Here is a 384,353-nt window from a genome sequence, read left to right on the forward strand (position 1 = left end):
GCGCAGTTGGTGGTGATCAGCGGCAGATAGATGCCCAGTGTCTGCTGCAGCGTCGGCGAGGTCTTGGCAATGACCATTTCGGTCAATTGCACGACGGCGGCGATGGTGACGATGAAGGACAGGGTGCGCAGGTATTCCAGCCCGAACGGCATGAGCAGGAAATGGTCGATGATGTAGCTGGCGCCGGTGGCCGTGGTCAGCACGAAAGTCGTGGCCGCACCCATGCCGTAGGCGGTTTCCAGCTTCTTGGAAACGCCCATGAAGGGGCACAGGCCAAGCATCTTGACCAGCACGATGTTGTTGACCAGCACCGCGCCGACGAGAATGAAAATATAGTTGCTCATGATCAGGGGGAGCGAAGACCCGCATTATCCGGCCTGGCGCAGGGACAAACAACTGCGCGCCGTTTATGGGCTTATCGGTTTTTTTCTCCGAGTGCGCGGGCGAGTGCCTGGCCGACCTCGGCGACCAGTTCCGGCCCGCGATAGATGAAGCCGCTATACACCTGGACCAGACTGGCCCCGGCACGAATCTTGGCGACTGCATCCTCCCCCTTGAGAATGCCGCCCACGCCGATGATCGGAACTTCGCCGGCCAGCGCCGCCGACAGTTTTTCCTGCACCGCCGTCGACCGCTGGAACACCGGCGCACCCGACAGGCCACCGGTTTCGTTGCCGTTCGGCAGGTTTTCCACGCCCTCGCGCGACAGCGTCGTATTGGTCGCGATCACGCCGTCGAAACGATGCCGGCGCAAGGCATCGGCAATTGCGGTGATCTGCAGGTCGTCGAGGTCCGGCGCAATCTTCAGCGCCAGCGGCACGTACTTGCCATGCTGCTGCGCCAGCGCCTGCTGGCGTGCCTTGAGTTGCGCGAGCAGGTCGTCGAGCGCCTCGTCCTTCTGCAGTTCGCGCAGGTTCTTGGTGTTCGGCGACGAAATATTGACGGTGACGTAGCTGGCGTCGTTGTACACCTTGTCGAGGCAGATCAGGTAATCGTCGGCAGCCTTCTCGATCGGCGTCGTCGCGTTCTTGCCGATGTTGATGCCGAGGATGCCGCCGCGCTTGGGGAAATTCGCCGCACGCACGTTGAACAGCAGTTCATCGACGCCGGCGTTGTTGAAGCCCATGCGGTTGACGATGCCCTGCGCCTCCGGAATGCGGAACAGCCGCGGCTTCGGATTGCCTTCCTGGGGGCGAGGCGTGATCGTGCCGATTTCGATGAAGCCGAAACCCAGCCGCGCCAGCGCATCGATATGCGCCCCATTCTTGTCCAGCCCGGCGGCCAGGCCGACCGGATTGGGGAAGCGCAACCCCATGACCTCAACCGGACAATCCGGCGCCGGCTTGGCCAGCAAGCCGAGCAGGCCGGCCGATTCGAGGAAGGACATCCCGGTCAGGCCAATGCCGTGCGCCTTTTCGGCGTCCAGGGAGAAAAAGAACTTGCGAATGAGCGGATAGAGCATGGTGGCCGGCATTTTACCGCATTTGAGTGCCGGCCAAAGCCTGAAATGGCGCCTGATGAGGCTTGTTTTTGGCGAAGTGGCGACAATGGCACACGCTGCGTCAGCGTGTCTGTCGATGGGCTTTGCCGGATTGATCCAGCGTCTCCATTTCCTGCAGGGGATAGGCATCGGCGACATAAGCCGGACCTTTCATCACCATGACGATGAAGGCGGCAATGCCGACCGTGAGCACGACCGTCCAGTGCAGGATGATCAGGCTGGCGACGTAGATGTCGGTGGTGGTCACGGCCATGGCGTCGGCGGTGTCGGCAAACACCCTGACCAGTAGCGAAGGGGCAGCGAGCAGCAGGGTGCCGAAAAGGAAGGTCGCCGGCAGCCGGCGCAGTACCTGACGTTCCTTGCCGGCCGGCGTGCGCGGAAACCCGGGCAAGCGATTGAACAGTTTCATGGTGCGACCTCCGATGGCTTGTTGCGCGACGGTTTCAAGCGGCGAGCATTCCCGCTAGCAGGCAAATGATGGCGATCCCGCTCAAGCGCTGGCGAAGCGGCAGGTACCAGCTTGGCAGGGCCGTCCGGCGCGCCAGGCGGCTGTCCTGCAGATAATGGGCGATGAAACCCGCAACCAGCAGGGAGGCGGCGAGCGGTGCGGGGAGCATCAGCGCCGGCCAGGCCAGCAGGGCGGGGACGACGCTCCAGGCAAAGCAGGCCGAGCGCTGGCGCTCGGTCAGCCCGGGCAGACTCATCGCCAGCCCCCAGTGCAGCGCGCCAACGAAGCTGAGAATGATCGCCCCGTAAGCGAACAGCGCATCGCTCCACAGCAGGCCATGATGCTGGTCGAGCCAGCTGCCCGAGGCCAGTGCGAGAAACGGCAGCAAGCCGCCGTAGCCTAGCCAGGCAACGACGGGTGGCAGTGTCGGGGATTGGCTTTGGGTCATGTTGAACCTCGCACGGTTATCAATTGCGTCATGAACAAAACTGATGATTTGGCGTTTGTTTGGCGTAATATTGCGATTGTTTTCTTTGTTTGTCCAGGACAAAATTGGTTTCGGTCTCCGGAAAGGTTTTCATGCTTCCCTTACGTTCCGCCTGCCTTACGCTGTTGCTTTCGCTGACGCTCGTTGCCTGCTCGACCGCGCCGCCCGACGGGGTGCGTCCGGTGAGCTCGTTCGAGATCGACCGTTATCTGGGGAAATGGTACGAAATTGCCCGCCTCGATCATTCGTTCGAGCGTGGCATGAGCGATGTCAATGCGACCTATTCGCTGCAGGACGATGGCAGCGTCAAGGTGATAAACCGCGGCTACGACACCCGGCGCCAGATGTGGAAGGAAGCCGTCGGACGCGCGGTGTTCATCGGCGATCCTGACACTGCATCGCTCAAGGTTTCGTTCTTCGGCCCGTTCTACGGCGGCTATCACGTGATCGCCCTCGATCAGGAGCACTACCGCTGGTCGCTGGTCGCCGGCCCGAGCCGGGACTACCTGTGGATACTCGCCCGCGAGTGGACTCTGCCGACCGACGTGCGTGATGCCCTGGTGAGCAAGGCCCAGTCCCTGGGCTTTGCCACCGAGCAGCTGATCTGGGTGGAACAGACGCGGTGAGCACCCTGCGGCTGATCCTGGGCGATCAACTCAATCCGCAGCACAGCTGGTTCGCGCAAGCCGACGCTGCCGTCATCTACGTGATGATGGAGGTCCGCCAGGAAACCGATTACGTCCGCCACCATGCCCAGAAAATCATCGCCATCTTCGCCGCCATGCGCGACTTTGCCCGGCACTTGCGGGAGGCGGGACATCGCGTGGAGTATCTTGCTATCGACGATCCGGCCAACCGCCAGTCGCTGCTGGCCAACCTCGATGCGCTGATCGCGCGCCACGCGGTCACCGCCTTCGAATACCAGGCACCCGACGAATGGCGGCTCGACCGGCAACTGGCGGACTACGCCGCGAAACTTGTCATCCCCGCGCGGATGGTCGACAGCGAGCACTTTTTCAGCCAGCGCGACGAAGCTGCCAGACTTTTCGCCGGGCGCCGGCAATGGTTGATGGAACACTTCTACCGCCAGATGCGGATGCGTCACGACGTGCTGATGGCCGGCCCGGGCAAGCCGCTCGGCGGTCGCTGGAACTTCGACCACGACAACCGCAAGTCCTGGTCGGGCGTGCCGTGCGCACCGGCCGACTGGCGCGGTCAGCACGATCACTCGGTACTCTGGCAAAGCATCCGTCAGGCCGGCGTGGACAGCTTCGGCGAGCCGGCGGCTGGGCATTTCCGCTGGCCGCTGAACCGACAGGAGGCTTTGGAGCAGCTGGCCGACTTCATTGACGAGGCACTGCCCCATTTCGGCGATTTCCAGGACGCGATGGCAGCCGGCAACGGGCGGCTTTTCCATTCCCTGATCTCGTTCGCGCTCAACACCAAGATGCTCAACCCGCGCGAGGTCATCGCCGCCGTCGTCAGCGCGCAGCAGGCCGGCCATGTTCCGCTGGCAGCGGCCGAAGGCTACATCCGGCAGATTCTCGGCTGGCGCGAATACGTGCGCGGCGTGTATTGGGCCAGCATGCCGGGTTACGACGCACACAACCATTTCGCCCATCGCCTGCCGCTTCCCGCCTGGTTCTGGAACGGACAAACCCGCATGCGCTGCCTGGCGCATGCCATCGGTCAGTCGCTGGAACACGCCTACGCCCACCACATCCAGCGCCTGATGGTGATCGGCAACTTCGCGCTACTCGCCGGACTCGATCCGGCGGCCGTCCACCGCTGGTATCTCGGGGTGTACATCGACGCCTTCGAATGGGTCGAACTGCCCAACACCCTCGGCATGAGCCAGTTTGCCGACGGCGGCCGGCTGGCGACCAAACCCTACGTATCGACCGCCGCCTACATCGACCGCATGAGCGATTACTGCCGGGGCTGCCATTACGATAGGAAAGCCCGTGTCGGCGAGCGGGCCTGCCCGTTCAACGCCCTGTACTGGGATTTCTTCGCGCGCAACGGCGAGCGGCTGGCCACCAACCCCAGGCTGGGAATGGTCTATCGCCAGCTGGCCGGCGTGGACCCGGCAACGCTCGATGCCTTGCAGCATCGAGCGGAGGAAGTCCGGGCGGGAATCGAGACGCTGTGAAGGCCCGGTGTTCCGACATGGCCCGGCGCGATGGTGTGTGTTGCCCCTCGTGCCGAAAGCGATGGGCTCTTTTCGGCCGTCTCGGTCTTTGGTTGTGCTGCTACTGACCGGCAGCTGCCGGCCACCGAATGTCCTGAAACTGATAGGATAGGCTTACTACTACTAAGGTAATAAGTGATGAAAAAGAAGCCTATCCGCCTCGGCCTGATGCCGCCGCTCACCGGCCTGGTCGGGCTTTATGGCCAGGAAATCGTCACTGCAGCCCGCATTGCCTGCGCGGAGGTGAATCGGCACGGCGGCGTCCTCGGTCGCCCGCTCGAATTGATCGTGGAAGACGATGGCAGTTTGCCCGACAGTGCGTTGCGTGCGGCCGGCAAGTTGGTGGATGAACATGCCTGCGTCGCACTGATTGGCAACCTCCTGTCGAACTCGCGTATTGCCGTTGCCAACCAGATTGCCGAACCCAGGCAGGTGCCGCTACTCAATTTTTCGTTCTACGAAGGCAGCATCCGCAGCCGCTATTTCTTTCACTTCGCCGCCCTGCCGAATCAGCAGATCGACAAGATGATCCCCTTTATGGCCCGTCGTTATGGCCAGAAGATGTTTTTCGCTGGCAGTAATTATGAATGGCCGCGGGGATCGATTGACGCGGCTAAACGCAGCCTGCTCGGTATCGGCGGTGACATTGTCGGTGAGGTCTATCTCCCCATTGCCGCCAGTGAGGAGGAAATCGGGGGATTGCTTGATCAAGTCGCGCGTTCCGGCGCCGATGTCTTTGTTCCATACTTCGCTGGTGCCGACCAACTGACGCTGCTCAAACGTTTTGCTGAGCGAGGATTGAAACATCGGATGGCCGTGGTCATGGGGCATTTTGATGAAATGCTTGCCAGTCAGCTAGCGCCCGATGTTCGCGAGGGGCTGTATTCCAGCAACACCTATTTCATGTCGCTGGAAACGGTGGAAAACCGCCATTACCTGCAGCAGTTGGCTCGCCAGCCTGGTGTTACCGGCATCTGGCCAGATGGTAACGGCGTACTGACCAATTTTGGTGAAGGCTGCTATCTCTGCGTCCACGCCTTTGCCCGGGCTGCCGAGATGGCTGGCAGCATCGCCACCGAGTCATTGATTGACGCGTTGGAGCGTGTCCAGGTCATCGGACCACAAGGGATCGTCGAAATGGACCGGGCAACGCATCACGCTACGGTCAATAGTGTCCTTGCGCGCTCCAACGCGGATGGCAGCTTCAGTATCGTTGATAACTTCGGTCGCATACCCCCCGAAATTCCCGAACGTTACCGGATGCCGGGAAACAAGGTGGATATTCATGAATCCCCCATGTCTCCAACGACTACGGCACGCCTGGCGGCGGAAATGGGGGCGGCCAAGGTACGGCTGAGTAGCGCCCAGCACATCCTCTCCATTGCCGACATGGCGATCATCGCCACCAACGGTGAGGGCATCATCAACGAAACCAATCGCAGTGCCCAGTCGCTGTTCGGCTACCAGGAGCAGGAATTCCAGGGCATGTCCATCCACCTGCTCCTGCCACCGCATTTCCGCGAAAGGCATGCACAACTGCTGAAAGCTTTCGTTGATGGTGCAGAGACCGAGCGCCGCATGACCGGCCGGAATGAGGTCACAGGCTATCGCAAGGATGGCAGCTTTTTTCCGCTGGAAGTCTCGATTGCCAAATTTCGGAATGGCGAGGATTGGCTACTCGTCGCCACCATGCGCGATGTCACTGAGCGCAAGCGCGCGGAAGAGGAACTGACCCATCGCGCTACCCACGATATCCTTACCGGGCTTCCGAATCGTGCTTTGATCCGTGAACGACTCAACAGCGCATTGCAACGCTCGAAACGGAGCGGCCTTAGCGTGGCCTTGTTGTTTGTTGACCTGGACGGCTTCAAGCTCGTCAACGACACACATGGTCATGAGGCTGGCGATGAATTGCTGAAGCGTATTTCCAGCCAACTGCTGGATCAGGTTCGCCCTGGCGATACGGTGGCCCGTCTAGCCGGTGACGAGTTCGTGATCCTGTGCGAGCAGGTCGAGCAACCGATCAGCATGTCAATGCTGGCAACTCGAATCAACGATACGCTGCGCCAACCTGTCGAGTTCAAAGGCGAAAATCTCTTTGTGACGGCGAGCATCGGGGTCGCGATCGGCAATGGCAGCACGCATTCGGCCGACGACCTGCTGCGCTACGCCGATACCGCCATGTATGCGGTCAAGGAGCGCGGCCGGGACGGTTGGCAGTTTTTCAGCGAGACGCTCCAGGAGCAGGCCAAACAGCGTCTGACCATCACCAATGGTTTGCGCCTGGCGATCGAGAATCATGAACTTTCGGCGCGTTTCCAACCGATTGTCGCTGCAGAAACCGGAAGGATCGTCGGTGCGGAACTCCTTTTGCGCTGGCACCCGGCCGGCGGCGAAATTTCTCCGGCGATCTTCATACCGATTGCCGAACAAACGGGCAGCATCGTCCAAATTGGACTATGGGTGTTTCGCGAAGCTTGCCGGGCTGAAGCAGAATGGCGTCATCGCTGGGGCAACGAAGCCCCCTATGTTTCCCTCAACGTGTCCGCTCGACAACTCAACGAATCCTCGCTGCTCGAGGACTTTGCTGCAATCCTCGCGGAAACTGACGCGGATCCGACACGCCTGCTGCTTGAAATCACCGAGACCTCACTGATGGCGGATGTCGAGAGCAATCTGCGCATTCTGCGCCGTCTGGCCGACCTTGGCCTGCGGGTCGCGGTCGACGATTTCGGAACTGGCTACTCTTCGCTGGCTCAACTGACCAGGCTGCCGGTCAACGTCCTCAAGATTGATCGTGCCTTTGTCGACGGGCTCGAAAAAAGCGAGGAAAGTCGCACGATCATCCGCGCAGTGATCGGCATCGGTCGCTCACTGGGGCTCAAGCTTGTTGCCGAAGGCGTCGAAACCGGCACTCAGCAGCGGGAGCTTTGTACCTATGGCTGCGACATGATCCAGGGCTATTATTTCCACCGACCGCTGGAAGAAAAGGTCTTTGCCGAGACTTTCGAGCGTGAGAATGGTCGGCTTGGTGTGGATGTCAGCGCGCCACTCTATTTCTTGCTGTATGTCAGTCGCAGTCTGGAAAAGCTTGACCAAGCCGCGCAGCAGAAAATACAGCACAACAACCGGCGTAACGGGATTTCCGGTTGCCTGATCGAGCAGGATGGCGAATTCATGCAGGTGATCGAGGGCAAAAAGGAAGTCATTCTGGCCCTCAGAGACAGGATTCGGGCAGACGTCCGCCATACCGATTTCCGCATCGTGGCAGAGGGGCCGCTACATCAACGTATCTTCAGTGACTGGGGGATGGCCGTGTGGACCCTGGACAGGGTGGATAATCCACTCGATTTCTCTGCTTGGGAAAAACGCAGGATACGGTTTGCCGACATGGCCGATGACCCGCAACTTTGTTACGCCTACATCACCGCGCACGCTGGCAAGAGCCACTAGCCTGTTTCATCCCATTCATCTTTATTTATTTCGAAATATGTCAGCTTGCTGTGATTGGCCGTTCATGAAGGTTTGCTTCTCCAAGCAGACAACTTTTGCTTGTGGGGTCGATAGCCGTTATCCAACGCAGCGCTGTGACGTCGGTGTTGAACGACAGCAATAACCCAACTTCCGACCATCCCGCGTTCGAGAAATCACATTCCCAGGCTCACCCCCGCCGCCTTCGCCCTGGCCGCGTGCGCCTTGCGGTAGCTGTCGAGCAGCCGCTGGTGGCGGTCCAGCCCTTCCAGTTTCATGCTGGTCGGCGTCAGACCGTGGAAGCGGATGCTGCCATCCACTGAGCCGATGACCGCGTCCATGCGCTCGTTGCCGAACATGCGGCGGAAGTTGGGCTCGTAGTCGTCCAGCTCCAGTTCGTCGTCGAGCAGCACTTCCAGCACCACATTGACCGCCTGGTAGAACAGGCCGCGCTCGGCGGTGTTTTCGTTGTACTGCAGGTAGGCTTCGACCTGTTCCTTGGCCGCTTCGAAATCCTGCAGCGCCAGGTTGATCAGGAGCTTGAGTTCGAGGATGGTCAGCTGGCCCCAGTCGGTGTTCTCGTCGAATTCGACGCCGATCAGCGTGATGATGTCGGTGTAGTCGTCGAGTTCGCTTTCTTCCAGGCGCTCCAGCAAGGCTTCGAGGCCGGTGTTGTCGAGGCGGTGCAGATTGAGGATGTCTTCGCGGAAGGCCAGCGCCTTGTTGGTGTTGTCCCAGATCAGGTCGTCGACCGGGTAGATTTCCGAGTAGCCGGGCACCAGGATGCGGCAGGCGTTGGCGCCAAGCTGGTCGTAGACGGCGACGTAAACCTCCTTGCCCATCTCGGCGAGGATGCCGAACAGCGTGGCGGCTTCATCGGCGTTGGAGTTCTCGCCGTGACCGGAGAAATCCCATTCGACGAAGTCGTAATCGGCTTTGGCGCTGAAAAAGCGCCACGACACGACGCCGCTGGAATCGATGAAGTGTTCGACGAAGTTGTTCGGCTCGGTGACGGCATTGCTCTCGAAGGTCGGCCGCGGCAGGTCGTTGAGACCTTCAAAGCTGCGCCCCTGCAGCAGTTCGGTGAGGCTGCGTTCGAGCGCGACTTCCAGGCTCGGGTGCGCGCCGAAGGAGGCGAAGACGCCGCCGGTGCGCGGGTTCATCAGGGTCACGCACATCACCGGGAACTGGCCGCCGAGCGAGGCATCCTTGACCAGCACCGGGAAGCCCTGTTTTTCCAGTTCCTCGATGCCGGCGACGATGCCCGGGTATTTGGCCAGTACCTCGGCCGGCATGTCGGGCAGCGCGATTTCGCCTTCGAGGATTTCACGTTTGACGGCGCGCTCGAAGATTTCCGACAGGCACTGCACCTGCGCTTCCGCCAGCGTGTTGCCGGCGCTCATGCCGTTGCTGAGAAACAGGTTGTCGATCAGGTTGGTCGGGAAATACACCGTCTCGCCGTCCGACTGGCGCACGTAGGGCAGCGCGCAGACGCCGCGCTCGGTGTTGCCGGAGTTGGTGTCGAAGAGGTGCGAGGCGCGCAGCTCGCCGTCCGGGTTGTAGATGGCCAGCGTGTAGTCGTCGAGCAGGTCCTTGGGCAGCGCGTCTTTCTTGCCGGGCTTGAACCAGCGCTCGTTCGGGTAATGGACGAAGGGCGCGTTGGCGAATTCCTCGCCCCAGAACTGGTCGTTGTAGAAGTGGTTGCAGCTCAGGCGCTCGATGTATTCGCCCAGGGCGGAGGCCAGCGCGCTTTCTTTGGTCGCGCCCTTGCCGTTGGTGAAGCACATCGGCGAATGCGCGTCGCGGATGTGCAGCGACCAGACGTTGGGTACCAGATTGCGCCAGGAAGCGATCTCGATCTTGATGCCCAGCCCGGCGAGCAGGGCCGACATGTTGGCGATGGTCTGCTCCAGCGGCAGGTCCTTGCCGGCGATGAAGGTCTGCGTGCCGGCGTCCGGGTTGATGGTCAGCAACGCCTGGGCGTCGGCGTCGAGATTCTCGACTTCCTCGATGATGAACTCGGGGCCGGTCTGCACCACCTTTTTTACGGTACACCGGTCTATCGAACGCAAAATGCCCAGCCGGTCCTTGGCCGAAATGTCCGGCGGCAGCTCGACCTGGATCTTGAAAGTCTGCTTGTAGCGGTTTTCCGGATCGACGATGTTGTTCTGCGACAGGCGGATGTGCTCGGTCGGGATGTTGCGCGTGTCGCAGTAGAGCTTGACGAAGTAGGCCGCGCACAAGGCCGACGAGGCCAGGAAGTAATCGAACGGCCCCGGCGCCGAGCCGTCGCCCTTGTAGCGGATCGACTGATCGGCGATGACCGTGAAGTCGTCGAATTTGGCTTCCTGACGAAGCTTGTCGAGAAAATTGACCTTGATTTCCATGCGGCTGTCCCAGCGTTCTAAACGAATCGGTCGCCATTATCCGGGTTTCCCGGCGACCGGGACGCGATTCTCAGCCGCCGAGCTGGCGCAGGCCGAGCAGCACCGCCATGCCGACGATGAACGGCAGCCAGGGATTGCGCGAGAGCAGGGCAGCGACCACGGCGGCGATGCCGCCGCCGAGCTTGGCGTTGATGACATCGACGCTGCCATCGACCACCAGCAGGTCGGGGGCGACGATGGCGGCAAGGGCGGCGGCGGGCGCGTAACGCAGCGCGCGCTGGAGCACCGGCGGCAATTGCACGCGGTTGCCGAGAACGATGAAACTGGCGCGCGGCAAGGTCGTGGCCAGGCCGATCAACACGAAAATCAACCACAGGCTGGTGTCGTTCATGGCTGGCGTCGCTTGTGTTCGAGATGTTCGGCGAGGAAACCGGCGGCAATGCCGATGACGATGGCGGCGACTGTGCCCAGGCGCAGCGGCATGCCGCGCAGCAGCGTCGCGGCCGCGCCGCCGGCTAGTGCGGCGACCAGCATCGGGGGGATGCGTGCCATCGGCACCAGCAGCACGATCAGCGCGATGGTCGCCATGAATTCCAGCGACCAGCTAGCCGGCACGACCCCGGCGGCGAAGATGCCGATCAGCGTGAAGCTCTGCCACAGCAGCCACGACCACAGCGAGGGCGCGAGGTAGAAACCGAGGCGCCAGCGTGGGTCGTCGACCTGCAGCATGCGCTCGGCGCAGGTGGCGAAGACGCCGTCGGTCAGCAGGTGGCCCGACAGCCAGCGCTGGGGGGCGCCAACCCCGTGAAAGCCAGGGGCGATGGCGGCGCTGAAGATGACGAAGCGCAGGTTGAGCGCCAGCGCGGTGACGACGATCAGCCATAGCGGCGCATCGGAACTGATCAGCGGCAGCGTGCCGAGCTGGGCGGTACCGGCGAAGACGATCAGGTTCATGCCCATCGCTTCGACCGGGCTGAAACCGTGGCTGCTCATTGCCATGCCCATGACCAGCGCCCACGGCACGAGACCGACCGAAACCGGCAGGAAAGCGGCGAAACCCTCGCGGGCGCCGAGCATGAAGGAAGAGGTGGCGGGCACTGACATGCCCGGCAGGATAGCGAGAGCGCGCCCGGAAAACAATTTGTAACAGCTAGATTGGCCCGGAGCCGGCTAAACTGCTGGGCATGCGAATCCTTCTCAGAAACCTCGGCGTGCTCCTGGTCGGTCTCGCGGGCAGTGCCGGGCAAGCTCAGACCCTGACCGACCCGCTACAGACCGAAGCCATGTTGCCGTTGCGCAGCTCGCATGCGCTGGCCGCGCGCGTTGGCGAGCTACCGTGTGCCGACCAACTGCCGGCCGCGCCGCTGAGTGCACTCGACGCGGTCGACCTGGCGCTGTGCAATCACCCGCAGACGCGCGAGCAGTGGGCGAGCGCGCGGGCCCAGGCGGCGCAGGTCGGCGTTGCGCGGGCTGGCTGGTTGCCGTCGGTGGACGGTCGGGCCGGCATCACCCGCAACTTCACCGAAATACAGAACGAAATGCAGGGCGTCACCCAGCGCAACGCTTCGCTGAGCCTGTCGTGGCTGTTGCTCGACGGCGGCCAGCGCGCGGCCGGCATCGACAACGCGACGCGGCTGCTCGACGCCGCGCTGGCGACCCGCGATGCGACGGTGCAAACGCTGTTCCTGTCGGCCTTGCAGACCTATCACGGTGCCCAGGCCGCGCGGGCGGCGGTGCAGGCGGCGGTTGAGGCCGAACGCTCGGCGCAGGAAAGCCTGGCTGCCGCCGAATTGCGTTACCGGGTCGGCGCCGGCACGCCGGCCGAGCGTCTGCAGGCGCAGACGGCGGCTTCGCAGGCGCGGCTCAACCGGCAGCGGGCCGAGGGCGAGGCGCGCAGCGCTTTGGGCAGCCTGGCCAATGCGCTGGGTCTGCCGGCACAGACGCCGCTGCAGCTGGCGGAAATGTCTCCGGTCAGCGGCGACGCCAGCTTCCGTAACGATCTCGATACCTTGATCGCCGCTGCCATCGAACGTCGCCCGGACCTGAAGGCCGCCGAAGCCCAGGTGCTGGCCGCCGAGGCGTCGGTGACGGTGGCCCGGGCGCAGGGGCGGCCGACGCTGTCGCTGGCGGCCGGGCCGAACTGGCAGCGTGTCGATGGCGTGACCAACCGCAGCGGTGCGATCGGGCTGACCCTGAACGTGCCCTTGTTTTCCGGCTTCGACACCACCTATCGCGTACGTGCCGCCGAGGCCCAGCAGGAAGCTCGCGCCGCCCAGCGCGACCGTATCCGCAACCAGGTCGCGCTCGATGTGTGGAAGGCGTATCACAGCCTGAACACGGCCACCGAGGCGCTGCAGACGACGCGCGATCTGGTCGCCAGCGCCGAACAGTCCGAGCGCGTGGCGCTTGGCCGCTACAAGGCCGGCGTCGGTTCCGTGCTCGACCTGCTGAGTGCCCAGACGGCGCTGGCCCAGGCGCGCGTCCAGCGCATCCAGGCCGAACTCGACTGGAATATCTATCGTGCCGCCCTGGCCCAGAGCATGGGCGCGCTCGACTACACGCTGCTGCAGGCAGCCGGGGAATGAAGATGAAGAAGACCGGAAAAATTTTGATCCTGACCGTTCTCGCTGCCAGTCTGGCCGGCGGCGGCTACTGGTTCGTCAAGCAGCGCGCCGCGCAGGACCCGGAGAAGCGCTACCGCACCGCCGAACTGGCGCGCGGCAACGTGACCCAGGCGGTGTCGGCCAACGGCACGCTCAATCCGGTGGTGCTGGTCAGCGTCGGTACCCAGGTCTCGGGCACGGTGCGCAAGCTGCACGTCGATTTCAACGACAAGGTGAAGGCCGGCCAGCCCCTGCTCGAACTCGACGATTCGCTGGTTTCGGCCAGCGCCCGCCAGAGCGCCGCCAGCATCACCTCGGCGCAGGCCAGCCTTGATCTGGCGGTGGCCAACGAAGCGCGGATGAAAGCCCTGCTCGCCGAGGAGTTCGTCTCCAAACAGGAATACGACCAGGCGGCGCAGGTGCTGCGCTCGGCGCGCGCGCAACTGGCGCAGGCGCAGGCGCAGCATGCGCGTGACCAGGCCAATCTCGGCTACACGGTGATCCGCTCGCCGGTCGATGGCGTGGTCATCGACCGCGTCGTCGATCTCGGCCAGACCGTGGCCGCCAGCTTCCAGACGCCGACCTTGATCAAGATCGCCCAGGATCTGTCGGAGATGCGCATCGATACGAGCTTTGCCGAAGCCGACATCGGCGCCATCCGCGAGGGCCAGAAGGCGAAATTCACGGTCGATGCCTTCCCGGACCGTCAGTTCGAGGGCGTGGTCCAGCAAATCCGCCTCAATCCGGTGACGCAGCAGAACGTGGTGACCTACAACGTGCGCATTTCGGTGGCCAACCCGGACCACATCCTGTTGCCGGGAATGACCGCCTACGTGACCATTGGCGTGCGTCAGCGCGAGAATGTGCTGCTGGTGCCGAACGCGGCGCTGCGCTTCAAGCCGGCCGAAAGTGCCCCGGCGGCGCCGGCCGGACCGGGCGCCGGCGGGCCGCCGTCAGCCGGCGCCGGTGGCGGCAAGGGCCGGGCGCGCGGTGGCCAGGGGGCGACCGTGCATGTGCTGGAAAGCGGCCAGTTAAAGGCCGTGCCGGTTCAGTTGGGCATTACCGACAGTCGCAATACCGAGCTGGTGTCCGGCGAACTGGCCGAGGGGGCGCGCATCGTCGTCGGTGAAAACGGCGGGCCGGCCAAGGCGCCGTCGTCGGTCGGCATGCGGATGTTCTGATGGCTGCTTCCGTCATCCGGGTTGCCGGTCTGGGCAAGTCCTACCAGACGGCGGCCGGCGAGTTTCCCGCGCTACGCGGCGTCGATCTCGACATCGCTGCCGGCGAGTACGTGGCGATCATGGGGCCGTCCGGCTCCGGCAAATCGACCTTCATGAACCTGCTCGGCTGTCTCGACACGCCCAGTGCCGGCGACTATTTCCTGGCCGGCGAGAACGTCGCGCACCTGAGCAAGGACGATCTGGCCCGCTTGCGCAACCGGACCATCGGTTTCGTTTTCCAGGGCTTCAACCTGCTGCCGCGCATGAGCCTGCAGGACAACGTCGCGCTGCCGCTGGTCTACGCTGGTGCCGACAAGGAAACGCGACGGGCGCGGGCGCGCGTGCTGCTTGAGCGTGTCGGTCTGGGTAAATACGCCGAATCGTTGCCCAATCGCATTTCCGGCGGTCAGCAACAGCGCGTGGCGATTGCCCGGGCGCTGGTCAACGAACCGCGCCTGATCCTCGCCGACGAGCCGACCGGCAATCTCGACAGCCATACCAGCGAGGAAATCATGCGCCTGTTCGGCGAATTGAACGCGGACGGCATCACCATCGTGCTGGTCACCCACGAGCCCGACATTGCCGCCCACGCCAGCCGCCAGGTGCGCTTCCTCGACGGCTGCATCGTCAGCGATCACCTTACCGGAGAACAGCCATGATCCGCCCGATGCTCGGCGAAGCCTGGCTGGCGATGGGCGCCAACCGTCTGCGCACGGCGCTGACCATGCTCGGCATGGTGATCGGCGTCGGCGCCGTGGTCATCATGCTGGCCATCGGTCAGGGGGCGCAGTACGCGGTGCAGCAGACGATCAGCACCATGGGGTCGAACCTGTTCATTGTCCTTTCCGGATCATTCACCGCGTCCGGCGTGCGCAGTGGCAGCGGCGGTGGGCCGACGCTGACCGTCGGCGATGCCGAGGCGATTGCCGAACTCGACGGCGTGGCCAACGTCGCGCCGACCCATCAGGGGGCGCGGCAACTGGTCTATGGCGCGCAGAACTGGAGTACGCAGGTGATCGGCACGACGCCGGCCTACCTCGATGCTCGCGCCTGGAATCTGGTCAGCGGCGGCAGCTTCGGCGATTCCGACGTGCGTTCGGCAACACGGGTGGCGGTGATCGGCAAGACCGTCGCCGAAAACCTGTTCGGCGACGAAGACCCGGTCGGCAAGACGCTGCGCATCCAGCAGAGCCCGTTTGTCGTCACCGGCGTGCTCGCGCCCAAGGGACAGAACCTCGACGGCCGCGATCAGGACGACACCGTGATCATTCCGCTGTCCACCGCACAGCGCAAGGTGTTCGGCACCCCCTTTGTCGGTTCGGTGCGGATGATCATGGTCCAGGCCGATTCGGCCGAAGGCATGGAGCGGACGATGAACAGTGTCGAGTCCTTGCTGCGTCAGCGGCACCGCCTGCGCGACGACATGCCCAACGACTTCTTCATGCGCAACCTGTCGGCCGCCGCCGAGTCGGAAGCCGAAACGACGCGGACCATGTCCATCCTGCTCGGCGCCATCGCCTCGATTTCGCTGATCGTCGGCGGCATCGGCATCATGAACATCATGCTGGTGTCGGTCACCGAGCGTACCCGGGAAATCGGCATCCGCATGGCCATCGGCGCGCGGCAGAAGGACATCCTGCTGCAGTTCCTGCTCGAAGCGGTGATGATTTCCTTCGCCGGCTGCCTGCTCGGCCTGACGCTGGGCATCGCCATCGCGCTCGGCATCAACGCGATCACCGGCATGGTCGTGGTCATTTCCGGGACGGCGGCGCTGCTGGCCTTTGCCGTCGCTGCCGGAGTCGGCATCTTCTTCGGTTGGTACCCGGCGCAGAAGGCGTCGCGGCTCGATCCGATCGAGGCGCTGCGCTACCAGTGATCAGCGCAGCCGCGGGCGGTTGCCGAGTTCGTTCGGGTTGTCGTCGGCTGCTGCCGGGAAATGTTCGGCGAGCAGGGCGCCGATGCGGCCGACGGCGCTGACCAGTCCGTCGCGGTAGCGGCCGGCGGCGAAATCGGCTTCGGTGGCGTGACAGATGTCGTCCCACACGGCTTGCGGCACGCGCCCGGCGATGCCGTGGTCGGCGAGGATTTCCAGCTGGTGGTCGAGCAACTGGATGTAGAGCAGGATGCCGGTCGCCTCGCGCGTCTGGTCGACGCCGTATTCCAGGAATAGGCGAGCGGCCCGCCGGCGGCTGTCTTCTTCGTGCCAGAGCGCGGCAAAAGGTAAGGCGCCTTCGATGACCACGCAGATTTCGCCGCGATGGGTCTTTTCGGAAGCATCGATGGCGGCTTCGACGGCGTCGAGATCATCCTTGGCGAAATGGCGGCGGACCAGCCAGCCCGGCGCGGTCAGGTGCCTGAGTTTGCGTAACAGTCCCATCTCACCATCTCCCCGAGGCGCCGCCGCCACCAAAACCGCCACCGCCGCCGGAAAAACCGCCGCCACCGCCACGACTGCCTCCGCCGCCACCGCTATGCCAGCCGCCCTTGCCGGCGCGCATGAAGGAGGCAAAGAAGGTGATCAGCGCGGCGATCACGGCGGCGCCGAGCGAACCGAAACTGAACCAGGCCAGCGCACCGGCCAGCAGTGAAATGCCGAGCGCGCCGACCAGGCCGAACAGGGCGCGGGCCACACTGGCGACGAAGATGGCGATGAACAGCAGGCTGTCGGTGTCGAAGCCGGCGCCGTCCGGTTTTTTCTCTTCCGGCGGCGGCAGGCTCTCGCCGTCGATGACGCGGACCAGCGTGTCGACGGCCGCGCTGAGGCCGCCGGCAAAGTCGCCGTCACGGAAACGCGGCGCCATCTGCTCGTCGACGATGCGCTTGGCAATGGCGTCGGGAATCGCGCCTTCCAGCCCGTAGCCGACTTCGATACGCATGCGTCGGTCGTCCTTGGCGACGATGACGATGACGCCGTCGTCCACGCCTTGACGCCCGATTTTCCAGCTTTCCGCCAGGCGGATGCCGAACTGCTCGATGCTTTCCGGCTCGGTGGTCGGCAGCAGCAGGACGGCGATCTGCGCGCCTTTTTCCTGTTCCAGCCGGCTCAGCCGTTCGATCAGGCCGGCCCGGTCGCCGGCCGACAGCGTGCCGGTCAGGTCGACGACGCGGTCGCTCAGCGCCGGTAGGGCCAGCGGGCCGCTGCTCCAGCCGGTGACCGGCAGGAGCGTGAACAGGCAGAGCAGCAGCCAGCGCAACATCGCTTACTTGCTGTCGAACTTGACGGCGGGGGCGTCTGCAATGGCCTTTTCGTTGTCGACGCTGAAGTTGGCCTTGGGTTTCCAGCCCATGACCATCGCCGTCAGGTTGTTCGGGAAGGTGCGCACCGAGACGTTGTAGACGCGCACCGTCTCGATGTAGCGGTTGCGGGCGACGGTGACGCGGTTCTCGGTGCCTTCGAGCTGGGCCTGGAGGTCGCGGAAATTGGCGTCGGCCTTGAGTTGCGGATAGTTTTCGGCGACCACCAGCAGGCGGGCCAGGGCGCTGCTCATTTCCGATTGCGCGGCCTGGAACCTGGCGAAGGCGGCTTCGTCGTTGACCAGCTCGGGCGTGGCGTTGATGCCGCCAACCTTGGCGCGGGCCTCGGTGACCCGGGTCAGCACTTCCTTTTCGTGGGCGGCGTAGCCCTGGACCGTGGCTACCAGATTGGGCACCAGGTCGGCGCGTCGCTTGTACTGGTTGAGCACTTCCGACCAGGCGGCGTTGACGCCTTCGTCGTTGATCTGGATCTGGTTGTAGCCGCAGCCCGAGAGCAGGGTGACGAGCAGGGCGATCAGGGTAAGGAGGCGCAGGCGCATGGAGAACTCCGGAGTGGGATATTAGGAGGAGCTTAACAGCTTCCAGTGACCGTCGACACGTCCCTCGATCGGCCGGAAAGTGGTCTTGTAGGCCATTTTCCGGCTGTTGGCGATCCAGTAGCCGAGGTACAGATAGGGCAGGCCGAGTCCGCGGCATTGCTGAATCTGCCAGAGGATGTTGAAAACGCCGTAACTGGCGCCCGGGACGTCCGGGTCGAAGAAGGTATAGACCGACGACAGGCCGTCGTCGAGGACGTCGATGAGGCTGACCATGCGTACCTGATCGTTCTCGGAGAATTCGATCAGTCGGGTGTCGACACTGCTTTGCAGCAGGAACTGTGCGTACTGGTCGTGGTTGTCCTCGTCCATGCCGCCGCCGGGATGGCGGCTGGCCTGGTAGCGGACGTAGAGGTCGAAATGCTCGGCCACCGAGATCAGCGGCAGCTCGCGGATCTGCAGATCCGCGTGGCGTTTCCAGGCACGGCGCTGGCTGCGCGAGGGCGCGAAGTCGGCGACCGGCAGCCGGACCGGGACGCAGGCCTGGCACTGGTCGCAGTGCGGGCGGTAGGTGAAGATGCCGCTGCGCCGGAAACCGGCCCGGACCAGCGTGCTGTAGATGCCGCTGTCGATCAGGTGGGCGGGCGTGGCAACCTGCGAGCGGGCCTCGCGGTCGGGCAGGTAGCTGCACGGGTAGGGCGAGGTCGCGTAGAACTGCAGCAGCGAGAAGGGCAGGTCGGCGTCGTTGGCTTGGGACATGGGGGGTTACCAGTCGGTGCTCACGGCAAGCTGCCAGACGCTGCGTTCGCCCTGGCCGATCAGCGTTTGCATGCGCTGCAGGAATTCGCTGCGGGGAATTTCCGCCGCCCCGAGCGAAGCCAGGTGGTCGGTGTGCATCTGGCAGTCGATCATGCCGAAACCCCGCTCGCGCAACAGTCGGATCAGATAGGCGAAGGCGAACTTCGAGGCATTGTCGCGCCGGGAGAACATCGACTCGCCGTAGAACATCCGGCCGATGGCCAGGCCGTACAAGCCACCGACGAGTTCGCCTTCTTCCCAGACTTCGACCGAATGCGCCCAGCCGAGTTCATGCAGCCGGGTGTAGGCTTCCATCATCTCGTCGCTGATCCAGGTGCCATCCTGCCCGCGTCGCCGGGTTGCCGCGCAGGCCGCGATGACTGCGGGGAAATCCCGGTCGGCGCTGATCGTCAGCGTATCGCTGCGCAACAGGCGGCGCAGGCTGCGCGACAGGCGGAAGTTTTCGGGGAACATGACCATGCGCGGGTCCGGGCTGTACCACAGGGCCTGCCCCTCGATCGTGCCCCAGGGAAAGATGCCGCGCCGGTAGGCGTCGAGCAGGCGATCCGGCAGCAACAGCCCGCCGACGGCGAGCAAGCCGTTCATGTCCTGGCGCGCCTCGGTGACCGGCGGAAACGGGTCGAGCGGGCCGAGAAAGGGAATCATGCGCCGGCGGTCAGCGGTGCCAGGTCACCGGCTGCTCGGCAAGCGCCTGTTGTTCGACGCGGATTTCGCATGCCGGATCGTCGTCGCAGGCATCGTGTTTCTTGAAGGCGATCACATGGTCGGCGTCGAGGCGGATGCCGATCTTCTCGCCCAGCGCGTGGTTGTGGTGCGACGGAACCAGCGACAACACCTCGCTACCGCTGCTCAGACGCAGGGTGTACAGGATGTCGGCGCCGCGGAAGGCCTTGTGCAGGACTTCGGCCTGCACCGGGCTGGCGTCGTCGTGCACGATGTCGTCCGGCCGCAGCAGGATGTCCACGCGGCAGCCGTCTTCGCAATGCGAGCAGCTTTCGTTGCACTCCACCGGCGTGTCGGAAATCAGCGTGCCCAGTTCCATGCACACCGAATTGCCTTCGCCGACCGTGCCGGTGAGCAGCACGCCCTGGCCGACGAAGTCGGCGACGAAGCGGTTGGCCGGTCGGTGGTAGAGGTTGTACGGCGTATCCCATTGCTGGATGCGGCCGTTGTGCATGATGCCGATCTCGTCGGCCATGGCGAAGGCTTCGTGCTGGTCGTGGGTGACCATGATCGCGGTCGAGCCCTCGCGCTTGAGGATTTCTCGCACTTCGACCGAAAGCCGCTCGCGCAGGCCGACGTCGAGGTTGGAGAAGGGTTCGTCGAGCAGGATCAGTTCGGGGCGCGGTGCCAGCGCCCGGGCCAGGGCCACCCGCTGCTGCTGGCCGCCGGAAAGTTCGTGCGGATACTTGTTGCCCTGGCCGCCGAGGCCGACCGTGGCGAGCAACTGACGCACGCGCAGCGAGGCGGCTTCGCTCTGCCGGTCGGCCAGGCCGAAAGCGACGTTTTCATCGACGGTGAGATGCGGGAACAGCGCGTAATCCTGGAAGACCATGCCGATCCGGCGCTTCTCGGGAGCGACCCGGGCATCCGGTCGGCTGACCGTCTGGCCGTGCAGCCGGATTTCGCCGCCGGCAATGTCCTCGAAGCCGGCAATGCAGCGCAGCAGGGTTGTCTTGCCGCAGCCGGACGGGCCAAGCAGGCAGGCAATCTGTCCGGGCGCCAGGCGAAAATCGACCCCGTCGACGACGGTATGCTTGCCGTAGCGTTGAATTACGCCAATCAATTCGAGCTGTGTCATGGTGCTCGATTATAATTCGCATTCATGCACCTGCACACGCGCTCATTTCCCTTCCTGCTGATCGTCGGTATCGCGGTGGCCGTGCTGGCCGCCCTGCCGGTCGCCAGCGTCGGCCTGAACCTGTTCGTCGGCGGTACCAGCGACACCTGGGCCCACCTGTCGCAGACCGTATTGCCCGAGTACATCGCCAATTCGCTGCTGCTGTGCCTGGGCGTCGGCCTGGGCGTCGGCCTCATCGGCGTGTCGACGGCCTGGCTGACGGCGATGCACGAGTTTCCCGGCCGCCGTTTCTTCGAATGGGCGCTGGTCCTGCCGCTGGCCGTGCCGGCCTACGTGATGGCCTACGTGTATACCGATTTCCTGCAGTTCGTCGGGCCGGTGCAGAGCACGCTGCGCGAGCTGTTCGGCTGGCAATACGGCGATTACTGGTTCCCGGACATCCGCACCTTGCCCGGTGCCATGCTGATGTTCGTTTTTGTGCTCTATCCCTACGTCTATCTGCTGGCCCGCACGGCTTTCCTCGAACGCGCCAGCGGCATGCTGGAAGCGGCACGGACGTTGGGCATGGGTTCGCGCCGCGCCTTCTTCAAGGTGTCGCTGCCGTTGGCGCGACCGGCCATCGTCGCCGGCATCGCGCTGGCGCTGATGGAAACCCTCGCCGATTACGGCACCGTTGCCTATTTTGCGGTCAATACCTTCACCACCGGCATCTACCGCGCCTGGTTCTCGCTCGGCGACCGGGTCGCCGCTGCCCAGCTGGCGGCCATGCTGCTCGGTTTCGTGCTCTTTCTGCTGATGGCCGAGCGGATTTCCCGGGGGCGGGCGCGTTACCACAACACTACCGGGCGCAACCGGCCAATGGCTGGCGCGACATTGCGCGGCCTGCCGGCGCTGGCGGCGGTGCTGGCCTGCGCTTTACCCCTGTTGATCGGTTTCGTCCTGCCGGCGCTGCTGTTGCTGAAAATGGCCTTGACCGAAGGTGATGCGCAGTTCGGCGAGCGCTTCCTCTTCCTGTCGCGCAACAGCTTCCTGCTGGCCGGCACGACGGCGTTGATCGCCGTGCTGATCGCCCTGTTGCTTGCCTACGGCGCACGGCTGTCGAAGTCGAGCGTGGCGGCGGGCCTGAACCGTCTCGTTGGCCTCGGCTACGCGGTGCCGGGTGCGGTCATTGCCGTCGGCGTGCTGATCCCCGTGACCCGCCTCGACCACTGGCTGGCCGGGCAGTGGGAACTGTGGTTCGGCAACAACCCCGGTCTGCTGCTGACCGGCGGCATCGCCGCGCTGATCTACGCTTATCTGGTGCGTTTCCTGGCGGTGGCCTTGCACTCCGTCGAGTCCAGCCTGGCCAAGATCACGCCGAGCATGGACGATGCCGCGCGCAGTCTGGGCCTGGGCCAGGCCGCCACGCTTCGGCGCGTGCATGCGCCGCTGCTGCGCGGCAGCCTGCTGACCGCCGGCCTGCTGGTATTCGTCGATGTGATGAAGGAATTGCCGGCGACGCTGGTCATGCGTCCCTTCAATTTCGATACCCTGGCCACGCAGGCTTATACGCTGGCGTCCGACGAGCGGCTGGCCGAAGCATCGACCGCTTCGCTGGCCATCGTGGTCGTCGGCTTGCTGCCGCTGATCCTGCTCTCGCGCCAGATTACGGCGTCGCGCCGGGCCTAGCCGCCGCTCTCCGTCGCCGGCGCGAAGTCCATCGCGCGCAAAGCGTGGCGGATTTCCTCGGGATTGCCGGCCTGGGCAAATGGCCGGCGCTGCCGCAGGCCGGCGTGTTCGATGTCGACGCCGAAGGCATCGATGCCGAGCAGGCGGTCTGGCGGCGCCAGTTGTGGCGTGAATTCGTCGAGCAGGGATTTTTCCTCTTCCAGCGTGATAGCCGGCAGGGCTTGCCAGTCCGCGCCGTCGATCCAGCCCATGCGGCCGATGCCGCCGATGAAGCGGGCGCGTTCCGGCACCAGCCGGAAGAACATGAAATCAAGCTGGAGATACTGCGCCGCCTCGGGCAGGTAGCGGAAGTAGCGCTCGACCAGGGCCGGTGAAGCTTCGCAAGGCTCGCAGCGACCGACCAGCGTGATGCGCGCGGCGTCCTGCACGTTGTCCTTGCCGCCCTCGACGACGGCCAGGCTGGCCCGGCTGTCGGCGAGCAGGTTCTTGGTGTGCTCGGCCAGCGCGCTGATCAGCAGCAGCGGTTGTTGCCGCTCGTCGAGCACCAGCGGTACGGCTGTGCCAAAGGGAAAACCGGGCAACTGGGTCGAATGCGTGCTGAGGACGGCGTGGCGCGTTGCGTGGAGCAGTTGAACGGCCGGGGAAAGCTGAATCTGCATGGCGAGGTTCCGGGCGAGTTGGCGTTTTTGCTGGGGCGACAGTTGCTTGACCCGGTATTCGGCGCGGGCCGCGGCGGCACGATCGGGCTGCATCTGCCAGGCCAGCAATTCTACCGGCGGCCGGGCACGCGTGTAACGCGCGCCTTTGCCGGCGCAGTGCGCGGCATAACGCGCCTTCACGTCGGTCGTGATGCCGGTGTAGATGCTGCCGTCGATGCATTCGATGAGGTAGAGGAACCAGGGCTTGGCGATTTTTTCCGGCATTGGGGGAGCGCAGGGGGCTGATCCCCGAATTGTCACGATATTGCCGCCATTTTGAAATGCCGATTTGTTAGCCTGTGTCGCTGTCGGGATCGCTGCATCGTCGTTAAAAAGCGAAAATGGTGCGATGCACAAAATTGTCTTGACATGGTTTAGTAAGCAGATAGAATACGTCCATGCTGCATTGCAACATATGCAGATCAGGAATCACCCAACCCTCACGGAGAAACAAAATGACCATCAAACCTGAAGAGTTCGCCAAGTCCGGCTTCAACTTTGCCCTGTTCTTTGCCAACACCGCTTTCGATGGCATCGAGCGTCTGGCTGTCCTGAACCTGTCCGCTTCGCGTTCGGTTTTCGAAGCCTATGTCTCCAACCTGAACGCCCTGCTCGGCGTCAAGGACATCCAGTCCCTGGTTGAACTGCAGAAGGGCATCGCTGCCCCGTCGATCGAAAAGGGTGTCGAGTACTCGCGCAACGTGATCGCCATCGCGACCGATGCCAAGGAAAAGATCGCCAAGGAAGTTGAATCGCACGTCGCCGACACCAACGCCAAGGTCACCAACCTGGTTGAAAAGGCTCTGGCTTCCGCTCCGGCTGGTTCCGAAGTTGCCGTTGCCGCTGTCAAGACCGCGATCAAGTCCGCCAACGAAGCCATGGACGGCCTGAACAAGGTTGCCAAGCAGGCTGCCGAAGTTGCCGAAGCCAGCGTTTCCGCTGCGACCGAAGCCTCGATCAAGGCCACCACCGCTGCCGCCCCGAAGGCTGCTGCCAAGAAGGCTGCCTGATCTGATCTGATCGTCGCCTGACGATGCACGACAAACCGGGGCTGCGGCCCCGGTTTTCTTTTGTGCGCCCGTAGCTGCGCTAGAATGCCGCAGGAATGAACGGGGGGCGTCATGAAGTGGCATTGGCTTGAACGGGGAAAAGGCCGGGCCGGGCACCGGCTCAGCGGTACGGCATTGTTCAGCGATCTCGGCGAACGCGAATTGCGCGTGGTCGAGGCATTTGCCCATGAGCGCCAGTTTCTGCCCGACGAAGTCGTTTTCGATGCCGGGGAAGACGGCCAGGCGCTGTATGTCGTCGTCAGCGGCCGCGTTGCCGTGATTGCCGAGGGCGCGGGTGACAGACCGCTGGCCGAACTCGTCGCCGGTGAGTTCTTTGGCGAGATGGGCCTGCTCGACGGTGCGCCGCGTTCGGCGCAGATCCGGGCGCTGGAGCCGACGACGCTGGTCGTCCTGCCGCGTACCGAATTCGACCGCCTGATGGTCTCGCACGCCCGCATCGCTTCCTGCATTTCGCTGCAACTGGCGCGCCATCTCGGTCGCCGCCTGCGTGCCATGCTCGAAATTGCGCCAGCCAGGGAAGCGTCGTGAGCCTGCTGCGTTACCGGGCCGGGCCGCTGGTATGGTCGGGAAACATCCTGGCCACCTGCCTGCTGCTGTTCTTCTTCCAGAAAATCCTGTGGCTGGTCGTGCCCTTCATCCTGGCGCTGGTTCTGCATTACCTGCTGGCGCCGCTGAAACTGCGCCTGCTGCTGCGCGGCGTGTCGCACGACGCCGCCGCGGCCATGGTCAGTGTGGCGGCGTTTCTCGTGTGCGCGCTCCCGGTCGTCTATGGTTTCCCCCGCTTGCTCGGCGACGTGGCCGGCCTGCACGAAACCCTGTTGCGCTACATCGGTGGCGGCATCCGCCTGCTGACCGACGTCCTCAGCGATCTTGAAGCGCGTTCCGCCTTCCTCGCCGAAAGCGGTGCGCGGGCCATGCTGGAAACCCAGCTGGGCGGTTTCTTCGAACATTTCACCGAAAAATACCTGCCGGGCATCGTCATGGGCCTGATGGTCTGGTCGCCTTCGCTGCTGCTGGTCCCATTCATCGCCTTTTTCATGCTGCGCGACGGCTGGCGTTTTCGTCGCCTGCTGCTGCGCGCCGTGCCCAATGCCTATTTCGAGCGCAGCCTGGCACTGATCGACGCGGTGGATCGCACGGCGCGGCAGTATTTCGTCGGCCTGCTGCAACTGACCCTGCTCGATACCCTGTGTCTGGCCGCCGGCTTGTGGGTGATCGGCATCGACGGTGCGCTGATGCTCGGTCTGCTGGCCGCCGTGCTGGCCTGGATTCCCTTTGTCGGCTCGGTCATCGGCTGCCTGCTGGTGGTGCTGGTCGTCGCCACCGATTTCCCCGGCCAGCCGGGCGTCGCCTACGCCGCCATCGGCCTGTTCGTCGCCGTGCGCCTGCTCGACGACTTCGTCTTCATGCCGGTGACGGTGGGCAAAAGCCTGAACATGCACCCGCTGGTCACCGTGCTGATGATCTTCATCGGCGGCGCCGTCGCCGGCGTCCCCGGCCTGATGCTGGTGCTGCCGGTCCTTGGCGTGGTCATGGTGCTCGGCGAATCCGCCGGCCAACTACTCACCGACCCGCGCTTGCGCGCTCGTCACGCCCATGCCAAGGCGCTTGAGCTGCGGCGGGTGACGCGCGATCTGCGGATCAATTGAGCGAACCCGCCGCGCCTTACTTGCGCGGCGCCTTCACCGGCTTGCCTTTGCCGCCGCGGTTGCCGCGGCAGGTTTCCAGGCGTTCGCCTTTGAGTTTGCCGGCGACGCCGTCGATGACGGGTTCGATGGCTTCCAGTGCGTTCTTGCCGGGGGCGGCGTCGATCAGTTTGAGGCCGCGGCCCTTGCCGAGCAGGCGGATTTCCTCGAGCGGGAAGACCAGGGCGCGACCGTCCTTGGTGAATACCGCAATGTCGCCGTCGGCCGGCGCCGGCTGGAAGATGGCCGGGGCTTCGCCGTCGTCGAGGTTGAGGAAGGCCTTGCCGGCCTTGCCGCGTGAGAGCAGGTCCTCGCCCTTGACGCGGAAGCCGTAGCCGCTTTCACCGGCGACCAGATACAGCTTGTCGGCGGCGACGGCCTGGGCGAGCAGCAGCTTGCCGCCGTCCTGGAAATCGACCAGCGAGGTGGCGGGAACGCCGTCGCCCTTGCCGCCGGGCAGGTCGGCGGCGGGGATGGAGTAGGCGCGGCCCTTGGTGTCGAGCAGGATCAGGTGGTTGACCGTGCGGCAGGGAATGCAGGCGAGCAGGCTGTCGCCGGAGCGGAAAGTCAGTTGCGCCGGATCGACGTTGTGGCCGGTACGCGAGCGTAGCCAGCCGTGCCTGGAGACGATCAGCGTGGTCGGCTCGTCGGGGATCGAGACGTTCTTGGCGTCCGACAGGGTGACGCGTTCGGCGGTTTCGATCAGGGTGCGGCGGTCGTCGCCGTATTTCCTGGCGTCGGCTTCGATTTCGGCGGCGACGCAGGCGCGCAACTCGGTTTCGGAATCGAGCAGCTTGTTGAGGCCGGCGGCTTCTTCGCGCAGCTTGGCCAGTTCCTCGCCGATCTTGATGCCTTCAAGGCGGGCCAACTGGCGCAGGCGGATTTCCAGGATGTCTTCGGCCTGGATTTCCGAGAGCTTGAAATGGGCGATCAGGTCGGCCTTGGGGTCGTCCGATTCGCGGATGACCTTGATCACGCGGTCGATGTCGAGCAGGATCGCCTGCCGGCCTTCGAGGATGTGGATGCGCCGTTCGGCGGCAGACAGGCGGTGACGGGTGCGCCGTTCGACGGTCGCCAGGCGGAAGCGGCACCATTCGGCGATCATGTCGTGGAGCGTGCCCTGGCGCGGCGAGCCGGTCAGGCCGAGCAGCGTCAGGTTGATCGAGGCGTTGGTTTCCAGGCTGGTGTGGGCGAGCAGCAGGCGGACCAGGTCGTCCTGGCCCTGGCGCGAGCTGGCCGGTTCGATGACCAGGCGAACGTCGTGTTCCTTGCCCGATTCGTCGCGCACGCCGCTTTCGCCGATGGCCGAGAGGAAAGCCGCCTTGAGGTTGAGCTGTTCCGGCGTGAACACCTTTTTGCCGGCCTTTTCCTTGGCCACCGGGTTGGAGCAGGCTTCGATTTCGGACATCACGGTGGCGGTGGATACGCCCGGCGGCAGTTCGGTGACGACCAGGCGCCACTGGCCGCGCGCCAGCGGCTCGATCTTCCATTTGGCGCGCACGCGCAGGCTGCCGCGACCGCTCTTGTAGGTGGCGGCGATTTCCTCGGGCGTCGAGATGATCTGGGCGCCGCCCGGGTAATCCGGGCCGGGCACCAGGCGCAGCACGTCGTCCTCGCTGGTGGCCGGATCGCGGATCAGCGCGACGGCGGCGCTGGCGATCTCGCGCAGGTTGTGCGAGGGGATTTCGGTGGCCATGCCGACGGCGATGCCGGAGGCGCCGTTCAGCAGGCAGAAGGGCAGGCGGGCGGGGAGCAGGCAGGGTTCGTCATTGACCCCGTCGTAGTTCGGCTTCCAGTCCACCGTGCCTTCGTCGAGTTCGGCGAGCAGCAGTTCGGCGATCGGCGTCAGCCGGGTTTCGGTATAGCGCATGGCGGCGGCGTTGTCGCCGTCGCGCGAGCCGAAGTTGCCCTGGCCGTCGACCACCGGGTAGCGCAGGCTCCAGTCCTGGGCCATGCGCACCATCGCGTCGTAGACCGAGGAGTCGCCGTGCGGGTGATATTTACCGATGACGTCGCCGACCACGCGCGCCGATTTGACGTGCTTCGGGCTCTTGTACAGGCCCATTCGGTGCATCGCGTAGAGGATGCGCCGCTGCACCGGCTTCTGGCCGTCGGCGTTGGCCGGCAGGGCGCGGCCGGTGACCACGCTCATCGCGTATTCGAGATAGCGCCGGGCGGCGTAGTCGGCCGGCGTCGGGATGTCTTCGGCCGGGCCTTGCGCGGCGGGCGGCAGCGGCGGCTCGCCGGGCGGCAGCGCAGGTTCGGGGTCGGCAGGCGGGGCGGAGAAGAGATCGAATTGGTCGTTCATGGTGTTCTTTGCATGCAGCGGGCGAGCGCGATGGTAACCGATTTGCCCCGGCGGCGAGTTCTACCCTAGGTGAAATCCCTAGCTACGGTGCCGCCGGCGGCGGCGTAGAATCGCGACCTTTTCCGAAAGACCGGGGCGATCCGGCCAACAAATTCTGGGAGAGCAGGATGTCTGAACAAGCGCAAACGGCGCGTGCCCACTGGTCCAGCCGCTGGGCTTTCATTCTGGTCACCGTCGGCTCGGCGGTCGGCCTCGGCAATATCTGGAAATTCCCCTACATGACCGGCAGCAACGGCGGCAGCGCCTTCGTGCTGGTTTACCTGTGCTGCATCCTCGGTATCGGCGTGCCGCTGCTGATGGCCGAAAGCATGCTCGGCCGGCGCGGCCAGGGCAGCCCGGTCGGCAGCATGCGCGTGCTCGCCGACGAAGCCGGTGCCACCCGGCTGTGGCAGGTAATCGGCTACATCGGCATCGTCGGCGCCTTCCTCATCCTCTCGTTCTACAGCGTCGTCGCCGGTTGGGTTCTTGACTACACCTGGCAGGCCGCCGAAGGCTTCAAGGCGCTGCCCAAGGAAGCCTTCGCCGAGGCTTTCGGTGCGCTGCTCGCCAGCCCGGGCCGGCTGATCTTCTGGCACACCGTGTTCATGGCGATGTCGGCACTGGTCGTGCTCGGCGGCGTTACCGGCGGTATCGAGCGCGCCAACAAGATCATGATGCCGGCGTTGTTCGGCATCCTCGTCTTCCTCGTCGGCTACGGCGCGGTCGCCGCCGACCTGCCGGCCGCCTGGCGCTTCCTGTTCCATTTCGAACCGTCGGCGATCAACCGCGGCGTCCTCTTCGCCGCCATGGGCCATGCCTTCTTCACGCTCAGCCTGGGCATGGGCGCGATCATCACCTACGGCTCCTACCTCGAGCGCGATGTCTCGATCCCGCGTACCGGCCTCGCTATCGCCGGCGCCGACACGCTGGTCGCGCTGCTCGCCGGCCTCGCCATCTTCTCCATCGTCTTCGCCCAGGGACTCGAGCCCGCGGCCGGTCCCGGCCTGATCCTGCAGACGTTGCCGCTGGCCTTCTCGCAGATGCCGGGCGGCCACGCCGTCGGCCTGCTGTTCTTCGTGCTGGTCGTTTTTGCCGCCTGGACCTCGGCGATCTCGCTGCTCGAACCGGGCGTGTCGCTGCTCAACGAGCGTTTCGGCATGGGCCGCAAGCAGGCCGTCGTCGTGCTGTGCAGCGGCGTCTGGCTGCTCGGCATCGCGGTCGCCTTGTCGTTCAACGACTGGAGCGGCTTCACCGTGTTCGGCCTGGGCCTGTTCGACCTGCTCGACACGCTGACGACCAAGATCATGATGCCGCTGGCCGGCCTGCTGATCGCGCTGTTCGTTGGCTGGACGATGAAGCGCGCCCACGTGTTCGACGAAATCCGCATGGGCAGCCGGGTTTTCGTGCTGTGGTTCAACGTCGTCCGCTACGTCTCGCCGGTGGCGATCGTGATCATCTTCCTCAACATCATCGGGGTGCTCGGCTAAGCCCGGCAATAGCGACCGCGCCCGGCTTCCTTGGCGCGGTACATGGCCTGGTCGGCGGCAATCAGCAGGCGGTCCTGATCGCTGTCGCCGTCGCCGATGGCGATGCCGATCGAGGTGCCGAGCACGCATGGGCCGGCCGGGAGAGCGAACGGTTTGGCGAAGACGGCCAGGCATTTGTCGGCAACCCGTTCGGCGGTTTCGCCCGCCGATGCGTCAAGGTCGGAGAGCAGGACGACGAATTCATCACCGCCGACGCGAGCCAGCGTGTCTTCGCGGCGGATCACTGCCGACAGCCGGTCGCCAACTTGGCGCAGGGCCAGGTCGCCGGCCTCGTGACCGTAGCGGTCATTGATCGGCTTGAAGCCGTCGAGATCGAGAAAAAGCACGGCGAGCCGGCCGTCGTTGCGGTGCGCGCGGGCCAGCGCCAGTTTCATCCGGTCGGCCAGTAGCTTGCGGTTGGGCAGGCCGGTCAACTGGTCGTGATGGGCCATGTGACTGAGTTCGGCCCGGCTTTCCAGGAGTTTCGACAGTACCCGGTTGAAGGCAGCCGTCAGGTGGCCCACCTCGTCGTTATGGACAACCGGCAGCGGTTCCAGCGGGAGTTCGCCCTGGGTCATGCGGTCGGCCCGGTTGGCCGTTTCCATCAGCGGACGCATCATGCGGCGCATGATCAGGATCATCACCAGGATGAAGATCGGCAGGATGATCACCGTATTGCGCATGATGAACTGGACCAGACGGCTGACCGGGCTGTGCGCTTCGCTGGTCGGCAGGCGAGCGACGACGATCCAGTCGGCACTCGGCACCGAGGCGGTCGCGGCGATTTCCTCGACGCCCTTGGCGTTGATGGTGATGCCGTGTCCCCGGAAACCGGCCATGGTCAGGTCGTGCAGTTTGTTGACGCCGGGCGGCGGTGTCGGGGTAAGGATCATCCGCGGGTCGGTCGAGCCGACGAACAGCTTGTGCTGGGGGGCGATCAGCAGCAGGCCACCGGTCTGTCCGATCCGGGTGGTGTACAGCGCGGACAGGAAATTGTCCGACTGGAGCGCCGAGATACCGAGCAACACGCCGAGCAGCTTGCCCCGGGCGTCGTGCAGCGGCGCCGACATCGGCAGGATCGGCAGGTTTGCCACGCGACTGATGATGGGGCGACCAATCGTGGCTTTTCCTGCCAGCGCCTGCTGGAAATAATCGCGGTCGTCGGTGGGACTGCCCGCGCGGCCGGGGACTTTGGGGTAGTCGGCAATCACCTTGCCCGTGGTGTCGATGACCACCAGTCCGCGCGAGAACAGCGGATTGATTTCATGCTGCTCGCCCAGCCATTCCCTGAGACGCTCGGGGCGGTCGAGCAGGGCAGGCGGGAATTTGTCGGCAACGTGCGCCAGCAGTGTCTGGCGGGCGACGATGTCGCGATTGACGTCCCGGGCGACGTAATTGGCGATGGTCGTCAACTGCTTGGCCGTCAGTTCGGTGATGTCGTCGCGCAGGTAATCGCTCAGGAAGACGATCCGGCTCAGGGCGCCGATGAGCAATATGACCGACCCCAGCAGGATGATGCGGGAAGTCAGGCTGTCGAGTCGGAAGCGAAAACGCATCGGGTGAGATTACGCGAAATTGGCGTTGAGTGCCTGGGAAATGAAATTCCGTCGGACGCGCGGCTTGGGCATGCGCTCGTCGAACCAGCGGCGGACGTCGTCGTCGAGGCAGATGCCGTGCATGTAGTTGTACAGCGCCTTGTTCAAGCCCCTTCCGAGGCTGGCGTGGTCGACGCCGGTCGGATCGACGAAGGCGACGTCGTTCCTGGCGAAGCCCTTGAACGGTTCCGGCTTGAGCGTGATGCCGTATGCCGCCGGATCGCGCCCGACCGGCGAGTGCACGGTGCACGCGAAGCGGTGAAAGAAGCCGGACTGGATGCAGCCTTCGGCGAACAGTTGGCGCACGTACTCCAGGGCATCGACCGTGTCCTGCACGGTCTGCGTCGGAAAGCCGTACATCAGATAGGCGTGCACCAGGATGCCGGCGTCCGTGAAGGCGCGGGTGACGCGCGCCACCTGGTCGACCGAGACGCCTTTTTTCATCAGCGCCAGCAGCCGGTCGGAGGCGACTTCCAGGCCGCCGGAAATGGCTATGCAGCCGCTGTCGGCGAGCTGCAGGCAGAGTTCGGGCGTGAACGACTTCTCGAAGCGCACGTTGCCCCACCAGGAAATCGCCAGCTTGCGCCGCTGCAGTTCCTCGGCCAGCGCGCGCAGCGCCTTCGGCGGTGCCGCCTCGTCGACGAAGTGGAAACCGCTGTGGCCGGTCTCGTCGATGATGCGCTCGATGCGGTCGACCAGCGTGCTGGCGTTGGCGGCCTCGAAGCGCGAGATGTAGTCGAGGCTGACGTCGCAGAAGCTGCACTTCTTCCAGTAGCAGCCGTGGGCGACGGTCAGCTTGTTCCAGTGCCCGTCCGACCACAGGCGGTGCATCGGATTGAGCATGTCGAGCAGCGACAGGTAACGATCCAGCGGCAGGCCGTCCCAGGTCGGCGTGCCGACGTCCTCGAAGGGCACGTCCGGCTCGCCGCTGGTGAACCAGCGCACGGTGCCGTCGACGCGGGTGAAGGTGCGCAGCAGGTTGAGCCGCGGCCGTTGCCCGGCGAGGTGCTCGATCAGCGCCAGCAGCGGCGCCTCGCCGTCGTCGAGGGTGACGTAGTCGAAAAAGTCGAAGACGCGCGGCTCGGCCAGTTCGCGCAACTCGGTATTGACCCAGCCGCCGCCGAGGACGATGACGATCTGCGGGTGCTTCGCCTTGACCGCCTGGGCGATGCGGAAGGCCGCATAGACCGAGCCGGGGAAGGGCACCGAGATCAGCAGCATGTCCGGTTGTTCCCGGTCGACGGTGGCCAGCGTCAGTTTTTCCAGCGTCGCATCGACCAGTGTCGGCGGCGCTGCCAGCGCCTGCGCCAGCGGTTCGAAGCTGGGCTGGCTCTGGGCCAGCGATTCGCCGTAGCGGACGAACTCGAAGCGCGGGTCGGCGGCCTCGCGGATGACGTCGGCGAGGTCGTTGAGGAAGAGTGTCGCCAGGTGGCGGGCGCGGTCCTGGATGCCGAGGGCGCCGAAGGCCCAGCCGAGCGGGTCGCCGCTGCCGTCGTCGACATAGTGGTCGAGCGCCGAGAAGCGCGGTCCCTCGGGCAGGAAGGCGCGGGTGCAGATGCGGTGCGCCAGCGAGCTGTCTCGCCCCTGCAGCAGCGCCAGCGCCGGTCCGGTGGCGACGCGGTAGCGTTCGAACTGGTTGAGGAAGGTCTTGATCGTCGGCGAGCGCTGCTTGCGCGGCAGCGCTTCCGCCGCCGCCCGCAGCTGCTCGAGGCCGGCCGGCGACAGCAGTTCGAGGACGGTGCCCAGCGCCAGGTCGGCCTGCGTGGCGTGGAAGCCGCGCGAACGCAGGAAGCCCGTCAGGTAGGCTGTCGCCGGGTAGGGCGTGTTCAGCTGCGTCATCGGCGGAATCACCGACAGGAGGCGGGGGCGGGCGGGCAGGGCGGTCATCGCCGGCAGTTTACCCGCTGCCGTCGGTAAACGACATGGGGCGGCCCGCAGGCCGCCCCGGATCGATGTGTTTCTGGTTCGCTGCCGACTCAGCCGAGCACGGTTCTCTGCTTGTTGTACTGCTCCAGTGCCCGCTGCGTGCCGTAGGAAATGGCGTCTTCAACGGAAGCGAACTGACGGCGCGACGAACTGTTGTTGCTGGTTTGCGTCTTGCTGCTTTCCTCGTTGGTGGCGCTGGTCTGGCGGGCGGCGGTCTGCTCGGCAGCACGGGCCGTGCCGTAGGCAATGGCTTCGTCGACCGAGGCGAATTGACGGCGGGAGGTGCCGTTGCTGGCCTGGGTCCGGGTGTTTTCTTCGTTGTTGGCGCTGTTCTGCTGAACACCGCGCTGCTCGGCCGCACGAGCGGTGCCGTAGGCGATGGCTTCGTCGACCGAAGCAAACTGGCGGCGTTCCGGCCGTGCCGTGGCCGATGCGCTGCGCGTGCTTTCCGCCTGCTGCCGGGCGACACCGTCGGCGCTCAGCGTGACCTTCGTCGAAGCGCTGTCGCCTGTGGTCGAGGTGGCACGCGAGACCTGCTGCAGGGCGTTCTTCAGGCCGGCGGTATCGGCGCCGATGGCGGTCGCCATCTTCTCGGCAGCCTTCAGGCTGTTGCTCAGGGAATTCATCGACCGCTCGCTACGGTTGTTGACCGACTGGCTGCGATAGGCGTCTTGCGCGGCGGTGCTTGAGCTGATGGGGCTGGGCATGATGGCCTCCTGGGTCAGGATGCGGTGTTGCGGGTCATTGAGACGGCTAGGAGAGTACTGTACGCCAAGCGAGGGAGGCTTGTGCAAAGAAAATGAGCAATGCAACAAAAGTGCTTATCCGTCAGTTGGCTAGAAGCAACACCCAGTGCGCTTCCACAGACTTATCCACAGATTTCGTGGATAACCCGGAGGCTGGCGCAAGCGGCGTTCCGGGCTTTATACTGTGCATATAAACAGTAATCGCCGCATCGCCCACCTCGACATGGACGCCTTCTTCGCCTCGGTCGAGCTGCGGCATTACCCGATGCTGCGCGGCCAGCCGGTGGTTGTCGGCGGTCGCCGCGTCGACCGGCCGGTCGAGCAGGCCGACGGCAGCCTGCGCTTCGCCCGGCTGCGCGATTACGTCGGGCGCGGCGTGATCACCACCTCGACCTACGAGGCGCGGGCGCTCGGCGTGTTTTCCGGGATGGGGCTGATGAAGGCGGCGCAACTGGCGCCCGATGCCATCCTGCTGCCGGCCAACTTCGACGCCTACCGCGACTATTCGCGGCGTTTCAAGGCGGCGGTGGCGAGCGTCGCGCCGGTGATCGAGGACCGGGGCATCGATGAAATCTACATCGACCTGACCGGCATCGCCGAGGACAGTCTGCCGCTGGCCCGGCGGATCAAGCAGGCGGTGCTGGCGGCCACCGGGCTGACCTGCTCGATCGGCATCACCCCGAACAAGCTGCTGGCCAAGATCGCTTCCGACCTCGACAAGCCCGACGGCATCACCATCCTCGGCCACGACGACGTGCCGACGCGAATCTGGCCGCTGGCGGCGCGCAAGATCAACGGCATCGGCCCGAAAGCGGCCGAGCGGCTGCGCGCCATGGGCGTCGACACGGTCGGCCAGCTGGCGGCGGTGGCTGAGAGCGAACTGGTCCGCCGCTTCGGCGCCAGCACCGGCAGCTGGCTGTGGCGCGCCGCCCGCGGCATCGACGAGCGGCCGCTGGTGACCGAGCGCGATCCCAAGTCGGTCAGCCGCGAGAGCACCTTCGAGCGCGACCTCGACGTCGGCCTCGACCGCGCGGCGCTGTCCGAGGCCTTCACCGGGCTGTGCGCCCGGGTTGCCGACGACCTTGCGCGCAAGGGCCTGGTGGCGCGGACGATCGGCATCAAGCTGCGCTTCGCCGATTTCAGCACGGTCACCCGCGACCTGACGCTGGCCGAACCGCTGGCCGACGCCCAGGCGATCCGCCAGGCGGCCGGGCAGTGCCTGAAGCGCATCGCGCTCGGCAAGCGCATCCGCCTGCTCGGCGTGCGCGCCGCCGGGCTGCAGCCGCCGCCTGCAACGCCGCAGCCGCTGGCGGTGCAGGCCGAGCTGCAACTCTTTTAGCGGCCGGCGCCGCCTGCCATTATCATTCGCGCTTTTGCCGCCGGCCGTTCTCATGTCCTACCTGCTCATCGTCAACCTGATCTGGTCGTTTTCCTTCAGCCTGATCGGCCAGTATCTCGCCGGCCAGGTCGATAGCGACTTCGCGGTGCTTGCCCGGGTTGCCGTCGCCGCCTTGATCTTTTTGCCGTTCACCCTCTGGCGCGGCCTGCCGGCGCGGCTGGCGGCCGGTTTCTGGCTGGCCGGGGCACTGCAGTTCGGCATCACCTACCTCTGCCTGTACCGCAGCTTCAGCGTGCTGACGGTGCCGGAAGTGCTGCTGTTCACGGTGCTGACACCGATCTACGTGACCCTGATCGAGGACGCGCTCGAACGCCGCTTCAACCGTTGGGCGCTGTTCGCCGCCGCGGTCGCCGTCGGCGGCGGCATCATGATCCGCTGGCAGCCGCTGGCCGGCGATTTCCTGTGGGGTTTCGTGCTGCTGCAGATCGCCAACGCGACCTTCGCCGCCGGCCAGGTACTGTGCCGCCACCTGCTGCTGCGCCACCCGGTCGAGCTGCCGCTGTACCGCTTTTTCGGCCATTTCTTCCTCGGCGCGCTGGTCCTCGTGCTGCCGTCCTTCCTGATCTTCGGCAACCCGGACAAGCTGCCGGTCACGGCGATCCAGTGGGGCGTGCTGCTGTGGATGGGCCTGTTCGCCACGGCACTCGGCTTGTTCTGGTGGGTCAAGGGCAGTGTCCGCGTCGATGCCGGCACGCTGGCGGTGATGAACGAACTGCACGTGCCGCTCGGCCTGCTGGTCAACCTGCTGATCTGGAACCGCGACGCCGACCTCGCCAAGATCGCGCTGGGCGGCAGCGTCATCCTGCTGTCGTTGTGGATCAGCCGGCTTGGCCGGCGACCGGTGCCGGCTGCCGCCTGACCCGGTTCAGTAGAACAGCGCGCCGAGATCGAGCGTCGGTCGCCGGCCGAGCGCCTCGCGCTGGTCGGCCAGCCAGCGGCCGGCGTGGGCGCGGCCCTGGTCGCGCAATTTTTCGAAGAAAACCCGGTTGACCGCCAGCTTGCTGTCGGCCGGCAATTCGCCGAGCACGCTGTCGGCGCTGATCGCGTGGAAGCGCAGGCGGGCGAAGCGGCGTTCCAGGCGGGCCACCGGCAGGCGGTCGAGCAGCCAGTCGGGGAGCGGCTGCTGGCTGGCGATCTGCTCGCGCAGGTGGGCGAACATCCGCATCTCGCGCAGGAAGGTGGCGTTGAACGCCAGTTCGCGCAGGCGCTCGCGGATTTCCTTGGCGCTGGCCGGGGTTTCGTTGAAACGCAGCGGCGACAGCAGGACCAGCAGGATGTCGGCCGACTGGCAGTGATAGACCAGCGGGAAAACCGCCGGGTTGGCGCTGTAGCCGCCATCCCAGTAGGGTTCGCCGTCGATCTCGATGGTCCGGTGGATGGTCGGCAGGCAGGCCGAAGCGAGCAGCGTGTCGGCCGACAGTTCGTGGTTCTGGAACAGCCGCAGCTTGCCGGAATTGGCGTGGGTCGCGGCGATGAACAGCTTGACCGGGCTGGCGGCGCGCAGGCCGGCGAAGTCGATCTGGCGCTCGATGACGTCGCGCAGCGGGTTGAGGTCGAAGGGATTCAACTGCTCCGGGCTGAGATGGTCGGTCCATTGCAGCATCATCTTCAGCGCCGGCGCCATGCTGCTGGCCGCCTGTGCGTTGCCGAACTGCGCCGGCATGGTCTCGGCCATCGCCAGCCAGAAATCGGCCAGCGCCCGGCGCGCGCCCTCGCGGCCGCCATGCAGCAGGCCGTGGGCCAGGCAGGCGGCGTTCATGGCGCCGGCGCTGGTGCCGCTGACGCCTTCGAAGTCGATCGATTTGTCCTCGAGCAGCGCGTCGAGCACGCCCCAGGTGAAGGCGCCGTGGGCGCCGCCGCCCTGCAGGGCGAGGTTGATCCGGGAGGGCAGGGGACTGCTGGTCATCGGGGCGGACTCCGCTGGGGCGACGCCCCGATGATAGCCGCGCCCGGCGTTCACCGCAGCAGTTTGCTGCGGATCGCCGGCAGCGCCGCTTGCGCGGCCCGTTCGCCCTCGATCATCGCCTCGTGGCGGGCGGCGAAATTCCAGGATTTGACGTAGGGCAGGCGCGGGCGGATGACGATGTCGGCTTCGGCCAGTTCGGTCTTGCCGATGACGTTGCCCATGATCGTCGTCGTCTGCCAGAGAATCGCGCTCATGCTGTCGACCGGCTGGCCTTCGGCGGTCGCGGAAATGTCGACGGCAATGACGAAATCGGCACCCATCTCGCGCACCGCGCGCACCGGCACCGGGCTGGTCAGGCCGCCGTCGACGTATTGCCGGCCGTTGATCGCCACCGGCTGGAAAACGCCGGGGACGGCCGCCGACGCGCGCACCGCCATGCCGCTGTCGCCGCTGCGGAAAACGACGCGTTCGCCGCTGTTGAGATCGGTGACGACGGTCCCGAAAGGAATGTTCAGTTTTTCCAGCGGCCGGCGTTTGAGGTGCTGGTTGACGAAGGACTGCAGCGCCTCGCCCTTGAGCAGGCCGGGACCGCGCAGCGTCCAGTCGGCGAACAGCGTTTCGTCGAGCTGGATCGCCAGCTTCTGCATGGCGAAGGCGTCGAAGCCGCCCGCGTAGAGCGAACCGACGACAGCACCGGCGCTGGTGCCGACGACGTAATCGGGCACGATGCCATGCGATTCGAGCATCTTGATCACGCCGATATGGGCGAAGCCGCGCGCGGCGCCACCGCCCAGCACCAGGCCGATCTTCGGCTTGGCTGGTACCGGCGGCGGGGTGACGACGACGGGGGCCGGTGCCGGTTCGGGCTTGCTGCCGGGCAGGGTCATGCAACCGGAGAGCAGCAGGGCACCCGCAAGGAGCAAGGCACGGCGGCTGGTGGACGAGGCGGAAAAACGCGCGGAAATCATGGTGCCGAGATCATAGCCGTCCGGCGCCCGGCGGCTGTTGACGGCACACCGGCTTTTTAGGGGATTTTTGTAACGGTGCGCTCTCAGACATCCGTCTCGACCAGCCCGCCGTCCTTCTCCATCCAGGCCCGGCGGCCGGCGGCCTCGCCTTTGCCCATCAGCAGCGTGAAGGTCCGGGCCATTTCGACCAGGGTCTCGCGCGGTGCCTGGAACGGCACCAGCCGGCGGGTGTCCGGGCAGAGCGTGGTTTCCCAGAGCTGGTCCGGGTTCATTTCACCGAGGCCCTTGAAGCGCGAGACGGTGATCTTGTTCTCGTTGATGCCTTCCTCGCGCAGCTTGTGCAGGGTCTGCTCCTTCTCGGCTTCGTCGAGACAGTAGATCTTGCGCGTGTGGCCGCGGGCTTCGACGTCGACGCGGAACAGCGGCGGCTGGGCGACGTGGATGTGGCCCTTCTCGACCAGTGCCGGGAAGTGCTTGAGGAAGAGCGTGAACAGCAGGACCTGGATGTGCGAGCCGTCGACGTCGGCGTCGGACATGACGATGATGCGGCCGTAGCGCAGGCCGGAGAGGTCAATGCTGTCGAGCTGGTCGATGCCGTGCGGGTCGACGCCGACCGCCACCGAGATGTCGTGCACTTCGTTGTTCTTGAACAGCTGGTCGCGTTCGACTTCCCAGGTGTTGAGAACCTTGCCGCGCAGCGGCAGCACGGCTTGCGTTTCCTTGTCGCGGCCCTGCTTGGCCGAGCCGCCGGCCGAGTCGCCCTCGACCAGGAAGAGTTCGTTGCGGCTGATGTCGTCGGATTCGCAGTCGGTCAGCTTGCCGGGCAGGGTGGCGATGCCGGAGGATTTCTTCTTTTCGACCTTCTGCGTCGATTTCAGCCGGTTCTGTGCGGCCTTGACCGCCAGTTCGGCGATCTTCTTGCCGAAGTCGGCGTGGTTGTTCAACCACAGTTCGAACGGGTCGCGCACCATCTGGGCGACCAGCTTGTAGGCGTCGCGGCTGGTCAGCTTTTCCTTGGTCTGGCCCTGGAATTGTGGGTCGAGCACCTTGGCCGAGAGCAGGTAGGTCATCTTGCCGCAGACGTCTTCCTGCGCCAGCTTCACTTTTGCCGGCAGGATCGCGTGGTGTTCGGCGAAGGCCTTGACCGCCTCGAACACGCCGGATTTCAGGCCGGCCTCGTGGGTGCCGCCGTCGAGCGTCGGGATCAGGTTGACGTAACTTTCCGGCTTGCCGCCGCCTTCCTCGAACCAGGCCAGCGCCCAGGTTGCGCCTTCGCCGACGGCGAAACCATTTTCCACGGCAACATATTTCTCGCCGACGAAAATCGGCGCCACCGGCGTGCCGGCCATCATTTCGGCCAGGTAGTCGGCCATGCCGTTCTGGTAGCACCAGACCTTCTTGTCCTGACCGTCGATTTCCAGCTCGACGGTGACGTTGGGCATCAGCACGGCCTTCGAGCGCAGCAGGTGTTCGAGCTGGCCGAGGTTGACCTTCGGTGAATCGAAATACTTGGGGTCGGGCGAGATGCGTACCGTGGTGCCGGTGGTGCGCGGGCCGACCTCGCCGATTTTCGCCAGCGGCTCGACGACGAAACCGTCGGCGAAGACGATCTTGTGCACGCCGCCAGCGCGCTTGATCTCGACTTCCAGGCGGGTGGACAGCGCGTTGGTCACCGACACGCCGACGCCGTGCAGACCGCCGGAGAAACGGTAGGCGTTGCCCGATTCCTTCTTGTTGAACTTGCCGCCGGCATGCAGCTTGCAGAACACCAGCTCGACCGCCGGCTTGCCTTCTTCCGGATGGATTTCGACCGGGATGCCGCGGCCGTTGTCGGACACCTCGATGACGCCGTCGGCGCCGATGCGCACTGCAATCTTTTTGGCGAAGCCGGCCAGCGCCTCGTCGGCGGCGTTGTCGATGACTTCCTGGACGATGTGCGTCGGGCAGGTCGTCCTGGTATACATCCCCGGGCGTTCCTTGACGGGTTCAAGGTCCTTGAGGACGCGGATCGAAGCAGCGGAATAGTCGGTCATCGGGCGCGGAAGGGTTGTGTAAACGGAAGCCGGCGGTGCCGGCCGGAAAGGCTGCAGGATTTTAGCCGCTGCGTCGGCTTGTGCGCGGTTTTTTGCACATTCCCACATTTCGCAAAATTGGCGTATGGTAGCTAAAAATAACAATTCGCCGATAACCCTGGGAGTGAGGGAGACAAGCCGTGGACCAAGAAAACACTGGGCCGGCGCTGCAACTGCACTTCGACGAGGCGTCGAAGAAGCTGCTGGCGACCGTGATCACCGACCGCGAGGCGCCGCCGCTGGACGAGCCCGGCCTGCGCGAATTCCTGGCTGCGCAGGGTTGGGCTACGCTGCGTTACCTGCCGAACATGGCCATCGGCCTGCTGGCCAGTCTCAATGCCGGTGTTGCCAGCACGCTGCCGATTGCCGAAGCCATCGATGCTGCAGTCAGTATCGAGATATCCCCGGATGCCGTCGAAGCCTGGCTGAACATTGCGCCGTCCGAGGGCGGGGCAGCAGCCACGGTTGACGCCGTGCTCGCGCTGCTGGCCGACAACGGGATCGGCGAAGGCATCGACATGGCGGCGATCGAAACCGCCGTTGCCGGTGGCAGCGCCAGCCATGTCGTCATTGCCCGCGGCGTGCCGCCGGTGAATGGCGCCGACGGGCGGCTCGAGTCGCTGCTGCCGGAAGTCCGCGATCGTCGTCCCCAGGTCGATGCCAGCGGCCATACCGATTACCGCGATCTCGGCGACATCTTCGTCGTGCACAGCGGCGACTGGCTGATGCTGCGTCATCCGCCGACCGAAGGCACGCCCGGGCGCAGTCTGCTTGGTGAGACGATCCCGGCGACACCGGGCAAGGCGGTGATGTACGCCGCTTCGCTGCCCGGCACCGCCTTCGATCCGGCCAATCCCGACCTGCTGGTGGCGGCAATCAACGGCCAGCCGGTGGTCGTGGCCGGCGGCATGATGGTCGAGCCGGTCTATCGCGTGGCGACGGTATCAACCGCCACCGGCAACGTCGAATTCGACGGCAGCGTCGTGGTCGCCGGCGATGTGTGCACCGGCATGACGGTGCGCGCTTCCGGCGACATCGAAGTCGGCGGCGTGGTCGACATGGGCACGCTGGAAGCGGGTGGCAGCATCGTCGTCAAGGGCGGCGCCATGGGCTCGCTCGGGCGCAAGACCAGCGAGGAATGCCATATCCGCTGCGGCGGCAGCTTTCACTCGGCCTATGCCCAGCAGGCCAGGATCGAGGCGGGCGACAGCATCTTCATCGACGATACGGCGATGCAGTGCGAACTGACCGCGATCAACCACATCAATGTCGGCGGCAAGCGGCGCGGCCACATCATCGGCGGTCATCTGCAGGCGACGCTGTCGATCACCGGCAAGGTCGTCGGTTCGCCCAACCGCGTGCTGACGCATTGCGCCATCGGCGTCAATCCGTTGATGCACAAGCAACTGCTGCAGATGAGCAAGGTCCGCGACGAGCATGAAACGCAACTGCTCGAGGTCGCCAAGCTGCTCGACTTCGCCGGCAAGAATCCCGGCCGCCTGCGCCCCGAGATGATCGCCAAGGCGCGTGCCACCGCCGCCCAGTTGTCGGCGCAGATCGCCGAAATGCGCGAGGAACAGGATGCGCTGACCCACAAGATCGAGCTGTCGCAGCAATCCCGTGTGGTGGCCAAAGAGCTGCTGTGCGAAGGGGTCGAGGTGCATCTCGGCAACCAGTGCTACAAGGTGGTCGGCGAGCACGGCGCCTGCGCGGTTGGAATGGGTAGCCACGGCCTCGAATTGATGGCGATTGACGACAAGGAAGGCTGATCGGTCACGCTGCGGGAACTTCCTGCTAATCTCGCACACCTAGCTGTCGATCATTTACCAGGAGCACCCATGAACATCGCCGAAATCGCCACCACCCGCCGTACCTGCAAGGCCTTCGATCCGACCCGCAAGATCGATCCCACGGCCATCGAACAGTTGAAGACGCTGCTGCGCTTTGCGCCGTCGTCGGTCAATTCGCAGCCCTGGCACTACATCATTGCCAGCACCGAGGAAGGCAAGGAAAAGATTGCGGCAACGCTGGCCGGTCGTTTCGAATACAACGCGCCCAAGGTGCGCAATGCCTCGCACGTGGTTGTCCTCTGTGTCCGTCGCGACCTCGACGATGCCCACCTGCAGGCCCTGATCGAGCAGGAAACGCGCGATGGCCGCTTCGCCACGCCGGAAGCGAAGGAAATGCAGCACAACGCCCGCGTCTTCTACACCACGCTGCATCGTGACCAGTTGAACGACCTGCCGCGGTGGACCGAGAAGCAGATCTACATCGCCCTCGGCTCGCTGCTCTTTGGCGCCGCCGCGCTCGGCATCGACGCCTGCCCGATGGAAGGGATCGATGCCGCCGCCGTCGATGCGGCCCTCGGTCTCGAAGCCCAGGGGCTGCGCTGCGTGCTGCTGACTGCGCTCGGCTATGGCAGCGCGCAGGATTTCAACGCCACGCTGCCGAAGTCGCGTCTGCCGGTCGCTTCGGTGATCAGCGAAATCTGAGTCGTCAGCCGGCCGGCCGCGACATGTAGCGTGCCGGCCCGGGGTAGGTCGCCAGGGCCGTTGCGCCTGCCGGCGACAGCGCCTCGTGGTCGACGAAGCCCTGGCGCTGCCAGAAGCTGAATGCCGCCTGCACGCAAACCAGGGCCGCATGCGCCAGCCCGCGTTGGCGGGCGGCTTGCAGGGCGTGGCCGACCAGCGCCGCGCCCAGGCCGCAGCCGGCAGCCGAGGGCGATACCGCCAGATCGTGAAAATAGAGGCAGTCGGCCGATCCGGCCAGCTCGAAAGCGCCGCCCAGCGGCGTCACCTTGCCCAGTCGCGACGGGTAGGTCGCCAGATAGGCGCAGATTTCACCGTTTCTTTCCGCCACCCAGGCAAATTCCGCTGCCGTGTCCAGGCGCTGCTGCCAGGTTGCGGCATCCTCGTTCATCGCCGGCGGGTAGCACAGGCGCTGCACGGCCAGTATCGACGGCAGGTCGGTGGCTTGGCTGGGGCGAAGGCGGATTGGGTCGGGCAGCATGGGGATGCGATTCTAGGCCGGCAATCGGCGAAGTCAATTTGCCCGCCGACAGGTAACATGCGCTTTTCATCACAGTGAGGCGCCGTCGATGAGCAAGGCACTGCGTTGGTCGGAACGCTGGTTCCGCTTCGGATTGTGGATCGTTGCCGTGGTCTTCGCCAGTTTCCTGATCGGGCTGGGCGGCAATATCGTTGAAAACCTGCCGCGCGTCGAGCAGCGGCTGAGCTTGGACAGCTTCCTCGACCAGGCGGCCGCCGAGCGCCTGCGCGCCGAGATCGAAGCCGCGCAGCAGGCCCGCCAGACGGCGCAGGATGCGCATGACCAGGCGCAACTGAAACTGAACATCGCCCGTTCGGACGCGAGCACTGCCCGCGACACCTTCAACAACTGGCTGGCGACCCGACGGGCGACGCAACGCGCCGAGCAGGATCAGGAGCTGATCGCCCGTACCAGCGAGCTCGATGCCCTGAAAGCCGCCGAGCGTCAGGCGCTGGCGGCGGTGCAGACCCAGCAGCAGGCCCTGCTCGACCAGCAACAGGCGGAAAGCCGCGCCCGGCAAGCGCTGAGCGACATGCGCGAGGCGGCCGGCGAGCGCTATCACGACGAATTGCGCGGCCAGGAATTGCGCGTCTTCGGCTACCGCCTGGCGCTGACCCTGCCGCTACTGGCGGTCGCCGGCTGGCTGTTCGCCAGGCAGCGCAAGAGCACCTGGTGGCCGTTCGTCTGGGGTTTCATCTACTTCGCCCTGTTTGCCTTCTTCGTCGAACTGGTGCCCTACATCCCGAGTTACGGCGGCTGGGTGCGCTACGTGGTCGGCATCGTGCTCACCGTCCTGGTCGGGCGTTACGCCATCATTGCCCTGAATCGTTACCTGGAGCGCCAGAAACAGGCCGAGGCCCTGCCCGACGTCGAGCGGCGCAAGGAGCTGTCCTACGACGTGGCGCTGGCGCGGCTGGGCAAGAAGGTCTGCCCCGGTTGCGAGCGCGCCGTCGATCTGACCAATAACGCCATCGATTACTGCCCACACTGTGGCATCTGTCTGTTCGACCACTGTAGCGCCTGCAACGAGCGCAAGAGTGCCTTCGCCCGTTTCTGCCACGCCTGCGGCGCGGCAGCGCGCAGCTAGAGGAGGAGGGCGCCGGCCAGCGCGCAGCCGGCGACGACGCGCCACGGTGCCTGCTTGCCGAACATCAGCGCGGTGAAGGCGAGGGCGGCGAGCAGCAGTTCCAGCGGCCCGTGGATGGCGCTGGTCCATACCGGGTCGTAGAGCGCCGCCAGCAGGATGCCGACGACCACGGCATTGACGCCGGCCAGGGCGGCACGGGCGCGGTTGTTGGTGCGCAGCGCGTCCCAGAAGGGCAGCGCGCCGGCCAGCAGCAGAAAGGCCGGCAGGAAGATGGCCGCCAGCGCCAGCAGACCGCCGCCCCAGCCGTTGGGTGCGAGGTTACCGGCGGCGCCGAGGAAGGCGGCGAAGGTGAACAGCGGGCCAGGCACCGCCTGCGCCGCACCGTAACCGGCCAGGAAAGTCTCGCTGCCGATCCAGCCCGGAGCGACAGTTTCAGCCTGCAGCAGCGGCAGCACCACATGCCCGCCGCCGAAGACCAGGGCGCCGGCCCGGTAAAACGCATCGACCATGGCCAGCGCCTGTCCGGGGAAGGCCTGTGCCAGCAGCGGCAGTCCGGCCAGCCCCAGGAAGAAGAGCAGCAGCCAGACGCCGGCGGCGAGCGCTTCGCCGGGGGCGGTGACGCCTGACTGCTTGAGACTCAGGCCGATCAGTCCGCCGACGATAATCACGCCGATCTGGCTCCAGGCCGACGGCAGGGCGAGCAGAAATGCGGCGGCTGCCAGCGCCAGTACGCGCCGGGGCCAGTCCGGGCAGAGGCTTTTGGCCATGCCCCAGACCGCCTGCGCGACGACGGTGACGGCGACGATCTTGAGGCCGGCGATCAGGCCGCCGGGCAGGCGGTCGCCGAATTCGACCAGACCAATGGCAAACAGGATGAGCAGGATCGCCGACGGCAGCGTGAAGCCGCACCAGGCGGCCAGCGCGCCGCGATAACCGGCGCGTTGCAGACCGAGCGCCAGACCGACCTGGCTGCTCGCCGGGCCGGGCAGGAACTGGCAGAGCGCGACCAGATCGGCGTAGGCCGCGTCGCTCAGCCAGCGGCGACGATGAACAAATTCCTCGCGGAAATAGCCAAGGTGGGCGACCGGGCCGCCGAAGGCGGTCAGGCCGAGGCGGAGGAAGATCAGGAAGGTGTCGCGGACGGGGGAAGATTGCTTCATGTGCGCAGTTTAGCGGCGTAATGTTGCAGACAACAGGAAGGCTTACATTTTTGAACACTTGCCGGCGCCGGATTTGTTAGGCTCGTTCCTGCTTGTTCATCTGGGGTTCGAATCGATGTCCGTCATGCGCAAGATCGCTGTGGTTTTCGCCGTATTGTTCGCCCTGCTGGCCGTCGCGGCCGGTATCGTTTATGCCCTGTTCGACGCCGAGGCGATCAAACGCCAGATTACCGAACAGGTGGCCGCCAAGACCGGTCGGGTACTGACCATCGATGGCGAGGTCGGCCTGTCGATCTGGCCGGAACTGGCGGTGCGCGCCGGTCGCGTCAGCCTGTCGGAAGCCGACGGCAAGACGGATTTTGCCGCCATCGATTCGCTGCGCGTCGCCGTGGCGGTGATGCCGCTGTTGTCCGGGCGGCTGGAAGCGCGGGAAATCGAGATCGACGGTCTGGCGCTGACGCTGATCAAGCGGCGCGACGGGGCGCTCAATATCGAGGATCTGCTGGCCGGGCAGAACGAAAAACCGGCGATCGAGGCCAAGCCCGCCGCCGCAACCGCAGAGGACAGCCAGCCGCTGCAGGTGGACATCGCCGGTCTGGCTTTGCGCAACGCCCGCTTCACCTGGCGTGATGAGGCGGCAGGCAAAACGACCCAGCTTTCCTCGATTGATTTTTCGACCGGTCGCCTGCAGGCCGACAGCGCTGCCGCCACCCTGGCGATTGACGCGCTCAAGCTGGCAACGCGCGGCAGCAGCGGCGACGACAGTTTCGATTTTGCCATCGACATGCCGGCCATCCGCCTGGCCGGACAGCGTCTGGAAACACCGTTTTCCGGCAACCTGGGCCTGGTCAGCAGCAAGCTGCCAATGCGCAGCCTGAAACTGCCTTTGTCCGGCAAGCTGGCCGTCGATCTGGCCAAGGCGAGCGCCCGCCTGGGGCTCGATACCCGGCTCGACGAATCGAAAATCGGGCTGCAACTGGCGGTCGAGCGCTTCTCGCCGTTGCTTTTCGATTTCGACCTGAAGATCGATCAGTTGAATGTCGACCGCTACCTGCCCCCGAAACCGCGTGCCGATGCCGGTACAGCCAGGGCGCAGCCGTCCGGCGGCGCGCCTGCGCCCAAGGGCAAGGCCGACGACGCCATCGACCTGTCGGCGATCAACGATCTGAATTTCCGTGGCCGGGTGACGATCGGACAACTGCAGGCACAGGGCCTGAAAGTGTCGACGCTCGATGCCCGGATCGCGGCAGCCAACGGCCGATTGGATATCTCGCCGATGACGGCCAGGCTCTATGGTGGCAGCCTCGATGGTGCGCTGGGCGTCAATGCCCGCGGCAATGTGTTTACGGTGCGCCAGAAACTGGCCGGGGTCGATATCCGGGCGCTGATGAAGGACGCCATCGACAAGGAGCCGCTGGAAGGTCGGGGCAGCTTGTCGCTCGATGTGAATACGCGTGGGGCCAACGCCGATGCCCTGAAACGGGCGCTGGCCGGTCAGGCGGTACTCGAACTGCGCGACGGCGCGGTACGCGGGGTCAATGTCGGCAAAATGCTGCGCGATGCCAAGGCCGTGCTCAAATCCGGTCAGGCCGCCAGCAGCACGGCCAGCGCGACGGAAAAGACCGACTTCTCGGAACTGACCGCTTCCTTCCGGATTGCCGGCGGGGTGGCGCGCAACGACGATCTGGCCATGAAGTCGCCGCTGCTGCGCCTGGGCGGTGCCGGCGACATCGACATCGGCAACAGTCGTATCGACTATCTGGCCAGGGTCAGCATCGTCGAGACCTCGAAGGGGCAGGAAGGCAAGGATATCGCCGAATTGCGCGGCATCACCGTGCCGATCCGCCTGCGCGGTCCGTTCGATAAGCTGTCGTACTCGCTCGAAGTCAATGATCTGCTCAAGGATGCAGCCAAGGCCAAGGTCGAGGAAAAGAAGCAGGAACTCAAGCAAAAGGCCAACGAAAAACTCCAGGAAAAGCTGGGTGACAAATTCAAGGGACTGTTCGGGAAATGAGTCTTCCGACCTAGAATGCGGGCTTTCCCGGAAACTCTTTTGCCATGGCCCGCATCCGCATCGAACTGCCTGAAACCTTTGTCTTTGCGACCGAGGTTCCCATCTATATCCAGCACATCAATTACGGTCACCACCTCGACAATGCCGCGCTGCTGATGCTGGTCGCCGAGGCGCGGGTACGTTTCTTCAAACATTTTGGCTGGAGCGAAATGGATGTGGACGGACCGGGCATCATCGTCGCCGATGTCGCCGCCCAGTACCGTTCAGAAGCCTTCCACGGCGAGACGCTGGTGATCGGCTTCGCTACCGCCGACTTCCACGAACACGGTTGCGACCTGCTCTGGCAACTGAATGACCAGGCCAGTGGCCGCGAAGTTGCCCGTGGCAAGCACGGCATCGTCTTCTTCGATTACGCAACGCGCAGCAAGGCCAGGGTGCCGGCCAGCTTCATCGCCAAGGTCGGCGCATGATTCCGATCCGCTACGTCGAGCCGGTGTTCCGGCCGCCGTCGGAAGCCGAGTCGCTGATCCTGCCGGTGACCGACGGCTGTTCGTGGAACCAGTGCACCTTCTGCGAGATGTACACCGCGCCGCAGAAGAAATTCCGCGCCCGCGATGAGTCCGAAGTGCTGGACAGCATCCGTGCCACCGGTGAGCGCTACGGCAGCGACATCCGCCGCGTCTTCCTGGCCGACGGCGACGCGCTGGTTTTGCCGACGCGCCGGCTGCTGACCGTGCTCGAAGCGATCCGCACCCACCTGCCGGCGGTGCGCCGCATTTCCAGCTACTGCCTGCCGCGCAACCTGAAGAAGAAAAGCCAGCAGGAAATCGACGAACTGGCCGCTGCCGGCCTCTCGATGGTCTATGTCGGCGCCGAATCGGGCGACGATGCGGTGCTGGCAGCCGTCAGCAAGGGTGAGACCTTCGATTCCACGGTCGACGCGCTGAACAAGCTCGGCGCTGCCGGCATCAGCCGTTCGGTGATGATCCTCAACGGCCTCGGCGGGCGCGAACTGTGGCGTCAGCACGCGGAAAATTCGGCGCGCCTGGCCAACGCCACCCAGCCGGAATATCTGGCAACGCTGGTGGTCAGCTTTCCCAAGGGCGAACAGCGCCTTCGCGCCGGTTTCCCCGGCTGGGAACCGCTGGCTCAGTCCGAACTTTTCGCCGAGATGGAGACTTTCCTGAGCGGCCTGGAACTCAAGCGTACGGTGTTTCGTTCCGACCACGCATCGAACTGGTTGATCCTCAAGGGCACGCTCGGTGCCGACAAGGAACGCCTGCTCGCCCAGGTGCGCCAGGCCATCGCCGGCGAGGCAAGGCTGCGTCCGGTCTGGGCGCGGGGACTCTGAAACTGGGCTATCATTCGCCCATTGCCAAGGAACAGCCCATGAATCCCAATCCCCTGACCGAGGCCGATTTCGACCGGCTTGAAGAATTGCTTGAAGCCGAGGTGTTCGGCGAGGACGCGATGCGTCTCGACGAGGCACAGGCGCTGATCTGTGCCGTGGTCAGCAGCCCGGAACCGGTTCAGCCGTCGGTCTGGTTGCCGGAAGTGCTCGGCCCCGGTGCCGACAAAAGCGACGATCCGGTGGTGGCCGAGACGGTCGAACTGCTGATGCGCCTGAACAACGATATCGCCAAGTCGCTGTTCGACGACGAGACGATGTCGCCGATGCTTTACCCGGTCGACGAGAATTCCGAGGAATACGATTTCGCTGCCTGGGCCGATGCCTATGTCTACGGCGCCGGTCTTGGCGGTGACTGGTACGAGCTGGCCGGCAAGCATGCCGACGATCTGTCCGAGTTGCTCGAGCCGATGTTCATGCTCAACGGCATGCTCAAGGAAGATGCCGAGAAGAACGGTGAGCGCTGGTTCAATCCGGCCGAGGAAGCGCGTCTGCTGGCCGACCTCCAGGACAACCTGCCGGTGATCGTGCAGACGCTGTACAACTTCTGGCGCGCCAAGCGCGGCGGGGCGACGGTGCAGCGCGACGAGCCCAAGACCGGACGCAACGATCCCTGTCCCTGCGGCAGCGGCAAGAAGTTCAAGCAGTGCTGCGGTAGTCCGGAAAAACTGAACTGAAAACAAAAATGGCCGGGAAATCCCGGCCATTTTCTTGAGTGCTGTGGCGATCAGCCCAACTCGACCGGCACGAAGAGGCGGGTGTTGCCGCGCTCGATCAGGATGGCCGCACGCTTGCCGGACTGGGCCAGGGCAGCCTTCAGCTTGTCGGCATCGCCGACTGCCTGACCATTGACCGAGACGATGATGTCGCCGGCGCGGATGCCCGCCCGTGCGGCGGGTCCGCCGCTCCGTTCGACGAGCAGGTTGCCGCTGCTGCCGGTCCGGCGTTTTTCTTCGGCCGTCAGCGGGCGGACGGCGACGCCAAGGCGGTTCTGGCCGCCGGTGGGGGCCTCGGCGCTGGCGCTGCGTTCTTCCTCGAAAGCACCGACCTGGACGACGATGTCGCGGGCGGCACGGTTGCGCCAGACCTGCAGGCGGACGTTCTCGCCGGGGCGCTTGGCGGCGACGATGGCGGGCAGTTCGCCCGACAGTTCTACCCTTTCGCCATCGATGCCGAGGATCACATCGCCCGCTTCTAGTCCGGCCTTGCCCGCGGGGCCGTCCTTGTCCACCGAGGTCACCAGGGCGCCGGCCGGCCGGCTGAGGCCGAAGCTGTCGGCCAGCGACTGGTCGATCTCCTGGATGCTGATGCCAATGCGACCGCGCTCGACCTTGCCGTGCTTGACGATCTGCTGCTGCACGTTGATCGCCAGTTCGATCGGGATGGCGAAGGACAGGCCCTGGAAGCCGCCGCTGCGTGAGTAGATCTGTGAATTGATGCCGATCACCTCGCCCTGCATGTTGAACAGCGGGCCACCGGAGTTGCCCGGGTTGACCGCCACGTCGGTCTGCAGGAAGGGTACGTAGCTGCCGTCGGGCAGGCTGCGCGACTTGGCTGAAATGATGCCGGCGCTGGCGCTGGATTCGAAACCGAAGGGCGAGCCGATGGCCAGCACCCAGTCGCCGACCTGGGCCTGGCGACTGTTGCCGATGCGTACGGTCGGCAGGTTGCGACCTTCGATGCGCAGCACGGCGACATCGCTGGCCTTGTCCTGGCCGAGGATTCTGGCCTTGAACTCGCGCTTGTCGTTGAGCTTGACGACGACTTCGTCGGCATCGGCGACAACGTGGGCGTTGGTCATGACCAGGCCGTCCGCCGAGATGATGAAGCCGGAGCCGAGACCGCGGGTCGGCGTGCTCTCGCGCGGCACCATGCCGCGGAACTGGCGGAAGAAATGGTAGAAGGGGTCGTTCGGGTCGAGTTGCGGGAAGCCGGCCGCGCCTTCGCTGCGTTTGCCGGTGACGCTGATGTTGACCACGGCCGGGCCGTTGGCGGCGACGATGCTGCGCATGTCGGGATAGCCGATCGGCGCCGGCAAGGCGACCGGGGTAGTCACGGCAGCCGGCGGTATCTGGGCGACCGGCGCCTGTCCCGGGCCGAGTGCCCAGGCACCGCCGATGGCGGCGGAAACGGCGAGGGCGGCAAGGCTGAGTTTCAATCGGGTGCGGGGCATGGGGATCTCCTCCTTCGTATTCGACACCGGCAGTATCTGGGGGCTGCCGCGCAATTTCAAACCGCCTTTTTGCGACGATTTGTGACAAAATTTTTCTGCCGCCGGTCAACGAAAAAGCCGCCCGGGTGGGCGGCTTGGCGGAAAGGGCGTGGAATCAGGCCTTGACCGGGATCTTGCCGATCTTGATCTGCCATTCCTTCGGGCCGGTTTCGTGCACGCTGATGCCGGACGAATCGACGGCGACGGTCACCGGCATGTCCTGGACGTCGAACTCGTAGATGGCTTCCATGCCGAGGTCGGCGAAACCGACGACCTTGGCCGTCTTGATCGCCTTGGCGACCAGGTAGGCAGCGCCGCCGACAGCCATCAGGTAGGCCGACTTGTTGTCCTTGATCGCCTCGATGGCGACCGGGCCGCGCTCGGATTTGCCGATCATCGAGATCAGGCCGGTCTGCTCCAGCATCATCCGGGTGAACTTGTCCATGCGGGTGGCGGTGGTCGGGCCGGCCGGGCCGACGACCTCATCGCGCACCGGATCGACCGGGCCGACGTAGTAGATGACGCGGTTGGTGAAATCGACCGGCAGCTTCTCGCCCTTGGCCAGCATGTCGGCGATGCGCTTGTGGGCGGCGTCGCGGCCGGTCAGCATCTTGCCGTTGAGCAGCAGCTTCTGGCCCGGCTTCCAGGAAGCGACTTCTTCCTTGGTCAGGGTGTCGAGGTTGACGCGGGTGGCGGACTTGAGGTCCGGCGTCCAGGTCACGGCCGGCCAGTCTTCCAGCTTCGGCGGTTCGAGCTTGGCCGGGCCGGAGCCGTCGAGGTGGAAATGGCAGTGACGGGTCGCGGCGCAGTTCGGCACCAGCGCCACCGGCAGGTTGGCGGCGTGACAGGGGTAATCGAGCACCTTGACGTCGAGCACCGTGGTCAGGCCGCCCAGGCCCTGTGCGCCGACGCCGAGCGCGTTGATCTTTTCCATCAGTTCGAGGCGCAGTTCTTCCGGACGGCTCAGCTTGGCGCCGCTGGCGGCCTTGGCCTTCAGTTCGTGGATGTCGACCGGTGCCATGATCGACTCTTTGGCCAGCAGCATGGCCTTTTCCGGCGTGCCGCCGATGCCGATGCCGATGATACCCGGCGGACACCAGCCGGCGCCCATTTCCGGGATCTTCTTGAGCACCCAGTCGACCAGGTCGTCGGACGGGTTGAGCATGGCGAACTTGGACTTGGCTTCCGAGCCGCCGCCCTTGGCCGCGCAGATGACCTCGACGTGATGGCCGGGGACAATTTCAAAATGGACAACGGCCGGGGTGTTGTCCTTGGTGTTCTTGCGCGTGCCGGCCGGGTCGGCCAGCACCGAGGCGCGCAGCGGATTGTCCGGATTGGCGTAGGCGCGGCGGACGCCTTCGTTGATCATTTCCTGGATGCTCATCGTCGCATCCGGCCAGGTGACCTGCATGCCGACCTTGATGAAGACCATGCCGATGCCGGTGTCCTGGCAGATCGGGCGGTGGCCTTCGGCGGCCATCCGCGAATTGGTCAGGATCTGCGCGATGGCGTCCTTGGCGGCGGGGCTTTCCTCGCGCTCGTAGGCTTCACCCAGTGCCTTGATGTAATCGAGCGGGTGGTAGTAGCTGATGTACTGGAAGGCATCGGCGATCGACTGGATCAGGTCTTCCTGCTTGATGGCGGTCATGCGCAACTCCGGATCAATGGTTTGTTATCGGTGGGTCGGGGGTCCGGGCAGCCGATCGAGTGGATGCGTCCGGAGCGACGGGGCAAAAGTTTAACACGCTGGCAATCGGCTTTCCCTGATTGCCGGAATGCTGCGCCGCAGCGTGATTTCGTAAGGCCTTTGTAAGATTATCGTCGTGTAATGTGGGCTTGACGCTTGAACGGGTGGCAGCTTTGCCCAGGCGCGTACGGCTTTGTTACATCGTGGGTGTTTGCCCGCGATCCGATCGGTTGTTTCAACATAATCGCGAAGTACCGCAGAGGAGAATAAATATGTCGAATGAGTCCGTGCAGTTTTACTATCCGTCCGAAGAGACCGTTAAGAACGCAGCGGTTTCCGGGATGGACGCCTACAAGGCGCTGTGCGCGGAAGCTGAAGCCGACTACGAAGGTTTCTGGGCCAAGCGCGCCCGTGACCTGATCACCTGGAAGGAACCCTTCACCCAGGTGCTGGATGAGTCCAATGCTCCGTTTTACAAGTGGTTTGCCGACGGCAAGCTGAACGTCTCCTACAACTGTCTGGATCGCCAGGTCGAAGCCGGCAAGGGCGACAAGGTCGCGCTGATCTTCGAAGCCGACAATGGCGACGTGACCAAGGTCACCTACAAGGAACTGCTGGTCAAGGTCTGCAAGATGGCCAACCTGCTCAAGGCCAAGGGCGTGCAGAAGGGCGACCGCGTCGTCATCTACATGCCGATGACCGTTGAAGGCGTCGTCGCCATGCAGGCCTGTGCCCGTATCGGCGCCACCCACTCCATCGTTTTCGGCGGCTTCTCCGCCCAGGCCCTGCGCGATCGCATCATCGATGCCGGCGCCACCATGCTGATCACCTCCGACGGCCAGTTCCGCGGCGGCAAGGCGCTGCCGCTCAAGGCCATCGCCGACGAAGCCCTGGCCATGGGCGGTTGCGATACCCTCAAGGGCGTCATCGTCTTCAAGCGTACCGGCATGGATGTGACCATGGTTGCCGGCCGCGACGAGTGGCTGCACGAAGGTCTGGCCAGCCAGCCGGAAACCTGCGAGCCGGAATGGGTCGGTGCAGAGCACCCGCTGTTCATCCTCTACACCTCCGGTTCGACCGGCAAGCCGAAGGGCGTCCAGCACTCCACCGGCGGCTACCTGCTGCATGCCATCCTGACCATGAAGTACACCTTCGACATCAAGGATAGCGATGTCTTCTGGTGTACCGCCGACATCGGCTGGGTCACCGGCCACACCTACATCGCTTACGGCCCGCTGGCCTGCGGCGCCACCGAAATCGTCTTCGAAGGCGTGCCGACCTATCCGGATGCCGGCCGTTTCTGGAAGATGATTCAGGATCACAAGGCCACCGTCTTCTACACCGCCCCGACCGCGATCCGTTCGCTGATCAAGGCCTCCGACACCAATGCGGCTGTCCATCCGAAGAGCTACAACCTGTCTTCGCTGCGCATCCTCGGTTCGGTCGGCGAGCCGATCAACCCGGCTGCCTGGACGTGGTACCACGAGAACGTCGGCGGCGGTCGTTGCCCGATCGTCGATACCTTCTGGCAGACCGAAACCGGTGGTCACATGATCACCCCGATGCCGGGCGCGACGCCGCTGGTGCCGGGTTCCTGCACGCTGCCTTTCCCGGGCATCCAGTTTGCCGTGGTCGACGAGACCGGTGCCGAACTGCCGTGGGGCCAGGGTGGCATCCTCGTCTGCAAGAAGCCGTGGCCGTCGATGATCCGTACCATCTGGGGCGACGACGAACGCTTCGTCAAGTCCTACTTCCCGGCCGACTTCCAGGGCAAGCTGTACCTGGCGGGTGACGGCGCGATCCGCGATGCCGAAACCGGCTACTTCACCATCACCGGTCGTATCGACGATGTGCTGAACGTTTCCGGTCACCGCATGGGCACCATGGAAATCGAGTCGGCGCTGGTTGCCAACCCGCTGGTTGCCGAAGCTGCCGTGGTCGGCCGTCCGGACGACCTGACCGGTGAAGCCATCGTTGCCTTCGTCGTGCTCAAGGGCCAGCGTCCGAGCGATCCGGAAGCCACCAAGAAGATGGTCAAGGAGCTGCAGGACTGGGTGGGCAAGGAGATCGGTCCGATCGCCAAGCCGAAGGACATCCGTTTCGGCGACAACCTGCCCAAGACCCGTTCCGGCAAGATCATGCGTCGTCTGCTGCGTGGCCTGGCCAAGGGCGAAGAACTGACGCAGGACACCTCGACGCTCGAGAATCCGGCCATTCTGGAGCAGCTCAAGGGTTAAGGCAGCACCCGCGATCGGCCTTTAAGCCGGTCGCTGCATTACAGACGGTCCGGCGCGCTTGCCACGCCGGACCCATAGACAAAAAGGGCAAGGAGGAGACAATGGTCGCCCATAAGGTGGCCTCCCGTGTGGTCGCATCAGACTGCATGCCAACGACGGCTGGCACGCTTGGCGTGCCGGCCGTTTTCATTTTCCGGAGGGGGGATCGGTGAAGAGAGGCAGTCCAACCCGGCAACGTCTGGCCGCGCTGGCCCTGCTCGGCATTCCCTTGCTGACTTTTCCCGTGCTCGGTTTGCCGCAGGGTGAGCTGGCCGGCATGCCGGCCACCGTCCTCTATCTGTTCGGCGTCTGGGGCGGATTGATCGTGCTCGCCGCGAGCATTGCCGAGCGGCGGAAGAAATGATGCTCTCAGGCTGGTTCATTGCGCTCCTGTCGGCCGCCTATGTCGGCCTGCTGTTCGCCGTCGCCCGCTTCGGCGACGCCCGCGCCGATGCCGGCCGCTCGATCATCACGGCCAACGTCTATGCGCTGTCGCTGGCGGTGTATTGCACTTCCTGGACCTTTTTCGGCAGCGTCGGCCGGGCGACCTCGGGGGGCTTGTCCTTCCTGACCATCTACCTCGGGCCGACGTTGATGCTGCTCTGCGTCGGCGTCATCATCAAGATGATCCGCATCGCCAAGGCTCAGCGCATCACCTCGATTGCCGACTTCATCGCCTCGCGTTACGGCAAGAGCCAGTTGCTGGCCGGATTGGTGACCATCATCGCGGTGATCGGCATCGTTCCCTACATCGCCCTGCAACTGAAGGCCGTGGCCGCCAGCCTCGATGTGCTGTTCGATCAGCCGGGGCACACGATCCGCTTGTGGGGAATCGACTCAACCCTGCTGGTGGCCGGTGTGCTGGCCCTGTTCACCATCCTCTTCGGCACCCGTCATCTCGATGCGACCGAGCGCCACGAAGGCATGGTCGCCGCAGTTGCCCTCGAATCGGTGGTCAAGCTGGTGGCTTTCATCGCGGTCGGTGTTTTCGTGACCTATGGGATGTATGGCGGCTTTGCCGATCTTTTCCAGCGGGCGTCGGTCCATCCGGAACTGGCCGGCTTGTTGAAACTGGATGGCGCGCGTGCCGGTACCTGGGCGGCGATGATCCTGCTGTCGGCGCTGGCCATCGTTTTCCTGCCCCGGCAGTTCCAGGTGATGGTGGTCGAGAATGTGGACGAATCGCATCTCAAGCGCGCGGTCTGGCTGTTTCCGCTGTACCTGCTGCTGATCAACATCTTCGTGCTGCCGGTGGCGCTGGGCGGTCTGCTGCACTTCGGCGGCCAGGGCGTCAATCCCGACACCTTCGTGCTGACGCTGCCCTTGTCGCAAGGGGCTGAGTCGCTGGCACTGCTGGTCTTCATCGGCGGTCTGTCGGCGGCAACCGGCATGGTTATCGTCGAGACCATCGCGCTGTCCACGATGATCTGCAACGACCTGGCGATGCCGGCGCTGCTGCGTTCGACATGGCTGCAGCGGCAGAAGCAGGGCGACCTGTCGGGGCTGCTGATCGGCATCCGCCGGGTGGCCATCGTGCTCATCCTGCTGCTTGGTTACATCTACTTCAAGGCGGCCGGCGAAGCCTACGCGCTGGTCGGCATCGGCCTGATTTCCTTCGCCGCCGTCGCCCAGTTCGCGCCGGCGCTGTTCGGCGGCATGTACTGGAAGCAGGGCACGCGCGCCGGGGCACTGGCCGGATTGCTGGCCGGCTTTGGTGTGTGGTTGTATACCTTGCTGCTGCCGTCCTTCGCCAAGTCGGGGTGGATCGGCAACGGTTTCGTCGAGCACGGGCTGTTCGGTGTCGAATGGCTGCGTGCCCAGGCGCTGTTCGGCCTGAGCGGTCTTGACGAAATTTCGCACTGCCTGTGGTGGAGCATGCTGGCCAACATCGGCGCCTACATCGCGGTGTCGCTGCTCACCGAGCCGGACGCGCTGGAAGCCGGTCAGGCCGAGCGTTTCGTCGATGTCTTCCGGCATGCCCAGCAGGCGCCGGATACCCGGCTGTGGCGCGGCAATGCCTCGCAGACCGAACTGGCCACCCTGCTTGAGCGCTTCCTCGGACCCGTGCGCGCCCGGCAACAACTCGGCAGCTATGCCCGCAGCCGTCGCGTCAGCGACTGGCGCAGTCTGCCGGCCGACGCCGAATTCGTGCACTTTGCCGAAACCGAACTGGCCGGCGCCATCGGTTCGGCCAGTGCGCGGGCGATGGTGTCGAGCGTGACGCGTGAAGAAGATCTCGGCCTTGAGGAAGTGCTCGACATCCTCGACGAGGCGACCCAGGTCCGGGCCCATAGCCGGGAACTTGAAGCCAAACAGCAGGCGCTCGAAGCGGCTACTGCCGAATTGCGCGAAGCCAACGAACGTCTGCGCGAACTGGACCGGATGAAGGACGACTTCATTTCGACGGTGACGCACGAACTGCGTACCCCGCTGACCTCGATCCGGGCGCTGTCGGAGATGCTGTATGACGATCCCAAGGTCGAACTGGACCAGCGGCGCCGCTTCCTCGGCATCATCGTCAGCGAGACCGAGCGCCTGACGCGCCTGATCAACCAGATACTGGACATGGCCAAGCTCGAGTCCGGTCGCGCCGAGTGGACCACCGGCGAAGTCCGCGTCGGGGAGGTGGTCCGCGAGGCCAGCGAAGCGCTGGGTGCGCTTTACCGGGAAAAGGGCGTACGTCTGAACCTCGATATCGCCGAGGGGCTGCCGGCAGTGCTGGCCGACCGCGACCGCCTGATGCAGGTGGTGGTCAATCTGTTGTCGAACGCCGTCAAGTTCGTCGCGCCGCTTACCGGCACCGTCGCGGTGGTGGTTGCCCGGGCAGAAAACATGCTGCGCGTCTCGGTCGCCGACAACGGTCCTGGCCTGACCGCCGAGGAGTGTGGCGTGATCTTCGAGAAATTCCGCCAGGGGGGTAACACGATGACCGACAAGCCCCAGGGAACCGGTCTGGGACTGCCGATCAGCCGGCAAATCGTCGAGTATTTTGGTGGTAAGCTTTGGGTAGAAAGTACGCCGGGTAACGGTGCTACCTTCATTTTCACGGTGCCGTTAACGCAGGCGGCGCCGGACGCATAAAGATGGGAGACTAAAACGGATGTCGAAAAGAATATTGATTGTCGATGACGAACCCAACATCGTCATTTCACTCGAATTCCTGATGAAGAAAGAAGGATTCGAAGTCGCCGTCGCCGGCGACGGCGAGGAAGCGCTGGCCCAGGTTGCCGGTTTCAATCCCGATCTGGTCCTGCTCGACGTGATGATGCCGAAGAAATCCGGTTTCGAAGTCTGCGAGGCCTTGCGTGCCGACCCGTCGAGGGCCGGCCTGCAGATCGTCATGCTGACCGCCAAGGGACGCGATACCGAAGTGGCCAAGGGTTTGGCAATCGGTGCCGATGCCTACGTGACCAAGCCGTTCTCGACCAAGGAACTGCTCGCCCGGGTCAAGGAGTTGCTCGGCATCGCCTGAGTCTCCGGCTTGGGAAAGACACCCTCGGCGCCATTCCGGCGTCAACACAAACTGCCATGGGGTAGCTGCCATGAAGGCCAAAGTCCGCTTTCTGCTTGCCATCGTCGTGCTCGGTCTGCTGATGACCGGGCCTTTCGTCGTGACTTCCATCCTGGTCTGGGCCGGCATGGAGGAGAGCGAGCGCAACATGCTGCTCGAACTGCTGATGTCGCGTCTGCCGATCGGCACGATGATGACCATCTTCGGTTTCGGCATCGGCGTCGCCGTGCTGCACAAACTGTTCAAGCAATACGTCGAAGGCCTGCTCGGCATGGCCGAACAGTTGCGGCTGATGCTCGGCGCCAACCGCAATTTCCGGGTCAAGCTCAACGGGCCGCCGGAAGTCCAGCAACTGGCCCAGGCCGCCAACGACCTGGCGGCGCAGCGCGACATGCTGATGGACGATGTCGATGCCCGCATCGCCCAGGCCAATGCCTCGGTCGAGGAAGAGAAGAACCGGCTGGCCGCCCTCATGTCGGAACTGGCCCAGGCCGTGGTCGTGTGTAATCTCGACGGCCGCATCCTGCTCTACAACAACCGCGCCCGCCTGCAGTTCAAGGCCCTGTCGCAAGGGCCGACGACGGTGGCCGGCGGGGCCCTGATCGGTCTCGGCCGGTCGATTTTCTCCATCCTGGAAAAGAACCAGGTCGAGCATTCGCAGGAAATCATCCGCCAGCGACTGGCCAACGGCAAATCGGCGATGGCCAATTTCGTCACCACCACGCGCGGCGGCCAGTTGCTGCGCGTACAGATGGTTCCCGTCCTCTCCGGTACGCCGGGCGAGGGCGAGCCGCAGATGACCGGCTACGTGCTGACCGTGGACAACATCACCCGGACGCTGGAGGAAGAGGCGCGCCGCGACCATGCGCTGCATGCGCTGACCGAGGGTAGCCGGGCGGCACTGGGCAGCATCCGGGCGGCGGTGGCCAACCTGATCGACTACCCGGAAATGGACCCCGAGTTGCGCGAGCGCTTCGTCAAGGTGGTCGACGACGAGGCGTCGCGCATGAGCCAGCGTCTCGACGAAACCATGCACGAATTCTCCGATTCGATGAAGACGCGCTGGCCGCTGGAAGATGTGCTGGCGATGGACGTGATCAGCGCCGCCCAGCGCCGCATCGAGGACAAGCTCAAGCTGCCGACCAAGGTCGAGGATGTCGACGGGACGCTGTGGATCAAGGCCGACAGCTTCTCGCTGGTTTTCGCCCTAGTCTTCGTCGCCGAGCGCTTGCTCGATCACTACCAGATCCGCGACCTGCGCTTCCGCACCTCGAGCGAAGGCAAGCTGGCCTACCTCGACATCATCTGGGTCGGCCAGGCGATTTCCTCCGAGACTTTCTACACCTGGGAAATGGAAACCATGCACGCGCTCGGCGAAACCTCGTCGCTGTCGTTGCGCGACGTGGTCGACCGGCACGGCGGCGAAATCTGGTACCAGCGGGAAAAGGCCGCGCACCGCGCGTTCTTCCGTTTCGTCCTGCCGCTGGCCACGCCCGAGGCCGAAGTGGCCGACGAGCGGCGCAGCACCGGTCGCCCGGAGTATTACGACTTCGATCTGTTCAAGTTCGAGGACAAGTCGATCGACCTCGATCGCAAGCTGTCGGAACTGACCTATACCGTGTTCGACACCGAGACCACCGGCCTGGAACCGTCCAAGGGCGACGAAATCATCCAGATCGGGGCCGCGCGCATCGTCAACAACCGCCTGCTCAAGCAGGAAATCTTCAACCAGATTGTCGATCCCGAGCGCCCGCTGAAGCCCGAGTCGATCCCGATTCACGGCATCACCGAGGACATGGTGCGTGGCCAGCCGAACATCGACATCGTCCTGCCCGGTTTCCATGCCTTCTGCGAGGAAACCGTGCTGATCGCGCACAACGCAGCCTTCGACATGCGTTTCCTGCAACTCAAGGAAGAGCGCACCGGCCTGCGCTTCACCCAGCCGGTGCTCGACACGTTGCTGCTGTCGGCGGTCGTCCATCCCAACCAGGAGTCGCACCGGCTGGATGCCGTGCTCGAGCGTCTCGGCATCGACATCGACACCCGGCACAATGCGCTCGACGATGCGGTGGCGACCGGCGAGGTCTTCCTGAAACTCCTGCCGCTGCTCGAGGAGAAGGGCATCGTCACCGTCAGGCAGGCGCTGGAAGCGTCCGAGAAAACCTATTTCTCACGCATCAAGTATTGACATGGAAGAACTCCTGCCGGGCTTGCCGACCGCCGAACTCGCCGATCTCAGCGGCGAACTGGCGACGGTCGACGATCTCGACCGCCTGGCCGGACTGGCGGCCCGGCAGCACGCCTTGCTGGCACGGACGGTGGCCCTTGGTTGGTCGGGCGAGACGGCCTGCGCGCTGATTTCCGGCCTCAACGACCGCCTGACCCGGCGCGTGCTGACGCTCGTCGCCCGCCGCCACCGGCTGCCGCCGGTAGACTGGTGCTGGCTGGCGATGGGTTCCGAGGGCCGTGACGAACAGACGCTGGTCAGCGATCAGGACAACGGCCTGGTCTTTTCCGCCTGCGACGCCGGCGAGGCGCAGGCCTTGCGCGAACTGTTCCTGCCTTTTGCCCGCGATGCCAACGAACAACTGGCGGCCTGCGGTTTCAGCCTGTGCCCCGGCAACATCATGGCCGGCAATCCGCAGTGGTGCCTGTCGGTCGATGAGTGGCGCGAACGCTTCATCGAGTGGGTGCGTTGCCCCGATCCGGTGGCGCTGCTCAATGCGACGATCTTTTTCGACCTGCGCCCGCTCCACGGCAAGCTCGAACTGGGGCAAGGGCTGCGTACCCTGATCGGTAACCTGACCAGCGACACACCGGCCTTTCTTCACCTGATGTCGATCAATGCGCTGCAGGTGCATCCGCCGCTGGGGTTCCTCGGCGATGTGGCCGTCGACGATGCGGAGGCCGTCGATCTGAAGAAGTTCGGCAGCCGGATTTTTGTCGACGTCGCCCGCATTCTGGCGCTGGCCACGGCCACGCCGTCGGTCAACAGCTTTGCCCGCCTGCGCGAGGCGGGGGCGGCTGCCGGCATGCAGTCGCGTGAAGTCGCTGCCGCCCAGGCGGGGCTGTCGCATCTGTTGCGTTTGCGTCTCGAGTTGCAGGCGGCGACCGGAGACGGTATCGAACCGGTGGCTTTTCGCCCGGCCGAGCTGCACGAGGTCGATCGCGTGATCCTCAAGGAATCCCTGCGCCAGGCGCGACGCCTGCAGCAGCGACTCAAGCTAAACTATTCACTCTAAACGTCAATCAGGAAAGGTTTGTCGTGAGCACAGAACAAGAAAATACCGGGAGCAGCGCTGTGGATGTCGGCCAGGTGGAGGCGATGTTGCGGCAGGAGGGGCAACGGCGGGCGGCCGGCAACACGCAGGCTTTCCTCGCTCGGCACGCGCCGTTCAACAAGATGGCGCCGGCGGCGCTGCAGTTGTTCGCGGAAAAGGCGCACATCGCCTTCTATCCGGCCGGCAGCCTGATCGTCGGTCCGGATTCGGGCAATGTCCGTTTCTTCTACCTGATCGAGTCGGGCAAGGTGCAGGCGCGCCAGGCCGGCGAAGTCACCGTGACCGAGTACTCCATCCTCAGTCTCGGGGCCGGTGAATCCTTTCCGATCGGTGCGGTCACTGCCGGCCGGCCGTCGACCAACATCTACACGGCGGTCGAGGACACCTTCTGCTATCACCTGCCGGCGGAAGACTATCTGACGCTGATGTCGACCAGCCCGGAATTCAACCTGTTCTGCACGCAGTACATTGCCAGCCTGCTCGACCAGTCGCGCCGGCAGTTGCAGGCGCAGTTCGCCCAGAAGGCCAGCGAGCAGCAGACGCTGAATTCGCCGCTGTCCGGCATCGGCGCCCGCAATCCGACCTCGGTGCTGCCGGAAACGCCGCTGCGCGCGGCGCTGGAGTCGATGTCGCAACTGGGCATTGGCTCGATGGTGGTGGCCGATGCGGAGAAGAAACCGGTCGGCATCTTCACCCGCAGCGACCTGCTCGACCGGGTCGTGCTCGCCGATCTGCCGCTGAGCGCGCCGATCAGCCAGGCGATGTCGGCGTCGCCCTTCACCCTGAACGAACACGCGACCGCCTACGATGCGATGCTGGCGATGGCCACGCACGGCATCCGCCATGTGCTGGTGACCGACCATGCCGGTTGCCTGAGCGGCGTCGTTTCCGAGCGCGACCTGTTCGCGCTGCAACGCGTCGGCCTGCGCCAGATCCGTCAAGCCATCGAATCGGCGCCCGATGTCGAGGCGCTCAAGGCATCGGCCGCCGATGTGCGCCAGTTGTCGTTCAACATGCTGGCCCAGGGCATTGGCGCCGAGCAATTGACGCAGTTCATCTCGGCGCTCAACGATGCGCTGACCCGGCGCGTGATCCAACTCAACCTGGAAAACCACGATTTCTCCGGCATCGACTGGTGCTGGCTGGCCTTCGGTTCGGAAGGCCGCGACGAGCAGACCTTCAGCACCGACCAGGATAACGGCATCGTCTACACCGTGCCCGAGGGCGAGGACAAGGAGACGCTCAAACAGCGTTTCCTGGCCTTTGCGCTGGACACCAACAAGGACCTGGACAAGGTCGGTTTCCCGTTGTGCAAGGGCAACATCATGGCCAGCAACCCGCAGTGGTGTCTGACGCTGGACGAATGGCGCGCCCAGTTCAGCAAGTGGATCCGCACGCCGGAACCGGTGGCCCTGCTCAATGCGACCATCTTCTTCGATTTCCGGCCGCTGTACGGCAAGAGCGAGTTGTCCGACAGCATGCGCCGCCACCTGCTGGCCCAGGCGTCGGCAACGCCGATCTTCCTGCAGGCGATGGCGCGCAACGCGCTCGAAGTCGGTCCGCCGCTGGGCAAGATCCGCGATTTCGTCACCGATCTCGAACCCGACTACCCGGGCAAGATCGACCTCAAGAAATACGGTTCGCGCATTTTCGTCGACGTTGCCCGGATCTATGCCCTGGCGGCCGGCGTGCATGGCACCAACACCATCCAGCGACTCAAGCTGTCGGCGCAGAAGATGAACATCAAGGGCGAGGAAATCAACGCCGTGCTCGACGGCCTCAATTTCATCCAGTTGCTGCGCCTGCAGCATCAATATCTCGAGGGCGAGCCGGGCCGTCAGGGCGACAATCTGATCGATCCGGAAAAGCTCAATGAACTGGACCGCCGCATCCTCAAGGAATCCTTCCGCCAGGCGCGCAAGATCCAGTCCCGTCTGAAGCTCGACTACCAAGTGAATCACTGATCATGTTCGGCATCAAGAAATTCCTGTTCGGCGACGGGCTGAACGAAAACCTCCCGCCCGATGTGAAGTCCGCCGTTTCGGCCTGGCTGGCGCAGGAGGCGGCCGGGCTGGAATCGTCGCATTTCCTGACCCGCTATGTCGTCATCGACATTGCCAGCGACGGCATGAATCCGGATAGCGACCGACTGACCGGCATCGCGGCAACCGTCGTGCACCAGGGCATCGTTTCGCCCGAGCAGAGTATCTACGTGGACCTGACGACGGCCGACGAAGCGGGGCAGGCCCGGCAACTGGCGGCCTTCCTGAATTTCATCGGAAAGTCACCGCTGGTTTCCTACCACGTTGCGTTTGTCAGCGCCTTTCTCGAAAACCTGCTCAAGAAGCGCCTGGGCATTGCCTTTGCTGCCCGCTGGGTGGACCTGGCCTGGTTGCTGCCGGCGATGTTCGGCGAGAAAAGCCACAAGCCGATGCCGCTCGATGACTGGTTGGTCGCCTTCGGTCTCGATGTCGGCGAGGGGCGACGCAGTCCGAGCGAGAACAACATGATACTGGCCCGCCTGCTGCAGATGCTGGTGGTCCGGGCGCATGCCAAGGGTGTCGACAGCGTCGAAGCCCTGATCGAGGAATCGAAGGCCAGCAGCCATTTGCGGCGTACCCGCTGACCGGCATGCTCTCTTCCCTGACCCGCCTGCAGCGCTACTACCTGTACTACACGGGTATCTTCCTGCTGTTCGTGGTCGTACTGGCGGCGCTCGAGCGTGCCGGCATGCCGGCACGCTGGGTCGGTTATGCCTTCCTGGTGTTCACCGTGTCGATGTACGCGACCATCGGTGTCTTCAGCCGGACCACCGACGTTTCCGAATACTACGTCGCCGGCCGGCGGGTGCCGGCATTCTTCAACGGCATGGCGACCGGCGCCGACTGGATGAGTGCGGCTTCCTTCATGGGGCTGGCCGGTACGCTCTACCTGCAGGGCTTCCAGGGCCTGGCCTACGTCATCGGCTGGACCGGCGGTTTCGTGCTGGTGGCCCTGCTGCTGGCACCTTACCTGCGCCGTTTCGGGCAATACACCATTCCCGATTTCCTCAGTGCCCGCTACGGTGGTAACACCATCCGCCTGATCGCCGTGTTCGCGGCGATCCTCGCTTCCTTCGTCTATGTCGTCGCGCAGATCTACGGGGTCGGCGTCATCACCAGTCGTTTCGTCAGCCTGCAGTTCGAGGTCGGGGTATTTGTCGGCCTCGCCGGCATTCTGGTCTGTTCCTTTCTCGGCGGCATGCGGGCGGTCACCTGGACGCAGGTGGCCCAATACCTGATCCTGATCGTCGCCTACATCACGCCAGTCGCCATCCTGTCCTACAACGTGACCGGTGTTCCCGTGCCACAGATGGTCTATGGCCAGGTGCTGTCGGAGGTGAGCAAACTCGAGGAAGGGCTGTTCGATTCGCCGACCGAGCTGGAAGTCCGCGAACGTTATCGCGAGCGTGCCGACCAGTACGCCCAGAAGATCATGCAGTTGCCGCATTCGCTGACCCAGGAGCGGGAGCGCCTGTCGATCCAGATCAACGAGCTCAAGTCGTCGGATGTACAGATGCGCGAGATCGTCCTGCTCGAGCGTCAGCGGCGTGAATTGCCGCAGGACCCCGCACAGGCCCGCGAACGTTGGGAAAAGGAAATGTACGAGGCGCTGGAGCGAAGCAAGCCGCCCCTGCGCCATGCCGAGGCTTTCCCCGGGGATTCCGAGGCGGAACGCAATGCCCAGCGGATCAATTTCCTGGCACTCATTTTCTGCCTGACCATCGGTACGGCGGCCTTGCCGCACGTCCTGATGCGCTACTACACGACACCGACCGTGGCGCAGGCGCGCCAGTCGGTATTCTGGTCGTTGTTGTTCATCATCATTCTGTACGTCACCGCGCCGGCCTACGCGGTGTTTGCCAAATTCGAGGTGTTGTCCAACCTGGCCGGTATCCCGATTGCCAAACTGCCCGGGTGGGTGGCGGCCTGGGCCAAGGTCGGGCTGGTGTCGATCGAGGATATCAACGGCGACGGCATCATGCAGTTTGCCGAGTTGTCGCTGAACCCGGACGTGATCGTGCTGGCGACACCGGAAATCGCCGGCATGCCCTATGTCGTTTCCGGTCTGGTGGCGGCGGGCGCGTTGGCCGCTGCGCTGTCGACCGCCGACGGCCTGCTGCTGACGATCACCAGCGCGCTGTCGCACGATGTCTATTACCGGATCTTTCGCCCGCAATCGTCGACCCAGTTCCGCTTGGTCATCGCCAAGTCGCTGCTGCTGGTCGTTGCCGTCCTGGCGGCCACGGTGGCGGCGCAAAAACCGGGGACCATCCTGTCGATGGTGGCCTGGGCCTTCTCGATTGCCGGTTCCGCCTTCTTCCCGGCGCTGGTGCTCGGTATCTTCTGGGCTCGGGCAACGCGTGCCGGGGCCATTGCCGGCATGCTGGTCGGCCTGTCGCTGACCGTTTATTACATCCTGCGCCTGGAATTTGGTGGTTATTCCTGGCTGGGTTTTGCCGATGGCCCGCTCAATCCCTGGTTCCATCTACAATCGACCTCGGCGGGCGTGTTTGGCATCCTGGCCGGATTCGTGACCAACATCGCGGTCAGCCTGATGACCCGGCCATCGCCGCAGGCCGCGGAGTTCCTTGAGCGCATCCGGCGTCCCGGCGGTCGCGAGGAGGGGGCATGAGCGCGCCTTCTTCCTACTGGCGCAAGACCAGTCGGTTGACGGCATGGTTGCTCCTGCTCTGGGTCGTGCTGACTTTCGGCGTCACCTGGTTCGCCCGGGAACTGAACGAGTATTCGTTTTTCGGTTTTCCCTTCGGCTTCTATTTCGCCGCCCAGGGCATCCTGCTTTGCTATCTCGGGATCATCGTCCATTACAGCCGCCGCATGCGCGATCTCGATGCCGAGCACGAATCTGAAATCGACCCGGAATAGGGCATGCTGCTGTTTCTGATCGGTGCCCTGCGGGCCATCGTCGAAATGCTCGGTCTGGCCTTGCTCGGCCTGGCGGCCATGAGCGTGCTGGCCGGTAGTCGACGCCACGACAATGCGATCTACCGCCTGTTTGAACTGCTGACCCGCGCGCCGCGCCGACTGGTCGCCGCGCTTCTGCCCGCATCGACCCCCGCCGTTGTCAGCGGTGTGTTGTGTTTCGTCCTGTTGTTCGTGATCTGGATAGGCTTGGCCTTGTGGCGCCTGACCCTGGTCTGACGATCAGGCCGGCAGTTGCTGGCGCAATTGGTCCAGTGCGGCGACCAGTTGGTGGGCAGTTTCGTTGAGTTCGGGCAACAGCAGGTCGGCCGAGTCACCGAGTCCGTTCTGGCTCAATTCGACAATTTCGTTGGCCAGATCGTGGAAACGCTGGTGGGTCTCGGTCAATGCCGCCGAAACGCCGGCCTGGTTGGCGAGCAGCCTGTCCAGCATGCAGCCGCGATGTTCCGATAGCGGCATGTCGGCATAGTTGCCGCCGGCAAAGGCATTGAGAAACTGGCGACGCCACGTGTTGTGCAGGCGAATGGCTTCATCGATGTCGATGCGCTTCATGAGTGCTTATCCCCGGTGTGAAATGGCCGCTGTCGGCGGTTCTGTTCTCTCAAGCCGCCATTATGCCGCAGGCGCCGCCCGACGCCACGACTCCGGGGAAAAAGCCTTTAGCGGCGATTCAGCCGGACATGGCTGCTGCGCCGCCAGCACGCCGGCCGGTTCAGTCCTGAGAGATCAGGGCCGCGCTGGCCGAAGATGGCGTGGGCAATCGCCAGTTTTCTCTGTTCTTCTTCGGAAATGCCGGCGATCAGGTCGAACCATTTCTGCAGTTGTTTCATGATTTAGCCCCTTTTGATGTACTGTATAGAAAATCAGTGTTCGTAGGTTACCGAACTACTGTTTTCTTGTACAGTATTTTTTTTGGGGGCTGCGCTCAGGTCGACCGCTTTGCCTTCTTCAACGATATCGTGATCAGGAAAGGAAATTCCGGGTCGGCAGACCAGGCTACACGGAAACCCTCGCCAAGCGCTTGTGCGATCCAGGCGGTCAATGCTTTGCGGTCGACGGCTTCGCAGCGCAGATCGGCGACGATCACGCCGCCGTCTTCGTATACGGGGAAGTCCGAACAGCCCGCCGGCTTGATTGGCTGCCCATAGACGCTGCACGATGCGGTCGCCTCGTTGAAAGCAGGGCAGGGCTTGCCGTGTGCGTAGTACAAGCCGTTGGCGGCACGGATTTCCTGGGGGCCTTGGCCGGTTGCCAGCCGTCGATCGAAGGTCGCGCGCGGCTCCTCGATCCGCCAGAAGGTGCGGACCTGCTTCCACTCGAGTTCGAGCACCAGCGGATCGAGACGGCAGCATGAGTTCGAGCATTGCGGGCAATGCGGGATCACAACACTGGCCTGGTAGGCGGCAGCTGCGTCGGCGAGTTTGTCGGCCAGACGACGGGGCGTGGTGCGTGGGGGCATTGGCGAGGAGCGGTTGCTGTTTGGGATCGGACGCACAGTGTACATGGCCGGGGCGTGTCTGTTGTCTTGTAAAGATGCCTGCGTCGGCTGTCCGGGCTGGAAGATTTCCGGAAATGGTGTAAAGTAAGGGTGCAATCCTCTATCAGGAGAAGATCATGGAAGTCGCATCTGTAGGCGCATCCGGTGCGTATGCCAACAACAGCATTCAGTCCGCACGTCCCCAGCCTGCTCAGGAGCAGCAACAGGTCGAGCGGCGCGAGCAGCAGGCACGTCCGGACCAGCAGGTTCAGCAAACTGAAGAAACGGCACGCCCGGTAATCAATGCCCAAGGGCAGGAGACGGGGCGTCTGGTCAATACGACCGCCTGACCATTTCCCGCCTGGCGCGGGTGATTTGTAAGTGAGGTAATTGCGATGATTCCGGGTGCGCAAGGCGCAAGTTCGGCGGCGTGGGGGCAGCTGCAGATGCAGCAGGCCCAGCGCAATGCCGAGCAGGCCGAACAGCGTGCGCGGGCCTTGCAGTCACAGGCCAGAAGTGCTCAGCAGGACGCGGAGCGCGCTCAGGAAAATGCGCGGCAACTGCAGACCAGTTCGGTGCAGGCGCGCAGCGATGCGGATAGCGCGCGACGCAATGTTTCCTCGCTGGAATCGCTGGGACAGGTGAATAACCAGCTCGGCGAGTTGCGCAACCAGATTTCGGCGGTGCTTGAACCGAGAGAACCGGTTGTGGCTGCGCCCGCCTATACCAATGCCGAAGGCCAGGCGACCGGTACCTTGATCAATACGGTGGCCTGAGTTCATCTGCTCAGGGTCTGTCAGGGCGCTTCGGCGCTTTTTTTTCGGGTTTTTTTCAGGAGTCTCTGGTGCTGGAAAATCATTGGTGTGCCTCGGTCGATGCGACGATACAGTTGCGTACCGGCTGCAATCCGCTTGAGAAGCATGGTCCGCAGGCCGTTGTGGTTCATGCCGACGCCTGGGCGCCGATGGATGCTATCGCGGATCCGCATGACATCGGCCAGGTGGTCGATTACGAGGTGATCTTCCTGGCGATCCGCCGCCTTGAGCAGAATGCGCATTGCGAATGCCTGGAGTCGAGCATCCTCGAAGTGATGGACGCCATATTCTCCATTTCGCCGGTCAGTTCGGCCTTCGTTTCGATGCACAAGCCTCACGTCTACAACGGGCAGGCGACGCCGGCCATTTCCCTGTCGATGACCCGGATGCAATGGCAGAAGATGCGCAAGTGATCGCCGCCATCGGTGCGGTGGCAGCCAACGGCGTGCTTGGCCTGGATAACTGGTTGCCCTGGGATATTCCCGAGGAACTGGCCTGGTTCGAGAAGCAGGTTGCCGGGGCGGCCCTGGTCATCGGCCGTCTGACTTACGAGTCGATGGATGTGGTGCCGCCGGATTCCTTTATCGTTTCGCGCAATGCCGATCTTGTCCTGCGTCCGGGCTGTCATCGGGTGGCTTCGGTGGAGGAGGGCTTGTGCCGGGCGCTGGCCACCGGCAAACCGGTCTTCGTGATCGGCGGCGCATCGGTCTATGCAGCAGCCTGGCCCTATTGCCGCTATTTTTACCTGACCCGCATCGAACGCGATTTCGCCGGCGATACGCGCTTTCCCGAGGAAATTCCCCTGGCCAGCTGGCAGTTGCGCAGCGAGCGTGTCGAGCATTACCGGGAACGGAAGAGCGGCACCGTCGTGGCTTGCCGTTTTCTTCAGTACGAGCAGGCCAGTCCGCGCGTACCGGATGCAGGCTGATTGATGTTTGCGCATTGTCTGAGCACAATGGCGGCAAATACAAGAAAAGGATGATGCATTGATGATCTGGCGCTGGCTTGTCGATCGCCTCACGCTCCCGGCAAAGCTGGCGGGCGAGTTGCAGCGCAGTCGTCAACAACTGCAGGAAATCCAGCGCCTGGCCGGAATCGGCAGTTGGGAACTCGATCTGGAGAAGAACGAATTATCCTGGTCGGACGAGCTTTACCGGATTTTCGAGATCGATCCGGCGCAGGGGCCGGCACATTACGAACATTTCCTGCAACTGGTCCACGAAGAAGACCGGGAACGTGTCGATCAAGCCTATCAGGCTGCGCTGGCCGCCCGACAGCCTTACGAGGTCGAGCACCGGATGGTGATGCCCGATGGCCGGGTCAAGCAGATCAGGGAGCGCGGCGAAACCTTCTACGACGAGGCGGGCAAGCCGTTGCGGTCCATCGGTACGGCGCAGGACATCACCGACATCCGCCTCCTGGAATCCCAGATGCAATTGCTGGGCAGCGCTTTTCACCACAGCGGTGAAGCAATCATGATCACCGATCACAATAACCGGATCCTGACGGTGAATGCGGCGTTCACCATGCTTACCGGTTACTCCCAGGAGGAGGTTGCCGGGCAGGACCCACGTATGCTGTCTGCCGGTCGTACCAGCCGGGAGGATTACAAGCGGATGTGGGCCGCGATCAAGGAAAAGAGCTTCTGGCAGGGCGAAATCTGGGATCGCCGCAAGGATGGCGGGGTGTATCCGAAATGGCTGTCGGTCTCGGTGATACGCGACGAGCAGGGCGACATCCGCTACCACATCGCGCATTTCACCGATGTGTCGACCGAGCGGGCGACCGAAGCCAAGATCCACTACATGGCGCATCACGACATGCTGACCGGGCTGAACAACCGTTTCAGCCTCAAGGACCGGCTGGAGCATGCGCTGGCCGTGGCGCGCCGCGAATCGGCGCGGGTGGCGCTGCTGTTCATCGATCTCGACCGCTTCAAGGTCATCAACGATACCCTTGGCCATCACGTCGGCGACGAGTTGCTCATCCATGTCAGCCGGCGCTTGCGTCAGTGCGTGCGCGAAAGCGATCTGGTCGCGCGCCTGGGGGGCGACGAGTTCGTCGTGATGCTGAGCGGCATCGAACATTCCTCATCGGTGGCGATGGTTGCCGAGAAGCTGGTGATGCGGGTCGGCGAGCCTTATCCGGTCGGGGCCCACACCTTGTACACCACGCCCAGTATCGGCATCGCCATCTACCCGATGGACGGCGAGGACGGCGAGACGCTGATGCGCAATGCCGACGCGGCGATGTATCACGCCAAATCGGCCGGGCGGAACAACTTCCAGTTCTTCGATGCCAAGATGAACGAGGCGGCAGTCGAGCGTCTGGGCATCGAGCATGCGCTGCGTCTGGCGCTGGGCCGGGATGAGTTCCGGCTGCACTTCCAGCCGATCATCGACCTGCGTACCGGCAAGGTTTCATGCGTCGAGGCGTTGATCCGCTGGCAGCACCCCGAGCGTGGTCTGCTGGCGCCGGGCATGTTCATCGGGGTTGCCGAGGAAACCGGCTTGATCCAGCCGATCGGCGACTGGGTCATCTGGGCGGCATGTCGCCAGTTGGCTGCCTTCCGCGAAGCCGGGCTGAGCGGAATCAAGATGGCGATCAACATCTCGGCGATCCAGATGCGCAACAGCGACCTGTCGGTGCTGGCGCGCGGGGTGATCGAGGCCTATTCGCTGCCGCCGGGCGATCTGGTTTTCGAGATCACCGAGTCGGTGGCGATGGAACACCCCGATGAAACGGTGCGCGTACTCGACCTGCTGCGCGACATGGGCGTCAGCCTGGCGCTGGACGATTTCGGTACGGGCTATTCGTCATTGAGTTACCTGCGCATGTTTGCCCTCGACAAGCTCAAACTGGACCGCTCCTTCGTCGAGGAAATCGGTCAGGATGTCGATGGCCAGGTGATTTGCGATGCCACCATCGGCCTCGCGCACAATCTCGGTCTGACGCTGGTCGCCGAAGGCGTTGAGACCGAGGCGCAACTCGACTACCTGCGCGCCCGCGGTTGCGATCTGGTGCAGGGCTACCTGTTCAGCAAGCCTTTGCCGGCGGAGCAGGTCATGGAATTCATCCGCCAGCGCAACGCCTGATTTCTTACCCGAGTTTTTCAGTCAACAAAGTGCTTGCCAATTGCCGCCGCTTTTTCTATGATTCAAACGAACGTATGAATTGTGGAGTCGTAGATGGCAGAAGCGCGCAACACCGATACCCGCGAACGCATCCTTGATGTCGCCGAGCGCCTGTTCATGGCGCATGGCTATGACGGTACCTCGATGCGCCAGATTACCGGCGAGGCCGGCGTCAATCTGGCCGCGGTCAATTACCACTTCGGTTCCAAGGAATCGCTGATCCAGGAAGTCTTCCGTCGTCGTCTCGACTGGTTGAACGAGGAGCGCATGCGCGTCCTCGATCGCCTGGAAGCCGAAGCGGGCGGTCAGCCGGTCAAGCCGTCGCTGATCGTCGATGCCTTTTTTGGCACGCTGCTGCGCATGGCCGAGGACGATGCGCGCGGCGGCATGACTTTCCTGCGTCTGCTCGGGCGGACGCTGACCGAGCCGTCGGAATTCATCCGTGCCTTCCTCGCCCACGAGTACAAGGAGGTCATGGACCGCTTCAAGGAAGCGCTGTTCCGGGCGCTGCCCGATGTGCCCAAGGCCGAGATCGTCTGGCGCTTCCATTTCATGCTCGGCGCCACCTCGTACGCCATCGCCGGGACCGACGCGCTGCGCCTGGTCACCGACTGGCAGATCGAGGAGGAAGACTCGGTAGACCGTCTCGACCGCCTGGTGCCGCGCCTGATGTCCTTCCTCATCGGCGGCCTGCGCGCGCCTCTGCCGCAATTCGATCAGTCCGGCCGCTAAGCCCGGATCCAAATAAGAAAATACCAAGGAGACATGCATGTTCGATAACACCATCCCTCTGCTCGGGGTACTTGCCCTGGTGGTTTTGGCCGGGCTGATCACGGTGCGGCCCCTACGCCGCGCCGTGATCACCCGGTCCATTTTTTCCGCCTACCGCAAGGTCCTCCCGCAGATGTCCGACACCGAGCGCGACGCGCTCGAAGCCGGCACCGTCTGGTGGGAGGGCGAGCTTTTCCAGGGCAAGCCCGACTGGCGGAAACTGCACGCCTACCCGGTGCCGAAACTGACCGCCGAGGAGCAATCCTTCCTCGACAAGGAATGCGAGGAAGCCTGCCGCCTGGTCGACGACTGGAAAGTCACCCACGAACTCTATGACCTGCCGAACGAAGCCTGGCGCTACATCAAGGATAAAGGCTTCCTCGGCATGATCATCCCGAAGAAGTACGGCGGCCTGGAGTTTTCCGCCTACGCCCATTCGCAGGTGGTGACCAAGCTGTCGACGCGCTCCTCCGCGCTGTCGGTGTCGGTGATGGTGCCGAACTCGCTCGGCCCGGCCGAATTGCTGCTGCATTACGGCACCGAGGAACAGAAGAACCACTATCTGCCGCGCCTGGCCAAGGGCATCGAAGTGCCGGCTTTCGCGCTGACCAGCCCGTGGGCCGGTTCCGATGCGGCATCGATCCCGGACTCCGGTGTCGTCTGCAAGGGCATCTATCAGGGCAAGGAAGTGCTCGGCATGCGCGTCTCCTGGGACAAGCGCTACATCACGCTGGCGCCGGTGTGCACGGTGTTCGGCCTGGCCTTCCACCTCTACGACCCGGACGGCCTGCTCGGCGACAAGAAGCATGTCGGCATCACCTGCGCACTGGTGCCCTACGATCATCCGGGGGTCGATACCGGTCGCCGCCACTTCCCGCTCAACGCCATGTTCATGAACGGGCCGACGCGCGGCAAGGAAGTCTTCATGCCGCTCGACTTCATCATCGGCGGCCCAAAGATGGCCGGGCAGGGCTGGCGCATGCTGATGGAGTGCCTGGCGGCCGGGCGTTCGATCTCGCTGCCGTCGTCGAACACCGGCATGGCGCAGATGACGGCGCGTGCCGTCGGCGGTTACGCCCGTGTCCGCTCGCAGTTCAAGATGGCGGTCGGCAAGTTCGAAGGTGTCGAGGAAGCGCTGACCCGCATCGGTGCCTACACCTACATGATGGACGCGGTGCGCAAGATGACGGCCGGCGCCGTCGATCTCGGCGAGAAGCCATCGGTGGTTTCGGCCATCGCCAAGTACCACGTCACCGAGCGCGCCCGCGTCGTCGTCAACGACGGCATGGACGTCATCGGCGGCAAGGGCATCTGCCTCGGCCCGTCGAATTTCCTCGGTCGCGCCTACCAGCAGATTCCGGTGGCGATCACCGTCGAAGGCGCCAACATCCTGACCCGTTCGCTGATCATCTTCGGTCAGGGCGCGATCCGCTGCCATCCTTACCTGCTGCCGGAAATGCGCGCCGCGCAGAACCCGGACGTCCGCCAGGGGCTGGTCGATTTCGACCGGGCGTTGTTCGGCCACATCGGCTTCACCGTGAAGAACGGCTGGCGCGCTTTCCGCCAGGGCCTGACCGGTTCGCACTTCGTCACGGTCAACACCGACGTGGCGCCGGAAATGAAGCGTTACTACCAGCAACTGACGCGCTTCTCGGCGGCTTTTGCCTTCCTCTCCGACGTCTCGCTGCTGGTCCTCGGCGGCAGCGTCAAGCGCCGCGAAAAGCTGTCGGCGCGCCTCGGTGACATCCTGGCGCAGATGTATCTGATTTCCTGCACGCTGAAGCGTTACGAGGCCGAAGGCCGCAAGAAGGAAGACGCGCCGCTCGCCCACTGGGCGATCTGGGACGCGATGTACAAGGCGCAGCAAGCCTTCGACGGCGTCATCGCCAACTTCCCGGTGCGCTTCATCGCCGCCGCCGTCAATCGCATCGTCTTCCCCTGGGGCCATCCCTATGTCGTGCCCTCCGACGAGGTCGGCCACCAGGTGGCGAAGGCGCTGATCGCGCCGTCGGCCACGCGTGACCGGCTGACCGCCGAGTGCTACCTGCCGTTGCAGGAAAACGAACCGGTTGGCGCCATCGAACTGGCCCTCAAGGCAACGCTGGAAGCCGAGCAGATCGAGGCCAAGATCCGCGCCGCCGAGAAGGATGGGCGCTTCGAGGGCAATCCGCAGGCCAACGTCCGCGACATCGCCATCGTCGCCTTCGAGGCCGGGGTCATCAACGCCGCCGAATACGAGGTGATGAAGCGGCGCAACCACCTGCGCGACATCGTCGTCCGTGTCGATGACTTCCCGTTCGACTACGGCGTGGCCACGGCCAACAAGCCGGCTGACGACCGGATGGCTGCCTGATGAAAACGATCTACGTGGTCGACGGCGCCCGCACGCCGTTCCTGAAAGCGCAGAAAGGGCCGGGGCCATTCGCCGCCTCCGACCTGGCGACGCAGGCCGGTCGTGCGCTGCTGCTGCGCCAGCCTTTCCTGCCATCCGATCTCGACGAGGTCATCCTCGGCTGCGCCGCACCGTCGCCGGACGAGACCAACATCGGCCGCATGGTCGCGCTGCGTCTCGGTTGCGGCAAGAAGGTGCCGGGCTGGACGGTGATGCGCAATTGCGCCTCCGGCATGCAGGCCATCGATTCGGCCATTGCCAACATCCAGTGCGGCCGTTCGCAACTGGTGCTGGCCGGTGGTGTCGATGCCCTGTCGCGGGCGCCGCTGCTCTATTCCGACACGATGGTGCGCTGGTTTGCCGGCATGATGGGCATGCGCACGATGGGCCAGAAACTGGGCCATTTCCTCAAGCTGCGGCCGGCCGCGCTGCTGACGCCGGTGATCGGCCTGATGAAGGGCCTGACCGACCCGGTGGTCGGCCTGCTGATGGGGCAGACCGCAGAAAACCTGGCCTGGAAGTTCGGCATCAGCCGCCAGCAGATGGACGAATTCGCCGTACGCAGCCACCAGCGCGCCATTGCCGCCCGTGCGGCCGGCCACCTCGGCGAGATCGTGCCGCTGGTCGATGGTAACGGCAAGGTCTATGCGGAGGACGATGGCGTGCGCGCCGATGCCACGCTGGCCGGGATGGCCAAGCCGAGCCCGTTCTTCGACAAGAAATACGGCAACATCACCGCCGCCAACAGCTCGCAGATCACCGACGGCGCTGCCTGGGTGCTGCTGGCGTCGGCAGAAGCGGTGGAAAAATGGGGGCTGCAGCCCATCGGCAAGCTCGTGGACAGCCAGTGGTCCGGGCTGGAACCGGAGCAGATGGGCCTCGGCCCGGTGCATGCCTCGACGCCGATCCTGCAGCGCCACGGCCTTCAGCTTTCCGACATCGATTACTGGGAACTCAACGAAGCCTTCGCCGCGCAGGTGCTCGGCTGCCAGGCGGCGTGGAAGGACGAGGCCTACTGCCGCGAGCAGCTCGGTCTCGACGGCGCCCTGGGCAGCATTCCCGAGGATCGGCTCAACGTTGATGGCGGCGCGGTTTCGATCGGCCATCCGGTCGGCGCTTCGGGTGCGCGCATCGTCCTGCACCTGCTGCATGTGCTGCGGCGTAACCAGGCAAAACGCGGTGTCGCGACCATCTGCATCGGCGGCGGTCTCGGCGGTGCCATGCTGGTGGAGGCCTGCTGATCATGAAACACTGGCAACTCAACAAGGAAGAATCCGGCATCGCCGTCGCCGTGCTCGATCGCGCCGGAGAAAGCACCAACGCGCTGTCGGCCGAAGTGATGGCCGAATTCGCGCAGATTCTCGACCAGCTCGACCTCTATCCGCCCAAGGGGCTGATCGTCCGGTCAGGCAAGGCGGCCGGTTTCATCGCCGGCGCCGACATCGGCGAATTCTCGCAACTTGATACGCCGGAAAAGGGCAGGGCGCTGGTCGCGCGCGGCTGGGAGCTGTTCAACCGGCTGGCGGCGGTCAAATATCCGACGCTGGCGCTGGTCCGCGGTCACTGCTTGGGCGGCGGCCTCGAACTGGCGCTGGCCTGCCGCTACATCCTGACCGTCGACGAACCGGGCACCAAGCTGGCGCTGCCGGAAGTCATGCTCGGCATCTTCCCCGGCTGGGGCGGCATGCTGCGTCTGCCGCAGCGGGTCGGTCCGGCGGCGGCGCTCGATCTGATGCTCACCGGCAAGTCGCTGGACGCCAAACGGGCGCGCAACCTGGGGCTGGCCGACGAATGCGTGCCGCCGCGCGTCATGGAAATGGCCGCGCACAAGCTGCTGCTGTCGAACCGTCCGCGCCGCCCGCTGCCTTTCGTGCAGAAGCTGCTGGCCGGCCCGCTGAAAGCGGTCGTCGCCAACGGCGCGCGCAAGCAGGTGGCGAAGAAGGCGCGTCCGGAGCACTATCCGGCGCCCTACGCGATCATCGACCTGTGGCAGAAGCACGACGGCAACGCGCTGGCGGCGCCGGCCGTCGTCGACCGCATCATCCAGTCACCGACGGCGAAGAACCTGCTGCGCGTCTTCCATCTGCAGGAACGCCTCAAGGGCTTCGGCAAGGACGGCGATTTCGTCGCGCAACACGTGCATGTCGTCGGTGCCGGTGTCATGGGCGGCGACATCGCCGCCTGGTGTGCCCTGCGCGGCCTGACGGTGACGCTCCAGGACCAGTCGGTCGAGCGCATCGCCCCGGCGATCAAGCGGGCGCATGCGCTGTTCAAGAAGAAGCTGCGCGATCCGCTGCGCGCCCGTGCCGCCTTCGACCGCCTGATTCCCGATCCGGCCGGCGCCGGTGCAGTCCGCGCCGACGTGGTCATCGAGGCGATTTTCGAGAACGTCGAGGCCAAGCACGCGCTGTTCCGCAGCCTCGAGCCGCGGATGAAGCCGGGCGCGGTGCTTGCCACCAACACCTCCAGCCTGCGCCTGGAAGACCTGCGCACGGCGCTGGTCCGGCCGGAGCGCCTGGTCGGCATCCACTTCTTCAATCCGGTGGCGATGATGCCGCTGGTCGAGGTGGTCGAGGCCGCTGGTGCCGATCCGGCGATGGTTCGTGCCGCCTGCGCCTTCGTCAAGCAGATCGACAAGCTGCCGCTGCCCGTGAAGAGCGCGCCCGGCTTCCTGGTCAATGCGGTGCTCGCGCCCTACATGCTGGCGGCGATGCGTGCGGTCGACGACGGCGTTTCCCCGGAAACGGTGGACGCAGCCATGCTCGCTTTCGGCATGCCGATGGGACCGATCGAACTGATCGATACGGTCGGCCTCGACATCGCCATGGCGGCCGGTCAGCAGCTGGCCGGCGGCGCCGAAACGCCCCGTTGCCTGCTGACCCGGGTCGAGCGCCAGCAACTGGGCAAGAAGTCCGGTCAGGGTTTCTACGCATGGAAGGATGGCAAACCGGTCAAGGCCGTTGCCGCCGCTGTGCCGCCGGGGTTGGCCGAAAAACTGGTCAAGCCACTGGTCGACCGTACGCAGGCGTTGGTTCGCGACGGCGTCATTGTCGATGCCGATCTGGCCGATGCGGGCGTAATATTCGGTACCGGGTTTGCACCTTTTACCGGTGGGCCAATCAAATTTTCGCTGGATTCGGGGACGTCATCCCGAAAGGAGTCCATGTAGTCAGCAGTGGGTAGCAAGCAGGGTGGTTTTAGCAGTGCGATGCCGGCAGAAGATCGGCACGTACGTTTCCGGAAGTCTGGAAATTGGTAGTCAAAACTCGTAGTGGACGTGATCGGTATCCCCGATCTGATAAACAGGAGGAGATTAGGATGAGACAAAAAACAGGAAGTTCGTGCTATCCGCGGTTCCGGCGTACCACGCTCGGCACCGCGGTGGCGATTGCCTTGGCGGCTGGTTCGACGTCGGTCATGGCTTTCGAGTTCCAGCATGGCGAACTGAGCGGCAGCTTCGATACCACGGTTTCGCTGGGCGCCTTGTGGCGCATGGAAAAGCCGGAAAGTTCGCTGATCAGCATCGCTAACGGTGGAACATCACGCGATCCCAATTCCGACGACGGCAACCTGCGCTACAAGCGGGGCGAGCTGGTGTCGACTGTGCTCAAGGCGACGCACGATCTTGAACTGAAATACCATAACTTCGGCGCCTTCGTCCGTGGTTCGTATTTCTACGACCCGACGATCCGCGGCAAGGATAGCCTGACGCGCGATGCGCGGGATATTCTTGGCTCCGATGCAGAGATTCTTGATGCCTATGTGCGCGGCAATTTCAAGGTTGGTGATCGCAACCTCAATCTGCGCCTGGGCAAGCAGGTGGTCAGCTGGGGTGAAAGCACCTTCATCCAGAACGGTATCAATGTCCTCAACCCGATCAACGTTAGCCGCCTGCGGGCACCCGGTTCGGAACTGAAGGAAGGCTTCATCCCCACGACGATGGCCTACGCCTCGCAGGAATTGACCGACAATCTTTCGGTCGAGGTGGCGCTACTGACCGAGTGGAAGAAGACCAAGATCGATCCAGCCGGCTCCTTCTTCAGTACCAATGATTTCGTCTCGGAGGGCGGCAATATTGCCTATACCGGTTTCGGTCGCCGCAATGACGGAAATCAGGCAGCAGGTGTTTTCCCGGTCAATGGCAATGCACGCCTCTGGGCTCCTCGTTCGAAGGATAGGGATGCGAGCGACGATGGTCAGTACGGGATTGCTTTCCGTTACTTTGTGCCAGAATTAAACAACACGGAATTTGGTTTTTTTCATGCCAACTATCATAGTCGGACCCCGTTTGTGTCTGGATATCGGGGAGGCATAAGCGCAGCAGGAACTATTTCCAATAATATCGGGGCTTTTGAACAAGGGGTCCTTACGGCTGCGGGTGTTCCGCTAGTTGCTGCCGGTAATCCAGCTTGTACAGCGTTGAATATTCCGACGTTCGGAGGATTGCATACGGCGGGCAATATTGGCGCGTTGATGGGGCAAGGACTAACCCTTGAACAAGCCACCAACCTGTCGGCTCTGAATGCAACCAATGCTGCTTGTGCAGCCGCAGCTGGTCGGGCAGGAACCTATTTTGTTGAATACCCGGAAGATATCAAGCTGTTTGGCTTGAGTTTCAATACCGCTCTGCCAAACGGTATCGCCCTCCAGGGAGAGTATTCCTACCGCCCCAACCAGCCATTGCAACTTCCGTCGGCTGAGTTGCTGGGAGCGGCGCTGGGTATCGGCAATCAGCTAACCAGTACTGATCCGGTGCAAGCTGCAAGTGTTGCATTTGGTACGGAGATCAAGGGTTATCGTCGCGTCAAGATGCATCAGGTTCAAGTGACCGGTACCAAGGCCTTTGGTCCGACATTTGGTGCTGAGCAACTGGTTGTAGTCGGTGAAGTTGGCTACACCCGCTTGGAATTGCCCTCCAACATCAAATTTGCTGCATCTGGATGTCATCTTCCGCAGGTGGGCTCGTCGGCGAGCAGCGCTTTCAATTCTAACTCAAGCGGTTGTTTTGCCACGGAAAACTCCTGGGGTTATCGTCTGGTTGGTCGTCTTGACTATCCGAATGCCATCGGCGCAGTCACGGTTTCCCCGCGACTGGCTTTCTCGCATGACGTAGATGGTCGCAGCCCAACTTTCAATGAAGGTGCCAAGGCGCTGACGCTAGGTTTCGGCTTCAATTATCGCCAGAACTGGCAAGCGGATATTGCATATACCGCGTTCTTTGGCGGCAAGAAAATCTCCGGGACCGATACACCAAATGCAGCATCCGGAGCCTTGCCGGCTGGACAGGCAGCGACCTATTCCAGCCACACCAACCCCATGGTTGACCGCGATTTCCTGTCGATCAGCCTGAGCTACTCGTTCTGATCTGCACCAACGACAAGACACCAGGAGACATAGAACATGAAAAGAACCCTATCCATGCTGAGCACCGCGCTCGTTCTGGCTTTTGCCGGGACGGCCGTGCACGCCCAGGTATCGGCAGCCGATGCCGCCAAGCTGGGCAAGAGCCTGACGCCGATGGGCGCCGAGGCAGCGGCTAATGCGGCGGGCACGATCCCGGCCTGGACCGGCGGCCTGACCAAGCCGGTCGCCGGTCATGTGCCGGGCGGCCACTATCCCGATCCGTTCGCAGCGGACAAGCCCTTGTTCACCATCGATGCCAGCAACGCCGACAAGTACAAGGCACAGCTGACGCCGGGCCAGATCGCGATGCTCAAGAAGTATCCGACCTGGAAGATGAACGTCTACCCGACGCAGCGCAGCGCGACCTTCCCGAAGGCCAATCTGGACGACACGATGGCCAACGCCACCCGCGCCAAACTGGTCAGCGGCGGTGCCGGCGTGACCGGGACCACCGGCGGTGTTCCCTTCCCGATTCCCAAGGATGGCCTGGAAGCGATCTGGAACACGGTCATGCGCTACAAGGGCGATACCTATGCGATGAACTGGAGCCAGGCGGCGGTGACGCGCGATGGCGCCTATACGCCGGTGCGCTTCGAGTACGAGTATGACTTTTCCTACGGCAACCTGACCAAGCCGGAAAAGGATCGCGAGCCGAACAAGCTGGTGAACTTCCTGCAGACGGTGACGGCACCGGCCCGCCTGGCCGGCCAGATCCTGCTGGTGCACGAAACGGTGGACCAGTTGAAGGAGCCGCGTACCGCGTGGACCTACAATCCGGGCCAGCGTCGTGTCCGTCTGGCGCCGAACGTCGCCTACGACAATCCGGGCACGGCCGCCGACGGTCTGCGCACCAACGACGATTTCGGCATGTTCAACGGCGCCACCGACCGCTACAACTGGAAGCTGGTCGGCAAGCAGGAGCTGTTCGTTCCGTACAACTCCTACAAGCTGTCCGGCAACCAGGTGAAGATGGCCGACGTCCTGCGTCCGGGCCACATCAACCCGGATCATGCACGTTATGAGCTGCACCGCGTCTGGGTGGTCGAGGCGACCTTGAAGGAAGGCACCAGCCACATCTACAAGAAGCGCACCTTCTATATCGATGAAGACAGCTGGATGATCATGGTCTCCGACAAGTACGACGCACGCGGCGAGTTGTGGCGTGTTTCGGAACAGCATGCGATCAACTTCTACGACGTGCCGATGTTCTACGGCACCATCGAAGTGCACCATGACCTGCAGTCCGGTCGTTACCTGGCGATGGGCTTGCGCAACGACGAACCCAAGGTCTGGGAAAAGACCAAGCGCAGCGCGGCGGACTTCACGCCGGCCGGCCTGCGTGGCATCGGAACGCGCTAAGCGCTGACCGGCCTGGGCTTCCTGCGGGGCGAAATCGGCCCCGCAGGACAGCCTGCATGCCAACTTCCGGGAATCTTCATGAACAAAAGCATAGGTTTGATCTTTGCCGTTTTCGTTGCGTTGTCCGTCAGCTATGCCTTCTCGGCACGCAAGGGGCCGCCGATGCCGGCCACCGAAATCACCCTGAACAACGCCTTGCTGCTTGATACGCAGCGCGCCGGCCAGCGCCTGGTTGCGGTCGGCGAGCGCGGTTACATCTTCATTTCCGACGACGAGGGCGGCGCCTGGCGCCGGGTGCCCAGCGGCGTCGAAACGACCCTGAATGCCGTCGCCTTTGCCGACCTGCTCGGCATTGCCGTCGGTCACGATGCCGCGATCGTGCGCAGCGACGATGGCGGCCAGACCTGGAAAGCGGTTTTCAGTGCGCCGGAACAGCTGCGTCCCTTGCTCGACGTCGCTTTCGTCAGTCCGCAGCACGTGCTGGCCATCGGCGCCTACGGTGCCGTCTTCGAAAGCACCGACGGCGGTTTGAACTGGAACGAACGCCAGATCGTCGACGGCGACCGTCACTTCAACGCCCTGGCCCGTCTGGCCGACGGCACCCTGATGATCGCCGGCGAGGCCGGCACCTTGCTGCGCTCGAACGATGGCGGTGCCAACTGGGAAATTCTGCCGCCGGCCTACGCCGGCTCGTATTTCGGCATCCAGCCGCTGGCCCAGGGTGGCGTGCTGGTCTATGGCATGCGCGGCACGGTGCTGCGCAGCGACGACCGTGGCGACAGCTGGCAAACGCTGACCAGCGAGGGCGCCGGTTCGCTGTTCGGCAGCACCATGACGACCGACGGCAGCATCGTGCTGGTCGGCCAGAACGGCACCGTACTCGGCAGCCGTGACGGCGGTACGTCGTTCAAGCGGTTGCCGGTGCAGGGCAGCCGCCTGTGGACGGCGGCGGTACCGGCGCCGGTCGCCGGCGAGGCAATGATTTTCGGCGAAGGCGCTGTTGCCCGTGTCGATGCGGCAAGCGGAGAAAAACAATGAAAACGAATTCCGTCGTAACCGCCATCGGCCAGGTCCTGTTCGGCTGGCGACGCAGCTTCCTGGCGCTGTTCGTGCTGATCACCCTGGCGCTCAGCTGGTCGGCGACCCAGTTGCGGGTCGATGCGGGTTTCCAGAAGATGATCCCGCTCAAGCATGAATACATGCAGACCTTCACCGAGTACCAGAAGACCTTCGGCGGCGCCAACCGCGTGCTGCTGGCGCTGCGTATCGACGAAGGCGACATCTACACGCCCGAGTTCTTCGCCACGCTCAAGGCAGTCACCGACGAGGTCTTCTTCCTGCCCGGTGTCGAACGCGCTTCGGTGACGTCGCTGTTCACCCCCAACGTCCGCTTCATCGAAGTCGTCGAGGATGGCTTTGCCGGCGGCAACGTGATTCCCGCCGATTTCGCCGGCACCCCGGAAGACCTTGAAGAGGTTCGCGCCAACGTGCTCAAGTCGGGACGCGTCGGTCGCCTGGTGTCGAACGATTTCAAGGGCGCGCTGGTCAGCGCCGAACTGCTCGAAGTCGATCCGTCGACCGGTGCCCGCCTCGATTACGCGGCGGTCGCCGGCAAGCTCGAGGAAATCCGCAGCCGCCATCAGAAGGACGGCGTCACCGTGCACATCATCGGGTTCGCCAAGGCGGTCGGCGACATCACCGAGGGCGCGCGTGCGGTCCTGCTTTTCTTCCTGGTCGCCTTCGTGATCACGGCGGTGCTGCTCTATCTGTATTCCGGTTCGGCGAAGCTGACGGCGGTCGCGCTGATCTGCGCGATGATCCCGGTGATCTGGCTGCTCGGCCTGCTGCCGCTGCTCGGCTACGGCATCGACCCGATGTCGATCCTGGTGCCTTTCCTGATCTTCTCGATCGGCGTCAGCCACGCGGTGCAGATGACCAACGCCTGGCAGCTCGAAGTGATCGGCGGCGCCGACGGCCTGACCGCCGCGCACAAGTCCTTCCTCAAGCTGTTCATGCCCGGGGCGATGGCCCTGCTGGCCAATGCGCTCGGTTTCATGGTCATCCTCTACATCGAGATCGACATGGTCCGCGAACTGGCGATCACCGCCAGTCTGGGCGTCGCGCTGATGATCGTGACCAACAAGATGCTGCTGACCATCCTGCTGTCGTGGATGGACCTGTCGCCCGGCGAGCGGCAACGCTCGGCCGGCCGCAAGAACAGCGGTGACTGGTTGTGGGTGTGGTTGAAGCGTGCCGCCGCGCCGCGGCCGGCGCTGCTCATCCTGGTCGCCGCCGCCGTGCTGCTGGCCGTCGGCACCTGGCAATCGCGCGACCTGCGCACCGGCGACCTCGGCAAGGGCATCCCCGAGTTGCACGACGACTCGCGCTACAACCGCGATACGGCGGCCATCGTCGACAGCTTCTCGATTGGCGTCGATGTGCTGTCGGTGATCGCCCAGTCGCGCAATGTCGACGGCGCCTGCACCGATTTCACGATCATGGACACGCTCGACCGCTTCGAGTCGACGATGCGCAACGTTCATGGCGTGCAGGGCGTGCTCTCGCTGCCGGGCATGGCCAAGACCGTCAACGCCGGTTGGAACGAAGGCAATCCGCGCTGGCGCGTGCTGTCGCGCGATCCGAGCATCCTTGCCCAGTCGGTGACGCCGATCGACACCAGCACCGGTCTGCTCGATACCGACTGCAACGCCATGCAGATCATGATCTTCACCCGCGACCATGAAGGCAGCACGATTGCCCATGTGGTGAACGAAGTGAAGAAGTTCATCGCCGCCAATCCGTCCGAGAACCTCGAACTGAAGCTGGCTTCGGGCAATGTCGGCGTGATGGTGGCGACCAACGAAGCCGTCGATGCTGCCGAAGTGACCATGCTGCTGCTGCTGTTCGGGTCGATCAGCCTGCTGTGCCTGATCGAGTTCCGCTCGTGGCGGGCGACGCTGTGCATCATCCTGCCGCTGGCCATCGTTGCCGTGCTGTGCAACGCCTTGATGGCGCTGCTCGGCATCGGCCTCAAGGTGTCCACGCTGCCGGTGATCGCGCTTGGCGTCGGCGTCGGCGTCGATTACGGCATCTACCTCTACGAGCGCATGGAGCACGAGCTGCACAAGGGCGTCAGCCTGCCTGCCGCCTTCCTCGAGGCGCTGCGCCAGCGCGGCACGGCAATCGGCTTCACGGCCGCGACGATGTCCATCGGTGTCGGTACCTGGGCCTTCTCGGCGCTCAAGTTCCAGGCCGACATGGGCATCCTGCTGGCCTTCATGTTCATCGTGAACATGGCCGGTGCCATCTTGCTCCTGCCGGCATTGGCCGCCTTCCTGGTGAAACTTCCCGGCCAGGCGGGAGCAAAAACCGCCAGTCACTGAACGGGCAAGGAAAAATGCCTTGACCGGAAGTGCGCACTGTCTATAATTCAAACGTTCGTTTTATTTTTGACGAAACCAGACCAGACCAACAAAAGGAGACAAGCTTGAACAAGCTGATCGTTAAGAAAGCCGCGGTACTCGGTGCCGGCGTGATGGGCGCGCAGATTGCCGCCCACCTCGCCAATGCCAATGTGCCGGTGCTGCTGTTCGACCTGCCGGCCAAGGAAGGCGACAAGAACGGCATCGTCAACAAGGCCCTCGACGGCCTCAAGAAGCTCGACCCGGCACCGCTCGCCAGCAAGGGCAAGCTCAAGTTCATCGACGCCGCCAATTACGACGAGCACCTGCCGCTGCTCGCCGACTGCGACCTGATCATCGAGGCCATCGCCGAGCGCATGGACTGGAAGAACGACCTCTACGCCAAGATCGCGCCGCACATCGGCGCCAAGGCGATTGTCGCTTCCAATACTTCCGGCCTGTCGATGAACGCGCTGGCCCAGGGCCTGCCGGAAGCCATCCGGCCGCGCTTCTGCGGCATCCATTTCTTCAACCCGCCGCGCTACATGCACCTGGTTGAAATCATCGCCACGCAGAGCACCGATGCCGGCACGCTCGATGCGCTGGAAACCTGGCTGACCTCGCGCCTCGGCAAAGGCGTCATCCGTGCGCTCGATACCCCGAATTTCGTCGCCAACCGTATCGGTGTCTTCTCCATCCTCGCCGTCATGCACCACACCCAGGCCTTTGGCCTCGGTTTCGACGAAGTCGATGCGCTGACCGGCCCGAAGATCGGCCGTCCGAAGAGCGCCACCTATCGCACCGCCGACGTCGTTGGCCTCGACACCCTGGCGCACGTCGTCAAGACCATGCAGGACACCTTGCCGAATGACCCGTGGCACCGCTACTTCACGACCCCGGCGTGGCTGCAGGCGTTGATCGGGCAGGGCGCGCTGGGCCAGAAAACCCGTTGCGGCATCTTCAGGAAGCAGGGCAGGGAAATCCAGGTGCTCGACCTGGCCGCGCAGGATTACCGCAAGTCGGCCGGCGAAATCGCCGCCGAAGTCGATGCCATCCTCAAGATGCGCAATCCGGCCGAGAAGTTTGCTGCACTCCGTGCCGCGACGCATCCGCAGGCGCAGTTCCTGTGGGCCATCTTCCGCGACATCTTCCACTACGCGGCGGTGCAGCTCGAACACGTCGCCGACAATGCCCGCGATCTCGATCTGGCGATGCGTTGGGGCTTCGGCTGGGCGCAGGGGCCGTTCGAAACCTGGCAGGCCGCCGGCTGGCGCGACATCGTCCAGGCGGTCGCTGCCGACATCGGCGCCGGCAAGAGCATGAGCAATGTGCCGCTGCCGGCGTGGGCGCTGGAAGCGGGGCGTACCGGCGTGCATACCGCCGAAGGTTCGTATTCCGCCAGCAAGAATGCTTACGTGCCGCGCTCGACGCTGCCGGTTTACCAGCGCCAGCTCTTCCCCGAGCGTGTGCTCGGTGAAGCCGGTGCTGTGCCGGAAAAGTCGGGCGAAACGCTCTACGAAAACGACGGCGTTCGCCTGTGGCGTCTGCCGGCGATCGATGGCGGGATCGGCATCATTTCCTTCAAGTCCAAGATGCACACCATCGGCGACGAAGTGCTCGACGGCCTGATCGCCGCTGTCCGCCAGGCGGAAACGACGCTCGACGGCGTCGTCGTCTGGCACGAAGCGCCGTTCGCTGTCGGCGCCAACCTGCAGCAGGTCGGCGAAGCCTGTGCCGCCGGCCAGTTCGACATGCTGGAAAAGACTGTAGAGAAGTTCCAGCGCGCTTCGCAGACGCTGAAATACGCGCAGGTTCCAACCGTTGCCGCCGTGCAGGGCATGGCGCTGGGCGGTGGCTGCGAATTCGTCATGCACGCCGGCAAGCGCGTCATGGCGCTGGAAAGCTATGTCGGCCTGGTCGAAGCCGGGGTCGGCCTGATTCCGGCCGGCGGCGGCTGCAAGGAGTTTGCCGTACGCGCTGCCGACTGGGCCGCGCAATCGGCAACGCCGGGGGAAGTGTTCAACTTCCTGCAGCCGGTGTTCCAGACCATCGCCATGGCCAAGGTTGCCAAGAGCGCGGTCGAAGTCATCGACATGGGCTTTGCCAAGCCTTCCGACACCATCCTGTTCAACGCCCACGAACTGCTCTTCGTCGCCATCAAGGAAGCGCGTGCCATGGCCGATGCCGGTTACGCACCGCCGCCGATGGCCCGCGCCATCCCGGTCGCCGGCAAGAACGGCATCGCGACGCTGGAAATGATGCTGGTGAACATGAAGGAGGGCGGCATGATTTCCGCGCACGACTACAAGGTCGCCAAGTCGGCCGCCATCGCGCTGTGCGGCGGCGAAGTCGAAACCGGCAGCCTGGTCGACGAGGAATGGCTGATCACCGTCGAGCGCCGCCTCTTCGTCGAATTGCTGAAAACCCCCGAAACCCAGGCCCGGATCAAGCACATGCTCGAAACCGGCAAGCCGCTTCGCAACTAATCGGGTCAGGAGACAGAGAAAAATGAGCAAACAGATTCAAGACGCCTACATCGTCGCCGCCACCCGACTGCCGGTCGCCAAGCGCAACGGCATGTTCAGGAATGTGCGCCCGGACGACATGCTGGCCGCAGTCATCAAGGCCGTGGTCGCCCAGGTGCCGGGCATCGATCCGGCGCGCATCGGCGACGTCATCGTCGGCTGCGCCATGCCGGAAGCCGAACAGGGCATGAACGTCGCCCGCATCGGCGCGCTGCTGGCCGGTCTGCCGATCACCGTGCCGGGCATCACCATCAACCGCTTCTGCTCGTCCGGCGTGCAGGCGGTGGCTGATGCCGCCAACCAGATCCGCCTCGGCCTGGCCGATGTGATGATCGCCGCCGGTACCGAGTCGATGTCGGTGATGCCGCAGATCATGGGCAACAAGATGTCGATGAACCCGGCGATCTTCGCCAAGGAGGAAAATCTGGGCATCGCCTTCGGCATGGGCCTGACCGCAGAAAAGGTCGCGAACCAGTGGAAGATTTCCCGCGACGCCCAGGACGCCTTCGCGCTCGCCTCCAACCAGAAGGCCTGTGCGGCAATTGCCGCCGGTCACTTCAAGGCCGAGACGACGCCGTACGCGATCAGCGAAAGCCTGCCTGACCTGGCGTCTGGCAACATCAAGTTGCGCCAGCGTGTCGTCGATACCGACGAAGGCCCGCGTGCCGATGCCTCGCTGGAACGTCTCGGCAAGCTGAAGCCGGTTTTCCATGCGCGCGGTTCGGTCACGGCCGGCAACTCCTCGCAGATGTCGGACGGTGCCGGTGCGGTCATGCTGGTGTCGGAGAAGGTGCTCAAGGAACACAACCTGACGCCGCTCGCCCGTTTCGCCGGCTATGCCGTCGGCGGCGTGGCGCCGGAAATCATGGGCATCGGACCGATTGCCGCCATTCCGAAAGTGCTGGCTCAGGTCGGTATCCGCCAGGACGACCTCGACTGGATCGAACTCAACGAAGCCTTCGCCGCGCAGTCGCTGGCGGTGATGCAGGAACTGGGGATCAATCCGGACAAGGTCAATCCGCTCGGCGGCGCCATTGCCCTCGGCCATCCGCTCGGCGCCACCGGCGCCATCCGCATCGCCACGCTGACGCACGGCCTGCAACGCACCGGCGGTCGTTACGGCATGGTCACCATGTGCATCGGTACCGGCATGGGTGCGGCCGGCATCATCGAACGGGTCTGATGAAACCCGCCTGGCTCGCCAAACTCTCGCCGGCCTGGCGCGCCCGCATGGTGCGCCTGGGCTTCAACCTGCATCCGGCGTTTCGCGGGACAGGCGGGCGGGTCGTGCATGTGGCGCGCGATCTGCGCCACATCCGCATCTGCCTGCCGCTGAACTGGAGGACCAAGAACATCGTCGGCTCGATCTACGGCGGCTCGCTGTTCGCGATCACCGATGGCGCGCATCCGATGATGTTGATGGCGGCGCTGGGCGATGCCTACATCGTCTGGGACAAGGCGGCCAGCATCCGTTACCGCAAGCCGGGTTACACCACGCTGTACGCCGATTTCCTGTTGCCGGAGGAAGAAATTTCAGCAATTCGCGGCGCCCTGGTGGAATATCCGGAGCTTGAGCGGACTTATACGGTCGAATTGAAGGACAGGCACGGCACGGTACATACCGTGGTCGAACGCACGGTCTACATTGCCGAGAAAAATCACTACCGGCGCAAAGGCGGAGGAGACAAAAATGGAAAAAATCTGGCGCAATAGTTACCCCGCAGGGGTACCGCACGAAATCGACATCGACCACATTCCGTCACTGGTGGTCCTGTTCGAGGATGCCTGTGCGAAGTTCGGCGATCAGGTCGCCTACATCAGCATGGGCAAGGAAATGACCTACCGGCAGCTCGATGAGGAATCGAAGCACTTCGCCGGCTGGCTGCAATCGCTGGGCCTTAAAAAGGGCGAGCGGGTGGCGTTGATGATGCCCAACCTGCTGCAGTACCCGGTGGCCTTGTTCGGCACGCTGCGCGCCGGTTGCGTGGTGGTCAATTGCAATCCCCTGTACACCCCGCGCGAACTCGAACACCAGTTGAAGGATTCCGGGGCGACGGCCATCGTCATCGTCGAGAATTTCGCCCATACCCTGGAGCAGGTGATCGCCCGCACGCCGATCCGTCATGTCGTGGTCACGCCGATGGGCGAATTGCTCGGACTCAAGGGCCACCTCGTCAATTTCGTCGTGCGTCGCGTGAAGAAGCTGGTGCCGGCCTGGAAACTGCCCGGGGCGATCAGCTTCAACAGCGCGCTGGCAAGCGGTCGCCGGCACGGCTGGCAGCTGGTGGCGCTGGATCACGACGACATCGCCTTCCTGCAATACACCGGCGGCACCACCGGGGTTTCCAAGGGGGCGATGCTGACCCACGCGAACATCGCATCCAACGTCACCCAGGCCTACAACTGGATCAAGCCAGCGGTGCGCGAGGGGCAGGAACTGATCATCACCGCCTTGCCGCTGTATCACATCTTCGCGCTGACGGCGAACTGCCTGACCTTCCTGATGATCGGCGCGAGGAACCTGCTGATCGCCAATCCGCGCGACATTCCGGGCTTCGTCAAGGAATGGTCGAAGTATCCGGTGAGCGTGGTGACCGGCGTGAATACCTTGTTCAATGCCCTGCTCAACAATCCGGAGTTCGCCAAGCTCGACTTCTCGACCATGAACGTCACGCTGGGTGGCGGCATGGCGGTGCAGGCGCCAGTGGCCGAGCGCTGGCTGAAGACGGTCGGGGTGCCGCTGATGCAGGCCTACGGCCTGACCGAAACCAGCCCGGCGGCGACGATCAATCCGCTCGACCTGCACGATTTCAACGGTTCCATCGGCCTGCCGATTTCGTCGACGGAAATTTCGATCCGCGACGACAGCGGCACCGAAGTGCCGGTCAGCCAGGTCGGCGAAATCTGCATCCGCGGCCCGCAGGTGATGAAGGGCTACTGGAACCGCCCGGACGAGACCGCCAACGTCTTCTACCCGGACGGCTACCTGCGCACCGGTGACGTCGGTTACGTCGATCAGAAAGGCTTCGTCTATCTGGTCGACCGCAAGAAGGACATGATCCTGGTGTCCGGCTTCAACGTCTATCCGAACGAAGTCGAGGAAGCCGTCGCCATGCTGCCGGGGATCATCGACGTCGCTGCCATCGGCGTGCCCGACGAGCATTCCGGCGAAGCGGTGAAGATTTTCGTGGTGCGCAAGGATCCGCGCATCACCGAAAAGGACGTGATCGAGCACTGCCGCACCGTGCTCACCGGTTACAAGATTCCCAAACACATCGAATTCCGCGACGACCTGCCGCGGACCAACGTCGGCAAGATCCTGCGCCGCGCCCTCAAGGAAGGAGCCTGAGTTGTCCATTCCCGCTTCACTCAACCGTAACCTGACGCTGCCGGTCATCTGCGCGCCGATGTTCATCGTCTCCAACCCGGACCTGGTCATCGCCCAGTGCAAGAGCGGCGTCATCGGCTCGTTCCCGGCGCTCAATGCCCGCCCCAAGGAAATGCTCGACGACTGGCTGCTGCGCATCAAGCGTGAGCTGGCCGCCGATCCGCAGGCGGCGCCGTTCGCGGTCAACCAGATCATCCATCCGTCGAACGAGCGCCTGGAGCACGACATGGCGCTGTGCGTGAAGCACGAGGTGCCGCTGATCATCACCAGCCTGTCGGCGCCGACGCAGATCGTGCCGCACGTGCATGCCTATGGCGGCCAGGTCTTCCACGACGTGATCAGCGTGCGCCACGCCGAGAAGGCCCTGGAGGCCGGTGTCGACGGCCTGATCCTGGTCTGCGCCGGCGCCGGCGGCCATGCCGGCACGCTCAGCCCGTTCGCGCTGGTCGGCGAAATCCGCAAGTTCTACGACGGCCCGATTGCCTTGTCGGGAGCGATCACCAACGGCAGCGCCATCCTCTCCGCGCAGGCCATGGGCGCTGATTTCGCCTACATCGGCACGCGCTTCATCGCCACGCCGGAAGCAAATGCGGTCGAGGGCTACAAGCAGGCGATCCTCGATTCCGCCGCCAAGGATGTCGTCTATACGCCGTATTTCACCGGCGTCCATGGCAACTACCTGAAGAAGAGCATCGTCGCCGCCGGTCTCGACCCGGACGACCTGCCGGTCAAGGACAAAAGCGCGATGAGCTTCGGTGGCGCCCGCGACGCCAAAGCCTGGAAGGACATTTGGGGGGCCGGGCAGGGTGTCGGCACCATCGACGAGGTCATGCCGACGGCCGATCTGGTCGCCCGCCTGCGTCAGGAATACCGCAGCGCCAAAGCGGCGCTGTGCAGCAATCCGTTCTGAAAACAACAATCTGGAGACAAGCAATGAGTGAATATCGCGCCCCCGTGAAGGACATGCGCTTCGTCATGGACGAACTGGCCGGCTTCAAGGAGCTGAGCAGCCTGCCGGGCTTCGAGGAAGCCACGGCCGACATGGCCGACGCCATCCTGGAAGAATCCGCCCGTTTTGCCGGCGAAGTCCTGGCCCCGCTCAACCGTACCGGCGACAAGGAAGGCTGCAAGCTGACCGCCAGCGGCGTGACCACGCCGACCGGCTGGAAGGAAGCCTACGCCCAGTACCGCGACGCCGGCTGGAACGGCATGACCTCGCCCGCCGAATTCGGCGGCCAGGGGTTGCCCGACACGCTCGGCATCGCCGTCAAGGAAATGCTCTGCTCGGCCAACATGGCTTTCAGCCTCGGCCCCTTGCTCACCACCGGCGCCGTCGAAGCGCTGCTGACCTGCGCCAGCGACGAACTCAAGGCCATCTACCTGGAGAAGATGATTTCCGGCGAATGGACCGGCACCATGAACCTGACCGAGCCGCAGGCAGGTTCCGACCTGGCGCTGATCCGCTCGCGCGCCGAGCCGCAGGCCGACGGCAGCTACAAGGTGTTCGGCCAGAAGATCTTCATCACCTACGGCGACCACGACATGACCGAGAACATCGTCCATCTCGTGCTCGCCCGCCTGCCGGACGCACCGGCCGGCGTCAAGGGCATCTCGATGTTCCTGGTGCCCAAGTTCATGGTCAATGGCGATGGTTCGCTCGGGGCGCGTAACGATGCCTACTGCGTTTCTATCGAGCACAAGCTCGGCATTCACGCCAGCCCGACCTGCGTCATGGCCTACGGCGACAACGGCGGCGCCATCGGCTACCTGCTCGGCGAGCCGAACCGCGGCCTCGAATACATGTTCATCATGATGAACGAAGCCCGCCTCGGCGTCGGCCTGCAGGGTATCGCGCTCGGCGAGCGTGCCTACCAGCAGGCGCTCGGCTACGCCCGCGAACGCAAGCAGGGCCGCGATGCCGTCACCGGCGAAGCGCTGGTCACCATCGACAGGCACCCGGACATCCGGCGCATGCTGATGCTGATGAAGTCGCGCGTCGAAGCCTGCCGCGCGCTGGCTTATTACACCTCCGGTCTGCTCGACCGCGCGCATGCGTTGAGCGATGCCGAGGAACGCAAGAAGGCGCTCTACCTGGCCGAATTCATGATCCCCATCGTCAAGGGCGGCGGCACGGAAATGGGCATCGAAGTGACCTCGCTCGGCGTCCAGATCTACGGCGGCATGGGCTTCATCGAGGAAACCGGCGCCGCGCAGCACTGGCGCGATTCGCGCATCACCACCATCTACGAAGGCACCACCGGCATCCAGGCCAACGATCTGCTGTTTCGCAAGCTGATGCGCGATCAGGGCGCCACCGCCAAGATCGTCTTCGGCGAGGTTTACGCCACTGCCAAGGCGCTCGGTGCCTCCGGCAAGCCCGAGCTGCAGGCCATCGGCCAGCGCCTGGGTGTTGCCCTGAAGGCCTGGACCGAAGCCACCGAGTGGCTGGCGGCCAACGCCAAAACCGGCCTCGGCGGCGTGCTGACCGCTGCCGTACCGTATCTGCACCTGGCCGTCACCGTTTGCGGTGGCTGGTTCATGGGCAAGGCCGCGCTGGCTGCGGCCGGCTACCTCGAGCGGGGCGAGGGCGACCAGGTCTTCTATCGCAACAAGCTCGCCAGCGCGCGTTTCTACGCCGACCAGATGCTGCCCCAGGCCAACGCCTACGCCGCCACCGTGATGGCCGGCGACGCGGCGATTGCCGGTCTCGGCAGCGAACTGTTCGACGCCTGATTTTTCGGCTGTACTTTCTCCATCCCTGCGTTTCACCCCCGCCCGTCGGGGGTGTTTTTTTGGAGTCCGCCATGCAATTTCCCGAACTGACGGTCATCGAGCCGACGCTGGCCGACGGCGTCCTTGAACTGCGCCTGAACCGCCCCGACAAATCCAACGCCCTCGACGACGCGCTGTGGCAGGAACTGCGCACCGCCTTCTACTGGGCCGACGCCACGCCGGCCGTGCGCGTCGTCGTGCTGTCCGGTGCCGGCCGGCATTTCTGCGCCGGCATCGACCTCGCCATGCTCGGCGGCATCATGGCGCGCATCGCCAATCCGGACCAGGCGCGCAGCCGCGAAGCTTTACGCCGGCTGATCCTCGACCTGCAGGACTGCCTCGGCGCCGTCGAGCGCTGCCGCAAGCCGGTGCTCGCCGCCATCCAGGGCGCCTGCCTGGGTGGCGGGCTCGATCTCGCCTGCTGCTGCGACATGCGTTATGCCAGCAGCGACGCGCAGTTTTCGGTGCGTGAAATCGATATCGGCATGGTCGCCGACGTCGGCTCGTTGCAACGTCTGCCCGGCCTGATCGCGCCGGGGCTGGCGCGCGAACTGGCCTACACCGGCCGCGACCTCGGCGCCGACGAAGCCTTGCGCAGCGGCCTGGTCAATCAGGTCTGGGTCGATGCCGAAGCGCTGCACGCCGGCGTACTCGCCATCGCCCGCCGCATCGCCGGCAAGTCGCCGCTGGCCGTGCGCGGCAGCAAGGAAATCCTCAACTACAGCCGCGACCACAGCGTTGCGGACGGTCTTTCCTACGTTGCCACCTGGAATGCCGCCATGCTGCTGTCGTCCGACCTGAACGAAGCAATGCAGGCCGCCCGCGAGCGCCGTCCGCCGCAGTTTGCCGACTGAACCGGGGTTCGTTCAGGAAAATCCGGGCCCGGGCTTCCGGAAAATGGCATTCAAATCCGGACCGGGCTTGCTATGCTTGGTCCGGACGAAACACGCAAAGGAGTTGCCCGATGGCCATCGGATGGATGACGATACTCTCCAACGTTCCCTGGAGCGAAGTGATCAAGAATGCGCCGGTGGTCGCTGACGGCGCCCGCAAATTGTGGAACAAGGTCGGCGGCAAGGGCGCGGCCAGCGAGCCCGCGGCCCCGATGCCGGCGGCTTCGCCGGAGGACCGGGTGGCCGAGCTGCAGGCTCGCGTCGACGCCCTGCACGCGCAGATGCTGACGGCCAGCGAAGTGATCGCCTCGCTGGCCGAACAGAATGCCCAGCTGGTGGCGCGCATCGAAAGCAATCGCCGGCGTACGCTGGCCTTGCTGATCATCAATATCGGCGTCGCCGGGCTGGCGCTGACCGCCTGGCTGAACTGAGCGGCCGACCGCTCAGCCGCCGAGCAGCGTCATCAGTTCGCCCTGGGCGTTGTGCGGTTTGCTGCGGCTGGAGCGGCGACGGTGGTAAATCCCTTGGCTGTTCATGTCCCAGCCCTGCTGATTGTCTGCCAGATAGAACTTCAGGCCTTCGGTGATGACGCGGCGTTTCAGTTTCGGGTCGAGGATGGGGAAACCCAGTTCGATGCGCTTGAAGAAGTTGCGATCCATCCAGTCGGCTGACGAGAGATAGACGCTTTCCTTGCCGCCGGCGTGGAAATACATGATCCGGTGGTGTTCGAGGAAGCGGCCGATGATCGAGCGCACGCGGATGTTCTCCGACAGGCCGGGAACGCCGGGGCGCAGCATACAGATGCCGCGTACGATCAGGTTGATCTCGACGCCGGCTTTCGATGCTTCATAGAGCGCATTGATGACTTCCGGCTCGACCAGCGAGTTCATCTTGGCGACGATGCGCGCCTTCTGGCCGGCACGGGCGGCTTCGGCCTCGGCCTCGATGGCGGCGACGACGTTCTGCTGCAGCGTGAACGGTGCCTGCCACAGATGCTTCAGCGTCCGTGCCTTGCCCAGGCCGGTCAGTTGCTTGAATACCTCGGAAACGTCGTGGGTGACTTCCTCGTTGGCCGTGAGCAGGCCGAAGTCGGAATAGAGACGGGCGGTCCGCGGGTGATAGTTGCCGGTGCCGAGATGAGCGTAGCGCTTGAGGCCGCCTTCCTCGCGGCGGACGATGAGCAGCGCCTTGGCATGGACCTTGTAGCCGACCACGCCATAGACCACGTGGGCGCCGACTTCCTCGAGCTTGGTCGCCCAGCCGATGTTCGCTTCCTCGTCGAAACGGGCCATCAGCTCGACGACCACGGTGACTTCCTTGCCACTCTGCGCGGCGCGCAGCAGCGACTGCATCAGCACCGAATCGGTGCCGGTGCGATAGACCGTCATCTTGATCGCGACCACGCTCGGATCGCTGGCTGCCTGGTTGAGCAGTTCGATGACCGGGGCGAAGGACTGGTAGGGGTGGTGCAGCAGGATGTCGTTGCGGCGGATGGCGTCGAAGATGCTGCCGCCCTTGGGCAGGCCCTTGGGGGTGCCGGGAACGAAGGGGCGGAATTTCATGTCCGGGCGGTCGACCCAGTCGGGCACCTGCATCAGCCGCACCAGGTTGACCGGGCCATGCACGCGGTAGAGGTCGACCTGCTGCAGGCCGAACTGCGAGAGCAGGAATTCGGTGATTGCCGGCGAGCAGTTGTCTGCCACTTCCAGGCGCACCGCGTTGCCGAAATGGCGTTGCGGCAATTCACCCTGCAACTTGGTGCGCAGGTTGGTGACTTCTTCCTCGTCGACGAACAGGTCGGAATTGCGCGTGGCGCGGAACTGGTAGCAGCCGAGCACGGTCATGCCGGTGAACAGCTCACTGACGAACTCGTGCAGGATCGACGACAGGAAGACGAAGCCGTAGGCGCAGCCGGCCAGTTCCTCGGGAACCTGGATGACGCGGGGGAGGACGCGCGGTGCCTGGACGATGGCGATGTTCGAGCTGCGGCCGAAGGCGTCCTTGCCTTCGAGTTCGACGGCGAAATTGAGGCTCTTGTTGAGGACGCGCGGGAAGGGGTGCGACGGGTCGAGTCCGATCGGCGTCAGCACCGGCACCATTTCGCGCAGGAAGTAATCGCGAATCCATTCGCGCTGCGCTTCGTTCCATGTCGACCGGCGCAGGAAGCGGATGCCTTCGGCGGCCAGCGCCGGCAGGATGACGTCGTTCAGGTGCTGGTACTGCTCGGTGACGATGGCGTGTGCTTCGGCCGACACCAGGCGGAAGGTTTCCTGCGCCGTCTTGCCGTCGATGGTGACCACCGGCGTATGCGCCCGGATCTGTTCCTTGAGGCCGGAGACGCGGATTTCGAAGAATTCGTCCATGTTGCTCGAGACGATGCACAGGAAGCGCAGGCGCTCGAGCAGCGGCATCCGTTCATCCTGCGCCTGGGCCAGTACCCGGCGGTTGAAGGCGAGCAGGCCGAGTTCGCGGTTCAGGTAGTTTTCTGCCGGAAATCTGGGGGTAAGCGGAGTATTGATCATGGCGAGCAATCCAAAAGCATTTTCTCAAGTATAGGCCTCAAGCTGCTCATTTTGTTGCGTTTGTGTTACGGCAATATGACGCGCCCGGAGATTGTTCGATTCAGCGCATGTCCTTGGCCATGCGCAAGGCGTCGGCTTCCAGCACCAGGGTGTCGGTGCCGGCACAACCGGTCATGTCGATTTCCTCGATATCGGGCAGGGCCACCGGTTCCAGTTCCTCGCGTCCGCTCAGGCCAGCACGCTGGGCTTTCCAGCAGGCGATCATGACTTCGTTTTCGGTCAGGCCGCATTCCATGCCCTCGGGCAGGGTGGCGCCAAGTTCGAGCAGGGTGCGCACGACTTCGGTTCGTTTGCCGCGGATGGCCATGCTCAGCGGCGAGGTCGGCAGGCGGTTGTCCGCCAGATTCACCTGGGCGCCGCGGTGCACCAGTTCGCGGACGATGTCGGCGTGACCCATGAAGCAGGCAATGCCCATGACCAGGCCCGGTTCGCCGTTGCCGTCGTCGAGTTCGACGGGTTCGCCGGCATCCAGCGCCGCCTTGACGTCGGCCAGCTTGCCGCTGCGGATGGCTTTGATCAGCATGATTTGTGAGGACATGAACGTTCTTCCGTAAGTCTTGGTGGAATCTTACTGTCGCCGACGTTTGCTGTCTGTCAAGCTGTGTAATGCATTGTAGATCGCCTGGCTGTATCGGGGGGGGGATTATGACTTTTGTGCTACCCGTATCGGGCTCGAACAGGTATCCTGTCATCTGAATGTCGCAACGGGTTTCCACGTAATGAAAATACTTCTGGTCGACGATTCGCGCGCCATTGCGATGGTCACGACCGCTCGCCTCGAATCCTTCGGGCACGAGGTCAAGCATGCCATCAATGGTCAAACGGCCATTGACCTGTTCCAGGCCGAGCGTTTCGATCTGATCCTGATGGATATCGAGATGCCGGGCATGAACGGTTTCGAGACCACCACCCGCATCCGCTCGCTGGAAGGGCATGAGCCCTGGGCCTGGACGCCGATCATCTTCGTTACCGCCACCGACAGCGACACCAATCTGGTGACCGCCATCGAGGCGGGTGGCGATGACTTCATTTCCAAGAGTTCGCCGGAAAGCGTGCTCCAGGCCAAGATGAAGGCGATGTCCCGGATTGCCGCGCTGCGCTCGCGTCTGGCGCTGGCCAACGGGAAATTGCAGGATCAGGCCAATCGCGACGGTCTGACCGGCCTGCTCAACCGACGGGCGATGGACATGCGCGTCGATCACCTGTGGGAAATGGCCGTTCAGCAGGGCAAGCCGTTCAGCCTGCTGATGGTCGATGTCGACAATTTCAAGAGTTTCAACGATCACTACGGCCATCAGGCCGGCGACGAGTGTCTGTGTGCGGTTGCCGCCTGCCTCGAAAAGGTTGCCGAGCAGGCCAACCAGGACCAGATGGCCCCCGGATTGTTTGCCGCGCGCTACGGTGGCGAAGAATTTTCGCTGATCATTCCCGATGCGGCACCCGGGGTGCATGTGGGCATCGCGCTTGCCGTCGTCGAGGCGATTGCCGCATTGAACATCCGCCACGAGTGGAATGCCGAATGGGGCAAGGTGACGGTATCGGTCGGTGCCACCTGCATGGCGCCCGCCAGCGGCCCCGTGCATCAGGTGTTCCGCATGGCCGACGACCTGCTCTACAAGGCCAAGGAATCCGGTCGCAACCGGCACGAGGCCAACTGAGGCGGGATTTCAGTCCTGGCGGAAGAAGGCCAGGGGGGCATGGCCGGTCGCCCGGTAGGCCTCGCAACGCGAGATGAATTCGCGGGTGCTCTTGGGCATCGGCGTGCGCGCGCGGGTGATGTAGAAAATCAGGTCGCGCCCCTGGCGGAACAGTTGCAGGCCTTCCGCCGTATCGTGGTGGACGGTTTCGCTGCCGGTGGCTACCGGTAGCGGCGTCAGGTTGTCCAGGCGCTCGCCGGCGGTGACCATGATGGCCCAGACGTCGAAAATGTCCGGATCGGTACGCAGCGTTTCGGTCTTGATCTTGGCGGCATTGGCCAGATCGACGATGGCCGACTCGGCGCCGGCGAACGCCGGCAACTGAGCCAGGTTGGTGATCATGCAGCGGGCAATCAGGTCGATGTCGCGCATCGTCTGACCGATCTTGATGTAGCGGCTCTCGTAGAAATCTTCCAGCGGAATCGAGAAGGCGCGGAACGGCTCGCCCCACAGTTCGTCGATGCCTTCCTCGCCGCTGCGGTGCAGCACGTTGCGACCGAGTTCCATGGCTTCGAGCAGGCACCGGCCGCATTCGCGCATCAGCGGGTTGTCGCTGAGGATCTCGATGCCGCAGGCCTGGAGTTCGACCAGCTTGCGGAAGATGTCGGCGGCGCGGTTGAACAGTGCGCCGGCCAGCATGGCGCCCTTGACGCGCCGGCGCGCCGGGTCGGTTTCCGCTTCAAACGCGCTTCTTGCCTCGGCCAGTCGGGTGCCGGGAATGTTCAGGCCGTGTTCGGTATGGTTGAACAGGCGGCGGGTCAGCGCGTCGATCAGGCGCTTCTTGGCTTCCAGCGTATCCGCCGGCACCTTGTACGCCTTGATCCAGTAACCGTCGTAATAGACACGCTCTTCGCCGTTGATGACGCGGCGAGCTCCTTCCACCGGAGTATCTTCCTGGTTTGGCACGCGGTTGAGTTGAAGCACGTTGATCATGGGAGGCAAAGTATTACAAAAGGCGGAGTCCGATACAAGCAAAAATCAGCTATCCAGTTTCTCCCGGGGAAACATATTTTTACTGATTTCCCGTGGCGACGCCCTCCGGCGGCAGATAAGATTCCCCTGTCAATAATTGGAGCAACGACTCATGAAGGCAATCAAGGCAGTGGTTTTCCTCGGCGGGCTGCTGGCGCTCGGTGTCCAGGCGGCTACGACGGTCGATCTGGCCGCCGAAGCGGCGCGGCCGACCGTCAACGACCAGGTCCGCGCGGTCGTCTATAGCGAGGTTCAGGGCAGCAATCCGGCCGATCTGGCGCGTCGCGTCAATCAGGAGATCGCCGGCGGGCTGCAACTGATTCGCGGCAAGGCCGGGGTGACGGTCAAATCCGGCAACCAGTCGACCTACCCGGTCTATGGTCGCGATCAGAAAATCGAAAGCTGGCGCATGCGCAGCGAATTGGTCATCGAATCGCGCGACCTGGGTGCCGTCTCCGAACTGCTCGGCGAACTGCAGCAACGCCGGCTGGCGGTGGCTCAGGTCAGCCAGATGCCGTCGCCGGAAACCCGTCGTCAGGTCGAGGACGAAGCGACGCGCGATGCGATCAAGGCCTTCCAGAGTCGTGCCGAGGTGGTTGCCGGTGCATTGGGCAAAAAGTGGAAGATCAAGCAGTTGTCGGTTTCGCAACAGGGCGGCGCCATGCCCATGCCGGTGTTCCGCGCCGCCAAGGCGATGATGGCCGAAGCCATGCCGGCGCCGCTGGAAGCCGGTGAGAGCCTGCTGACGACGACGGTCAGCGGCCAGATCGAATTGCTCGACTGAGTTTCAGAAGCGCGAGAACAGGTCGCGCAACTTGCACAGCGAGGTGCTGATGTCGAAGCGCGGGTCGGACAGCGCTTCGCCCGCCAGGATGCGGGTGATGGCCACTGCCGGGTCGGTTTCGCCGGTGACCAGTACCTCGCAGCCGCGCAGCCTCATGTGACGGATGAAACCGTCACCGGCGCTGGCAACCACGGCGATGTCGATGCCGTCCAGCGGGTGCGGCCGGTCGTCGGTGAAGACATGCAGCACTTCGTCCTTGGCCAGATCGACCAGGCGCGGGGCCGGCAGTAACTGGCTGGAGCGGTGCTGCGACAGGTCGTAGAGCAGCCACTGCCGGCACTGGCCGGCGTGGCCGCTGACTTCATTGAAATTCCGGGTGGCGATGGCGATTTTCATGAGTGTCGTGAACCAGACAGGAAATCACATGCGCATGCAAGTTTCGCACCCGGAGTCGCCGCTCAGCCCTTGCCCAAGGCGCTGCGCACCGAATCGGCCAGCGGGGTGGTCGGCCGGCCGATCAGCGCGCCCAGTTGCCGGCTGTCGTCGTACAGGCCGCCCTGGGCGGCGCCGGTGTCCGATTCGGCGAGCAGGTCGGCCAGGCCTTCGGGCAGGCCGGCGTTGACCAGTACGCCCCGGTATTCGGCTTGCGGCAGGTTGTGGAAGGCAATCGGCCGGCCCGCCTGGGCGGCGATTTCGGCGGCCAGTCCGGCGAGCGTGTAAGCCCGGTCGCCGGCCAGTTCGTAGGTCTTGCCGGCGTGACCGCCGCCGCTCATCACCACGGCCGCGGCTTCGGCGTAATCGTTGCGCGCGGCCGAGGCAATGCGGCCGTCGCCGGCGCAACCGAGCACGGCGCCGTGGGCGAGGATGGCGTCGATGCCGGCCAGGTAGTTTTCGGTATACCAGCCGTTGCGCAGGATCGTGACCGGCAGGCCGGACGCCCTCAGCGCAGCTTCGGTCGCCTTGTGCTCGGCGGCAATCGGTAGCGGTGAGGTGTCGGCGTGGAGCAGGCTGGTGTAGGCGAGCAGGCCGACATCGGCGCGGCGGGCGGCGTCGATGACCGCCTGGTGCTGGGGCAGGCGACGGCCGATTTCGCTGGACGAAATCAGCAACACCTTGTCGCCGGCGGCAAAGCACCGGGCCAGCGTTTCCGGTCGGTCGTAATCGGCCTCACGCACGGCTATGCCCCGCGCCGCCAGGGCGCCGGCCTTGTCCGGATTGCGCACCGCAGCGGCGATTTCGCTGGCGGGAACGCGCTTGAGCAGCTGCTCGATGACGAGTTGGCCGAGTTGGCCGGTAGCGCCGGTGACGACGATCATGGGACTTCCTTTCTTGATTTCGTGATGGGGAAGCGCAGGATAATGTTTATACTTACGAATAGTAAGTACGCACAAAAAGGTAAGTGTTCAATGAACGACCGGATTTCCCCCGAGCCGCCCGCCACGCTGGCCGAACTGATGCGGCGCGGCAACGTTTTCGCCGAACAATGCCCGTCGCGCGAAGTGCTCAAGCACGTCACCAGCCGTTGGGGTGTCCTGCTGCTGGTGGCCTTGCGCGACGGCACGCAGCGTTTCAGCGATCTGCGCCGCAAGGTCGGCGGCATCAGCGAGAAGATGCTGGCGCAAACCCTGCAATGGCTGGAAGCCGACGGCTTCGTCGACCGCATCGCGCATCCGGTGGTGCCGCCGCACGTCGAGTACAGCCTGACGCCGCTGGGCGAGGAACTGGCGCAGAAGGTCGAGGCGCTGGCCGACTGGATCGAATTCAAGCTGCCGGAAATCATGGCGGCGCGCGCCAGCCGGGAAAACCCGGCGGACTAGCGCCGCCTCATTCCATCAGGGCGACGGATTTGACCTGGACGCGCACCGGCAGGCCGGGAACGATGCCGAGTTGATCGGCTGAACGCCGGGTCAGTCGGGCGACCAGCAGGCTGTCGCCAACGGCAACCCGGACCAGCAGCAGGCCGGGGTGGTCGTCGGCGGCCAGGCTTTCGACCCGGCCGTCGAGGCAGTTCTGGATGCTGCTCGGGCCGGTATCGCCAATCGCCAGACTGACGTCGCGGGCGAGCACGCGCACGCGCACGCGGCGGCCGGCCGGCAGGCCGTTGTCGCGGGTCCACAGGCTGCCGCCGGGGAAATCGACGCGGGCCAGGTGCCATGTCTCATCGATGGCGCCAACGCAGGCCTCAAGCACGACGCCGGCGTCCTCGCCAAGGCGGATGGGGAGGTCGATGCGCGCCAGCGTTTCGGCCAGCGGGCCATGGGCGATCACCCGGCCGCCGTCGAGGGCGACGATGTGGTCGGCCAGGCGGGCGACTTCCTCGGGCGCGTGACTGACGTAGATGACCGGAATGTCGAGTTCGTCGTGCAAGCGTTCGAGGTAGGGCAGGATTTCCTGCTTGCGCTTGAGGTCGAGCGCCGCCAATGGTTCGTCCATCAGCAGGAGCTCCGGGCCGACGGCCAGTGCCCGGGCGATGCCGACGCGCTGGCGCTCGCCACCGGACAGGGCGTCGGGCTTGCGCTCAAGGAGGTGGCCGATGCCGAGCAGTTCGATGGCCGCATCCAGGCTGACCCGGCCCGAACTGCCGCTGCGTTTCTGGCCGAAGCGCAGGTTGTCGAGCACATTCAGGTGGGCGAACAGGCTGGCTTCCTGGAAGACGTAGCCGATGGGCCGCTGGTGGGTCGGTCGCCAGGTCTTTTCGTCCTGCCAGGTCTGGCCCTTGAATACCAGTCGCCCCGGTTGCGCCCGCTCCAGCCCGGCCAGACAGCGCAGCAAGGTCGTCTTGCCCGAGCCGGAATGGCCGAACAGCGCGGTGACGCCGCTGCCCGGCAGCGTCAGGTCGACATCCAGGGTGAATCCCGGCCAGGCCAGCTTGCAGCGAACTTCGATGCCGTCCATCTCAGGCCTCCCGCCGTGGCTTGTCGCGGCGCAGGTACATGGCCAGCAGCACGGCAAACGAGAAGGCCAGCATCACCGCCGACAAGCGGTGGGCGTCGGCATACTCCATGGCCTCGACGTGATCGTAGATCTGTACCGAAGCGACGCGGGTGACGCCGGGGATGTTGCCGCCGATCATCAGAACGACGCCGAATTCACCGACGGTATGCGCAAAACTCAGGATGCCGGCAGTGACGAAGCCCGGCCGGGCCAGCGGCAGCACGACCGAGAAGAAAGTGTCGAGCGGCGAGGCGCCCAGCGTTGCGGCAACCTCCAGCGGTCGTTCGCCAATCGCTTCGAAGGCGTTTTGCAAGGGCTGCACCATGAACGGCAGGGAGTAGAAGACCGACGCAACGACCAGGCCCCAGAAGGTGAATGGTAGTGTTCCCAGGCCGAGCGACTGGGTCAGCTGGCCGACCGGCCCGTTCGGTCCCATGGCCAGCAGCAGGTAGAAACCGAGCACCGACGGCGGTAATACCAGCGGCAGGGCGACGACGGCGCCGCACGGTCCTTTCCACCACGAACGGGTGCGCGCCAGCCACCAGGCGACCGGCGTGCCGATGATGAAGAGGATCAGGGTGGTGATCCCGGCGAGGCGGACGGTCAGCCAGATGGCCTGGAGGTCGGTATCGGTGAGCATGGCGGGAAGAAGTCTAGCGGATTGCGTAGCCGAAGCGCCGGATGATGGCGCGTGCCTTGTCGCCCTTGAGATAGGCCTGTAGCGCGCTGGCGGCAGGGTTGTTCTCGCCGCGCTTGAGGATCACGGCATCCTGGAGGATGGGGTCATGCATTTCGGCCGGTACGATCCAGGCGGAGCCGCCGGTGATCCTGCCATCCTGGAAGACCTGTGACAGGGCGACAAAGCCCAGGTCGGCATTGCCGGTGGAGACGAATTGCAGTGTCTGGGAGATGTTCTCGCCCTGGACGAATTTTGCCTGTACCGCTTCGAGCAGGTTCAGCTTCTTCAGCGTTTCGACCGCGGCGGCCCCGTAGGGCGCGGTTTTGGGGTTGGCAATCGACAGCTTGTTGAATCGGCCGGATTTCAGGACTTCGCCTCCGGCATCGACGAAATTGGCTTTCGATGACCACAGGACCAGCGTCCCGACGGCGTAGGTGAAGCGGCTGCCGGCGACGGCATGGCCTTCCCGCTCAAGCCTGGCGGGCGTCGAGTCGTCGGCGGCGAGCAGCATCTCGAACGGTGCGCCGTTGGTGATCTGGGTGTAGAACTTGCCGGTCGAGCCGAAGGAGAGTTTGGCAAGGTGGCCGGTGTCCCGGGCAAATTCCGCGGCAATCTGCTTCGCCGGCTCGGTGAAGTTGGCGGCGACGGCCACCTGGACTTCGGCAGCGTGAAGACCGGTGGCGGCGAGGAGGGCGGTGAAGAGGACCGACAGACGCTTCATGGGGGATCTCCTGGGTTGGGTTTCAGGCGTACTTGCAAAGGATGACGGACGAAGCCTTGAACACGGCGCAGGCCTGTCCCCCGACGGCGAGGCCGAGCTTGTCGACGCTGTCGTGGGTGACGACGGCGCACACCGATTTGCCCGTCTTCATGGCCAGCGTGACTTCGGAATTCACCGGCCCTTCGTGGATACGGGTGATTTCGCCCCACAGGTGGTTACGCGCCGTGGTTTTCACCGCCGGGTCGTTGAGCAGCAATACCGACGAGGATTTGACCAGCGCGTTGATCTCCATGCCGATGCTCAGGCCCAGGTTCTCCGCCGATTCACCGGTGATCACCGCGACCAGTTCGTTCTCGTCGTCGAGCTTGATGCGCACCTCGTAATCGACATGGCCTTCGCGCAGGCCGACGATGCGCCCGGCAAACTGGTTGCGGGCACTGGTCTTCATCGACATGCGTTTGAGCAACTGGCTGAACTGCTGGAAATCGGTGGCCTGGCCGTCGTTCATGCTCGCCGTCAGCCGGTCGAGTGCCGCCTGGTACTCGGCCTCCAGGGCGCGGTAGAGGGCGATCACCTTGCGTCCGTAGTCGGTCAGCAGCGTGCCGCCGCCGTGCTTGCCGCCGGTTGAGCGCAGCACCAGCGGCTGGTCGGCCAGGTTGTTCATCGCATCGACCGCATCCCAGGCCGCCTTGTACGACAACGGCACGGCTTTTGCTGCCTGCGAGATCGAGCCGTGTTCGTCGATGGCTTCGAGCAGTCGGATGCGCGTGTCGCCCAGGAAATTGCCGAACGGGCCGTCGAATTCGAGCTTGCTGCGCAGGCGGGGGGCGGCTTGATTCATTCGGTTATTTCCTTGCATATATAACGAAATCGAGTTTACCGGAAAATTCTGCTGGTGCTATGGTTGATGCTATGACGCATTCAGGATTAGATTGTCGGCAAGCCGCCAATCGATCGCTGTTTGTTTCGTATATAGCGAAAAACGGGCCAGCCCGAGCCAGCCGTCAGGAGAACGCCATGAATGTCAGCGCACGCAATGTTTTCAAGGGAAAGATCACTGCCCTCACCGACGGCGTCGTCAATGCGGAAATCGAACTCACCCTGCCGGGAGGCGACAGGATTGTCGCAATCGTGACAGAGACCAGCGTCAAGTCGCTGGGTCTGGCCGTGGGCGGGGAGGCCGTCGCCTACGTCAAGGCGCCGTGGGTGATGCTGTTGTCCGGCCAGCCCGACGTGCATTTCTCGGCGCGTAACCAGTTGTCCGGCAAGGTCAGCGCGCTGACCAAGGGGGCGGTGAATACCGAAGTCGCCATCACCCTGGCCGGTGGCAGCGTGGTCCATTCGGTGGTCACCAACGAGGCCGTGCTCGAACTCGGGCTCAAGCTCGGCGAGCCGGCAACCGCGCTGATCAAGGCCAGCCACGTCATTCTTGGCGTGCCGGGCTGAAGGGCGGTAACGGTCTAGCGGGCGCCGATGCTGCTGACCCAGCGCTCCAGTTCGTCGATTGTGGCGCCGAGTTCGCACGCCATGCCGCCGGTGAAGTGGCGCCAGGCGGGCAGGTTGGCGGCCTGGACGACGGTGATGACCGGGATGCCCTGGCTCATCACCTGCAGCATTTCGTCGGCGAAGCCTTCGCCGTCCGCCTCCAGTCCGGAAAAACGGTTGAAGACGGCGAGGTCGGCGCCTTCGGCGGCGATCCGGCGCATCACCTGGGTCGCGTCGGCGATGCCGGCGGCGTCGAGGGAGCAGGCGGTGGACTGGCTGCCGAGGTTCTGCGAGATCGGGTAGCGCTGGCCGGTTTCGATGTCGCTCAGGCTGAACTTGCAGCCCCAGGATTCCGGGCAGGCTTCCTGGACCAGGCCGCGCACGCGCAGGCCTCGTGCCTGCAGGTCGGCGATGAACGCGCGCAGCAGCGGGTCGATGCGGGTGCCGGGCGGCGGGACGATGGCGGCGATGGCCGGGGCTGGGGTCAGGGGCATGGAGCGGATTTTAGGCGGTTTGTGGCGGATTGCACAAAGCCGGCCGGGCACTTTTCGCGAATTCGGCAGTCTGTGCGCTTCCCCGCGTAAAATACGCGCTTTACTCGCCGGCCGCGCCGGAAATCCTGGAAAACCGCATGACCTCATCACCGAAAGTGCCCACCGTCGGCTTTGTCAGCCTGGGCTGCCCGAAAGCCGGCTCCGACGCCGAACTCATCCTCACCCGCCTGCGCGCCGAAGGCTACGAGATTTCGCCCAGCTACGACGATTCCGACCTGGTCATCGTCAACACCTGCGGCTTCATCGACGCCGCCGTCGAGGAATCGCTCGACGCCATCGGCGAGGCCCTGAACGAGAACGGCAAGGTGATCGTCACCGGTTGCCTCGGCGCCAAGGGCGACATCGTGCAGAGCACGCACCCGTCGGTGCTCGCCGTCACCGGCCCGCACGCGATGGAAGAAGTCATGGGCCACGTGCACCAGCACCTGCCCAAGCCGCACGACCCGTATTCCGACCTGGTGCCGCCGCAGGGCATCCGCCTGACGCCGGAGCACTACGCCTACCTGAAGATTTCCGAAGGCTGCAACCACAGCTGTACCTTCTGCATCATTCCCTCGCTGCGCGGCCCGCTGGTCTCGCGCCCGGTCGGCGACGTACTCGCCGAAGCCGAGAACCTGGCCCGCGCCGGGGTCAAGGAAATCCTCGTCATCTCGCAGGACACCAGCGCCTACGGCGTCGACCTCAAGTACCGCACCAGCTTCTGGGGCGGCAAGCCGGTGAAGAGCCGCCTGAAGGAGTTGTGCGACGCGTTGTCGTCCTTCGGCATCTGGGTCCGCCTGCACTACGTCTACCCGTATCCGTCGGTCGACGACGTCATCCCGCTGATGGCCGAAGGCAAGATCCTGCCTTACCTCGACGTGCCCTTCCAGCACGCCAGCCCGAAGATCCTCAAGGCGATGAAGCGTCCGGCCTCGGCCGAGAACACGCTGGAACGCATCGCCAAGTGGCGCGAAATCTGTCCGGAAATCGTCATCCGCTCGACCTTCATCACCGGTTTCCCCGGTGAAACCGACGAGGATTTCGATCAACTGATCCAGTTCCTCGAAGACGCCAAGCTCGACCGTGTCGGCTGCTTTGCCTACTCGCCGGTCGAGGGCGCCACCGCCAACGAGATTCCCGGCCTGCCGCCGGAAAGCGTGCGCGAGGACCGCCGTAGCTGGCTGATGCGCGTCCAGGAAGACATCTCCGCCGACAAGCTGGCGGCCAAGATCGATACGGTGATCGAGGTGCTGGTCGACGAAGTCGATGAAGAAGGCACCATCGCCCGCTCCAAGGCCGACGCACCGGAAATCGATGGCGTGGTGTACCTCGACGGCCATTTCGACGCCCAGCCGGGCGACTTCCTCAAGGTCCGCGTCATCGACGCCGACCACCATGACCTCTACGCCGAAGTTGTCTGACTTGGTCGGGCAACTGGCCGACATCGTCGGGGCGACCAACGTCCTCGTCGATGCGGCCGACACCGCGCCTTTCCTGACCGACTGGCGCGGCCGTTATCGTGGGGCGGCGCAATGTGTCGTCCGCCCCGGCTCTGTCCAGGAAGTCGCTGCCGTTGTCCGCGCCTGCGTCGAAGCCGGTGTGCCGATTGTGCCGCAGGGCGGCAATACCAGCCTGTGCGGCGCGGCAACGCCGGATGCGACGGGCAGGGCAGTGGTCGTCAGCCTCGGGCGCATGAACCGCATCCTGGCGCTCGATGCGCAGAACAACACGATTACCGTCGAGGCGGGTTGTCCGCTGGCGGCCATCCAGGAAGCCGCGCAGGCGGCCGACCGGCTGTTTCCGCTGGCGCTGGCGTCCGAAGGGACTTGCCAGATCGGCGGCAACCTGTCGACCAACGCCGGCGGCGTCCAGGTGCTGCGCTACGGCAACACGCGCGAACTGACGCTCGGCCTGCAGGTCGTGCTGCCCGGCGGCGAGGTCTGGGACGGCCTGCGCGGACTGCGCAAGGACAACACCGGCTACGACCTCAAGCACCTGTTCATCGGCGCCGAAGGCACGCTGGGAATCATCACCGCCGCCGTGCTCAAGCTCTACCCGCTGCCGAAAACGCTGACCACCTGCTGGCTGAACATCGCCTCGCCGGCAGCGGCGGTCGAACTCCTGAATCAGGCCAAAAGCACGTTCGATGCGCAGCTGACGGCTTTTGAGCTGGTCTCGGAACCCTCGCTGGCGCTGGTGCAGCAGCACATTCCCGGGGTCAGTCGGCCGACGGCGTCCAGCCCGTGGTATCTGCTGGCCGAGTTTGCCGATGCCGAGCCGGCGGCGGTCGAACGCTGGCTGGGCGAGCGTCTGGCCGATGGCTCCGTCAGCGACGGCGTGCTCGCCGCCAGCGCGGCCCAGGCGAAAAAGCTGTGGGCGCTGCGCGAGAACATTTCCGAAGCGCAGAAGATCGAAGGCGTCAGCATCAAGCACGACATCGCCGTGCCGGTGTCACGCATTCCCGAATTCCTGGCCCGCGCCGATGCCGCGCTGGCCGCGGCGTTTCCCGGCATCCGCGTGGTCGCCTTCGGCCATGTCGGCGACGGCAACCTGCATTACAACCTGTCCAAGCCGGATGCCCAGGACAACGCGCTGTTCCTCGCCTGCCAGGCCGAGGTCAATCGCATCGTCCACGATACGGTCCATGCACTAAACGGCTCGATCTCCGCCGAACACGGCATCGGTCAGTTGAAGCGCGAGGAAATCCTGCGCTACAAGTCGGCGACCGAAATCGACCTGATGCGGACGATCAGGACAGCACTCGATCCGCGCGGCTTGATGAATCCCGGGAAGCTGCCAGGGCCGCGTTGAGCGTTTCCTCGTTCTGCAGTTCGTCGCGGATCAGGCGCAGCAGCAGGTTGTCCAGCGTGTAGAAACCTTTGTCGCACTGCGCCAGTTGTTCGATGGCAAACGCCGCGCCGGTGCCGAAGGCCTCGCGCCGGATCGAATCGTGGATCAGCCGCACCGTCTGGTAGGGGAAACCGAAAATGACCTCGTGCCGGCCGACGATGCCGCCCAGGCGCAGGGAAGTGATATGGTCGGTCTCGACATCCAGCACCTCGGCGATGCGCCGTGCCGTGCCGGAAATTTCCGGCTTGTCGCGGAAATGCTGCTCGACGATCTCGACGTCGGCAAACGGCGCGATGCGGCGCAGGATTTTGGCCGCCAGCAGCAGGAAATTGATCCCCAGCGTGATGTTGGGCGACGACATCACGCGGATGTCGCGGCCCAGGCTGCGGATGTAATCCATCGTTTCCTCCGGGTAGCCGGAAATGGCGGTCACCACCATGATGCCGCGTTGGCGGACCGCTTCGCCGTAGAGGTGGATGGATGCGGCATCGGAAAAGTCGATGATGCCGTCGACCGGGTGCGTATCGAGCCAGCCGGGAAAGCTGTCCTTGTCCAGTCGGGTGACCGGGACATCGATATCCTCGGCCGGGGTGCCAGATCGCCGGGCGATCCAGCACAGTTCAAAACGCGGATCCTCGCGCAAGACGCTGGCCACTGCCTGGCCGGCTTTCCCATAACCAATGAGTCCGATTCTGGTCATATGTCCTCCCTAGTTGCTGTCGATGGGGCATCACCGCGACGGTATCGGCTGAAACCCTGGGGAACGCCAGTCACCAGCGGGTGCCGACGATTTATATATGCCCTGTCTGATTCGCCAGGCTGCCGCAGCATGGGTTGCCTGGTCTGGTGCGACGAGAAAGGAAAAAATGGGGGGATTTCCCCCCCCTGAAATATCCTCGTCGAAAAGGAATGGGGTTATGACCTAAGTTACAACTCCATTGCCGGGCAATATAATTGAGCCTTGTAAATCGCGCAACACTATTTCGTTGGGAAACAGAATATTGAAAAAGCATGAATCCCCGCCGGGGCAGACGGTGCTTGATGTCCTGCAGCAATTCCGCCTGATCTACGGCTCCATGCGTCAGCACTTCCGCCTGGTCGAGGATCGCTGCGGCATGTCCGGCTCGCAGATGTGGGTGCTGCAGGAAGTGCAGCGCACGCCTGAAATCGGTATCGGCGAACTGGCGGCGCGCCTGGGCATCCACCAATCGACCTGCAGCCTGCTGGTGGACAAGCTGGTTGGCAGCGAATGTCTGGAAAAGCGCAAACAGCAGCGCGATCAGCGCCGGGTCGGGCTCGTTCTCGCCAAACGCGGGCGCGAAGCCCTGGCCGCCTTGCCGGGGCCGGCCGAAGGCATCCTGCCAGAGGCCCTGTCGGCCATTCCGCCGGTTGTCCTCAAAACATTGCAGATCAATCTGGATGAACTGCTGCGGCATCTGCCGGGCAAGGATGAAAACTATGCCAGCGTGCCGCTTGCCGACATGCTGAAACAAACGGAGAAAACCTGAAATGCGGCATCTTGCAGTTTCCCTGAGCCTCTTGCTGCTGGCCGGTTGCGCCAGCCAGGCGGTATTCGATGCACCATCGGCCGCCACGGCCGAGCCCACCAAGGCTGCCCAGAGCAGCGAGAAGAGGCAGCGCGAGCCGAGCGAGGCCGAGATCATCGCTGCAATCAACACCGACAACAGCGTGTTTTTCCCGCCGTCCGGGGTCATCGTCGATGAAGCCAACCGGCAGCGCCTGCTCCGGCATGCCGCCCGCCTCAAGGAAAACCCGAACCTCCAGGTGACCCTGGTCGGGCATACCGATCATCTCGGCAGTCCGTCCTACAACCTGGCGATTGCCGAGCAGCGGGTCAATGCCGTGCAGGCCATCCTGCGCGCCCAGCGCATTCCGGTGACGCAGATCCGCCGTCAGGTCGTCGGCAGCGAGGAAGTTTCGATCAACTGCAAGTCGGCCGAATGCCGGCGCAAGATGCGCCGGGTCGAACTCGTCTTCAGCGAATAAAATCGCTCAGTGCAGCGACTGGCCGTCGAACAGGGCGGCCACGTCGGCCGGGCTGAAGCGGTAATCGCGATTGCAGATATCGTCGCGGATCAGGATTTCGCCGTGCTCGGCCAGAATGGTTTCGGCGTCGGCGCGGCCCAGGCTGCGGATCATGTCGCGCACCTTGTCCCAATCCTCGGGGCAGTGATAAACCACCGTCTGCGGATCGTAGAGGCGGATGCCGCGGGCCTCGATTTCCTCGTGGAACAGCCGGCCGAGCAGCGTTTCCGCATCCAGCTCCAGCAATTCGCTGGTCTTCACCGTCGCCGCCAGTTGCGTGACGCGATCCCAGCCGTCGGCATCGTGCTGATCCGCCTGCGGCAGCTTCTGCAGGAACAGGCACACGGCCGCCCGCGGGCTGGCCGTGGTGAACAGGCGCGACGGCTGCTGCTCGGACTGCTCCAGGTAATGCTCGAAAATCTGCGCAATGCTGTCGCCGACCATCGGCACATAGCTCTGGTAGGGCTGGCGCGCCGTCGGCAGGTCCAGGCTCATCAGCAACTGCCCGCCCTGGTGGGCGCCGAGCAGCTCCGGCACCGGCGCCGGCAGCACCACCGGGTTGCTGCGCGCCATGCCGCGCATCTGCAATTGCTCGTTGCAATCCATTACCAGCAACTGGATCGGCCCGTTGCCGCGCAACTGCAGCGTCAGCCGGCCCGGCTGCTTCAACTGCGCCGCGATCAGCGCCGTCACCGCCGCCGTCTCGCCCAGCAACTGCGCCACCGTCGGCTGGTAATCGCGGCCGGCCTGCATCTGCGTCCAGGCATCGCCCAGATGAACAATCGCCCCGCGAATGTCCAGCCCCTCGAAAATGAAGCGACGAACCGTACTCACGCTCATTTCAGCTTTTCCGCATAAATTTCCGGCGCAAAGCCGACCAGCAGGGCATTGCCGATATCCAGCACCGGCCGCTTGATCAGCGCCGGATACTGCGCCATCAACGCCAGCGCCTTGGCCTCATCCACATCGGCCCGCTCGGCGTCGCTCAGCTTCTTCCACATCAGGCCGCGCTTGTTGAGCAACACCTCCCAACCCGCCCGCGCCGCCCAATCCGGCAAATTCGCTGCAGCCACACCGGCCTTCTTGTAATCGATGAATTCGTAAGCGATCCCGTTCTCCGTCAGCCAGGTCATGGCTTTCTTCATGGTGTCGCAGTTCTTGATGCCGTACATGACCGGCTGGCTTGGGGTGGCTTTGTTCATATCCGTGATTCTGGCGTAGGGAAGCGGGCCATGCCCGCGACAGGGCGCAATGATAACAGGCGGCCAGGTGGTGAGAGTCTCCAGACCACGGAGGAGGGGGTTAGTCAATCCCTCCTAGGTTGTAGCTCCCTCTCTAACCCCGGAAAGCTACAATCCCGATGCCGCAAGCATCGCCCAGGACGTAAGTTGTAGCTCCCTCTCTCACCCCGGAAAGCTACAATCGCGCCCGCTTGAACGGATGCGCGTCCTCAAGTTGTAGCTCCCTCTCTCACCCCGGAAAGCTACAATCGGGTAAGGTCGGACGTATAGCCGCCGCCTTGTTGTAGCTCCCTCTCTCACCCCGGAAAGCTACAATCACTGAGCAGATCCTTGACTGGTTCGAGCACGTTGTAGCTCCCTCTCTCACCCCGGAAAGCTACAATCCGAAGCGGGCGTCGAAGGTGTCGCCACGGCGTTGTAGCTCCCTCTCTCACCCCGGAAAGCTACAATCAGCCTTGGCGTTCGCCCGCATGTTCATTGAGTTGTAGCTCCCTCTCTCACCCCGGAAAGCTACAATCGGGTTTCGACCTTGTTGTAGGCGGCAAAGCGTTGTAGCTCCCTCTCTCACCCCGGAAAGCTACAATCGAAATGCCAAAGGAGCCCGACCCGGCGAACGTTGTAGCTCCCTCTCTCACCCCGGAAAGCTACAATCGGAGTAATTGACATGGCCGTCGTAATCTTCGTTGTAGCTCCCTCTCTCACCCCGGAAAGCTACAATCGCTGGACCTGGGCATACGTCAACGATTCACGTTGTAGCTCCCTCTCTCACCCCGGAAAGCTACAATCGGACCGGCAAACATCGGCGCGATATACATGGTTGTAGCTCCCTCTCTCACCCCGGAAAGCTACAATCAGGCGTCAGTGAACGCGCTCTCAGCGCCACGTTGTAGCTCCCTCTCTTACCCCGGAAAGCTACAATCGGCCGATCCACTTCACCAGTCGGGTTGTCAGTTGTAGCTCCCTCTCTCACCCCGGAAAGCTACAATCACCTGGAACAACTGCTGTCCGACCTGCTGGGTTGTAGCTCCCTCTCTCACCCCGGAAAGCTACAATCGGACTTCGCCGATGCCGCGTTCGGCGCCACGTTGTAGCTCCCTCTCTCACCCCGGAAAGCTACAATCCGCTATGCAAGCAGCCATCGCACCACCGGCGTTGTAGCTCCCTCTCTCACCCCGGAAAGCTACAATCGGCGCGCCATCGGGGGTTTCGTCGCGGGTCGTTGTAGCTCCCTCTCTCACCCCGGAAAGCTACAATCTCATTTTTAACTCATCACATTGGCCGCCATGTTGTAGCTCCCTCTCTCACCCCGGAAAGCTACAATCACATCATCGTACAGGAGTTAGCCATGACCAGTTGTAGCTCCCTCTCTCACCCCGGAAAGCTACAATCCTGGCCAGCAGTCCGGCGCGGAATCGCTCCGTTGTAGCTCCCTCTCTCACCCCGGAAAGCTACAATCATTGGCTGAAAGATACCATCCAGGTCAATAGTTGTAGCTCCCTCTCTCACCCCGGAAAGCTACAATCTCTGCGCATGGCCGACGAAGACCCGAACATGTTGTAGCTCCCTCTCTCACCCCGGAAAGCTACAATCCTTCGGCTCGATCATGTCGGCAGGCAGCAGGTTGTAGCTCCCTCTCTCACCCCGGAAAGCTACAATCCCGTCGAGCTGGAGTTGCCGAACTTGAAGCGTTGTAGCTCCCTCTCTCACCCCGGAAAGCTACAATCATCATCAACCACGGAGGCACCATGTCAACCGTTGTAGCTCCCTCTCTCACCCCGGAAAGCTACAATCTCGGGTTGGGTTGAGTGTGGAAACTGAATCGTTGTAGCTCCCTCTCTCACCCCGGAAAGCTACAATCCATACCTCTGCCACACCTCGCCAAGGTATGGTTGTAGCTCCCTCTCTCACCCCGGAAAGCTACAATCCCGCCCGACGTGCACAACCTCGATGCACCGGTTGTAGCTCCCTCTCTCACCCCGGAAAGCTACAATCGTCAGTCGCAGCGCAGCTTTGCCGCCGCCGGTTGTAGCTCCCTCTCTCACCCCGGAAAGCTACAATCCCGTCGCGCCCCGGGACCAGCGGACCTTCAGTTGTAGCTCCCTCTCTCACCCCGGAAAGCTACAATCAAGGCTGCGGTCTTTGACTTCGCTGCCACGGTTGTAGCTCCCTCTCTCACCCCGGAAAGCTACAATCATGGCGGACTGGGTCTCCGACTAGGCTATCGTTGTAGCTCCCTCTCTCACCCCGGAAAGCTACAATCCCACCGCGCCAACAGTCGATGGCTACCGGGGTTGTAGCTCCCTCTCTCACCCCGGAAAGCTACAATCCACCACGGCCATCACCACAATCGACAGCAGGTTGTAGCTCCCTCTCTCACCCCGGAAAGCTACAATCGGCTGATCGGCATGAACCTTAGTCGCGCCTGTTGTAGCTCCCTCTCTCACCCCGGAAAGCTACAATCCGCTTTCCATGCACCGCATCAACCACCCGCGTTGTAGCTCCCTCTCTCACCCCGGAAAGCTACAATCTTTCGGTGCCAACGGCCAGCATTGAGGTGAGTTGTAGCTCCCTCTCTCACCCCGGAAAGCTACAATCATCAGCGCGGAGAAGTCGCTTTCGGGGAAGGTTGTAGCTCCCTCTCTCACCCCGGAAAGCTACAATCTGCCTCGGAGATGCCGATACCGACGTACAGGTTGTAGCTCCCTCTCTCACCCCGGAAAGCTACAATCGGCAAAGGGCCGAGCGAGGACGACGACGACGTTGTAGCTCCCTCTCTCACCCCGGAAAGCTACAATCTTCACGCCGAATCTCGGAAGCGCGCTTGGCGTTGTAGCTCCCTCTCTCACCCCGGAAAGCTACAATCCGTCACCTTCGCGAGGATGGCGACGTCCTTGTTGTAGCTCCCTCTCTCACCCCGGAAAGCTACAATCATCATGTTGAATGGAACCACCGTAAAAGCAGTTGTAGCTCCCTCTCTCACCCCGGAAAGCTACAATCTGACGAAACCAAATTTCCCGCCCGGCCTAACTGGGCGGGAAATTTTTTTGTGTAAATCCGTTATCAGAACAACAACATCTGGTTCGCCGGAACCTTTTTTTCCTGAAAAAGCGGCATGCCGACCAGCAGGCGAATTCCGGCGAACTGCTTTTCCGTGACGGTCATGCAGCGAATGGAGCCGGCGGGTGGGAGGCTGTCGATCAAGCGTTTGAGGTGTTTTTCGTGGTCGTCGTTGCCGTTCAGCAAACGGGCGTAGACGGACCATTGGATCATGTCGTAGCCGTCATTGAGCAGGAAACGGCGAAACTGGACGTAGGCGCGTTTCTCAGTCTTGGTGACCATGGGCAGATCGAAGAAGACGATGAGTCGCATGAAGCGTCGTGTCTCCAGTCCCATGCCTCAGCATTCCAGCCGGTGGGCCTGCAAGCCGATCAAGGCTGGGAGTTCGAGTTCGCTGTTGCCCTCCTCGAATAGCCGGGCAAGGCTCTCGACAGCATATTCGACGGCGGATAGCGCGGACATCTTGCCTTGCGGCATGCCGACATCGACGTTGAGCAAGGCAACCAGTTCTGCCTTGTCCTGCGGGCTGAGATCGCCTTCGGTGAAAGCCGGGTTCTTGGCGACATGCAGGTCGACCAGGGGGCGGAAGGGTTCGATGAGGTCGTCGGCCAGATTGAAGGCGTTTTGCTCGCTGGAGTGGAAGAGGCCGATGGGCGGGTGCATGCCGTGGGCGACCAGTCCCCGGGCAATGGCGCCGCGTAACACGGCATAGCCATAATCGAGTGCGGCATTGACCCAGCGTTCTTCGGCACGATAAAAACCCTGGCCGAAGAGTTGGGTGAAATAGAAGGCGGCGGCCTGACCTTCGAGGTTTTCCGTGTCACCTGAACGCACGCGCCGGGCGTAGGAATCCATACGGTCAACACCGTTTTTCGCGCAAAAACGAAGAACGGCTGTCTGGTTTTCGATCTTGCGTCGAACGATGTTGGCCCACGCTTGTTTGGCCAGGGGGCGGGGAATGTCCATCTGTTTGCGCATCAGGCGCGTGGTGCGGGAGTGCGCGAGAAACGGCAGGAAAACGCCATTGGGCTGGTGGTTGTCACCGGTGGCGTAGAGGCCGATGCCGTAGTCGGCGCAAGCTGACAGGACCGGGTGGGTGAGCTGGATTTCGCGGTGGTTGAGGACGATGATGGCAATGTCCTCGAAGGGGACAAAGACAGTCTGTTCCTGCTCGATGGCCAGGGAGAAATGCTCCCGGCGCAGCTTGGCTGGCCGGGAGATCATCACACTACGCCAGCCCACGACGTTTCTCCGGTGGGGCGGGGTAGATATTGCCGAGGGTGTCGACGTGGAATTTTTGGATTCGTTTTGCGCTCGCAACGGATTTTCGGAAATAGTCTTTGTCTGGCTTGGGTTGGTCATGGGCACGAAGGGTTAGACGGCCGTCGCTTTCGTACATGACAAAGTACCCTTGATAGGTGATATCCCCGAGCGTAACGGCTACTAAATCGTTTTTGGTCAGTGAGAACAGAAACTCTGCACTGTCAGGGATAGAGCTAGGTGCGATTCGAGCGGAATAGTGGGCCGTGTAGGCAGGTTCGATCAGAATCCGCTTTCCATCGCGAAAAACGTCTACGTGCAGCATGTCGCCAAGCTCCGCGACTCCCCCGCGGACTTTCATTCCCCCTTTTTGAGTTGAGATTAGTTTGACGGTTTTGACCTGTGGGCCGTCGCCGTCGCCGTCGCGGGAAGGTTTAAAAATGGGCTCGGCAAAGGCACGTTTTCCATCGTCGTTGAATTCGATCAGGCGTTTTTGTAGCAGATCGATTAGCGAAGCGTTTCGCGGATCGCCAGCGCCTACGATGTTTGAAAGCGAAGCCAACTTGAGTTTTTGAAGCGAGACTCTTACATGGCTTTGGTTATTGGCAATTCGCTTGGACGAGCGAATGGTTTCCTCGTGAATAGCTCCGCTGCCTCGGCGTTGTACTGCACGAGAAACGAATAAAGGTTTCAGGGCCACGAGTTCTTCCTCGCTGTAGCTGCCCAAAACAGACAGCTCCTTGCACAACTGTTCCGGCGAATCAATTTCTAACCGGGCTTTGAGCTCGTTGCGGAAGTGCGGCCAAGGATCGGGGAAGTGTTCGTGCAGTTGCCGGTGCATGGCCGGATTGACGATATCGCCGGTTTGGATATTCGCGAAGCCATCCCGTACATGTTCCAACTCGCGAGTACGCGAGTAGTTGGACAAGCGCTGCACCATGCTGCGACTGCATGCCGCAACGACGGCAGCGTCGAGGGCGTGGTGGCGGTCGCTGTCGGAGCGAATTTTGAGTAGTCCCCAGCGGGCGCGCAGGAAGCCGGTCAGTTGGCCGCTTAGGACAACGCATTGCTTGTCGTGGCGCCCGTCTGCCAGTTTCAAGTAACGCTCGACATAGTTCTTGAAAAACCTGCAGATGTAGCGGGTGTCATTGAGATTACGCGCCTTGAACTCTTCTGCTTCCTTCTCGCCAAAATCCTTTCGAAGCAGGCGGGTGCGCTTGGCCAGCCGATACGCCTTGTTCGCCTCGACAAAGGCGACATAGCGTTGCCAGCGTTCGCTGTTATCGGCACCTCCCAAGTATTCGTAAGGCGTGCGGTTGCCCTTGTCTCGGTTTTCGCGGGTCAGGACAAGCACCTTGTTGTTCTTGCTGTCATCGAAGCTGCGCGAGTAGGGCAGGGCGTGGTCGATTTCTACATAACCAGCTTCAAGCAGCCGATTCAGGTCCAATGCTTCCAGGGAATACGCGCATTTGCCGAATTGTTCCCTATACAAAGACCACTTTGTAAATTCGCGACCGTGCCGTTCTCTATCGGCTGGTTCGTGAAGGCCGCAATTGGCCGCGTGCTTCTTGAATTCTTGCCAGTTGTCGTCATTCCTCTTTTGATATTCCAGTTGCTCTCGCTGAATGTCTTGCCGGCCTTCAATGTATTTTCCTTGAGAGTTCCAGTGTCCTTTCAACGGTCTGGATAGATCGCGAGCCATTTCGATATGAACCGCAACCGGAGAGCCTTTTTGTTTGCGGATGATGGCATTCACCACCTTGCGCGCCTGATTCAGCGAACGCAGGACGACGGGATTGCGAGGGATGCCACCTGTAATCTCTTCATCAAGTCGCTTGCTAAAGAACATCTTGCCTTCTTCGCCGCGCTTGTGGCCGCGAGATTGTTCGTAGAACGGTGGAAGGTAGAGTTCTTTGCCATCTGTGGAGCTGAATAGCTGGCTGTGGTGATAGCCGGCCTCAACGCAAGCCTCGTCGTAGCGTAGCCCCTTTTCCATGTGTGGAACGATGGCGCGTAGGGCTTTCAGCGACAGGGCGTGGAACTTTTCAAAACGGATGTTGAGCAGAGCGTCGATTAGCGCTTCGCGGTTGGGGAGCGATAGCTTGCCAAGTTCGGTACGGACTTCATTATCGTCCTTGTAAACACTGAGCACCCTGGCAATTTGATCGAAGATTTCCGGTTGGCCGCAGAGCGCATCGCCCGAGAGTTTTTTCCATTCGTCGTCGAGGCCGGCCTTGGTCAGCGTTTGGCGCAGTTCCTGCCAGGCGGGGATTTTGACCAGCGTGGCGGATTCCGGATCTTTGGCCTTGCCTTCAGCCTTTTGCGTTTCAGTGGGGTAGGCGAGGCCAATGAATTTGAAGCTACCGGCTTCCAGCAGACCGGCTCTGGACAGCGCCGTGCCGAGTTGCCTGTAGGTCAGGTCGCCGGCTTGTTGGTAAGGCAAGGGCAGACAGAGCTGGCGTTCCTGTTCGGTTAGCTGGCGGGTAACGCCATCGGTGACGATGCGCAGGTTGTTCAGGCGCGTCAGCCAGACGTGGCGTTCGGCGGTGAAACTGGCTTTCGGGGCGCGGTATTCGCCTTTTTCGAAGGTGCAGGTGCCGAGCATCTTGAGCAGGTCGGCACCGGCGAGGGCAGGGTTCTGCCGCCAGAACAATCCGGTCCTCTTGTCGCCGTTACCGAGGATGTCGGTTTGCAGGGAAATTGATGCATGCGGATTACCGAATTCTCGTTGTTTTTTGAAGAGCAGCGCCAGTTCCTTGGCGAGCAGTTCCCGCGCCAGGGCTTTGGTGTATTCGCCCTGTTTGTTGCGTTGCGCCTCCGGGAATTCGCCCAGCACCATTTCGGCCGCGCTGCGATAGCCTTTTTCCGCCATCAGCTTGGCGGTACCAGCGAGCCCCTGTTTGACCTTGCCGCCTTCGCTCTTGTTGTCGCCCTCGGCTTGCTTTGCTTCGGCGCGGCTGATCCAGTGAAAGCCCCGGTGTTTGCAGAGATGGTAGATGACGCGTGCCCATTCTTCGTCGTTCAGACGGCGGTCGAGGCCGTCGACGCGCAATTGCCAGAGCGGGTGGGTGAAGGCATGCTCAGGCTGGAATGCCTTGGCGTCGGCGATCAGACCTTCGCTTTTCAGTAGGCGGGCCAGTTTCTTTAACCGCCATGCCCGGCGGAACAAGCGCCGCCGCATGAGGCGCGCGCTGCGTCGGGCGAGGTTCAGCGATTCCCCTTCCTTGGCGGTTTCGGCCTTGTCGAAGGCGCGCACGCCCAAGTCAATGATGTGGGTTTCGCCAAGAACGCACCAGCCGACCGATGCGATGCCAATGTCCAGACCAATGGTGTATGTCGCGCTCATGATTTGCAGTTCTTTATTCAGAGTGCGTAGAATAACGCCATGTAGCTTTCCGGGGTGAGAGCCGTTGCTACAATAAGGTGTCACCTTCGGGTGACGACCGAATCCGGCCCGGCAGGGAAACCTGCCGGGCCTTCTTCATTCCGGCATCTGAGTTGTCCTGAATTGGCGGGAGTTTTCGCTGCTAATCGATAGGCCGCAGGTCTGTTCGCCGTTTCCAGCTACCCTGTCACAGCACTGTCGCATAACCCACCTACGATCCACCTGTCCTAACTATCCCCGAACAGGAGCGATCCCATGTCCAGTCTTCCTCCGAACCTGATCATCGACAACGGCGATGGCGATGAGCCTTTGTCCAATCACAGCGGCAACCGGCATTTCAGCGATGTGCTGGCGGTCAATCTGGGGCGGCGGCAGGTGCTCAAGGGGGGCTTGGCGGCGTCGGTGGCTTCGCTGTTTGCTGGGGCGGGGCTGACGGCGTGTGCGACGAATTCGGCGGGGGGCGTGGGTGGTCGGCTGCTTGGTTTTTCGGCGGTGGCGATCAGCGATGCCGATACCGTGCTGGTGCCGCCGGGGTATCGCGCGCAGCCGTTGCTGCCGTGGGGGACGCCGATCACCGGCAGGATGCCGGCTTTCGATCCGCTGAAGAACAGCGGTGCGGATCAGGCGAGCCAGATGGGCAGCCATCATGACGGCATGCATTTCTTCCCCATCGAGGGGCGCGATCCGTTCAACGGCGGTTCGGACGACGGCTTGCTGGTGATGAATCACGAGTATGTCGAGCCGCGTTTCATGCACGCCAGCGCGGTGGGCCAGAAGCTGGATCGCTACGCGGTGCCGGCGCTGGTCAATGGCAAGCGGGTGGCGGATGAATGCCTGAAGGAATTGAATGGCCACGGGGTTTCGGTGGTGCGTATTCGCCGGGGCGAGAACGGTCGCTGGGAGATGGTGGCGGATGCGCGCAACCGTCGCATCACCGGGCTGACGCCGATGGAGATTGCCGGGCCGGTGCGCGGTAGCGATTTTGTCCGGACGCGCTACAGCCCGGATGGCACGCGGGTTCGCGGTACCTTGAACAATTGCGCGCATGGCGTGACGCCGTGGAATACCTACATGATGGCCGAGGAAAACTGGGCCGGTTATTTCATCAACCGCGTGCCGGCGGGCGAGCGTCCGCGCGAGCAGTCGCGTTACGGCGTGCGCAGCCGCGACAGCAAGCCGGCGGCTTCGCGTTACGGCTGGGAACTGGCCGACAGCGGGGCCGACGAGTTTGTCCGTTTCGACGTCACGGCAACGGGGGCGGCGGCGAATCAGGATTATCGCAACGAGGCCAACGGCTTCGGCTGGATGGTCGAGTTTGATCCCTTCAACCCGGCCAGCACGCCGGTCAAGCGTACCGCGCTGGGGCGCTTTGCCCACGAGGGCGTGATTTTCCACAAGGGCGTCGAGGGGCTGCCGGTGGTGTGCTATTCCGGTGACGACGCGACCAACGAGTACATCTACAAGTATGTTTCGCGCGGCGTGTTCGAGCGGGCCAAGGGCCTGGCCAACGGCGCCTTGCTCGACGACGGTACCTTGTACGTGGCGCGTTTCAACGACGATGGCACGGGCGACTGGCTGCCGCTGGTCGTCGGCCAGGGCGCGCTGACCCGCGAGCTGTTCGCCAGCCAGGCCGAGCTGCTGGTCAATACCCGTCTGGCGGCTGACCGCGTCGGGGCAACGCGGATGGATCGTCCGGAGTGGGGCGCCATCGACCCGAAAACCGGGCAGGTCTATTTCACGCTGACCAACAACAGCGGCCGCAACGAGACGAACAAGGCCAATCCGCGCGCGAAAAGCCGTTGGGGCCACATCATCCGCTGGACGGAGGCGGGCAATTCGCCGACGGCGACGCACTTCAAGTGGGACATCTTCCTGTTGTCCGGCCCGGCCGGCGATTCGGAACTGGCCGGCAAGCCGCTCACCGCCGAGCAGATCCACAATAGCCCGGATGGCCTGTGGTTCGACCGTGACGGCCGCTTGTGGATACAGACGGATATCAGCGAAAGCGCGATGAACAAGGGCGATTACGCGCAGTTCGGCAACAACCAGATGTTGTGCGCCGACCCGAACAGCAAGGAACTGCGTCGCTTCCTGGTCGGCCCGCTGGGGCAGGAGATCACCGGCGTGGTGACGACGCCGGACGGCCGCACCATGTTCGTCAATGTCCAGCACCCGGGGGCGACGACCTCGGCCGACGAGTTTGCCGCCGGCAAATTGCGCGGCACCTGGCCGAACCAGGGGCGCTATCCGCGTTCGTCGACCATCGTCATCACCAAGGACGACGGCGGGGTGATCGGCACCTGAGCGGCAAACCGGCGGGCAATGCGGTAGGCTACGGGCTTTTGCCTGTCGCTTTGCCGGAGACCCTGATGCCCGCCTTGTTTTCCCCGCTGACGCTGCGTAGCCTGACCCTGCCCAACCGCATCGGTATTCCGCCGATGTGCCAGTATTCCGCCACCGACGGCCTGGCCGGCGACTGGCATGTGCAGCATTACGGCAGCCGCGCCGTCGGCGGCGCCGGGCTGGTCATCGTCGAGGCCTGCGCGGTGCTGCCGGAAGGGCGGATCAGCCCGGGCGACCTGGGCTTGTGGAACGAGGCCCAGATCGAACCGCTGGCCCGCATTGCCCGCCTGATCGAGCGCCAGGGCGCGGTGCCGGCGATCCAGTTGGCGCATGCAGGGCGCAAGGCCAGCGTTGGCCTGGGCTGGGAAGCGCAGCGTACCTTGAGCGCCGAAGCGGGCGGCTGGACGGCGGTGGCGCCGTCGGCCATCGCTTTCGAGGGCTATGCCGAACCGCAGGCGCTCGATGCAGCCGGTATCGCCGCCGTGGTCGCGGCGTTTGCCGCGGCGGCCGGGCGGGCGTTGACGGCCGGTTTCCGGATGATCGAAATCCATGCCGCGCATGGTTATCTGCTGCACCAGTTCCTGTCGCCGCTGAGCAACCGGCGCACCGACGAATACGGCGGCAGCTTCGCCAATCGCGTGCGCTTGACGCGCGAGGTGGTGGCTGCCGTACGTGCCGTCTGGCCGCAGGAACTGCCGCTGCTGATCCGCCTGTCGGCGACCGACTGGGTCGAGGGCGGCTGGGATGCCGAGCAGACGGTGGCGCTGTGCCGGCTGCTCAAGGAAGACGGCATCGACCTGGTCGATGTCTCGTCCGGTGGCCTGATTCCGAGTGCAAAAATTCCCGCCGGGCCGGGCTTTCAGGTCCCGTTCGCCACGCGTATCCGGCAGGAGGCCGGTTTGCCGGTGGCGGCCGTCGGCCTGATTACCGGCGCGGAACAGGCCGAGGCCATTGTCGCCAACGGCGAGGCCGACCTGGTGCTGGTCGGCCGCGAAATCCTGCGCAATCCCTACTGGCCGCTGCAGGCCGCGCAGGCGCTGGGCGTTGCCGCGGCCTGGCCGGCGCAGTACCTGCGGGCGATGCCCTCGGGAACGCCGAAGCGCGATTAACGCTTCAGCTTGGCGAAGGCGTTGGCCATCGCGTTGCCGGCCGGCGGCGGGGCGTTGTGGCGGGTCTGTTGCTTCGACAGCGGCGCGCCGCGCTGGCTGCCGCCGTCGTGCTTCTTCGGTTCGTCGCCCATGCGCATGGTCAGCGCGATGCGCTGACGGGCGAGGTCGACTTCGAGCACCTTCACTTTCACCACCTGGCCGGCCTTGACCACGTCGTGCGGGTCCTTGACGAAGGTGTTGGACAGCGCCGAGACATGGACCAGACCGTCCTGGTGCACGCCGATGTCGACGAAGGCGCCGAAGGCGGCGACGTTGGTGACGACGCCTTCGAGGATCATGCCCGGGCGCAGGTCCTTCACTTCCTCGACGCCGTCGGCGAAGGTCGCGGTCTTGAACTCGGGGCGCGGGTCACGGCCGGGTTTTTCCAGTTCCTTGAAGATGTCCTGGACGGTCGGCAGGCCGAAGCGTTCGTCGGTGTACCTGGCCGGGTTGAGGCCTTTGAGCGCCTGGCTGTTGCCGAGCAGTTCCTTGATCGGCTTCTTCAGGTCGACGATGATCTTCTCGACCAGCGGATAGGCTTCCGGGTGCACGGAAGAGGCGTCGAGCGGGTTGTCGCCGTTCGGCACGCGCAGGAAGCCGGCGGCCTGTTCGAAGGTCTTGTCGCCGAGGCGCGGCACCTTCTTCAGGTCGTCGCGGCTCTTGAAGGCGCCGTGGGCATCGCGGTAGCTGACGATGTTGGCGGCCAGGCCGGCGTTCAGGCCGGAGATGCGGGTCAGCAGCGGCACCGAGGCGGTATTCACATCGACGCCGACGGCATTCACGCAGTCCTCGACGACGGCATCGAGATTCTTCGCTAGCTTGGTCTGCGAGACGTCGTGCTGGTACTGGCCGACGCCGATGGATTTCGGTTCGATCTTGACCAGTTCGGCCAGCGGGTCCTGCAGGCGGCGGGCAATCGACACCGCACCGCGGATCGATACGTCGAGGTCGGGGAATTCCTTGGCCGCCAGTTCGGAGGCGGAATACACCGAAGCACCGGCTTCCGAGACGACGATCTTCTGCAGCCGGGCTTCCGGGTACTTCTTCATGACGTCCTGCACCAGCTTGTCGGTTTCGCGGCTGGCGGTGCCGTTGCCGATGGCGACCAGGGTCACGCCATGCGTCGAGGCCAGGCGGGCGATGGTCGAGATCGAGCCGGCCCAGTCGTTGCGTGGTTCGTGCGGGTAGATGGTGGCGGTATCGAGCAGCTTGCCGGTGGCGTCGACGACGGCGATCTTGCAGCCGGTGCGGATGCCGGGGTCGATGCCCATGGTCACGTGCTGGCCGGCCGGGGCGGCGAGCAGCAGGTCCTTCAGGTTCTTGCCGAAGATGCGGATGGCTTCTTCCTCGGCGCGCTCGCGCAGTTCGTTGACCAGTTCGAGTTCGAGGTGGGTGTAGACCTTGACCTTCCAGGTCCACCGCACGGTGTCCTGCAGCCACTTGTCGGCCGGGCGGTTCTGATGCTTGATGCCGAAGCGGGCGGCGATGCGCTGTTCGCAGGCGTTCGGGCCGGGTTTGACGGCGTCTTCGTTCAATTCGGAGTCGAGCACCAGGGCGACGTTGAGGAAGCCTTCGTTGCGCCCGCGCAGCAGCGCCAGCGCGCGGTGCGAGGGCATGTCGACGATGGATTCGGCGAAGTCGAACCAGTCGCGGAACTTGGCGCCTTCGGTCTCCTTGCCTTCGATTACCGTCGATTTGAGCAGGCCGTGTTCCTTCAGGTAGTCGCGCAGCGTCTGCAAGAGTTGCGCGTCTTCGGCGAACTTCTCCATCAGGATCTGGCGGGCGCCGTCGAGCACCGCCTTGGTGTCGGCGAAGCCGGCGTCGGCGTTGAGGTACTTCTCGGCCTCGTCTTCCGGCGTCAGCTCGGGGTTCTCCAGCAGGCCGAGGGCCAACGGCTCGATCCCGGCTTCGCGGGCGATCTGCGCTTTGGTCCGGCGCTTCTGCTTGTACGGCAGGTAGAGGTCTTCGAGGCGCTGCTTCGTTTCGGCGTTTTCGATCTCGCCGCGCAGTTCCGGCGTCAGCTTGCCCTGTTCCTCGATGCTGGCGAGCACCGCGCCGCGCCGGTCTTCGAGTTCGCGCAGGTAACCGAGGCGTTCTTCCAGCGTGCGCAGTTGCGTGTCGTCGAGTTCGCCGGTGACTTCCTTGCGGTAGCGGGCGATGAAGGGCACGGTGGCACCTTCGTCGAGCAGCTGGACGGCGGCCTTGACCTGGGCCGGACGGACGTTGAGTTCGAGGGCGATGCGGTGTTCGATGGGAGCGAGCATTGAAGGCGATACTGCAAAAATGGGGGGTGAATGATGCGGAATCCAAACTGAAATTACAACTCTTGTCCGACTGGTGTAGGATGTGTTTGTAAGCATTCCAATGACAGAGGAGGAAATACATGCAAGTTCAGACTTACCTGTTTGGTGCCGTCGACGTTTCGCCGGAAAAAGTGATTACTTTCCCGAAGGGGCTGTTCGCTTTCGAGGGCAAGACCCGCTTCATGCTGGCGCACGAGGAAGGCAAGGGCGCGCCGGCCAGTTTCACGCTGCAGTCGCTGGACGAGCCGGCGCTGGCTTTCCAGATCATGGACCCGGCTGCGCTGGGTTTCAGCTATGAGCTCGAACTGACCGACGAGGAAGATGCACTGCTGCAATCGCCGGCCGCCGAGGACGTCGCCGTGATGCTGATCCTGTACAAGCAGGAAGAAGAAGGCGCCGGCATTGCACCGAGCCTGCGCGCACCGCTGATCATCAACCTGAAGGCCCGTGTCGGCCTGCAGAAGCTGCTGGCCCAGGTGGCCACCAACGTCACGCTGTCGAATCTGGTCAGCAAGGTCTGATCGCTTCCAGCCGTTAGCTAAATGGCCGGCCCTGCGGGGCCGGCTTTATTTTGCCCGGAATCAGGCGGGCAAGCGGGCCAGCGGGTCCTGGCGGAAATAGCGGCGCAGCAGGTCATAGACCGCCGGGTACTCGGCATCGACGACCTCGGGAATGCCGAAGAAGCATTCGCTGAGCACGGCGAAGAACTCGGCCGGCGCCTCGCTGGCATAGGGGTCGATGATCGTCTCTTCGCCGTCGTCCACGCGACGGCAGAAGTCGTCGTAGGCCGGGTGGAAGATGCCTTCCCATTCACTGGCCGTGATGCCCGAATGCAGCGCCGGCATGCCATCGACGTCGCCGTTGAGCATGTCGAGCTTGTGCGCGAATTCGTGGATGACTACGTTGTAGTCGCCGCCGGCCATCTGCACGTCGCGCCAGGACACCAGCAGCGGGCCGCCTTCCCAGGCTTCGCCGGAGAGTACGTCGTCGTATTCGTGCACGACGCCGTCGTCGTCGGCAACTTCGCGCCGAACGACGAATTCGTCGGGGTAGACGATGATGCCGACCCATTCGCGGTAGGCGGCCAGGCCGAGCTTCAGGATGGGCAGGCAGCCCTGGGCGGCGATGGCGACGCAGATTTCATCGGTCAGTTCCAGGCCGCCGGCGGTGGAAAACTCCTTTTCCGCCAGGAAGGCTTCGCTCAGGGATTTCAGCGCTTGACGCTCGTCTTCGTTCAAATGACCGAAGAACGGCAGGCTGTCCATGGTCTGCTGCCACAAGGCCTCGGGAATCGGCTGCGGGCGCCGGCGCAGCCAGTCGAGCAGGCCCATGTCAGCCTTTCTTCATGGTCAGCCAGATGCCGGCGAAAATCAGCGCGATGCCGGCGTAGTGGTAGGCGTACGGGATTTCACCGAGGAAGACGACCGACAGCAGCGTGCCGAATACCGGCATCAGGTGGATGAACAGGCTGGCCTTGTTGGCACCGACTTCGGCAACGCCGCGGTTGTAGAAGATGTAGCCGACGAAGCTGGGGAAGATACCGACATAGGCCAGTGACAGCAGCGAGCCGGCATGCACGTTGATTGTCCGCCCCTGGGCCATTTCCCAGAGATAGGCCGGGAGCAGCGCGGCCAGGCCGACCGCGGTGAAGGCGGCGAGCATCAGCATCGGATGCACGCCGGCCGGGCGCCAGGCCAGGCCGACCGTGTAGATCGCCCAGATGGCGACGGCGCCGAGCATCCACAGGTCGCCGGTGTTGAGCGCGAGGTGCAGCAGCACCTCGAGGTCGCCGCGGGCGACGATGGTCAGCGCACCGATCAGCGAGACGACGACGCCGAGCGCGGCCAGCGGCGTCAGCCGCTTGCCGAGGAAGGCCCAGGAGATGGCGATGGTGGCCACCGGGATGAAGGAGTTGAGCAGCACCGCGTTGGTTGCCGTGGTCGTCTGCAAGGCCAGGTAGGCGAAGGTGTTGTAGCCGCCGACGCCGAGCAGGCCGAGGACGAACACCGGCCGCCAGCCTTGCTTGAGCAGCTGCCACTGACTTTTCAGGTGCGGCAGCGCCAGCGGCAGGACCAGCATGAAGGCGATGGCCCAGCGCCAGAAGGCCAGTGCCATCGGCGGTACATCGGCACGGATGCCGCGACCTAGAACCATGTTGCCTGACCAGAACAGCGCGGTCAGGGTGAGCAGCAGATAGGGGTTGGTGAGGTATTTCAGGGGTACAGCCCTCGTTCGGCGCGCGCTTCGAGCACGCGGTGGCAGGCAATGATGAAGGCGGCGGTGCGCAGCGGGACCTGTTTTTCCTGAGCGACCTGCCAGATGGCGTCGTAGGCGCTGACCATGATGCGTTCGAGGCGGGCGTTGATCTCGTCCTCGGTCCAGAAGAAGCTGGAGAAATCCTGCACCCACTCGAAGTACGACACGGTGACGCCACCGGCGTTGGCCAGCACGTCGGGAACGACCAGGACACCACGGTCGCGCAGCACGTCGTCGGCGGCCGGCGTGGTCGGGCCGTTGGCGCCTTCGACGACGATACGGGCGCGGACGCGGTTGGCGCGTTCCGGCGTGATCTGGCCTTCCAGCGCGGCGGGGACCAGATACTCGCATTCGAGCTGCCAGAAGTCCTCGATATCGATCGGCGCTGCGCCGTTGAAGCCGGCCAGGCCGCCGTGTTCGGCGACCCAGGCCTGGGCGGCCGGGATGTCGATGCCGGCTTCGTTGGCCAGCGTCGCCGTATGATCGGCGATGGCAATGACGCGGGCACCGGCGGCACGGAACAGCCGGGCGGCGATGCCGCCGACGTTGCCGAAGCCCTGGACGACGACGCGCGCGCCTTCCATCGGGATGTGCTGGTGCTTGCCGGCTTCGCGGGCGCACAGGTAAACGCCGCGACCGGTGGCCTCCTGGCGGCCGAGGCTGCCGCCCAGGGCAATCGGCTTGCCGGTGACGACGCCGGTGGCGGTGCCGCCGCGGTTCATCGAGAAGGTGTCCATCATCACCGCCATGGTCTTGGCGTTGGTGCCGACGTCGGGTGCCGGAATGTCGCGGTCGGGGCCGATGATCAGACCGATTTCCGAGGTGTAGCGGCGCGTCATGCGCTGCAATTCGCCCTTGCTCAGGCTGCTCGGATCGACCCGGATGCCGCCCTTGGCGCCGCCGAAGGGCAGGCCGATGGCGGCGTTCTTGACGGTCATCCAGCCGGCCAGCGCCATGACTTCGTTGAGCGTCACCGCCGGGTGGAAGCGGATGCCACCCTTGCCGGGCCCGCGCGACAGGTTGTGCTGGACGCGGTAGCCCTCGAAGTGGGCGATGGTCCCGTCGTCGCGCTCGATCGGCACGTCGACGATCAGCGTCCGTTTCGGATGCTTCAGCGTTTCGATCCAGCGTTCGAGCGGCCCCAGGTAGGGGCGCACGCGCTCGATCTGTTCGATGAAGCTGGCCCAGGGCTCCGGGGCCGCCGGGTTGAGGTAGGAAAGGCCGCCGAGTCTGGCCGATGCGCCTGAATTGTCGTCATGCATGCTCATGCTGAATCCTTTCCTTCCAGGGTTGCGTTCAGGCCGGCGTTGCCGCGGCGCTTTCGCGTTCGCGGCGGGCGCGCTGCATGAACCAGACCAACGCCAGCAACATCAGCGTCGGGATGAAGATCCATTCCTTGTCCGGCCGGCCCGGGTTGGGTACCTCGATATGCTTGAGGTTGAACCCTTGCTCAAGACCGAGCTTTTCCGCCGGGCTGCCGAAGCGTACCGCGGCGACCTGGACCTGGTCGCCCAGCGACATCACGGTCAAGCCCATGCGGCCGAGGCGTTCGCTGGCCTTGCCCGGTTCGCCGAGCGACAGCAGTACGCCCTTGGTGATCTCCTTGCCTTCCAGCGTCAGTCCTTCGACCCAGACGCGCAGTTTGGCGTTGCGCGGGGCTTCCTCGACCAGACGGGTGAGTTCGGTCGGTGCCACTTCCTCGAACGGCGGATAGATCATGTCCATCCAGAAACCGGGGCGGAACAGGCTGAAGGTGACCAGCAACAGCAACAGCGTTTCGTGGATGCGGTTGCGGGTGACGAAGAAGCCCTGCGTTGCCGCCGCGAACATCAGGCTGGCCAGCGTCGCACTGCCGATGGTCAGGAACAGGTGGAAGGCGTCGGTGATGCCGATCAGCAGCAACTGTGTGTTGAAGATGAACATGAATGGCAGGATTGCCGTCCGCGCGCTGTAGCCGAAGGCGGTGAAGCCGGTCTTGATCGGGTCGCTCTTGGCGATACCGGCGGCAGCGTAGGAGGCGAGGCCGACCGGCGGCGTCACGTCGGCCATCAGACCGAAGTAGAAGACGAACAGATGGACGGCGATCAGCGGCACGAGCAGGCCGGTTTGTGCGCCGAGTTCGACGATCACCGGGGCCATCAGCGTCGACACGACGATGTAGTTGGCGGTGGTCGGCAGGCCCATGCCGAGGATCAGCGAGATCAGCGCGACCAGCACCAGCATGACCATCAGGTTGCCGCCGGACAGCAGTTCGACAAGTTCGGTCATGGCCAGGCCGACGCCGGTCAGCGTCACGGTACCGACGATGACGCCGGCCGTGGCGGTGGCGATGCCGATGCCGATCATGTTGCGGGCACCGGTGACCAGGCCGTCGAAGAGGTCCTTGAAGCCCTGGCGACCGGCGGCGACAAACTCGCCCTGGCCGCGGAAGAAGGCGAACAGCGGCCGCTGGGTGACCAGGATGAACATCAGGAACAGCGTCGCGTAGAACGCCGACAGCGCGGGCGAGAGTTGTTCGACCATCAGGTTCCAGACCAGCGCGGCGACCGGCAGCAGGAAGTGCAGGCCGGACTTCAGCGTCGGCCCGATTTCCGGCAGGTATTCCATCTTCTCGTCCGGCTTGTCCATGTGCAGTTCCGGATAGCGGGCGGCAAAGCGGACGATGGCGATGTAGGCACCGAGCATCAGCAGACCGACGATGAAGAAGGCGGCGTCGCCGGCCAGATCCTTGATCCAGCCAAAACCGAAGTAGATGATCGCCGACAGGATGACCAGACCGGAGACGGTCATCAGCGTCGAGGTCATGGCTTTCTGCCAGGGCAGCGGTTCGCGTCGCGGCAGGCCCTGCAGCTTCATCTTCAGGGCTTCCAGGTGCACGATGTAGAACAGTGCGATGTAGGAAATCAGCGCCGGGACCAGTGCGTGCTTCATCACTTCGACGTAGGAGATGCCGACGTATTCGACCATCAGGAAGGCGGCGGCACCCATCACCGGCGGCATGATCTGACCGTTGACCGACGACGAGACTTCGACCGAGGCCGCCTGGTCGGCGCGGTAGCCGACGCTCTTCATCAAGGGGATGGTGAAGGTGCCGGTGGTCACGACGTTGGCGATCGACGAGCCGGAAATCAGGCCGGTACTGGCCGAAGCGACCACCGCGGCCTTGGCCGGGCCGCCCTTCATGTGGCCGAGCAGGGCAATCGCCGACTTGATGAAGTAATTGCCGGCGCCGGCCGTTTCGAGCAGCGCGCCGAAGAGCACGAAGAGGAAGATGAAGCTGGCCGAAACACCGAGCGCCACGCCGAAGACGCCTTCGGTGGTCAGCCAGATGTGGCTCATGCCCTTGGCCAGCGAGGCGCCGCGGTGGGCGATGACATCGGGCATGTACTGGCCGAAGAAGATGTAGATCAGGAAGCAGATGGCGAGGATCACCATCGGCAGGCCGAGTGCGCGGCGGGCGGCTTCGAGCAGCAGGATCAGGCCGACCACGGCGACGGCCAGGTCGAGGTCGGTGGGCATGCCGGGGCGTTGCGCCAGCTCGTTGTAGAACAGGAACAGGTAACTGGCGCAGAAGGCCGCGACGGCAGCAAGCAGCCAGTCGATGGCCGGCACGTAGGCGCGCGGCGAACGTTTCCACGCCGGGTAGGCGGCAAACGCGAGGAAGACGGCGAAACCGAGGTGGATGGCGCGCGACTGGGTATCGTTGAGGACGAAAATGCCGAGCGAGAAGGGTAGTGGCGAGGCAATCCATAATTGGAACAGCGACCAGGCCAGGGCGATGGCGACCAGCAGCTGGGCGGCGATGCCGGTCGGTTTTCGACCGCCGGTATCGGCTTCGGCGACGATTTGCTTGAGCTGTTCTTCGCTCAGTTCATGAATGGTGTCTTTTTTGTCCGAGCTTGTCATGCTGCGGTTCCCCCAGAATTTCGGGCTGATGTAAACGCAGCAAGACGCCAGCGGCGCCTTGCTGTAGGTGTTTCACTGGCCGGCATCGTCAGGACGCCCGGACGACATCGGCCTCGGGTCGGATTACATCCAGCCCTTTTCCTTGTAGTACTTGACCGCGCCGTTGTGCAGCGGGGCCGACAGACCGTCCTTGATCATCGTCTTCGGATCGAGGTTGCCGAAAGCCGGGTGCAGCTTCTTGAACTCTTCGAAGTTCTCGAACACGGACTTGACCAGCGTGTAGACGACCTCGTCCGGTACCTTGGCCGACGAAACGATGCTGGCGACGACGCCGAAGGTCGTGGTCGGGTTCGGGTTGTTGGCGTACATGCCGCCCGGGATGGTGGCCTTGGCGTAGTACGGATAGGTGGCGATCAGCTTGTCGACACCGGGGCCGGTGACATTGACCAGCTTGGCGCCGCAGGTCGTGGTGACGTCCTGGATGTTGGCGGCCGGGTGGCCGACGACGAAGGCGAAACCGTCGATCTTGTTGTCGCACAGGGCGGCGCCGTGCTCGTCAGGCTTCAGTTCGGAAACCAGCGAGAAGTCGGCGTTCTTCATGTTGATCGCCGGCAGCAGGACTTCCATGGTGGCGCGCTGGCCGGAGCCGGGAACACCGATGTTGAAACGCTTGCCCTTGAAGTCCTCGAACTTGGCGACGTTGGCTTCCTTGCGCGAGGCGATGGTCAGCGGCTCCGGATGCAGCGCGAAGACGGCGCGCAGGTCGCCCATCGCACCGCCGTCCTTGAACTGGTTCAGGCCCTTGACGGCGTTGAACTGGACGTCGGATTGCGAGACGCCGAAATCGAGTTCGCCGGCCTTGATGGTATTGACGTTGTAGACCGAGCCGCCGGTGCTTTCGACCGAACAGCGGATGCCGTGCTTGGCGCGGTCCTTGTTCATCAGGCGGCAGATGGCGCCGCCGGCCGCGTAATAGACACCGGTGACGCCGCCGGTACCGATGGTGACGAATTTCTGCTGGGCTTGTGCCGGGGTGGCACCGAGCGTGCCGATGATGGCCAGAGAGGCGGCCAGTGCGGTGATTTTCTTCATGTTTTCTCCTTACGGGTGACGTAAAAGGTTTGTCTCTTGATGCCGCTTCGGCTTGTGGCCATGGGCAAGTCGGCCGATGCGGGGCACAACGTCGTTCACGGTCCCACAGAATACGGGGGTGGGGGAGTAGGGTAAACCCCGATTTTCCCGGTGCTGAACATTCTTGTGACAGTCTGTAAGCACGCTTCCCGGTCTCTGTCTTTCCTGATGACTGAGACCTATAATTGCGCCCATGGTTTCCGTCGCCCATTCTGTCGCTGCACAAAGCGATTTCGAGCAATTTCTTGCCATTCTTGCGGCGGGTCTGCCGGCCGCCGATGTTCAGCGTCTGCACGACGCCGTCACCTATGCCTGGGAAGCCTACGGCGACCGGACGCTGGGCAGTGGCGAGCGGGTCTGGTCGCATGCCCTGGGCATGGCCATCATCATCGCCGGCCTCAAGCTCGACGTCGAGTCGCGCATCGCCGCCGTGCTCTTTGCCATTCCCGCGCAGGATGAACACGGTGTTGCCACCATCGAGGAGAAGTTCGGCAAGCCGGCGGCGCATCTGGTTCATGGCATTTCCCGGTTGAACCGTTTGCGGCCGATTGCCAAGGGCTTCGTCGCAGTCGATATCGAAGCCGGCGAGAGCAACCCGGCGGAAATGCGTGCCCAGGTCGAAGTGTTGCGCAAGATGCTGCTGGCCATGGTCGAGGATATCCGCGTCGTCCTGCTGCGCCTGGCCAGCCGGACGCAAACCCTGCGTTTCTATGCGGCCAATCCGGACGAACTGCGCGTCCAGGTGGCACGCGAGACACTGGAACTCTATTCGCCGCTGGCCAACCGGCTGGGGGTCTGGGAACTGAAATGGGAGCTGGAGGACCTGTCCTTCCGCTTCATCCATCCCGACATCTACAAAACCATCGCCAAGCAGTTGGATGAAAAGCGCAGCGAGCGCGAGTCCTTCATCAACGATGCGGTCGACCGGGTACGCAGCGAACTGGCCGAGGCCGGCATCACCAACGCCGAAATCTACGGCCGGCCGAAGCACATCTTCAGCATCTGGAACAAGATGCGCAAGAAAGGCGTCGATTTCTCCGAGGTCTACGACGTGCGCGCGCTGCGCATCATCGTCGACGACGTCAAGGACTGCTATACCGCGCTGGGCATCGTGCATAACCTGTGGGCGCCGATTTCCAAGGAGTTCGACGATTACATCTCGAATCCCAAGGGCAATCACTACCGTTCGCTGCATACGGCGGTGCATTGCCCGGACGGGCGCAGCCTGGAAATCCAGATCCGCACCTGGGAAATGCACAAGCACGCCGAACTCGGCGTGGCCGCGCACTGGCGCTACAAGGAAGGCAGCAAGGCGCCGGGCGCCGATGCCTACGACGAGAAGATCGCCTGGCTGCGCCAGCTGCTGACCTGGAAGAACGAGGTCGCCGACAGCTCCGACTGGGTCAATCACTACAAGCAGGCGGCGCTCGACGAGACCATCTACGTGATGACGCCGCAGGGTCGGGTGGTCGACCTGCCGTCGGGGTCGACACCGGTCGATTTCGCTTACCGCGTGCATACCGACCTCGGCCACCGCTGCCGCGGCGCCAAGGTGAACGGCCAGTTGCTGCCGCTCAACACGCCGCTCGAAACCGGCCAGCAGGTCGAGATCCTGACCGCCAAGCTGGGCGGACCGTCGCGCGACTGGCTGAATCCGGCGCTCGGCTACATCCACACCAAGAGTGCGCGGACCAAGGTGCGCAACTGGTTCTCGACCCTGGCGCTGGAAGAAACGCTGGCCGAAGGGCGGGCGGTGGTCGCCAAGGAATTGCAGCGTGCCGGCCAGACCGGTGCCAATGTCGAGGAACTGGCGCGCAAGCTCGACTTCGCCAAGGCCGACGACCTGTACATCGCGGCTGCCCGTGGCGACCTCAACCAGCGTCAGTTCCAGTCGGTGGTCCGCGGCGACGCCTCGCTCGAGGCGCTGGTGCCGGATACCGTCGAAGCCAAGCCGCGCAAGCCGGTCGAAGGCAATCAGGGCATCCTCATCGTCGGCGTCGACAAGCTGCTGACGCAACTGGCGCGCTGCTGCAAGCCGGCGCCGCCGGATGAAATCCAGGGCTTCATCACGCGCGGCAAGGGGATTTCCATTCACCGCGCCGATTGCAGCAATTTCGCCAATCTCGCCGCCCTGCATCCGGAACGGGTCATCGAAACCGACTGGGGCACCGAGACCACCGGTGTCTTTGCCTGCGACATCGTCGTCGACGCGCACGACCGTCAGGGTCTGCTGCGCGACATCTCGGAAATCTTCGCCCGCGAAAAACTCAATGTCGTCGGCGTCAATACGCAATCGCGGCAGGGTAATGCGCACATGAGCTTTACCGTCGAAATCACCAATCTGCGCCACCTGCAGCGCACGCTGGCCTTGATTCACGAGGTCGAGGGCGTGGTCGGCGTGCGGCGCGCCTGATACCGGGAGTCAGCAAGCATGAAGGGAAACATCGCGGCCATCGTGCTGATACTGGTTGGCGTTGTCGCGCTGGGGTCGAACCTCGACCTTTTTCACGTCAATATCTTCACCCTGCTCAGTACCTGGTGGCCGCTGATTCCGATTGGCGTCGGCATCGCCATGCTGGTTTCGCCGGACGGCCGCAAAGGCCGCGAGTAGGCGATTTCAGGGCGCCAGCAGACGGGGGGCGACGGCGTCGAGATCGCGCTGACGGAGCAGGCCGATCTTGTGGCCGACCACGCGTCCGCGGCGGTCGATGAACAGCGTGTAAGGCAGGCCGCCGGTCGGGTTGCCGAGCGTGCGCATCAGCCGGGTACCTGCGCTGCCGCCGGCCAGGAACACCGGGTAGCGGATCGGGAAGTCGCGGGCAAAGGCCTTGACGCCGTCGGCTTCGCTCGTGTCCTCGACGGCGATGCCCAGAACCTCGATCTTGCCGCCGTGGTGCTTGCGGAATTCATTGAGTTCCGGAATCTCGGCGCGACAGGGCGGACACCAGCGGGCCCAGAAATTGACCACCAGGGGCTTGCCCCGGTAAGCCGTCATGGCCACCGGCTTCTCGTCCGGGTCGATCAGGTTCGCGGCAAAGAAAGGCGCACTGTCAGGCGCCTCCTGGGCCGAAACCAGGACGGCGGAGAGGCTGAGGAGGAGTGCGGCAAGCAGCTTTTTCACGGGCGTTGTGCGGGCTGGGATCGGTGGGCGGGCTGAATATTAGCATTGTGCGATCTTGTCGCGGTGTCTGCGACATTATGTCGCACCTTGGTCGCTAGCGGGCATGCCACAATGCCCGCCGTGACTGAAAGGCTGTCGATGCCCGACAATGTCGGCTTCGGCCACCTCTGGAAAGAACCTAGTGAACAGGAAAATCCTCATCGATCTCGTCGGCGTGCTGCTCATCGGCCTGATCGTTCTCGTCGGTTACAAGTTGTCGCCGCTGTTGTTGCCCAAGGCCGACCTGACGGTCGAGCCTGACCCGGCGTGCAGCCTGCAGGAAGGACCGTGTTCGGTCAGCCTGCCGGACGGCGGCATGCTGCGTTTCTCGGTCGGTACGCGGCCGATTCCCATGGTCAAGCCGTTCGAACTGCGGGTCGAGGCAGCCGGTATCCGCAATGTCAGCGTCGATTTCGCCGGCGTCGATATGGACATGGGCTACAACCGCCCGCAATTGGCCGAGCGGTCGCCGGGGGTGTTCACCGGCGAGGCGACGCTGCCGGTGTGCGTCACCGGGCGCATGACCTGGCAGGCGACCCTGCTGCTCGAAACCTCGACGGCGCGCGTGGCCATCCCTTTCCGCTTTGTCACGGGGTAAGCATGTCGAACCGTTTCCTGGTCGCCGTGATTGTCGTTCTGCTCAGCCTGCTGGTCGGTCTCGGCCTGTTCTGGAAACCGGCGTCGGTACCGCCGCCGGTTGACCTCAATCCTCTGCCGCCGGGGGGCGATTTCGTGCTTCAGTCGGCCAACGGGCCGGTGGCCCTGCGCGATTACCGTGGCCGCGTGTCCGTCCTGTATTTCGGCTACACCTTCTGCCCCGATATCTGCCCGACCAACCTGACCGCCCTGAGTGGCGGCATGGCGCTGCTGACGCCGGCGGAGCGCGAAAAACTGGCGGTTTTCTTCATTTCCGTCGACCCGCAGCGCGATACGCCTGAACATCTGAAAACCTATGTTGAGTTCTTCGACCGGCAGATGATCGGGGTGACCGGTTCGCCCGCTGAAATCGCCGAACTGGCCGGGCGCTATGGCGTCTTCTACGCCGCGCAGCCGGCCGAGACGGCCGGTGACGGCTATGTCGTCGATCATTCGGCCGAAAGTTTCGTCGTCGGCGCCGACGGCCGTCTGCTTGCCCGCCTGGCCCACGATACGCCGCCCGAGCAGGTGGCTGCACTGATCCGTCAATATCTACCTAAGTGAGGAGCATCGCATGAAACGCCTGTCCGTCCTTGTTGCCGCCCTGAGCCTGTCCGGTGCCGCTTTTGCCGGCGCGGCCGATGCCGTCGTCGTGCACGAACCCTATGTCCGCCTGGCGCCGCCGAATGCCCAGGCAACCGGCGCCTTCATGGTGTTGAAGAATACCGGCGAACGCGAGGTCAAGCTGGTCAAGGCCGACAATCCGGCTTCCCAGTTGACCGAGTTGCATAACCACATCAACGACAACGGTGTGATGCGCATGCGCCAGGTGCCGGAAATCGTCATCCCGGCCAAGGGCGAAGCCGTCCTCAAGCCGGGTAGCCTGCATGTCATGATGATCAACATGAAGGCACCGCTCAGCGAAGGGCAGGTCGTGCCGATCACGCTGACGTTTGACGACGGCAGCAGCAAGCAGGTCGAGGTCAAGGTGGTGAAGACGATGCCGGCGGCCATGCCGATGAAGCACGCGCACTGAGCCGGCACCTGCCAAAAAAAATGCCCCGCTGGCCGGGGCATTTTTACGTCCGGGTTTGTCAGTGCCGCTCGCTGCCGGTGTCGAAGGTCGACCAGTCGCGTTTTTCCGGATGTGGCAGATCCTTGGGTTGCTGGCTGTGCAGCCAGGCCTTGGACATGAAGTGAGCGGTCAGCGGCGCGGTCAGGAAGAGGAAGAGCGAGATCAGCAGTTCGTGGATCGACAGCGTTCCGTTGAGCGCCAGAAAATAGACCATCGAGGCGATCAGTGCACCGCCGACGCCCAACGTCGTTGCCTTGGTCGGGGCATGCAGGCGGCTCATCAGGTCGGGCAGCTTGACCAGCCCCCATGAGCCGACCAGCGCAAAGCTCGCGCCGACGACGATGAGCGCGGCAACCAGCAGTTCGTTGATGAATTCCATGCGCTTTCCTTATTCGATGACGTCGCCGCGCAGGATGAACTTGCAGTAGGCGACGGTGGAGATGAAACCGAACATGGCCAGCAGCAGGGCGGCCTCGAAATACATCGTGCTGCCGGTCTGGATGCCGTAGACGATGATCAGGGCAATGATGTTGATGACCATGGTGTCGACGGCCAGGACGCGGTCGGTGCTGCTCGGGCCCTTGAACAGCCGCCACAGGTTGAGCAGCAGGCCGAGGCTGATGGCGACGTAGGCGTAGTAGATGGCGTATTCGATCATGGGAAGATCTCCTGCAGCCGGGCTTCGTAGCGTTCCTTGATCTCGCGCACGGTCGCCTCCGCATCGGGGGCGTCGAGGCAATGTACCAGCAGCGCCCGGCCGTCGGCCGACAGGTCGCAACTGACCGTGCCCGGCGTCATGGTGATGGTGCCGGCGAGGACGGTGATGGCTTCCGGGTTGGTCAGGCTCAAGGGCACGACGACCCAGCGGGTATGCAGGCTCGCCACCGGTCGGAAGATGATGATGCGGGCGACCTGGAGGTTGGCCGTGACGATGTCGCCGATGACCAGGAGGATGTAGCGCAGCGCCTTGCCGTAGTGGCGGATTTTCGGACGATCCGGCCAGAAGCTGCTGGTCAGGCGCGGAATGGCGATGCCGAGGACCAGGCCGACCAGCAGGCCGCCGGCCGAGAAACTGTTGATCAGCAGCAGCCAGATCAGCGTCAGCGTCAGGCTGAGGAGCGGATGCGGAAACCAGCGGCGGAGCAGCGGCGGTCGCGCCGTCTGGGCATGGGCGTGGGCCATCAGAGCAATCCTCCTGGCAGTACGGTGTTGCCGAGCACGGCTTCAATGTATTGGTGCGTGGCGAAAACCTGTTCGGCGGTGGCGTCGAGATAGGTGGTCAAGGGGCCGGCGAACAGGGTCAGCGCGACGCAGCCGGCGAGCAGCAGGCCGATGGCAATCAGCGACAGGCTGTTGCTTTGCGCATGCTCCGGGAAACTGCCGGGTTCGCCGGTGCTCTTCCAGAACAGCGTGCTGCCGGCCCGGCCGAAGCCGATGATGGCGATCAGCGAAGTGCCAAGCACCAATGTCCAGATGACGGCGGCGTGAACGCTGTCGAGGGCAGCGTCGAGCATCAGCAGCTTGCCGATGAAGCCTGACAGCGGCGGCATGCCGGTGGCGGCAATGGCGGCGATGAAAAAAGACCCGGCCAGCAGCTTGAGTTGCGTGAATCCCGGGGCGACCGACAGGCCATCCTCGTGGCCGGGGCGGCGGCGTGCGACGAGATCGGCGATCAGGAACAGGACAGCGCCGGCCAGGGTCGAGTGCAGCAGGTAGTACAGCGCGGCCGACAGTGCAATCGGCGTGAACAATGCGACGCTGGTCAGCAACAGGCCCATCGATCCGATCACCGCGAAGCCGGCGAGTTGCCCCAGGCGGCGCGCGGCGAGCACGCCGGTCATGCCCAGGACCAGGGTCAGCAACGCCGCCGGCAGCAGCCAGGGCGCCGCCAGCCAGGTGGCGGCGCCGGCGTCGGCGCCAAAGGCCAGGATGTAAAGGCGGATCACGCAGTAGGCGCCGACCTTGGTCATGATCGCGAACAGCGCGGCGACGGCGGCCGGTGCGTTGGCATAGGTGCCGGGCAGCCAGAAATGCACCGGTATCAGTGCCGCCTTGACGCAGAAGACGAGCAGCAGCAGCAATGCGCCGGCCTGCAGCAGCGCCTGATCGCCGGCAGGGATGTGCGGCACCTTGACTGCCAGATCGGCCATGTTCAGCGTGCCGGTGACGGAATAGATCATGCCTACCGAGATCAGGAACAGCGTCGAACCGACCAGGTTGATGGCCACGTACTGGACGCCGGCCTTGACCCTGGCCGGGCCGCCGCCATGAACCATCAGTCCGTAGGAGGCGATCAGCAGCACTTCGAAGAAGACGAACAGGTTGAAGAAGTCGCCGGTCAGGAAGGCACCGTTGATGCCCATCAACTGGAACTGGTAGAGCGCATGGAAATGCCGGCCTTCACGGTCGCTGCCGTCGATGGCGAAGAACAGCACGGCCAGTGCGAGGACGGCGGTAAGGACAAGCATCATCACCGACAGGCGGTCGGCGACGAGGACGATGCCGAAAGGCGCCACCCAGTTGCCGAGTGCGTAGGTCAGGATGGTGCCGTCGCTGACCATGGCGGTCAGCGCCAGTGCGATGCCGAGCAAGGCAACGGTCGAGGCAATCGAAAAGATGCGGGCGAGCACCATGTCGTGCCGAGCGCCCATCAGCAGGATGGGGGCCATGATGGCCGGCAGGACGATGGGGGCGATGATCCAGTGGTTCACGCGCGGCCCTCCGTCGTTTCGCGATTCTCCGCCGGGACGGGTTTGTCCTGGCCATCGACATGATCGCTGCCGCTCTCCAGGAAACTACGCAGTGCCATGACCACGATCACCGCGGTCATGCCGAAGGAAATCACGATGGCCGTCAGGACCAGTGCCTGCGGCAGCGGGTCGGTGTAAGCCACGACATCCGGCGAGATGACCGGTGGCTGGTTGAGGACCAGACGACCGGTGGCGAACAGGAACAGGTTCGTCGCATACGAGAGCATGGTCAGCCCGAGCACGACAGGCCAGGTCCGGGCGCGCAGGGCCAGATAAACACCGGCGGCGGTGAGCAGGCCGATGGCGGTGGAAAGGAGAAATTCCATGTCAGTGCCCTCCCGGCGTCTTGACGCTCAAATCAGGTTCCATCGGCCCCTCCTGGGGCGGGGGCGCTTCGGCCAGGCCGCCGATGCGCGACAGGTTGGCCAGCGCCAGCATGGTGGCACCGATGACGGTGAGGAAAACCCCGGTATCGAACGCCATCGCCGACGCCAGTTCGAATTCGCCGATGACGGGCAGATGGAAATGGCCGAAGGTGCTGGTCAGGAAGGGGTGGTCGGCGAGCCAGGAAACGATGCCGGTGGCGGCGGCAATCAGCACGCCGATACCGATCAGGGCGTGGTAATCGATCTTCATCCGTTGCGCCGCCCAGCTGTAGCCGCTGGCCATGTACTGCATGATCAGCGCGATGGCGACGACCAGGCCGGCGATGAAGCCGCCGCCGGGCACGTTGTGACCGCGCAGGAAGATGAAGGCGCCGACCATCAGCGCCAGCGGCAGCATGACGCGGGTGGCAACCACCAGCATCAGCGGGTGACGGTCGGCGGCGCGCGCCTGGTCAGGCACCCAGGCGGCCAGCTTGCGGCCGACGGCGCCACGGGTGGCACCGTCGAGCAGGGCATAGATGGCGAGCGCGGCGATGCCGAGGACGATGATCTCGCCGAAGGTATCGAAGCCCCGGAAATCGACCAGAATGACGTTGACCACGTTGGTGCCGCCGCCACCGGGGACGGACTGCTCCAGATAGTAGCCGGACAGCGTCGAGCCATCGCGGCTGGTAATTGCCCAGGCCGCGCCGCCGACACCGATGCCGGCCAGGGCGGCGATCACGCCGTCGCGCAGGCGCCGGCCGCCGCTGCTTTCGACCGGCGTTTCCTTGGGCAGGAAATTGAGCGCCAGCAGCATCAGGATGACGGTCACGACTTCGACCGAAATCTGCGTCAGTGCGAGGTCGGGTGCCGACAGATAGACGAAGGTCAGCGACACGACCATGCCGACGACGCCGATGGCGATCAACGACACCAGGCGCTGGCGGTGCAGGGCAACCAGGGCGATGGTGGCACCGACCAGCAGCAGCCAGACGACGATGGCGACCGGTGCGGCCGGTAGCAGTTCGCGCTGACCCGGTGCATGGCTGGCGGCGGCAAAGGCGCCGAAACCGACGACCACGGCGGCGCCGATGGCGAAGGCCAGATGCCGCTGCAGCGAACCGTTGTGCAGGCCATGGGTGATTTTCTGTGCCAGGCTGACGGCGGCGGCGATCAGCGCCTGGAACATGGCCTTGGCTTCCGGGTGCGGGCCGGCCGACCACAGCTTGCGCACCTTGATGTAGCCAGCAAGCAGGCCCAGACCGACGGCGACGGCAATCGCGCTCATGCCCAGTGCCGGTGTCAGGCCGTGCCAGATGGCCAGGTGGTAGTCCGGCAGCGGCCCGCCGATGACGGCGCCGGCAACGGTGGCGACCAGCGGGCCGGCGATGGTCGCCGGAAACAGGCCGATCAGCACGACCAGGACGACCAGCAGGGCCGGCGGTCCCCACATGCCGAACGGCGGGTCGTGCGGATGCCGAGGCGTTGTGCCGGCCGGCTTGCCGAAGTAGACATGGACGATGTAGCGGAACGAATAGGCGACCGAGAAGCATGCCGCCAGCGTCGCCAGTGCCGGCACGATCCAGTCGTTGCCGAGCCAGGCCGTGTGCGCGGCTTCCTCAAGCATCATTTCCTTGGACAGGAAACCGTTGAGCAGCGGCAGGCCGGCCATCGACGCGGCAGCGATGGTGGCCAGGGTGCCGGCGATCGGCATCAGTGTCATTAGGCCGCCGAGTTTCCGGATGTCGCGGGTGCCGGTTTCGTGGTCGACGATGCCGGCGTTCATGAACAGCGCCGCCTTGAAGGTGGCGTGGTTGAGGATGTGGAAGACGGCGGCGACGGCGGCCATCGGCGACCCGAGGCCGAGCAGGAAGGTGACCAGGCCGAGGTGGCTGACCGTCGAGAAGGCGAGCAGGCCCTTGAGATCGTCCTTGAAAAGCGCGATCCAGGCGCCGATCAGCATGGTGATCAGGCCGGTGGTGGCAACCAGGTAGAACCACTCGTCGGTACCGGCGAGTACCGGCCACAGGCGCGCCATCAGGAACAGGCCGGCCTTGACCATGGTTGCCGAGTGCAGGTAGGCGGACACCGGCGTCGGTGCGGCCATCGCGTGCGGCAGCCAGAAATGGAAGGGGAATTGCGCGCTCTTGGTGAAACAGCCGCCGAGAATCAGCAGCAGCGCCGGCAGGTAGAGCGGCGAAGCCTGGATCGCTTCCTTGTGCTGCAGGATCATCGACAGGTCGTAGGAACCGGCGATGTGGCCGAGGATCAGCATGCCGGCGATCATCGACAGGCCGCCGGCGCCGGTCACGGTCAGCGCCATGCGCGCGCCCTGGCGGCCTTCCGGCAGGTGTTTCCAGTAGCCGATGAGCAGGAAGGACGACAGGCTGGTCAGTTCCCAGAAGATCAGCAGTAGCAGGATGTTGTCCGACAGCACGATGCCGACCATGGCGCCCTGGAAGAGCAGCAGGTAGCTGTAGAAGCTGCCCATCGGATCTTCCTTGGCCAGATAGAAGCGGGCGTAGGCGATGATCAGCAGGCCGATGCCGAGGATCAGGCTGGCGAAGAAGAAGCCCAGGCCGTCGAGGAAGAAATTGACGTTGAGGCCGAGTTGGGGAACCCATTCCCAGCGCGCCTGCAGCACTTCGCCGCGGAACACGGCCGGCGCATGCGTCATCAGCAGCAGGAAGGCGAGCAGCGTGACGGTGAAGGTGCTGGTCGCACAGGCGTTTCGCCCGGCACGAATCATCAGCGCAGGGAGGATGGCCCCGAGGAAGGGGAGAATGACAATCAGGGCAAGGCTCATGGGCTCACGATCCGGAGGACACGGGGTTGGAACGGTACGACTGCGGGGGTGAGGAGACCACGGTCAGGCTGTGGAAGGGGCAGTATAAGCGGCAGCTTCTTGATTCGCCAACACTGTGACGGGTAAGAAACGTTTCGGTTTTTACGGATTGATTAATTCGATGATCCGTAAACAGCTTGCGTCAGGCGCGTACCGGATGCTTGGCCAGCTTGCGTTGCAGCGTGCGTCGATGCATTTTCAGGGCGCGTGCCGTGGCCGAAATATTGCCGTCGTTTTCCGTCAGCACGCGCTGGATGTGCTCCCATTCCAGGCGATCGACCGACAGGGGCTCTTCCGGCGTGCTCAGGGCTTCAGACGGCATTTCGTCGGCAAAGGCGGCAAGGATGGCTTCGATTTCCACCGGCTTGGTCAGGTATTGCGTGGCCCCGCGCTTGACCGCCTCGACGGCGGTGGCGATGCTGCCGTAGCCGGTCAGGATGACGATGCGCATGCTCGCATCGATGTCGAGCAGGCGCGGAATCAACAGCAGGCCGGACATGCCGCCCAGGTTGAGGTCGAGTACCGCACGCCGGACGCCGTGGTCGCGGGCCAGGCGCAGGGCTTCGTCGCCGTCGACCGTGCCGATGGCCGGCAGGCCGCGCCGGGTCAGCGTACGTACCAGGATGCCGTTGAAGGTCGGGTCGTCGTCGATGACCAGGATCGGAGGCGTCATGGGTTTTCTGCAATGGGCAGGACGATGCGGGCCAGGGCGCCGCCGTCGTCGGGGTTGCTCAACTCCAGCCGGCCGCCGAGCTGGCCGATGGCGGTGGCGGTCAGCATCAGGCCGACGCCGCTGCCGCCCTCGTGCGCCGGCAGTTCCTGCCGGCCGCCGAGTGCCAGCACCGCCGGCGGAAAGCCGGGACCCCGGTCGCGGATGGCAATGCTCAGATTCTGCCGGTCCCAGTTCAGGGTGATTTCCAGCGTCTGCGGGCAGGCGTTGGCGGCATTGTTGAACAGGTTGAGCAGGGCCTGTTCCAGGCGCGGGTCGATGGCGATCTGCGGTGCCGGTCCGGCGCTGCCGACGACCAGCTTGCTGCTCGTCTGCGGGCGCAACGCATGCCATTTCTGGCGTAGGCGGTCGAGCCAGCGGTCGCAGGCTTGCTGCTCCGGGGTGTCGTTCCGGGCAGCGTCGGCGCGCCGGGCCAGGCCGCCGACGATTTCCTTGCAGGCGGCGATCTGCTGGCGCAGCAGGGCCAGGTCTTCCCTGACGGCTTCCGGCAGCTGCCGGAAGCCGGCCAGTTCGCCGACGATCAGCGACATCGTCGCCAGCGGCGTGCCCAGTTCGTGTGCGGCACCGGCGGCCAGCGTGCCCATCGCGGTCACCCGCTCGTCGCGCAGGGCCTGTTCCCGGGCCTCGGCCAGTTCGGCGTCGCGGTCGCGGATCAACTGGCTCATGCGCAGGATGATCCAGCCGATCAGGATGGCCGAGACGGTGAAGGTCAGCCACATGCCGATCAGGTGTAACTGGGTGGCCCGGCTGACATCGGTGATCGGCAGCGGCAGGTAGAACAGCATCAACAGCGAGTAGGCGAGAATGGCTGCGCCGCCGACCAGGGTCACCAGATGGCGCGGCAGGCCGAGTGCGGCGATGGCCACCGGCGGCAGCAGCAGCGAGACCAGCGGGTTGGTGGCGCCGCCGCTGAAGAACAGCAGCGCCGACAGGGTGCAGATGTCGAGCAGCAGCTGGCTGAACAGCTCATGCGCCGTGGCCGATTGCTGGCGGCCGGCGTGCCGGTGGCCGAGCGCATTGAGCACGGCGGCGACGGCCAGGATGGCAAGCATCGCCGGCTGCGGCAGGACGAGATCGAGCAGGCCGGGAGCGATCAGCACGGTCAGCGCCATCAGCGCCAGCATGGCCCAGCGCAGCGCGAACAGGCGGCGCAGATTGACCAGGTACTCCTTGCTGTCGGCGGCGTGATAGAGAATCGGCATCGCCGAATTATCGGCGATTTGCGGCGCGCTGCGTTATGCTCTGCTGCGTCAGATTGTCGCAGGGGGGCGCTCGTCGGACGCCTATAATCTCCTGCAGCTCATGCACAACTGTTACAGGTTCTCGATGTCTGGTTTCTTGCGCGGCAATTTGCTGCTCGCCCTGATTTATGCGCTGACCGGCTGGCTGGCGTTGCAGATTGCCGTACCGCCGGGGTACGCGGCCCCGCTGTTCCCGCCTGCCGGGATCGCGCTGGCCGCCATGCTGGTCCATGGTCCGCGCAGCCTGCCCGGCATTTTCTTCGGTTCGCTGGCCGTGCAGATCGCGGCCGCCATGCAGAGCGGTTTCAGCGGCAACGTCTGGCCGATGCTCGCGCTTTCAGCCGCCGGCGCAACCTTCCAGGCGTGGTTCGGCTATCGCCTGGCACTGCGCCTGCTTGGGCGCAACAACCCGCTCGACAGCCAGGAGAGCATCCTCGCCTTCATGCTGGTCGTCGCGCCCGTCGGTGCGCTGATCAGCCCGTCGGTGGGCACCCTCGCGATTTACCTGATGCAGGGGATCGCGCCCAACGACGCAGCCTTCACCTGGATGAACTGGTGGGCCGGCGATACGCTCGGCGTGCTGATCATGGTGCCGCTGCTGATGGTCTTTTTCGGCCAGCCGGCCGCCGACTGGCGCAGCCGCCGCCTGAACGTGGCGGTACCGATGCTGATCGCGCTGGCCGTTCTCGCGGCCACCTTCATCCAGGTCAGCAGTTGGGAGGAGCGGCGTCTGCAGTCCCGGGTCAATCGCGATGCCGGACACATGGCCAGCCTGGTGCGCAAGCGCCTCGACGCACAACTTGACCAGATGCAGGCCCTGGAGCGTCTGGCTACCGTGCATCCGGCACTCGACGCGGTGACCTGGCGGGAATTCGTCACGCCTTTGCTCGAGCGCTATCCGGGAACGCAGAATTTCGGCTGGAGCCCGCTGGTGACCGAGGCCCGGCGGCCGGCTTTCGAGCGTGCGGTACGCGCTTCGGGCATCCCGGATTTCGCCATTCTCGGGCGCGACCCCTCGGGGCGAACCTACGTCGTCGAGTCGCGTGCCGAGTACCTGCCCATCCTGTTCGTCGAACCGCTGGCCAGCAATCGCAGCGTCGTCGGTCTCGACCCGCTGGTGCTCGAACAGACGGCAATCGCCGCCCGGCGCACCCGGGAAAGCCGGTTGCCGGTGGCCTCGGCTTCGATCCGTCTGGTTCAGGAAAAGGGCGAACAGCGCGGTGTCGTGGTCTATCACGCCGTGTTCTCAGGTTCTCCGGCGCGTCAGGTCGGCATGATCTCGGGGGTGTTCCGCATGGACGACGCCCTCAACGCCACGCTGGGCCGCGAGATGGAGAAGGGGCTGGAGCTTTGCCTGATCGATCATGACGCCCAGGGGCAGCGGCTGTTCGGTCCGGGGGGCTGCGAGCGGCCGGAATGGCTGGCGCGGCGCATGCATTGGCAGGATACGGTGGATTTCGCCGGACGCAGCTGGCAGCTGAAAATTGCCGCTACCGATACCTATCTGGTGAATCTGCGAAGCTGGGGCGTGTGGTTGACGCTGGCCATCGGCCTGTTGACCACGGCGGTGCTGGGCGCCTTCCTGTTGCTGACCAGCGGCCGCGCGCGGCGCGTCGAACGCCTGGTCGACGAGCGTACCCAGCAACTGGCCGACGCCGGTCGCCAACTGGTCGAGCAGCAGGAGGAACTGGTCCAGGCGCAGCGCATTGCCCGGCTGGGCAGTTGGGAAATCCTGCCGGGTAGCGACGAATGCCATTGTTCGGAGGAACTGCGCAGGATCATGCGCTTGTCCGAACACGGACGGATCGTTTCTGACGACCTGTTGAACCGGGTGCATCCGGACGACCGGGCCAGCCTGCAGCGGGCGCTGGAACAACTCGCCGAGGCCCCGGGGCAGGCGGCTTTCGATTGCCGTCTGGCGGTCTCGGGGGCGATCGGCACCCGCCTGCATTTCCGCATCGAAAGCGATCAGCGCGCCGGTGGCGGCGTGCGCATCCGCGGTACCGCACAGGACGTGACGGCGGCCCGCGCCGCCGAGGAACACATCGCCTTCCTCGCCCACTACGATGTGCTGACCGGTCTGCCCAACCGTACCCAATGGAACGAACGGGCGCATCAGGAATTGCGCAACGCCTCGCGTCTGAGCGAGGGCCTGGCAGTACTGTTCCTCGATCTCGATCATTTCAAGTCGGTCAACGATTCGCTTGGCCATCCGGTCGGCGATCAGCTGCTGTCCGGCGTCGCCCGCCGCTTCTCAGCCTGCCTGCGCGAGAACGACTTCCTGGCCCGCCTGGGCGGTGACGAGTTCGTCGTCCTGCTGCCGCATCTCGAACATCCGGAGACCGCCGCCGTGGTCGCCCGCAAGCTGATTTCCGCGCTGCAGGCGCCGATGTCCATCGAGGGCCATGAACTGACCGTGTCGACCAGCATCGGCATCGCCGTATTCCCCAGTGACGGGGAGGACGTCAGCACGCTGCTCAAGCACGCCGACGTCGCGATGTACTGCGCCAAGGACCAGGGGCGCAATACCTATCACTATTTCAAGCCGGAAATGGACGTGCATGCGCTCGAGCGCCTGATGCTCGAAAACGCGCTGCGGCGGGCCATCGAGCGCCATGAACTGGTGCTGCATTACCAGCCGCAGGTCGGTGCCGACGACAGTCGCATGGTCGGCTGCGAAGCGCTGGTGCGCTGGCAGCATCCGGAACTCGGCCTGCTGCAACCGGTCCAGTTCATCGGCGTGGCCGAGGAAAGCGGCCTGATCCTGCCGCTCGGCAACTGGGTGCTGGCGACCGCGGCGCGACAACTTGCCGCCTGGCAGGCCCGGGGACTGGACCTGCTGATGGCGGTCAATATCTCCGCCCTGCAGTTCCGCCAGAGCGGTTTCGTCGATGACGTCCGCCGCATCCTGGCCGATACCGGTGCCGACCCGGCCGGCCTGGAACTGGAACTGACCGAAAGCGCGCTGATGCAGCCGACGCCGGAAGTGCTGGCGCGCATGAACCAGTTGCGCGAGCTCGGCATCCGCCTGGCACTGGACGATTTCGGCACCGGCTATTCCAGCCTCTCCTACCTCAAGCGCTTGCCGATCCGCCGCCTCAAGCTCGACCGCAGTTTCGTCAAGGATGTACCCGGCGATCAGGAAGACGTGGCGATTGCCATGGCCACCCTGTCACTGGCCCGCGACCTGGGCATGGACGTGGTGGCCGAGGGCGTCGAAACCGAGATCCAGCGGCAATTCCTCGCCGAACGCGGCTGCCCGGTGATGCAGGGCTACCTGTTCAGCCGGCCGCTGCCGGCCGACGAACTGCGGCGCTGGATGGACGAACGCGGCGTCTAGAGCCGGAAGGCGCCGGTCATGGCGGCGATCATGTCGGCATGGTCGATGACGCCGGCGCTTTCGCGGATGCTGTGCATGGCCCACATCGGCGCGCCGACATCGACGCTGGGGATGCCCAGGCGGGCGGCGACGATGGGGCCGATGGTGCTGCCGCAGCCGAGATCGGTGCGATGCGCGTATTGCTGGCAGGGGACGCCGGCCTGTTCGCAGATGGCCATGAACAGCGCCGCCGTGTCGGCGCCCGTGCTGTAGCGCTGGTTGCAGTTGTGCTTGATCACCGGGCCGGCATTGACCAGGACCCGGTGCCCGGGTTCGTAGGCCGACGGGAAGTTCGGGTTCCAGGCATGGGCCATGTCGGCGCTGATGAAGTAGCTGCGGGCAAGCAGGCGGCGCAGGTCTTCGCCGTCGAGGGCGAAGTTGCCGGCGAGCCGCTGCAGCACGTCGCCGACCAGGCTGCCACCGGCGCCGGCGGCGCTTTCCGAGCCGACTTCCTCGTGGTCGAAGAGGGCGACCAGGCAGGTCTGGCTGGGATGGTCTACCGCCAGCAATGCGCTCAGCGCGGCGTGGCAGGAGGCCAGGTTGTCGAGCTGGCTGTTGGCGATGAATTCGCCGTCAGCGCCCCAGAAGCTGCCTTTCTGCGTGTCGCAGGCGGCCAGTTCCCAGGTCATCAGGTTTTCCGGGGCGACGCCCAGCGCGTCGGCCAGCGGCCGGCGGAACTGCGCGTCGGCCGTTTGCGCGTCGTCGCCGATGCCCAGCAGCAAGGGCAGTTCGGTCTGTTTATTGAATTTCAGCCCGCCTTCGTTGACCTCGCGGTTCATGTGGATGGCCAGGTTGGGCAGGCGCAGCAGCGGTTTGTCGATATGGACCAGCCGGCTTTCGATGCCGACATCGTTACGCACCATGACCCGGCCGGCCAGGCCAAGGTCGCGGTCGGCAAAGGTGGCCAGGATCGGTCCGCCATAGACTTCGACGCCGAGCCGGACCAGGCCGTTGGCATTTTCCGCCGGGCGCGGCTTCAGGCGTAGCCCGGGGGAGTCGGTATGGGCGCCGATCATGGTCAGGCCGGTCTCGGCCAGCGGCTGGCTGCCGATGGTGAAGGCGATGATCGACGAACCGCCGCGGATGACGAAATAACGGCCGCCGGCTTCCAGTTGCCAGCGATCGAATTCCTCCAGGCGGACGAAGCCGGCGGCCAGCAGGCGTTGCTTGCAGGTGGCGACGGCATGCCAGGGGCTCGGGCTGGCATCGATGAAGTCGAGCAGGTCCTGCGCCTGGGCGCGGGCGGTATCGGTCACTGGACGGGTCATGAGCGGCGTTCCGGAGTTGTGCACGCGTCTACGACGAGGTCGGCGACGCGGCGGTCGTAAAGCATGGCGAGATGGCCGATCGGCGGCAGGTCCACGTTGTGGGCGCCGGGCAGCCGTTGGTGGTCATGGGGATAGACGTAATTGTCGCAGGGATTGCAGTAGGCGATGGTCGGGACCGTCGTCTTTTCCGCCGCCATGTCGCGCAGCCAGAGGGAGTCCGGCTGCATTTCGCGGGCATTCTGGCCGACGCCGAGACGGGCGAGCTCGGTGCCGGTGTTGGGCGTTGCCAGCGTGATCAGTGCGGCGACTCGTTCGTTGCCATGGCGGGCGAGGTAGGAGCGGCAGATCAGTCCGCCCATGCTGTGACCGACCAGGGTCAGTTTCTTGGCGCCGGTCTGGCGGCAGACAGCCTCGATGCGTTCGTTGAGCAGGGGCACCATGCGGCCCATGCTGATGAAGGGCGGGAACAGGCTGACCGTGGCTACCGTGCAGCCGGCATTTTCCAGGCGCCGGCGCAGGCGGTACCAGACGCCGCGGCTGCAGCCGTAACCATGGACCAGCAGGACCACCCGACCCATCGGCGCCAGCCGGTCGGCCGGCATCCACAGGCGTTCGAAAGGCAGGACCAGCAGGAAGGTACGGATGAAGGCGAGATACTCGCCGACCATGATGCGCAGTCCCGGTTTCTGTCCGGGTGCCTGATGGCGGCGGGCCAGCAACCAGAGACCGGCATTCTGCAGCGCGCGGGCGAACAGCAGGGTCAGTATGGCGGCCAGTCCGGCGGCCGGTGCCGGCAGACCGCCCGGTCCCAGCGCCAGGTGGTAGTAGATGGCCAGTTCGGCAATCAGCCAGAGCAGCAGGGAGACGGGCAGCATGAGATCAGCCGGTGGCTTCGGCGGCGGCTTTGGGCAGCCACAGGCAGTTGCCCTTGGATTCCTTGTCGATGGCAGCCAGCACCGCGTCGTGTGCCGCCACTTCGTCGTCGCTGGCGCGTCGCACGACCAGCGGCTTGCGCTGATGGACCTTGCCGTCGGCGCCGAGCAGGGCGCGCGGCGCCTCCTCGGGTTCGATCATCAGCGCGTTCTGGCCACGGGTCATGGCCAGGTAGACCTCGGCCAGCAGTTCGGTATCGAGCAGGGCGCCGTGCAGGGTGCGGCTGGAGTTGTCGATCTCGTAGCGTTCGCACAGCGCGTCCAGGCTGTTGCGCTTGCCCGGATGCAGTTCCTTGGCTTCGCGCAGGGTGTCGATGACGCCGCTGCAGATCGTTTCGACCGGGACCCGGCCGAGCCGGTCGAGTTCGGCGTTGAGGAAGCCGAGGTCGAAGGGCGCGTTGTGGATGATCAGCTGCGCGCCGTTGATGAATTCGAGGAATTCGTCGGCGATGTCGGCGAATTTCGGCTTGTCGGCGAGGAATTCGAGCGAGATGCCGTGCACCGCCTGGGCGCCGGCGTCGATTTCGCGCTCTGGATTGATGTATTTATGCAGGTGATGCCCGGTCAGCCGCCGGTTGACCATCTCGATGCAGGCAACTTCGATGATGCGGTGGCCGTCACGCGGGTTGAGGCCGGTGGTTTCGGTATCGAGGACGATCTGTCTCATGCCGTTTCCTTCAATTCATCGATGCCGCGGTTGGCCAGCGCGTCGGCGCGCTCGTTTTCCGGGTGGCCGGCGTGGCCTTTGACCCAGATCCATTCGAGCTGGTGGCGGCGCGCCTGTTCGTCGAGCAACTGCCACAGGTCGGCGTTCTTGACCGGCTTCTTGTCGGCGGTTTTCCAGCCGTTGCGCTTCCAGCCGTGAATCCACTCGCTGATGCCCTTGAGCACGTATTGCGAGTCGCTATGCACGCGCGCCTTGACCGGGCGCTTCATCGCGTCGAGGGCGCGGATCACTGCCAGCAGTTCCATGCGGTTGTTGGTGGTGGTAGCTTCGCCGCCCCACAGTTCCTTCTCGTGACCGCCGGCGCGCAGGATGGCACCCCAGCCGCCGGGGCCGGGATTCCCGCGGCAGGCGCCGTCGGTGTAGATGTCGACGATTTCAGTCGCCATGTTGCTCCTTTTGCGCGACCGGACGCAGGGCTTTGGCGCGTACGGTCTTCTTGCGCCAGTTGGGGGTGATCAGGCGGATGCCGTGCACCCGCTTGACGGCGCGCAGCATATAGACGGCGCCGGAAAATTTCCACCAGCGGCGGCCGGCGCTTTCGGTGAAGCCCCAGCGCTGCAGCCATTTCTGCTGCTCGCAGGGCGGGGCATAGCAGCCGAAACTGCCGCGATCGACCTCGAAGCCGAGCAGCTTGAGCCAGTCCTTCAGCCGGGTCGGCGACAGGTAGCTGCCGTTCCAGGGGAAACCGCTACCGCGCCTGGCCTGCTTTTTCAGGCCCCACAGCGACAGCGGATTGAAGCCGGTGATGATCAGTTGTCCCTCGGGGATCAGGATGCGTTCGACCTCACGCAGGATCTGGTGGGGATCGTCGGCGAATTCCAGCACATGCGGCAGTACCACCAGATCGACGCTTTGCCCGGCAATCGGCAGGGCGGCCGGCGAACAGGCGATGGCGACCGATTCGCCGCTGCCGATGCGGATGCGCAGCGCCATCCGGTTGGCGCGCAGCAGGTCGCACTGTGGCAGGCCGATCTGCAGGGCGTTGAAACCGAAGATGTTGGGGACGGTCTCGTCGATCTGGCGGATTTCCCAGTCGAGCACGTAGCGCCCCTGCGGCGACGCCAGCCAGGCATCCAGTTCACGATTTGACATCCGGGCGCTCTGGTTCGATAGTTCCGGCATGTTCGAAATCTCGCTCATTCCCGCCTTCAAGGACAATTACATCTGGCTGCTCCGCCGTGACCGTCAGGCCTTCGTCGTCGATCCGGGCGACGCGGCACCGGTGCTGCAACGACTGGCGGCCGACGGCCTGGAACTCGGCGGCATCCTGATCACCCACCATCACGCCGACCATCAGGGCGGTATTGCCGAATTGCTGGCCCACCGGCCGTGCGAGGTCTTTGCACCGGCCGATGAGTCTATCACAGGGCGGACCCGCCCCCTGCGCGGCGGCGAACGCCTCGATGTGCTCGGCGTTCCGGTCGAGGTGCTGGCCGTTCCCGGACATACGCTGGGGCATCTGGCCTACCTGGCGCCGGGCGCCTTGTTCTGCGGCGATACCTTGTTCGGTGCCGGTTGCGGGCGGCTGTTCGAGGGCACACCGGCGCAGATGAGCGACTCGCTGGCCCGCATCGCGGCCTTGCCGGACGAAACACGCATCTACTGCGCTCACGAGTACACGCAGATGAACCTACCGTTCGCTGTTGCGGTCGAGCCGGACAATGCCGACGTGCAGGCCAGGGGGCAGCGGGTGGCGGCGCTACGTGCCGCCGGTCAGGCGACCGTGCCCTTGCGGCTGGGCGAGGAGCGCCTGACCAATCCCTTCCTGCGCTGCCAGGTGCCGGCGGTCATTGCGGCGGCTCGGGCGCAGGGCGCGGCGGACGATACGCCGGTATCGGTGTTCGCCGCCTTGCGCGCCTGGCGCAACGTTTTCTAGCGCCGCTGGCGGACCCGGGTGGCGGCCTTCTTCAGGGCGTCGAGCACGCGCGCCGCGTTGAAAGGCTTGACGATGAAGCCGCCGGCGCCGTTCATGATCGCATCCTGAACGGTTTCCGGGTCGGCACTGCCGGTGATCATGATGAATTCGGTCTCCGGCAGCGACTGCTTGATCTCGATCATCGCCTCAAGTCCGTTCTTTTCCGGCATCAGCACATCCATGCAGACGATGTCCGGTTTCATGCGTTCGACCACTTCGACCGCCAGGGCGCCGTTACGGGCTTCGCCGACGACGTCGTATTCCTCGCCGCGCAGGATGCCGCGCAGGATGGTCCGCATCATGTCGTTGTCGTCAACGATGACGACGGAAACCCGGTTCTTGCGCATGGGCAGTCAGTAACAGTTGGCCTTGAAGAATAGCAGGGCAATGATGCAGATTCCGACGGCGCAGCAACCCCAGAAAATGCTCCAGCGCAGCGCCCGGCCGGCCTCAAGCCAGGCGCCGCGCTGCCGGGCCTGGAACAGGCGCTGGACCTCCCCGATGGTCAGGATGGCGGTCAGCGAGAAGAAGATCATGCCCGAGAACAGGGCGATAATCAGGCCGTTGTCCATGGTCCGGCAGCCGCCCCGGGTGATCCGCAGGTAGGAGAGGATGCTGTCGGTCCGGAAGGCATAACCGGCAATCAGGTAAACCAGACCGCCAAATAGCGTGATCAGGAAAATCGTCAGCTGCGTTTGCGCCTTGTGCAATTGCGCCCAACCACGCCTGATATCGTCGATAATCCACTTCATTGTTGCTGTTCGCCTGTATGTCCGCTTGTGCGGACTTGTTGAGTCAAATTTTTCGCCAAGATTACCATGTCCAAAGCGCTTCAGTCGGTGTTGTCAAAGCTGTCAACCTTACGTGGATTTGCCAGCCGGCCGAGCAGTCGCCGCCAGGGGAAGCGTGTTCTGGGGGGCTTGGCGGTTTTGCTGGCCGCCGGGTTTTTCCTGGCGCCTCCGGTGCTCGAATCGGTTCTGGAAAAACAACTGGCGAAGGCACTGAATGGCGAGGTCCGGATCGACGACCTGGCGATCAATCCGCTGGTGCTGTCGGTCACCGTCAACGGTCTCTCGGTGGTGCGCGGCGGTAACGAACAGGCTGCGTTCGACGAGCTTTACGTCAATCTTTCGGCGGCCTCGCTGTTCAAACTGGCGGTGGTCATCGACGAAATCCGGCTGGCCGGTCTGCGCGTTGCGGTGGCGCGCACCGGCGAAGGGCAATACGACATTTCCGATCTGCTCGAGCAGTGGATGAAACCGGACGAAACACCGGACAAGACGCCGCCCCGTTTTTCCCTGAACAACATCCAGCTGGTCGGCGCCAGCATCCGCTTTGCCGATCGTCCGCGCGAGCGCGAGTTCGTCGTGACCGACCTCAACCTGTCGCTGCCTTTCCTGTCCAGCCTGCCCTACCAGGCCGAGATTCTGGTCCAGCCGATGCTGTCGGCCAACGTCAATGGTTCGTCCTTCCGTCTCGACGGCCAGACCACGCCTTTTGCCGACGGGCGCGAGAGCGAACTCCGGTTCGACCTGGCCGGCTTCGACCTGGCCCAGCTGCAGCCCTATCTGCCGGCCGGTCTCCCGGTGAAAATCGCTGCGGCGCGTCTGGATTCGCAAATCCGGGCGGTGTTCCAGGAACTGCCGGGGGGGGTTAACTCGCTGGTGTTCGTCGGCAATGCCCGTCTGGCCGACCTGCAGTTGCAACAGGACGACGGTCAGGCGCTGCTGGCCTGGAAAGCGCTTGCCGTTGAACTGTCCCGGATCGATCCGTTCAACCGGCAGTTCGTCGTGCAGCGGCTGGGACTGGACGGGCTGGAACTCGATCTCTCGGTCAATCGTCTTGGCGAGTTGAACCTGCTGACGCTGGCCGAACGCCTGTCGACGGCACCGGCCGCCGGCACCTCCGCGGCACCGGCGGCCGCCCCGCTGCACTGGTCGCTGGGCGAATTCGCCTTGAACGACGCGACCCTGCGCTGGCGCGATTCGTCCGGCAGCAAACCGGTCAACGGCGAAATCCGCCGTTTCTCGGCGCGCCTTGGCCCGCTGGATGAAAAACTGAGTGCCGTCGAAGTGATCGAGGCCGGCGCGCAAATCGATTTCGGCGAGCAGTTGCAACTGCCCGGCCTGGCCGTGAAGGCGGTTCGCGTCGACCTGGCCGGACAGCGCATCGATATCGGCGAAGTCAGCAATCCCGGCGCCCGCATCGCGCTTCAGCGCAACGCCGATGGCGAAATCGAATGGCTGATGCCGCCGCGCTTGAAGCCCTCCGGCAAGCGCGGGCAGCCGCCGGCATCGGCACCCTGGTTGGCCCGTGTCGGCAGCTTGGCGGTCGACGATCTCGGGCTGCGCTTCGAAGACCGTTCGGTACAGCCGGTCGCCGTCCAGCTGATTGAAGGGCTGAGCCTGCGTGGCGAAGGCCTGGGCAACCTGCCCAACGAAAAGGGCCGGCTGTCGCTGCAGGCGACGGTCAACAAGCAGGGCAAGCTGTCGGTCGATGGGGATCTGCAGGCCGAACCTTTTGCCAGCAATCTGAAGATCGACGGGCAGGCGATACCGCTGACTTCGCTGCAGGGCTATTCGGGACAGTTTCTCAATGTCCTGCTGCAGCGCGGACAGCTTTCCGCCAAAGGCGACGCCGCCCTGCGCCTGGAACGGGGGCGCCTGCTGGCCGGCTACAAGGGATCGGCGACGCTGGGCAACCTGTTGCTGGTCGATTCCGAGAACAAGGCCGATTTCCTGAAGTGGAAGTCGCTGCATCTGGGCGGCATCGACTTCCGGCTTGACCCGATGCGTATCGACATCCGCGAAATTGCCCTCAGCGATTTCTATTCCCGCCTGATCCTCAACGAAGCCGGTCGCCTGAATCTGGCCGACATCGTCCGTCAGCCGGCCGCCCCGGTGGCAGAGGCCGAGACCTCGGCGGTAGCGGCAACGGAGAAGGCGCCGCTGCCCCTGAACATTGCCAGGGTGACGCTGAACAACGGGATGGTGAACTTTTCCGACCGTTTCGTCCGCCCGAATTACACGGTCGACCTCGGCAAACTCGGCGGCCGGGTGACCGGTCTGTCGTCGGTTGATGGCACGGTGGCCGAACTCGAACTGAGCGGCAGTTACGGCAGGGCGGCGCCGGTATCGATCAGCGCGAAGCTCAATCCGCTGGCGGCCAAGTCCTTTCTCGACCTCAAGGCCGAAGTCAAGGATGTGGACCTGACCGGGTTTTCGCCGTATTCGGGCAAATACGCCGGTTACCTGATCGACAAGGGCAAACTGTCGCTGAACCTGGTCTACAAGCTGGAAAACCAGCAACTGACCGCCAGCAACGGCCTGTTCCTCGATCAGCTCACGCTCGGCGAGCGTGTGGACAGCCCCGATGCCACCAGTCTGCCGGTGAACCTGGCAATTGCACTGTTGCGCAACAATCGCGGCGAAATCGACATCAACCTGCCTATCTCCGGTTCGCTCGACGATCCCCAGTTTTCGCTCGGCGGGGTGATCGTCAAGGTCATCGTCAACCTGTTCGTCAAGGCGGTGACCTCGCCGTTCGCGCTGCTCGGTTCGATGTTCGGCGACGGCGAGGAATTGTCGACCCTGGCGTTCGCGCCGGGGCAGACGCAGATCGATGCAGCGGCCGGCAAGAAGCTGGAGGCGCTGGCGCGGGCGCTCAACGATCGCAGCGCGCTGAAACTGGATATCACCGGCCACGCCGACCCGGAAACCGATCGCGAAGGACTGAAGCGTTTCGCCATCGAGCAGGCGATGCAGCGGGAAAAGCTCGCCGATCTGCGCAAGCAGGGCAAGGATGCGGAAACCACCAGCATCGAGCCGGCCGAATATCCGGCTTATCTGGCGCGGGTGTACAAGGCGGCGAAATTCCCCAAGCCGAGGAACTTCATCGGCCTGCAGAAGGAATTGCCGGTCGAGGAAATGGAAAAGCTCCTGCTGACCCATTTGCCGGCCTCCGACGCCGATCTGGGGCAGCTGGCGCGGGTGCGCGCCGAGCAGGTCCAGGCCTGGTTGCTTGAGCAGGGCAAGGTGGCGCCCGGGCAGATATTCCTGGTGCCGCCGAAGTCGGGCAAGGCGTCCGGGCAAGGCGGGCGGGTCGAATTTTCGCTGAGGTGAGTCAATGAGCGAAACCATGGCGCTGGCCCTGCCGATCGGGGTGATGGTGGTCATCCTGCTGCAGGTGGTGCTGCTCTGGCGGGCGACGCGGCCGGCTGACGATGCCCGCTCGCTGAGCGAACTGCGCGACAGTCTCGAACGTGGGCTGGCGCGGCTGGAGCGCGAACTGCGCGAGGAAATGGCGCGCGGGCGGCGCGAGGATGCCGAGGAATCCTTCCGCGACCGGGAGGAGCGCGCCCAGTCGGCCAGCCTGCTCGGTCAGGCCGTCAGTACCCAGATGGGCCAGCTCGGCACCTTGCAGGCCGAACGCCTGGAGGCCTTTGCTCGCGAACTGAACCGTTTCTCGCTTGGCCTGGACGAGCGCTTCGAGCGTCTGCGTACTGGCGTCGAGAGCCGTCTCGGTGCGATGCAGGCCGACAATGCCGGCAAGCTCGAGGAAATGCGCCGTACCGTCGACGAGAAACTGCATGCGACGCTGGAGCAGCGTCTGGGCGATTCCTTCAAGCTGGTCAGTGACAGGCTGGAGCAGGTGCATCGCGGTCTGGGCGAAATGCAGAACCTGGCGGCCGGGGTCGGCGATCTCAAGCGCGTGCTGAGCAACGTCAAGACCCGCGGTACCTGGGGCGAAGTTCAGCTGGCAGCCTTGCTCGAACAGTTGCTGACGCCGGCCCAGTATGCGGCCAACGTGGCCACCCGGCCGGGCAGCAACGAGCGCGTCGATTTCGCCATCCGTCTGCCGGGGCGGGCGGAGGCCGAGGTCGTCTGGCTGCCGGTCGATGCCAAGTTCCCGATCGAGGATTACCAGCGACTGATTGACGCTCAGGATCCGGAATCTGTCGAGGCTGCGGCGAAAGCCATCGAGACGCGGCTCAAGCTGGAGGCGCGCAGCATCCGCGACAAATACGTGGCGCCGCCGCACACCACCGATTTCGCGCTGCTCTACCTGCCGGTCGAGGGGCTGTACGCCGAGGCGCTGCGCCGGCCCGGACTGGCCGAACTGCTGCAGCGCGAATACCGGGTCAGCCTGGCCGGGCCGACCACGCTGGCGGCCCTGCTCAACAGCCTGCAGATGGGTTTCCGGACGCTGGCCATCGAGCAGCGCTCGGCCGAGGTATGGGCCGTGCTCGGGGCGGTCAAGGGCGAGTTCGGCAAGTTCGGCGAGGCGCTGGCGCATACCCGCAAGAAGCTGGAGGAGGCGAGCAACAGCATCGTCCGAGCCGAAACGCGGACGCGCCAGTTGTCGAGAAAACTCAAGGACGTCGAGGCCTTGCCGGCCGACGATGCGGAAAAACTGATCGGGGGAGAGGGCGATGACGAAACGCGCTGAACTGGAAAAGGCCTATCGGGCAACAAGCTACCGGCTGTTCCTGCCGGCCGGGAGTTTCGAACTGCGCATCGATGCGGCTTGCCCGGCGCTGGCCGAATGGCTGGCCGGGCGCGGCGAGACGGGCTTTGCCATCATCACCGCCTGCAATCCCGGCGGCGAAAAGGCCGATGCCGGGCGCAACGCCGAGCGGCAGTCGGCGCTCGAATGCGACCTGCTGGAAGGCAACTACGAACCCTATGCCGCCGAAAACGTCGCCGACAGCGGGGATTGGCCGGTCGAGGAAAGTTGCTTCGTACCCGATATTGCACTTGAGGATGCGCTCGCACTGGCGGAAGATTATGGACAGAACGCCATCGTGTGGGGCGGGGCAGACGGGATTCCCCGTCTGGCCTGGACGGAAGACATCGAATAATGATCCGGAAAATCGGCCGCTTCGAAATTCGCGGCGAATTGGGGCGGGGTGCGCAGAGCACGGTCTATCGCGGTTTCGACCCGCAATTGCAGCGGGAAGTCGCGATCAAGACCTTGCATTTCACGCGCCCGGATCCGGCGCAGAACAAGGTGCTGCTCGACGAGGCGCGGGCGGTCAGCCAGTTGCGCCACGCCAATATCGTGCCCATTTTCGAAGCCGGCGAGGAGGGCGGGGACATTTTCCTCGTCTTCGAACTGGTGCCCGGCCAGAATCTCGCCGAGCGCCTGCGCCAGGGCGGGGCGCTACCGGTACTCAAGGCACTGTCCATCCTGCGGCCGGTGCTTGATGCGGTGGCCCACGCCCACGCCCGGGGCATCATTCACCGTGACCTGAAGCCCTCGAACATCCTGATCGACGAAAACGGTACGCCCCGGGTCATGGACTTCGGCATTGCTGCCCGGGTCGATGCGCCCAGCGACAGCCGGGACGAACTGAGCGGCACCCCGGCCTACATGGCGCCCGAATACATCGAGCGCCGGGAATGCAGCGCGCGTTCCGACGTATTCTCCGCCGGCCTGGTGCTCTACGAGATGCTGGCGGGCCGTCGGGCAATCTCCGGCGACAGTCTGGCCGCTATGTTTCGCCGCATCCTCAGCGAGGATATCCGCCTGCCCGACGACGTGGCCGTCGATGAGCGCCTGGGCAGCATCCTGGCCAAGGCGCTGGCTCGCGACCCGGGGCTGCGCTATCAGGAAATGGCGCAGTTCATCGCCGCCCTCGACGAATATTCGGAAACCGACGATGAGCCGGTCATCGATACGGTCGGCCGCCAGGCCACCATCGATTTCCTGCTGCGCCGGATGCGTCACAAGAGCGATTTTCCCGCCTTGTCGGAATCGGTCAGTGCGATCAACCGCATTGCCAACAGCGAGACGGAAAGCGTCAACAAGCTGTCGAACACCATCCTCAAGGACTTCGCGCTGACCAACAAGCTGTTGCGACTGGTCAATTCGGCCTACTTCCGGCCGGCCGGCGGCGGCAACATCAGCACGGTGTCGCGGGCGGTGGTCGTGCTCGGCTTCGAGAGCGTGCGCAACATCGCCATCACCGTCCTGCTGTTCGAGCACCTGCAGAACAAGGGCAACGCCAACCAGTTGAAGGAAGAGTTCCTGCGCGCCAATCTGGCCGGTGTCCTGGCCAAGGACATCGGTGCCGCGGCCGGCATGCACGATCTCGAACAGGCCTTCATCTGCGCCTTGTTCCACAATCTCGGCCGCCTGCTGTCGCAATACTATTTTGCCGAGGAATCCGATGAAATCCGCCGCATCATGGCCCAGCGCGGATGCAGCGACGATCAGGCGGCACAGCAGGTGTTGGGGATTTCCTTCGAGGATCTCGGCATTGCCATCGCCCGCCAGTGGGGCTTCCCGCCGGTGATCGTCGGCTCGATGCGGCGGCTGCCGCCCGGCCATCTGCGCAAGCCGGCGACGACCGAGGAGCGCCTACGCGTGCTCGCCGGTTTTTCCGGCGTGTTGTGCGATGTCATCGGGCAGGGCGAGCAGGAGGCCGGCAAGCAGCAGTTGCAGAAAGTGCTGGGGCGCTTCAACGAAGCCGTGCCGCTCGACGAACCGGAAGTCATGCAGACGATTCGGCGCGCGGTCGAGGAAATTTCCGATTTCGCCCGGATCATTCATCTGAACGTCCAGCAAACGGCGTTCGGCCGGCAGATGCAGCAATTTGCCAGTAGCGTGGATGAGGCGGCGGCACCGCCGGTCGATGATTCGCTCGACGGCACCATGCTGCGCGATGCCGTCGCCCCCGGGGTGCTCGAAGACGTGACCGGCAATGGCGCGGCCGACGCCCAGGCGGTGTTGACCGCCGGGATCCAGGACATCAGCAATACCCTGGTCGACGGTTATCGCTTGAACGACATCCTGCGCATCATTCTCGAAACCATGTACCGGGCGATGGGCTTCAAGCGGGTGCTGTTGTGCATCCGCGATGCCAAGTCGGGCACCATGCAGGGCCGCTTCGGCTTTGGTCCGGAGGCGGCGGAGATTGCCCGCAACTTCCGCTTCCCCCTGAGTTTCACCCCGGATATCTTCCATGCCGCAACCTCCAAGGGTGCCGACATCCTGATCAGCGACATCGACGATCCCAAGATTGCCGGGCGCATTCCGGACTGGTATCGGCAGGCGGTGCCGGCGCGTTCCTTCGTGCTGCTGCCGCTGAACATCAAGGGCAGTCCGGTGGCACTGATCTACGCCGATTGCGACGAAGCCGGCGGTATCGTCATCCCGGACAAGGAGTTGTCGCTGCTGCGTACCCTGCGCAACCAGGCGGTGCTGGCGATCAAGCAGGGCGGATAACAAAAACCCGCCGGGCGGCGGGTTTTCAGTCGATCACCAGAGTTGCCACCAGGGCGTCTTGCGTTCGATCCCGGTGCTGTAGAAGCGGCTTTCCGGGAAATTCTTGCGCAACACACGGTCGGCATCGTCGCGCAGGTCTTCCATGCCGAGCTTGTCGTAGGCCAGGTAGAGGATGTACAAGGCTTCCTCGATGGCCGGCGCCTGCGGGTAGGTCTCGACGGCGACCTGGGCGCGGTTGGCGGCGGCGATGTAGGCGCCGCGCTTCATGTAATAGCGGGCGACGTGAACTTCCAGCGAGGCCAGCGCATTGACCAGATAGTTCATGCGCTTGATCGAGTCGGCTGCGTATTTGCTCTTCGGGAAGCGTTCGACCAGTTCCTTGAAGGATTCGAAGGCTTCGCGGGCTGCCTTGGGATCGCGTTCGGTCAGGTCCTGGTTGCTCAGGTGAGCGACCAGCCCGAGGTCTTCGTTGAAGTTGATCAGACCCTTGAGGTAGTAGGCGTAATCAACCGCCGGGTGGTTCGGGTGCAGTTTGATGAAGCGGTCGGCTGCGGCCAGGGCTGAACCGGGCTCTCCGGATTTCCAGTACACATAGGCCAGTTCGATCTGCGCCTGCTGGGCGAAGCGACCGTAAGGGTAGCGCGCTTCGAGTTTTTCCAGCATCTTCACTGCCGTATCCCAGTTGCCCTCGGCCTGCGACTCCTTGGCGGCCGCATAGAGACGTCCGGCCGACCAGCCGGCAGTTTCGTCATAGTCCGACGTGGTGCTGCAGCCGGCAAGTGTGGCGAGGGCCAATACGGCAAGCAAATACCTCAGACCGGCGGTGAACGAGGCGAATGCGGGTAAACTGCGCATCATGAACGATCCTTATGAAAACTCGGGCGATTATAGCCCAAGCGAGCCGCTCCAACTGACCGTTCCTGACGGCTGCGGCGGGAAGCGGCTCGATCAGGCGCTGGCCGAACTTCTGCCCCAGCATTCGCGCAACCGTCTGCAGGGCTGGATTCGCGACGGCCTGGTCGAAGTCGATGGCGATGTCGTCAGCGAACCCAAGCGCAAGGTGCTCGGCGGCGAACGTCTGCTGCTTGCTGTGCCGGATGATGCGGTGACTACCGAACAGCCGGAAGACATTCCGCTCGACATCGTCTTCGAGGACGAAACCCTGCTGGTCATCAACAAGCCGGCCGGACTGGTCGTGCATCCTGGCAGCGGCAACTGGAGCGGCACCCTGATGAATGCGCTGCTTCACCACGTGCCGGGCATTGCCGAGGTGCCGCGCGCCGGCATCGTGCACCGCCTGGACAAGGACACCAGCGGCCTGCTGGTGGTCGCCAAGACGCTGGAAGCGCAGACCGATCTGGTGCGCCAGTTGCAGGCGCGTACCGTCAAGCGCCAGTATCTGGCGCTGGCTGCCGGTCAGATCCGGCGCGACAGCGGCGTCGATTCGCCGATCGGCCGGCATCCGGTCAATCGCATCAAGATGGCGGTGGTGCCGGAAAGCCGCGGCGGCAAACCGGCGCTGACCTGGTATCGGCGGCTGGAATTGTTTCCGCACTGCACGCTGGTCGAATGCGCGCTGGAAACCGGTCGCACCCACCAGATTCGCGTCCATATGGCATCGATCGGTCATCCGCTGGTCGGCGACCCGATCTATGGCAAGCACGATCCGCGTTTGCCGGTCTTCAAGCGCCAGGCCTTGCACGCCACCCGGCTCGGCCTGGTCCATCCGCTGAGTGGCCGCCAGATGCAGTGGGAAGTGCCGATGCCCGAAGACATGCGCGAACTGCTCGACACCCTGCGTCATGGCTGATTTCCTGATTCCCGACTGGCCGGCCCCGGCCAATGTCCGGGCGCTGCAGACCCTGCGCGACGGCGGTTGCAGCCCGACGCCGTGGGGCAGCTTCAATCTGGGCGATCACGTCGGCGACGACGCGGCGCGGGTCGCCGCCAATCGTGTCCGGCTGCGTGCCGAACTGCCCGGCGAACCGTGCTGGTTGCGACAGGTGCATGGCGTTGAGGTCGTCGATGTGGCGCAAGTGGCGGCCGGTACCGAGGCAGACGCCGCTTACGCCACGCAGGCCGGGCGGGTATGCGTCGTGATGACTGCAGATTGCCTGCCGGTGCTCTTCTGCAATCGCCAGGGGACGGTGGTTGCGGCAGCGCACGCCGGTTGGCGCGGCTTGCTGGCCGGGGTGCTGGAAAACACGCTGGCGGCCATGCATTGCCCGCCGGGCGAGGTCATGGCCTGGCTGGGGCCGGCCATCGGCCCCGACAACTTCGAAGTCGGCGACGAGGTGCGCAGCGCTTTTGTCGCGCACGACGCAGCGGCCGGTGAGGCATTCCGGCCGCAGGCCGGCGGCAAGTGGCTGGCCGACCTATACGCGCTTGCCCGCCGGCGGCTGAACGCTGCCGGCGTCGTTGCCATCCATGGCGGCGGACTGTGCACCGTCGCCGATGCCGGGCGTTTCTTCTCCTACCGGCGCGACGGCGTCACCGGGCGCATGGCCAGCCTGATCTGGCTGGCCTGACTGGGCCCGCATCGCCTCCCGGTAGGCGCGGCGCTGGCGGCGCACCTTGCTGCCGCTCATCCACAGCAGGATGCTGCAGGGCAGGAGTCCGTAAAAGACGAAGGAAATGACGCCGGCGACAACGCTGGCTTCGTTGGCGGCGATGAGAACGGTGACGTAGAGCCACCCGATGGCGATGATGTACATCCGGTAATTATGCATTGACAGTGCACGGACGGGTATGCAGAATCCAGAAGCTGCAGCCCACGACAACCAGCGAGAACAGAATTCCATGACGCAAGGATCGAACAATAACGAGGCTTTTCTGGGGTCAGCCATGCAGTTCATGCAGGCAGGACAGACCATGGCCCAGCAGTTCATGGAATTTCTCGGCAAGAATGCGCAAGCCCAGGGCAATCCGCCGCCGCAAGTCGACCCGCAGGCGCTGACGGCGCTGCAGAAGCGCCTGATGGACCAGCAGATGTCGCTGTGGCAGGCCATGCTCGACAAGCAGAAGGGCGCGCCGCAGACCTTCAAGGTCGAACCCGAACCCGGCGACCGCCGTTTTGCCGCACCGGCCTGGCGCGACAGCCCGATCTACGACTACCTGCACCAGGCCTACCTGCTCAATGTCCGTTACCTGAAGGAAATGGTCGAGGTGCTGCCGGCGCAGGACGACAAGGCGCGCGACAAGATGCGTTTCCTGGCCCGCCAGGTGGCCGATGCGATGGCGCCGACCAATTTTGCCGCGACCAACCCGGAATTCATCCAGCTTGCCCTGGAAACCAAGGGCCAGAGCATTACCGACGGCATCAACAACCTGCTCAAGGATTTCGAGAAGGGCCGCATTTTGATGACCGACGAATCGGTGTTCGAGGTCGGCAAGAACATTGCCACCACGGAAGGCGCCGTCGTTTTCGAGAACGAGGTCATGCAGTTGATCCAGTACGCGCCGCTGACGCCCAAGGTCGGCACGCGGCCGCTGTTGGTGGTGCCGCCGTGCATCAACAAGTTCTACATCATGGACCTGCAGCCGGATAACTCGCTGATCCGTTTCATGGTCGAGCAGGGCAACACCGTCTTCCTCGTCTCCTGGCGCAACCCGATGGAAGCGCAGGGACACCTGGGCTGGGACGATTATCTCGAGCATGGCCCGCTGGCGGCGATTTCGGTGATCCGCGAAATCACCCGGGTCAAGCAGATCAACGCACTCGGCTTCTGCGTCGGCGGCACCATCCTGACCTCGGCGCTGGGCGTGCTCAAGGCGCGCGGCGACGATTGCGTCGCCTCGCTGACCCTGCTGACCACGCTGCTCGATTTTTCCGATACCGGCGAGATCGGCCTGTTCATCGACGAGCAGGCGCTGGCCACCCGCGAAGCGACGATCGGCCAGGGCGGCCTGCTGCCGGCGCGCGACCTGCAGAATACCTTTTCCTTCCTGCGCGCCAACGACCTGGTCTGGAACTACGTCCAGAACAACTACCTCAAGGGCCAGAAGCCGCAAGCCTTCGACCTGCTTTACTGGAATTCCGATTCGACCAACCTGCCGGGGCCGTTCGCCTGCTGGTACATGCGCAACATGTACCTCGACAACAGCCTGCGCGTGCCCGGCAAGCTGACCATGTGCGGCGAGACGGTCGATCTCGGCAAGCTCGACATGCCGGTCTACCTGCTGGCCACGCGCGAGGATCACATCGTGCCCTGGCAGTCGGCTTACCTGAGCACCCGCATCCTCGGCGGCAAGCTGCGTTTCGTGCTTGGCGCCTCGGGTCATATCGCCGGCGTGATCAACCCGGCGAGCAAGAACAAGCGCAGTTACTGGATCAACGACGATGTGCAAGCGGAAGCCGATGCCTGGCTGGCAGCGGCGACCGAAATGAAGGGCAGCTGGTGGCTCGACTGGGCCAACTGGATCAAGGAGCACTGTGGAGAACAGCGCGCCGCGCGCAAGATCGGCACAACAAAATACAAAGCCATCGAGCCGGCACCGGGCCGTTACGTCAGGGAACGTGCGGTCTGATTCCCCAAGTCCGACAAGGAGACAAAAAATGTTGCGAGTTGCACTGATTACCGGCGGTATGGGCGGTCTCGGCGAAGCCATCTGCATCAAGATGGCGGCGCTGGGCTACAAGGTCGTGACCACGCATTCGCCGGGCAACGCCAAGGCGGAAGAGTGGCTGAAGAACATGAACAACATGGGCTACGGCTTCAAGGCCTACCCCTGCGACGTCACCGATTTCGACTCGGCCAAGGCCTGTGTCGAGACCGTCACCCGCGAAGTCGGGCCGATCGACGTGCTGGTCAACAACGCCGGCATCACCCGCGACATGACCTTCAAGAAGATGACCAAGGCCGACTGGGATGCCGTCATCCGCACCAACCTCGACTCCGTCTTCAACATGACCAAGCAGGTCATGGACGGCATGGTCGAGCGCAAATGGGGGCGCGTCGTCAATGTGTCTTCGGTGAACGGCCAGAAGGGTGCCTTCGGCCAGACCAACTATTCTGCCGCCAAGGCCGGCATGCACGGCTTCACCAAGGCGCTGGCGCTGGAAGTCGCCAAGCAGGGTGTCACGGTCAATACCATCTCGCCGGGTTATATCGGCACCAAGATGGTGACGGCCATTCCGCAGGACATCCTCGATTCCAAGATTCTGCCGCAGATTCCCGTCGGGCGTCTGGGCAAACCAGAAGAAATCGCCGGCCTCGTTGCCTACCTCGCTTCCGATGAAGCGGCGTTCGTCACCGGGGCCAACATTTCCATCAACGGCGGTCAGCATATGTTCTGACCGGCGTTTTTTAACCCCGCTTTATCAATAAGGAAGGAAATAACATGACGCAACGTGTCGCTCTCGTTACCGGTGCCATGGGTGGTCTGGGTACCGCCATTTGCCAGCAACTGGCCCAGGCCGGTCACAAGGTGGTTGCCGCCTATCACCCGCAATTCGACAATAAGGACGCTTGGCTGGCCGAAATGTCCGCTGCCGGTTTCAACGACTTCGTCTGCGTCGGCGGTGACGTTTCCGTGCTGGAAGACTGCCAGCGCATGGTTGCCGAAGCCGAAGCCGCCTGCGGCCAGGTCGACATCCTGATCAACAATGCCGGCATCACCCGTGACCGCATGTTCGCCAAGATGGAAAAGGATGGCTGGGATGCCGTCATTGCCACCAACCTGACCTCGCTGTTCAACATGACCAAGCAAGTCTCCGCCAAGATGGCCGAGCGTGGCTGGGGCCGCATCGTGAACATCTCGTCGGTCAACGGCGTCAAGGGTCAGGCCGGCCAGACCAACTACTCGGCTGCCAAGGCCGGCGTCATCGGCTTCACCAAGGCCCTGGCCGCCGAACTGGCTGCCAAGGGTGTGACGGTCAACGCCATCGCCCCGGGCTACGTGGCCACCAAGATGGTCATGGCGATCAAGCCGGAAGTCCTGCAGACCATCGTCGACTCCGTGCCGATGAAGCGCCTGGCCAAGCCGGAAGAAATCGGCTACGCCTGTTCCTACCTGTGCAACGAACTCTCCGGTTTCACCACCGGCGCCACGATCAACATCAACGGCGGCCTGTACTACCAGTAATTTTGCACTGCACCACGAAGGGGCGCCCATGGGCGCCCTTTTTTTCGGCTATAATGTTGCGCTGCACATAAACCAGTCTTGAGGCCTCAGCATGTCCGAACCGGTTCGCCTGATCAAGAAATATCCCAATCGCCGTCTGTATGACACCAAGACGAGTGCATACATCACGCTGGGGGATGTCAAGGAACTGGTGCTCAAGTTCGAGTGCTTCAAGGTGGTGGATGCCAAGAGCGGTGAGGATCTGACCCGCAGCATCCTGCTCCAGATCATCCTGGAGGAAGAAACCGGCGGCGTGCCCCTGTTCTCCTGCGATCTGCTTTCCGGTTTCATCCGCTTCTACGGCAGCACCTCGCAGAACATGCTGGGTCGCTATCTGGAAAACAACATGAAGACCTTTGTCGATTTCCAGCAGAAGCTGCAGGAGCAGTCGCGCACCATGTACGGGAGCGACACGGCCAGCGTGCAGGCGGATTTCTGGAACCAGTTCCTGAATTTCCAGCAGCCGGCGATGCAGAACATGATGACCGCCTACATGGATCAGTCGAAGAAGATGTTCCTGTCGATGCAGGACCAGTTGCAGAGCCAGACCCGGTCGATGTTCCCGGGATTCCCGCCCGGCGATTCGGGCGACAAGTAAAAGAAACGGCCGCAACAGCGGCCGTTTTCACGTGGGGTGGGTGAGGCTCAGGAACGTGGGCCGCGCTCGTCGCGCTTGGCCGGCTTGGTCTCGGCAAGCTGCTTGCGCTGTTCCGGCGTCAGGATGTCCATGACCTTGCGTTCGGCCTGCAGGCGGGACATTTCCATGTCGGCGCGCTGCTTGGCGATCTGGTCGACCAGCTGGCGGGCCTTGGCTTCGCTGTAGTCAGGCGTTGCCTTCAGGGCCTGCAGTTCCTTTTCGCTATTGCGCAGGCTCTTCATCTGCTCACGCATGGCCGGGGCCTGGGCGTGCATGATGTCGAAGATCTTGTCCTGCTGGGCTTCGCTGAGGTCGAGTCGATGCAGGCCGCGCATGGTCATCTTGTCGCCCATCATGCCGTGGCCGCCATGCATGCCGGTCTGGCGCATGCCGTCCTTGCCGTCGCAAGCACCGGCCTTGCCGCCGGGATAAGCCATGGCGGCCAGGGGGACGGCGAGGGCGATGCCGGCGGCGACGAGCAGGCGCTTGGGCTGGATGAAGTGCTTCATGATGTTCTCCTGTGGATGAGCCGGAAATGGACCGGCGACAGGAGGAAGCTTAAGGACATCGACGTAAGCTGTCGTTTTCCAGTTGTAAGGAATCGTTTCAGCCGGCCAGTCCGTCCAGCGCCTTGCTCAGCCGGGCAACCGCCGCTGCCGGATCGTGCAGCTTGTCCAGGCCGAACAGGCCCAGGCGGAAGGTGCGGAAATCGGCCGGCTCGTCGCACATCAGCGGTACGCCGGTGGCGCTCTGCACGCCTTGAGCGATGAATTTGCGGCCGTTCTGGATGTCCGGGTCGGTGGTGTAGCTGACGACCACGCCGGGGGCCTGGAAGCCTTCGGCGGCGACGCTGGGGAAGCCGCGTTCGACCAGCAGCGCGCGCACGCGCCGGCCGAGTTCCCATTGCTCGGCGCAGACCTTGTCGAAACCGTAGGCCTCGGTTTCGAGCATGACCTGGCGCACCGAGGCCAGGGCGTCGGTCGGCATGGTCGCGTGATAGGCGTGGCTGCCGCTTTCGTAGGCTTCCATGATCTGCAGCCATTTCTTCAGGTCGCAGGCGAAGCTGGTGCTGCTGGTCGCGTCGATATGGGCGCGGGCGCGTTCGCCCAGGGCGATCAGCGCGCAGCACGGCGAGCCGCTCCAGCCCTTTTGCGGGGCGCTGATCAGCACGTCGACATCGTTGGCGGCCATGTTTACCCAGACCGTGCCGGACGCGATGCAGTCGAGCACGAACAGGCCGTCGACTGCGCGGACGGCGGCGCCGACGGCGCGCAGGTAATCGTCGGGCAGGATCATCCCGGACGAGGTTTCGACATGCGGTGCGAAGACGACTTCCGGCCGGTGCTCGCGGATGGCCGCAACCACTTCCTCGATCGGTGCCGGGGCAAACGGCGCCTGGGCGCCGCTGCCTTGCTGGCGGGCCTTGAGGACGATGCTTTCGGACGGGATGTGACCCATGTCGAAAATCTGCGTCCAGCGGAAGCTGAACCAGCCGTTGCGGATGACCATGACCTTGCGCTGCGTGGCGAACTGGCGGGCCACCGCTTCCATGCCGAAGGTGCCGCTGCCGGGAACGACGATGCTGGCCTTGGCGTTGTAAACCTTCTTGACGATGCGCGAGATGTCGCGCATCACGCCCTGGAACTGCTGCGACATGTGATTCAGCGCCCGGTCGGTATAGACCACGGAGTATTCGAGCAGGCCGTCGGGATCAGGATGGGGGAGCAGGGCGGGCATGGATGTCTCCGGCTGATGTTGTTGGTCAGGGGGCGAGGATAGCGCCGTCGTCGAATTCCGGCTAGTGCGGGCGTCGTCGCCTGTATCACCAGGGGGCGTCGGACTCGCCGCTGGCGAAACGTCCTTGCAGGAAGTCGAGGAAGGCGCGCACCTTGGCAGAGAGTTGGTGACGCTGCGGATAGAGCGCGTGGATGTCGGCCGAGATGCCGGCCCATTCGGGCAGTACGCGGATCAGCCGGCCGCTGCGCAGGTCGGCGGCGATGTCCCATTCCGAGCGCAGGATGATGCCGTGCCCGGCCAGCGCCCAGTCGACGGCGATTTCGCCGTGATTGACGGCGAGCGGGCTGCGCACCTTGACGGTGACCTGCTGGTTGCCGTCGGTCAGTTGCCAGTTGTTGAAGGCGCGCTCGTTCTCGCGGATGACGATGCAGTCGTGCGCCTGCAGGTCGCGCGGTGTTTGCGGCACGCCGCGGGCGGCGAGGTAGGCAGGGGCGGCGCACAACAGGCGGCGGTTGGGCGCGATGCGCCGGGCGAGGATGCGCGCATCCGGCGGCGGGCCGAAGCGGATGGCGATGTCGAGCGCGTGCTCGGTCAGATCGAGGGTACGGTCGGAGAGGTGGAGGATGACCTCGATGTCCGGCCACTCGCGGACGAAATCCGAAATGGCCGGGCCGAGGTGACGGCGACCAAAGCCGAAGCCGGCGTTGATGCGCAGCAAGCCCTGCGGCCGTTCGCGGCTGTCGAGCAGCGAGCGCTCCAGGCGCTCGATGTCGCGCAGGATCTGCTCGCCGTCTTCCAGGTAGCGTTCGCCTTCCGGCGTCAGGCTCAGCCGCCGTGTCGTCCGGTTGAGCAGGCGCACGCCCAGGCGCTGTTCCAGCGCGGCCAGCCGCCGGCTGACCGCCGGCGGCGTGATGCCGAGCGCCTGTGCCGCTGCCGCCAGGCTGGGCTGGCGGGCGAGCAGGCTGAAGAAAGCGAGGTCGGGAACGTCGTTCATTCGTGCTTTAAGCGCAATAATCAATTGAATATTTAGACATTGTATCTTTCTCTGTGCTCAATATCATGGCTTTTCCCTCATTGACCGCAACATTCCCATGCCGCTGCTCCACCTGCTTCCCCTTGCCGATCTCTCGCTGGCGCTGGCCATCGGTGCTGCCCTCGGTTTTTTCGGCGGCCTGTTCGGCATCGGTGGCGGCATCATCGCCATTCCGTTGTTCGTTCTCGCCTTTGCCATGGATCAGGCGATGGCCCAGGGCACGGCGCTGGTGCTGATGGTGCCGAACCTGCTGATCGGCTGGTGGCGCTACAGCCGCAAGCATCCGGTCGGCTGGCGGGCGGTGCTGGCGATTGCGCTGCCGGCGACGCTGACCACCTGGCTGCTCGCGCATTTCGCGACGCGGCTCGACGCGCAATTGCTTGGTCAGTTGTTCTGCGCCTTCCTCGGCATCCTGGCCCTGCGCCTGCTCTGGCAGGGGCGCGGCGGGCGCCAGCCGGTCACCGGCGTACCGTTGCGCCCGGCGGCGCTGCCGCTGGTCGGCGTTGCCGGCGGCAGCAGCATGGGCTTGCTCGGCATCGGCGGCGGCCTGGTCGCCACGCCGCTACTCTCCGGCTGCCTCGGCCAGCGACAGACCGTGGCACAAAGCCTGGCGCTGGCCCTGGTCGCGCCGAGTTCGCTGGTCGCGCTCAGCGCCTATGCCGGCGCCCAGCGCGTGGACTGGAGTCTGGGTTTGCCGATGGCGCTCGGCGGCATGTTCACCGTTGCCGCCGGTGTCGCGCTCGCGCACAAGTTGCCGGAGCGCCGGATGCGCGCAGCATTCGCCTGGATGCTGCTGGCGACGGCGCTGTGGCTGGCGCTGGCGCCGCGCTGAAATGAGGCTTGGCGCTGTTCAGCGCCAAGCTGTCGTCAGGGTTTCCCGTGTTCGACCGCGACATGGCCCGGTAGTGCGTAGTGCTCGCCGCCGCGGTCGGCGTGAGCACGACCCAGATCGATGTAGGCCAGCAGCGTGACCAGGCCGAGGGTGATGAAGAAGGTGCTGAAGGCGTGGCGGATGCGGCGCAGGCGACGGCGTCCGGCATCGGCGTCGGTATCAGCGAACCAGCCCCATTTGAGCGCCAGCCGGTACAGAGCGATGCCGCCATGGACTTCGGCGGTGAACAGCAGCGCCAGGTAGATCGGCCACATGCCGCCGGTCCATACGCGCTCGGCCGATTCATACGGGCCGATCAGCTGCGGTTGGCTGACCATGTCGTAAAGATGGATGGTGGTCAGGAAAAACAGCGCGAAGCCGCTCATCGCCTGCAGCCACCACAAGCTGGTATCGCCGTAGCGTAGCCGGCGCCGATGGCCGGAGAAAGCGTGGACCTGGCGATAGCCGGCGGGGATTTTTCGCATCGCCAGCCAGGCATGGGCGACCAGCAGGCCGGTAACGCCAGCGGCAACCATCGACACCAGTGCCGGCTGCGGCTCACCGAACAACCATCCGCCCTCGAAGAAACGGGCGACGCTGTAGAACAGCTCGTGGCTGATCAGGATGGTTGCGACAAAAAGCATGTGGGTGACGAGAAGCAGCGCCAGCACCAGGCCGCTGAGGTTCTGCAGCAGCTCAAGACGGGCCGGCCGGCGGCTGTTGGCCGGCTGGGTATCGACGACTACCCGGTGGGCCCGGTCGTTTTCCTGTGGGCGGTCGGCGGCTGGGGCATTTTCCGGAAGGGCGGGGGCGAGGGCGGTTTTGGCGATTTGGCGCATGGCTGATCTTCCTTTCCGGACGCTTTTCTGGCTGTTGTTATGACTGCAATTTATCACGGCTGGAACGAATTGCCGATAATTAATTGTGCAACGCAACAATTTGTAATGTGCTGTCTGACAATTGTTTTATTGCTTTACTGGCTTTATATGCGGCGGTGCAGCATGGTGTCTTCGGTGGTCGCTGCCGGCTTCTGTTAAGATGCTGCGGGCCGCATCCGCCGCCTCGACCTCCCCCGAAAACCGCACCTTGTCTACCCTCCAGGAAATCTTCTCGCCCGATGGCGCTTTTGCGCGTGCCATCGACGGCTACCGCATTCGTCCGCAACAGGTCGAAATGGCCGAGCGCATCGCCGAGGCCATCAAGAACAACGCGGTGTTCATCGCCGAAGCCGGTACCGGCACCGGCAAGACCTTCGCCTACCTGGTGCCGGCGCTGAAGTCGAACGGCAAGGTGATCGTGTCCACCGGGACCAAGACGCTGCAGGACCAGTTGTTCAACAAGGATCTGCCGACCGTGCGCGACATCCTCAAGGCGCCGGTCAAGATTGCGCTGCTCAAGGGGCGCGCCAATTACGTCTGTCCCTACCACCTGCAGCGTTCGCTGGCCGACGGACGTTTCCTGACCCGCGAGGACGCCGCCGACGCCCGCCGCATCTCGGTTTTCGCCAAGACCACGCAGAGCGGCGACAAGGCCGAGTGCGTCGAGGTGAACGAGAATTCGCCGGTCTGGCAGCACGTCACCTCGACGCGCGACAACTGCCTCGGTCAGGAATGCCCGGACTACAAGGAATGCTTCGTCATGCAGGCGCGCAAGGAGGCGATGGCCGCCGATCTGGTCGTGGTCAATCACCACCTGTTCTTCGCCGACGTGATGCTGCGCGACGAGGGTATGGCCGAACTGCTGCCGGCCTGCAATACGGTGATCTTCGACGAAGCGCACCAGTTGCCGGAAGTGGCGACGCTGTTCTTCGGCGACAGCGTGTCGACCGCGCAATTCCTCGATCTCGCCCGCGACGCGCGGACCGAGGCGCTGACCCACGCCCGCGATTGCCTCGACCTGCCGGTCGCCAGCAAGGCGCTGGAAAAGGCGGCCAAGGATCTGCGTCTGGCCGTCGGCATCGACGCCGGCCGGTTCTCCGCCGGCCAGTTGCTGGAAAAACCGGAATTCGCCCCGGCACTGCAGGGGCTGCTCGAAGAAATCGCCCGCTTTGCCGCCATCCTCGAAACCCAGGCCGAGCGCGCCGAAGGCCTGGAGAAATGCTGGCAGCGTGCCGGCGAACTGGTCCAGCGCCTGAGTCAATGGCAGCAGCCGGCCGACGCCGGCTATGTGTATTGGGGCGAGGCCTTCACCCATTCGCTGCAACTCAATGCGACACCGCTCGACGTCGCCAACATCTTCCGCAAGCAGATGGGCGGCCATCCGCGCGCCTGGATCTTCACCTCGGCAACGCTCGCCGTGCAGGGCAAGTTCCACCATTACTGCGCCGAACTTGGCCTCGGCGACCCGGATTCGGCCTGCTGGCACAGTCCCTTCGACTACGGCGAGCAGGCCGTGCTCTATGCGCCGCTGGGCATGCCCGATCCGAATGCCTGGAACTACACCGAGTCCGTCGTCGACGCCGCCTGGCCGGCGGTGAAGGCAGCCGGCGGCGGTGCCTTCTTCCTGTGCACCAGCCTGCGCGCGATGCGCCGCACCCACGAACTGCTCAAGGCCAAGCTCGAAGACGAAGGCATCGACATGCCGCTGCTGGTCCAGGGCGAGGGCAGCAAGAACGATCTGCTGCAACGCTTCCGCCACCACGGCGCGGCGATCCTGGTCGGTAGCCAGAGCTTCTGGGAAGGCGTCGATGTGCGCGGCGAGGCGCTGTCGCTGGTGGTCATCGACAAGATCCCGTTTGCGCCGCCCGACGATCCGGTGCTCTCGGCGCGCATCGAGGAAATGAAGAAGCAGGGCCGCAACGCCTTCATGGAATACCAGTTGCCGCGTGCCGTGATCAACGTCAAGCAGGGCGCCGGCCGCTTGATCCGCGACGAGGCCGACAAAGGCGTGCTGATGATCTGCGATCCACGACTTATATCAAAGCCCTATGGCCGCCGCGTCTGGCAAAGTCTGCCACCGATGAAACGCACCCGCGAACTGCAGGTCGTCCTCGACTTTTTTGCCAACCGATGAAAACCACCTTCGACCAACTGGCCACCCGCCAGCCGCAACTTTTCTCTGCCGCCGACATCCGCGTCGACAAGGCGCAGCTCGAAGCCATGGCCGAGATTGTCGGTGCCATCGAGATGGTCCTGGCCTTGCCCGCCTTCCGCGCCAAGGTCCTCGCCCGGGCGCCGGAAAGCGCGCGCTGGCCGGTCGTCGCGCGCAGCGTGTTCATGGGCTACGACTTCCATCTGACGCCGGTAGGCCCGAAACTCATCGAGATCAATACCAATGCCGGCGGTGGCCTGCTCAACGCCTACCTGCTCGCTGCGCACGGCCATGATGACGAGGCCGCTGCCTTCGTTGCCGAGATCCTTGAGATGTTCCGCGCCGAATGGCGCCTGGAACACGGCGACGCGCCGCTGACGCGCATCGCCATCGTCGATGAGGCGCCGGCCGGGCAGTTCCTGGCGCCGGAGTTCGAGTTGTTCCGCGATCTGTTCGTGCGTAACGGCATCGACGCGGTGATCGCCGATCCGGCCGATTTCGTCCGCGACGGCCAGCGTCTGCTGCACGACGGCCAGCCCATCGATCTGGTATACAACCGGCTGACCGATTTCTACCTCGAAGGCGCGCCCTGCCGCGCCATCCGCGAGGTCTTTCAGGCCGGCGGCGTGGTCCTGACCCCGCATCCGGCGGCGCACGCCACTCATGCCGACAAGCGCCACCTGATGCTCTTGTCCGACGCCGACAAACTTGCCGCGCTCGGCATCGATGCCGCCACGCAGCGCATCCTGCTGGCCGGCGTGCCGCGCACCATCGCCGTCGATCCGGCGCAGGCCGACGCGCTGTGGGCCGAGCGCAAGCGCTGGTTCTTCAAGCCGCCCACCGGCTTCGGCAGTCGCGCCGCCTATCGCGGCGACAAGCTGACCAAGCGCGTCTTCGAAGACATCCTCGCCGGCCACTACATTGCCCAGGAAATCGCGCCGCCCTCAGAGCACGAGGTCATCGTCAATGGCGAGGCGCAGACGATGAAGGCCGACTTCCGCTGTTTCGTGTACGACGGCCATATCCAGTGTGTCGCCGCCCGCCTGTACCAGGGGCAGACGACCAATTTCCGTACTCCCGGCGGCGGTTTCGCGCCGGTGTTTGCGGCTTGAACAGGTAGAATTCGGCCATGAAAGTTTTTGGCATCGCCGGCTGGTCCGGCTCCGGCAAGACGACGCTGCTGGAAAAGCTGATTCCGGCGCTGACCGCGCGCGGCCTCAAGGTCTCGGTGATCAAGCACGCGCACCACGGATTCGACATCGACAAACCCGGCAAGGATTCCTACCGCCACCGCGAGGCCGGCGCCGCCGAAGTCATGCTCGCCTGCGGCACGCGCTGGGCGCTGATGCACGAATGCCGCGACGAACCCGAGCCGCAGCTGGCCGACCTGCTGACCCGTCTGGCGCCGTGCGATCTGGTGCTGGTCGAAGGCTTCAAGCAGGAACCGGTACCCAAGCTGGAAGTCCACCGGCCGGCCAACGGCAAGCCGCCGCTGTTCGCCGAGCGCGACGACATCGTTGCCGTGGCCAGCGACGAAGCCATTGCCGCGACCATTCCGGTGCTGCCGCTCAACGACATTGCCGCCGTCGCCGACTTCATCGTCGATCACTGCCAACTCAAGGTCTGACCATGCTCAGTTACGAACAAGCGCTCGAACAACTGCTCGCCGCCGCCCAGCCGGTGGCCGAAACCCGCCACGTGCCGATCACCGCCGCCGCCGGCCGCGTGCTGGCGCAGGCGCAGGTAGCCACGGTCAACGTGCCGCCGCTCGACAACTCGGCGATGGACGGCTACGCCGTGCGCGTCGCCGATGTGCCGCAAGCCGGCGTGACGCTGCCGGTCAGCCAGCGCATTCCCGCCGGCACGGTCGGCAGCGAACTGCAGCCCGGCACCGCCGCCCGCATCTTCACCGGCGCACCGGTGCCGCCGGGTTGCGACGCGGTGATCATGCAGGAACGCTGCGAAGCCGGCGACGGTGTCGTCACCATCAACCATGTTCCTCGCCTTGGCGAGAACATCCGCCGCAGCGGCGAGGACATCGCCACCGGCAACGAAATCCTGCCCGCCGGCATCCGCCTGCGCGCCCAGGAAATCGCGCTCGCCGCCTCGGCCGGCCTGCCGGAACTGCCGGTGCATCGGCGCGTTCGCGTCGGCATGTTCTTCACCGGCGACGAACTGGTCCAGCCCGGTGAGCCGCTGCCGCCCGGCGCCATCTACAACTCCAACCGCTATGCACTGCGCGCGCTGCTCGAAGGCCTGGGCTGCGAAGTGCGCGACCTCGGCAGCGTGCCCGATTGCCTCGATGCCACCCGCGACGCACTGCGCCGCGCTGCCACCGACAACGACCTGATCGTCACCAGCGGCGGCGTCTCGGTCGGCGAGGAAGACCACGTCAAACCGGCGGTCGAAGCCGAAGGCCGGCTCGACATGTGGAAGATCGCGATCAAGCCGGGCAAGCCGCTGGCTTTCGGCGAAGTCAACAAACCGGAAGGCGGCACCGCCTGGTTCATCGGTCTGCCGGGCAACCCGGTCGCCGCCTTTGTCACCTGCCTGATGCTGGTCCGTCCCTTCATCCTGCGCCTGCAGGGCGTTGCCGATGTGCGCCCCAAGGTGTTGCCGCTGACTGCCGATTTCACCTGGAGCCGGCCGGATAGCCGCCTCGAATTCCTGCGCGCGCGGATCAACGACGCCGGTCGCGTCGAGCTTTACCCGAACCAGGGCTCGGCCGTCGTCACCTCGCTGTGCTGGAGCGACGGGCTGGTCCTCAATCCGCCGGGACAGGCGGTTCAAGCGGGCGACAGCGTCCGCTTCGTCACTTTTGCGGAGTTGCTGGCATGAGCGTGAACATCCTTTACTTCGCCAGCCTGCGCGAAGCCTTCGGCACCGCCGGCGAAACCGTCGAACTGCCGGCCGGCGTCGCCACCGTCGGCCAGTTGCGCGACTGGCTGGTCGGGCAGGGCAGGGCCGAACTGGCCACCGCCAAGAACCTGCGCTGTGCGGTCAACCAGGAAATGTGCAAGGCCGACGCGCCGGTCAAGGCCGGTGACGAAATCGCCTTCTTCCCGCCCGTGACCGGAGGCTGAACGATGTCGATCCAGTGGTTCCCCGGTCACATGACCCAGGCCCGCAAGAAGGCGGGCGAGACGCTGGCCATGGCCGACGTCGTCGTCGAAGTGCTCGACGCCCGCCTGCCGCAGGCGTCCAGCAACCCGATGATCCACGAGCTGCGCACCTTCCGCCAGCGCCCCTGCCTGAAACTGCTGAACAAGGCCGACATCGCCGACCCGGCGGTGACCAAGGCCTGGCTGGAATACTTCGGCAAGCAGCCGGGCGTGATGGCCGTCGCCATCTCGTGCAAGAAGGCCGGCGACGTCGCCAAGATTCCCGGCCTGGCGCAGAAGCTGGCGCCGCATCGCAACGACGCGGTCAAGCCGCTGCGACTGATGATCATGGGCATCCCCAACGTCGGCAAATCGACGCTGATGAACGCGCTGGTCAAGAAGAAGGTCGCCGCCGTCGGCGACCAGCCGGCGGTGACCAAGAGCCAGCAGCGCATCGACATCAGCTCGCGGCTGACCATCTACGACACGCCGGGCATGCTCTGGCCGAAGATCGACCACCCGATCGACGGCCTGATGATGGCCGCCAGCCACTCGGTCGGCGTTAACGCCTACATCGACGACGAAGTCGCCACCTGGCTCGCCGGCTACCTGCTCGACCACTACCCGGCACTGCTCAAGGCCCGCTACGGCTTCGACCTGCAAGGCATGGACGCGGTCGCCGTGCTCGAAGGCATCGCCCGCAAACGCGGCTGCATCATCAAGGGCCGCGGCGGTGAGCTTGACCTCGAAAAGGCTGCCGGCATCCTGCTCAACGACTACCGCACCGGCACCCTCGGCCGCATCTCGCTGGAAACCCCGAGCCTGCGCGAAGCCCGCGCCCGGCAACTGCCCCAGGCCGCAGCAGTTCCCCCGGAAAATCCGGAAAATACCCCGACAACCGACGAAGACGCCGACCACTAGGCCTTTTCCAAAAAGCTGGTTATAATTCGCGCCGCTCGCCACCCGGCGAGACTTTTCCTCGATAGCTCAGTCGGTAGAGCGCCGGACTGTTAATCCGTAGGTCCCTGGTTCGAGCCCAGGTCGAGGAGCCAGGATTCAAGCAAACAGCCCACTTTTCGGAGTGGGCTTTTTGTTGTCCGAAGGTTTTGCAGCATTTTGCTGCATTGCTCGACTTGTGCCTGGATTTCTCGGTGCGATGGCATAGAATGTCAATATCTGACATTTTTCTGGAGCCTGAAATGTCTCTCAACGTATCTTTGCCGCCGGAGCTTGAAAACCGCGTGCGCCAGCATGTCGAATCAGGACTCTACAGTTCAGCCAGCGAGGTGATCCGGGAAGCACTGCGCTTATTTGAAGCCTATCAAGGCGTTCAGGCAGCCAACCTTGCTGCACTGAAAGCTGACATTGCTCAGGGTGTTGCCGATATAAACGCCGGTCGTGTGCGTGAAGTTAGCATGTCCAGCATCAAGGAGCGTGGCAGGGCAATCCGCGCAACATCGACAGCGGTCTGATGGCAAAACTGTTCTACTCCGCGAGCGCCGAAAATGACTTGCTGGAGGCTTGGCTATATGTTGCCGAAGATAGTGTCACTGCGGCTGATCGTATGCTTGATCAGATAGAAGCAGAAGCCATCCGGTTGCTGGATCAGCCGCTTATGGGGCGGGACCGACGAGAGCTCTCGCCGGGCTTAAGAAGCTGGCCGACATCGACGCCGTACGTTTTGTTCTACTTTCCTCACGAGCAAGGAATAGTCGTAGCACGAGTGCTGCATCACGCTAGAGACATTGAGGCGATCGACCACTGGCCTGCTCAATGAAACGCCAGAAGGTGGCGTGCCAATGGGATTGGTTTCCCCCTACCCAACAACCCGAAACAGCATCAAATCCATTGCTTCAGTCCGCACCGGCACAATGGCTTGATACTCCGGACTGGCGGCCCAGCGGTCGGCATCTTCGGCGCTCGGGAAGCTGAGCTCGACGTAGGCCTCGAAGGGTGTGCAGGCGAGTTGGTTCCAGTATGTCTTGTTGACCGTGCCACGGGCGACGACGCTGCCGCCGTGGCGTTCGACGGTGGCGCCGACCTGGCTGCGGTAGGTTTCGAAGGCAGCTGGGTCTTTCAGGCGGATCAGGCCGATGATCTTGACGCTCATTTTGTCTCCTGCGTGTAAGTGTGTTTTAGGAAGCGCTGCCACCGACCCAGATGACCAGGCTGCCGAAGCCGGCGAAGGCCAGTGCCGGCAACAGCCAGCACAGGCCGCTGTAGCTGGGTTCCAGTTCGATCAGGTAGTGTTCCGGGGCCTGCGGGTTGTAGTAGATGCTGCGCGTTTCACCGATCCGGTGGGCGGCAGCCAGGCGTGCGGCGTGGCTAGTATCGTCTGCCGCTTCGCCATGCTGCGCGGTGTAGGTCTGGCCGTTGATTTCGTAGCGGTAGCTGAGCAGTGCGCTGTAGCTGATGCGCTGGGTTGGGCCGTTTTCCTTGTGCATGCGGTCAATGACATGTTTCATCACCTCGGCGCGTTCCAGGGTGGCGGTGGCTTGCGGCCAGCTGCGGCTGGCTCGGTCGGTGCGGATTTTCCGGATTGCCACCGGCACGAAGATTAGTCCGATCACGATGAAGACTGTGCCGATCATTGCCAGCAGGGATGAGGAGAATTCCATCGGCGCGTGCTTTCAGTCGAGGCCCAGGTTGAGGAAGTCCTGCACATTGGCGAGCAGGCCGAAGATCATGCTGTTGAAGATCAGCAGCCCGATCACGGTGCCGATCACCGCTGCCGGCCCGGGCGGGGCGTTGAGTGTCTGCGCTGGATCGGCCGGGTTGTAGAGGAAGGAAATTCTTGCCTCGGCCTTGATGGCGTCGGCTTCGTGCTGGGTGGCGACGCGCTGTACCGTCTGTTTCCGGTAATCGCGCCCGGCAACCTGATAGCGGTAGTCGAAAACCGCTTCATAGTAGTCCTGGCGGGAGGTCGGGCTGCCCTCGCGTTCGTAGGCGACCCGTACCAGTTGGACGTTGTCGGCCTGCACGGTCAACCTCGGCCAACGTTTGGCCTGGGTGTATTGCTGCCAGCGGTTGATGAGTTGGCGGAGCAGGAAGAAGTCCACCGCCGCCAGGATGGCGACGATGAGCCACAGTACCGGGTGTATCTCGCTGAAGGCCGGGAGCATGGGCGTCGGGATCTCGGGTGGTCCGGAGTCCGAAGGATAGTCCCGAGCCCGGATTTTGTCAGGGTAATTCCCCTACACTCATGATGGTCCGCTGTCTTGTGCGCTAACATGAACCCTGGCCGCTGTTGCGCGGCCACTCGGGGAGGGGAATGGAACAGGCAAATGGCGCCGCTGTGCGCTGGCATCAACTGCGACTGTACGTCGACAATCATCTGCACGACCGTTTTCTGGCGCCGCCATTGACTGTCGTGGTGGCAGCCTTGCTGACCTTGTGGGTGCCGGTATGGCAGGCGGTGCTGTGGGCGGGCGTGGAACTGGTGGTGATCGCGGTCTATGTGAGCGTGTATCTGCGCTTCCGTCGCGCGCCGGTCGACGAGGCCGGAGACTGGGCGCGGCGGATTGCGCTGGCGCACGGGGCGCACATGGCGATGTGGTCGTCCATCGTGGTCTGGGCTTATCAGCCGGGCGATCTGAGCAGCCTGATGTTCGTCATGCTGGTGCATGTGGGCCTGATTTCGCTGACCGTGGTGATGAGCAATCCGCACCGGCGTCTGCTGCTGTCCGATCTGGTGGCGCCGGCGGTGGCGCTGGTCGGACCGCCGTTGCTGGATGGCAGTCTGTTCAGCGTCGGCCTGGCCGCGCTGGGCTTGCTCTACATCGCGCTGATGCTGCTGGTCGGCCTGAAGATCCATGCCAGTACCCTGGAGGCTCTGCTGCTGCGCCAGCGCAACGACCAGTTGATCAGCGAGCTGGAACGTCAGGTCAAGCGCGATGCGCTGACCGGGCTGGCCAACCGCCGCCATTTCATCGAAACCGGTCAGGTGGAACTGCAGCGGGCGGCGCGTTACCGCCATCCGTTGGCACTGCTGATGGTGGATATCGACCATTTCAAGCCGGTCAACGATACCTATGGCCATCTGGCCGGCGACGAGGTGCTCAAGGCGGTGGCCGCGGTGTGCGCCGAAAGCGTGCGCGGCAACGATTGCCTGGCCCGGCTGGGCGGTGAGGAATTTGCCGTCCTGATGCCGGAAACCGGGCTTGGCGAGGCAGGCGCGGCGGCCGAGCGACTGCGTATCGCGGTGGAGCAGCTACGCTGCCAACTTCACGAAGGGCTGGTGACGCCGACGGTGAGCATTGGCGTGGCGATTACCGAAGGAGCAGGCGAGAGCCTGTCGTCTCTGATGCGACGCGGCGACCAGGCAATGTACGCAGCCAAGGCGCAGGGCCGCAACCGGGTGGTGATCGCGCCGCCACTGGTCGCCTGAAAGACAGCGGGAAGAAGTCTGGTCCGGGTGAGGTTTTTACGTCTATAATGCGCGCCTTCGCCGCTCAGGCAGCGAGATTCCTCGATAGCTCAGTCGGTAGAGCGCCGGACTGTTAATCCGTAGGTCCCTGGTTCGAGCCCAGGTCGAGGAGCCATAAGATTCAAGCACTTAGCCCGCTACCCAGCGGGCTTTTTGCTATCTGAAGGCTTTTTTGCTGCATTTTTGCTGCACTCTCCTGCGCGTGATTTGCTGCGGCAACGCTATACTGATTTTTCAGGAGTTAGCGATGGCAACGATCACCAAACGGGGTGACTACCAGTTCCAAGCAATCATTCGCCGCAAAGGCTATCCATCTCAAACCAAGACTTTCGAATCCCGGGCCGACGCTGAGCGCTGGGCACGGGAGGTCGAAGCCAACATCGATACCGGCTATTTCCGGGACCGGCGTGAAGTAGAACGCACTACCCTCGGTCAAGCCCTGCAGAAATACCTTGAGCAGATCACCCCCAAGAAACGGGGGCTGGTCGCCGAGCGCAATCGAATCCTGCAACTTCAGGCTCATCCGATATCGTTACGCCCTCTCGCCAGCCTGCGCGCCAAGGATTTCGTAGAGTATAGAGACGAGCGACTGAAACTGGTCAGCGCCAACACGGTCCGGCTCGAGCTGGCGTTGCTCTCTCATATGTATACCATTGCCATTAAAGAATGGTCAATGCCGCTGATGCACGAACTGCGTAATGTCCGCAAGCCTCAGGCGGGACCTGGGCGGGAGCGGCGTTTATCCGCTGAGGAAGAAAAGCGTCTGCGCAAAGCCATCTATCGTCCTCAGGCTCGTGGCGCCGAGGTTTGGCTTGAAGCATGCATCGATATCGCCCTGGAAACAGGAATGCGCGCCGGGGAAATCCTTTCGCTCGAATGGCGCCAGGTCAAACTCGATGGCGGCACGATCCGTCTGGATATGACGAAAAACGGTAGCGCTCGTACCGTGCCACTCACCCTGAAGGCCGCCGAGACTCTGCGGCGTTTGCCCCGGGATATCAGTGGCAAGGTTATCCCGAACTTCCACGACACCTCCGGACTTGACCGTGCTTTCAAGCGCGTCTGCAAGGCAGCAAAAATCACAGACCTGCATTTCCACGACCTCAGGCATGAGGCCGCCTCCCGCTTCGCGCCGTTGATGACGGCACAAACGCTGGCGAAAATAATGGGCTGGAAGGCGATTCAGATGGCGATGCGCTACTACAACCCTACGGATAGCGAATTGGTCGACGTAGTCCGTCGGGCGCAACTGGCGGCGTAGCCTGCCGAGTTAACACAACCAGGATGCGTCAAGGATAGACAGCAGCATGCCTTCGATCCTTGACGCCATTCAGCACAACCAACTACATTGCAACTGCTGCCGCAAACAACGGTAGCCAGGATTGGCGTCCTGACTGGAGCACAACGATATGGCATGGCCTCAACCATGCCATTTGTCGTTGCGGCGGTTCGTCCCTCTATGGGCGGCCGTACGGGGGGAACCGCAAGGTTCGCCGGTGCTCCATCGGTACGCCAACTCCTGTATTGGCCGCCCACCCGATTGGCGTCGCGTGGGCAAGCAATCCACCAATGGAGCACCCACATGAACGATTCGCAGACACCCACACCGGATAACCCGGACAGCTATACTGCTGCCATCAAAGCCGCCTACCCAAGGATGGCAGCCTTGCTCGAAGCCCACCCGGAAATCAACAACGGGCATTTCCAGTCCCAGGCTACGGCCATTGCGATGGAAAATGGCAGTCTGAAATCCAAGCGCAAGAAGTTCTTCGAACTGGCCGACGTCTTCAACAAGACGACGGGCAAATTTGCCGTCTGTCAAAAAGGCTGCGCCCACTGCTGTTACATGCCCACAATGATTTACGCCCATGAAGCCGAAATCCTCGGGCAGGCGACGGGTATCAAGCCAGCGCCTGTGCCTTATCGCGACCGCTCGATCGTGCTCGCGGATGCGGTCAGGCAGTTCGGCCCGCCATGCCCCTTCCTCGGCAAAGACAATGGCTGCACCGTGTACGATCATCGTCCGCTCATCTGCCGGCTACACCACTCGTTGAATAACAACCCTGACGACTGTGTCGTCTCCGAAAGTGGAACCAAGGCGCCGATAGCCAAAATCGATGCCGACGTGATTGAAGCCCCCTACCACGCACTGGTCTTGCGCCGCGCATCGAGGGAGCCCTGGGGCACCATCCAGATGTTCTTCCCTAATCGGTCATGAGTAGTGCCGCCTGCGCGTTTTAATCGCGCGTAGGCGGTTTCCTTTACGGCCAAAGGGGCAACATTGTCATCACCGGCAGGTTGAGCGGCGGTAACACCGATCCGCCCATTTTCTTAAGCATCTTGTTTGTCTCTGCGTGAAGTCGTTTTACCTGTTGGCGGATACCGGCAAACATGGGCAAAGCGCGCAAGACAGCAAAAGCCTGATTTATGGATGGGTAGTCACGCTGTTTCGCTGCCGCAACCAGCAGCGCTTCCCACTCCGCGTAGCGGCGCCCCGGCAGACGCCAGGTCCAAGTCACTGCGTTGCGCAATTGCCCATCAGCGGTTTTGTAGTGCTTAGGCTGGCGGGTGAGTTGGTAGCCCATCCATTCGATGCGCTGCTCCTTGTTACTGGCATCAAGAGCAGGGCCAGGGTGGGCAGCATCATCACCTAAGCCATCGCGCCCCGGGGTGCTGAGCATCAGCCAAGCAATAGGCGTCTTTGGCCCCGCATCGGCATCCAGTTCGTTGTATCGATGTTCGAGTACGAGATGCGTATTGGCTCGCCCGCTCTGCTTGCGATAGGCGCGGGCCGCTGGGTCAGCCAGGAGGCGGTAGTGTTCCCACTTGCTCAGAAAGCCCGAGAGCTTGCCGATGGGAATCTGGTCAGCCGTCCATAGCGTGTAGCCCTGGCTAACCAGGCGGAGTATCAACTGCAATTCAGCAGTGCGGTTTCGGGGTGCTCGTAGCGGTTGATCCATCGCGGTTCCTCAAAATTTAGTATAGAAAAGCGCGAGCTGAAATCGCTCGGGCTCGTCCCGAGCGACTCACGCGCAGGCGCAGCCGGAGCGTTCAATTAGACGATTGAGCGAAGCGAACAAATGGACTGGGATGGTTGTAGCCAGCGAACGCGGTAGAGAAGCGCGAAAGCTGACTATACTGAGCAAGGCCAAATCGCAGCAGTCAGCGATACGGCAATGGTGCGCCAACACCTCGACCTGCGGGTCATGGGGCGCGCCAACGCCCACCTGACCCTGTTTTGACGCTGGCAGTGCCAGCACCCGGGCGCCACCCGGGAAGTTGCGTAGCGCGTAGTGCTCTTAGCCGAGCTTGCTATGTGCGGGAGGGAGGGCGAGGACTAATCCGTGCGTTGCACGAGTAACCCCTTGTCTTTATCTCATGTACCCAAAGGGCGATGCCCTGGACGGGTGCGAACGTGCAAAGGCGCTGGAAGGAAATGTCCAGTAGCCGAGATTAAAAGGAAAGCGGGTGTAAATCCCGTCGGCGGAGCCGCATGAAAGTGCGGAACGTCGCCAACACGGCGAACCTCTATAAAGCACATCGAAAGGTGTGCATCGGCTGGATGAAGCAAGTGCTTCAGGCCAGTCGGGCCAGCGGTTCTGTGAGATCAGTAGCGCGATCAAGCGGACAGCGGCGGGTGATAGCTCAAGTCGAAAGCCACCTCATCCCTGACAGGGACGGTGGCGAGTTGGTAAGCGTGGCAGCGACATAGGGCCTTCAGTGCCTGGTCATAGTGGAAGCTCTATGGAAGAACAATCAATTTAGAAGTAAGCGAACCGTTTCTCCCGGTCCGGGTCGCCCAAACACGGGGATGCTCCGTTTTGATTGCCATTGAGTGAGCTAGTCGCAAAGTACGCAAAAAAACTTTTATGAACGCGGTGCAAAATGCTCCTTGGAGCGCGCTCGGTGGCACGAGCGCGACGGCTGTAACGTAGCCGAAAAATCTCAGGGGTGTATAAGCGGGTAACTTCAGGAAAGCGCATTGTCTTTGACATGGAAAATGCGCGGTAGCCAGCAGTTTTAGCTTGCCTGTGGGAACGACGTGACGAAAAGCAAGACACGCACTCTGGCAGGTGCGGCAGGTGAAATGAGTCTGACGGGGTTGGCGCCCCGCAGACTTCCGATGGAAGGCTACCGTTTGGCGACGGTGGTGCGGTCGCGCTGGTTCATGCTGTGCATGATCCAGCGCGGAATGTATCAAGACTTTAAGGACAACGGCGACAGCCGAGCGGGTGCTGACCCCGTTAACACTCTCTGCCCCCAGCGTCAGCGCTGCTGGGGGTTCCTCAGCGACCTCACGGAGCCTAGTTGAGGGTGCGCAGGTTGCTGGTAGTTTTGCCTGCTCTGCGCATCACCTGTTCCGCTTTGGTCGGACGGCCAGGGCGACGAGGCGGCGACTCCACACAAGCCAGCGCAGTCGGCTTCGATTGATGCTTTTCGTACTGGCTATCGAGCCAGGCATCGACATCACGCTGGCGAAAGCGCAGGCGCCCGCCCAGATTCAGGCAGTCGGGGAGTGAGCCACCGTTACTATGGCGGTTGTAAATGGTTTGGACAGCTAGCCCTGTAAGGTCGGCAAGGTCTTTGGTGGTGAGGAGGCGTTCCATGCAATCATCCTGTTCATGCCGGAACATTCCGGTTGATAGTATAGGAACGATCAGCAAAACTTGACCGCAGTTCGGCCATTCCGGACAGTCAGCAATTGTTTTGTGAACTGCTGCAATATGCTCTACTACCGCCGTTCGATAACAAAGTAGTCGGAACGGCTAAATGCGGATTGCACCGTACCGTGCTAAGGCGCACCGCTCGGTTAAGCTAACGCCATCTGCCAGCATTGAGAGACAATCCGAGAATGTAATTTCTTCACCATTTTTCAAGTGAAAATCGCTCATGCCAAATGACAGAAACTCAGATGAATCGGCCCTTCGTCCCCGAGCCCGGATAATGAAGACGCTGGGAAGCGAGCTCATCAGCAATGACGCTGTAGCTGCTATCGAGTTGGTGAAAAATGCCTATGATGCCGAAGCCAGCAGGGTTCTTATTAAATTCGTTGGTCCTTTGCTTCCGGGACAAGGCCGGATTGATATCTTTGATGACGGGGCAGGAATGAGCCTGGACGTTGTCCGCGGAGCATGGATGGAGCCTGCAACACCTAGTAAGCGTCAAAACACCAGCTCAGGATCTAAAGGTAGAAGGGTCCTTGGTGAAAAGGGAATCGGACGTTTTGCTGCCATGCGCCTAGCTTCAGAGCTGGAATTGATCACCAGAGCACGAGGATCGGACCAAGAAGTCTACGGAATTTTCGATTGGAGCCAATTCGATGACGAACAGAAATATCTTGATGAGGTTCTGATCCTTACCGAACAACGAAAGCCCCAAACCATTCGGAGCGATGTTGGGCTCGATGCCATTTGGCCAAAACGGGAAGTTCCGGTCGAGTGCCCCCCCTCGGAACAGGGAACGCTGCTGCGGATGAGCAAACTTGCTCAAGTCTGGGATGCAGAAAGGTTTCGCCTGATCCAAAGGGGGTTGTCGCGGTTGATCTCTCCATTTAAGGAGAACAAGGATTTTCGTGTTTTTCTTCAGGCATCAGAGGAGTTCTCCGAGTTCTCATCTGAAATTACTCCTCCTGTGGTTTTGAACTATCCGCATTACACGGTGAATGGAACAATCGACCCACAGGGGAAATGCAATCTGACGCTTGAAGTGAAAGCTACGGGCGAAGTCAGGAGCGTCACAGGAGGTTATGTAAGAGAGGAAAAAGATGGCCTTCAATATCTTGAAAACGACGTTTATTTAAGGCTGAAGCAGGCGACAGAAAGCCAGCCTGAAAACGGAATAACTGAATGGCAAAAGAAAAACCCAACTTGCGGGCCGCTGCAGATCGAATTACGCATTTGGGATCGTGATGATCTAGGTAACGTCATCCAGCAAACAGGGTCAAATGTACAAACCGTTCGGGCTGATCTCGATGCTTTCGCTGGGATAAATATATATCGTGACGGATTCCGGGTCTTGCCTTATGGAGAGCCAAATAACGATTGGCTGCGTTTGGATATGCGCCGGGTACAGAATCCGACCAAGCGCTTGTCTAACAATCAAATTGTTGGACATATATCGATTACAGCGGATCAGAACACTGGCTTGAAGGACCAGTCCAATCGCGAAGGTCTGGACGAAAACCAAAGCTACTCAGACCTCCGGGAGATCATGAAATCGATCCTTTCAATGATCGAAGATCTTCGAAAAAAGGCAAAAGGCACTGGAGAAAGTGGGAAAAATGATAACCATACCCTCAATCTGTTTGCGCCACTCGATCTGTCGCCCATTAGACAGCATTTGGAAACCATTAGCCCCAAGGACGAAGTAGCCAAAGAGCTGATCAACAACGTTGAGCGCTCCTTCAACAGGCAAGTTGAAAGCCTAAAGGCGGTCGTTGCGAAATATCACGCGTTGGCAACAATGGGGCAGCTCGTTGACCGACTGCTACACGATGGTCGCCTCCCACTAGCGAAAATCAGAAAGGAAGCGCTGCTGGGTCACGAGGATATTGCCGAGGGGCACCTAACTGGAGAAACTCTTCTCAATAGGCTGGCAAACCGTCTACGCGTCATCGATGGCCAGGGTGATGTGCTTACCACCGTATTTCGACGGTATGAGCCATTCGGAGGACGCAAGCGGGGGCGCCCCAAACAGCTCTATCTCGAGAAGATCATCGGAGATGCATTTGGTGTGTGCGCGAGCCAGATTGCAGATCTGAAGATCGGTACTTCGCTACCGACTGGGCAGACCCTTGTGAGGGTCGACGAAGCTGAAATTCAAGAGGTCATCGTCAATTTGCTGCAGAACAGCCTTTACTGGCTTCAATTTGTCGATGTGGCGCATCGGCGCATCGACGTAACTGTTTCACGCACAGCACAGGATCACGTCGAGATCATTTTTAGCGATACAGGGCCGGGCATTCCGGAAGAAAACAGGGCTCGTATCTTTGAGCCATATTTCTCCACAAAGAAAGATGGCGTCGGCCTCGGCTTGGCGATTGTTGGCGAGATAATCATGGATTACTACGGCGGAAAGCTTGAGCTTCTAGATTCAACGGGAGCGTCAGGGGCTGTCTTCCGTATCACTTTGACAAAACGTGTCTGATTTGGGGGAAGCATGGAGTGGCGTGTTCTGGTCGTTGATGACAAAGCAGCAAGTGACGTAGCAGAGTTTATCGAAGGGAATAAAGCGGTTTCCTTGCCTGATTCAATCAGTTGCGTTTTGTGTGAAAAATTTTCTGAGGCGATAGAACGCCTGAAAAGAGAGAGGTTCGATCTAGTAATCCTTGATCTGAAGGACGATGATGCCCCCGAGGAAGAAACCCTTGCCGGCCAAAAGGTCTTTGAAGAGATAAAGCAATATCGATTCGTTCCAATCATATTTCACACTGGATTTGCCTACAAAGTCAGCGATCTGAATTCGCCTTATGTAAAGGTTGTAACGAGATCCGAGTGGCAGGATCTGAGATCAAAAATCAAAGAGATTCTAGACACGAAGCTCCCAAAGTTGATCAGACATATAGAAGAAGAACAAAGAAGATTCATGTGGGAGTCAGCTGAAAAAATATGGGCAGATGACTTAGATAAGGGTAATCCGGCTGATTTGGTTTATCTCTTGGCAAGAAGATTGGCAAACTCACTATCTGGTGATGTGGTTAGAAGTTTCTTTGGATCGGATGGGACAGCAGGCACTCCAAGGTCTGAGATGGTTCATGCTGTTGAACTGTATATTTTCCCTCCAATTGAACAGCATTATCTTTTTGGCGACATATTTCTGAAGAAAACAGCCGATAAATCTGAATATTTTGTTTCACTGACTCCTTCGTGTGACCACGCGCAGAAAAAAGCTGACTTTCTATTGTTTTCTCGCTGCTCTGAACTCAGAGACTCTGATGAATGGAAAAAAATTAACGTATGTTTTAAGGAAAATACAGTCCCATCCAATACCTCGGTGAAAGAGCTAAAGGAGTTGATGAAGGACAAAAATCCAGGATCTCGACTGCAAGACCGATACAAATACTTGCCCGGTACAAGTTTCTTGCCTGATTTGTTAGTGGATCTACAGGACTCGTTAACCCTCGACCGTGAAAAAGTAATTTCTGGTGAAGCCGGCTTGGAACGTATTGCTTCGCTGGACAGCCCTTTCGCTGAATATCTACAGGCAAAAATGATCAGATATTTCGGTAGAGTTGGGACTCCTACGCTTGATACAGACCTGACGTTTGAACGGTTCAAAAGCCACGCAATCAATACTTAGCAATAGTTTGCGTATAAAGAGGTTGCTCCAGCTTGATGGTTACCGGACTCCAAACTTCGGAGCAGCGTCGCCGGATGATGTCCGGCATCAAAGGACGCGACACAGTTCCTGAGTTGAGTCTTCGCCGCGAGGTATGGGCACTCGGTCTACGCTATAGGTTGCAATACCAGATCGGTCGAACGCGTCCTGACATGGTATTCGTCGGTGCAAAGCTGGTCGTGTTCGTGGATGGCTGCTTTTGGCATGGTTGCCCGCTGCATTCGACGATGCCGAAGAACAACCGCGAATTCTGGGAGCGGAAGCTTAGGCGTAACCGTGAGCGGGACACGGAGAACACACAGCAGCTGGAGGCAGAGGGCTGGCGGGTGCTGCGCATCTGGGAGCATGAAATCAGGGCATCAGCAGCGAACTGCGCGCGGCGGATAGCTGCGATGCTTGGCAAGATAAAGGAATCGACGGAATGACGTTTTTTAGCGGCGAGCAATTGGGGCAGGTTGACCTGATCGTAGATGCCGTCTATGCCGGCTACAAGACTGAACGTGGTGGTATAGCCGACCCATTGGTCCCATTGGTTGGCGTTAGCCGGCAAGGGGGATTCCGTTACCGCGGTACCAAAGAGCGTCCGACCCTGCTTGTACTGACCTCCAACTTGGCTGAACCGGAATGGCCGGATCAGTTGGATGAGACTACCGGGACATTCGTCTATTTCGGAGACAACAGGCATCCAGGGCGCCTGCTCCACGATACGCCTCGATTCGGCAATCAGCTGCTACGCCAGATTTTCGATTCTGTGCATCTTGGACAGCGTCACTTGGTTCCACCTATTCTGCTCTTCACCACCGAGGCCACTGGCCGAGCCTTCCGGTTCCGAGGGCTTGCCGTGCCAGGCAGTCCAGCTTTGGCAGCAACGGAGGATCTCGTGGCATTGTGGAAGACTACCGAGGGGCAGCGCTTCCAGAATTACAAGGCAGTGTTCACGATCCTTGACGAGGCTGTTATCTCTCGTGCCTGGGTTCATGCAATGGGGCGAGGCGAGGCACCGGGCATTGCTCCCGATGCGTGGAATACATGGATTGCGGTAGGTGCAATGCGACCTCTCATGGCACCACGTTCTCAATTGGTCCGCAGCAAGGCAGAGCAATTGCCGACCACACTCGAAGATCAGGCCCTGATTGAAGTAATCAGGCAACGCTACAAAGACAATCCATATGGGTTCGAAGCCTGCGCGGGAGCTCTTACTCGCCTACTGCTACCGGATGTGGCGCGGCTTGATCTGACCCGCCCATGGCGTGACGGAGGAAGGGATGGCATCGGCCGACTGCGAATCGGGCGTAGCCCTGCTGCGATTGAGGTTGATTTTGCGCTGGAGGCGAAGTGCTATGGGGCGAACAATGCAGTCGGGGTAAGGGAGGTGTCACGCCTGATCAGCCGCATTAAGCATCGTGAATTCGGTGTTCTGATGACTACCTCTTACGTGGATCGGCAGGCATATCAGGAAGTGACTGATGATGGTCACCCGGTGATTCTCACCACGGCGCAGGACATCGTCGGCCTGTTGCGCTCGGCCGGGCTGCGGACCCCAACGCAGGTCGATGCGTGGCTGGATGGAATCAATGCAAGCAATTGATCAGGCTGCTTCCAGTTTCTTTGCTTGGTGCAGCGAGATCCACTTGAAGATCGCGGTCATGACGTCCGAACACACGCCATTGCCGCAGAGCTTCACTTTGTCCCGCCGGTTCCCGTAGGGCAGCACATGCTCGGTCGAGCCCCCCATGGCAAGCAGCAACTCATCTGGCTGGAGCATTCGCAAGTAGGGAGTGTCTCCTTTCCATGTCACCAATCCGAAACGGTCGACCGTGGTTACCGTACGAAGCGGAACGTCTAGCGCTTGCCAGCCTCCAGCATAGTCTGAGCCGTAGTAGACGATCAGGAAGGGCACCCCCGCTCCAAGCTCGGCAATGGCACGCTCAGCTCGTTCCAATGTCGCCTTGGCACGCCCTGGCTTCCGTAGCGGGGTAGCCGGATAGCCTGCTTTCCAGTTGATGATGTCGTGAGCGGTTTTCCTCGGAGTACTCACCAGACCGAGCAGGTCTTCGCGCTTGACCGTGGTGCCTTGTCTGTCACACACAAGGAACATGCGCTTGCGGGCCTGGGCTGAACCGAAGTCGGCAGAGTTCAACAGCAGATCACTGACTGCATAGCCAAGCCCTTCAATGGTCTGGACCAGTTCATCGTGGCGATCCCATTTTTTCATCCGGTTCACGTTCTCGACGATGACCCAACGTGGTTCCATTGCCTTGACCCAGGGGACGATACCTATTGCTGTCTCGCGGCTTTTCTCTAAACCCGGTTTGGCACCGCGGGCGATCGAATGCGAAGTGCATTCCGGCGAAGTTAGTAGCACATCCGGTCTGTACTTGGAGCCGAGTTTCTTTGCGGATACATCCTCGATCTTCTTCGTGAGGATATCGGCCCGTGGGAAGTTGGCCTTGTAGGTCTGCGTGGCAAGATTCCATGCATCAAGCCCGAGTAGCGGAATGCCACCACCTCGCGATGCACCGCGCGCTCCGAAGCCCGCACCGCAGAAGAGATCAACAAAAGTTGGCATTCAATAGTTCCTATCTGGCTTAGCCTGAAATGAGGTTGGATCGTACCAAGTACAGGACCTCCTATAAACAGGTTCTGGTTCAGTCAAGTAACGTAATTGGGTCGCACCGTCTTAAGAACACACTTCCCAGGCAATCGAAGGACAGATCACCAGCGCATTGCTGCCCGAGTTCGGCCTGATCCGCAAAGGCCGCTCTGGCCGAACTACTGCCTATCGCACACCGTTGTTATATACGGGACGCTTGATTCCTGACACCTGAGCGGCGACAAGATGTCTTTAAGCCCGTTATGGTCAATCTCCTGCATCAAAGCAAGCAGGCGACCGATCTCCCCCTCTGGAAACCCCTCGCGGGCGAACCAGTTAAGGTAGTTGCCAGGGAGATCGGCAATGATTGTTCCCTTGTGTTTGCCGAAAGGCATGACGCGGGAAAGCAGTAGTTCAAGATCCTCAGGGTGCATTCAACTCACATCGCTTTGGTAGGGATACGTCTGGAGGCGCGTGGACGATGATGAGAATTTTTTGCATACATGACTTCAAAGTGTCGATATCGATTGGTTTTTGGATATGTGATCCAGGACCTGAGCAGATCGTGTCCCTGAGCATGAATATTTTATGCCTTAGAGGTGTGTGACAGGCTAAAATTGACACTTGCGATGCTGCAATTTTGCTGCAATGGGTGCAGCAAATAGCAGGATTCTGCGGTAAGGTGCGGTAATCTAACCTGCTGTTTATCAAAGGTAATGTCGCGTATCTCTTTGATAAATATAGGGGCTAAAACGGACTGTTAATCCGTAGGTCCCTGGTTCGAGCCCAGGTCGAGGAGCCAGGATTAAAGCAAAAAGCCCACTTTTCGGAGTGGGCTTTTTGTTGTTCGTGCTTGTTTCGAGGTTCCAGCGGCGGATGGCTGATTGAGACTGTCACAGGCCGCGCAACTGGCGGATTGGTGTCCCAAAGGCGATGTCGTGCCTGAGCTGGGTTACAATCATGTCATCCAGTCGAATCGAACAGGCTGGGTTTTTCGATTTTATAGACTTACTTGGTATGTTGGAGATTGTAGCGATCCGATAACTCCCCCGCTTGTCGGGCTGTGAGTTATCGCTATGCAACAAAGATGGTGACGACCCTCAGGGTTGCTTGCCTGTTTTGCATTTCTGATTGCTAAAGAGTTTCCAACATGAACATCTCAAAGCCTGAGCAGAGGACATTGCATGTTCTCGCCAAAGGCGGTCGCATTGTGCATACGCGCGATGCATCAGGCCGTATCTCATCCATCGATTGCTATACCCGCGAAGGTTATGTCCTGGCGGACTGCACGCTTCTCGTATTTCAGAGACTGCGAGGCAAACGCCTCATATGTTCCAAAGACGGGCAGCCCTACGTAATCAACAAGGCAGGGCTTCGCGCGGTCCGTGCCCAACTCGACAACCAATAACTCCCGATGGCGGTGACCACGCTGTGGTCACCGCGCCATATGGGACCCTATGGAGTGATGAAAATGACCCTCGTAATCAGAGACGAGCAGCCAGCCGATATTGAGGCAGTTTTTGACCTGACCCGACTGGCTTTTTTGAATGCCGCACACACCAACCACACCGAGCAGTTCATCGTGAACGCGCTCCGCCGGAGGGGTCACCTGGCGTTATCCCTGGTTGCCGACGCGGGCCTGCAAATCGGGCATGTCGCTTTCTCACCGGTAACTATTTCAAACGGTGATGCTGGCTGGTTCGGTGTTGGGCCTCTTTCCGTCCGCCCGGAGTATCAGCGCAGAGGCGTCGGCACGCGTCTGATGCAAGAGGGGATGGCAAGGTTGATGAACATGAATGCGCAGGGATGCGTGTTGGTTGGCGACCCTGCCTATTACTCACGTTTTGGCTTTTCCCGGTGTACCGGTTTGACTTTGCCTGGGGTGCCGCCCGAATACTTTTTAGGCAAAAGCTTCGGTAACGCAATGCCAAAAGGCGAGGTTACGTTTTCTCCGGCTTTTGGGGCGACGAGTTAAGATTGCGTCAATCAAAACCATGGTGGGGGGGGGCCGTGATGAACCTGAGCAATCAGACAATCGGCAAAGTCGTGCAATGGCTGGGCTGGTTCAGCGTGGCACATTCGTTATGGACTTACGGCGCTGCTTTGCTGGATGCCAACTCGGATGCCTCAATCCGCGCCTATGCCTGGCTGATTGCCATTGAAGGCATCTTTTTCCTAGGCGCAGGTCTGCTCGTTGTCTGGCTTGGACGCCGGATTGCCAGGCCGGCTCAAGTGCCCGAGCCGGTCCAGGCTGAAAATCGCGGCGCCGAGTAGGGACGGTTCTCATGGACGACGCCGATACCTTGACGATCAGGCCGAATTATCCTGGGCTGCTGATGGCCATTCTCCTGCTGGGGTTTGCTGCCGGCATTTCGCTCGTCATGCTGTTCGCACTGACGCGCAAGGATGTTTTTGGCCCGGCGCTCTTCGACTGGCTGCTGATTATCTTCCTGATCGTTTTCATCTTCCTGTTCATGCTCGGTTCCCTGTACGTACTCTGGAACCACATCGCGGTGCTGTTCAGCGGCTTGCGGCCGTCCTTGGTCGTGCGTATCGACCGGCAGGGCATCCATTACCCGCTAAGGTACGAAGGCTTGATTCCCTGGGCGCAGGTTCACGACATCCAGGTGCATCAGGGCTATAACGGCATGAGCCTGTGGTTCAAGATCGATCCGGCACTGCCGTTGCGGGGGTATTCGATGCTCGATCACATCTACAGCATCGGCAACGCGCAAGTGACCGGCTATGTGCGGCTGTTGTCGCACCAGTACAGTTTTTCTGCGCTGGAACTGATGCAGGAATTGCGCCGGCTGGCCCCGGCGCGGGTGCATATGGCTTATCCCTTGAGTTGAGATATCACAGCGCTTTCATCAGCGAAATCTGCTTGCTCAGTATCTTGTAGATATCGCGGTCGAAGGGCGGTCGCTTCAATTCCAGCAGCGCATGCAGTTCGTCGTCGCTGCGGGCGCTGCCCAGGTAGCGCCAGCCGTCAATCAGGTGCGCTTCGTCGCCTTCACGGATGATCGCCGGGCCGGGGAAGGGCCAGCTGGCGAGTTTCAGTGTCACCATCGCGCCCATCAGTCGCATGCTGTGCTTGGCCAACGGCTCCTTGCCGACACAGCCGCCTTTGCAGCGGCGCGTCTGGTGGCCGAAGCAGGGTTTGTTGCCGACCTGGCGGTCGAGTCCGCTGAGGATGTCGCATAGTTGGTGGGCGTCGACCAGTTTGCGCAGCGTCTGCGTGGCTTCGCGGGGGCTCTTGAACAGTCCGTAGCAGGCGTTGCCGATGCCGAAGTCGAGGTCGGCGGCGAGGCGCAGTTCGGGTTTCAGCCAGCCGTCGCCGGCATCGATCAGGGTCCAGGTGCACACCTCTTCGTTGCGCCGTAACTGTCGGTTCTGCGTCGGTTGGCGGGTTTTCACCAGCTCGGCTTCGCGCAGCAGGGCGCCAATTTCGCCTGCGGTTTCGATCCAGTCGATGCGCCGGGTTTGCTGCGCCAGCGTCATTTCACGAGCCGAACGATGGTCGGCGGAAAAATGCGACAGCACCCGGCTGCGGATGTTCTTGCCCTTGCCGATGTAGAGCGGCAGTTCGCCGTGTTCGCTGGCTTCGCCGTAGAACAGGTAAACGCCGGGTGTTTCCGGCAGTTCGTCGATGACGGCGGGGTCGAGATGCGGCGGCAGGCTGGGGTAGGTGTTGAGTTTCCTGAGCGCTGCGTCGATGTCCTCGCCGCTGCGTTCGGCGTGGATTCTTTGCCAGAACTGATGGATCAGCTGGGCATCGGCCAGCGCCCGATGGCGACCGTTGGCGATCAGGCCGTGGCGCTCGATCAGGCTGTCCAGGCTGTGGCGCTTGAATTCCGGGTAGAGCGCGCGCGACAGCTTGACCGTGCACAGCACCGGCGCGCGGAATTCGATGCCGCTGCGCTTGAATTCGTTTTTCAGGAAGCCATAGTCGAAGCGCGCGTTGTGGGCGATGAACAGCCGTCCCTTGAGCCGGCGCAGGACATCTTCGGCGACCTCTGCAAAGGGCGGGGCAGAGGCGACCATGGCGTTGCTGATGCCGGTCAGGCTCTCGATGAATGGCGAAATATGGGTGCCCGGATTGACCAGTTGCTGCCACTCACGCACGGTCCCGTCGGCATCGACCTCGACGATGCCGATTTCGGTGATGCGGTCGGAGGTGGCGGTGGCGCCGGTGGTTTCCAGGTCGACGAAGGCGAGGGCAGTCATGGGGGCGGATTTTCGCATGAGACGGCGCGCGATTCATCCGCTTTGTTTCTACTACCCCTAGTGTTGTTCTTGTGTTTTCGTGCCTTATTTAGTGCTCCCTGCTTGCGCTTCGTCCTGCCTTGTCATAAAGTGTGCGCCGTTGATGGTTCCCCGCAAGGGGATTAAAACGGGAATCCGGTGCCGGATCTGACGATCCGAATCCCGGGGCTGCCCCCGCAACTGTAACCGGCGAGCGTTTCGCCACCCCATGCCACTGGATGCGTCCGGGAAGGCGGGTGAAACGCGTTGAGCCGGGAGCCAGGAGACCTGCCGCAACGTGTCCTTTTCATTTTCCTTTGGGGCGGGGTGTCCCTGGTGAGAGGTTTTGCGTGAGCGTTTCGTCTCCTGTCGTCCGTGCTTGTCCGTTGTCGCCGTCCGTCGGCACAGCGCTGCGCGGTCGCGTCACGCGCCAGCCATGTTCCGCCCCCCGAACCGGAGCATTGCCGTGTCCTCGAACGTCCTCGCGCACATTTCCGACCTGTCCGCCCACAGTGCCGCCGCGCTGCAGGTGATCCGCCGTCATGGCGCGGTCGTCGAATTCCATCCCGAGAAGATTTCCGTCGCCCTGACCAAGGCTTTCCTGGCGGTCGAGGGGAGCCAGAGCGCGACCTCGTCGCGGGTGCGCGAACTGGTCGCGCGGCTCACCGAAACGGTCGTGCGTTCGCTGACCCGCCGCCTGCCGGACGGTGGCCGGGTGCATATCGAGGACATCCAGGACCAGGTCGAACTGGCGCTGATGCGCTCCGGCGAGCACGACGTCGCCCGCGCCTACGTGCTCTACCGCGAACGACGCGCCGCCGAGCGGGCCGCGCTGGCCGAAGTCCAGGGCGTGCCCGAACTGCATGTGACGGTCGATGGCGAGCGCCGGCCGCTCGATGTCGCCGGCTTGCTGAAAACCTGCGAAACGGCGTGTGCCGGGCTGGGCGAGGGCGTTTCGCCGCGGACCATCCTCGACCACGCGCTGAAGAACCTGTACGACGGCGTTGCGCTGGCCGACGTCAAGCAGGCGCTGGTGCTCGCTGCGCGCACGCTGATCGAGCGCGAACCCGGCTACGACTACGCCACCGCCCGCCTGCTGCTGGCCAGCCTGGTCGAGGAAGCGGCCGGGCCGGAAGCGGCGCAGAATGAGGCCGTCGAAGCGGCTTATTTCCCGGTCTTCGTCGAACGCGGCGTGATTGCCGAACTGCTCGACCCGCGCCTCAAGGATTACGACCTCGACCGCCTGGCCGCCGCACTCAAGCCCGAGCGCAACCAGTTGTTCGGCTACCTCGGCCTGCAGACGCTGTACGACCGCTATTTCCTGCACATCGACGGCCGCCGCATCGAAACGCCGCAGCTTTTCTTCATGCGCGTGGCGATGGGCCTGGCATTGAACGAAATCGACCGCGAAGCGCGCGCCATCGAGTTTTACGACCTGATTTCCAGCTTCGATTTCATGTGTTCGACGCCGACCCTGTTCAACAGCGGCACCCTGCATTCGCAGCTTTCTTCCTGCTACCTGACCACGGTGGCCGACGACCTCGACGGTATCTACCAGTCGATCAAGGAAAACGCGCTGTTGCAGAAATACGCCGGCGGGCTGGGCAACGACTGGACGCCGGTGCGCGCGCTGGGCAGCCGCATCAAGGGCACCAACGGCCAGAGCCAGGGCGTGATTCCCTTCCTCAAAGTAGTCAACGATACGGCAGTCGCCGTGAACCAGGGCGGCAAGCGCAAGGGCGCCGTCTGCGCCTACCTGGAAACCTGGCACCTGGACATCGAGGAATTCCTGGAACTGCGCAAGAACACCGGCGACGAGCGCCGCCGCACGCACGACATGAACACCGCCAACTGGATTCCCGACCTGTTCATGCAGCGTGTGATCGCCGGTGCTGACTGGACGCTGTTCTCGCCGGTCGATACGCCCGACCTGCACGAGAAATCCGGCCGCGCCTTCGTCGAGGCGTATGAAGCCTACGAAGCCAAGGCCGCCGCCGGCCAGTTGAAGCTGCACAAGAAAGTGCCGGCCGTGCAACTGTGGCGCAAGATGCTGACCATGCTGTTCGAGACCGGGCACCCGTGGATCACCTTCAAGGACGCCTGCAACCTGCGCTCGCCGCAGCAGCACGTCGGCGTCGTCCATTCGAGCAACCTGTGCACCGAGATCACGCTGAACACCTCGGGTTCGGAAACGGCGGTGTGCAACCTCGGCTCGGTCAATCTGCTGGCGCATCTCAAGGACGACCAGCTCGACCGGGAAAAGCTGGCGCGCACCGTGAGCACCGCCATGCGCATGCTCGACAACGTCGTCGACATCAACTTCTACGCGACGCCCAAGGCGCGCAACGCCAACCTGCGCCACCGCCCGGTCGGCATGGGCATCATGGGTTTTGCCGATTGCCTCTACCAACTCGGCATCGCCTACGCCTCGCCGGAAGCCGTCGAATTCGCCGACCGCAGCATGGAAGCCGTCTGCTACCAGGCCTATTGGGCATCGACCGAATTGGCGCAGGAGCGCGGCCGCTATTCCAGCTTCACCGGCAGCCTGTGGGATCGCGGCATCCTGCCGCACGAAAGCATCGCGCTGCTCGAAGCCGGGCGCGGCGAGGCGGTCGAACTCAACCGTGACAGCCGTCTCGACTGGGACGCGCTGAAACAACGCATCGCCCGTTACGGCATGCGCAACTCCAACTGCGTCGCCATCGCGCCGACCGCGACCATCTCCAACATCGTCGGCGTCTCCGCCAGCATCGAGCCGGCCTACCAGAACCTCTACGTCAAATCCAACCTGTCCGGCGAATTCACCGTGGTCAACGAAGCGCTGGTGCGCGACCTCAAGGCGCTCGACCTGTGGGACGAAGTCATGGTCGCCGACCTCAAGTACTTCGACGGCTCGCTCGCTCGCATCGACCGCGTGCCCGACGAGCTGAAAGCCCGCTACGCCACCGCCTTCGAGATCGACCCGGTGTGGCTGATCGAAGCCGCGGCGCGGCGCCAGAAATGGATCGACCAGGCGCAATCGCTCAACCTCTACCTGGCGCTGCCCTCCGGCAAGAAACTCGACGAAATATACAAACTGGCCTGGAAGCGCGGCCTGAAGACCACCTACTACCTGCGCACGCTGGGCGCCAGCCAGGCGGAAAAGGCCGGCGGTCGCGACGATGCCGTGGTGCAGGAGGAAGCGCCGAAGTTCTGTTCCATCGATGATCCGACTTGCGAGGCCTGCCAGTGACGGCGCCCCCCGCATGCCGGGTTAAGCTTCTGCCTTTTTTCGCTACCGGAACCCACTGATGAAACCGAGTCCATTCCGCCATTTCGTCCAACTGGTCTGCCTGCTGCTGGCGCTGCCGGCGTTCGCCGGCGCCCCGGTCCTGCCGCCCGAGGTCGTGGCCAGCGCCGAACTGGTGCAGGGCGAGCGCGACGGCTACTGGGAGAAGACGCTGGTCGTCCGCTTCCCGGAAGCTCGCCGGGTGCTGTCGACCAGCGACGGCATGGTCAATGCGCGGGCGGCGATCAACCACGCCGCGCACCCGCTGCTCTGGCGCAAACTGGGCGCTGACGCCAAGCCCTACACCGAACGGCAACGCCTGGCTGCGGCGGCGCGTCTGGGCGTCGCCGATGCCGCAGTGGCGCACATGGCGACTGCCGCCGACATGGACAACCTGGCGGTCGTCACGCGCAGCCACGGGCCGCTGACGGTGACCGTGTTGGCCACCGCTGGTGCGCGTACCAACGCGATCCGCACCGGCGTCGATAGCGGCACCCACATCGAGGGCCTGGACAAGGACGGCAAGCCGACGGGCACGATCAACATCCTGGTGCTGAGCAACATCGAACTCAGCGACGCGGCGCTGGCCCGGGCGTTGATCACCGTCACTGAAGGCAAGACGGCAGCGCTCGAAGACCTCAAGGTGGCCAGCACCTACACCCCGGCCGTGCAGGCGACCGGCACCGGTACCGACAGCATCATCGTCGTTTCCGGCACCGCCGCGCCGCGTGCCACCTACACCGGCGGCCACAGTCGCATCGGCGAGCTGATCGGCAAGGCGAGCTACGCGGCGGTGGTCGAGGCGCTGGGCAAGCAGAACGGCTATTTCCTGCCCGGCGCCAAACGTTTCCCCGATGCTGCCGGCGGCCCGGACAAGGCCGAAGGCGATCTGCGCATCGCCTTGCTCCACCTCGACCCGGTGCCCGGCGACATCGCCGGCAACCGCGCCCGCATCGAAGCCGCCATCGGTGAAGCGGCGCGCCATGGTGCCGACTGGGTGGTGACGCCGGAACTGGCCGAAACCGGCTACAACTTCGCCAAGCGCATCGGCACCGACTGGATTCATCCTTTCCCCGACGCCTGGGTACACACCCTGGCGGCAATTGCCCGCGACAACGGTATCGCCCTGTTCGTCGGTCTGGCCGAGCGCGAGCCGGGCAGCGGCAAGCTGTACAACAGCGTCGCGGCGATCGATCGCGCCGGCAGTATCCTCGGCACCTGGCGCAAGCAGCGCCCGGTCGGCCGTGCCGAAGCCTGGTCGCTGGCCGGCGGCGCCAGCCGGCCGCTGACGGTCGATGGCATCGCCGTCGGCAGCCTGGTCTGTGCCGATGCCTGGCGCCCCGACACCGCCGCGCAACTGGCCGGGCAGGGCGCGCAGATCCTGCTGTCGCCGGCCAACTGGCCGCCGGTCGAGGGCATGGGGCCGGGCGACGTCTGGGAGAAACGCACGGCCGAAACCGGCTTGCCGATGTTGATCGTCAATCGCGGCGGCAAGGAACCCGAACTCGATTTCTCCACCGGCGAGAGCGCCGTGTCGATGAACGGCGAACGCCTGTTCAGCTTCACCGCGCCGACCGGCGGCATCTTCTACGTGGACTGGGATCGCGGCCAGCGTTTCCGCGAAGTCCGTCCCTGAATCACTCATTTATTTGAACCAAGATCATGAAACTTTCCCATACCTTCATCCTGCCGTTGCTCCTGTGCGCCGGCCTCGCTCAGGCCGCCGACTGCCCACGCATCGTCAGCCAGTCGCCCTACATCACCCGCGCGCTCGAATGGCTGGGGCGCGGCCCCTGCATCGTCGGCGTCAGCCGTTACGATCCGCTGCCGGTCGATCACACCGGCGGAGTCATCGACCCTGACGCGGCCGCCATCGCCGATCTCGAGCCCGACGTCGTCATCTTTTCCCAATGGACGCCGGCAGAAACGGCAGCGCTGGTCACGCCACCGGGGGCGGTGTCGCTGCGCGTCGGCGGATTCAAGGGCATGGCCGGGGTCGAGCAGATGCTGCGCGAGGTCGGTCGGGCGACTGGGGTCGTCGACATCGAGCAACGCGTCGACCGCTTTGCCGCCGACTGGCGCGCCGCCGCTCAGGTCGATGCCCGTCAGCGCCGCGTGCTGATCCTCTCCGCCTGCAGCAATGCGCCGTATTCCTTCGGTCGCGGCACGACGCTGTTCGAGCTGTTTACCGCGGCCGGTTTCGAGGTCGTCGCCGACCACGACAATATCCGCAATTTCCGCCCGGGCCAGCCTGGTGGCGATGTTGGTGCCTGGATCAGCGAGCGTCGGCCGGACCTGCTGTTCGCCCTGCAGGACCGCCGCTCGGAAAGCTGTAACCCGGCCATCGCCGAGCCCGGCGTGCCCATCCTGCCGCTCAGCGGCGATTACTTCACCCACCCGGGGCCCGGATTCCTCAAAGGGCTCGAAGAACTGCGCGAGAGCATGCGCGCGCTGAACCAATAAGCTCAGGGAGATTGCCATGAATGCCGCCTACCGTTTCGATGACTGGGAAAGCCCAGCGCCGGCTGCCGCTGCTCCCGTCGCGCCGACTTCCGCGCCAGCCCCGTCGACAGCCGTTACGCAATCGCTGGCGCCGATCAACGCCGCCGACAAGCGCATCGTCAACGGCAAGGCCGACATCAACCAGTTGGCGCCGTTCAAGTATCCCTGGGCCTGGGAGTTCTTCCTCAAGGCCAACCGCAACCACTGGACGCCGTTGGAAATCAGCATGGCCCAGGACGTGCACGACTACCACCACAAGCTCAGCCCGGCCGAGCGCCACGTCTTCGAGAACGTACTGGCGTATCTGACCACCTCCGACATCCTGGCCATGCGCAACATCGGCCTGGCGGTGATGGAGAAGATGAGCGCGCCCGAACTGCAGATCTACCAGGCTCGCCAGGTCTATGAAGAAGCGCTGCACACCTGGACCTACCAGCACTGCATCGAGAGCATCGGGCTGGATCAGCAGGAAATCTACAACCGCTACCGCGTCGTGCCCGAAATCCACGGCAAGATCGCGCTCGCCAACCGCCGGCTGGAGCGCGTCATGCGCGCCGACTTCGACCTCACCGACCGCGCCAACCTGCACGAATTCGCGCTGTCCTACTTCTTCTTCGCGGTGATCTTCGAAGGCTGCTGGTTCTACAACGGCTTCACGCCGATCTTCGCGCTGCAACGGCGCGGCCTGATGAAGGGCGCCGCCGAGCAGCTGCAGTACATCATGCGCGACGAAGTCCTGCACTGCGCCTTCGGCATCCGCGTCGTGCGCGAACTGCTCAAGGAAGAAAACCTGACGCTCGATCCGGAAGCATTGCGCGAACTGTGGGCCGAGGCCGAGGCGGCCGAAACCGCCTACGCCGGCCACATCCTGCGCGATCCCATCCTCGGCTACAACGCCGAGCTGCATGTCCAGCAGTTCCGTTTCATCGCCAACCGCCGTGCCCGCCAGGTCGGCGTAGAGGAACCTTTCCCCGGTGCCGGGAACGTCCTGCCCTGGCTGGACGAGCAGGCCAACTTGCGCAAGGAAAAGAACTTCTTCGAGACGCGGGTCACCGAGTATCAGACGGGCGGGGCGCTGGCCTGGGATTGAACTGCTGCATCTTGTGAACGCTATGCAATCGCATTTGCGATGTTATAACATTGCATTTTTTTGCGTTCAGGGATCGCCATGCAAGTTCAATTCGTTTTCAAGCCTGCTGTCGCGGCGCTGTTGCTGATCGGTTTCGGCCCTGCCGGCTGGGCCCAGGAAGCCGAGCGTCAGCTCTCGGAAATCAGCGTCGTCGGTCGTAGCGAAGGCCAGGCTTACTATCTCGAAGAAAGCGGCGTGGCCCGCTCGGAAACGCCGCTGCGTGAACTGCCGCAGTCGGTGCGGGTGATTCCCCGGCAGTTGATCGACGACATCGGCGCCGTCCGTCTCGAGGAAGCCTACGACTACGTCAGCGGCGTCACCCGCCAGAACAGCTTCGGCGGTCTCTGGGACAACTTCGCGATCCGCGGCTTTGCCGGCAACGAGAACACCGGGCCGAATTTCCTGCGCAACGGTTTTGCCGGCAACCGCGGCTACAACGCCCCGCGCGACATGGCCAACGTCGAGCGCATCGAAGTGCTCAAGGGACCGTCGGCGGCGCTCTACGGCGCCAGCGAGCCGGGCGGCATCCTCAACGTCGTGACCAAGAAGCCGCAGTTCAAGGCTGGCAATTCGCTGGAAGTCTATGCCGGCAGCTACGACAGCTATCGCACTTCCTTCGATTCGACCGGCCCGCTTGCCGACAACCTGGCCTACCGTCTGAACGTCGCGGTCGAGGACAAGGGCAGCTTCCGCGACCACATCGACAGCGAGCGCTACCTGGTGGCGCCGTCCTTCACCTGGGTACTGTCGCCGAACACGCTGGTCAATTACGACCTCGAACTGCTGCGCCACAAGGCGCCGCTGGATCGCGGCGTGGTCGCGGTCGGCGGCCGCACCGGCAGCATCTCGCGCGAAACCTTCCTCGGCGAGCCGGGCGACGGCGACATCACCATCGACAACAAGACCCACCAGCTGACGCTGGAACACGAGTTCTCCAGCGACTGGAAGGCCAAGGCCGGGCTGGCCTACCGGACGACCGACCTGGCCGGCTATTCGACCGAAGTGCGGCCGAGCAATCCGCTGCTCTTCGTGCCGGCCGGGTCGCGCAACGTCAATCGCGAGCGCCGCTATCGTAACTACGATTCCGAGGACGTTTCCTTCCAGGGCGAAGTCCACGGCAAGTTCACCACCGGCAGCATCAAGCACGAACTGCTGACCGGCCTCGACAGCTACCGCTTCACGCTCGACTCGGTGATGATGCGCGTGCGCCCCGCCAACTACGCGATCAATATCGACGATCCGGTCTACGGCCAGCCGTTGCCGACGCCGACGGCCAATACCGACACCCTGGAAAAGCAGCGCGCCACCGGCGTCTTCCTGCAGGACCAGATTCACCTCGCCGAAGACTGGCGTCTGCTGCTCGGCGTCCGTCACGACCGTTTCCACCAGACCATCGACAATCGTCGCACCGGCCTGCGCAGCAAGCAGTCGGAAGGCAAGACGACGCCGCGCGTCGGCCTGACCTGGCTGCTCAGCCCGACTGTTTCGGTTTATGCGCTGGCCAGCGAGTCGTTCCGCCCGAATACCGGCAGCAGCTTCGCCGGTGCGGCCTTTGCACCGGAAGAGGGGCAGGCCACGGAAATCGGCATCAAGTACGAATCGGCCGACAAACGCTACGGCGGCACGCTTTCCGTCTTCGACATCGACAAGAAGAACGTCCTGACCAACGATCCGGTCAACGCCGGCTTCTCGCTGGCGGCGGGCGAGGCGCGCAGTCGCGGCCTGGAGATCGACGTTTCCGGCCAGCTGACCACGAAAGTCCGGGTCACCGCCAACTACGCCTACACCGACGCCGAGATCACCAGGGACAATAACGCGGCGCTGGTCGGCGCTCGCCTGCTCAACGTGCCCAAGCACAGCGGCAGCATCCTGGCGATGTACGAGGACGGTTTCAACGACGGTCGTTACGGATTTGGCGGCGGCGCCACCTACGTCGGCAAACGCGCCGGCAATGCGCTCGCGACCTTCGAACTGCCGGCCTACACGACGGCACGCCTGATGGCCTACTGGAAACCGAGCCAGAAACAGCGCTTCTCGCTTGACGTCGAAAACCTGTTCGACAAGACCTATTACGCCAGCGCCTACGACGTGTACTGGGTGACGCCGGGTACGCCGCGCACGCTCACGCTCGGCATGCAGATGCGGTTCTGATCTTGGCCCGCCTGCCTGCACAGCGCATCGACGCCATCGATACCCTGCGCGGTATCGTGATGGCCCTGATGCTCGTCGATCACGTCCGCGAGTTCTTCTACCTGCACCGGCAGGTCGGCGATCCGATGGACCTGGCCAGTGTTGATCCGGCGCTGTTCTTCACCCGCTTGGCCAGCCACTGGTGCGCGCCGATCTTCGTTTTTCTGACCGGGATCGGCGCCTGGTGCTACGGCCAGAAGTTCGCCGACCCGCGGCCGGCGATCAGCCGCTACCTGGTCAAGCGCGGCCTGTTCCTGATCGTTCTCGAGCTGACGCTGATCAACTTTGCGTGGACTTTTGCCTTCCCGCCGAAAATGCTCTACCTGCAGGTGATCTGGGCCATCGGCCTGAGCATGCTGGCGCTGGCGGCGCTGCTCTGGCTGCCGCGCGGCTGGCAGTTCGTCGTCGGCATCGTCATCGTCGCCGGCCATCACCTGCTCGATGCCGTTCATGTCGCGCCGGGCGAGGCCGGGCAGGTGCTCTGGGCGATCCTTCATGATCGAGCAGTGATCGATTTCCTCGGCGTGCCGGCACGGACCTCCTACCCGGTGCTGCCGTGGTTCGGGGTGATTCTGCTCGGCTATGCCGCCGGGCCGCTCTATGCGCGTACGGTGGCGTCGGCCTGGCGCGCGCGCTGGCTGATCGCCTCCGGCGGCGGTGCTTTGCTGCTGTTCCTGTCGCTGCGCTGGCTCAATGTCTACGGCGACCACCCGCGGCAAGCCGCCGAAGGCCTGCTCGGCCAGACGATGAGCTGGCTCAACCTGACCAAGTATCCGCCCTCGCTACTGTTCGTGCTGCTCACCGTCGGTAGCGGACTGTTGCTGCTCGCCGCCCTGGAACGCTGGCCGCGCTCGCGTTTCTGGTCTGATTTCGGGGGGGTGCCGATGTTCTTCTACGTTCTTCACCTTTACCTGCTGCACGGGCTCTACCTGCTTTGCCGTCACCTCTTCGGCGCCGGCCAGGACGGGCGCTATGCCTTCGACAACGTCGCTCAGATCTGGCTGATGGCAGTACTGGTCATGCTCGTCATCTATCTGCCGTGCCGCAGCTTTGCTATCTACAAACGTCGTCACCCCGGTGGCTGGCGTTCCTATTTCTGATCCGGGAGAAACCATGAAAACCATCCTGAATATTGCTGCCATCCTGATCGCTGCGCTCTCTCTGACGCCATCCGCACACGCCCACGGCATCTGGTTTGCCCAACGCGCCGGCGAACTGGCGCTGGTGTACGGCGACGGTGCCGAAGAGGGGCCGATCGTACCCAAGTTCGACCGGGTCGGCGGCGTGCAGGCGGTGGACGAGAACGGCCAGGCCATCGCGGTGAACCTGCTCAAGACCGACCACCTGCTGCTCGTCGATGCCGACGGCGACCCGGCGCTGCTCGGGGCGACGCTGGACAACGGTTATTTCAGTCAGCGCGCCGACGGCAAATGGAAGAACACGCCGAAGAGCCAGACGCCGGATGTGCGCAAGAGCGGTCGCTACTACAAGCACGCCATCCATCAGGTGCGCGATCTCGCGCAGGCGATCCAGCCGCTGGCCGGGCAAGCCCTGCAGATACTGCCGGTGAATCCGCGCCTGCCGACCCGGAAAGGCGAGACGATGACGCTGCGCGTGCTGCTCGACGGCAAGCCGCTGGCTGGCCTGAAGCTGGCACCGGATTTCGTCAACGATCCCGAGCAGCGCACGGCGCCTACCGACGCCAAGGGGATTGTCCGGATCAAGGTGGCGAACCAGGGGCTCAACGTCATCTACGCAACCCACGAAGTGCCGGCGACGACCGAGGATGCCGACATCGTGCAGCACGCAGCGAGCTTCTCCTTCCTGCTCAAGCCGCCAGCCCACTGAGCCCGAAGTCGTCAGCGGCTTGGGGCGCTCGCAGAATCGTCGCAAATCCTACAAAACCGCCGGCCGGGCGCGACACCGCGCGCCCGCCCCACGCACCGGCGGCCTTTGCCGCGCTGGCACCGCTCTTGCGTTGGTCCGGGCGTTACCAATCATCGTCCCGCCTGCCATGTCCTCGCCTGAAACCGCCGGCTTTCGCTGCCTGTCCGCTGCCGACGCCCTTGCGCTGATCCGCGACGAAACGGCCGTTGCCGTTTTTGACGTCCGCGATCTGCCCAGCTATCAACGCGCCCATCTCGACGGCGCCGCGCATCTTTCCGAAGATCGCCTGTTGCCCTGGTCGCGCCGTCTGCCCAAGGACGTGCCGGTGGTGATCTATTGCTATCACGGTAATGCCAGCAAGGCTTACGCGCAGATGTTCGTCGATTTTCGCCATACCCGTGTGTTCAGCGTCGATGGCGGTTATGAAGCGCTGGCCGCTGCCCGCGCGGTCCGGACAGCATTGGTGTAAGAACTTGCGCCCGTCGCCGACTAAAGGGGAACCACCGCGCATCGCGCCAGTCAACCACCGGGTAGCGGTTGCGGCGAGCGGCGGTGTTTCAACCGCGATCCCGCGCCGGCGAAAGGCAAGCAATGTCACCCCTCAAGAGATTACAAGGATTGATCTTGGCGATATCCAGCAGTGTATTGATCAACGGCTGTGGCGACGGTGAAGCAGCCGCCAAGGCCAGCCGGCCGGCCATGCCCGCGGTCACCGACAGCATCGTCCTCGGTATGGGCTGTTTCTGGGGCGCCGAAAAACGAATGGCCGCCATTCCCGGCGTGCTCGATGTTGAAAGCGGCTACGCCAACGGCGACATCGCGGGTACCTACGACGCGGTGCTGGCACACGAACGCATGCGTCAGTGGGGCAAAACCAGCCTGCGCAACCATGCCGAAGTGGTCAAGGTGACTTTCGATCCGGCCAAGGTCGATCTGGAAACGGTGCTGATCCAGTTCTGGGAAAGTCACAATCCGACGCAGGGCGACCGCCAGGGCAACGATGTCGGCAGCAACTACCGCAGCGCCGTCTATACGCACGACGCCAGCCAGCAAGCCGTCGCCCTGAAAACCCGCGACACCTACCAGACGGCGCTGACGGCGGCAGGGCTCGGCCGCATCACCACCGAGATCGCGCCACTGGAAAAATACTTCACCGCCGAGGAATACCACCAGGACTACCTGGTCAAGAATCCGGACGGTTATTGCGGGCTGGGCGGTACCGGGGTCAAGTATCCAGGTGCGTCTTCGGCGGCGCAGTCAGCCGGCAGCACGGTGCCGCCGCTCGATCCCGCCACGCTCAACCTGCAGCGCCAGTTGATCGTCTTTGAAAGCGCCGACTGCATCTATTGCCAGAAATTCAAGGCCGACGTCCTCGACCACTGGCAATCGCCTGTGGCCATCGCCCGCAGCCTGAGTCCGCAGGCGCCGGCCGGCTGGACGCTGGCCAAGGCCTTGTTCGCCACGCCGACCATCGTGCTCTTCGAACAGGGCAGCGAGGTTTCGCGTTACACCGGCTACAGCGGCGATACCGGGCGTTTCTGGCAATGGCTGGGCTTTCACCTGCTGACCCCGGCGCAACAGAAGATCGCCTTCGAGCAGGGCACCGAGTATCCCGGCACCGGTTCGCATCTCGACGAAAAGCGCCCCGGCACCTTCGTCGATCCCCTTTCTGGTGCGCCGCTGTTCCGTAGTGATGCGAAGTACGAGAGCGGCAGCGGCTGGCCCAGTTTCTTCAATCCGCTGCCGGGCGCGATCACGCTGCACGAAGACGACAGCCATGGCATGCGCCGGGTCGAAGTCCGCAGCGCCAGTTCCGGCATCCACCTCGGCCATGTTTTCGACGACGGCCCGCCGCCCACCGGCAAGCGCTATTGCATCAACGGCAATGTGCTGAAGTTCGTGCCGGACAAGGCCAGCTAAGGCATTCACGGTTGTTCGGTCTGGTAGGCAAGGCCACCGGTCAGGCAGGCATACGGTGCCGGCAGATCGCCCGGCAGACGCCAGCCGAACAACAATTCCTCGGCGTCATCGACGCTGGCACCGGTGCACAGTATCTGCTCGGACAGATGCGCGAACGCGGCCAAACGTAGCCAGAACAGCGTTTCCTCGGTCAGTCTGGGGTTCATGATCAACTCCCGTGCTGTGATATGAGGTTCGAAGCAGTTTCCGTTCCAACAGTTCCCGGTTCCGGACAGCATTTTCCTGCTTTGGCCCGTGGTGCTACCCAGCCTGAAATAGCCAGTAAATATCCAGTGGATTGTTTCAATCAATTGGATAAATAGGAGCAGCCTCCCTAATATGGCTCCTGACCGATTTGACAGACCAACTGATTCAGGGAGAACACCATGCTCGACAGCACCATCAAGGAACAACTCAAGGCTTACCTGCAGCGCCTGCAAGGCCCGATCGAACTGGTCGCCGCGCTGGGCGAGGACGACAAGTCGCAGGAAATGCGCGCGCTGCTCAACGACATCCTCGATTGCTCGCCGCAGGTCAGCCTGCGCGAAGAAGCGCACGCCCGCATTCCCTCGTTCGGCGTCACCGTGCCGGGACAGACGCCGCGCATCCGCTTTGCCGGCCTGCCGATGGGCCACGAATTCACCTCGCTGGTGCTGGCGCTGCTGCAGGTCAGCGGCTATCCGCCCAAGGTCGAGCAGGCGGTCATTGATCAGATCAAGAGCCTGAACGACCGGTTCGATTTTGAAACCTATATTTCCCTGTCCTGCCACAACTGCCCGGACGTCGTCCAGGCGATCAACCTGATGGCCGCGCTCAACCCGAACATCAGCAGCACGATGATCGACGGTGCGCTGTTCCAGGGCGAAGTCGAGGCCCGCCAGATCATGGCCGTGCCGACGACCTACCTGAACGGCGAGGAATTCGGCGCCGGGCGCATGCTGATCGAGGAAATCCTGGCCAAGGTCGACACCGGCGCCGCTGCCCGTGCCGCTGAAGAACTCGCGGCCAAAGCCGCGTTCGACGTGCTCGTCGTCGGTGGCGGGCCGGCTGGTGCTTCGGCTGCCATCTACGCCGCCCGTAAAGGCATCCGTACCGGCGTGCTGGCCGAGCGTTTCGGCGGTCAGGTGATGGACACGCTGGGCATCGAGAACTTCATTTCGGTCAAGGAGACCGAAGGGCCGAAGCTGGTCGCCGCGCTGGAACAGCACGTCAAGGCCTACGAGGTCGACGTGATGAACCTGCAGCGTGCCGCCAAGCTGATCCCGGCTGCCGAAGAAGGCGGTCTGGTCGAAATCCAACTGGAAAACGGCGCTTCGCTCAAGTCGAAATCGGTGATCCTGGCGACCGGCGCCCGCTGGCGCGAGATGAACGTGCCCGGCGAGAAGGAATACAAGGCCAAGGGCGTGTGCTTCTGCCCGCACTGCGACGGTCCGCTGTTCAAGGGCAAGCGCGTGGCGGTGATCGGCGGCGGCAACTCCGGCGTTGAGGCGGCGATCGACCTGGCCGGCATCGTCGGCCACGTGACCCTGCTCGAATTCGCCGACACGCTGCGCGCCGACGCGGTGCTGCAGAAGAAGCTGTTCAGCCTGCCCAACGTTACCGTGATCAAGTCGGCGCAGACCACTGAAGTCACCGGCGACGGCCAGAAGGTCAACGGGCTGGTCTACAAGGATCGCGTTTCCGGCGAGGAGCGCCATGTCGAACTCGAAGGCATCTTCGTCCAGATCGGACTGTTGCCGAACACCGACTGGCTGAAGGGCACGCTCGAACTGTCGAAGTTCGGCGAGATCGTCATCGACGCCAAGGGCCACACCTCGGTGCCCGGCGTCTTTGCCGCCGGCGACTGCACGACGGTGCCGTACAAGCAGATCATCATCGCCATGGGCGCCGGTGCAACGGCTTCGCTGAGTGCTTTCGATCACCTGATCCGCAGTTGATCGACGGCTCTTGCAACTGAACATCTTCCCCCGTCATCGTCTGCACGATGGCGGGGTTTCCGTTTTTTTCCGACTTGATGAGGATCATCGATGAAAAAGCTATCCCTGCTTCCCTTCGTTCTGGCCGTCTGCGCGCTGACGGCGCAGGCGCAGACCAACGTTCTGCGCACCGGCGATACCCTGCCGGCGCTCAAGCTCAACGACCAGCACGACAAGCCGGCAGTGATTCCGGCCGATCTGCGCCAAGTCATTTTCGCTGCCGACAATGGCGGCGCCGGTCTGGTCACTGCCTGGCTCGATGCCCAGCCGAAGGACTGGCTGGCGCAGAGCAAGCGCGTCTATCTGGCCGACATCCACAAGATGCCCGGCCTGATCACGCGCATGTTCGCCTTGCCGAAATTGCGCGAGAAGCCTTACCCGATCGTTCTCGGCCGTGAGGAAGCCGACCTGGCCATGCTGCCGCGCAAGAAGGATTGCGTGACCCTGTTGCCGGTTAACGCCGGCAAGATTGGGGAGGCTGCATTCGTTTGCGATGCGCCGGCCCTGCAGGCAGCGCTCAAATAAAAAAAGGGCGGGGAACTCCCCGCCCGAAACACGCAAGGTAAATCGTCTGGCCTAGTGCTTCTTGTGGTGCTCGTCGACCTCTTCCCAACCAGTGATCATCGCCTTGATGTGGGCGAAGACGGTGTGGCCGGTGGTGGTCAGGTAGACGTGGATAAAGAAGAAGGCGGTGATCATGAAGGCGCCCAGCGTATGGGCGACGGCGACCCATTCCAGGTTCAGGTACTGGGCGATGCCCAGTTCTTGCCAGTTACCGTAGAACAGGTAAAGCAGGCCGGAAACCCAGATCAGCGGCGAGATGAAGGCGAGTAGGGCGAGGTAGGCCAGGCGCTGCAGCGGGTTATGCTTCTGCACCACGGTCTTGCGGAAAGGATGCGGGGCATCCTTGAAAATACCGATCAGGTAGTAATTGACCATCGCCAGCACGTTCTTCAGCGACGGCAGGTACTGACGCCATTCGCCGGTGGTGAATTGCCAGAAGATGGTGAATGCCCACAGGGTCAGCAGCGTCCAGGCGGCCAGGGTGTGGAGCTGGACGGCTTGCTGGAAACCGAGCAGGCTGTAGCTGCCATGAACCTCGAACCCGGTGATCATCATGCCGATGATCAGCAGGGCCTGGGACCAGTGCCAGAAGCGCTCGTAGCGCTTGTAGATGTAGATGCGTTCGACGCTCATTGTTCATTCTCCTTGCGACGACGGGTGATGATGCGGACCAGGCCGTGGATCAGGCCGCCGCCGATGGCACCGACGATGGCCAGACCGCCGAGCAGGTCGACCCAGGGATTGCGGTCGCGACCGGGCAGGTAGATGTCGGTGATCTTGGCGAGCCGACCTTCGTCACTACGTGTGTGGCATTCGGCGCAGGGCACGGCTTTTTCCTTGGGCGCGACCATGTGAGTGGTGAACCAGTTCATCCGCGTCTCGATGAAATCGAACTTGCCGCTGTAGGGCAGCCCGGCGGTTTCCATGCCCGACTGGATCGCCTTGGCGTAGTCGTAGTTTTTCCAGAACGCCGTATCGTCGTCACCGTACACGTGGTTGACCACCAGCGTGTTGTTGACAGGGTCGTAGGCCTGCTTGCCGCGCATGACCTTGAACGGCCAGATACGGGCGTTTTCGTCGCTGGCCGAACCCTGGATGCGGTTCAGTTCGAGGACGCCGTCGGCGCCGATGTACTTGTCCAGCTTGTCGACGATCGAGACCTGTTCGACGGTGCCGTTGTACCACTTGTACTCGGGCCGGACATTCTCGCCGTATTCGAAGTCGCCCTTGGCAGCCGAGTACTTCAGGTGGCCGTGGTCGTCCTTGATGAACAGCGGCTTGCCGTCAGTTCCCATCTTGCCAGCGGTAGACCAGTCCCAGAGCATCTTGGTGGCGACGCCGCCCCGGGCGAATTCCGGGATGTGGCAGGTCTGGCAGGCGACCTTGTTGGCGTGGTTGTTGATCTTGGCCTGCTTGTGCGGCGCCTGGCTGTGACAGGATTCGCAGGTAGCACGGTTGTGGTCGTCCTTGGGCAGGTCGAAGCCGTGCTGGTCCTTGGGGTTGACCGCGTAACGGCTGCCCGATGGCTGGTGCGCGTTGAAGGTGTGGCAGTCGGAACAGACCATGTTGGCACCGTCCTTGGCCATATGCACGTCGAGTTCGCGCGACGGATTCTTCAACGAGGTGTCGAGGTCGCCATGCTTGACTGCATCACCGCCGCCGCCATTGAAATGGCAGTTGCCGCAGTTGCTGCGACCGGGCTTGCCGACATGTTGCGCGATCTTGGTCAGATCGGGTGCCTTGAACTGTTTCTTGCCCGGCGGTCCTTCCATCGGCTCGAATTCACGGTCCTCGTACAGCGGATGGCCGGCATCGGTGCTGAATTTGCGATAGCCGCCGGTGGTGTCGTGGCAGGCCAGGCAGTCGACATTTTCCTGTTGCGTGAAGTCGTAATTCTTGTCGGTCCAGCCGTAGCCGGCATGGCAACTGGTGCACCGTACTTCGTTGGAAAGCGGTGAGCCACAGAAATTGTTGGCCGCCCATTTCTTGCCGAGCGTCTTGCCGGTGGTCTTGCTGGTGGCTTCCCAGGTCCAGTGAATGCTCTTCATGACCTGATGAGAGGCCAGGTTATGGCAACTGAGGCAGGCCTTGTTGACTTCCGGGCCGGTCTTGAACGGGCCTTTGAGGGCTTCGAGCTGGCTGTGGTCGGTGGTCGATCCGGATGGTGTCTTGGCGGCTGCGGCCTGGGCTGGCGATACGGGGATGTCGGCGGCTTGCGCAAAGCGACAGCAAGATACCCGCGATCAAGGACACATGAGGCTTCATGTGGTCTCCAAGTTTCTGATTTTCGCGAGAGTCCGACCTCCCCAAGTCAGAACTTCCCGCCATCGCAGGCTTACAAGGGCGCGATTATAAGAAGATTCTGATGTTGTGCAAGTGATCAGGATCAAATTCTTGCGTAATTGTTGCAAGACGCGCCGGCGAACCGGGGCGCGCCAACGTGCTAGAATCGCGCCCGTGCCAATTCCATCCGAGGGTAGAACAATGGGTGTTGTCGATACCGGCTATGTGTCTGATCACACGCGCTGGATGAACGAAATGCTGGAAAAGAATCCGCAGTGGGTCGAAGATCAGAAGGCCGGTCGTGCGCTGTGGTGGGACAAGAAGCAGGAAACCGAGTCGACCGCGCGCAATGCCGAGTCGAAGGTCGCGCAGAAGCCTTATCCCTACGACGTGAATTTCTTCGGCGAATAAACCCCGCCGGACATGAAAAAGCCGAGGTCGATGCCTCGGCTTTTTTGCGTCCGCAAAACCGGTGTTAGCCGGTTCGCGGCTTGTTCCGAAACCTGCATCAGCCGGTCAGCGGCTTGACCACGCGCTTGACGGCGGTGTCGTCGGGGTGCGGGTGGATGGTGAAGCCGAGGCTGGTCATCAGGCGGAACATCTTGCTGTTGGTCGACAGCACGTCGCCGACCACGGCGCGGTAGCCCTTGCTGCGGGCGCAGTCGATCAGCGCCGTCATCAGCTTGCGGCCGACACCGCACTTCTGCCAGTCGTCGCCGACGGCCAGTGCGAACTCGACCGATTCGCCGTCCGGATTGAGCACGTAGCGGGCAACGCCGATCTGGTGTTCCTTGCCGGTTTCGGCGTTGGGCAGCGTCGCAACCAGCGCCATTTCGCGGTCGTAGTCGATCTGCGTGAAGCGGACCAGCATGGTCTGGGTCAGTTCGCGCAGGGTGTCCATGAAGCGGTAGTAGCGCGATTCGTCAGACATGTTCTTGACGAATTCCTGTTCCATGTCGGCATCTTCGGGGCGGATCGGGCGGATGGTGACGACCTTGCCGTCGTTCATCGTCCAGTCCTGGATCAGGTGCACCGGGTAAGGATAGATCGCCATGTGCGCGTAGCGGTCGCCGCTGCTGTTGGCCGCATGGTCGATGACGATGCGGGCGTCGGCAGCGATGGCACCGTGCTCGTCGACGATCAGCGGGTTGAGGTCCATCTCGATGATCCACGGCAGTTCGCAGACCATTTCCGAGATGCACAGCAGGACTTCCTTGAGCGCTTCGCGGTCAACCGGCGGCATGTTGTGGAACTGGTCGAGCACCTTGGAGGTGCGCGTCGAGTCGATCAGGTCCTTGGCCAGGAACTTGTTCAGCGGCGGCAGCGCGACCGAGCGGTCGGAGAAGATTTCATTGTCGAAACCACCGGCGCCGAAGGTGATCACCGGCCCGAAGATCGGGTCACGCAGCACGCCGATCATGATTTCGCGGCCATGCGGGCGGGACAGGAAGGGCTCGATCGAGACGCCGTTGATCTTGGCGGTCGGGTTGCGCTTCTGTACCGTGTCGATGATGTCGTGATAGGCGTTGCGTACCGCCGGCGCATTCTGGATGTTGAGGCGGACGCCGCCGGCGTCGGACTTGTGCGGCAGGTCGGGCGAATCGACCTTCATGGCCACCGGGAAACCGATTTGTTCGGCCAGCAGCAGGGCCTCGGTGGCGGTGCGGGCAACCATGGTCTGGGCAACCGGCACCTTGAACGCGCGCAGGATGGCCTTCGATTCCATTTCCGAGAGTACCTTGCGCCGTTCGGCGAGCAGGGCCTCGATCAGCATCTTGGCGCCTTCGGCTTCCGGGCGCCCGTGCTGACGCGTCGGTTCCGGCGTCTGCAGCAGCAGCTTCTGGTTACGGTAGTACTTGGAAATGTGGTGGAACAGCTCGATCGCCGTTTCCGGCATGCGGAATGCCGGAATGCCGGAATCCTCGAGCAGCTTGCGCGATTCGGCCACCTGGGCTTCGCCCATCCAGCAACAGATGATGCGGCGGTTGAGCTTGTCGGAGATCGAGATGATCGCCTGGGCCACGCCCATCGGATCGGTCATCGCCTGCGGCGAGAGCATGACCAGGGTGCTGTCGACGTTCGGGTCCTGCGAGATCGACAGCAGGGCGTCGCGGTAGCGTTCGGGGGTGGCGTCGCCGCCGATGTCGATCGGGTTGCTGTGCGACCAGCTGGCCGGCAGCACCTTGTTCAGGTTGCCGATGGTTTCCGCGGCCAGTTCGGCCAGCGGAATGCCGAGGTCGCCGGCGCGGTCGGCCGCCATGGCGCCCGGGCCGCCGCCGTTGGTGATGATCGCCAGGCGGTCGCCTTGCGGGCGGAACTTGGAGGCGAGTGCCTTGGCCGCGTAGAACAGCTGGCCGACGTTCTTGACGCGGACGACGCCGGCACGGCGCACGGCGGCGTCGAAGACGGTATCGGAAACGGCGGCCATGCCCGAATGCAGGCGGGCGGCGTGCGAACCGGCTTCGTGACGGCCGGCCTTGAGCAGGATGATCGGCTTGATCCGCGCCGCCGAACGCAACGCGCTCATGAAGCGGCGGGCGTGGCGGATGCCTTCGACGTACATCAGGATGTAATGGGTGCGGCTGTCGTAGATCAGGTAATCGAGGATTTCACCGAAATCGACGTCTGCGGTCATGCCCAGCGAGATGACCGACGAGAAACCGACCTGGTTGGCCTGCGCCCAGTCGAGCACGGCCGAACACATGGCGCCGGACTGCGAGACCAGGGCCAGGTTGCCGGGCGCGGCGGAAGCGCGGGTGAAGGTGGCGTTGAGGCCGAGTTCGGGGCGGATGATACCGAGGCAGTTGGGGCCGAGCACGCGCACGTTGTAGGAACGGGCGATTTCCATTACCTTGCGTTCGAGCGCGGCGCCGATGTGGCCGGCTTCGGAGAAACCCGAGGCGATGACGATGACGTTGCGCACGCCGCTGCGGCCGCACTGTTCGATGATCTGCGGCACCGTCTGCGGGCGGGTGGCGATGACCGCCATCTCGACGCGGGCGCCGATTTCCTCGATCGACTTGTAGGCCGGCTGGCCCTGGATCGTCTCGTGTTTCGGATTGATCGCGTACAGGCGGCCCTTGTAGCCCGAGCCGAGGATGTTCTTGAAGATGACGTTACCGACGGAGTTTTCGCGGTCCGAGGCGCCGATTACGGCAACTGACTTCGGTTCGAAAAGTGCGGTCAGATAGTGCTGTTCCAACATGCTGGCTCTCTTTTCAGGCTATTGTTTTTACGCGGATTGTGCAGTGCAATATTTTCTCATACTCGAGTGGGCAATACCATGCAAAAAATGCGGGTATTGCCCTCGGGTTTCACCTAATCGACAAGTTTGCAATCGAGCTGGAAAGACTGCGACAAGGCCCGGTGAACCGGGCATTTGTTGGCGATTTCAAGCAGACGCTGCCGTTGTTCCGGCGTCAGGTCGCCTTCCAGCGTGATGCGGCGCTCGATGCAGTCGCGCAGCGCGCCGTCGACCTTGTGGTGCGACAGTTCGACGTTAACCCGCCGCAGCGCCAGTTCCTTGCGTTCGGCGTACATGCGCAGGGTCATCGAGGTGCAGGCGCCTAGCCCGGCCATGACGAAATCGAAGGGCGCCGGTCCGGCATCGCTGCCGCCCATGCTGGCCGGTTCGTCGGCAATCAGGCGGTGCTGGCCGGCGATGACTTCCTGCTGGTATCTTCCCTGTCCGTTTTCCCTGACGACAACCGTTCCCGACATGACGCGCTCCGTGAATGAAATGGCTCAAATCATACGCCCATCCGGCTGGATTGAACGTTACAGTTCGTGCCTGCCAGCAGCCGGTCGAATCCTCGACCTGGCCTGCGGTAGCGGGCGTCATGCCCGGTTTCTGGCAGGGCAGGGCCGGCAGGTGCTGGCGGTCGATCGCGATGCGTCGGCGCTGGCGGCGTTGAACGACGTCGCCGGCATCGAAACCCGCTGCCTCGATCTCGAAGGCGAAGTCTGGCCGCTGGCGGGTGAAACATTCGCCGGCATCGTCGTCACCAACTACCTGTGGCGACCACGGCTGCCGGAACTGCTCGGTCAACTGGCGGGCGGCGGCGTGCTCATCTACGAAACCTTCATGCTCGGCAACGAAGCCTGGGGCAAGCCGTCGAACCCCGATTTCCTGCTTCGCCCGGGCGAACTGCGCGCCGTCGCGGCGGCGGCCGGGCTGGAAGAAATCGCCTGGTTCGAGGGCTATGCCGGCGAGCCGAAACCCTGCGTGCGTCAGGCCATCGTCGCCCGCCGGCCTACCTGAGCAGTGGTCGCAGCGCCGGCCAGACGTGCTCCAGCAGCAGCGGCTGGGCGTCGGCGGTCGGATGCAGGCGGTCGGCCTGGAACAGTTCCGGGCGGGTCGCCACCGGTTCGAGCAGGAAGGGCAGGTAGGCGGCTTTTCCCGCCTTGGCGATGTCGCCGAAGCGCTGGAAGAACTGGTCGGCGTACGGCCCGTAATTCGGCGGCAGGCGCATGCCGGCGAGCAGCACGCGGGCACCGGACTTCCTGGCGGCGGCGATCATCGTCTCCAGGTTGTTTTCCATCTGTTTCAGGGGCAGGCCGCGTAGGCCGTCGTTGGCGCCCAGCGCCAGGATGACCACCGCCGGTTGGTGCTCCTTGAGCGCGGCAGCAAAGCGGGCGCGGCCGCCGGCGCTGGTTTCGCCGGAGATCGACAGGTTGGCGACGCTATAATCGAGGCGCAATTCGCGCAGGCGCTCCTGCAGCAGCGACGGCCAGGCCTGCTGCGGACGGATGCCGTAGCCGGCGGATAGCGAGTCGCCCATGACCAGGATGGTTTTGGCGGCCAGGGCCGGCGGCGCGAAGACAAGCAGCGATAACAGGAACAGGAAAGCACGCATGACGGAAAAACCGGTAGTTGAAGTGGTGGGTCTGGGCAAGACCGTCGATAACGGCGGCGAGCCCTTGACGATTCTGCAGGATATTTCCTTTTCGGTCATGCCGGGTGAGACCGTGGCCATCGTCGGCGCTTCCGGTTCGGGAAAATCCACGCTGCTCGGACTGCTCGCCGGGCTCGACGTTCCCACGGCCGGCGAAATCCGCCTCGATGGTGTCTCGCTTGCCGCACTCGACGAAGATGCGCGCGCGCTCGCCCGGGGCCGGTTGCTCGGTTTCGTCTTCCAGTCCTTCCAGCTGTTACCGGCGCTGACCGCGCTGGAAAACGTCATGCTGCCGCTCGAACTGGCCGGCCGCAAGGATGCGGCGGCGCTGGCGCGCGACTGGCTGGAGCGCGTCGGCCTCGGCCATCGCCTGAAGCATTACCCGAAGCATCTTTCCGGCGGCGAGCAGCAACGCGTCGCCCTGGCCCGCGCCTTCTCGCCGGCACCGCGGCTGGTGCTGGCCGACGAGCCGACCGGCAACCTCGATGCGGCGACCGGCCAACAGGTCATCGAGCTGATGTTCGACCTAAATGCCAAACAGGGAACGACGCTGGTGCTGGTCACCCACGATGAAGCCATCGCCGCCCGCTGCGGTCGCGTGCTGCGGATTCAGGCGGGGCGGCTGGCCGACTGAAGGACGGTCGCGGCGGCGCGCCGGCCGCTCCTGACGGCACCTTCGAGCGTTGCCGGGTAGTCGGCCCAGGTGTAATCGCCAGCCAGGACGAGGCGTGGGTCGGCGGTGATGTGGCTCGGTCGCGTCAGTTGCGGTCGACTGCAGAAGGTCGCCCGTTTTTCCCGGATCACCTGGTGCCAGCCGGCCGGGCCGAGGCCGAGCGCGGTTTCGATTTCCGCTGCCAGGGCTTCGTCGGACAAGCTTTCCCAATCGCCGTGGCCACTGATCGCACAGCCGAACAGGCCGTTACCGCGGTCGACCGCCCAGGCGCCGGTGTTGCCGCCGAGGTGCAGGAGCGGGAAGGCTAGTCGGGTATTTGCCGCAAATTGCAGGTAGACCGTGGCAATCGGCTCGTAATCGAAGCGAGCGTCGATTTCCGGCAACAGCGCGCCGATGTGCTGCGGGGCGACGGCGACGATGACCGCATCGTAGGCCTCGCCGTCGACGCAGGCATCGTTGATGCTGCGCACCCGGTGGCCGAAACGCAGCGTCGCGCCGTTTGCCGTGAGCCAGTGGCAGGCCGGTTCCGGCAGCAGTTCGCCGAAGGGCACGCGCGGCAGCAGCAGGTCGGTGTCGGCGCGGCGCGGGCTGCCCAGGCTGTCGCGCAGGACGTTCGCAAACAATTGCGCCGACGCGCGTTCGGCCGGGGTGTTGAGCGCCGCCAGGCAGAGCGGCTCCCACAGCTTTTTACGCAGGACGCCGGTCTGGCCGGCGGCGTCGAGCCAGTCGGCGACGCTCTCGTCGCGCGTCAGGCGAAAGCCGCGCCATTTGACGCGCTGCATCCAGAGCGCGGTCTTCAGCTTTTCCGGCGGGTCGACCGTGGCCGCCGTGAGCAGCCCCCAGGCGACGTTGAACGGTGCCGGCCAGCGCGGCAGCGCCAGGCGGAAGCCGTCGCGGTCGACAACCTGCAACGGGCGACGGTCGAACAGCGCGTCCGGGTCGGCGCCGACGTTGCGCATCAGCCCCAGTGTTTCGCGGTAGGCGCCGAGCAGCAAGTGCTGGCCGTTGTCGAGCGTGCGCCCGTCGATGTTGACCGAACGCCCGCGACCGCCGGCAACTCGGCCGGCTTCGTAGAGGGTGACGGCAGCGCCGCGCCGGGTCAGGTCGACGGCGGCGGCGAGCCCGGCCCAGCCGGCGCCGACGACGGCGACCTTCATCCGTTCAGCCCTTGATCCAGGTCTTCGCCGCCAGCCACAGCTTGCGCGTCGCCGGCAGCGAGATGCGCTGGTGCAGCACTTGGAAGTTCTCGCCGCGGATTTCCTCGAGCAGGGTGCGATAGATCGCCGCCATGATCAGGCCGGGGCGCTGGTTCTTGCGGTCGACCGCCGGCAGCAGGGCGAATGCCTGTTCGTAGTAGCGCTGCGCGCGCTCGTACTGGAACTGCATCAGCGCCGTGAAATTGTCCGAATAGCGGGCGTTGAGGATGTCGGCGGCGGGCACGTTGAACTGCTTGAGTTCGTCCATCGGCAGGTAGATGCGGCCGCGCCGCGCGTCCTCGCCGACGTCGCGGATGATGTTGGTGAGCTGGAAGGCCATGCCCAGGTCGTGCGCGTATTTCTGTGTCTGCCGGTCCTGATAGCCGAAGATTTCGGCGGCGAGCAGGCCGACGACGCTGGCGACGCGGTAGCAGTAGAGCGACAGTCCCTTGAAGTCGAGATAGCGCGACTGCTGCAGGTCCATCTCCATGCCGTCGATGATTTCCAGCAACTGCTCGCTCGGCAGGTTGATGCCGGGGGCGACCGCCTGCAGCGCCAGGCCGACCGGGTGGGTGGCCTGTTTCTCGGCGATGCGCTGCACCTCCATCCGCCACCAGACCAGCTTGGTCGAGGCGAGCGAAAGGTCGGAGCATTCGTCGACGACGTCGTCGACCTCGCGGCAGAAGGCGTACAGCGCCATGATCGCCTGGCGGCGTTCGGGCGGCAGGAAGAGGAAGCTGTAATAGAAGGAGGAGCCGCTCTTGGCGCACTTCTCCTGGCAGTATTGGTCGGGGTTCATGGGCTCACATTCTAATGGAACGGGCGAGCAGCACGAACCAATCGGCCTTGCCCAGCTTGGGGCGGTGGCGGAAGACGTCGCCGCGCACGCGCGCTATCCGCTCCAGGATGCGCAGGCCGCCCTGCACGGTGAGGCGGATTTCCCAGCCGATCCGCCCGGGCAGCGCATGGACCAGCGGCGCGCCGCGCAGCATCAGGGTGCGCGCCCGGTCGACCTGGAAAGCGATCAGTTTTTCCCAAGCCTCGCCGCAGCGGCCGGCGGCGATGTCGTCCTCGCTGACGCCGAAGCCCTGCATCTCGACCTGCGGCAGGTAGATCCGGTCCTTCTGCCAGTCGATGGCGATGTCCTGCCAGAAATTGATCAACTGCAGCGCGGTGCAGATGCAGTCGGACTGCATCAACTGTGTCTCGCCGGTGCGCTTGAACAAGGCCAGTACCAGCCGGCCGACCGGGTTGGCCGAGCGTCGGCAGTAATCGACCAGCTCCGGGTAGTCAGCGTAGCGCGTCTTGACCACGTCCTGGGCGAAGGCGTCGAGCAGGTCGCGGAACAACTGGATGGGCAGGGCGTGGGCGGCGATGACTTCGGCCAGGGCGACGAATAGCGGTGTCTGCGGGGTGTTGCCGGCGTCGATGCGGTCGAGTTCGGCCTGGTAGGCGGCCAGCTCGGCCAGGCGCTGTTCCGGCCTTGCCTCGCCCTCGTCGGCAATGTCGTCGGCGCTGCGCGCGAAGCGGTAGATCACCTCGATCGGCCGGCGCAGCGGCGCCGGCACCAGGATCGAGGCGACGGGAAAGTTCTCGTAATGGTCGACTGACATGGGCGTTATTCGTGCTCGGTGTTAGAATGCGCCCTGCCTGCCCAGGTGGCGAAATTGGTAGACGCACCAGATTTAGGTTCTGGCGTAGCAATACGTGGGGGTTCGAGTCCCTTCCTGGGCACCAGGCCTAGCACTTCCTCAAGGAATTGCCCGGCAGGCAGGCGAAAGCCGGCGGCATTGCGGTGACCGCCGCCGCCGTAGCGAACGGCAATCGCGGCGACGTCGTAGTCGCCATTCGAGCGTAGCGAAATCTTGGCGTCGCCGTCGGCGGATATCTGCCAGATCATCCCGAAACTTCCCGATTTTTCTGCCAGCAGGTTGCCTAGTTCGGAGGCGAACAGGCCGTTTGCGTTGACCGCCAGCCCTGTGCAGGCCAGCCAGCTACCGGCAGCGTCACTGATGATCTCCTGGCCGTGGCGAAGGGCTTGCACCGCGTCCACCGGCTCGCCGCGCAGGCGGGCGCGACACAGCAGCTGGCTGTCGGCCAGACGGGCGGATTCGATGCGGAAGAACTGGTCGATGGCCTCTCCCCGCAGCACCATCTCGCGATAGCGCGGCGTCCCCGTGTTTTCCGTGGCTTCGACCAGCGCCTGCCAGCCGGAGAAATCGAAAGGCTGGAGGCGTAACTGCCGACAGACGGCCCGGGTGTCGGCCAATGAAAAGCGCCACAGGTCCTGGTCTTCGATATGTTGCAACAGCAAGGGCATGGGCAGGTCGTCGTGGAAATGCTCCCAGGCCAGACGGGTGCCGGATTGCGCCATGTGGAAGCGGACATCGAGCGCGCGGGCGGCATCATGGTAGCGCTGCATGCCGCCTGCTTGTGCCTGCAGTTGTCCGGCCCAGTGTTGCATGGCCGAGGCGTGATGGTCGAGTTGGCTGACCGAAGCGGCGAGGGTGCTCATCTCGCCGAGGATGTCCGGCGTGAAGGAGAAGTCCAGTATATATACGTCGCGTCCGCGGATTTCGTCAGCCAGCCAGGGGTCGCCATGATGCAGCGGGCGGTAGAAGGCGCTGTCGCCAAAACGTCGCCAGGCGGCGAAGGCGGCGCCGAAGCCGTCGAGGCAGTCGGCGTGATAATAGATCGTGCTTGGCATGCTCAGTAGTGCGGCGGTATTTCGTCGCGCAGGCTGCGGAATTCGGTCGGCTGCAGACCGTTGATCTGATCGCGCAGCGTGCGCACTTCATTGACCAGAAACTCGATCTGCTGTTGCTGGCGGTAAACGATCTTGTTCAGTTCTTCGAGCTGGTCTTCAGTGAAGCTGATCTTGATTTCCAGTTCGGTCAGGCGTGATTCCATGGTGTTCTTCCGTAGGGCTGGCCGGTGGCCGTTGGCGTTCCCTGCGCTGAGTCTGGCGTCGTTCGTGAAGCAGGGGCAGGGTGGCGCCGATCAGGGTCAATGCGCACAATCCGAATATCAGCCAGCCGGTGTTCATGTGTCGATAGGATCGTCTCGGGAAGCAAGCATGTTACTTCGGATCAAAAAAATTTCGTACGAAATGTTGACAAATCCCTTGGGGCGTCTATAATGCGCGCTTCTTCAGGCGGTTAGCTCAGTTGGTTAGAGCGCCACGTTGACATCGTGGAGGTCGTTGGTTCGATTCCAATACCGCCTACCAAATTCCTGACGGAGTCGTTTTGGTCACTTTCCGAACTTGCACTGCAGTTCAGAAACTCTAATCGAGTCGGCTTTCGTTCATCCAAAAAAAGTGCGGCTCAGCCCGCACTTTTTTTTCGTCCAGAGAATCCTGTCATGCCCGATATCAAACTTCCCGATGGTTCCATCCGTTCCTTCGAGCAGCCGGTCACCATCGCCGAGGTGGCAGCCAGCATCGGCGCCGGCCTGGCGCGTGCGGCGCTGGCCGGCAAGGTCAATGGCAAGCTGGTCGATACCTCGTACCTGATTGAAGAAAATATCGATCTGGCCATCGTCACCGATCGCGACGCTGACGGCCTGGAGCTGATCCGCCACTCGACGGCACACCTCCTGGCCTACGCGGTCAAGGAGCTGTTTCCGGAAGCCCAGGTGACCATCGGCCCGGTTGTCGAGAACGGCTTCTATTACGACTTCGCCTACAAGCGCCCGTTTACACCGGAAGATCTGGTTGCGATCGAAAAGCGCATGGCCGAGCTGGCCAAGAAGGACATTCCGGTGACGCGCGAAGTCTGGAATCGTGACGACGCGGTCAATTTCTTCCTCGGTCAGGGTGAAAAGTACAAGGCCGAACTGATTGCCGCGATTCCCGCCGATCAGCAGGTCTCGCTGTACCGCGAGGGCGATTTCATCGACCTCTGCCGAGGTCCGCACGTACCGTCGACCGGCAAGCTAAAGGTGTTCAAGTTGATGAAGGTGGCCGGTGCCTACTGGCGTGGCGATCATCGCAACGAACAACTGCAGCGTATCTACGGTACCGCCTGGGCGAAGAAGGAAGATCTCGATGCCTACCTGCACATGCTGGAAGAGGCGGAAAAGCGCGATCACCGTCGTCTGGGCAAGCAGTTCGACCTGTTCCACATGCAGGACGAGGCGCCTGGCCTGGTCTTCTGGCACCCCAAGGGCTGGTCGGTGTGGCAGGAGGTCGAGCAGTACATGCGCAAGGTGTACCGCGACAACGGCTATCAGGAAGTCCGCTGCCCGCAGATTCTCGATCGTTCGCTGTGGGAGAAATCGGGGCACTGGGATCACTACAAGGACAACATGTTCACGACCTCGTCGGAAAACCGCGATTACGCGGTCAAGCCGATGAACTGTCCGGGGCATGTCCAGGTGTTCAATTCCGACCTGCGTTCCTATCGCGAACTGCCGCTGCGTTACGGCGAGTTCGGTTCCTGCCACCGCAACGAACCGACCGGCGCGCTGCACGGCCTGATGCGCGTGCGCGGTTTCGTTCAGGACGACGGCCACATCTTCTGTACCGAAGACCAGATCGAGTCCGAAGTGACCGCGTTCAACGCGCTGGTCAAGCAGGTTTATGCCGATTTCGGTTTCAACGACGTCGCCGTCAAGCTGGCGCTGCGTCCGGAAGGGCGGGTTGGTTCCGACGAAGTCTGGGACAAGGCCGAGGATGCCTTGCGTCAGGGCTTGCGTGCTTCCGGTCTGGAGTGGACCGAGCTGCCGGGCGAGGGGGCTTTCTACGGGCCGAAGATCGAATTCCACATCAAGGACGCGATCGGTCGCTCCTGGCAGTGCGGCACCATGCAGGTCGATTTCTCGATGCCGGGCCGGCTCGGTGCCGAGTACGTGGCCGGCAACGACGAGCGCAAGGTGCCGGTCATGCTGCACCGGGCCATCCTCGGTTCGCTGGAGCGCTTCATCGGCATCCTGATCGAGAACTTCGCCGGTGCGCTGCCGCTGTGGCTGGCGCCGGTGCAGGCCGTGGTGCTGAATATTTCGGAAAAGCAGGCGGATTACGCCGCCGATGTTGCGCAAAAGCTGCACCGGGCAGGCTTCCGGGCCGAAGCGGATTTGCGCAACGAGAAAATTACCTATAAAATTCGGGAACATAGCTTGAACCGGCTGCCTTATCAGCTTGTTGTAGGCGATAAGGAAAAGGCGGACGGACTGGTGGCCGTGCGTACACGCGGCGGTCAGGATCTCGGACAGATGACTGTCGAGGCACTGATCGAGCGACTTCAAGGGGAAGTCGCGGCGCGTAGTGGCACGGCTTAATTATTGATATTTCGGGGGTTTTACCATCGCTCAGAACAAGGCCCATCGTTTAAACGATGAGATTACGGTGCCGGAGATTCGTCTCCAGGGTTTGGAAGGTGAACAGCTAGGGATCGTCAGCATCCGTTCCGCGCTGCAGATGGCCGAAGAGGCCGGTGTTGATCTCGTTGAGATCGCGCCGACGGCGAAACCGCCGGTCTGTCGCATCATGGATTACGGCAAGTTCAAGTACCAGGAACAGAAGCGCGCCCACGAAGCCAAGCTGAAGCAGAAACAGGTGCAGGTCAAGGAAATCAAACTGCGCCCGGGTACCGACGAAAACGATTACCAGATCAAGCTCAGGAACATGACGCGTTTCCTGGAAGAAGGCGACAAGGTCAAGGTGACCCTGCGCTTCCGGGGCCGCGAAATGGCGCACCAGGAATTCGGCATGCGCCAGCTGGAACGGATCAAGGCAGATCTCGACGCGATTGGTGCAGTTGAGCAGATGCCGAAGATGGAAGGTCGTCAGATGATCATGATCATCGGGCCGGCCAAGAAGAAGCAAGCGTAGTAAAGAAGTAGTTATTAGTGCTTTCGGGTAGTACAAGCGTTCCCGCCGGGAACCACCTGACGGCATGACATTAAGGAGCATCAAAATGCCCAAGATGAAGACCAAGAGCAGCGCCAAGAAGCGCTTTTCGGTCCGCGCTGGTGGTTCCATCAAGCGTGGTCAGGCCTTCAAGCGTCACATCCTGACGAAGAAGACCACCAAAGTTAAGCGTCACCTCCGTGGTGCCGCAGCGGTGAACGAGCGTGACGTCGCATCCGTTCGCGCCATGATGCCCTACGCGTAAGGAGATAGCACATGTCCCGAGTTAAACGTGGTGTAACGGCTCGCGCCCGTCACAAGAAGGTTCTCGCACTGGCCAAGGGTTACCGCGGTCGTCGCAAGAATGTATACCGTATCGCCAAGCAGGCGGTGATGAAGGCTGGTCAATACCAGTACCGTGACCGTCGTCAGCGCAAGCGCCAGTTCCGTTCCCTGTGGATCGCCCGTATCAATGCCGCCGCTCGTGAGCTGGGCATGAAGTACAGCACCTTCATGAACGGTCTGAAGAAGGCCAACATCGAAGTCGACCGCAAGGTCCTGGCCGATCTGGCCGTCTTCGATCAGCCGGCTTTTGCCGCCCTGGCCGCACAAGCCAAGGCCAAGCTCGACGCCTGAGCAGAAGCTTGAAGAAAAAAAGGAGGCGCAAGCCTCCTTTTTTGTTTGAATATCGTGCAGTCACGTTGGTAGAAGTCCATGGACAATCTTGATCAGATCGTTAACGAAGCCAAAGCGGCTTTTATTGCCACCTCGGATCCGGATGTGCTGGAGCAGGTCAAGGCCCGTTATCTGGGAAAAACGGGGCAGATCACCGAGCTCCTGAAGGGCTTGGGCAAACTTCCGCCCGAAGAGAAGAAGACCGCCGGTGCGGCGATCAACCTGGCCAAGAATGCAATCGAGGAAGCGCTGAACGATCGGCGTGAAGCCTTGCGCAAGGCCGCGCTCAATGCGCGCCTGGCCGAAGAAGCCCTGGATGTCACCTTGCCCGGTCGCGCCGAAGCGCGCGGTGGCCTGCATCCGGTGACGCGCACGCTGGAGCGCATCGAATCCCTGTTTGCTTCCATCGGCTTCGAAGTCGCCGACGGCCCGGAAATCGAAGAGGATTTCCACAATTTCACTGCGCTGAACACGCCCGAGGATCACCCGGCGCGTTCGATGCACGACACTTTCTATCTGCAGAACCCGGACGGCTCGCTGGCCGACAAGGTGCTGCTGCGCACCCACACCAGCCCGATCCAGGCGCGCTACATGCAGGCGCATGTGGCCAAGTACGGTCAACTGGAAACCATGCCCGAGATTCGCATCATTGCGCCGGGCCGGGTCTATCGCGTCGATTCCGACGCGACGCACTCGCCGATGTTCCATCAGGTCGAAGGCCTGTGGGTTGGCGAGAACGTCTCCTTTGCCGACCTCAAGGGCGTCATCGCCGATTTCCTCAAGAGTTTCTTCGAGACCGACGATCTGACCGTGCGTTTCCGCCCGTCCTTCTTCCCGTTCACCGAACCCTCTGCCGAGATCGACGTCGCTTTCATGAGCGGCGCGCTGAAGGGGCGCTGGCTGGAAATCGCCGGTTGCGGCATGGTCCATCCGAATGTGCTGAAGATCGCCGGCATCGATCCGGAAAAATACACCGGCTTCGCTTTCGGCTTTGGCCCCGACCGCCTGACCATGCTGCGTTACGGCGTCAATGACCTGCGTCTGTTCTTCGAAGGTGACCTGCGCTTCCTGCGTCAGTTCGCCTGATTCATCTTTCGGGACATCCCCATGAAATTCTCCGAATCCTGGTTGCGTACCCTCGTCGATCCCAAGCTGTCGAGCGAGGAGCTCTCCCATCTGCTGACCATGGCCGGGCTTGAAGTCGAGGAGCTCGAGCCGGTCGCGCCCGCCTTCACCAGTGTTGTCGTCGCCCAGGTGCTCGAGGTCGTCAAGCATCCCGACGCCGACCGACTGAACGTCTGCCAGGTCGATATCGGCAGCGGTACGCCACAGCAGATCGTCTGCGGCGCGCCCAATGTCGCCGCCGGCCTGAAAGTGCCGTGCGCGCTGCCCGGCGCCGAACTGCCCGGCGATTTCAAGATCAAGATCGCCAAGGTACGTGGTGTCGAGTCTTCCGGCATGCTGTGTTCCGCCAAGGAGCTCGGCATTGCCGAGGATGCGTCGGGCCTGTTGATCCTGCCGGCCGACGCGCCGGTCGGCCAGTCGATTCGCCAGTATCTCGACCTCGACGATCATCAATTCGAACTCAAGCTGACGCCGAACCGTGCCGACTGCCTGTCGCTGCTCGGCATCGCCCGCGAAGTCGGTGCCATCACCGGTGCCGCGACCTGCCTGCCGGTTGTCGCGGAAGTGCCGGCGAGCATCGCCGATACGCGTGCCGTCGTGCTCGACGCGCCGCAGGCCTGTCCGCTGTACTGCGGGCGCGTCATCAAGGGCGTCGATGCCAAGGCGCCGACGCCGGAATGGATGAAGCGCCGCCTGGAACGCAGCGGCATCCGCGCCATTTCGGCCTTGGTCGATATCACCAATTACGTGATGCTCGAACTCGGCCAGCCCTTGCATGCCTTCGACAACACCAAACTGGAAGGCGCGGTCCATGCCCGCCTGGCCAAGCCCGAAGAAAAACTGCTGCTGCTCAACGAGCAGACGATCGCTGTCGACGCCGATGTGCTGATGATTGCCGACGACGTCAAGCCGCTGGCCATGGCCGGCATCATGGGCGGCGAGGAGAGCGGCATCACGCTGGAAACCGGCGAGTTGTTCCTTGAGTCGGCTTTCTTCGCGCCGAAGGCTATCGCCGGTCGCGCCCGTCGCTACGGTTTTGGCTCGGACGCTTCGCATCGCTTCGAGCGCGGCGTCGATTTCGGCGGCACGCGCCGCGCCATTGAGCGCGCCACGCAACTGATCCTTGAAATCTGCGGCGGCCAGGCCGGTCCGGTGGTTGAAGCCAAGGCCGCATTGCCGGTCCGTCAGCCGGTGCGCCTGCGCACCGCGCGTGCCGAAAAGGTGCTCGGCCTGCCGCTCGGCGCCGAGCGCATTGCTGGCCTGTTCAAGGGCCTGGCCCTGTTCTTCGAGCAGCAGGGTGACGATTTCCTGGTGACGCCGCCGTCGTGGCGTTTCGACATGGAGATCGAGGAAGACCTGATCGAGGAAATCGCACGTCTCTACGGCTACGACAACATTCCGTCGCCGGCGCCGCGCGCGCGGATGGCGATGCTGCGCCAACCGGAAGCGCAGCGGCCGGCATTCCGCATCCGCCAGATGCTGGCTGACCGCGGCTACCAGGAAGTGGTCAATTTCGCCTTCGTCGAAACCGAATGGGAAGCCGATTTCTCCGGCAAGACCGCCGAAACCGACCTGATCCGCCTGGCCAACCCGATCGCCAGCCAGATGGCGGTCATGCGCTCGAACCTGTTCGGCGGCCTGATCGCCAACCTGGTGACCAATCTCAAGCGCAAGCAGACCCGCGTCCGTCTGTTCGAAGTCGGCCGCACTTTCCATCGCGATGCCGCCGCCGTGCCGGTGGCCGGTTATCGCCAGCCCTGGCGCCTTGGCGGTCTTGCCTTCGGCGGTGCCTTGCCCGACGGCTGGGCCAGCGGTGGCCGCAAGGTCGATTTCTTCGACGTCAAGGGCGATATCGAGGCCTTGCTGGCCCCGGCCGTCCTGCGGTTCGAGAAGCTCGCCCATCCGGCGCTGCATCCCGGTCGCGCCGCGCGCATCCTGCTTGATGGGGTCGATATCGGCTGTATCGGCGAACTGCATCCGGAATGGGTGCAGAAATACGAACTGACTGCCGCGCCCGTGTTGTTCGAGCTCGAATTCGATGCACTGAAGGCGGTCGTCGTGCCGGCCTATGCCGAGGTTTCGAAGTTCCCGGCGGTGATTCGCGACCTGGCTGTGGTCGTCGATCGCGATCTTGCCTTGCAGGCCATGTTCGATGGTCTGAGAAGCGCACTTCCGGCTCTTGTCACCGATCTTCAGTTGTTTGATGTGTACGCCGGAAAGGGCGTTCCTGAAAACAAGAAAAGTCTTGCGTTACGGGTAGTTATGCAAGATACTCAACGCACTTTGCAAGATTCGGAAGTTGATGCGGCGATGCAGCAACTGATCGCCTGTCTGGAGAAGACCTTCGGCGCCCAACTGCGAGCCTGAGGAAAGATAAGATAACGATGACGCTCACCAAAGCCGAACTCGCCGACCTGCTTTTCGAGAAAGTCGGTCTCAACAAACGCGAGGCCAAAGACATGGTCGAGGCCTTCTTCGAAGAAATCCGCAATGCCCTGGAAACCGGCGACGGCGTCAAGCTGTCCGGCTTCGGCAACTTCCAGTTGCGCGACAAGCCGCAACGTCCGGGGCGCAATCCCAAGACCGGCGAAGAAATTCCGATCACCGCGCGGCGCGTGGTGACCTTCCACGCCAGCCAGAAACTGAAGTCCGATGTCGAGCTTGCCTTTGATGGAATCGCGGCCTAAGTCCCCCGGCAGCGAAGATCTGCCGCCCATTCCCGCCAAGCGCTACTTCACCATCGGTGAAGTCAGCGAGTTGTGTGGCGTCAAGCCGCACGTGCTGCGTTACTGGGAGCAGGAATTCAACCAGTTGAAGCCGGTCAAGCGGCGGGGTAACCGCCGTTACTATCAGCATCACGAAGTGCTGCTGGTGCGTCGGATTCGTGAGCTTCTTTATAATCAGGGGTTTACCATCAGTGGAGCGCGCAATCGTCTCGACGAGGGTGGTGCCGTTGAGCGCCCTGTTGCGGGCGCAGAAGCGGCGCAGAAAAAATCTGCCGGTCTGCGTGACGAATTGAAGTCAATTATCGAGATGTTGTCGGTTTGAATTTTCCGGATTTGCGCTATAATGCTCGGCTTGTCGGGGCGTAGCGCAGCCTGGTAGCGCACTTGCATGGGGTGCAAGGGGTCGCGAGTTCGAATCCCGCCGCCCCGACCAAAGATAAGAAAACCGGCTCAGGCCGGTTTTTTTATTTCCTGTTTCAATTTTCATATTGAAAAATATATCCGGCTAAATTAAATTAGGTCGCTGATTTAATATTAACCAGGAGATTATCATGGATTTGTCTGCACTTTCCCTTGCCGAATTGCGCGATCTGCAGCAGCAGATTCCCGCCGAATTGAAGCGCCGCGAGGCTGCCGAAAAGGCAAATGTCCTGAATGAAGTCCGCGCTTTTGCCAAAGCCCGTGGTTTTGCCATCGAGGATTTGCTGGGCAAGGAAGTCAAAGTAAAAACGTCTACCGGTGGCAAGGTCAAAGTCAAATACCGTCATCCGCAAAATGCCGAGCTCGAATGGACCGGCCGTGGTCGCAAGCCGAAATGGGTTGAGGCATGGCTGGCTCAGGGCGGCAATCTGGACGCACTGCTGGTTTGATTCATGCGCATTCTGCTCAGTAACGACGACGGTTATTTCGCGCCCGGCCTGGCGGCCTTGCATGAGGCGCTCAGCGGGCTCGGCGAGATCGTCGTCGTTGCGCCGGAGCAGAATCGCAGCGGGGCCAGCAATTCGCTGACGCTGGATCGGCCATTGATGTTGAAACAGGCGGCTAGCGGGTTTTATTTCGTTAATGGTACGCCGACCGATTGTGTTCATCTGGCGGTAACCGGCATGCTGGATTCCTTGCCGGATATTATTGTTTCCGGAATCAATTCGGGCGCCAATATGGGCGACGATACGATTTATTCCGGAACGGTTGCGGCGGCGACCGAGGGATATTTGTTCGGTATTCCATCAATTGCCGTTTCGATGACCAGTTTCGACGGTTTGAATTTTGCCACCGCCGGACGGGTTGCCCGCGAACTGGTCGAGCGCCAGATCCGGAATCCGGTTTCCGGGCCGGTATTGCTCAACGTCAATGTTCCGGATATTCCCTACGAGGCATTGACCGGGATGGAAGTGACCCGCCTCGGGCGCCGCCACAAGGCCGAACCGGTGGTGCGCATGACCTCGCCACGCAAGGAAACGGTGTACTGGATCGGCGCAGCCGGCACAGCCGCCGACGCCGGGCCCGGGACCGATTTTCATGCGATCGAACAGAACCGGGTGTCGATCACGCCGCTACAGATCGATCTGACTCATACGGGACAGTTGCCGGCAATCCGGCAATGGATGGCTTGATCATGCACGGCCTGCAGGGTATCGGTATGACCTCGCAGCGCACGCGTGTGCGCATGGTCGAGCGCCTGCGCGAAAAAGGCATCCGCAACGAGCAGGTGCTGGCGGCGATGGCTGCCGTGCCCCGCCATGTTTTTGTCGAGGAGGCGCTGGCCTCGCGGGCTTACGAGGATACGGCGCTGCCACTGGGCATGGGGCAGACGATTTCCCAGCCCTACATCGTTGCCCGCATGATCGAATTGTTGCTCAACGCCCGCCCCGGACTTGGCAAGACGCTGGAGGTCGGTGCCGGTTGCGGTTACCAGGCGGCGGTGCTCGGGCAACTGAGCAAGGAAGTCTATGCCGTCGAGCGCATTGCGCCCCTGCTCGAAAAAGCCAAAGCCAACATGCGTACGCTGCAGCAGTTCAATGTCCGTCTGAAACACGCCGACGGACATTGGGGGCTGCCTGAAGCTGCGCCATTCGATAGCATCATCGTCGCTGCCGCCGGCGCCTCCATCCCGCCCGAGTTGCTCAAGCAACTGGCGCCGGGGGGGCGCATGGTCTTGCCTGTCGGGGGGCAGGCGCAGTATCTTTGCCTTGTCGAACACACGCCGACCGGCTTCACGGAAACGCGGCTGGACCCCGTCCGCTTCGTTCCCCTGCTACCAGGAACCCAATGACCCGATTCCTCGCCCCCATTGCTGTCGTATTTTTTCTCACTGCCTGTACGCAGGCACCTGCGCCGACCGTCGATCGCACGCCGACCGCTCAAGCCAGGGTTGCCGGTGCGGGCGAGTATGCCGTCAAACGTGGCGATACCCTGTACCGGATCGCCCGTGAGAACGGCATGGATCACAATGAACTGGCGGCGATCAACAACATCTCCGATCCGACGACCTTGCGCGAGGGGCAGATTCTTCGCCTGACCCGTGCCGCCGGCCAGACAGCGGAAGTCGCGCCGGTGGCAACTCCGATCGGCGTCGGCAGCGGGGTCGAAGCCCGACCGCTTGATGTGCCTGTGCCGGTGAAGCAGGGCACTGTCCTGCGTGAGCCGCGCGGCGGCAAGGAAGCCTATTCCGACGAGGCGCATGCCCGCCTGAATTCGACCCCTGCAAGTGCACCGGCGACGCCGCCTGTTTCGCCTGCCATGCCGCCCCAGCCTGCGGCAACGGAGTCTGCGCCGACACCGGCTACGTCGGCCCAGACAGCTCAGGTGGACGGCATCACCTGGGCTTGGCCGAGTTCGGCGAAGATCCAGTCGCCTTACAACGGCACCACCAACAAGGGCATCGATTTCGGCGGCCGCGTGGGTGATCCCGTGCTGGCTGCGGCCGACGGGCAGGTGCTGTATGTCGGCGAAGCGCTTGCCGGCTACGGCAAGCTGGTCATCGTCAAGCATGGCGCCAACCACCTGTCGGTGTACGCCCATAACAACCGCATCCTGGTCAAGGAAGGCCAGTCGGTAAAGCTGGGGCAGAAAATCGCTGAAATGGGCAGTACCGGCACCTCCGGTGTCAAACTGCATTTCGAGATCCGCAAACAGGGCAAGCCGGTCGATCCGGGGCCCTTCCTGCCCGGCCGATGAGTCTGGACGAGGAGGCGGGCGACGAACAGAACGGCGACGAGCTACCGCTCGCTGCCGAGGGCGATGCCCTGTTTCCGCTGGCGACCGAAGCGGCCCTGGCCGAGGCCAGTCTGCTTGAGGATGTCACCCAGATCTATCTCAACGAGATCGGTGCCCGCCCGCTGCTGACGCCGGAAGAGGAACTGGCGACGGCGCGGCTGGTGCGGGCCGGCGATTTTGCCGCCCGGCAGAAAATGATCGAGCACAACCTGCGGCTGGTGGTAAACATCGCCAAGCACTATCTCAATCGCGGGATACCCCTGCTTGATCTGATCGAGGAGGGGAACCTCGGCCTGATCCATGCGCTGGAAAAATTCGATCCGGAACGCGGTTTCCGTTTTTCGACCTATGCGACCTGGTGGATACGCCAGGGGATCGAGCGTAGCATCATGAATCACTCGCGGACCATCCGTCTGCCAGTTCATGTAGTCAAGGAAATCAACCTTGTCCTGCGCGCCATGCGTCACTTGGAATCGGCTGACAGTCGGGAGTCGACGGTGGAGAAGGTGGCCTTGCTGCTCGACCGGCCGGTCGAGGAGGTGCGTCGCATCCTGTCGCTGAACGAGCACATCGCCTCGCTCGACGCGCCGCTCGATATCGATCCCAACCACACCATGGCCGAGTTCATCCCGGATGATTCCGGCGACGATCCGGAAAGCCTGCTGCAGTCCAGCGAAGTCGGTTCCCTGCTGGCTTCGTGGCTGGACGAACTGAGCGAGCGCCAGCGCCAGATCATCGAGCGCCGCTATGGCCTGAACGGCTGCGAGATTGCCACGCTCGACGCCATCGCCGGCGATCTTGGGCTGACCCGGGAGCGGGTGCGCCAGATTCAGCTGGAAGGTCTGGACCGACTGCGCAAGATCATCCGGCGCGGCAACATCACCCGCGATTCCCTGCTTTAGCGCATGGCCTCCCGGATGGCCGGCGGCATCGCCCGACGGATTTCCTCGGCCAGCTGGAACACCGACATGGCGTAGAAACTCGAGCGGTTGTAGCGGGTGATCACATAGAAATTCTCGAAACCCAGCCAATATTCCGTGGCTTGTCCGGGGCTGACCAGGTCGACCAGCGTCACCGTCGATTCGGGGGCTGCCGTGGCCACGATGCCGCGCTCGAACAGGTCGGCGACACGCAGGCTGGGGCGGATGCCGGCGTCGAGCAGTGACTGATCCGGCGCGCCCGGCAGTCGTGCCGGCACGGCAACCGGTTGCCCCGGCTGCCAGCCGTGCTGTTCGAGGAAGCGGGCGACGCTGCCGATGGCATCGGCGACACTGTTGCTCAGGTCGACGCGCTGGTCGCCGTCGAAATCGACGGCATAGCGGCGCTGGCTACCCGGCATGAATTGCGGGATGCCGATGGCGCCGGCGAAGGAGCCCTTGACGGCAAGCGGGTCGAGGCCGTTCTCGCGGGTCATCAGCAGGAATTGTTCGAGTTCGCTGCGGAAGAACTCGGCCCGGCGCGGATATTGAAACGCCAGCGTGGCGAGTGCCTCAAGCACGCCGAAACCACCGGTATTGCTGCCATAGACCGTTTCGACGCCGATGATGGCAACGATCACTTCTTCCGGCACGCCGTAGAGGGCGCGGGCGCGCGCCAGCGTCAGCGCATTGTCCTGCCAGAAGCGCACGCCGCCGGCGATGCGCTGGGCGTTGACGAAGCGCGGGCGGTAGCGTTCCCAGGAGCGCTGGGTCGGCGAAGTCGGCGGAGCAATCAGTTGCAGGACGCGTTCGTTCGTCCGGATGGCGGAAAACTGTTCAAGCAGGCTGCTGGCATCGAAGCCTTGGCGCTGGGCGAGATCGTTGGCGAAAGCTGCCGCTTCGGGGAGGTCGGCGATGCTCCCCGGTGCGGCGACGGCAAGCTGGGTGGTCAGGGTAAAGGCCAGGGCGGCCAGTGTCTTGCTCAAGCGATTCTCCGTCTGGGAAGTCGGTTCACGGCGGCGGCGAGCGCTGCCAGCGAGGTTGGATTGTCCGGGGCGTAGCGGGCCAGCAGGAAATGCCGGACCACCGGGTCGAAACGCGCCGCCAGCGCCGGGTCTGCGGTACGCAGGCGGGCGGCGAAGGCCAGGGGTGTTTCACCCGGCGCGCAGTGTATACCGATTCGTCGCTGGGCACGATGCCAGAGGCGTATTTCCGGTGCCGGGCGTATCCGTTGGCGCAGGCTCCAGGCTGTGACCAGGGCCAGAACGAGGGCGCAGGCCAGGCCCAGAGCGATGACCAGCTGACGCCAGTCGACTTCGAAGCCGAGTCGAGACAGCAGGTCGCGCTGGCGTTGCGTGTCGTAACCCAGGATGTGCTGGTTCCAGGCATTGTTCAGGGCTTCCCAGCGATGACGCAGGTCGCGAAGCCAGTCGCCGTGGCGCATCAGGAAGGCGGGCAGGGGTTCGCCGGCCGGCAGCGCGTCGACGATGCCGCGCTCGATGCGTTCCGGGGCGACTGCGGCGGTCGGGTCGACGCGCACCCAGCCGCGCTTTTCCAGCCAGACTTCGGCCCAGGCATGGGCTTCCGACTGGCGGACGACCAGGTAGCCGTCGCGCGGATTCATCTCGCCGCCCTGGTAGCCGGTGACCACCCGGGCCGGGATGCCGGCGTTACGCATCAGGACGACGAAGGCGGCGGCGTAGTGTTCGCAAAAGCCGCGCCGGGTGCGGAACAGGAAGTCGTCGATGCCATCGCGTCCGAGCAGGGGCGGTTGCAGGGTGTAATGGAAGGGTTCTTCGCGGAAATGGCGGAGTGCCAGCGCGATCACTTCGGCCGGGTCATTTGCTTGCGCCTGCCAGTTGCGGGCGAGTTCCCGGGTTTGCGGATTGTTGTTGGCGGGCAGGCGCAGGTTGTCACTCAGGCTGAGCGGCGATTCCGCAGTGTTGAGACGATAGGCCGGGCTTGAGCTCAGGCGCAGGCGCTGGCGCTTCTCCACCGGGCGGCTGGCCAGTGCGGCCAGGCGTCCGTCGAGGTTGGCGCCAGCGGGCAGGGTGACCGGGGCGTCGAGGGCGAGCAGCCAGCGCTGGCCGTGCGCTTCCAGCGTCATTTCGTAGGCGATGCGCGGGCCGAGTTCCTCGATACGCTCGGGATTGGCCGGCCGGGTCGACTGGCGCCAGGTGCGCCCATCGAAACTCTCCAGTACCGGACCTCGCCAGTAAAGTTGCTGGCGTGCCGGTAGAGCCTCGTCGAAGCGGACGCGGAAAGCGATTTCGCCGCTGCGCACCAGATTGGCAATGTTGCCTGGGGCCATGCTGTCTGAAAGACCCGTCTGGCCGGTAAAGGCATCGGCAGGCAGGCCCCAGAGCGGGCCGTTGATCCGCGGGAACAGCAGGTAGAGTACGAGCATGAACGGCAGTGCCTGGGCCAACAGGCTGCCGGCCTGAACCAGGTTTTCCCTGGGCGGCATGGTTGCCGCCTGCAGTCGCACCAACGCGGCGGTAACCACCCAGAGTGCGAACAGCAGCCAGAGTCCGGTGGGGATGTCCTGGCTATGGAAGTAGTGTGTCAGCAGCAGGAAGTAGCCGAGCATGACGATGACCGTGGCGTCGCGCCGGCTGCGCAATTCGAGCAGTTTCATCGCCATGAACAGGACCAGCGTGGCAACCCCGGCTTCGCGTCCGAACAGGGTGCGGAAATCGGCAAGGATGGCAGCGACGCCGGCGACGACCAGGGCCAGCAGGATCCAGCGACCGGGTAGGCGACGGTCCTCGCGCCACAGCAGGAAGGCCCAGGCGAACAGCAGCGCACCGAAGGCGCTCAGCCACCAGGGTTGCTGCAGCGTGTGCGGCAAGGTGGTAACCACCGCTGCGGCGAACAGCCAGGGCGTCTGCTCGCGGCTCAGGGGATCGGGCTGGCTGCTTTTCATGTCCGGAACAGGGCCAGGGCTTCCAGGCAGCGCTGCCGGTGGGCCGCGCCGTTGCCGGCCGGGATGTTGACGCCGGGCAGGCTCAGGCTGAAAGGGATGCGTCCCTGGTCGGCGGCGAGCACCCAGCCGGTGAGCACGGACAAACGCGTTTCATCGTCGGCTGTCGGGTCGGTGGCCGACCAGGCGAGCTCGAGCTGGCTATCGCTGCCGCCGGCGAATAGCTTGACCAGCAAAGGTCGCGAGCCATCGTCACGGGCACTGGCTTTCCAGGCCACATGGCGCAGCGAATCGGAGGTCTGTCGTTCGCGAAAGCCGGCGAAGTCTTCCTGCCCGCCGCTGCCGTTGCCGCCACCCTGCGCCGCCCACAGACCATCGGGCAGGGCTTGCGGCAGCGGCTTGGGGTAGACCAGGCAGCGCATGCCTGGCTGCAGATAACTCCAGGCGGTGAACAGGCCGAGCGGATAACGCGTACTGAGGCGCGTGCGCGGCAAGGGCAGCCAGCCGCGTCGATGGGCATGGACCGGGACGCCGACGCTAGCCTGATTGCCGCCACCGACACTGCTGCTGGTGCTCAGACCTTTTTCGGCTTCAAGCTTCAGACCGTGGCGCGATCCCGGGCGATCGTTGTCGAGCAGCAGCGTGAATTCAGCCGTTTCGCCAGCGAATACCGGGGCGCAGCGGCCGGGCGTGATGCGCAGGCCATGAAGGTTGCGAAAGGTGTGCACCATGCCGACCAGACCGAGTCCGGCCAGCAGGAAAACCAGGGCATGCCCGAGTGCCAGGTTGTAGTTGATCGCCGCGAGCAGCATGACGACCAGGGTCAGGGCAAAGAGCAGGCCGGCGCGCGACGGCAGGATGAAGATGCGACGCCGGTCGAGCGTGACCGGCGTCAGGCCATCGTCCCGGCTGCCGAACAGGCGTTGTTGCAGCTCCCGGAAATTGATCGCCACGGTCGTCAGGGGATGGCAACGCCGGCCAGCAGTGCGTCGATTTCAGCACGCCCGGCGAGTTTGCCGCCCTGTGCGCCATGCAGGCGGTGGCGGGCGACCGGGCCAAAGACTGCCTGGACGTCATCGGGCAGGACCATGTCGCGCCCTGTCAGCCAGGCCCAGGCGCGGGCGGCCGAGAGCAGTGCCAGGCCGGCGCGGGGCGACAGGCCATGACGGAAACCGGCGTGGTTGCGGGTGGCTTCGATCAGCGCCTGGACGTAATCGATCAGTGCCGGCGAGACATGCACGGCGGCCACCTCGGCCTGCAGTTGCGGCAACTGTTCTGGCGCCAGCAGGCTGCTGAGCTGGTCGCTGGCCTGGCGACGACTGCCGGCGGCGAGCAGCGCGCGTTCGGCATCGCGGTCCGGGTAGCCCAGTTCGATGCGCATCAGGAAGCGGTCGAGCTGGGATTCGGGGAGCGGGAAGGTGCCGATCTGGTCGGCCGGATTTTGCGTGGCGATGACGAAAAATGGGCTGGGCAGCGTCCGCGATTCGCCTTCGATGCTGACTTGCCCTTCCTCCATGGCTTCGAGCAGGGCGCTCTGGGTCTTCGGCGTGGCGCGGTTGATCTCGTCGGCGAGCAGCAGTTGGGAGAACACCGGGCCGGGGATGAAGCGGAAACCGCCGTGTTCGCGATCGAAGATCGAAACGCCGGTGATGTCGGCGGGCAGCAGGTCGGCGGTGAACTGGACGCGGGCGAATTGCAGGCCGAGCAGCCGGGCCAGGGTGTGGGCCAGGGTGGTTTTGCCGAGGCCGGGCAGGTCTTCGATCAGCAGGTGGCCGCCGGCCAGCAGACAGGCGGCGGCCAGACGGACTTCGGTCGGTTTGCCGAGGATGACCTGGTTGGCGGCGTCGAGTATCGGCGTGAAGGCGTGGGGCCGGCCGCCGAGTATGGGTGTATTGTTGCTGCGCATGCAGGGTTTCCGTTGGGGGCTGCGGGAGTCTCCATTCTAATGCTTGAAGCGCCCGCGCAAATGAGACGATAATGATCCTTCGACGAGCGCCATTCACGGTGCCGCATCGCAGAGAGAGAACAAGTGACGACCACTGCCTTCATCACCCATCGCGACTGCCAGTTGCACGACATGGGGACGCATCACCCGGAATGCCCGCAACGCCTCACTGCCATCAACGATCACCTGATCGCCCAGGGCATCGATGCCTATTTCGTTTATTACGACGCGCCGCTGGCGACTTTCGAGCAATTGCTGCGCGTTCATCCGGCGGCGCATCTGGAACGCATCAAGCGCGCCTCACCGGAAATGGGGATCGTGCACCTCGACCCCGATACCGCGATGAATCCGCATACCTGGCAAGCGGCCTTGCGTGCAGCGGGCGCAGGTTGCATGGGAGTGGACCTGGTGATGAGCGGTGAATGCGAGAACGCCTTCTGCGCCGTCCGTCCGCCAGGCCACCATGCCGAAAAAGCCACGCCGATGGGCTTCTGCTTCTTCAACAACATCGGCGTTGCCGCCATGCATGCGATCAAAGCGCACGGCCTGGAGCGCGTCGCCATCATCGACTTCGACGTGCACCACGGCAACGGCACCGAGGACTGTTTTGCCGGCAACGAGCAGGTGCTGATGTGCAGCATCTTCCAGCATCCCTTCTATCCCTATTCGGGGACCGACAAGCCGGCCGCCAACATGTGCAATGTGCCGCTGGCCGCCGGTTGCGGCGGCGAGGAATTCCGGGATGCGGTACTGCAGGTATGGACGCCGCGGCTCAAGGAGTTCCAGCCGCAGATGATCTTCATTTCGGCGGGGTTCGACGGCCATTACGAGGACGACATGGGCGGCCTCAAACTGCTTGAGAAGGATTTCGCCTGGTGCACCGATCACCTGAAGAAGCTGGCGGCCGAAATGTGCGACAAGCGCATCGTCTCCATGCTCGAAGGCGGGTATGTGATGACCTCGCTGGCTCGGAGCGTCGGCGCGCATCTGCGCGTCCTGGCCGATCTCTGACGGTGTCTTCCTTTTGTAAAAAGGCGGGCTGGGGTAAAATCCGGCCCTCTTTTTTCATGTTTCCAACGTTTTTACGGATGAATCCATGGCGTTGATTGTTCAGAAGTACGGCGGCACTTCCGTCGCCAACCCGGAGCGCATCAAGAATGTCGCCCGGCGCGTTGCCCGTTTCCGTGCGGAAGGCCACCAGGTCGTGGTCGTCGTCTCGGCGATGAGCGGTGAAACCAACAAGCTGATCGCGTTGGCCAAGGAAATGCAGGCCACGCCGGATCCGCGCGAGCTCGATGCGGTCGTCAGTACCGGCGAACAGGTCACCACCGGTCTGCTGGCCATGGGCCTGAAGGCCATCGGTGTCGATGCCAAGAGCTACACGGGGGGGCAGGTCAAGGTCCTGACCGACAGCATCTTCACCAAGGCACGCATCCTGTCGATCGACGAAGCCAACATCCGTCGCGATCTCGACGACGGCAAGGTGGTCATCGTCGCCGGTTTCCAGGGCGTCGATGCCGACGGCAACGTCACCACGCTTGGCCGTGGTGGTTCGGATACCTCGGGCGTGGCCCTGGCGGCGGCGCTTAAGGCCGACGAGTGCCAGATCTACACCGACGTCGACGGCGTCTATACGACCGATCCGCGTGTCGTGCCGGAAGCAAAGAAGCTCGACACCATCACCTTCGAGGAAATGCTGGAAATGGCCAGCCTCGGCTCCAAGGTGCTGCAGATCCGCTCGGTCGAATTCGCCGGCAAGTACAAGGTCAAACTGCGCGTGCTGTCCAGCTTCCAGGATGAAGGCGAGGGCACGCTGATTACTGTTGAGGAAGACAAGAACATGGAACAACCGATCATTTCCGGTATCGCCTTCAATCGCGACGAAGCCAAGCTGACCATGCTCGGCGTTCCCGATACTCCGGGCATTGCCTACCAGATCCTCGGCTCGATCGCCGACGCCAACATCGACGTCGACATGATCATCCAGAACGTTGGTCATGACGGCACCACCGACTTCTCGTTCACGGTCAACCGCGGCGACTATGCCAAGGCCCAGGGCATCCTGGAAACCGTCAAGCAGAAGCTGGGCGCCCGTGAAGTCACCGGCGACAACAAAATCTGCAAGGTCTCCGCCGTCGGCGTCGGCATGCGTTCGCACCCGGGCGTTGCCTCGAAGATGTTCAAGGCCCTGGCCGACGAAGGCATCAACATCCAGATGATTTCGACTTCCGAAATCAAGATTTCCGTCGTCATCGACGAGAAGTATCTGGAACTGGCCGTGCGCGTTCTGCACCGCACTTTCGGTCTGGATCAGTAAAGGTTTGACCAAAGGGCGCGGAGCCTATATCATCCGCGCCTCGTTGCAAGACGGTTAGGAGACGTGGCCGAGTGGTCGAAGGCACACCCCTGCTAAGGGTGCATCCGGGCAAAACCTGGATCGAGGGTTCGAATCCCTCCGTCTCCGCCAAGCAACAGCAAACAAGCGCCTTTCGGGGCGCTTTTTTGTTGTCCGCGGAAATATTAACGATCCATTATTTTCCCCGCTTTTGTTCCGGTTAGTCACCGAGTCGGCTAAAATCCGAAGGTTTGTACATTTCTGCAAAGATTTGGCGGCAAGGGCGGTGCGGTGTGCAGTCTGCGGAGGCTGGGTAGCGCGGAATACGGCCTTGCGTTGTGTTAACCTCACTTCGGGCTAAGCGAATGATCAGAATTAAACGCGGTCTGGACTTGCCCATCACCGGGGCGCCTGAACAGCGTATCGAGGCCGCAAGGCCGGTACGCAGCGTGGCGGTCATCGGCTTCGATTACCATGGTATGAAGCCGACGATGTCCGTTCAGGTTGGTGATCGGGTCAAGTTGGGCCAGGTACTGTTTTCCGACAAGAAAACGCCTGGCGTTCATTTCACTGCACCGGGTGCTGGCGTGGTCAGTGCCATTCATCGGGGCGAGCAGCGGGTGCTGCAATCGGTGGTGATCGATCTGGATGGCGACGAAGCCGTCGAGTTCGCCAGCTACTCCGATGCCCAGCTCGAAACCCTGAGTGCCGGACAGGTTCGCGAAAACCTCCAGCAGTCGGGCTTGTGGACCGCCCTGCGGACCCGCCCGTTCAGCAAGGTGCCGGCCGTGGATTCGACGCCGGCCTCGATTTTCGTGACGGCCATCGACACGCATCCGCTGGCCGCCGATCCGGCAGTGGTCATCGCCGAATCGGCCGAGGATTTTGCCCGCGGCCTGCGCGTGCTGGCCCGTCTGGCCAAAGTCTTCGTTTGCACTGCCGCCGATGCGAAGATTTCCGCCGCCGGCATCGCCAATGTCCAGGTCGAACAGTTCGCCGGTCCGCATCCGGCCGGTCTGGCCGGGACGCATATCCATTTCCTCGACCCGGTCGATGCGCACAAGACAGTGTGGACGATCGGTTACCAGGACGTCATCGCCGTCGGCAAGCTGTTTGTCAGCGGCCGTCTGTCGGTCGAACGCGTCATCGCCCTGGGCGGTCCGATGGTCGACAAGCCGCGCCTGCTGCGCAGCCGTCTCGGCGCCAGCCTGGATGAGCTGACCGCTGGCGAACTGAAGACCGGCAAGAAGGTGCGCGTCATCTCCGGTTCGGTGTTCGGCGGTCGCACTTCGCGCGGCGCCTGCGCCTGGCTGGGACGTTACCACCAGCAGGTGTCCTGCCTGGAAGAGGGGACCGAGCGCGAGTTCCTGCATTACCTGCGCCCCGGCGTGGAGAAGCATTCGGTGCTCAACCTCTACGTCTCCAAGCTGATGTCCGGCAAGCTGTTCGATTTCACCACCAGTACCAACGGCAGCCCGCGGGCGATGGTGCCGGTCGGCAATTACGAAGAAGTGATGCCGCTCGACATCCTGCCGACGCAGTTGCTGCGCTACCTGATCGTCGGTGATACCGAGATGGCCCAGAAGCTGGGTTGCCTGGAGCTCGACGAGGAAGACCTGGCGCTGTGCAGCTACGTCTGTGCCGGCAAGTACGAGTACGGTCCCATCCTGCGTGACAATCTCACGCGCATCGAGAAGGAGGGTTGAGCATGGGCCTGCGCTCCTGGCTCGACAGCATCGAGCATCATTTCCACAAGGGCGGCAAGTACGAGAAGTGGTACGCCCTGTACGAGGCCGTTGATACCGGCCTGTTCAAACCCAACAGCGTGACCAAGACGACGGCTCACGTGCGCGACGGCCTCGACCTCAAGCGCATGATGATCACCGTCTGGTTGTGCACCTTCCCGGTGATGTTTGCCGGCATGTGGAACGTCGGCTTCCAGGCCAACTCCGTCTTTGCCGCCAGCCCGGATCTGCTGGCTGCGCAGGACAACTGGCGTCTGAGCCTGATTGCGCTGTTTGCCGGCTTCGATCCGACCTGCCATTGGGACAACCTGGTTCATGGGGCAGCGTATTTCCTGCCGATCTACGCCGTGACCTTCGTTGTCGGTGGTTTCTGGGAAGTCTTGTTCGCGTCGATCCGCAAGCACGAGGTCAACGAAGGTTTCTTCGTCACTTCGGTGCTGTTCGCGCTGACGCTGCCGCCGTCGATTCCGCTGTGGCAGGTGGCGCTGGGCATCAGCTTCGGCGTCGTCATCGGCAAGGAAGTCTTTGGCGGTACCGGCAAGAACTTCCTGAACCCGGCGCTGACCGGCCGTGCCTTCCTGTTCTTTGCCTATCCGGCGCAGATTTCGGGCGACGCGGTGTGGACGGCCGTCGATGGTTATACCAGCGCGACCATCCTGGGTACCGCGGCAGCCGGCGGCATCGAACTGGTGACGGCCGGCGGCATTACCTGGTGGGATGCCTTCCTCGGCAACATCCAGGGCTCGATCGGTGAAACCAGTACGCTGGCCATCTTCATCGGTGGCGCGGTCCTGCTGATTGCCCGGATCGCTGCCTGGCGCATCGTCACCGGCGTGATGCTGGGCATGATCGCTATGAGCCTGCTGCTCAACATGATCGGCTCGTCGACCAACCCGATGTTCGCGATGCCCTGGTACTGGCACATGGTCGTCGGCGGCTTCGCCTTCGGCATGATCTTCATGGCCACCGACCCGGTGTCGGCGTCGATGACCAATACCGGCAAGTGGATCTTTGGCGCGCTGATCGGCGTCATGGTCGTGCTGATCCGTGTCGTCAATCCGGCATTCCCCGAGGGCATGATGCTGGCGATCCTGCTCGCCAACCTCTGTGCCCCCTTGATCGACCACTTCGTGGTCGCGGCCAACATCAAGCGGAGGGCTGCACGCCATGTCCAATAAAGAATCCACCAGCCGCACGCTGTTCGTTGCCCTGGCGGTCAGTCTGGTCGCTTCCGTCTTCGTCGCCGGCTCGGCCGTTGCGCTGAAGCCGGTGCAGATCGAGAACCGCCTGCTCGACAAGCAGCGCAGCATCCTCGCCATCGCCGGCATCGGCGGCGACAAGCTGTCGTCGCGCGAGGTCAAGGACCTGTTCAACAGCCGTATCAAGGCCCGTGTCGTCGACCTCAATACCGGCGAATACAACGACAGCCTCGATCCGGTCACCTTCGACCCGCTCAAGGCCGCCAAGGACCCGAAAACCTCCGCCGCCCTCAAGGGCAGCGAGGATCTGGCCCTGATCAAGCGCCGCGAGCAATTCACGACGGTGTACATGGTCGAGCAGAACGGTCAGCTCGAATCGCTGATCCTGCCGATCCGTGGTTACGGCCTGTGGTCCACGCTGCACGGCTTCCTCGCCGTCAAGCCGGACCTCAATACCGTCGTCGGTCTCGGCTTCTATCAGCATGCCGAAACCCCGGGTCTCGGCGGTGAAGTCGACAATCCCAAGTGGAAGGCCCAGTGGCCGGGCAAGACGCTGTTCGACGACAGCGGCAAGCCGGTCATCAAGATCGTCAAGGGCGGTGTCGATCCGGCCAGTCCGGATGCCGGTCACCAGATTGATGGTCTGGCCGGTGCCACGCTGACCAGCAACGGTGTCGACCGTCTGATGCAATTCTGGCTCGGCGAGCAGGGCTTTGGTCCCTACCTCGCCAAGCTGCGCCAGCAGGGAGCTTGATCATGTCCAAGCATACAGCCAAGGAAGTACTGCTTAACCCCGTCTTCGCCAACAACCCGATCGGTCTGCAGATCCTCGGTATCTGTTCGGCGCTGGCGGTGACCTCCAACCTCAAGACGGCATTGGTGATGTCGATCGCGCTGACGCTGGTGACCGGGTTCTCCAACCTGTTCATCGCATCGATCCGGGCGCAGATTCCGGGTTCGATCCGGATGATCGTGCAGATGGTCATCATCGCCTCGCTGGTCATCGTCGTCGATCAGGTGCTCAAGGCCTTCGCCTACAGCCTGGCCAAGCAACTGTCGGTGTTCGTCGGCCTGATCATCACCAACTGTATCGTCATGGGCCGCGCAGAAGCCTTCGCCATGCAGAATCCGCCGTGGATTTCCTTCCTCGACGGCATCGGTAACGGCCTCGGCTACAGTGCCGTCCTGATTTCCCTCGGCATCGTCCGCGAGCTGTTCGGCGCCGGCAAGCTGATGGGCATCGAAGTCCTGCCGCTGGTCAAGGATGGTGGCTGGTATGTGCCGAACGGCATGCTGCTGCTGCCGCCCTCCGCATTCTTCCTGATCGGCCTGCTGATCTGGGGTTTGCGCATGTGGCGCCGCGAGCAGATCGAGAAGCCGGCGTTCCGCATGGCGCATCAGGTCGTCGAGAAGGAGGCCTACTGATATGGAACATTACCTCAGCCTGTTCGTCCGGGCCGTGTTCATCGAGAACATGGCACTGGCCTTCTTCCTCGGCATGTGTACCTTCATCGCCATCTCGAAGAAGGTCGAAACCGCCATCGGTCTCGGTGTCGCCGTGGTTGTCGTGCAGACCATCACGATTCCGGCCAACTACCTGATCTACGCCTATTTGCTGCGTGACGGTGCGCTGGCCTGGGCCGGTCTGCCCGATGTCGATCTGTCGTTCCTCGGCCTGCTGTCGTATATCGGGGTGATCGCCGCGATCGTGCAGATCCTGGAAATGCTGCTCGACAAGTACGTGCCCAGCCTCTACAACGCGCTCGGCGTCTTCCTGCCGCTGATCACGGTGAATTGCGCAATCATGGGCGGTACCCTGTTCATGGTCGAGCGTGACTACAACTTCGGCGAAAGCGTCGTCTATGGCCTCGGCTCCGGGTTCTCCTGGGCGCTGGCGATTGCGCTGCTGGCCGGTATCCGCGAGAAACTGAAGTACAGCGACGTGCCCGACGGCCTGCAAGGCCTGGGCATCACCTTCATCACCATCGGGTTGATGTCGCTGGGCTTCATGTCCTTCTCCGGCGTTCAACTGTAAGGAGGGGCAGGGATGAATATTCAGGAAATCCTGCTCGCCATCGGCATGTTCACCGTCATCGTGCTGGCACTGGCGATGTTCATCATCGCCGCCCGCGCCAAGCTGGTGTCGAGTGGCGACGTGACCATCGAAATCAATCACGAGCGCACCATCACCGTACCGGCGGGCGGCAAACTGCTGCAGACGCTGGCCAACAACAACATCTTCCTGTCTTCCGCCTGTGGCGGCGGCGGTACCTGTGCGCAGTGCAAGTGCCAGGTCCACGAAGGCGGCGGCGAGATGTTGCCAACCGAGGAATCACACTTCACCAAGCGCGATGCCAAGGCTGGCTGGCGCCTGTCCTGCCAGACCCCGGTCAAGCAGAACATGAAGATCGAGGTGCCGGAGGAAGTGTTCGGTGTCAAGAAGTGGGAATGCACGGTCGAGTCCAACCCGAACGTCGCCACCTTCATCAAGGAGCTGACGCTGCGCTTGCCGGAAGGTGAGAACGTCGACTTCCGGGCCGGCGGCTACGTCCAGCTCGAATGCCCGCCGCACGTTGCCAACTACAAGGACTTCGACATCCAGCCCGAGTATCGCGGCGACTGGGACAAGTTCAACATGTGGCGCTTCGTGTCCAAGGTCGACGAACCGGTGATCCGCGCCTACTCGATGGCCAACTATCCGGAAGAGAAGGGCGTCGTCAAGTTCAACATCCGCGTTGCTTCGCCACCGCCCAACCGTGACGATATCCCGCCGGGCAAGATGTCCTCGTTCGTCTTCAACCTGAAGCCGGGCGACAAGGTCACCGTCTATGGTCCGTTTGGCGAGTTCTTCGCCCGCGAAACCGACAACGAGATGGTCTTCATCGGCGGCGGTGCAGGCATGGCGCCGATGCGCTCGCACATCTTCGACCAGCTGAAGCGTCTGAAGTCCACGCGCAAAATCAGCTTCTGGTACGGTGCGCGTTCGATGCGCGAAGCCTTCTACGTCGAGGAATTCGACAAGCTGGCCGAGGAAAATCCGAACTTCAAGTGGCATCTGGCTCTGTCCGATCCCTTGCCGGAAGACAACTGGACCGGCTACACCGGCTTCATCCACAACGTGCTCTACGAGAACTACCTCAAGGACCATCCGGCGCCCGAGGATTGCGAGTTCTACATGTGCGGACCACCGATGATGAATGCTGCCGTGATCAAGATGCTGCTGGATCTCGGCGTCGAGCGCGAAAACATCATGCTCGACGATTTCGGTGGTTAAGGACGGAACAAGGGAAGGAGGATCGGCATGGAAATGTTCCTGATCACTTTCGGGGTCATCGTCCTGCTGGTCCTGTTGATGGCAGTCGGCGTGCTCTTCGGACGCAAGCCGATTGCCGGCAGCTGCGGCGGTTACAAGGCGATCGACGTCGAGTGCGCCGCCGGCTGCAAGAACCCGTGTGAAAAGCGTCTGGCCCGCATGAAAGCGCAGGCCGAGGCGCAGGAAAACGCGCAGGAAAGTGCCCAAACAAAGGAATAGGCATGCTCAAATCGTTGCTCGTCAAGGATTACATGACCGCAGATCCGCTGGCCTTCAAGCCGGAGATGGATGTGCTCACCGCCGTACACCAGTTGCTCGAACATCGTCTGACCGGTGCGCCGGTGGTCGATGGTGAAGGCAAGCTGGTCGGTTTCTTCTCCGAAAAAGATGGCCTCAAGGTCGCGCTTAACGCTTCCTACTACGAACAGCCGGGCGGTCCGGTCGGTCAGCACATGACCATTCAGGTCAAGACGCTGTCCGACATGTCGTCGATGGCCGATGCGGTCGAACTGTTCGTCGCCCATCACTATCACTGCTATCCGGTGGTTGCCGATGGCCGGCTGGTCGGTCAGTTGTCGCGTACCGATGCGCTGAAGGCGCTGGAAAAACTCTGGTAAGCCATTTACCAGTCATCGGGTCGGCTTTCATCCCATGAACGCTGATCGGCACCAAGGTCCGGGCGGCATCCGCATCATCGGTGCCGCCAGCGGGCTGGGTGCCCAGGATCGGGCCTGTGCAGACGGGCCCGTTGCATTTCACCACTCCCAGGCCTGGCATGAACTGGCCAGGCATCCGCAACTCGACTGGGGACGGACGCTGTACGCACCGCCGCCGACCGGCGGGCAGGCGCCGGTGCAGCGGATCGCGGCACTTTGCCGGCAGCTCGCCGACGAGGTTGCCCAGACCCTGAAGGCGGGGAATTTCCCGCTGGTCATCGGCGGCGATCATTCGGTCGCCATCGGCACCTGGAGCGGCGTCGCTGCGGCACTCGGCGCACCGCTCGGCCTGCTCTGGATCGATGCCCACCTCGACAGTCATACCCCGGAAAGCAGTTATTCGGGCGCAATTCACGGCATGCCGCTGGCCTGCCTGCTCGGTCAGGGAGACAAGCGTCTGCTTGGCCTTGGCCTCAAGGGCACGCAGCTCAGTCCGGCGCATACCGTCGTGCTCGGCGCCCGCAGTTACGAACCCGAAGAATTCGATTTCCTGGCGCGCGCCGGGGTGCGCGTGATCATGGCCGAAGAAATCGAATCGCGCGGCTTCGCCGCCTGTCTCGACGAGGCCGTGGCGCTCGTCAGGGGTGCGCCGGCGGGCTTTGGCGTGACCCTTGACCTCGATGCTATCGATCCGCGACTGGCGCCCGGTGTCGGTAGCCCCGAACCCGATGGGCTGATGGCCAGCGATGTCCAGACTGCCTTGCACTGGATTGCCAACCAGCCCGGTTTGCGGGCGATGGAAATCGTCGAGTACAACCCGGACCGTGACCGTCATGGAAGTACCGCCCGGCTGATCTCGAACCTGATCGGTGCCTTGCTCGGCCGCTGAAGGCTTGCCCGCTGCCCGGGCGTGCGGGATACTGCAGTCGAGACTGCGGGAGGACAACAAGATGACCCATGAACAGATCCGCCAGGCCATCCGCTCGGGCTGGCCGTTTTTCGGCGTCACCCGGCAAGGCCAGGTGATGGCACGCTACGTGCCCTACGGCCCGGTATTTCGCTGGAAACGCAACCAGATGATCCCGACCCCGCTGCAAGGAGAAGATTTGCTGTGGTGGTTGCAGGCCAACGACGAAGGCGAGGAGCCTTGAGCGGCTTCAGCCGCGCGGCTGAGCGACGAAACGGTAGCGCGCGGCCAGTTCGGCCGCAGCAATGCGTGTCAGTGGCAGGTCGCGCCAGCGTACCGGCGGAGCAGCATCACGCAGGAAGGCGAGCAGGCTGGTTTCGTCGTCAGGTGAGCATTCGGCCAGACAGGCGGCCAGGTCACGGTCGTCAAGCAGACCGATACCGAGTTCGGCTTCGATCAGGAAGCTGCCTTCGTCGTCGAGCAGCACAGCGCGAACTTCGCCGGCCGACGCCCCGGTGTGGCTGACGAAACCTTCACCGTCGCGGCGAAAAACCCACGGTGTGCAGGCAAGATCGACATAGACCCGCTGCGGGCCGTTCTGGACGAACCAGCGGCCGGCCTCGTCCGAACCATACTGCCGGTTCATGAACTCGACCAGGCCGCGGTGCGTCACCCGTTCTCCCTGCAATCGCCAGTCCCCGCGCCGGTCGAGCGAAAGCCACTCGAAACAGTCGGGGACGTTGGGCCATCTGGCGATTGCCGAGAAATCGACCATCAGTCCTCGTAGGCCGAAAGCGGCGGACAGGCACAGTTCAGGTTGCGGTCGCCATACACATCGTCGATGCGGTTGACGCTCGGCCAGAACTTGTTGGCGGCCACCCAGGGCAGCGGGAAGACGGCTTGCTGGCGGCTGTACGGATGCAGCCAGTCGGCGTCGATGACGTCGGCCTGGGAGTGCGGGGCGTTCTTCAACGGATTGTTGTCGGCCGTCCACACGCCGTTCTCGATCTGGCGGATTTCTTCGCGGATGCTGACCATGGCTTCGATGAAGCGGTCCAGTTCAGCCTTCGATTCCGATTCCGTCGGCTCGACCATGATCGTGCCGGCGACCGGGAAGGACACCGTCGGTGCGTGGAAACCGTAGTCCATCAGGCGCTTGGCGATGTCGATCTCGGCGATGCCGGTGGCGGCCTTGATCGGGCGGATGTCGAGGATGCACTCGTGCGCGACGCGGCCGTTCTTGCCGACGTAGAGCACCGGGTAGTGGTCCTTGAGCTTGGTGGCGATGTAGTTGGCGTTGAGGATGGCGACCTGGGTCGCCTTCTTGACGCCGGCGCCGCCGAGCATCGCCAGGTACATCCAGGAAATGGTCAGGATCGACGCCGAACCGAAGGGCGCCGCCGAGACCGCGCCCTGGCCGCCGTGCGGACCGTCGATGGCGGCGACCGCGTGGTTGGCCATGAACGGTGCGAGGTGGGCCTTCAGGCCGATCGGGCCCATGCCCGGTCCGCCGCCGCCGTGCGGGATGGCGAAGGTCTTGTGCAGGTTCATGTGGCTGACGTCGGCGCCGATGAAGCCGGGCGAGGTCAGGCCGACCTGGGCGTTGAGGTTGGCGCCGTCCATGTATACCTGGCCGCCGTTGGCATGGACGATGGCGCAGATCTCGCGAACCGCTTCCTCGAACACGCCGTGCGTCGACGGGTAGGTGATCATCAGGCAGGCCAGGTCGTCCTTGTGTTCCTCAGCCTTGGCCTTGAGGTCGGCGACATCGACGTTGCCGTTGTCGTCGCAATCGACGACGACGACCTGCATGTTGCACATCTGGGCGGTGGCCGGGTTGGTGCCGTGCGCCGATTTCGGGATCAGGCAGACCTTGCGGTGCGCTTCGCCACGGCTGGCGTGGTAGCGGGCAATCGCCACCAGGCCGGCGTATTCGCCCTGGGCGCCGGAGTTCGGCTGCATGCAGATGGCGTCGAAGCCGGTCACCGTCTTCAGCCATTCGGTCAGGCCGGCGATCATCTCGTGGTAGCCGGCGACTTGCTCGCGCGGGGCGAACGGGTGGATGCCGCCGAATTCCGGCCAGGTGACCGGGATCATTTCGCTGGTCGCGTTCAGCTTCATCGTGCACGAGCCGAGCGAAATCATCGAATGGTCGAGCGCCAGGTCCTTGTTCTGCAGCGACTTCAGGTAGCGCAGCATCTCGTGCTCGGTGTGGTGCGTGTTGAACACCGGGTGCGCGAGGATCGCGTCATCGCGCAGCAGGGCGGCCGGCAGCGCCGGGTCGGCGGCGGCGAGCTGAGCGTCGAAGGTTTCCATGTCGAGCGTGACCTGGGTGATCAGCTTGAACAGTTCGGCAACATCGTTGCGCGTCGTCGTTTCGTCGAAGGAGACGCCGAGGACGCCGGCCGAGACGCGGCGCAGGTTGTAGCCGGCGGCGACAGCCGCCTGATGGATGCTCTCGGCGCGGGCGCCGAGGTCGATATGGACGGTGTCGAAGAACTGCCCGGTGAGCAGCTTGACGCCGGCGCGCTTGAGGCCTTCGGCGAGGATCGCGGTCAGCCGGTGGATGCGCGTGGCGATCGTCTTCAGGCCTTGCGGGCCGTGGTAAACGGCGTACATGCCGGCCATGTTGGCGAGCAGTACCTGCGAGGTGCAGATGTTGGAATTGGCCTTCTCGCGGCGGATGTGCTGTTCGCGCGTCTGCAGCGTCATGCGGTAGGCAGTCTTGCCGCGTGCGTCCTTGGAAACGCCGATGATGCGGCCCGGCATCGAGCGGACGAAGGCTTCGCGGGTGGCGAAGAAGGCGGCGTGCGGGCCACCGAAGCCCATCGGGATACCGAAGCGCTGGCTCGAACCGAGGGCGATGTCGGCGCCCATGGCGCCCGGCGACTTGAGCAGCACCAGCGCCATCAGGTCGGCGGCGACGGCGACCGTGGTGCCGCGTGCCTTGAGGCCGGCGATGATCGCGCTGAGGTCGCGCACTTCACCGTTGTCGTTCGGGTACTGGAGCAGGGCGCCGAAGAATTCTTCGTCTTTTACCGTGTCGACCGCAGCGATCACCAGTTCGAAGCCGAAGTAGGCGGCGCGCGTCTTGACCACGTCGATGGTCTGCGGGAAGCAGGCGGCGTCGACCAGGAAGCGGTTCGACTTCGACTTGGAAACGCGGCGGGCCATCGTCATGGCTTCGGCGGCGGCGGTGGCTTCGTCGAGCAGCGAGGCGTTGGCGATTTCCAGCCCGGTCAGGTCGACGACCATCTGCTGGAAGTTCATCAGCGCTTCCAGGCGGCCCTGGGCGATTTCGGCCTGGTAGGGCGTGTAGGCGGTGTACCAGCCGGGGTTTTCCATGACGTTGCGCAGGATCACCTTGGGCGTCAGCGTGTCGTAGTAGCCCATGCCAATGCACGACTTCTGGATCACGTTCTTGCTGGCGATCGCCTTCAGGTCAGCGAGTGCCTCGTGTTCGCGGCGCGGGGCCGGCAGCGGCAGGTCGGCCGGCAGGCGGATGGCGGCCGGGACGGTCTGGTCGATCAGCTGGTCGAGGCTGGCGGCACCGATGGTGGCCAGCATCTCGGTCATTTCAGTGGTGCAGGGGCCGATGTGACGGTCGATGAACTCGTCGTGCTGCTCCAGGGCGCTCAAGGGCAGGGTCTTCATGTGGATTGGTTCTCGCGGGGGCTATGCAGCGGAACAGCCCGGCCGGTTACGGTCGACCGGGCTGGTGGAGGAAAAACGGCGGGCCGGGATCAGGCGGCGTCGGCGACAGCCTGGTAGGCGGCGGCGTCGAGCAGGGCGTCGACATCGGCGATGTTGTCCGGGGTCATCTTGAACAGCCAGGCGGCGTAGGCGTCGGCATTGACCGACTCCGGCGCATCGACGGCGGCCTGGTTGACTTCGGTGACGGTGCCGGCGATCGGCGCGTACACGTCGGCGGCGGCCTTGACCGACTCGACCACGGCGATTTCCTTCTCGGCATCGTAATGGGCGCCGACTTCCGGCAGTTCGACGAAGACCAGGTCACCCAGCGCTTCCTGCGCGTGGTCGGAAATACCGACGGTGACGGTGCCATCGGCGTTCTTCAGGACCCACTCGTGGGAGGCGGCGTACTTGAGGTTGGACGGGACGTTGGACATGGTTTTCTCCAGAGTGGGGTGAATTAGATGACAGCTTTGCCGTTGCGGGCGAATACGGGTTTGGTGACCTTGGCCTTGAGCAGTTTGCCGCGGATGTCGACCTCGACTTGATCGCCGATGGCGACGCCAAGCGGCAGGCGGGCCAGCGCGATGGACTGCTGCAGTGTCGGCGAGAAGGTGCCGGAAGTAATTTCGCCATCACCGTGGGCGGTGACGACCTTCTGGTGGCCGCGCAGCACGCCCTTGTCGAGCAGGATCAGGCCGAGGAACTGTTTCTGCTGGCCGTTGGCAGCCAGTGCGGCGCGGCCGACGAAATCGCGCGCGTCTTTCATGGCGACGGTCCAGGCCAGGCCGGCGTCGAGCGGCGACACCGTCTCGTCCATGTCCTGGCCGTAGAGATTCATGCCGGCTTCCAGGCGCAGCGTGTCGCGGGCGCCCAGGCCGCAAGGCGCGACGCCGGCATCCTTCAGGGCGTTCCACACGGCTTCGGCTTCGCCGGCCGGCAGCATGATTTCGTAGCCGTCTTCGCCGGTGTAACCGGTGCTGGCGATGAAATACTGATCGACTTCGGCGGCGAAGAAGGGTTTCAGGCCTTCGCTCGCGGCCTTCACTTGCGGCAGCACCTGCCACACCTTGGCGCGCGCGTTCGGGCCCTGGACGGCGATGATGCCCAGATTGTCAGCACCGTCGCGGCGCTGGGTGATGGTCACCTCCATCTTCCACTCGGCGGCCTTGGCCTGCATCCAGGCCAGATCCTTGTCGGCGGTGCCGGCGTTGACGACGACGCGGAAGCGCGTGTCGGTGAGGAAATAAATGATCAGGTCATCGATGACGCCGCCGGCCTCGTTGAGCATGGCGGCGTAGAGCGCCTTGCCGGAAACGGTCAGCTTGGCGACGTCGTTGGCAACCAGGCGCGAGAGGAAGGGGCGGCAATCGGCGCCGACCAGATCGACCGGGCACATGTGCGAGACGTCGAACATGCCGCAGTCCTTGCGCACCGCGTGGTGCTCCTCGATCTGCGAACCGTAGTTGACCGGCATGTCCCAGCCGCCGAAATCGACCATCCGGGCGCCGAGTGCGCGATGGGCGGCATTCAAGACCGTTTGCTTCAGCATATCAATCCTTTACTGACGTTTGTTAACGTCGATTCTGGAAACAGAAAAGGGGTGAAACGTAAAACTCGCGTTTTGCGTTTCACCCCTCTGTCCTCGATACCTGAGAGATTTGCCCCATCGGTGGGCGCTGTCTACGCCGCTCTCCAGAGTTTCAGGGGGCGACATGCGCATTGCCAGCGATACGGTGTCGACTGCGCCTCGTCGTGCTATTCGCACTGTCTTCGGCTTGTCTTCGTGTCTCGCAGCCAATGCGCATGCCGCCTGGCCTCATCTTGTGGTCCTTTTGCCTGAGCGTTTTCGGGTGAAATTGCGCCTTCGGCGGCAGACGAATCTGCGCTCTCCCACAGGATGGCTCGCACTATATCCGGTCGTGGCTGTCCAATCAATATGTTGCGCCGCACAAGGCGTCTCGGTGAGGGGCGGCCTTCGTGCTAAACTCCGCGTTTGCCCGTGTCTTGCCATCCGTGAACCCAGCCAATTTCGATTTTCATTGCCATTCGTCCGTGTCCGACGGTTTGTTGCCGCCGGCGGTGGTGGCGCGCCGGGCGGCGGATAACGGTGTCGATTTCTGGGCCTTGACCGATCACGACGACATTGGCGGCTTGGCGCCGGCGGCGGAAGCGGCGGCAGAAGCCGGGATGCGCTTCGTTCCCGGGGTGGAAATTTCCATCGAGTGGCGGGAAACGCCGATCCATATCGTGGGTCTTGGCTTCGATCCGGCCAATCCGGTCCTGGTTGGCGGCCTCGAAGCGCTGCGTAGCGGTCGTCTCGAGCGCGCCCGGCGGATGGGCGAGGCGCTTGACGCCATCGGCATTCATGGCGTCTTCGAAGGGGCCATGGGCTACGTGACCAATCCGAACCTGATCTCGCGCGCCCATTTCGCCCGCTATCTCGTCTCCATCGGCATCGCCCGGGATATTCCCGGCGTGTTCCAGTATTACCTGGCACCCGGCAAGCCCGGCTATGTCGACCACCGCTGGGCTTCCCTGGCCGATGCGCTGGGCTGGATTCACGCTGCCGGCGGTGTCGCCGTGGTGGCTCATCCCGGGCGCTACAAGATGTCCGGTGGCGACATGCGCAAGTTCCTCGACGAGTTCAAGGATCTGGGCGGGCAGGCGATCGAGGTGGCCAGTGGCAGCCATTCGCCCGACCACCTGCTGCATTTCGCCCGGCTGGCCCGGCATTACGCTTTTCATGCCTCGCGCGGCTCGGATTTCCACGGGCCGGACGAGAGTTACGTCGACCTCGGTCGGGCCGCGCCGCTGCCGCCGGACCTCAAGCCGGTCTGGCGCCTGATAGATTGAAACCATGGCCCGCGTCGTCAATATCCATCCCGATTCCCCGCAGCAGCGCCTGCTTGCCCAGGCGGCCGACTTCATCCGCAAGGGCGCCATCGTCGCCTTGCCGACGGATTCCTGTTACGCCCTCGCTTGTCATCTCGGCGACAAGGAAGCGCTCGATCGCATCCGCCTGATCCGCCAGATGGACGAACGTCACCATCTGACGCTGATGGTTCGCGACCTCTCCGAGATCGCCCATTTCGCACGCGTCGACAACGCCCAGTACCGCTTGCTCAAGGCGGCAACGCCGGGTAGCTATACCTTCATCCTCGAAGGCAGCAAGGAATTGCCGCGCCGGGTCATGCACCCCAAGCGCAAGACCATCGGCGTGCGTGTGCCGGATCATCCGGTTGCCCTGGCCTTGCTGGAAGAGTTGCAGGAACCCCTGCTGACGACGACGCTGCAGTTGCCGGGCGACGACAGTCCGCTGACCGACGGCTGGGAAATTCTCGACCGTCTCGACGACCAGCTCGAACTGATCCTCGATGCCGGTACCTGCGGTATCGAACCGACCACCGTCATCGACCTGACCGGTTCGGTACCCGAACTGGTTCGCGCCGGTCGCGGCCCGCTTGCCCCGTTCGGATTCGACTGAACATGCTCGACATCAACGCCCTGATCCAGACCATCGCCATCGCTGCGTTGCCGGTGATCTTCGCGATCACCCTGCACGAAGCGGCGCACGGTTACGCGGCCCGCCATTTCGGCGACCCGACCGCCTGGCAGCTGGGGCGGATCAGCCTGAATCCGCTGCGCCACATCGATCCGGTCGGTACCATCCTGATCCCGCTGGCCATCCTGCTGTTTTCGGCCGGCAATTTCCTGTTCGGTTACGCCAAGCCGGTGCCGGTCGACTTCAGCCGTCTGCGTAATCCCAAGCGCGACATGCTCTGGGTTGCCGCTGCCGGGCCGGCCGCCAACCTGTTCATGGCACTGTGCTGGGCCTTCATGCTCAAGCTGGCCTGGGAAATGCCCAGCACCGATTTCACCGTGCCACTGTCCGAGATGAGCAAGATCGGCATCATCATCAATTGCGTGCTCATGGTGCTCAACCTTTTACCCTTGCCGCCGCTTGACGGCGGGCGCATCGCCGTCAGCCTGTTGCCGCACCGTCTGGCCTGGCAGTTCTCGCGCATCGAGCCGTGGGGCTTCCCGATTTTGCTGGTCCTGCTGTTCACCGGTATCCTCAGCGACATCATGAGCCCGCTGGTGCTTTTCTCGGCGCGCGCCATCGAAACCATTTTCGGTCTTTATTAAACGACAAACAGCTATGTACGCAGAACGTGTCCTTTCCGGCATGCGTCCCACCGGGGCGCTGCATCTCGGCCATTACCACGGCGTCCTCAAGAACTGGGTTGAACTGCAGCAGGAATATCCCTGTCTGTTCTTCGTTGCCGACTGGCACGCCCTGACGACCCAGTACGACAATCCCCAGAACATCGAGAAGGCAACCTGGGACATGGTCATCGACTGGCTGGCGGCCGGTGTGGACCCGAACCAGGCGACCCTGTTCATCCAGTCGCGCGTGCCCGAACATGCCGAACTGCACCTGCTGCTGTCGATGATGACGCCGCTCGGCTGGCTGGAGCGCGTGCCGACCTACAAGGATCAGCAGGAAAAGCTGTCGAACAAGGATCTGTCGACCTACGGCTTCCTCGGTTACCCGCTGCTGCAGGCGGCCGACATCCTCATCTACCGCGCCGACAAGGTGCCGGTCGGCGAGGATCAGGTACCGCACATCGAGTTCTCGCGCGAAATTGCCCGCCGCTTCAACCACCTCTACGGCCGCGAACCCGGTTTCGAGGACAAGGCCCGCGAGGCGGTCAAGAAACTCGGCAGCAAGCGCGCCCGCCTGTATGAGGAACTGCGTACCCGCTACCAGCAGGAAGGTCAGCGCGAAGCGCTCGAACAGGCGCATGCCGTGCTCGACGAAATCCAGCACCTGTCGGTGGCCGACCGCGAACGCCTGTTCGGCTACCTCGAAGGTACCGGCAAGATGATCCTTGCCGAGCCTGGGGCATTGCTTACCGCTGCGTCGCGCATGCCTGGCCTGGACGGGCAGAAGATGTCCAAGTCCTACGCCAACACCATCACCATGCGCGAATCGGAAGATTCGGTCGCCAAGAAGGTCAAGAGCATGCCGACCGATACCAATCGCGTGCGTCGCACCGATCCGGGCGATCCGGCGCGTTGCCCGGTGTGGCAACTGCACCAGGTGTACACCGACGAAGCCACGCGGGCGACGCTGGAGCAGGGCTGCCGCACCGCCGGTATCGGCTGCATCGACTGCAAGCAGCCGGTGATCGAAGGCATCCTCAAGGAACAGGCGCCGATGCGCGAGCGTGCCCAGCTGTATCTCGACGATCCGGTGCTGGTCAAGAACATCATCGCCGACGGTTGCGAGAAGGCACGCGAGCTGGCGCGCGAGACGATGCGCGACGTGCGCGAGTCGATGGGTCTGGAATACCACTGATGTCCGCTGCGTCGTTCCGCTTCCGCCGTCCGGCGGTCGACGCATGAATCTTGCGGTCGATCTGCCGCCGCCGCTGTTCGAACCGGTGGCGCGCATCTACGGCGAGCCGATGGAGGCCATGCCGCAGGATCTGTACATCCCGCCGGATGCGCTGGCGATCATGCTCGACGCCTTCGAAGGCCCGCTCGACCTGCTGCTCTACCTGATCCGCAAGGCCAACGTCGACATCCTCGACATTCCGATGGCGCCGCTGACCCGCCAGTATCTCGACTACATCGAGAACATGCAGGCGCAGAACCTGGAGCTGGCGGCCGAGTACCTGGTGATGGCGGCGATGCTGATCGAGATCAAGTCGCGCATGCTGCTGCCACGGCCGAAGATCGGCGACGATGGCGAGGTCGAGGACCCGCGCGCCGAACTGGTCCGCCGCCTGATGGAATACGAGCAGATGAAGCTTGCCGGCCAGAAGCTCAACGAAATGCCGCAGGCCGAGCGCGAGTTCTTCTGGGTCGAGACCCTGGTCGAGAAGTCACTGCTCATTCGGCAGCCGGAGGTTTCGGTCGAGGACATCAAGGAAGCCTGGATGAACGTGGTGCGCCAGGCGGTGCTCAAGCGCAACCACAAGATCAGCCGCGAAGAGTTGTCGGTGCGCGAGCACATGGGCATCATTCTTCGCCATCTGCAGGAAAGGGGCGGTTTCGTCCAGTTCGAGACCCTGTTCGATCCGGCCATGGGGCCGCCCGGGCTGGTCGTGCATTTCATCGCCATGCTCGAACTGGGCCGCGAAAAGCTGATCCGCATCACGCAGACCGAAGCCTTTGCGCCGATTTACGTCAATCTGCGCGACGGCGAGCCGGAACCGGTCATGGAAGAGGAAGATGGAACCGAGTCAGGTCAAGAAGATTCTTGAGGCGGCATTGCTCGCGACGCACGAGCCGATGTCCACGCACGACATGAAGAAGATGTTCGACGAAGAACTGTCTTCCGATACGCTGCGCAAGCTGCTCGACCAGATCCGTGAAGACTGGGCTGAGCGGCCGGCCGAACTGATCCAGCTCGCCTCGGGCTGGCGTTTCCGTACGCGGGCCGAGTATCTGCCTTACCTGGAGCGGCTGAATCCGGAAAAGCCGCCTCGTTATTCCCGGGCGGTGCTGGAAACCCTGGCCATCATCGCCTATCGTCAACCGGTAACCCGTGGCGACATCGAGGAAATCCGCGGCGTCGCGGTCAATTCGAATGTCGTCAAAACCCTTGAAGAACGTGGCTGGATCGACGTCGTCGGCCACCGCGACACCCCTGGTCGGCCGGCGCTGTTTGCCACGACCAAGCAATTTCTCGATGATCTGGGCCTGCGCAGCGTCAGCGAACTGCCGCCGCTTGAACAAATCAGCCAGACACTGGAGCTGAATCATGAAAACCAATAAACGCACGCCTTTCCGCGCCCCGGCCGAGGCCCCCGCCGTCGGCCAGCGTCCGCGTCGCGGTGCCGGTCGTGCCACGCCGCCGCCCCGCGAATTCATTGCGCCGCCGTCCGGTGAAGCTGATGAAATGCAGGAACCGTCAGCCAAACCGGCGCCGCGGCGCAAGCCGGCACCGAACACCGGTGGGCGGGCCAATCGTGGCGCCATCGCGCGTGACGGGCGGCCACTCGCGGCGGCCAAGCCGGAACGTCTGCAGAAGATCCTCGCCCAGGCCGGCGTCGGTTCGCGGCGCGAGATGGAAGAGTGGATCGCCGCCGGCAAGGTCAGCGTCAATGGCGTCGTCGCCACCATCGGCCAGTCGGTGATTCCGACCGACAAGGTCAAGATCGGCGGACGCCTGATCAACATCCGCTTCACCGGCAGCAGTTCGCGCCCGCCACGCGTGCTGATGTACCACAAGCCGGAGGGCGAGATCGTCTCGCGCGACGATCCCGATGGCCGCCCGTCGGTCTTCGCCGCGCTGCCGCGCATGCGCGGCGGGCGCTGGATCAACGTCGGTCGTCTCGACTTCAATACCTCGGGCCTGTTGCTGTTCACCACCTCCGGCGAACTGGCCAACAAGCTGATGCACCCGAGCTCCGAGCTGGTCCGGGAATACGCCGTGCGCGTGCTCGGCGAACTGACCATGGAAGCCCAGCAGCAGTTGCTCGACGGCGTCCAGCTCGAAGACGGCCCGGCCAGTTTTTCCAGCCTGGTCGATGCCGGCGGCGAGGGGGCCAACAAGTGGTACCGGGTCAGCCTGTTCGAAGGGCGCAACCGCGAAGTCCGGCGCATGTTCGAAGCCGTCGGTTGTACGGTCAGCCGGCTGATCCGTGTTCGTTACGGTCCGTTCACGCTGCCGCCGCAGCTCAAGCGCGGCCGATGCCGCGAGCTCGACGAGAACGAGGTCAAGCTGTTGATGCGCGAGCTGGCACGCTCGGAAAAGCCGAAGCAGGCCTGATCGAGCTTGTCGTCAGCGTGCTGGCGATTGTGAGGAAGGAATAAACTCGTTATAATTCACGGGTTTGTTCCTCCCGCTGTTTTTGGCGGGCATCTTATTTTTCTGAGGTGGGCGTTTCGCCCATTTTTTATTTGTGCCTATGGATTTGAATTCGCTGCTTGAAACGACGGTAACCGGTCTGGGTTATGAGCTTGTCGACATCGAAATGTCGCCGCGCGGCAGGACCATCCGCGTCTTCATCGATGCCCCGGAAAAGGAGAAGGGGGTCGATGTCGAGGATTGCGCCAAGGTTTCCAACCAGTTGACGCGCCTGTTCGAAGTCGAAAACATCGATTTCGACCGCCTCGAAATCTCGTCGCCCGGTCTGGATCGCGTCGTCAAGAAGGAAGCTGATTTCGCGCGTTTCGCCGGTCAGGATATTCAGATCAAGCTGCGTATTCCGCACAACAATCGCCGCAACTTCCAGGGGCAACTGCTCGGCTGCGAAGCCGGCAAGGTGGGTCTTCGCCTGGAAAAGGAAGACGTGGAACTCGAATTCAACAATATCGAAAAGGCACGCCTGGTGCCGAAATTCGACTGAAGTACCTGGAGGTTTTAGCCCATGAGCCGTGAACTGTTGCTGCTGGTCGATGCACTGGCCCGCGAAAAGAACGTCAACAAGGAAATCGTCTTCGGTGCCCTTGAGCTGGCGCTTGCATCCGCGACCAAGAAGCGTATCCACGACGAAGCCGAGGTCCGTGTCGTCATCGACCGTGCCACCGGTAGTTACGATTCCTTCCGTCGCTGGCTGGTGGTGCCTGACAGCGAGTACGTCAACGAATACCACCAGATTCCGCTGTCGGATGCCGTCAAGGACGATCCCGAAATCGAACCCGGCGATTATCTTGAGGAACCGCTGGAGCCGATCGACTTCGGTCGTATCGGTGCCCAGGCCGCCAAGCAGGTCATCCTGCAAAAGATTCGCGACGCCGAGCGTGAGCAGATCCTGGCTGATTTCCTTGATCGCAAGGAACACGTCGTCTTCGGTACGATCAAGCGCATGGAGCGCGGCAATGCCATCATCGAGGCCGGCAAGATCGAAGCCGTGCTGCCGCGCGACCAGATGATCCCGAAGGAAAACCTGCGTGTTGGCGACCGCGTTCGCGCCTACCTGCTGCGCATCGATCGCGGTGCCCGTGGCCCGCAGATCATCCTGTCGCGTACCGCGCCCGAATTCGTGATCAAGCTGTTCGAACTGGAAGTGCCGGAAATCGAAGACGGTCTGATGGAGTTGAAGGCCTGTGCCCGCGACCCCGGCATGCGTGCCAAGATCGCCGTCAAGTCGAACGATCCGCGTATCGATCCGATCGGCACCTGCGTCGGCCTGCGTGGCTCGCGCGTCACCGCCGTGCGCAACGAGATCGGCGGCGAAAACATCGACATCGTCCTGTGGTCGGCCGATCCGGCGCAGTTCGTGATCGGCGCGCTGTCGCCGGCCGAAGTGACCTCGATCGTCGTCGATGAGGAAAAGCACGCCATGGATGTCGTTGTCGACGAGGACAACCTGGCCATCGCCATCGGTCGCAGCGGCCAGAATGTCCGCCTGGCCTCCGAACTGACCGGCTGGACCATCAACCTGATGACCCAGGACGAGTCGGCCAAGAAGGCCGAAGCCGAATACGCCGTCACCCGCGTCATGTTCATGGAAAAGCTGGACATCGACGAGGAACTGGCCGATCTGCTGATCGAAGAGGGTTTCTCGACGCTGGAAGAAGTCGCCTACGTGCCGCTCGCCGAAATGCTGGAAATCGACGGGCTGGACGAAGACATCGTCAACGAGCTGCGCAATCGTGCGCGCAACGTGCTCCTGACGGAAGCCATCGCCACCGAGGAAAAGTTGGAAAACGTTGCCGAAGACCTGATTGGTCTGGAAGGCATGACCAAGGAACTGGCGGCAAAACTCGCCGAACATGACGTCAGGACGCGCGACGATCTCGCCGAGCTGGCGGTTGATGAACTGACGGAAATGACCGGCATTGAAGAAGAGCGTGCCAAGGAAATCATTCTCAAGGCACGCGCTCACTGGTTCGAGTGAGCAGGGAGGTAGTAAGTATGTCCGCAACAACCGTTTCACAATTTGCCGTTGAACTCAAAATGCCGGTCGAGTCGCTGCTCGAGCAACTCGGCCGCGCCGGTGTCGGCAAGTCCGGTGGCAGCGATACGCTGACCGATCAGGACAAGACCAGTCTGCTCGACTATCTGCGCCGTTCGCACGGCGAGGCCGAGCCCAAGAACAAGATCACCCTGACGCGCAAGCAGACCTCGGAGATCAAGGCCACCGACTCCCATGGTCGTGCCCGTACCGTCCAGGTCGAAGTGCGCAAGAAGCGCGTCCTGGTCAAGCGCGATGTCCACGAGCTGCACCCGGAAGCTGCCGAGGCCCCGGAAGAGCCGGAAGTCGTCGACACCCTGCCGGAGGTCCAGCCGGAACCGATTCCCGAGCCGGTGGTCGAGACGGTCCCGGAGCCGGTCGTCGAAATTCAGCCGGAACCGGAACCCGAGCCCATGCCAGAGCCGGAACCGGAGCCCGAAATCGTCGAGGCGGCTGCCGTCGAAACGACCGAAGCCGCACCGGTTCGCCGCACCATCGACCGCGCCAGCATCATTGGCGAGAAGGAACTCAAGGCCCGCGAAGAGGAAGCACGGCGCTTCAATCGCCTGCGCGAAATCCAGGAGCGCGAGCTCAAGGAGAAGCAGGCTCGCGAAGCCAATCTGGTTGCGATGCGCCAGCAGGCCGAAGCGGCCGCTGCCGCCGCCAAGGCTGCCGAGCAGGCCAAGCAGCAGGCTGCTGCCCAGGCACGCAGCGGCGAAGGCGAGAAGGGTACGCTGCACAAGAAGCCGGACGCACCGGGCGCCGCCAAGAAGGGCGAGAAGGGCGGACGCGCTGCCGATGACGGCAAGAAGAAGGGCGGTCTCAAGACCCGCGGCGCCGATATCGGCAGCGGCTGGAAGGATGGTCGCCACGGTCACAAGAAGTCGCACGGCAAGTCGGATGACGGTCAGGGCAGCTTCCAGGCGCCGACCGAGCCGATCACTCGCGAAGTGCACATTCCCGAAACCATTTCCGTTTCCGATCTGGCCCACAAGATGGCCGTGAAGGCGACCGAAGTCATCAAGACGATGATGAAGATGGGCTCGATGGTCACCATCAACCAGGTGCTCGACCAGGAAACGGCAATGATCGTCGTCGAGGAAATGGGTCACAAGGCGGTTGCCGCCAAACTCGACGATCCCGATGCCTTCCTCGAGGAAAGCGCGGAACACAAGGACGTGCCGCTGGTGCCGCGTGCCCCGGTGGTGACCGTCATGGGGCACGTCGACCATGGCAAGACCTCGCTGCTCGACTACATCCGTCGTGCCAAGGTGGCTTCCGGCGAAGCCGGCGGCATTACCCAGCACATCGGTGCCTACCACGTCGAAACCGAACGCGGCATGATCACCTTCCTCGACACGCCGGGTCACGAGGCCTTCACGGCGATGCGTGCGCGCGGTGCCAAGGCGACCGACATCGTCGTCCTGGTCGTCGCGGCCGACGACGGGGTGATGCCGCAGACCAAGGAAGCGATCCACCATGCCAAGGCGGCCGGCGTGCCGCTGGTGGTCGCGGTCAACAAGATCGACAAGCCGGACGCCAATCCGGACCGCGTCAAGCAGGAGCTGGTTGCCGAAGGCGTCATTCCGGAAGAGTACGGCGGCGATTCGCCGTTCTGCCCGGTGTCGGCCAAGAAGGGTACCGGCATCGACGAACTGCTCGAACAGATCCTGCTGCAGGCCGAAGTGCTCGAACTGACCGCGCAGAAGGATGCGCCGGCCAAGGGGCTGATCATCGAAGCCCGTCTCGACAAGGGGCGCGGTGCGGTGGCCACCATGCTGGTTCAGTCCGGCACCCTCAAGCGCGGCGACATCGTGCTGGCCGGTCAGGTCTTCGGCCGTGTCCGCGCCATGCTCGACGAGAACGGCAAGGCCATCAACGAAGCCGGCCCGTCGATTCCGGTCGAGATCCTCGGTCTGTCGGACGTTCCGGCAGCCGGCGAAGAAGCCATTGTGCTGGCCGACGAAAAGAAGGCACGCGAAATCGCCTTGTTCCGTCAGGGCAAGTTCCGCGACGTCAAGCTGGCCAAGCAACAGGCCGCCAAGCTGGAAAACATGTTCCAGCAGATGGAAGAGGGCCAGGTCAAGACTCTGCCGCTGATCGTCAAGGCCGACGTGCAAGGTTCCCAGGAAGCCCTGGTGCAGACCCTGTCCAAGCTGTCCAACGAGGAAGTCCGCGTCCAGATCATCCACGGCGCGGTCGGTGCGATCAGCGAATCCGACGTCAACCTGGCGCAAGCCTCGGGTGCCGTCATCATCGGCTTCAACATCCGTGCCGATGCCGGTTCGCGCAAGCTGGCCGAGAACTTCGGCGTCGATATCCGTTACTACAACGTGATCTACGACGCGGTCGACGAGGTCAAGGCGGCACTGTCCGGCATGCTGTCGCCGGAGAAGCGCGAGCAGATCACCGGTATGGTCGAAATCCGCCAGGTCTTCCACGTCTCCAAGGTCGGTGCCATTGCCGGTTGTTACGTGCTCGAAGGCATCGTCAAGCGCAATTCGCGCGTCCGCCTGCTGCGCAACAACGTGGTTCAGTGGGACGGCGAGTTGGATTCGCTCAAGCGCTTCAAGGACGACGTCAAGGAAGTCCGTTCCAACTTCGAGTGCGGTCTGTCGCTGCGTGGTAACAACGACATCCAGGAAGGCGATCAGCTCGAAGTGTACGAAATCCAGGAAGTGGCGCGCTCGCTGTAATGAAGAAGCAGGCAAGAGGCTTTCAACGGGGAGACCGGGTCGCGGAGCAGGTGCGCCGCGATCTGGCCGACCTGATCCGCAGCGAACTGAAGGATCCGCGTGTCGGCATGATCAGTCTGACCGCCGTCGAACTGACGCCGGATTATGCGCATGCCAAGGTTTTCTTCACCACGCTCAATGTCGAGCACCTGCCCGAGATCGAGCAGGGCTTGAAGCGTGCCGCCGGTTTCCTGCGGCGTGAGCTGGGGCGGCGTATCCATATTCACACTTTGCCGGAACTGCATTTCATCTACGACAGCTCACTGGAATACGGTGCCAGCATGACGGCGCTGATCCAGCAGGCCAACGCGCTCAGCGACCAGACGCCGGAAGACTAGGCCCAGCATGGAGCCGAGGGTCAGGAAAACCTGGAAGCAGGTCGATGGCGTATTGCTGCTCGACAAGGCGCAGGGCATGAGTTCCAACGATGCCCTGCAAAAGGCGCGACGCCTGTTCTCGGCCGCCAAAGGCGGGCATACCGGTACGCTCGACCCGCTGGCCACCGGCCTGCTGCCCCTTTGTTTCGGCGAGGCGACCAAGTTTTCCGCCGATCTGCTCGATGCCGACAAGACTTACGAAGCCGAGCTCCAACTCGGAGTCAGTACCGATTCCGGTGACGCCGAAGGCGTGGTCACGGCGACCGCCGAGGTCAATGTCACGCCCGCCGACATCGCCCGGGTGTTGCCGCAGTTCACCGGCGACATCCTGCAGGTGCCGCCCATGCATTCGGCGCTGAAGCGTGACGGCCGGCCGCTCTACGAACTCGCCCGGCAGGGCATCACCGTCGACCGCGAGGCCCGGCCGGTGACCATTCACGCCATCGAACTGCTGGAATTCACCGGTACCCGCCTGCGTCTGTCGGTCAGTTGCAGCAAGGGTACCTACATTCGCGTGCTGGCCCAGGACATCGGTGCCGCGCTGGGTTGCGGCGCGCATCTGACTGCCTTGCGGCGGACACGGGTCGGCGATCTGGTGCTCGATGGCGCCATGACGCTGGCGCAGATCGACAGCATCGAGGAGGAGGCGCGCGTCGCTTGCCTGCGCCCGGTCGATGCGCTGCTGCAGAGCCTGCCCCGCGTCGATCTCAGCGGTGATGCCGAACAGCGCTTCAGCCACGGTAATCCGGTCGACCTGCCGGACGGTCTGAGCGGCAAGATTCGGGTCTATGCCGGAGACCGCCTGATCGGCGTCGGCGAGCCCGGAGCAGGCCAACGCCTGTGGCCAAAAAGACTGGTGCAACTGGCGCCGTAAGCTGGTACAATCCGCCGCTTTCCGATCCTGTCCGGAAAAATTTTCCAATTGGCGTTCGCTCTATCAAACCGGGGCTGCGTCGTTTTAATGAAAGAGGGTTTTGAAATGGCCGTTACCACCGAACAGAAGGCGAGCATCGTCGCCGAATACGCACAGTCCAAGGGCGACACCGGTTCTCCGGAAGTCCAGGTCGCTCTGCTGACCGCCCGCATCAACGACCTGCAGCCGCACTTCAAGGAGCACAGCAAGGATCACCACTCGCGTCGTGGCCTGCTGCACCTCGTCTCGCAGCGCCGCAAGCTGCTGGACTACCTGAAGGGCAAGGATGTCGAGCGTTATCGCACGCTGATCACGAAGCTGGGCCTGCGCAAGTAAGCAGCACGGCGTAGCCACGAAAAGCGGCCCGGAAAACTCCCGGCCGCTTTTTTGTTTTTAGTTGTCTCATTGTTCTTTGTTGTTAGTTAAGTTGTTGTTATTGTTGCGTTGTTTAATGTGATGAGAGTGAAAGGAAGTCAATGTTTAATGTCGTGAAAAAGACCTTCGCCTACGGCGAACACCAGGTCACCCTGGAAACCGGCGAAATCGCCCGCCAGGCCGGCGGTGCCGTCGTCGTCTCGATGGAAGAGACCGTCGTCCTGGTGACCGTTGTCGGTGCCAAGAATGCCAAGCCCGGTCAGGATTTCTTTCCGCTGACCGTCGATTATCAGGAAAAAGTTTACGCTGCCGGCCGTATCCCCGGTGGTTTCTTCAAGCGCGAAGGCCGTCCTTCGGAAAAGGAAACCCTGACCTGCCGCCTGATCGACCGTCCGATCCGTCCGCTGTTCCCGGATGGTTTCTACAATGAAGTCCAGATCGTCGCCACCGTCATCTCGCTGAATCCGGAAGTCGATTCCGACATCCCGGCGATGATCGGTGCTTCCGCCGCCCTGGCCATCTCCGGTATCCCGTTCGCCGGCCCGATCGGCGCTGCCCGCGTCGGTTACATCAACGGCCAGTACGTGCTTTGCCCGACGCTGTCCCAGCTCAAGGACAGCCAGCTTGACCTGGTCGTTGCCGGTACCGAATCCGCCGTGCTGATGGTCGAATCCGAAGCCGATCAGCTGTCGGAAGAAGTCATGCTCGGCGCCGTCGTGTTCGGCCACAACGAAATGCAGAAGGCGATCAACGCCATCAACGAACTGGTCGAGGAAGCCGGCAAGCCGGAATGGGACTGGCAAGCGCCGGCCAAGGACGAAGCCCTGGTTGCCCGCCTGAAGGATCTGGTCGGTGCCAAGCTGGAAGAAGCCTACAGCATCACCTCCAAGCAGGCCCGTAGCCAGCGTGTCAAGGAAATCTCCGCCGAAGCCGTTGCCACCTTGTGCACCGGCGAAGAAGGTGCACCGGATGCCAACACCGTCGGCAACCTGTTCTTCGAACTCGAAGCCGGCATCGTCCGTGGTCGCATCCTCTCCGGTCAACCGCGTATCGACGGTCGCAATACCCGTACCGTGCGCCCGATCACCATGCGTTCCGGCGTCCTGCCGCGCACCCACGGTTCGGCCCTGTTCACCCGTGGTGAAACCCAGGCGCTGGCTGTGGCCACGCTCGGTACCAACCGCGACGAGCAGATCATCGACGCGCTGTCCGGCGAATACCGCGACCGCTTCATGCTGCACTACAACATGCCTCCGTACGCCACCGGCGAATGCGGTCGCGTCGGTACGCCGAAGCGTCGTGAAATCGGTCACGGCCGTCTGGCCAAGCGCGCTCTGCTGGCCGTGCTGCCGAAGCCGGAAGACTTCTCCTACTCGATGCGCGTGGTTTCCGAAATCACCGAATCGAACGGCTCCTCGTCGATGGCCTCGGTCTGCGGCGGCTGCCTGGCACTGATGGACGCCGGCGTACCGCTCAAGGCGCACGTTGCCGGTATCGCCATGGGCCTGATCAAGGAAGGTAACCGCTTTGCCGTCCTCACCGACATCCTGGGCGACGAAGATCACCTCGGCGACATGGACTTCAAGGTGGCCGGCACCACCACCGGCATCACCGCGCTGCAGATGGACATCAAGATTCAGGGCATCACCAAGGAAATCATGCAGGTTGCCCTGGCGCAAGCTCAGGAAGCCCGTCTGCATATCCTCAACCTGATGCAGGAAGCCGCTGCCGGCCCGCGTGAAGAGATGTCGGCCTACGCGCCGCGTCTGTACACCTTCAAGATCAATCCGGAAAAGATCCGCGACGTGATCGGCAAGGGCGGCGCCGTCATCCGTGCGCTGACCGAAGAAACCGGCACCACCATCGACATCCAGGACGACGGCACGATCACCATCGCCGCCACCTCGGGCGAAGCTGCTGCCCTGGCGCGTGCCAAGATCGACGCGATCACCGCCGAAGTCGAGATCGGCAAGATCTACGAAGGCACCGTGCTCAAGATCCTCGACTTCGGTGCGATCGTTTCGGTCCTGCCGGGCAAGGACGGCCTGCTGCACATCTCGCAGATCGCCAAGGAGCGCGTCAACAAGGTCGAGGACTACGTCAAGGAAGGCCAGGTTGTGCGCGTCAAGGTTCTCGAAACCGACGACCGCGGCCGCGTCAAGCTGTCGATGAAGGCAGTTGCTGAGGAAGAGGGCGCTGCCCAGCAGGAACAGCAGCAACAGCAGTAATCCGGCGATTACGCAAAAGCAGAAAGGGCACCGCGAGGTGCCCTTTTTTTATCCGCCTGCTTTCGCGAAGCGGTTGTTCGGTAAGTCTGTGGCAATTACTTCGCCATTTGCTTTTAGCTGCGACTAACCTGAAGGTAAGTCTGCGCTGAAAGCAATTGACGATTACTTCGCCATTTGCTTTTCCTTGAGTTCGTCCAGCGTTTTGCAGTCGATGCACAGCGTCGCCGTCGGGCGGGCTTCCAGGCGCTTGATGCCGATTTCCACGCCGCACTTGTCGCAGAAGCCATAGTCGCCGGCTTCGATGCGGCCCAGGGTTTCGTCGATCTTCTTGATCAGCTTGCGTTCGCGGTCACGGTTGCGCAGTTCGATGGCGATGTCCGTTTCCTGGCTGGCCCGGTCGTTCGGGTCGGCAAACACGGTCGCCTCGTCCTGCATGGTGTGTACCGTGCGGTCGATATCCTCACTCAGCTCCTGCTTGAGCGTTTCCAGAATCTTCCGGAAATGGGCGAGCTGCTTGTTGCTCATGTACTCCTCACCCGCCTTCGGCTGGTAAGGGGCGAAATGTTTGTGGAGCAAGTCTTCTGCCATTTTGTGGACGCTTCCATTGACCAAAAAAGCGATTAAATATCAGAAAGCCGGCACCCAGGCAAGGAAAAGGCATGCTGCAGCGCAATGTGACAATGTGCTAACCCCTCGTAATCCCGCATGGTGCTGGCGTGCGGCGATTGGCGCTGATACAATGCGCACCTTCGTCGGGGCGTAGCGCAGTCTGGTAGCGCATCTGCTTTGGGAGCAGAGGGTCGTGAGTTCGAATCCCACCGCCCCGACCATTTCCTTGCCGGTGGCACTGTCGTGACACCTCCTGCGCCCGTAGCTCAACTGGATAGAGCAATTGCCTTCTAAGCAATAGGTCGGGGGTTCGAGTCCCTCCGGGCGCGCCATTGATCCGCTCCACGGATCCAGCAAATCCCCCTGAAATTCAATCGGCAACTGATCGGCCTACGCCCTCAGGCGTGCCGGAGTACTTCTTTTGGCTGATTGTCCCCGGCCGCCGCGCCTCCTACACTGTGCTTCAGGTTGTTCCAGACACAACCTGACTCCCTGATGATCGCTGACCCGATTGTCTTCAGGCCCTGCACAAACACCTCCCTGTGCGGGGCCTTTTTCTTTTCTGGCTGGCTTCAGCGGGTCAGTTGTGCGTAGCAGAGCGGCAGGCGAGCCGGCAGTTCAACCGGATTGCGGATGATGCTGTAGCCGCTGGCGCCGAACAGGTGGGGCAAATAGCTGTTGCCGGTGCGGTCGATGGTCAGGCAGAACGGCACGATGCCCTGGTGTCGGGCTTCCTGGATGGCGGCGCGGGTGTCCTCGATACCGTAGCGGCTGTCGTATTGATCGAGATCGTTGGGTTTGCCGTCAGAGAGGATGATCAGCACCTTGCGGCCGGCGGTTTCGTCGCCGAGCAACTGGCTGCTACGTCGTATCGCCGCGCCCATGCGGGTGTAGAACCCCGGCTTGATCGCCTGGATGCGGCCGCGCGCGATGTCGCCGAAGCGCTCGCCGAAATCCTTCAATCGATGAAAGCGTACCTGGCGCTTCACCGACGAAAAGCCGCACATCGCGAAGCGGTCGCCGGTGCCGCGCAGGGCCTCGCCAAACAGCAGCAGGGTATCGCGGATGACGTCGATGACGCGGGACTCGCTCGAGACATAGGCGTCGGTCGACAGGGACAGATCGGCCAGGACCAGGCAGGCCAGGTCGCGTTCCCGGCGTTCGATCGACTGGAATAACTGTTCGCTGCCATGGCGGCCGCAGGCGCGATCGGTGGTCGCCCGCACGATGGCGTCGAGGTCGAATTCGCAACCGTCGGGCTGCCCCTTGAGCCAGCGGCGCTGCGGTTGCAGGGCGGCGAATTGCTGGTGCAGCCGCTTGGCGGTCCGCCGCAATTCGACGGGGAGTTTGCCGGCCGGCACCTCGCGGGCAACGAGTTCCTGCAGGCGGACATGGTCGGCCACCAGCGTACCCTTGCGGTAATCCCATTCGGGCAGGGGCATGCCTTCGCCCAGTGGCAGGTCGTCGGCGGCAGCCGAGGGCAGGTCGAGGTCGAAACGGACGCGCGTGGCAATCCGTTCGCCGGCATCCGGTGTGGCCAGTGCCAACTGTTCGAGGTTGCGGGCGGCGTCGGCGGCGTGTGGATCGGGATCGTCGTCGACGCTGCGGTTGATGCGCAGGAACTCGGCGACCGAAAGCAGGCTCTCGGCGCGGAAGAACATCAGCAGGCCGTTCTTTTCCGCCGGTGGCGTGATCCGCTCGCCGCGATGGGCTTCGTCGCCGGCATCCTGGCTGCTGCTGCCGTCACCGGGTGCCGTTGCGCGTGATTCGGCCGGGGCGGACGGTGATTTTTCCAGCAGGTCGGCGTGCAGCCAGAGCAGTACCGGTTGGGCCGGTGGCGTGCCGGCCGGCACCGGCGGCAGGGATTCGATGCTGCCTGGTTGCTGCAAGGCCTGCCGGATCGCTACCTCGCGCGCCGCTTCGGCAGGCGGAAGGCTGGCAAGCAGAGGGCGGCAGGGCAGGTAGGCCTCGACCAGTCGGTGATAGCGGGGGTGCAGGCCGGGCCAGCGATCGAGTGCGTGGCAGGTGGCTTGTTGCTGGTGCCGCACAAAGTGCGCATGGTCGCTCGGCGCCTGTTCTGGCAGCGCATCGTGACTGGCGGCCAGTGCGGCCAGCCAGTAGTAGAGGTCGCGGTTGAGTGCCGGCTCGGCAAAGGCGTCGATAGTTGGCGGCAGGCGCAGGGTGGCGTCATCGCGCCTGGCCAGCGCGCCGCGTTCGTCGCTGCCGGCCAGGCGGGCCAGCCAGTGTCGGCGGTGGCCCGTGGCGTCGTGCGTGGCTGCCGCCACGCGCAGGCCGGGGTCGCCGCCGAGCGCGCGGAAGTAGATGGCCAGCGGCCGAGCCAGCGCTTTCAGTTCGACGGTGGCTTGTGGATGGTGGCCGCCGGCGGCGCGGGTGATCCAGCGATGCCAGACCTTGCCGACCCATTCTTCCATCCTAGTCTCCCGTCCTGTCCTGCTTGCCCGGCCGGAAGCCGGCTTCGTTCTGCCGCGCGGCGGCATCCTTGACCCAGTGCAGCAATGGGCCGCCGGGATTGTCGCGCTGACTGGTCGCGCAGGCGCTGAGGCACTGCGCGCACTGGGTGCAGGTGAACATGTGACGCTTGATGTTGCGCGGGTTGAGCCGCATCGGGCAGGCCATGTCGCAGGCCGACTGGCGTTCCGGCAGGCAGCGGTTGCAGTCGTTGCCGCGCGAACGCTGGAAACCGACCACCATGGCGTCGCGATTGCCCATCCAGACCAGCGACTGAAACAGGCCGACGGCGCAGGCGTAGCGGCAGAACAGGTGGCGGGCGAACAGGAATTCGAGGCTGAGGAGGGTGGTGAAGGCACCAATGAACAAGGCCTGGTTGCGTGTTAGCGTACCCTGCCACAGGTTGCCGTACACCTCGGTAGGCGGCAGCAGGTAGGTGAGGAAGACGACTGCCCAGGCGAAGGCAAAAATGACCGCGGCAGGCACCACCAGCAGCCACCAGCCCGGGCTGTACTGCCGCGGGCTGCGGTCGGCATGCCAGGGCGGCAGGGTTTCGCGTTCCCAGAGGCTGGGTTTGCCGCTGGCACGCAGCATCAGCGAATTGATGATCTCGACCACCGAAAAGTGCGGGCATAGCCAGCCGCAATACAGCCGCCCCCAGCGCCGCGCCACCCACAGAAACAGTGCGGCAGTGGCCAGCAAGGGCAGGAACAGGCGGGTCAGTACGTTGATGGCGGCGCTACCGGCACCGATCCGGCCGGCCAGGAAGTCGTCCAGGCCAAGCCGCCATTCAAAGCCGAGCAGCCAGGCATGACCGGCATAAAGGTCGTAGCGCAGCAGATCGAACACCGGCGCCAGCGCGAACAGGATGAAAAACGCGAACTGCAGGCCGTGACGGCGGAGCTGCAGGGTGGGGGCAATGGGCTGGTTCATGGGCTGTGCGGGCCGATCACCGGGTAACGCCAGTCATGACCGTTCATGGCGCGGACCAGGCCGAGAAAGCCGAGCAGGATCAGCAGGGCGTGTACGAGGAGGAAATAAAGTACGCCGATCACCCATGACCACGGATTGTCCAGGCCGCCGATGGCGAAGATGCCCAGGCTGCTGGCAGCCAGGAAAGCGCCGCCCCACAGGCTGGCGCTCATGGTCTGGCGCAGGTGGCTGCGTACCAGCGGGTCGTGGTGCCGGCGATGGCGGTGCCACAGCCCGCACAGGAGCAGGAAGCCTAGGACCGGCAGCAGCATCAGGTTGATCAGGAACAGGGCTTCGGCGGCGATGGCCAGCGGTGGGCCGGGCATGGCGTGGACCAGCGGGTCGGGACGTTCGATGCGCATCGTTTATTGCCCGAAACTGGCGCGGATGACTTCCATCAGCGCTTCGGCAACTTCCGTGTCGTCGGTCAGGCTGTCGACGATGGCCGCCCGGCAGGCGGTCACCGGGTCCATGCCGCCGCCGATGAGCAGGCCGGCGTAGACGAGCAGGCGGGTACTGGCCGCCTCTTCCAGGTCGTGTTCCTGCAGTTGGCGCAGCGCCTGGGCAATGCCGACCAGACGGCGGGCGAGGTCGGGTGGGCAGCCTCCTTCGCGTTCGAGGATGCGCTGCTCGCGTTCGGCTGCCGGGAAATCGAAGCGCAGGCTGACGAAACGCTGGCGGGTCGAGGGCTTCATGCCCTTGAGCAGATTCTGGTAGCCGGGGTTGTACGACACCACCAGCATGAACGACGGTGGTGCAGCGAGCAGTTCGCCGGTACGGTCGATCGGCAGCAGGCGACGGTCGTCGGCCAGGGGATGAAGGACGACTGTCGTGTCCTTGCGCGCCTCGACCACTTCGTCGAGGTAGCAGATGCCGCCTTCGCGCACGGCGCGGGTCAGCGGGCCATCGCACCAGACGGTCTGGCCGTCGACCAGCAGGTGGCGGCCGACCAGGTCGGCGGCCGTCAGGTCGTCGTGGCAGGCGACGGTGTACAGCGGCAGCTTCAGGCGTGCCGCCATGTGGGCGACGAAGCGCGTCTTGCCGCAACCGGTGGGACCCTTGATCAGCAGGGGCAGGCGGTTTTTCCAGGCGGCTTCGAAGATCTCGGCTTCGTCGGCGAAGGCTTCGTAGTAGGGATGGGACTCGGTGAGTATCGGTGCATTCATGGACGGTTTCCTTCTGCTGGGGCGGATGACGGGCGGCCGTGGCCGCCCGTCGTGGTGACCGGTCAGCGGGTGGCTGTCCGGGTTTCACCCTTGATGAAGAAGCTGACGATGTAGAGCACCAGTCCGATGAAGAAGACCACGCCCGACCATTCGCGCATCCAGTAGAACAGGGCGACCTGATCCTGGGTGGCCATGAACGACATCGGTACCTCGGCGACGCGCTGCAGCCATACCTGGAGGATGCCGGCGGCGGTCAGGAAGAGGGTGATGAAAACCATGGCGATGGTCATCAGCCAGAAACTCCACATCTCGACCACCTGGGCCTTGTTTGAATTGGCGGCACGTCCGCGCAACACCGGCATGGCATAGCTGATCAGGGTCAGGACGACCATCACGTAGGCGCCGTAGAAAGCCATGTGACCGTGGGCGGCGGTGATCTGCGAACCGTGGGTGTAGTAATTGACCGGCGCCAGGGTGTGCAGGAAACCCCAGACGCCGGCGCCGAGGAAGGCCATCACGCCGGTGCCGAGCGCCCAGAGGACGGCAGCCTTGTTCGGATGCTCGCGACGGCGGCGGTTCACCATGTTGAAGGCGAACACGGTCATGGCGAAGAAAGGAATCGGTTCCAGAGCGGAGAAGATCGAACCCCACCACTGCCAGTACTCGGGCGCGCCGATCCAGTAGTAGTGGTGGCCGGTACCGATGATGCCGGTGACCAGGGTCAGGGTGATGATCACGTACAGCCACTTCTCGATCACTTCACGGTCGACCCCGGTAACCTTGATCAGCACGAAGGCCAGCAGCGCACCGAGGATCAGTTCCCAGACGCCTTCGACCCACAGGTGCACGACCCACCACCAGTAGTACTTGTCCTTGACCAGATTGTGCGGGTTGTAGAACGAGAACAGGAAGAAGATCGCCAAACCCCACAAACCGATCAGCAGTACGGTCGAGATCGCGGTCTTGCGGCCCTTCAACACGGTCATCGTGATGTTGAAGAGGAAGGCCAGGGCGACGACGACGATGCCGAGCTTGGTCGGTAAAGGTTGTTCGAGGAATTCCCGGCCCATGGTCGCCAGCAGGTCGTTGCCAGTCATTTCGGCAAGCGTGGCGTAGGGCACGAACAGGTAGCCGAGGACGGTGGCGGCACCGGCCAGCAGGAAGATCCAGAACAGCGCGATGGCCAGTTTCGGACTGTAGAGTTCGGTTTCGGATTCCTCCGGGACCATGTAGTAGGCCGCGCCCATGAAGCCGAACAGCAGCCAGACGATGAGCAGGTTGGTGTGGACCATGCGGGCCACGTTGAAGGGGATTTCGGGGAAGAGGAAATCCCCGACGACATATTGCATGCCCATGATCAGGCCGAAGATGATCTGCCCGACGAAAAGGCCGATCGCAGCCACGAAGTAGGGCTTGGCGACCGCTTGGGTTTTGTATTGCATCGCAGTGCTCCTGAATTTATACCGCTTTAGGAATGTGGTCCGGGCTTAACCCTCGATGTTGGGTGGCCAGTTGGCGGTGTTGATTTCCGACGTGTATTTCAGGAAGGCGACTAGTTGGTCGAGTTCCGTGTCGCTCAGGTGGAATTGCGGCATCTGCCGGCGACCGGGGGCACCGGTCGGTTGGGCCTGCATCCAGGCCTTGATGAAGTCCGGACCGCGACGTGGGTAGACATTGCCCAGTTCCGGCGCGAAATAGGCGCCTTCGCCGAGCAGCGTATGGCAGCCGATGCAATTGCGCGTTTCCCAGATCTTCTTGCCGGCGATGACCTCCGGCGTCAGGTTCTGGCTGTTGTCGCGCTTGGGAAATTCGCGATGCGAATCGAAGGTCAGGGCCAGAAAGACCAGGAAGAAGAACACCGTTCCCCCATAGAAGATGTTCCTGGCCATTGATTTGGTAAATACCCCGCTCATGAAATTACTCCTTGTTATTGAGGTGGAGCGATTCTCGTTTTAGCGGGGTGTCGGAAACCATGATGCGTATCAAAGGGAGCGGGGCACCTTCGGGCTAGTTCCAAATGACTACTCCGCCTACCGTTTTTTATCTCCCGTATACCGGCGAATGGCGAATGGGCTGCAGACGCCCAAGTTCTTAATCTTCACCCAACGGAAAAACCGGAGGGAGAGACAAGAACATGACAAGCAGAAAAATGCAGCAATTGTCCGTACTGACCATGAGCACGCTGGCGTTCACCGTCTGCTTCATGGTCTGGATGATCTTTGCCGTGATCGGCATCCCGATCAAGGAACAACTGGGCCTCAACGAAACCCAGTTCGGCATCCTCGCCGCCATGCCGGTGTTGACCGGCTCGCTGATCCGCCTGCCGCTGGGCATGATGACCGACCGCTTTGGCGGTCGGCCGGTGTTCTTCGGCATCATGATGAGCACCGTAGTGCCCATCTATCTGATCGGCCAGGCCACCGAATACTGGCAGTTGCTGGTCGCCGGCCTGTTCGTCGGCATCGCCGGCGGCTCCTTTTCGGTCGGCATCGCCTACTGCGCACGCTGGTTCGAGAAGCAGAACCAGGGGTTCGCCATGGGCGTGTTCGGTGCCGGCAACGCCGGCGCAGCGCTGACCAAGTTGCTCGCCCCGTCGATCGTCGTCGCCTACGGTTGGACCATGGTGCCGACGGTTTTTGCCGTGATGATGCTGGTTACGGCGCTGGCCTTCTTCGTGTTCACCTACAGCGATCCGGCGCACCGGGTCAGTTCGACGGTGACCGTCGCGCAGCAGCTGCGCGCCTTGAAGGATCCGAACGTCTGGAAAATCTGCCAGTACTACTCGATCGTCTTCGGCGGTTATGTCGCGCTGGCGCTGTGGATGACCAAGTACTACGTCCAGGAATACGCCTTCGACCTCAAGAGCGCGGCCTTCCTGGCGGCCTGTTTTTCCCTGCCTGGCGGCGTGTTGCGAGCGCTTGGCGGCTGGTTCTCGGACAAGTTCGGCGCCCACAAGGTGACCTGGTGGGTGCTCTGGGTGTGCTGGATCTGCCTGTTCATCCTGTCCTACCCGCAGACCGAGTTCACGGTGAAGACGGTCAGCGGACCGCAGACCTACGAAATCCATCTCAACGAATACGTCTTTACCGCGCTGCTGTTCGTCGTCGGTGTCGCCATGGCGGTCGGCAAGGCCTCAGTGTTCAAGTACATCTCCGACGACTACCCGAAGAACATCGGCGTCATCTCCGGCATCGTCGGTCTGGCCGGCGGCCTGGGCGGCTTCCTGCTGCCGATCATGTTCGGCGCCCTGGTCGACCTGACCGGCGTGCGGTCCTCCTGCTTCATGTTGCTGTACGGCGTCGTCTGGGTCTCGCTGATCTGGATGTACTGGACCGAGGTGCGTGATGCCGATTTGGTCCGCGGCCGCCCAGCGCGCGTCGGTGCCGACAACCTTGAATGATCAGAACGGGGAGTTTCAATGAACAAGCAAAAATCCACCCGCCCCCAGGTCACCAGTTCGGTCGACATCGTCGACTGGCGGCCCGAGGACGAAAAATTCTGGCAGACCACCGGTCGCCGCATCGCCAACCGCAACCTGTGGATCTCGATTCCCAGCCTGCTCTGCGGCTTCGCCATCTGGTTGATGTGGGGGATCATCACCGTGCAGATGGCCAATGCCGGCTTTCCGTTCTCGCCGGACGAGCTATTTACCATTGCCGCCATTTCCGGCCTGTCCGGCGCCACCTTGCGCATTCCCGCGTCCTTCTTCATCCGTATCTGCGGTGGCCGCAACACTGTCTGGCTGACCACCGCGCTGCTGATGATTCCGGCCATCGGCACCGGTCTGGCACTGCAGGACAAGAGCACGCCGCTGTGGGTCTTCCAGTTGATGGCGCTGCTGTCCGGGATTGGCGGCGGCAACTTCGCCTGCTCGATGTCCAACATCAGCACCTTTTTCCCCAAGCGTCAGCAGGGAACGGCGCTCGGGCTCAACGCCGGTCTCGGTAATTTCGGCGTGACCACGATGCAGTTGCTGATTCCGGCGGTGATGACCGTCAGCCTGTTCGGCGCGCTGGGCGGAGACCCGATTCCGCTGGTCAAGGATTCGGCGACGCTGATCGGCAAGATCGTCGCCGGCACGCCGACCTGGATCCAGAACGCCGGCTTCGTCTGGTTGCTGTTGCTGGTGCCGCTGGCCGTCGTCGGCTGGTTCGGCATGAACAACCTGCTCACCGTTTCGCCGGCAATCGGCTCGACCGCCGCCGCGCTCGGCCGGGTCGTCGTCTTCTACGGCCTGGCGCTGGTTGTCTCCGGTCTCGGCCTCTACCTCTACCTGCCGGCACCGAGCGGCCTCGGCCTGCTCAACATGTGGGCGGTGGTGGTCCTGGTCATCGTCGCTACGCTGTTTGCCATGAAGGCGCTGGCCACCGGCGAGATGAAGGCCAACCTGGGCAAGCAGTTCGCCATTTTCGGCAACAAGCACACCTGGTCGATGACCGCGCTTTACGTTGTCACCTTCGGCTCCTTCATCGGCTTCTCGATGGCGCTGCCGTTGTCGATCACGGTCATCTTCGGCAACACACATGTCTTCGATCCGGCGACCCAGGCCTGGGTCCATGCGCGCAACCCGAATGCACCGTCGGCGCTGATGTACGCCTGGATCGGCCCCTTCGTCGGCGCGCTGATCCGTCCGCTCGGCGGCTGGATTTCCGACAAGCTCGGCGGGTCCATCGTCACCCAGGTGATCTCGCTGGTGCTCGTCGTCGCCTCGGCCGCCACCGGCTACGTCATGCACCTGGCCTACCAGTCGGCGACGCCGGAAGACTATTTCTTCCTGTTCATGGGCCTGTTCATCGTCCTCTTCGCCGCCTCCGGCATCGGCAACGGCTCGACCTTCCGAACCGTCGGCTTCGTCTTCGACCAGGACCAGCGTGGGCCGGTGCTCGGCTGGACTTCGGCGGTCGGTGCCTACGGTTCCTTCATCGCGCCGGTGGTCATCGGCGGCCAGATCAAGGCCGGCACTCCGGAAAACGCGATGTACGGCTTTGCCATCTTCTACGCCATCTGCGTCGTCATCAACTGGTGGTTCTACCTGCGCAAGAACGCCTACATCCACAACCCCTGAGCCGTTTCATCACCATCACCGCATTCTGCAATCAACCCCGCGGCCTGGGGCAGGTCGCCAAACGAGGAGCACAACATGAGTCATTTTCTTGACCGCCTGAAATTTCTGAGCAAGGTCCAGAGCACCTTCGCCAAGGGCCACGGCGTCGTCACCAACGAGGATCGCCAATGGGAGGATGCCTATCGCAACCGCTGGCGGCACGACAAGGTCGTCCGCTCGACCCACGGCGTCAATTGCACGGGCGGTTGCTCGTGGAAGATCTTCGTCAAGAACGGCCTGGTTGCCTTCGAAATGCAGCAGACCGATTACCCGCGCACCCGCGAGGACCTGCCCAACCACGAACCACGCGGCTGTCAGCGCGGCGCCTCGTTCTCCTGGTACCTGTACTCGCCGCACCGGATAAAGCACCCGATGATCCGTGGTCGCCTGCTCGACCTGTACCGCGCCGAGCGGGCCAAGGGCCTTGACCCGGTCGAAGCCTGGGAGGCAATCCAGAACGACCCGCAGAAGCGCATCAAGTATGTCGGCGTGCGCGGCCTGGGCGGCTTTGTCCGTGCCGGCTGGGAGGAAATGAAGGAGATCATCGCCGCCGCCAACATCTACACCATCAAGAAATGGGGCCCGGACCGCATCTACGGGTTCTCGCCGATTCCGGCGATGTCGATGATTTCCTATGCCGCCGGCTCGCGCTATCTGTCGCTGATCGGTGGCGCCTGCGGTTCGTTCTACGACTGGTACTGCGATCTGCCGGCCGCCTCGCCGCAGACCTGGGGCGAGCAGACCGACGTGCCGGAAGCCGCCGATTGGTACAACTCGACCTACCTGATCATCACCGGCGCCAACCTGCCGATGACGCGCACGCCGGATGCCCACTTCGCCACCGAAGTCCGCTACAAGGGCGCCAAGATCGTCTCGATGGCGCCGGACTACGCCGAGTACGTGAAGTTCGCCGACCTGTGGATGCCGGTCCGCCAGGGCACCGACACGGCGGCTTTCCTGGCCATGGGCCACGTCGCGCTCAAGGAGTACTTCATCGACCGCCAGGACGCCTATTTCCTGGAGTACGCCCGCAAGTACACCGACATGCCGATGCAGGTGATGCTGCGCCGGCATGGCGAAAACTGGGTGTCCGACCGCAACCTGCGCGCCTCCGACTTCGTCGATAACCTCGGCGAAGCGAACAACCCCGAGTGGAAGACCGTGGTCTTCGACAGCAAGCGCCAGTCCTTCGTCGTGCCCAACGGTTCGATCGGTTTCCGCTGGGGCGAGGACGGCAAATGGAACCTGCTCGAACAGGCGGCCGGTGGTGAGATCGAAGCCGAACTGAGCTGCATCGAGCGCCGCGACGGCGTGGTCAGCGTCGGCTTCCCGCATTTCGAGAATGGCGAATCGACGCTGATCCTGCGCAATGTACCGGTCCGCATCGTCAAGCTGGCCAATGGCGAGGAAGCACTGGTGACCAGTGTGTTCGACCTGCAGATTGCCCAGTACGGGATCGATCGCGGGCTGGGTGGCGGCAACGTCGCCAAATCCTACGACGATGCCGATGTCGCCTACACCCCGGCCTGGGCGGCTAAGGTGACCGGCGTCAAGGCCGCCGACATCGAACGTACCGGTCGCGAGTTTGCCGAGAACGCGTCGAAGACTCGCGGCAAGTCGATGGTCATCATGGGCGCGGCGATCAACCACTGGTACCACAATGACATGACTTACCGGTCGATCATGAACCTGCTGCACATGTGCGGTTGTGTCGGCCAGACCGGCGGCGGCTGGGCGCATTACGTCGGCCAGGAAAAGCTGCGCCCGCAGGCCGGCTGGGCGCCGATCGCCTTCGCCACCGACTGGCAACGGCCGCCGCGGCATCAGAACTCGACCTCGTACTGGTATTTCCACACGGACCAGTGGCGTTACGAAACGGTCGATGCCGATGCACTGCTGTCGCCCGCCGGTAAGAACAAGTACAAGGGCTACACGCTCGCCGACTACAACGTCGATGCGGTGCGCATGGGCTGGTTGCCGGGGGCGCCGCATTTCAACCGCAATCCGCTCGATCTGGTCGCTGAAGCCGAGAAGAAGGGTGCGACCGACGAGGCCGGCATCGCCAAACATGTGGTCGAAGAACTCAAGAGCGGCAAGCTCGACGTTGCTTTCGCCGACCCGGACAACCCGGTCAACTGGCCGCGCAATCTGTTCGTCTGGCGCGCCAACCTGATCGGCACCTCGGCCAAGGGCCACGAGTACTTCCTCAAGCACCTGCTCGGCGCCCAGAACGGCGTGATGCAGGAGGGCACCCATGGCGCCGCCTGCAGCCAGGTCAATTACCTGGAAGACGGCCCGGTCGGCAAGCTGGACCTGATGGTGGACATCAACTTCCGCCTCAATTCCACCGGCGCCTACTCCGACATCATCCTGCCGACGGCAACCTGGTACGAGAAGAACGACCTCAATACCACCGACATGCACCCCTTCATCCACCCGCTGGGCGAAGCCGTGACGCCGGGTTGGGAATCGAAGTCGGACTGGCAGATCTTCAAGGCGATTGCCGAGACCTTCTCCAAACTTGCCGAAAAGCACCTGGGCAAGAAGCGCGACCTAGTTGCCTTGCCGATGCAGCACGATTCCCCGATGGAGCTGGCCCAGCCTTTCGGTCAGGTCAAGAACTGGAAGCGCGGCGAGTGCGAGCCGATCCCGGGCAAGACCATGGCCGCGCTGCGCCTGGTCGAGCGCGACTACGGCCAGACCTACAACAAGTACATCGCGCTCGGCCCCTTGATGACCAAGCTCGGCAACAACGTCAAGGGCATCGACTGGAACACCGAGCAGGAATACAAGGAACTCGCCGTCCTCAACAAGACCGTCCAGGTCGATGGCGTGTCCAAGGGCATGCCGTCGCTGGAAGAGGACATCTACGTCTGCGACTCGGTGATGCGCATGGCGCCGGAAACCAATGGCGAGGTTGCCCACAAGTCGTGGTCGGCGCTGTCGCAGAAGACCGGCCTCGATCACCATCACCTGTACGCCGGCCGCCATGAGGACAAGATCACCTTCCGCGACATCGTCGCCCAGCCGCGCAAGATCATCACCGCGCCGACCTGGTCGGGGATCGAGTCGGAAACGGTGTCCTACACCGCCGGCTACACCAACATCCACGAGCACATCCCGTTCCGCACGCTGACCGGCCGCGCCCACTTCTACCAGGATCACGAGTGGTTCCTCGACTTCGGCGAAGGCTTCTGCGTGTTCAAGCCGCCGGTCGACCTGAAGGCCCATGAAACCGTCCCCGACAGTGTGCGCCGCAAGCCGCACCTGACGCTGTCGTGGATCACGCCGCACTCGAAGTGGGGCATCCACTCCAGCTACCAGGACAACCTGCGCATGCTGACGCTGTTCCGCGGCGGTCCCTACATCTGGATCGCCGAGGACGACGCCAGGCAGATCGGCCTGGCCGACAACGACTGGGTCGAGGCGATCAACGCCAACGGCGCGACGATGGCCCGGGCGGTGGTGTCGCAGCGCGTCCCGCGCGGCATGGCGCTGATGTACCACGCCCAGGAGAAGAACGTAAACGTGCCGGGTTCGCCGTCGTCCGGCAAACGCGGCGGCATCCTCAACTCGGTCACCCGCGTCGTCGTCAAGCCGACCAACATGGTCGGCGGCTACGCCCAGCTCGCCTATGGCTTCAACTACTACGGCACGGTCGGCTGCAACCGCGACGAGCAGGTGGTGCTGCACAAGGTCGAGGACCGCGATATCGACTGGCTGGAACGTCCGCTGACCCCGGAACGCGAAGCCCAGCGCAATCCGGTCGGTGTCGGCAGCAAGTAATCGCGAACGCAATCTAGGAGATCAACATGAAAATTCGCGCACAATTCGCGATGGTATTCAACCTCGACAAGTGCATCGGCTGCCATACCTGCTCGGTGACCTGCAAGAACGTCTGGTCCAACCGCAAGGGCATCGAATACGCCTGGTTCAACAACGTCGAATCCAAGCCCGGCATCGGCTACCCGAAGAACTGGGAAAACCAGGAGAAATGGCAGGGTGGCTGGACCAAGCTCAACGGCAAGCTCGAACTCAAGGCCGGCGGCAAGTTGAAAAAGATCGTCCAGATCTTCGCCAACCCCAACATGCCCGAGATCGACGATTACTACGAGCCTTTCACCTACGACTACGCCCGCCTGCAGAACGCGCCGCTGTCTGAAGCCGCGCCGACAGCCCGGCCGGTGTCGCAGATCACCGGCGAGAAGATGGACAAGATCACCTGGGGCCCCAATTGGGAAGACGACCTGGCCGGTGAATTCGAGAAGCGCTCGAAGGACAGCAATTTCTCGAACATGGAAAAGGAGATGTACAAGCAGTTCGAGAACACCTTCCACCTCTACCTGCCGCGCATCTGCAACCATTGCATCAACCCGGCCTGCGTCGCCTCGTGCCCGTCCGGGGCGATGTACAAGCGCGAGGAGGACGGCATCGTCGTTGCCGACCAGGATCGTTGCCGCGGCTGGCGCATGTGCATCTCGGGCTGCCCGTACAAGAAGGTCTTCTTCAACTGGGAATCGTCGAAGGCCGAGAAGTGCATCGGCTGCTATCCGCGCATCGAATCGGGTCTGCCGACCGTGTGCTCGGAGTCCTGCGTCGGTCGCATCCGCTACAACGGCATCATCCTCTACGACGCCGACAAACTCCTCGACGCCGCCAGTACCGACAACGAGCAGGATCTGTACAAGGCCCACCTCGACCTCTTCGTCGATCCGAATGACCCGAAGATCATCGAGCAGGCGCTGGCCGACGGCGTGCCGCAGTCGTGGATCGACGCCGCCCAGAAGTCGCCGATCTACAAGATGGCCGTCGAATGGAAGATCGCCTTCCCGCTGCATCCGGAATTCCGCACGCTGCCGATGATCTGGTATGTGCCGCCGCTGTCCCCGGTGCAGTCGCAGATCGACCAGAAGAACCTGCCGACCGAAGCCGACGGCGTCATTCCCAAGGCCTCGGCGATGCGCCTGCCGGTCAAGTATCTGGCCAACCTGCTGACCGCCGGCAAGGAGGAATACATCGTCTCGGCACTCAACCGCCTGATCGCCATGCGTTCCTACATGCGCTCGGTCAATGTCGAAGGCACGCCGGACATCCGCCCGCTGACTGCCGCTGGTATCGACGAGGACACGGCCAAGGCGATGTACCGCTATCTGGCGATTGCCAATTACGAGGACCGTTTCGTCATTCCGACCTCGCACCAGGAAATCTCGCTCGACGATTACCACGGCTTCCAGGGGCAGAACGGCTTCAGCTTCGGCAACGACTCGGCCAACGGTCAGTCGCCCTTTGCGCTCTTCCCGGAACGCCGGACCGAGAGCATGGAACCCCGCGAACCGGCGCCGTTGGCCGCCAAGAAGAAGTGAGGAGACGGACATGCTGATTTTCAAACTGCTTTCGGCACTGCTCGATTACCCGGATGATGCCTTGCTTGCTGAACTGCGCCGCGAAGTCGCGCAGGCCGGCAGCGCGCTGACCCTGGTCGAGAATCTCGACGAACAGGGGCTGCTCAGCGCCGAGAACCACCTTGGCGTCGCCTACGTCATCGACTACCTGCTCGACAACGAGGCGACCGTGGTCCAGGCCAATTACGTGCAGACCTTCGACCTGACGCCGGAACACAGCCTGCATCTGACTCACCACATTTTTGGCGAGGAGAAGACGCGCGGCCCGGCACTGATCGATCTGACCGAGTACCTGAAGAGCTACGGCTACCAGCACGACGAGAAGGAGTTGCCGGACTTCCTGCCGCTGATGCTGGAGTTCGTTTCCGAGCTGGCGGTCGACGAAGCCCGCGTTTTCCTGGGCGACGCCGGCAAGGTGCTCGGCGTGATCGCCGACAACCTGGACAAGGCGGCCAGCCCGTATGCCCGTCTGATCGGCGTCGTGAACCAATTCGGCTCGCTGGTGAAACTGGCGGCCTGAGGAGAGCAACATGAATCTTTCGAAATTCGTTTTTGCGGTCTATCCGTACATCGTGCTGACCGTCTTCGTCATCGGCTGCTGGATCCGTTACGACCGGGAGCAATACACCTGGAAGACGGACTCGACGCAGTTGCTGTCGAAGGGCGGCATGGTCTTCGCCAGCAATTTCTTCCATATCGGCATCCTGGCCATCTTCGCCGGGCATTTCGCCGGCCTGGTATTGCCGCACGGCCTGTGGCTGGCGCTCGGCGTCTCCGACATGCAGCACCAGTGGCTGGCGATCATTGCTGGTACGGTGTTCGGCGGCATGATGCTGCTCGGCGGCCTAGCGTTGTGGTTCCGTCGTCTGACCAATGCCCGCGTGCGGGCAGCTGGGCGCGGTTCGGACATGTTCGTCCTGAGCTGGCTGATGCTGACGCTGCTGCTCGGCCTGGCGACCATTCCCGTCTCCATCGGTCACGCCAACCACGGCAACCCGGAAGTCATGCTGGCGCTGGCCAACTGGGTGCAGAGCATCCTGACGCTGAACCCGCAACCGGAATTGCTGGATAATGTGGATTCGGTTTTCAAGACCCATCTGTTCTTCGGCATGACCGTCTTTCTGGTCTTTCCCTTCACCCGCCTGGTGCATGTCCTGACGGCACCGGTGAACTACCTCGGGCGGGCTTACCAGATCGTCCGGGCCAAACGTCGGGCCTGATTCATCACCAACACAGGGACGTGCAGCGACATGCCTGACAGCCAGCAAAAGCTCGCCAACAAGATCATCGGTATCCTCACCGTGTTCTTCCTGGTGGCCTTGCTGGCTGTCGGCATGACGCTGCTCATTTCCTGGAAGCTCGAAGGCGGTGCGGCGGCGATCAACGACGCCGGGAGTTTGCGCATGCGCTCCTACCGCATCGGCAACCTGCTCCAGCATCCCGAGCCGGTGTCCGGCCAGCAGGCGAATCTGGCCGGGGAAATCCGGGAGTTCGAACACATCCTGGCCGACCTGCGTCGTGGCGACCCGCTGCGCCCGCTGGCGCCGCCGCGCGACAACCGGATCAGCCAGCAACTGGAGCGCGTCGAACAGGACTGGCGCGAGCGCATCGTGCCGCTGCTTGCCGATTTCGACCGGGCCGACGATGTCGAATTGCAGACCCGCGCCTTCCAGTCCTACCAGGCCTCAGTCCGCGATTTCGTTGCGCAGATCGATAGCCTGGTCCAGGCCATGGAACGCAATTACGCATTCAACACCAATCTGCTGCGCACGTTGCAGGTCGGCCTGATCATCCTGGCCGTGCTGGGCACCCTGATCCTGATCCGCTTCTTCTTCGTCCAGGTCATCCGCCCGGTCGATCTCCTGCACGGCGGTATCAAGCGCATGCTGGGCGACGACTTCAGCGTCCGCCTGCCGCTCGAGTCCCGGGACGAATTCGGTGCCCTGGCATCGGGGTTCAACCAGATGGTTCAGCATCTGCAGAATTTGTACGCAACATTGGAAGAGCGTGTGACCAGCAAGACCCGGACGCTGGCCGAGCGCAATCAGGAACTGAGCGTCCTCTACGAAACGACGGCCTTTCTCAATGAGCCGGTCGGGCTGCAGGACATCTGTCATGGGTTTCGCCGGCGCGTGCGGGTGGCCATGGGGGCCGACGCCTGCATGATCCGTTTGCTCGGGCGCGATAGCGAATTCATGGAACCGGTTTCCCACGAGGGGCTGTCGGCCGCTTTTGTCGCCGAGGAAAGCAGCTTGCGCTGCGGCGAATGCCTGTGCGGTGCGGTTCTCAGTTCGGGGCAGTCGCAGCAGATCGATACCGCCAATCCGCCGCCGCTGATGTGTCGGGAAACCTGCGTGCACGAGGGCTTTCGCACGGCCAGCGCGTTTTCCATCGTCTGCCAGAAGCAGGTCGTCGGCGTGTTCAACCTCTATTACCGCCAGGAACGGCAGTTTTCCCCGCAGGAAATGGCCTTGCTCGACATTCTCGGCAAGCACCTCGGCGTGGCCATCGAAAACCTGCGTCTGCGCAGTCGCGAAAAGGAAGCGGCGGTTTACGAAGAACGCAACCTGCTGGCCCAGGAGCTGCACGATTCGATTGCCCAGGGCCTGGCCTATCTGAACATCCAGACCCAGTTGTTGCAGGACTCGTTGCGCCATGAGGAAACCGCCGAGGCGCAGGAGGTTGCCGAGCGCATCCGCAACGGCGTGCAGGAAAGCTACGACGACGTGCGCGAACTGCTGGTGCATTTCCGTACCCGGGCCAGCCACGCCGACCTGGAAACGGCGCTGATGACGGTGCTGCAACGCTTTGAGGTACAGACCGGCATGGCCGTCAACTTCAAACGCCAGGTCGGTCTGCTGCAGGTGGCGGAGGACGAGGGCATCCAGATCATCCACATCGTCCAGGAAGCGCTCTCCAACATCCGCAAGCATGCCGGGGCCCAGCACGTGGCTGTGCGTTTCGAACATGAAGGCGCGCGCATCCGCATCGTCATCGAGGACGACGGTGTCGGTTTCGTGCCGGAAGCATCGCGCTCTGAAGATCATGTCGGGCTGAGCATCATGCGCGAGCGCGCGGCGCGTATCGGCGGCGAAGTGCAGATCCAGTCGCGCGTGGGCGAGGGGACAAGGATCGTCCTCCTGCTGCGCCATTTCTCAAGTCCGGGAGCGTGAAGTGAATAAACTGTCCCTGCTGATCATCGACGATCACACCCTGTTTCGCAGCGGCATCATCGCGCTGCTGCGCCGTTACGAGGAATTCGTCCTGCTGGGTGAAACCGGCGACCCGATGGCCGGGGTGAAACTCGCCAAGAGCCTCGATCCCGATGTGATCCTGCTCGATCTCCACATGCCGGGCATTTCCGGGGTCGAGGTGCTGAAGATATTGGTGGCCGAAAAAATCCGGGCGCAGGTCCTGATGCTGACCGTTTCGGAGGATGGCGAAGACCTGATCGATGCCCTGTGTGCCGGGGCCCGGGGTTATTTGCTGAAGAACATCGACACCGAAGCCCTGGTTGCCGCCATCCGCCAGGCGGCGCATGGCGAAACCGTGGTCTGCCCGGAGATGTCGAGCAAACTCGTCGAAGGCGTCCGCAATCCCGGGCGCAAGGCGGCCAAGGGAGAGGACGAAAACCCGTTGTCGCCGCGCGAGCGGGAAATCCTTTCGCACATCGCCCGCGGCGATAGCAACAAGGAAATTGCCCAGTTGCTGAATCTGGCCGACAGCACGGTCAAGATCCACGTGCAGAACATTTTCAAGAAACTGAACATCACCAGTCGGGTGCAGGCGGCGGTGTACGCCATCGACCACGGTTTCCGCTGAGCCGGCGATGCGTCGAACGATCTACATGCCGCGCTATCCGGAGTGCTGGAGCAGCTGCGGCGCCTGCGCCAACGGGCGCGTGTTCATTCTCGAAATTCTGGTCAAACCGGGTGACCGGGTGGCGGTCGACGACGACGTTCTGGTCGTCGAAACCGGCAAGGTCGCGCTCGATATTCCTTCGCCCTACGCGGGGACGGTTGAGGAAATTTTCGTCACGCCAGGCGACGACCTGAGCGAGCGCATGCCGTTGCTGACCGTGCATACCGAGGAGTGAGCTTGGACGATCTGCTGCAATCACTGAACCGTTTCGAACGGCGTTTCTTTCCCCGCTATCGCGAGCATTTCCGCCTTCTGGTCAAGAATGGCCAGCATCCGCGCATGCTCTTCATCGGCTGCTCCGATTCGCGCGTGGTGCCGTATCTGCTGACCGGTGCAGGGCCGGGCGAACTGTTTGTGGTGCGCAATGTCGGCAACCTGGTGCCGATCTGGAGTGACGAGCATGTCGGTCATGGTACGGCTGCTGCCGTCGAGTACGCGGTGGCCGTGCTCGGTGTGCGCGACATTGTCGTCTGCGGCCACAGTCATTGCGGTGCCATCCGGGCACTCTACGACGATCACGACCTAGCCCTGCCCAATCTCAATGCCTGGCTCGACTTCGCCCGACCAGCCGTACTGCCGGTAAGCGTCAGCGAGGAAGCGTTACGGCGCACCGAACAACGCTCGGTGGTCCTGCAGCTTGAACGCTTGCTTGAATATCCCATGGTCCGCCAGGGCGTCGAAACCGGTCGCCTGTTCCTGCATGGCTGGCACTACCTGATCGAGGCTGGCAAGGTACTGGTGCTCGACGTCGAACGCGGCAGCTTCGTCGAGGCGGATGCCGTGATGGGTGTGCAGGCGCCGCCGGAGGGGGCGGTGTACCAGTTGCAGTAATCCGGGAGAATTTCAGCGGGCGGGTTGCTTGAGCAGGCGTTTGATTTCGCCATCGCAACTGTCGCCAATGCGGGCATATTCTTCTGGTGAGTCTATCTTGCGTTGGGCAAGCTTGACCTTGTCGAGCAGCCGGTGAATGTAGGGAAGCCAGCGTTCATCGAGTTCGCGCTGCAGGCGTTGCCCCGTTTCGCCGCGCTCGCCATGCCATGGTGGACCGCCTTCGAAGCGTCGCTTGAGCTGCTGGGTGATTTCTTCGTGTAGCGCCCGCGCATGCTGGCGGTAGGCTTCGACATGTTCGAGTTCGTGCCGGTATATTTCATCGTGTGCGCAGGTACCGGGAGGGAATTCGCGGCCTACATAGACGACGATCGGGCTGAAGCCGTAACTGAGCTTGATGTTGAAGCTGGCGCATTCGGTTTGTCTGCCATCGGCCTGAAGGATCTGTCCCTTGACCTCGAAGCGCGCGCTGGCCGTGCCCCGGGCCAGGCCCAATGTTTCGATGTCACGGCGGTTGTAGTCTTCGGTCAGGCCGCGGAGTTGCCGGTAGCTGTAACTGAAGTTCCGGCTTGCCGGGGTTTCCAGCAGGATGACCTCGACCTGGCTGGGCGGCAGATCGGCACAGCTCGCCGCCATTGCCAGCGGGGCGAGCGTGGTCAGCAGCAGTCCGGCGATGGTGCTGGCAAGCCGGCCAGTGTGCATGGGGGATCGTGAGCAGTTCGGCATGGCTTGATCATACCCGGCTGAAACCTGCATGAAAGTGCAATAATCTCGCTTCTTCGTCACTGACCGGGTCGATCCCGGTTTCCTGAATGTTCCTTTCGTCCTCGCCCGACGCGCGCTCGGGGGCTTTTCCAGTCGCATCCGGATTCCAGCGTTGGCTGGTGGTTGGCGTTTTGCTGCTCAATCTGGTGATGGTGACGGTCGGGGTGCAAAGCCTGCAGGCGAGCCAGACGCGGGTGCTGAAAGAGGTCCGGGGCAATGCTGCCAATCTTGCGGCTGTGCTTGAACTGGGGATGGCCGATTCGGTTCGGCGCATCGATCTGGGCCTGTTGAGCATCGTCGATGTCCTGGAATCGCAAGCCCTGGTCGGCGGTTTGTCCGATGAGGCGATCGAGCGGGTGCTGCAATTGCATCTGGCGCGCCATCCGGCCGTTGATGCCTTCCGCGTGAGTACGCGCGACGGTTTGCTGACCTGGGGCAAGGGGGTCGATCGACAAGCACCGGTGTCACTGGCTGACCGTCCTTTCTTTGCCGAGCACCAGGCGCAACCCGGGGCCCGCTTGATCGTTGCCGAGCCGGTGATGGGGCGCATCTCCAAAATCTGGGTGGTGGCATTCACGCGTTCGTATCGCGATGAGCGCGGGGCATTTGCCGGGGTAGTGACCGCGGCTGTGACCCTGGACCACTTTACCCGCCTGCTGACGCCGTTGAGTCTGGGGCCTCATGGCGTTGCAGAAGTGCGTCATCGCAGCAAGGCCTTGCTGACGCGTTATCCGGCGCTGGACGGCGCTGCCGGCATGCCGGGGTCGCTCGGCACGTCGCAGGAATTGCAGAGTTTGCTCGATACCGAGGCCGAAAGCGGTTTTTTCCAGACTCAGGATGAAGATGGCGTGGTTCGCATCCAGGCCTTCCGGCAGATACGGGATACTCCTTTCATGCTGACGGTGGCGATGGCTCCGGGAGATTTCCTTGATGACTGGCAGCGTGAGCGGCGACATACCGTGGTGTTGCTGCTTGTGTTTTTTATCGCGACGGTCTTCGCTGCCTGGATGTTGCGTCGTTACTGGTGGCAAATCCGCAACCAGGGCCTGTTCATGCAGACTTTGGTCGAAAGCCTGCCCGTACCCTTCTTTTACAAGGATAACGAAGGGCGTTATCTGGGGTGCAATGAGGCTTTTGAGCGCCTGCTGGGCAAGTCGCGCCAGGAAATCATCGGCAAGTCGGTGTTCGACATGGCGCCGCCCGAGATTGCCCAGCGCTATCACGACATGGATGCGGAGCTGTTCGAGCGTCCCGGCACCCAGACTTACGACTGGGTGATTCAGCGCCCGGAAGGCTTGCGCCACGTGATCTTCCACAAGGCCACCTTTCTGCATGCGGATGGCAGCATCGCCGGTTTGCTTGGCGGAATTACCGATGTCACCGAACTGAAACAGGCGCAGCAGGAATTGCAGTTGCATCGCGACAACCTCGAAGCGCTGGTGGCTGAGCGGACGGAGCAGTTGAAGGAGGCGAAGGAGGCCGCCGAGGCTGCGAGTCGGGCGAAAAGTGCTTTCCTGGCGAACATGAGCCATGAACTGCGGACGCCGATGAACGGCATCATGGGCATGATCGACCTGGTCTGGCGGCGCATGAGCGATCCGCTCGGACGTTCGCAACTGGCCAAGGCCAAGCAGTCGTCACAGCATTTGCTGGCCTTGATCAACGATATCCTGGATATCTCCAAGATCGAGGCGCAGCGGATGGTTCTGGAACTGACGCCGTTCCGTCTGCAGGATGTGCTCGACAACATGGCGAGCGTGCTGGCGCATCGCGCCGAGGAAAAAGCCCTGCAACTCACCGTGGCGCCTTTGCCCGAAGCAAGCCGAAATTTCCTGCTGGGCGACCCGTTGCGCCTGGGGCAGGTGCTGATCAATCTGGTCGGCAACGCGATCAAATTCACCAATCATGGCTCGGTAGCGGTCAATTTCCGGATACTGCGGGAGACTGCGACAGATGTCCTGCTCCGTGTCGAGGTGATCGACAGCGGTATCGGTATTGCTACCGAAGACATCGGGCGCTTGTTCAACTCCTTTGAACAGGCCGATAGTTCGACAACCCGGCGTTATGGCGGGACCGGTCTGGGCCTGGCGATCAGCCGGCGCCTGGTCGAGTTGATGGGTGGGTGCATTGGTGTCGAAAGCCGGCTGGGGCAGGGGAGCAGGTTCTGGTTCGAGGTGTCGCTGCAGAAGTTTCAGGCGACGACGGGCGACAGCACCGTCGAACTGCCGCATGAACTGCCAGAGCTGCGGTTGCGTCGGGAGTTTGCCGGTTGTCGGGTGTTGCTGGTCGAGGATGAGCCGATCAATAGCGAGGTGTCGTGCTGCCTGCTCGAGGAGGTCGGATTGCTGGTCGATCTGGCGGTTGACGGCCTGCAGGCGGTGGAAATGGCGCGACGCCATCCCTACGCGGCCATCTTGATGGACATGCAGATGCCGAATCTCAACGGCGCCGATGCGACACGGGCCATTCGCGCCGATTCGCTCAACCGGCATACGCCGATTCTGGCAATGACGGCCAATGCCTATGAAGAAGATCGTCAAGCCTGTTTTGAGGCCGGCATGAATGAACATTTATCCAAACCGGTTTATCCTGAGCAGCTTTTCGAGCGCTTGTTGAAATGGCTGGGAAAGTCGGTGTAAACCCCCTGGTTGTGAGGAAACGTCAATGATTTTGGTAACAGGTGGAACGGGCTATATCGGCTCGCATACGGTGGTCGAACTGCAGTCCCGCGGCGAATCTGTCGTGATTCTCGACAATCTGAGCAACAGCAGTCTGCGGGTACTCGACCGGATCGAGCAGATCACCGGTTGCCGGCCGGCATTCGTCGAGGCCGACATTCGCGACCGGGCGGCACTGGATCGCGTATTCGCCGAGAACAAGATCGAGGCGGTGGTGCATTTTGCCGGTCTCAAGGCAGTTGGCGAGTCGGTTGCGCTGCCGCTGCATTATTACGAAAACAACGTGGCGGGGACGCTGAACCTGTTGCTGGCGATGCGTGCCGCCAAAGTTCACCGGCTGGTATTCAGTTCCTCGGCGACGGTCTATGGTGATCCGCACGCAGTTCCAATCCGCGAGGATTTTCCTTTGCAGGCAACCAATCCCTATGGGCGGACCAAACTGGTCATCGAAGAGATGCTGCGCGACCTGCTGGTTGCTGAGCCGTCGTGGCGGATTGCCATCCTGCGCTATTTCAACCCGGTGGGGGCGCATGCCAGCGGTTTGATCGGCGAGAGCCCCAACGGCATTCCCAACAACCTGATGCCTTTTGTCGCACAGGTGGCGGTCGGTCAGCGCCAGGAACTTTCCGTTTTTGGCAGCGATTATCCGACGCCGGACGGGACCGGGGTGCGTGACTACATTCACGTCGTCGATCTGGCTCTGGGTCACCTTGCGGCGCTGGACGCCCTGTCCCGCAAGGCGGGCGAACTGACGGTCAACCTCGGTACTGGCCGCGGCTACAGCGTGCTCGAGATGGTTCGTGCCTTTGAAAAGGCCAGCGGCCGCGCCGTGCCATATCGCCTGGTCGACCGTCGGCCGGGGGATGTGGCCAGTTGTTACGCCGATCCGGCCCTGGCCATTTCCCAGCTTGGCTGGCGAGCCAGCCGCGGGATCGACGAGATGTGTGCCGATACCTGGCGCTGGCAGTCGGCAAATCCACAGGGGCTGTAAAGGCTTGAGCGTTGACCTGTTGCACTTCCGTCAAAATAAATATAACAAAAATAATATTGCTTAATGAATTTCATCCGTTTGTGTGAGTTTGGTTTTTAAAACACTGATTTTTGGTGTTTTTGCAGTGCACCATCGTGTGGACTCGCTTATGTCGCCGGGTTATGATCACGCCCGGTGTGCCATGTTCATGACATGGTTGAATGGAATATAAGTGGAGGTGTATCTTGCATGCGATGGAAACGCGTTCTGCAATCGGGTTGATCCTCATGCTGGGAATCCTGGGAAATGCCGCGGCGACCGAGACGGCCCCAACCCCTGCGGCGCCAGCCAGCGAGGTGGCTGTTCCCTCGTTGAACCTGCCGGCGACACGTGCCCCGGTCATTGGTGGAGACGTCTCCACCGGTGCCGCCCAACGTTCGGCGAGTGCCGGTTATGAACTGTCCGGTGCCGGCATCGGCAGCGCCAGTACGCCGGAGCAGGGCGCCATCCTGACCAACGCCGGCAGAGGGAAACCGATCCGTTTCCAGAATGGCATCTTCGTCTATCCCGCGGCCAGTCTCGCTGTCGGTCACAATGACAACGTCGGCGGTACCGATACCAATGAAACCTCTTCCAAGATCGTGATCCTGCGGCCGGAAGTGGTGGCTGAAATGAAGCGCAGCGGTGACCGTTATACGCTGAGCTATGCCGGCAACTTTGGCCGTTATACCAGTTCGACCGACGACAATTTCCGCCATCACGACATCTGGCTGGCCGGTGACAATTACTTCACCACGCGTGCCCGTCTCGGCTGGGGGGTTGGCTATCAGTGGCGTTCCGATGCCCGCGGTTCGACGGATCGTGTCAATACCAGCGATTCGCCGGATGAGTGGCGTGCTCCGGTGGCTCGCCTGATTGCCATTTATGGTGCAACGGGGGCCCGCGGACGTCTTGAGCTGGAATCCTCCTGGATGCAGAAACGCTACACCAACAACCGGATCAACACGCGGACATCCGATGTGGATATGCACATGGTTGCCGGTCGTTTCTTTTTCAGGGTGATGCCGAAGACCTCGATGCTGTTCGAAGCGCGGAATACCTGGAGCGATTACATTTCTCCGGCATCCACCAGTGACAACAGCTACCGCAAGTTGCTGGTCGGCGCGACCTGGGACATGACTGCCAAGACCACCGGGGTCCTCAAGCTCGGCCGCGCCTCCAAGGATTACGATGCGAAAAACCGGCGCGACCCTTCGGGCGGAACGTGGGAGGCGGGTATCTCCTGGGCGCCCCTGACCTATTCAGTGGTTAATCTGCAGACGGCTCAGGACATCGCTGATTCGAGCAGCGGCGCTAACAACTACTACATCGACAACCGCAGTTATACGGTCAGTTGGGACCACAAGTGGGCAAGCTATGTGACCTCCAACGTCAATGCAGGTGTGGTTCGCTCCGAGTACAACGGAATCATCCGTGACGATACGACCAAGAACTATGGCGTCGGGTTCTACCGCGAGCTTGGCTATAACTTCCGGGCAGGGATCAACTGGAACCGGACCAAGCGTGATTCCAACGTGAATGGTCTCGATTTCAAGCGTGATGTATTCATGCTGACACTCGAAGCTGTCCTGTAACCGAAGGGGAGATGTGCCGGTGATGTTGTTTCGTTGGTTGATTGCACTTGTTTTTTCTCTCGGCGCGGCTCAGGCGTGCGCCCAGACCAACGCGCAGAGCGAATCGGTCCCATCCTTGACTTCCGAAGCGCCGCTGGCCGTTCAGGCGGCGATTACCGGTCTGTCCAACTATCGCCTTTCTTCCGGCGATATTTTGACCGTGCGGGTACTGGGTGAAGAGGATTTGAGCAAGGAAAAGGTCCGCCTGACCGATGCGGGTACGGTTTCTCTGCCGGCCATCGGCGAGGTGCGTGCGTTCGGCTTGACCATGGGTGAACTCGAGCGTGCCGTCGAGGATGCGCTACGCGGTCGTTACCTCGTCAATCCGAAGGTGTCGGTCAGTATCGACGAGTACCGGCCTTTCTACATCAACGGCATGGTCGAGAAGCCGGGCGGTTATCCGTACCAGCCGGGTTTGACCGTGCGCAAGGCGGCATCGCTGGCCGGTGGCTTCCGCGAACGTGCTTCCCTGAGCAAGATCTACATCATCCGCGAGCGTGACGTCACTCAGCGCTCCCAGCGGGGCGACCTGAACACCCTGGTGTTCCCCGGCGACATCGTCACGGTTGACGAGAGCTTTTTCTAAATTCCCACATCAGTTTTGACGCAAGTGAGCGCCATGCCTCAATCTCCAGCAGCGGATTCCGAAAACCACAAACCCCTTTTCCTCCATGATCCCGAGGATCGGGAAGAAAAACTGGAGTTGCTCGAATACTGGCGCAGCATTCTCAAGCGCAAGAAGGAGATCATCGGTTTCGGGCTGGTTGTGGCCCTGGTTGCCGTCGTGATTGTCCTGGTCATGACCCCGGTATACCGCTCAACGGCAACCGTCCTGATCGAGGCGAACAAGTCCAAATTGCTGTCGATCGAAGATGTTTATTCCGGAATTTCGCAGAACCGCGAGCACTTTCAGACTCAGGTGGAAATCATCAAGTCGCGCGAAGTGGCCATCCGGACGATCGAGAAACTCAAATTGTGGGAGCACGAGGAATTCGATCCTCGTCCGAAAGAGGGAACATTGCGGGCTGCCATCGGGTTCAGCGCCGAACCGAAGGAATGGACCGATAAATTGCTCGCCGAGGCAGTTTACGAAAACTTTTCCAGGAAACTGATCGTCGAGCCTATCCGGCTGAGTCAATTGGCCAAGGTCAGTTTCGAATCCAGCGATGCCGCTCTGGCTTCGCAGGTCGCCAATACGGCGGCAGAAGTATACATCCAGACCGATCTGGAGGCCCGCTTCAAGCTGACGCGCCAGGCCAGCGGCTGGCTGCAGGATCAGTTGAGCGATTTGCGCATGAAACTCAACGAATCTGAAAAGGCGTTGCAGGAATTTCGCGAGCGCGAGGGCATCGTCGACCTAAAGAGCGTGACCCAGAGCGGTGCCGGGCGTCAGATCGAAGAGGTCATGGGGCGTCTGGTTGAGGCGCGGATGAAGCGTGCTGAAGCGGAAGGGGCGTATCAACAAATCCGTTCGGCGCCGAAGGGCAGCGATCTGAGTACCTTGCCGGCCGTATTGCGCAATCCGATCGTGGCCGACGCCAAGCGAGCCGAGGGTATTGCGGAGCGTCAGCTTTCGGAAGTCAGCCAGCGTTACGGCAAGGAGCACCCGCGTTATGTCCAGGCAGAAAGCGAACTGGCGTCGGCGCGGGATAACCTGCGTCGTCAGGTGGAGTCCATCGTTGCCAGCGTGATTCGTGAGTACGAAGTGGCGCGCGGTACGGAAAGTACCCTGGAAGGGGTTCTGAGTTCGGCCAAGGGATCGGTCCAGGTGTTGAATCGCAAGGAAGGCGAATTGAGCATCTATGAGCGCGAGGTTGAAGCCAATCGCCAAATGTACGACATGTTCATCAAGCGGACCAAGGAAACCAACGTCGCCGGTGACCTGCAAACACCGATTGCCCGCGTTGTCGACCCGGCAGTCATTGCCGACAAGCCGATCAAGCCGAAAAAGGCGCAGATTGTTGTCATTGCGTTCGCTCTCGGAATATTCCTGGGTGTGCTCGCCGCGTTGTTGCGCGACCGTCTCGACAACACTCTTAAGACTACGGAAGATGTCGAGGTGCGTCTGAAACAGCCGATTCTGACCACGCTGCCTCTGCTCAGTAAGGAAGAAGTAGTACGAACAAAGACAGCACGAATTTTCCTCGATCAGCCGCAGTCGATTTATGCCGAAGCGATCCGGACAGCACGTACCGGCGTGCTGCTGTCAGGTATCGATTTGCCGCGACGCACGCTACTTGTGACCTCCAGCCTACAGGGCGAAGGCAAGACCACTTTTTCGATCAACTTGGCGATGGCGCACGCACACACCAAAAAAACCCTGCTGATCGACGCCGACATGCGCCGCCCGGCGGTTTCCAAGGGGCTGGAAATTCCCGTCGGGGCCAAGGGACTGTCGAATTTCGTGGCCGGTTCGGCGACCTTGCAGGAGTGCCTGTTGCCCGTCGAAGGCTCGAGCCTGATGTTGATGCCGTCCGGCAGCATCCCGCCGAACCCGCTTGAGTTGCTTCTGTCGCAGCGCTTCAAGGAAACGCTTGAGCATCTGGGCAAGCACTTCGAGGTCATCATCATCGATTCGCCGCCGGTTGAACTGGTCTCGGATGCGCTGGTGATCGCCGCACTGACCAATGGAACGATCTATGTGAGCAAGGCCGAGTCCACGCCTTACCAGGTCGCGCGCAAGGGTATCCAGCGGATTCGTCGCGCCGATGGCCAGATTCTCGGCGTGGTACTCAACCAGTTCGACATGGCCAAGGCCGGCAAGTACTACGGCGATTACAGCGGTTACGGCTACCAGGGGTATCAAGGCGGTTACGGCGTGACCTATGGCGAAGAAAGCGGCAAGGCCTGATACGGTCTGTTTTCAGGCAGTCTCCGGCATGATCGATCTGCATTCGCACCTGCTTCCCGGTGTGGATGACGGTGCGCAGACATTGGAAGACAGCCTGGCGCTGGCCCGGATGGCGGTCGAGGACGGTATCCGTGTTTCCGTGCTGACACCCCATGTGCATCCTGGTCGTTACGGCAATGTCCGGAGTGAGTTACTGCCGCGATTGCTGTCCTTTCAGGAGGCGCTGGCGGCAGCCGGAATACCCTTGCAGCTGAGGTTGGGGGGCGAGGTCCGTTTGGGGATCGAATCGCTTGAGTTGCTGCTGGAGGGCGAAATTCCATTTCTGGGCGAAGTCGACGGCTATCGTGTGATGCTGCTTGAATTTCCCCATCAGACCATCCCGGTCGGTAGCCAGCAGTTCATCGAGAAGCTCGGGCAATTGAAAGTTCGTCCATTGCTGGCGCATCCAGAGCGTAACAAGGCGATCATGGCCCAGCCAGATCGCCTGGTTGGCTTGCTGGAGGCCGGATGCTGGCTGCAATTGACCGCGGGGTCGATTGCCGGGCGTTTTGGCGAGGTCTCGCAGCAGGTGGCGGGGCTCATTCTCAAGAATGGCTGGGCACATGTGATCGCCACCGACGCGCACAATCTTCAGCATCGTCCGCCGCGCTTGCGCGAAGGCTTCCTCGCTGCCGCAAATATTGTCGGCGAGTCCGCTGCCTGGCAGATGGTCAGTCAGCGACCGGCGGAAATTCTGGGCCTGCCATGCAACTGACGGCAAAACCCACCGGTTTTGTGGCACTGCTCGCACTGCTGATGCTGTTCGGCAGTATTTCGGCGTACACCGCACTCAGGCATGCCTCAGGCGATCTGGCCAGTCTCAAGGCGCGTTCGCAAATCGAACGCTGGCAGCGTGATGCTCGCCGGCAGCCGCAGATTCGCGAGATCGGCCAGGCCCGCAACGCCCTGGTCAAGGCGATTGAGCGCACCCCGGGTGATCCTGGCCTGCATGAAAACCTGGCTTATCTATATGGTTTGCGCGCATCGATGGCGAGCCGCCTGCCTGAACTGGAGCGGGCCATGCTCGACGAGGTGCTGGCGCACTATCGCCTGGCAAGTGTGCGTCGGCCGATGGCACCGTATGCGTGGGCCAATATTGCTCTGGTTTTGCACAAAAAGGGCGAGGATCCGGCTGCCATGTGGGGGGCGCTTGATCGGGCATTGGTTTATGGTCGCCGCGAAGGCGGTGTACAAATCCGGATTGCCGGCATCATTCTGGCTCGTTGGAACGAGGCGGGCATTGAACGCCAGGCCGAGTTGCGCAACATGCTGCTCAACAGCCGCGGACGCGCTGCCAAAGAATTGCGCCAGTTGCTTGATTCGGCCGGTCGTCAGGATTTGCTGGCGCAAGGCTAAGCGGCGATTCACATCGCCTTTTCCTTGGCCAGTTTTTCCAGTAGTTCGCGCCACAGGCGGACATTCGAGGCGCCGCCCTTGCGCGAATTGCCCGATGCCAGCCACAGATCGTCGTCATTGAAACTATACACAGGTTCTAGATCCGGGCGTTGCGACGCGGGGCGAAGCTCGGGCACTAGGTTGTCCATGATCAGAGGTTCGGCATCCGGGGTTGGGTAATAGGCCAGCACCATGTGCGCTTCGTCCAGAGTCTTGGCGCGGACGTAAGTGATGCGTAAACGCTCGATCGGGATGCCGAGTTCCTTCAGCGACAGGTATTTGGCTATCGAATAGTCCTCGCAGTCGCCGCCGTAGGATGAAAGCATTTCGACCGGCGTGGCCCAGTAGTCGTCTTGTCGCCAGTGCTGCATGTCCCGGTAATAAGGCACCTGGTTGAAAAAGCTGTTGATCTTGCGCAGGGTCAGCGATTCCGCCCTGGCATCGTGCTGGATTGCGCCTGGGGCATCGGTATGGCGCATGTCGTTGACCAGTCGCTGCCAGATCATCAGGCGTTTGGGGGCATCCGGTGAAAAGCGCTGGGCAACGTGGCGCAGCAGGCCCTCGGAGAATGCAACGAGACTCGCAGTCACCGGTACGGCGATGGCGATCAGTAAAGCAGCGGTGGCGATGTATTTGCGTCTGGCGCTTGCTGTCGGCATCTACGCATATGGTCTTGGGACAACGGCATTGTACAGGTAGAGCAAGCCTGAAGCGTGCTATGACCTTGGTTGTATTTGTTAATTTTTCATTCAAGGGTAAAGTCGGCGGGTTTTCCTTATGACGATTTCAAATTGAATTATCTCGTCCGGACCACTCTCCCGTTGTTGGTTTCGCTCGTCCTTGGCGGGTGTGCGTCGGTATTCGATGCGCCCTACGTGGAGGTCGAGGAAACGCCGGTGGCACTCAGTGTTCCCGACGTGGAGATCGAGCCGGAAGCGGCGATCAGCGAAGCGATGGCCGACGCCAGAACATACCCGGATATCTGGGCGCGTATCCGCGAGGGTTTCAAACTTCACGGCATCGACGGCGATGCCGAAGTTAAGGCGGTTGCCAAGCGCTTTGGTGCCAGCGGCATCATCCAGCGTATTGCCGAGCGAGCGGGGGGATTGTTGTACCACGTGGTCGATGCGGTCGAGGCGCGCGGCCCGCCGATGGAACTGGCACTGGTTCCGTTTGTCGAGTCCGGCTACTCGCTGCAGGCGGCATCGCATGCGGAGGCGCATGGTGCCTGGCAGTTCATCGAGAGCACGGCAAAGAACTACGAGATCGGTATCGACCGTTTCCGCGATGATCGCCGTAACCTGGTGGTTTCGACGCGCGCCGCCCTGGATTACCTGCAGGCATTGCACGGCATGTTCGATGACTGGCAGTTGGCGATGGCGGCCTACAATTGCGGTGAGCGCAGGGTGCAGAACGAAATCGAGCGGGCCAGGCGGCGTGGCGTCGAGAAACCGGGATTCAAGGACATCGCGGCTGCCTTGCCGCAGGAAACCCGGGAGTACGTGCCGCGTATCCTGGCGGTACGGCGACTTCTGCTCGAACCGGATGAATATGGCGTGAAGCTGCCGGTGATTGCGAACGCCCCACAATATACCGTGGTGGAAATTCACCGGGATATCGATGTACTCCTGCTGGCCAGGCTGGCAGGCCTTTCCCGGGAAGAGTTGCTGCGGCTCAATCCCTCGCTGAAGGCGCCGGTGGTCATCGGGCGACATAACGTCAATCTGCTGCTGCCTCCTCAGGCGGCACTGAAGCTCGTGGACAACATGGCGACCTATGTTGGACCGTGGGTTACCTGGCGGATGCTGCGGATCACCCGGGCGGCCACGCCGCAGGAAATTGCCGAGCGTAACAAGTTGCCGCTGAATACTGTCCTGCAGGCAAATCCGCTACCCGATGGGCATTACTACGAGGTGGGTTCGACCTTGCTGTTGCCCGCCGGGCGCCAAGGGCGGATTGACTCGGCGTTGGCCCAGCGTGCCGTGTTGCTGACCCGGGCTTCTTCGGAATGCATGGTCCTGCAGTCCTGTGCCGGTGATGCGGGGCGGGTGGTACCGTCAGCTACCGTCAACGGCTTGCCGCGTCGCTGATGGGTTTCCGGAGCAATTCCAGCCTGCTCTCTCAGGCTCGCATCCTGGTGGTGGAGAGTGATCCAGGCTTGCGTGCCGATCTGGTTCGCATGCTGTCACCTTCGGTGCGCGAGGTGGTGCAGGCGACAGACGGCGATGCCGGACTGAATTGCTGGAGCAGGATCAGCCCCGACGTCGTGATCGCCGGGCAGTCGATATCCGGTATCGATGCCCTGGAAATGAGCGGGAAAATCCGGGCGCTGGATTCCGATGCCTTGATCATGTTGATTTCGACGGCTGCGGATAACGATTTTCTGCATCGAGTGATTGATCTGGGGATTGATGCCCATCTCCTGCTGCCGCTTGATCATGCGCTGATGCTGGATATGCTCGCCCGCTGCCTGCGGGATCGTCAGCGCGTACTCGACTTGAAGATGGCCAGCATGGTCTTTGAAGTTGTCAATGAGGGCATCCTGATTACCGATGATCAAGCCAGGATCCTTGCGGTCAACCCGGCGTTTTCCCTGCTCACGGGGTATCGTCCGGACGAAGTGGTCGGGCAGCGTACGTCAATGCTTTCCTCCGGTTTGCATCCCCCGGAGTTTTATCGAACGATGTGGGAGAACCTGCTGACCCACGGGCGATGGTCGGGGGAAATCACCAACCGGCGCAAGGATGGTGTACTTTACGATCAATGGCTGTCGATTGCAGCGGTCGACGGAGAAATCGGCATGCCGAGGCGCTTTGTCGGGCTGGTGTCCGACATCACCGAGCGTAAGCGCGAGGAGGAGCGGATGCGTCGCCTGGCGCATTTCGACAGCCTGACCGGCCTGCCAAACCGCGTCCTGTTCCTTGATCGTCTGCAGCGTTCGATTGCCCGGGCTCGCCGGTATCGCCACAAACTGGCACTGCTCTACCTCGATCTGGATCACTTCAAGCTCATCAATGATAGCTGGGGCCATGCCGCCGGCGACGAGGTGCTCAGGGTGTCGGCATCGCGCATGGTCCAGGCGTTGCGCATGAGCGATACCGTCAGTCGGCGTGGCGGCGACGAGTTTGTGCTGATCCTGGAGCAGGGGGATACACCGGAATGCATGGACAGCATCTGCCAGAAACTGCTTAACGAGATATCGAGAGAGATTCCCTACGGCAATGCCCTCCTGCGCATCGATGCGAGTATCGGTGTCGCGATCTATCCCGACGATGCCGAGGAAGCGGACGAACTGCTTGCTGCAGCCGATGTTGCGTTGTACGAAGCCAAGGCTGCGGGCAAGGGGTGTTTCCGGTTTTTTCATCCTTGGGAAATGCCCCGTTCCCATGGGCGCCGTGACATGGAGCACGCCTTGCGCGAGGGGCTCACGGATTGGCGTTACACTTTGCGCTACCTGCCCGAGGTTTGCCTGAAAACAGGCCGGGCCGAGTATGTCGAAGCCTTGTTGCGCTTCCAGCACCCAGAATTCGGCCTGCTCGATGCCGGGCGTTTTCTCGAAATTGCCGAAGAAATCGGCATCATGCCGGAACTCGGGCGCAAGGCGCTGGCTCAGGCCGCCGGAGAACTCAATGACATGGGTGGGGATCTGGGCTTGGTCATCGATCTCTCAGCCAAACAGCTGTCAGCCCCGGATGCGGTAAATCACCTGCTGGAAACGCTGGCATCGGCTGGGGTTCCAACCCGGCGGCTGACCTTCGAGTGCTCCGAGGCTGCGCTTACCGGCAACGAGCGTGCTGTCAGGACTTTGCTTGGTCTGGCGGAATCGGGCTGCAAGTTCTCGCTCGACGATTTTGGTGCCGGCTATTGCTCCTTCAGCCTGCTCAGTCAGTTGCCGATGAGCTCGATCAAGATCGATCGCTCCTTTACCAGCGAGATTACCGTCAATCCGCAAATGCGGGAATTGGTGGCGGCGCTGGTGGCATTTGCCCAGCGTCTTGGTGTCAGGGCGGTTGCCGAAGGTGTGGAGACGCCGGAGCAACTCGAGGTGCTGCGCCGGATTGGTTGTGATGCCGTGCAGGGGTATGTGTTTGGCAAGCCGCTCAGTTTCAATGAATGGCGGGCGAGTTCGCTGGTGCACAAAGGGATTCTGGGGGCTGTCGGCTGATGCTTCCGCATCGCTGATCCGGTTTTCTTTCTTCGGATTTCATATCTTGAAAATCATTGTATTGAAAAGATTTTTTGTCGATATTTATGCGAAATTGAAGTTGACGAACGGGTAATCCCGGTGCTAACCTGAGACCATATCAAACCTTGTCGGGGGATCGAATGAAGATCTTTATCAAAATTGCACTGGCAGCCGGTGTTTCGCTGTCGAGTTTTGCAGCGGTCGCTGCTTTCGTGCCGAACATGACGGCTGCTCAGGTCGATGCCGAAGTCCAGCGCAGTCTGATTGCGGGGCAATCGCTTTCGGTTATTGCGGCAGGTGCAAAGAGCGCAGGTGTTTCGGAAGCCTTGTTGGTCAGCGCGATGTTAGGGCAGGGGCTGTCTGTGCAACCTGTGATTTGTGCCGTGGTCGAAGTAGGTGATCCTAAATCGGTGGTTTCTGCGGCAATTGCTGCGGGTGTTGCTCCCGCTGTCGTGACTCAGGCTGCTCTGGCGTGTGGAGTCGATCCCCAGATTGTGACCGCTTCCACTGCCGCTGGCGGTCCCCAGGGTGGCGATACTGTCGGCGGTCCGAGCGGTTTGGGTAATTTTGGTAATTCGCCAGTTCCTACCTTCACAGGTGGTGGCGGTGGTAGCGTCAGCCGTTCCTGAGCTTGTTGTTTTTTCGAAAATGGCAGCCTAAGGCTGCCATTTTTTTTGAGGGTGTTTTCATGACCTTGAGACGACAGTTGTTTCTCGGGATTTCGGTCATCTTTCTCGGCGTATTCGTCGGGTTGGCGATACTGGGCGTTTCCGGAACGCGCGCCTACCTTGAGGAGCAATTGGGCTCGCATGCCCAGGATGCCGCTTCGTCGCTGGTCCACCCGCTCTCCCAGTCGCTGGCCGACGGCGACAGGATACTGGCGGAAACCCAGGTGGCCACCCTGTTCGACCGCGGGTATTTTCAGCGTATCGCCATTCTCGGCGTTGACGGCTCGGTCATTGTCGAGCGGGAACTGGCAGCCAAGGTAGAAGGCGTGCCCTTGTGGTTCACATCGCTGGTGACCTTGCAGGCCCCTTCGGGCGAATCTTTCCTGACGGCTCGTTGGCGGCAGTTGGGCAAGGTTGTCGTGCTTTCCCAGCCGACGCATGCCTATCAATATTTGTGGAAATCGGCGCTTGAGATCTCAGGCTGGATGTTGTTCGCTTACTTTCTGGCACTGGCGCTGGTGCGCGTGGTGTTGCGCTGGATACTGAATCCCCTGTCCGAAATCGAACGTTCGGCCGTCGATATCCAGCAAAAGCATTTCGGTCAGATCAAGGTCAAGCCACGAGCACTGGAGTTGGCCAGGGTAGTCGGCGCGATGAACGAGATGTCGCGGAAAATATCCGAATTTCTCGATGCAGAATCGAGAAAGGCCGAGCAGTTTCGCCGTGAGGCCTATCAGGACGATGTGACCGGGCTGGACAACCGGCGCAGCTTTGATCTGCGTCTGGGGCAGGCATTGAGCGGAGAAATTGCATTTTCCGATGCCGCATTGATCGGTATCGAAGTGAACAACCTCAAGAATTTCAATACCGAGGCCAGTTATCGCAAGGGCGATCAGTTCCTGGCTTCTGTTGCCGCGGTTGCCCGCGAAACGCTGGGCGACCGGGCTTCGATTCTTTGCCGCATTGGCGGCAGTTCTTTCGGTTTCGTGCTGTTTGATCAGAATGCCGCAACCTTGGCCGAGATCGGTCGTCAGTTGCGTGACCGCCTGCAGCAGATTTTCGATGGGCTGGAGGAGGGGGGGGATTTCTCTTTCAGCGTCGGCATGGTGCATTTTCGTCATGGCGAGGAGCGGGCTCGGGTGATGTCCCGGCTCGACCTGGCCATCGAGAGCGCGCGTCAGTCTGGGCGTAATGCCTTGCAGTACGTGGTCGACGTCGGCTCCTCGGAGTCGTCGATCGGTTCGTTGGCCTGGCGTGAATTGATTCGCAATGCCCTGGCCGAAAATCGGTGGACGCTGCTTGGACAACCGGTGGTCTCGTTATCGAGTGGCGAAGTGATGCAGCAGGAAATCATGACGCGCCTTGTGGGTAACGACGGTAATCTGGTGCCTGCTTCGGTGTTCCTGCCGATGGCGATGCGGCATAAATTGATGCCGGATATCGATCAGGCCCTGCTGTCGCTGGTTTTCCGCCGACTGGAGGAGCGGGGCGGCGATGAGTGCGTCAATCTGGCGGTCAATCTCTCCAATCAGAGCCTGGATAACCGCGAGTTCCTGACCTGGATCGGTGGGCGGCTGTCGCGCCTGAATCAGCGGGGCGTCCGTCTGTCCTTCGAGTTGACCGAATACGGCTGCTCGCTCGACATGGAAGCGGCGCGTCAGTTCGCCGACATGCTGCGCACGCACCAGGTTCGTTTCGGGATTGATCATTTTGGCCTGATGCCAAGTTCGCTGCAGTTGCTGCGCGATCTGCCGCCGGATTATGTGAAGCTTAACGCCGGACTGGTCGCCGAAGCGCCGGAGAACGAGGCTGCACGGGCGCTACTGCGCTCGATCGTGTCGCTGGCGTCGTCGCTTGAGGTCGAAGTGATTGCCCAAGGCGTCGAGAACGCCGAGCAGGTGGAGATGTTGCTCAAGGACTCGGTGAAGGCCGGGCAGGGCTACCATTTCGGTGCGCCGTCGGCCGACCGGATCTAGTCGAAAAGCAGCGCCGCAGCGACTTTGCGGCCTTCGCCGGCGAGAATGTTGTAGGTCCGGCAGGCAGCTTGCAGGTCCATGATTTCCAGGCCGATGCCGGCTGCTGCAAATGGGCGCATCCATTCGACCGCGGGGAAACGCAGGCGTTTGCCGGTGCCGAGCAGGATGATGCCGATGCCCAGTTCGAGCAGTTTCTGGCGGTCGGCCTCGGTCAGTGCATCGACGCGGGCCGTCGACCAGTCGGCGATGATGCTTTCAGGGCACACGATCAGGTTGTTCTCGTGCTTTTGATGATTGACCGCAACGTAGTCGTCACCGTAGGCGGTGAAGAGATTGAGGCCGTCAGTGCTGGATGTATGGAGTTTCACTTTGCGGTGCAGCATTCGTAATAGTAGGATTATACCTTTGGCCCAAACCTCGCCAATCCGGACAATTTCATGAAGCACGTCAAGAAATCCGCCAAACTTGCCAACGTCTGCTACGACATCCGCGGCCCCGTGCTGCAGATGGCCAAGCAGATGGAAGAAGAAGGCCACAAGATCATCAAGCTGAACATCGGCAACCTGGCCTCGTTCGGTTTCGATTCGCCCGAAGAAATCCAGCAGGACATGATCCGCAACCTGCCCAACGCGGCCGGTTATACGGATTCGAAGGGTATCTTCGCGGCGCGCAAGGCGATCATGCATTACACCCAGCAGAAGCACATCAGGGGGGTAACGCTGGAGGACATCTACGTCGGCAACGGCGTGTCCGAACTGATCGTGATGGCGATGAACGCCTTGCTCGACGCTGGCGACGAAGTGCTCGTGCCGGCCCCCGACTATCCGCTGTGGACGGCGGCGGTCAGCCTGTCCGGCGGCAAGCCCGTGCATTACCTGTGCGACGAGGAAAAGGGCTGGCTGCCCGACCTCGACGATATCCGCAGCAAGATCAACAAGAACACGCGGGCGATCGTCATCATCAACCCGAACAACCCGACCGGTGCGCTGTATCCGGACGACCTGCTGCACGAGATCATCGAGATCGCCCGCCAGCACCACCTGATCATCTACGCCGACGAGGTGTACGACAAGGTGCTGTACGACGGCGTCACCCATACCTCGATCGCGGCCCTGTCGGAAGACGTGCTGACCATCACCTTCAACGGTCTGTCCAAAAACTACCGTTCCTGCGGCTACCGTGCCGGCTGGATGGTCGTTTCCGGCGACAAGCGCCATGCCAAGGACTATATCGAGGGCCTCGACATGCTGGCCTCGATGCGCCTGTGCGCCAACGCGCCCGGCCAGCACGGCATCCAGACTGCGCTGGGCGGTTACCAGAGCATTGACGATCTGGTGCGCGACGGCGGTCGCCTGCGTCGCCAGCGCGATCTCGCACACGAACTGATCACGGCGATTCCCGGTGTCTCCTGCGTCAAGCCCAAGGCGGCGCTGTACATGTTCCCCAGGCTCGATCCCAAGATCTACCCGATCAAGAACGACCAGCAGTTCATTGCCGAACTGCTGCAGGAAGAAAAGGTCCTGCTGGTTCAGGGGACCGGCTTCAACTGGCCGCACCCCGACCACTTCCGGCTGGTCTTCCTGCCGCACGAGGACGATCTGCGCGAGGCCGTCGGCCGTGTCGCCCGTTTCCTCGAGAACTATCGCAAACGTCACAACACCAACCATCTCATCAACAAAGACTGAGCTATGAAACCCATCAATGTAGGCCTAATCGGCATCGGCACCGTCGGCGGTGGCACCTGGACCGTTCTCAACCGTAACGCGGAAGAAATTACCCGCCGCGCCGGCCGCCCGATTCGCATTACCGCCGTGGCCGACAAGAATGTGGAACTTGCCCAGCAGGTCACCGGCGGTAGCGCCAGGGTCACGGCCGATGCCTTTGCCCTGGTCAATGATCCGGAAATCGACATCATCGTCGAGTTGATCGGCGGCTACGGCGTCGCCAAGGAGCTGGTGATGCAGGCAATCGCCAACGGCAAGCACGTCGTCACCGCCAACAAGGCGCTGCTCGCCGTGCATGGCACCGAGATCTTCACCGCCGCCCAGCAGAAGGGCGTCATGGTCGCCTTCGAAGCCGCCGTCGCCGGTGGCATCCCGATCATCAAGGCGCTGCGCGAAGGCCTCACCGCCAACCGCATCGAATGGGCCGCCGGCATCATCAATGGCACTACCAACTTCATCCTCTCCGAGATGCGCGACAAGGGCCTGCCCTTCGCCGACGTGCTCGCCGAGGCGCAGCGCCTGGGTTACGCCGAGGCTGATCCGACCTTCGATATCGAAGGTGTCGACGCCGCCCACAAGGCGACGCTGATTGCCTCGATCGCCTACGGCATCCCGGTCCAGTTCGACAAGGCTTACGTCGAGGGCATCACCAAGCTCGAAGCCTCCGACATCAAGTACGCCGAACAGCTCGGCTACCGCATCAAGCTGCTCGGCATCGCCAAGCGCCGTGAAAACGGTGTCGAACTGCGCGTGCATCCGACGCTAATCCCGGCCAAGCGCCTGATCGCCAACGTCGAGGGCGCGATGAACGCTGTCGTCGTCAAGGGCGACGCCGTCGGCACCACGCTCTACTACGGCAAGGGCGCCGGCGCCGAGCCGACCGCCTCGGCAGTGATCGCCGACCTGGTCGACGTCACCCGTCTGGCCACCGCCGACCCGGAGCACCGCGTGCCGCATCTGGCTTTCCAGCCGAACGCGATGTCCAAGCTGCCGATCCTGCCGATGAGCGAGATCGAGACCGGCAACTACCTGCGCCTGCGCGTCGAGGACAAGGCCGGCGTGCTCGCCGACGTCACCCGCATCCTCGCCGACCAGGGCATCTCGATCGACGCCATGCTCCAGCGCGAGCCGGAAGAAGGCGAGGGCGAGACCGACATCATCATCCTCACCCACGTCTGCAGCGAAAGCGCAGCACTCGCCGCAGTCGCCAAGGTCGAGGCGCTGGCCGCGGTCAAGGCCCAGGTCAAGCGTATCCGTCTGGAAGAGCTGCAGTAAACCTGCCTATCTGCGCATGAAGAAGGGGGCTGCGGCCCCCTTTGTCGTTCAGGGCGATGCAGATCAAGGAAATGCCGTTCCGGGGTCGGCAGAATCGGGGCTCTTGCTGCTAGCGGCAGCTTTTTTACAAGGAAATCCCCATGACTCACGCCATCCATGCCTGCGACCGTCCCACCGCCGAGGCGCTTTATCCCTTCGACGCCCGTGGTGTTGCCAAGCGTTTTCGTCATGCCGCCATCTTCGGCGCGCTCGAGTCGCTGATGCCGGGTGAAACCATGCGTTTCTGCAACGACCACGACCCTTTGCCGCTGCTTGCCCAGATGCAGCAGCGCTACGGCAATCAGGTGTCGATTGAGTACGTGCAGCGCGAACCGGGCGCCATCGTCATCGATTTCAAGGTGATCGGCGGCTGATTTGCTGATAACCGCTGCCCTGACGCTGCTGGCCCTGATCGCAGCCGCCTCGTTGGCGGCGGTCGGGGTCGGCACGCCGGCAGCGGTGGCGCATCTGGTGTTTGCCGTCGGCATTGTGCCGCTGATCTTTGCGGCAATGACGCACTTCGTTCCCGTGCTCACGCGAACGGGCGATGCGCCGGCAATCATCCGGCGTTTGCCGGTGTTTGCCCAGTTGGCCGGGGTCCTGCTGGTCCTCGCTTTGCAGGGCATCTTCCCTTACGAGCTGCTGCAACTGGCAGCAGCCATCGATCTGTCACTGGCCGGCGGCTTGCTCTACTGGATCGTGCGTCGGGCACGTGCCGCGCTGGGGCGGCCGCATCCGGGCTGGCGATGGTATGCGGCAGCACTTGCTGTGCTGATGCTGGCGCTAATGGCCATTCTGGCGATGGCGCTGTGGCCGGCGCATTGGCAAGTCTGGCGCCTGCTGCATCTGCACCTGAACACGCTGGGCCTGGTCGGCCTGGCCGCATTCGGCACACTGCCGGTTCTTCTGCCGACCGTGCTCGGTCGGGCCGATCCGGGCGCCGCCCAATGGCTGCAGCGTTACCTGTGGCCCATGCTGCTGGCCGTGCTGACGGTGGTTCTGAGTATTGCCGTTCACTGGTCGCTGGCGACCGTCGGGGCAGCGGTGCTGCTGGTCTTGGCCGGCCTGTTGCTGGTGCGCTGGCTGCAATGCTTCGGGTGGCAGCGACTTCTTGGCGATGGTGCGGCGGTATCGCTCATTGCCGCTGTGTTCGGCTGGATATTGGGATTGCTTGCCGGTGTGTTGCATGGTGCCGGGGTGATGCCGGCCATGCCCGGGCTATGGGCCTGGGTGGCGGCGTTCCTGCTGCCTCTTGTGACCGGCGCCTTGAGCCAGTTGCTGCCGGTGTGGGTCTGGCCGGGGCCGATGTCGCCACAGCGTCAAGCGCTCAGGGTGGCGCTGGTGGCGGGCGGGCAGGGGCGTAGCGTTGTATTTCTGACGGCAGGCGTTCTGTTTCTTGCAGGTTTGCCCGAATTGGCGATGCCGCTCGCCGCGAGCGGCCTGTTGTGGTTCGTCGGCGGGCTGGTGCGCTACCGGCAATTTCGGCCTTGAGCAGGCGTCGATCGCAGTAGCAGCCGGTGTTGTGCGCCGGGGCCTGGATCAGGCTGCCGCATCGGCCGTGCTGGCGTTGAGTTTTTCGAGGCGCGACATCAGGTCGGAGAAACGCGGCTCGCCCGGTGCGCAGGCATTGGCGGTCAACAGGTGACGGCGGGCTTCGCGGATCAGGCTTGGGTCGTTGCCGGCCTTTTCGATCTGGCTGATCAGCAGGTGTGCCGCATTGAGCAACAGGCGGACATTGCGCGGCATGATTTCCAGCGCCTGCCGCATCTTGGCGATGGCGTGGGCAAAATCGCCGGAGCGCGACAGCAGGACGCTGCTGTTCATCATGTCGACGGCCTGGGCGCGAGTTGCCTCGACCATCTCGTTGCCTTCGTCGCTGAGTCCCTGTTTCTGGAAAATCAGGCGGACGGCTTCCAGATTGGCCGGATCGTCCGGATTGTTCAGGATTTCGCTGCGCAGCAGTTCGATGGCCTTGTCGTGCTGGCCGAGCATGAGCAGCGTTTCTGCCATGTCACGGGTGGCCACCGAACCCAGGTGACCGGTATTGCCCCGGTCAAGCAGGCGGACGATTTCCTCGGCTTGCTGGCGGGCCCGGTCGATATCGCCATTGTCGAGCAGAATGCGGCATTCGACCGATTTTGACAGCAGTTTGCTGTCCTCGCTGTCGAAAATCTTCAGCATTTTGTCGAGCGTGCTCAACGCTTCCACCGAGTTGCCGCGGGAACTCAGTGCTTTGGCTAGGCCGAGATAACTATCGGGGCTCTTGTGCACGGAGAATTCGCCCAGCAGGATGGCCATCCGGAAGGCTTTTTCGGCGCGTTCGTGCTTGCCGCTGGCCAGTGCATGTTCGCCCATTGCGCGCTGTCGGGTATGCGATAGCGGTGAGAGGGCCAGTGCCTGTTCGAGAATGTGTTCGGCCTTTTCGCTCTGATTCAGGCGGCGGTAGGTTTGGGCCAGACAGTCGTAGGCTTCGAGGTAATTGCGGCTGCGATTGATCAGTTGTTCGAGCAATTGACAGGCAATGTCGGATTCGCCGAGCTGGATGTGGATTTTGGCCAGGCCCAGTTGTGCCCAGGGCAGGTCGCGGGTTGCCAACATCTTCTCGTAAAAAACCCGTGCCTGATCGGTTTGTCCGACGTGAATCAACAACTCGCATTTCAGGCGCAGCAAATCGACGGCATTGGCCTTGTCGCTTGCCGCGCGCTGCTCACAGATGCTGATCGCCCGGTAATATTCGTGCGCCATCATCGCGTGATCGACATCGTTGAACGCTTCCTTGCGCGCTTTCATCCGCCGGATTCGGGAAAGCAGCATGGCTTCGGTCACCGGTTTGAGCAGATACGCATCCGGCTGGGCTTCGGCCGTGCCCATCACGGTTTCCAGTGTCTTGTCGGCAGTGATCATCAACCAGCAGCAACTGGGACCGATCAACTCCTTGTGGCGGGCCTCCTCAAGCACCTGCATGCCGTTTTGCCCGGTGCCCAGGTTGTGGTCGCAGAGAACGACGTCGTAGCGCTTGCCGTTGAGCTGGTACAGGGCTTCCCGGCCATCGGAGGCAAAATCAATGGCGCGCGGATGAACGCCGGCACTGCGCAGGATGCCGCTGAGCATTGTGCGGATGCCGGAGAAGTCATCGATGATCAGATAAGTACTGTTGGCGATGGGTTTGTTTTCATCGTCGCTGGCCAGCAGTGGCGTGATGGGCGGCATGTTCGATGGCTCTCAAAGGCAAATGGTGGCTGGCAAACTGCGGCTGGCGATCAGGTGAAGTTACGGGTGGTCAGCTTTTCCAGGCGGGCCATCAGGTCGACGAAGCGCGATTCGTTGGGGGCCAGCTGGTTGGCGGTCAGCAGGCTGCTACGTACTTCGCGGATCAGCGAGGCTTCGACGCCGGCCTGTTCCATATAGTCGAGCATGATGTGTGCCGCGTTCAGCAACAGCCGGACATTGCGTGGCATCTTGGTCACGGCGTCGCGCATCTTGCCGATGGCTTCGAGATGATTGCCGGCGTGCGCCAGCAGGATGCCGGCGTTCATCAACCGGGTGGCTTCCTTGCGCGAGGATTCGACGACGGCATCGCCTTGTTCGGCCAGCCCGGCCTTGCGGAAAACCTGCTTGATGGCGTCCAGGTTGCGCTCGTCGTCGGGGTTGTTCATGATCTCCGACTGCAGCAGATTCAGGCCCTTCTCCTGATGTCCGGTGGCCAGCAGCAATTCGGCCATCTCGCGCGCTGTTTCGGAGTCTTGCCGGGTGTTGCCGCGTTCCAGCATGGCGCTCAGCTGTTCGGCGCTGTCACGCGCTTCCTTGGTCATGCCGTTCCGATGGTAGACGTGACCTTCGACAGCCTTGCCCTTGATCCGGGTGTCTTCGCCATCGAATACCTTGTTCATCTGCTCGAGAATGCTCAGCGCTTCCTTCGGGTTTTCCAGCGAGCCCACGGTCCGGGCGAGGCCGAGAAAAGCCTCGGGCGATTTGCGTGCCGAATATTCGGAGAGTTTCAGCGTCTTGCGGAAGGCTTTTTCGGCCCGATCGAGTTTTCCGTTACGCAGCGCCAGTTCGCCGATCACGCGTTGCCGCGCATGCGAATTGGGCGACAACTGGATGGCGCGTTCCAGAATATCCTCGGCCCGCTCGGATTCGCCGAGTTTCTGATAGGTTTCGGCCAGGCTGTCGTAGGCGTCGAGATAGTTGCGATTGCGGTCGATCAGCGTTTCGAGCAGGTTGCACGCCGCATCGTACTCTCCGGCCTGCATGTGTACCTTGGCGAGGCCCAGTTGGGCCCAGGGTATCTCGCGGCTGGCCAGGATCTTTTCGTAGGTCTGCCGCGCCTTGTCGGATTGGCCGGTCTGGGTCAGCAGGTCGCACTTGGTACGCAGCAGCTCGATGGCGTTGACCTTGTCGCTGGCCGCGCGTTCTTCGCACAGCCGGATGGCCTTCAGGTAATCGCGGGCGGCGACGGCGCGATCGATATCGGTGAAGGTTTCCTTGCGGGCGCGAATCTTGGCGATCCGGCTGGTCAGCACGGCTTCGGTGACCGGCTTGAGCAGGTAGGCATCCGGTTGTGCTTCGGCGGTCCCCATGACCGTGTCGACGGTCTTTTCCGCAGTTACCATGATCCAGCAGCAACCCGGGCCGATCAGGTTCCTGAATTTTGCCTCTTCGAGAATCTGCATGCCATTCTGGCCGTGCCCGAGATTGAAATCGCAGAGGACGATGTCGAAACGTTTCTTGGTCAGCAGCTGGATCGCTTCGGGACCGTTGGCCGCCGTGTCGATGGCGCGCGGATTGGCGCCGCAAGCCTTCAGGACGCCGGTGAGCATGCTGCGCATGCCCTGGAAATCGTCGATGACCAGATAGCTGCTGCGGGCAATGAAGTCTGTGTCGTTCGCAGGCAGGCCGGAAGGCATTTGAGCAATCATGGCAGTCGGAGAATGAAACAGCCGCCACCCAGCAGGCTACCGTTTTCGAGTCGGATGCTGCCGTTTTCCTGGCGGTTGCCGTGCATTTGCGCGACGACGGCAGCGAAGTAGAGGCCCAGCCCGGTACTGCCGGTGTTGAAGTTGACACCCCGCATCGCGGCGACCCCGTCGTCGAGCATTTGTTGCGGAAAACCCCGGCCGTTGTCTTCAATGCGGATTTCCAGCGCGTTGTCGACCATTCCGGCCACCAAGCGCAGGCGGTCCTTGGTGTAATGCACGGCATTGTTCATGGCGTGTACGACGATGCCGTTAATCAGGTCGCTATCGAAGTCCCAGTAGCAGTCTTCCTCGATCTCGGTTTCCAGCGCGATCGAGCGCGAGGTCAGCAACGGTGCGACGTGCGATACGGCAAGGTGGATGAATTCGGCGAGTTCCTGGGTTTCCGGATGGAAGGGGTACAGGTCGTTGCCGAATTTGTAGAGCGTCAGCAGCTGGATCAGGTTGCCGTGGATACGCTGCGTTTCGTACAGCATCTGCGACATTTCCCGGTAGCTTTCGGATTGATCATGTGCCACCTGGACGAGACTCCGGCGTATGGAGTCCTGCAACACGCTGATCGAATTCTTCATGTCATGGACGGATGACGCAAGAAACAATGCAGCATCGGGTTTGGGCTGATTCATGTCGAGTTGGGTCCAGTGAATCCGAAATTGATCGGACAGGCCGTACGAGCGGGAAAACTTGCGGGCGAATGGTAGCAAATTTACCTCGGCTTGGTCAGCACAGATGCGCTAGCAGTGCTGCTTTGCAGGCTTTTGCGCGGTTTGTCGATACGAATCTTGCGGTCGACGCGTTAAAATCACCTTTTTTCCGTTTTCCGGATGTTCACCATGCGCTACATTTCGACTCGCGGCCAGTCCGCGCCCCAGGCTTTTTGCGACATTCTCCTCGGTGGCCTGGCGCCGGACGGTGGGCTGTATCTGCCGGAATCCTATCCGCAAGTCAGTCGCGCCGACCTCGATGCCTGGCGCCAGCTTTCCTACGCCGATCTGGCGTACGAAATCCTGTCGAAGTTCATCACCGATATTCCGGCCGACGACCTCAAGGCCATCGTCGCCAAAACCTATACCGCCGATGTCTATCGCTTCACCCGCAACGGCGGCGACGCCAGCCAGATCACGCCGCTGACCAAGCTGGAAGACGGGTTGTACACCCAGGAGCTGTCGAACGGTCCGACGCTGGCCTTCAAGGACATGGCGATGCAACTGCTCGGCAACCTGTTCGAGTATGTTCTGGACAAGCGCGGCGAGTCGATCAACATCCTCGGCGCCACTTCCGGCGACACCGGTTCGGCCGCCGAATACGCCATGCGCGGCAAGCACAACGTCAAGGTCTTCATGCTCTCGCCGGACGGCAAGATGAGTGCTTTCCAGCGCGCCCAGATGTATTCGCTGACCGATGCCAACATCTTCAACATCGCCGTACGCGGCATGTTCGACGACGCCCAGGACATCGTCAAGGCGGTTTCCAACGACGCCGCGTTCAAGAAGCAGTACAAGATCGGCGCCGTCAATTCGATCAACTGGGCACGCGTCGCGGCCCAGATCGTCTATTACTTCCAGGGCTATTTCCTGGCGACCCAAACCAACGACGAGCAGGTCTCGTTCTGCGTGCCGTCGGGCAACTTCGGCAACATCTGCGCCGGCCACATCGCCCGCATGATGGGCTTGCCGATCAAGCAACTGGTGCTGGCGACCAATGAAAACGACGTCCTCGACGAGTTCTTCCGTACCGGCATCTACCGTCCGCGGACTTCGGCGGAAACCAGCGTGACGTCCAGCCCGTCGATGGATATCTCCAAGGCCTCGAACTTCGAGCGTTTTGTTTTCGATCTGGTCGGCCGCGACCCGGTGGTGATCCGCGACCTGTGGTCCAGGGTCGATCAGGGCAAGGCCTTCGATCTGAGCACCACGGTCTACTGGAAGGATCTGCCGAAATTCGGGTTCGTTTCCGGGCGCAGCTCGCACACCGATCGCATCAACACCATCCGCGTTGCCCAGGGGCGCTACCAGGTCATGCTCGACACGCATACCGCCGACGGACTCAAGGTCGCGCTGGAAAAACGTCAGCCGGGCGTGCCGATGATCGTTCTGGAAACCGCGCAGCCGGCGAAATTCGAGGAAACCATCCGCGAAGCGCTGGGTACCGAACCAGTTCGTCCCGCCGAACTGGCCGGGATTGAAAATCTCGAGCAGCACGTCGTGGTCATGGACCCGGATGTCGAGGCGATCAAGCGCTTCGTGGTCGAGCGCGTCTGACGACTGAGCCTCAAACCGCCGGGTAAACGCGGTTGCGGCCGCTTTCCTTGGCGCGGTAGAGGCGGCGGTCGGCTTCTGCGAACAGCAGGTCGAAACGTTCGCCGTCGCTCGGGAACTGGGCGACGCCCAGGCTGACGGTGACCGACAGCTTCAGGTTTTCATGCGTGATGACCAGGCCCGAGACGTGCTGGCGGATGCGCTCGGCAATGGCGATGGCGGCTGGCATGTCGGTTTCCGGCAGGAGGATGCCGAATTCCTCGCCGCCCAGGCGGCCGAACAGGTCGGAGCCGCGCAGCATTTCGTCGATGCGGCCGGCCATTTTCCTGAGTACGGTATCGCCGGCCTGATGACCGTGCGTGTCGTTGATCACCTTGAAGTGATCGATATCCAGCAGCAGCAGGCAGAGCGGGTGATCGTTGCGGCTGGCCCGGATCAATTCCTCGCCGGCGCGTTCGAAGAAATGGCGGCGGTTGGCAATGCCGGTCAGGGAGTCGGTGGTGGCCATCAGCGTCAGGCGTTCGTTGGCGGCTTCAAGCTGGCGGATGATGATTTCCTGGCTGTACACTGTGGCGAAAGAGCGTGTCGTCTGGAAAGCCCGGACGACCCCATAACTAAGCAGGAGAAAGCCTGAAGCGCTGATCGCGTGCGCCAGCCACCACTGGTGATTCCAGGGGCCGGCGAGCAGGAAGGACAGCGAGGATTGGGCAAACATCGCCAGCGACAGCGAGTAGATCGCCAGCAGCGGCAGGCCGCTACCGCGGCTCTGCATCCGCAACAGGGCGACGAAGGCGATGAGCAGGGCGCTTCCCTCCATGCCGATGCGGACCAGCGGCATACTGCCGGCCGGTGACAGTGCGATCCAGGCAATCAACCCGTCGAATACCAGGAATCCTGCCAGCCAGAGCAGCCAGAAAGATTTGTCTGTACGCGCCTTCGGCGGGTCTGCCGGTCGGCCGTGATTGAGTACGCCGAACAGCAGGCACAGATTGAGGGTGAGGCGTGAGGCCGGGCCGTAGAGCAGGAAGAGCATCGGGTAATCTTGCGCGTAGCCGGTGAACAGGCCGTGCGGCGCATAAACCACGGCAAAGCCGATGAAACCGAGCGTCAGCCAGCGCAGCAGGGGTTCGCCCGAATCGAGGTAGCAATGCCAGGTAATCCAGGCCACGAACAGGCAGGAGAGTATGGCGACCGCAATCGCCAGTTCGTGGAAGGCATGGCTTTCGAAGCGCAGCAACGCATCCTGGAACAGCATCAGGTAAACAATGGCGACGCAGGGGGAGAGTGCAAACAGGACGTGCAGCAGGCGCACGTACAAGCGGGTCAGGGTTTGCAGGCCGGCATCCTGGGAAGTCATTCGCCGGCTTCCGCTTAGCCGACGAAGCGCATCGACAGGTCGAGCGCCTTGACGTCCTTGGTCAGCGCACCGACCGAGATGCGATCGACCCCGGTTTCGGCAATGGCGCGGATGGTTTCCAGGCTGACGTTGCCGGAGGCTTCGAGAATGGCGCGCCCGGCGTTGACGGCGACGGCCTCGCGCATCAGGTCGGTGGTGAAATTGTCGAGCAGGATCATCCGCGCGCCGGCGGCCAGTGCCTGGTGCAACTCGTCGAGGTTTTCGACTTCGACCTGGATGAACTTGCAGCGGTCGGCGGCTTGCCCGGCGACCCGCTCGGCCGCCGCGTAGGCTTGGGCGATGCCGCCGGCGGCATGGATGTGGTTTTCCTTGATCAGGATCGCATCCCACAGAGCCAGCCGGTGGTTGCCGCCGCCGCCGGCGCGGACGGCGTATTTCTGGGCAATGCGCAGGCCGGGCAGGGTCTTGCGGGTGTCGACGACCTGCGCCCGGGTGCCGGCGATGGCGTCGGCGTAGATGCGGACCTTGCTGGCCACCGCCGACAGCAATTGCAGAAAGTTCAGCGCGCTGCGCTCGGCGGTCAGCAGGGCGCGGCCGTTACCGTCGATGGTGCATAACAGCTGATCGGCAGCGATCCGGTCACCGTCACCGGCCTGCCAGGTGATGCGGGCATCCTGGTCGAGGCGGCGCACGCATTCGTCGAACCAGGCCGTGCCGCAAAGCACGCCGGCTTCCCGCGAAATGACCGTGGCCCGGACCTGACGGTCGCCGGGTACCAGGGAAGCGGTCAGGTCGCCGGGGCCGACATCCTCGGTCAGGGCGGCGTCGACATTGCGGGTGATTTCTGCGGCGAGCGGGTAGGCGAATTCTATGGACATCTCTGGGTTCCGGCGGCATGCTTAGGCGCGAATTGTACCGTCAGGGGCAGACAATGTCAGAAATCGTCGGGGTGTTTCACGTCAGTCTGGGGGTGATGGTCGTTCTGGTGCTGGCGGTGCTCCTGCTGTTCTGGTACCTGCGCGACGTCACCCAGAAGCGCCACACGGTCCTGCGCAATTTCCCCATTGTCGGCCATCTGCGTTTCTTCTTCGAAAGCCTGGGCGAATACTTCCGCCAGTACTTCTTCCTCGGTGACCGCGAGGAAATGCCCTTCAACCGGGCGACACGCGCCTGGGTCTATCGGCTGGCCAAGAACGAAGGCGGCATGATCGGCTTCGGTTCGACCTACGACATCAATCAATCCGGGGCGCTGGTTTTTGTGAACGCCGCCTTTCCGGTGCTCGACAGCGATCACCGGCCGTCGCCGCCGGTGATGATCGGTGAAGGCTGGTGCGACAAGCCGTTCGCCGCACGCTCGCTGATCAATATCAGCGGCATGAGTTTCGGCGCCATTTCCCGGCCGGCCGTCCGCGCCCTCTCGCAAGGCGCGGCCCTGGCCGGCTGCTATATGGATACCGGCGAAGGCGGGCTCAGCCCCTACCATCTCGAAGGGCGCTGCGACGTCATTTTCCAGATCGGCACGGCCAAGTACGGTGTCCGCGACGAAGCCGGTCGCCTGAGCGACCTGCGTCTGCGCGAACTGGCCGGGCACGAGCATGTTCGCGCCTTCGAGATCAAGCTGTCGCAGGGCGCCAAGCCGGGTAAAGGCGGGGTGCTGCCGGCGGCCAAGGTGACGGCCGAGATCGCCGCCATCCGCGGTATTCCGCTGGGCAAGGATTCGCTGTCGCCAAACCGTCACCCCGAGACCGGGACGATGGAGGAACTGCTCGACATGGTCGTGCATGTCCGCGAAGTGACCGGCAAGCCGGTCGGCATCAAGACTGCCATCGGCGGCTGGCAGTTCATGCATGAGCTGGCCGAAGCCGTCAGACGGCGCGGTTTGTGGAGCGCGCCGGATTTCCTCACCATCGATGGCGGCGAGGGCGGTTCGGGCGCGGCGCCGCAGGCGCTGGCCGATCACATGGCCCTGTCGATCAACGAAGCGCTGCCGCGCGTGGTCGATGCGTTGATCGAAAACGGCTTGCGCGAGCGGATCAAGGTGATTGCCTCGGGCAAGCTGCTGACCCCGGCCAAGGTCGCCTGGGCATTGGCCTGTGGTGCCGATCTGGTCAATTCGGCCCGCGGCTACATGTTTGCGCTCGGCTGCATCCAGGCCTTGCGCTGTCACCAGAACACCTGTCCGACCGGCATCACCACGCACAACCAGAAACTGCAGCGCGGTCTGGTCGTCGAGGACAAGGCCGAGCGGGTTGCCCATTACACGCGCAACATGAACCAGGAAGTGGAAATGATCGCCCATGCCTGTGGGGTGCTGCATGCCCGGGAACTGCGCCGCGAGCATGTCCGCATCGTCCAGCCCAACGGCCAGAGCCAGGCGCTGAACATGCTCTATCCCTATCCGTCGCCGCCGGCGGCGGATTGAGGCTGCACTTCAGCGCAGCCAGTCGTTGACCAGGCAGCGCGCGCTGTCGATGACTTCGCCGGCGGTCAGGCCGATCGGGCCGATGCCGTCGGCAACCAGCCGGTCGGCGGCCGCACCGTGCAGATGCACAGCCGCCAGCAAGGCCTGTTCCGCCGGCCATTGCTGGGCCAGCAGGGTGGCGATCATGCCGCTCAGGACGTCGCCCATGCCGGCCGTGGCCATGCCCGGATTGCCGGTGGTGTTGATCCACCAGCGGCCATCCGGTCCGGCAACGATCGTGCCGCAGCCTTTGAGGGCGACCGGGCAGCCGTAGCGCGCAGCCATCTCGCGGGCGGCGGCGATGCGGTCGTGCTGCACCTCGCGCGTCGAGCAGCCGAGCAGGCGACCGGCCTCGGCCGGGTGCGGGGTCAGGATGGCCGGCGCGACGCGGTTGTACAGGTTGCCTTCGAGGCGCCCGTCGCTGGCCAGGATGTTCAGGGCATCGGCGTCGAGGACCAGGGGCAGCGGGCATTTCAGCGCCTGCTCGACGCAATCGGCTGCGCTGCCGGCGGTGCCGAGCCCGGGGCCGCACACCAGCGCCTGCAGGTCGGCCTGGAAGAGCGTGTCGATGCGGCGGATCATCAGTTCCGGCTGGACAAGGTCCACGCTCGGTCCGTCCGGGTCGAGCAGGCCGAGATAGACGCGGCCGGCGCCCAGCTTGAGCGCAGTGCGACCGGCGAGCAGGGTGGCGCCGCTCATCGACTTGCCGCCGCCGACGATGCCGACGCCGCCGAAGCTGCCCTTGTGCGAATTGCGGCGCCGGGGTTTGAGGCGCCCGGCGAAATCCTGGCGGCTGACGATGTGGCCGTCGGCCGGGTCGCCGCCGGTCGTGTCGAGGTCGAGCGTGGCGATGGCGATTTCGCCGCAGTGGTCGGGACCGTCGGCGGTCAGCAGGCCGGGTTTGCCGGCGATGAAGGTCAGGGTGTGTGTGGCTTCGATGCAGATGCCGGGCCGGTGGCCGGTGTCGGCGTCGAGGCCGGACGGGCAGTCGAGCGCCAGCAGGGCGCAGTCGTCGCGCCGGGCGAGGCGGTTGGCCAGCGCGATCCACTCGGCGTAGATGCCTTCCGGCGCCCGTTTCAGTCCGATGCCGAACAGGCCGTCGATGATCAGGCCCCAGTGCCGGTCGTCCTCCACGGTCCGGGAAAACTCGCCGCCGGCGTCGATGAAGCGCCGGCAGGCCGCAGCGGCGTCGGCCGGCAGTTGTTCCGCCTGGCCGGCGAACAGCACGCGGACATCGAAAAAGCGTTGGCGCAGCAGTCGGGCCGCCTCGAAGGCGTCGCCGCCATTGTTGCCGGGGCCCGCCAGCACCAGGATGGGGCGGTTACGCTCGCCGGCCAGCTGGCTGGCCAGGTCGGCGGCGGCTTGGCCGGCGCGCTGCATCAGCGGCAGGTCGGCGTGGCGGGCTTCGATGCGGCGTAGCGATGGGCTCAGGAGGAGACGGGTGTCCATGCCGTGATTCTAGCGCCACATGGCGCGGCCGAGGCGGATCGTGGCGGCATGGATGCTGACCGTGTCGTCGATGTTGCGCGCATAGCCGCCGGCCATGGCGACGGCCACCGGAATGGCGCCGTCCCGGCAGCGCCGGAATACCCGCCGGTCGCGTTCCACCAGCCCGTTCATGCTCAGTGCCAGGCGGCCGAGCCGGTCGTCGGCATAGGGGTCGGCACCGGCCAGGTAGATGACCAGATCGGGGCAGGCGAGATCGAAGGCGGTGTCCAGTCCATGCTCGAGCTGGGCCAGGTAGGCCGGGTCACCGCAGCCGTCGGGCAGCTCGATGTCGAGATCGCTGTTTTCCTTGGTGAATGGGTAGTTGCGGGCGCCGTGAATGGAAAAGGTGAAGATGTCGGGATCGTTCCTGAGGATGGCGGCCGTGCCGTTGCCCTGGTGCACATCGCAATCGACGATCAGGATGCGCCCGGCCAGTCCTTCCGCGCGCATCGCCCGGGCGGCGACGGCAGCATCGTTGAAGACGCAGAAGCCTTCGCCATGGCCGGCAAAGGCGTGGTGGGTGCCGCCGGCCAGATTGGCGGCGATGCCCCGGCTGGCGCAGGCGGCACGACAGGCGTCGATGGTGGCGCCGGCCGAGCGCCGGGAGCGCTCGACCATGCCCGGGCTCCACGGAAAACCGATGGCCTTCTGCATCTTTTCGTCGATCTCGCCGAGGCTGATGCGCCGGATGTAGTCAGCGTCGTGGGCGCGCTGCAGTTCCTCGTCGGTAGCGGCGTGCGGCAGATGGAAGTCGTCTGGTGAAAAATCGCCGCCGGCGAGCAGTGTCTGCCGCAGGCGGGCGTATTTCTCCATCGGGAAGCGATGCCCCGGCGGCAGCGGCAGAACGAAGACGTCGGTGTAGAAAAGCTGCATCGCGGCGGTCGGTGCGCGCCGGCACCGACCGGTGAGGTCAGTTCAGCGCGGCGGAGAGTTTGCGACGATATTCGCGGACGAGATCGTCGTACTGTTCGCCAGCCAGCGCCTCGAAGAACTGGAGCAGGGCCTTGCGCCCGGCGCCTTCGTCGAAGAAACGGTCGCGCCGGACGACTTCGAGCGCGGCGTCGAGCGCCTCGCGGAAACGGCTTTGCGCGGCATAGGCCTTGGCCAGTTCGAGGCGCGTGGCGTGGTCGTCCGGGTTGGCGGCCAGCTTCGCTTCCAGCGGTTCGGTGTCGGCAGCGCCCTGGGCCAGTGCCAGGCGGGCGCGCAGGGCGCCGGCGCGCGCCGGTTCGTCCTTGAATTCGCCGGCCAGCAACTGCGCGGCTTCGTCGTTGCGGCCCAGATGCATCAGTACCTCGATGGCGTCGAGTTGCACCGCCTGATCCTGCGGATTGGCCTGACTGGCCTCGACCAGCTTGGCCAGCGCTTCCTCGAACCGGCCTTCGGCGGCCAGGGCGGCGGCCTCTTCGCGCGGGTTGGCGTTTTCGCCGGCGGGCAGGGCGATGCGGTCGAGAAACTGGCGGACCTGGCCTTCGGGCAGGGCGCCGTTGAATTCATCGACCAGTTGTCCCTGGAAAACGACCTTCACCGACGGAATGCTGCGCACGCCGAAATGGCCGGCCAGCTGGGGGTATTCGTCGGAATTGACCTTGGCCAGGAGGAAGCGGCCCTGGTATTCCTCGGCCAGTTTTTCCAGCATCGGCTTCAACGTCTGGCATGGGGCACACCAGGGCGCCCAGAAATCGACCACCACCGGCACCTGCAGCGAGGCCTGCAGGACCTTGACTTCGAATTCCTCAATGGAGACGTCAAAAGAGAATTGGGACATGTGTGCTTTTCCGGTCTGTTTCAGTTGCCGGGTATTTTAACGGAGACTGGCGGAAGCGGCGGACGGCTTTCGCTCCCGGCATGTTTTCGGCTATCATTCTGCTTTCCCGCAGCCTGTCTTTCCATGACCAAATACGTTTTCGTTACAGGTGGTGTCGTGTCCTCACTGGGCAAAGGCATCGCCGCCGCGTCGCTCGGGGCCATTCTGGAATCCCGCGGCATCAAGGTTACCCACCTCAAGCTTGACCCCTACATCAACGTCGACCCCGGCACGATGAGTCCCTTCCAGCACGGAGAGGTCTTCGTAACCGAGGATGGCGCCGAGACCGATCTCGATCTGGGGCATTACGAGCGCTTCACCAGCGCCAAGATGACCAAGCGCAACAACTTCACCACCGGCCAGATTTACGACACGGTGCTGAAGAAAGAGCGCCGCGGTGAATATCTCGGCAAGACGGTGCAGGTCATCCCGCACATCACCGACGAGATCAAGGGCAAGGTCAAGGCCGGCGCCGAGGGGGCCGACGTGGCCATCGTCGAGGTTGGCGGCACGGTCGGCGACATCGAGTCGCTGCCCTTCCTGGAAGCGATCCGCCAGATGGGCATCGAGGAAGGCCGCAACAACGTCTGCTACATGCACCTGACGCTGCTACCCTATATCCCGACCGCCGGCGAACTGAAGACCAAGCCGACCCAGCATTCGGTCAAGGAACTGCGCGAGATCGGCATCCAGCCGGACATCCTGCTGTGCCGTGCCGACCGCTCCATTCCGGTCGAGGAGCGGCGCAAGATCGCGCTGTTCTGCAACGTCATGCCGGAAGCCGTCATCGAGTGTCTCGACGCCGACTCCATCTACAAGATCCCGGGCATGCTGCACGAGCAGATGCTCGACGAAATCGTCTGCCACAAGCTCGGCATCCTGGCCAAGGCGGCCGACCTGTCGGTCTGGGAAAACCTGATCGTGGCGCTGGAGCATCCGCTGCACCAGGTGAAGATCGCCTTCGTCGGCAAGTACGTCGATCTGACCGAGTCGTACAAGTCGCTGATCGAAGCCATCAAGCATGCCGGCATCCACACGCGCAGCGAGGTGAACATCGTCTATCTCGATTCGGAAGAGATCGAGAAGAACGGCACCGGCGTGCTCGAGAGCATGGACGCCATCCTCGTGCCGGGCGGTTTCGGCCGCCGCGGTACCGAAGGCAAGATCGCCGCGATCCGCTATGCCCGCGAGAACAAGGTGCCGTATCTGGGCATCTGTCTCGGCATGCAGATGGCCGTCGTCGAATTCGCCCGCCATGTTGCCGGCCTGAAGGACGCGCACTCGACCGAGTTCGTCGCCGACACGCCGTACCCGGTGATCGGCCTGATCACCGAGTGGCTCGACGCCTCCGGCAAGATCGAGAAGCGCAGCGAGGATTCCGACATCGGCGGCACCATGCGCCTCGGCGCCCAGGTCTGCCAGCTCAAGGAAGGTTCGCTGGCCCGCCAGATCTACGGCGCCGCGGAGATCACCGAGCGTCACCGCCATCGCTATGAAGTGAACAACACGCTGCTGGCGCAACTGGAAGACAAGGGCCTGGTCGTTTCCGGCCGGGCGCCGGGCACCGACCTGTGCGAAATGGTCGAACTGCCGGCCGACGTCCATCCGTGGTTTGTCGGTTGCCAGTTCCATCCGGAATTCACCTCCAATCCGCGCCAGGGACATCCGCTGTTCACGTCCTACGTCAAGGCCGCGCTGGCCAACAAGCAGGGCAAGAACTGATGAAACTCTGCGGTTTCGAGGCTGGTCTTGACCAGCCTTTTTTCCTGATCGCCGGTCCCTGTACCGCCGAATCGGAGCAATTGTGCGTCGATGTCGCCGGCCGCATGAAGGAAATCTGCGCCCGCCTGGGTGTCAATTACATCTTCAAGGCGTCCTACGACAAGGCCAACCGCAGCTCCGGCAAGTCGGTGCGCGGTCCGGGCATCGATGGCGGATTGAAGATTCTTGAGGCTGTGCGCGCCCAGGTCGGTGTGCCGGTGCTGACCGATGTCCATGACGGCAACGACGTCGCCCAGGTGGCGAGCGTGGTCGATGTGCTGCAGACGCCGGCCTTCCTCTGCCGGCAGACCGATTTCATCCACGCCGTGGCGTCCTGCGGCAAGCCGGTGAATATCAAGAAGGGCCAGTTCCTGGCGCCGGGCGACATGAAGAACGTCGTCGACAAGGCGCGTGAGGTCAATGGCGGTGCCGACAATCTGATGGTCTGCGAACGCGGTGCCAGCTTCGGCTACAACAACCTCGTTTCCGACATGCGCTCGCTGGCGATCATGCGCGAGACCGGTTGCCCGGTGGTGTTCGATGCCACCCACTCGGTGCAGTTGCCGGGCGGGCAGGGTACGGTTTCCGGCGGTCAGCGCGAATTCGTTCCGGTGCTGGCACGGGCGGCGGTGGCGGTGGGGATTTCCGGCCTGTTCATGGAAACCCATCCGTGCCCGGAAAAGGCCTTCTCCGACGGCCCGAATTCCTGGCCACTGGATCGCATGGAAAGCCTGCTGGCGACCTTGGTGGCGCTGGACAAGGCCGCCAAATCGGCCGGTTTTGAAGAATTGAAATTCTAATAATTTACTTTAATTTGTTTTTTCAACCTTCTGTTTACAAGGAAGAAATATGAGTTCTATCGTTGATGTTGTCGCCCGCGAGATCCTGGATTCCCGTGGCAATCCCACGGTTGAGGCCGATGTCCTGCTCGAGTCCGGTGTCATGGGGCGTGCGGCTGTTCCGTCGGGCGCTTCGACCGGCACCCGCGAAGCCATCGAACTGCGTGACGGCGACAAGAGCCGTTACCTCGGCAAGGGCGTGATGCAGGCCGTCGAGAACATCAACACCGAGATCTCGGAAGCGATCATCGGCCTCGACGCTCAGGAACAGGCCTTCATCGACCAGACGATGATCGAGCTCGACGGCACCGACAACAAGTCGCGTCTCGGCGCCAACGCCATCCTGGCCGTGTCGATGGCCGTCGCCAAGGCCGCTGCCGAGGAATCCGGCCTGCCGCTGTACCGCTACTTCGGCGGCATGGCGCCGATGCAGATGCCGGTGCCGATGATGAACATCATCAACGGCGGCGAGCACGCCAACAACAGCCTGGACATCCAGGAATTCATGGTCATGCCGGTCGGTGCCAACACCTTCCGCGAAGCCCTGCGTTGCGGCGCAGAGATATTCCATGCGCTGAAGAAGCTGCTCGACAAGGCCGGCCATTCGACCGCCGTCGGTGACGAAGGCGGTTTCGCCCCGAACCTCGGTAGCCACGCCGAAGCCCTGCAGATCATCATGCAGGCGATCGAGGCCGCCGGCTACGTGCCCGGCCAGGACGTGCTGCTGGCCCTCGACTGCGCCGCTTCCGAGTTCTACAAGGATGGCAAGTACCACCTGTCCGGCGAAGGCCTGCAGCTGACCTCGGCCCAGTTCGTCGACTACCTGGCCAACCTGGCCGATCAGTTCCCGATCGTCTCGATCGAGGACGGCATGTCCGAAGCTGACTGGGACGGCTGGAAGCTGCTGACCGACCGCCTCGGTTCCAAGGTGCAGATCGTCGGCGACGACATCTTCGTCACCAACACCCGCATCTTCAAGGAAGGCATCCAGAAGGGCATCGCCAACGCCATCCTGATCAAGATCAACCAGATCGGCACGCTGTCGGAAACCTTCGCCGCCGTCGAAATGGCCAAGCGCGCCGGTTACACCGCGGTGATCTCGCATCGCTCGGGTGAAACCGAAGACAGCACCATCGCCGACATCGCCGTCGGTCTCAATGCCGGCCAGATCAAGACCGGTTCGCTGTCGCGCTCGGATCGCATCGCCAAGTACAACCAGCTCATCCGCATCGAGGAAGATCTTGGCGATACCGCTTCCTATCCGGGTCGTGAGACTTTCTACAACCTGCGCTGATCGTTCATGCGCTGGCTGACGGTCGGCCTTCTTGCCCTGATCGTCCTCCTCCAGTACCCATTGTGGCTGGGCAAGGGAGGATGGTTGAAGGTATGGGAGTACGACCGTCAGTTGAAGGTCCAGCGGGAGGAAACCCGCAAGCTGGAAATCCGCAACGCGGGCCTCGATGCCGAGGTCCGCGATCTCAAGCAGGGCTACGATGCCATCGAGGAGCGCGCGCGCTTTGAACTCGGCATGGTGAAACAGGACGAAGTGTTTGTCCAGATTCCCGACGAGCCCGCTGGCGAGCGCCGGTAAATCGCTTCAAACCTTGTAGCCACCGCCATTTTGCTCAGCTAGAATCGTTCTCAGCAGTCCCACGCTGAGCACTCAAGGAGAACGACATGCTGCTCAAGAATGGCGATAAGGCCCCGACATTCAGCTTGCCGGATGCTGATATGGAGACTGTCGATCTGGCGAGTTTTCAGGATAAGCAACACCTTGTCCTGCTTTTCTACCCGAAGGACGGAACACCCTCCTGTACGCGCGAAGTCACTGATTTTTCCGACCACGAGGTCGATTTCCGGAAGCTGGGTTGCAGCATACTCGGCATCAACCGGGAAGACTGTCTCAAACACCAGGAATTCAGGGACAGGGAAGGCATAGGCATCAATCTCCTGTCCGACGCCGAAGGCGAAGTCTGCCGGCAATACGGTGTCTGGCAGACGAGGGAGGTGGATGGGCAGCCGAAAACCGGCATCGTCCGTTCAACTTTCATCATCGATCGCAGCGGCGTCATCCGCCATGCGCTTTACAACGTCAATTTCAAGGGTCATGCCCAGGAAGTACTGGCCCTCGTCAAGGAACTCGACACATGAACCAACAGGTTGCCCGCAATACCGTCATCACCCTCGACTACCATGTCACCGATCCCGATGGCGAAGTCGTGGACGAAGGTCGCGATCCGCTCGTCTATCTGCACGGCGGCTACGACGACATCTTCCCCAAGATCGAAGAAGCCCTGCAGGGCAAGAGCGTCGGCGAGTCGGTCCAGGTCAAGCTGCAGCCCGACGAAGCCTTCGGCGAATACGACCCGCAACTCGTCCAGATCGAGCCGCGCAAGGATTTCCCCAAGGAACTCCAGGTCGGCATGCAGTTCGAAGGCGGCCCGGAAGACGGTAGCGACGACGATTTCGTGATCTACCGCGTGACCGACATCGAAGGCGACAAGGTCGTCCTCGACGGCAACCATCCGCTCGCCGGCAGCGCCCTGGTATTCACCTGCACCGTCACCGCCATCCGCCCGGCCAGCGCCGAGGAAATCGAGCACGGCCACGTGCATGGCGCCGACGATGAGGACGGCTGCGACCACTAAGCTCGCTACTTCAGCAAACCTTTCAGCGCGTACAGCGCATCGAGTGCCTCGCGCGGCGTCAGACTGTCCGGGTCGATGGCGCCGAGGTGCTCGACCACCGGATGCGGCGCCGGTTCGCTGGCTTCGGCCTGTTCAGCCGGGAAATCCTGGGCGAACAGGTCGGGTTGCAGCGGATCGACGGCAGCGCGCTGCTCGAATTCACGTAGCTGTTTTCTCGCCGCACGCACCACGGCCGACGGAATTCCCGCCAGCGCCGCCACCTGGATCCCGTAACTCTGGTTGGCCGGGCCTTCCTCGACAGCGTGCATGAAGACGATGCGGTCGTTGTGCTCGACGGCGCCGAGGTGCACGTTGGCCAGTTCGCTGTATTCGTGCGACAGCCGGGTCAGTTCGAAATAGTGCGTGGCGAACAGCGTCAGGCTGCGGTTCTTGTCGATCAGGTGGCGCAGGATGGCGAAGGCCAGCGCCATGCCGTCGAAGGTTGAGGTGCCGCGGCCGATCTCGTCCATCAGCACCAGGCTCTGGTTCGTCGCGTGGTGCAGGATGGCGGCGGCTTCGGTCATCTCGACCATGAAGGTCGAGCGGCCGGACGCCAGATCGTCGGAAGCGCCGATGCGGGTGAAGATGCGGTCGAGCGGGCCGAGCACGCAGCGGTCGGCGGGCACGAAGCTGCCGATGTGGGCGAGCAGGGCGATCAGCGCCACCTGGCGCATGTAGGTCGATTTACCGCCCATGTTTGGGCCGGTGATCAGCAGCAGCCGCCGGCTTTCGGCCAACCGGCAGTCGTTGGCGATGAAGGTCTCGGCGCTCTGCGCGAGTTCGTTTTCGACGACCGGATGACGGCCGCCTTCGACGGTCAATTGGGTTTCTTCGGCAAATTCCGGCTTGCACCAGTTGCGCTTCAAGGCCGACTCGGCGAACCCGGCGAGCAGGTCGAGCTGGGCGACGGCGCGGGCAATGGTCTGCAGCGTCGGCACGACCGGCAGCAGCGCGTCGAGAATGCCCTCGTAGAGCAGCTTCTCGCGCGCTAGCGAACGCTCCTGCGCCGACAGCGCCTTGTCTTCGAAAGCCTTCAGTTCCGGCGTGATGTAGCGCTCGGCGTTCTTCAGCGTCTGGCGGCGGCGGTAGTCGTCGGGGATCTTGTCGACATTGGCGTGCGTGACCTCGATGTAGAAGCCATGCACCTTGTTGTATTCGACCTTGAGGCTGGCGATGCCGGTGCGCTCGCGCTCGCGCACTTCCATGTCGACCAGAAAGGCGCCGCAGTTGTCGTTGAGCGAGCGCAGCTCATCCAGGTCGGCGTCGTAACCCGGCGCGATGACGCCACCGTCGCGCACCTGGGCGCCCGGTTCGGCGGCGATGGCGCGGACCAGCAGGTCAAGCGTTTCGGCCGGCATTTCGAGTTCGGCGAACGACTGCTGCAGCAAAGCCGACGGCGTGCCGGCCAGCGGCGCGCGCAGTTCCGGCAGGCGGGCCAGCGATTCGCGCAGGCTGGCGAGGTCGCGCGGACGGGCGTTGCGCAAGGCAATGCGGCCAGCGATGCGCTCGATGTCGGCGATGCCGCGCAGGGCTTTTCTGGTCTCGCCGGCCAGGCGGCCGTAATCGTCGAGCAGGGCTTCGACGGCACCGTGGCGGGCGGCCGGGATCGCCCGATCGCGCAGCGGGTGGTGCAGCGTATGGCGCAAGAGGCGCGAGCCCATGCTGGTGACGCAGTTGTCGAGCAGCGAAAACAGCGTCGGCGACGGCTGGCCGCGCAGTGTCTCGGTCAGTTCCAGGTTGCGCCGGGTAGCGAGATCGAGGCCGAGGTAGGCGCCCTCGATTTCCACGGTCAAGCCGCGCAAATGCGGCAATTTGCCCGACTGCGTCGCCTGCGCGTACTGGAGCAGGGCGCCGGCCGCGGCAATCGCCGGCTTCAGGCCTTCGGCGCCGAAACCGGCGAGCGAGGCGACTTCGAACTGGTCGCAGAGCAGGCGCCGGGCTGAGTCGAAATCGAAATACCAGTCCGGCTGGCGCGTGCGCGCCACGTCGACGCCGAAATTGGGCGTCCAGCTTTCCGGATAGAGGATTTCCGCCGGGCGGATGCGCTCCAGCGTCGCCGGAATCTGCTCAGCCGGCACCTCGATCAGTATGAACTCGCCGCTGGCCAGGTTCAGCCGGGCAATGCCGGCCGTGTTGCGCAGCGTCGTCACCGCCAGCAGCCAGATGTCCTGTTTGTCGTCGATCAGCGCCGCATCGGTCAGCGTGCCGGGCGTGACGATGCGCGCCACCGCCCGCTCGACCGGCCCCTTGCTGGTCGCCGGATCGCCGATCTGCTCGCAGATCACCGCCGACTCCCCCAGCTTTACCAGCCGCGCCAGATAAGGCTCCAGCGAATGGAAAGGCACGCCGCACATCTTGATCGGCACCCCGGCCGACTGCCCGCGCGTGGTCAGCGTGATGTCCAGCAGCCGCGCCGCCTTCTCGGCGTCCTCGTAGAACAACTCGTAGAAGTCGCCCATGCGGTAAAAGAGCAGGGTGTTCGGATGCTTTGCCTTGAGCCCGAGGTACTGGACCATCATCGGGGTGTGCTTGGGGCTGTCGGCGGTTTTGCTCATCGGCTGGGTCAGGTGGAAAAAGATGCGGATTTTAGCAGGCGCTCAGCAAGTGCCCGAACATGTCGTTGCCGTCGACAGATCAAGGAAACCTGTCGATATTTCCGCAAAACATCGACACGTTCTCCGGCTCAGCCCTGAAGCAGTTCAGTATCCGCGTGGTCGTAAGCCGGAGAACAGCAGCACAGCAGCTTGAGCGGTGCCTCGCCGGTGGCTTCGATGCAGTGTGGCGTGCCCGGTGGAATGCAGACGGTGTCGCCCGGCCGGACAGGGAAATGTTCCTGGCCCAGGGTCATCAGGCCGGTGCCGGCGGTGATGTGGTAAAGCTCTTCGGTGATCGCGTGGCGGTGCAGTTCGGTTTTGCAGCCGGGCAGGATGGTGGCTTCGGCGAGACTTTGCGCGCGATTGCCATGTACCGACGGGTGCATCAGTTCGCGGATTTCGGAGCCGTCCTTGGTGATGTAGGGGGCGACGCCTGCGTAGGCTTGCAGCGTCATGGTCAGTGCGGGGAATCGTCCAGGTGCATCACGTCGTCGCGGTCGCGCTGGTTGGCCAGGTGGCGTTCGCGGATCAGGTACATGATGCCGCTGACGAACAGCCCGAACAGGGTCAGAACCCAGTAGATCGACATGTCGGCGCGGATCATCACGTAGTACAGGCCGGTCATCACCAGGATGGATAGGTTTTCGTTGAAATTCTGCACGGCGATCGAGTGGCCGGCGCCCATCAGGATGTGGCCGCGGTGCTGGAGCAGGGCGTTCATCGGTACGACGAAGAAGCCGGACAGGGCGCCGATCAGGATCAGCAGCGGGACGGCCAGCCACATGTCGCTGACAAAGTTCATGATCAGCACGATGATGCCCATGGCGATGCCGAGCGGGATGACCCGCACCGACTTGCGCAGGGTGATGAACTTGGCGGCGACGATGGCGCCGGTGGCGACGCCGACCGCGACCACGCCCTGAAGCATCGAGGATTGCGACAGGTTGAGGCCGAGTGCGGTTTCGGCCCATTTGATGACGATGAACTGCAGCGTCGCGCCGGCCCCCCAGAACAGGGTGGTGACGGCCAGGGAAATCTGGCCGAGCCGGTCACGCCAGAGCAGTTTGAGGCAGTGATTGAATTCGTGGAACAGGTAGGCCGGATTCTTCTTCAGCGGCTTGTGGTCGACGCCGGTGTCGGGAACGAAGAAATTGAACAGCGCAGCCAGCAGGTAGAGCAGGGCGATGATGGCCACGGCAATCTCGGCGGTGGTGTCGAGTCCGGTGTCGATCAGCGGGAAATCAATGGCCAGCAGGTGGTTGGTCACGTTGGGCTGGATCAGCAGGCCGCCGATGACAACGCCGAGGATGATGGCGCCGACGGTCAGGCCTTCGATCCAGCCGTTGGCCACGACCAGCAGGCGATGCGGCAGGTATTCGGTGAGGATGCCGTACTTGGCCGGTGAATAGGCGGCGGCGCCCAGTCCGACGATGGCGTAGGCGGCGAGCGGGTGAACGTGGAGGAACATCAATCCGCAGCCGAAAATCTTGACGCTGTTGCTGATCAGCATGACCCGGCCCTTGGGCATCGAGTCGGCAAACGCGCCGACGAAGGCGGCCAGGGCAACATAGGAGATGGTGAAGCAGGTCTTGAGCAGCGGCTCGTACTCGGCCGGCGCCTGCATGTCGCGCAGGGCGGCAATGGCGACGATCAGCAGGGCGTTGTCGGCCAGCGCGGAAAAAAACTGCGCGGCCATGATGATGTAGAAGCCGAACGGCACGAAACTTTGTCTCTTAATCTATTACTTTGGGCGAGGTTTATACCACGGAATGCGCCCGCCGATGGCGGGCATCGCAGCCTGAAGGCCCTTGCTTACCGCTTGATGACAGCGACTAGGGAAAAATACACGCCGTTACGCGGACAGGCGGACGAATGTGGTTGAATAACGCTTTGCCAATTTCTGGAGTTCTCCCATGGCTGACCGGCGTTTGCAGGTGTTCCATGCCGTAGCCAAACATCTGAGTTTCACCCGTGCGGCCGATGCCCTGTTCATGACGCAGCCGGCGGTCACCTTCCAGATCCGGCAACTGGAAGAACAATACGCCACCCGCCTGTTCGAGCGTCGTCACGGCAGCATTTCGCTGACGCCGGCCGGCGAACTGGCCTTCGAATACGCTCGCAAGATCCTCGCCTTGTCCGACGAAATGGACATCCGCATCGGCGAGATGACCGGTGAAATGCGCGGGCCGCTGCTGGTCGGCGCCAGCACGACGATTGCCGAGTTCATGCTGCCGCGCGTGCTCGGCGAATTCAATGCGCTCTACCCGCAGGTCAGGGCCCGGCTGATTGTCGGCAATTCGGAGAGCATCGAAGGTCAGGTCGCCGAACATACGCTCGACGTCGGACTGATCGAAGCACCGGCGAAACTGTCCGGGCTGGAAAGCCGGATGTGTTGCGAGGACGAACTGCAGGTCATCTGCGTGCCGGATTATCCGCTGGCCGAGTTTCCGGTGTTGCGTCCGGCCGACCTCGCTGATTACGAATTCATTTCGCGCGAGCCGGGGTCGGGAACGCGCGAGATCACCGACGCCTATTTTGCCGAGCACGGCATTGCCCCGGAAAGCCTGAAGGCGCAGATGGAACTGGGCAGTCCGGAGGCGCTGAAGGGCGTCGTCGCTACCGGCCTGGGGTTTGCCATCGTGTCGCGCGCGGTGGCCGCCCGTGAGATTGCGCTCGGCGAATTGCGCGGGATTCCGCTCGATCCGCCGCTCAAGCGCGGCCTCTACCTGATTCACCCGCAGGAACGTTTCCAGTCGCGGGTGCTGACCACCTTCATCGATTTCGCCCGGCGCCAGCTCAAGGAACACGCAGCATGAAGATTTCCCGCCCGATCCGCGCCCGCGTCCGGCCGGCGGCCATTCTCAACAATTATCGCCAGGCCAAGGCGCATGCCCCGGATGCCTGGGCCTGGGCGGTGGTCAAGGCCGATGCCTACGGTCACGGCCAGATGCGCGCGGTCGACGCCCTGCGCAGCGAGGCCGATGGCTTTGCCCTGCTCGAATGTGAAAACGCCGTCGCCCTGCGCGAGCATGGCGTGCGTCAGCCCATCCTGCTGCTCGAAGGCATTTTCGGCATCCACGACGCCAAGCAGGTGGTCGAACACGGCCTGCACAGCGTCGTCCATTGCCTGGAGCAGATCGACATGCTGGCCGCGCAGGCCCGCAACGACCGGCCGTTGAGCGTCTATCTCAAACTCAATACCGGCATGAACCGCCTCGGTTTCACCGAAAGTGCGCTGCCGACCGCCTGGGAGCGCCTGAAGCGGATTCCCGCGCTCAACCTGACGCTGATGACGCATTTCGCCGAAGCCGACGGCGAGCGCGGCGTGCTCTGGCAACTGGAGCGTTTCCAGGCGATGGCTGGCGAATGGCACGGGCCGGTCAGCCTGGGTAATTCGGCGGCCATCCTGCGCCACCCGCTGGCGCATGGCGACTGGGTAAGGCCGGGGATCATGCTCTACGGCGCTTCGCCGTTTGCCGACCAGTCGGCCGAGGAGTTCGGCCTGCAGCCGGCGATGGTGCTGGAAAGCCGGATCATCGGCGTGCAGACGGTCGCCACCGGCGAACGCATCGGCTACGGCGGCACCTATGTTGCCGAACGGCCGATGCGCATCGGCATCGTCGCCTGCGGTTACGCCGACGGCTATCCGCGTCATGCGCCGACCGGCACGCCGATTGCCGTTGCTGGCAAGCTGACGCGTACCGTCGGCCGGGTGTCGATGGACATGCTGGCCTGCGATCTCAACGACATCCCCGACGCCGGCATCGGCAGTCCGGTGACGTTGTGGGGGCCGGGCGAGGCCGGTTACGTGCCGGCCGACGCGGTGGCCGCCGCCGCCGGCACCATTGCCTACGAACTTTTCTGTGCCCTGGCGCCGCGCGTGCCGGTGACCATCGACGGACAATAAATGGCCAAAGCCAAGACGCTCTACAGTTGTACCGAATGCGGGGCGACCAGCCCCAAGTGGCAGGGCCAGTGCCCCGGCTGCAATGCCTGGAACACGCTGGTCGAGACGATTGCCGAAAAGCCCGGCAACCACCGTTTCGAGTCGCTGGCCCCGGCAGCGAAGCTGCAGAACCTGGCCGACATCGAGGCGCGTGAGGCCGACCGCATCGCGACCGGCATCGGCGAGTTCGACCGCGCGCTCGGCGGCGGTCTGGTCGGTGGCGGCGTGGTGCTGATCGGCGGCGATCCGGGCATCGGCAAGAGTACCTTGTTGTTGCAGGCGCTGGCGCACCTGGCCCAGGCGCACAAGGTGCTTTACGTGACCGGCGAGGAATCCGGGCAGCAGGTCGCCCTGCGCGCCCGCCGGCTCAATCTCGATACCGGCAATCTGCCGCTGATGGCCGAGATCAACCTCGAGCGCATTCTGGCGACGCTGCAGGCCGAGCAACCGCAGGTGGCGGTGATCGACTCGATCCAGACGCTGTGGTCGGATCAGTTGTCGAGTGCGCCGGGGTCGGTCGCCCAGGTGCGCGAATGCGCGGCGCAACTGACGCGTCTGGCCAAGCAGGCTGGCATCACCGTGATCCTGGTTGGCCACGTGACCAAGGAAGGCGCGCTGGCCGGGCCGCGCGTGCTCGAACACGTGGTCGATACCGTGCTCTATTTCGAGGGCGACACGCATTCCAGTTTCCGCCTGGTGCGCGCGGTCAAGAACCGCTTCGGCGCAGTCAATGAACTTGGCGTCTTCGCCATGACCGAGACCGGGCTCAAGGGGGTCAGCAATCCGTCGGCGATGTTCCTGTCGCAGCACGGCCAGGAAGTCGCCGGGTCGTGCGTGATGGTGACGCAGGAGGGAACGCGGCCGCTGCTGGTGGAAATCCAGGCGCTGGTCGATACCGCGCATGGTAACCCGCGCCGGCTGACGGTGGGGCTGGACGCGCAGCGTCTGGCCATGCTGCTGGCGGTGTTGCACCGCCACGCCGGCATCGTCTGCTTCGATCAGGACGTCTTCGTCAATGCCGTCGGCGGGGTCAAGATCGGCGAACCGGCAGGCGATCTGGCAGTCATTATGGCAATTACTTCTTCATTGAAAAACAAGGCATTGCCAGATAAACTTATAGTGTTTGGTGAAGTTGGTCTGGCCGGTGAAATCCGGCCCGCACCGCGCGGTCAGGAGCGATTGAAGGAAGCGGCCAAGCTCGGTTTCACGCGGGCGCTGATTCCCGAGGCCAACCGCCCGCGCCAGGTCATTCCAGGCATGGAGGTGATCGCCGTCAAGCGCGTCGAGGAAGCCGTCCAGCGCATCCGGGAACTGCAATGATGTTGGGCCTGGCCTGGCGCATGCTCAAGCGCGAATTGCGAGCCGGCGAGTTGCGCCTGCTGTTCGTCGCCCTGTGCATCGCCGTTGCCGCCGTGTCGGCGGTCGGTTTCCTGGCCGACCGGGTCGGCCGCACCCTGGAACTGGAAGCGCGCCAGATGCTCGGCGCCGATCTGGTGCTGGTCGCCGATCAGCCGATCGACGAGGCATTCGTTCGTGAAGCCCAGGCGCGCGGCCTGCGTGTCGTGCGCACGCTGGTTTTCCCAAGCATGGTTTTCGCCGAAGGGCGGGCGCAACTGGTCGAAATCAAGGCGGTCGGCAGCGCCTATCCCTTGCGCGGGCAGTTGCGTCTGGCTGCTCAGGTCGATGGCGAAGATCAGGCGGTGGCCGGCGGGCCATCCGCCGGCAGCGTCTGGGGCGATGCCCGCCTGTTCGGCCTGCTGGCGCTGACGCCGGGGGCGAAGGTCGGGGTCGGCGAATTGCAGTTGCCGGCGGCTGGGGTGCTGACCCAGGAGCCGGATCGCAGCTTCAACCTGTTTTCGGTGGCGCCGCGCTTGATGATGCATATCGACGACGTGCCGGCCAGCGGACTGATCCAGTTCGGCGCCCGCGTCCGTTACCGGCTGCTGCTCGCCGGCAGCGATCCGGCGCTGGCCGGCTGGCGCGAGTGGGCCGAAAGCCGGCTGGATCGCGGCCAGCGTCTGGAAGGAATCGCCGATGCCCGCCCGGAAGTGCGCAATGCGCTCGACAAGGCGCAGCGTTTCCTCGGTCTGGCGACCTTGCTGACGGTGATCCTGTCAGCGATCGCCGTGGCCCTGGCGGCGCGCCGCTACATGCAGCGCCATCTCGATGCCTGTGCCGTGCTGCGTTGCCTGGGAACGACCCAGGGCGGGCTGCTGCGCCTGCACGTGCTGGGTTTTCTGATGATGACGCTGCTGGCCACCTTGCTTGGCGTGTTGCTCGGCTTTGCCGCCCATTTCGCGCTGGTTTCGGCAATGAGCGGCCTGCTCGGCGCGCAGTTGCCGATGCCCGGCAGCGGCCCGGTACTTGAAGGCCTGCTGGTTGCCGCCGTGCTGTTGTTCGGTTTCGCCGTGCCGCCATTGTTGCAACTGGCGCGGGTGCCGACCCTGCGGGTGCTGCGCCGGGAACTGGGGCCGCCGGCACCACTGGCGGTCATCGGTTACCTGTTCGGTTTCCTGCTGCTGGCCGTGCTGATCGTGCGTGCGGCCGGCGATTTGCGCCTGGGCTTGCTGGCGGTGGGCGGTTTTGTCGGGGCGCTGGCCTTGTTCTGGGGCATTGCCTGGCTGGCCGTGCGTCTGGCCGGCCGGCTGCGCGGCGGTGCCGGCTTCGGCTGGCGTCAGGGTCTGGCGACGCTGGCGCGGCATGGCGCGGCCAATACCCTGAAGGTCGTCGCTCTCGGCATCGGTCTGATGGCCTTGCTGCTGCTCGGCGTGACCCGGCTGGAGCTGGTCGAGGCCTGGCAGAAATCGGTGCCGGCCGACGCGCCGAATCGTTTCGTCATCAATATCCAGCCGGACCAGCGCCAGGCGGTGGCTGAATGGCTGGCCGGGCAGGGCATCGCCGCCGAACTGGCGCCGATGGTTCGCGCCCGCCTGCTCAGCGTCAATGGCCGGCCGATCAGCGCCGCCGATTTTCCTGACGACGACCGGGCGCAGCGCCTGATCGAACGCGAATTCAACCTCTCCTGGCGGGCCGACCTGCCGACGGGCAATGAACTGGTCAGCGGGCGCTGGTTCTCCGGTAAAGCGGGAGAAGCCTCGGTCGAGGCCGGGCTGGCCAAGACCCTGGGTATCGCCCTCGGCGACCGCCTGGTGTTTTCGGTGGCCGGTGTCGAAAAGCCGGTCGAGGTGACCAGCCTGCGCAAACTCGACTGGGATTCGATGCGCGTCAATTTCTTCGTGCTGACGCCGCCGGGCGTGCTCGAAGACGCGCCGGCCAGCTACATCACCAGCTTCCACCTGAGCGCCGCGCAACGTCCGGCAGCGGCGCGGCTGGTCGAGGAATTCCCCAACCTGACGGTGATCGACATCGACGCCATCCTGGCCCAGATCCAGTCGGTGGTCGGGCAGGTGGTGGCGGCCGTTCAGGTGGTTTTCCTGTTCACGCTGGCGGCCGGCGCCGTGGTGCTGTACGCCGCGCTGTTGTCGGCGATCGACGAGCGGCGTTTCGAACTGGCCGTGATGCGCGCGCTGGGCGCCCGCCGCGATCAATTGCGCGCCGCCCTGCTGGTCGAACTGGCGGCCGTCGGCGCGCTGGCCGGCCTGATTGCGGCACTGGGCGCGGCGGTGGTCGGCCAGTTGCTGGCGCGCCAGGTGTTCCAGCTCGACCCCGTGTTTTCCTTGACATCGCCGCTGCTGGCGGCCGTGCTTTGCGCGCTGGCGACCACGCTGGCCGGCTGGCTGGGCATGCGCCGGCTGCTCGCCGTGCCGCCGCTGGCGGCGTTGCGTCAGGGAGCCTGAAGGCCGATCTCGACGATGTTGCGCCCGCCTTCGCGGCGATAGTGCTGCGACTGGCTCATGCCGCTGAGCAGTGCCAGGCCGAGTCCGCCGATGCTGTCGTCGCCGGCCGTTGTGGCGGGCGGCAGGAAGGGGTTGAAGGCCGGTGCTTCATCCTCGTAACGCAGCGTCAGACCGCCGTCGTCGCGTCCGACAACCAGGCGGACGATGCTGTCGCTGTTTCGCTGCAGGCCATGGTCGATGGTGTTGATGAACAATTCCTCGGCGACGAGTTGCAGGCGCAGGCAATCCGTCCCGGAAATACCCAGGCCCGCGCAGGCATCGGCGATGCCGGCGTTCAGCTGGGCCAGCGCCTGGTGGCGCGCCGGGACCGAAATTTCCGTAGAATGTTCGCTCATGACAAATACAGGACGACAGGGCAATGATTAGATCACATCGTGCAGCAGCTTTGATGATTGTCGGCATGGCCGGCAGTCTTTCCGCGCTGGCGGCCGACGTGGCCGGCATGGTCAAGACGAGCAGCGGGCAGGTCGTCATTGAGCGCCAGGGCGCAACCCTGCCGGCTCCGGTGGGTACCCAGGTGCTGGTTGCCGACCGTGTGCGCACCGGGGGCGATGGTGCCGTGGGTGTGACCTTGCGCGACAACACGCTGCTTTCCGCTGGTCCGGGCTCGCTGGTGGTGATCGACAAATTCGTTTTCGACAGTTCGACGCTGGATGGCCGGATGTCGGTCGGCGTCCGTAAAGGGACGTTGTCGGTCGCTACCGGCAAGATCGCCAAGCGGACACCGGAATCGGTCGATTTCCATACGCCGACGTCGGTGCTTGGCGTTCGCGGCACGGAGTTCATCATCGAGGTCGCCGGGGGCAGCAATGAATAAGTTGCTGCTGCCGGGGCTGGCGTTACTCCTGCTGGCCGGTTGTGCCAGCGAGCGCGTGGTCCTGCTGCCGTCGCCCGACGGCAAGCCGGCCGCCGTCGTGCTGCGGGATCGCGCTGGTACCGAACAGGTGCTCGACCAGCCCTACGCGGCAACGGTCCGGCGCCTTGGCATCAATCGCGCCGATCAGACCGATGCCGAAACGGTGCAGGCCCGTTACGCGCAGACCTTGCAGGCGCTGCCGGTCCGTCCGGTCAGCTTCGTGCTCTATTTCGAACTCGGCAGCGATCGTCTGACGCCCGAGTCCGAGGCCGAGTTTGCCCGGGTCAGGCAGGAAGTTGCAGCGCGCACGGCGCCTGAGGTCATGGTCATCGGCCATACCGACCGGGTCGGTTCGGTGGAAGCCAACGACGCGCTGTCATTGCAGCGGGCGCAGACCATGCGCGATCTGCTGGTGGCTGAGGGCCTGCCGGCAGAAAAACTCGAAGTCGCCGGTCGCGGTGAGCGGGAGCCGCTGGTGGCCACCGCCGACGAGGTCGAGGAAGCGCGTAACCGCCGGGTGGAAATCAATATCCGCTGAGTGGTCCGTTCCAGCGCAGCAGCAGCAGGGTCAGGTCATCGGCCGGCGCCGCGCCGGCCTCGAAGCGCCGGACCGCGTCGCGGATCAGCGCGCATTGCCGGTTCGGTGAGGCGTCGGGGAGCGTCGCCAGGCAGTCGGCCAGCCGCTGCGTGCCAAATAGTTCGCCGCCGTCACCGGCCTCGCTGACGCCATCGGTGAACAGGCAGAGCAGGTCGCCGGGCGACAAGGTGCTCCGGCCGGCAACGTAAGGATAGTCGCCCAGCGCACACAGGGGCGGACCGGCGATGGTGTCGGTATCGATGCGCAGGATGTCTGCGCCGCGCTTGAGCATCGGCGCATCGTGGCCGGCGCAGACGTAATCCAGGGTTCCGGATTCGACGTCGAGAATGGCGATGAAGGCGGTGACGAACAGATAGGCCGGATTTTCCCGGCTGAGTTCGCGTTCGATGTCCTGCACGGCGGCGGCCAGATCGTCGTGGCGGCGGGCCAGTGTGCCGCTCAGGGTCTTGGAGATGGCCATGAACAGGCTGGCCGGCACGCCCTTGCCGGAAACGTCGCCGATGGCGATGCACAGGCGCTGCCTGTCGAGCATGAAACAGTCGTAGTAATCGCCGCCGACAGCTCGGGCGGGTTCGAGCACGGCGCCGATGGCGAAACGCTTTTCTCCGGCAAAGCACTTTTCCGGGTCGGGCAGCAGGCCCATCTGGATTTTGCGGGCGGCATCGAGTTCGCCGGCGACGCGGGCGGCTTCCTCGCGGCTGCTCTGCAACTGGCGTTCCGCTTCGCGGCGGCGGGCGTCGGCGGCAATCAGCGTGCTGCCGAGCAGGGCCATGAAGACCGGGGCCAGGAGGACGCTCAGCGACGGTCCGTCGAACAGCCAGCGACCGGCCAGGAAGGCCAGGTAACCGCTGCCGACCAGGCTCAGGCTGAGGCCGGCGAAGGTGAAGACCGCGTAACGCGGACGTAGCGCCGGCACGGCAGCGATCAGCAACAATCCGCCAAACAGCAGGGCGCTCATCTCGACCAGCGGCATCCAGTGCGGCCGGCGTAAAGCGGTTTGCTCGAGCAGGCTTTCGATGACCTGGGTGTGAATGTCCACGCCGGGCAGACTGTCGCCGAGCGGGCTGATCACCCGGTCCTGCAGGCCGATGCTGTTGAAACCGACGATGACGAAGCGCGAGGCGAATATTTCCGGCGGATGCTCGCCGGCCAGGACGTCGGCCGCCGACAGATAGTAGTTGGCGCTGGCCTTGCCGAAGTGCAGCAGCAGTTCGCCGTTGGCCTGCGTCGGCAGGTGGTAGTCGCCGATCCGGATGCCACGCATGCCGGCGCTGCTCTGGTCGACCGCGACCTCGCCGCCGCCCAGCGCCTGGCGCACCATTTCCAGCGGCAGCGACAGGTAGGGCTGGTCGTGAATGAAGGCCAGCGTGGGGACCCGGCGCAGGATGCCGCGTTCGCCGTGGCTGGCCAGATTGTCCGGGGTGGCGTTGATGAAGCCCTCGCTGCCGGCTGCGGTCTGGAGTTCGGGGCGGCTGGCGAGGGCGCTGGCAAAGTGCGGCAGGGCGGTCGTCGCGGCGGGGTCCATTGTTACCGCCGGCAGGGGATGCAGCGGCTTCCGGGCGCCCGGCAACTCGCGGGACAGGCCGACGACCGCCAGCGTGGTCGGGGCGCGGCCGACGGCCTCGGCCAGGACCGCATCCGGGTCGGGCAAACCGTGCAGCAGGTGGGCGCTGCCGGGCAGGCGACGGGCGATCAGTTCGGGGGCATGCTGGTCGCGCTCGGCGAAAACGAAGTCGAGACCGACGGCCAGCGGTTTGCCGGCCTGTATCCTAGTCAACAAGCGGGCGACCAGATCGCGCGGCCAGGGCCACTGGCCATGGGCAACCAGACTCTGGCTGTCGATGCCGACGACGATGACCGGCTCGTTCTCGCGTTGTCTCGGCTGCAGTCGCTGATAGCGGTCGAACTGGCTGGCCTGCAGGTTGTGCAAGGGCGTGCGCTCGATGTTGTGCAGCAGGCCGGCGGCTATCGCCAGCAGCACGACCGGGAACAGGCGTCCCCGCCCGGCGCGCAGCAGGGCCGCGGCGAGGGCGGTCAGGCGGCTCACAATTCGACGATCAGTCCGTCGTAAGCGGAGACGATCTCCAGCGGCGCCCGATCGCCGCGCGTGATTTGCTCGAGGCGGCGGGTTTCGGCGAGCAGTCGGCTGAGCTGTTTGTCGTCGTGGATCGGTTCGTGGTGGAACAGCGCCAGTTTCTTGGCGGCAGCGGCCTGGCACAACTCGACGCCAACGACATTGCTCGAATGTCCCCAGTCCGATTTGACCGAGGCGGCCTCGGCCAGCGAGTACATGGCGTCGAAGATGACCAGGTCGGCCTTGTCGAAGAAGCGGATGAATTCGTCGAAGGATTCGATGTCGTCGAGCTTGTGTTCCGAGTCGGTGCTGTAGACCACCGATTTGTCGACGCTGTCGAAACGGTAGCCGTAGGAGTCGCCGGCATGCAGTTGCAACTTGGGCGTGACGTTCAGGCCGCAGATGAAATGCGGTTTGCCCGGCGTCATCAGGTCGAATTCGATTTTCGCGCCGGCCTGCGAGTAATCCACGGGAAAGCAGGGGGCTCGCATCTGCAGGCGGATGGCTTCCTCGAGTTGCGCGTGGCAACCGTGGATGACGATCCGGTTGCCCGGAATGTACATCGGCGTGAAGAACGGGAATCCCATCAGGTGATCCCAGTGCAGGTGCGAGACGAAGATGTGATAGGTCTGCGGGTTGGGCACGCCGAAACGGGCGATCTTGGCCTGGCCGAGCGGGCGGGCGCCGCTGCCCATGTCACAGATGATGTGTTCAGGGCAGTCGGCGACGATCTCGACGCACGAGGAATTGCCGCCGAAGGTCGAGCTGACGGCAAAAGGCAGGCTGTCGACGAATTCGTCGATGGCGGCGCGATTGCGGAAACTCCGGCCATTGGCGGTAACCAGCGCGGAAACGATCTTTTCCCGGATGTCGTGACTGGTCATTGCCGTCGGCAATGAGCCCCGGGTACCCCAGAAAACCACCTGTTTCATTGGCCGAGTACCTTGCAGGCTGCGTCCACGCTGGCATAGCAGGGAACGATTAGGTTGAAGCGGCTGATCGTGAATACTTCCTGGACCAGGGGCGTCAGCGCGGCGATGGCGAAGCTGCCCTGCTGGGCCTTGGCCTGGCGCGAGGCCATCATCAGGACGCGCAGTCCGGCACTGCTGATGTAGATCACGCCGGAGAAATCGAGCAAGACCGGCAATTGACCCTGGGAGCAGTTGGCCAGCAAGGGGTCGAGTGCCCGGGTGAACTCTTCTGCAATGCTGTGGTCTATGCGACCGCCGACTTCGACGATCAGCACGCCTGACTGTTCGCGGATGGGTAGATTCATCGTTGCCTGAAAGCTTTACGGGCGTTGAAAAATCCAAGTATGCCATGGCACTTGGCACACTTAGGTAAAATATTGCATGCTTACAAACACCACTCAGCCAGCCATTCGTCCGCTCTTCTCGTGGCGCAAATTCTGGGCCCACCGCTTCGGTCCGGCGCCCTTCCTGCCGATGTCCCGGGCCGAAATGGACCAGCTCGGCTGGGACTCCTGTGACATCATCCTGATCACCGGCGACGCTTACATCGACCACCCGAGTTTCGGCATGGCGCTGATCGGGCGCCTGCTCGAAGCCCAGGGCTTCCGCGTCGGCATCATCAGCCAGCCGGACTGGAATTCGGCGGCCGACTTCCGCCAACTGGGCAAGCCCAACCTGTTCTTCGGCGTCACCGCCGGCAACATGGATTCGATGGTCAACCGCTACACCTCGGACCGCAAGCCCCGCTCGGACGACGCCTACACGCCGCATGGCGAGGCCAACAAGCGGCCCGACCGTGCGGTCACCGTCTATGCCCAGCGCTGCCGCGAGGCCTTTCCCGGTTCGGCCGTGGTGATCGGTTCGATCGAGGCCAGCCTGCGGCGCATCGCGCACTACGATTACTGGTCGGACAAGGTGCGCCGCTCGGTGCTGCCCGATTCCAAGGCCGACCTGCTGGTCTTCGGCAATGCCGAACGCGCCATCGTCGAACTGGCGCATCGCCTGGCCAAGGGCGAGAAAATTTCGGAAATCCGCGACCTGCGCGGCACCGCCTTCATGGTCGGGCGCGACTGGCTGCCGTCCGCTGAGTGGGAAGAGATGGATTCGACCGAGGTCGATACGCCCGGCCCCTTGGTCAAGCACGCCGATCCCTACGCGATGGACGAGGGCACTGACAATAATGCCTGTGCGACGCCGGCTGCCACCGATGGCGCCCAACCGGTGCGCATCGTCTCGCGCGCCGAGCGCCTGGCCGCCCGCCGCGAACGCCGCGCCCATACCGTCGTCCGCCTGCCGGCCTACGAGCAGGTCAAGGACGATCCGGTGCTCTATGCCCACGCCTCGCGCACCTTTCACCTCGAATCCAACCCGGGCAACGCCCGCGCCTTACGCCAGGCGCACGGCGAGCGCGACGTCTGGCTGAATCCGCCGCCGGTGCCGCTGACTACCGAGGAACTCGACGGTGTCTACGAGCTGCCCTATGCCCGTCGGCCGCATCCGGCCTACGGCGAGGCCAAGATTCCGGCCTGGGAGATGATCCGCTTCTCGGTCAACATCATGCGCGGCTGCTTTGGTGGCTGCACCTTCTGTTCGATCACCGAGCACGAAGGACGCATCATCCAGAGCCGCTCCGAGGATTCGGTGATCCGCGAGATCGAGGAAATGCGCGACAAGACGCCGGGCTTCACCGGCATCGTTTCCGATCTTGGCGGGCCGACCGCCAACATGTACCACTTGAAGTGCAAGGACGAGAAGATCGAATCGGCCTGCCGTCGGCTTTCCTGCGTCTATCCCGACATCTGCGAAAACCTCGGCACCGACCATACGCCGCTGATTTCGCTGTACCGCCGGGCGCGCAGCCTGAAGGGCGTCAAGAAGGTGCTGATCGGCTCCGGCCTGCGTTACGACCTGGCGGTGCGCTCGCCCGAGTACATCAAGGAACTGGTCCAGCACCACGTCGGCGGCTACCTGAAGATCGCCCCGGAGCACACCGAGGACGGCCCGCTGTCGAAGATGATGAAACCCGGCATTGGCACTTACGACCGCTTCAAGCAGTTGTTCGACCGCTTTTCCCGCGAGGCCGGCAAGGAACAGTACCTGATCCCGTATTTCATCGCCGCGCACCCGGGCACCCAGGATACGGACATGGTCAACCTGGCGCTGTGGCTCAAGAAGAACAACTTCCGCCTCGACCAGGTGCAGACCTTCCTGCCGACGCCGATGGCGCTGGCGACGACCATGTACCACACCGAGAAGAACCCGCTGAAAAAGCTGCACCGGCAGGGCGGGGAAACCGTCGGCGCCGTGCGCGGGGCGCGCCAGCGCAAGCTGCACAAGGCTTTCCTGCGTTATCACGACCCGGAAAACTGGCCGCTGCTGCGCGAGGCCTTGAAGGAAATGGGTCGCGCCGACCTGATCGGCAACGGCAAGAAGCAGCTGGTGCCAGCCTGGCAACCGGCTGGTACTGGCATGAAGGCAGCGGCAGCCGTTGCCGTAGCCTCAAGAGCGGCGCCGGGCGGAAAATCTGCGCCTGCCAGACCGGGGGGCTCGACCCACGGCAAGCCGCGTACCGGTCATGCAGCCTCGGCGGCCCGTCCGGCGAACGCGCAGCGTCCTTCCGGTCAGCGTCCTGCGCCGCGCAAGAAAAACTCACCACGATAAAAACAGGGAGAACCGCATGGAAGAAAAACAGGCCACCACCTACGAGAAAATCGGCGGCGAAGCGACGGTCGGCAAGCTGGCCGACCGCTTCTACGAACTGATGGACACCGTTCCCCAGTTCGCCGAGCTGCGCGCGATGCACCCGCCCAGCCTGGCCGGCTCGCGCGACAAGCTGTTCAAGTTCCTCTCCGGCTGGTTCGGCGGCCCCGACCTGTTCGTCGAGGAATACGGCCATCCGCGTCTGCGCGCGCGCCACATGCCCTTCGCCATCGGTACGCTCGAGCGCGACCAGTGGGTCGCCTGCATGGTGCTGGCGATGGAGGATGTCGGCATCGAGGAAGACATCCGCAAGGTCTTGCTGAACAACTTCTTCAATACCGCCGACTTCATGCGCAACAAGGAAGGCTGAGTTTCAGCGCCGGGCGCCTGACACTTCGCTGAAGAAAGTCCAGATCGCCTCGCTGGCGTCAAGCGCCTGCGAGGCGTTTTCCTTGCCGCGGCGGACGGCCTCGGCGCCCGGCCAGGAATGGCCGCCGTCGGCGGTGACGCAGAGCTGGACGGTGGCGCCGTCGCGGCAGCCGCGGTAGCGTTCGCACCAGGCGCCAGGTCGTTCCAGTGTGCGTTCGGGTTGCGTCTGGCAGGCATTGCGGCCGACCCAGCGCTTGACCGTTTCCGGCGCCGAGACGAAATCCATGACCTTGCTCGCATCGCGAAAGGCGTCCGGGCCGGCGCCGCCGTCGAACAGCACATGCGTGTCGTTGCGCGCGTGGATGTGCAGGACCGGCACCGGCCGCGCCGGTCGGCATTCGGCGACGGCCTCGGTACCGGCGACGGCGGCCACTGCGCGGACCAGGTCGGCGGCTTCGCAGGCCAGCCGGTAGGCCATCATGGCACCGTTCGACATGCCGGTGGCGAAAACGCGCTGGCGGTCGATTGCCACCCGGCGGCCGATATCGGCGACCACGGCGCGGCTGAAGCCGACGTCGTCGCTGCCGCGGTCACGCGCATCGCCGCAGCAGCCGCCGGCGTTCCAGGTGGCCAGCCGGCCGCGCGGCAAGCGGCTGTATCCATTGGGAAAGGCGACGACGAAACCGGCCTCGCGCGCCTTGCTGATCAAACCGTAGCGTGCGTCGTCGGCCATGAACTCGGCGTGTCCGCCGCCGCCGTGAAAGGCCAGCACCAGTGGCGCTGGCTTGCTGGTATCCAGACCGGGCGGAACGTACAGCGCGTAGCGGCGCTTCTCGCCGTCGTGGCGGATATCCACCATCCTGGCTTCGTCATGCTTGCTTCGGTCCTGCCAGCTTGCGGCTACCGGTGCGGCAAGCAGCGCCAGGAGGCAGAGGGTGAGGGCGCGATGCAGCATTTTGGGTACTCCGGGAGGTCTTGCCGCGAGCATAGGCAAGCTGCGGTTTGCTGTCCAATCGCAGTTGTTAGCAAACTTGAAATTATTTATCGGCTTGTTCGAGCAAATATGCTGCGACGCAGCATGGGATGGTAGAATCACGCCTTTGATTTTTCTGACTATTCCTACAAACATGTCCGCACGCCCCATCCGCAACATCGCCATCATCGCCCACGTCGACCACGGCAAGACCACGCTGGTCGACCAGCTGCTCCGCCAATCCGGTACTTTCGCAGCCCACCAGCAGGTGGTCGATTGCGTGATGGACTCTGGTGACATCGAAAAAGAACGCGGCATCACCATCCTGTCCAAGAACACCGCCGTCGAATACGAAGGCATCCACATCAACATCGTCGATACCCCGGGCCACGCGGACTTCGGCGGTGAAGTCGAGCGCGTGCTCGGCATGGTCGATGGCGTGGTGCTGCTGGTCGACGCCGCCGAAGGCCCGATGCCGCAAACCCGTTTCGTGACCAAGAAGGCGCTGGCCCAGGGCCTGCGTCCGATCGTGCTGGTCAACAAGGTCGACCGCGACGGCGCCGATCCGGACAATGCTGTCAACCTGACATTCGACCTGTTCGACAAGCTCGGCGCCACCGACGAGCAGCTCGACTTCCCGATCGTTTACGCTTCCGGCCTCAACGGCTGGGCGGCGATGGAACTCGACCAGCCGCGCGAAAACATGAAGCCGCTGTTCGACACCATCCTGCGCCATGTGCCGGCCCCCGATGCTGATGTCGACGCGCCGCTGCAGCTGCAGATTTCCGCGCTCGATTATTCGTCCTACGTCGGTCGCATCGGCGTCGGCAAGATCATCCGCGGCCGCGTCAAGACCGGCCAGAACGTGATGGTCATGTTCGGCACCGAAGAAGAGGCCGCCGAGCACGACCGCTCGCCGATCAAGGCCAAGATCGGTCAGGTGTTCGGCTACAAGGGCCTGAACAAGGTCGAGATGGAAGAGGGGCTGGCCGGTGACATCGTCCAGATCACCGGTATCGAGGATCTGGTGCTGGGCTGTACCGTGACCGATCCGGACCAGCCGGAAGCACTGCCGCTGCTGAAGATCGACGAACCGACGCTGTCCATGCAGTTCATGGTCAACACCAGCCCGCTCGCCGGTACCGAAGGCAAGTTCGTCACCAGCCGCCAGATCCGCGATCGCCTGCACAAGGAACTGCTGACCAACATGGCGCTGCGCGTGCATGACACTCCGAACGGCGACGTCTTCGACGTGGCCGGCCGCGGCGAACTGCACCTCGGCATCCTGCTCGAAAACATGCGCCGCGAAGGCTACGAACTGGCCGTCGGTCGTCCGCGCGTGGTCAAGAAGGTCATCGACGGCGTCGAATGCGAGCCGTACGAGCAGCTGACCGTCGACGTCGAGGAAGAACACCAGGGCGGCGTCATGGAAGCGCTCGGCCTGCGCAAGGGCGAGATGCTCGACATGGTGCCGGACGGTCGCGGTCGCGTCCGTATCGAATATCGCATCCCGGCCCGCGGCCTGATCGGTTTCCAGGGCGAGTTCATGAACCTGACCCGCGGCAACGGCCTGATGAGCCACGTCTTCGACGAATACGCCCCGGTCAAGGAAGGCACCGTCGCCGAGCGTCGCAACGGCGTGCTGATCTCGCAGGACAACGGCGAAGCCGTGGCCTACGCGCTGTGGAAGCTGCAGGATCGCGGCCGCATGTTCGTCAGCCCGGGCGAAAAGCTGTACGAGGGCATGATCATCGGCATCCACAGCCGCGAGAACGATCTGGTCGTGAACCCGATCAAGGGCAAGCAGCTGACCAACGTCCGCGCCTCGGGGACTGACGAAGCCGTCCGTCTGGTGCCGCCGGTCCAGCTCAGCCTGGAAGCTGCCGTCGAATTCATCGACGAGGACGAACTGGTGGAACTGACGCCGAAGTCGATCCGTCTGCGCAAGCGCCATCTGACGGAAATCGAACGCAAGCGGGCGCAACGCGGCCTGTAATTGTCATGCGCTTCTGCCAGCCCTGCCGGGAACTGGTACAGCGTCACCGGAAGGCGGCCCGTTGGGTCGCCTTTTTCATTGGTCTGTCGATTTTCTTCACCTTGCTCGGCCTGGTCAGCGACCCGGTCAATGGCATCGGTTTCTGCAAGGTTTATCCCTGAGCGGGCGGTGTCTGACTCAGGAAGCGTTCGGCAAACTGTGCGTGCGGCAGCGGGCGGCTGACCAGGTAGCCTTGCACCACATCGCAGCCCAGTGCCGCCAGGATGTCCCACTGGGCTTGTGTCTCGACCCCTTCGGCGACGACTTCCAGCGACAGGCTGTGCGCCATGGCAATGATCGCCCGGACCAGCGGCTCGCTGTTGTGCTGCTGTTCGTCGTCGAGCAGCCCGGTGATGAAGGCGCGGTCGATCTTGAGTGAGCCGACCGGCAGCCGCTGCAGGTAGGAGAGGGACGAGTAACCGGTGCCGAAATCGTCGAGGGCGATGCCGATGCCGGCCGCACGCAGGCGCGACAGCTGGTCGACACCGTCGCCACCGGGGTCGAGGACGACCGACTCGGTGACTTCAACATCCATCGCCGACGTCGGCAAGCCGTTTTCCGCCAGGGTGTCGAGTATCCGTTGCGAGACGGAAGGGCGCCAGAACTGGCGCGGCGACAGGTTGATGGCGATCGGCGGGATCCCGCCGTAAAGCTGCCGCCATTCGGCAATCTGCCGGGCGGCACGGTCGATGACCCAGTCGCCGAGCGGGACGATCAGTCCGCATTCCTCGGCGACCGGAATGAACTGGTCCGGCGGGATCATTTTGTCGCCGTCGCGCCAGCGCAGCAGGGCCTCGGCGCCGACCAGTCGACCATCGGCCAGGCTGAGCTTGGGCTGGTAGTGCAGTTCGAAACAATCGTCCTGAAGTGCCTTGCGCAGTCGCGTTTCGAGCGATATCCGCAAGCTCAGGCGCTCATCCATCTGCGGCGTGTGGAAACGGATGGCGTTGCCGCCCAGGGCCTTGGCCGCATACATTGCCGCATCGGCGTGACGCAACAGGGTTTCGCCGTCGCTGGCATCTTCCGGAAACAGGCTGATGCCGATGCTGGCGGTACTCAGGAAAGTCGTGTCGTCATCGACCAGCGGTTCGCCGAGCGCGTCCTTGAGTTTCTGGGCAACAGCCAGCGCCGTGGCGCCATCGCTTTGCGGCAGGATGATGATGAATTCGTCACCGCCCTGGCGATAGAGCTGACTGCCGGCCGGCAACAGGTTGCGCAGGAGGGTGCTGACGGTTTGCAGCATGCGGTCGCCGGCACGGTGACCGAGGCTGTCGTTGATGTTCTTGAAGCGGTCTAGGTCGATGAACAGGACGGCCAGCGTTTGTTGCTGCCGGCCGGCCTCGTCGATGGCGGCCTGCAGTTGTTCGGCGAAAAGCAGGCGGTTGGGCAGACCGGTCAGGCTGTCGTGGCGAGCCAGGAACTCCAGTTCCTCCTGATGTTGCCGGCGTTCGGTGATGTCGGTGACCGAGCCGACCATCTGGTAAGCGGTTCCGTGCCGGTCGCGGACGGCCAGTCCGCGCGAGGCGATCCAGCGGTACTGCCCGTCGCTGGCCAGTACCCGGTACTCGCAATAGAAATGATCGGTTTCGCCCTTGATGTGCCGGGCGACTTCGCGATTGTAGAAAGCAACGTCGTCCGGATGCACCAGGCGGAGCCAGGCGTGGGTGTCGGGCAGGAAGTCCTCACGATAGCCCAGTATCTGGAGGAGCCGGGAGCCGACGCGAAGTTTCTTGCTGACCGGGTCCCAATCCCAGAAGCCGTCGTGTGCAGCCTGCATGGCCAGTTGGTAGGCCTGGGAAATCGAGCGGTAATGCTGGAATTCGGCATTTGCCAGCCAGAGCATCGCGACGCCGGCCACACTCAGCAGCAGGACGGAAAACAGGCCGGGCAGGAGAAGATTCAAGGCAAGACCGACCACCACCAGGGCAATCGCGCCAAGAATCGCCGTCGGATACTGCAGCGACGATAACCAGGAAGCCTTGACCGCAGGCATGGCGCTGGTCAGCCGCCGGTCATCGACATGAAGCGGATGACCTGTGGGTTGTTCATCTGGTTGGAGAAGTCATGCCCGAAGGGCTTGATTCCCATGCTGTCCATTATCGCCTGGCGGAGTGCGAGGTCGTCGCCGCTGCGCAGCACCGGCAGCAGGTTGAGGGCGTCGTTCTGTCCCAGGCAGGGGTAGAGTTCTCCCTTGGCGGTGATGCGCACCCGGTTGCAGCTGTCACAGAAATTGTGGCTGTGCGGCGAAATGAAACCGACCCGTGTTTCACAACCGGGAATCCGCCAGTAACGCGCCGGCCCGCCGGAGTTTTCGTCCGATGGCGTCAGTTCGAAATGCTGTCCGAGCAGTGCCAGGGTTTCCTCGGTGGAAATGTAGGTCTGGCTGCGTCCATGGATTTCGCCCAACGGCATTTCCTCGATGAAGGAAATATCCAGGCCTTGGGCAATGGCAAAACGGACCAGGTCGACAAATTCATGATCGTTGGTGCCGCGCATCATCACCGTGTTCAGTTTGGTGCGGCGGAAACCGGCCGTCGATGCCGCCTCGATGCCGCGCAGGACCTTGCTCAGTTCGCCGATCCGCGTGATCTGCCGGAAGCGCTCCGGGTCGAGGGTGTCGAGACTGATGTTAAGGCGTCTGACGCCGGCAGCCTTGAGCGGTTCGGCAAAGCGGTCGAGTTGCGAACCGTTGGTGGTCAGCACCAGGTTGTCTAAGCCGGGCAGGGCACCAAGACGTTCGATCAGCCACATGACGTTCTTGCGCACCAGCGGCTCGCCGCCGGTCAGTCGCAATTTGTTCACGCCCAGGCCGACGAAAGCTTCGGCCACCCGCAGCGATTCTTCGAGACTCATGACTTGATTGCGTGGCAGGAAGGTCATTTCCTCAGCCATGCAATACGTGCAGCGGAAGTCGCAGCGATCCGTGATCGACAGGCGTACATAGCTGACGTGGCGACCGTATTTGTCGACCAGCGTACCTGGCTGATGGCCGGTCGTATTCGCTACGGGGCGGAAGTCGGCGAGGCTTGCGGGCGCATCCTCGACATGCAGGGTTTCGTTGCGCATGGGCCGGATTATCAGCGCTCGAAACACACGTAACAAGGGGGTAGATCGAAATGGGTAGTCGCCGGATTTGCCTTTGTCATCATCGGGCGGCGGGTGGCGTGGGTAATTATGCTAATATCTTCCCTCGCTACGGCCAAGCGGCTTGTTTTTTCGTTAAATTTTCCCATGTCGGTTCGACGTGCCGGAAAAACAAAAAGCCCAGCGGCATGGCTGGGCTTTTTGATGGAACTTGGCTCCCCGACCTGGGCTCGAACCAGGGACCTACGGATTAACAGTCCGGCGCTCTACCGACTGAGCTATCGGGGAATCGAAGCGGGCATTATAGGAGTAGAATGCCGGTGAGTCAAGTCTTCTCGGTCGTTTCTGGAATGGAAGTTGTGCCATGAATTCCGGTTTGGTCTATGCAAAAACCCCTATTGGGGATGAGGCTGTTCGTCAGAGTACGCGGGTTGTCCAGCGTAATCTGCGGATGGTGCTGGTCCAGGTGGACGGAAAGATGACGGTGGGCGAATTGTCGGCCAAGATCGGTAATGCCCGCCTGGTGGAAAACGCCGTCGAAGAATTGGAGCGCGGCGGCTACATCGTGCCGCTGGCCAAGGCGGCGGCAGCTTGGGAATTGGGAATACCAAAGGCACGCAAGGAACAGGTTTCAGCCATTTCACAGTTCTCCACTTTTGGTTCGGGCACCGCTGCCGGGCCGGCAAGCATCGGTGCGCAAAGTCAGGCCAGCCGGTTTTCCTCCTTCGGCAAACCGGTCTTGCCGACGGCGGCAACAACCCCTGAAGTGCCGGGTACACGCTCCGATCTCGAGCCGGAAGTATCCGATGACGGGCCAGTGACGGTCAGCCGTCTGCCACGTCTGCTGGCGATGGGTGGGGTGGCGTTGCTCGTGTTTCTGGCCCTGCTGGCGGTATTTTTTCCGTACAACAACTACCGCGCCGACATCGAGCGTGAGCTCGGTAGCGTACTGGCGGTGCCGGTCTCGGTCGGCGAGGTGTCACTCAAACTCTTGCCGACGCCGCATTTATCCTTGCGGGAGATCAGGATTGGTGCGGCAGGTGAAGGTGTCATCGCTGCGATCGATGTCAATCGCCCGTGGACGATGCTTTTGTCCGGGGCGGCCGGCGTTCAGGATGTCATGCTCAGCGGCGCCAGCATCCCGGTTGGGCAATTGCTTGCCCTGCCGACAATCGCCGGATCGCAGGCGATACCTTGGCCAGCCATCCGCCAGCTCACACTGAGTGATTTTCGCGTCGATGCGGGAAAATCGATACATTTTGGTCCATTCAACGGGCGCTTGCTCTTGTCTTCGGGGCAACTGCAAAGTGCAACACTGGAGACGCCCGATCGCAGTGTCCTGATCGGGGCCAGGCCGTTGGCTGAAGGCCTTGACCTGACGATGGAAGGGCGTGCTTGGCGACTGCCCGGGATTCCCGTGACTTTCCCCGTGCTCCAGGCGAAGGTGCTGCTGGAAGACAATCGCCTGCAGCTCCGCGATATCGATGCCAGTTTCTTTGGTGGTTTGCTCAAGGGCAGTTGGACGCTGAACTGGGGAGACGGTCTGGCGATGTCCGGCAGCGGGGAAATGACCCGTCTCGATCTGCGTCGCGTCGGTGCTGACCTGGTTCCCCGGATGAAAGCCGAAGGCGATCTGAGCGGCAGCATCCGCATTGCTGCCCGCGGTGACGACTGGTCGGCACTCTGGCGAAATGCCTCCGCGCAGATGCAGATCGATGTCACGCGTGGTCTGTTCAACGGTATCGATGTCGGCGAAGCGGCCCGCCGCGGTCCCGGTTCGCTGGTCCGGGCGGGGGCAACACGTTTCGACAGGCTGCAGGCCGATGTCGGCGTCGATGCGCAAGGTGTTTCGCTGCGCGATATCCGGCTCGATGCCGGTTTGTTGACGGCTTCAGGGCAATTGCAGGTTTCTGCGGCCGGCGAGGTCAGTGGTGCGCTGATTGCGCTGGCGCGTTCCTCGGTATCGACGACGCGGGTGCCGCTGGCGGTCAGCGGTACCCTGCCGGAATTGACGCTGGGCGCGGGCAGATAAAAAAGGGCGGGAAAATTCCCGCCCTTCGTTTTTGCTTTGTGCTGCTTCTTACTTGGTCACTGCGGCGACGGCCTTGGCAACGTAGTCGATGTTTTTGCTGTTCAGCGCAGCCAGGCAGATGCGGCCGGTGGATACGGCGTAGATGCCGAATTCTTCCTTCATGCGCTCGACCTGGGCAGCGGTCAGGCCGGTATAGGAGAACATGCCGCGCTGCTGGGTGACGAAGGAGAAGTCCTGAGCGCAGCCGGTGGCCTTGATGGCCTCGACCAGACCACCACGCATGGCGCGGATGCGGTCACGCATGCCGGCCAGTTCGGCTTCCCATTGGGCGCGCAGTTCGGTCGATGCCAGCACGGCGGCAACCAGAGCGCCGCCATGGATCGGCGGGTTCGAGTAGTTGGTGCGAATGACGCGCTTGACCTGCGACATGACGCGGGCCGACTCTTCCTTGGAGGCGGTGACGACCGACAGGGCGCCGACGCGCTCGCCGTACAGCGAGAAGTTCTTGGAGAACGAGCTGGAGGCAAAGAACTGCAGGCCGGAAGCCGAGAAGGCGCGGATCGCCACAGCATCGGCATCGATGCCGTCGGCAAAGCCCTGGTAGGCCATGTCGAGGAAGGGCACTAGGCCGCGTTCCTTGCAGATGCCCACGACTTCGGCCCACTGGGCGTCGCTCATGTCGGCGCCGGTCGGGTTGTGGCAGCAGGCATGCAGCAGCACGACCGAGCCCGGGGCCATCTTGTTCAGGTCAGCCTTCATGCCGGCGAAGTTCACGCCGCGGGTGGCGGCATCGTAGTAGGCGTAGTCCTCAACGACGAAGCCGGCAGCCTCGAACAGCGCGCGGTGATTTTCCCAGGACGGGTTGCTGATGTAGACCTTGGCGTCCGGGTTCAGGCGCTTCAGGTAGTCGGCACCGATCTTCAGGGCGCCAGTGCCGCCGATGGCCTGGGCAGTGATCACGCGGCCGGCGGCGAGCAGTTCGGAATCCTTGCCGAAGAGCAGGTTCTGGACAGCGGTGTTGTAGGCGGCCGGGCCTTCGATCGGCTGGTAGCCGCGCGGCGGAGCCGCCTTCAGGCGAGCCTCTTCAGCGGCCTTGACGGCAGCCAGCAGAGGGATCTTGCCGTTGTCGTCGAAGTACACGCCGACGCCAAGGTTGACCTTGGTGTCACGCGTATCGGCATTGAAAGCTTCGTTCAGACCGAGGATCGGGTCGCGCGGGGCCATTTCCACCGCAGCGAAGATCGAAGAGGACATTAGCGACTCCGTGGAATAATAGAGAAAGGGAACAACAATAACGCGCGATGTGTCCATCGCGACGACAAGCGCAGAATTTTATCATGAGCCAATCCAACAGCAGCACGCCTGTCGTCTGTTTCGACGGCAGTCCTTACCGTTTGCACCAACCTTTTCCGCCGGCCGGCGATCAGCCGGAGGCGATCCGCCTGCTGACGGAAGGGATCGAGGACGGCCTGTCGTTCCAGACCCTGCTCGGCGTGACCGGTTCGGGCAAGACCTACACCATGGCCAACGTCATCGCCCGCACCGGGCGTCCGGCGCTGGTGCTGGCACCGAACAAGACGCTGGCGGCGCAGTTGTACTCGGAGTTCAAGGAGTTCTTTCCGGAAAACGCCGTCGAGTACTTCGTCTCGTACTACGACTACTACCAGCCGGAAGCCTATGTGCCGTCGCGCGACCTGTTCATCGAAAAGGACAGTTCGATCAACGATCACATCGAGCAGATGCGTCTCTCAGCGACGAAAAGCCTGATCGAGCGGCGCGACGTGGTGATTGTGGCGACGGTCTCGTGCATCTACGGCATCGGCGACCGCGACGAGTACCACAACATGATCCTGACCATGCGCGTCGGCGACCGCATGGACCAGCGCGACATCGTCAAGCGCCTGACCGACATGCAGTACGAGCGCAACGAAATGGACTTTCATCGCGGCATCTTCCGTGTGCGCGGCGACGTCATCGATATTTTCCCGGCCGAACACGCCGAGCACGCGATCCGCGTCTCGCTGTTCGACGACGAGATCGAGAGCCTGCAATTCTTCGATCCGCTGACCGGCCAGTTGCTGCACAAGGCCCTGCGTTTCACGGTCTTCCCGGCGTCGCACTATGTCACGCCGCGGGCGACCGTGCTGCGCGCCATCGAGGCGATCAAGCTCGAATTACGCGAGCGCATTGAATTCTTCACTCGCAACCAGAAACTGGTCGAGGCGCAGCGGATCGAGCAGCGCACCCGTTTTGACCTCGAAATGCTGGACCAGATCGGTTTCTGCAAGGGCATCGAAAACTACTCCCGGCATTTTTCCGGGCGTAAAGCCGGCGAGGCGCCGCCGACGCTGATCGACTACCTGCCGCGCGATGCGCTGATGTTCATCGACGAATCCCACGTCAGCATCGGCCAGGTCGGCGGCATGTACAAGGGCGACCGTTCGCGCAAGGAAAACCTGGTCGATTACGGTTTCCGCCTGCCGTCGGCACTCGACAACCGGCCGCTGAAATTCGACGAATTCGAGCGTCAGATGCGCCAGACCGTTTTCGTGTCGGCGACCCCGGCCGATTACGAAAACCAGCACGCCGGCCAGGTCGTCGAGCAGGTCGCCCGGCCGACCGGGCTGATCGATCCTGAGGTCATCGTTCGTCCGGCAACGACCCAGGTCGACGATCTGCTCGGCGAGATCAACAAGCGGGTCGCCGTCGCCGAGCGGGTGCTGGTGACCACGCTGACCAAGCGCATGGCCGAGGATCTGACCGACTTCCTGGCCGATAACGGGATCAAGGTGCGCTACCTGCATTCGGACATCGATACCGTCGAGCGGGTCGAGATCATCCGCGATTTGCGCCTGGGCGAGTTCGACGTGCTGGTCGGCATCAACCTGCTGCGTGAGGGGCTGGATATTCCGGAAGTTTCGCTGGTCGCCATTCTCGATGCCGACAAGGAGGGTTTCCTGCGTTCCGAACGTTCGCTGATCCAGACCATTGGTCGGGCGGCGCGCCATATTCATGGCACAGCGATCCTGTACGCTGATAGGATTACGCAATCCATGCAGAAAGCCATCGCCGAGACGGAACGGCGACGGGAAAAGCAGATCGCATTCAACGAGCAGCACGGTATCGTGCCGCGCGGGGTGTCCAAGAAGATCAAGGACATCATCGACGGCGTATACGATGCCGAATCGGCGCAGACCGAGCTGAAGGCGGCGCAACAGCGCGCGGTCTACGAGGCAATGGATGAAAAAACCGTCGCCAGGGAAATCAAGCGGCTCGAGAAGCAGATGCTCGATTGCGCGAAGAACCTGGAATTCGAAAAAGCGGCGGCTGCGCGTGACGAACTGTTCCGGCTCAGGGAGCGGGTATTCGGCGCTGCGCAGCACGACCCCGATGGAGATAAGAGGCGATGATTTACCGCGTGCTGCTGGTTTGCATGGGCAACATCTGTCGTTCGCCAACGGCAGAGGTTGTTCTCAGGCATATGATTAAAATCAATGGACTGGGAGATAAAGTTGAAGTTGATTCTGCGGGAACGCACGGCTACCACGTCGGCGAAGCCCCGGATTCGCGTACGCAGCGGGCAGCATCGGCGCGCGGCTACAACCTGTCGCAATTGCGTGCCCGCAAGGTGGCTTTGCAGGACCTCGATTATTTCGACCTGATCCTGGCCATGGATCGCAGCAATCTGGACAACCTGCAGCGCATGGCGATGCCGGAGCAGTTGCCCAAGATCCAGTTGCTCATGGATTACGCCAGGAATTTCGAGGATGACGAAGTGCCGGATCCGTACTACGGTTTGGGGCACGGCTTCGATCTGGTCCTCGACATGGTCGAGGATGCGGCCAAGGGTGTGGTCGAGGCGGTACAGAAAAAGCTCAGCAGCTGAGAGGCAGATTCGGCAATGAAAAAGGGCGTCCCGCGGGACGCCCTTTTGCTTGGCCGTGACCGGCTTACTTGCCGGTTTCGACCATGACCAGCGACTCGTCGGCACTTTGCTCGACCGCTTTCGCCTTGCGCGGACGGCCCAGCTTGACCGGCGGTTCGCTCGGAGCGACCAGCACTTCGGCCGTCGTCTGAACCATGACCAGTCCGCTTTCCGACAGGGCGGCATCGACGTTGATCGGTGCGCTGGCCGGCAGCGGTGCCGGTGCTGCGACGGGTTCCGCTGCGATAGCCTGGGGCTGTTCGATGGCCGGGACTTCGGCCGCAGCTTCGACCACCGCCAGGACTTCGGGCGCTGCCGGTTCGGCAGCAATCTCGGCGACCGTGACGGTTTCCTGAACGGCTTCGGGAGCGACTTCGATCTGGGCGACGGCAGCCACTTCGGTTGCCGGGGCCTCGACGGTCGGTGCAGCGACCGGTTCGATCGCTTCGACAGCCACTTCGACGGCCGCTGCCATCGGTGCCGGGCTGGCCTCGATGGTGGTTTCCGCGGCAGGAATGGTCACCACGACCGGCTCATTGTTGATCGTCTCGCTGGTGTCAGCGTTGACTGCATCGACCATCGGCGTTTCCGACTCATTGCGGCGTTCGTTGCGGCCACGGCCACCACGACGACCACGACGACGGGCGTTGCCTTGCTCGTCGCCAGTCGGTGCAGCCTGCGGTGCGTCCGGTTCAACTGCCTGAAGCGCTTGCGGCAATTGCTCGATTGCCGGGCGGGTGTCGGCCTGCGGCTGGCGCTCGCGGCGTTCCTTGCGCGGACGACGTTCCTGGCGTTGTTCGCCATTGCCGGCAGCTTCTTCGCGGGCCGGCTTGTCGTTGCGTTCGGTGTTGCGATTGTTGCGTTCGCCTTCGTCACGACGGTTGCCGTTACGTCCATTGCGGCCGTTGCGGCGGTTGTCGTTGCGACCTTCGCGACCTTTGCGGGCGGGCGCTTCCGGCTTGGCTTCGACAGCCGGAGCCGGCTGAGCTGGGCTGCGGAACCAGGCGGCGATGCGCGCGAACAGGCCGCCGGTGGGCGCGGCCGGTGCCGGGGCGGCGACGGCTTCTTCCTTGGCCGGCAGGTTGGGGGCCGGCTGTTCCGGCGAAATGCCCTTGATCGCTGCTTCCTGGCGCGGCTTGGCGTTTTCCAGCTGGCTGGCCAGCTTGGTCGATTCCTCGATCGGCTGGTCGACCATCTTGTAGGACGGTTCGCGCAGGTCGTCGTTGTTCAGGTCGTCGTGGCGCAGGCGGGTGATTGTATGCGCCGGCGTTTCCAGATGAACGTTCGGGATCAGCAGGATGGTGACCTTGTGGCGCAGTTCGATGGCCTGGATGTCCGGACGCTTCTCGTTGAGCAGGAAGGTGGCGACATCGACCGGAACCTGCACATGCACGGCGCCGGTGTTTTCCTTCATCGCTTCCTCTTCGAGGATGCGCAGGATGTGCAGCGCGGCCGATTCGGTCGAGCGGATATGGCCGGTGCCGGAGCAGCGCGGGCAGGGGATGTAGCTGGTTTCGGCGAGGGCCGGACGTAGGCGCTGGCGCGACAGTTCCATCAGGCCGAAGCGGCTGATCTTGCCCATCTGGACGCGGGCGCGGTCGAAACGCAGGGCGTCGCGCAGGCGGTTCTCGACTTCGCGCTGGGCCTTGCTGTTTTCCATGTCGATGAAGTCGATGACGATCAGACCGCCGAGGTCGCGCAGGCGCAACTGGCGGGCCAGTTCGTCGGCGGCTTCGAGGTTGGTCTTGAGCGCCGTTTCCTCGATGTCGGCACCCTTGGTGGCGCGACCGGAGTTGACGTCGACAGCGACCAGGGCTTCGGTGTGATCGATGACGATGGCGCCGCCGGACGGCAGGTTGACCTGGCGGGCGAAGGCGGTTTCGATCTGGTGTTCGATCTGGAAGCGCGAGAACAGCGGCACGTCGTCGCGGTAGCGCTTGACGCGGTTGATGTTGCCCGGCATCACGGTGCCCATGAAGGCCTTCGCCTGTTCATAGACTTCGTCGGTGTCGATCAGGATCTCGCCGATGTCCGGCTGGAAATAATCGCGGATGGCGCGGATGACCAGCGAGCCTTCGAGGTAGATCAGGAAGGCGCCCGATTGCTGCTGGGCGGCGCCTTCGATGGCGGACCACAGTTGCAGCAGGTAGTTGAGGTCCCACTGCAGCTCTTCGGCCTGGCGGCCGATGGCGGCGGTACGGGCGATCAGGCTCATGCCGCCGGGGACTTCCAGCTGATCCATGATTTCGCGCAATTCGGTGCGCTCGTCGCCGTCGACACGACGGGAGACGCCGCCGCCGCGCGGGTTGTTCGGCATCAGCACCAGGTAGCGGCCGGCCAGCGAGACGTAGGTGGTCAGGGCTGCGCCCTTGTTGCCACGTTCATCCTTGTCGACCTGGACGATCAGTTCCTGACCTTCCTTGAGGGCGTCCTGGATGCGGGCCTTGCCCGGTTCGACGCCCGGCTGGAAATAGGCGCGGGAGACTTCCTTGAACGGCAGGAAACCGTGGCGCTCCGAACCGTAATCGACGAAGCAGGCTTCGAGCGACGGTTCGATCCGGGTGATGACACCCTTGTAGATGTTGCTTTTCCGTTGTTCCTTGGCGGCGGATTCAATGTCGAGATCAATCAGTTTCTGACCATCGACAATGGCGACACGGAGTTCTTCCGCCTGTGTCGCATTGAAGAGCATGCGTTTCATTGTTTTGGGGCTCCAGCTCGCTGGTGCTCACGGCAACGAAACGCCCATGCAGGCAGCGACAGGTTCAGTTATCGGGTTGCGTCATGTGATTGGCGGCAAAGGCGATGATGAATGTGCTGATCGTTAAATGATCGCGAGTCTTTTTATGAAATGCGCGATCTTGGAATTCCTGCAACGGGCGATCCGTGCGTGCTTGTGGCGAGCTAATCCGTTAACATCACTACTTTTGGTGAGTGAACTTAACCAGTCGTTTCACGTTGGTTTGTCCCGGGCAATTGGCACGGGAGGGACTTCGTGGCCTGCCGCATGGCAGTCGCGCTTGTAGCGCGAGGGCGGACGGTCTGACGGTTCGGCATCCCTTGCAAACAGAGACGTAAAACGCAGGCAGTATATTAGAAAATGAATGACACAGGTAACAATTCGGTCGCCCTGGTCGTGATCGGCGAAGAAGCGCAAGGGCAGCGCCTGGACAATTACCTGCTGCGGCACTGCAAGGGGGTGCCGAAAAGTCATGTCTATCGCATCCTGCGCAGTGGCGAAGTCAGGGTCAACAGCCGACGGGTCGATGCGACCTACCGCCTGGAAATCGGTGATCGGGTACGCATTCCGCCGATCCGCATCGCCGAGCGCCCGCAGGACGAAGTCGAGGAGGCCGCCAAGGCCCGGGTCGATCTGCCGATCATTTTCGAAGACGAGGCGATGCTGGTCATCGACAAGCCCGAAGGCATTGCCGTGCACGGCGGCAGCGGGGTCAGCTTCGGCGTCATCGAGGCCCTGCGCCGGCAGCGGCCGCAGGCCAAGTTCCTCGAGTTGGCGCACCGACTCGACCGCGAAACCTCGGGCATCCTGCTGGTCGGCAAGAAACGGCTGGCACTGACGGCGCTGCACGACATGTTCCGCGAGCACGGCGCCGGTGCCGACAAGCGCTACCTGATGTTGGTCAAGGGGCGCTGGATGAACAATACCCAGCACGTCAAGGCACCGTTGCTCAAGTACCTGACCGACAGCGGTGAGCGCCGGGTGTCGGTAAATGCCGAAGGCAAGGCGGCGCATACGGTATTCCGCCTGCTTGCCCGCTGGCCGGAAATGAGCTTGCTCGAAGCCCAGTTGAAGACCGGGCGGACGCACCAGATCCGCGTCCATCTGGCGCATCTCGGTTTTCCCATCCTTGGCGATGAAAAGTACGGCGACTTCAATCTAAACAAGCGACTGCGCCCGGCCGGCCTCAAGCGCATGGCGCTGCACGCCTGGCGCATGGCTTTCCGCCATCCCTTGCTGGGCACGCCGGTCGAGTGCGTGGCACCGCTGCCGGACGGCATCCGCCAATACATGACGACGGTGGAGGCGCAAACCCCGCGTGAGTTTTCCGCCGACAACCTGCAACAGATCCTGGAGCATCAATGAAATACGAACTCGTGGTTTTCGACTGGGACGGGACGCTGCTCGATTCCGCCGGTGCCATCGTCAGGGCCATCCAGGCCGCCTGCCGCGACCTGGATTTGCCGGTGCCGGACCACGCCCGGGCCAGCCACGTCATCGGACTCGGCCTGGCCGACGCGATGCGCCACGCGGTCCCCGACCTGGCGCCGGAGAACTACCAGGCGATGGTCGACCGCTACCGTTTCCACTATCTCTCCGGGGATCACGCGCTAACCTTGTTCGACGGGGTGCCGGCAATGCTGGCGCGCCTGCACGCGGCCGGGCACATCCTGGCGGTGGCCACCGGCAAGAGCCGGCTGGGGCTGGAGCGGGCGCTTGACCACTCCGGTTTGCGGCCATTTTTCTCGGCCTCGCGCTGCGCCGATGAATGTCACTCCAAGCCGCATCCGCAGATGCTTGAGGAACTGATGGCCGAATTCGGCATGTCCGCCGGCGCCACCGTGATGATCGGCGACACCTCGCACGACCTGCTGATGGCGAAAAATGCCGGCGTTGACGCGCTGGCCGTCACCTATGGCGCGCATCCGCACGATCATCTGCTCGAACATGCGCCGCTGGCCTGTCTGCACGATGTCGCGGAACTCGATGCCTGGCTGATGTCCAATGCCTGAGCAGGCTATACTTGACCGGCGAAATCTTCACCCAGAAAGAACTTGATGGACCTCAACCCCCAACGCTCAGACAATGATCCCGCCTGGGAGAGAAAAACCCTGGAAAAACTGGCCTTTGCCGCGCTCAGCGAGCAGCGCGCGCGACGTCGCTGGGGTGTCTTCTTCAAGCTGCTGGGCTTCGGCTACGTTGCCTTCATCCTGTTTGCCCTGATCGAATGGGACAGCAGCAAGGTGGCCGACAAGCATGTCGCGATGGTCGAACTGCGCGGCGTCATCGCCGCCAAAGGTGAAGCCAGTGCCGACAGCCTGGTTTCCGCGCTGAACTCGGCATTCGACGCCCCGAATTCGCAGGCCGTGGTGCTACGCATCAACAGTCCGGGCGGCAGTCCGGTGCAGGCCGGTATCGTCAACGACGAAATCCGGCGGCTGCGGGCCAAGTATCCCGACAAGCCGCTCTATGCCGTGGTCGAGGATGTCTGTGCTTCCGGCGGCTACTACGTCGCCGCCGCCGCTGACCAGATCTATGTCGACAAGGCCAGTGTGGTCGGTTCGATCGGCGTGTTGATGGACGGCTTCGGCTTCACCGGCACGATGGAGAAGCTGGGTGTCGAACGGCGCCTGCTGACCGCCGGCGACAACAAGGGTTTTCTCGATCCCTTCTCGCCGCAGGACGAAGCTCAGCGGGCGCACGCCCGGACCCTGCTGGCCGATATCCACGCCCAGTTCATCGATGTGGTCAAGAAGGGGCGTGGCGAGCGCCTGAAGGACAACCCTGACATCTTTTCCGGCTTGATGTGGACCGGTGCGCAAAGTATCCAGCTCGGGCTGGCCGACGGTTTCGGTACGGTTGAATCGGTCGCCCGCGACGTCGTCAAGGTCGAGGACGTGCTTGATTACTCGGTCAAGGAGAACCTCGCCGAGCGCTTTGCCAAGCGGCTTGGTGCCGGTGCGGTCGATAGTTTCTGGCGCGGCCTTTCCAGCAGCACTGGTGATTTCCGCCTGAACTGATCAAGCCAGCAGCAGGAAAACCGTCGGACGCCGCTCGATTTCGGGCGGCGTTTGTTTTTTCCACTGGGCAACGGTCAGTGTACGGATGAATTCGCCGGGCAGGGTCAGGTCGGTGGCGACGCACAGGCGGGTCGTTCCCTGGCAGGCCTGCAGGATGGCGTCGAACATGGCCCGGTTGCGGTACGGTGTTTCGATGAACAACTGGGTCTGGCGGCGCTTGCGTGATTCGGCTTCGAGTTCGCGCAGGGTCTTGTTGCGATCGGCGTCCTTGGCCGGCAGATAGCCCTGGAAGGCAAAACGCTGGCCGTTGAGGCCGGAGGCCATCAGGGCCAGCAGCAGCGACGACGGACCGATCAGTGGCACGACGCGGATGTTCTCGCGCTGGGCCAGGGCGACCAGGTCGGCGCCCGGGTCGGCGACCGCCGGGCAACCGGCTTCCGACAGCAGGCCGACATCGTGACCGGCGCGCAGCGGCGCCAGCAGGTGTTCGATGGCGTCCGGGCGGCTGTGTTCGTTGAGTTCTTCCAGTTGCAGTTCCTGCAGGGGCAGGTCGGTGCCGGCCGCCTTGAGGAAGGCGCGGGCACTTTTCGCCTGTTCGACGACGAAATGCCGTAGTGGCCGGACAGTGGTCAGAACGTCCGGGTGCAGGCTGTCCTGCGGCGCCGACGGGCCGAGCGGGACGGGAATCAGGTAGAGGGTGCCGGCCATCAGAGAATTGCCACGCCCTGATTGCGCAACATGTCGCACAGGGCGATCAGCGGCAGACCGACGAGTGCATTCGGGTCGTCGCCCTGCATGCCGGCGAGCAGGGCGATGCCCAGGCCTTCCGATTTGGCCGAGCCGGCACAGTTGTAGGCCGGTTCGCGTCGCAGGTAGTTGTCGATTTCGCTGTCGGTCAGCGTCCGGAACGTGACCAGCGTTGGTACGCCGCGAACCTGGCTGACGCCGGTGGTCGCGTTGTACAGGCACAGACCGGTGAAGAAATTGACGGTCTTGCCTGATAATTCGCGCAACTGCGCAACGGCCCGTTCATGGGTGCCGGGTTTTCCGTAGATGCGGCCATCGACCGTGGCGACCTGATCGCTGCCGATGATCAGTGCGTCGGGATATTGCTCGGCAACAGCCCGGGCCTTGGCTTCGGACAGGCGCAGGGCCAGTGGCTCGGGGGCTTCGCCGGGGAGGGTGGATTCGTCGGTCTGTGGGTTGGCGACGGTGAAGGGCAGGCCGAGGCGGGCCAGCAGTTCGCGCCGGTAGGGCGAGGTCGAAGCGAGTACGAGGTTTTGCATCTTGAAAGTTTTTGTGCAACAAAGCCTTGCGTCGATTTCTTGAAGCAGCACTTTGTTTTTGACTTGGCGAGCCAAAAATAATATCATCCGCCGTTTAAGTCGCAACAGATTCAGCTTGAAAAGAATCAATGATGCCTTCGCCTTTGCCCGGGATGCGCGTGTTCTGCAAGGAACGCTGGCGGTTTCGGCAATGGAACGCCTGCACGATCTGCTGGCCGAAGTGTCCGGGGAGGTTTCCTGGCATCTCGAAGGCTTCAGGGGAAAGCGTGGCGAGCCCTTGCTGCGCCTGACGGTGAGTGGATGCATTCCGCTGGCTTGTCAGCGCTGCCTGGACGCCATCGATTTCGAGCTGGACGTCGATCGTTTGCTGGAAGTCATCCCGGCCAACGCCGACGTGTCGCAAGACGAACTGGAAGACGACAGCCGGGATTTTCTGCCGGTGGAAAAGGAACTGGATGTGGCGGAGTTGGTCGAGGACGAAATTCTGTTGTCCCTGCCGGTTGCGCCGCGACATGATGGATGTGGTTTGCCTGGTGCGTCCGGTGCCGGTGAGCGGGTCAACCCGTTTGCTGCACTGGCCGGGCTCAAAGGCAAGCCGAACTGATTTTTTTTGGAGTAACAAAATGGCCGTTCAACAGAACAAGAAGTCCCCGTCGAAGCGTGGCATGCACCGTGCCCATGATTTCCTGACCGCGCCCCCGCTGGCTGTCGAGTCCACCACCGGTGAAACGCACCTGCGTCACCACATCTCCCCGAGCGGTTTCTACCGCGGCAAGAAGGTTCTCAAGGCCAAGGGCGAGTAATCGTTCATCGAAGGGCAGGTGGCTCCTTCGGGAGAGCCTGCCTTTTCTTTTGCCATGACAACCCGCATCGCCATTGATTGCATGGGGGGTGACCACGGACCGTCGGTGACGGTGCCCGCGGCTATCCGTTTTCTTGCAGAACATCCGGCGGCTCATCTCGTCCTGGTTGGTCAGGAGGAGGTTTTGCGTCCGCTGCTCGGCACTACGGCCGATGATTCACGCCTGCGCATCGTCAATGCGACCGAAGTGGTCGGCATGGACGAGTCGCCTGCACTCGCCTTGCGCAACAAAAAGGATTCTTCGATGCGCGTGGCCATCAATCTCGTCAAGTCCGGCGAGGCGGATGCCTGCGTTTCGGCCGGCAATACCGGCGCGCTGATGGCGATCTCGCGCTTCGTCCTCAAGATGTTGCCCGGTATCGACCGGCCGGCGATCTGTGCGCCGCTGCCGACGATCAGCGGCCATACGCACATGCTCGACCTGGGCGCCAACGTCGATTGCGAACCGGAGCACCTGCTGCAGTTCGGGATCATGGGGGCCATGCTGGTTGCCGCCATGGAGCACAAGGATCGGCCGACGGTCGGCATCCTCAATATCGGCGAGGAAGAGATCAAGGGTAACGAGGTGGTCAAGGCCGCCGCTGACCTGTTGCGCAGTTCCGGCCTCAATTTCGTCGGCAACGTCGAAGGCGACGGCATCTACAAGGGCGAGGCCGACGTCATCGTTTGCGACGGATTCGTCGGCAACGTCGCACTGAAGACCTCCGAAGGTCTGGCGCAGATGCTGGCGTCGTCGTTGCGCAGCGAGTTCAAGCGCAACTGGCTGACCAAGATCGCTGCCCTGATCGCCATTTCTGTCCTCAATAATTTCAAGAAACGCTTCGACCACCGCCGCTACAACGGCGCGATCCTGCTCGGGCTCAAGGGGATTTCGGTGAAGAGCCATGGCTCGGCCGACGAATTGTCCTTTGGTTATGCCATTGCCCGGGCCTACGATGCGGCAGAGAACCGCGTCCTCGAACGGATCGCCGAGCGCCTGGCGCAAACCAATGCGGCTTCGTCCGCTGCTGTGGAGACAGTCTGAATGTATGCACGCGTGATCGGCACCGGCAGCTACCTGCCGGGCAAACCCGTCAGCAACGATGACCTGGCGGCGCGTGGTATCGATACCAACGACGAGTGGATCGTCACGCGCACCGGCATCCGCAGCCGTCATCTGGCTGAGGCCGGTACCACCTCAAGCGAGCTCGGCCTGATCGCTGCCCAACGGGCGCTGGAGATGGCCGGTGTTGCTGCCGCCGACCTCGACTTGATCGTTGTTGCCACGTCGACCCCGGATTTCATCTTCCCGAGCACCGCCTGCATCATCCAGGGCAAGCTCGGCAACAAGGGCGCCGCCGCCTTCGACGTGCAGGCCGTTTGCGCCGGGTTCACCTACGCGCTGGGCATTGCCGAGAAGTTCATCGCTTCCGGTTCGCACAAGAAGGCGCTGGTCATCGGTGCCGAAGTGTTTTCGCGCATCCTCGACTGGAATGATCGTGGCACTTGCGTGCTGTTCGGCGACGGCGCCGGCGCGGTGGTTCTTGAAGCGTCGGAGACCCCAGGCATCATGGCCACGGCGATGCACGCCGACGGCAGCCAGTTCGGCATCCTCAACGTGCCCGGCCAACTCTGTGGCGGCCAGGTTACCGGCGATCCCTTCCTGCGCATGGACGGTCAGGCGGTGTTCAAGTTCGCCGTGCGCGTGCTTGCCGACATCGCCGAGGAAGTCTGCGCCAAGGCCGGTATATCCACGGCAGACCTTGACTGGTTGATTCCCCATCAGGCCAATATCCGCATCATTGAAGCGACCGGCAAGAAACTTGGCGTGCCCCGTGAAAAAGTGATCGTTTCCGTCGATCGTCATGGCAATACCTCGGCCGCATCGGTGCCGCTGGCGCTGGACGAAGCCGTTCGCGATGGGCGCATCCGGCGCGGCCAGAAAGTCCTGGTCGAAGGTGTCGGTGGCGGTTTCACCTGGGGCGCGGCCCTGCTCGAATTCTGATAACAGGAGACTGATCGATGTCTTTTGCCTTCGTATTTCCCGGCCAGGGCTCGCAGAGCGTTGGCATGATGGCCGCCTACGGCGACGCCGCCGTGGTTCGCGCCACCTTTGACGAAGCGTCTGCCGCGCTCGGCGACGACCTGTGGGCGATGGTTGCCGACGGTCCGGCCGAAGTGCTGACCCAGACCGTCAATACCCAGCCGGTCATGCTCACCGCCGGCATTGCCGCCTGGCGCCTGTGGTGCGAGAAGGGCGGCAAGATGCCGGCCGTCGTCGCCGGTCACAGCCTCGGCGAGTACTCGGCGCTGGTCGCCGCCGGCGTCATCGAATTCAAGGACGCGGTGCCGCTGGTCCGCCTGCGCGCCGCTGCCATGCAGGAAGCCGTGCCGCTCGGCACCGGCGCCATGGCCGCCGTGCTCGGCCTGGACAATGCCGGCATCGCTGCGGCCTGCGCCGAAGCGGCACAGGGCGAAATCGTCGAACCGGTCAATTTCAACGCCAACGGTCAGACCGTGATTGCCGGCCACAAGGGCGCCGTCGAACGCGCGATGGACGCCTGCAAGGCGCGCGGCGCCAAGATGGCCAAGGCGCTGCCGGTGTCGGCCCCGTTCCATTCCTCGCTGATTCGCCCGGCCGCCGACAAGCTGGCTGCGCGTCTGGCCGAACTGACGCTGCAGGCGCCGAAGATTCCGGTGATCAACAACGTCGACGTGGCGATCGAAAACGATCCGGCCCGGATCAAGGACGCGCTGGTGCGCCAGGCCTACAACCCGGTGCGCTGGGTCGAGACGATCCAGAAAATGGCCGCCATCGGCGTGTCTACCGTGGCCGAATGCGGTCCGGGCAAGGTCCTGGCTGGTCTGACCAAGCGCTGCGCCGACGGTGTTGCCGGGGTTGCCCTGGCTGACGCGGCGGCCATCGAAGCCAACCTCGGTCTGGAGTAAGCGATGCTCAACGACAAGATTGCGCTGGTCACCGGCGCCACCCGCGGCATCGGCCGCGCCATTGCCCTCGAACTGGGTCGTCAGGGTGCCACCGTGATCGGTACGGCGACCAGCGAAGCCGGTGCCGGGCAGATTTCGGCCTACCTCGCCGAAGCCGGCATCAAGGGCCGCGGCGTTGTCCTCAACGTCACCGACAACACCCAGACCGACACGGTGCTTGCCGATGTCGCCAAGGAGTTCGGCGCCATCACCGTGCTCGTCAATAACGCCGGCATCACCCGCGACAACCTGACGATGCGCATGGGCGACGACGAGTGGGATGCGGTCATCGACACCAACCTGAAGGCGGTTTTCCGCCTGTCGCGCGGTGTGATGCGCGGAATGATGAAGGCGCGCTTCGGCCGCATCGTCAATATTTCGTCGGTGGTCGGTTATTCCGGCAACGCCGGCCAGGCCAACTACTGCGCCGCCAAGGCCGGCGTCGCCGGTCTCTCCCGTTCGCTGGCTCGCGAGTTGGGTAGCCGCAACATCACGGTCAATTGCGTCGCGCCGGGCTTCATTGCCACCGACATGACGCATGCGCTGACCGAAGAACAAAAGGCCGCGATGCTGGCCTCGATTCCGCTGGCCCGTGCCGGCACACCTGAAGACGTCGCCGGTGCGGTCGGCTTCCTGGTTTCTCCCGCTGCCTCGTATGTCACGGGTACTACCGTGCATGTGAATGGCGGCATGTTCATGGATTGATTTCACCAAGTCCCGGCTTTTGGTAGAATCAACACGTTTTTTTTCGTACCCCGAGGGGAAGGAGTTTTTCGAATGGATAACATCGTAGAGCGCGTCAAGAAGATCGTCGCCGAACAACTGGGTGTGAACGAAGCGGACATCAAGAACGAGTCCTCCTTCGTCGACGATCTGGGCGCGGATTCGCTGGACACCGTCGAGCTGGTCATGGCGCTGGAAGAGGAATTCGAGTGCGAAATTCCGGACGACCAGGCCGAGAAGATCACGACGGTCCAGCAGGCTGTCGATTACATCCTCGCCAACAAGCAGTAAGCCAATTCCGGTTTCAACCAGGCAAGGCCGGCCCCCAAGGCCGGCCTTGCTATTTTTGCTTTCGGAGTGCATATCTTGGCACGTCGTAGAGTCGTCATCACCGGCCTGGGCCTGATTTCCCCGGTCGGCAACAGCGTCGAAGAAGGGTGGAAGAACATCGTTGCCGGCGTTTCCGGCATCGCGCCGATCACCCGCTTCGACACCTCGACCTTTCCGGTGCAGTTTGCCGGTGAAGTCAAGAATTTCGACATCACCCAGTACATTTCCGCCAAGGATGCCCGGCGCATGGATACCTTCATCCATTACGGCCTGGCTGCGGGCATGCAGGCCGTGCGCGATGCCGGCCTGGACCAGGAGGGTGCGGCCGATCCCGAGCGCGTCGGTGTCGCCATCGGTTCCGGTATTGGCGGTCTGCCGCTGATCGAAGCCACCAAGGATGAATACAATGCCGCCGGCGTGCGCAAGGTGTCGCCTTTCTTCGTTCCCGGTTCGATCATCAACATGATTTCCGGCAACCTGTCGATCGAGTTCGGCTTCAAGGGCCCCAATCTGTCGATCGTTACCGCCTGCACGACCGGCACGCACTCGATCGGCGAAGCCGCGCGCATCATCGAATACGGCGATGCCGACGTGATGGTCGCCGGCGGTGCCGAATCGACCGTGTCGCCGCTCGGCCTCGGCGGTTTCTGCGCAGCCCGTGCGCTGTCCACCCGCAACGACGACCCGGCGACGGCCAGCCGTCCGTGGGACAAGGATCGCGACGGTTTCGTGCTGGGCGAGGGCGCCGGTGTCCTGGTTCTCGAAGAGTACGAGCACGCCAAGGCCCGTGGCGCCAAGATCTACGCCGAAGTGGCCGGCTACGGCATGAGTGCCGACGCCTATCACATCACCGCTCCGAACATGGACGGCCCGCGGCGTTCGATGGTCAATGCGCTGAAGAACGCTGGTGTGACGCCGGCCGACGTCCAGTACGTCAATGCGCACGGCACGTCGACGCCGCTCGGCGACAAGAACGAGTCGGATGCGATCAAGGCCGCCTTTGGCGAAGCCGCAAAGTCCATCGTCGTCAATTCGACCAAGTCGATGACCGGTCACCTGCTTGGCGGTGCCGGCGGGGTCGAGTCGCTGTTCACGGTGCTGGCCATCCATCACCAGATCTCGCCTCCGACGATCAACATCTTCAATCAGGATCCCGAGTGCGATCTGGATTACTGCGCCAACCAGGCGCGGCCGATGAAGATCGACGTGGCGCTGAAGAACAACTTCGGCTTCGGCGGAACCAACGGCTCGCTGGTGTTCAAGCGTATCTAAGCGCGACTGCCAGGGAGACGAACGGTGCAGTTTCCGGTGATCATCGGACTGCACCGTTCTTTTTTGCTCGATCGCCTGCTGCTGCTCGTGGTGCTGGCAAGCTTCGTGTTCATCGGCTTCTATCCGGGGGAACCCTGGCAGGTGGCGGGCTTGCTGCTGGTTGTCGTCCTGCTCGCCGGGCTGGCCTGGCGGAAACTACGTCCGCCGTTTGCCGCCTTGCGCCTGACCCACGACGGCAGGGTGGAGGGGCGTGTGCACGAAGATGGTGAGTTTGTTGCGCTGCGTTGCCTGCCGGGCGCCACTGTCCATCGCTGGCTGACCGTAGTGCGTCTGGCGCCGGAAAGCGGCGGTGCGGCCGGCGTGCTTCTCGTGACCGTCGATAGCAGCGGGCCGGACGAGTTTCGCCGGCTAAGGGTTTTCCTGCGCTGGCAGAACGGTGTCAGCGCTTCTTGCGACGCGGCTTGAGGATGGTATTCCGGGGTTTTGCTGCCATGTCCGGATAGTCCGGCGAGTAGTGCAGGCCGCGACTTTCCTTGCGCAGCATGGCGCAACGGATGATCAGTTCGGCCGTGAGGACGAGATTGCGCAGTTCGATCAGGTCGTGACTGACCCGGAAATTGGCGTAGAACTCGTTGATTTCGCGTTTCAGCAGGCGAACGCGATGTTCGGCACGTTTCAGTCGCTTGGTCGTGCGGACGATGCCGACATAGTCCCACATGAAGCGGCGCAGTTCGTCCCAGTTGTGGGAAATCACCACTTCCTCGTCGGCATCGGTGACCCGGCTGTCGTCCCAGTCGGGCAGGGTGGGCAGCGGTGCAGGCTTTTGCGCGAGCATGTCCTTGACTGCCGCTTCCGAGAACACCAGGCATTCGAGCAGGGAGTTGGAAGCCAGGCGATTGGCGCCGTGCAGGCCGGTGCAGGAAGCTTCGCCGGCAACGTAGAGACCGGCCACGTCAGTGTGTCCGTCGAGGTCGCAGACAATGCCGCCGCAGGTGTAATGGGCGGCCGGAACGACCGGAATCGGTTCGTGGGTGATGTCGATGCCGAGTTCTAGGCAGCGTGCGTGGATATTCGGGAAATGCTCGCGGATGAAGGCTTCGCCCTTGTGCGAAATATCGAGGTAAACGCAGTCCAGACCGCGCTTCTTCATCTCGAAGTCGATGGCGCGGGCAACGATGTCGCGCGGCGCCAGTTCCTCGCGCTCGTCGTGCTCGGGCATGAAGCGCGTGCCGTCCGGCAGTTTGAGCAGGCCGCCCTCGCCACGCACGGCCTCGGAAATCAGGAAGGATTTGGCGTTGGGGTGGTAGAGGCAGGTCGGGTGGAACTGGATGAACTCCATGTTGGCCACCCGGCAACCGGCGCGCCAGGCCATGGCGATGCCATCGCCGGTCGAGGTGTCGGGGTTGGTGGTGAACAGATAGACCTTGCCGGCACCGCCGGTCGCCAGCAGGGTGTTGGCTGCACCGATGGTCAGGACTTCACCGGAAACACTGTTGAGGACATAGGCGCCGAAGCAGCGGTTTTCGTCTGTACCGAGCTTTTTTCCGGTGATCAGGTCAACCGCGATGTGATCTTCGAAAACGCGGATTTTCGGGTGTTTGCGGACTTTCTCGGTGAGCGTCTGCTGGACCGCCGCACCGGTGGCATCGGCGACATGGATCACCCGGCGGGCGCTGTGGCCGCCTTCGCGGGTCAGGTGGTAGCCGGATTCGTCCTTGGTGAAGGGCACGCCCTGTTCGATCAGCCATTCGATCGCGCTGCGGCCGTTCTCGACGACGAAGCGAGTAGCCTTTTCATCGTTCAGCCAGGCACCGGCAACGAAGGTGTCCTGGATGTGCGCCTCGATCGAATCGCGGTTGTCGAGCACCGCGGCAATGCCGCCTTGAGCCCATCCGGAGGCGGAGTCCTCAAGCTTGCGCTTGCTGATCAGCGCGACGCTGCAATGGTCGGCCAGGCGAAGCGCCGCCGATTGACCGGCCAGGCCGCTGCCGATGATGAGCACATCAAAGTTGAGCACGATGTTTCCCGGAGAAGATAATCCGGCGCGCAATATAGCACGCGGAAAACGATTCACATCGTTACAGAAAATCACAATTAGGGATAAGTCCCTAGGGGTGGTGGCAAAAGGCCTGCGTTATACTCTGCCCCAACAAGAACATATTCCCGGGAAAAACAGAGTCATGAGCGAGCGCGAGGTCGATCAGTTGCTGGTCGAGCGGGCGCAAGGCGGCGACCAAGGCGCCTTCGACCAGTTGGTGAGCAAGTACCAGCGCAAGCTGGGTCGCTTGCTGTCGCGCTACATCCGCGATGCGGCAGAAGTCGAGGATGTGTCGCAGGAGGCCTTCATCAAGGCCTATCGCGCTTTGCCGTCCTTCCGCGGCGACAGTGCCTTTTACACCTGGCTGTACCGGATCGGCATCAACACCGCCAAGAACTATCTGGTTTCCCAGGGGCGGCGGGCACCGACCAGCACGGAATTCGATGCCGACGAAGCCGAAGGATTCGAGGATGCCGCCCTGCTGCGCGACATCAATACTCCCGAGAGCCTGCTGATGTCCAAGCAGATTGGCCAGACCGTCAATAGCGCGATGGACGCCTTGCCCGAGGAATTGCGCACGGCCATCGTCCTGCGCGAAATCGAGGGGCTGTCCTACGAAGAAATCGCCGGCATCATGGATTGTCCGATCGGTACCGTCCGCTCGCGGATTTTCCGCGCCCGCGAGGCCGTCGCCAGCAAGCTGCGCCCCTTGCTCGACATCGCACCCGACAGGCGCTGGTGATGGACGGCGAGGGCAGCGTCATCCGGGCGGTCGTCCGCCTGGTCGATCCGGCAGGTGCCGTCGTCGAAATCGCGCAGGGCGGTTGCGGCCGTTGCCATGAAAAGGGCGGTTGCGGCGGGCATCACCTGACCCAGACCTTCTGCAGCGGCCCGCGTCGCTATCGCGTGGACAATGCCATCGGCGCCGAAGTCGGCGATACGGTTTCAGTTGCCGTCACGGCGGGAACCTTGCGCAGGGGCGCCAATCTGGCCTACGGCCTGCCGGTGCTCGGCCTGATCGGCGGGGCCGTGCTCGGCGCGCAACTGGGCGGCGATCCCGGCGCCATCGCCGGCAGTCTGGTCGGCGTGGTGGGGGCCTTCGCGCTGGCGGCACGCCGCTCGCGACAACCGGTGGGCGATCCCGGCAGCCGGCCGCACATCATTTCCCGCGTCCGTGACGATGAGGAGAAAAACGTTCAATGAAGCACATCCTGGCGATTTTTTCCTTGCTCCTTGCCGTCGGTCTGGCCCAGGCGCAATCGCGCGGCCTGCCGGACTTCACCGAACTGGCGGAAAAGCAGGGGCCGGCGGTGGTCAATATCAGCACCACGCAGACCGTTCGCGGACAGGCCGGGGCCATGCCTTTCCCGTTCGACGAGAGCGATCCGGCGTTCGAACTGTTCAAGCGTTTCTTTCCCCGCGTTCCCGGTGGCGGGGCCATACCCAGGGAATTCGACAACAAGTCGCTGGGTTCCGGCTTCTTCATCAGCGACGATGGCTACCTCCTGACCAATGCGCATGTCGTCGACGGCGCCGAGGAAGTCACGGTGCGCCTGACCGACAAGCGCGAGTTCAAGGCCCGGATCGTCGGCGCCGACAAGCGGACCGATGTGGCCTTGCTCAAGATTGACGCCAGTGGCTTGCCCTTTGTCAAACTGGGCGATCCGTCCCGGCTCAAGGTCGGCGAGTGGGTGGTGGCCATCGGTTCCCCCTTTGGTTTCGACAATTCGCTGACGGCCGGCATCGTGTCGGCCAAGGGACGTTCGCTACCGCAGGAAAACTACGTGCCCTTCATCCAGACCGACGTGGCGATCAACCCGGGGAATTCGGGTGGGCCGTTGTTCAACCTGAATGGTGAGGTGGTTGGCATAAATTCGCAGATATACAGCCGTAGCGGCGGTTACATGGGCCTCTCGTTCGCCATTCCCATCGACGTGGCCATGGATATCCAGCAGCAATTGCGGGCGTCGGGCAAGGTCAGCCGCGGGCGGATCGGGGTGGTCATCCAGGAGGTCAGCAAGGAGCTGGCCGATTCGCTGGGCCTGGCACGGCCGATGGGCGCCGTGGTCAATGCCGTCGAGCGCGACGGGCCTGCCGAGAAGGCCGGAATCGAAGCCGGCGACGTGATCCTGCGTTTCGACGGCAAGGCCGTCGAGGCCTCGGCCGATCTGCCGCGTATGGTCGCGGCGACCCGTCCGGGCACGCGCTCGGTGGTTCAGGTCTGGCGTAAAGGGAAGCTGCGCGATATCGCCGTCGTGGTCGGCCAGATGGCAGACGAGTCTCAGGCCGCCGCCCGTCCGCCACGCGCCGGCCGCGCGCCCGAGCGCAGCGCCAACCGGCTCGGTCTGGTGGTCGGCGAACTCTCCGCCGAGCAGCGGCGTGCGCTGCGTATCGACGGCGGGCTGGTGATCGAGGAAGTGCGCGGTGCGGCGGCACGGGCCGAGTTGCGCCAGGGCGACATCATCATCGCCCTGATCCATCGCGGCAGCACCACCGAACTCAAGTCGGCCGAGCAGTTCAACAAGCTGCTGGCCCAGCTGGACAGGAATACGAACGTCACCTTGCTGATCCGCCGTGGCGAAATGCAGACCTTCGTGACCGTGCGGGGCTTGAATGGCAATTGAACTGACCTTGCTGAGCCGCGGCTACTGCCATCTGTGCCATGACATGGAGGCGGCGCTGGCGCCGCTGGCCGCGGAGTTCGGGGCGACGGTGATGGTGGTTGACGTCGATGCCGACCCGGCGCTCGAGGAAAAATACGACGAACTGGTGCCGGTATTGCTGCACGGTGAAACCGAGCTCTGCCACTACTTCCTGGACGAGGCCAAAACCCGTGAATATTTGGTACAAATCCGCTAGAATTCAGGGTCTTCCGAATCGCTAAGGGCGCCGTTAGCGCCCTTTTTTACTGCCTGCAATGGACCACATCAGAAACTTCAGCATCATCGCCCACATCGACCACGGCAAATCGACCCTGGCCGATCGCATCATCCATCTCTGCGGTGGCCTGTCCGACCGCGAAATGGAGGCGCAGGTGCTCGATTCGATGGATATCGAGCGCGAGCGCGGCATCACCATCAAGGCGCAGACGGTGCGGCTCGACTACCGCGCCGACGACGGGCGGGATTATGTGCTGAACCTCATGGACACGCCGGGCCATGTGGACTTCGCCTACGAGGTCTCGCGCAGCCTCGCTGCCTGCGAGGGCGCGCTGCTGGTGGTCGATGCCGCCCAGGGCGTCGAGGCGCAGACGCTTGCCAATGTCTACCAGTCGATCGAGCATGATCACGAGATCGTGCCAATCATCAACAAGATCGACCTGCCGTCTGCCGACCCGGAGAAGGTGCGGGCGGAAATCGAGGAGGTGATCGGGCTCGATGCCTCGGGGGCCGTGCTGGCCTCGGCCAAGACGGGGGCCGGCATCCACGAGGTGCTGGAAGCCATCGTGCGCCGCATCCCGCCGCCCCGGGGCGATGCCGGGGCCCCGCTCAAGGCGATGCTGGTCGACAGCTGGTACGACCCCTATCTCGGGGTCGTCATCCTCGTGCGGGTTGTCGATGGTGTCATCCGCAAGGGCCAGCAGATCCGCTTCATGGCCTCGGGCACAACGCACCAGGTGGATCGGGTGGGCGTCTTCCGGCCCAAGATCGAGCTGCTGGCCGAGCTCGGGCCCGGCGAGGTCGGCTTCATCACCGCGCAGATCAAGGAGGTGGCCGAGGCGCGCGTGGGCGATACCATCACCGATGCCCGCCGGCCCGCCGCCGCGCCGCTGCCCGGCTTCCGCGAGGTGCAGCCGGTGGTCTTCTGCGGCCTTTTTCCGGTCGACGCTGCCGATTTCGAGAAGCTGCGCGATTCCATCCAGAAGCTCAGGCTCAACGATGCGAGCTTTTCCTTCGAGATGGAAACCTCGGCCGCGCTCGGCTTCGGCTTCCGCTGCGGCTTCCTCGGCCTGCTCCACCTCGAGATCATCGAGGAGCGGCTGGCCCGCGAATATGATCTCGATCTCATCACGACTGCGCCTTCGGTCGTCTATCGCGTGCACCTGACCGACGGCACCTGCCGCGAGCTGCACAACCCGGCCGACATGCCCGATCCCGTGCGTATCGCCCGCATGGAGGAGCCGTGGATCGATGCCACCATCTATGTTCCGGATGACCATCTCGGGCCGGTGCTCAGGCTCTGCCAGGACCGGCGCGGCATCCAGAAGGATCTCACCTATGTCGGCAACCGGGCGATGCTGCGCTACGAGCTGCCGCTGAACGAGGTGGTGTTCGATTTCTACGACCGGCTGAAGTCCATCTCGCGCGGCTATGCGAGCTTCGACTACCAGCAGATCGGCCACCGCGAGGGCGATCTCGTGAAGATGTCGATCCTTGTGAACGGCGAGCCGGTGGATGCGCTCTCGATGATCGTCCACCGCGATGCTGCCGAGGCGCGCGGGCGGC

At 63.2% G+C, this 384,353-nt stretch carries 349 protein-coding genes, 10 tRNA genes, 1 pseudogene, 1 CRISPR repeat array and 3 riboswitches; of the genes and pseudogenes, 228 read left to right on the forward strand and 132 right to left on the reverse strand.

The genetic code is table 11. The features are described from left to right. The 4 genes from Q0799_RS00005 to Q0799_RS00020 all read right to left on the reverse strand — a co-directional run. Positions 1 to 344 (reverse strand): Rnf-Nqr domain containing protein (locus Q0799_RS00005; RefSeq protein ID WP_298392896.1); only part of this gene is annotated, 344 nt, incomplete at its 3' end. A 71-nt stretch (positions 345 to 415) separates the two neighbouring features. Next, complete coding sequence (locus tag Q0799_RS00010; protein WP_028995357.1) at positions 416 to 1,462, reverse strand: quinone-dependent dihydroorotate dehydrogenase; 1,047 nt, start codon at positions 1,460 to 1,462, stop codon at positions 416 to 418. Positions 1,463 to 1,562: 100 nt separating this feature from the next. After that, positions 1,563 to 1,910, reverse strand: a complete 348-nt coding sequence (locus tag Q0799_RS00015) for a hypothetical protein (RefSeq protein WP_043421468.1) — start codon at positions 1,908 to 1,910, stop codon at positions 1,563 to 1,565. Between the two features lie 34 nt (positions 1,911 to 1,944). Beyond that, the gene (locus tag Q0799_RS00020) at positions 1,945 to 2,397 is read right to left on the reverse strand and encodes a DUF3429 domain-containing protein (RefSeq protein WP_298392900.1); all 453 of its coding nucleotides are present in this window, start codon (positions 2,395 to 2,397) and stop codon (positions 1,945 to 1,947) included. A gap of 131 nt (positions 2,398 to 2,528) precedes the next feature. On the opposite strand from Q0799_RS00020, the gene Q0799_RS00025 reads away from it, so the two are divergent. The 3 genes from Q0799_RS00025 to Q0799_RS00035 all read left to right on the forward strand — a co-directional run bounded on the left by Q0799_RS00025 (position 2,529) and on the right by Q0799_RS00035 (position 8,080). Beyond that, positions 2,529 to 3,062, forward strand: a complete 534-nt coding sequence (locus Q0799_RS00025; protein WP_298392902.1) for a lipocalin family protein — start codon at positions 2,529 to 2,531, stop codon at positions 3,060 to 3,062. Then, positions 3,059 to 4,588, forward strand: coding sequence for a cryptochrome/photolyase family protein (locus Q0799_RS00030; protein ID WP_298392904.1), 1,530 nt, complete (start codon positions 3,059 to 3,061; stop codon positions 4,586 to 4,588). The genes Q0799_RS00025 and Q0799_RS00030 overlap by 4 nt, the downstream gene beginning before the upstream one ends. A 177-nt stretch (positions 4,589 to 4,765) precedes the next feature. Further along, complete coding sequence (locus Q0799_RS00035; protein WP_298392906.1) at positions 4,766 to 8,080, forward strand: EAL domain-containing protein; 3,315 nt, start codon at positions 4,766 to 4,768, stop codon at positions 8,078 to 8,080. Between the two features lie 194 nt (positions 8,081 to 8,274). On the opposite strand, the gene Q0799_RS00040 is transcribed toward Q0799_RS00035, so the two are convergent. From Q0799_RS00040 to Q0799_RS00050, 3 genes are all read right to left on the reverse strand, one after another. Next, complete coding sequence (locus Q0799_RS00040; RefSeq protein WP_298392908.1) at positions 8,275 to 10,485, reverse strand: OsmC domain/YcaO domain-containing protein; 2,211 nt, start codon at positions 10,483 to 10,485, stop codon at positions 8,275 to 8,277. 70 nt (positions 10,486 to 10,555) lie between these two features. After that, the gene (locus Q0799_RS00045) at positions 10,556 to 10,876 is read right to left on the reverse strand and encodes an AzlD domain-containing protein (protein WP_298392910.1); all 321 of its coding nucleotides are present in this window, start codon (positions 10,874 to 10,876) and stop codon (positions 10,556 to 10,558) included. Next, positions 10,873 to 11,562 carry an AzlC family ABC transporter permease gene (locus tag Q0799_RS00050; RefSeq protein ID WP_298393543.1) on the reverse strand — a complete coding sequence of 230 codons (690 nt, stop codon included), beginning with the start codon at positions 11,560 to 11,562 and terminating at the stop codon, positions 10,873 to 10,875. The genes Q0799_RS00045 and Q0799_RS00050 overlap by 4 nt, the downstream gene beginning before the upstream one ends. Positions 11,563 to 11,669: 107 nt before the next feature. Between Q0799_RS00050 and Q0799_RS00055 the strand changes: the two genes are divergently transcribed. From Q0799_RS00055 to Q0799_RS00070, 4 genes are read left to right on the forward strand one after another with little or no spacing between them, the layout of a single operon-like run. After that, complete coding sequence (locus tag Q0799_RS00055; RefSeq protein ID WP_298392912.1) at positions 11,670 to 13,070, forward strand: TolC family protein; 1,401 nt, start codon at positions 11,670 to 11,672, stop codon at positions 13,068 to 13,070. Between the two features lie 2 nt (positions 13,071 to 13,072). Next, positions 13,073 to 14,269 (forward strand): efflux RND transporter periplasmic adaptor subunit, encoded by a 1,197-nt coding sequence (locus tag Q0799_RS00060; protein WP_298392914.1) that lies wholly within the window; start codon positions 13,073 to 13,075, stop codon positions 14,267 to 14,269. After that, positions 14,269 to 14,967 (forward strand): ABC transporter ATP-binding protein, encoded by a 699-nt coding sequence (locus Q0799_RS00065; protein WP_298392916.1) that lies wholly within the window; start codon positions 14,269 to 14,271, stop codon positions 14,965 to 14,967. Before Q0799_RS00060 ends, Q0799_RS00065 begins: the two co-directional genes overlap by 1 nt. Beyond that, the gene (locus Q0799_RS00070) at positions 14,964 to 16,184 is read left to right on the forward strand and encodes an ABC transporter permease (RefSeq protein ID WP_298392918.1); all 1,221 of its coding nucleotides are present in this window, start codon (positions 14,964 to 14,966) and stop codon (positions 16,182 to 16,184) included. The genes Q0799_RS00065 and Q0799_RS00070 overlap by 4 nt, the downstream gene beginning before the upstream one ends. Here the strand turns inward: Q0799_RS00070 and Q0799_RS00075 are convergent, their stop codons facing one another. From Q0799_RS00075 to Q0799_RS00100, 6 genes are read right to left on the reverse strand one after another with little or no spacing between them, the layout of a single operon-like run. After that, on the reverse strand, positions 16,185 to 16,685 hold the full coding sequence (locus Q0799_RS00075; protein ID WP_298392920.1) for a TPM domain-containing protein: 501 nt from the start codon (positions 16,683 to 16,685) through the stop codon (positions 16,185 to 16,187). Position 16,686: 1 nt separating this feature from the next. Then, positions 16,687 to 17,505, reverse strand: coding sequence for a TPM domain-containing protein (locus Q0799_RS00080; protein ID WP_298392922.1), 819 nt, complete (start codon positions 17,503 to 17,505; stop codon positions 16,687 to 16,689). A gap of 3 nt (positions 17,506 to 17,508) precedes the next feature. After that, positions 17,509 to 18,102: a LemA family protein gene (locus tag Q0799_RS00085; RefSeq protein WP_298392924.1), complete on the reverse strand. Its 594-nt coding sequence runs from the start codon at positions 18,100 to 18,102 to the stop codon at positions 17,509 to 17,511. Between the two features lie 21 nt (positions 18,103 to 18,123). Then, positions 18,124 to 18,858: an arginyltransferase gene (locus tag Q0799_RS00090; RefSeq protein ID WP_298392926.1), complete on the reverse strand. Its 735-nt coding sequence runs from the start codon at positions 18,856 to 18,858 to the stop codon at positions 18,124 to 18,126. A gap of 6 nt (positions 18,859 to 18,864) precedes the next feature. Continuing rightward, positions 18,865 to 19,563 carry a leucyl/phenylalanyl-tRNA--protein transferase gene (gene aat, locus Q0799_RS00095; protein ID WP_298392928.1) on the reverse strand — a complete coding sequence of 233 codons (699 nt, stop codon included), beginning with the start codon at positions 19,561 to 19,563 and terminating at the stop codon, positions 18,865 to 18,867. 10 nt (positions 19,564 to 19,573) lie between these two features. Next, positions 19,574 to 20,719 carry an ABC transporter ATP-binding protein gene (locus tag Q0799_RS00100; protein ID WP_298392930.1) on the reverse strand — a complete coding sequence of 382 codons (1,146 nt, stop codon included), beginning with the start codon at positions 20,717 to 20,719 and terminating at the stop codon, positions 19,574 to 19,576. A 24-nt stretch (positions 20,720 to 20,743) separates the two neighbouring features. On the opposite strand from Q0799_RS00100, the gene Q0799_RS00105 reads away from it, so the two are divergent. Further along, entirely contained in the window at positions 20,744 to 22,387 is a 1,644-nt protein-coding gene (locus Q0799_RS00105; protein WP_298392932.1) for an iron ABC transporter permease, read from the forward strand. Here the strand turns inward: Q0799_RS00105 and Q0799_RS00110 are convergent. Further along, positions 22,384 to 23,310, reverse strand: coding sequence for a GIY-YIG nuclease family protein (locus Q0799_RS00110; RefSeq protein ID WP_298392934.1), 927 nt, complete (start codon positions 23,308 to 23,310; stop codon positions 22,384 to 22,386). The genes Q0799_RS00105 and Q0799_RS00110 overlap by 4 nt on opposite strands. A 230-nt stretch (positions 23,311 to 23,540) precedes the next feature. Here Q0799_RS00110 and Q0799_RS00115 point away from each other — a divergent pair, with 230 nt between their 5' ends. The 3 genes from Q0799_RS00115 to Q0799_RS00125 all read left to right on the forward strand — a co-directional run bounded on the left by Q0799_RS00115 (position 23,541) and on the right by Q0799_RS00125 (position 25,804). Further along, positions 23,541 to 24,095 (forward strand): phasin family protein, encoded by a 555-nt coding sequence (locus tag Q0799_RS00115; protein ID WP_298392936.1) that lies wholly within the window; start codon positions 23,541 to 23,543, stop codon positions 24,093 to 24,095. A 111-nt stretch (positions 24,096 to 24,206) separates the two neighbouring features. Beyond that, a complete protein-coding gene (locus Q0799_RS00120; protein ID WP_298392938.1) occupies positions 24,207 to 24,683 on the forward strand; it encodes a cyclic nucleotide-binding domain-containing protein in 477 nt (158 codons plus the stop codon). Next, on the forward strand, positions 24,680 to 25,804 hold the full coding sequence (locus Q0799_RS00125; protein WP_298392940.1) for an AI-2E family transporter: 1,125 nt from the start codon (positions 24,680 to 24,682) through the stop codon (positions 25,802 to 25,804). The genes Q0799_RS00120 and Q0799_RS00125 overlap by 4 nt, the downstream gene beginning before the upstream one ends. A 16-nt stretch (positions 25,805 to 25,820) precedes the next feature. On the opposite strand, the gene parC is transcribed toward Q0799_RS00125, so the two are convergent. Then, the gene (parC, locus tag Q0799_RS00130; protein ID WP_298392942.1) at positions 25,821 to 28,148 is read right to left on the reverse strand and encodes a DNA topoisomerase IV subunit A; all 2,328 of its coding nucleotides are present in this window, start codon (positions 28,146 to 28,148) and stop codon (positions 25,821 to 25,823) included. 167 nt (positions 28,149 to 28,315) lie between these two features. On the opposite strand from parC, the gene Q0799_RS00135 reads away from it, so the two are divergent. Next, positions 28,316 to 29,674 (forward strand): sodium-dependent transporter, encoded by a 1,359-nt coding sequence (locus Q0799_RS00135; RefSeq protein ID WP_298392944.1) that lies wholly within the window; start codon positions 28,316 to 28,318, stop codon positions 29,672 to 29,674. On the opposite strand, the gene Q0799_RS00140 is transcribed toward Q0799_RS00135, so the two are convergent. From Q0799_RS00140 to Q0799_RS00150, 3 genes are all read right to left on the reverse strand, one after another. Then, entirely contained in the window at positions 29,671 to 31,269 is a 1,599-nt protein-coding gene (locus Q0799_RS00140; protein WP_298392946.1) for a GGDEF domain-containing protein, read from the reverse strand. The two genes, Q0799_RS00135 and Q0799_RS00140, sit on opposite strands and share 4 nt — an antisense overlap. Positions 31,270 to 31,278: 9 nt before the next feature. Beyond that, entirely contained in the window at positions 31,279 to 33,195 is a 1,917-nt protein-coding gene (locus Q0799_RS00145; protein ID WP_298392948.1) for a radical SAM protein, read from the reverse strand. Between the two features lie 89 nt (positions 33,196 to 33,284). Next, complete coding sequence (locus Q0799_RS00150; protein ID WP_298392950.1) at positions 33,285 to 33,941, reverse strand: hypothetical protein; 657 nt, start codon at positions 33,939 to 33,941, stop codon at positions 33,285 to 33,287. Positions 33,942 to 34,164: 223 nt separating this feature from the next. Here Q0799_RS00150 and dinB point away from each other — a divergent pair, with 223 nt between their 5' ends. Together dinB and Q0799_RS00160 are read left to right on the forward strand one after the other, a co-directional pair. Continuing rightward, entirely contained in the window at positions 34,165 to 35,319 is a 1,155-nt protein-coding gene (gene dinB, locus Q0799_RS00155; RefSeq protein ID WP_298392952.1) for a DNA polymerase IV, read from the forward strand. Between the two features lie 52 nt (positions 35,320 to 35,371). After that, positions 35,372 to 36,238 (forward strand): EamA family transporter, encoded by an 867-nt coding sequence (locus tag Q0799_RS00160; RefSeq protein ID WP_298392954.1) that lies wholly within the window; start codon positions 35,372 to 35,374, stop codon positions 36,236 to 36,238. Between the two features lie 6 nt (positions 36,239 to 36,244). Here Q0799_RS00160 and Q0799_RS00165 read toward each other — a convergent pair whose 3' ends face one another. From Q0799_RS00165 to parE, 3 genes are all read right to left on the reverse strand, one after another. Next, positions 36,245 to 37,285, reverse strand: a complete 1,041-nt coding sequence (locus Q0799_RS00165; protein ID WP_298392956.1) for a patatin-like phospholipase family protein — start codon at positions 37,283 to 37,285, stop codon at positions 36,245 to 36,247. 50 nt (positions 37,286 to 37,335) lie between these two features. Further along, complete coding sequence (locus Q0799_RS00170; protein WP_298392958.1) at positions 37,336 to 38,253, reverse strand: patatin-like phospholipase family protein; 918 nt, start codon at positions 38,251 to 38,253, stop codon at positions 37,336 to 37,338. Between the two features lie 83 nt (positions 38,254 to 38,336). Continuing rightward, positions 38,337 to 40,286 carry a DNA topoisomerase IV subunit B gene (gene parE, locus Q0799_RS00175; protein WP_298392960.1) on the reverse strand — a complete coding sequence of 650 codons (1,950 nt, stop codon included), beginning with the start codon at positions 40,284 to 40,286 and terminating at the stop codon, positions 38,337 to 38,339. Between the two features lie 179 nt (positions 40,287 to 40,465). Here parE and Q0799_RS00180 point away from each other — a divergent pair, with 179 nt between their 5' ends. Together Q0799_RS00180 and nfsB are read left to right on the forward strand one after the other, a co-directional pair. Beyond that, entirely contained in the window at positions 40,466 to 42,094 is a 1,629-nt protein-coding gene (locus Q0799_RS00180) for a DUF342 domain-containing protein (RefSeq protein ID WP_298392961.1), read from the forward strand. A 69-nt stretch (positions 42,095 to 42,163) separates the two neighbouring features. Continuing rightward, positions 42,164 to 42,817 carry an oxygen-insensitive NAD(P)H nitroreductase gene (gene nfsB / locus Q0799_RS00185; protein WP_298392962.1) on the forward strand — a complete coding sequence of 218 codons (654 nt, stop codon included), beginning with the start codon at positions 42,164 to 42,166 and terminating at the stop codon, positions 42,815 to 42,817. 4 nt (positions 42,818 to 42,821) lie between these two features. On the opposite strand, the gene Q0799_RS00190 is transcribed toward nfsB, so the two are convergent. Then, positions 42,822 to 43,334 carry a GNAT family N-acetyltransferase gene (locus Q0799_RS00190; RefSeq protein WP_298392963.1) on the reverse strand — a complete coding sequence of 171 codons (513 nt, stop codon included), beginning with the start codon at positions 43,332 to 43,334 and terminating at the stop codon, positions 42,822 to 42,824. Positions 43,335 to 43,422: 88 nt separating this feature from the next. Between Q0799_RS00190 and Q0799_RS00195 the strand changes: the two genes are divergently transcribed. Next, entirely contained in the window at positions 43,423 to 44,460 is a 1,038-nt protein-coding gene (locus Q0799_RS00195) for a serine endopeptidase (protein WP_298392965.1), read from the forward strand. Here the strand turns inward: Q0799_RS00195 and chrA are convergent. Next, positions 44,457 to 45,620, reverse strand: a complete 1,164-nt coding sequence (gene chrA / locus Q0799_RS00200; protein ID WP_298392967.1) for a chromate efflux transporter — start codon at positions 45,618 to 45,620, stop codon at positions 44,457 to 44,459. The genes Q0799_RS00195 and chrA overlap by 4 nt on opposite strands. Positions 45,621 to 45,744: 124 nt before the next feature. On the opposite strand from chrA, the gene Q0799_RS00205 reads away from it, so the two are divergent. The 4 genes from Q0799_RS00205 to Q0799_RS00220 are packed head-to-tail and all read left to right on the forward strand — an operon-like array spanning position 45,745 to position 49,719. Further along, positions 45,745 to 47,634: an AsmA family protein gene (locus Q0799_RS00205; protein ID WP_298392969.1), complete on the forward strand. Its 1,890-nt coding sequence runs from the start codon at positions 45,745 to 45,747 to the stop codon at positions 47,632 to 47,634. Positions 47,635 to 47,678: 44 nt separating this feature from the next. Further along, entirely contained in the window at positions 47,679 to 48,104 is a 426-nt protein-coding gene (locus Q0799_RS00210) for a thioesterase family protein (protein ID WP_298392971.1), read from the forward strand. Next, on the forward strand, positions 48,101 to 48,985 hold the full coding sequence (locus Q0799_RS00215) for a radical SAM protein (protein ID WP_298392973.1): 885 nt from the start codon (positions 48,101 to 48,103) through the stop codon (positions 48,983 to 48,985). Before Q0799_RS00210 ends, Q0799_RS00215 begins: the two co-directional genes overlap by 4 nt. 38 nt (positions 48,986 to 49,023) lie before the next feature. Continuing rightward, positions 49,024 to 49,719 carry a UPF0149 family protein gene (locus Q0799_RS00220; protein ID WP_298392975.1) on the forward strand — a complete coding sequence of 232 codons (696 nt, stop codon included), beginning with the start codon at positions 49,024 to 49,026 and terminating at the stop codon, positions 49,717 to 49,719. A gap of 50 nt (positions 49,720 to 49,769) precedes the next feature. Here the strand turns inward: Q0799_RS00220 and Q0799_RS00225 are convergent, their stop codons facing one another. Both Q0799_RS00225 and Q0799_RS00230 read right to left on the reverse strand, forming a co-directional pair. Then, positions 49,770 to 51,215 carry a Do family serine endopeptidase gene (locus Q0799_RS00225; RefSeq protein WP_298392977.1) on the reverse strand — a complete coding sequence of 482 codons (1,446 nt, stop codon included), beginning with the start codon at positions 51,213 to 51,215 and terminating at the stop codon, positions 49,770 to 49,772. A 154-nt stretch (positions 51,216 to 51,369) separates the two neighbouring features. Continuing rightward, positions 51,370 to 52,902, reverse strand: a complete 1,533-nt coding sequence (locus Q0799_RS00230; RefSeq protein ID WP_298392979.1) for a fumarate hydratase — start codon at positions 52,900 to 52,902, stop codon at positions 51,370 to 51,372. A gap of 311 nt (positions 52,903 to 53,213) precedes the next feature. Between Q0799_RS00230 and acs the strand changes: the two genes are divergently transcribed. From acs to Q0799_RS00285, 11 genes are all read left to right on the forward strand, one after another. Then, on the forward strand, positions 53,214 to 55,178 hold the full coding sequence (gene acs / locus Q0799_RS00235; RefSeq protein WP_298392981.1) for an acetate--CoA ligase: 1,965 nt from the start codon (positions 53,214 to 53,216) through the stop codon (positions 55,176 to 55,178). 208 nt (positions 55,179 to 55,386) lie between these two features. Beyond that, positions 55,387 to 55,581 carry a hypothetical protein gene (locus Q0799_RS00240; protein WP_298392983.1) on the forward strand — a complete coding sequence of 65 codons (195 nt, stop codon included), beginning with the start codon at positions 55,387 to 55,389 and terminating at the stop codon, positions 55,579 to 55,581. Further along, on the forward strand, positions 55,581 to 58,298 hold the full coding sequence (locus tag Q0799_RS00245; protein ID WP_298393545.1) for a sensor histidine kinase: 2,718 nt from the start codon (positions 55,581 to 55,583) through the stop codon (positions 58,296 to 58,298). Before Q0799_RS00240 ends, Q0799_RS00245 begins: the two co-directional genes overlap by 1 nt. 19 nt (positions 58,299 to 58,317) lie before the next feature. Further along, positions 58,318 to 58,689: a response regulator gene (locus Q0799_RS00250; RefSeq protein WP_298392985.1), complete on the forward strand. Its 372-nt coding sequence runs from the start codon at positions 58,318 to 58,320 to the stop codon at positions 58,687 to 58,689. A 70-nt stretch (positions 58,690 to 58,759) separates the two neighbouring features. Beyond that, the gene (locus Q0799_RS00255) at positions 58,760 to 60,916 is read left to right on the forward strand and encodes an exonuclease domain-containing protein (protein ID WP_298392987.1); all 2,157 of its coding nucleotides are present in this window, start codon (positions 58,760 to 58,762) and stop codon (positions 60,914 to 60,916) included. A 1-nt stretch (position 60,917) separates the two neighbouring features. Next, positions 60,918 to 61,970 carry a DUF294 nucleotidyltransferase-like domain-containing protein gene (locus Q0799_RS00260; protein ID WP_298392989.1) on the forward strand — a complete coding sequence of 351 codons (1,053 nt, stop codon included), beginning with the start codon at positions 60,918 to 60,920 and terminating at the stop codon, positions 61,968 to 61,970. Between the two features lie 83 nt (positions 61,971 to 62,053). After that, complete coding sequence (locus Q0799_RS00265) at positions 62,054 to 63,973, forward strand: DUF294 nucleotidyltransferase-like domain-containing protein (RefSeq protein WP_298393547.1); 1,920 nt, start codon at positions 62,054 to 62,056, stop codon at positions 63,971 to 63,973. A gap of 2 nt (positions 63,974 to 63,975) precedes the next feature. Beyond that, positions 63,976 to 64,635 (forward strand): hypothetical protein, encoded by a 660-nt coding sequence (locus Q0799_RS00270; RefSeq protein ID WP_298392991.1) that lies wholly within the window; start codon positions 63,976 to 63,978, stop codon positions 64,633 to 64,635. A gap of 5 nt (positions 64,636 to 64,640) precedes the next feature. After that, positions 64,641 to 66,683, forward strand: coding sequence for a sodium:solute symporter family protein (locus Q0799_RS00275; RefSeq protein ID WP_298392993.1), 2,043 nt, complete (start codon positions 64,641 to 64,643; stop codon positions 66,681 to 66,683). Next, positions 66,680 to 66,934, forward strand: coding sequence for a sodium/substrate symporter small subunit (locus Q0799_RS00280; protein WP_298392995.1), 255 nt, complete (start codon positions 66,680 to 66,682; stop codon positions 66,932 to 66,934). The genes Q0799_RS00275 and Q0799_RS00280 overlap by 4 nt, the downstream gene beginning before the upstream one ends. Positions 66,935 to 66,937: 3 nt before the next feature. Further along, a complete protein-coding gene (locus Q0799_RS00285; RefSeq protein WP_298392997.1) occupies positions 66,938 to 67,210 on the forward strand; it encodes a hypothetical protein in 273 nt (90 codons plus the stop codon). A 3-nt stretch (positions 67,211 to 67,213) separates the two neighbouring features. Here the strand turns inward: Q0799_RS00285 and Q0799_RS00290 are convergent, their stop codons facing one another. From Q0799_RS00290 to Q0799_RS00300, 3 genes are all read right to left on the reverse strand, one after another. Further along, positions 67,214 to 67,543: a CZB domain-containing protein gene (locus Q0799_RS00290; RefSeq protein WP_298392999.1), complete on the reverse strand. Its 330-nt coding sequence runs from the start codon at positions 67,541 to 67,543 to the stop codon at positions 67,214 to 67,216. A gap of 107 nt (positions 67,544 to 67,650) precedes the next feature. Continuing rightward, positions 67,651 to 67,821 carry a hypothetical protein gene (locus Q0799_RS00295; RefSeq protein WP_298393001.1) on the reverse strand — a complete coding sequence of 57 codons (171 nt, stop codon included), beginning with the start codon at positions 67,819 to 67,821 and terminating at the stop codon, positions 67,651 to 67,653. Positions 67,822 to 67,916: 95 nt separating this feature from the next. Next, positions 67,917 to 68,450, reverse strand: coding sequence for a YkgJ family cysteine cluster protein (locus Q0799_RS00300; RefSeq protein WP_298393003.1), 534 nt, complete (start codon positions 68,448 to 68,450; stop codon positions 67,917 to 67,919). Positions 68,451 to 68,605: 155 nt separating this feature from the next. Between Q0799_RS00300 and Q0799_RS00305 the strand changes: the two genes are divergently transcribed. The 21 genes from Q0799_RS00305 (at position 68,606) to Q0799_RS00405 (ending at position 95,752) form a co-directional block, all read left to right on the forward strand. Further along, positions 68,606 to 68,818 carry a hypothetical protein gene (locus Q0799_RS00305; RefSeq protein ID WP_298393005.1) on the forward strand — a complete coding sequence of 71 codons (213 nt, stop codon included), beginning with the start codon at positions 68,606 to 68,608 and terminating at the stop codon, positions 68,816 to 68,818. A 45-nt stretch (positions 68,819 to 68,863) separates the two neighbouring features. After that, positions 68,864 to 69,244 (forward strand): hypothetical protein, encoded by a 381-nt coding sequence (locus Q0799_RS00310; protein ID WP_298393007.1) that lies wholly within the window; start codon positions 68,864 to 68,866, stop codon positions 69,242 to 69,244. A gap of 68 nt (positions 69,245 to 69,312) precedes the next feature. Further along, positions 69,313 to 69,696 carry a dihydroneopterin aldolase gene (locus Q0799_RS00315; RefSeq protein ID WP_298393009.1) on the forward strand — a complete coding sequence of 128 codons (384 nt, stop codon included), beginning with the start codon at positions 69,313 to 69,315 and terminating at the stop codon, positions 69,694 to 69,696. After that, on the forward strand, positions 69,693 to 70,211 hold the full coding sequence (locus Q0799_RS00320) for a dihydrofolate reductase (protein WP_298393011.1): 519 nt from the start codon (positions 69,693 to 69,695) through the stop codon (positions 70,209 to 70,211). Before Q0799_RS00315 ends, Q0799_RS00320 begins: the two co-directional genes overlap by 4 nt. Before the next feature lie 61 nt (positions 70,212 to 70,272). Further along, a complete protein-coding gene (locus Q0799_RS00325; protein WP_298393013.1) occupies positions 70,273 to 72,378 on the forward strand; it encodes an EAL domain-containing protein in 2,106 nt (701 codons plus the stop codon). A 93-nt stretch (positions 72,379 to 72,471) separates the two neighbouring features. Continuing rightward, positions 72,472 to 73,149, forward strand: a complete 678-nt coding sequence (locus Q0799_RS00330; protein ID WP_298393015.1) for a TetR family transcriptional regulator — start codon at positions 72,472 to 72,474, stop codon at positions 73,147 to 73,149. Between the two features lie 37 nt (positions 73,150 to 73,186). Continuing rightward, entirely contained in the window at positions 73,187 to 75,541 is a 2,355-nt protein-coding gene (locus Q0799_RS00335; protein ID WP_298393017.1) for an acyl-CoA dehydrogenase, read from the forward strand. Further along, a complete protein-coding gene (locus Q0799_RS00340) occupies positions 75,538 to 76,821 on the forward strand; it encodes an acetyl-CoA C-acetyltransferase (protein WP_298393549.1) in 1,284 nt (427 codons plus the stop codon). Before Q0799_RS00335 ends, Q0799_RS00340 begins: the two co-directional genes overlap by 4 nt. Before the next feature lie 2 nt (positions 76,822 to 76,823). After that, positions 76,824 to 78,749 carry a 3-hydroxyacyl-CoA dehydrogenase NAD-binding domain-containing protein gene (locus Q0799_RS00345; RefSeq protein ID WP_298393019.1) on the forward strand — a complete coding sequence of 642 codons (1,926 nt, stop codon included), beginning with the start codon at positions 76,824 to 76,826 and terminating at the stop codon, positions 78,747 to 78,749. A gap of 149 nt (positions 78,750 to 78,898) precedes the next feature. After that, on the forward strand, positions 78,899 to 80,944 hold the full coding sequence (locus Q0799_RS00350) for a DUF1302 domain-containing protein (protein WP_298393021.1): 2,046 nt from the start codon (positions 78,899 to 78,901) through the stop codon (positions 80,942 to 80,944). Positions 80,945 to 80,980: 36 nt separating this feature from the next. Continuing rightward, the gene (locus Q0799_RS00355; RefSeq protein ID WP_298393023.1) at positions 80,981 to 82,342 is read left to right on the forward strand and encodes a DUF1329 domain-containing protein; all 1,362 of its coding nucleotides are present in this window, start codon (positions 80,981 to 80,983) and stop codon (positions 82,340 to 82,342) included. Positions 82,343 to 82,420: 78 nt separating this feature from the next. Next, positions 82,421 to 83,380: a YCF48-related protein gene (locus tag Q0799_RS00360; protein ID WP_298393025.1), complete on the forward strand. Its 960-nt coding sequence runs from the start codon at positions 82,421 to 82,423 to the stop codon at positions 83,378 to 83,380. Further along, the gene (locus tag Q0799_RS00365; protein ID WP_298393026.1) at positions 83,377 to 85,725 is read left to right on the forward strand and encodes an MMPL family transporter; all 2,349 of its coding nucleotides are present in this window, start codon (positions 83,377 to 83,379) and stop codon (positions 85,723 to 85,725) included. The genes Q0799_RS00360 and Q0799_RS00365 overlap by 4 nt, the downstream gene beginning before the upstream one ends. Before the next feature lie 104 nt (positions 85,726 to 85,829). Next, positions 85,830 to 88,229, forward strand: coding sequence for a 3-hydroxyacyl-CoA dehydrogenase/enoyl-CoA hydratase family protein (locus Q0799_RS00370; protein ID WP_298393028.1), 2,400 nt, complete (start codon positions 85,830 to 85,832; stop codon positions 88,227 to 88,229). Positions 88,230 to 88,251: 22 nt separating this feature from the next. Next, the gene (locus tag Q0799_RS00375) at positions 88,252 to 89,451 is read left to right on the forward strand and encodes an acetyl-CoA C-acyltransferase (RefSeq protein ID WP_298393030.1); all 1,200 of its coding nucleotides are present in this window, start codon (positions 88,252 to 88,254) and stop codon (positions 89,449 to 89,451) included. Beyond that, complete coding sequence (locus Q0799_RS00380) at positions 89,451 to 89,981, forward strand: DUF4442 domain-containing protein (protein ID WP_298393032.1); 531 nt, start codon at positions 89,451 to 89,453, stop codon at positions 89,979 to 89,981. Before Q0799_RS00375 ends, Q0799_RS00380 begins: the two co-directional genes overlap by 1 nt. Further along, entirely contained in the window at positions 89,959 to 91,617 is a 1,659-nt protein-coding gene (locus Q0799_RS00385) for a long-chain-fatty-acid--CoA ligase (protein WP_298393034.1), read from the forward strand. The genes Q0799_RS00380 and Q0799_RS00385 overlap by 23 nt, the downstream gene beginning before the upstream one ends. Before the next feature lies 1 nt (position 91,618). Next, positions 91,619 to 92,566 (forward strand): nitronate monooxygenase family protein, encoded by a 948-nt coding sequence (locus Q0799_RS00390; protein WP_298393036.1) that lies wholly within the window; start codon positions 91,619 to 91,621, stop codon positions 92,564 to 92,566. A 23-nt stretch (positions 92,567 to 92,589) separates the two neighbouring features. After that, positions 92,590 to 94,389, forward strand: coding sequence for an acyl-CoA dehydrogenase C-terminal domain-containing protein (locus tag Q0799_RS00395; RefSeq protein ID WP_298393038.1), 1,800 nt, complete (start codon positions 92,590 to 92,592; stop codon positions 94,387 to 94,389). A gap of 71 nt (positions 94,390 to 94,460) precedes the next feature. Beyond that, positions 94,461 to 95,282 carry a crotonase/enoyl-CoA hydratase family protein gene (locus tag Q0799_RS00400; protein WP_298393040.1) on the forward strand — a complete coding sequence of 274 codons (822 nt, stop codon included), beginning with the start codon at positions 94,461 to 94,463 and terminating at the stop codon, positions 95,280 to 95,282. 110 nt (positions 95,283 to 95,392) lie between these two features. Then, positions 95,393 to 95,752, forward strand: a complete 360-nt coding sequence (locus Q0799_RS00405) for a hypothetical protein (RefSeq protein WP_298393042.1) — start codon at positions 95,393 to 95,395, stop codon at positions 95,750 to 95,752. 12 nt (positions 95,753 to 95,764) lie between these two features. On the opposite strand, the gene ppk1 is transcribed toward Q0799_RS00405, so the two are convergent. Together ppk1 and Q0799_RS00415 are read right to left on the reverse strand one after the other, a co-directional pair. After that, positions 95,765 to 97,843, reverse strand: a complete 2,079-nt coding sequence (gene ppk1 / locus Q0799_RS00410; RefSeq protein WP_298393044.1) for a polyphosphate kinase 1 — start codon at positions 97,841 to 97,843, stop codon at positions 95,765 to 95,767. A 100-nt stretch (positions 97,844 to 97,943) separates the two neighbouring features. Continuing rightward, a complete protein-coding gene (locus tag Q0799_RS00415; RefSeq protein ID WP_298393046.1) occupies positions 97,944 to 98,441 on the reverse strand; it encodes an ankyrin repeat domain-containing protein in 498 nt (165 codons plus the stop codon). A 181-nt stretch (positions 98,442 to 98,622) separates the two neighbouring features. Between Q0799_RS00415 and Q0799_RS00420 the strand changes: the two genes are divergently transcribed. Then, entirely contained in the window at positions 98,623 to 99,561 is a 939-nt protein-coding gene (locus Q0799_RS00420; RefSeq protein ID WP_298393048.1) for a diguanylate cyclase, read from the forward strand. 9 nt (positions 99,562 to 99,570) lie between these two features. On the opposite strand, the gene Q0799_RS00425 is transcribed toward Q0799_RS00420, so the two are convergent. Then, the gene (locus Q0799_RS00425) at positions 99,571 to 100,533 is read right to left on the reverse strand and encodes a hypothetical protein (protein WP_028995744.1); all 963 of its coding nucleotides are present in this window, start codon (positions 100,531 to 100,533) and stop codon (positions 99,571 to 99,573) included. Between the two features lie 151 nt (positions 100,534 to 100,684). Between Q0799_RS00425 and Q0799_RS00430 the strand changes: the two genes are divergently transcribed. Then, entirely contained in the window at positions 100,685 to 101,356 is a 672-nt protein-coding gene (locus Q0799_RS00430) for an SIMPL domain-containing protein (protein WP_298393052.1), read from the forward strand. A gap of 3 nt (positions 101,357 to 101,359) precedes the next feature. Here Q0799_RS00430 and Q0799_RS00435 read toward each other — a convergent pair whose 3' ends face one another. Together Q0799_RS00435 and Q0799_RS00440 are read right to left on the reverse strand one after the other, a co-directional pair. Next, entirely contained in the window at positions 101,360 to 101,752 is a 393-nt protein-coding gene (locus Q0799_RS00435) for a hypothetical protein (protein WP_298393054.1), read from the reverse strand. Positions 101,753 to 101,814: 62 nt separating this feature from the next. Further along, positions 101,815 to 102,672 carry an SDR family oxidoreductase gene (locus Q0799_RS00440; protein ID WP_298393056.1) on the reverse strand — a complete coding sequence of 286 codons (858 nt, stop codon included), beginning with the start codon at positions 102,670 to 102,672 and terminating at the stop codon, positions 101,815 to 101,817. 90 nt (positions 102,673 to 102,762) lie between these two features. Here Q0799_RS00440 and Q0799_RS00445 point away from each other — a divergent pair, with 90 nt between their 5' ends. After that, positions 102,763 to 103,173 carry a helix-turn-helix domain-containing protein gene (locus Q0799_RS00445; RefSeq protein ID WP_298393058.1) on the forward strand — a complete coding sequence of 137 codons (411 nt, stop codon included), beginning with the start codon at positions 102,763 to 102,765 and terminating at the stop codon, positions 103,171 to 103,173. Between the two features lie 7 nt (positions 103,174 to 103,180). Here the strand turns inward: Q0799_RS00445 and modC are convergent, their stop codons facing one another. From modC to Q0799_RS00465, 4 genes are read right to left on the reverse strand one after another with little or no spacing between them, the layout of a single operon-like run. Continuing rightward, entirely contained in the window at positions 103,181 to 104,251 is a 1,071-nt protein-coding gene (gene modC, locus Q0799_RS00450) for a molybdenum ABC transporter ATP-binding protein (protein ID WP_298393060.1), read from the reverse strand. Position 104,252: 1 nt separating this feature from the next. Further along, a complete protein-coding gene (modB, locus tag Q0799_RS00455; RefSeq protein WP_298393062.1) occupies positions 104,253 to 104,930 on the reverse strand; it encodes a molybdate ABC transporter permease subunit in 678 nt (225 codons plus the stop codon). 13 nt (positions 104,931 to 104,943) lie between these two features. After that, complete coding sequence (modA, locus tag Q0799_RS00460; protein ID WP_298393064.1) at positions 104,944 to 105,690, reverse strand: molybdate ABC transporter substrate-binding protein; 747 nt, start codon at positions 105,688 to 105,690, stop codon at positions 104,944 to 104,946. A gap of 22 nt (positions 105,691 to 105,712) precedes the next feature. Continuing rightward, complete coding sequence (locus Q0799_RS00465) at positions 105,713 to 106,531, reverse strand: TOBE domain-containing protein (protein ID WP_298393066.1); 819 nt, start codon at positions 106,529 to 106,531, stop codon at positions 105,713 to 105,715. A 176-nt stretch (positions 106,532 to 106,707) separates the two neighbouring features. Between Q0799_RS00465 and Q0799_RS00470 the strand changes: the two genes are divergently transcribed. Beyond that, positions 106,708 to 107,136, forward strand: coding sequence for a TOBE domain-containing protein (locus Q0799_RS00470; protein WP_298393068.1), 429 nt, complete (start codon positions 106,708 to 106,710; stop codon positions 107,134 to 107,136). 14 nt (positions 107,137 to 107,150) lie between these two features. Here Q0799_RS00470 and Q0799_RS00475 read toward each other — a convergent pair whose 3' ends face one another. Further along, positions 107,151 to 107,669 (reverse strand): DUF2478 domain-containing protein, encoded by a 519-nt coding sequence (locus Q0799_RS00475; RefSeq protein WP_298393070.1) that lies wholly within the window; start codon positions 107,667 to 107,669, stop codon positions 107,151 to 107,153. A gap of 137 nt (positions 107,670 to 107,806) precedes the next feature. Between Q0799_RS00475 and rimO the strand changes: the two genes are divergently transcribed. Next, positions 107,807 to 109,129, forward strand: coding sequence for a 30S ribosomal protein S12 methylthiotransferase RimO (gene rimO, locus Q0799_RS00480; protein ID WP_298393072.1), 1,323 nt, complete (start codon positions 107,807 to 107,809; stop codon positions 109,127 to 109,129). After that, positions 109,122 to 110,519, forward strand: a complete 1,398-nt coding sequence (locus Q0799_RS00485; protein ID WP_298393551.1) for an FAD-binding oxidoreductase — start codon at positions 109,122 to 109,124, stop codon at positions 110,517 to 110,519. The genes rimO and Q0799_RS00485 overlap by 8 nt, the downstream gene beginning before the upstream one ends. Here the strand turns inward: Q0799_RS00485 and Q0799_RS00490 are convergent. Then, entirely contained in the window at positions 110,458 to 111,258 is an 801-nt protein-coding gene (locus Q0799_RS00490) for a dihydrodipicolinate reductase C-terminal domain-containing protein (RefSeq protein ID WP_298393074.1), read from the reverse strand. The genes Q0799_RS00485 and Q0799_RS00490 overlap by 62 nt on opposite strands. 301 nt (positions 111,259 to 111,559) lie before the next feature. Between Q0799_RS00490 and Q0799_RS00495 the strand changes: the two genes are divergently transcribed. Both Q0799_RS00495 and Q0799_RS00500 read left to right on the forward strand, forming a co-directional pair. Next, positions 111,560 to 112,066, forward strand: a complete 507-nt coding sequence (locus tag Q0799_RS00495) for a MarR family winged helix-turn-helix transcriptional regulator (protein ID WP_298393076.1) — start codon at positions 111,560 to 111,562, stop codon at positions 112,064 to 112,066. 1 nt (position 112,067) lies between these two features. Beyond that, positions 112,068 to 112,565: an OmpA family protein gene (locus tag Q0799_RS00500; protein ID WP_298393078.1), complete on the forward strand. Its 498-nt coding sequence runs from the start codon at positions 112,068 to 112,070 to the stop codon at positions 112,563 to 112,565. A 6-nt stretch (positions 112,566 to 112,571) separates the two neighbouring features. On the opposite strand, the gene Q0799_RS00505 is transcribed toward Q0799_RS00500, so the two are convergent. The 5 genes from Q0799_RS00505 to cas9 all read right to left on the reverse strand — a co-directional run bounded on the left by Q0799_RS00505 (position 112,572) and on the right by cas9 (position 121,508). Then, complete coding sequence (locus Q0799_RS00505; RefSeq protein ID WP_298393080.1) at positions 112,572 to 113,444, reverse strand: Hsp33 family molecular chaperone HslO; 873 nt, start codon at positions 113,442 to 113,444, stop codon at positions 112,572 to 112,574. Then, positions 113,441 to 113,806 carry an arsenate reductase gene (locus Q0799_RS00510; RefSeq protein ID WP_298393082.1) on the reverse strand — a complete coding sequence of 122 codons (366 nt, stop codon included), beginning with the start codon at positions 113,804 to 113,806 and terminating at the stop codon, positions 113,441 to 113,443. The genes Q0799_RS00505 and Q0799_RS00510 overlap by 4 nt, the downstream gene beginning before the upstream one ends. Before the next feature lie 118 nt (positions 113,807 to 113,924). Further along, positions 113,925 to 116,842: direct repeats of the CRISPR family, unit length 37 nt; unit sequence GTTGTAGCTCCCTCTCTCACCCCGGAAAGCTACAATC. 63 nt (positions 116,843 to 116,905) lie between these two features. Continuing rightward, complete coding sequence (gene cas2 / locus Q0799_RS00515) at positions 116,906 to 117,214, reverse strand: CRISPR-associated endonuclease Cas2 (RefSeq protein ID WP_298393084.1); 309 nt, start codon at positions 117,212 to 117,214, stop codon at positions 116,906 to 116,908. A 27-nt stretch (positions 117,215 to 117,241) separates the two neighbouring features. Further along, positions 117,242 to 118,144, reverse strand: a complete 903-nt coding sequence (gene cas1, locus Q0799_RS00520) for a type II CRISPR-associated endonuclease Cas1 (RefSeq protein ID WP_298393086.1) — start codon at positions 118,142 to 118,144, stop codon at positions 117,242 to 117,244. Further along, on the reverse strand, positions 118,131 to 121,508 hold the full coding sequence (gene cas9 / locus Q0799_RS00525; RefSeq protein ID WP_298393088.1) for a type II CRISPR RNA-guided endonuclease Cas9: 3,378 nt from the start codon (positions 121,506 to 121,508) through the stop codon (positions 118,131 to 118,133). Before cas9 ends, cas1 begins: the two co-directional genes overlap by 14 nt. A gap of 294 nt (positions 121,509 to 121,802) precedes the next feature. Between cas9 and Q0799_RS00530 the strand changes: the two genes are divergently transcribed. Further along, positions 121,803 to 123,851, forward strand: a complete 2,049-nt coding sequence (locus Q0799_RS00530; RefSeq protein WP_298393090.1) for a PhoX family phosphatase — start codon at positions 121,803 to 121,805, stop codon at positions 123,849 to 123,851. 65 nt (positions 123,852 to 123,916) lie between these two features. Further along, complete coding sequence (locus Q0799_RS00535; protein ID WP_298393092.1) at positions 123,917 to 124,999, forward strand: NADH:flavin oxidoreductase/NADH oxidase; 1,083 nt, start codon at positions 123,917 to 123,919, stop codon at positions 124,997 to 124,999. Here the strand turns inward: Q0799_RS00535 and Q0799_RS00540 are convergent. Continuing rightward, positions 124,996 to 127,302 (reverse strand): Tex family protein, encoded by a 2,307-nt coding sequence (locus Q0799_RS00540; RefSeq protein ID WP_298393094.1) that lies wholly within the window; start codon positions 127,300 to 127,302, stop codon positions 124,996 to 124,998. The genes Q0799_RS00535 and Q0799_RS00540 overlap by 4 nt on opposite strands. 119 nt (positions 127,303 to 127,421) lie before the next feature. Here Q0799_RS00540 and fliW point away from each other — a divergent pair, with 119 nt between their 5' ends. Further along, positions 127,422 to 127,862: a flagellar assembly protein FliW gene (gene fliW, locus Q0799_RS00545; RefSeq protein ID WP_298393096.1), complete on the forward strand. Its 441-nt coding sequence runs from the start codon at positions 127,422 to 127,424 to the stop codon at positions 127,860 to 127,862. A gap of 60 nt (positions 127,863 to 127,922) precedes the next feature. Here fliW and Q0799_RS00550 read toward each other — a convergent pair whose 3' ends face one another. From Q0799_RS00550 to Q0799_RS00570, 5 genes are all read right to left on the reverse strand, one after another. Next, positions 127,923 to 128,672: a M90 family metallopeptidase gene (locus Q0799_RS00550; protein ID WP_298393098.1), complete on the reverse strand. Its 750-nt coding sequence runs from the start codon at positions 128,670 to 128,672 to the stop codon at positions 127,923 to 127,925. A gap of 1 nt (position 128,673) precedes the next feature. After that, on the reverse strand, positions 128,674 to 129,558 hold the full coding sequence (locus tag Q0799_RS00555) for a DMT family transporter (protein ID WP_298393553.1): 885 nt from the start codon (positions 129,556 to 129,558) through the stop codon (positions 128,674 to 128,676). Beyond that, complete coding sequence (locus Q0799_RS00560) at positions 129,555 to 130,865, reverse strand: Glu/Leu/Phe/Val dehydrogenase (protein WP_298393100.1); 1,311 nt, start codon at positions 130,863 to 130,865, stop codon at positions 129,555 to 129,557. The genes Q0799_RS00555 and Q0799_RS00560 overlap by 4 nt, the downstream gene beginning before the upstream one ends. Positions 130,866 to 130,893: 28 nt before the next feature. Then, on the reverse strand, positions 130,894 to 133,503 hold the full coding sequence (locus Q0799_RS00565) for a TRAP transporter permease (RefSeq protein ID WP_298393102.1): 2,610 nt from the start codon (positions 133,501 to 133,503) through the stop codon (positions 130,894 to 130,896). Between the two features lie 123 nt (positions 133,504 to 133,626). After that, positions 133,627 to 134,595 (reverse strand): TAXI family TRAP transporter solute-binding subunit, encoded by a 969-nt coding sequence (locus Q0799_RS00570; protein WP_028995482.1) that lies wholly within the window; start codon positions 134,593 to 134,595, stop codon positions 133,627 to 133,629. Positions 134,596 to 134,827: 232 nt separating this feature from the next. Here Q0799_RS00570 and Q0799_RS00575 point away from each other — a divergent pair, with 232 nt between their 5' ends. Together Q0799_RS00575 and Q0799_RS00580 are read left to right on the forward strand one after the other, a co-directional pair. Then, positions 134,828 to 137,047, forward strand: a complete 2,220-nt coding sequence (locus Q0799_RS00575; RefSeq protein ID WP_298393106.1) for a bifunctional (p)ppGpp synthetase/guanosine-3',5'-bis(diphosphate) 3'-pyrophosphohydrolase — start codon at positions 134,828 to 134,830, stop codon at positions 137,045 to 137,047. Between the two features lie 18 nt (positions 137,048 to 137,065). Next, positions 137,066 to 137,245, forward strand: a complete 180-nt coding sequence (locus tag Q0799_RS00580; protein WP_028995484.1) for a DUF5668 domain-containing protein — start codon at positions 137,066 to 137,068, stop codon at positions 137,243 to 137,245. 6 nt (positions 137,246 to 137,251) lie between these two features. On the opposite strand, the gene Q0799_RS00585 is transcribed toward Q0799_RS00580, so the two are convergent. Continuing rightward, positions 137,252 to 137,755 carry a TlpA disulfide reductase family protein gene (locus Q0799_RS00585; RefSeq protein WP_298393109.1) on the reverse strand — a complete coding sequence of 168 codons (504 nt, stop codon included), beginning with the start codon at positions 137,753 to 137,755 and terminating at the stop codon, positions 137,252 to 137,254. A 181-nt stretch (positions 137,756 to 137,936) separates the two neighbouring features. Between Q0799_RS00585 and Q0799_RS00590 the strand changes: the two genes are divergently transcribed. Genes Q0799_RS00590 through Q0799_RS00600 form a run of 3 tightly spaced genes read left to right on the forward strand, consistent with a single transcriptional unit; the run spans position 137,937 to position 139,466 of the window. Then, positions 137,937 to 138,392 carry a hypothetical protein gene (locus Q0799_RS00590; RefSeq protein ID WP_298393111.1) on the forward strand — a complete coding sequence of 152 codons (456 nt, stop codon included), beginning with the start codon at positions 137,937 to 137,939 and terminating at the stop codon, positions 138,390 to 138,392. A gap of 2 nt (positions 138,393 to 138,394) precedes the next feature. Further along, the gene (locus Q0799_RS00595) at positions 138,395 to 138,994 is read left to right on the forward strand and encodes an SCO family protein (protein ID WP_298393113.1); all 600 of its coding nucleotides are present in this window, start codon (positions 138,395 to 138,397) and stop codon (positions 138,992 to 138,994) included. A 10-nt stretch (positions 138,995 to 139,004) separates the two neighbouring features. Further along, positions 139,005 to 139,466, forward strand: a complete 462-nt coding sequence (locus Q0799_RS00600) for a copper chaperone PCu(A)C (protein ID WP_298393115.1) — start codon at positions 139,005 to 139,007, stop codon at positions 139,464 to 139,466. Between the two features lie 58 nt (positions 139,467 to 139,524). Here Q0799_RS00600 and Q0799_RS00605 read toward each other — a convergent pair whose 3' ends face one another. From Q0799_RS00605 to Q0799_RS00640, 8 genes are all read right to left on the reverse strand, one after another. Then, a complete protein-coding gene (locus Q0799_RS00605) occupies positions 139,525 to 139,884 on the reverse strand; it encodes a Na+/H+ antiporter subunit G (RefSeq protein WP_298393117.1) in 360 nt (119 codons plus the stop codon). A 9-nt stretch (positions 139,885 to 139,893) separates the two neighbouring features. Continuing rightward, a complete protein-coding gene (locus tag Q0799_RS00610; RefSeq protein ID WP_298393119.1) occupies positions 139,894 to 140,163 on the reverse strand; it encodes a K+/H+ antiporter subunit F in 270 nt (89 codons plus the stop codon). Further along, the gene (locus Q0799_RS00615; protein WP_298393121.1) at positions 140,160 to 140,687 is read right to left on the reverse strand and encodes a Na+/H+ antiporter subunit E; all 528 of its coding nucleotides are present in this window, start codon (positions 140,685 to 140,687) and stop codon (positions 140,160 to 140,162) included. Before Q0799_RS00615 ends, Q0799_RS00610 begins: the two co-directional genes overlap by 4 nt. Then, positions 140,687 to 142,216, reverse strand: coding sequence for a monovalent cation/H+ antiporter subunit D (locus Q0799_RS00620; protein WP_298393123.1), 1,530 nt, complete (start codon positions 142,214 to 142,216; stop codon positions 140,687 to 140,689). The genes Q0799_RS00615 and Q0799_RS00620 overlap by 1 nt, the downstream gene beginning before the upstream one ends. Then, positions 142,213 to 142,581, reverse strand: a complete 369-nt coding sequence (locus tag Q0799_RS00625) for a Na+/H+ antiporter subunit C (RefSeq protein ID WP_298393125.1) — start codon at positions 142,579 to 142,581, stop codon at positions 142,213 to 142,215. Before Q0799_RS00625 ends, Q0799_RS00620 begins: the two co-directional genes overlap by 4 nt. A 1-nt stretch (position 142,582) precedes the next feature. Continuing rightward, complete coding sequence (locus Q0799_RS00630) at positions 142,583 to 145,429, reverse strand: monovalent cation/H+ antiporter subunit A (protein ID WP_298393127.1); 2,847 nt, start codon at positions 145,427 to 145,429, stop codon at positions 142,583 to 142,585. A gap of 181 nt (positions 145,430 to 145,610) precedes the next feature. Beyond that, positions 145,611 to 146,141: a response regulator gene (locus tag Q0799_RS00635; protein WP_298393129.1), complete on the reverse strand. Its 531-nt coding sequence runs from the start codon at positions 146,139 to 146,141 to the stop codon at positions 145,611 to 145,613. Next, the gene (locus Q0799_RS00640) at positions 146,138 to 147,400 is read right to left on the reverse strand and encodes an ATP-binding protein (RefSeq protein WP_298393131.1); all 1,263 of its coding nucleotides are present in this window, start codon (positions 147,398 to 147,400) and stop codon (positions 146,138 to 146,140) included. Before Q0799_RS00640 ends, Q0799_RS00635 begins: the two co-directional genes overlap by 4 nt. A 124-nt stretch (positions 147,401 to 147,524) precedes the next feature. On the opposite strand from Q0799_RS00640, the gene Q0799_RS00645 reads away from it, so the two are divergent. Further along, a complete protein-coding gene (locus Q0799_RS00645; RefSeq protein WP_298393132.1) occupies positions 147,525 to 150,779 on the forward strand; it encodes an EAL domain-containing protein in 3,255 nt (1,084 codons plus the stop codon). On the opposite strand, the gene Q0799_RS00650 is transcribed toward Q0799_RS00645, so the two are convergent. The 5 genes from Q0799_RS00650 to Q0799_RS00670 are packed head-to-tail and all read right to left on the reverse strand — an operon-like array spanning position 150,776 to position 154,837. After that, entirely contained in the window at positions 150,776 to 152,086 is a 1,311-nt protein-coding gene (locus tag Q0799_RS00650; protein ID WP_298393135.1) for a M18 family aminopeptidase, read from the reverse strand. The two genes, Q0799_RS00645 and Q0799_RS00650, sit on opposite strands and share 4 nt — an antisense overlap. Continuing rightward, positions 152,083 to 152,961: an alpha/beta fold hydrolase gene (locus Q0799_RS00655; protein ID WP_298393137.1), complete on the reverse strand. Its 879-nt coding sequence runs from the start codon at positions 152,959 to 152,961 to the stop codon at positions 152,083 to 152,085. The genes Q0799_RS00650 and Q0799_RS00655 overlap by 4 nt, the downstream gene beginning before the upstream one ends. A 4-nt stretch (positions 152,962 to 152,965) precedes the next feature. After that, positions 152,966 to 153,685 carry a DNA polymerase III subunit epsilon gene (gene dnaQ / locus Q0799_RS00660; protein ID WP_298393139.1) on the reverse strand — a complete coding sequence of 240 codons (720 nt, stop codon included), beginning with the start codon at positions 153,683 to 153,685 and terminating at the stop codon, positions 152,966 to 152,968. Then, a complete protein-coding gene (rnhA, locus tag Q0799_RS00665; RefSeq protein WP_298393141.1) occupies positions 153,682 to 154,131 on the reverse strand; it encodes a ribonuclease HI in 450 nt (149 codons plus the stop codon). Before rnhA ends, dnaQ begins: the two co-directional genes overlap by 4 nt. Beyond that, positions 154,121 to 154,837 (reverse strand): methyltransferase domain-containing protein, encoded by a 717-nt coding sequence (locus Q0799_RS00670; protein WP_298393555.1) that lies wholly within the window; start codon positions 154,835 to 154,837, stop codon positions 154,121 to 154,123. Before Q0799_RS00670 ends, rnhA begins: the two co-directional genes overlap by 11 nt. Positions 154,838 to 154,865: 28 nt before the next feature. On the opposite strand from Q0799_RS00670, the gene gloB reads away from it, so the two are divergent. Beyond that, on the forward strand, positions 154,866 to 155,621 hold the full coding sequence (gloB, locus tag Q0799_RS00675; RefSeq protein WP_298393142.1) for a hydroxyacylglutathione hydrolase: 756 nt from the start codon (positions 154,866 to 154,868) through the stop codon (positions 155,619 to 155,621). Here gloB and Q0799_RS00680 read toward each other — a convergent pair. After that, positions 155,618 to 156,007 (reverse strand): response regulator, encoded by a 390-nt coding sequence (locus Q0799_RS00680; protein ID WP_298393144.1) that lies wholly within the window; start codon positions 156,005 to 156,007, stop codon positions 155,618 to 155,620. The two genes, gloB and Q0799_RS00680, sit on opposite strands and share 4 nt — an antisense overlap. A gap of 6 nt (positions 156,008 to 156,013) precedes the next feature. Next, positions 156,014 to 156,412 (reverse strand): hypothetical protein, encoded by a 399-nt coding sequence (locus Q0799_RS00685; RefSeq protein WP_298393145.1) that lies wholly within the window; start codon positions 156,410 to 156,412, stop codon positions 156,014 to 156,016. Between the two features lie 210 nt (positions 156,413 to 156,622). Between Q0799_RS00685 and Q0799_RS00690 the strand changes: the two genes are divergently transcribed. From Q0799_RS00690 to Q0799_RS00705, 4 genes are read left to right on the forward strand one after another with little or no spacing between them, the layout of a single operon-like run. Beyond that, entirely contained in the window at positions 156,623 to 159,781 is a 3,159-nt protein-coding gene (locus Q0799_RS00690; protein WP_298393147.1) for a DUF748 domain-containing protein, read from the forward strand. 4 nt (positions 159,782 to 159,785) lie between these two features. Beyond that, a complete protein-coding gene (rmuC, locus tag Q0799_RS00695) occupies positions 159,786 to 161,108 on the forward strand; it encodes a DNA recombination protein RmuC (RefSeq protein ID WP_298393149.1) in 1,323 nt (440 codons plus the stop codon). Next, positions 161,092 to 161,520 carry a DUF3293 domain-containing protein gene (locus Q0799_RS00700; RefSeq protein WP_298393151.1) on the forward strand — a complete coding sequence of 143 codons (429 nt, stop codon included), beginning with the start codon at positions 161,092 to 161,094 and terminating at the stop codon, positions 161,518 to 161,520. Before rmuC ends, Q0799_RS00700 begins: the two co-directional genes overlap by 17 nt. Beyond that, on the forward strand, positions 161,520 to 163,889 hold the full coding sequence (locus Q0799_RS00705) for a serine/threonine protein kinase (protein ID WP_298393153.1): 2,370 nt from the start codon (positions 161,520 to 161,522) through the stop codon (positions 163,887 to 163,889). The genes Q0799_RS00700 and Q0799_RS00705 overlap by 1 nt, the downstream gene beginning before the upstream one ends. A gap of 33 nt (positions 163,890 to 163,922) precedes the next feature. On the opposite strand, the gene Q0799_RS00710 is transcribed toward Q0799_RS00705, so the two are convergent. Continuing rightward, the gene (locus Q0799_RS00710; RefSeq protein WP_298393155.1) at positions 163,923 to 164,747 is read right to left on the reverse strand and encodes an outer membrane protein assembly factor BamD; all 825 of its coding nucleotides are present in this window, start codon (positions 164,745 to 164,747) and stop codon (positions 163,923 to 163,925) included. On the opposite strand from Q0799_RS00710, the gene rluD reads away from it, so the two are divergent. From rluD to phaR, 6 genes are all read left to right on the forward strand, one after another. Next, a complete protein-coding gene (gene rluD, locus Q0799_RS00715) occupies positions 164,746 to 165,699 on the forward strand; it encodes a 23S rRNA pseudouridine(1911/1915/1917) synthase RluD (RefSeq protein ID WP_298393157.1) in 954 nt (317 codons plus the stop codon). The two genes, Q0799_RS00710 and rluD, sit on opposite strands and share 2 nt — an antisense overlap. Next, on the forward strand, positions 165,692 to 166,417 hold the full coding sequence (gene pgeF / locus Q0799_RS00720; protein ID WP_298393159.1) for a peptidoglycan editing factor PgeF: 726 nt from the start codon (positions 165,692 to 165,694) through the stop codon (positions 166,415 to 166,417). Before rluD ends, pgeF begins: the two co-directional genes overlap by 8 nt. A 316-nt stretch (positions 166,418 to 166,733) precedes the next feature. After that, positions 166,734 to 168,416: a class I poly(R)-hydroxyalkanoic acid synthase gene (gene phaC, locus Q0799_RS00725; protein WP_298393161.1), complete on the forward strand. Its 1,683-nt coding sequence runs from the start codon at positions 166,734 to 166,736 to the stop codon at positions 168,414 to 168,416. A 28-nt stretch (positions 168,417 to 168,444) separates the two neighbouring features. After that, positions 168,445 to 169,185, forward strand: a complete 741-nt coding sequence (gene phbB, locus Q0799_RS00730) for an acetoacetyl-CoA reductase (RefSeq protein ID WP_028995511.1) — start codon at positions 168,445 to 168,447, stop codon at positions 169,183 to 169,185. Between the two features lie 44 nt (positions 169,186 to 169,229). Then, positions 169,230 to 169,973, forward strand: a complete 744-nt coding sequence (gene phbB / locus Q0799_RS00735) for an acetoacetyl-CoA reductase (RefSeq protein WP_298393165.1) — start codon at positions 169,230 to 169,232, stop codon at positions 169,971 to 169,973. A 91-nt stretch (positions 169,974 to 170,064) separates the two neighbouring features. Then, complete coding sequence (gene phaR / locus Q0799_RS00740; RefSeq protein ID WP_298393167.1) at positions 170,065 to 170,610, forward strand: polyhydroxyalkanoate synthesis repressor PhaR; 546 nt, start codon at positions 170,065 to 170,067, stop codon at positions 170,608 to 170,610. 47 nt (positions 170,611 to 170,657) lie between these two features. On the opposite strand, the gene Q0799_RS00745 is transcribed toward phaR, so the two are convergent. The 3 genes from Q0799_RS00745 to Q0799_RS00755 all read right to left on the reverse strand — a co-directional run bounded on the left by Q0799_RS00745 (position 170,658) and on the right by Q0799_RS00755 (position 173,380). Continuing rightward, positions 170,658 to 171,158 carry a Spy/CpxP family protein refolding chaperone gene (locus Q0799_RS00745; protein WP_298393169.1) on the reverse strand — a complete coding sequence of 167 codons (501 nt, stop codon included), beginning with the start codon at positions 171,156 to 171,158 and terminating at the stop codon, positions 170,658 to 170,660. 97 nt (positions 171,159 to 171,255) lie between these two features. Beyond that, positions 171,256 to 172,386 carry an aminotransferase class V-fold PLP-dependent enzyme gene (locus Q0799_RS00750; protein ID WP_298393172.1) on the reverse strand — a complete coding sequence of 377 codons (1,131 nt, stop codon included), beginning with the start codon at positions 172,384 to 172,386 and terminating at the stop codon, positions 171,256 to 171,258. A gap of 85 nt (positions 172,387 to 172,471) precedes the next feature. Further along, entirely contained in the window at positions 172,472 to 173,380 is a 909-nt protein-coding gene (locus tag Q0799_RS00755; RefSeq protein ID WP_298393174.1) for a LysR family transcriptional regulator, read from the reverse strand. 97 nt (positions 173,381 to 173,477) lie between these two features. Here Q0799_RS00755 and Q0799_RS00760 point away from each other — a divergent pair, with 97 nt between their 5' ends. Then, the gene (locus tag Q0799_RS00760) at positions 173,478 to 174,251 is read left to right on the forward strand and encodes a sulfite exporter TauE/SafE family protein (RefSeq protein WP_298393176.1); all 774 of its coding nucleotides are present in this window, start codon (positions 173,478 to 173,480) and stop codon (positions 174,249 to 174,251) included. A 35-nt stretch (positions 174,252 to 174,286) separates the two neighbouring features. Here Q0799_RS00760 and Q0799_RS00765 read toward each other — a convergent pair whose 3' ends face one another. Next, complete coding sequence (locus tag Q0799_RS00765) at positions 174,287 to 175,129, reverse strand: fumarate reductase cytochrome b subunit (protein ID WP_298393178.1); 843 nt, start codon at positions 175,127 to 175,129, stop codon at positions 174,287 to 174,289. Positions 175,130 to 175,376: 247 nt separating this feature from the next. Between Q0799_RS00765 and Q0799_RS00770 the strand changes: the two genes are divergently transcribed. The 9 genes from Q0799_RS00770 (at position 175,377) to Q0799_RS00810 (ending at position 182,198) form a co-directional block, all read left to right on the forward strand. Then, on the forward strand, positions 175,377 to 177,302 hold the full coding sequence (locus Q0799_RS00770; protein WP_298393180.1) for an ATP-dependent DNA helicase: 1,926 nt from the start codon (positions 175,377 to 175,379) through the stop codon (positions 177,300 to 177,302). Next, the gene (locus Q0799_RS00775) at positions 177,299 to 178,432 is read left to right on the forward strand and encodes a hypothetical protein (protein WP_298393182.1); all 1,134 of its coding nucleotides are present in this window, start codon (positions 177,299 to 177,301) and stop codon (positions 178,430 to 178,432) included. Before Q0799_RS00770 ends, Q0799_RS00775 begins: the two co-directional genes overlap by 4 nt. 17 nt (positions 178,433 to 178,449) lie before the next feature. Continuing rightward, positions 178,450 to 178,947, forward strand: coding sequence for a molybdopterin-guanine dinucleotide biosynthesis protein B (mobB, locus tag Q0799_RS00780; protein ID WP_298393184.1), 498 nt, complete (start codon positions 178,450 to 178,452; stop codon positions 178,945 to 178,947). A 2-nt stretch (positions 178,948 to 178,949) separates the two neighbouring features. After that, complete coding sequence (glp, locus tag Q0799_RS00785) at positions 178,950 to 180,158, forward strand: gephyrin-like molybdotransferase Glp (RefSeq protein WP_298393186.1); 1,209 nt, start codon at positions 178,950 to 178,952, stop codon at positions 180,156 to 180,158. Next, complete coding sequence (gene moaD, locus Q0799_RS00790) at positions 180,155 to 180,403, forward strand: molybdopterin converting factor subunit 1 (RefSeq protein WP_028995526.1); 249 nt, start codon at positions 180,155 to 180,157, stop codon at positions 180,401 to 180,403. The genes glp and moaD overlap by 4 nt, the downstream gene beginning before the upstream one ends. 3 nt (positions 180,404 to 180,406) lie before the next feature. After that, positions 180,407 to 181,342, forward strand: a complete 936-nt coding sequence (ylqF, locus tag Q0799_RS00795; protein ID WP_298393188.1) for a ribosome biogenesis GTPase YlqF — start codon at positions 180,407 to 180,409, stop codon at positions 181,340 to 181,342. 55 nt (positions 181,343 to 181,397) lie between these two features. Beyond that, positions 181,398 to 181,473: transfer RNA gene (locus tag Q0799_RS00800), tRNA-Asn, on the forward strand. Between the two features lie 147 nt (positions 181,474 to 181,620). Continuing rightward, entirely contained in the window at positions 181,621 to 181,893 is a 273-nt protein-coding gene (locus Q0799_RS00805) for a type II toxin-antitoxin system ParD family antitoxin (protein WP_298393190.1), read from the forward strand. Next, positions 181,893 to 182,198 (forward strand): type II toxin-antitoxin system RelE/ParE family toxin, encoded by a 306-nt coding sequence (locus Q0799_RS00810; protein ID WP_298393191.1) that lies wholly within the window; start codon positions 181,893 to 181,895, stop codon positions 182,196 to 182,198. Before Q0799_RS00805 ends, Q0799_RS00810 begins: the two co-directional genes overlap by 1 nt. 39 nt (positions 182,199 to 182,237) lie before the next feature. Here the strand turns inward: Q0799_RS00810 and Q0799_RS00815 are convergent, their stop codons facing one another. The 3 genes from Q0799_RS00815 to Q0799_RS00825 are packed head-to-tail and all read right to left on the reverse strand — an operon-like array spanning position 182,238 to position 183,543. Further along, a complete protein-coding gene (locus Q0799_RS00815; RefSeq protein ID WP_298393192.1) occupies positions 182,238 to 182,531 on the reverse strand; it encodes a DUF1330 domain-containing protein in 294 nt (97 codons plus the stop codon). A gap of 25 nt (positions 182,532 to 182,556) precedes the next feature. Continuing rightward, positions 182,557 to 183,039: a DUF3592 domain-containing protein gene (locus tag Q0799_RS00820; protein WP_298393193.1), complete on the reverse strand. Its 483-nt coding sequence runs from the start codon at positions 183,037 to 183,039 to the stop codon at positions 182,557 to 182,559. Between the two features lie 12 nt (positions 183,040 to 183,051). Further along, on the reverse strand, positions 183,052 to 183,543 hold the full coding sequence (locus Q0799_RS00825) for a DUF3592 domain-containing protein (RefSeq protein ID WP_298393194.1): 492 nt from the start codon (positions 183,541 to 183,543) through the stop codon (positions 183,052 to 183,054). Between the two features lie 149 nt (positions 183,544 to 183,692). Between Q0799_RS00825 and Q0799_RS00830 the strand changes: the two genes are divergently transcribed. The 4 genes from Q0799_RS00830 to Q0799_RS00845 all read left to right on the forward strand — a co-directional run bounded on the left by Q0799_RS00830 (position 183,693) and on the right by Q0799_RS00845 (position 187,065). After that, positions 183,693 to 184,808, forward strand: a complete 1,116-nt coding sequence (locus tag Q0799_RS00830; protein WP_298393195.1) for a diguanylate cyclase — start codon at positions 183,693 to 183,695, stop codon at positions 184,806 to 184,808. A gap of 78 nt (positions 184,809 to 184,886) precedes the next feature. Beyond that, a tRNA-Asn gene (locus Q0799_RS00835) sits at positions 184,887 to 184,962 on the forward strand. A gap of 132 nt (positions 184,963 to 185,094) precedes the next feature. Beyond that, positions 185,095 to 186,108 (forward strand): site-specific integrase, encoded by a 1,014-nt coding sequence (locus tag Q0799_RS00840; RefSeq protein ID WP_298393196.1) that lies wholly within the window; start codon positions 185,095 to 185,097, stop codon positions 186,106 to 186,108. Positions 186,109 to 186,429: 321 nt separating this feature from the next. Further along, positions 186,430 to 187,065 (forward strand): YkgJ family cysteine cluster protein, encoded by a 636-nt coding sequence (locus tag Q0799_RS00845; protein ID WP_298393197.1) that lies wholly within the window; start codon positions 186,430 to 186,432, stop codon positions 187,063 to 187,065. A 43-nt stretch (positions 187,066 to 187,108) separates the two neighbouring features. Here Q0799_RS00845 and Q0799_RS00850 read toward each other — a convergent pair whose 3' ends face one another. Next, positions 187,109 to 187,807, reverse strand: a complete 699-nt coding sequence (locus Q0799_RS00850) for a hypothetical protein (protein ID WP_298393199.1) — start codon at positions 187,805 to 187,807, stop codon at positions 187,109 to 187,111. 1,344 nt (positions 187,808 to 189,151) lie between these two features. Then, positions 189,152 to 189,454, reverse strand: a complete 303-nt coding sequence (locus Q0799_RS00855; RefSeq protein WP_298393201.1) for a helix-turn-helix domain-containing protein — start codon at positions 189,452 to 189,454, stop codon at positions 189,152 to 189,154. Positions 189,455 to 189,791: 337 nt separating this feature from the next. On the opposite strand from Q0799_RS00855, the gene Q0799_RS00860 reads away from it, so the two are divergent. Genes Q0799_RS00860 through Q0799_RS00875 form a run of 4 tightly spaced genes read left to right on the forward strand, consistent with a single transcriptional unit; the run spans position 189,792 to position 194,772 of the window. Beyond that, positions 189,792 to 191,993 carry an ATP-binding protein gene (locus tag Q0799_RS00860; protein WP_298393202.1) on the forward strand — a complete coding sequence of 734 codons (2,202 nt, stop codon included), beginning with the start codon at positions 189,792 to 189,794 and terminating at the stop codon, positions 191,991 to 191,993. Positions 191,994 to 192,005: 12 nt separating this feature from the next. After that, a complete protein-coding gene (locus tag Q0799_RS00865) occupies positions 192,006 to 193,145 on the forward strand; it encodes a hypothetical protein (RefSeq protein WP_298393204.1) in 1,140 nt (379 codons plus the stop codon). 35 nt (positions 193,146 to 193,180) lie between these two features. Continuing rightward, positions 193,181 to 193,609: a very short patch repair endonuclease gene (locus tag Q0799_RS00870; RefSeq protein WP_298393207.1), complete on the forward strand. Its 429-nt coding sequence runs from the start codon at positions 193,181 to 193,183 to the stop codon at positions 193,607 to 193,609. Then, entirely contained in the window at positions 193,606 to 194,772 is a 1,167-nt protein-coding gene (locus tag Q0799_RS00875) for a restriction endonuclease (RefSeq protein WP_298393209.1), read from the forward strand. The genes Q0799_RS00870 and Q0799_RS00875 overlap by 4 nt, the downstream gene beginning before the upstream one ends. On the opposite strand, the gene Q0799_RS00880 is transcribed toward Q0799_RS00875, so the two are convergent. Both Q0799_RS00880 and Q0799_RS00885 read right to left on the reverse strand, forming a co-directional pair. Continuing rightward, positions 194,773 to 195,753 (reverse strand): DNA cytosine methyltransferase, encoded by a 981-nt coding sequence (locus Q0799_RS00880; RefSeq protein WP_298393211.1) that lies wholly within the window; start codon positions 195,751 to 195,753, stop codon positions 194,773 to 194,775. It lies immediately after the preceding gene. A gap of 203 nt (positions 195,754 to 195,956) precedes the next feature. Continuing rightward, positions 195,957 to 196,211, reverse strand: coding sequence for a DUF3820 family protein (locus tag Q0799_RS00885; protein ID WP_298393213.1), 255 nt, complete (start codon positions 196,209 to 196,211; stop codon positions 195,957 to 195,959). A 294-nt stretch (positions 196,212 to 196,505) separates the two neighbouring features. Between Q0799_RS00885 and Q0799_RS00890 the strand changes: the two genes are divergently transcribed. The 5 genes from Q0799_RS00890 to Q0799_RS00910 all read left to right on the forward strand — a co-directional run bounded on the left by Q0799_RS00890 (position 196,506) and on the right by Q0799_RS00910 (position 198,629). Then, positions 196,506 to 196,579: transfer RNA gene (locus Q0799_RS00890), tRNA-OTHER, on the forward strand. A 348-nt stretch (positions 196,580 to 196,927) separates the two neighbouring features. After that, positions 196,928 to 197,185, forward strand: a complete 258-nt coding sequence (locus Q0799_RS00895) for a YjhX family toxin (RefSeq protein WP_298393215.1) — start codon at positions 196,928 to 196,930, stop codon at positions 197,183 to 197,185. 63 nt (positions 197,186 to 197,248) lie between these two features. Next, complete coding sequence (locus Q0799_RS00900; RefSeq protein ID WP_298393217.1) at positions 197,249 to 197,752, forward strand: GNAT family N-acetyltransferase; 504 nt, start codon at positions 197,249 to 197,251, stop codon at positions 197,750 to 197,752. Positions 197,753 to 197,790: 38 nt separating this feature from the next. Continuing rightward, positions 197,791 to 198,051: a hypothetical protein gene (locus Q0799_RS00905; RefSeq protein WP_298393219.1), complete on the forward strand. Its 261-nt coding sequence runs from the start codon at positions 197,791 to 197,793 to the stop codon at positions 198,049 to 198,051. A gap of 11 nt (positions 198,052 to 198,062) precedes the next feature. Next, positions 198,063 to 198,629, forward strand: coding sequence for a hypothetical protein (locus Q0799_RS00910; RefSeq protein WP_298393222.1), 567 nt, complete (start codon positions 198,063 to 198,065; stop codon positions 198,627 to 198,629). Between the two features lie 4 nt (positions 198,630 to 198,633). On the opposite strand, the gene Q0799_RS00915 is transcribed toward Q0799_RS00910, so the two are convergent. Continuing rightward, positions 198,634 to 200,004, reverse strand: coding sequence for a 3'-5' exonuclease family protein (locus Q0799_RS00915; RefSeq protein WP_298393224.1), 1,371 nt, complete (start codon positions 200,002 to 200,004; stop codon positions 198,634 to 198,636). A 126-nt stretch (positions 200,005 to 200,130) separates the two neighbouring features. Next, positions 200,131 to 200,333: riboswitch (cobalamin riboswitch) on the forward strand. Positions 200,334 to 200,488: 155 nt separating this feature from the next. On the opposite strand from Q0799_RS00915, the gene Q0799_RS00920 reads away from it, so the two are divergent. The 9 genes from Q0799_RS00920 (at position 200,489) to msrA (ending at position 212,918) form a co-directional block, all read left to right on the forward strand. Beyond that, positions 200,489 to 203,254, forward strand: coding sequence for a ribonucleoside-diphosphate reductase subunit alpha (locus Q0799_RS00920; RefSeq protein WP_298393226.1), 2,766 nt, complete (start codon positions 200,489 to 200,491; stop codon positions 203,252 to 203,254). A 58-nt stretch (positions 203,255 to 203,312) separates the two neighbouring features. Continuing rightward, positions 203,313 to 204,926 (forward strand): adenosylcobinamide amidohydrolase, encoded by a 1,614-nt coding sequence (locus tag Q0799_RS00925; RefSeq protein ID WP_298393228.1) that lies wholly within the window; start codon positions 203,313 to 203,315, stop codon positions 204,924 to 204,926. A 26-nt stretch (positions 204,927 to 204,952) separates the two neighbouring features. Next, entirely contained in the window at positions 204,953 to 205,753 is an 801-nt protein-coding gene (locus Q0799_RS00930) for a hypothetical protein (protein ID WP_298393229.1), read from the forward strand. 16 nt (positions 205,754 to 205,769) lie between these two features. Then, complete coding sequence (locus Q0799_RS00935; protein WP_298393231.1) at positions 205,770 to 206,882, forward strand: ribonucleotide-diphosphate reductase subunit beta; 1,113 nt, start codon at positions 205,770 to 205,772, stop codon at positions 206,880 to 206,882. A gap of 78 nt (positions 206,883 to 206,960) precedes the next feature. After that, complete coding sequence (locus Q0799_RS00940; RefSeq protein WP_298393233.1) at positions 206,961 to 209,072, forward strand: TonB-dependent siderophore receptor; 2,112 nt, start codon at positions 206,961 to 206,963, stop codon at positions 209,070 to 209,072. Positions 209,073 to 209,074: 2 nt separating this feature from the next. Continuing rightward, positions 209,075 to 210,211 (forward strand): heparan-alpha-glucosaminide N-acetyltransferase domain-containing protein, encoded by a 1,137-nt coding sequence (locus Q0799_RS00945; RefSeq protein ID WP_298393235.1) that lies wholly within the window; start codon positions 209,075 to 209,077, stop codon positions 210,209 to 210,211. Between the two features lie 13 nt (positions 210,212 to 210,224). After that, positions 210,225 to 210,959, forward strand: coding sequence for a DUF4198 domain-containing protein (locus Q0799_RS00950; protein ID WP_298393237.1), 735 nt, complete (start codon positions 210,225 to 210,227; stop codon positions 210,957 to 210,959). A gap of 166 nt (positions 210,960 to 211,125) precedes the next feature. Further along, positions 211,126 to 211,467 carry a thiosulfate sulfurtransferase GlpE gene (locus Q0799_RS00955; protein WP_298393239.1) on the forward strand — a complete coding sequence of 114 codons (342 nt, stop codon included), beginning with the start codon at positions 211,126 to 211,128 and terminating at the stop codon, positions 211,465 to 211,467. A 155-nt stretch (positions 211,468 to 211,622) separates the two neighbouring features. Next, positions 211,623 to 212,918 (forward strand): peptide-methionine (S)-S-oxide reductase MsrA, encoded by a 1,296-nt coding sequence (gene msrA / locus Q0799_RS00960; protein ID WP_298393241.1) that lies wholly within the window; start codon positions 211,623 to 211,625, stop codon positions 212,916 to 212,918. A 5-nt stretch (positions 212,919 to 212,923) separates the two neighbouring features. On the opposite strand, the gene Q0799_RS00965 is transcribed toward msrA, so the two are convergent. Then, positions 212,924 to 213,124, reverse strand: a complete 201-nt coding sequence (locus Q0799_RS00965) for a hypothetical protein (RefSeq protein WP_298393243.1) — start codon at positions 213,122 to 213,124, stop codon at positions 212,924 to 212,926. A gap of 219 nt (positions 213,125 to 213,343) precedes the next feature. Here Q0799_RS00965 and ahpF point away from each other — a divergent pair, with 219 nt between their 5' ends. Together ahpF and Q0799_RS00975 are read left to right on the forward strand one after the other, a co-directional pair. Then, positions 213,344 to 214,894, forward strand: coding sequence for an alkyl hydroperoxide reductase subunit F (gene ahpF / locus Q0799_RS00970; RefSeq protein ID WP_298393245.1), 1,551 nt, complete (start codon positions 213,344 to 213,346; stop codon positions 214,892 to 214,894). Between the two features lie 90 nt (positions 214,895 to 214,984). Continuing rightward, entirely contained in the window at positions 214,985 to 215,458 is a 474-nt protein-coding gene (locus tag Q0799_RS00975; RefSeq protein ID WP_298393247.1) for a hypothetical protein, read from the forward strand. A 51-nt stretch (positions 215,459 to 215,509) separates the two neighbouring features. Here the strand turns inward: Q0799_RS00975 and Q0799_RS00980 are convergent, their stop codons facing one another. Further along, a complete protein-coding gene (locus tag Q0799_RS00980; RefSeq protein ID WP_298393249.1) occupies positions 215,510 to 216,130 on the reverse strand; it encodes a cytochrome b/b6 domain-containing protein in 621 nt (206 codons plus the stop codon). Beyond that, positions 216,127 to 217,701, reverse strand: coding sequence for a tetrathionate reductase family octaheme c-type cytochrome (locus Q0799_RS00985; protein ID WP_298393557.1), 1,575 nt, complete (start codon positions 217,699 to 217,701; stop codon positions 216,127 to 216,129). The genes Q0799_RS00980 and Q0799_RS00985 overlap by 4 nt, the downstream gene beginning before the upstream one ends. A 280-nt stretch (positions 217,702 to 217,981) precedes the next feature. Between Q0799_RS00985 and Q0799_RS00990 the strand changes: the two genes are divergently transcribed. After that, entirely contained in the window at positions 217,982 to 218,191 is a 210-nt protein-coding gene (locus tag Q0799_RS00990; RefSeq protein ID WP_028995421.1) for a DUF3460 family protein, read from the forward strand. Between the two features lie 97 nt (positions 218,192 to 218,288). On the opposite strand, the gene Q0799_RS00995 is transcribed toward Q0799_RS00990, so the two are convergent. After that, positions 218,289 to 220,985 carry a bifunctional acetate--CoA ligase family protein/GNAT family N-acetyltransferase gene (locus Q0799_RS00995; protein WP_298393252.1) on the reverse strand — a complete coding sequence of 899 codons (2,697 nt, stop codon included), beginning with the start codon at positions 220,983 to 220,985 and terminating at the stop codon, positions 218,289 to 218,291. 113 nt (positions 220,986 to 221,098) lie between these two features. Continuing rightward, positions 221,099 to 221,500, reverse strand: a complete 402-nt coding sequence (locus Q0799_RS01000; RefSeq protein WP_298393253.1) for an OsmC family protein — start codon at positions 221,498 to 221,500, stop codon at positions 221,099 to 221,101. Positions 221,501 to 221,519: 19 nt separating this feature from the next. Between Q0799_RS01000 and Q0799_RS01005 the strand changes: the two genes are divergently transcribed. Then, entirely contained in the window at positions 221,520 to 222,041 is a 522-nt protein-coding gene (locus tag Q0799_RS01005) for a methyltransferase domain-containing protein (protein ID WP_298393255.1), read from the forward strand. Here the strand turns inward: Q0799_RS01005 and Q0799_RS01010 are convergent. After that, positions 222,034 to 222,636 carry an arylesterase gene (locus tag Q0799_RS01010; RefSeq protein ID WP_298393256.1) on the reverse strand — a complete coding sequence of 201 codons (603 nt, stop codon included), beginning with the start codon at positions 222,634 to 222,636 and terminating at the stop codon, positions 222,034 to 222,036. The genes Q0799_RS01005 and Q0799_RS01010 overlap by 8 nt on opposite strands. On the opposite strand from Q0799_RS01010, the gene Q0799_RS01015 reads away from it, so the two are divergent. After that, entirely contained in the window at positions 222,635 to 223,309 is a 675-nt protein-coding gene (locus Q0799_RS01015; protein WP_298393258.1) for an ABC transporter ATP-binding protein, read from the forward strand. The genes Q0799_RS01010 and Q0799_RS01015 overlap by 2 nt on opposite strands. Here Q0799_RS01015 and hpnE read toward each other — a convergent pair. From hpnE to hpnC, 3 genes are read right to left on the reverse strand one after another with little or no spacing between them, the layout of a single operon-like run. Then, positions 223,285 to 224,505, reverse strand: coding sequence for a hydroxysqualene dehydroxylase HpnE (gene hpnE, locus Q0799_RS01020; RefSeq protein WP_298393260.1), 1,221 nt, complete (start codon positions 224,503 to 224,505; stop codon positions 223,285 to 223,287). The genes Q0799_RS01015 and hpnE overlap by 25 nt on opposite strands. Positions 224,506 to 224,509: 4 nt before the next feature. Beyond that, the gene (hpnD, locus tag Q0799_RS01025; RefSeq protein ID WP_298393262.1) at positions 224,510 to 225,343 is read right to left on the reverse strand and encodes a presqualene diphosphate synthase HpnD; all 834 of its coding nucleotides are present in this window, start codon (positions 225,341 to 225,343) and stop codon (positions 224,510 to 224,512) included. A 4-nt stretch (positions 225,344 to 225,347) separates the two neighbouring features. Then, on the reverse strand, positions 225,348 to 226,157 hold the full coding sequence (hpnC, locus tag Q0799_RS01030; protein ID WP_298393265.1) for a squalene synthase HpnC: 810 nt from the start codon (positions 226,155 to 226,157) through the stop codon (positions 225,348 to 225,350). A gap of 39 nt (positions 226,158 to 226,196) precedes the next feature. Here hpnC and Q0799_RS01035 point away from each other — a divergent pair. Further along, positions 226,197 to 226,281, forward strand: a tRNA-Leu gene (locus Q0799_RS01035). A gap of 16 nt (positions 226,282 to 226,297) precedes the next feature. Here Q0799_RS01035 and Q0799_RS01040 read toward each other — a convergent pair. After that, positions 226,298 to 226,444: pseudogene (locus tag Q0799_RS01040) on the reverse strand (DHHA1 domain-containing protein); the annotation flags it as partial. Between the two features lie 138 nt (positions 226,445 to 226,582). Between Q0799_RS01040 and Q0799_RS01045 the strand changes: the two are divergent. Both Q0799_RS01045 and Q0799_RS01050 read left to right on the forward strand, forming a co-directional pair. Then, positions 226,583 to 226,783 (forward strand): hypothetical protein, encoded by a 201-nt coding sequence (locus tag Q0799_RS01045; protein WP_298393268.1) that lies wholly within the window; start codon positions 226,583 to 226,585, stop codon positions 226,781 to 226,783. 60 nt (positions 226,784 to 226,843) lie between these two features. Next, positions 226,844 to 227,260: a hypothetical protein gene (locus Q0799_RS01050; RefSeq protein WP_298393270.1), complete on the forward strand. Its 417-nt coding sequence runs from the start codon at positions 226,844 to 226,846 to the stop codon at positions 227,258 to 227,260. Here the strand turns inward: Q0799_RS01050 and Q0799_RS01055 are convergent. Then, positions 227,254 to 227,454, reverse strand: a complete 201-nt coding sequence (locus Q0799_RS01055; protein WP_298393272.1) for a SlyX family protein — start codon at positions 227,452 to 227,454, stop codon at positions 227,254 to 227,256. The genes Q0799_RS01050 and Q0799_RS01055 overlap by 7 nt on opposite strands. A gap of 242 nt (positions 227,455 to 227,696) precedes the next feature. On the opposite strand from Q0799_RS01055, the gene Q0799_RS01060 reads away from it, so the two are divergent. The 15 genes from Q0799_RS01060 (at position 227,697) to rpoS (ending at position 239,039) form a co-directional block, all read left to right on the forward strand. Beyond that, positions 227,697 to 227,773 (forward strand) — tRNA-Val (locus tag Q0799_RS01060). Positions 227,774 to 227,907: 134 nt separating this feature from the next. Continuing rightward, positions 227,908 to 229,824, forward strand: a complete 1,917-nt coding sequence (gene thrS / locus Q0799_RS01065) for a threonine--tRNA ligase (RefSeq protein WP_028995806.1) — start codon at positions 227,908 to 227,910, stop codon at positions 229,822 to 229,824. Between the two features lie 25 nt (positions 229,825 to 229,849). Further along, positions 229,850 to 230,377 (forward strand): translation initiation factor IF-3, encoded by a 528-nt coding sequence (gene infC / locus Q0799_RS01070; RefSeq protein ID WP_028995805.1) that lies wholly within the window; start codon positions 229,850 to 229,852, stop codon positions 230,375 to 230,377. Positions 230,378 to 230,462: 85 nt separating this feature from the next. Continuing rightward, the gene (rpmI, locus tag Q0799_RS01075; protein WP_028995804.1) at positions 230,463 to 230,660 is read left to right on the forward strand and encodes a 50S ribosomal protein L35; all 198 of its coding nucleotides are present in this window, start codon (positions 230,463 to 230,465) and stop codon (positions 230,658 to 230,660) included. An 11-nt stretch (positions 230,661 to 230,671) separates the two neighbouring features. Beyond that, positions 230,672 to 231,031, forward strand: coding sequence for a 50S ribosomal protein L20 (gene rplT, locus Q0799_RS01080; RefSeq protein WP_028995803.1), 360 nt, complete (start codon positions 230,672 to 230,674; stop codon positions 231,029 to 231,031). Positions 231,032 to 231,109: 78 nt separating this feature from the next. Next, on the forward strand, positions 231,110 to 232,156 hold the full coding sequence (gene pheS / locus Q0799_RS01085) for a phenylalanine--tRNA ligase subunit alpha (RefSeq protein WP_298393278.1): 1,047 nt from the start codon (positions 231,110 to 231,112) through the stop codon (positions 232,154 to 232,156). Positions 232,157 to 232,177: 21 nt separating this feature from the next. Further along, positions 232,178 to 234,562, forward strand: coding sequence for a phenylalanine--tRNA ligase subunit beta (gene pheT, locus Q0799_RS01090; protein WP_298393280.1), 2,385 nt, complete (start codon positions 232,178 to 232,180; stop codon positions 234,560 to 234,562). Positions 234,563 to 234,573: 11 nt separating this feature from the next. Beyond that, positions 234,574 to 234,882: an integration host factor subunit alpha gene (locus Q0799_RS01095; protein WP_205750560.1), complete on the forward strand. Its 309-nt coding sequence runs from the start codon at positions 234,574 to 234,576 to the stop codon at positions 234,880 to 234,882. Beyond that, positions 234,866 to 235,243, forward strand: coding sequence for a MerR family transcriptional regulator (locus Q0799_RS01100; protein ID WP_298393282.1), 378 nt, complete (start codon positions 234,866 to 234,868; stop codon positions 235,241 to 235,243). The genes Q0799_RS01095 and Q0799_RS01100 overlap by 17 nt, the downstream gene beginning before the upstream one ends. 34 nt (positions 235,244 to 235,277) lie before the next feature. Further along, a tRNA-Pro gene (locus Q0799_RS01105) sits at positions 235,278 to 235,354 on the forward strand. 118 nt (positions 235,355 to 235,472) lie between these two features. Further along, on the forward strand, positions 235,473 to 235,790 hold the full coding sequence (locus tag Q0799_RS01110) for an H-NS histone family protein (RefSeq protein ID WP_298393284.1): 318 nt from the start codon (positions 235,473 to 235,475) through the stop codon (positions 235,788 to 235,790). 3 nt (positions 235,791 to 235,793) lie between these two features. Beyond that, positions 235,794 to 236,534, forward strand: a complete 741-nt coding sequence (gene surE / locus Q0799_RS01115) for a 5'/3'-nucleotidase SurE (protein WP_298393286.1) — start codon at positions 235,794 to 235,796, stop codon at positions 236,532 to 236,534. After that, positions 236,522 to 237,193: a protein-L-isoaspartate(D-aspartate) O-methyltransferase gene (locus tag Q0799_RS01120; RefSeq protein ID WP_298393288.1), complete on the forward strand. Its 672-nt coding sequence runs from the start codon at positions 236,522 to 236,524 to the stop codon at positions 237,191 to 237,193. The genes surE and Q0799_RS01120 overlap by 13 nt, the downstream gene beginning before the upstream one ends. Next, complete coding sequence (locus tag Q0799_RS01125) at positions 237,190 to 238,098, forward strand: peptidoglycan DD-metalloendopeptidase family protein (protein ID WP_298393290.1); 909 nt, start codon at positions 237,190 to 237,192, stop codon at positions 238,096 to 238,098. The genes Q0799_RS01120 and Q0799_RS01125 overlap by 4 nt, the downstream gene beginning before the upstream one ends. Next, a complete protein-coding gene (gene rpoS, locus Q0799_RS01130; protein WP_298393292.1) occupies positions 238,095 to 239,039 on the forward strand; it encodes an RNA polymerase sigma factor RpoS in 945 nt (314 codons plus the stop codon). The genes Q0799_RS01125 and rpoS overlap by 4 nt, the downstream gene beginning before the upstream one ends. Here rpoS and mltB read toward each other — a convergent pair. From mltB to Q0799_RS01150, 4 genes are read right to left on the reverse strand one after another with little or no spacing between them, the layout of a single operon-like run. After that, positions 239,036 to 240,040, reverse strand: coding sequence for a lytic murein transglycosylase B (gene mltB / locus Q0799_RS01135; protein WP_298393294.1), 1,005 nt, complete (start codon positions 240,038 to 240,040; stop codon positions 239,036 to 239,038). The genes rpoS and mltB overlap by 4 nt on opposite strands. Next, a complete protein-coding gene (locus Q0799_RS01140; RefSeq protein ID WP_298393296.1) occupies positions 240,037 to 241,980 on the reverse strand; it encodes a DUF3488 and transglutaminase-like domain-containing protein in 1,944 nt (647 codons plus the stop codon). Before Q0799_RS01140 ends, mltB begins: the two co-directional genes overlap by 4 nt. Further along, positions 241,977 to 242,930: a DUF58 domain-containing protein gene (locus Q0799_RS01145; protein WP_298393299.1), complete on the reverse strand. Its 954-nt coding sequence runs from the start codon at positions 242,928 to 242,930 to the stop codon at positions 241,977 to 241,979. Before Q0799_RS01145 ends, Q0799_RS01140 begins: the two co-directional genes overlap by 4 nt. Positions 242,931 to 242,935: 5 nt before the next feature. Beyond that, entirely contained in the window at positions 242,936 to 243,883 is a 948-nt protein-coding gene (locus Q0799_RS01150; RefSeq protein WP_298393301.1) for a MoxR family ATPase, read from the reverse strand. A gap of 123 nt (positions 243,884 to 244,006) precedes the next feature. On the opposite strand from Q0799_RS01150, the gene Q0799_RS01155 reads away from it, so the two are divergent. The 13 genes from Q0799_RS01155 to Q0799_RS01215 all read left to right on the forward strand — a co-directional run bounded on the left by Q0799_RS01155 (position 244,007) and on the right by Q0799_RS01215 (position 254,321). Then, the gene (locus Q0799_RS01155; RefSeq protein WP_298393303.1) at positions 244,007 to 244,933 is read left to right on the forward strand and encodes a histone deacetylase family protein; all 927 of its coding nucleotides are present in this window, start codon (positions 244,007 to 244,009) and stop codon (positions 244,931 to 244,933) included. An 85-nt stretch (positions 244,934 to 245,018) separates the two neighbouring features. Further along, entirely contained in the window at positions 245,019 to 246,239 is a 1,221-nt protein-coding gene (locus Q0799_RS01160; protein WP_298393305.1) for an aspartate kinase, read from the forward strand. A 57-nt stretch (positions 246,240 to 246,296) separates the two neighbouring features. Beyond that, positions 246,297 to 246,389, forward strand: a tRNA-Ser gene (locus Q0799_RS01165). Between the two features lie 233 nt (positions 246,390 to 246,622). After that, positions 246,623 to 247,963 carry a Na(+)-translocating NADH-quinone reductase subunit A gene (locus Q0799_RS01170; RefSeq protein ID WP_028995774.1) on the forward strand — a complete coding sequence of 447 codons (1,341 nt, stop codon included), beginning with the start codon at positions 246,623 to 246,625 and terminating at the stop codon, positions 247,961 to 247,963. Between the two features lie 2 nt (positions 247,964 to 247,965). Next, complete coding sequence (locus Q0799_RS01175) at positions 247,966 to 249,180, forward strand: NADH:ubiquinone reductase (Na(+)-transporting) subunit B (RefSeq protein ID WP_028995773.1); 1,215 nt, start codon at positions 247,966 to 247,968, stop codon at positions 249,178 to 249,180. After that, positions 249,170 to 249,955, forward strand: a complete 786-nt coding sequence (locus tag Q0799_RS01180) for a Na(+)-translocating NADH-quinone reductase subunit C (protein ID WP_298393311.1) — start codon at positions 249,170 to 249,172, stop codon at positions 249,953 to 249,955. The genes Q0799_RS01175 and Q0799_RS01180 overlap by 11 nt, the downstream gene beginning before the upstream one ends. A 2-nt stretch (positions 249,956 to 249,957) precedes the next feature. Continuing rightward, positions 249,958 to 250,626: an NADH:ubiquinone reductase (Na(+)-transporting) subunit D gene (locus Q0799_RS01185; RefSeq protein WP_298393313.1), complete on the forward strand. Its 669-nt coding sequence runs from the start codon at positions 249,958 to 249,960 to the stop codon at positions 250,624 to 250,626. A 1-nt stretch (position 250,627) separates the two neighbouring features. Then, positions 250,628 to 251,236 carry an NADH:ubiquinone reductase (Na(+)-transporting) subunit E gene (gene nqrE / locus Q0799_RS01190; RefSeq protein ID WP_298393315.1) on the forward strand — a complete coding sequence of 203 codons (609 nt, stop codon included), beginning with the start codon at positions 250,628 to 250,630 and terminating at the stop codon, positions 251,234 to 251,236. A 12-nt stretch (positions 251,237 to 251,248) separates the two neighbouring features. Continuing rightward, positions 251,249 to 252,475: an NADH:ubiquinone reductase (Na(+)-transporting) subunit F gene (gene nqrF / locus Q0799_RS01195; protein WP_298393317.1), complete on the forward strand. Its 1,227-nt coding sequence runs from the start codon at positions 251,249 to 251,251 to the stop codon at positions 252,473 to 252,475. Between the two features lie 27 nt (positions 252,476 to 252,502). Further along, positions 252,503 to 252,733 (forward strand): (Na+)-NQR maturation NqrM, encoded by a 231-nt coding sequence (gene nqrM, locus Q0799_RS01200; protein ID WP_298393319.1) that lies wholly within the window; start codon positions 252,503 to 252,505, stop codon positions 252,731 to 252,733. Positions 252,734 to 252,735: 2 nt separating this feature from the next. After that, entirely contained in the window at positions 252,736 to 253,131 is a 396-nt protein-coding gene (locus Q0799_RS01205) for a CBS domain-containing protein (RefSeq protein WP_298393321.1), read from the forward strand. A 34-nt stretch (positions 253,132 to 253,165) separates the two neighbouring features. Then, positions 253,166 to 254,059, forward strand: a complete 894-nt coding sequence (locus Q0799_RS01210; RefSeq protein ID WP_298393323.1) for an arginase — start codon at positions 253,166 to 253,168, stop codon at positions 254,057 to 254,059. A 61-nt stretch (positions 254,060 to 254,120) separates the two neighbouring features. Beyond that, a complete protein-coding gene (locus tag Q0799_RS01215; RefSeq protein ID WP_028995765.1) occupies positions 254,121 to 254,321 on the forward strand; it encodes a hypothetical protein in 201 nt (66 codons plus the stop codon). Between the two features lie 6 nt (positions 254,322 to 254,327). Here the strand turns inward: Q0799_RS01215 and Q0799_RS01220 are convergent, their stop codons facing one another. The 4 genes from Q0799_RS01220 to gcvT form a co-directional block, all read right to left on the reverse strand. Continuing rightward, positions 254,328 to 254,852, reverse strand: coding sequence for a DUF2946 family protein (locus tag Q0799_RS01220; protein WP_298393325.1), 525 nt, complete (start codon positions 254,850 to 254,852; stop codon positions 254,328 to 254,330). After that, positions 254,852 to 257,731, reverse strand: a complete 2,880-nt coding sequence (gene gcvP, locus Q0799_RS01225; protein WP_028995763.1) for an aminomethyl-transferring glycine dehydrogenase — start codon at positions 257,729 to 257,731, stop codon at positions 254,852 to 254,854. Before gcvP ends, Q0799_RS01220 begins: the two co-directional genes overlap by 1 nt. Before the next feature lie 89 nt (positions 257,732 to 257,820). After that, entirely contained in the window at positions 257,821 to 258,207 is a 387-nt protein-coding gene (gene gcvH / locus Q0799_RS01230) for a glycine cleavage system protein GcvH (RefSeq protein ID WP_121459540.1), read from the reverse strand. Positions 258,208 to 258,230: 23 nt separating this feature from the next. After that, the gene (gene gcvT / locus Q0799_RS01235) at positions 258,231 to 259,322 is read right to left on the reverse strand and encodes a glycine cleavage system aminomethyltransferase GcvT (protein WP_298393329.1); all 1,092 of its coding nucleotides are present in this window, start codon (positions 259,320 to 259,322) and stop codon (positions 258,231 to 258,233) included. A gap of 77 nt (positions 259,323 to 259,399) precedes the next feature. Beyond that, a riboswitch (glycine riboswitch) is annotated at positions 259,400 to 259,479 on the reverse strand. A 108-nt stretch (positions 259,480 to 259,587) separates the two neighbouring features. After that, positions 259,588 to 259,676, reverse strand: a riboswitch (glycine riboswitch). A 110-nt stretch (positions 259,677 to 259,786) separates the two neighbouring features. Between gcvT and Q0799_RS01240 the strand changes: the two genes are divergently transcribed. The 14 genes from Q0799_RS01240 (at position 259,787) to pnp (ending at position 274,315) form a co-directional block, all read left to right on the forward strand. Further along, positions 259,787 to 260,626 (forward strand): 3',5'-nucleoside bisphosphate phosphatase, encoded by an 840-nt coding sequence (locus tag Q0799_RS01240; RefSeq protein ID WP_298393331.1) that lies wholly within the window; start codon positions 259,787 to 259,789, stop codon positions 260,624 to 260,626. A gap of 4 nt (positions 260,627 to 260,630) precedes the next feature. Next, entirely contained in the window at positions 260,631 to 261,257 is a 627-nt protein-coding gene (locus tag Q0799_RS01245) for an L-threonylcarbamoyladenylate synthase (RefSeq protein ID WP_298393333.1), read from the forward strand. Between the two features lie 11 nt (positions 261,258 to 261,268). Further along, positions 261,269 to 261,919, forward strand: coding sequence for a site-2 protease family protein (locus Q0799_RS01250; protein WP_298393564.1), 651 nt, complete (start codon positions 261,269 to 261,271; stop codon positions 261,917 to 261,919). Positions 261,920 to 261,932: 13 nt separating this feature from the next. Next, complete coding sequence (locus Q0799_RS01255) at positions 261,933 to 263,135, forward strand: tryptophan--tRNA ligase (protein ID WP_281985143.1); 1,203 nt, start codon at positions 261,933 to 261,935, stop codon at positions 263,133 to 263,135. Positions 263,136 to 263,178: 43 nt separating this feature from the next. Beyond that, positions 263,179 to 264,045: a ScpA family protein gene (locus tag Q0799_RS01260; protein ID WP_298393338.1), complete on the forward strand. Its 867-nt coding sequence runs from the start codon at positions 263,179 to 263,181 to the stop codon at positions 264,043 to 264,045. Then, the gene (gene scpB, locus Q0799_RS01265; protein ID WP_028995756.1) at positions 264,014 to 264,559 is read left to right on the forward strand and encodes an SMC-Scp complex subunit ScpB; all 546 of its coding nucleotides are present in this window, start codon (positions 264,014 to 264,016) and stop codon (positions 264,557 to 264,559) included. The genes Q0799_RS01260 and scpB overlap by 32 nt, the downstream gene beginning before the upstream one ends. After that, complete coding sequence (gene rluB / locus Q0799_RS01270; RefSeq protein ID WP_298393342.1) at positions 264,546 to 265,556, forward strand: 23S rRNA pseudouridine(2605) synthase RluB; 1,011 nt, start codon at positions 264,546 to 264,548, stop codon at positions 265,554 to 265,556. The genes scpB and rluB overlap by 14 nt, the downstream gene beginning before the upstream one ends. A gap of 139 nt (positions 265,557 to 265,695) precedes the next feature. Then, positions 265,696 to 266,136, forward strand: coding sequence for a ribosome maturation factor RimP (rimP, locus tag Q0799_RS01275; protein WP_298393344.1), 441 nt, complete (start codon positions 265,696 to 265,698; stop codon positions 266,134 to 266,136). A gap of 21 nt (positions 266,137 to 266,157) precedes the next feature. Next, complete coding sequence (gene nusA, locus Q0799_RS01280; protein WP_298393346.1) at positions 266,158 to 267,630, forward strand: transcription termination factor NusA; 1,473 nt, start codon at positions 266,158 to 266,160, stop codon at positions 267,628 to 267,630. 17 nt (positions 267,631 to 267,647) lie between these two features. Further along, a complete protein-coding gene (infB, locus tag Q0799_RS01285) occupies positions 267,648 to 270,383 on the forward strand; it encodes a translation initiation factor IF-2 (RefSeq protein WP_298393348.1) in 2,736 nt (911 codons plus the stop codon). Beyond that, positions 270,383 to 270,760 carry a 30S ribosome-binding factor RbfA gene (rbfA, locus tag Q0799_RS01290; protein WP_298393350.1) on the forward strand — a complete coding sequence of 126 codons (378 nt, stop codon included), beginning with the start codon at positions 270,383 to 270,385 and terminating at the stop codon, positions 270,758 to 270,760. Before infB ends, rbfA begins: the two co-directional genes overlap by 1 nt. Positions 270,761 to 270,767: 7 nt before the next feature. Beyond that, on the forward strand, positions 270,768 to 271,673 hold the full coding sequence (gene truB / locus Q0799_RS01295; RefSeq protein WP_298393352.1) for a tRNA pseudouridine(55) synthase TruB: 906 nt from the start codon (positions 270,768 to 270,770) through the stop codon (positions 271,671 to 271,673). A 105-nt stretch (positions 271,674 to 271,778) separates the two neighbouring features. Then, complete coding sequence (gene rpsO / locus Q0799_RS01300) at positions 271,779 to 272,048, forward strand: 30S ribosomal protein S15 (protein WP_028995750.1); 270 nt, start codon at positions 271,779 to 271,781, stop codon at positions 272,046 to 272,048. Between the two features lie 140 nt (positions 272,049 to 272,188). Continuing rightward, positions 272,189 to 274,315 carry a polyribonucleotide nucleotidyltransferase gene (pnp, locus tag Q0799_RS01305; RefSeq protein WP_298393355.1) on the forward strand — a complete coding sequence of 709 codons (2,127 nt, stop codon included), beginning with the start codon at positions 272,189 to 272,191 and terminating at the stop codon, positions 274,313 to 274,315. 162 nt (positions 274,316 to 274,477) lie between these two features. On the opposite strand, the gene dksA is transcribed toward pnp, so the two are convergent. Further along, on the reverse strand, positions 274,478 to 274,903 hold the full coding sequence (gene dksA / locus Q0799_RS01310) for an RNA polymerase-binding protein DksA (RefSeq protein ID WP_298393357.1): 426 nt from the start codon (positions 274,901 to 274,903) through the stop codon (positions 274,478 to 274,480). A gap of 165 nt (positions 274,904 to 275,068) precedes the next feature. Here dksA and Q0799_RS01315 point away from each other — a divergent pair. Together Q0799_RS01315 and Q0799_RS01320 are read left to right on the forward strand one after the other, a co-directional pair. Continuing rightward, positions 275,069 to 275,145, forward strand: a tRNA-Pro gene (locus Q0799_RS01315). 34 nt (positions 275,146 to 275,179) lie between these two features. Then, positions 275,180 to 275,256: transfer RNA gene (locus Q0799_RS01320), tRNA-Arg, on the forward strand. A gap of 240 nt (positions 275,257 to 275,496) precedes the next feature. Here Q0799_RS01320 and Q0799_RS01325 read toward each other — a convergent pair. The 6 genes from Q0799_RS01325 to Q0799_RS01350 form a co-directional block, all read right to left on the reverse strand. Next, positions 275,497 to 277,356 carry a VWA domain-containing protein gene (locus tag Q0799_RS01325; protein ID WP_298393359.1) on the reverse strand — a complete coding sequence of 620 codons (1,860 nt, stop codon included), beginning with the start codon at positions 277,354 to 277,356 and terminating at the stop codon, positions 275,497 to 275,499. A 1-nt stretch (position 277,357) separates the two neighbouring features. Then, on the reverse strand, positions 277,358 to 278,326 hold the full coding sequence (locus tag Q0799_RS01330) for a 4Fe-4S binding protein (protein ID WP_298393361.1): 969 nt from the start codon (positions 278,324 to 278,326) through the stop codon (positions 277,358 to 277,360). Further along, positions 278,323 to 278,727 (reverse strand): hypothetical protein, encoded by a 405-nt coding sequence (locus Q0799_RS01335; RefSeq protein WP_298393363.1) that lies wholly within the window; start codon positions 278,725 to 278,727, stop codon positions 278,323 to 278,325. The genes Q0799_RS01330 and Q0799_RS01335 overlap by 4 nt, the downstream gene beginning before the upstream one ends. 3 nt (positions 278,728 to 278,730) lie before the next feature. Beyond that, positions 278,731 to 279,531 (reverse strand): CbbQ/NirQ/NorQ/GpvN family protein, encoded by an 801-nt coding sequence (locus Q0799_RS01340; RefSeq protein WP_298393365.1) that lies wholly within the window; start codon positions 279,529 to 279,531, stop codon positions 278,731 to 278,733. 62 nt (positions 279,532 to 279,593) lie between these two features. Continuing rightward, positions 279,594 to 280,973, reverse strand: a complete 1,380-nt coding sequence (locus Q0799_RS01345) for a cbb3-type cytochrome c oxidase subunit I (RefSeq protein WP_298393367.1) — start codon at positions 280,971 to 280,973, stop codon at positions 279,594 to 279,596. 45 nt (positions 280,974 to 281,018) lie between these two features. After that, entirely contained in the window at positions 281,019 to 281,444 is a 426-nt protein-coding gene (locus Q0799_RS01350) for a cytochrome c (RefSeq protein ID WP_298393368.1), read from the reverse strand. Between the two features lie 221 nt (positions 281,445 to 281,665). Here Q0799_RS01350 and Q0799_RS01355 point away from each other — a divergent pair, with 221 nt between their 5' ends. From Q0799_RS01355 to Q0799_RS01400, 10 genes are all read left to right on the forward strand, one after another. Then, positions 281,666 to 282,931 (forward strand): nitrate/nitrite transporter, encoded by a 1,266-nt coding sequence (locus Q0799_RS01355; protein ID WP_298393370.1) that lies wholly within the window; start codon positions 281,666 to 281,668, stop codon positions 282,929 to 282,931. An 18-nt stretch (positions 282,932 to 282,949) separates the two neighbouring features. Next, positions 282,950 to 284,596, forward strand: coding sequence for an MFS transporter (locus tag Q0799_RS01360; protein WP_298393372.1), 1,647 nt, complete (start codon positions 282,950 to 282,952; stop codon positions 284,594 to 284,596). A gap of 75 nt (positions 284,597 to 284,671) precedes the next feature. Beyond that, complete coding sequence (locus tag Q0799_RS01365; protein ID WP_298393374.1) at positions 284,672 to 288,421, forward strand: nitrate reductase subunit alpha; 3,750 nt, start codon at positions 284,672 to 284,674, stop codon at positions 288,419 to 288,421. Positions 288,422 to 288,447: 26 nt separating this feature from the next. Further along, positions 288,448 to 289,998: a nitrate reductase subunit beta gene (narH, locus tag Q0799_RS01370; protein WP_298393376.1), complete on the forward strand. Its 1,551-nt coding sequence runs from the start codon at positions 288,448 to 288,450 to the stop codon at positions 289,996 to 289,998. A gap of 10 nt (positions 289,999 to 290,008) precedes the next feature. Beyond that, positions 290,009 to 290,557 (forward strand): nitrate reductase molybdenum cofactor assembly chaperone, encoded by a 549-nt coding sequence (gene narJ / locus Q0799_RS01375; protein ID WP_298393378.1) that lies wholly within the window; start codon positions 290,009 to 290,011, stop codon positions 290,555 to 290,557. A gap of 10 nt (positions 290,558 to 290,567) precedes the next feature. Beyond that, positions 290,568 to 291,257 (forward strand): respiratory nitrate reductase subunit gamma, encoded by a 690-nt coding sequence (narI, locus tag Q0799_RS01380; RefSeq protein ID WP_028994812.1) that lies wholly within the window; start codon positions 290,568 to 290,570, stop codon positions 291,255 to 291,257. 30 nt (positions 291,258 to 291,287) lie between these two features. Further along, positions 291,288 to 293,210: a type IV pili methyl-accepting chemotaxis transducer N-terminal domain-containing protein gene (locus tag Q0799_RS01385; RefSeq protein ID WP_298393381.1), complete on the forward strand. Its 1,923-nt coding sequence runs from the start codon at positions 291,288 to 291,290 to the stop codon at positions 293,208 to 293,210. A 1-nt stretch (position 293,211) separates the two neighbouring features. Next, entirely contained in the window at positions 293,212 to 293,859 is a 648-nt protein-coding gene (locus tag Q0799_RS01390) for a response regulator transcription factor (protein ID WP_298393383.1), read from the forward strand. A gap of 7 nt (positions 293,860 to 293,866) precedes the next feature. Then, a complete protein-coding gene (locus tag Q0799_RS01395) occupies positions 293,867 to 294,133 on the forward strand; it encodes a biotin/lipoyl-containing protein (RefSeq protein ID WP_298393385.1) in 267 nt (88 codons plus the stop codon). A 2-nt stretch (positions 294,134 to 294,135) separates the two neighbouring features. Next, the gene (locus Q0799_RS01400) at positions 294,136 to 294,789 is read left to right on the forward strand and encodes a carbonic anhydrase (RefSeq protein ID WP_298393387.1); all 654 of its coding nucleotides are present in this window, start codon (positions 294,136 to 294,138) and stop codon (positions 294,787 to 294,789) included. A 12-nt stretch (positions 294,790 to 294,801) separates the two neighbouring features. Here the strand turns inward: Q0799_RS01400 and Q0799_RS01405 are convergent, their stop codons facing one another. Then, complete coding sequence (locus Q0799_RS01405; RefSeq protein ID WP_298393390.1) at positions 294,802 to 295,488, reverse strand: hypothetical protein; 687 nt, start codon at positions 295,486 to 295,488, stop codon at positions 294,802 to 294,804. A 110-nt stretch (positions 295,489 to 295,598) separates the two neighbouring features. On the opposite strand from Q0799_RS01405, the gene Q0799_RS01410 reads away from it, so the two are divergent. The 7 genes from Q0799_RS01410 (at position 295,599) to Q0799_RS01440 (ending at position 305,118) form a co-directional block, all read left to right on the forward strand. After that, positions 295,599 to 298,190: an ATP-binding protein gene (locus tag Q0799_RS01410; protein ID WP_298393392.1), complete on the forward strand. Its 2,592-nt coding sequence runs from the start codon at positions 295,599 to 295,601 to the stop codon at positions 298,188 to 298,190. Between the two features lie 25 nt (positions 298,191 to 298,215). Next, complete coding sequence (galE, locus tag Q0799_RS01415; protein ID WP_298393394.1) at positions 298,216 to 299,220, forward strand: UDP-glucose 4-epimerase GalE; 1,005 nt, start codon at positions 298,216 to 298,218, stop codon at positions 299,218 to 299,220. 233 nt (positions 299,221 to 299,453) lie between these two features. Further along, positions 299,454 to 300,833, forward strand: a complete 1,380-nt coding sequence (locus Q0799_RS01420) for an outer membrane beta-barrel protein (protein WP_298393395.1) — start codon at positions 299,454 to 299,456, stop codon at positions 300,831 to 300,833. A 115-nt stretch (positions 300,834 to 300,948) separates the two neighbouring features. Then, positions 300,949 to 301,458 carry a polysaccharide biosynthesis/export family protein gene (locus tag Q0799_RS01425; protein ID WP_298393398.1) on the forward strand — a complete coding sequence of 170 codons (510 nt, stop codon included), beginning with the start codon at positions 300,949 to 300,951 and terminating at the stop codon, positions 301,456 to 301,458. A gap of 33 nt (positions 301,459 to 301,491) precedes the next feature. Then, positions 301,492 to 303,723, forward strand: a complete 2,232-nt coding sequence (locus tag Q0799_RS01430; RefSeq protein WP_298393400.1) for a polysaccharide biosynthesis tyrosine autokinase — start codon at positions 301,492 to 301,494, stop codon at positions 303,721 to 303,723. A gap of 28 nt (positions 303,724 to 303,751) precedes the next feature. Further along, the gene (locus Q0799_RS01435; RefSeq protein ID WP_298393402.1) at positions 303,752 to 304,477 is read left to right on the forward strand and encodes a CpsB/CapC family capsule biosynthesis tyrosine phosphatase; all 726 of its coding nucleotides are present in this window, start codon (positions 303,752 to 303,754) and stop codon (positions 304,475 to 304,477) included. Continuing rightward, positions 304,468 to 305,118 (forward strand): hypothetical protein, encoded by a 651-nt coding sequence (locus Q0799_RS01440; RefSeq protein WP_298393404.1) that lies wholly within the window; start codon positions 304,468 to 304,470, stop codon positions 305,116 to 305,118. Before Q0799_RS01435 ends, Q0799_RS01440 begins: the two co-directional genes overlap by 10 nt. A gap of 8 nt (positions 305,119 to 305,126) precedes the next feature. Here Q0799_RS01440 and Q0799_RS01445 read toward each other — a convergent pair whose 3' ends face one another. Continuing rightward, positions 305,127 to 305,816: a transglutaminase-like cysteine peptidase gene (locus Q0799_RS01445; protein WP_298393405.1), complete on the reverse strand. Its 690-nt coding sequence runs from the start codon at positions 305,814 to 305,816 to the stop codon at positions 305,127 to 305,129. A gap of 165 nt (positions 305,817 to 305,981) precedes the next feature. On the opposite strand from Q0799_RS01445, the gene Q0799_RS01450 reads away from it, so the two are divergent. The 4 genes from Q0799_RS01450 to Q0799_RS01465 all read left to right on the forward strand — a co-directional run bounded on the left by Q0799_RS01450 (position 305,982) and on the right by Q0799_RS01465 (position 311,987). After that, positions 305,982 to 307,247, forward strand: coding sequence for a lytic transglycosylase domain-containing protein (locus Q0799_RS01450; protein WP_298393406.1), 1,266 nt, complete (start codon positions 305,982 to 305,984; stop codon positions 307,245 to 307,247). Further along, positions 307,247 to 309,322: an EAL domain-containing protein gene (locus Q0799_RS01455; protein WP_298393407.1), complete on the forward strand. Its 2,076-nt coding sequence runs from the start codon at positions 307,247 to 307,249 to the stop codon at positions 309,320 to 309,322. The genes Q0799_RS01450 and Q0799_RS01455 overlap by 1 nt, the downstream gene beginning before the upstream one ends. A 161-nt stretch (positions 309,323 to 309,483) precedes the next feature. Then, entirely contained in the window at positions 309,484 to 309,972 is a 489-nt protein-coding gene (locus Q0799_RS01460; protein WP_298393409.1) for a hypothetical protein, read from the forward strand. A gap of 59 nt (positions 309,973 to 310,031) precedes the next feature. Further along, the gene (locus Q0799_RS01465; RefSeq protein ID WP_298393411.1) at positions 310,032 to 311,987 is read left to right on the forward strand and encodes an EAL domain-containing protein; all 1,956 of its coding nucleotides are present in this window, start codon (positions 310,032 to 310,034) and stop codon (positions 311,985 to 311,987) included. Here the strand turns inward: Q0799_RS01465 and Q0799_RS01470 are convergent. Beyond that, complete coding sequence (locus tag Q0799_RS01470; protein ID WP_298393414.1) at positions 311,984 to 312,355, reverse strand: Mth938-like domain-containing protein; 372 nt, start codon at positions 312,353 to 312,355, stop codon at positions 311,984 to 311,986. The two genes, Q0799_RS01465 and Q0799_RS01470, sit on opposite strands and share 4 nt — an antisense overlap. Before the next feature lie 69 nt (positions 312,356 to 312,424). Between Q0799_RS01470 and Q0799_RS01475 the strand changes: the two genes are divergently transcribed. From Q0799_RS01475 to Q0799_RS01490, 4 genes are all read left to right on the forward strand, one after another. Further along, on the forward strand, positions 312,425 to 313,672 hold the full coding sequence (locus Q0799_RS01475; RefSeq protein WP_298393416.1) for a pyridoxal phosphate-dependent aminotransferase: 1,248 nt from the start codon (positions 312,425 to 312,427) through the stop codon (positions 313,670 to 313,672). A 3-nt stretch (positions 313,673 to 313,675) separates the two neighbouring features. Further along, on the forward strand, positions 313,676 to 314,986 hold the full coding sequence (locus Q0799_RS01480; RefSeq protein WP_298393418.1) for a homoserine dehydrogenase: 1,311 nt from the start codon (positions 313,676 to 313,678) through the stop codon (positions 314,984 to 314,986). Positions 314,987 to 315,126: 140 nt separating this feature from the next. Beyond that, positions 315,127 to 315,399, forward strand: coding sequence for a DUF2249 domain-containing protein (locus Q0799_RS01485; RefSeq protein ID WP_051295485.1), 273 nt, complete (start codon positions 315,127 to 315,129; stop codon positions 315,397 to 315,399). A gap of 1 nt (position 315,400) precedes the next feature. Continuing rightward, positions 315,401 to 316,516 (forward strand): hypothetical protein, encoded by a 1,116-nt coding sequence (locus tag Q0799_RS01490; protein WP_298393424.1) that lies wholly within the window; start codon positions 315,401 to 315,403, stop codon positions 316,514 to 316,516. A 48-nt stretch (positions 316,517 to 316,564) separates the two neighbouring features. Here Q0799_RS01490 and Q0799_RS01495 read toward each other — a convergent pair whose 3' ends face one another. The 3 genes from Q0799_RS01495 to Q0799_RS01505 are packed head-to-tail and all read right to left on the reverse strand — an operon-like array spanning position 316,565 to position 320,519. Further along, complete coding sequence (locus Q0799_RS01495) at positions 316,565 to 318,235, reverse strand: response regulator (RefSeq protein ID WP_298393426.1); 1,671 nt, start codon at positions 318,233 to 318,235, stop codon at positions 316,565 to 316,567. A gap of 50 nt (positions 318,236 to 318,285) precedes the next feature. Then, a complete protein-coding gene (locus tag Q0799_RS01500; RefSeq protein WP_298393428.1) occupies positions 318,286 to 319,932 on the reverse strand; it encodes a tetratricopeptide repeat protein in 1,647 nt (548 codons plus the stop codon). Between the two features lie 8 nt (positions 319,933 to 319,940). After that, entirely contained in the window at positions 319,941 to 320,519 is a 579-nt protein-coding gene (locus tag Q0799_RS01505) for a HAMP domain-containing sensor histidine kinase (protein ID WP_298393430.1), read from the reverse strand. A 315-nt stretch (positions 320,520 to 320,834) separates the two neighbouring features. On the opposite strand from Q0799_RS01505, the gene thrC reads away from it, so the two are divergent. Further along, complete coding sequence (gene thrC / locus Q0799_RS01510; RefSeq protein ID WP_298393432.1) at positions 320,835 to 322,262, forward strand: threonine synthase; 1,428 nt, start codon at positions 320,835 to 320,837, stop codon at positions 322,260 to 322,262. Positions 322,263 to 322,272: 10 nt separating this feature from the next. Here thrC and Q0799_RS01515 read toward each other — a convergent pair whose 3' ends face one another. Further along, positions 322,273 to 323,616, reverse strand: coding sequence for a sensor domain-containing diguanylate cyclase (locus Q0799_RS01515; protein WP_298393434.1), 1,344 nt, complete (start codon positions 323,614 to 323,616; stop codon positions 322,273 to 322,275). A gap of 14 nt (positions 323,617 to 323,630) precedes the next feature. Continuing rightward, a complete protein-coding gene (gene nadC / locus Q0799_RS01520) occupies positions 323,631 to 324,494 on the reverse strand; it encodes a carboxylating nicotinate-nucleotide diphosphorylase (RefSeq protein ID WP_298393436.1) in 864 nt (287 codons plus the stop codon). A 53-nt stretch (positions 324,495 to 324,547) separates the two neighbouring features. Here nadC and Q0799_RS01525 point away from each other — a divergent pair, with 53 nt between their 5' ends. Further along, positions 324,548 to 326,038, forward strand: a complete 1,491-nt coding sequence (locus Q0799_RS01525) for an FMN-binding glutamate synthase family protein (RefSeq protein WP_298393438.1) — start codon at positions 324,548 to 324,550, stop codon at positions 326,036 to 326,038. A 9-nt stretch (positions 326,039 to 326,047) separates the two neighbouring features. Here Q0799_RS01525 and Q0799_RS01530 read toward each other — a convergent pair whose 3' ends face one another. From Q0799_RS01530 to Q0799_RS01540, 3 genes are read right to left on the reverse strand one after another with little or no spacing between them, the layout of a single operon-like run. Beyond that, positions 326,048 to 327,526, reverse strand: coding sequence for an NAD(P)H-hydrate dehydratase (locus Q0799_RS01530; RefSeq protein ID WP_298393440.1), 1,479 nt, complete (start codon positions 327,524 to 327,526; stop codon positions 326,048 to 326,050). 9 nt (positions 327,527 to 327,535) lie between these two features. After that, positions 327,536 to 328,438, reverse strand: a complete 903-nt coding sequence (locus Q0799_RS01535) for a histone deacetylase (protein WP_298393442.1) — start codon at positions 328,436 to 328,438, stop codon at positions 327,536 to 327,538. A gap of 37 nt (positions 328,439 to 328,475) precedes the next feature. Continuing rightward, entirely contained in the window at positions 328,476 to 329,330 is an 855-nt protein-coding gene (locus Q0799_RS01540; protein ID WP_298393445.1) for a tetratricopeptide repeat protein, read from the reverse strand. Between the two features lie 123 nt (positions 329,331 to 329,453). On the opposite strand from Q0799_RS01540, the gene Q0799_RS01545 reads away from it, so the two are divergent. From Q0799_RS01545 to Q0799_RS01570, 6 genes are all read left to right on the forward strand, one after another. Next, entirely contained in the window at positions 329,454 to 331,091 is a 1,638-nt protein-coding gene (locus Q0799_RS01545) for a CTP synthase (protein WP_298393446.1), read from the forward strand. Further along, the gene (gene kdsA, locus Q0799_RS01550) at positions 331,091 to 331,930 is read left to right on the forward strand and encodes a 3-deoxy-8-phosphooctulonate synthase (protein WP_298393449.1); all 840 of its coding nucleotides are present in this window, start codon (positions 331,091 to 331,093) and stop codon (positions 331,928 to 331,930) included. Before Q0799_RS01545 ends, kdsA begins: the two co-directional genes overlap by 1 nt. A gap of 49 nt (positions 331,931 to 331,979) precedes the next feature. Then, positions 331,980 to 333,263: a phosphopyruvate hydratase gene (gene eno, locus Q0799_RS01555; RefSeq protein WP_298393451.1), complete on the forward strand. Its 1,284-nt coding sequence runs from the start codon at positions 331,980 to 331,982 to the stop codon at positions 333,261 to 333,263. 6 nt (positions 333,264 to 333,269) lie between these two features. Continuing rightward, positions 333,270 to 333,560, forward strand: coding sequence for a cell division protein FtsB (ftsB, locus tag Q0799_RS01560; RefSeq protein WP_298393453.1), 291 nt, complete (start codon positions 333,270 to 333,272; stop codon positions 333,558 to 333,560). Positions 333,561 to 333,649: 89 nt separating this feature from the next. After that, entirely contained in the window at positions 333,650 to 334,120 is a 471-nt protein-coding gene (locus tag Q0799_RS01565; protein WP_298393566.1) for a peroxiredoxin, read from the forward strand. Beyond that, positions 334,117 to 334,617, forward strand: a complete 501-nt coding sequence (locus Q0799_RS01570; RefSeq protein ID WP_298393455.1) for a peptidylprolyl isomerase — start codon at positions 334,117 to 334,119, stop codon at positions 334,615 to 334,617. Before Q0799_RS01565 ends, Q0799_RS01570 begins: the two co-directional genes overlap by 4 nt. A 5-nt stretch (positions 334,618 to 334,622) precedes the next feature. Here the strand turns inward: Q0799_RS01570 and mutS are convergent, their stop codons facing one another. The 3 genes from mutS to lplT form a co-directional block, all read right to left on the reverse strand. Continuing rightward, positions 334,623 to 337,211 carry a DNA mismatch repair protein MutS gene (gene mutS / locus Q0799_RS01575; RefSeq protein WP_298393457.1) on the reverse strand — a complete coding sequence of 863 codons (2,589 nt, stop codon included), beginning with the start codon at positions 337,209 to 337,211 and terminating at the stop codon, positions 334,623 to 334,625. Positions 337,212 to 337,339: 128 nt separating this feature from the next. After that, a complete protein-coding gene (locus Q0799_RS01580; protein WP_298393459.1) occupies positions 337,340 to 337,705 on the reverse strand; it encodes a cupin domain-containing protein in 366 nt (121 codons plus the stop codon). A gap of 2 nt (positions 337,706 to 337,707) precedes the next feature. Next, complete coding sequence (gene lplT / locus Q0799_RS01585) at positions 337,708 to 338,970, reverse strand: lysophospholipid transporter LplT (RefSeq protein WP_298393461.1); 1,263 nt, start codon at positions 338,968 to 338,970, stop codon at positions 337,708 to 337,710. Between the two features lie 193 nt (positions 338,971 to 339,163). Between lplT and Q0799_RS01590 the strand changes: the two genes are divergently transcribed. From Q0799_RS01590 to Q0799_RS01605, 4 genes are read left to right on the forward strand one after another with little or no spacing between them, the layout of a single operon-like run. After that, the gene (locus tag Q0799_RS01590) at positions 339,164 to 340,066 is read left to right on the forward strand and encodes a LysR family transcriptional regulator (protein ID WP_298393463.1); all 903 of its coding nucleotides are present in this window, start codon (positions 339,164 to 339,166) and stop codon (positions 340,064 to 340,066) included. Next, positions 340,063 to 341,157, forward strand: coding sequence for an alanine racemase (gene alr / locus Q0799_RS01595; protein ID WP_298393465.1), 1,095 nt, complete (start codon positions 340,063 to 340,065; stop codon positions 341,155 to 341,157). The genes Q0799_RS01590 and alr overlap by 4 nt, the downstream gene beginning before the upstream one ends. Then, positions 341,158 to 342,516 (forward strand): DNA repair protein RadA, encoded by a 1,359-nt coding sequence (gene radA / locus Q0799_RS01600; RefSeq protein WP_298393467.1) that lies wholly within the window; start codon positions 341,158 to 341,160, stop codon positions 342,514 to 342,516. Beyond that, entirely contained in the window at positions 342,513 to 344,993 is a 2,481-nt protein-coding gene (locus Q0799_RS01605) for an FtsX-like permease family protein (RefSeq protein ID WP_298393469.1), read from the forward strand. The genes radA and Q0799_RS01605 overlap by 4 nt, the downstream gene beginning before the upstream one ends. Here the strand turns inward: Q0799_RS01605 and Q0799_RS01610 are convergent. Then, positions 344,981 to 345,388, reverse strand: coding sequence for an ATP-binding protein (locus tag Q0799_RS01610; RefSeq protein ID WP_298393471.1), 408 nt, complete (start codon positions 345,386 to 345,388; stop codon positions 344,981 to 344,983). The genes Q0799_RS01605 and Q0799_RS01610 overlap by 13 nt on opposite strands. Positions 345,389 to 345,441: 53 nt before the next feature. On the opposite strand from Q0799_RS01610, the gene Q0799_RS01615 reads away from it, so the two are divergent. Together Q0799_RS01615 and Q0799_RS01620 are read left to right on the forward strand one after the other, a co-directional pair. After that, positions 345,442 to 345,870 carry a FecR domain-containing protein gene (locus Q0799_RS01615; protein ID WP_298393473.1) on the forward strand — a complete coding sequence of 143 codons (429 nt, stop codon included), beginning with the start codon at positions 345,442 to 345,444 and terminating at the stop codon, positions 345,868 to 345,870. After that, complete coding sequence (locus Q0799_RS01620; protein ID WP_298393475.1) at positions 345,863 to 346,447, forward strand: OmpA family protein; 585 nt, start codon at positions 345,863 to 345,865, stop codon at positions 346,445 to 346,447. The genes Q0799_RS01615 and Q0799_RS01620 overlap by 8 nt, the downstream gene beginning before the upstream one ends. Here the strand turns inward: Q0799_RS01620 and Q0799_RS01625 are convergent. Genes Q0799_RS01625 through Q0799_RS01635 form a run of 3 tightly spaced genes read right to left on the reverse strand, consistent with a single transcriptional unit; the run spans position 346,434 to position 349,857 of the window. Further along, entirely contained in the window at positions 346,434 to 348,554 is a 2,121-nt protein-coding gene (locus Q0799_RS01625; RefSeq protein WP_298393477.1) for a CHASE2 domain-containing protein, read from the reverse strand. The genes Q0799_RS01620 and Q0799_RS01625 overlap by 14 nt on opposite strands. Next, complete coding sequence (locus tag Q0799_RS01630; protein ID WP_298393479.1) at positions 348,551 to 349,465, reverse strand: MBL fold metallo-hydrolase; 915 nt, start codon at positions 349,463 to 349,465, stop codon at positions 348,551 to 348,553. The genes Q0799_RS01625 and Q0799_RS01630 overlap by 4 nt, the downstream gene beginning before the upstream one ends. Positions 349,466 to 349,509: 44 nt before the next feature. Beyond that, positions 349,510 to 349,857 carry an STAS domain-containing protein gene (locus Q0799_RS01635; RefSeq protein WP_298393481.1) on the reverse strand — a complete coding sequence of 116 codons (348 nt, stop codon included), beginning with the start codon at positions 349,855 to 349,857 and terminating at the stop codon, positions 349,510 to 349,512. Between the two features lie 76 nt (positions 349,858 to 349,933). Between Q0799_RS01635 and Q0799_RS01640 the strand changes: the two genes are divergently transcribed. Then, on the forward strand, positions 349,934 to 352,213 hold the full coding sequence (locus tag Q0799_RS01640; RefSeq protein ID WP_366940759.1) for a YgiQ family radical SAM protein: 2,280 nt from the start codon (positions 349,934 to 349,936) through the stop codon (positions 352,211 to 352,213). 16 nt (positions 352,214 to 352,229) lie between these two features. Continuing rightward, positions 352,230 to 352,622: a group II truncated hemoglobin gene (locus Q0799_RS01645; protein ID WP_298393483.1), complete on the forward strand. Its 393-nt coding sequence runs from the start codon at positions 352,230 to 352,232 to the stop codon at positions 352,620 to 352,622. A gap of 3 nt (positions 352,623 to 352,625) precedes the next feature. Here the strand turns inward: Q0799_RS01645 and Q0799_RS01650 are convergent, their stop codons facing one another. Next, positions 352,626 to 353,576 carry a PHB depolymerase family esterase gene (locus Q0799_RS01650; protein WP_298393486.1) on the reverse strand — a complete coding sequence of 317 codons (951 nt, stop codon included), beginning with the start codon at positions 353,574 to 353,576 and terminating at the stop codon, positions 352,626 to 352,628. 172 nt (positions 353,577 to 353,748) lie between these two features. Between Q0799_RS01650 and typA the strand changes: the two genes are divergently transcribed. Together typA and Q0799_RS01660 are read left to right on the forward strand one after the other, a co-directional pair. Beyond that, positions 353,749 to 355,590: a translational GTPase TypA gene (gene typA, locus Q0799_RS01655; RefSeq protein ID WP_298393488.1), complete on the forward strand. Its 1,842-nt coding sequence runs from the start codon at positions 353,749 to 353,751 to the stop codon at positions 355,588 to 355,590. A 5-nt stretch (positions 355,591 to 355,595) separates the two neighbouring features. Then, positions 355,596 to 355,751 carry a hypothetical protein gene (locus Q0799_RS01660; RefSeq protein ID WP_298393490.1) on the forward strand — a complete coding sequence of 52 codons (156 nt, stop codon included), beginning with the start codon at positions 355,596 to 355,598 and terminating at the stop codon, positions 355,749 to 355,751. Here the strand turns inward: Q0799_RS01660 and Q0799_RS01665 are convergent. The 3 genes from Q0799_RS01665 to Q0799_RS01675 all read right to left on the reverse strand — a co-directional run bounded on the left by Q0799_RS01665 (position 355,742) and on the right by Q0799_RS01675 (position 359,001). Further along, entirely contained in the window at positions 355,742 to 357,622 is a 1,881-nt protein-coding gene (locus Q0799_RS01665) for a bifunctional diguanylate cyclase/phosphodiesterase (protein ID WP_298393492.1), read from the reverse strand. The two genes, Q0799_RS01660 and Q0799_RS01665, sit on opposite strands and share 10 nt — an antisense overlap. 8 nt (positions 357,623 to 357,630) lie before the next feature. Then, entirely contained in the window at positions 357,631 to 358,695 is a 1,065-nt protein-coding gene (moaA, locus tag Q0799_RS01670) for a GTP 3',8-cyclase MoaA (protein ID WP_298393494.1), read from the reverse strand. A gap of 230 nt (positions 358,696 to 358,925) precedes the next feature. Beyond that, positions 358,926 to 359,001, reverse strand: a tRNA-Asn gene (locus tag Q0799_RS01675). A gap of 76 nt (positions 359,002 to 359,077) precedes the next feature. Here Q0799_RS01675 and Q0799_RS01680 point away from each other — a divergent pair. Continuing rightward, the gene (locus Q0799_RS01680) at positions 359,078 to 360,745 is read left to right on the forward strand and encodes an AsmA-like C-terminal region-containing protein (protein WP_298393496.1); all 1,668 of its coding nucleotides are present in this window, start codon (positions 359,078 to 359,080) and stop codon (positions 360,743 to 360,745) included. 48 nt (positions 360,746 to 360,793) lie between these two features. On the opposite strand, the gene Q0799_RS01685 is transcribed toward Q0799_RS01680, so the two are convergent. Beyond that, a complete protein-coding gene (locus tag Q0799_RS01685) occupies positions 360,794 to 361,999 on the reverse strand; it encodes an amino acid aminotransferase (protein ID WP_298393498.1) in 1,206 nt (401 codons plus the stop codon). An 83-nt stretch (positions 362,000 to 362,082) separates the two neighbouring features. Between Q0799_RS01685 and uvrB the strand changes: the two genes are divergently transcribed. Together uvrB and Q0799_RS01695 are read left to right on the forward strand one after the other, a co-directional pair. After that, positions 362,083 to 364,155 carry an excinuclease ABC subunit UvrB gene (gene uvrB / locus Q0799_RS01690; protein ID WP_298393500.1) on the forward strand — a complete coding sequence of 691 codons (2,073 nt, stop codon included), beginning with the start codon at positions 362,083 to 362,085 and terminating at the stop codon, positions 364,153 to 364,155. Then, positions 364,152 to 364,631 (forward strand): low molecular weight protein-tyrosine-phosphatase, encoded by a 480-nt coding sequence (locus tag Q0799_RS01695; RefSeq protein WP_298393502.1) that lies wholly within the window; start codon positions 364,152 to 364,154, stop codon positions 364,629 to 364,631. Before uvrB ends, Q0799_RS01695 begins: the two co-directional genes overlap by 4 nt. A 64-nt stretch (positions 364,632 to 364,695) precedes the next feature. Here the strand turns inward: Q0799_RS01695 and Q0799_RS01700 are convergent, their stop codons facing one another. Next, positions 364,696 to 367,371 carry an Rne/Rng family ribonuclease gene (locus Q0799_RS01700; RefSeq protein WP_298393503.1) on the reverse strand — a complete coding sequence of 892 codons (2,676 nt, stop codon included), beginning with the start codon at positions 367,369 to 367,371 and terminating at the stop codon, positions 364,696 to 364,698. A 399-nt stretch (positions 367,372 to 367,770) separates the two neighbouring features. Here Q0799_RS01700 and Q0799_RS01705 point away from each other — a divergent pair, with 399 nt between their 5' ends. From Q0799_RS01705 to Q0799_RS01715, 3 genes are read left to right on the forward strand one after another with little or no spacing between them, the layout of a single operon-like run. After that, positions 367,771 to 368,775: an RluA family pseudouridine synthase gene (locus tag Q0799_RS01705; RefSeq protein ID WP_298393505.1), complete on the forward strand. Its 1,005-nt coding sequence runs from the start codon at positions 367,771 to 367,773 to the stop codon at positions 368,773 to 368,775. After that, on the forward strand, positions 368,772 to 369,422 hold the full coding sequence (locus tag Q0799_RS01710) for an HAD-IA family hydrolase (protein WP_298393507.1): 651 nt from the start codon (positions 368,772 to 368,774) through the stop codon (positions 369,420 to 369,422). Before Q0799_RS01705 ends, Q0799_RS01710 begins: the two co-directional genes overlap by 4 nt. A 45-nt stretch (positions 369,423 to 369,467) precedes the next feature. Continuing rightward, the gene (locus tag Q0799_RS01715; RefSeq protein ID WP_298393509.1) at positions 369,468 to 370,430 is read left to right on the forward strand and encodes a S49 family peptidase; all 963 of its coding nucleotides are present in this window, start codon (positions 369,468 to 369,470) and stop codon (positions 370,428 to 370,430) included. Here the strand turns inward: Q0799_RS01715 and Q0799_RS01720 are convergent, their stop codons facing one another. Continuing rightward, positions 370,431 to 371,138, reverse strand: coding sequence for an SAM-dependent methyltransferase (locus Q0799_RS01720; RefSeq protein WP_298393511.1), 708 nt, complete (start codon positions 371,136 to 371,138; stop codon positions 370,431 to 370,433). It lies immediately after the preceding gene. Beyond that, positions 371,138 to 371,716, reverse strand: a complete 579-nt coding sequence (locus Q0799_RS01725) for a Maf family nucleotide pyrophosphatase (RefSeq protein ID WP_298393513.1) — start codon at positions 371,714 to 371,716, stop codon at positions 371,138 to 371,140. Before Q0799_RS01725 ends, Q0799_RS01720 begins: the two co-directional genes overlap by 1 nt. Before the next feature lie 52 nt (positions 371,717 to 371,768). Here Q0799_RS01725 and Q0799_RS01730 point away from each other — a divergent pair, with 52 nt between their 5' ends. The 9 genes from Q0799_RS01730 (at position 371,769) to Q0799_RS01770 (ending at position 378,335) form a co-directional block, all read left to right on the forward strand. After that, entirely contained in the window at positions 371,769 to 372,320 is a 552-nt protein-coding gene (locus tag Q0799_RS01730; RefSeq protein ID WP_298393515.1) for a YceD family protein, read from the forward strand. A 19-nt stretch (positions 372,321 to 372,339) separates the two neighbouring features. Continuing rightward, positions 372,340 to 372,519: a 50S ribosomal protein L32 gene (gene rpmF, locus Q0799_RS01735; RefSeq protein WP_028995623.1), complete on the forward strand. Its 180-nt coding sequence runs from the start codon at positions 372,340 to 372,342 to the stop codon at positions 372,517 to 372,519. A gap of 54 nt (positions 372,520 to 372,573) precedes the next feature. Beyond that, a complete protein-coding gene (gene plsX / locus Q0799_RS01740) occupies positions 372,574 to 373,602 on the forward strand; it encodes a phosphate acyltransferase PlsX (RefSeq protein WP_298393519.1) in 1,029 nt (342 codons plus the stop codon). After that, complete coding sequence (locus Q0799_RS01745; RefSeq protein WP_298393521.1) at positions 373,603 to 374,562, forward strand: beta-ketoacyl-ACP synthase III; 960 nt, start codon at positions 373,603 to 373,605, stop codon at positions 374,560 to 374,562. It abuts the gene before it with no gap. 17 nt (positions 374,563 to 374,579) lie between these two features. After that, the gene (gene fabD / locus Q0799_RS01750; protein ID WP_298393523.1) at positions 374,580 to 375,506 is read left to right on the forward strand and encodes an ACP S-malonyltransferase; all 927 of its coding nucleotides are present in this window, start codon (positions 374,580 to 374,582) and stop codon (positions 375,504 to 375,506) included. A gap of 3 nt (positions 375,507 to 375,509) precedes the next feature. Further along, positions 375,510 to 376,250, forward strand: coding sequence for a 3-oxoacyl-ACP reductase FabG (gene fabG / locus Q0799_RS01755; protein WP_298393525.1), 741 nt, complete (start codon positions 375,510 to 375,512; stop codon positions 376,248 to 376,250). 72 nt (positions 376,251 to 376,322) lie between these two features. Further along, entirely contained in the window at positions 376,323 to 376,559 is a 237-nt protein-coding gene (gene acpP, locus Q0799_RS01760; RefSeq protein WP_028995618.1) for an acyl carrier protein, read from the forward strand. A gap of 75 nt (positions 376,560 to 376,634) precedes the next feature. After that, positions 376,635 to 377,870, forward strand: a complete 1,236-nt coding sequence (gene fabF, locus Q0799_RS01765) for a beta-ketoacyl-ACP synthase II (protein WP_298393528.1) — start codon at positions 376,635 to 376,637, stop codon at positions 377,868 to 377,870. A gap of 24 nt (positions 377,871 to 377,894) precedes the next feature. After that, positions 377,895 to 378,335 carry a protein YgfX gene (locus tag Q0799_RS01770; RefSeq protein ID WP_298393530.1) on the forward strand — a complete coding sequence of 147 codons (441 nt, stop codon included), beginning with the start codon at positions 377,895 to 377,897 and terminating at the stop codon, positions 378,333 to 378,335. Here Q0799_RS01770 and nadB read toward each other — a convergent pair. Continuing rightward, positions 378,310 to 379,890 carry an L-aspartate oxidase gene (gene nadB / locus Q0799_RS01775; protein ID WP_298393570.1) on the reverse strand — a complete coding sequence of 527 codons (1,581 nt, stop codon included), beginning with the start codon at positions 379,888 to 379,890 and terminating at the stop codon, positions 378,310 to 378,312. The genes Q0799_RS01770 and nadB overlap by 26 nt on opposite strands. A 160-nt stretch (positions 379,891 to 380,050) precedes the next feature. On the opposite strand from nadB, the gene rpoE reads away from it, so the two are divergent. The 5 genes from rpoE to lepA form a co-directional block, all read left to right on the forward strand. Beyond that, positions 380,051 to 380,650 (forward strand): RNA polymerase sigma factor RpoE, encoded by a 600-nt coding sequence (gene rpoE / locus Q0799_RS01780; protein WP_298393532.1) that lies wholly within the window; start codon positions 380,051 to 380,053, stop codon positions 380,648 to 380,650. After that, on the forward strand, positions 380,650 to 381,111 hold the full coding sequence (locus Q0799_RS01785) for a SoxR reducing system RseC family protein (protein ID WP_298393534.1): 462 nt from the start codon (positions 380,650 to 380,652) through the stop codon (positions 381,109 to 381,111). The genes rpoE and Q0799_RS01785 overlap by 1 nt, the downstream gene beginning before the upstream one ends. After that, on the forward strand, positions 381,108 to 382,532 hold the full coding sequence (locus Q0799_RS01790; protein ID WP_298393536.1) for a DegQ family serine endoprotease: 1,425 nt from the start codon (positions 381,108 to 381,110) through the stop codon (positions 382,530 to 382,532). Before Q0799_RS01785 ends, Q0799_RS01790 begins: the two co-directional genes overlap by 4 nt. After that, entirely contained in the window at positions 382,522 to 382,767 is a 246-nt protein-coding gene (locus Q0799_RS01795) for a glutaredoxin family protein (RefSeq protein WP_298393538.1), read from the forward strand. Before Q0799_RS01790 ends, Q0799_RS01795 begins: the two co-directional genes overlap by 11 nt. A 58-nt stretch (positions 382,768 to 382,825) precedes the next feature. Then, a partial coding sequence (lepA, locus tag Q0799_RS01800; RefSeq protein WP_298393540.1) for a translation elongation factor 4 occupies positions 382,826 to 384,353 on the forward strand: 1,528 nt, incomplete at its 3' end.

The sequence above is a fragment of the uncultured Azonexus sp. genome, assembly GCF_937982035.1.
GTDB lineage: Bacteria > Pseudomonadota > Gammaproteobacteria > Burkholderiales > Rhodocyclaceae > Azonexus.

Bases quoted from the DNA above. Each gene is read 5' to 3' on its own strand.
- surE (WP_298393286.1), top strand. From the start codon at position 235,794: ATGCGCATTCTGCTCAGTAACGACGACGGTTATTTCGCGCCCGGCCTG.
- Q0799_RS00040 (WP_298392908.1), bottom strand. From the start codon at position 10,485: ATGGAAATCAAGGTCAATTTTCTCGACAAGCTTCGTCAGGAAGCCAAA.
- nfsB (WP_298392962.1), top strand. From the start codon at position 42,164: ATGAACATCGCCGAAATCGCCACCACCCGCCGTACCTGCAAGGCCTTC.
- Q0799_RS00615 (WP_298393121.1), bottom strand. From the start codon at position 140,687: ATGGCCCACGCCCATGCCCAGACGGCGCGACCGCCGCTGCTCCGCCGC.
- Q0799_RS00625 (WP_298393125.1), bottom strand. From the start codon at position 142,581: ATGGAATTTCTCCTTTCCACCGCCATCGGCCTGCTCACCGCCGCCGGT.
- Q0799_RS00650 (WP_298393135.1), bottom strand. From the start codon at position 152,086: ATGACCCGTCCAGTGACCGATACCGCCCGCGCCCAGGCGCAGGACCTG.
- Q0799_RS01570 (WP_298393455.1), top strand. From the start codon at position 334,117: ATGAACCAACAGGTTGCCCGCAATACCGTCATCACCCTCGACTACCAT.
- rbfA (WP_298393350.1), top strand. From the start codon at position 270,383: ATGAAGAAGCAGGCAAGAGGCTTTCAACGGGGAGACCGGGTCGCGGAG.
- Q0799_RS00940 (WP_298393233.1), top strand. From the start codon at position 206,961: ATGCAAGTTCAATTCGTTTTCAAGCCTGCTGTCGCGGCGCTGTTGCTG.
- Q0799_RS00295 (WP_298393001.1), bottom strand. From the start codon at position 67,821: ATGAAACAACTGCAGAAATGGTTCGACCTGATCGCCGGCATTTCCGAA.
- Q0799_RS00110 (WP_298392934.1), bottom strand. From the start codon at position 23,310: ATGCCGGAAAAAATCGCCAAGCCCTGGTTCCTCTACCTCATCGAATGC.
- Q0799_RS00245 (WP_298393545.1), top strand. From the start codon at position 55,581: ATGCTCTCAGGCTGGTTCATTGCGCTCCTGTCGGCCGCCTATGTCGGC.
- Q0799_RS00680 (WP_298393144.1), bottom strand. From the start codon at position 156,007: ATGCGCAAGAACCGGGTTTCCGTCGTCATCGTTGACGACAACGACATG.
- modA (WP_298393064.1), bottom strand. From the start codon at position 105,690: ATGAAGCGTCTGTCGGTCCTCTTCACCGCCCTCCTCGCCGCCACCGGT.
- gcvP (WP_028995763.1), bottom strand. From the start codon at position 257,731: ATGAAGACCCTGCCCTTGAGCGCCCTGGAGCAGCACGACGAGTTCATC.
- phaR (WP_298393167.1), top strand. From the start codon at position 170,065: ATGTCCGAACCGGTTCGCCTGATCAAGAAATATCCCAATCGCCGTCTG.
- Q0799_RS00980 (WP_298393249.1), bottom strand. From the start codon at position 216,130: ATGAGCGTCGAACGCATCTACATCTACAAGCGCTACGAGCGCTTCTGG.
- Q0799_RS01580 (WP_298393459.1), bottom strand. From the start codon at position 337,705: ATGACGCTGCAAGCCTACGCAGGCGTCGCCCCCTACATCACCAAGGAC.
- hpnE (WP_298393260.1), bottom strand. From the start codon at position 224,505: ATGAAGGTCGCCGTCGTCGGCGCCGGCTGGGCCGGGCTCGCCGCCGCC.
- Q0799_RS00995 (WP_298393252.1), bottom strand. From the start codon at position 220,985: ATGTTGGAACAGCACTATCTGACCGCACTTTTCGAACCGAAGTCAGTT.
- Q0799_RS00345 (WP_298393019.1), top strand. From the start codon at position 76,824: ATGAAACACTGGCAACTCAACAAGGAAGAATCCGGCATCGCCGTCGCC.
- Q0799_RS00430 (WP_298393052.1), top strand. From the start codon at position 100,685: ATGAAGGCAATCAAGGCAGTGGTTTTCCTCGGCGGGCTGCTGGCGCTC.
- Q0799_RS00915 (WP_298393224.1), bottom strand. From the start codon at position 200,004: ATGACTGCCCTCGCCTTCGTCGACCTGGAAACCACCGGCGCCACCGCC.
- Q0799_RS01000 (WP_298393253.1), bottom strand. From the start codon at position 221,500: ATGTCGGGAACGGTTGTCGTCAGGGAAAACGGACAGGGAAGATACCAG.
- Q0799_RS01480 (WP_298393418.1), top strand. From the start codon at position 313,676: ATGAAACCCATCAATGTAGGCCTAATCGGCATCGGCACCGTCGGCGGT.
- Q0799_RS00705 (WP_298393153.1), top strand. From the start codon at position 161,520: ATGATCCGGAAAATCGGCCGCTTCGAAATTCGCGGCGAATTGGGGCGG.
- Q0799_RS00050 (WP_298393543.1), bottom strand. From the start codon at position 11,562: ATGCTCGGCGCCCGCGAGGGTTTCGCCGCTTTCCTGCCGGTTTCGGTC.
- nusA (WP_298393346.1), top strand. From the start codon at position 266,158: ATGAGCCGTGAACTGTTGCTGCTGGTCGATGCACTGGCCCGCGAAAAG.
- Q0799_RS00950 (WP_298393237.1), top strand. From the start codon at position 210,225: ATGAAAACCATCCTGAATATTGCTGCCATCCTGATCGCTGCGCTCTCT.
- Q0799_RS01100 (WP_298393282.1), top strand. From the start codon at position 234,866: ATGGAATCGCGGCCTAAGTCCCCCGGCAGCGAAGATCTGCCGCCCATT.
- Q0799_RS00350 (WP_298393021.1), top strand. From the start codon at position 78,899: ATGAGACAAAAAACAGGAAGTTCGTGCTATCCGCGGTTCCGGCGTACC.
- phbB (WP_028995511.1), top strand. From the start codon at position 168,445: ATGTTGCGAGTTGCACTGATTACCGGCGGTATGGGCGGTCTCGGCGAA.
- Q0799_RS01365 (WP_298393374.1), top strand. From the start codon at position 284,672: ATGAGTCATTTTCTTGACCGCCTGAAATTTCTGAGCAAGGTCCAGAGC.
- Q0799_RS00290 (WP_298392999.1), bottom strand. From the start codon at position 67,543: ATGAAGCGCATCGACATCGATGAAGCCATTCGCCTGCACAACACGTGG.
- Q0799_RS00280 (WP_298392995.1), top strand. From the start codon at position 66,680: ATGAGCGCGCCTTCTTCCTACTGGCGCAAGACCAGTCGGTTGACGGCA.
- Q0799_RS01605 (WP_298393469.1), top strand. From the start codon at position 342,513: ATGATGTTGGGCCTGGCCTGGCGCATGCTCAAGCGCGAATTGCGAGCC.
- Q0799_RS01700 (WP_298393503.1), bottom strand. From the start codon at position 367,371: ATGAAACGCATGCTCTTCAATGCGACACAGGCGGAAGAACTCCGTGTC.
- radA (WP_298393467.1), top strand. From the start codon at position 341,158: ATGGCCAAAGCCAAGACGCTCTACAGTTGTACCGAATGCGGGGCGACC.
- Q0799_RS01210 (WP_298393323.1), top strand. From the start codon at position 253,166: ATGAACGCTGATCGGCACCAAGGTCCGGGCGGCATCCGCATCATCGGT.
- Q0799_RS01435 (WP_298393402.1), top strand. From the start codon at position 303,752: ATGATCGATCTGCATTCGCACCTGCTTCCCGGTGTGGATGACGGTGCG.
- Q0799_RS00190 (WP_298392963.1), bottom strand. From the start codon at position 43,334: ATGCTGCCCGACCCAATCCGCCTTCGCCCCAGCCAAGCCACCGACCTG.
- Q0799_RS01005 (WP_298393255.1), top strand. From the start codon at position 221,520: ATGGCTCAAATCATACGCCCATCCGGCTGGATTGAACGTTACAGTTCG.
- Q0799_RS01680 (WP_298393496.1), top strand. From the start codon at position 359,078: ATGAATTCCGGTTTGGTCTATGCAAAAACCCCTATTGGGGATGAGGCT.
- narH (WP_298393376.1), top strand. From the start codon at position 288,448: ATGAAAATTCGCGCACAATTCGCGATGGTATTCAACCTCGACAAGTGC.
- Q0799_RS00170 (WP_298392958.1), bottom strand. From the start codon at position 38,253: ATGATTTCCGCGCGTTTTTCCGCCTCGTCCACCAGCCGCCGTGCCTTG.
- Q0799_RS00805 (WP_298393190.1), top strand. From the start codon at position 181,621: ATGTCTCTCAACGTATCTTTGCCGCCGGAGCTTGAAAACCGCGTGCGC.
- Q0799_RS01685 (WP_298393498.1), bottom strand. From the start codon at position 361,999: ATGTCCTCTTCGATCTTCGCTGCGGTGGAAATGGCCCCGCGCGACCCG.
- Q0799_RS00745 (WP_298393169.1), bottom strand. From the start codon at position 171,158: ATGAAGCACTTCATCCAGCCCAAGCGCCTGCTCGTCGCCGCCGGCATC.
- Q0799_RS00575 (WP_298393106.1), top strand. From the start codon at position 134,828: ATGGTTTCCGTCGCCCATTCTGTCGCTGCACAAAGCGATTTCGAGCAA.
- Q0799_RS00210 (WP_298392971.1), top strand. From the start codon at position 47,679: ATGGCCCGCATCCGCATCGAACTGCCTGAAACCTTTGTCTTTGCGACC.
- ppk1 (WP_298393044.1), bottom strand. From the start codon at position 97,843: ATGATCAATACTCCGCTTACCCCCAGATTTCCGGCAGAAAACTACCTG.
- Q0799_RS00560 (WP_298393100.1), bottom strand. From the start codon at position 130,865: ATGAGCATGCATGACGACAATTCAGGCGCATCGGCCAGACTCGGCGGC.
- Q0799_RS01540 (WP_298393445.1), bottom strand. From the start codon at position 329,330: ATGTCCCAATTCTCTTTTGACGTCTCCATTGAGGAATTCGAAGTCAAG.
- Q0799_RS00380 (WP_298393032.1), top strand. From the start codon at position 89,451: ATGAAACCCGCCTGGCTCGCCAAACTCTCGCCGGCCTGGCGCGCCCGC.
- Q0799_RS01465 (WP_298393411.1), top strand. From the start codon at position 310,032: ATGACCTTGAGACGACAGTTGTTTCTCGGGATTTCGGTCATCTTTCTC.
- Q0799_RS01015 (WP_298393258.1), top strand. From the start codon at position 222,635: ATGACGGAAAAACCGGTAGTTGAAGTGGTGGGTCTGGGCAAGACCGTC.
- Q0799_RS00160 (WP_298392954.1), top strand. From the start codon at position 35,372: ATGTCCTACCTGCTCATCGTCAACCTGATCTGGTCGTTTTCCTTCAGC.
- rimO (WP_298393072.1), top strand. From the start codon at position 107,807: ATGACCTCATCACCGAAAGTGCCCACCGTCGGCTTTGTCAGCCTGGGC.
- Q0799_RS01615 (WP_298393473.1), top strand. From the start codon at position 345,442: ATGATTGTCGGCATGGCCGGCAGTCTTTCCGCGCTGGCGGCCGACGTG.
- Q0799_RS00255 (WP_298392987.1), top strand. From the start codon at position 58,760: ATGAAGGCCAAAGTCCGCTTTCTGCTTGCCATCGTCGTGCTCGGTCTG.
- Q0799_RS00750 (WP_298393172.1), bottom strand. From the start codon at position 172,386: ATGCCCGCCCTGCTCCCCCATCCTGATCCCGACGGCCTGCTCGAATAC.
- Q0799_RS01495 (WP_298393426.1), bottom strand. From the start codon at position 318,235: ATGCCGCCCATCACGCCACTGCTGGCCAGCGACGATGAAAACAAACCC.
- nqrM (WP_298393319.1), top strand. From the start codon at position 252,503: ATGGAAATGTTCCTGATCACTTTCGGGGTCATCGTCCTGCTGGTCCTG.
- Q0799_RS00135 (WP_298392944.1), top strand. From the start codon at position 28,316: ATGTCTGAACAAGCGCAAACGGCGCGTGCCCACTGGTCCAGCCGCTGG.
- Q0799_RS00115 (WP_298392936.1), top strand. From the start codon at position 23,541: ATGACCATCAAACCTGAAGAGTTCGCCAAGTCCGGCTTCAACTTTGCC.
- Q0799_RS00335 (WP_298393017.1), top strand. From the start codon at position 73,187: ATGTTCGATAACACCATCCCTCTGCTCGGGGTACTTGCCCTGGTGGTT.
- gloB (WP_298393142.1), top strand. From the start codon at position 154,866: ATGTTCGAAATCTCGCTCATTCCCGCCTTCAAGGACAATTACATCTGG.
- Q0799_RS00830 (WP_298393195.1), top strand. From the start codon at position 183,693: ATGGAACAGGCAAATGGCGCCGCTGTGCGCTGGCATCAACTGCGACTG.
- Q0799_RS00375 (WP_298393030.1), top strand. From the start codon at position 88,252: ATGAGCAAACAGATTCAAGACGCCTACATCGTCGCCGCCACCCGACTG.
- Q0799_RS00425 (WP_028995744.1), bottom strand. From the start codon at position 100,533: ATGATCAACGTGCTTCAACTCAACCGCGTGCCAAACCAGGAAGATACT.
- Q0799_RS00540 (WP_298393094.1), bottom strand. From the start codon at position 127,302: ATGCTCGCTCCCATCGAACACCGCATCGCCCTCGAACTCAACGTCCGT.
- Q0799_RS00020 (WP_298392900.1), bottom strand. From the start codon at position 2,397: ATGACCCAAAGCCAATCCCCGACACTGCCACCCGTCGTTGCCTGGCTA.
- Q0799_RS01330 (WP_298393361.1), bottom strand. From the start codon at position 278,326: ATGAACCAGCCCATTGCCCCCACCCTGCAGCTCCGCCGTCACGGCCTG.
- rplT (WP_028995803.1), top strand. From the start codon at position 230,672: ATGTCCCGAGTTAAACGTGGTGTAACGGCTCGCGCCCGTCACAAGAAG.
- Q0799_RS00865 (WP_298393204.1), top strand. From the start codon at position 192,006: ATGGAGTGGCGTGTTCTGGTCGTTGATGACAAAGCAGCAAGTGACGTA.
- truB (WP_298393352.1), top strand. From the start codon at position 270,768: ATGGAGCCGAGGGTCAGGAAAACCTGGAAGCAGGTCGATGGCGTATTG.
- Q0799_RS00060 (WP_298392914.1), top strand. From the start codon at position 13,073: ATGAAGAAGACCGGAAAAATTTTGATCCTGACCGTTCTCGCTGCCAGT.
- Q0799_RS01140 (WP_298393296.1), bottom strand. From the start codon at position 241,980: ATGAAAAGCAGCCAGCCCGATCCCCTGAGCCGCGAGCAGACGCCCTGG.
- nadC (WP_298393436.1), bottom strand. From the start codon at position 324,494: ATGTCCATAGAATTCGCCTACCCGCTCGCCGCAGAAATCACCCGCAAT.
- glp (WP_298393186.1), top strand. From the start codon at position 178,950: ATGCTCAGTTACGAACAAGCGCTCGAACAACTGCTCGCCGCCGCCCAG.
- galE (WP_298393394.1), top strand. From the start codon at position 298,216: ATGATTTTGGTAACAGGTGGAACGGGCTATATCGGCTCGCATACGGTG.
- mutS (WP_298393457.1), bottom strand. From the start codon at position 337,211: ATGAGCAAAACCGCCGACAGCCCCAAGCACACCCCGATGATGGTCCAG.
- Q0799_RS00670 (WP_298393555.1), bottom strand. From the start codon at position 154,837: ATGTCAAATCGTGAACTGGATGCCTGGCTGGCGTCGCCGCAGGGGCGC.
- narJ (WP_298393378.1), top strand. From the start codon at position 290,009: ATGCTGATTTTCAAACTGCTTTCGGCACTGCTCGATTACCCGGATGAT.
- Q0799_RS00045 (WP_298392910.1), bottom strand. From the start codon at position 10,876: ATGAACGACACCAGCCTGTGGTTGATTTTCGTGTTGATCGGCCTGGCC.
- Q0799_RS01170 (WP_028995774.1), top strand. From the start codon at position 246,623: ATGATCAGAATTAAACGCGGTCTGGACTTGCCCATCACCGGGGCGCCT.
- Q0799_RS00055 (WP_298392912.1), top strand. From the start codon at position 11,670: ATGCGAATCCTTCTCAGAAACCTCGGCGTGCTCCTGGTCGGTCTCGCG.
- Q0799_RS01525 (WP_298393438.1), top strand. From the start codon at position 324,548: ATGTCAGAAATCGTCGGGGTGTTTCACGTCAGTCTGGGGGTGATGGTC.
- cas9 (WP_298393088.1), bottom strand. From the start codon at position 121,508: ATGAGCGCGACATACACCATTGGTCTGGACATTGGCATCGCATCGGTC.
- gcvT (WP_298393329.1), bottom strand. From the start codon at position 259,322: ATGCTGAAGCAAACGGTCTTGAATGCCGCCCATCGCGCACTCGGCGCC.
- Q0799_RS00775 (WP_298393182.1), top strand. From the start codon at position 177,299: ATGAAAACCACCTTCGACCAACTGGCCACCCGCCAGCCGCAACTTTTC.
- Q0799_RS01050 (WP_298393270.1), top strand. From the start codon at position 226,844: ATGTTGCAACAGCAAGGGCATGGGCAGGTCGTCGTGGAAATGCTCCCA.
- Q0799_RS01205 (WP_298393321.1), top strand. From the start codon at position 252,736: ATGCTCAAATCGTTGCTCGTCAAGGATTACATGACCGCAGATCCGCTG.
- Q0799_RS00150 (WP_298392950.1), bottom strand. From the start codon at position 33,941: ATGCCCAGCCCCATCAGCTCAAGCACCGCCGCGCAAGACGCCTATCGC.
- thrS (WP_028995806.1), top strand. From the start codon at position 227,908: ATGCCCGATATCAAACTTCCCGATGGTTCCATCCGTTCCTTCGAGCAG.
- typA (WP_298393488.1), top strand. From the start codon at position 353,749: ATGTCCGCACGCCCCATCCGCAACATCGCCATCATCGCCCACGTCGAC.
- pheT (WP_298393280.1), top strand. From the start codon at position 232,178: ATGAAATTCTCCGAATCCTGGTTGCGTACCCTCGTCGATCCCAAGCTG.
- rmuC (WP_298393149.1), top strand. From the start codon at position 159,786: ATGAGCGAAACCATGGCGCTGGCCCTGCCGATCGGGGTGATGGTGGTC.
- Q0799_RS00935 (WP_298393231.1), top strand. From the start codon at position 205,770: ATGAATGCCGCCTACCGTTTCGATGACTGGGAAAGCCCAGCGCCGGCT.
- Q0799_RS01350 (WP_298393368.1), bottom strand. From the start codon at position 281,444: ATGAGCGGGGTATTTACCAAATCAATGGCCAGGAACATCTTCTATGGG.
- Q0799_RS00285 (WP_298392997.1), top strand. From the start codon at position 66,938: ATGCTGCTGTTTCTGATCGGTGCCCTGCGGGCCATCGTCGAAATGCTC.
- Q0799_RS00325 (WP_298393013.1), top strand. From the start codon at position 70,273: ATGATCTGGCGCTGGCTTGTCGATCGCCTCACGCTCCCGGCAAAGCTG.
- Q0799_RS01125 (WP_298393290.1), top strand. From the start codon at position 237,190: ATGACCCGATTCCTCGCCCCCATTGCTGTCGTATTTTTTCTCACTGCC.
- Q0799_RS00025 (WP_298392902.1), top strand. From the start codon at position 2,529: ATGCTTCCCTTACGTTCCGCCTGCCTTACGCTGTTGCTTTCGCTGACG.
- Q0799_RS01245 (WP_298393333.1), top strand. From the start codon at position 260,631: ATGGCCCGCGTCGTCAATATCCATCCCGATTCCCCGCAGCAGCGCCTG.
- Q0799_RS00270 (WP_298392991.1), top strand. From the start codon at position 63,976: ATGTTCGGCATCAAGAAATTCCTGTTCGGCGACGGGCTGAACGAAAAC.
- Q0799_RS01340 (WP_298393365.1), bottom strand. From the start codon at position 279,531: ATGAATGCACCGATACTCACCGAGTCCCATCCCTACTACGAAGCCTTC.
- Q0799_RS01705 (WP_298393505.1), top strand. From the start codon at position 367,771: ATGAATGACACAGGTAACAATTCGGTCGCCCTGGTCGTGATCGGCGAA.
- Q0799_RS01335 (WP_298393363.1), bottom strand. From the start codon at position 278,727: ATGCGCATCGAACGTCCCGACCCGCTGGTCCACGCCATGCCCGGCCCA.
- Q0799_RS00260 (WP_298392989.1), top strand. From the start codon at position 60,918: ATGGAAGAACTCCTGCCGGGCTTGCCGACCGCCGAACTCGCCGATCTC.
- Q0799_RS00385 (WP_298393034.1), top strand. From the start codon at position 89,959: ATGGAAAAAATCTGGCGCAATAGTTACCCCGCAGGGGTACCGCACGAA.
- nqrE (WP_298393315.1), top strand. From the start codon at position 250,628: ATGGAACATTACCTCAGCCTGTTCGTCCGGGCCGTGTTCATCGAGAAC.
- Q0799_RS00845 (WP_298393197.1), top strand. From the start codon at position 186,430: ATGAACGATTCGCAGACACCCACACCGGATAACCCGGACAGCTATACT.
- Q0799_RS00930 (WP_298393229.1), top strand. From the start codon at position 204,953: ATGAAACTTTCCCATACCTTCATCCTGCCGTTGCTCCTGTGCGCCGGC.
- Q0799_RS01460 (WP_298393409.1), top strand. From the start codon at position 309,484: ATGAAGATCTTTATCAAAATTGCACTGGCAGCCGGTGTTTCGCTGTCG.
- nqrF (WP_298393317.1), top strand. From the start codon at position 251,249: ATGAATATTCAGGAAATCCTGCTCGCCATCGGCATGTTCACCGTCATC.
- ftsB (WP_298393453.1), top strand. From the start codon at position 333,270: ATGCGCTGGCTGACGGTCGGCCTTCTTGCCCTGATCGTCCTCCTCCAG.
- Q0799_RS00090 (WP_298392926.1), bottom strand. From the start codon at position 18,858: ATGTCCCAAGCCAACGACGCCGACCTGCCCTTCTCGCTGCTGCAGTTC.
- Q0799_RS00885 (WP_298393213.1), bottom strand. From the start codon at position 196,211: ATGCACCCTGAGGATCTTGAACTACTGCTTTCCCGCGTCATGCCTTTC.
- Q0799_RS01260 (WP_298393338.1), top strand. From the start codon at position 263,179: ATGAATCTTGCGGTCGATCTGCCGCCGCCGCTGTTCGAACCGGTGGCG.
- Q0799_RS00215 (WP_298392973.1), top strand. From the start codon at position 48,101: ATGATTCCGATCCGCTACGTCGAGCCGGTGTTCCGGCCGCCGTCGGAA.
- Q0799_RS01440 (WP_298393404.1), top strand. From the start codon at position 304,468: ATGCAACTGACGGCAAAACCCACCGGTTTTGTGGCACTGCTCGCACTG.
- Q0799_RS00855 (WP_298393201.1), bottom strand. From the start codon at position 189,454: ATGGAACGCCTCCTCACCACCAAAGACCTTGCCGACCTTACAGGGCTA.
- Q0799_RS01215 (WP_028995765.1), top strand. From the start codon at position 254,121: ATGACCCATGAACAGATCCGCCAGGCCATCCGCTCGGGCTGGCCGTTT.
- Q0799_RS01220 (WP_298393325.1), bottom strand. From the start codon at position 254,852: ATGGTCGATTTCTCGGCAATCGCCAGATGGCCCAACGTCCCCGACTGT.
- Q0799_RS00900 (WP_298393217.1), top strand. From the start codon at position 197,249: ATGACCCTCGTAATCAGAGACGAGCAGCCAGCCGATATTGAGGCAGTT.
- Q0799_RS00755 (WP_298393174.1), bottom strand. From the start codon at position 173,380: ATGAACGACGTTCCCGACCTCGCTTTCTTCAGCCTGCTCGCCCGCCAG.
- Q0799_RS01010 (WP_298393256.1), bottom strand. From the start codon at position 222,636: ATGCGTGCTTTCCTGTTCCTGTTATCGCTGCTTGTCTTCGCGCCGCCG.
- Q0799_RS01715 (WP_298393509.1), top strand. From the start codon at position 369,468: ATGGACCTCAACCCCCAACGCTCAGACAATGATCCCGCCTGGGAGAGA.
- Q0799_RS00080 (WP_298392922.1), bottom strand. From the start codon at position 17,505: ATGTTGCGCTGGCTGCTGCTCTGCCTGTTCACGCTCCTGCCGGTCACC.
- Q0799_RS00220 (WP_298392975.1), top strand. From the start codon at position 49,024: ATGAATCCCAATCCCCTGACCGAGGCCGATTTCGACCGGCTTGAAGAA.
- alr (WP_298393465.1), top strand. From the start codon at position 340,063: ATGAAGATTTCCCGCCCGATCCGCGCCCGCGTCCGGCCGGCGGCCATT.
- rpoS (WP_298393292.1), top strand. From the start codon at position 238,095: ATGAGTCTGGACGAGGAGGCGGGCGACGAACAGAACGGCGACGAGCTA.
- Q0799_RS00275 (WP_298392993.1), top strand. From the start codon at position 64,641: ATGCTCTCTTCCCTGACCCGCCTGCAGCGCTACTACCTGTACTACACG.
- Q0799_RS00300 (WP_298393003.1), bottom strand. From the start codon at position 68,450: ATGCCCCCACGCACCACGCCCCGTCGTCTGGCCGACAAACTCGCCGAC.
- Q0799_RS01515 (WP_298393434.1), bottom strand. From the start codon at position 323,616: ATGACTTCCCAGGATGCCGGCCTGCAAACCCTGACCCGCTTGTACGTG.
- Q0799_RS00600 (WP_298393115.1), top strand. From the start codon at position 139,005: ATGAAACGCCTGTCCGTCCTTGTTGCCGCCCTGAGCCTGTCCGGTGCC.
- Q0799_RS01325 (WP_298393359.1), bottom strand. From the start codon at position 277,356: ATGGAAGAATGGGTCGGCAAGGTCTGGCATCGCTGGATCACCCGCGCC.
- parE (WP_298392960.1), bottom strand. From the start codon at position 40,286: ATGACCGACTATTCCGCTGCTTCGATCCGCGTCCTCAAGGACCTTGAA.
- Q0799_RS00250 (WP_298392985.1), top strand. From the start codon at position 58,318: ATGTCGAAAAGAATATTGATTGTCGATGACGAACCCAACATCGTCATT.
- Q0799_RS01590 (WP_298393463.1), top strand. From the start codon at position 339,164: ATGGCTGACCGGCGTTTGCAGGTGTTCCATGCCGTAGCCAAACATCTG.
- acpP (WP_028995618.1), top strand. From the start codon at position 376,323: ATGGATAACATCGTAGAGCGCGTCAAGAAGATCGTCGCCGAACAACTG.
- Q0799_RS01795 (WP_298393538.1), top strand. From the start codon at position 382,522: ATGGCAATTGAACTGACCTTGCTGAGCCGCGGCTACTGCCATCTGTGC.
- rpoE (WP_298393532.1), top strand. From the start codon at position 380,051: ATGAGCGAGCGCGAGGTCGATCAGTTGCTGGTCGAGCGGGCGCAAGGC.
- Q0799_RS00965 (WP_298393243.1), bottom strand. From the start codon at position 213,124: ATGAACCCCAGACTGACCGAGGAAACGCTGTTCTGGCTACGTTTGGCC.
- Q0799_RS00035 (WP_298392906.1), top strand. From the start codon at position 4,766: ATGAAAAAGAAGCCTATCCGCCTCGGCCTGATGCCGCCGCTCACCGGC.
- modC (WP_298393060.1), bottom strand. From the start codon at position 104,251: ATGGACGGCATCGAAGTTCGCTGCAAGCTGGCCTGGCCGGGATTCACC.
- Q0799_RS00910 (WP_298393222.1), top strand. From the start codon at position 198,063: ATGGACGACGCCGATACCTTGACGATCAGGCCGAATTATCCTGGGCTG.
- Q0799_RS00195 (WP_298392965.1), top strand. From the start codon at position 43,423: ATGAGCAAGGCACTGCGTTGGTCGGAACGCTGGTTCCGCTTCGGATTG.
- Q0799_RS00230 (WP_298392979.1), bottom strand. From the start codon at position 52,902: ATGACCGCCATCAAGCAGGAAGACCTGATCCAGTCGATCGCCGATGCC.
- rnhA (WP_298393141.1), bottom strand. From the start codon at position 154,131: ATGGCGACTGAAATCGTCGACATCTACACCGACGGCGCCTGCCGCGGG.
- Q0799_RS00860 (WP_298393202.1), top strand. From the start codon at position 189,792: ATGAAGACGCTGGGAAGCGAGCTCATCAGCAATGACGCTGTAGCTGCT.
- uvrB (WP_298393500.1), top strand. From the start codon at position 362,083: ATGAGCCAATCCAACAGCAGCACGCCTGTCGTCTGTTTCGACGGCAGT.
- fabG (WP_298393525.1), top strand. From the start codon at position 375,510: ATGCTCAACGACAAGATTGCGCTGGTCACCGGCGCCACCCGCGGCATC.
- Q0799_RS00070 (WP_298392918.1), top strand. From the start codon at position 14,964: ATGATCCGCCCGATGCTCGGCGAAGCCTGGCTGGCGATGGGCGCCAAC.
- Q0799_RS01695 (WP_298393502.1), top strand. From the start codon at position 364,152: ATGATTTACCGCGTGCTGCTGGTTTGCATGGGCAACATCTGTCGTTCG.
- Q0799_RS01445 (WP_298393405.1), bottom strand. From the start codon at position 305,816: ATGCCGACAGCAAGCGCCAGACGCAAATACATCGCCACCGCTGCTTTA.
- kdsA (WP_298393449.1), top strand. From the start codon at position 331,091: ATGAAACTCTGCGGTTTCGAGGCTGGTCTTGACCAGCCTTTTTTCCTG.
- Q0799_RS01255 (WP_281985143.1), top strand. From the start codon at position 261,933: ATGTACGCAGAACGTGTCCTTTCCGGCATGCGTCCCACCGGGGCGCTG.
- Q0799_RS01745 (WP_298393521.1), top strand. From the start codon at position 373,603: ATGTATGCACGCGTGATCGGCACCGGCAGCTACCTGCCGGGCAAACCC.
- Q0799_RS01410 (WP_298393392.1), top strand. From the start codon at position 295,599: ATGTTCCTTTCGTCCTCGCCCGACGCGCGCTCGGGGGCTTTTCCAGTC.
- rluB (WP_298393342.1), top strand. From the start codon at position 264,546: ATGAAAACCAATAAACGCACGCCTTTCCGCGCCCCGGCCGAGGCCCCC.
- Q0799_RS00955 (WP_298393239.1), top strand. From the start codon at position 211,126: ATGTCCTCGCCTGAAACCGCCGGCTTTCGCTGCCTGTCCGCTGCCGAC.
- Q0799_RS00550 (WP_298393098.1), bottom strand. From the start codon at position 128,672: ATGGGCCTGCTCGACTGGCTGCGCCGGCGCCCGCAGCCGATTCCCGAG.
- Q0799_RS01665 (WP_298393492.1), bottom strand. From the start codon at position 357,622: ATGCCTGCGGTCAAGGCTTCCTGGTTATCGTCGCTGCAGTATCCGACG.
- Q0799_RS01650 (WP_298393486.1), bottom strand. From the start codon at position 353,576: ATGCTGCATCGCGCCCTCACCCTCTGCCTCCTGGCGCTGCTTGCCGCA.
- Q0799_RS00875 (WP_298393209.1), top strand. From the start codon at position 193,606: ATGACGTTTTTTAGCGGCGAGCAATTGGGGCAGGTTGACCTGATCGTA.
- fabD (WP_298393523.1), top strand. From the start codon at position 374,580: ATGTCTTTTGCCTTCGTATTTCCCGGCCAGGGCTCGCAGAGCGTTGGC.
- Q0799_RS00435 (WP_298393054.1), bottom strand. From the start codon at position 101,752: ATGAAAATCGCCATCGCCACCCGGAATTTCAATGAAGTCAGCGGCCAC.
- Q0799_RS00565 (WP_298393102.1), bottom strand. From the start codon at position 133,503: ATGACAAGCTCGGACAAAAAAGACACCATTCATGAACTGAGCGAAGAA.
- rpmF (WP_028995623.1), top strand. From the start codon at position 372,340: ATGGCCGTTCAACAGAACAAGAAGTCCCCGTCGAAGCGTGGCATGCAC.
- Q0799_RS00465 (WP_298393066.1), bottom strand. From the start codon at position 106,531: ATGAATCAAGCCGCCCCCCGCCTGCGCAGCAAGCTCGAATTCGACGGC.
- Q0799_RS00365 (WP_298393026.1), top strand. From the start codon at position 83,377: ATGAAAACGAATTCCGTCGTAACCGCCATCGGCCAGGTCCTGTTCGGC.
- Q0799_RS01360 (WP_298393372.1), top strand. From the start codon at position 282,950: ATGAACAAGCAAAAATCCACCCGCCCCCAGGTCACCAGTTCGGTCGAC.
- Q0799_RS01055 (WP_298393272.1), bottom strand. From the start codon at position 227,454: ATGGAATCACGCCTGACCGAACTGGAAATCAAGATCAGCTTCACTGAA.
- Q0799_RS01475 (WP_298393416.1), top strand. From the start codon at position 312,425: ATGAAGCACGTCAAGAAATCCGCCAAACTTGCCAACGTCTGCTACGAC.
- mobB (WP_298393184.1), top strand. From the start codon at position 178,450: ATGAAAGTTTTTGGCATCGCCGGCTGGTCCGGCTCCGGCAAGACGACG.
- Q0799_RS01345 (WP_298393367.1), bottom strand. From the start codon at position 280,973: ATGCAATACAAAACCCAAGCGGTCGCCAAGCCCTACTTCGTGGCTGCG.
- moaD (WP_028995526.1), top strand. From the start codon at position 180,155: ATGAGCGTGAACATCCTTTACTTCGCCAGCCTGCGCGAAGCCTTCGGC.
- Q0799_RS00815 (WP_298393192.1), bottom strand. From the start codon at position 182,531: ATGAGCGTCAAGATCATCGGCCTGATCCGCCTGAAAGACCCAGCTGCC.
- Q0799_RS00120 (WP_298392938.1), top strand. From the start codon at position 24,207: ATGAAGTGGCATTGGCTTGAACGGGGAAAAGGCCGGGCCGGGCACCGG.
- cas2 (WP_298393084.1), bottom strand. From the start codon at position 117,214: ATGCGACTCATCGTCTTCTTCGATCTGCCCATGGTCACCAAGACTGAG.
- Q0799_RS01405 (WP_298393390.1), bottom strand. From the start codon at position 295,488: ATGCACACTGGCCGGCTTGCCAGCACCATCGCCGGACTGCTGCTGACC.
- Q0799_RS00635 (WP_298393129.1), bottom strand. From the start codon at position 146,141: ATGACGCCTCCGATCCTGGTCATCGACGACGACCCGACCTTCAACGGC.
- Q0799_RS01620 (WP_298393475.1), top strand. From the start codon at position 345,863: ATGAATAAGTTGCTGCTGCCGGGGCTGGCGTTACTCCTGCTGGCCGGT.
- Q0799_RS00440 (WP_298393056.1), bottom strand. From the start codon at position 102,672: ATGATCGTCGTCACCGGCGCTACCGGCCAACTCGGCCAACTCGTCATC.
- rpmI (WP_028995804.1), top strand. From the start codon at position 230,463: ATGCCCAAGATGAAGACCAAGAGCAGCGCCAAGAAGCGCTTTTCGGTC.
- Q0799_RS01610 (WP_298393471.1), bottom strand. From the start codon at position 345,388: ATGAGCGAACATTCTACGGAAATTTCGGTCCCGGCGCGCCACCAGGCG.
- Q0799_RS00065 (WP_298392916.1), top strand. From the start codon at position 14,269: ATGGCTGCTTCCGTCATCCGGGTTGCCGGTCTGGGCAAGTCCTACCAG.
- moaA (WP_298393494.1), bottom strand. From the start codon at position 358,695: ATGCGCAACGAAACCCTGCATGTCGAGGATGCGCCCGCAAGCCTCGCC.
- rimP (WP_298393344.1), top strand. From the start codon at position 265,696: ATGGATTTGAATTCGCTGCTTGAAACGACGGTAACCGGTCTGGGTTAT.
- modB (WP_298393062.1), bottom strand. From the start codon at position 104,930: ATGCTCACCGATACCGACCTCCAGGCCATCTGGCTGACCGTCCGCCTC.
- Q0799_RS00145 (WP_298392948.1), bottom strand. From the start codon at position 33,195: ATGACCGCCCTGCCCGCCCGCCCCCGCCTCCTGTCGGTGATTCCGCCG.
- Q0799_RS01660 (WP_298393490.1), top strand. From the start codon at position 355,596: ATGCGCTTCTGCCAGCCCTGCCGGGAACTGGTACAGCGTCACCGGAAG.
- Q0799_RS00580 (WP_028995484.1), top strand. From the start codon at position 137,066: ATGAAGGGAAACATCGCGGCCATCGTGCTGATACTGGTTGGCGTTGTC.
- Q0799_RS00420 (WP_298393048.1), top strand. From the start codon at position 98,623: ATGAAAATACTTCTGGTCGACGATTCGCGCGCCATTGCGATGGTCACG.
- Q0799_RS00085 (WP_298392924.1), bottom strand. From the start codon at position 18,102: ATGCGCCTGCGCCTCCTTACCCTGATCGCCCTGCTCGTCACCCTGCTC.
- Q0799_RS00330 (WP_298393015.1), top strand. From the start codon at position 72,472: ATGGCAGAAGCGCGCAACACCGATACCCGCGAACGCATCCTTGATGTC.
- Q0799_RS00905 (WP_298393219.1), top strand. From the start codon at position 197,791: ATGAACCTGAGCAATCAGACAATCGGCAAAGTCGTGCAATGGCTGGGC.
- Q0799_RS01645 (WP_298393483.1), top strand. From the start codon at position 352,230: ATGGAAGAAAAACAGGCCACCACCTACGAGAAAATCGGCGGCGAAGCG.
- gcvH (WP_121459540.1), bottom strand. From the start codon at position 258,207: ATGTCCAACGTCCCGTCCAACCTCAAGTACGCCGCCTCCCACGAGTGG.
- Q0799_RS00610 (WP_298393119.1), bottom strand. From the start codon at position 140,163: ATGATCGAATACGCCATCTACTACGCCTACGTCGCCATCAGCCTCGGC.
- Q0799_RS00105 (WP_298392932.1), top strand. From the start codon at position 20,744: ATGCACCTGCACACGCGCTCATTTCCCTTCCTGCTGATCGTCGGTATC.
- fliW (WP_298393096.1), top strand. From the start codon at position 127,422: ATGCAAGTTCAGACTTACCTGTTTGGTGCCGTCGACGTTTCGCCGGAA.
- Q0799_RS00475 (WP_298393070.1), bottom strand. From the start codon at position 107,669: ATGCCCCTGACCCCAGCCCCGGCCATCGCCGCCATCGTCCCGCCGCCC.
- Q0799_RS01790 (WP_298393536.1), top strand. From the start codon at position 381,108: ATGAAGCACATCCTGGCGATTTTTTCCTTGCTCCTTGCCGTCGGTCTG.
- Q0799_RS00990 (WP_028995421.1), top strand. From the start codon at position 217,982: ATGGGTGTTGTCGATACCGGCTATGTGTCTGATCACACGCGCTGGATG.
- rpsO (WP_028995750.1), top strand. From the start codon at position 271,779: ATGGCCGTTACCACCGAACAGAAGGCGAGCATCGTCGCCGAATACGCA.
- Q0799_RS00445 (WP_298393058.1), top strand. From the start codon at position 102,763: ATGAACGACCGGATTTCCCCCGAGCCGCCCGCCACGCTGGCCGAACTG.
- rluD (WP_298393157.1), top strand. From the start codon at position 164,746: ATGAACGATCCTTATGAAAACTCGGGCGATTATAGCCCAAGCGAGCCG.
- Q0799_RS00850 (WP_298393199.1), bottom strand. From the start codon at position 187,807: ATGGATCAACCGCTACGAGCACCCCGAAACCGCACTGCTGAATTGCAG.
- Q0799_RS00530 (WP_298393090.1), top strand. From the start codon at position 121,803: ATGTCCAGTCTTCCTCCGAACCTGATCATCGACAACGGCGATGGCGAT.
- Q0799_RS00760 (WP_298393176.1), top strand. From the start codon at position 173,478: ATGCCGCTGCTCCACCTGCTTCCCCTTGCCGATCTCTCGCTGGCGCTG.
- Q0799_RS00100 (WP_298392930.1), bottom strand. From the start codon at position 20,719: ATGACACAGCTCGAATTGATTGGCGTAATTCAACGCTACGGCAAGCAT.
- Q0799_RS00895 (WP_298393215.1), top strand. From the start codon at position 196,928: ATGAACATCTCAAAGCCTGAGCAGAGGACATTGCATGTTCTCGCCAAA.
- Q0799_RS01120 (WP_298393288.1), top strand. From the start codon at position 236,522: ATGGATGGCTTGATCATGCACGGCCTGCAGGGTATCGGTATGACCTCG.
- Q0799_RS01185 (WP_298393313.1), top strand. From the start codon at position 249,958: ATGTCCAAGCATACAGCCAAGGAAGTACTGCTTAACCCCGTCTTCGCC.
- Q0799_RS00925 (WP_298393228.1), top strand. From the start codon at position 203,313: ATGAAACCGAGTCCATTCCGCCATTTCGTCCAACTGGTCTGCCTGCTG.
- pheS (WP_298393278.1), top strand. From the start codon at position 231,110: ATGGACAATCTTGATCAGATCGTTAACGAAGCCAAAGCGGCTTTTATT.
- Q0799_RS01630 (WP_298393479.1), bottom strand. From the start codon at position 349,465: ATGACCAGTCACGACATCCGGGAAAAGATCGTTTCCGCGCTGGTTACC.
- dnaQ (WP_298393139.1), bottom strand. From the start codon at position 153,685: ATGAGACAGATCGTCCTCGATACCGAAACCACCGGCCTCAACCCGCGT.
- Q0799_RS01640 (WP_366940759.1), top strand. From the start codon at position 349,934: ATGCTTACAAACACCACTCAGCCAGCCATTCGTCCGCTCTTCTCGTGG.
- Q0799_RS01430 (WP_298393400.1), top strand. From the start codon at position 301,492: ATGCCTCAATCTCCAGCAGCGGATTCCGAAAACCACAAACCCCTTTTC.
- Q0799_RS00470 (WP_298393068.1), top strand. From the start codon at position 106,708: ATGAATGTCAGCGCACGCAATGTTTTCAAGGGAAAGATCACTGCCCTC.
- Q0799_RS00685 (WP_298393145.1), bottom strand. From the start codon at position 156,412: ATGAAGTGGATTATCGACGATATCAGGCGTGGTTGGGCGCAATTGCAC.
- Q0799_RS00765 (WP_298393178.1), bottom strand. From the start codon at position 175,129: ATGCGCCAAATCGCCAAAACCGCCCTCGCCCCCGCCCTTCCGGAAAAT.
- Q0799_RS01725 (WP_298393513.1), bottom strand. From the start codon at position 371,716: ATGCAAAACCTCGTACTCGCTTCGACCTCGCCCTACCGGCGCGAACTG.
- Q0799_RS00075 (WP_298392920.1), bottom strand. From the start codon at position 16,685: ATGGGACTGTTACGCAAACTCAGGCACCTGACCGCGCCGGGCTGGCTG.
- Q0799_RS00640 (WP_298393131.1), bottom strand. From the start codon at position 147,400: ATGCCGATTCTCTATCACGCCGCCGACAGCAAGGAGTACCTGGTCAAT.
- Q0799_RS00510 (WP_298393082.1), bottom strand. From the start codon at position 113,806: ATGAACAAAGCCACCCCAAGCCAGCCGGTCATGTACGGCATCAAGAAC.
- infB (WP_298393348.1), top strand. From the start codon at position 267,648: ATGTCCGCAACAACCGTTTCACAATTTGCCGTTGAACTCAAAATGCCG.
- Q0799_RS00010 (WP_028995357.1), bottom strand. From the start codon at position 1,462: ATGCTCTATCCGCTCATTCGCAAGTTCTTTTTCTCCCTGGACGCCGAA.
- Q0799_RS01150 (WP_298393301.1), bottom strand. From the start codon at position 243,883: ATGCGCAGCAACAATACACCCATACTCGGCGGCCGGCCCCACGCCTTC.
- Q0799_RS00645 (WP_298393132.1), top strand. From the start codon at position 147,525: ATGTCTGGTTTCTTGCGCGGCAATTTGCTGCTCGCCCTGATTTATGCG.
- dksA (WP_298393357.1), bottom strand. From the start codon at position 274,903: ATGGCAGAAGACTTGCTCCACAAACATTTCGCCCCTTACCAGCCGAAG.
- Q0799_RS00840 (WP_298393196.1), top strand. From the start codon at position 185,095: ATGGCAACGATCACCAAACGGGGTGACTACCAGTTCCAAGCAATCATT.
- hpnD (WP_298393262.1), bottom strand. From the start codon at position 225,343: ATGAACCCCGACCAATACTGCCAGGAGAAGTGCGCCAAGAGCGGCTCC.
- Q0799_RS01530 (WP_298393440.1), bottom strand. From the start codon at position 327,526: ATGGACACCCGTCTCCTCCTGAGCCCATCGCTACGCCGCATCGAAGCC.
- Q0799_RS01160 (WP_298393305.1), top strand. From the start codon at position 245,019: ATGGCGTTGATTGTTCAGAAGTACGGCGGCACTTCCGTCGCCAACCCG.
- ahpF (WP_298393245.1), top strand. From the start codon at position 213,344: ATGCTCGACAGCACCATCAAGGAACAACTCAAGGCTTACCTGCAGCGC.
- aat (WP_298392928.1), bottom strand. From the start codon at position 19,563: ATGATTCCCTTTCTCGGCCCGCTCGACCCGTTTCCGCCGGTCACCGAG.
- plsX (WP_298393519.1), top strand. From the start codon at position 372,574: ATGACAACCCGCATCGCCATTGATTGCATGGGGGGTGACCACGGACCG.
- eno (WP_298393451.1), top strand. From the start codon at position 331,980: ATGAGTTCTATCGTTGATGTTGTCGCCCGCGAGATCCTGGATTCCCGT.
- Q0799_RS00225 (WP_298392977.1), bottom strand. From the start codon at position 51,215: ATGCCCCGCACCCGATTGAAACTCAGCCTTGCCGCCCTCGCCGTTTCC.
- parC (WP_298392942.1), bottom strand. From the start codon at position 28,148: ATGAACGACCAATTCGATCTCTTCTCCGCCCCGCCTGCCGACCCCGAA.
- Q0799_RS00310 (WP_298393007.1), top strand. From the start codon at position 68,864: ATGATTCCGGGTGCGCAAGGCGCAAGTTCGGCGGCGTGGGGGCAGCTG.
- ylqF (WP_298393188.1), top strand. From the start codon at position 180,407: ATGTCGATCCAGTGGTTCCCCGGTCACATGACCCAGGCCCGCAAGAAG.
- Q0799_RS01420 (WP_298393395.1), top strand. From the start codon at position 299,454: ATGGAAACGCGTTCTGCAATCGGGTTGATCCTCATGCTGGGAATCCTG.
- chrA (WP_298392967.1), bottom strand. From the start codon at position 45,620: ATGAAGCAATCTTCCCCCGTCCGCGACACCTTCCTGATCTTCCTCCGC.
- Q0799_RS00570 (WP_028995482.1), bottom strand. From the start codon at position 134,595: ATGAAGAAAATCACCGCACTGGCCGCCTCTCTGGCCATCATCGGCACG.
- Q0799_RS00305 (WP_298393005.1), top strand. From the start codon at position 68,606: ATGGAAGTCGCATCTGTAGGCGCATCCGGTGCGTATGCCAACAACAGC.
- Q0799_RS00165 (WP_298392956.1), bottom strand. From the start codon at position 37,285: ATGACCAGCAGTCCCCTGCCCTCCCGGATCAACCTCGCCCTGCAGGGC.
- thrC (WP_298393432.1), top strand. From the start codon at position 320,835: ATGCGCTACATTTCGACTCGCGGCCAGTCCGCGCCCCAGGCTTTTTGC.
- Q0799_RS00605 (WP_298393117.1), bottom strand. From the start codon at position 139,884: ATGGAATTCATCAACGAACTGCTGGTTGCCGCGCTCATCGTCGTCGGC.
- Q0799_RS01395 (WP_298393385.1), top strand. From the start codon at position 293,867: ATGCGTCGAACGATCTACATGCCGCGCTATCCGGAGTGCTGGAGCAGC.
- Q0799_RS01500 (WP_298393428.1), bottom strand. From the start codon at position 319,932: ATGCCTTCCGGCCTGCCTGCGAACGACACAGACTTCATTGCCCGCAGC.
- Q0799_RS00700 (WP_298393151.1), top strand. From the start codon at position 161,092: ATGACGAAACGCGCTGAACTGGAAAAGGCCTATCGGGCAACAAGCTAC.
- Q0799_RS00825 (WP_298393194.1), bottom strand. From the start codon at position 183,543: ATGCTCCCGGCCTTCAGCGAGATACACCCGGTACTGTGGCTCATCGTC.
- Q0799_RS00015 (WP_043421468.1), bottom strand. From the start codon at position 1,910: ATGAAACTGTTCAATCGCTTGCCCGGGTTTCCGCGCACGCCGGCCGGC.
- narI (WP_028994812.1), top strand. From the start codon at position 290,568: ATGAATCTTTCGAAATTCGTTTTTGCGGTCTATCCGTACATCGTGCTG.
- Q0799_RS00710 (WP_298393155.1), bottom strand. From the start codon at position 164,747: ATGATGCGCAGTTTACCCGCATTCGCCTCGTTCACCGCCGGTCTGAGG.
- scpB (WP_028995756.1), top strand. From the start codon at position 264,014: ATGGAACCGAGTCAGGTCAAGAAGATTCTTGAGGCGGCATTGCTCGCG.
- Q0799_RS01485 (WP_051295485.1), top strand. From the start codon at position 315,127: ATGACTCACGCCATCCATGCCTGCGACCGTCCCACCGCCGAGGCGCTT.
- Q0799_RS01720 (WP_298393511.1), bottom strand. From the start codon at position 371,138: ATGGCCGGCACCCTCTACCTGATTCCCGTCCCGCTCGGCCCGTCGGCG.
- Q0799_RS00880 (WP_298393211.1), bottom strand. From the start codon at position 195,753: ATGCCAACTTTTGTTGATCTCTTCTGCGGTGCGGGCTTCGGAGCGCGC.
- Q0799_RS00490 (WP_298393074.1), bottom strand. From the start codon at position 111,258: ATGACCAGAATCGGACTCATTGGTTATGGGAAAGCCGGCCAGGCAGTG.
- Q0799_RS00205 (WP_298392969.1), top strand. From the start codon at position 45,745: ATGCGCAAGATCGCTGTGGTTTTCGCCGTATTGTTCGCCCTGCTGGCC.
- Q0799_RS00265 (WP_298393547.1), top strand. From the start codon at position 62,054: ATGTTGCGGCAGGAGGGGCAACGGCGGGCGGCCGGCAACACGCAGGCT.
- Q0799_RS00535 (WP_298393092.1), top strand. From the start codon at position 123,917: ATGCCCGCCTTGTTTTCCCCGCTGACGCTGCGTAGCCTGACCCTGCCC.
- Q0799_RS00655 (WP_298393137.1), bottom strand. From the start codon at position 152,961: ATGCTGCCCGTCTCCCTGCTGCTCTGGCTGATTGCCGAACTGGCCATC.
- Q0799_RS01455 (WP_298393407.1), top strand. From the start codon at position 307,247: ATGGGTTTCCGGAGCAATTCCAGCCTGCTCTCTCAGGCTCGCATCCTG.
- Q0799_RS00975 (WP_298393247.1), top strand. From the start codon at position 214,985: ATGAAAAAGCTATCCCTGCTTCCCTTCGTTCTGGCCGTCTGCGCGCTG.
- pgeF (WP_298393159.1), top strand. From the start codon at position 165,692: ATGGCTGATTTCCTGATTCCCGACTGGCCGGCCCCGGCCAATGTCCGG.
- Q0799_RS01175 (WP_028995773.1), top strand. From the start codon at position 247,966: ATGGGCCTGCGCTCCTGGCTCGACAGCATCGAGCATCATTTCCACAAG.
- Q0799_RS00595 (WP_298393113.1), top strand. From the start codon at position 138,395: ATGTCGAACCGTTTCCTGGTCGCCGTGATTGTCGTTCTGCTCAGCCTG.
- hpnC (WP_298393265.1), bottom strand. From the start codon at position 226,157: ATGTCAGTCGACCATTACGAGAACTTTCCCGTCGCCTCGATCCTGGTG.
- Q0799_RS01355 (WP_298393370.1), top strand. From the start codon at position 281,666: ATGACAAGCAGAAAAATGCAGCAATTGTCCGTACTGACCATGAGCACG.
- Q0799_RS00405 (WP_298393042.1), top strand. From the start codon at position 95,393: ATGGCCATCGGATGGATGACGATACTCTCCAACGTTCCCTGGAGCGAA.
- Q0799_RS00810 (WP_298393191.1), top strand. From the start codon at position 181,893: ATGGCAAAACTGTTCTACTCCGCGAGCGCCGAAAATGACTTGCTGGAG.
- Q0799_RS00820 (WP_298393193.1), bottom strand. From the start codon at position 183,039: ATGGAATTCTCCTCATCCCTGCTGGCAATGATCGGCACAGTCTTCATC.
- Q0799_RS00360 (WP_298393025.1), top strand. From the start codon at position 82,421: ATGAACAAAAGCATAGGTTTGATCTTTGCCGTTTTCGTTGCGTTGTCC.
- Q0799_RS01385 (WP_298393381.1), top strand. From the start codon at position 291,288: ATGCCTGACAGCCAGCAAAAGCTCGCCAACAAGATCATCGGTATCCTC.
- Q0799_RS01710 (WP_298393507.1), top strand. From the start codon at position 368,772: ATGAAATACGAACTCGTGGTTTTCGACTGGGACGGGACGCTGCTCGAT.
- phbB (WP_298393165.1), top strand. From the start codon at position 169,230: ATGACGCAACGTGTCGCTCTCGTTACCGGTGCCATGGGTGGTCTGGGT.
- Q0799_RS00395 (WP_298393038.1), top strand. From the start codon at position 92,590: ATGAGTGAATATCGCGCCCCCGTGAAGGACATGCGCTTCGTCATGGAC.
- acs (WP_298392981.1), top strand. From the start codon at position 53,214: ATGTCGAATGAGTCCGTGCAGTTTTACTATCCGTCCGAAGAGACCGTT.
- Q0799_RS00355 (WP_298393023.1), top strand. From the start codon at position 80,981: ATGAAAAGAACCCTATCCATGCTGAGCACCGCGCTCGTTCTGGCTTTT.
- Q0799_RS00630 (WP_298393127.1), bottom strand. From the start codon at position 145,429: ATGAGCCTTGCCCTGATTGTCATTCTCCCCTTCCTCGGGGCCATCCTC.
- Q0799_RS00415 (WP_298393046.1), bottom strand. From the start codon at position 98,441: ATGTCCTCACAAATCATGCTGATCAAAGCCATCCGCAGCGGCAAGCTG.
- Q0799_RS00500 (WP_298393078.1), top strand. From the start codon at position 112,068: ATGCGGCATCTTGCAGTTTCCCTGAGCCTCTTGCTGCTGGCCGGTTGC.
- Q0799_RS00870 (WP_298393207.1), top strand. From the start codon at position 193,181: ATGGTTACCGGACTCCAAACTTCGGAGCAGCGTCGCCGGATGATGTCC.
- pnp (WP_298393355.1), top strand. From the start codon at position 272,189: ATGTTTAATGTCGTGAAAAAGACCTTCGCCTACGGCGAACACCAGGTC.
- Q0799_RS00140 (WP_298392946.1), bottom strand. From the start codon at position 31,269: ATGCGTTTTCGCTTCCGACTCGACAGCCTGACTTCCCGCATCATCCTG.
- Q0799_RS01535 (WP_298393442.1), bottom strand. From the start codon at position 328,438: ATGCAGCTTTTCTACACCGACGTCTTCGTTCTGCCGCTGCCGCCGGGG.
- Q0799_RS00400 (WP_298393040.1), top strand. From the start codon at position 94,461: ATGCAATTTCCCGAACTGACGGTCATCGAGCCGACGCTGGCCGACGGC.
- Q0799_RS01635 (WP_298393481.1), bottom strand. From the start codon at position 349,857: ATGAATCTACCCATCCGCGAACAGTCAGGCGTGCTGATCGTCGAAGTC.
- phaC (WP_298393161.1), top strand. From the start codon at position 166,734: ATGCAGTTCATGCAGGCAGGACAGACCATGGCCCAGCAGTTCATGGAA.
- Q0799_RS00505 (WP_298393080.1), bottom strand. From the start codon at position 113,444: ATGAGCGTGAGTACGGTTCGTCGCTTCATTTTCGAGGGGCTGGACATT.
- Q0799_RS01110 (WP_298393284.1), top strand. From the start codon at position 235,473: ATGGATTTGTCTGCACTTTCCCTTGCCGAATTGCGCGATCTGCAGCAG.
- Q0799_RS01180 (WP_298393311.1), top strand. From the start codon at position 249,170: ATGTCCAATAAAGAATCCACCAGCCGCACGCTGTTCGTTGCCCTGGCG.
- Q0799_RS01545 (WP_298393446.1), top strand. From the start codon at position 329,454: ATGACCAAATACGTTTTCGTTACAGGTGGTGTCGTGTCCTCACTGGGC.
- Q0799_RS01785 (WP_298393534.1), top strand. From the start codon at position 380,650: ATGGACGGCGAGGGCAGCGTCATCCGGGCGGTCGTCCGCCTGGTCGAT.